The organism is Asaia sp. VD9 (assembly GCF_037150015.1).
Classification (GTDB): Bacteria; Pseudomonadota; Alphaproteobacteria; order Acetobacterales; family Acetobacteraceae; genus Asaia.
The window spans coordinates 54,495-403,068 of the sequence record NZ_JBBCQM010000003.1; the positions used below are offsets into that span (position 1 = coordinate 54,495).

311 protein-coding genes, 7 tRNA genes and 1 riboswitch (1 of these 319 running past the window's edge) are annotated in these 348,574 nt (G+C 60.7%); of the genes, 172 read left to right on the forward strand and 146 right to left on the reverse strand.

Annotated elements, in window-relative coordinates; genetic code table 11:
* Positions 1–979 carry the 3' portion of a folylpolyglutamate synthase/dihydrofolate synthase family protein gene (locus tag WFJ47_RS04880; protein ID WP_336761253.1) on the forward strand. Its footprint begins 335 nt before the window's first position, so 979 of the gene's 1,314 nt are visible here — the last part of the coding sequence; its start codon lies beyond the left edge, outside the window; the stop codon is at positions 977–979.
* Positions 980–1,028: 49 nt separating this feature from the next.
* Here WFJ47_RS04880 and hydA read toward each other — a convergent pair whose 3' ends face one another.
* Entirely contained in the window at positions 1,029–2,414 is a 1,386-nt protein-coding gene (gene hydA / locus WFJ47_RS04885; RefSeq protein WP_336761693.1) for a dihydropyrimidinase, read from the reverse strand.
* 144 nt (positions 2,415–2,558) lie between these two features.
* Between hydA and WFJ47_RS04890 the strand changes: the two genes are divergently transcribed.
* Complete coding sequence (locus WFJ47_RS04890) at positions 2,559–4,001, forward strand: NCS1 family nucleobase:cation symporter-1 (RefSeq protein WP_127103619.1); 1,443 nt, start codon at positions 2,559–2,561, stop codon at positions 3,999–4,001.
* Here WFJ47_RS04890 and WFJ47_RS04895 read toward each other — a convergent pair.
* From WFJ47_RS04895 to WFJ47_RS04915, 5 genes are all read right to left on the reverse strand, one after another.
* Entirely contained in the window at positions 3,973–4,725 is a 753-nt protein-coding gene (locus WFJ47_RS04895) for a TetR family transcriptional regulator C-terminal domain-containing protein (RefSeq protein ID WP_336761257.1), read from the reverse strand. The two genes, WFJ47_RS04890 and WFJ47_RS04895, sit on opposite strands and share 29 nt — an antisense overlap.
* Before the next feature lie 57 nt (positions 4,726–4,782).
* Positions 4,783–6,018, reverse strand: coding sequence for a M20 family metallo-hydrolase (locus tag WFJ47_RS04900; protein ID WP_336761259.1), 1,236 nt, complete (start codon positions 6,016–6,018; stop codon positions 4,783–4,785).
* A 16-nt stretch (positions 6,019–6,034) separates the two neighbouring features.
* Positions 6,035–7,303, reverse strand: coding sequence for an NAD-dependent dihydropyrimidine dehydrogenase subunit PreA (gene preA / locus WFJ47_RS04905; protein ID WP_127103515.1), 1,269 nt, complete (start codon positions 7,301–7,303; stop codon positions 6,035–6,037).
* A 2-nt stretch (positions 7,304–7,305) separates the two neighbouring features.
* A complete protein-coding gene (locus WFJ47_RS04910) occupies positions 7,306–8,676 on the reverse strand; it encodes an NAD(P)-dependent oxidoreductase (protein ID WP_336761262.1) in 1,371 nt (456 codons plus the stop codon).
* A gap of 125 nt (positions 8,677–8,801) precedes the next feature.
* Positions 8,802–11,174, reverse strand: a complete 2,373-nt coding sequence (locus WFJ47_RS04915; RefSeq protein WP_336761264.1) for a TonB-dependent receptor — start codon at positions 11,172–11,174, stop codon at positions 8,802–8,804.
* Positions 11,175–11,343: 169 nt separating this feature from the next.
* Between WFJ47_RS04915 and WFJ47_RS04920 the strand changes: the two genes are divergently transcribed.
* The gene (locus tag WFJ47_RS04920) at positions 11,344–12,048 is read left to right on the forward strand and encodes an aspartate/glutamate racemase family protein (protein WP_336761266.1); all 705 of its coding nucleotides are present in this window, start codon (positions 11,344–11,346) and stop codon (positions 12,046–12,048) included.
* A 233-nt stretch (positions 12,049–12,281) separates the two neighbouring features.
* On the opposite strand, the gene WFJ47_RS04925 is transcribed toward WFJ47_RS04920, so the two are convergent.
* A complete protein-coding gene (locus WFJ47_RS04925) occupies positions 12,282–13,394 on the reverse strand; it encodes an FAD-dependent monooxygenase (protein ID WP_336761268.1) in 1,113 nt (370 codons plus the stop codon).
* A 63-nt stretch (positions 13,395–13,457) separates the two neighbouring features.
* Between WFJ47_RS04925 and WFJ47_RS04930 the strand changes: the two genes are divergently transcribed.
* From WFJ47_RS04930 to WFJ47_RS04950, 5 genes are all read left to right on the forward strand, one after another.
* Positions 13,458–13,898: a MarR family transcriptional regulator gene (locus tag WFJ47_RS04930; RefSeq protein WP_336761270.1), complete on the forward strand. Its 441-nt coding sequence runs from the start codon at positions 13,458–13,460 to the stop codon at positions 13,896–13,898.
* Between the two features lie 90 nt (positions 13,899–13,988).
* The gene (locus WFJ47_RS04935) at positions 13,989–14,897 is read left to right on the forward strand and encodes a LysR family transcriptional regulator (protein ID WP_336761272.1); all 909 of its coding nucleotides are present in this window, start codon (positions 13,989–13,991) and stop codon (positions 14,895–14,897) included.
* A 102-nt stretch (positions 14,898–14,999) separates the two neighbouring features.
* Complete coding sequence (locus WFJ47_RS04940; RefSeq protein WP_336761274.1) at positions 15,000–15,893, forward strand: NAD-dependent epimerase/dehydratase family protein; 894 nt, start codon at positions 15,000–15,002, stop codon at positions 15,891–15,893.
* A complete protein-coding gene (locus WFJ47_RS04945; protein ID WP_336761275.1) occupies positions 15,886–16,197 on the forward strand; it encodes a DoxX family protein in 312 nt (103 codons plus the stop codon). Before WFJ47_RS04940 ends, WFJ47_RS04945 begins: the two co-directional genes overlap by 8 nt.
* Before the next feature lie 74 nt (positions 16,198–16,271).
* Complete coding sequence (locus WFJ47_RS04950) at positions 16,272–17,387, forward strand: metallophosphoesterase (protein ID WP_336761277.1); 1,116 nt, start codon at positions 16,272–16,274, stop codon at positions 17,385–17,387.
* 753 nt (positions 17,388–18,140) lie between these two features.
* Here WFJ47_RS04950 and WFJ47_RS04955 read toward each other — a convergent pair.
* The 6 genes from WFJ47_RS04955 to WFJ47_RS04980 all read right to left on the reverse strand — a co-directional run bounded on the left by WFJ47_RS04955 (position 18,141) and on the right by WFJ47_RS04980 (position 24,860).
* A tRNA-Glu gene (locus WFJ47_RS04955) sits at positions 18,141–18,216 on the reverse strand.
* Positions 18,217–18,264: 48 nt separating this feature from the next.
* On the reverse strand, positions 18,265–20,073 hold the full coding sequence (gene recJ / locus WFJ47_RS04960; RefSeq protein ID WP_336761278.1) for a single-stranded-DNA-specific exonuclease RecJ: 1,809 nt from the start codon (positions 20,071–20,073) through the stop codon (positions 18,265–18,267).
* A 21-nt stretch (positions 20,074–20,094) separates the two neighbouring features.
* Positions 20,095–21,087, reverse strand: a complete 993-nt coding sequence (glpX, locus tag WFJ47_RS04965) for a class II fructose-bisphosphatase (RefSeq protein WP_127103505.1) — start codon at positions 21,085–21,087, stop codon at positions 20,095–20,097.
* Positions 21,088–21,171: 84 nt separating this feature from the next.
* Positions 21,172–22,485 (reverse strand): homoserine dehydrogenase, encoded by a 1,314-nt coding sequence (locus tag WFJ47_RS04970; RefSeq protein WP_127103504.1) that lies wholly within the window; start codon positions 22,483–22,485, stop codon positions 21,172–21,174.
* Entirely contained in the window at positions 22,482–23,687 is a 1,206-nt protein-coding gene (locus tag WFJ47_RS04975; protein ID WP_336761279.1) for an LL-diaminopimelate aminotransferase, read from the reverse strand. Before WFJ47_RS04975 ends, WFJ47_RS04970 begins: the two co-directional genes overlap by 4 nt.
* Before the next feature lie 99 nt (positions 23,688–23,786).
* Positions 23,787–24,860 carry a hypothetical protein gene (locus tag WFJ47_RS04980; RefSeq protein WP_336761281.1) on the reverse strand — a complete coding sequence of 358 codons (1,074 nt, stop codon included), beginning with the start codon at positions 24,858–24,860 and terminating at the stop codon, positions 23,787–23,789.
* A gap of 183 nt (positions 24,861–25,043) precedes the next feature.
* On the opposite strand from WFJ47_RS04980, the gene WFJ47_RS04985 reads away from it, so the two are divergent.
* From WFJ47_RS04985 to WFJ47_RS05000, 4 genes are all read left to right on the forward strand, one after another.
* Positions 25,044–25,712 (forward strand): ATP-dependent Clp protease proteolytic subunit, encoded by a 669-nt coding sequence (locus WFJ47_RS04985; protein WP_127103501.1) that lies wholly within the window; start codon positions 25,044–25,046, stop codon positions 25,710–25,712.
* 18 nt (positions 25,713–25,730) lie between these two features.
* A complete protein-coding gene (locus tag WFJ47_RS04990) occupies positions 25,731–26,738 on the forward strand; it encodes a ferritin-like domain-containing protein (protein WP_336761282.1) in 1,008 nt (335 codons plus the stop codon).
* Positions 26,735–27,586: a hypothetical protein gene (locus tag WFJ47_RS04995; protein ID WP_336761283.1), complete on the forward strand. Its 852-nt coding sequence runs from the start codon at positions 26,735–26,737 to the stop codon at positions 27,584–27,586. Before WFJ47_RS04990 ends, WFJ47_RS04995 begins: the two co-directional genes overlap by 4 nt.
* A 470-nt stretch (positions 27,587–28,056) precedes the next feature.
* On the forward strand, positions 28,057–28,254 hold the full coding sequence (locus WFJ47_RS05000; protein ID WP_336761284.1) for a hypothetical protein: 198 nt from the start codon (positions 28,057–28,059) through the stop codon (positions 28,252–28,254).
* Positions 28,255–28,765: 511 nt separating this feature from the next.
* On the opposite strand, the gene WFJ47_RS05005 is transcribed toward WFJ47_RS05000, so the two are convergent.
* The 3 genes from WFJ47_RS05005 to WFJ47_RS05015 are packed head-to-tail and all read right to left on the reverse strand — an operon-like array spanning position 28,766 to position 33,536.
* Positions 28,766–29,800: an Ldh family oxidoreductase gene (locus tag WFJ47_RS05005; RefSeq protein WP_336761286.1), complete on the reverse strand. Its 1,035-nt coding sequence runs from the start codon at positions 29,798–29,800 to the stop codon at positions 28,766–28,768.
* A gap of 12 nt (positions 29,801–29,812) precedes the next feature.
* The gene (locus WFJ47_RS05010; protein ID WP_233582219.1) at positions 29,813–31,102 is read right to left on the reverse strand and encodes a cation:dicarboxylate symporter family transporter; all 1,290 of its coding nucleotides are present in this window, start codon (positions 31,100–31,102) and stop codon (positions 29,813–29,815) included.
* A gap of 55 nt (positions 31,103–31,157) precedes the next feature.
* The gene (locus WFJ47_RS05015) at positions 31,158–33,536 is read right to left on the reverse strand and encodes a TonB-dependent receptor domain-containing protein (protein ID WP_336761288.1); all 2,379 of its coding nucleotides are present in this window, start codon (positions 33,534–33,536) and stop codon (positions 31,158–31,160) included.
* A gap of 209 nt (positions 33,537–33,745) precedes the next feature.
* Here WFJ47_RS05015 and WFJ47_RS05020 point away from each other — a divergent pair, with 209 nt between their 5' ends.
* Entirely contained in the window at positions 33,746–34,489 is a 744-nt protein-coding gene (locus tag WFJ47_RS05020) for a GntR family transcriptional regulator (RefSeq protein WP_127103495.1), read from the forward strand.
* Between the two features lie 67 nt (positions 34,490–34,556).
* Here WFJ47_RS05020 and WFJ47_RS05025 read toward each other — a convergent pair whose 3' ends face one another.
* On the reverse strand, positions 34,557–36,731 hold the full coding sequence (locus tag WFJ47_RS05025; protein WP_336761292.1) for a TonB-dependent receptor plug domain-containing protein: 2,175 nt from the start codon (positions 36,729–36,731) through the stop codon (positions 34,557–34,559).
* Positions 36,732–37,024: 293 nt separating this feature from the next.
* Between WFJ47_RS05025 and hemC the strand changes: the two genes are divergently transcribed.
* Entirely contained in the window at positions 37,025–38,077 is a 1,053-nt protein-coding gene (gene hemC, locus WFJ47_RS05030) for a hydroxymethylbilane synthase (protein ID WP_336761294.1), read from the forward strand.
* Between the two features lie 144 nt (positions 38,078–38,221).
* Here hemC and WFJ47_RS05035 read toward each other — a convergent pair whose 3' ends face one another.
* Positions 38,222–39,202, reverse strand: coding sequence for an aldo/keto reductase (locus tag WFJ47_RS05035; protein WP_336761296.1), 981 nt, complete (start codon positions 39,200–39,202; stop codon positions 38,222–38,224).
* A 356-nt stretch (positions 39,203–39,558) separates the two neighbouring features.
* Here WFJ47_RS05035 and katG point away from each other — a divergent pair, with 356 nt between their 5' ends.
* The 8 genes from katG (at position 39,559) to WFJ47_RS05075 (ending at position 48,209) form a co-directional block, all read left to right on the forward strand.
* Positions 39,559–41,757 (forward strand): catalase/peroxidase HPI, encoded by a 2,199-nt coding sequence (gene katG / locus WFJ47_RS05040; RefSeq protein WP_336761694.1) that lies wholly within the window; start codon positions 39,559–39,561, stop codon positions 41,755–41,757.
* A gap of 53 nt (positions 41,758–41,810) precedes the next feature.
* Positions 41,811–42,287 (forward strand): pseudoazurin, encoded by a 477-nt coding sequence (locus WFJ47_RS05045; RefSeq protein WP_336761298.1) that lies wholly within the window; start codon positions 41,811–41,813, stop codon positions 42,285–42,287.
* A gap of 61 nt (positions 42,288–42,348) precedes the next feature.
* Positions 42,349–42,882, forward strand: a complete 534-nt coding sequence (locus WFJ47_RS05050) for a cytochrome b (protein ID WP_336761300.1) — start codon at positions 42,349–42,351, stop codon at positions 42,880–42,882.
* 471 nt (positions 42,883–43,353) lie between these two features.
* A complete protein-coding gene (locus WFJ47_RS05055) occupies positions 43,354–43,680 on the forward strand; it encodes a phosphopantetheine-binding protein (RefSeq protein ID WP_336761302.1) in 327 nt (108 codons plus the stop codon).
* Entirely contained in the window at positions 43,677–44,927 is a 1,251-nt protein-coding gene (locus WFJ47_RS05060; RefSeq protein ID WP_127103693.1) for a beta-ketoacyl synthase, read from the forward strand. Before WFJ47_RS05055 ends, WFJ47_RS05060 begins: the two co-directional genes overlap by 4 nt.
* A 16-nt stretch (positions 44,928–44,943) precedes the next feature.
* The gene (locus WFJ47_RS05065; RefSeq protein WP_336761304.1) at positions 44,944–45,762 is read left to right on the forward strand and encodes a pentapeptide repeat-containing protein; all 819 of its coding nucleotides are present in this window, start codon (positions 44,944–44,946) and stop codon (positions 45,760–45,762) included.
* 27 nt (positions 45,763–45,789) lie between these two features.
* Complete coding sequence (locus WFJ47_RS05070; protein ID WP_336761306.1) at positions 45,790–47,433, forward strand: Hint domain-containing protein; 1,644 nt, start codon at positions 45,790–45,792, stop codon at positions 47,431–47,433.
* A 5-nt stretch (positions 47,434–47,438) separates the two neighbouring features.
* Positions 47,439–48,209: a hypothetical protein gene (locus WFJ47_RS05075; protein WP_336761308.1), complete on the forward strand. Its 771-nt coding sequence runs from the start codon at positions 47,439–47,441 to the stop codon at positions 48,207–48,209.
* 127 nt (positions 48,210–48,336) lie between these two features.
* Here WFJ47_RS05075 and WFJ47_RS05080 read toward each other — a convergent pair whose 3' ends face one another.
* Both WFJ47_RS05080 and pgm read right to left on the reverse strand, forming a co-directional pair.
* Positions 48,337–49,731 carry an alpha/beta fold hydrolase gene (locus WFJ47_RS05080; protein WP_336761311.1) on the reverse strand — a complete coding sequence of 465 codons (1,395 nt, stop codon included), beginning with the start codon at positions 49,729–49,731 and terminating at the stop codon, positions 48,337–48,339.
* A 319-nt stretch (positions 49,732–50,050) separates the two neighbouring features.
* Positions 50,051–51,697 (reverse strand): phosphoglucomutase (alpha-D-glucose-1,6-bisphosphate-dependent), encoded by a 1,647-nt coding sequence (pgm, locus tag WFJ47_RS05085; RefSeq protein WP_336761313.1) that lies wholly within the window; start codon positions 51,695–51,697, stop codon positions 50,051–50,053.
* Between the two features lie 227 nt (positions 51,698–51,924).
* Here pgm and WFJ47_RS05090 point away from each other — a divergent pair, with 227 nt between their 5' ends.
* From WFJ47_RS05090 to rimI, 15 genes are all read left to right on the forward strand, one after another.
* Positions 51,925–53,112 (forward strand): SMP-30/gluconolactonase/LRE family protein, encoded by a 1,188-nt coding sequence (locus tag WFJ47_RS05090; protein WP_408868619.1) that lies wholly within the window; start codon positions 51,925–51,927, stop codon positions 53,110–53,112.
* A 380-nt stretch (positions 53,113–53,492) separates the two neighbouring features.
* Positions 53,493–55,004 carry a Hint domain-containing protein gene (locus WFJ47_RS05095; protein WP_336761315.1) on the forward strand — a complete coding sequence of 504 codons (1,512 nt, stop codon included), beginning with the start codon at positions 53,493–53,495 and terminating at the stop codon, positions 55,002–55,004.
* Between the two features lie 226 nt (positions 55,005–55,230).
* A complete protein-coding gene (locus WFJ47_RS05100; protein WP_127103119.1) occupies positions 55,231–57,978 on the forward strand; it encodes a penicillin-binding protein 1A in 2,748 nt (915 codons plus the stop codon).
* Positions 57,979–58,007: 29 nt separating this feature from the next.
* Positions 58,008–59,139 (forward strand): peptide chain release factor 2 gene (gene prfB / locus WFJ47_RS05105; protein WP_122048714.1). Its coding sequence is split into 2 segments (ribosomal slippage): positions 58,008–58,076 and positions 58,078–59,139, totalling 1,131 coding nucleotides; the frame shifts between segments, so codons are not numbered across the junction.
* A 387-nt stretch (positions 59,140–59,526) separates the two neighbouring features.
* Entirely contained in the window at positions 59,527–60,186 is a 660-nt protein-coding gene (locus tag WFJ47_RS05110; RefSeq protein WP_127103118.1) for an energy transducer TonB, read from the forward strand.
* Between the two features lie 204 nt (positions 60,187–60,390).
* Positions 60,391–61,458 (forward strand): MotA/TolQ/ExbB proton channel family protein, encoded by a 1,068-nt coding sequence (locus WFJ47_RS05115; protein ID WP_127103117.1) that lies wholly within the window; start codon positions 60,391–60,393, stop codon positions 61,456–61,458.
* A gap of 2 nt (positions 61,459–61,460) precedes the next feature.
* On the forward strand, positions 61,461–61,883 hold the full coding sequence (locus WFJ47_RS05120) for a biopolymer transporter ExbD (protein ID WP_336761320.1): 423 nt from the start codon (positions 61,461–61,463) through the stop codon (positions 61,881–61,883).
* Positions 61,884–62,004: 121 nt separating this feature from the next.
* Positions 62,005–62,439, forward strand: a complete 435-nt coding sequence (locus tag WFJ47_RS05125) for a biopolymer transporter ExbD (RefSeq protein ID WP_127103116.1) — start codon at positions 62,005–62,007, stop codon at positions 62,437–62,439.
* Positions 62,440–63,696: a hypothetical protein gene (locus WFJ47_RS05130; RefSeq protein WP_336761323.1), complete on the forward strand. Its 1,257-nt coding sequence runs from the start codon at positions 62,440–62,442 to the stop codon at positions 63,694–63,696.
* A gap of 98 nt (positions 63,697–63,794) precedes the next feature.
* Positions 63,795–64,559: a response regulator gene (locus WFJ47_RS05135; protein ID WP_127103115.1), complete on the forward strand. Its 765-nt coding sequence runs from the start codon at positions 63,795–63,797 to the stop codon at positions 64,557–64,559.
* Between the two features lie 6 nt (positions 64,560–64,565).
* Positions 64,566–65,927, forward strand: coding sequence for an ATP-binding protein (locus WFJ47_RS05140; protein ID WP_127103114.1), 1,362 nt, complete (start codon positions 64,566–64,568; stop codon positions 65,925–65,927).
* Positions 65,928–66,001: 74 nt separating this feature from the next.
* Positions 66,002–66,565, forward strand: coding sequence for a NifU family protein (locus tag WFJ47_RS05145; protein ID WP_127103113.1), 564 nt, complete (start codon positions 66,002–66,004; stop codon positions 66,563–66,565).
* A gap of 43 nt (positions 66,566–66,608) precedes the next feature.
* The gene (locus WFJ47_RS05150) at positions 66,609–67,187 is read left to right on the forward strand and encodes a malonic semialdehyde reductase (RefSeq protein WP_370265714.1); all 579 of its coding nucleotides are present in this window, start codon (positions 66,609–66,611) and stop codon (positions 67,185–67,187) included.
* Positions 67,187–67,834: a tRNA (adenosine(37)-N6)-threonylcarbamoyltransferase complex dimerization subunit type 1 TsaB gene (locus tag WFJ47_RS05155; protein ID WP_336761329.1), complete on the forward strand. Its 648-nt coding sequence runs from the start codon at positions 67,187–67,189 to the stop codon at positions 67,832–67,834. The genes WFJ47_RS05150 and WFJ47_RS05155 overlap by 1 nt, the downstream gene beginning before the upstream one ends.
* 11 nt (positions 67,835–67,845) lie before the next feature.
* Positions 67,846–68,292 carry a ribosomal protein S18-alanine N-acetyltransferase gene (gene rimI, locus WFJ47_RS05160; protein WP_336761698.1) on the forward strand — a complete coding sequence of 149 codons (447 nt, stop codon included), beginning with the start codon at positions 67,846–67,848 and terminating at the stop codon, positions 68,290–68,292.
* On the opposite strand, the gene WFJ47_RS05165 is transcribed toward rimI, so the two are convergent.
* Complete coding sequence (locus tag WFJ47_RS05165; RefSeq protein WP_336761331.1) at positions 68,265–68,498, reverse strand: sulfurtransferase TusA family protein; 234 nt, start codon at positions 68,496–68,498, stop codon at positions 68,265–68,267. The genes rimI and WFJ47_RS05165 overlap by 28 nt on opposite strands.
* A 95-nt stretch (positions 68,499–68,593) precedes the next feature.
* On the opposite strand from WFJ47_RS05165, the gene WFJ47_RS05170 reads away from it, so the two are divergent.
* From WFJ47_RS05170 to WFJ47_RS05190, 5 genes are all read left to right on the forward strand, one after another.
* Positions 68,594–68,992, forward strand: a complete 399-nt coding sequence (locus WFJ47_RS05170) for a MucR family transcriptional regulator (RefSeq protein WP_127103108.1) — start codon at positions 68,594–68,596, stop codon at positions 68,990–68,992.
* 66 nt (positions 68,993–69,058) lie between these two features.
* Positions 69,059–69,553 (forward strand): Fur family transcriptional regulator, encoded by a 495-nt coding sequence (locus WFJ47_RS05175; RefSeq protein ID WP_127103107.1) that lies wholly within the window; start codon positions 69,059–69,061, stop codon positions 69,551–69,553.
* A 23-nt stretch (positions 69,554–69,576) separates the two neighbouring features.
* On the forward strand, positions 69,577–70,449 hold the full coding sequence (locus WFJ47_RS05180) for a GNAT family N-acyltransferase (RefSeq protein ID WP_336761699.1): 873 nt from the start codon (positions 69,577–69,579) through the stop codon (positions 70,447–70,449).
* 77 nt (positions 70,450–70,526) lie between these two features.
* Positions 70,527–71,990 carry an apolipoprotein N-acyltransferase gene (gene lnt, locus WFJ47_RS05185; RefSeq protein ID WP_336761335.1) on the forward strand — a complete coding sequence of 488 codons (1,464 nt, stop codon included), beginning with the start codon at positions 70,527–70,529 and terminating at the stop codon, positions 71,988–71,990.
* Positions 71,991–72,053: 63 nt separating this feature from the next.
* Positions 72,054–72,539: a helix-turn-helix transcriptional regulator gene (locus WFJ47_RS05190; protein WP_336761337.1), complete on the forward strand. Its 486-nt coding sequence runs from the start codon at positions 72,054–72,056 to the stop codon at positions 72,537–72,539.
* Positions 72,540–72,599: 60 nt separating this feature from the next.
* Here the strand turns inward: WFJ47_RS05190 and WFJ47_RS05195 are convergent, their stop codons facing one another.
* Positions 72,600–73,262 carry a tyrosine-protein phosphatase gene (locus WFJ47_RS05195; RefSeq protein WP_336761339.1) on the reverse strand — a complete coding sequence of 221 codons (663 nt, stop codon included), beginning with the start codon at positions 73,260–73,262 and terminating at the stop codon, positions 72,600–72,602.
* 93 nt (positions 73,263–73,355) lie between these two features.
* On the opposite strand from WFJ47_RS05195, the gene WFJ47_RS05200 reads away from it, so the two are divergent.
* Together WFJ47_RS05200 and WFJ47_RS05205 are read left to right on the forward strand one after the other, a co-directional pair.
* Entirely contained in the window at positions 73,356–73,667 is a 312-nt protein-coding gene (locus WFJ47_RS05200; RefSeq protein ID WP_127103103.1) for a hypothetical protein, read from the forward strand.
* Positions 73,660–74,406, forward strand: a complete 747-nt coding sequence (locus WFJ47_RS05205) for a class I SAM-dependent methyltransferase (protein ID WP_336761341.1) — start codon at positions 73,660–73,662, stop codon at positions 74,404–74,406. Before WFJ47_RS05200 ends, WFJ47_RS05205 begins: the two co-directional genes overlap by 8 nt.
* Positions 74,407–74,542: 136 nt before the next feature.
* Here WFJ47_RS05205 and WFJ47_RS05210 read toward each other — a convergent pair whose 3' ends face one another.
* Both WFJ47_RS05210 and WFJ47_RS05215 read right to left on the reverse strand, forming a co-directional pair.
* The gene (locus tag WFJ47_RS05210; RefSeq protein ID WP_127103101.1) at positions 74,543–74,722 is read right to left on the reverse strand and encodes a Trm112 family protein; all 180 of its coding nucleotides are present in this window, start codon (positions 74,720–74,722) and stop codon (positions 74,543–74,545) included.
* A 103-nt stretch (positions 74,723–74,825) separates the two neighbouring features.
* Positions 74,826–75,782, reverse strand: a complete 957-nt coding sequence (locus WFJ47_RS05215; protein ID WP_127103100.1) for a tetratricopeptide repeat protein — start codon at positions 75,780–75,782, stop codon at positions 74,826–74,828.
* A gap of 194 nt (positions 75,783–75,976) precedes the next feature.
* On the opposite strand from WFJ47_RS05215, the gene WFJ47_RS05220 reads away from it, so the two are divergent.
* From WFJ47_RS05220 to WFJ47_RS05230, 3 genes are all read left to right on the forward strand, one after another.
* Positions 75,977–76,051: transfer RNA gene (locus WFJ47_RS05220), tRNA-Gly, on the forward strand.
* Between the two features lie 279 nt (positions 76,052–76,330).
* Positions 76,331–77,305 (forward strand): hypothetical protein, encoded by a 975-nt coding sequence (locus WFJ47_RS05225; protein ID WP_336761346.1) that lies wholly within the window; start codon positions 76,331–76,333, stop codon positions 77,303–77,305.
* Positions 77,306–77,400: 95 nt separating this feature from the next.
* Positions 77,401–78,849: an amino acid permease gene (locus WFJ47_RS05230; protein ID WP_336761348.1), complete on the forward strand. Its 1,449-nt coding sequence runs from the start codon at positions 77,401–77,403 to the stop codon at positions 78,847–78,849.
* Positions 78,850–78,861: 12 nt separating this feature from the next.
* Here WFJ47_RS05230 and WFJ47_RS05235 read toward each other — a convergent pair.
* Positions 78,862–78,936, reverse strand: a tRNA-Thr gene (locus tag WFJ47_RS05235).
* Between the two features lie 92 nt (positions 78,937–79,028).
* Between WFJ47_RS05235 and WFJ47_RS05240 the strand changes: the two genes are divergently transcribed.
* The 3 genes from WFJ47_RS05240 to WFJ47_RS05250 are packed head-to-tail and all read left to right on the forward strand — an operon-like array spanning position 79,029 to position 82,835.
* On the forward strand, positions 79,029–80,504 hold the full coding sequence (locus WFJ47_RS05240) for a paraquat-inducible protein A (protein WP_336761349.1): 1,476 nt from the start codon (positions 79,029–79,031) through the stop codon (positions 80,502–80,504).
* Positions 80,501–82,186, forward strand: coding sequence for an intermembrane transport protein PqiB (locus WFJ47_RS05245; RefSeq protein WP_127103097.1), 1,686 nt, complete (start codon positions 80,501–80,503; stop codon positions 82,184–82,186). The genes WFJ47_RS05240 and WFJ47_RS05245 overlap by 4 nt, the downstream gene beginning before the upstream one ends.
* 1 nt (position 82,187) lies before the next feature.
* Positions 82,188–82,835, forward strand: coding sequence for a PqiC family protein (locus WFJ47_RS05250; RefSeq protein WP_336761351.1), 648 nt, complete (start codon positions 82,188–82,190; stop codon positions 82,833–82,835).
* A 121-nt stretch (positions 82,836–82,956) separates the two neighbouring features.
* On the opposite strand, the gene nusG is transcribed toward WFJ47_RS05250, so the two are convergent.
* From nusG to WFJ47_RS05265, 3 genes are all read right to left on the reverse strand, one after another.
* On the reverse strand, positions 82,957–83,487 hold the full coding sequence (nusG, locus tag WFJ47_RS05255; protein ID WP_127103096.1) for a transcription termination/antitermination protein NusG: 531 nt from the start codon (positions 83,485–83,487) through the stop codon (positions 82,957–82,959).
* 11 nt (positions 83,488–83,498) lie between these two features.
* Positions 83,499–83,795, reverse strand: a complete 297-nt coding sequence (gene secE / locus WFJ47_RS05260) for a preprotein translocase subunit SecE (protein WP_199751881.1) — start codon at positions 83,793–83,795, stop codon at positions 83,499–83,501.
* A gap of 86 nt (positions 83,796–83,881) precedes the next feature.
* A tRNA-Trp gene (locus tag WFJ47_RS05265) sits at positions 83,882–83,958 on the reverse strand.
* A 184-nt stretch (positions 83,959–84,142) separates the two neighbouring features.
* Here WFJ47_RS05265 and WFJ47_RS05270 point away from each other — a divergent pair.
* A tRNA-Gly gene (locus tag WFJ47_RS05270) sits at positions 84,143–84,216 on the forward strand.
* Between the two features lie 174 nt (positions 84,217–84,390).
* Here the strand turns inward: WFJ47_RS05270 and WFJ47_RS05275 are convergent.
* Positions 84,391–84,840, reverse strand: a complete 450-nt coding sequence (locus WFJ47_RS05275) for a hypothetical protein (RefSeq protein WP_336761354.1) — start codon at positions 84,838–84,840, stop codon at positions 84,391–84,393.
* Between the two features lie 629 nt (positions 84,841–85,469).
* Between WFJ47_RS05275 and atpH the strand changes: the two genes are divergently transcribed.
* From atpH to atpC, 5 genes are read left to right on the forward strand one after another with little or no spacing between them, the layout of a single operon-like run.
* Positions 85,470–86,000: an ATP synthase F1 subunit delta gene (atpH, locus tag WFJ47_RS05280; RefSeq protein WP_336761701.1), complete on the forward strand. Its 531-nt coding sequence runs from the start codon at positions 85,470–85,472 to the stop codon at positions 85,998–86,000.
* On the forward strand, positions 86,000–87,535 hold the full coding sequence (gene atpA / locus WFJ47_RS05285; protein ID WP_127103094.1) for a F0F1 ATP synthase subunit alpha: 1,536 nt from the start codon (positions 86,000–86,002) through the stop codon (positions 87,533–87,535). Before atpH ends, atpA begins: the two co-directional genes overlap by 1 nt.
* Before the next feature lie 9 nt (positions 87,536–87,544).
* Positions 87,545–88,420 carry a F0F1 ATP synthase subunit gamma gene (locus tag WFJ47_RS05290; protein ID WP_127103093.1) on the forward strand — a complete coding sequence of 292 codons (876 nt, stop codon included), beginning with the start codon at positions 87,545–87,547 and terminating at the stop codon, positions 88,418–88,420.
* Positions 88,421–88,446: 26 nt separating this feature from the next.
* Complete coding sequence (gene atpD / locus WFJ47_RS05295) at positions 88,447–89,901, forward strand: F0F1 ATP synthase subunit beta (RefSeq protein WP_127103092.1); 1,455 nt, start codon at positions 88,447–88,449, stop codon at positions 89,899–89,901.
* Between the two features lie 4 nt (positions 89,902–89,905).
* On the forward strand, positions 89,906–90,325 hold the full coding sequence (atpC, locus tag WFJ47_RS05300; RefSeq protein ID WP_127103091.1) for an ATP synthase F1 subunit epsilon: 420 nt from the start codon (positions 89,906–89,908) through the stop codon (positions 90,323–90,325).
* Between the two features lie 113 nt (positions 90,326–90,438).
* On the opposite strand, the gene WFJ47_RS05305 is transcribed toward atpC, so the two are convergent.
* Entirely contained in the window at positions 90,439–91,497 is a 1,059-nt protein-coding gene (locus WFJ47_RS05305) for a hypothetical protein (protein ID WP_336761359.1), read from the reverse strand.
* A gap of 138 nt (positions 91,498–91,635) precedes the next feature.
* Positions 91,636–92,106 (reverse strand): preQ(1) synthase, encoded by a 471-nt coding sequence (queF, locus tag WFJ47_RS05310; protein WP_264815741.1) that lies wholly within the window; start codon positions 92,104–92,106, stop codon positions 91,636–91,638.
* Positions 92,107–92,135: 29 nt separating this feature from the next.
* On the opposite strand from queF, the gene rnd reads away from it, so the two are divergent.
* Together rnd and WFJ47_RS05320 are read left to right on the forward strand one after the other, a co-directional pair.
* The gene (rnd, locus tag WFJ47_RS05315; RefSeq protein WP_336761362.1) at positions 92,136–93,341 is read left to right on the forward strand and encodes a ribonuclease D; all 1,206 of its coding nucleotides are present in this window, start codon (positions 92,136–92,138) and stop codon (positions 93,339–93,341) included.
* 204 nt (positions 93,342–93,545) lie between these two features.
* Positions 93,546–94,262, forward strand: a complete 717-nt coding sequence (locus WFJ47_RS05320) for a GcrA family cell cycle regulator (protein WP_127103087.1) — start codon at positions 93,546–93,548, stop codon at positions 94,260–94,262.
* A 104-nt stretch (positions 94,263–94,366) separates the two neighbouring features.
* Here WFJ47_RS05320 and WFJ47_RS05325 read toward each other — a convergent pair whose 3' ends face one another.
* Entirely contained in the window at positions 94,367–94,882 is a 516-nt protein-coding gene (locus WFJ47_RS05325) for a polymer-forming cytoskeletal protein (RefSeq protein WP_336761365.1), read from the reverse strand.
* Between the two features lie 480 nt (positions 94,883–95,362).
* On the opposite strand from WFJ47_RS05325, the gene WFJ47_RS05330 reads away from it, so the two are divergent.
* From WFJ47_RS05330 to WFJ47_RS05340, 3 genes are all read left to right on the forward strand, one after another.
* On the forward strand, positions 95,363–96,340 hold the full coding sequence (locus tag WFJ47_RS05330) for an adenosine kinase (RefSeq protein WP_127103085.1): 978 nt from the start codon (positions 95,363–95,365) through the stop codon (positions 96,338–96,340).
* A gap of 295 nt (positions 96,341–96,635) precedes the next feature.
* Positions 96,636–98,459 carry a translational GTPase TypA gene (typA, locus tag WFJ47_RS05335; RefSeq protein ID WP_023979248.1) on the forward strand — a complete coding sequence of 608 codons (1,824 nt, stop codon included), beginning with the start codon at positions 96,636–96,638 and terminating at the stop codon, positions 98,457–98,459.
* 222 nt (positions 98,460–98,681) lie between these two features.
* Positions 98,682–98,969: a hypothetical protein gene (locus WFJ47_RS05340; protein ID WP_127103084.1), complete on the forward strand. Its 288-nt coding sequence runs from the start codon at positions 98,682–98,684 to the stop codon at positions 98,967–98,969.
* Positions 98,970–99,206: 237 nt separating this feature from the next.
* Here WFJ47_RS05340 and WFJ47_RS16535 read toward each other — a convergent pair whose 3' ends face one another.
* The 6 genes from WFJ47_RS16535 to WFJ47_RS05360 all read right to left on the reverse strand — a co-directional run bounded on the left by WFJ47_RS16535 (position 99,207) and on the right by WFJ47_RS05360 (position 104,075).
* Complete coding sequence (locus tag WFJ47_RS16535) at positions 99,207–99,479, reverse strand: fatty acid desaturase (protein ID WP_408868626.1); 273 nt, start codon at positions 99,477–99,479, stop codon at positions 99,207–99,209.
* Positions 99,480–99,809: 330 nt separating this feature from the next.
* On the reverse strand, positions 99,810–100,004 hold the full coding sequence (locus WFJ47_RS16540; protein ID WP_408868620.1) for a hypothetical protein: 195 nt from the start codon (positions 100,002–100,004) through the stop codon (positions 99,810–99,812).
* A gap of 31 nt (positions 100,005–100,035) precedes the next feature.
* Complete coding sequence (locus WFJ47_RS05345) at positions 100,036–100,236, reverse strand: hypothetical protein (protein ID WP_336761369.1); 201 nt, start codon at positions 100,234–100,236, stop codon at positions 100,036–100,038.
* 352 nt (positions 100,237–100,588) lie between these two features.
* Positions 100,589–101,848, reverse strand: coding sequence for a D-amino acid dehydrogenase (locus WFJ47_RS05350; RefSeq protein WP_127103081.1), 1,260 nt, complete (start codon positions 101,846–101,848; stop codon positions 100,589–100,591).
* A complete protein-coding gene (gene alr, locus WFJ47_RS05355) occupies positions 101,845–103,017 on the reverse strand; it encodes an alanine racemase (RefSeq protein WP_336761372.1) in 1,173 nt (390 codons plus the stop codon). The genes WFJ47_RS05350 and alr overlap by 4 nt, the downstream gene beginning before the upstream one ends.
* A gap of 35 nt (positions 103,018–103,052) precedes the next feature.
* Entirely contained in the window at positions 103,053–104,075 is a 1,023-nt protein-coding gene (locus WFJ47_RS05360) for an NAD(P)/FAD-dependent oxidoreductase (protein WP_336761374.1), read from the reverse strand.
* A 142-nt stretch (positions 104,076–104,217) separates the two neighbouring features.
* A riboswitch (SAM-I-IV-variant riboswitch) is annotated at positions 104,218–104,329 on the forward strand.
* A gap of 59 nt (positions 104,330–104,388) precedes the next feature.
* On the opposite strand from WFJ47_RS05360, the gene WFJ47_RS05365 reads away from it, so the two are divergent.
* Together WFJ47_RS05365 and WFJ47_RS05370 are read left to right on the forward strand one after the other, a co-directional pair.
* Positions 104,389–105,414: a low specificity L-threonine aldolase gene (locus tag WFJ47_RS05365; RefSeq protein WP_336761376.1), complete on the forward strand. Its 1,026-nt coding sequence runs from the start codon at positions 104,389–104,391 to the stop codon at positions 105,412–105,414.
* Positions 105,411–106,073, forward strand: a complete 663-nt coding sequence (locus WFJ47_RS05370; protein WP_336761378.1) for a trimeric intracellular cation channel family protein — start codon at positions 105,411–105,413, stop codon at positions 106,071–106,073. Before WFJ47_RS05365 ends, WFJ47_RS05370 begins: the two co-directional genes overlap by 4 nt.
* 117 nt (positions 106,074–106,190) lie before the next feature.
* Here WFJ47_RS05370 and WFJ47_RS05375 read toward each other — a convergent pair whose 3' ends face one another.
* The 5 genes from WFJ47_RS05375 to WFJ47_RS05390 all read right to left on the reverse strand — a co-directional run bounded on the left by WFJ47_RS05375 (position 106,191) and on the right by WFJ47_RS05390 (position 110,679).
* Positions 106,191–106,913, reverse strand: a complete 723-nt coding sequence (locus tag WFJ47_RS05375) for an HAD family hydrolase (protein ID WP_336761380.1) — start codon at positions 106,911–106,913, stop codon at positions 106,191–106,193.
* Positions 106,871–107,758, reverse strand: coding sequence for a decaprenyl-phosphate phosphoribosyltransferase (locus tag WFJ47_RS16545; protein WP_408868621.1), 888 nt, complete (start codon positions 107,756–107,758; stop codon positions 106,871–106,873). The genes WFJ47_RS05375 and WFJ47_RS16545 overlap by 43 nt, the downstream gene beginning before the upstream one ends.
* A 35-nt stretch (positions 107,759–107,793) precedes the next feature.
* On the reverse strand, positions 107,794–108,762 hold the full coding sequence (locus WFJ47_RS05380; protein WP_336761382.1) for an NAD(P)-dependent oxidoreductase: 969 nt from the start codon (positions 108,760–108,762) through the stop codon (positions 107,794–107,796).
* 2 nt (positions 108,763–108,764) lie between these two features.
* A complete protein-coding gene (locus tag WFJ47_RS05385) occupies positions 108,765–109,139 on the reverse strand; it encodes an SMR family transporter (protein ID WP_336761384.1) in 375 nt (124 codons plus the stop codon).
* 67 nt (positions 109,140–109,206) lie between these two features.
* On the reverse strand, positions 109,207–110,679 hold the full coding sequence (locus WFJ47_RS05390; protein WP_336761386.1) for a hypothetical protein: 1,473 nt from the start codon (positions 110,677–110,679) through the stop codon (positions 109,207–109,209).
* Between the two features lie 909 nt (positions 110,680–111,588).
* Here WFJ47_RS05390 and WFJ47_RS05395 point away from each other — a divergent pair.
* From WFJ47_RS05395 to addA, 4 genes are all read left to right on the forward strand, one after another.
* Positions 111,589–112,346, forward strand: a protein-coding gene (locus WFJ47_RS05395; protein ID WP_336761388.1) for an IS5 family transposase whose coding sequence is annotated in 2 segments (ribosomal slippage) — positions 111,589–111,922 and positions 111,922–112,346 — 759 coding nt in all. Because the reading frame shifts where the segments join, the coding sequence is not laid out codon by codon here.
* Positions 112,347–112,599: 253 nt separating this feature from the next.
* Complete coding sequence (gene tsaE, locus WFJ47_RS05400; RefSeq protein WP_336761390.1) at positions 112,600–113,034, forward strand: tRNA (adenosine(37)-N6)-threonylcarbamoyltransferase complex ATPase subunit type 1 TsaE; 435 nt, start codon at positions 112,600–112,602, stop codon at positions 113,032–113,034.
* Positions 113,031–116,012, forward strand: a complete 2,982-nt coding sequence (gene addB / locus WFJ47_RS05405) for a double-strand break repair protein AddB (protein ID WP_336761392.1) — start codon at positions 113,031–113,033, stop codon at positions 116,010–116,012. The genes tsaE and addB overlap by 4 nt, the downstream gene beginning before the upstream one ends.
* Positions 116,009–119,524, forward strand: a complete 3,516-nt coding sequence (gene addA / locus WFJ47_RS05410; protein ID WP_336761393.1) for a double-strand break repair helicase AddA — start codon at positions 116,009–116,011, stop codon at positions 119,522–119,524. Before addB ends, addA begins: the two co-directional genes overlap by 4 nt.
* 201 nt (positions 119,525–119,725) lie before the next feature.
* Here the strand turns inward: addA and WFJ47_RS05415 are convergent, their stop codons facing one another.
* Positions 119,726–120,028: a hypothetical protein gene (locus WFJ47_RS05415; RefSeq protein WP_336761394.1), complete on the reverse strand. Its 303-nt coding sequence runs from the start codon at positions 120,026–120,028 to the stop codon at positions 119,726–119,728.
* Positions 120,025–120,996 carry a VOC family protein gene (locus WFJ47_RS05420; RefSeq protein WP_336761396.1) on the reverse strand — a complete coding sequence of 324 codons (972 nt, stop codon included), beginning with the start codon at positions 120,994–120,996 and terminating at the stop codon, positions 120,025–120,027. The genes WFJ47_RS05415 and WFJ47_RS05420 overlap by 4 nt, the downstream gene beginning before the upstream one ends.
* Positions 120,997–121,466: 470 nt before the next feature.
* Between WFJ47_RS05420 and trxA the strand changes: the two genes are divergently transcribed.
* Complete coding sequence (gene trxA, locus WFJ47_RS05425; RefSeq protein WP_031240847.1) at positions 121,467–121,793, forward strand: thioredoxin TrxA; 327 nt, start codon at positions 121,467–121,469, stop codon at positions 121,791–121,793.
* A gap of 99 nt (positions 121,794–121,892) precedes the next feature.
* Here the strand turns inward: trxA and hpnK are convergent, their stop codons facing one another.
* The 4 genes from hpnK to WFJ47_RS05445 form a co-directional block, all read right to left on the reverse strand.
* Positions 121,893–122,750 carry a hopanoid biosynthesis-associated protein HpnK gene (hpnK, locus tag WFJ47_RS05430; RefSeq protein WP_336761398.1) on the reverse strand — a complete coding sequence of 286 codons (858 nt, stop codon included), beginning with the start codon at positions 122,748–122,750 and terminating at the stop codon, positions 121,893–121,895.
* Between the two features lie 23 nt (positions 122,751–122,773).
* Positions 122,774–124,198 carry a hopanoid biosynthesis associated radical SAM protein HpnJ gene (hpnJ, locus tag WFJ47_RS05435; protein ID WP_127103072.1) on the reverse strand — a complete coding sequence of 475 codons (1,425 nt, stop codon included), beginning with the start codon at positions 124,196–124,198 and terminating at the stop codon, positions 122,774–122,776.
* A gap of 109 nt (positions 124,199–124,307) precedes the next feature.
* Entirely contained in the window at positions 124,308–125,519 is a 1,212-nt protein-coding gene (gene hpnI, locus WFJ47_RS05440; RefSeq protein ID WP_336761401.1) for a bacteriohopanetetrol glucosamine biosynthesis glycosyltransferase HpnI, read from the reverse strand.
* Between the two features lie 54 nt (positions 125,520–125,573).
* Positions 125,574–126,260 (reverse strand): ABC transporter substrate-binding protein, encoded by a 687-nt coding sequence (locus tag WFJ47_RS05445; protein WP_127102673.1) that lies wholly within the window; start codon positions 126,258–126,260, stop codon positions 125,574–125,576.
* A gap of 497 nt (positions 126,261–126,757) precedes the next feature.
* Here WFJ47_RS05445 and hpnH point away from each other — a divergent pair, with 497 nt between their 5' ends.
* The 4 genes from hpnH (at position 126,758) to WFJ47_RS05465 (ending at position 131,364) form a co-directional block, all read left to right on the forward strand.
* Positions 126,758–127,945, forward strand: a complete 1,188-nt coding sequence (gene hpnH, locus WFJ47_RS05450) for an adenosyl-hopene transferase HpnH (protein ID WP_127102672.1) — start codon at positions 126,758–126,760, stop codon at positions 127,943–127,945.
* A gap of 145 nt (positions 127,946–128,090) precedes the next feature.
* On the forward strand, positions 128,091–129,383 hold the full coding sequence (locus WFJ47_RS05455) for a hemolysin family protein (RefSeq protein ID WP_127102671.1): 1,293 nt from the start codon (positions 128,091–128,093) through the stop codon (positions 129,381–129,383).
* A gap of 44 nt (positions 129,384–129,427) precedes the next feature.
* Positions 129,428–130,744 carry a hypothetical protein gene (locus WFJ47_RS05460; protein WP_336761405.1) on the forward strand — a complete coding sequence of 439 codons (1,317 nt, stop codon included), beginning with the start codon at positions 129,428–129,430 and terminating at the stop codon, positions 130,742–130,744.
* The gene (locus WFJ47_RS05465; protein WP_336761407.1) at positions 130,741–131,364 is read left to right on the forward strand and encodes an ABC transporter ATP-binding protein; all 624 of its coding nucleotides are present in this window, start codon (positions 130,741–130,743) and stop codon (positions 131,362–131,364) included. Before WFJ47_RS05460 ends, WFJ47_RS05465 begins: the two co-directional genes overlap by 4 nt.
* Positions 131,365–131,433: 69 nt before the next feature.
* Here the strand turns inward: WFJ47_RS05465 and WFJ47_RS05470 are convergent, their stop codons facing one another.
* Positions 131,434–133,428, reverse strand: a complete 1,995-nt coding sequence (locus WFJ47_RS05470; protein WP_336761409.1) for a transglycosylase SLT domain-containing protein — start codon at positions 133,426–133,428, stop codon at positions 131,434–131,436.
* A 178-nt stretch (positions 133,429–133,606) separates the two neighbouring features.
* A complete protein-coding gene (locus tag WFJ47_RS05475) occupies positions 133,607–134,392 on the reverse strand; it encodes a uracil-DNA glycosylase (protein WP_336761411.1) in 786 nt (261 codons plus the stop codon).
* Between the two features lie 51 nt (positions 134,393–134,443).
* Here WFJ47_RS05475 and WFJ47_RS05480 point away from each other — a divergent pair, with 51 nt between their 5' ends.
* Genes WFJ47_RS05480 through WFJ47_RS05490 form a run of 3 tightly spaced genes read left to right on the forward strand, consistent with a single transcriptional unit; the run spans position 134,444 to position 137,600 of the window.
* Positions 134,444–136,258 carry a tetratricopeptide repeat protein gene (locus tag WFJ47_RS05480; protein ID WP_336761413.1) on the forward strand — a complete coding sequence of 605 codons (1,815 nt, stop codon included), beginning with the start codon at positions 134,444–134,446 and terminating at the stop codon, positions 136,256–136,258.
* Between the two features lie 23 nt (positions 136,259–136,281).
* The gene (locus WFJ47_RS05485; protein WP_336761415.1) at positions 136,282–137,187 is read left to right on the forward strand and encodes a 4-(cytidine 5'-diphospho)-2-C-methyl-D-erythritol kinase; all 906 of its coding nucleotides are present in this window, start codon (positions 136,282–136,284) and stop codon (positions 137,185–137,187) included.
* Between the two features lie 38 nt (positions 137,188–137,225).
* Positions 137,226–137,600: a hypothetical protein gene (locus WFJ47_RS05490; RefSeq protein ID WP_199751844.1), complete on the forward strand. Its 375-nt coding sequence runs from the start codon at positions 137,226–137,228 to the stop codon at positions 137,598–137,600.
* A gap of 25 nt (positions 137,601–137,625) precedes the next feature.
* Here the strand turns inward: WFJ47_RS05490 and WFJ47_RS05495 are convergent, their stop codons facing one another.
* From WFJ47_RS05495 to WFJ47_RS05505, 3 genes are read right to left on the reverse strand one after another with little or no spacing between them, the layout of a single operon-like run.
* On the reverse strand, positions 137,626–138,627 hold the full coding sequence (locus WFJ47_RS05495) for an SDR family oxidoreductase (RefSeq protein WP_336761418.1): 1,002 nt from the start codon (positions 138,625–138,627) through the stop codon (positions 137,626–137,628).
* Positions 138,628–138,648: 21 nt separating this feature from the next.
* Positions 138,649–139,281: a YqaA family protein gene (locus WFJ47_RS05500; RefSeq protein ID WP_408868622.1), complete on the reverse strand. Its 633-nt coding sequence runs from the start codon at positions 139,279–139,281 to the stop codon at positions 138,649–138,651.
* On the reverse strand, positions 139,278–139,604 hold the full coding sequence (locus tag WFJ47_RS05505; protein WP_127102662.1) for a YnfA family protein: 327 nt from the start codon (positions 139,602–139,604) through the stop codon (positions 139,278–139,280). Before WFJ47_RS05505 ends, WFJ47_RS05500 begins: the two co-directional genes overlap by 4 nt.
* A 540-nt stretch (positions 139,605–140,144) precedes the next feature.
* On the opposite strand from WFJ47_RS05505, the gene galE reads away from it, so the two are divergent.
* The 5 genes from galE to WFJ47_RS05530 all read left to right on the forward strand — a co-directional run bounded on the left by galE (position 140,145) and on the right by WFJ47_RS05530 (position 145,832).
* Positions 140,145–141,131 (forward strand): UDP-glucose 4-epimerase GalE, encoded by a 987-nt coding sequence (galE, locus tag WFJ47_RS05510; RefSeq protein ID WP_336761421.1) that lies wholly within the window; start codon positions 140,145–140,147, stop codon positions 141,129–141,131.
* Between the two features lie 181 nt (positions 141,132–141,312).
* On the forward strand, positions 141,313–143,097 hold the full coding sequence (locus WFJ47_RS05515) for a hypothetical protein (protein ID WP_336761423.1): 1,785 nt from the start codon (positions 141,313–141,315) through the stop codon (positions 143,095–143,097).
* A gap of 260 nt (positions 143,098–143,357) precedes the next feature.
* A complete protein-coding gene (locus WFJ47_RS05520) occupies positions 143,358–144,173 on the forward strand; it encodes a MetQ/NlpA family ABC transporter substrate-binding protein (protein WP_336761425.1) in 816 nt (271 codons plus the stop codon).
* Entirely contained in the window at positions 144,170–145,201 is a 1,032-nt protein-coding gene (locus WFJ47_RS05525) for an ATP-binding cassette domain-containing protein (RefSeq protein ID WP_336761427.1), read from the forward strand. Before WFJ47_RS05520 ends, WFJ47_RS05525 begins: the two co-directional genes overlap by 4 nt.
* Positions 145,182–145,832: a methionine ABC transporter permease gene (locus WFJ47_RS05530; protein ID WP_336761429.1), complete on the forward strand. Its 651-nt coding sequence runs from the start codon at positions 145,182–145,184 to the stop codon at positions 145,830–145,832. The genes WFJ47_RS05525 and WFJ47_RS05530 overlap by 20 nt, the downstream gene beginning before the upstream one ends.
* Before the next feature lie 128 nt (positions 145,833–145,960).
* On the opposite strand, the gene WFJ47_RS05535 is transcribed toward WFJ47_RS05530, so the two are convergent.
* From WFJ47_RS05535 to WFJ47_RS05545, 3 genes are all read right to left on the reverse strand, one after another.
* On the reverse strand, positions 145,961–147,508 hold the full coding sequence (locus WFJ47_RS05535; RefSeq protein ID WP_127102656.1) for an ATP-binding protein: 1,548 nt from the start codon (positions 147,506–147,508) through the stop codon (positions 145,961–145,963).
* Positions 147,492–148,211 (reverse strand): response regulator, encoded by a 720-nt coding sequence (locus WFJ47_RS05540; RefSeq protein ID WP_127102655.1) that lies wholly within the window; start codon positions 148,209–148,211, stop codon positions 147,492–147,494. The genes WFJ47_RS05535 and WFJ47_RS05540 overlap by 17 nt, the downstream gene beginning before the upstream one ends.
* A gap of 76 nt (positions 148,212–148,287) precedes the next feature.
* Positions 148,288–149,343: a cysteine synthase A gene (locus WFJ47_RS05545; RefSeq protein ID WP_336761432.1), complete on the reverse strand. Its 1,056-nt coding sequence runs from the start codon at positions 149,341–149,343 to the stop codon at positions 148,288–148,290.
* Between the two features lie 72 nt (positions 149,344–149,415).
* On the opposite strand from WFJ47_RS05545, the gene WFJ47_RS05550 reads away from it, so the two are divergent.
* Entirely contained in the window at positions 149,416–149,817 is a 402-nt protein-coding gene (locus tag WFJ47_RS05550) for a rhodanese-like domain-containing protein (protein ID WP_336761434.1), read from the forward strand.
* Between the two features lie 6 nt (positions 149,818–149,823).
* Here the strand turns inward: WFJ47_RS05550 and bioD are convergent, their stop codons facing one another.
* The 7 genes from bioD to WFJ47_RS05585 form a co-directional block, all read right to left on the reverse strand.
* Complete coding sequence (gene bioD / locus WFJ47_RS05555) at positions 149,824–151,218, reverse strand: dethiobiotin synthase (protein ID WP_336761436.1); 1,395 nt, start codon at positions 151,216–151,218, stop codon at positions 149,824–149,826.
* Positions 151,215–151,847 (reverse strand): alpha/beta hydrolase, encoded by a 633-nt coding sequence (locus WFJ47_RS05560; protein WP_336761438.1) that lies wholly within the window; start codon positions 151,845–151,847, stop codon positions 151,215–151,217. Before WFJ47_RS05560 ends, bioD begins: the two co-directional genes overlap by 4 nt.
* On the reverse strand, positions 151,844–153,028 hold the full coding sequence (locus WFJ47_RS05565; protein WP_336761440.1) for an aminotransferase class I/II-fold pyridoxal phosphate-dependent enzyme: 1,185 nt from the start codon (positions 153,026–153,028) through the stop codon (positions 151,844–151,846). The genes WFJ47_RS05560 and WFJ47_RS05565 overlap by 4 nt, the downstream gene beginning before the upstream one ends.
* A 36-nt stretch (positions 153,029–153,064) precedes the next feature.
* Positions 153,065–153,970: an SDR family oxidoreductase gene (locus WFJ47_RS05570; protein ID WP_336761442.1), complete on the reverse strand. Its 906-nt coding sequence runs from the start codon at positions 153,968–153,970 to the stop codon at positions 153,065–153,067.
* 137 nt (positions 153,971–154,107) lie between these two features.
* Positions 154,108–154,536, reverse strand: a complete 429-nt coding sequence (locus WFJ47_RS05575) for a hypothetical protein (RefSeq protein WP_127102648.1) — start codon at positions 154,534–154,536, stop codon at positions 154,108–154,110.
* Positions 154,537–154,614: 78 nt separating this feature from the next.
* Entirely contained in the window at positions 154,615–155,697 is a 1,083-nt protein-coding gene (locus tag WFJ47_RS05580; protein ID WP_336761444.1) for a glycosyltransferase family 4 protein, read from the reverse strand.
* Between the two features lie 4 nt (positions 155,698–155,701).
* Positions 155,702–156,334 carry an NUDIX hydrolase gene (locus tag WFJ47_RS05585; protein WP_336761446.1) on the reverse strand — a complete coding sequence of 211 codons (633 nt, stop codon included), beginning with the start codon at positions 156,332–156,334 and terminating at the stop codon, positions 155,702–155,704.
* Between the two features lie 231 nt (positions 156,335–156,565).
* On the opposite strand from WFJ47_RS05585, the gene mtnA reads away from it, so the two are divergent.
* The 4 genes from mtnA to WFJ47_RS05605 all read left to right on the forward strand — a co-directional run bounded on the left by mtnA (position 156,566) and on the right by WFJ47_RS05605 (position 160,604).
* A complete protein-coding gene (gene mtnA / locus WFJ47_RS05590; protein WP_127102645.1) occupies positions 156,566–157,669 on the forward strand; it encodes an S-methyl-5-thioribose-1-phosphate isomerase in 1,104 nt (367 codons plus the stop codon).
* Between the two features lie 169 nt (positions 157,670–157,838).
* Positions 157,839–158,798, forward strand: a complete 960-nt coding sequence (locus tag WFJ47_RS05595; RefSeq protein ID WP_127102644.1) for a DUF2272 domain-containing protein — start codon at positions 157,839–157,841, stop codon at positions 158,796–158,798.
* Positions 158,799–158,842: 44 nt separating this feature from the next.
* Positions 158,843–160,117 (forward strand): adenosylmethionine--8-amino-7-oxononanoate transaminase, encoded by a 1,275-nt coding sequence (locus WFJ47_RS05600; RefSeq protein WP_336761449.1) that lies wholly within the window; start codon positions 158,843–158,845, stop codon positions 160,115–160,117.
* Between the two features lie 22 nt (positions 160,118–160,139).
* On the forward strand, positions 160,140–160,604 hold the full coding sequence (locus tag WFJ47_RS05605) for a nuclear transport factor 2 family protein (protein ID WP_336761450.1): 465 nt from the start codon (positions 160,140–160,142) through the stop codon (positions 160,602–160,604).
* A 114-nt stretch (positions 160,605–160,718) separates the two neighbouring features.
* On the opposite strand, the gene sodC is transcribed toward WFJ47_RS05605, so the two are convergent.
* A complete protein-coding gene (sodC, locus tag WFJ47_RS05610) occupies positions 160,719–161,267 on the reverse strand; it encodes a superoxide dismutase[Cu-Zn] (RefSeq protein ID WP_336761452.1) in 549 nt (182 codons plus the stop codon).
* Between the two features lie 219 nt (positions 161,268–161,486).
* On the opposite strand from sodC, the gene WFJ47_RS05615 reads away from it, so the two are divergent.
* The 3 genes from WFJ47_RS05615 (at position 161,487) to WFJ47_RS05625 (ending at position 163,513) form a co-directional block, all read left to right on the forward strand.
* Complete coding sequence (locus tag WFJ47_RS05615) at positions 161,487–161,723, forward strand: DUF1272 domain-containing protein (RefSeq protein WP_336761454.1); 237 nt, start codon at positions 161,487–161,489, stop codon at positions 161,721–161,723.
* A 114-nt stretch (positions 161,724–161,837) separates the two neighbouring features.
* The gene (locus WFJ47_RS05620; protein ID WP_336761456.1) at positions 161,838–162,944 is read left to right on the forward strand and encodes a catalase family peroxidase; all 1,107 of its coding nucleotides are present in this window, start codon (positions 161,838–161,840) and stop codon (positions 162,942–162,944) included.
* The gene (locus WFJ47_RS05625; protein ID WP_336761458.1) at positions 162,941–163,513 is read left to right on the forward strand and encodes a cytochrome b/b6 domain-containing protein; all 573 of its coding nucleotides are present in this window, start codon (positions 162,941–162,943) and stop codon (positions 163,511–163,513) included. The genes WFJ47_RS05620 and WFJ47_RS05625 overlap by 4 nt, the downstream gene beginning before the upstream one ends.
* 428 nt (positions 163,514–163,941) lie before the next feature.
* On the opposite strand, the gene WFJ47_RS05630 is transcribed toward WFJ47_RS05625, so the two are convergent.
* The gene (locus tag WFJ47_RS05630; RefSeq protein WP_127102637.1) at positions 163,942–164,409 is read right to left on the reverse strand and encodes a hypothetical protein; all 468 of its coding nucleotides are present in this window, start codon (positions 164,407–164,409) and stop codon (positions 163,942–163,944) included.
* An 850-nt stretch (positions 164,410–165,259) separates the two neighbouring features.
* Between WFJ47_RS05630 and WFJ47_RS05635 the strand changes: the two genes are divergently transcribed.
* From WFJ47_RS05635 to WFJ47_RS05645, 3 genes are all read left to right on the forward strand, one after another.
* On the forward strand, positions 165,260–166,633 hold the full coding sequence (locus WFJ47_RS05635) for an O-antigen ligase family protein (RefSeq protein ID WP_336761460.1): 1,374 nt from the start codon (positions 165,260–165,262) through the stop codon (positions 166,631–166,633).
* Positions 166,634–166,728: 95 nt separating this feature from the next.
* Complete coding sequence (locus WFJ47_RS05640) at positions 166,729–167,691, forward strand: GTP-binding protein (protein ID WP_127102635.1); 963 nt, start codon at positions 166,729–166,731, stop codon at positions 167,689–167,691.
* Positions 167,692–167,696: 5 nt separating this feature from the next.
* Complete coding sequence (locus WFJ47_RS05645; RefSeq protein ID WP_127102680.1) at positions 167,697–168,722, forward strand: WD40 repeat domain-containing protein; 1,026 nt, start codon at positions 167,697–167,699, stop codon at positions 168,720–168,722.
* Between the two features lie 94 nt (positions 168,723–168,816).
* On the opposite strand, the gene WFJ47_RS05650 is transcribed toward WFJ47_RS05645, so the two are convergent.
* Positions 168,817–169,590, reverse strand: a complete 774-nt coding sequence (locus WFJ47_RS05650) for an adenosylcobinamide-GDP ribazoletransferase (protein WP_336761462.1) — start codon at positions 169,588–169,590, stop codon at positions 168,817–168,819.
* Complete coding sequence (locus tag WFJ47_RS05655) at positions 169,591–170,613, reverse strand: nicotinate-nucleotide--dimethylbenzimidazole phosphoribosyltransferase (protein ID WP_336761464.1); 1,023 nt, start codon at positions 170,611–170,613, stop codon at positions 169,591–169,593.
* A gap of 48 nt (positions 170,614–170,661) precedes the next feature.
* On the opposite strand from WFJ47_RS05655, the gene cobU reads away from it, so the two are divergent.
* From cobU to WFJ47_RS05670, 3 genes are read left to right on the forward strand one after another with little or no spacing between them, the layout of a single operon-like run.
* Positions 170,662–171,156: a bifunctional adenosylcobinamide kinase/adenosylcobinamide-phosphate guanylyltransferase gene (gene cobU / locus WFJ47_RS05660; protein WP_127102633.1), complete on the forward strand. Its 495-nt coding sequence runs from the start codon at positions 170,662–170,664 to the stop codon at positions 171,154–171,156.
* On the forward strand, positions 171,153–171,761 hold the full coding sequence (gene cobO / locus WFJ47_RS05665; RefSeq protein WP_336761467.1) for a cob(I)yrinic acid a,c-diamide adenosyltransferase: 609 nt from the start codon (positions 171,153–171,155) through the stop codon (positions 171,759–171,761). The genes cobU and cobO overlap by 4 nt, the downstream gene beginning before the upstream one ends.
* Positions 171,758–173,209 (forward strand): cobyric acid synthase, encoded by a 1,452-nt coding sequence (locus WFJ47_RS05670; protein ID WP_336761469.1) that lies wholly within the window; start codon positions 171,758–171,760, stop codon positions 173,207–173,209. The genes cobO and WFJ47_RS05670 overlap by 4 nt, the downstream gene beginning before the upstream one ends.
* Positions 173,210–173,295: 86 nt before the next feature.
* Here WFJ47_RS05670 and WFJ47_RS05675 read toward each other — a convergent pair whose 3' ends face one another.
* Positions 173,296–173,646 (reverse strand): hypothetical protein, encoded by a 351-nt coding sequence (locus tag WFJ47_RS05675; protein ID WP_336761471.1) that lies wholly within the window; start codon positions 173,644–173,646, stop codon positions 173,296–173,298.
* A 406-nt stretch (positions 173,647–174,052) separates the two neighbouring features.
* On the opposite strand from WFJ47_RS05675, the gene WFJ47_RS05680 reads away from it, so the two are divergent.
* On the forward strand, positions 174,053–175,006 hold the full coding sequence (locus WFJ47_RS05680; protein WP_336761473.1) for a LysR family transcriptional regulator: 954 nt from the start codon (positions 174,053–174,055) through the stop codon (positions 175,004–175,006).
* 70 nt (positions 175,007–175,076) lie between these two features.
* On the opposite strand, the gene bluB is transcribed toward WFJ47_RS05680, so the two are convergent.
* Both bluB and cbiB read right to left on the reverse strand, forming a co-directional pair.
* Positions 175,077–175,715 (reverse strand): 5,6-dimethylbenzimidazole synthase, encoded by a 639-nt coding sequence (gene bluB / locus WFJ47_RS05685; protein WP_336761475.1) that lies wholly within the window; start codon positions 175,713–175,715, stop codon positions 175,077–175,079.
* Complete coding sequence (gene cbiB, locus WFJ47_RS05690) at positions 175,712–176,677, reverse strand: adenosylcobinamide-phosphate synthase CbiB (RefSeq protein ID WP_336761477.1); 966 nt, start codon at positions 176,675–176,677, stop codon at positions 175,712–175,714. The genes bluB and cbiB overlap by 4 nt, the downstream gene beginning before the upstream one ends.
* 8 nt (positions 176,678–176,685) lie before the next feature.
* Here cbiB and cobD point away from each other — a divergent pair, with 8 nt between their 5' ends.
* The 9 genes from cobD to WFJ47_RS05735 all read left to right on the forward strand — a co-directional run bounded on the left by cobD (position 176,686) and on the right by WFJ47_RS05735 (position 187,238).
* Positions 176,686–177,762 (forward strand): threonine-phosphate decarboxylase CobD, encoded by a 1,077-nt coding sequence (gene cobD / locus WFJ47_RS05695; protein WP_336761479.1) that lies wholly within the window; start codon positions 176,686–176,688, stop codon positions 177,760–177,762.
* 125 nt (positions 177,763–177,887) lie between these two features.
* Positions 177,888–178,982: a tRNA dihydrouridine synthase DusB gene (dusB, locus tag WFJ47_RS05700; protein ID WP_336761481.1), complete on the forward strand. Its 1,095-nt coding sequence runs from the start codon at positions 177,888–177,890 to the stop codon at positions 178,980–178,982.
* 71 nt (positions 178,983–179,053) lie between these two features.
* Positions 179,054–180,022: a helix-turn-helix domain-containing protein gene (locus tag WFJ47_RS05705; RefSeq protein ID WP_336761482.1), complete on the forward strand. Its 969-nt coding sequence runs from the start codon at positions 179,054–179,056 to the stop codon at positions 180,020–180,022.
* 341 nt (positions 180,023–180,363) lie between these two features.
* The gene (locus WFJ47_RS05710; protein WP_336761706.1) at positions 180,364–182,640 is read left to right on the forward strand and encodes an ATP-binding protein; all 2,277 of its coding nucleotides are present in this window, start codon (positions 180,364–180,366) and stop codon (positions 182,638–182,640) included.
* Between the two features lie 20 nt (positions 182,641–182,660).
* A complete protein-coding gene (locus tag WFJ47_RS05715) occupies positions 182,661–184,046 on the forward strand; it encodes a sigma-54 dependent transcriptional regulator (RefSeq protein WP_127102624.1) in 1,386 nt (461 codons plus the stop codon).
* A 160-nt stretch (positions 184,047–184,206) separates the two neighbouring features.
* Positions 184,207–184,464: an RNA chaperone Hfq gene (gene hfq, locus WFJ47_RS05720; protein ID WP_127102676.1), complete on the forward strand. Its 258-nt coding sequence runs from the start codon at positions 184,207–184,209 to the stop codon at positions 184,462–184,464.
* 27 nt (positions 184,465–184,491) lie between these two features.
* Positions 184,492–185,796: a GTPase HflX gene (gene hflX / locus WFJ47_RS05725; protein WP_127102623.1), complete on the forward strand. Its 1,305-nt coding sequence runs from the start codon at positions 184,492–184,494 to the stop codon at positions 185,794–185,796.
* Positions 185,797–185,887: 91 nt separating this feature from the next.
* Positions 185,888–186,739 carry an inositol monophosphatase family protein gene (locus WFJ47_RS05730; RefSeq protein WP_336761483.1) on the forward strand — a complete coding sequence of 284 codons (852 nt, stop codon included), beginning with the start codon at positions 185,888–185,890 and terminating at the stop codon, positions 186,737–186,739.
* Positions 186,740–186,818: 79 nt separating this feature from the next.
* Entirely contained in the window at positions 186,819–187,238 is a 420-nt protein-coding gene (locus tag WFJ47_RS05735; protein ID WP_127102621.1) for a host attachment protein, read from the forward strand.
* Positions 187,239–187,427: 189 nt separating this feature from the next.
* Here the strand turns inward: WFJ47_RS05735 and WFJ47_RS05740 are convergent, their stop codons facing one another.
* Positions 187,428–188,606: a hypothetical protein gene (locus WFJ47_RS05740; RefSeq protein ID WP_336761485.1), complete on the reverse strand. Its 1,179-nt coding sequence runs from the start codon at positions 188,604–188,606 to the stop codon at positions 187,428–187,430.
* Between the two features lie 359 nt (positions 188,607–188,965).
* Positions 188,966–190,420: a SulP family inorganic anion transporter gene (locus WFJ47_RS05745; protein WP_336761487.1), complete on the reverse strand. Its 1,455-nt coding sequence runs from the start codon at positions 190,418–190,420 to the stop codon at positions 188,966–188,968.
* Between the two features lie 283 nt (positions 190,421–190,703).
* On the opposite strand from WFJ47_RS05745, the gene WFJ47_RS05750 reads away from it, so the two are divergent.
* A tRNA-His gene (locus WFJ47_RS05750) sits at positions 190,704–190,779 on the forward strand.
* Between the two features lie 131 nt (positions 190,780–190,910).
* On the opposite strand, the gene WFJ47_RS05755 is transcribed toward WFJ47_RS05750, so the two are convergent.
* The 5 genes from WFJ47_RS05755 to WFJ47_RS05775 all read right to left on the reverse strand — a co-directional run bounded on the left by WFJ47_RS05755 (position 190,911) and on the right by WFJ47_RS05775 (position 196,891).
* Positions 190,911–192,353, reverse strand: coding sequence for a mannose-1-phosphate guanylyltransferase/mannose-6-phosphate isomerase (locus WFJ47_RS05755; RefSeq protein WP_336761489.1), 1,443 nt, complete (start codon positions 192,351–192,353; stop codon positions 190,911–190,913).
* Positions 192,354–192,507: 154 nt separating this feature from the next.
* Positions 192,508–193,959 (reverse strand): phosphomannomutase, encoded by a 1,452-nt coding sequence (locus WFJ47_RS05760; protein ID WP_336761710.1) that lies wholly within the window; start codon positions 193,957–193,959, stop codon positions 192,508–192,510.
* Between the two features lie 126 nt (positions 193,960–194,085).
* Positions 194,086–194,571 (reverse strand): hypothetical protein, encoded by a 486-nt coding sequence (locus WFJ47_RS05765; protein WP_233582110.1) that lies wholly within the window; start codon positions 194,569–194,571, stop codon positions 194,086–194,088.
* Positions 194,568–195,467, reverse strand: coding sequence for an NAD(P)H-binding protein (locus WFJ47_RS05770; protein WP_336761491.1), 900 nt, complete (start codon positions 195,465–195,467; stop codon positions 194,568–194,570). The genes WFJ47_RS05765 and WFJ47_RS05770 overlap by 4 nt, the downstream gene beginning before the upstream one ends.
* Positions 195,468–195,469: 2 nt before the next feature.
* Positions 195,470–196,891 carry a hypothetical protein gene (locus tag WFJ47_RS05775; RefSeq protein ID WP_336761493.1) on the reverse strand — a complete coding sequence of 474 codons (1,422 nt, stop codon included), beginning with the start codon at positions 196,889–196,891 and terminating at the stop codon, positions 195,470–195,472.
* A gap of 234 nt (positions 196,892–197,125) precedes the next feature.
* Between WFJ47_RS05775 and rplM the strand changes: the two genes are divergently transcribed.
* From rplM to WFJ47_RS05795, 4 genes are all read left to right on the forward strand, one after another.
* A complete protein-coding gene (rplM, locus tag WFJ47_RS05780) occupies positions 197,126–197,602 on the forward strand; it encodes a 50S ribosomal protein L13 (protein ID WP_023977905.1) in 477 nt (158 codons plus the stop codon).
* A 5-nt stretch (positions 197,603–197,607) separates the two neighbouring features.
* Positions 197,608–198,093 (forward strand): 30S ribosomal protein S9, encoded by a 486-nt coding sequence (rpsI, locus tag WFJ47_RS05785; protein ID WP_023977906.1) that lies wholly within the window; start codon positions 197,608–197,610, stop codon positions 198,091–198,093.
* A gap of 543 nt (positions 198,094–198,636) precedes the next feature.
* A complete protein-coding gene (locus tag WFJ47_RS05790) occupies positions 198,637–202,416 on the forward strand; it encodes a Hint domain-containing protein (protein ID WP_336761495.1) in 3,780 nt (1,259 codons plus the stop codon).
* Positions 202,417–202,691: 275 nt separating this feature from the next.
* On the forward strand, positions 202,692–203,627 hold the full coding sequence (locus WFJ47_RS05795) for a LysR family transcriptional regulator (protein ID WP_158625403.1): 936 nt from the start codon (positions 202,692–202,694) through the stop codon (positions 203,625–203,627).
* On the opposite strand, the gene WFJ47_RS05800 is transcribed toward WFJ47_RS05795, so the two are convergent.
* On the reverse strand, positions 203,617–203,907 hold the full coding sequence (locus WFJ47_RS05800) for a DUF2256 domain-containing protein (protein WP_336761498.1): 291 nt from the start codon (positions 203,905–203,907) through the stop codon (positions 203,617–203,619). The two genes, WFJ47_RS05795 and WFJ47_RS05800, sit on opposite strands and share 11 nt — an antisense overlap.
* A gap of 100 nt (positions 203,908–204,007) precedes the next feature.
* On the opposite strand from WFJ47_RS05800, the gene WFJ47_RS05805 reads away from it, so the two are divergent.
* Entirely contained in the window at positions 204,008–204,814 is an 807-nt protein-coding gene (locus tag WFJ47_RS05805) for an alpha/beta hydrolase (RefSeq protein WP_336761500.1), read from the forward strand.
* Positions 204,811–205,686, forward strand: a complete 876-nt coding sequence (locus WFJ47_RS05810; protein ID WP_336761502.1) for a sugar phosphate isomerase/epimerase family protein — start codon at positions 204,811–204,813, stop codon at positions 205,684–205,686. The genes WFJ47_RS05805 and WFJ47_RS05810 overlap by 4 nt, the downstream gene beginning before the upstream one ends.
* Here the strand turns inward: WFJ47_RS05810 and arsH are convergent.
* The 5 genes from arsH to WFJ47_RS05835 form a co-directional block, all read right to left on the reverse strand.
* Positions 205,664–206,356 (reverse strand): arsenical resistance protein ArsH, encoded by a 693-nt coding sequence (gene arsH, locus WFJ47_RS05815; RefSeq protein ID WP_336761504.1) that lies wholly within the window; start codon positions 206,354–206,356, stop codon positions 205,664–205,666. The two genes, WFJ47_RS05810 and arsH, sit on opposite strands and share 23 nt — an antisense overlap.
* Before the next feature lie 45 nt (positions 206,357–206,401).
* Positions 206,402–206,755 (reverse strand): metalloregulator ArsR/SmtB family transcription factor, encoded by a 354-nt coding sequence (locus WFJ47_RS05820; RefSeq protein WP_336761506.1) that lies wholly within the window; start codon positions 206,753–206,755, stop codon positions 206,402–206,404.
* 102 nt (positions 206,756–206,857) lie between these two features.
* Entirely contained in the window at positions 206,858–207,988 is a 1,131-nt protein-coding gene (locus WFJ47_RS05825) for an acetoin dehydrogenase dihydrolipoyllysine-residue acetyltransferase subunit (protein ID WP_336761508.1), read from the reverse strand.
* Positions 207,989–207,991: 3 nt separating this feature from the next.
* Complete coding sequence (locus tag WFJ47_RS05830) at positions 207,992–209,020, reverse strand: alpha-ketoacid dehydrogenase subunit beta (protein ID WP_336761510.1); 1,029 nt, start codon at positions 209,018–209,020, stop codon at positions 207,992–207,994.
* Between the two features lie 30 nt (positions 209,021–209,050).
* Entirely contained in the window at positions 209,051–210,016 is a 966-nt protein-coding gene (locus WFJ47_RS05835) for a thiamine pyrophosphate-dependent dehydrogenase E1 component subunit alpha (RefSeq protein ID WP_336761512.1), read from the reverse strand.
* Between the two features lie 229 nt (positions 210,017–210,245).
* Here WFJ47_RS05835 and WFJ47_RS05840 point away from each other — a divergent pair, with 229 nt between their 5' ends.
* Positions 210,246–211,220, forward strand: a complete 975-nt coding sequence (locus WFJ47_RS05840; RefSeq protein ID WP_336761514.1) for a helix-turn-helix domain-containing protein — start codon at positions 210,246–210,248, stop codon at positions 211,218–211,220.
* Here WFJ47_RS05840 and WFJ47_RS05845 read toward each other — a convergent pair.
* The gene (locus WFJ47_RS05845) at positions 211,210–212,070 is read right to left on the reverse strand and encodes a glucose 1-dehydrogenase (protein ID WP_336761516.1); all 861 of its coding nucleotides are present in this window, start codon (positions 212,068–212,070) and stop codon (positions 211,210–211,212) included. The two genes, WFJ47_RS05840 and WFJ47_RS05845, sit on opposite strands and share 11 nt — an antisense overlap.
* A gap of 609 nt (positions 212,071–212,679) precedes the next feature.
* Between WFJ47_RS05845 and WFJ47_RS05850 the strand changes: the two genes are divergently transcribed.
* The gene (locus WFJ47_RS05850; RefSeq protein ID WP_127103672.1) at positions 212,680–213,045 is read left to right on the forward strand and encodes a hypothetical protein; all 366 of its coding nucleotides are present in this window, start codon (positions 212,680–212,682) and stop codon (positions 213,043–213,045) included.
* 105 nt (positions 213,046–213,150) lie between these two features.
* Here the strand turns inward: WFJ47_RS05850 and WFJ47_RS05855 are convergent, their stop codons facing one another.
* The 4 genes from WFJ47_RS05855 to panB all read right to left on the reverse strand — a co-directional run bounded on the left by WFJ47_RS05855 (position 213,151) and on the right by panB (position 217,313).
* Positions 213,151–214,371, reverse strand: a complete 1,221-nt coding sequence (locus WFJ47_RS05855; protein WP_336761520.1) for a PepSY-associated TM helix domain-containing protein — start codon at positions 214,369–214,371, stop codon at positions 213,151–213,153.
* 454 nt (positions 214,372–214,825) lie between these two features.
* Positions 214,826–215,554, reverse strand: coding sequence for an SDR family oxidoreductase (locus tag WFJ47_RS05860; protein ID WP_127103670.1), 729 nt, complete (start codon positions 215,552–215,554; stop codon positions 214,826–214,828).
* A 110-nt stretch (positions 215,555–215,664) separates the two neighbouring features.
* Positions 215,665–216,498, reverse strand: a complete 834-nt coding sequence (gene panC / locus WFJ47_RS05865; RefSeq protein ID WP_127103669.1) for a pantoate--beta-alanine ligase — start codon at positions 216,496–216,498, stop codon at positions 215,665–215,667.
* Positions 216,495–217,313 carry a 3-methyl-2-oxobutanoate hydroxymethyltransferase gene (panB, locus tag WFJ47_RS05870; RefSeq protein WP_408868623.1) on the reverse strand — a complete coding sequence of 273 codons (819 nt, stop codon included), beginning with the start codon at positions 217,311–217,313 and terminating at the stop codon, positions 216,495–216,497. The genes panC and panB overlap by 4 nt, the downstream gene beginning before the upstream one ends.
* Before the next feature lie 210 nt (positions 217,314–217,523).
* On the opposite strand from panB, the gene WFJ47_RS05875 reads away from it, so the two are divergent.
* On the forward strand, positions 217,524–218,621 hold the full coding sequence (locus WFJ47_RS05875; protein ID WP_336761524.1) for a branched-chain amino acid aminotransferase: 1,098 nt from the start codon (positions 217,524–217,526) through the stop codon (positions 218,619–218,621).
* A 176-nt stretch (positions 218,622–218,797) separates the two neighbouring features.
* Here the strand turns inward: WFJ47_RS05875 and WFJ47_RS05880 are convergent, their stop codons facing one another.
* Positions 218,798–219,109: a hypothetical protein gene (locus tag WFJ47_RS05880; RefSeq protein WP_199751988.1), complete on the reverse strand. Its 312-nt coding sequence runs from the start codon at positions 219,107–219,109 to the stop codon at positions 218,798–218,800.
* A gap of 137 nt (positions 219,110–219,246) precedes the next feature.
* Here WFJ47_RS05880 and folP point away from each other — a divergent pair, with 137 nt between their 5' ends.
* The 4 genes from folP (at position 219,247) to WFJ47_RS05900 (ending at position 222,976) form a co-directional block, all read left to right on the forward strand.
* Positions 219,247–220,131 carry a dihydropteroate synthase gene (folP, locus tag WFJ47_RS05885; protein WP_127103666.1) on the forward strand — a complete coding sequence of 295 codons (885 nt, stop codon included), beginning with the start codon at positions 219,247–219,249 and terminating at the stop codon, positions 220,129–220,131.
* A 43-nt stretch (positions 220,132–220,174) separates the two neighbouring features.
* Positions 220,175–221,053 (forward strand): 2-amino-4-hydroxy-6-hydroxymethyldihydropteridine diphosphokinase, encoded by an 879-nt coding sequence (gene folK / locus WFJ47_RS05890; RefSeq protein ID WP_336761527.1) that lies wholly within the window; start codon positions 220,175–220,177, stop codon positions 221,051–221,053.
* A complete protein-coding gene (gene folE, locus WFJ47_RS05895; RefSeq protein ID WP_127103664.1) occupies positions 221,050–221,706 on the forward strand; it encodes a GTP cyclohydrolase I FolE in 657 nt (218 codons plus the stop codon). Before folK ends, folE begins: the two co-directional genes overlap by 4 nt.
* A 106-nt stretch (positions 221,707–221,812) precedes the next feature.
* Positions 221,813–222,976, forward strand: coding sequence for an L-dopachrome tautomerase-related protein (locus WFJ47_RS05900; RefSeq protein WP_336761530.1), 1,164 nt, complete (start codon positions 221,813–221,815; stop codon positions 222,974–222,976).
* Between the two features lie 89 nt (positions 222,977–223,065).
* Here WFJ47_RS05900 and WFJ47_RS05905 read toward each other — a convergent pair whose 3' ends face one another.
* Positions 223,066–223,782 (reverse strand): MgtC/SapB family protein, encoded by a 717-nt coding sequence (locus WFJ47_RS05905; RefSeq protein WP_127101651.1) that lies wholly within the window; start codon positions 223,780–223,782, stop codon positions 223,066–223,068.
* A gap of 194 nt (positions 223,783–223,976) precedes the next feature.
* Here WFJ47_RS05905 and WFJ47_RS05910 point away from each other — a divergent pair, with 194 nt between their 5' ends.
* Entirely contained in the window at positions 223,977–225,539 is a 1,563-nt protein-coding gene (locus WFJ47_RS05910) for an outer membrane beta-barrel protein (RefSeq protein WP_336761533.1), read from the forward strand.
* A 67-nt stretch (positions 225,540–225,606) separates the two neighbouring features.
* On the opposite strand, the gene WFJ47_RS05915 is transcribed toward WFJ47_RS05910, so the two are convergent.
* The gene (locus WFJ47_RS05915) at positions 225,607–226,398 is read right to left on the reverse strand and encodes an SDR family oxidoreductase (RefSeq protein ID WP_336761535.1); all 792 of its coding nucleotides are present in this window, start codon (positions 226,396–226,398) and stop codon (positions 225,607–225,609) included.
* A 165-nt stretch (positions 226,399–226,563) separates the two neighbouring features.
* On the opposite strand from WFJ47_RS05915, the gene WFJ47_RS05920 reads away from it, so the two are divergent.
* Positions 226,564–227,061 carry a hypothetical protein gene (locus tag WFJ47_RS05920; protein WP_336761537.1) on the forward strand — a complete coding sequence of 166 codons (498 nt, stop codon included), beginning with the start codon at positions 226,564–226,566 and terminating at the stop codon, positions 227,059–227,061.
* A 329-nt stretch (positions 227,062–227,390) separates the two neighbouring features.
* A complete protein-coding gene (locus WFJ47_RS05925; protein ID WP_336761539.1) occupies positions 227,391–229,619 on the forward strand; it encodes a Hint domain-containing protein in 2,229 nt (742 codons plus the stop codon).
* A 64-nt stretch (positions 229,620–229,683) separates the two neighbouring features.
* Here WFJ47_RS05925 and WFJ47_RS05930 read toward each other — a convergent pair whose 3' ends face one another.
* Complete coding sequence (locus tag WFJ47_RS05930; RefSeq protein ID WP_336761540.1) at positions 229,684–230,316, reverse strand: exonuclease domain-containing protein; 633 nt, start codon at positions 230,314–230,316, stop codon at positions 229,684–229,686.
* Positions 230,317–230,550: 234 nt separating this feature from the next.
* On the opposite strand from WFJ47_RS05930, the gene WFJ47_RS05935 reads away from it, so the two are divergent.
* The gene (locus tag WFJ47_RS05935; protein ID WP_336761542.1) at positions 230,551–230,709 is read left to right on the forward strand and encodes a hypothetical protein; all 159 of its coding nucleotides are present in this window, start codon (positions 230,551–230,553) and stop codon (positions 230,707–230,709) included.
* Between the two features lie 50 nt (positions 230,710–230,759).
* Here WFJ47_RS05935 and WFJ47_RS05940 read toward each other — a convergent pair whose 3' ends face one another.
* The 4 genes from WFJ47_RS05940 to WFJ47_RS05955 all read right to left on the reverse strand — a co-directional run bounded on the left by WFJ47_RS05940 (position 230,760) and on the right by WFJ47_RS05955 (position 233,687).
* The gene (locus WFJ47_RS05940) at positions 230,760–231,308 is read right to left on the reverse strand and encodes a 6-carboxytetrahydropterin synthase (protein WP_336761544.1); all 549 of its coding nucleotides are present in this window, start codon (positions 231,306–231,308) and stop codon (positions 230,760–230,762) included.
* Entirely contained in the window at positions 231,295–231,996 is a 702-nt protein-coding gene (gene queC, locus WFJ47_RS05945; RefSeq protein ID WP_127103279.1) for a 7-cyano-7-deazaguanine synthase QueC, read from the reverse strand. Before queC ends, WFJ47_RS05940 begins: the two co-directional genes overlap by 14 nt.
* Positions 231,996–232,637, reverse strand: a complete 642-nt coding sequence (queE, locus tag WFJ47_RS05950; protein WP_127103280.1) for a 7-carboxy-7-deazaguanine synthase — start codon at positions 232,635–232,637, stop codon at positions 231,996–231,998. The genes queC and queE overlap by 1 nt, the downstream gene beginning before the upstream one ends.
* A 69-nt stretch (positions 232,638–232,706) precedes the next feature.
* Entirely contained in the window at positions 232,707–233,687 is a 981-nt protein-coding gene (locus WFJ47_RS05955) for an aspartyl protease family protein (protein WP_336761548.1), read from the reverse strand.
* 208 nt (positions 233,688–233,895) lie between these two features.
* Between WFJ47_RS05955 and WFJ47_RS05960 the strand changes: the two genes are divergently transcribed.
* Positions 233,896–234,885: a 3',5'-cyclic-nucleotide phosphodiesterase gene (locus tag WFJ47_RS05960; RefSeq protein WP_336761550.1), complete on the forward strand. Its 990-nt coding sequence runs from the start codon at positions 233,896–233,898 to the stop codon at positions 234,883–234,885.
* Between the two features lie 6 nt (positions 234,886–234,891).
* Here WFJ47_RS05960 and WFJ47_RS05965 read toward each other — a convergent pair whose 3' ends face one another.
* A complete protein-coding gene (locus WFJ47_RS05965) occupies positions 234,892–235,050 on the reverse strand; it encodes a hypothetical protein (RefSeq protein ID WP_336761552.1) in 159 nt (52 codons plus the stop codon).
* A gap of 148 nt (positions 235,051–235,198) precedes the next feature.
* Between WFJ47_RS05965 and WFJ47_RS05970 the strand changes: the two genes are divergently transcribed.
* Together WFJ47_RS05970 and WFJ47_RS05975 are read left to right on the forward strand one after the other, a co-directional pair.
* Positions 235,199–236,047, forward strand: coding sequence for an ABC transporter permease (locus WFJ47_RS05970; protein WP_127103283.1), 849 nt, complete (start codon positions 235,199–235,201; stop codon positions 236,045–236,047).
* A gap of 2 nt (positions 236,048–236,049) precedes the next feature.
* On the forward strand, positions 236,050–236,814 hold the full coding sequence (locus WFJ47_RS05975) for an ABC transporter ATP-binding protein (protein WP_127103284.1): 765 nt from the start codon (positions 236,050–236,052) through the stop codon (positions 236,812–236,814).
* Between the two features lie 115 nt (positions 236,815–236,929).
* On the opposite strand, the gene WFJ47_RS05980 is transcribed toward WFJ47_RS05975, so the two are convergent.
* Positions 236,930–237,006, reverse strand: a tRNA-Asp gene (locus WFJ47_RS05980).
* 180 nt (positions 237,007–237,186) lie between these two features.
* The gene (locus WFJ47_RS05985; RefSeq protein ID WP_336761557.1) at positions 237,187–238,386 is read right to left on the reverse strand and encodes a phosphatidylinositol-specific phospholipase C1-like protein; all 1,200 of its coding nucleotides are present in this window, start codon (positions 238,384–238,386) and stop codon (positions 237,187–237,189) included.
* Between the two features lie 370 nt (positions 238,387–238,756).
* Between WFJ47_RS05985 and WFJ47_RS05990 the strand changes: the two genes are divergently transcribed.
* Entirely contained in the window at positions 238,757–241,003 is a 2,247-nt protein-coding gene (locus WFJ47_RS05990; RefSeq protein ID WP_336761559.1) for a TonB-dependent receptor, read from the forward strand.
* A 155-nt stretch (positions 241,004–241,158) separates the two neighbouring features.
* Positions 241,159–241,767, forward strand: coding sequence for a class I SAM-dependent methyltransferase (locus tag WFJ47_RS05995; protein WP_336761561.1), 609 nt, complete (start codon positions 241,159–241,161; stop codon positions 241,765–241,767).
* A gap of 319 nt (positions 241,768–242,086) precedes the next feature.
* On the opposite strand, the gene WFJ47_RS06000 is transcribed toward WFJ47_RS05995, so the two are convergent.
* Complete coding sequence (locus WFJ47_RS06000; protein WP_336761563.1) at positions 242,087–242,818, reverse strand: hypothetical protein; 732 nt, start codon at positions 242,816–242,818, stop codon at positions 242,087–242,089.
* 129 nt (positions 242,819–242,947) lie between these two features.
* On the opposite strand from WFJ47_RS06000, the gene WFJ47_RS06005 reads away from it, so the two are divergent.
* Positions 242,948–243,403: a GNAT family N-acetyltransferase gene (locus WFJ47_RS06005; RefSeq protein WP_336761566.1), complete on the forward strand. Its 456-nt coding sequence runs from the start codon at positions 242,948–242,950 to the stop codon at positions 243,401–243,403.
* A 60-nt stretch (positions 243,404–243,463) separates the two neighbouring features.
* On the opposite strand, the gene WFJ47_RS06010 is transcribed toward WFJ47_RS06005, so the two are convergent.
* Positions 243,464–245,155 carry a thiamine pyrophosphate-binding protein gene (locus WFJ47_RS06010; RefSeq protein WP_336761568.1) on the reverse strand — a complete coding sequence of 564 codons (1,692 nt, stop codon included), beginning with the start codon at positions 245,153–245,155 and terminating at the stop codon, positions 243,464–243,466.
* Between the two features lie 169 nt (positions 245,156–245,324).
* Between WFJ47_RS06010 and WFJ47_RS06015 the strand changes: the two genes are divergently transcribed.
* A complete protein-coding gene (locus tag WFJ47_RS06015) occupies positions 245,325–245,807 on the forward strand; it encodes an Lrp/AsnC family transcriptional regulator (RefSeq protein ID WP_408868627.1) in 483 nt (160 codons plus the stop codon).
* A 16-nt stretch (positions 245,808–245,823) separates the two neighbouring features.
* Here WFJ47_RS06015 and WFJ47_RS06020 read toward each other — a convergent pair whose 3' ends face one another.
* The 3 genes from WFJ47_RS06020 to tkt all read right to left on the reverse strand — a co-directional run bounded on the left by WFJ47_RS06020 (position 245,824) and on the right by tkt (position 249,131).
* Positions 245,824–246,036: a hypothetical protein gene (locus tag WFJ47_RS06020; RefSeq protein ID WP_336761572.1), complete on the reverse strand. Its 213-nt coding sequence runs from the start codon at positions 246,034–246,036 to the stop codon at positions 245,824–245,826.
* 215 nt (positions 246,037–246,251) lie between these two features.
* The gene (locus WFJ47_RS06025; RefSeq protein WP_127103290.1) at positions 246,252–247,019 is read right to left on the reverse strand and encodes an SDR family oxidoreductase; all 768 of its coding nucleotides are present in this window, start codon (positions 247,017–247,019) and stop codon (positions 246,252–246,254) included.
* Positions 247,020–247,079: 60 nt separating this feature from the next.
* Positions 247,080–249,131, reverse strand: coding sequence for a transketolase (gene tkt, locus WFJ47_RS06030; RefSeq protein WP_336761575.1), 2,052 nt, complete (start codon positions 249,129–249,131; stop codon positions 247,080–247,082).
* A 534-nt stretch (positions 249,132–249,665) separates the two neighbouring features.
* Here tkt and WFJ47_RS06035 point away from each other — a divergent pair.
* A complete protein-coding gene (locus tag WFJ47_RS06035) occupies positions 249,666–251,009 on the forward strand; it encodes an MFS transporter (protein WP_336761577.1) in 1,344 nt (447 codons plus the stop codon).
* Positions 251,010–251,401: 392 nt separating this feature from the next.
* Positions 251,402–254,497 carry a TonB-dependent receptor domain-containing protein gene (locus WFJ47_RS06040; protein WP_336761578.1) on the forward strand — a complete coding sequence of 1,032 codons (3,096 nt, stop codon included), beginning with the start codon at positions 251,402–251,404 and terminating at the stop codon, positions 254,495–254,497.
* Between the two features lie 216 nt (positions 254,498–254,713).
* Here the strand turns inward: WFJ47_RS06040 and WFJ47_RS06045 are convergent, their stop codons facing one another.
* The 7 genes from WFJ47_RS06045 to WFJ47_RS06075 all read right to left on the reverse strand — a co-directional run bounded on the left by WFJ47_RS06045 (position 254,714) and on the right by WFJ47_RS06075 (position 263,151).
* Positions 254,714–255,448: a class II aldolase/adducin family protein gene (locus WFJ47_RS06045; protein ID WP_127103293.1), complete on the reverse strand. Its 735-nt coding sequence runs from the start codon at positions 255,446–255,448 to the stop codon at positions 254,714–254,716.
* Positions 255,445–256,479, reverse strand: coding sequence for a 2-oxoglutarate and iron-dependent oxygenase domain-containing protein (locus WFJ47_RS06050; RefSeq protein ID WP_336761581.1), 1,035 nt, complete (start codon positions 256,477–256,479; stop codon positions 255,445–255,447). The genes WFJ47_RS06045 and WFJ47_RS06050 overlap by 4 nt, the downstream gene beginning before the upstream one ends.
* A 1-nt stretch (position 256,480) precedes the next feature.
* Positions 256,481–257,356 (reverse strand): TIM barrel protein, encoded by an 876-nt coding sequence (locus WFJ47_RS06055; protein ID WP_336761583.1) that lies wholly within the window; start codon positions 257,354–257,356, stop codon positions 256,481–256,483.
* Positions 257,357–257,368: 12 nt separating this feature from the next.
* Positions 257,369–259,702: a TonB-dependent receptor domain-containing protein gene (locus WFJ47_RS06060; protein WP_336761585.1), complete on the reverse strand. Its 2,334-nt coding sequence runs from the start codon at positions 259,700–259,702 to the stop codon at positions 257,369–257,371.
* 176 nt (positions 259,703–259,878) lie between these two features.
* Positions 259,879–260,640, reverse strand: a complete 762-nt coding sequence (locus WFJ47_RS06065; protein ID WP_336761587.1) for an amino acid ABC transporter ATP-binding protein — start codon at positions 260,638–260,640, stop codon at positions 259,879–259,881.
* Positions 260,630–262,210 (reverse strand): ABC transporter substrate-binding protein/permease, encoded by a 1,581-nt coding sequence (locus WFJ47_RS06070; RefSeq protein WP_336761588.1) that lies wholly within the window; start codon positions 262,208–262,210, stop codon positions 260,630–260,632. Before WFJ47_RS06070 ends, WFJ47_RS06065 begins: the two co-directional genes overlap by 11 nt.
* The gene (locus tag WFJ47_RS06075; RefSeq protein WP_127103326.1) at positions 262,210–263,151 is read right to left on the reverse strand and encodes a LysR family transcriptional regulator; all 942 of its coding nucleotides are present in this window, start codon (positions 263,149–263,151) and stop codon (positions 262,210–262,212) included. The genes WFJ47_RS06070 and WFJ47_RS06075 overlap by 1 nt, the downstream gene beginning before the upstream one ends.
* Positions 263,152–263,424: 273 nt before the next feature.
* Between WFJ47_RS06075 and WFJ47_RS06080 the strand changes: the two genes are divergently transcribed.
* The 4 genes from WFJ47_RS06080 (at position 263,425) to WFJ47_RS06095 (ending at position 268,038) form a co-directional block, all read left to right on the forward strand.
* The gene (locus WFJ47_RS06080) at positions 263,425–264,291 is read left to right on the forward strand and encodes an arginine deiminase family protein (protein WP_336761591.1); all 867 of its coding nucleotides are present in this window, start codon (positions 263,425–263,427) and stop codon (positions 264,289–264,291) included.
* 61 nt (positions 264,292–264,352) lie between these two features.
* On the forward strand, positions 264,353–265,303 hold the full coding sequence (locus WFJ47_RS06085; protein ID WP_336761593.1) for a glyoxylate/hydroxypyruvate reductase A: 951 nt from the start codon (positions 264,353–264,355) through the stop codon (positions 265,301–265,303).
* Positions 265,304–265,393: 90 nt separating this feature from the next.
* On the forward strand, positions 265,394–266,122 hold the full coding sequence (locus WFJ47_RS06090; RefSeq protein ID WP_127103299.1) for a glycosyltransferase family 25 protein: 729 nt from the start codon (positions 265,394–265,396) through the stop codon (positions 266,120–266,122).
* Between the two features lie 146 nt (positions 266,123–266,268).
* A complete protein-coding gene (locus tag WFJ47_RS06095; RefSeq protein ID WP_127103300.1) occupies positions 266,269–268,038 on the forward strand; it encodes a methyl-accepting chemotaxis protein in 1,770 nt (589 codons plus the stop codon).
* A 51-nt stretch (positions 268,039–268,089) separates the two neighbouring features.
* Here the strand turns inward: WFJ47_RS06095 and WFJ47_RS06100 are convergent, their stop codons facing one another.
* Positions 268,090–268,929: a MurR/RpiR family transcriptional regulator gene (locus WFJ47_RS06100; protein ID WP_336761595.1), complete on the reverse strand. Its 840-nt coding sequence runs from the start codon at positions 268,927–268,929 to the stop codon at positions 268,090–268,092.
* A 210-nt stretch (positions 268,930–269,139) separates the two neighbouring features.
* Here WFJ47_RS06100 and iolC point away from each other — a divergent pair, with 210 nt between their 5' ends.
* The 13 genes from iolC (at position 269,140) to WFJ47_RS06165 (ending at position 283,502) form a co-directional block, all read left to right on the forward strand.
* Positions 269,140–271,065 (forward strand): 5-dehydro-2-deoxygluconokinase, encoded by a 1,926-nt coding sequence (iolC, locus tag WFJ47_RS06105; RefSeq protein ID WP_336761596.1) that lies wholly within the window; start codon positions 269,140–269,142, stop codon positions 271,063–271,065.
* Between the two features lie 23 nt (positions 271,066–271,088).
* Positions 271,089–272,945: a 3D-(3,5/4)-trihydroxycyclohexane-1,2-dione acylhydrolase (decyclizing) gene (iolD, locus tag WFJ47_RS06110; RefSeq protein WP_336761598.1), complete on the forward strand. Its 1,857-nt coding sequence runs from the start codon at positions 271,089–271,091 to the stop codon at positions 272,943–272,945.
* A gap of 37 nt (positions 272,946–272,982) precedes the next feature.
* Positions 272,983–273,882: a myo-inosose-2 dehydratase gene (iolE, locus tag WFJ47_RS06115; protein WP_127103304.1), complete on the forward strand. Its 900-nt coding sequence runs from the start codon at positions 272,983–272,985 to the stop codon at positions 273,880–273,882.
* A complete protein-coding gene (gene iolB, locus WFJ47_RS06120; RefSeq protein WP_127103305.1) occupies positions 273,879–274,679 on the forward strand; it encodes a 5-deoxy-glucuronate isomerase in 801 nt (266 codons plus the stop codon). Before iolE (WFJ47_RS06115) ends, iolB begins: the two co-directional genes overlap by 4 nt.
* A 24-nt stretch (positions 274,680–274,703) precedes the next feature.
* Positions 274,704–275,717: a Gfo/Idh/MocA family protein gene (locus WFJ47_RS06125; RefSeq protein WP_127103306.1), complete on the forward strand. Its 1,014-nt coding sequence runs from the start codon at positions 274,704–274,706 to the stop codon at positions 275,715–275,717.
* A 173-nt stretch (positions 275,718–275,890) separates the two neighbouring features.
* Complete coding sequence (locus WFJ47_RS06130; RefSeq protein WP_336761601.1) at positions 275,891–277,357, forward strand: sugar porter family MFS transporter; 1,467 nt, start codon at positions 275,891–275,893, stop codon at positions 277,355–277,357.
* A 16-nt stretch (positions 277,358–277,373) separates the two neighbouring features.
* Positions 277,374–278,495, forward strand: coding sequence for a Gfo/Idh/MocA family protein (locus WFJ47_RS06135; protein WP_127103307.1), 1,122 nt, complete (start codon positions 277,374–277,376; stop codon positions 278,493–278,495).
* Between the two features lie 59 nt (positions 278,496–278,554).
* Positions 278,555–278,944 carry a tautomerase family protein gene (locus WFJ47_RS06140; protein WP_127103308.1) on the forward strand — a complete coding sequence of 130 codons (390 nt, stop codon included), beginning with the start codon at positions 278,555–278,557 and terminating at the stop codon, positions 278,942–278,944.
* A gap of 29 nt (positions 278,945–278,973) precedes the next feature.
* The gene (locus tag WFJ47_RS06145) at positions 278,974–279,816 is read left to right on the forward strand and encodes a TIM barrel protein (protein ID WP_336761604.1); all 843 of its coding nucleotides are present in this window, start codon (positions 278,974–278,976) and stop codon (positions 279,814–279,816) included.
* Between the two features lie 334 nt (positions 279,817–280,150).
* The gene (locus tag WFJ47_RS06150; RefSeq protein WP_336761606.1) at positions 280,151–280,735 is read left to right on the forward strand and encodes a sigma-70 family RNA polymerase sigma factor; all 585 of its coding nucleotides are present in this window, start codon (positions 280,151–280,153) and stop codon (positions 280,733–280,735) included.
* Positions 280,732–281,241, forward strand: a complete 510-nt coding sequence (locus WFJ47_RS06155; RefSeq protein ID WP_336761608.1) for a hypothetical protein — start codon at positions 280,732–280,734, stop codon at positions 281,239–281,241. The genes WFJ47_RS06150 and WFJ47_RS06155 overlap by 4 nt, the downstream gene beginning before the upstream one ends.
* Positions 281,242–281,276: 35 nt before the next feature.
* The gene (locus WFJ47_RS06160) at positions 281,277–281,690 is read left to right on the forward strand and encodes a periplasmic heavy metal sensor (RefSeq protein ID WP_127103312.1); all 414 of its coding nucleotides are present in this window, start codon (positions 281,277–281,279) and stop codon (positions 281,688–281,690) included.
* Between the two features lie 351 nt (positions 281,691–282,041).
* A complete protein-coding gene (locus WFJ47_RS06165) occupies positions 282,042–283,502 on the forward strand; it encodes a catalase (protein WP_336761610.1) in 1,461 nt (486 codons plus the stop codon).
* A gap of 167 nt (positions 283,503–283,669) precedes the next feature.
* Here WFJ47_RS06165 and WFJ47_RS06170 read toward each other — a convergent pair whose 3' ends face one another.
* Both WFJ47_RS06170 and WFJ47_RS06175 read right to left on the reverse strand, forming a co-directional pair.
* The gene (locus WFJ47_RS06170) at positions 283,670–284,746 is read right to left on the reverse strand and encodes a tyrosine-protein phosphatase (protein WP_336761611.1); all 1,077 of its coding nucleotides are present in this window, start codon (positions 284,744–284,746) and stop codon (positions 283,670–283,672) included.
* A 527-nt stretch (positions 284,747–285,273) separates the two neighbouring features.
* On the reverse strand, positions 285,274–286,314 hold the full coding sequence (locus tag WFJ47_RS06175; RefSeq protein WP_336761612.1) for a LacI family DNA-binding transcriptional regulator: 1,041 nt from the start codon (positions 286,312–286,314) through the stop codon (positions 285,274–285,276).
* 249 nt (positions 286,315–286,563) lie between these two features.
* On the opposite strand from WFJ47_RS06175, the gene WFJ47_RS06180 reads away from it, so the two are divergent.
* Genes WFJ47_RS06180 through WFJ47_RS06190 form a run of 3 tightly spaced genes read left to right on the forward strand, consistent with a single transcriptional unit; the run spans position 286,564 to position 290,194 of the window.
* Positions 286,564–287,133 (forward strand): sugar dehydrogenase complex small subunit, encoded by a 570-nt coding sequence (locus tag WFJ47_RS06180; RefSeq protein WP_336761614.1) that lies wholly within the window; start codon positions 286,564–286,566, stop codon positions 287,131–287,133.
* A gap of 7 nt (positions 287,134–287,140) precedes the next feature.
* Positions 287,141–288,751, forward strand: a complete 1,611-nt coding sequence (locus tag WFJ47_RS06185) for a GMC family oxidoreductase (protein WP_336761616.1) — start codon at positions 287,141–287,143, stop codon at positions 288,749–288,751.
* 3 nt (positions 288,752–288,754) lie between these two features.
* A complete protein-coding gene (locus WFJ47_RS06190; protein WP_336761618.1) occupies positions 288,755–290,194 on the forward strand; it encodes a cytochrome c in 1,440 nt (479 codons plus the stop codon).
* A 188-nt stretch (positions 290,195–290,382) separates the two neighbouring features.
* On the opposite strand, the gene WFJ47_RS06195 is transcribed toward WFJ47_RS06190, so the two are convergent.
* Positions 290,383–291,396 (reverse strand): LacI family DNA-binding transcriptional regulator, encoded by a 1,014-nt coding sequence (locus WFJ47_RS06195; RefSeq protein WP_336761620.1) that lies wholly within the window; start codon positions 291,394–291,396, stop codon positions 290,383–290,385.
* Between the two features lie 202 nt (positions 291,397–291,598).
* Here WFJ47_RS06195 and iolE (WFJ47_RS06200) point away from each other — a divergent pair, with 202 nt between their 5' ends.
* From iolE (WFJ47_RS06200) to WFJ47_RS06225, 6 genes are all read left to right on the forward strand, one after another.
* The gene (iolE, locus tag WFJ47_RS06200; RefSeq protein WP_336761622.1) at positions 291,599–292,537 is read left to right on the forward strand and encodes a myo-inosose-2 dehydratase; all 939 of its coding nucleotides are present in this window, start codon (positions 291,599–291,601) and stop codon (positions 292,535–292,537) included.
* A 13-nt stretch (positions 292,538–292,550) separates the two neighbouring features.
* Positions 292,551–293,726, forward strand: coding sequence for a Gfo/Idh/MocA family oxidoreductase (locus WFJ47_RS06205; protein WP_336761624.1), 1,176 nt, complete (start codon positions 292,551–292,553; stop codon positions 293,724–293,726).
* Between the two features lie 45 nt (positions 293,727–293,771).
* Positions 293,772–294,806, forward strand: coding sequence for a Gfo/Idh/MocA family oxidoreductase (locus WFJ47_RS06210; RefSeq protein ID WP_336761626.1), 1,035 nt, complete (start codon positions 293,772–293,774; stop codon positions 294,804–294,806).
* Between the two features lie 18 nt (positions 294,807–294,824).
* Positions 294,825–295,826 carry an inositol 2-dehydrogenase gene (gene iolG, locus WFJ47_RS06215; RefSeq protein WP_336761627.1) on the forward strand — a complete coding sequence of 334 codons (1,002 nt, stop codon included), beginning with the start codon at positions 294,825–294,827 and terminating at the stop codon, positions 295,824–295,826.
* Between the two features lie 197 nt (positions 295,827–296,023).
* On the forward strand, positions 296,024–296,359 hold the full coding sequence (locus WFJ47_RS06220) for a carboxymuconolactone decarboxylase family protein (RefSeq protein WP_336761628.1): 336 nt from the start codon (positions 296,024–296,026) through the stop codon (positions 296,357–296,359).
* Positions 296,356–297,096, forward strand: a complete 741-nt coding sequence (locus tag WFJ47_RS06225; RefSeq protein ID WP_336761630.1) for an SDR family oxidoreductase — start codon at positions 296,356–296,358, stop codon at positions 297,094–297,096. The genes WFJ47_RS06220 and WFJ47_RS06225 overlap by 4 nt, the downstream gene beginning before the upstream one ends.
* A 48-nt stretch (positions 297,097–297,144) precedes the next feature.
* On the opposite strand, the gene WFJ47_RS06230 is transcribed toward WFJ47_RS06225, so the two are convergent.
* Positions 297,145–298,038 (reverse strand): LysR family transcriptional regulator, encoded by an 894-nt coding sequence (locus WFJ47_RS06230; protein ID WP_127103332.1) that lies wholly within the window; start codon positions 298,036–298,038, stop codon positions 297,145–297,147.
* A 112-nt stretch (positions 298,039–298,150) separates the two neighbouring features.
* On the opposite strand from WFJ47_RS06230, the gene WFJ47_RS06235 reads away from it, so the two are divergent.
* Both WFJ47_RS06235 and WFJ47_RS06240 read left to right on the forward strand, forming a co-directional pair.
* Positions 298,151–298,540 (forward strand): cupin domain-containing protein, encoded by a 390-nt coding sequence (locus WFJ47_RS06235; RefSeq protein WP_127103333.1) that lies wholly within the window; start codon positions 298,151–298,153, stop codon positions 298,538–298,540.
* Positions 298,541–298,619: 79 nt separating this feature from the next.
* On the forward strand, positions 298,620–299,603 hold the full coding sequence (locus tag WFJ47_RS06240; protein ID WP_336761633.1) for an aldo/keto reductase: 984 nt from the start codon (positions 298,620–298,622) through the stop codon (positions 299,601–299,603).
* Between the two features lie 52 nt (positions 299,604–299,655).
* On the opposite strand, the gene WFJ47_RS06245 is transcribed toward WFJ47_RS06240, so the two are convergent.
* Positions 299,656–302,067, reverse strand: a complete 2,412-nt coding sequence (locus tag WFJ47_RS06245; RefSeq protein WP_336761635.1) for a TonB-dependent receptor domain-containing protein — start codon at positions 302,065–302,067, stop codon at positions 299,656–299,658.
* Between the two features lie 86 nt (positions 302,068–302,153).
* On the reverse strand, positions 302,154–302,582 hold the full coding sequence (locus WFJ47_RS06250; protein ID WP_336761637.1) for a helix-turn-helix domain-containing protein: 429 nt from the start codon (positions 302,580–302,582) through the stop codon (positions 302,154–302,156).
* 99 nt (positions 302,583–302,681) lie between these two features.
* Here WFJ47_RS06250 and WFJ47_RS06255 point away from each other — a divergent pair, with 99 nt between their 5' ends.
* Entirely contained in the window at positions 302,682–303,746 is a 1,065-nt protein-coding gene (locus WFJ47_RS06255) for an SDR family oxidoreductase (protein WP_336761639.1), read from the forward strand.
* Positions 303,747–303,762: 16 nt separating this feature from the next.
* Here WFJ47_RS06255 and WFJ47_RS06260 read toward each other — a convergent pair whose 3' ends face one another.
* Together WFJ47_RS06260 and WFJ47_RS06265 are read right to left on the reverse strand one after the other, a co-directional pair.
* On the reverse strand, positions 303,763–305,010 hold the full coding sequence (locus WFJ47_RS06260) for a DUF1501 domain-containing protein (RefSeq protein WP_336761641.1): 1,248 nt from the start codon (positions 305,008–305,010) through the stop codon (positions 303,763–303,765).
* Between the two features lie 3 nt (positions 305,011–305,013).
* Positions 305,014–306,327 (reverse strand): DUF1800 domain-containing protein, encoded by a 1,314-nt coding sequence (locus WFJ47_RS06265; protein ID WP_336761643.1) that lies wholly within the window; start codon positions 306,325–306,327, stop codon positions 305,014–305,016.
* Positions 306,328–306,548: 221 nt separating this feature from the next.
* On the opposite strand from WFJ47_RS06265, the gene gmk reads away from it, so the two are divergent.
* Complete coding sequence (gmk, locus tag WFJ47_RS06270; protein ID WP_127103339.1) at positions 306,549–307,187, forward strand: guanylate kinase; 639 nt, start codon at positions 306,549–306,551, stop codon at positions 307,185–307,187.
* A 203-nt stretch (positions 307,188–307,390) separates the two neighbouring features.
* Positions 307,391–308,677, forward strand: coding sequence for an MFS transporter (locus WFJ47_RS06275; protein WP_336761645.1), 1,287 nt, complete (start codon positions 307,391–307,393; stop codon positions 308,675–308,677).
* A gap of 72 nt (positions 308,678–308,749) precedes the next feature.
* Here the strand turns inward: WFJ47_RS06275 and WFJ47_RS06280 are convergent, their stop codons facing one another.
* Genes WFJ47_RS06280 through sdhC form a run of 4 tightly spaced genes read right to left on the reverse strand, consistent with a single transcriptional unit; the run spans position 308,750 to position 312,205 of the window.
* Positions 308,750–309,529, reverse strand: coding sequence for a succinate dehydrogenase iron-sulfur subunit (locus WFJ47_RS06280; protein ID WP_127103341.1), 780 nt, complete (start codon positions 309,527–309,529; stop codon positions 308,750–308,752).
* Between the two features lie 11 nt (positions 309,530–309,540).
* Positions 309,541–311,343, reverse strand: a complete 1,803-nt coding sequence (gene sdhA / locus WFJ47_RS06285; protein WP_336761648.1) for a succinate dehydrogenase flavoprotein subunit — start codon at positions 311,341–311,343, stop codon at positions 309,541–309,543.
* Positions 311,340–311,747 (reverse strand): succinate dehydrogenase, hydrophobic membrane anchor protein, encoded by a 408-nt coding sequence (gene sdhD / locus WFJ47_RS06290; protein WP_127103624.1) that lies wholly within the window; start codon positions 311,745–311,747, stop codon positions 311,340–311,342. Before sdhD ends, sdhA begins: the two co-directional genes overlap by 4 nt.
* Positions 311,744–312,205, reverse strand: coding sequence for a succinate dehydrogenase, cytochrome b556 subunit (sdhC, locus tag WFJ47_RS06295; RefSeq protein WP_336761650.1), 462 nt, complete (start codon positions 312,203–312,205; stop codon positions 311,744–311,746). Before sdhC ends, sdhD begins: the two co-directional genes overlap by 4 nt.
* Before the next feature lie 247 nt (positions 312,206–312,452).
* Here sdhC and zapE point away from each other — a divergent pair, with 247 nt between their 5' ends.
* Positions 312,453–313,574 carry a cell division protein ZapE gene (zapE, locus tag WFJ47_RS06300; RefSeq protein ID WP_336761652.1) on the forward strand — a complete coding sequence of 374 codons (1,122 nt, stop codon included), beginning with the start codon at positions 312,453–312,455 and terminating at the stop codon, positions 313,572–313,574.
* Positions 313,575–313,731: 157 nt separating this feature from the next.
* Here the strand turns inward: zapE and WFJ47_RS06305 are convergent, their stop codons facing one another.
* The 11 genes from WFJ47_RS06305 to pspA form a co-directional block, all read right to left on the reverse strand.
* Complete coding sequence (locus WFJ47_RS06305; protein ID WP_336761654.1) at positions 313,732–315,855, reverse strand: M3 family metallopeptidase; 2,124 nt, start codon at positions 315,853–315,855, stop codon at positions 313,732–313,734.
* 114 nt (positions 315,856–315,969) lie between these two features.
* On the reverse strand, positions 315,970–316,581 hold the full coding sequence (locus WFJ47_RS06310) for a YigZ family protein (protein ID WP_336761656.1): 612 nt from the start codon (positions 316,579–316,581) through the stop codon (positions 315,970–315,972).
* Between the two features lie 120 nt (positions 316,582–316,701).
* Positions 316,702–318,081 carry a hypothetical protein gene (locus WFJ47_RS06315; protein WP_336761658.1) on the reverse strand — a complete coding sequence of 460 codons (1,380 nt, stop codon included), beginning with the start codon at positions 318,079–318,081 and terminating at the stop codon, positions 316,702–316,704.
* Positions 318,082–318,347: 266 nt separating this feature from the next.
* Positions 318,348–319,730, reverse strand: coding sequence for a DNA repair protein RadA (gene radA / locus WFJ47_RS06320; RefSeq protein ID WP_336761661.1), 1,383 nt, complete (start codon positions 319,728–319,730; stop codon positions 318,348–318,350).
* Positions 319,731–319,940: 210 nt separating this feature from the next.
* Positions 319,941–320,729 (reverse strand): ATP-binding cassette domain-containing protein, encoded by a 789-nt coding sequence (locus tag WFJ47_RS06325; RefSeq protein WP_336761663.1) that lies wholly within the window; start codon positions 320,727–320,729, stop codon positions 319,941–319,943.
* Complete coding sequence (locus WFJ47_RS06330) at positions 320,726–321,511, reverse strand: ABC transporter permease (RefSeq protein WP_127103639.1); 786 nt, start codon at positions 321,509–321,511, stop codon at positions 320,726–320,728. Before WFJ47_RS06330 ends, WFJ47_RS06325 begins: the two co-directional genes overlap by 4 nt.
* A 153-nt stretch (positions 321,512–321,664) precedes the next feature.
* The gene (locus tag WFJ47_RS06335) at positions 321,665–323,077 is read right to left on the reverse strand and encodes a DUF4097 family beta strand repeat-containing protein (protein WP_336761665.1); all 1,413 of its coding nucleotides are present in this window, start codon (positions 323,075–323,077) and stop codon (positions 321,665–321,667) included.
* A 72-nt stretch (positions 323,078–323,149) separates the two neighbouring features.
* On the reverse strand, positions 323,150–324,346 hold the full coding sequence (locus WFJ47_RS06340) for a GIN domain-containing protein (protein ID WP_336761666.1): 1,197 nt from the start codon (positions 324,344–324,346) through the stop codon (positions 323,150–323,152).
* Complete coding sequence (locus WFJ47_RS06345) at positions 324,343–325,818, reverse strand: hypothetical protein (RefSeq protein ID WP_336761668.1); 1,476 nt, start codon at positions 325,816–325,818, stop codon at positions 324,343–324,345. The genes WFJ47_RS06340 and WFJ47_RS06345 overlap by 4 nt, the downstream gene beginning before the upstream one ends.
* A complete protein-coding gene (gene pspB, locus WFJ47_RS06350; protein ID WP_127103643.1) occupies positions 325,815–326,045 on the reverse strand; it encodes an envelope stress response membrane protein PspB in 231 nt (76 codons plus the stop codon). The genes WFJ47_RS06345 and pspB overlap by 4 nt, the downstream gene beginning before the upstream one ends.
* A 54-nt stretch (positions 326,046–326,099) precedes the next feature.
* Positions 326,100–326,786: a phage shock protein PspA gene (pspA, locus tag WFJ47_RS06355; protein ID WP_127103644.1), complete on the reverse strand. Its 687-nt coding sequence runs from the start codon at positions 326,784–326,786 to the stop codon at positions 326,100–326,102.
* A gap of 133 nt (positions 326,787–326,919) precedes the next feature.
* On the opposite strand from pspA, the gene pspF reads away from it, so the two are divergent.
* Positions 326,920–328,026: a phage shock protein operon transcriptional activator gene (gene pspF / locus WFJ47_RS06360; protein ID WP_336761669.1), complete on the forward strand. Its 1,107-nt coding sequence runs from the start codon at positions 326,920–326,922 to the stop codon at positions 328,024–328,026.
* Positions 328,027–328,428: 402 nt separating this feature from the next.
* Here pspF and WFJ47_RS06365 read toward each other — a convergent pair whose 3' ends face one another.
* The gene (locus tag WFJ47_RS06365; RefSeq protein WP_336761671.1) at positions 328,429–329,754 is read right to left on the reverse strand and encodes a UDP-glucose/GDP-mannose dehydrogenase family protein; all 1,326 of its coding nucleotides are present in this window, start codon (positions 329,752–329,754) and stop codon (positions 328,429–328,431) included.
* Positions 329,755–329,856: 102 nt separating this feature from the next.
* Positions 329,857–330,519, reverse strand: coding sequence for a hypothetical protein (locus WFJ47_RS06370; RefSeq protein WP_336761673.1), 663 nt, complete (start codon positions 330,517–330,519; stop codon positions 329,857–329,859).
* Positions 330,520–330,968: 449 nt separating this feature from the next.
* On the opposite strand from WFJ47_RS06370, the gene WFJ47_RS06375 reads away from it, so the two are divergent.
* Positions 330,969–332,219: a multidrug effflux MFS transporter gene (locus WFJ47_RS06375; RefSeq protein ID WP_127103646.1), complete on the forward strand. Its 1,251-nt coding sequence runs from the start codon at positions 330,969–330,971 to the stop codon at positions 332,217–332,219.
* A 27-nt stretch (positions 332,220–332,246) separates the two neighbouring features.
* Here WFJ47_RS06375 and WFJ47_RS06380 read toward each other — a convergent pair whose 3' ends face one another.
* The 4 genes from WFJ47_RS06380 to WFJ47_RS06395 all read right to left on the reverse strand — a co-directional run bounded on the left by WFJ47_RS06380 (position 332,247) and on the right by WFJ47_RS06395 (position 336,293).
* Positions 332,247–333,698, reverse strand: coding sequence for a sugar porter family MFS transporter (locus tag WFJ47_RS06380; protein ID WP_336761676.1), 1,452 nt, complete (start codon positions 333,696–333,698; stop codon positions 332,247–332,249).
* A 75-nt stretch (positions 333,699–333,773) separates the two neighbouring features.
* Positions 333,774–334,631, reverse strand: a complete 858-nt coding sequence (aroE, locus tag WFJ47_RS06385; RefSeq protein ID WP_336761678.1) for a shikimate dehydrogenase — start codon at positions 334,629–334,631, stop codon at positions 333,774–333,776.
* Between the two features lie 98 nt (positions 334,632–334,729).
* Positions 334,730–335,743: a LacI family DNA-binding transcriptional regulator gene (locus WFJ47_RS06390; RefSeq protein WP_336761680.1), complete on the reverse strand. Its 1,014-nt coding sequence runs from the start codon at positions 335,741–335,743 to the stop codon at positions 334,730–334,732.
* Positions 335,744–335,813: 70 nt separating this feature from the next.
* A complete protein-coding gene (locus WFJ47_RS06395; RefSeq protein ID WP_336761715.1) occupies positions 335,814–336,293 on the reverse strand; it encodes a cupin domain-containing protein in 480 nt (159 codons plus the stop codon).
* 141 nt (positions 336,294–336,434) lie between these two features.
* On the opposite strand from WFJ47_RS06395, the gene WFJ47_RS06400 reads away from it, so the two are divergent.
* Positions 336,435–337,250 (forward strand): alpha/beta fold hydrolase, encoded by an 816-nt coding sequence (locus WFJ47_RS06400; RefSeq protein WP_336761682.1) that lies wholly within the window; start codon positions 336,435–336,437, stop codon positions 337,248–337,250.
* Positions 337,251–337,349: 99 nt separating this feature from the next.
* Here the strand turns inward: WFJ47_RS06400 and xylB are convergent, their stop codons facing one another.
* Complete coding sequence (gene xylB, locus WFJ47_RS06405; RefSeq protein WP_336761717.1) at positions 337,350–338,804, reverse strand: xylulokinase; 1,455 nt, start codon at positions 338,802–338,804, stop codon at positions 337,350–337,352.
* Positions 338,805–339,187: 383 nt separating this feature from the next.
* Here xylB and odhB point away from each other — a divergent pair, with 383 nt between their 5' ends.
* Positions 339,188–340,510: a 2-oxoglutarate dehydrogenase complex dihydrolipoyllysine-residue succinyltransferase gene (gene odhB, locus WFJ47_RS06410; RefSeq protein WP_336761719.1), complete on the forward strand. Its 1,323-nt coding sequence runs from the start codon at positions 339,188–339,190 to the stop codon at positions 340,508–340,510.
* Positions 340,503–341,924: a dihydrolipoyl dehydrogenase gene (lpdA, locus tag WFJ47_RS06415; RefSeq protein WP_408868624.1), complete on the forward strand. Its 1,422-nt coding sequence runs from the start codon at positions 340,503–340,505 to the stop codon at positions 341,922–341,924. The genes odhB and lpdA overlap by 8 nt, the downstream gene beginning before the upstream one ends.
* 85 nt (positions 341,925–342,009) lie before the next feature.
* On the opposite strand, the gene ampC is transcribed toward lpdA, so the two are convergent.
* Positions 342,010–343,155, reverse strand: coding sequence for a class C beta-lactamase (ampC, locus tag WFJ47_RS06420; protein WP_336761685.1), 1,146 nt, complete (start codon positions 343,153–343,155; stop codon positions 342,010–342,012).
* Between the two features lie 91 nt (positions 343,156–343,246).
* Complete coding sequence (locus WFJ47_RS06425) at positions 343,247–344,710, reverse strand: Hint domain-containing protein (RefSeq protein ID WP_336761687.1); 1,464 nt, start codon at positions 344,708–344,710, stop codon at positions 343,247–343,249.
* A gap of 242 nt (positions 344,711–344,952) precedes the next feature.
* Between WFJ47_RS06425 and WFJ47_RS06430 the strand changes: the two genes are divergently transcribed.
* The 3 genes from WFJ47_RS06430 (at position 344,953) to WFJ47_RS06440 (ending at position 346,735) form a co-directional block, all read left to right on the forward strand.
* A complete protein-coding gene (locus WFJ47_RS06430) occupies positions 344,953–345,858 on the forward strand; it encodes a LysR family transcriptional regulator ArgP (RefSeq protein ID WP_336761688.1) in 906 nt (301 codons plus the stop codon).
* A 188-nt stretch (positions 345,859–346,046) separates the two neighbouring features.
* Positions 346,047–346,367, forward strand: coding sequence for a hypothetical protein (locus tag WFJ47_RS06435; protein ID WP_336761689.1), 321 nt, complete (start codon positions 346,047–346,049; stop codon positions 346,365–346,367).
* Positions 346,367–346,735: a transposase gene (locus tag WFJ47_RS06440; RefSeq protein ID WP_336761690.1), complete on the forward strand. Its 369-nt coding sequence runs from the start codon at positions 346,367–346,369 to the stop codon at positions 346,733–346,735. The genes WFJ47_RS06435 and WFJ47_RS06440 overlap by 1 nt, the downstream gene beginning before the upstream one ends.
* Here the strand turns inward: WFJ47_RS06440 and WFJ47_RS06445 are convergent.
* Positions 346,696–347,568: a LysR family transcriptional regulator gene (locus WFJ47_RS06445; RefSeq protein ID WP_336761691.1), complete on the reverse strand. Its 873-nt coding sequence runs from the start codon at positions 347,566–347,568 to the stop codon at positions 346,696–346,698. The two genes, WFJ47_RS06440 and WFJ47_RS06445, sit on opposite strands and share 40 nt — an antisense overlap.
* Before the next feature lie 117 nt (positions 347,569–347,685).
* Between WFJ47_RS06445 and WFJ47_RS06450 the strand changes: the two genes are divergently transcribed.
* Positions 347,686–348,574 (forward strand): calcium-binding protein (locus WFJ47_RS06450; RefSeq protein WP_408868625.1); only part of this gene is annotated, 889 nt, incomplete at its 3' end.

Consider the following 348,574-nt stretch of genomic DNA (forward strand, 5'->3'; position numbering starts at 1 on the left):
CGCAACGCTCGAGGAAATCGAGCAGATCAATGACGGCGCACCAATCACGGTCTTCGAAGTCCTGACGGCTGCGGGCCTTCTTCTTTTCGCTCGTACCCCGGCCGATCTGGCCATTCTGGAAGTCGGGCTCGGCGGGCGTCTGGATGCGACCAATGTGGTTGCGCGCCCCGCCTGCTGCGTGATCACCCCGGTCGATCTCGATCATCAGGCCTTTCTGGGTGAAACGCTTGCGCTGATTGCCGCCGAGAAGGCGGGTATCATCAAGCAGGGTGTGCCGGTCGTCATTGCCAGACAACAGGCTCAGGCACGCGATGTCATCGTCGCCAGCGCCGCAGCGCTGGACGCGCCTCTCTGGCAGGTGGGGGGCGAAATCGACTTCACCCGGCTTACGGATGGGTCCATCGCCTATCAAGACCCGCTGGGAAATCTGGCGCTTCCAGCTCCCAGTCTGGAGGGAAGGCATCAGGCAGACAATGCGGTTCTGGCCGTGGCCGCCCTGCGTGCCTCCGGGCTGGAAATTCCCGGGCGCGCCTGGGCAGGCATTGCCCACACGCAATGGCCCGCCCGCATGCAGCGCCTTGGGGGGCGGCTTGCCGCCCAGTTGCCGCAGGGCTGGGAATTGTGGCTCGATGGTGGGCATAACCCCAATGCAGGCGAGGCGCTTTCGGCGACGCTCGCCGCGTGGCACGACAAGCCGCTTCATGTGATCGTGGGCATGAAACAGAGCAAGGATGCCTCAGGCTTCCTGCGCCCTGTGCAGGGTCATGCCACGACCCTTCATGCCGTCAGCGAGGAGGGGCAGCATCTGGCCCTTCCCGTTGAAGAGATCATTCGCGCGTCGGGCGGTGTGGCGCTCTCGGGTCCTACCATCGCCTCGATCCTGCCCCGGCTGGCAGGGCCGCCTGCCCGTGTGTTGATCTGCGGCAGCCTGTACCTCGCCGGTGTGGTTCTGAGGCAGGACGGGACAATCCCTCGATAGCCAGAAGCCCTGTCCACGCCATGTGGCGGCGTATCCAGCGCCCTTGGCATCAGGGTCTGTTGAAAGCCGGACGCTTGATATAGCGCCCCTTGCCGCGCTTAGCGCGCAACACGCCGTCATCCCAGGTCACCACGCCCTGGCTGATCGTCCTGCGCGCGAGTCCGGTCAGGGTCATGCCCTCATAGAGCGTGTAATCGACATTCTGATGCAGGGCATCGACCGTGATGCTACGGCTGGCCTGCGCATCCCACAGAACGAGATCGGCATCAGACCCGACAGCGATGCAGCCCTTGCGGGGATAGAGGTTAAAGATGCGTGCCGTATTGGTGGAGGTAAGCGCAACGAACTGCTCGGGTGTCAGGCGCCCGGTCACCACCCCATGATGCCAGAGCACGCTCATGCGTTCCTCAATGCCGGGAACTCCGTTGGGGATCCTGGTGAAATCGTCACGTCCGCGCTCCTTTTGCTCGCGACAGAAGCAGCAATGATCGGTGGCGGTCGTCTGTAACTGGCCTGACATCAGTCCGCCCCAAAGTGCCTGCTGATGGGACTTCTCTCTGAAGGGCGGGCTCATGACGTGACGCGCCGCAATCAGCCAGTCCGGGTCATGATACACGGTCTCGTCGAAGACCAGATGCTGGGGCAGAACCTCTCCATAGACTTTGAGGCCTTTGAGTCGGGCCGCGGCAATGGCCTCGGTCGCTTCGCGGGTCGAGACATGAACGACATAGAGCGGGGTATCCCTGAGCGCTGCCAGGGTGATCGCCCTCTGGGCGGCTTCTCCCTCGACACCGGGCGGCCGGGAGAGCGCATGGGCGTGAGGCCCGGTTTCGCCCTGGGCCAGAAGCTGCGCCTGAAGGAATGAAACGGCGTCGCCATTCTCGGCATGGACCGTACAGAGCGCACCGAGTTCGGCAGCGCGCTGCATGGACTGCAGGAAGATCGCATCGTCGATCATCAACGCGTTCTTGTAAGCCATGAAATGCTTGAAGGAATTGACGCCGCCTTCGGTCACGAGCCGCTCCATATCGGCGTGGACCTGATCGTCCCAATGGGTCACAGCCACATGGAATCCATAATCGGCGGCGGCTTTCTCGGCCTTCAGGCGCCATTCCTGCCAGGCCTCGTACAATGACTGACCCTGGCCCGGAATGACGAAATCGATCAGGCTCGTCGTGCCGCCCGCCAGACCCGCCGCCGTGCCGGTATAGAAGTCATCGCTCGCTGTAGTGCCCATGAAGGGCATTTCCATATGGGTGTGCGGATCGATCCCGCCCGGCATGACCAGCAGACCGGTAGCATCCACGATCTTGCACCCTGTCGGGCATTCCAGATCAGGCCCGATCTGGGAGATCAGTCCTGCGTCGTCGCAGAGGATATCGGATCGATACTGGCGTTCGGCGGTGACGATGATGCCGCCCTTGATCAGGATCATGACGGGGGTCCTCTGGAGCATGGCGCCTTGCACAGGCGTGATCGAGAATATCGTTGTATAATCGAAATCATAGGACTAGCCTGACCATATGGTCAATCTATTGCATGACATGCTGTGTTTTCTACCGGTCCTGAAAGAGTGTCGATGACCCAGGGGCAAGTAACCGGCCTGACAGGCCCCCTCACCAATGCCGATCTCGCTCCAGTCAGCGAGCGTCACTGGGCCTGGAAGGATTTCCTTTTTCTCTGGATGTCCAATGTTCACAGCGTGGCGGGTTACATGACGCTGGGCAGCTTCTTCATGATGGGCCTGCCTGTGGGGGTGGTCCTGACCGGATTGCTCATTGCCATTCTCTGCGTGCATCTGCTGTGCAATCTCGTGGCGGTGCCAAGCCTGAGGGCAGGCGTGCCTTTTCCGGTCGTGATACGCGGCGCGTTTGGCGTGTATGGCGCAATCATTCCGGCGCTGGTGCGCGGTGTTATTGCGGTGGGCTGGTATGGCATCCAGACCTGGCTGGCTTCCAATGCCATCGTGCTCTTTCTCCTGCATCTCGACCCTGCGATCATGAGCTATGCCGATCTGCACCGGCATGGAGCGCTTGGGCTGTCTATGCTGGGATGGGGGGCGTTCCTCTTCGTCTGGTTGTTGCAGATGGTGGTGTTCTGGCGTGGCATGGAAGCCATACGCCATTTCATCGACTGGGCAGGCCCCGCCATTTATGGCGTGATCCTGCTGCTCGACGGCGCACTTCTGATCAAGACGCACGGGCAGGTTCGTTTCTCGGTGCTGCCGCAAGGCGCCTTTTCCTGGGGCGGGACGATTGCGGGGTTGCTGGCCGTGGCCTCTCTTACCCTGGCCTATTTCTCGCCCATCATTCTCAATTTCGGCGATTTCGCGCGCTACGGGATGAGCCTTCGAGATGTGAAACGCGGGAATCTCTGGGGACTGCCGGTCAACTTCATGGCCTTTGTGGTGCTGGTTCTGACCACCCTTGTATTGACGCAACCGGCTCTGGGAAGGCTTATTCTCGATCCTGCGGAAACGATCGTCCTGTTCGATAACCAGACCATCATGCTTGTGGGAACGATCACGCTCGTTGCTGCGACGATCGGTATCAACATATCGGCCAATTTCGTGTCAGCGGCTTTCGATTTTTCCAATATCGCCCCCTCAGCCATCTCATGGCGTCAGGGAGGTGTGATCGCCTCGTTCGGCGCCGTGCTGCTGACACCGTGGAACCTCTATGCCCATCCCGAGCTCATCCATCTGACGCTGGATATTCTCGGCCTGTTCATTGCACCCGTGACCGGCATTCTGCTGGTCGATTATTACGGCGTTCAAAAGCAGCATCTCGATCTGCCGAGCCTGTACGATGCCGGGGCGGGGGGGCGCTACTGGTATCGCAACGGGGTCAATCCTCGCGCTGTTCTGGCTCTTGCCCTCTCCGTCGCGCTGGGCCTTCTGGTGGTCTTCCTGCCCGCGCTCCATGGGGCGCAGAATTTTTCCTGGGTGATCGGGTTTGTGGCAGGAGGCGTGTTTCATCTCCTGCTGAGTGCTCTCAGGCCTGACGTGGGAAAAGCGGCCTGAGAAGGGTCATGAAAGTCTCGACGGCTGCCTCGAAATCAGAATCCCTGAGAGGCGCATGGCCCAGAAGCGCCTCAAACTGGACCTGCATATCGGCATAGGCCTGCGTGCCGGACCAGAGCAGGGAAAGGAAATGCGTGGTGTCGATGGGCGTCATCAGACCACGCGCCTGCCAGTCCCGGAAAACCAGATCGTGACGAGCCACATGCGCGCGTAGCGTGTGTCTGAGGAAGTCCCGTACCATCTGACCTCCCGATAGCAGCTCCTGCGCGAAGAGGCGCGAACCTTCGGGGCGCGTGCGCGAAAAAGCGATCTTTGCCCTGAGATACCCTTCGACACCCTCCAGGGGGTCTCGCTGGGGCGAGAGCCAGTGATCGGCATCCTTCAGCCAGATATCGAGCAGGCGAGCGAGGGTGGCGTTGTACAGCTCCTCCTTCGAGCCATAGTAATAGAGGATATTGGCTTTCGGAATGGCGCAGAGGGCGGCGATCTCCTCGAGCCTCGTACCTTTCAGCCCTCTCGTACCAAACGTCCATTCTGCGGCGTTCAGGATTTGCGGCACCATGGCCTGACGGGGAGCGCTCTGCTTTCTGGGGCGCCCGGATTTATGGCGGGGCGTAATGACCGCCTTTCTGTCGCTGACCTGGCGTGACGAGCCGCCATGCGTCTTGGCAGAAGAGGCATCGTCGGGGGGGGAGTCGATCGGCGTTGCGAGGCTCTCCGTCATGTCGCCTGTTCCCTCCGATAGGCTAACGTTTCCTCAACGTAACAGACTATCGGGACTTCAGAAAACCCTGTCGGCGCGCAGAATGGCGCCCAGCAACACATTCGCGCCGGCTTCCGCCTCGGCTTTGGTAATGCTCTCGGCCTCGTTATGGCTCAGCCCGTCGCGGCAGGGCACGAAGATCATGGCCGTGGGTGTGATGCGTGCCAGATAGGCAGCGTCGTGACCAGGGCCTGAGACGATCTCTCTCGGGGTATATCCGGCTTCTCGCGCAGAATCGGTTACGATATCGATGCAGCGCCGGTCGAACGGGACGGCAGGGGCATCCCAGATCTGGCGGATCGAGAGCGTGACCTTGCCGGACTCGGCCACGGAGTCGAGCGCGGTCAGCAGGCTTTTCTCCATCTCGGCCAGAACGGCATCATCGGGGTGGCGCAGATCGATGGTGAAAAAAGTCTCGCCCGGTACCACGTTATGGCTGTTGGGCCGGTTTTCGATCAGCCCGACGGTGCCCAGTCCCAGGGGAGCGTGATCCTGCGCCACACGCGAGACGGCTGCGATCATGGATGCAGCAGCCAGCAGGGTATCGGCGCGCATGGTCATGGGCGTCGAGCCTGCATGGGCGTCGCGCCCGGTCACGGTCGCTTCGTACCAGCGCATGCCCTGTACACCGGTTACCGAGCCAATCACGTAATCTTCGGCCTCGAGGATGGGTCCCTGTTCGATATGCAACTCGAAATACGCCGCGACCGGGTGATCGCCGCATTGCTGCTCGCCGCGATAGGCGATGGCGTCCAGCGCATCGCCAAACCGTTCTCCGGCGCGATCACGCTTGTCGAGCACCTCTTCCTCCGTGAACGCCCCTGCAAAGGCGCCTGAGCACATCATGGGGGGCGAAAACCGCGACCCTTCCTCATTGGTCCAGTTGATCAGTTCGATGGGGTGGCGGGTAACGTGACCCGATTCGCGCAGGGCGCGCAGCACGGCCAGTCCACCCAGAACCCCCAGGATGCCGTCGAACTTGCCGCCCGTGGGCTGGGTGTCGAGATGGCTCCCCATGGTGATGGGGGGCAGGGTCGGATCCTGCCCTTCCAGACGGGCGAACATGTTGCCCAGGCGATCGATGGTCATGGTGCAGCCCAGAGCCGTACAGGCCGAGGCAAACCAGTCGCGCACCTGGCGGTCTTCTTCTGTCAGGGTCAGGCGCTTGATCCCACCCTTTTCCGTACCGCCAAAACGGGCTGTCTCCATCAGATCGGCCCAAAGGGCACGGCCATCGATACGGATATTGCTCATGAGGCGGGGAGTCCTTTCAGGCGGAGAGACGATGCGGATTGAGAGGATGCTCCAACCAAGTCATCTCGCCGTCAACAGGCTGCGGCGCCATGGTGATGCACTCATCCACCGGGCAGACATGGGCGCAGAGATTGCAGCCCACGCATTCCTCTTCAATCACGCTGTATTCTCGGCGGTTCGGTCCGGTGCTCTTGGCGATAGCCTGATGCGACGTATCCTCGCAGGCAATATGGCACAGGCCGCACCCGACGCAGCTTTCCTGGTCGATCTGCGCGATGGTGCGGAATTTCATGTTGAGCTGGTTCCAGGGCACGAAGCGCGACACGGCCCGCCCGCTCAGATCGGGCAGCGTTGCATATTCCTTGCTGTCCATCCAGTTCGAAAGCCCGTCGATCATATCTTCGACGATGCGGAACCCGTAATGCATGGCGGCCGTGCAGACCTGAAGCGCGCTCGACCCCATGGCGAGGAATTCGGCGGAGTCCCGCCAGTTGCTGATGCCCCCCATGCCCGAAATAGGTATTCCTGCCATCTCGGGATCACGGGCAATCTCGCCGATCATGCGCAGCGCGATGGGCTTGACCGCTGGGCCGCAATAGCCGCCATGCGTGCCCTTGCCGCCCACGACCGGCATGGGGGCCATGGCGTCCAGATCGACCCCGATGACCGACTGGATGGTGTTGATGAGCGAGACCGCATCGGCACCGCCGCGTCGTGCGGCTCGGGCGGGCATAAGAATATTGGTGACATTGGGGGTGAGCTTGACGATGACCGGCATGCGCGTGTTCTGCTTGCACCAGCGCGTGACCATCTCGACATATTCGGGCACCTGCCCCACGGCAGAGCCCATATTGCGCTCGGACATGCCATGCGGGCAGCCGAAATTCAGCTCGATCCCGTCCGCCCCTGTCTCCTCGATGAGCGGTAATATGGCCTTCCAGCGATGTTCCTCGCACGGCACCATGAGGCTGACGATGAGCGCCCGATCCGGGAAATCGCGCTTTACGCGCTTGATCTCCGCAATATTGGTCGCGAGCGGGCGGTCGGAAATCAGTTCGATGTTATTGAGCCCCATCAGGCGCTTGCCTTCGAACTGGAGCGCGCCATAGCGCGAGCTGAGATTGACCACAGGCGGGTCCTCTCCCAGGGTTTTCCAGACCACACCGCCCCATCCTGCCTCATAGGCGCGGCGGACATTATATTCCTTGTCGGTTGGTGGGGCAGAGGCCAGCCAGAAGGGATTGGGGGAGGTAATCCCGGCGAAATTGGTGCGCAGATCGGCCATGATCAGGGGGCTCCCGTGCCGGAAAGGCGAAATTTGGAAAGGGTCAGGTCGTCATGAATGGCTTTGGCGGCCTCACGCCCGTCGCGTACGGCCGCCACGGTCAGATCCTCGCCCGCGGTGCAATCGCCACCGGCATAGACGCCCGCCAGAGTGGTGCGGCCCTTCTCATCGACTACCAGACGCCCGTTCTCGACAAGGATCTGGTCCCGGGCGATCGGATCGGGAATGAAGACCTGACCAATGGCCTTGAGCACCATATCGGCGCCAAGCGTGAACTCGGCAGGGGGCGCCAGAGGAGGCGTTCCGGAGAGGGACGGGGGATCGGTGCGCCTGAAGGTCACGCCTGTCAGCGCCCCTGCCGCAGTTTCAAGGCGTATGGGGGCGGCCCACAGGCGTAGCGTCACCCCATTTGTCTGTGCCCAGTCGCGTTCGACCTCGGTTGCGGACATGGTGGCCTCGCCACGACGATAGACAAGGGTGACCTCTTCCGCACCGAGTCTCTTGGCCTGCACTGCGGCATCAATGGCCGTATTGCCCCCGCCGATCACGACGACGCGTCGTCCCACCGGGGTTGTAGCCAGCGGATGGGAGCGCAGATATTCGATGAAGGCCACCGCATCCTGCACGCCGTGGATCGACTCATCCGGCAGGCCAAGGGCACGCACGCCCGAAAGGCCGATCGCCAGAAACACCGCATCATGCTCCTGACGCAACGTGGCGAGGCTGAGAGTCTCACCCAGAATGGTCCCGCCCCGATAGGTGATGCCGCCTATGGCGAAGAGGAAATCGATCTCCTTCTGGGCAAAATCATCGGCCAGCTTATAGGCGGCAACGCCATATTCATTGAGCCCGCCGGGACGCGTATGGCGGTCATAAAGCGTGACGTCATGCCCGAGCATGGCCAGTCGGTGCGCGCAGGCAAGCCCGGCAGGGCCGGCGCCCATGACGGCCACATGACGGCCGGTAGGGGCTGCCCGTTTGAAGGGATGGGCGGGCTGCGCCATTTGCCAGTCGGTCGCGAAACGCTGCAACGCGCCGATACGCACGGGCTTGTGCGTTTCGATAGCGGTATGAACGCATTTCTGCTCGCATAATATCTCGGTCGGGCAGACACGCGCGCATGACCCGCCGAGGATATTCGATTGCAGGATGGTCCGGGCAGCGCCCGCCGTGTTTTTTGAGGCGATTGCCTTGATGAAACGCGGGATGTCGATGTCGGTGGGGCAGGCCTCGATACAGGGTGCATCATAACAATAGAAGCAGCGATCGGCCTCCAGCGCCGCCTGCTCGGCGGTCAGACCTGGATGCGCATCGGCAAAGTTTCTGGCCAGCATGTCATCACTCAGGCGTCCACAGGCAATATCGGGCGGCATGGGATAATCCGATTCTGTTTGTTCCGTAAAACGAACGTTACGATCAGATCTGGCGGTGCTGCAAGTGTATTTTGACCATATGTTCAGGTTTTATCGTGCGGATGAAATCCCCCCGCCCGGACGCTTTAGAACCCGGTCGAAAGTGATACCGAAATGGCAAAGGTTGGCTGGATGGTATAGAGCGGCGACGACCCGGCGATGCTCGTGCCGTAGATACCCCGTATGGTTCTGGCATTCGAGGTAAAGGCGTAGACGGCATTACGATAGATCGAGCCGATCATGTTCTGCATGTTGATCTGCACCTGCGGGGAGTGCAGGAACCCCGTCCGGTGCAGTCGATAGCCCAGCGTCACGTTGTTGTTGATATAGCCGGGCATTTTCTCGTCATTGACGAGTGTCGCATATTGCGCCCCGATATATTTGAGCCCGAGATTGGCGAAAAAGCTGCCATCATCCCAGTCCAGCCCGAGCGCCGCCTGATATTTCGGCGCAGAGACGGCCCGCTTGCCCCGCGTCGGCAGAAGATCGCCATCGATCGGGATATTGTTATCGATCCGCGCATCGAGATACTCAAAGCTCGCATAGGGCCGCAGATGGTGCAGGATGGGCCGTGTGCCGATTTGCAGATCGACACCGCGTGAGGTCTGACCGCCGGCATTCATGGTCATGGGGGTGAGCGCACCATTGACGTAGCTGTTGAGCGCCAGTTGGCGATTGGTGAAATTGTAATTGAAGAAGGATATCTCGCCCACGATCAGGTCGTCATGATAGCGATAACCAAGTTCCTCTTCGATGGAATATTCGGGTTTGACGGTCGAGGGCGCGGTCTGCAGCGACCCTCCGGCGGGGCTGTAGAGCTCGAAAAGCGTGCTGTTATTGGTGGTGCGAAAATTGGTTACACCCAATACGTAGAGCTCGGAATGCTTGTCCAGCACATAGCGTGCGCTCACCTGTGGCAGAGGCTCGAAGATATTCTGTCCCCGCCGGTTATCCGACACCGGGACATAGCTGTCTATCCCGCGTGAAACCATGGCAGCGCGCAACCCTGCCTTGAGTTCCAGCCTGTCGCGCAGGAGCGAGATCCTGTCGCCCAGATAGAGCATGTTGATCTGGGTAAAGCTGTTATAGTCAGAGGCGTACCATTTCTTGCCCGATGACGTGCGATAGATCAGCGGGCCGTAATCGCCGTAGATATTCTCCGGTCCGCCATCGACGGGGTTGATGCGCGATACGGGTGTCGCCTGATTCATGCGCGACCATTCATACCACCAGCCGAAAGTGAGGGTGTTCTTCCCGGCCGTCCAGTCGAGTGAGGCATTGTTGCCCGCGCGATGATAGCTGTAATAATTGGGTGTGTAGATGAGTTGTGAGGTCGTGCTGCTGATGCGCCCGTCACCATTCAGATCAACACCGACTAGTGAGGACCCCGAATAGGTTGCGCCCTCGGTTGCCAGAGCCGCACCGCCGATAGAGCCGGATCCCCACCACAGATAGGGCGTGTCATGAAAATGCAGCCCATGGCCCAGGTCGAGCTCGGTCGGTGCCGAGGTCACCAGATTCTGGAACGCGTCCAGCGCATAGAGATGATAGCCGAGCCCATCCTTGTAGGAGCGTGAGAGGTCATTGCCCGCGCCATAACGGGCGAATTCCGACGCCGTGGGCCAGCGGCTGAATTGCAGCGTATTGTCATTATAGCTCATGACCAGCGAGGTATGGCTGTGCTGGGCAATATCCTTGACCAGCTTGAAATCGATATGCTTGCGCATATTGGTGCCGGGCCCACGCCAGTTATTGGCGCGCGTATAGGAAAACGAGGCGAAGGCGCGTACGCCGCTATGACCGATATCACCGGTATCGGCGCGTATCAGACCCCGCGCCAGATTATACGTGCCATAGGTCATGTTCACATAGCCTTCGCGGTGATGCGAAGGATCGCGGAGATTGGCATAGGCACTGCCTGCCGCCGCCGCAACGGTCGGAGTAGAGAGATCCACAGAACCAGGCATGAGCGAGACCTGCTGCAGGTTATCGCCATCCGATGTCTGATTGGCATAAAACCCGCCCGAGCCGATATCGCTGACCGGCACCCCCTCGTAAATCCAGCCGATCTGATCGCCCGGCAGGCCACGCAGATACATATTGCCCCCCACGATGCCATAGGGGTCCATGAGGGCGACATAGGCTGAGGGCTCGAGTGCCAGAACCTGCACCGGATTGGCTGTGGGCGATTGTTTGGCAATGAAATCACGGGTGACGGTCTGGATCGCGCCAGCGCGTGTCTCACGACGAATCAGCCCGCCACCTGCCTGCTGCCCCGTCACACCATTCGATGTCTTGTGGGAAGGGGCGGCTACCGTGATCTCTTCCGGTTTTCGCGGCTGATGAGCCTTCGCGCGGGGCGCTTTCGAGGAATGAGATGGTGTCAGGGGGGCTGCCGATACATACGGTATCGAAACGAAGAGAGGGGCAAGAAGCAAGCCAAGGCGACGGGAAACCATATCATCTCCGCAATATTTCGATTCCGTACGTAATGCAGCCTATCCATAAGCTGCCCGAATGGACAAGAATTTTCTGGAGTGCGCCGATGGGTGACCCGTCCCGTGGTTTTGCGTCGGGTCCCGAAATCGGGAATGCTGGATGGCGTGGGTACGCCTTCCGGGAGGAGACATGATGCAGATGATCGGGCTGATTGGCGGGATGAGCTGGGAAAGCTCGGCCATGTATTATCGTTTGCTCAATGAGGGTGTACGCGCCCGGTTGGGTCCGGCGGCTTCAGCGCGCTGCCTGCTCTGGTCATTCGACTTTGCGGAGATCAAGGCGCTTCAGCATCGCGGCGCATGGAGCGAATTGACGCGCTTGATGATTGGCGCGGCGCGTCATCTCGAAAATGCGGGGGCCGAACATATTGTGATCTGCACAAACACCATGCACCGCATGGCTGACGAGATTCAGGCGGCTCTCTCCATTCCACTCCTGCATATTGCTGACCCAACAGCGCAATCAATCAGGGCAGCGGGGCTGACGCGGATCGGATTGCTCGGTACCGCCTTCACGATGGAGCAGGATTTCTACAAGGGGCGTCTGCGGCGGCAATATGGGCTCGACGTTCTCGTACCGGATGACGCTGATCGTCAGAGCGTACATCGCATTATCTATGATGAACTCGTAGCCGGTGAGATCCGTCCGGAATCCCGCGCGCTCTACCGGGATATCATGGCGCGCCTCGTCGCGCGTGGTGCTGAGGGAATCATCCTGGGCTGCACCGAAATCATGCTTCTGGTCAGCCCCGAAGATGCGGAAGTCCCGCTTTTTGATACGACAGCCCTGCATGTCCAAGCCGCTGTGGGGGCCATGATTGGCCCGCCCCGATGAAGATCGGGAAGATGCTTTTCCCGATGGAGCGGCACGAGGCGTGATAGTGACACCTTGCTGAGACATGACGCCTGATGACATCAGACGCAGCAATCATAACTCATAGCGGAGCGGCATCTTGGCCTCCTGTTATCGCACAAAGAGTCGATTCAGGGGCGTCCGGGCTCGTCTACTGGACAGGGAGCCCCATTTCCTGCGCGGCGTCACGCCTGCGGTTCGGGGCGACATGCTCTTCAGCGCCCTCCCAGACGTTGTTGATAGTGGGCGAGAACCGGGGCAGCGCCATGATCGGAGAATACTTTCGACAGTCCTGAGGCTGCTCTGGCGGCGGCCCGTTCCGCACGCGATATCAGAGCCGCTTCATACTCTCGCAGCGACGCGACGCCATTCCCCTCTGTCAGGGTATTTGCAAGATCGAGTGCATCGGCCAGAGCCAGATTCACGCCTTCGCCGCTGAATGGAGACATCAGATGCGCCGCATCGCCCAACAACGTGACTGCGGGTGCCGGGGTCCATCTCGCGCCGATTGGCATTGCATAAAGCGGGCGAATTCCGAGGAAGTCACCTTCAGCAAGAAGCCGCCGCAGATCGGGTGACCATGAAGAAAAACTCCGTGCCATATGCGCCCGGGCTGCCTCTGGAGAGCCATCGCGCATGGCCAGAGCCGCCTTCTCTGCCAGGCGCATACCCGCGTAGAAGCGGATATGCCCCCCGCTGTTGCGCTGCAAGATCAGGGCACGGTTATTGCCCACTGCGAACATCTTGCCATGCCCGACCAGGGCGGCTGCACGGGGGTCACGCTTCTCCTCAAAGCCGAGTTCAAGGAAAACGATGCCCTCGTAAACCGGCTGGATCTTGGTGAGAAAAGGGCGGACACGAGACCAGGCTCCGTCTGCGCCGATCACAACATCATAGAGCTGAGGCCCATCTGTGCACAGCACCGAGATTTTCTCACCTGCGGAGACGATTCCGTTGACGCACTGACCCCAGTGCACGACGCCGGGCTCCAGCGATTCCAGCAGGATACGGCGCAGATCTCCCCGGTCGATCTCGGGACGGTTGGCGTCCCGGCCATCATGCTCGAAAATCAGACGCCCGGTCTCGTCATAGAGCCGATCGCCCTGATCCTCATGGCGCGCACAGGCCATGAAGGCGTCTTCTAGACCGGCTGCCCGCATGGCTCTCTGACCCGTTTCGTCGTGCAGGTCGAGCGATCCGCCCTGCAGCCTCTCCGCCGCATAGGCATCGCGTTCGAGAACCGTCACGCGCATCCCCTGTCGCTGGAGCAGGCAGGCGAGCAGCAGCCCGCCCGGTCCGCCGCCGACGATTCCGATATGTCTGTGCATTGTCTCCGGTGCCTCTCCAATTTACATAGGAAACTATATAGGAGAAACATAGGACGCTATGCAATGAGCGATACTCCCTGGAATCCGCTCGATCACGCGGGGCATTATCTCAGTCGCATCGGGCGTGGCCTGACGCGGATTGGTGATGCGCGGCTTCGACCGCTCGGTCTCGCAACGGCGCAATTGCCGGTGCTTTCAATGCTGCAGAACGGGGAGCGGCGGACGCAGAAGGAACTGGCGACCCTTGCAAAGGTCGAGCAGCCAACCATGGCGCAATTGCTGGCGCGAATGGAGCGCGATGGGCTGGTTCGTCGCGAGCCCGATCCGGAGGACCGTCGCAGCAGTCTCGTTTCGTTGACTGATCTGGCGCTCAAGCGGCTGCCTGCAGGACGCGAGGTCCTGCGTCAGTGCAATGCTGACATGACGACAGGCCTGACGGCAAAGGAAAAAAAGACACTGATCGCCCTGCTGCAGCGTGTGCTCGAGAATATCGAGGCACTCTGAGCGCCCGACAGGGGCCAGAAATCGTCGGATAATCCGGAAATATCTTTTTCAGGCTTAAATCATGGGCGCCCTAACTCTAATCTGGGCAGTATGGATATCAGCGGTCTCGACCTGAACCTCCTCAAGGCTTTCGAGGCGCTTTACATCGAGCGCCATGTGACCCGTGCCGGCGTCCGTATCGGGCTCAGTCAATCCGCGATGAGCGGAGCATTGACGCGATTGCGCGATCTGTTTGGCGACGAGCTTTTCATCCGAACTCCAGCCGCCATGCAGCCCACGAGGCGTGCCCAGGAACTCGCCTTACCCATAGGCCGCGCGCTCGATCTGCTGCGTGAGGGGCTGGGCATGGAAACGCAGGAGCCTGCGCAGTACGATGCTACGCTGACTCTTGCCATGACCGATTATGCTGCCTTTGTGCTGTTGCCGGGGCTTATTGCGCGGCTGGGTGCTCAGGCACCCCGGGTTAGCCTGCACGTACACGGCATGTTCGGCCGGGAGGAGGCCATTACCCTGCTCGATCAGGGTGAGGCCGATCTGGCGATCGGTTTCCCCGTAGAAGCTTCTTCCCGCCTGGTATCTCACCCCCTGATGCAGGAGGGTTTTTCCTGTATGGTGCGCCGCGGTCATCCGGCTTTCCGTCAGGGGGCGGATCTTGCAGCGTATATTGGCGCGCCTCATCTGCTCGTGTCGCCTGAGGGAGACCGAAGCGGGCTTGTCGATCGCTTGCTCGCCGAGCGTGGCCTGGCGCGCCACGTTGCACTGAGCCTGCCCCAATTCCTCGTCGCACCCTTCGTGATTGCCGAAACCGATCTCATCGCCACCCTCTCCACGCGTGTGGCACGACGTTTTGCGGGCGGAGAAAACGGGTTGGCGCTGTTCGAACCGCCCTTGCCATTGCCGAAATGGACGCTTTCCATGATGTGGCATCGGCGCACGGAAAATCACGCAGTGCTCCGATGGCTACGTGCGCAACTGGTCGATCTCGCGAGGGTGCTCTGACATCATCGCGCGGGCCGATAACGGCTTATCAGAACTCTCCATTTCCAATCCGCTCTGCGCGCCGCTTCACTTGCTTCAGGAAACAGCAAGGCGAAGCACTGCATGAACATCATGATAACAGGCGCAACAGGACTGATTGGCGGGGCGGTTGCCCGCGCGCTCAAGGCACAGGGGCATGGTATCCTCGCTCTGGCACGGAATGAAGGAGCGGCCGAGAAGGCAAGGGCACAGGGTTTCGACATTGTCGCCGGCGATTTGGCAGACACGGCGTTGCTCCATTCTGTGGCGCAAAGGGCCGATGCCGTTATTCATGCGGCGTCTTCCCACGACCAGAGGGCGGCGGATCTCGATCGTCGCGCCACCCATGCGTTGCTCGATGCCCTTCGGGGAACTGGCAAGCGGCTGATCTATACCAGTGGCTGTCTGGTGTACGGCGCGACGGGAGACAAAGCCGCTACTGAGGAAACGGCATGCAATCCACTGCCGATGGTGGCATGGCGTGAGACGCTGGAGCGCGAGATCAGGGCTGAACAGGATGTGCATGGAGTGATCCTCCGACCGGGCTGGGTTTATGGCTGTGGCGGTGGGACGGCCATGATGCTGCTGGCTGAGGCCCGCAATGAGGGCGCCGCACGCGTCATAGGCACCGGTGATAATCGCTGGAGCTGCGTTCATACCGAGGATCTTGCCCGGCTTTATGCACGGGCCCTTACCCATGCGCCTGCCGGGTCGGTTTATAACGGCGTCAATGGCGCGCCTGTCAGTCTCATGGAAATTGCTCAGGCGGCAAGCCGGGCAGGGGGAGCCCAAGGGCGGGTCACGCTCTGGCCGATTGAGGAAGCCCGCCAAAGCCTGCGTGGCTTTGCCGATGCGATAGCCTGCGATCAGGTCATTTCCGGCGGAAAGGCGCAGGCGGAGCTCGGCTGGCGACCGGTCATGGGCACGATCCTGCAGGAATTCGAGGCGATCACGTCGGGGAATTACCGTGATGCATGAAGCTGCGCGGTACCTCTTCATGGTCGCTATGATGGGTGCAGGTCTGGTCAATCTTCTGGGTCGGGACACCTTGCGTGCGCAGTTTGTGCGATGGGGTTACCCCGGATGGTGGTGTCGCGTAACCGGTGCGCTTGAATGGGTCAGTGTCGGGCTCATGACCTTTCCGCAAATGCAGATGGCGGGGCAGGTTCTGGCGGTCATGATTCTCTTGGCGGTTCTGATCACGCTGCTGCGCTGGCGCGCATTTTCCCATATGCCCGCTTTTGGCCTGTTTCTGGCGCTCCTGGCTCTAGGGTGGTCCTAAGGGTAGGAATCCGAAAACCGAACTCTCCGTCGGACGTTGCGGCTGAACGCACTTATTTCCGGAATGTGATTCCCTTGCGCCCAGTCGTTTTTAGTACGCTTTTTCTTGTTGTCATCCTGAACTGGCTCTGGCCATTGCCTCTTCCTCTCCTGGCGAGGATCGCCGCGGCCTGTCTGATCGTAGTGGTAGGGCTTTATCACTATTGGTGCCGTCTTTCCTCGGGCTCGGTTTTTGCGCCGGAGATGCCGCGTCTGGCGGTCATCCTGTTCAACTGGGGTTTCGGTGCCCTGATGCTCGTCACCGTCCTGCAATTGGCGGTGGATGGAGGCGCCGCGATCTGGGCACTTGTGACATGGCGTCCTTTCCATATCGGCACCGTGCCCCGCGTGGTTGCGGGGGCACTTGCGGCGTTTCTCTCGGCATGGGGGGTAGCCAACGCTCTGCGTGTTCCCCCCATACGTGACATCACGCTTGATATTGCCGGATTACCGCCCGGATTTGAGGGTTACCGTCTGGTTCAGCTGACGGATCTTCATATCACCCGCCTCTTTCCCGCACGTTGGGCGGAGGCCGTGGTGACAAGGACGAATGGAGCGGGGGCCGATCTGATTGTGGTCACCGGGGACTTTATCGATGGTTCAGTGGCAATGCGCCGAGATGACGTTGCCCCGCTCGCAGCCCTGACGGCTCCGGATGGTGTGTGGGCCATTCCCGGCAATCACGAATATTTCTTCGATTATGCCGAGTGGATCGCTCATCTCTCGCGCATGGGTTTCCGATTCCTGCTCAATAGCCACGAAATAATCAGGCGGAAGGACGACACACTCGTCCTGGCGGGGGTGACGGATCGTTCGGCTGCTCATCATGGAGAAGTCGGCCCGGACCTCGCGCTTGCGCTGGCGAACCGACCGGTAACCGCGCCCGTGATCCTGCTCGACCATCAACCCGGCGAGGCGCGAGAAGCGGCGCGTCTGGGCGTTGCGTTGCAGCTTTCGGGTCATACTCATGGCGGCATGATCTACGGGCTCGATGCCCTCGTGGCGCGTGGCAACAAAGGTTTTGTCTCCGGGCTATATCATGTCGGAAGCATGGCCCTGTATGTCAGCAACGGCACCGGCATATGGCCCGGCTTCGCCCTGCGCCTCGGCCGCCCTTCGGAGATCACCCGATTTACCCTGCGCGCTTCCTGACTTTTCACGAGGCCATAAAAGCCTTTCCGGCGGCCTCAATCGAGATCAACAGGACCACGCTGCGGACAGGTCTTGCCCGATCGGCAGTGTGGCGACGCTTTGACTGTTATTCTCTCCGGGCCATGCCTCGCTCTTCGTTTATACGCCAGATAGGGCGACGTTGCGCCTGTCTGTCAGCGACGATGCCTTCCTAGTGGACAGCTGATAAACTGGTCGGTCGATGCGGCCCCGGGCAAGACGAGGAGGCACCATTCACTCCCTGGATGATCCCTGACTCGAAGAGCGATCGGTGCAGCAGCGCATCGCCTCAGCCACGGACCCGACATTCCACGGGTGTTCGTTTGTCTGGACATCTGTGCGTATCCAGCGATGATTAGGTACGGGTTTGATGGCGGTTCGATTGGCTAGAGGACTCTAAGCAGACCAATCATAGACTGCGCGATGCTTGATGGTTACCGGGTCGAAGACGGTGACCAGGGACAGCTTCACTTGGACGGCAAGACGGGTGCGCGTGGTGTGGCATCACATTGGCTCATGGCGACGAGCGCGCATTACGGCACCGGACTTCTCCAAAGACCGCCCCTCTTCGACAGATCGATATCGGGCTTTTCAGAATGCGCTCATGCGAAGCCCCTGATACCAGAGAGCCATGTTTCCCTGATTGACTCAGGAATGGCTCAAAATCAATAATTTGGTAAATCAGGATTTTGCTTCTAACCGGCCGCATCCCGCAGAAAACTGCGGTCAATGCCGTGGTGTCCCGTACGGGATTCGAACCCGTGTTACCGCCGTGAAAGGGCGGTGTCCTAGGCCTCTAGACGAACGGGACTGGAGGCGTGAGCGGCTGATTATCCCAGCGGGGGGGAGGGGTCAACCCCTAAATCGTGGCGGCGTCCAAAATAAAAAAGCTCAGCATATCCTGACCTTGCCACTGCTCGCAGCGCAATTGCCCGGCCACATGAAGCACCGGCATGGCGCGGTCTTCCAGCAATTCCGCAAAGGTCTTGTCAGCGGCTCGGAACACGAGACCACGCAACCTGCCGCCATCTTCGCCCTGCAGGATCACACGCAGCGTATTGCCGTCGCGGCCGATGCGTTCGCTTTTGACGGCGCGTACTCGGCTGATCGCGATGACCGGCTCTTCATGGCCTGCACCGAATGGTCCCAGCCTAGTGAGTTGCGCCGCGATTTCCGTGGTCGCCCCACGCAGGGCCAGAACCCCGTCGATGCTCAATGCGTCGTGGCGCGGGCGATGACGCGCCTCGGCCAGCGCCTGATCCAGATGGGCATGAAATGCTCCAGCTTTTTCAGCAGGGAGAGAGAACCCCGCGGCCATGGCATGTCCCCCCCCTGTCAGGAGCAAGCCCGACTGGCACGCAGCAATCACGGCAGCGCCTATATCCAGCCCCGGTACCGAGCGTGCAGACCCCTTGATCACGCCGTCCTGCAAGGCGCCAATCAGCGTGGGGCGATTACAGCGCTCGCGCACGCGACTGGCCACGATCCCCACCACGCCGGGATGCCAGCTCTCCCCATGCAGAAACAGGGCGGCATGCCCTGCCTCAAGCTGGGATTCCGCCTGGTGATAGGCCTCTGTCAGGATATCGGCTTCGACGGTCTGGCGCTGCCTGTTGATCTCATCGAGCTTCTCGGCCAGCGCGCGCGCTTCAAATGCATCCTCGCTGAGCAGGAGCTTGACGCCCAGCTCAGCCTGGGCGATGCGCCCGCCCGCATTGATGCGTGGGCCGATGCCAAAGCCGCAGGCCATGGCACTGGCTGTTTCCTTCACTCCTGCCACGGAGGCGAGAGTGGAGAGCCCCAGGCGCTCGCCGCGCCCCATCACGCGCAAACCTTGGGCCACGAAAGCGCGGTTCAGATCACGCAGCGGCATGACATCGCAGATGGTGGCGAGCGCGACCAGATCGAGCTTGCCCAGAAGGGCCGGTTCCTCATGCGTTTCAAACCAGCCGGAAAGACGCAGGGCGCGGCAGGTGGCGATCAGGGTCAGAAAAGCGACGCTCGTGGCACAGAGATGACCCAGCCCCGAGCCACAATCCAGACGGTTCGGATTCACCACGAGGCAGCTGGGCAGAATGGCGCCGTCAGGCTTGTGATGATCCAGAACGATGATATCGCCCTCCACCCGCAAGGCGTCGAGCAGGGCGACTGCCGCTGTGCCGCAATCCACACAGACGAGCAGCGTCGCCCCCTTGGCGCGCAGCCCCTCGAGGGCAGGCGCGTTCGGGCCGTACCCCTCTTTCTGCCGGTCCGGAATATGGAAATGGACCGCACAGCCCAGTTCGCGCAGCGTTTCGGTCAGGAGGGTGGTGCCGCAGGCGCCATCCACATCGTAATCACCGAACACACCGACGGTCTCACCGCATCGGACCGCCTGCGCGAGGCGGGCGGCGGTTTCGTCCATGCTGTGCAGGCAGGACGGATCGGGTAGCCAGTCACGCAGCCTCGGGTCGAGAAAGGCCGCGACCTGTGAGGGATCGACCCCCCTGCCATGCAGTATGCGTGCGAGAAGTTCCGGAATACCGGCGCGCTGCGCCATCGCAAGGGCCACGCGGCCATCGCCGGTCGCCAGTTTCTCGTCGCGCCAGATCCAGGATCGCCCGCTGCCGCTGGAATGAACGGACAGAACCGGCTCTGGCGGAACAAGGAACGAGGGAGCGTCAGACATGCGCTCCCTTATAGAATGGGTTCAGTGACCTGCCCATGTCTTGGTGGAGAAATCGTGGCGCCCTTCAATGAAGCGCACCGTGGCCGATTTGGAGCGCATCACGATGGAATGGGTGCGCGCAATGGTGGGGCCATAGAAGCGCACGCCGCGCAGAAGTGTACCCGTGGTCACGCCGGTAGCGGAGAACAGAACATCGCCGCGGGCCATGTCATGCAGGCCGAGCTTGCGGGTGGGGTCCTTGCCAGGGTCCATCGAGCGGGCGCGTTCGACCTGGCTTTCATCCTCGAACATCAGGCGTCCCTGCATCTGGCCCCCGACGCAGCGTACCGCCGCGGCAGCGAGAACACCCTCAGGGGCGCCACCGGAACCTGCATAGATATCCACGCGGCTCTCATCCATACAGGCGGCGATGGCAGCGGCCACGTCGCCATCGGTCAGCAGCATGACGCGCGCGCCAGCTTCACGGGCGCGGGCAATCAGCTCTTCATGGCGTTCGCGGTCGAGTGCGCACATGGTGATGGAGGAGATGTCCTTGCCCTTGGCCTTGGCGAGGTCACGCAGCGTGGTCTCGATCGGGGCATCGATATCGATCAGGTCTTCCGGCAGGTTCGGACCGACCACCAGCTTCTGCATGTAGATGTCGGGAGCATGGAGGAAATTGCCGCTTTCGGCCAATGCCACCATGGTCATGGCATTGGGCATGTCCTTGGCGCAGAGATTGGTGCCTTCCAGCGGGTCGACGGCAATATCCATCTTGGGGCCGCCAGCCCCCACCTTCTCGCCGATATAGAGCATCGGCGCTTCATCCATCTCGCCTTCGCCGATCACGACCGTCCCTTCGATCGCGACCGTGTCGAACGCGGCCCGCATGGCCTGAACGGCTGCACCGTCAGCCTCGTTCTTTTCCCCACGGCCTGTCCAGGCCGATGACGAGATGGCCGCAGCCTCTGTAACGCGCACAAGTTCGAGCGCGAGGTTGCGATCCGTCACTTTATACTTAGGAGAGAAAGGCATCCGGTATATCCTATCTGTACTCTATCCAGCTGAGCCGGAATTGCGACACGCCCTGTTATGCCGGGATGTGCCGCCTTTGCCACATCACACAGTCTCGATTTTCATGAGCAGCGGTGTGCCGACGACAGTTTCCAGGGGCTCGAGGGCCGTCAGGACGGAAAGCATGGCCGCCTCGCTGGTTTCATGTGTGACAAGCGCAAGCGGAACAACCGTCTGTGAACCGGCAGGCTGAACAGCTTCCTCGGCGGCATGCTGGGAGAGCGCGCGCAGCGACACGCCATAGTCGCGCAGGGCTGCCGTGATATCGGCCACGACGCCCGGACGGTCCTGAACAAAAAGGCGCAGATAATACTGGCCGCCCAGGCTTTCACGCGGGGCGCAGGCGATTTCGGGCTTCGGGTCCATGCCCCAGACGGGCAGGGCCGTACCACGGGCAAGATCGATCACATCGGCCACAACGGCGCTGGCGGTGGGACCGGCACCGGCGCCACGCCCTTCGATCAGCATCGGACCGCTGAAGGCGCCCTCGGTCAGTACGGCGTTGAACACGCCATCCACATTGGCGATGGGGGCTGATTGCGGGACCATGCACGGGCGCATCGAGGCCTCGATCTTGCCCTGACCGTCACTACGGGCACTGCCGAGAAGCTTGATGCGATAGCCCATCTCGCGGGCGAAGGCCTGATCGCAGGCGGCGATATTGCGGATCCCCTCGACATGCAGGGAATCGAAACGCACGGGCTGGCCGAAGGCGAGACCGGCCAGAATGGCGAGCTTGTGTGCGGCGTCCCAGCCATCCACATCAGTGGAAGGGTCGGCCTCGGCATAGCCGAGTGCCTGAGCTTCCGCCAGGATATCCCCGAAATCGCGGCCCGTCTCGCGCATCGCGGTCAGGATGTAGTTGCAGGTGCCGTTCAGAATGCCGCCTACGCGCAGCAGATGGTCGGCGGCCAGACCCTCACGCACCAGCTTGATGGCCGGGATACCGCCCGCCACCGACGCTTCGAAAAGCAGCGAGGTTTCGTTCTCGCGTGCGAGGCGCGCCAGAGAGGCCCCGTGAATGGCCAGCAGGGCCTTGTTGGCTGTGACAACCGGCTTTCCAGCCTTCAGCGCGGCCTCTACGAGCGCACGGGCCGAGCCTTCGGCGCCGCCAATCAGCTCGAGCACCACATCGACCCTGGGGTCGGCGGCGAGAGCGATGGCGTCGTCATGCCAGGTCAGGCCGGTCAGATCGACTCCGCGGTCGCGCGTGCGATCACGCGCCGAGACGGCGACCACCTCGATGGTTCGTCCGGCACGGGCGGTGATGGCCTGGGCGTTTTCACGCAGAAGGCGCACCACGCCAGCCCCGACCGTGCCAAGACCCGCAATACCAAGATGAAGTGTTTGACCGTTCACGAAACTGCCTCTGCCTGTTTGACGCCGTGTTTGTTGAGGAAGGTCTTGATGGCGCGCGTGGCCTGACGCAGGCGCTGCGTGTTCTCGACAAGACCGATGCGGACGAAGCCCTCGCCGTATTCACCAAAGCCAAGCCCTGGCGCCACGGCCACTCCGGCTTCCTTGAGCAGGAGCTTGCTGAAATCGACGCTGCCCATTTCGGCAAAGCGCTCGGGGATGGGCGCCCAGGCAAACATCGAGCCCTGCGGCGACGGGACGTCCCAGCCTGCGGCATGAAGCCCGCGGATGAGCACGTCACGCCGCTCGCGATACATGTCGCGGATTTCCGTCACGCAATCCTGCGGGCCGCTCAGGGCTGCAACGGCCGCTACCTGAATGGGGGTAAAGGCCCCGTAATCGAGATAGGATTTGATGCGTGTGAGCGCCTGGATCAGATGCGGATTGCCAGCAGCAAATCCCATGCGCCAGCCCGCCATGGAATAGGTCTTCGAGAGCGAGGTGAACTCGACCGCGATGTCCTTGGCGCCTGGTACCTGCAGGATGGACGGCGGTGGCTCGTCGCCGAAATAGATTTCGCAATAGGCCAGATCGGACAGGATCCAGATCTGCTCGCGACGGGCAAAAGCCACCAGCTCCTTGTAGAAATCCAGCGAGGCTGTGAACGCCGTCGGGTTGGAGGGGAAGTTCACGATCAGCGCGGTTGGCTTGGGTACGGAATGGCGTACGGCGCGTTCGAGCGCGCGCAGCATGTCCTCACCCGGCGTGGCCGGAATGGAACGCACCGAGGCACCCGCGATGATGAAGCCGAACTGATGGATGGGATAGGACGGATTCGGCACCAGGATCGTATCACCGGGGCTGGTGATGGCTGAGGACAGGTTCGCCAGCCCCTCTTTCGAGCCCAGAGTCGCGATGACTTCGGTCTCGGGATTCAGATCCACGCCGAAGCGACGCTCGTAATACCCCGCCAGTGCGCGGCGCAAACCGGGAATGCCCCGGCTGACCGAATAACGGTGGCTGCGCGGGTCTGCCACGGTCTCAACCAGTTTTCGGACGATATGCGGCGGTGTGGGGCTGTCGGGATTGCCCATGCCCAGATCGATGATGTCTTCACCATGCGCTCGGGCCGCGGCCTTGGCCTTGTTCACTTCGGCGAAGACATAGGGCGGCAGGCGACGGATGCGGTGAAACTCTTCGGTCATTTTTTCGGCTCGGGGGCACAGGGTTGAAATAAAATTACCGGAGTCAGGGCGACTCCGACAATCTTCACTAACCTGATTTCCGGACCGGGTGAACCGCCCTCAGTAAGGCGAGCGGTCAATTCTCGCGCCACGCCCCAAAGCGCCGGCGCTGATGCGGATGTCCGATGCCGCCACGCCATGCAGGATCAGAGTCTGGGCCAGAGCGCGGGCACGCAGCAGACCAAGCTTGATTCCGAGCACCTGTTCCGAGGGGCGGAAGGAGGTGATTTCACCAAATCCCTTCACATAGACGATGTCATGCGGGCCGCGTCCGCCCAGCGCCTTGCCGATCGCGCCTTCCTGGCCACGGGCCATCTGATCCGAGGCCTGGTTGAATCGTATCAGCGTGCCATGCGGCTCCGTCAGGTCATACGAAGGCGGGACGATATCGGGCAGGGCGGCGTCGCGCGGGATGTTGAAGCCCGGAAAATTCGGCGCAACCGGGGGCAGGTCGCCAATCTGGGGCAATTCGCCCGGCTTGATGGGGGGAGGGGCGAAGCGTGTCACCTCTGGCAGACCAGCTTCCGGCGCGGCGGGGGGCGCATCCTTTTTGGTCGCCTGCTTTGGCGCGGGCTGAGCCTGCTTGCCCGGCATGGGGGCCGGAGCGTTTGATTCAGCCGGAGTGGCGGCCGGGGGGGCGGCAGAAGCCGGTTTGGCGGGTGTTCCTGCGGCAGGTGTTCCCGCGGCGGGCGCGTTTTGCGCCGGGGGCGGGGTCTGACCGGGGGCAACCACGCTCATGGAGGAGCCACTATCGTCATTGGCCGGGCGAGGCTTGGGCTGAGGCGGTGGCGGCGGTGGGGCCACAATGAGCGGGCCGTCGGCCACGGCCAGATGCTGGCTCAGATTGCGCTGGAGCGTAAGCCGGTCGGTCAGGGCCTGCCGCGCCTGGGCGCTCGGCAGGTCCACACTGGTCATGGGGGTCAGGCCGACGCGCGGATAGGTGCCATGCGCGCCGGGAGCCGGGGGACGCTGCTTGGCAATCTCGCCGCCCTGATACTGATGATACCAGTTATCCACCGTGTCGACGGCGTCCCGGTGACCGCAGGCGCTCAGCGACATCACGAGTGACACCATGCCCGTCATGACGAGACCCGTGCGTGGCCAGCCTGTTTTAACCCCGCCTGTTTTAACCATGTCTCTCGATCGACCCTTGCGTTTCTTGTCCGGTTTCATCCTGCTGGCGCCACCCTAACCGCTCCGGCCCGTCGTGGCGAGATGCTTGATCTGGCGCAAAAATCGGGGGGGCTCTTGTGAGGTCCGCCCATCAAGCGCAACATAGACGGCATGAACAGGCTGCACGGACATAGGAACACCCGCATGCGTGGCACGACACCCCAGGACATCTCCCGTATCGCCCCACGTCTCGATGATGAAGAGCCCGATCCCCAGGCGCCCGATGCGCCCGAGCCCAAGGAAGCGGCCGAAAAGCCCCCCGGTGGCGAGATTGAAGGCAAGCTGTTCGAACAGCGCAAGGTGCTGATCTTCGGTGGCATCAACGACAAGGTGGCCCGCGATGTCACCGGGCGTCTTCTTGCTCTGGCAGGCGCTTCGGACAAGCCCATCGATGTGTATGTCAACTCGCCGGGCGGCCATGTCGAGAGCGGTGACACCATCCACGACATGATCCGCTTTGTGGATTCCATCGCTCCCGTGAATATGATCGGTACGGGCTGGGTCGCCTCCGCCGGTGCCCTGATCTTTGCCGCGGGCCGTCCCGAGCGCCGCCTGTGTCTGCCGAACACACGCTTCCTGTTGCATCAGCCGATGGGCGGTGTGCGCGGTCCGGCAACCGATATCGATATTGAAGCCCGCGAGATCATCAAGATGCGCGAGCGACTCAATCGTCTTTTTGCCCGTGAAACCGGTCAGTCCTACGAGAAGATCGCCAAGGATACGGATCGCAATCACTGGATGTCGGCAGAGGAAGCCATTGCCTATGGCCTCGTCTCGCGCGTCATCAGCAAAATGAGCGACATCAAGGAATAAGAAGAGGACCTCTCTCTCATGTCACGTCTTGAACAACTCTACAGCCATCTTCCGGATGCGCCGTCAGACAAGACCCTGGCCAAGGCCGATTTCGAAGCCCGTCACTGGAGCAGCGCCATTCCTGGCCCGCTCAAGCCGGGCACCGAAGAACACAAGCGCGCCGTGGCCGACATGTTCAGGGAGACCTTCAACCCCTACAAGCCCTCGGTCATCGAGTGGCCCAACCTCGATCCGCAGACCCTTCATCGCATCACCTCGCTACCGATCTGGGATATTGCGGTGCAGACCGAGGGCAAGGCGCGCCTGCGCATGGCCGCCTATGCCGACATGATCGACGACCCGGACATGAAGGACGCCCTGCGTCGCAATGCCTGGGAGGAGAACCGCCACAAGGAGGTGCTCTCCAAGCTGGTCGAAGCCTATAATATTCCCATGGCGCCCGAGCCTCCCTATATCGAGCCCAAGGATACCGAGTGGGCTTATCTTGTGACCGGGTTCTCGGAATGCGTGGACAGCTTCTTCGCTTTCGGTTTGTTCGCCCTCGCCGAGCGCGCCGGACTTTTCCCCATGGAACTGATCGAGACCTTTGAGCCCGTGATGCAGGAGGAATGTCGTCACATCCTGCTTTTCGCGAACTGGCTGGCCTGGCATCGCGCCACCATGCCGTGGTGGAAGCGCCCCGTCTTCGAGGCGCGCGTGTTGGGTGTCTGGGCGTTCCTCGCCTATGAGCGCATGGATCTGGCACGTTCCATCGACTCCGAAGGCAATGAGCATACGCAGGACAACAACTTTACTGTGACCGGCGCCAAGGACATGACGGACATCGATATCAAGGTGCCTGAGCTGATGCAGCTTTGCCTCGATGAAAATGACCGTCGTTTCTCGGGCTACGATCATCGCCTGCTGCGCCCCACCACGACGCCGAACCTCGTCAAGACCGGGCTGTTCGCCTATCGTCTGTGGGAGAAGGCCTTGGGAGCGGTGCGTGCACGGCTTGGACAGACGAAGCAGCACGCCCCTGCATGAGTGTGATCGAGCCGGGGTCTGAAGCCCATAAGCATTATTTCTGTCAGCAGTTTATTGATACGCATCAGGTTTTCGATCCCGAAACCCTGCCATGGCCCGAACTGACAGATGAGGAACTCTCCCGGCTTCGCGCTGTCCCGTTCTGGCAGGAGGTGTATCACACCGAACGCCGGGCCGGGGCTATCGTCGATGCCTTCACCCCCCAGATCATCGATCCGGAGGTGAAGGAGGCGGTGCGTCTTCAGGGGTATGAAGAGGCGCGTCATGCCGATCTGATCCGCGTCATGATCGAGCGTTACGGCCTGGACGCCCAGAAGCAGCCTCTCGAGAAATTTCCGGCTGATCTGGAAAAGGCCTTCATCGATTTCGGCTTTGGTGAATGTCTCGACGCCTTCCTCGGCTTCGGCGCGTTCAAGAGTGCGCGTCAGTCTCAATTCCTGCCCGAAAAGATGTTCGAGATCTTCGACATCCTGATGTTCGAAGAAACGCGGCATATCGTCTTCTTCATCAACTACATGGCATGGCGCGAAAAACGACGCGGTCTTGGTCGCGCGCGGCGCTCTGTGAAATCGTTCCGCTTTTATCTGCGGGCGCTCAGCCGTTTGCTGGGCATGGTACGCCGCGGTCAGGAACCCAATGACGGCCGCGACTTTGCCGTTACCCAGACCAATCTCTTCCTGGACGGGTTTTCCTTCCGGGGATTCGTGGAAGATTGTTACCGGGAGAATGCTCGCCGCATGACCGCGTTTGACCCTGGCCTCATGCAGCCGCGTCTGTTGCCCGGCATCGCAGATCTGGCGCTGCGCGGGCTGCGTCTCTGGGACAAGGGGCGCGGCCTCTCGCGCTGATTGTTGGTCATTTCGCGTTCGGCGTGAATCAGCGGTCTGACGGCTGCTCACGCCACGCCGAGAAAATTGCGTCTCTGGGGCGCTGCCGTGCCGTCCGGTATGGCTTTGCCGAGTCATCGTGAATGATGCCCAGCCTGAGAGCCGTATGAGGGCACGGGATTTCGCCCTTACTGGAACTGAAGATATGGCCGGCCGCTCGATGTCGGCGGAAGCTTGCCGGTTGTTCGGTCCCGGTCAGTATCCTGCCATATCTTCGAATATGCATTCGGAACAATAAGCAATCGAAATGATAAGAGTAAGGATACGCGCGGTTGGGTCGGTGCAGTCGCGTCCCGTGTCCTCGCTCTCATCGCGCACAGGGTGCGTCGTCAGAAAATCAGAACTGATCACCGTTGGGTGCGATGAACGTTTTCGCAATTACTGTTGTACCAGGACCTTTACTTTTTCCGGTTAGATGGACTGGCCATCGTATGGTGGACGCTCTGAAGCAGCCGGAAACGGAAGAATGCTGGTTGGTACGCATCTGCAAGGATGCACTCGGTCACAACGTCCGCACACGCATGCTCCTCAATCACCAGTCGATCTATCTCGACAGATCTCAAACCCAGTATCGCTATTTCCATGTCGAACTCGATGAGCATGAAGCAATCTGGGCACGGGCGCGCTGACCGAGAGCTATCTCGATACAGGCAATCGGGAGCAATTAGCCAATGCCCCCTTCACGATCCTGTCGCCTCAGTTCCGTTCGGGTGGCTCGTCCACTCTGCCGCTTGAGACATCGCGTGACTTCGTCGAACCCATTTACGAGGCGCTCCTGGCCCGCATCGGCCGCAGCATGGAAACGCCTGTTCTCTCCCAGGATCCAAAGCTGCATTTGTGCACGGAGGATGGTCGCGTCATTCAGCCCGCGCGTGTCGGTCCTGCAGGCTATGTCTCCACGATTCGCGCTTCGGTCGGATCGGTCCGGCTGATGTCCGAAACAGGCTGCCGAGCAGCCGTCATCGGTCCTTATGCCGAAACCGCTGCGTCATCGTCGGGGCCGGATCCTTCCGCAATCACCGGCGCGAACGAAAACGCCCGAAGCGTGACAGCACCGCGACGCCGGATGTCTGTTTGACCGATTCGTCGGACCTGAAGGGGCGGTGGTGATGCCGCCCCGATAGAAAGGCCTTTCTCGCCTCAGGCGAGACCCAGCAGGTGCTCCGTATCCGGATCGACTGGAATACCCAGTTCGGCGCGTAGATCGGCCTCTTCCCATTCCTTGTCCCCCGGCGCGCAGACCGGCACACCCGGTTCTGCTGCGGGCGAGGCGCGTAAGAGGTCGAGATAATCCCTCATCCCGGCCTCGAAGGACTCCTGCCCGATGAAGCGGGTCGGGTCGAACGCCACCATGATATGGCCCACGTTTTGCGGCTTGTGGCCCTCCTGAGCGGCCGCGGTGGAGGTCATGATCGGGTCGGGGTCCGCGCCCGAAAGCACGGCAGAGAGGATCGTGACCATACCGGCCAGGGCTGCGCCCTTATGGCCATAGGCCATTCCCCCAAGAGGCTGCAGGAACCGTGCCTGAGTGGCGTCCAGCGTCGGGTGTCCCTCTTCGTTCAGGGCGACTTCTGGCGGAAGGGGCAGGCCGAGGCTACGGTAAAGTTTCACCCGGTTGAACGGGATGGATGAGGTGGCCATGTCGAGCAGCCAGGGCCGTCTGTCGCGCACGGGCGCGCCCATGGCGATGGGGTTGGTGCCATGAAAGGGCGCCCGCCCACCGGCCAGGGCCACGGCGGGGTCGGAATTGCTCAGGACAAGCGAGACGACCCCCTGCTCCGCTGCCGCCAGCGCATAGGCGCCACCCGCCCCGTAATGGGTCGAGTGATGGACGGTCACGGCGCCGACCCCACAGGTGAGGGCAAGGGACACTGCGTGGTCCATCGCCTCATAGGAGGCCGCATGCGCCAGGCCGAAATCGGCATCCAGTCGTCCAGTGGCAGGTGCCGTATGGCTGAACTGGCGTCGGGGCCGCTTGTTGACCCCTCCTTTCTCAAGCATGTCCACGTAGTAGCCGATCAGGCGCACACCGTGGCTGTCTGTGCCGAGCTGTGAGGCATGCATCATGGCGCGCACAGTTTGGGCGGCATCGTCGGGCAGGGCTCCGGCCCCGACGAGTCTGGTCTGGCAGGCCTCGGCGAGGCGCGCTGCCGGGTAGCGAGTGGCTTTGTCCATGGTGATCCGTTTTCAGCGGTTATGAGAGCCGAGCATCTGCCGTGCCCGTTCGCGATCAAGTGCGCCCTCCCATGCTGCAAGAACGACCGGTGCAACGCAATTCCCCGCCAGATTGCCCACGGCACGCGCAATGCCGCTGAACCAGTCGACGGCGATCAGCAGAACAAGGCTCGAGAGCGGGATCGACGGCGCAGCAGCCATGGTCGCCGCCAGAACTACAATGGCGATTCCGGGAACACCATGGGCCCCCTTGGAGGTGATGAGCGCCGTGGCAAGCATCGAAAAAATCTGCGTGAGGGTGAGCGGGGTATGGGTTACCTCCGCCAGGAACACGATGGCGAATCCAAGATAGATCGAGAGCGCATCGAGATTGAGAGAATACCCGGCCGGTACGACGAGCCCCACGACCTGACGGGATATGCCAAGCGCCTCGAGTTTGGTCATGATACTGGGCAGCACGGAATCGGAGCTCGTGGTTGCCGTGACAATCAGGATCTCTTCGCGGAAATAGCGCACGAAATGGACCGGGTTGATACGGCATAGTGCGAGAAGCCCGCCCAGAATCACCACGATGAATACGGCGATGGCGCTGAAATACAGAATGACAAACAGGGCCAGATGATCAATGGCATCGAGACCGTATTCCGCAACGGTCATCGAGACGGCACCGAAGACACCCAGGGGAGCGGTGGCGATGATCACGCGCATCATGCGTGAAAACAGCGCCGAGAAGCTCTCGATCAGTCGGGTGATGGGCGCACCGGCCTCGCCCAGACGCGACAGGCAGCATCCGAGCAGAACGGCGAAAAACAGGATCTGGAGAATATTCCCTTCTGCGAAGGCAGCGACCGGCGATCTTGGGATAAGGTTGAGAATGAAGCCGGTCACGCCTTGTCCGTGCAGTGCATGAGCGTTGGCGGCATAGCTCGCGACCGCATGTGCGTCTTCGGGGCTGGGGGTATAGCTCATGCCACGCCCAGGGTGGAGCAGCAGCGCCGCCCCCACCGAAAGCAGAAGCACAAATGTGGTCATGGCCTCGAAATAGATGAGCGCCCGGCTGCCCAGGCGACCGACTGCGCCCAGAGACCCGGCACCGGTAATGCCGCTGACCACGATGCAGAACAGCAGCGGTCCGACAATCATCAGGATGAGGCGCAGGAACAGATCGGTCATCCAGCGGCATTGATGCGCGAGATGCGGAGCGAAGAGCCCAAGCAGGATGCCGCCTAATGTCGCGATGATGACCTGAATGAAAATACCGGGGCGATACCGGGCGGATTTCTTCAGGTCATAGGTGCTCAAACGCGCTCTCCATCAGCTCGACAGATGAACGCCCCGGTGTGGCCGGGGCGGGGGATCAGTAGGTTACGTTGATCTTCGCGCCAACGAAACGGGGCAGGCCCGGTATGACGCCATAGAACGTGGCCTGCGTGCCGCCCGAGAGCCAGTAGCGGCGATCGGCCAGATTCTGCCCGTAGACGGTGAGCGACCAGTGCTGCTTGGGCGCGGCGAAGGTCAGGAAGGAGTTGAGCAGGAAATAGGCAGGTGCACGATAGATGCCGCCATCGCCGATATGCTGAGGCTGCGTCTGGGCACCACGGTAATTGTAGTCGACGTCGAAGCTCATGCGATAATCGGCAAATACGTTCCAGCTATAGACCGCTGCACCCGACAGCGTGAGGTTTGCGAGACCCATATTATAGCCATTGTAATTGGTATAGACGGGCGACCAGACGCCGGTGGAGGCGAATTGTGCCGTGGTTGCCCCTCGGTTCAGGCTCTGGAACTGGGTGTAGACGCCATTCTGGTAGCCAAAATTCTGCGTCAGAACGAGGCCATGGAACGGATGCGCCTCCATGTCGAATTCGGCACCGTAGATATAGGAGCGTGGGGCGTTCACATAGCCGCCCAAAACGCCATAGGGCGGCACCAGAATGCTGCCGAGAATCTGCTGGTCGCGATAATCATAATAGAAGCCCGCCGCATTGAAACGCAGGCGGCGGTTGAACAGCATGGATTTGAAACCACCCTCATAGGTGAGGACCGATTCAGGCTTGAACGGGCGCAGCTGGTTGGCATTCTGGGTGATATTGGCCGAAAAGCCGCCGGGCTTGAACCCTTTGGAAAAAATGGCATAGCCCATGATATTGGGGGTGACCTGATACTGCGCGCCCACTCGACCGCCGAACTGGTTCGTCAGCGCACCGGCATTGCCGAAATTGGTTTGTGAGGTGGCCAGCCCGGTATTCAGATTGACGTTGGTGCTCGTCAGATTGAGCATCTGACGGTCGTCGGAATCATGATTGATCGCGCCGATCAGGGTCAGTTTCGGCAGGATACGATAGCTGAGCTGCACGTATTGATTGAAGTTCTGCTGATTCTGACGATAGGCCGTTTCGTTCAGCGGCGTCGTGCCGGGGCGGTCCGAGCTGTCGTACCAGAAGCTTTGCGCCATACGAGCGCGGCTGTAATACAGGCCCGTTTCCCAGTGGAAGCGCGCCTTGGGGTCACGCGATTCCAGCTTTACTTCCTGCGAGAACACATTGGTCTGGTTGTTGCGGAACATGTTGCCGTAGGATTTGACCGAGTTGGTCTGGTTCGTCAGCTCATGCTCGTCGACCATTTCATAGGCGCTTTGTGACCACAGACGCGCCCAGGTAAATTCCTTGGTGTAACGGGCATTGGCGCCCCAGAAGAGATTATCCTCGCGTGGCTTTGAATTGTTCGGATCAATGCCGATGATCTTTGCAAAGCGCGGGTCGAGCCCCCAGGCCGTCTGGTAGATGTCGCCTGTGATGGGGACGCCGTAGGAATTATAGAGATTATGCCCGGAGGATGACTCCGACTGGTCGGTCGTCCAGTGTCCACCAATATCGAGGCGTGAGGTCTCGTCGATCGTCCAGCGCAGCTTGCCGCGCAGCGCGCCGATATTGCTGTTGCCGTAGCCGCTCCCCTGCGCATTGTGCTGGAACCCGCCGCCTGTGAGCGACTGACCGGCGATGCGATACGATACGCTCTTTGATAGCGGTCCTGAAACGAAACCTTCCACGCGATTACGTCCGTAGCTGGCAATATCCTCTGTCAGCCCGGCATGGAATTGCTGGGTCGGGTCGCCGGTATGGAAATTGATCTCACCGCCTGTTGTAGGCTGACCGTGGGTGAAGCCCGAAGCGCCGGGGGCAACGGAAACGTCATCCATATCGAACAGGATACCCGTGGTCATGATGCTGACCGGGTAGGCGATGCCATCGACATAAGGCATGACCGAGGGCGTGTTGTTCTGGGTGAAATCCATCAGCCCGACACCGCGCAGCGCAAAATTGAGCGCGGCACTGCCGAAGCTGGGCTGAATGGTCAGGTTGGGCGCTACACGCACAATATCGGTCAGTTGCCGAACGTTCCGGTTCTGCAATTCCTGGCGGGAAAGAACGGTCTCCGAATGGGCGTCATGCTGCCCTGCGCTGGTTACCCCGCGCCGTGCCGAAACATGGACGGTTTCGCTGCTGCCCTCCCGGGATGAGGCGCGATGGCGTGAGGCGTTCTTGCCCGTCTTTGCGCGTGTCATGCCCTTATGGCCTGAAGCGTCGCTCCCTGACATGCCCTGCTGGGCGACCGGCATCGGTGCTGCGAGGGCGGAAACGCCGTCTGAAATGGGCCATACCGCCATTGTCGTGACCAGTAAGGCGGCGCGACAGGAGAAGGGGCGGGCAAGGCGCGACGTCAGGGGGTGAGGCATTCTGGGCTCCGTGGCGTCTTTGAGCGAGGGCGACGCGGCATTCCGGGGATCATCTTGTATACTAATTAGAATACAAATCGGATCAATTCAACATCGGAATGAAGGGTGCCGCCGATTCCCGAATGCGGGAGGGTACAGGTCGTATTTCGTCACGCTCGACGCTCGTCCCGACGCTTGCCGAAGCAGAAGGAGACGGGCATAGATTCAGCATGCCCTACGAAAACAGGCCGTCCAGCGACAGGCCCTCCAAAGACCGGCCCTACGACAAGAGCGAGCCCGAGCGCGCCAGCGGGCTCGTCATCGAGGAGAAGATCATCCGCGCCGTGCTTTCGGGACGTATCGCTCCCGGTGAGCGTTTCGGCGAGAAGGAAGTGGGCGAGATTTTCGGCGTATCGCGCACCATGGTGCGCGAGGCGATGATCCGACTCAGTTCACGCGGGCTGGTGGATGTGACGCCAAGACGCGGGTGGTTCGTCATCGAGCCCAGCGTGGCGGAAGCACGCGAGGTGATAGAGGCGCGGCGTGCCGTCGAATCCGGTTTGATCCTGGATCATGGTCTTGTCGGAGCAGAGGCCATAGCCCGGTTGCGTAGCCATCTGCACGCTCAGGAGAGCGCACTTGCAGGCCAGGATCTGGCCCGGCGCTCCTACCTGCTCGGGCATTTTCATGTGCACATTGCCGATGTGCTCGGCAATTCCGTTATCGCAACGATACTCGAGAATCTGACGGCTCGGACCGTTCTGATTGCCGCGCTTTACCAATCGGACGAGGATGCTCAGCATTCCTGCCAGGACCATGCCGCGCTGATCGAGGCCATGGAACGAGGGGACCGGGACGAGGCTCTGAGGATCACGCGCGATCATCTGATCCATCTCGAGAAGGCGCTGCGCAACCGCGCCCGCAGTAACCGGCACGACCGTTTGCATGAGGCCTTTGCCGAATCCCGGGATTGAGAGACGAATCCCGGTTTGCGATCACGCGCTCTCCCAGCGTCCTTCAGGGCTTGGACGATGTGCAGCTTCAGAGATTGCCGTCCACAGTAAAGCCGAACGCACGAGGCTGCCCCATCTGCGCCTGAAGCCCTGCCCAGTTGGTACGCCCGCTGAACAGGATCGTCTCGTTCGTCAGGTTCTTCGTGTAGAACCGGATGGTATAGTGACGGGTGCGATAGCCGATATGGGCATTGAGCACGTTGTAGTTTCCGGCGATGAGACCCGTGCCGCTCTCGACCTGCGACGTATAGCTCCCGACACGGTTATAATTTGCCCCGAGAAAAAGCCCGTTATGAAAGGTTTTTTCGACCCCGATATTCAATGTGGCTGAGGGCGCATTGCTGAATTTTTTTCCAACCACGGAGCGATAGGCCGCAGGGGCGTCAAGGATCTTCGTGTCCAGCAGCCCCAATCCGCCGGAGAGATGCAGCGAGCGTGTCAGGTGATAAATCGCCTCAAGCTCAAGGCCGATACTGCGGCCGTGGGGAATGTTCACGAAGGTGTAATTCAGCAGGTCCTGATAATCGTGGAAGTCATTGTAAAAGAGATTCGTGTTGAGGCTCAGTTTCCGGTCGAGAAGCTCGGTATGCCCGCCCAGCTCATAGGTGGTGACCGTCTCCTGACCATATTGATAATAGGTGCCGTTATCCCAGTCGATCGCGCCACCGCCGGGGTTATAGCCCCGACGCACGGTGAAGCTCGCACTTGTGACGGGAGTGAAGCGGTAGCTCAATCCGCCCTTTGGCAGAAACATGGTGGTATTGCTATTCAGCGCGACCTTGCCCCATGACAGGGCTACATTGCGCGTCTGTGCCTCGTGTTCGACGCGGGCTCCGGCAATCAGGCTCAGCCCTCCGATCAGGTGCAGCGTGCCATCCAGATATCCGGCATAGGTTGTCTCCGCGTCCGGTCCGTTCACCCCCATATCCGAGCGGATGTTCTGGTCGCGGTTAAAGAAGTAGAATCCGGCCACGCCGTTCAGCCAGTTGCTGGCCGGAGCGAAGACGAGACGGTCCTCAACCGTATTGTTCTGTTCTTTCAAGGCAAGGTGGCCGAGGCTGTTGATGCTCCCCAGCGCATTGCCCTGGCGGAAAAGCGCATCGTACCAGACATGGCCATAGGTCAGCTCATTGGTCAGCGCAGCATTGAGGCGATAGCTCGCCCGCAGGCTGGCCTGATCGATGCTGGAGCGGGACACACGGGTGTTCATGTCGGGGTTGTCGAAGCGCAGGCGGGAGAGGTCAGGCCCCGTTGCCATGTAGAGATATTCTCCGTGCTGCTCGCGATGCCAGCCTTGAAGCGTGACCTTGAGCGCCGGGATGAGTTTCGGCGCCCAGAGCAGTTTGCCCCGTACAGATGTCTGATTGACCTCTCTTGGGTCGAAGGGCCAGGCCTTGCCCGGATAATGAATATAGCTGTTGCCTCTCATCCCGTCGGTCGTCAGGCGAAACGCCAGCTCATCCTTCAGGATCGGGCCTGAAACCATCCCGCCGAATACGCCTTTGCTGCCGGCGCTCTCATAGCCACCGCGAAGCGCCGCCTGCCAGAATTGTGTCGGCGCCTTGGAGCTGAGGGTGATCGCCCCGCCGATCGCGTTTCTCCCCTGCGTGGTGGCCTGCGGTCCGCGCAGAACGCTCACCTGCTCCATGTCCCACGTGCCAGCATCTACATAGCGTTGCCCCGAATAGGTCTCGGGCAAGCCATCGATGATGGTGGCCGTACGGGGCCGACTCCCTGACATCAGGCTGAAAATCCCGCCAGCGGCACCGGATCCGGTCACACCGCGAATGGTCGGGATGTCGGCGGCATTGCCGATCATGTTCGGCACACGGTTTACCACATCGTAGAGCGAGCGATACTCGCTTGCGTCCAGATGGCGCAGGATCGTCACTGCGCTATTCGTGTTCTGCAACCGGTCCAGCTTGTCGCCGACGACGATGATCGTCTCGCCCGGATGAGCGCTCTGCGCCTCTCGCGGCGTTGGTCTCTCTCCCTTGGGGACAGGTCGGGTAGTGGATGGCGTGCGTGCAGGGGATTTGTCTGTGGGCCGCTTGCGAGTGTCCGAGGGGCCGAAGACGATACCGTCCGTCGCATGTGCCGGGGCCGGTATGGCGAAGACCCCGGCCACCGTGGCGAGGCGTATGGCGCGTGTGAGGGAAGGGGGGCGCAGGCGCGTCAGGGCCGTCTCGAGGGGGAGGGTCATCAAAGATTTCCAGAGGAACATATGATAATGATTCTCATTATCACTAAACAGAAATGATATGACTGGAAAGACAGCAAACAGAGCCAGTATTTCCTTGTTGCGCCGAAGGCACAGCGGCGAGCGGGGCAAGAACCTTTGCGGTTTCACCCGCCCTTTGCGTAAGGTCTCCCTGCTCGCGAAGTGTGTTTGCCCAGTAAAGGAGAGAGCTATACCGCTTTGATAGGCTTCCTCGATCACTGATCGAGGAACAATCAGTTATTACCGTTCTCCAGACGCAGCTATGCCCTGTGCCTATGACGATCTCGCCTGCACTCGCCCTGAAGCTCAATCCGCACGTCGCCGCCACCTTGCCTTCGGCGCTGTTCACCCATCCGGTTTTCGGGCGTGACCTGCGTGTCGGTACGCGAGGGTCGCCACTGGCGCTGGTCCAGACCCGCAGCTTCATGGCGCAGCTCGGGCAGGCTTATCCGTTTCTCGAAATTTTCGGATCGATCAAGGCGCAGGAAATCTTGACCCGCGGCGATCGCGACCAAAGCCGTCGTCTGGCGGAGATTGGTGGGAAAGGTCTTTTTTCCAAGGAAATTCATGAGGCATTGCGCGCAGGTAGAATCGATTTTGCCGTGCACAGTCTCAAGGATCTGGAAACCTTCCTGCCGGATGATCTCCTATTGGGCTGCACGTTGCGCCGCGAGGACCCGCGCGACGCGCTGGTCCTGCGTGACCGTGACGGCCTGTGTCCCGGGGACGATCCGCTCTCGGCACTCCGTAAGGGCGCGATCATCGGGTGCGCTTCGATACGACGTCAGGCGCAGCTTCTGGCGCGCCGGCCTGATCTGCGATTCCGCCTGATTCGAGGCAATGTGCAGACACGGCTGCGCAAGCTGGAGGCGGGAGAATGCGACGCGACATTTCTCGCTCTGGCAGGCCTCAACCGCCTCGGGCTGGGGGATCGGGCGGATGTGGTATTCGAGCCTGAGGCGATGCTGCCTGCTTGTGGCCAAGGAATCATCGGCATCACCCTGCGCCGTAAGGATGACGGGTTGCTGGCGCTCATGCCTGCGCTCGAGGATCGCATGACGCTTCACGCCGCCATGGCCGAGCGCGCCTTGCTCGAAGGGTTGGATGGCTCTTGCCGTACGCCGATCGGGGGATATGCCTCGGTGGGAGAAGGCCGTCTTACCTTGCATGGCCTGATCGCCTCTGAGGATGGCAGTTTTGTGCTGCGCCGATCTCTCACGGGTTCTCCTGAAGAAGCTTCCGCTATGGGGGCCGAACTCGCCGCGATCATGCGTCGCGATACTCCCCGGGAGATATTTGACCGCCTGATCGGGCAGCCCGGTTGGTAGGGACAACGCGACAGGAGGCAGGCCCTGCCTCCATTCGGATCGTATCCGGAAGTTGGTCGCTGCGAAGCCGGCCGCTCCCATCACGGAGACGGGCGATGGGATGCGCCGCGCGCATGAAACCCGTCTCAGCGTTGTAGACGGTTCCTACCACGCATAGGCTTCGGGTGCCTCGCCCCGCGACCCAGGCCAGATCTTGTCCAGACGGGCAAGGATTTCTTTATCCAGAGCGATCGTCGTGGCGTGAAGCTGGAGGGTGAGCTGCTCCGCCAGGCGTGGACCGACGATCGGCGCGGTGACACCGGGCTGGTGCATCAGCCAGGCAAGGGCAATGGCCGCCGGGTCTTCGCCCAGGCTGTGACAGAGGGATTCATAGGACTCGATGCGCGATCTGAGGCCTTCATTCTGGTTTACCAGGGCCGCCCGCCTTCCGCCGGCAGGATGGTTCAGGATGCCCCCGAGCAGTCCTCCCGCGAGCGGGCTCCAGGGAATGACCCCTATGCCATGATAACGGGCAGCAGGCAGGACCTCGCTCTCGATGGCACGGTTGGTGAGATTATAAAGGCTCTGCTCGGAAACGAGACCAAGCCTGCGGCCCTGCGCGGCGAAACCCTGCGCTGTTGCGAGATGCCAGCCTGCGAAATTGCTGCTGCCGACATAGCTGATCTTCCCTTGCTGGATCAGGACATCCATGGCCTGCCAGATTTCCTCCCAGGGAGTCGACCGGTCGATATGATGCATCTGGTACAGGTCGATATGGTCTGTCTTCAGGCGCTTCAGGCTCGCGTCGCAGGCCCGCCTGATATGATAGGCGGACAAGTGCCGGTCATTGGGGCCATATCCCATGGGTTGATAGAGCTTTGTCGCAAGCACGATCTGATCGCGCCGCCTTCCTTGTGCGAGCCATCGGCCGATAATTTCTTCGGAAAGGCCGTATCCTTTCTCCATGTCGGGTTTTTGCGGCCCCCCATAGACATCGGCGGTGTCGATCATGGTGATCCCCTCTTCGAGGGCTCGGTCCATGATCGAAAAGGATTCTGCTTCGTCGGTGAGATACCCGAAATTCATCGTACCCAGGATGATCTGGCTGATTTTCAGGCCGCTTCGGCCTAGAGGGCGATACTGCATGACTGCCTCCCGAGATAACTGAAGCGCCTGTCAGGACCGGAATGTCCCGGCGCCCCTGTTTCCTGCATGGCACGGCGCGTTCCTGCCGATTAGGGGCATAAAGCAGCATGGATCTATCGTTTTGAAGCATGAAACCCAGGAAGCCGGAAGCGGGCATGACAGGGAGAAAAGCGCGGTAGTGCCTGTCAGAGATATAGAGACAAACGGTTGGAGTAATAAGACGAGAGTTCCTAGGACAATTCCAACAGTAATGACCGTGCAGAAACCATGGTTGTTATTCATTGTCTTGGAGTTCGGAAATGAGATTGCTGAAATTCGGCATGGCGGCGTTGATCGCGACCACGACCCTGACCACGATGCCCAGCGCAGCCCGTGCAGACGGTATCGAAAACCCCAACGAATTCTATTGGCCCACACGGCTCAGCCTGGCACCGCTGCGCCTGCATGATGCGGCGTCGAACCCCTACGGGCCCGATTTCGTCTATACTAGGGACTTCCGCAAGCTGGATCTCGAGGCTGTCAAAGCCGATATCCGCAAGACCCTGACCCAATCCCAGCCCTGGTGGCCTGCCGATTACGGCACCTACGCGCCGTTTTTCGTGCGTATGGCCTGGCACGCGGCTGGGACCTATCGCGCCATGGATGGGCGCGGCGGTGAAGAAGGCGCCGAGCAACGTTTCGAGCAGCTGAACAGCTGGCCCGATAACGCCAGTCTGGACAAGGCGCGCCGCCTGCTCTGGCCGGTCAAGAAAAAATACGGTCGCAACCTTTCCTGGGGCGATCTGATGGTGCTCACAGGGAATGTTTCGCTGGAGTCCATGGGCTTAAAGACTCTGGGCTTTGCCGGTGGACGCGCCGATGACTGGGAGAGCGAGCTGGTTTACTGGGGCCCCGGCACCCAGTTCATGAGTTCGAACGTCGATTCACAGATCAAGAAATCCAGTGTCGAGCCGGGTGGCCATCTGCCGAAGCCTCTGGCCTCGACCACCAAGGGGCTGATCTATGTGAATCCCGAGGGACCCAATGGCGTGCCGGACCCGGCAGCGGCGGCGCAGATGATTCGCCTCGCCTTCGGGCGCATGGCCATGAATGACGAGGAAACCGTTGCCCTGATCGCGGGCGGTCATACCTTCGGCAAGGCGCATGGTGCGGCTTCCGCCACCAAATGCGTAGGGGTTGCGCCTGCTGCGGCGCCTGTCGAGCAGCAGGGTCTGGGCTGGGCCAACCACTGTGTGCAGGGCAAGCTGAAGGCGACCGATGCCATTACCAGCGGGCTCGAGGGCGCATGGTCGGCCGACCCGATCCATTTCACCTCGCAATATCTCGATAATCTGCTGGGGCATGAATGGGTCAAGACCAAGAGCCCGGCCGGTGCCACGCAATGGGTGCCCAAGGACGCCGAGAATATCGTTCCCGATGCCAGCGACCCGAACAAGCTGCATCCGCTGATGATGTTCACGACCGATATCGCGCTGCGCACCGACCCCTCCTATCGGGCTATCATCACGCGCTGGGCCGCGCATCCCGAGCAGTTCGCCGATGCGTTCGCCCATGCTTGGTTCAAGCTGACCCATCGCGATCTGGGGCCGAAATCGCGCTATTTCGGGTCTGAAGTCCCATCCGCCGACTTCCTGTGGCAGGACCCGCTCCCCGCGGCTCAGGGTGCCATGGTCAATGCCGCCGATCTGCGTGAGTTGAAGAAGGCGATAGCGGCATCGGGGCTGACAGAGCGCGAGATGATCAAGACGGCCTGGGCGTCGGCAGCATCTTTCCGCGATTCCGATCATCGTGGCGGGGCCAACGGGGCGCGTATCCGTCTGGCGCCGGAGAGTGACTGGGCCGTGAACGACCCTGATGAGCTGAAAACCGTCCTGCCGAAGCTCGAAGCGGTCCAGCAGCATTTCAACAGGGGTGCCCACCATGGCCGCAAGGTCTCCCTGGCCGATGTCATCGTGCTGGCGGGTAATGTGGGCGTCGAGCAGGCGGCCAGAAAATCGGGTGTTGCGCTGGATCTGCCTTTTGCCCCGGGGCGGGTGGATGCTGGTCCCGAGCAGACCGATAAGCAGTCTTTTGCCCTGCTGGAACTGAGCGCGGATGCGTTCCGCAATTATTATCGCGCCGAACCGGATGAGAAATCACCGACGCAGATGCTCGTCGATCGAGCCAGCAACCTCTCGCTGAGCGTGCCAGAGATGACCGTGCTTCTGGGCGGACTGCGCGTTCTGGATATCAATGCCGGTCATTCCGAGCAGGGTGTCCTGACCACGTCTCCTGGCATTTTGAGCAATGATTTCTTCGTCAATCTGCTCGACATGTCCACGCGCTGGGAAAAATCGGCCACGCAGCAGGGCGTGTATGACGGGCTCGATCGCGACACAGGCAAAAAGCGCTGGACGGCCTCCTCGGTCGATCTGATTTTCGGCGCGAATGCCGAGCTGCGCGCTGTGGTGGAGGTCTATGCCTCCGACGACGCCAAGGCGAAATTCGTCAAGGATTTTGCCAGCGCCTGGACAAAGGTCATGACGCTTGATCGTTTCGACCTGCGTCGCAACTGACGTCTGACCATCAGATCTGCCCGCCATAGCGGGCAGACAAGGGAGATTTTCCGATGAAGCGTTCCAGTCATCCCCGCGCCGCGATGGCATGTGCAGTTGTGACGGTCGCCCTTCTGGGGGGTATGGGCCTCGTCACGTCGCACGCTGCCAAGGCTGCCACTGTCGAGGTCAGGATGCTGAGCCACACTGCCACGGGCGGTCGGGGTTTCGAACCGGCGATCGTGCATATCCACAGCGGTGACACGGTGCATTTCGTTGCGGCCGATCCCGGTCACAATGTCCAGTCTCTCCCGGGTATGATTCCGCAGGGAGCGGAACCGTTTGCCGGACCCATGGGGCATGATCTGAGTGTGACATTCAGCAAGCCCGGACTATACGGCTATAAATGTCTGCCGCATTACTGGATGGGCATGGTCGGACTGGTTGTCGTGGAAAAGCCGGTCAACGAGCAGGAAGCCAAATCCGTTTCCCAGCCCGGCGCGGCGGGGGCACGTTTCCGCCAGCTCTTCGATACGCTCGATCACGGGTAGTCGGATCATGCGGAACCCGGGCCAAGGTCGAAGCCATCCTGTGAAGCAGCATTATACGCGCATGGCGAGCGTGCTTCATTGGCTCGTGGCTGTGCTGCTGGGTGCACAAATAATACTCGGGCTTGCCATGATGCATGGCGGCCTGAGCGAGGCCTGGTCTTTTGCGCTGTTTCAACTGCACTCTGAGCTTGGGCTTTGTGTGTTCATCGTGATTGCCCTGCGCCTGCTCTGGCGGCTCACCCACAGGACCCCGCCCTTACCGCAAGGCATGAGCCGACTGACACGAAATCTGGCTCAGGGCGTCCATACGGCGCTCTATATTCTTCAAGGCGGCGCTCCGATCAGTGGCTGGCTGCTCGTCTCTGCCCTGGCCCTGCCGGTGTCGTTCTTCGGCTTCGGCGATGTACCTCTTCTGTCAGGGGTGTCGGAGGGACAGTCGGAAGGCGCATTTCGCCTCATGCACCACTGGGCAGCATGGGGGTTAGGCGGGCTCGTGGTTGTTCATACCCTTGCCGCCTTACATCACCGGTTGATCAAGGGTGAGCGCATATTCGACCGCATCAACCCCTTCTATCGAACCGGACCTGACATCTGAGTCTGGTTTAACAGCCATCGAGGGGCCAGACAGCGTAGGCCGGTGGGGCTGGGCGAGCGGTTCCGTCATCTCGCGTGCCGCTCTGGCTGCATGGCAGCATGGCGTTCAGGTCAGAGCTGTATAGTTCGTGATGCTGCCAGACAGGATGCCAAATACTCGGTCGCGTACACAAAACTGTTATCTCAGAATCGATTAAATATCAGCAATGATCGATTCTATAGAGATCACAATATGGAAAAATACTGAATCGCTTAGGGTTTTCCCATATGTCGGGCTCCCTATGACCTTACTGTTCATGGTCGCATGAACTTTTGGTTCAGGCGGGGGGAATTTATTTCATTTGTCCTCGAAGTTAACGGTTCATATACGAAAACTATTCTCATATTGATCGTGCCATCACTGTATTGGCCCATAATGTGATGAATATTCCGGAATAAAGAACCAACAATCGAAATAAATGGACCCTGTGGGATGTCTCATCATATTGACGATGCTGTAATCGGCATGCTGGCGCGTCATTTCGATGTTGCGCCAGAAAACATCACGCCGGAAACCCGTTTTACGGAAGATCTCTCCGCCGATAGTTTCGATATCGTGGAACTGCTGTTCGAGATCGAGGAGCAGGCGGGCATAGCGATACGCGAGAGCTCCTTCCCGGTCATCGCGACGGTGGGTGATCTGCTGGATCTGCTACGCGCCGGATTCGACCATGCCGGGGTCGATCTCATTCTCACGCAGAAAACCGTTAAGGAGACTACTCCTCTCACGGCGGCGCCACTGACGGTCACTACGGGATGAACCACCGGCTCACAATGCCCAAACGCGTGGTCGTGACAGGAATGGGGATCGTCTCTCCACTTGCCGTCGGCGTGTCGAGCAGTCTGGAGGCACTGCACGCAAAAAGAACGCCATTGACGCGCGAGCGCTTCCAATGGGGCGGTTTTTCGCGCGCGCATGTCGTCGGGCGTGTGCCCTCCCGAACCTACAGGGTAGGGGGATATACTCCTGACGAATGGTTCTCTGCCAAGGAGCAGCGCAGGCTCGACCGCTTCATACAGCTTGGCATCGTCGCCGCGCGCGAAGCGGTCTGTCAGGCACGTCTGATGCAGCTCGACGCCGCGACCAGGGCGGGCATTGCCGTCAGCATCGGCTCCGGTATTGGAGGGCTCGATACGATCGCCCGCACAGCGAGCTCTGTTCCGGGGCAGGGGCGCCCATTTTATTTGCCAAGCGTCTTGATCAATAGCTGCGCGGGCGAGATTGCGCGGCGCTACGGCTTTCTGGGCGGCGCGGAAGGCAATTCCGCCTCCTGTGCCACGGGGACGATTGCGATCGGCAAGGCGTTTCAGGCAATTCGGGACGGCTATCAGTCGATCGTGGTGGCTGGCGCCACAGAGGCGGCCGTCACCCCCGCCGGGATCAAGGTTTTTGCCGATCTGAACGCTCTGGCTGAGGCGACGGACCCGCACGCGGCCAGCCGTCCTTTCGACAGGGCGCGCACGGGTTTCGTTCTGTCGGAAGGGGCGGCGGTACTCGTGCTCGAGGCACGCGACCATGCGATCAGCCGCGGGGCTCCCATTCTGGGTGAGATCACCGGTTTTTCTCAAAGCGCCGATGCCCATGATCTCGTCGCACCGGATCCACTCGGACAGGGGGCCGAACGGGCAATGCGTGGTGCCCTGCGTGACGCGGGAATTTCTCCTGACGCAATCGGTTGGGTCAACGCGCATGCAACGGGCACGCCGCTGGGGGATGATATCGAGATCGGGGCCATAGAAGGCGTATTCGCCGGTTATGGAGAGGTCGTGGTGTCCTCGATCAAGGGCCTTACGGGGCATGCGCTGGGGGCGTCGGGTGCCATCGAGACTGTTCTTGGTATCGCTGCCATGCGCACCGGCATGATCCCGCCAAACTATAATCTGGAGCAGCCGAGCCGGGTCAGTTTCCTGAACAGGCCACAAAGCGATCTGCCTTACCGGGGTGGGTATTGCCTTTCCAATAGCTTCGGCTTTGGGGGCGTGAACGCCGCGCTCGTCTTTCACTAACCGGTCGAGAACAGGGATGACAGAAATGAATGCCGGAAGCTGGACGTTCGAGATCCGTGATGCCGTCAGGGGGCAGGTCATGCATAGCGTCGAACTCGACGAGACCGACCTTGCCCTCTCGCTCCCTGAACAGCGCGCAGAGGCGCTCTATGTCGCTCTTGAGCGTCATCTGCCGCTTGTCGGGGCTGATCTGAGCGACATGAACGCCGATTATATCGAAATGGGATACACCGATCTGATCGGTGTTGCCTTGCGCAATTCGCGGCTGCGGCGCGCCAATCTCAACGGTGTCAATTTCAGCGGGGCCGATCTTTCGGGGGCGGATCTTTCTGGCGCATCGCTGGTCGGGGCCCGTCTGTGCGGTGCCTCGCTCAGCGGGGCCTGTCTGCAGGAAGCCGATCTGCGTGGTGCCAATCTTTCGGGGGCTGTTCTGCTCAATGTCGATCTGAGTGGGGCCTTGCTGAATGGCGCCCTCCTCAATGGCGCAGTGTGCACAGGAACGGTTTTCGAGGGATGTGATCTGGCTTCGGCATCATCTTTTGGGGCCGAAATGAAACATGCCCGCTTCGAAGGGGCGCGATGGCGGGACATACCGCTTGCGCGGCGCCCCATACGTGTCAGTGGCCTGGATTATGACGTGACCATTCTCGAGCAGCATATCGTCGTCGGGTCCACGACCCTGACGATGAACGACCTCGCTCGTCTGGGCGAGCGGGAGGCTGTGAGCAAGGGTGGGGTGCGGGCCCTGCGTTTCATCAGAAATTTCAAAGGGGTGATCGAGAGCCTGTTCGCCTGCAGGGAACTCGTGCGCGACGTTCCGCAGATACAGATCTGATCGGCAGCCCATAAGGGGGAAATAAAAATGGCTGAATATAATCTGGGCAAAGAGACCGTTAATACGGGGTCCGGTGATAGCCCGAAATGGGAAGACAGGGGTCAGACCGGAACGGGGTATGTCCTGAATGCGGGCGATACGCTCAACGTCAATGACTGGGGAACGGCCACGAACTGCACTCTCAATGGCGGTACGGTCAATGGCAATAGCGGGGGTACGATCAACAATGCCACCATCAATTCCGGAATAGCGAATATCCAGGGCGCCACGGTCAATGGGGGAACCATGAACGGTGGCACGATGGTGGTGCGCAGCGGGACGCTGAGCGGAACGTTCAGAGTGACGGGCGGCAGCCTCACGATCGGTAACTCGAATGGTGTGGTCGGGACCAATAATACGATCATCAATCTTTCGGGCAGTGCAGCGGCGGCCATTTATAATGTAGCCGCAATGACCATCAATCTGGCCAGCGGTGCTTCGCTCAAGACCCGGATCAATGCGCTGCGCACCCTCACGATCAATACCACGGGCGAGAATTTCAGCCTCGATATCGAGGATCTCGATCCCCGCACGATTACCGGTGTCACGCATGAAGCCAATCGCCTCATCATTCACACGACCAATGGCGATGTGACGATCAATGGCTCCATCCCTGGCTATCATTTTTCACCTGACGGGCGTGGTGGCCTGACCCTGACGGCATGTTTTGCCGAAGGGACGCTCATTGCCACCCCCCAGGGACTGCGCCGCGTCGAGACGCTGCGTATCGGGGATATGGTCGAGACGGATCTCGGCCCCCAGCCTGTCCGGTGGGTCGGTTACAAGCAGGTGCGGCTTCATGGGGCAAAGCCTGACGAAGCCCATCTGATCCGTATTCATGCCCACGCATTTGGCGCCGGGCGGCCCAATCGTACTCTATGGGTGACGCCTGAACACTGCGTTTCTCACGAAGGGGGGCTGGTCCCCATGCGCATGCTGGTCAATGGGGGGTCCATTGCGTATGACCGTACCAGACGCAGCTATACCTATTACCATATCGAAACGCCGGTCCATGCCATTCTTCAGGCTGAAAATCTCGGCATGGAAAGCTATCTGCCCGGTCTGAATGCCGTGGTTTTCGATAACCGGCATCCGGGGTCGGATAATGTGCCGGGAAATGCGCATGGCAAGGCACGACTGCCTCTCATCGTAGCGCGCGACCGTATTGAACCGCTCTGGGCTAGTCTCGCGACGCGCTCGGCCAGGCTTGGCCACGCGGTCAGCGTGACAGGGGGCGAAATGGGCAGGACCGATATCCGCCTCGTCACGGCGGAAGGCAAGGCGATGACGCGTGTCGATCATGCCGTTGCGGGACAGGCGGCCTTTGTGCTGCCGCCCTATACCCGTGCGGTCATCATTCGTGCCACGGCCAGGCGCCCGGACCAGGTCATTGGTCCTTTCATGGATGATCGGCGTCGTCTCGGCGTCAGGGTCGGCACGGCCTATGTGCAGGATGAGGGCGGTTGCGACGTGATCACCCATCATCTGACGACAAGGGCGCTTGGTGGATGGCATGAGATCGAGGACGGAGATACGCGCTGGACATCCGATAGCGCTGTTCTGCCTCTGCCTGAATTCCCGGTGGAGGCGCGCGTGAGGCACCTGATCCTCGATCTCCCCGATATGGTGTGATGCCCATGCTCTCGACCGCGAGCAGCGCCCGGCCTCAGCCAGGCTCCTGGGCGCAAATCGGATCATGGCACCGTCTGGAGCGTGACGGTGCGGTCGCCACGGCAGTGCCTTTCGATGCGCTGCCGGGGGATTTGCGGGTCGATACGCCCGATGGCGCGGTGGCTATCGCAGATCTGTCTATCGGTGATCCCCTGACGCTCTATGGGGCCGCACGACCCGCCATCAGAGAGCTGCGCGGTGTGAGCGAATATCTCTGGATTGGAGGAGATCATCCGGATAAGGGCGTGCGGCTCGATGTCTATGCCTCTGCCTCGGTTGGGGGCGACCTGGCGCTGCCCATGAACTGGCGTCCCAAGGAGCCGATCCAGCCGGCATTTCGTCTTGGCGTCACGCCCACGCGTCTGTTCCGGATTGAACTCGACTTGCCCGGTATGCCCGACGCAACCATACGGCTGAATGACATGCCCTGCCGTCCTGCGACGCTGGACGAGCAGCGCACCCGTTCATGGCGCATTCTGATCGATGGTGTCTCTGCTCCAATCCATGCCCAGCGCAACGGGCATGTCCTGATTCGTCTTCCCGCCGGGGCTTCGAAAATTGAGATATCGGGGGAGGCAAGCGTCGATCATATGGACGCTGCCGTCTTCACTTTGTGGGATACCATGGAAACACGCATTCTCGAGGCGCATGATCTGCACCGGTCGCCCGACCGTCTCGTCCTGAATCTCGATCGCCACTCCGGTCATCTCGGTATGCTCTCGATCACCTTTCCCTGACGGTCGTCGTCTCCCTGCGAGCGGTCATCCGACTCAGCAGGCTGGGTCGGGCCTCGCCGCAGCCACACTCTTTCGGAAGGCTATACGCTCGCCGTATGACTGCTTGGCCCCATGCGGGCTCCGGAGATCACGGATGAAGCTGTGCCTTGAGCCAGTCCGAGACGAGGTCGAGCGCACTTGCGTCGATATCCTCCTCGATCAGGCTATATTCCCCTGAACTTCCCGTTTCTGCCTTTTGCAGCAGATGATTGAGACCGGGGAGCTCAACGATTTGCGCCTGGTGATTTGCGGCCAGAGCCCGATGGAAAGCGGGTAGTGCAATATCGGCCGGAACCTGACGGTCCTTGCTGCCAATCACGGCCAGAACCGGGCATCGTACCCGCGCCAGATCAGATGCGGGGTCGTAGCGATCCATGAAGCGTATGGCGGGCATGGTGACGATTCGCATATCTGCAGGAAGCCCTGTTTTCGTTCCCTTTATTGTGTTCCATGCAGAATCTGCCGCCTGATCGGCCTCCTTCTGGCTCTGGTCGGGCGTCATGGCATCCATCACGGCGATAAAGTCCCTGTCACTCTCACGGGCAACGGCTTGAGGTACCTGACTCTGCTTCATGGCCCAGTCTCTCTGGGCGAGCATGATCGGTCTCCCTGGTACCGGGGGCGCCTCGAGCAGGACGATGGAGGCCACACCGGGGTCGTGTGCGGCGATCATGGAGGCGATCGTGCCCCCTTCGCTATGGCCCATCAGCCCGATGCGTTTGGGATCGATGGCAGAGTGGCTGTGCAGGAACCGCAGTCCTGCCTCCGTATCCTGCGCGAAATCCCGTGTGGTGGCTCTCTCGACCGGTCCAGTGGAGCCGCCTCTCATGCGGTCATCGACGCGCAGCACAGCAATACCCTTTCGCGTCAGCGTGTCTGCCCAAACAAGAAAAGGCCTATGGCCGAACGCCGTCTCATCGCGATCCTGCAAGCCGGATCCCGTGATAAGCAGAACGGCAGGAAAGGGTCCCTTGCCCTGGGGGAGGGTGAGCGTACCAGCCAGATGAGCCGGTCCGGAAGGATTGTCGAAACTCACCTCCTCGCTGCGATATGGGAAGGGCGGCTTGGGTATTTGCGGGCGTTTCTGGACCTCTTCGGCTGCGCCATGCGTCATTATCAGCGGCAGGGAGTTGTTCCGCTGTGACCATTCCCCATCGAGAGTCCGATTGTCGTCACGGATCTTGGCGACATAGCGCGCCGAGAGGCGAGGGAGGGTGAGCGTGAGGGTCTGGCTGTCGAGGCGCACGGTTTCCACGGGAATATGGAAAGCCCCCTGGGCGGGGCTGTCCATGGTGGCGGTCAGGATGTCGCCCTGTGCCGCAAGGTGCAGCACCACAGGGAGAGAGATACCCTGTCTGAGCGTGAGCATGCCGCGCCAGTCTCCAGCTAGATCCCGGACTGCGGCATGAGCGCCGTTGGCGCCTGCTCCGAGAAATGCCGAAATACCCGCCATGACACCGAGAGCGCGGAAAAATCGTTTCATCCCCTCATCCCCATTCGCTGGACGGGCACTCACGATGCGGATTGTCCACATTACCGCGGTATTGAAAACCCGCCTCACCAAAAGAATTTGCGCCGACTACGCGCTCACGAAAAGTATAACAGGCGCAACGCATGGAGACGTCAACAAGGCTGTCAGCGTTCCGGATATTCTATGTTCGGGATTCGTGATTATTTGAGTAGCATCGATGAGCGGTGAGTTCCCGGTATTCCTGTGTCTGACCCGAGGGAGTTTTGCGGGGAGGCTCGCATAGGGGCGGGGAGAGCTCTCTCGCGGTCCAGGTCGCGAGAGAGCGCCGGGATCAGGCGACGAACAGAGCCGAGATGGCTGCCTGTGCATCGCTCTGGATCTGCTTGAGATGGGCCTCGCTCACAAAGCTCTCGGCATAGATCTTGTAGACATCCTCGGTGCCTGAGGGACGCGCAGCGAACCAGCCATTGGCAGTCGTGACCTTGAGTCCCCCAATCGGCGCATCATTGCCTGGTGCGCGTGTCAGCTTGGCGAGCACCTCGTCCCCTGCCAGATGGGTCATCGGCAGTTGTTCGGGGCTCAGCTTCGAGAGGATGGCCTTTTGAGCAGGATTCGCTGCGGCATCGATGCGCTGATAGAAGGGCGCGCCCAGCTCAGCGGTGAGGTCGGCATAGTGTTCAGCGGGCGTCTTGCCCGTGACGGCCGTGATCTCAGCCGCCAGCAGACCCAGAATCAGCCCGTCCTTGTCGGTGGACCACACCGTTCCATCCCGACGGAGGAAGGAGGCGCCCGCGCTTTCCTCTCCGCCAAAACCCAGCGATCCGTCATACAGGCCATCGACGAACCACTTGAATCCGACCGGCACTTCAACGACGTCGCGGCCGATCTTGCCTGCCACGCGGTCGATCAGCGCGGAACTGACCAGCGTCTTGCCAATCCTGGCCTTCGCGCTCCAGCCTGGACGGTTATTGAAGAGATACCAGATGGCGACGGCGAGATAATGATTGGGGTTCATCAGCCCGACAGGGCGCGAGACGATGCCATGACGATCGGCATCCGTATCGGTGGCAAAAGCGACATCGAACTGTGACCCCATGCCGATGAGTCGCGCCATGGCATACGGGGAAGAGCAATCCATACGGATCTGTCCGTCCCAGTCTGCGGTCATGAAGCCGAAAGCCGGGTCGAGCTCATCGCTGACAATGGTGGCTTTCAGGTCATAGCGCTTGATGATGGCCGGCCAGTAGTCGAGTGCTGCGCCGCCCAGCGGGTCGATGCCGATACGGATGCTGGATCCGCGAATGGCGTCCATATCGATCACGGCACCCAGATCATCCACATAAGGCGTGATGAAGTCATGGCCACGCACGCAATCGGCCTTGCGGGCCTCCTCATAGGGGAGGCGATGCACGTCCTCGAGCCCCGCGCTCAGGAAGGCATTGGCCTGGTCCTGCACCAGCTTGGTGATGTCGGTATCGGCTGGGCCACCATGGGGAGGGTTGTATTTGAAACCGCCATCGACAGGCGGATTATGCGATGGGGTGATGACCACGCCATCGGCAAGACCGGTGCCGCGACCCTTGTTATAAGTCAGGATGGCGTGGGACACGACCGGTGTCGGGGTAAAACGGTCATGACAATCGATGCGGACCTCGACACCATGAGCCGCAAAGACCTCGATGGCGGAGCGCTGTGCCGGGGCAGAAAGCGCATGGGAGTCGATGCCGATGAAAAGCGGGCCATCGATTCCCTTGTCTTTGCGATAACGGCAGATGGCTTCGGCGATGGCCAGGATATGATTCTCGTTGAAGCTTGTATGGAGGGAGGAGCCACGATGCCCCGAGGTTCCGAAAGCGACGCGCTGTGCAGCGATGGCGGGGTCTGGCTTGCGATTATAATAGGCGCTGATCAGGGCCGGGATATCGGCAAGGGCGTTTTTGTCCAGCGTCTTGCCGGCGAGGGGGCTGACAGAGGTCATGGGAACTCGGGTCCTTGATCTGGCGACAGGGAGTTGATGTGAGGTGACACCGCCCTGACGGAGCGAGTCAATGCGTGGCGTTGCCTCAGTATAGGATGGAACAGACACGCGCGAGACAGGCCGGGGTTGCTGACAATAACTTGATACAAAACTCACATCATCCGTGACGCAGCGTGAAACGTTGCAGTCTAGGATGCAATCCCACAAGATGGTCACAGGACGACAAGATGGACTTCAAGACCCCCCTCGCCCGCAGAGGGTTTCTGGCTACTGCCCTGGGTGGCGCCGCCTGCGCGGCGATGCCGGCACGCGCCGCGTCCGAGGTTATCGCGACCCCGCCCAGTGTGATCAGTCAGCCGCCCCGCCAGTGGGGCGCTGCAGCCGGTCCGGCCTATTTCCCCGATCCCGATGTGATCGCGCTGGATCCTTCCTTCAGTGGTCTGACCTATTTCGCAGCGCCGATACGCCGTATCTATGACAAGGGGGACTGGGTAGAGGGGCCTGCCTGGAGCAGCGAGGGGCGTTATCTCGTTTTCAGCGACGTCGTCCAGTCAAAGGCGCTGCGCTATATCTGGGAGACCGGCGAGGTCACGCAGTTCCGCCCTGATTCTTATGCAGCCAATGGCAATTGCTTTGATTTCCAGGGACGCCTCATCACCTGTGAAGGCTTCTTCCGCCGCGTGGTGCGTTTCGAGCATGACGGCAGCGTCACGACACTGGCCGACAAGTTCGAAGGCAAGGGGCTCAACTCCCCCAATGATGTCGTGCCGCATCCCGATGGCAGCGTCTGGTTTACGGATCCAGGCTATGGCACGAATATCTCGGAAGGCCATGCCGATGAGCCGGGAGGCCCGACTAATCCCGATGGCAAGATACGCTGGAAGATTGGTCGCGAGCTGATTGGTGAGATCGGCGGTGTGCGCCGTCAGCAGGACCACGTGTTCCGTCTCGCGCCCGATGGGACGCTCAAGGCCGTGCTGCTCGAGAAGGATGTGACCTGCCCCAATGGTCTGGCTTTCTCCCCCGATTTCAAAAAGCTCTACATCGCTTCGACCCCGGCCGGGCCGGGACAGAAGAAAGGCGGCGATCAGGCCATCCATGTTTTTGACGTTCAGGGCGATAATCTGACAAACGGACGTGTTTTTGCCGACATGCGTTTTCATGGCGCGCAAATGAATCCTGATGGTTTCAGGGCCGACGTTTTCGGCAATCTCTGGTGCGGTGTGACCGGCCCGCTCGGTTTGTGCGGTGTGTTCGTTTTCAGCCCGCAAGGTGTGCTGCTTGGGCGTATCCGTCTGCCTCAGGGCTGCTCCAACCTGACCTTCGCCGGGCCGAAGCGAGATCACCTCGTCATGTGCGCGGGCAGCGCGCTCTACATGCTTCAGGTCGGTGTACAGGGCGCCGCTACCTCCTGACCCGACACGGCGGTGTTGTGCACAGGCTCTGCATCGCTCCGACGCTCAGCGTGATCATAAAGAGGCGGCGTTCGCGTCGTCTCCGAGACCCCTGTGCTCCAACAGATCCTGCCTTCAATCCCCGGTCGTTCAGAGTTTTCAGCGAGTGGAGTGGGGCTGACTCACGGGCGTCAGGTGTTCAGGGGCGGCAACAATAAAATAGAGTTTTCAATACGGCGTTAACTTTAATGTCGATTAACGTGAGGGGGGCGGTTTTAACTTTCGATTGTCAGGTCGGCATGATCTCAATTCGCAAACAAAATAACCCGTAGAAGGTTAAGATCATGCCGAATCCAACGATTATTAGTTCTGGTATCACTAATACCTATCCCTGGAACGGGATGACGATCATTGTTCAGGGGGGTGGGGCGCTCTGGTATGGCTCCATCACGAATTGCGTGGTCACGGTTCAGGATGGCGGCCTTATCCAGGGCGAGAGTATCAATGGCGGCGGTATTATGGTCAATGGCAGCGGCAAGATCATCAGTTCCTCTATTGGAGGCAATGCCAATGTCATCGTGACCGGAGGCGGCACGGTTTCGAATAGCACCGTACAGGATGGCGCCTATCTCAAATGCGGAAACGGCACGGTCCTGAATGGCACGATCACCAATTCGGGCTATATTTCCGGCGGAACCCTGACCGGTCAGGGGGCGCTCGAAAACGTCTTTGCCGGTGCGGCCCATGATCGCACCGTGGCCTCGGGGGCCACGATCGCCATTTCCGGGGGAGGTCAGATTGTCGGCACGGTCAGCGTGCAGGCGGGTGGTTCGGCAGTTCTGAATGGAACGGTCGGTGGGACGATCAATCTGGCAGGCGCTGGGTATGCCGAAATGACCGTTTCTGCCGGGGCCTTGCCCACTACGATGATCACGGGATTCAACGGCGCCAGTGAAATGCTGTCCGACCGGATCACCATAGCCGGATTGTCCAAAAGCCAGATCACCTGGACCGGGCGCGGGCATTGCACGGTCGATACAGAGCTTGAGGATGATCGTGCAGGTTATCCTGTGTGCATCCGCAAGGGAGCGCTGGACGGCGTGGTGCCGGAGCGCGATCTCTATGTCACGGCAGAGCACTGCCTCCTGGTGGGGGGGCACTTCATCCCGGCGCGCCAGCTCGTGAACGGCCATTCCATCGCGTTCGACCGCACGCGGCGCGCCTTCGACTACTTTCATTTCGAGACAGAGGCTCATTCCGTGGTTCTGGCGGAGGGGGCATCTTCCGAAAGTTATCTCGATACCGGCAATCGCGCCTTGTATGATTGCCAGTCCAGCGCGCCCATCCTGACGCCCCGCCATCTGAGCTGGGACACAGACGCCGCCGCGCCGCTTGCACGTGACCGTGAGACGATCGAAACCGTCTGGCGCGCCATCGCGGCACGGGCTGGCCTGACGGAGGTCGGTGAGCGCAATCCGACCCATGAAGCCGATCTGCATCTTGAATGCGATGATGGCACGATCCTGCGTCCCGTGCGTGTGGCAGGCAAGAAGCATGTTTTCATTCTGCCGTTTTCTGCCAGATCGGTACTCATCCGCTCGCGTGCCTCGCGCCCTTGCGACGTGACCGGCCCGTTTGTGGACGACAGGCGCAGGCTGGGGGTCGAGATCGGACAGATCCTCCACTTCGCGTCGGGCAAGATCGAGGAAATCCGTGATCATCTGACCCATCAGGAGTTCAAGGGGTGGCATGCGCGCGCGCGTGATACGGCGCGCTGGACTGCGGGGAGTGCCTATCTCTCTCTCCCTGCTGACGAGGGAAGCGAACATCGTCTTCTGTCGCTCGAAATCCTGTCTGCAGGGCCTTATTCCCTGGAGGAAACGCCACGCGCGCCTCTCACGCGCGCCGGCTGAAAACGCGGGAGGAGCGAAGCGCCCGCGAAGGCTCGGAGCTCTACTGTGCGATCTGGCGCCTTCATGACGGCGATGACGGTCATCGCCGCCATATGCGCCTAGCGGCGCCTGGCCGTGCCGTCGCTATCGTGCCGGTCGCGATCCGTCTCTTCCCCTTTTGTCACCGGGTGTTTCTGCCCCGGGAGAGGGGGGCGACGGCGCCTCAAGACAATGCTAGTTTGCATTCATGATCCACGCCTCGACCGCCCTTTCCTCCTCGGAGTTTCCCCTGATCTGGTTCTCTGTCGCCTCAGGCGGCGGGAATGACGGGCGTACACCTCTTGGGGGACACAGGGGGCCGGAGGGGGGGCGTCAGCCCCCGAGAGGACCACGCTTCCGGCGCTGGCGTCAGGGCCTTGCCATTGCGGCAGGCATCGTACTGGTGGGTGTTGCGGGCTCAGGCCTGTTCATTTGGCACCAATATGAGCGGATCGCTTTCGATCTGCCAAGCGTCGACACGCTCAAGACCTATCAGCCGCCCACGGTCAGCCGGATCTACACGGGCGACGACCGCATCATGGCCGAGCTGGCAGCCGAGCGACGCATCTATGTGCCGATCAATGCCATTCCCGAGCGTGTCAAGAATGCCTTCATCGCGCCTGAGGACCAGAATTTCTACACCCATGCCGGCCTTGATCCTCTGGCGATCATTCGTGCCGAGCTGACCAATCTGACTCATCGCAGCAAGCGCGCCTTGGGCGCCTCGACGATCACCCAGCAGGTGGCGCGCAACATGCTGCTCAACAGCAACGCCCGCACGCTGGAGCGCAAGGAGAAGGAGGCGCTTCTTGCCCTGCGCATCGAGCAGACGCTGAGCAAGGACAAGATTCTCGAGATCTATCTGAACGGTATCTATCTCGGGAATGGCGCCTATGGCGTGGCGGCGGCGGCACAGACCTATTTCAACAAGCCTCTCGATCAGCTGACTGATGCCGAAGCCGCGTTTCTGGGCGCGCTCCCCAAGTCACCAGCCAATTACAACCCGTATCGCCATCCCGAGCGCGCCATAGAGCGACGCAACTGGGTGCTGGATCGCATGGCCGAGATCCATGCCATCTCGCGTGAGGCGGCCGAGGCCGGGCAGAAAGAGCCTCTCATTCCTCATGACGCCGTGCGCTTCGGTCCGCTGCCCAATGCCGAATGGTTTGGCAGTGAGGTACGCCGCCAGCTGATTGATCGCTACGGCCCCGATCGGGCCATGCAGGGCGGGCTTGAGGTTCACACCAGCCTCGACCGCAAGCTGCAGGATGCCGCCACGCTGAGCCTGCGCCAGGGATTGATGGAGTATGACCGCGCGCATAGCCGCTGGCGCGGCCCCGTCGCGAAACTGCATGACGCGATTGCAGGTGAAAGCTGGGTGGCAGCGCTCAAGGATGTGACGCCGCCTGCGGGCATGATCGATCAGTGGCGCTTGGCCGTGGTGCTGAACCCGGCTCAGGGGCGCGTGGGTTGGGTATCGAAAGGCTCCGCGCAGGAAGGGCAGGTTCTGCCCAAGGATCTGGGCTGGATGCGCAGTGCAGGCGGCCTGGCTGCGGGTGATGTGATCATGATCGAGCCCCAGGCTGATTCCGGACGTGTGGCCGTGCGTCAGGTTCCGAAGGTCGAAGGGGCCCTTGTCAGCCTCGATGCCCGCACCGGACGCGTGTTGGCCATGGTCGGCGGTTGGTCCTTCAAGGAATCGCAGTTCAATCGCGCCACCCAGGCACTGCGTCAGCCGGGGTCGTCCTTCAAGCCCTTCGTCTATCTCGATGCCATGGAGCAGGGTATCCCCCCGTCCGAGAAGTTTGACGATGCCCCGGTGTCCTATGGGGACTGGCATCCGAAGAACTACGAGGAAGATAACTGGGGCCCCACGACGCTGCACGACGCGCTGCGTGAGAGCCGCAACCTGGTGACGATCCGCCTTGCTGCGCATCTTGGCATGAAATCGGTGGCTGATATGGCCATCTCGATCGGCCTCGTCGATCAGATGCCCCATGTGCTCCCCGCCGCCCTGGGTGCGGTCGAGACGACCGTCCTGCGCGAGGCCGGGGCGTATGCTACCATCGCCTCCGGCGGCAAGCTGGTCACGCCGTCCCTCATCGATGCCGTGCTCGATCGTGATGGGACGGTTCTGTGGAAGCCTGAGGGGCTGAGCCTGGGGACAACCTTGCAGGCCCCCAACCAGACGGCCGTGATCGCGCCAGCCATGCCGCCTGCGGCTGCTCAACCCGCCGCGGCATCGGGGGCTCCCGGTACTGTTTCCCCGGCTCAGCCCGCTGCAACCCCGCCTGTCAGTGCTTCCACGCCTGGCAGCATCGAGGTACCCCAGGTTCAGGACAAAAGGCGTCAAGTGGCGAGTGCTGCCAGTGCCTATCAGATCACGGCCATGATGCAGGACGTGATCAAGCGCGGCACCGGCACGATCGCAGGACAAGGCATCACGCGTGAGATCGCAGGCAAGACCGGCACCAGTCAGGACTTCCGCGATGCGTGGTTTGCCGGGTTCACCCCCGATATTGTCACCGTGGTCTGGGTCGGGTTCGACACACCGCAATCGCTTGGCAAGAGCGAAACCGGAGGGCGCATTGCCGGCCCTATCTGGAACCGCTTCATGAAGGTGGCGCTTGAGGGACGTCCGGAACTCCGTTTCCGCGTTCCCGAGGGGGTGACACTGGCGCGCTATGACACGGGCCGCCTGATGGCTGTCGATGGCTTCAAGGCCGATCAGGTGCCAGGTATGAGTATCGCGTTGCAGGGCTTCGGGGCGGGTACCGAGGCACTTACGGCGGCCGATACCGGGACCGATCTGTATGACACCGAGACCGATATGGCGGGTGCATCCAGCCAGGCCGGTCTGGGCGAAGCGGGGGCCGAAAATTCCGGTGCCCCGAAGAAACAACAGGCCCCTAATGCCCAGCCACAGGGTGACATTGGCATGGGCGGCCTTTATTGAGACGCATCCAACACGCAGGAGCATGAATCATGTCGGCCGAAACCGAGGCCCTATCGGAGCAGATCAAGCAGTCGGTGGCACTGCTGAGGAGGCATCTTTGACTGGGATGCAGCACAGACACGCCTCGCCGAACTCAATCACCGCGTAGAAGATCCCGATCTCTGGAATGATGCCGATGCCGCTCAGAAGCTGATGCGCGAGCGAACGCTGCTGGCCACGCAGATCGAGGGTGTTGAAAAGATCGAGCAGGACACTGCCGATATGCTCGAACTGGTCGAACTAGCCGAGGACGAGCAGGACCAAGACACGGTCGCCGAGGCGGTCGCGACCCTGCGCAAACTGGCCGAGCAGGCGAATGCGCGTCAGATCGAGAGCCTGCTCTCGGGTGAGGCGGACAGCAATGACTGCTATATCGAGGTCAATGCGGGAGCCGGTGGCACGGAGGCCCAGGACTGGGCCGAAATGATGCTGCGCATGTATACGCGCTGGGCCGAACAGCGTGGCTACAAGGTGACGATCATGGAGACCAGCGAGGGCGAGCAGGCTGGCATCAAGTCTGCGACGCTTCTGGTGACTGGTGCCAACGCCTATGGCTGGCTCAAGACCGAAGCCGGTGTGCACCGTCTGGTCCGTATCTCGCCCTTCGATGCCGCAGCACGACGCCAGACCTCCTTCGCGTCTGTCTGGGTCTATCCTGTGGTGGATGACACGATCGAGATCGAGGTCAATGACGGCGATCTGAAGGTCGATACGTTCCGCGCCTCTGGCGCGGGTGGGCAGCACGTCAACAAGACCGATTCGGCGATTCGCATCACGCACATCCCGACCGGAATCGTGGTGGCTTGCCAGACCGATCGCTCGCAGCATCGCAACAGGGCTACGGCCATGCAGATGCTGAAGGCGCGGCTATACGAGGCGGAACTGCAGAAGCGTGAGGCGGCAGCGGCCCAGACCGAGGCGGCAAAGACCGATATCGGCTGGGGGCACCAGATCCGCTCCTACGTTCTGGCACCGTACCAGTTGGTGAAAGACCTGCGTACCGGCGTCGAGAAGGGTAATCCCGACGCTGTTCTCGATGGGGCGCTGGACGATTTCATGTCCGCTGCCCTGGCTCAACGCGTTGGCGCAACGCGTTCCGAGGCCAGCGCCAACGCTCAATAGGGCTGAGGTGGCACAAGGGGCTGAATCTCTTGCAGCGCAAGACTTTCAGCCCCTTTTTGCGCGTTTCATAAATATTACTCTTGCAGTGAATTAATGTTCCGTTTCACTGTGTCTCAAAGTGTCGTGTCGCTGGTATGCAATCCGTTGCCGACCGGAAAATGGCATGAACGAAACGAAACTGACTTGACAGCAATGCCTCACCTTTGCCCAATTTGCACGGGAGCCATGCGCTGGGAGCATGGTAAACATTTCGGGATGTGTCGGCCAGACTGACGCCTGACCGGAACGCAAGTCGCATGGGGCGGTTGCGATAATGACAAGTCGGTCCGCCCCTCTCGCCAAGAGAGGTGTGGGGCTCAGGACAGAGGGTTTGGAGTGACACAACCGATGAACTACGCCGAGCAGGAGCGACGCCCGACGAAGTACATCGTCGGCATCGCAATCGCTGTGCTCTTCCACATCGTTGTGATTTACGCCTTGGTGAACGGATTGGGTTCGAAGATCGTCGAACAGTTCCATCCGCCGATCAAGACGAAGATCATCACGGAACCGAAGAAGCCGCCGCCGCCGCCGCCACCGCCGCCGCCGCCGCAGATGACGACGCCGCCGCCGCCGTACATACCGCCGCCGAAGATCCAGATTCAGCCGCCGCCACAGAAGCATGTGATCAAGCAGGTCACGCATGAGAAGCCGCCGGCACCTGTGCCGCCAGCCAATAATGCACCGCCCGCTCCCGCAGCGCCTCCGGGCCCGCCTGTACCGGATCACTCGGCCGGTGCCTCGCCGATCAACGGTGCCCGTCCGGTCTTCCCCGAGGAGATGCTGGAAGAAAACCGTGAAGGCAGTGTCACGGTGGCCTGCGATATCGGCACGGATGGCCGTACATCGAACTGTCAGGTGACCAATTCGACCGGCGGCCACGCCTTCGTCGAAGCCGCCATGGAGTTCCTCCGCAAGGCCCGTTACCAGCCTGCGGTTACGAACGGACAGCCGGTGGTCGAGCACCATCATACGCTGCACATCAACTTCACCTTGGGTGATGACTGAGTGCGGCGCGACCGGGACCAAGCACCCGGTCGCACAGAGGAATGACGGGAAAAGGGGCCTGATACGCCCCGGCTCCCAGCGGGGCAGGGGGCAGGCAGCCTCCACGCCCCGGATAGTGAGAAACCAAGCCGCGCCCGCCCGTGAGCGTGCCGGCACTGCCAGAGTCCTTCTAGAAGGGGCTCTTTTTCAGAGGATTTGGAGTTAATGACGAGACTGTTCCGCCTTCCCGCTCTCGCCGCCCCGGCCCTGGCAGTCACGCTTGCCGTGGCGCAAGGTGTGGTCGTGCCGGCCGTTGCTCTTGCCCAGGAAACGCCGGCTGCCCAGCCTGCCGCTCCTGCTCCCGACGCCGCCGCTCCGGCACAGGGCGCGCCTGCTCCTGCAGCCCCTGATGCCGCCGCTCCTGCTGCTCCCGCCGCTCCGGCTCCTGACGCCGCTGCTCCTGCTGCTGGCGCTCCGGCACCCGATGCCGCCGCCCCGGCCGCTCCGGCTCCCGACGCTGCAGCCCCGGCTCCTGAGGCGCCTGCCGAAGCCACCGCGCCGAAGTCGCAGGAAAATCCGTATGGCCTGAGCGCGCTCTGGTCGAACGGTGATGCCATCGCTCGTGGCGTTCTGATCATCATGGTGATCATGTCCGCTGGTACCTGGATCATCATGGTCACGAAGTTCCTGGAGCAGTCCAAGGTCTTCGCTGCTTCGAAGGAAGCTGCCCGTGAATTCTGGACCAAGCCGACCGTTCAGGAAGGCGCTGCTGCCCTGAAGCCGGCCTCGCCGTTCCGCTACATCGCAGAGACGGGTATCGTTGCTGCAGAGCATCATGAAGGCTCGATGCGCGACGCCATCGACCTGCATAGCTGGACCGCCATGTCCGTTCAGCGTTCGGTCGACACCATCAACACGCGTCTGCAGGGTGGCCTTGCCTTCCTCGGCACCGTGGGTTCGACCTCGCCGTTCGTTGGTCTGTTCGGTACCGTCTGGGGTATCTATCACGCTCTGACCGCCATCGGCATTGCAGGCCAGGCCTCGATCGACAAGGTTGCCGGCCCGGTTGGTGAATCGCTCATCATGACGGCTATCGGTCTTGCTACCGCCGTTCCGGCCGTTCTTGGCTACAACCTGCTCGTTCGCCGCAACAAGGGTGCCATGGACCGCGTGCGCAACTTCGCTGCCGACGTCCAGTCCGTGCTGCTGGGTGGCTTCCGTCACGGTGTTGCCCCGACGGTAAGCGTTGATCACAGCCCGACGACCACGACCACCAGCTCGCGAGTTGCCTGATCATGGCAATGAACGTCGGTGGGGGTGGTGAAGAAGACGAAGTCGTTTCGGCGATCAACACGACGCCGCTCGTCGACGTCATGCTTGTTCTTCTCATCATCTTCCTGATCACCATCCCGGTTGCGACGCATTCCGTGAAGGTGCAGCTGCCACGCGACGCCAACCAGCCGACCCAGACCAAGCCAGGCAATATCGTCCTGGCGGTCACGGCGAGTGGTCAGGCGTACTGGAACGAAGTTCCATTGCGTGGTCATCAGGATCTGCTCGATCGTCTCGAGAAGGTCGCGGTCATCAAGCCCCAGCCCCAGATCCAGATCCGGGGCGACGGCAAGGCCCGTTACGAAGCTGTCGGCAAGATTGTTGCGACGTGTCAGGAAGCTGGCATCTATCGCATCGATTTCATCACCGAGCAGCCTCACTCCTGATTTCGGTCAGGACCCCGCTTCAGGAGTGCCGTGCCGACCCCGCGAGGCGGCAGGGCACTCCGGCTCCGTTTTTCCCGGATGCCGGTCTTGGCCGGCTTTCCGCCTGTTGGAGAGTTCCCTCATGGCCATGAGCGTTGGATCCGACAGCACGCATGAAGACGAGGGCATCGTCGATATCAACACGACGCCCCTGATCGACGTCATGCTCGTGCTGCTCATCATGCTGATCATCACCATCCCGCTTCAGACGCATTCGGTCGCGCTGGACCTGCCGCAGGGCAATCCGCCGCCCAGCACCGAAGAGCCCAAGGTTGTCACCGTTGCGGTCGATTTCGACAATTCCATCAGTTGGAATGGCGAACCCGTCTCCTCCGAGGCCGATCTTCAGGCGCGCTTCATGAACGCGGCCAACATGCCCGATCAGCCTGAGATGCATATTCACCCGAATCGCCTGGCAGACTACAAGACTGTGGCCCATGTGCTTGCTGACGCGCAGCGTCTTGGCATCACCAAGCTCGGTATCGTGGGTCAAGACCAGTTCATGGAAGGACAGTAAGTGCGTTTTCCCCGTTGTTCTCGCGCCCTCCTGGTTGCCAGCTCGCTTCTGGCGGCCTCCTCTTTCGTTCCGGTCATCGGGTCCAGCCTGATTACGGTTGCTCACGCTGAAGACCAGCTGAGCGCCAAGGTCGGCAAGCCCCTGCAGGATGCGCAAACTGCTCTGGGCGCTAAGAACTACGCCAAGGCCATGAGTGCGGTGAACACCGCCGACGCGGTACCGGGGAAGACCGATTACGAGAAATACACCATCGCCCAGATGCGCGCGGCCGTTGCGGCTTCGTCGGGCGATGTGGCTGCTGCATCCAAGGCCTACGACGTGCTCATCGCGTCGCCGCGCACTCCGGCGGCCGCGAAACAGCAGATGCTGATGGCCAATGCGACGATGGCCTATAACGCCAAGGACTATGCACAAGCCGTTCCGGCGATCGAGCGCTATCTGAAGATCGCGGGACCTAATCCCCAGATGCAGACTCTCTTGGTCCAGTCCTATTATCTGCAGCAGGACTACAAGAACGCAGCGCGCGTCCAGCAGGATCAGATCAACGCCGAGATCAAGGCGAAGCATGTTCCGGCCGAGAACCAGCTTCAGTTCCTGGCAACCTGCTATCACCAGATGAAAGACTCAGCCAACGAGACGCATGCCTATGTGCTCTTGGCCAAGTATTATTCCAAGCCCGATTACTGGGCGATGCTGATTCACAATCTTGCGGCCGATCCGCAGATGCCTGATGCACTCACCTTCAATCTTGAGCGTCTGCGTATGGCTACCGGCGTGCTGAAAGAGCCGTCGGATTACATGGACATGGTCGAACGCGCCGTGCAGGGCGGTCTGCCCCAGCTCGGGCTCAACCTCATGAACCAGGCCTATGCCAGCGGTGCGCTCGGCAAGGATGCCGGTGCGGCCCGCGAGGCCCGCCTCAAGGCGATGGTGGTGAAGCGCGCAGCCGAAACCAAGGCGAGCCTGACAGCGGACGCCGAAGCGGCACGCAAGCTGCCCAACGCGGCACCTTCGCTGACGGCCGGGTATAATCTCGTTCTGGACGGACAGGTGGACGCAGGTCTGGCCCTCATGCGTGAAGGCCTCGCCAAGAAGCCCGTCGCGCCTGAAGGCGCCAAGCTGCAATATGGCATGGCGCAGATGGATGGTGGTCGCAAGGATGACGCGATCAAGACCTTCGCCGACGTCCACGGTGATCATGGTGCCCAGGATCTGGCCCAGCTCTGGACCCTTCTGATCTCCAAACCATCAAAATGAGGTAATGCGTCGCAAACCCCATCGAGAAGGTTGTTCTTGCGCGATTTGAGACATAGATTGTATCAAATCTCGTTTACCACAGCATGATCGATGGGATAATGACGACAGTACCTACCGCTCCCGACCTGCCGGCTCGTATCCTTATCGTTGAAGACGATCCCGGCATGCGAACCCTCATTCAGCGTGCCCTTCAGGGTGACGGCTTCCGGGTCCGCAGCGTCGCCTCTGGCGATGAAATGTGGGACGCTCTCGCTGTCGGTCCTGTCGATCTCCTCGTCATGGACGTCATGCTTCCCAAGACCAGCGGTGTCGAGCTCTGCCGCGCCATCCGTAACGGTCAGGGAACGAATCATCCGGGCGAAGCTCCGCTGGCCCAGACTCCAATCATCATGGTCTCTGCCCGAGGCGAGGAACGTGATCGTGTTCTCGGCCTCGAAATCGGCGCCGATGATTACGTGGCGAAGCCCTTCGGTCAGCGTGAGCTGCTGGCCCGGGTCCGCGCCGTGCTCCGTCGTGGTCAGGGCGCGGCACCAACCGAGGTTTCACGCAAGGAAACGATCCTGTTTGCCGGGTGGAAGCTCGATCTGCGTCGTCGCGAACTGACGGACCCGTCTGGTGCCGTCGTCGATATCTCTGGCGCAGAGCATGACCTGCTCACAAGCTTCCTGGATAATCCGCAGCGCGTCATCGCCCGTGACCGTTTGCTCGAGCTGTCTCGCACGCGCCTCGGTGACGTGTCGGATCGCAGCATCGACGTTCTGGTGAGCCGCCTGCGTCGCAAGCTCGGCGCTGACGCCGATGCCCTGATCCGTACGGTCCGTGGTCTCGGCTATATCTTTGTCGCCGAAGTCGAGCGCGTCTGAGGCCGAATGCCGTTTTCTCTGGGTGGGGGAGGCACGCCCCGGATCATTCGTCTCTGGCCAGTGGGTCTGGTGGGGCGTGTCAGCGTTGTCCTTCTGGCAGCCGTCATACTGGTGTTTGTCGCAAGTGCCTTTTTTTACGAAGAGGCCGAGACCTATATCGATGATGACAGCCGGATCACCCAGCTGGCAGAGGAACTGAGCACCGATCTGCGCGTGCTGCGCACGACCCCCATAAGCCAGCGCGGCCTTTTGGGGGCGCTTCTTTCAGATAACGGGATCAGCGTGGCGTGGCGTTCGGCCAACCAGCCGATCGATCTGGACCAGCCGCATCGCCTGCGCCGCGTCGAAGACAGCCTGATTGCAAACGATCGCGATCTCGGGAAAGCCAATATCCATGTATGGGCGGATCGGGCTGACTCCTCGAGCATTCATGGCACGCTGCAACTGGCCGATGGCAGTCTTCTGGCCTTCAACGTGCCGGGTATCCTGAAGCATCGTCATATGACTGGGGGGCTGGCCTCCGCGGCCATTACCGCTGGTGCAGTTGCTATCGCTGCGGCCATGATCGTGCGTTCTCTAAGCACGCCGCTGCGCGCGCTCGCGCAGGTGGCGGACAGCATCGCAAAATCCGACGATATGCAATGGACGATGGTCGATGAGCGCGGACCACGCGAAGTGCGTGGTCTGGCGAAAGCCATCAACAAGATGCAGCATCGTATCCGCCGTCTGATCAATGACAGGACCGAGATCCTGGCAGCGGTCTCCCATGATCTGCGCACGCCGCTTGCCCGGTTGCGTTTACGTGCCGGTTTCATGGACGATGAGGAGACCCAGGCAGCCATAGAAGCCGATATCGACGAGATGGAGGCGATGGTGACCGGGGTGCTCGCCTACCTCGCGGGTGATCTCGACCCGGAGCCCGTCAAGCAGGTCGATCTCGTGGCCATTCTGAACACGTTGCTCGACTCCCAGAGCGATCGCGGCAGGGATACGAGCTATGAGGGCCCAGACCGGTGCTATGCGCTGGTACGCCCTCTGGCGATCAAGCGTGTCTTCGCAAACCTGATTGATAATGCCTGCAATTACGGTGGGGATGCTCATGTCACCCTGCGGACCGATGGAAAAACGGCGCTGATCTCGGTCGTCGATGACGGTCCGGGTATTCCCGAGGCCGAGCTCGAAAAGGTTCTTTCGGCTTTTTACCGCGTGGAAGGATCGCGCTCTCGCGCAACAGGCGGGATGGGGCTTGGCCTGGCCATCGTCACTCGCGAGGTCGGACGCGCAGGAGGGAAGGTCGATCTCCATAACGCGCCCGGACGAGGGCTATGCGTCGAGATTACCTTGCCGCTTGGTGTGACGCAGGCCTGAATCGCGGATAAAGGACTTGCAGAGTCGCGATTGATGGCACATGTCACGGCAGCAACCGTTATCTGAGAGCCGTGATGTTTATCGAGACCGAGGATACCCCAAACCCCGCCACTCTGAAGTTCCTGCCCGGTCGTGCTGTGACCGGTCATCGCGGGACCGCCGACTTCGCTGACCCGAAAGCTGCCGAGGGGCGGTCACCGCTTGCCAGCGCGCTCTTCGACGTCGAGGGCGTCTGCGGTGTGTTTCTCGGCGGTGACTTCATCTCCGTCACCAAGACTGACGAGTTCAGCTGGAATACGCTCAAGCCGGTCCTGCTCACGGCAATCACGGCACATTTCGAGTCAGGCGCAGCCTGTCTCGATTCCGTGGCGCAGACGCAGGAAGAGGCGATCGCCCCTGAAGACGAGGCTGTAGTCGCCCAGATTCGCGAGTTGCTGGACACGCGCGTCCGTCCTGCCGTTGCAGGCGACGGGGGGGATATCGTATTCAGAGGCTATCGCGACGGCATCGTGCGGCTGACCATGCAGGGAGCCTGTGCCGGATGCCCGTCATCGCGCGCTACGCTCAAGCATGGCGTCGAGAACATGCTGCGCCACTATGTTCCCGAAGTGGTTGCCGTCGAACAGGTTGAGGATTGAGAGTTTGAGCGAGAGTCATCCAGAGCCCCGTCTCCAGACGTCACTGGATGCATTGTCGCTCGATCAACTGTTTCGCGAGGCGAGAACGCCCCGGAGTTGGTCCGATCAGCCCGTCGGGCGTGAAATGCTTGTCGCGCTTTACGACTTGCTCAAACTCGGTCCGACCTCCGGCAATTGCTGTCCGGCTCGCCTCGTTTTCCTCACGGCAGATGACATGAAAGAGCGCCTGCGTCCTGCTCTGTCGCCGGGCAATGTCGAGTCCTGTCTCTCGGCGCCGGTAGTCGTCCTCGTATGCCACGACCCGCTGTTTTTCGAACATCTCCCCCGGCTGAACAGGGAAGAGGGACTGCGCAACTGGTTTGCCGCCGATGTCGGCCTGTCCGAGGAAACCGCAATGCGTAATGGCTCCCTTCAGGGGGGCTATCTCATTTTGGCCGCCCGTGCGCTCGGTCTGGCGGTTGCGCCCTATTCCGGCTTCGACGCCTATTCAGTTGAGGATGTTTTCCTCAACGACACCGGTTGGCGTGTAAATTTCATCGCGGGCCTCGGTTATCCTGGGCCCGAGAAAGCGCCTGAGCGGGCGATGCGTCTCGGATTTGACGAAGCCTGCCTGGTGCTCTGATGCCTGGCTCCGGGTCGCTCCGATGCCTCGTGCTCAATGGTGCCACTCTGGGCGCGGGGGCCAGCGGGGATATTGCACTCTTCGACGGTGCGTTCTGTGTCGCTCATGAGCGCCTTGAGGGGTTGGGAGCGACAGCTTCCCTGGCTGCTATCTGTCGGAATATGCTGCGCGCCGCCGCCTGGCTCTCCGGTCCTGATCTCATCGTGGCGGTCACCGGGCCAGGCTCGTTTACAGGATTACGGGCAAGCCTCGCATTTGCAAACGGGCTGTCCGCCGGATACGGCGCGCGGCTGCGCGGTGTCACGACTGGACAATGCTACAGGGCCAGACCGGAATGGGCGCAGGCGGTATGCGTGACCCATGCGCGTCGCAATCGCATTTTCGCCGAGTTTTCCGATGGGCGGTTCTGGGCTGGACCACCTGACAGCCTTGATCTACCAGACGAGACGCACGTGATCGGTAATGGCGTGGCGTCGCTTTCCGGCGCAGCATTGCGGCGCGAGGAGTTGACGCATCCGGATATCACGCTGGTGCTCAAAGCCGGGCTCGCCGTAGCTGATAGCCCTTCCCTTCAACCCGTCTATGTCGATGCGCCGGAAGCCAAGCTGCCGGCGCAGGGTCTGCGTCCCGCCCCCAGCGTCGGATGACCGCATTGCGGATGGAACCTGCCCGGCCGTGCCATGCCGCAGTTTGTTCGGCGGTTCATGAAGCCTGCTTTCCAGAAGCAGAGCGCTGGACCCGCGACGCGTTCCACGCACTGCTTGGCACGCCTGGGGCCTTGGGGTGGCTCTCTCTCGACGGAGACCAGCCGCGGGGGCTCATCCTCGTGCGTCAGGCCGGGGATGAGGCAGAAATCCTGACCCTTGGGGTACATCCCGCCTGCAGACGGCAGGGGCTCGCCCGGGCATTGCTGGATCATGCGATCGCATTCCTGGCCCAAAGGGCGGTCGAAGCCTTGTTCCTCGAGGTCTCGACCACGAATGGCGCGGCGCTGGCGCTTTATGCGTGCTGTGGCTTCAGGTCATGCGGTCTGAGGAAGCGTTATTATCCCGACGGGAGTGATGCTCAGGTTCTGCGTCATGATTTGACGAGTGTGATCCTGTAGCGCGTTTCGTCTTCATCGTGAGGGTGGGTCTCGAAGGGGGTCTCTCCCAGAGTGTTGAGTAACACCCGCACATTCCTCAGTGTTTCTTCACTCTTCAGCAGGATCTCGAGTTCATCGCCTTTAGAGGCCTGATCCAGCGCCAGCCGCACATGGACTGTTGTCATCGGACAAATCTGCTGGGTGATATCAACAATTTTCAATGTCATTATATCTTATCTTCAACTGTATTTTGCAGATTTTCTTGAATTCCATTTACATATGAGTATATCTTAACGTGTATATACTCTATGGAGAGAACGGAATGTCGAGCGAGCCGGAAAACCTGACCTTACAAAAGCTGACCACGCAGATTATTTCTGCTTACGTCACTCATAATGAAATATCGGGGCAGGATCTACCCAATCTTATTCGGACCGTGCATCAGACACTTTCAAATGTCGCAAATACAAAGCCCGAGACTGTGAAGCCTACACCGGCAGTACCGCCCAAGAAATCGGTCTTTCCCGATTACATCATCTGTCTCGAAGACGGGAAAAAGCTCAAGCTCCTGCGCCGCCATCTGCAGACCGTGTATGACATGACACCCCAGCAATATCGCGAGCGCTGGGATCTGCCCCCCGAATATCCGATGGTCGCGCCCAATTATGCCAGCCATCGCTCAAATCTTGCGCGCAAGATCGGGCTCGGCCACAGGCGATGAGAAAGCCGCCCTTTGCCTGCGACTTAACGTTGGCAAAGGGCAGGTTTTTCGGCTACGCCGTATTCCATGGTATCTGAAGCGAAAGCTGACGCAAAGCGAAGCGGGCGGGCTCAGGAAGAGTCGCGTATCGGGCAACTCTGTATCGAACGAGGCCTGAAAATGACAGGGCAGCGTCGCGTCATCGCGCGCGTATTGTCCGAAGCGGAAGATCACCCGGATGTTGAGGAGCTTTATCGCCGCGCCTCGCAGATGGATGCCCGCATTTCGATTGCAACGGTCTATCGTACGGTCCGCCTCCTTGAGGAGAAGGGCATTCTCGAGCGTCGCGATTTCGGTGGTGGGCGCGCCAGATACGAGGCGAGCGAGCCCGGGCATCAGCATCACTACCATCTGATCGATGTCGATAGCGGCCATGTGGTTGAATTTGAAGATGAGGATCATGCCGCCCTGATGGAGACGCTCGCGCGCCGCCTTGGCTTCGATCTGGTCTCTCATCGTCTCGAACTCTTTGGTCGACGCCTGCCGCAGAAGCCCGGCGAGACAACAGGTCAGGACGGATGAACGCCAAACCTTCGCATGCCGAGATGTTTCGCCTGCTTGTCACTGACGGCGAAACAACGTCTCCTGCCGGTCAGTCCCTCTCGACCCTCGACCTTGCGCGTGATGCCTTTCCGGAACTGCGCGGCGGTCAGCTGGGTGTTCGTATCGCGACGACCGACGCGGAGCGTGAGGCCGCTCAGGCCCTGCGTTACCGTGTCTTCTTCGAGGAGATGGGCGCCCGGCCGAGTGCGCAGACGGCACGGTTGAAGCGCGATATCGATGAATTCGATGAGGTCGCGGACCATCTTCTCGTCATCGACCACGCCGTGTCTTCAGGTGCGGAGGGTGTGGTCGGCACCTATCGTTTGCTCACCAGCGACAAGGCAGCCTTGCTCGGGCGCTACTACACCTCGAGCGAATACGATATCTCGCCCTTGATCGAGTTTCCTGGTCGCCTGCTCGAAGTCGGGCGCTCATGTGTGGACCAGCGTTATCGTGGCCGTTCAGCCATGCAACTGCTCTGGCGCGGTATCGCTTCCTATATCTTCCTGCACCGCATCGATGTGCTGTTCGGCTGTGCCAGCCTGCCCGGAACCAACCCGGAGCTGATGGCTGACGAGCTGACCTATCTCTACCACAATCATCTGGCCCCCCCGGCCCTGCGTATTCGTGCGCTCCCCGATCGCTACGTCGATATGCAACGCCGCGATCCGCATCTGCTCGATCACAGGAAATGCCTGTCCCGCTTGCCTCCCCTCATCAAGGGCTACCTGCGCCTAGGCGGCTTCATCGGTGATGGAGCGGTGGTTGATGAACAATTCAACACGACGGATGTTGCCGTGCTCGTGAAAAGCGAGTTGCTGGCCGATAAATACTACCGTCATTACGAGCGCCGCCTGAGGGACGCGCTCGAGTAGATCAGGAGCAGAATGTGTCTTTCCGGCTCAGGAATTCTTCCTTCCCGCCGAGCCGGCTCCCATTTTCCACCGGGAAAATGATTCTGGCCGATCTTGTTGTCGGAGCGTTGACCGCTCTGGCCCTGCCGCCCGTATATTGCCTTCCTGCTTTGGCTCTGGGGTTGCTCTATCTGTATCGCTGCGCGCAGGACGCAACGACTACCCGCCAATTGGCCCTGCACGGCTTCCTTTTTGGTCTGGCCTTCCACACGGCGGCGCTGTCCTGGCTGACCAATGCCATTCTCACGCGTGTTCATGAGTTCTGGTGGGCTGTGCCGATCGCTGCCCCCGGATGCGCGCTCATTCTCGCGCCATTCATCATGGTGCCTGTTCTCCTATGCCGGCTCGTTCCAGCGGGCCTGATGCGCATGGTCCTGCTGGCCGCCCTCTGGACACTGGCTGACATGGGAAGGGTCTATATTTTCACCGGTTTTCCCTGGAATCCGACGGGCAGTATCGTCGAGATTCCGGGTGTGATCGGCGATATCCTTATCCAGCCAGCCTCTGTCGTCGGCGTGGACGGTCTGACCTTCCTCGTCGTTCTGATCGGGCTTCTCGTCTGGCACAGCAATCGAACCCGAGCCGTCCTCGCCGGGCTCGTGATCGTATGGGGGCTAGGCGGATGGTATCGCCTCTCTCATCCGATCCTGATGCCGGTTTCCAACCCTGTGGTTGCGCTCTTGCAGGGGAATGTCCAGGAAAAGGATATTCTCACCCGAAATGGCGCACTCGACGCCTTCAGGCTTTATCTGCGCCTTACGAGTGAGGGCGTGGCTAAGGCCCGTGATATCGCGGCCGATCGTCCTGTTGTCTATCTTTGGCCAGAATCCGGCTTCCCCGGGTTGCTGGATGAGGAGGAGGGCGCACGCCGCATCATCGCCCAGGCCGCCGACGGCGCCTGGGGCATGATCGGCTCTGATCGCCGGGATGCCGAGAACCGCTTCTACAACAGTATCATGGCGCTTGATGAGAGCGGTCGTATCCAGGCCATATACGACAAGGCGACCCTGGTTCCTTTTGGGGAGTATCAGCCCCGTTTCATCCCGTTCAACCTGCTCCCGGATCAACTGACGCCGGGGAAAGGTCTGGCGACCTGGTCCTTGCCTGTCCTTGGAGCCGTCGCTCCCATGGTGTGCTACGAGATCATTTTTTCGGGTCATGCGGTCAGCAGTAAGCGCCCGTACTGGATTGCCAATATCACCAATGATGCCTGGTTCGGAAATAGCGCCGGACCCCGGCAGCATCTGGCCACGGCGAGAATGCGCGCCGTCGAGGAGGGGCTGCCGGTGGTCCAGGCAGCCAATATGGGGATTACCGCCGCCTTTGATGGGTCAGGGCATCTGCTGGGGCGTTTGCCCTGGGGAAAGCCGGACAGCCTTGTTGTTGCCTTGCCCCCGCCACACCCGCCGACCATCTTCTCATCCTGTGGGAGAACGGTGCCGCTCAGCCTGTGCGCGCTCGCCGCCATACTGGCTCTTTTGTTTGGGCGCCGTCGAAAATAGATAATAAAAGGTTAACGCATTGCGATTGGCGCATGCTGTTACCCTCAGTATGAGTCCATATTCATGAACCCTAACGCGAAAAGCGCATCGGCTGCGGGTCCGATCGACGCCCTCGTGGGCGCACGCATCAGACTTCGCCGGACTTCGCTGGGAATGTCTCAGGAGAAGCTGGGAGCCGCGCTTGGCCTGACTTTCCAGCAGGTACAGAAGTATGAGCGCGGTGCGAACAAGGTCGGTGCAAGCCGCCTGTATGAAATGTCACGCGTTCTGGACGTGCCAATCGGATTTTTCTTCGATGATCTGACGCGCAATGAGCAGGATGGGGGGCGGTTCGGCCCCCGGACATCGGGATTTTCAGAAACTCCCCCCACATTCGTGGCCTCTACGGGGGGATGCGTCCCAGATCTGACGGAGCGCGCAGGCGCACCCATCCGGGCCGTTCTCGACGAGGCGGCTCGCGAGTTGCTGGAAGCCTTCCAGCGCATCGGAGATGAGCGCGTCAGGCACCAACTCGTCAGCCTTGTCAAAAGCATGGCCTCGGCCAGCTAGGATCGGGCCCCATGTCGGAGGACTCTCCGCCATGGGGTGCCGCTGTCCGTGGTCTGACCTCTATTCCCTGCGGAGGACTTTATCGGTCACGAAGGAGGACAGCTTGCCTGCGACGAAATCCTGTTTGAGCTGAACCTCGTCATATTCCTGTGCAACCCACTCCAGGAAGGGGATACGGCCCTCTGCCTGAGCTTGATAGCGCAGGACGAATGCATCCAGAATCCCGGTGCGCGAGCGGTTGAAATGGCCGAAGCGCCAATGGAGCTGGCGAAGCGCCTGCGCTGCGCTCCCTCCTTCGAACAAAATCACCAATGCGGAGGCCAGCCCGGCCCGGTCCGCACCGGACTTGCAATGCATGAGCATGGGCTGCTCGATACGGGTGTAGAGCTCGGCAAAACGCAGAATCCGGTCACGATGAGGCGCACCCCGGCTCTCAAAGGCCATGTCGATATGGGTAAGGCCAATGGCTTCTGCCGCATGGCGTGAGAGGGCATCCGAGCCACAGCGGCGATGACCGCGAAGATTGACGAGTGTTCTGAGCCCTAGCCGCTTTCTGAGCCGCGCGAGACGGGCCGGTGTCGGGTGGTTGCAGCGATAGACCTTGCCCGGAATGACAGGGGCGAGGTTGGTCCAGGGCAGGCGAAAGATCGCATGATCGACGAACAGGCTGTCGATCCAGGCCTTTCTTCGGCCGCGAGGTGAGGCGAGCGATCCATCGAACACGCAGAGTTCTCCTTGAGACAATCCGCCCTGCCTGCCGCACGCACTTCCATCCGTCAATTGCCGGGTGCGAGCGAGGTTGATAGAACTTGTCTCATGCGTCCAACCCCGCTCCTCATTTTCATGGCGGTACTCACCGGCTGCGCGGGGAATGGCTTTGGCCCACCCAAGCCCGATCTTGCGGTCAATGGTCCGCCAGGCCACCCACCCGGTCGCCCCCCCCAGCGGGATCGCATGGCGCGCGCCTATGCGTCGCTGCCCGTAGCAATTCCGGGTATGGATGGGCAGTCGGGACCGCCCATGCTGCCAGGCCTCGCGACTGAGACAGTCACCAGCGAGGTCAAGCCGCAATATGCGGTGCCGGACGCCGAAGTTTCCTATGGCAAGAGGGATGCTGGTCATGAGTGAGTTCGTTACCCGCCAATACAGCGATCGCGCGCAGGATTACGTTCAGAGCGCGACGCATGCTCAGGGTGAGGATCTCGACCGGCTCAAGATGCTTCTCGAATCTGAAGCACCATTCTGCGCGCTCGATCTCGGTTGCGGTGGGGGACATGTAAGCTATGCATTGGCTGCCTGCGCGACGCAGGTCGTCGCCTGTGATCCGACCCGGACCATGGCGATTGCCGTGAAGACGGAGGCTGCGACACGTGGCCTCGCATCCATTCGTCCGGTTTGCGGTTTTGCTGAAGCACTCCCCTTTGCCGACCATGCCTTCGACGCCGTTGTGAGTCGCTACAGCGCCCATCACTGGGGGGATTTGGCCTGCGGACTGGCCGAGGCGAGACGTGTCCTACGTCCTCAGGGCGTGGGGGTCTTCATCGACACGGTGGCACCGCCCGGGGCGATGGAAGACTCGGTCCTGCAAGCCATCGAGACCCTGCGCGACCCGTCCCATATGCGCAATTATCGCGTGGATGAGTGGCGTCTGGCACTGGCGGAGGCGGGATTCACCGTGGAAGCGCAGGAGGCTTTTCGTCTGCGGCTGGATTTCGGAAGCTGGGTTGCGCGGACACGCACGCCGGACCTGCATCGGCAGGCCATCCTCTCCCTGCAGCAGGCAACGAGCCCGTCGGTCCGCGAGGTCTTCGAGATCGCTGAAGACGGAAGCTTCACGATCGACACAGCATTTTTTGTCGTGCGCTAGATCAGGGAATGGTCCCTGATCCTGCGTGAGGCCATTTCGTTGATCGGGATGCGACCGTGGCGATGGGGATCTGGCCTGTGCACGGCAAGATACCGCTCTTGAGGTGTGGTGCGCGTACGGAACTGGGCTTTTTGTCTCAGGCGGAAAGGCGGCGCGCTTCTTCCGGCAGCATGACCGGAATACCGTCACGCACGGGATAGGCCAGCCCGGCTCCCTTGCTGACGAGCTCTTGGGCTTCGCGGTCATAAGTGAGCGCTTCCTTGGTAACGGGGCAAACGAGCATCGAGAGAAGACGCGGGTCGAGATCCTGGGCCATGTGTGAATTCCTGACTGAAAAAAGGAGGAAGGGCGGCATAACATGGTAATCCGCCCTGGAAAGATGGGAAGGCAGGGAGCGGAGTAGCCCCCTGCCAGGGCGTTCAGGAGAACAGAAGGGCGGAGAGCTTGCGTCGCGCAGGCAGCGTGGCCGGGTCTGTGTTGCCCCAGGCTTCGAAGAAGCGCAGCAATTCTGCCTTGGCCGCACCTTCATTCCAGTCGCGATCCTGTTTGATGATCGAGAGAAGGGTATCGGCGGCCTCAGTTTTCTCCCCTGCGCCGTTGAGCGCTCCGGCAAGCTGGAAGCGTAACGCCAGATCTTCGGGGGCCTGAGCGCATTCGGCGCGCAAGCCGTCGAGGGCAGACGCCGCCTGACGGCTCTCCTTATGTAGAGCGAGTGCGGAACGCGCGCCCGAGATGGCCGGATGCTCGGTCAGCTTGGGCGGTACCTGGCTCAGGGCTTCATCGGCACCTTCATCATCATCGAGCGCAATCAGGGCACGGATCATGCCCCCCCAGCCTTCGGCGTTTTCCGGCTCGATCTCAAGCAGCGAGGCATAGAGGCTTGCAGCTTCTGCGGCCTGACCATCCTGAAGCGCCGTAGCGGCGGCGGAGAGCAATTCAGCGCTCGGCAGGCTCGCGCCGGTCGCCTTGACGACTTGCTCGATGAAGCGACGCACTTCGCTCTCGGGCTGGGCACCCTGCATGATGTCCATGATCTGCCCCTTATAAAAGGCAGCGACGAGGGGAATGGACTGGATAGGCAAACCGATCTGCGCCAGCTGGGCAGCAAGGGCCGCATTGGCCTCGACATCCACCTTGACCAGTTTCACCCGTCCGCCGGCCGCCGTGACAGCGCGCTCAAGTATCGGGGTGAGCTGCTTGCATGGGCCACACCAGGGTGCCCAGAAATCGACGAGAACCGGAATCTGGCGGCTGGCCTCAAGCACCTCCGGCATGAAGCTGCGCTGATCAGCATCGACAATCATGGCGCCGGCGGCGGGAGGAGCGAATTGTCCCTCCTGTTTTGGTGAGGGGCTCTGTCCGATGATGTAATCCATGGTGTCTCTCTGTTCCGGAGCTGCGGCCGCGCTGAGCAGAACCGCCTTTCAAACATGGCTACAAGATTGTTCTGAAGCTATTCGGAAGCAAGCCCGGCGGAGAGCTCTCGGAGCAAAGTGAAAAAAAACGCCTTTTTTCAAAAAACCCCCTTGCGCCCCATCGCTGCAGGCAGTATTCACCCGTCCAACGGAACGCGGGCGTAGCTCAGGGGTAGAGCACAACCTTGCCAAGGTTGGGGTCGTGGGTTCGAATCCCATCGCCCGCTCCAGACTTCTTCTTCAAAAGTCTGGAGCGTCGCTTCCAAAATCACCATCACAATAAAATCTGTATTTTGGTCGCCAAGATTTATTCTTTGTTCACAACTCCGTGACCAGAGGGTGCTTTGACGCTTGCGTATCAAGGTTTCTGACTTTGTGTTCAAGAAAAACCTGGCTCTGGAAGATTGCCTTCCTGAAATAAGGTTTTAAACCGTCGCTAGGTAACAATAAAATAATGCGACCGGATTTTGAGACAGTATCATTCCTTTGCAGGACGACTTCGTCCGATCTTGATCAGGATTTCCCAATTCGCTGCTGCAGCAATTGCGTTCTGTTCGGTCACTACGGTGCGGGCCTCGGATGCTGAGCCTCAACCAAAGCGCGAGCAATGGTATACCGGGTCGCTCATTTCACCATCCGGTCCTCAGTTCAAGGCTGGGGTGCTCGGCATAGAGCCCTATCTGACGTATAATCAGGCAGTCGATTATCTTGGTTCAAATGGCGCGAGCATGCCCATGGAATCAGGGCAGCGTACCGTCAGTAATTCGACCATGGTCAAATACGGTCTGACCGATAATGTCAGTATCCAGATATTTCCGGCGATCAGCTATGGCTGGAAGCGTCACGACGGCAGCACGAGCGGCCTGAAATTCGGCGATCTTCCAGTCGATTTCCTCTGGCGCTTCCTCGATCCGAATCCCAAGCGCTATATCCCCTCGCTCAGTCTTTTCGCCGGCATGCTCATGCCGACCGGTGATTACACTAATCTAGGGCGGAGTCAGGACGGGGTCGGAAACGGGGCCTATGTGTTCCGTACGGCGCTGGTCGAGCAATCCACCTATGAGCTGCCTCATGACTACACCTTCCGTCTGCGTATGTGGGCAACCTTCCGTCGCGCCGTCAGCTCGGCACGCCTCAATGATCTGACGAGCTATGGTACGACCAAAGGCTTCGTCGGCAGGGGGCGACCGGGGATGAGCGGTCAGGCCGGAGCGTCATTCGAATTCGGGTTCAATCAGCGTCTCGTTCTTGCAGTTGATCTGCTGCGCGACTGGGCCAATGGTGCCCGCGTATGGGGGACTGAGGGCTCGGGGCGTCGTATCGACCGCGTCAGCGGGTCTTCCGGCGACTGGATGGTCGCGCCCGCCCTCGAATATAGCTGGTCCCCCCGCTTCGGTGTGGTTGCCGGCGCTTCCACTTTCTTTGCCGGTCATAATACCAGCCTCAATGTCGCTCCGCAGATCGCGGTCAACATGATGTTCTGAGCTTTTCCTACGCCCGGAAAAGCTATAGCGGGCTTGCCTTGCGCCGGGCGTGGCGTCACGCTGTTCCCCAATCGGAATTTGGGGAACACGGCACCATGGCAGAAGACGGCCAGTCTCGCACTCTGCATCGTCAGCTTGGGCCGTTTGGCCTGCTGATGATGGGTATCGGCAGCGTTGTCGGGGCGGGAATATATGTACTGCCTGGCATTGCCGCCGCGCATTACGCAGGCCCTGCCGTTTCGCTCGCCTTCGTCCTGGCCGCCATAGGATGTGGCTTTACGGGGTTGTGCTATGCCGAGCTGGCCTCAGCCCTGCCGGAAGCAATGGGAGGCGCCTATGGCTATGCTCGCGCCACATTGGGCGTTAGGCCGGCGTGGTGGGTGGCCTGGATGCTCGTTCTTGAGTATGCGCTGGCCGGCTCGGCCGTCTCAGTCGGGCTGACCGGCTATCTCTCGGGGCTGCTGTCCTCCCTTGGCGTGACCTTGCCGGACAGTGTGACGGGCTCGACCGTCATCTGGAAGTCAGGCGGTTTTCATCTCGCACCGCAGATCAATGCCGTGGCCCTGTTCCTGGTCCTCACCCTCGGGCTCATTCTTTCTCGCGGCATCAGGCAGGCAAGCTGGGCCAATAGCGGTTTCGTACTGCTCAAGCTCGCTGTGCTGGTCGTGTTCGTCTGGGTGGGATGTCGCCACGTGAACACGGCTTTGTGGCATCCTTTCCTCCCGCCTTCCGAGGGGGGATTCTCGTTTGGATTAGCCGGGTTGCTCCGTGCCGTGGCGGTGGTTTCCTTTGCTTATCTCGGCTTTGACTCGATTTCGATCGCCGCTTCCGAGGCACGACATCCCGGGCGGGATGTACCGTTTGGCTTGATCGGCGCCTTGTCCATCAGCGCCGTTCTCTATGTCCTGGTCTCGCTGGTCATGACAGGGCTTGTGCCATTTCATCAGCTCGATGTGGCCTCTCCAGTTGCTCTGGCTGTGCAGGCGCTTGCCATGCCTGTGCTTGGCGTGGTGTTGCAGTTCGGTTCCGTCATCGGGCTGGGCTCGGTGCTTTTCGTCAGTCTCTACGGGCAGTCGCGGCTATGCCATATCCTTGCGCATGACCGCCTGATCAGTGAACGGCTCAGCCTGGTCGATGCCCGGAGCGGCGCGCCTGTTCTGGCGGTCGCCCTGACGACCGGGCTCACCGCCCTTACGGCGGCGCTTCTCCCCATCACCCTTCTGGCCGATCTGGTCAGTATTGGGACCATGATCGGCTTCGTCGTGATCGCCGTGGCGGTCATGCGCCTGCGGGGGGAAACAGACCGTTCGCCCGCCAGATTTCGCGTCCCGCTTGGCGGAGTACGTTTTGGTACACTCTGGATCGGTGTGGTGCCGGTGCTGGCAATCGCAACCTGTGCAATCAATCTTGCGACGGTGCTGAGCGATCTCGTTGCACAAAGCCTGCGCGGCGACTGGATCCCGCTCGGTTTCCTCGCGTTGTATTGCGTCGCAGGTTGGGTACTCGGAAGGCGCAGCCTCGCGCAGATGGGTCATGCAGGATAACGGAGGGGGAAATGGTGCCGACACTCGGAATTGAACCGAGGACCTACTGATTACGAATCAGTTGCTCTACCCCTGAGCTATGTCGGCGTCCTTGGCGCGGTGCTATAGCCGAGACCGGGCGCGACTGCAACAGGCCAAACACCTATCTCTCGACGGAATCGTTCGCTACAACATGTTTCATGTCTGATCGCTTCCATAAGCGTCTGTGGCGCAATGCCGTCACCATGACCTCCGCAGCGCCTCCCATGCCCACCCTCAAGGTGGTGGAGGGGTTGCGGGAATGTCCCGATTGCGGGCTCTTCCAGACCGTACCACGCCTGCAGCGTGGGCAAGTGGCGTATTGCCAACGTTGCGACGCGCAGCTTGCGCGACGGCGGCATACACCGCCCATCGCCGCGCCAACGGCCTTCTGCATTGCCTCGGCGGCGCTGTATCTGGCCTTGCTCCTCACCCATCTCCTCACCATCAACGTGCATGGGCGCGTCAATACGGTAACCATTCTGACCGGTCCGATTGAACTCGGGCGGGAGGGGTTTGGCGAAATCGGTGTGATCGTGGGGTTGACTACTCTGGTCATGCCGGGCGTCGTAATCGCATTGATGGGGGCCATTCTCTACGGGGCCAGCCAGCGGCACATGCCAGATTGGGCACCGTGCCTCATGTCCTGGTACGAGCGCCTGCGCGAGTGGTCGATGATCGAGGTGTATATCCTTGGTGTTTTCGTGGCCTATACCAAGCTGATCGATCTGGCGATCGTCGATCTTCAGGCAGGTGTGTTTCTGATAGCGGCGCTCATGATTACCATGGCGGCTACGGATTCGACGCTCGATGTCGAACGTATCTGGCATAATCGTGACATCCGCGAGGAGATGGAAGACGGTCAGGGCCGCATCCTCCCGGTCGAGCATCTGACGGCGACTGAAGAGTCCATGCCGCCCATCCAGCACATGCTCTCCTGCCACTCCTGCGGGTTGGTCATGGCCTTCGATCATGAAGTGCCGCGTGAGGGTGATATGGGCGATTGCCCGCGCTGCCATCAGATCCTGCGCCGGCGCAAGTCGAATAGTCTGACCAATGCGGCGGCCCTGCTCCTCGCGGGGATCATCTGTTACATCCCGGCCAACCTTCTGCCAGTGATGACCTACACCAAGATGGGTCAACCCGACACGAGCACCATCATTCATGGCGTGATCGAGCTGTGGCAGTCCAATCTCATCCCCCTGGCCCTTCTGGTGCTTTTCGCGTCCATCACCGTTCCGGTGCTTAAGATCGTCTCCCTGGCGCTCATGGTACTGGGCACATGGCGCAAGCAGAAGCGCGGCCTGCGGCAGCTCACCAAATTGTATCGCCTGATCGATATCATCGGACGTTGGTCGATGATCGACGTTTTCATGATCTCAATTCTTGTTGCGATCGTTCATTTTAACTTTCTCGCCAATGTTTTGGCGGACCCGGGTGTGGTTTTCTTCACCATCGTCGTCATCGTGACGATCTTTGCGGTGCATAGCTTCGACCCGCGTAGCATGTGGGACGCCGCCGGGGAGAACGGTCCGGTACCGGCCCCCGACGAGGCGAGACAAAATTCCGACCAAGGAGGGATCTCCGAGGCCGGTCATCCCTTTCCTCCTCACGATATGGAGCCTGAGCGCGCGTGAGCGACCAAAACGACCAATCCCCGCAGCAGACACCCGCCCCCAAAAAGGCCGGGGTCAGAAAAACACGTTTTTCGATCGTCTGGCTGATACCGATCATCGCCATCGTGATCGCGGGGTGGCTCGCTTGGCGCAGCTTCGCCAATCGCGGGCCGGATATCACCATCACCTTCGATACGGCGTCCGGCCTGACGGCTGGCCAGACTCAGGTGAAGAACAAGGCCGTGACGCTCGGGACAGTGCAGGATATCAGCCTGACCCCTGATATGCGTCGCGTCATCGTTCATGTGCGCATGAACGGAGATACCGAAGATATCCTTACCGACCATACCCGGTTCTGGGTCGTACGGCCGCGTATCAACGGGGCCAGTATCACGGGGCTCGAAACCCTGCTTTCAGGGGCCTATATCGCGATCGACCCTGGCGAGAAGGGGGGGCGTTACGAAAGTAATTTCACCGGGCTCGAGGCCGCGCCAGGTGTGCGCTCCGATCAGCCCGGCTCAACCTTCATGCTGGTCACGCCCACTCTTGGGTCGATCGGCGAGGGGGCTCCTGTATTTTTCCGAGATATGTCGGTGGGTGAGGTGCTGGGCTATACCATGCCGCCCGGGGGCGAGGGGCCGATCATGGTCCAGGTCTTCGTAAAGTCGCCCTATGACCATTATCTGCGCACCGATACGCGCTTCTGGAACGTGTCTGGCGTTCAGGTCGGGCTCGGCGCTGGCGGTCTCAAGGTTCAGCTGACCTCATTGCAGGCGCTGCTTTCGGGCGGTGTTGCTTTTGGTCTGCCGACGCGTCGTCTCAAGGTTGATGCGCCTCAGGCTCCGGCGAATTCTGTCTTCCGCCTTTATGCCAGCCAGGCCGAGGCCGATAATGCGCGCTACCACCAGCGCGTGAAGGCGGCCACCTATATCGACAGCTCGGTCAAGGGGCTGACGACAGGGGCGACGGTCAGCATGTTCGGCATTCAGGTTGGTAGCGTGACCGATGTTTCGCTCAAGGTGAACGAGCAGGATGCCTCGGCGCGGGTCCGTGTCGAGATGGAGCTCGAGCCGGAGCGCGTGCTGAACTCGGAAGAATCCTCACGTGATTCGCAGCACAAGCTTCTGGCGGCCTTTGTGGCCAAGGGGATGCGGGCCTCGGTCGAGAGCGCGAGCTTCCTGACCGGCGAGTCCATGATCGGCCTGCAATTCGTCAAGAATGCCAAGCCGGCGACAATCACCTATGAAGATGGTGTGGCTATCATTCCGAGCCAGCCTGGCGGAATCGACGGCATCATGGCCTCGGCTGCGACGACGATGGACAAGGTGGCGGCCATGCCGCTGACCCAGATTGGCGAGCACCTGAACGATCTTCTGGCCCATGCCGATCAGCGCCTGGCCAGCCCCGAGGTCAAGCAGTCGATAGTCGCCCTGCGCGATTCGTTGCGGCATATCTCCGAGCTGACCCAGAACGCCAATGAGGGCATGAAGCCGTTCCTCAAGAAACTGCCTGCCATGAGCGATGCGCTGCAGGGAACGCTGAAGAATGCCCAGGTGGTCCTGGCCAGCTATGGCGGCGATACGGATTTCCATCGCGATCTGCAGGCGATGATCACGCAGCTCAGTCAGGCTGCTCGCTCCATACGCTTCCTGACGGATTATCTGAACCACCACCCCTCGGCACTGATTACGGGACGCCATTGACGTGAAGAAGCTCTCTCCCTCCCGCCCGCGCCAGGGCTCGAAGATCCGGTCGCGTCGCCCTGCCGCCTTGTTGGGCCTGTCCTTGCTGATGGCCACCGGTCTCACCGCCTGTGGCAGCGACCCGGATCTCTATTCTATCGCGCCCGTTTCCGGCATGGCTCAGCCAGGCGGCCCGGTCACGGTTGAGATACGCACACCTGTCGTGACCGCCAGCCTCGATCGTGACGAGATCGTCCGGCAGGACAAGGACTACAAGCTCAATATGGCAAAGGGGAATGCCTGGAGCGAACCGATCGGCGATATGATTGGCCGTGTGCTGACACGGGATCTTGCCCAGCGCTTGCCGGGCAGCACCGTGTTTGCCCAGAACGACGCGGTCTCGACCAAGCCTCAGGCCTTCGTCGAGGTGACCATCACCGCCTTCAATGCGGATCAGCAGGGGAACGCCTCACTGATCGGGTCCCTCTCGGTACATGGTGACAAGCCGGGAATCGGCCCGAACCTGACGACTCCGGTGCAATTCGAAACCCGGCTGGACAACAAGCGCGCGAGCACGCTGGTCGCGGGGCTGAGCATCTTGACCGGACAACTGGCTGACATGGCCGCGCAAAAGATCCGCTCTTTGCCGGTCCTGCCGATCACGCCCTGAAGTTTCGGAGGGATATCCCCCTCCGGCCGAGGGGTTTGCCTCTTCGAGCCCTGATCTCCAGGCATGAAAAAACCCGCCTCCTTTCGGGGGCGGGTTTTTTTTGTCGTTTATGGCGAAGCGATCAGAGCTTCTCGACCTGTGTGTAATCCAGTTCCACGGGGGTAGAGCGACCGAAGATCGACACGCTCACCTTGAGGCGCGAACGCTCCTCGTCCACTTCCTCGATAACACCATTGAACGAGGTGAAGGGGCCATCGGCCACGCGAATCTGTTCGCCGATCTCGAAGGTGAGGGCCGAACGCGGACGCTCGACACCTTCTTCGGCCTGCTTCAGCATACGCTCGGCTTCAGCTTCGGTGATGGGAGAGGGACGGTTGCGTGTCCCCAGAAAGCCGGTGACCTTGGGCGTGTCCTTGACCAGATGCCATGCGTCATCGGTCAGTTCCATTTTCACCAGAACATAGCCGGGGAAGAACTTGCGCTCGGCATTGACCTTGCGACCACGGCGAACTTCGGTGACGTCCTCGGAGGGAACCAGAACTTCTTCGAACTGGTCGCTCAGACCCTTCTGGGCAGCCTGTTCCTTGATGTGGGTCGCGATCTTCTTCTCGAACCCGGAATAGACATGCACGACGTACCAACGCTTAGCCATGGTTGTTCGTCTTAGCCTCCAACGCCAAAGAGTTCGCGCACGCCAAGCCCAATGACCTGGTCGACAACGAAAAAGAATACGGAAGTAAGGGCGGCCATCGCAAGAACGGCACCCGTGGTGACCAGCGTGTTACGGCGTGTCGGCCAGGTCACCCTGGTCGCCTCCGTGCGCACATCCTTCAGGTACTGAACCAGATTGAAGCGGGCGGCTGGTTTGGAAGAGGGTTTCGGGGCGTCTTTCGATGCGCCTCCCTTGGAGGGCGAAGACTGCTGCGACCCGTGCTTGGGGGTAGTGACCGACACCGTCATCCTCATGTTTATCTGAAAGCCGCGCGTGGCGGAATACCGCGCCCGACTCCGCTCGCTGACATGATCAGCCAGCGGCTGCGGCGTGGTGGCAGGGGCGGAGGGTCTCGAACTCTCAACCTCCGGTTTTGGAGACCGGCGCTCTAGCCAATTGAGCTACACCCCTATCGTCGTCCGCCTGGTCAACCGTCTCGGATGAGACATCCTGTTCGGTTGGGTCATGACGAGACCACTTGCGGCGTAATGCGGCGCGCTGGCGGTTAAGTCAAGAGATCATTTGCAGTTTTTCGGGTAAAACTGTCTCTTGCGTCCTGCAGGGATCAGCGTTAGGGAGAGCCATCAGCTGAAGCGCGGGCGTAGCATAGTGGTAATGCAGTAGCCTTCCAAGCTTCTGAGGAGGGTTCGATTCCCTTCGCCCGCTCCAGCCGAGTTTTCCCCGAAAATCTGCTTTCCGCGCACTGCACTGGCTGGCCGCGAGAAGAGCGGTGTCTGCATCATCAGCGGGTGCCGATCTCTCTGAACGGCGCGATATCAGGGCGGGGCTTCCCTGAAACAAGGCGCCCGAGCTTTCCCTGGTTCTTCGGGGTAGATACCGGGCCTAGCGGGTCTGGCACGGCGCATGGCTGGGCTGGGCTGCGGCGAACTGGGTGATCATGAGCGCGACAGGCGCGTCCCCCACATTTCCTGACAAATGACCGACATGGCCGTCAGCATCGGGCTTGCCGCCAACATCCTCGCTCAACAGGGCGTCGCCCGGATTGAGCTCAACGCGCGTGCCATCCATGCTCTGGACGAACCAGACGCCCTGTATTGGGATGATCCATTGTACACTTTCGGGGGCGTGCCATCCGCCCTTCCACGCGGCTGGCTGGACACTCGTGACCATGCGGGCTTGACCCTGCTGGGCGTGATTGACCCATTGCGGATCGGCATGGGCTGCCATGTGCATCAGGGTGAAATTCCTGAGCTTGCATTTGGTCAGATGACTGACGCCCTGCCCATCTGTCCAGTTGTCCCAGTAAGGCACGCCCGCGGGCTGTTCCGGCATGCGGGGGGCTGCCTCCTTTGCTGCGTTCTCACCGGTCGCGGGTGTGGGTGCGCCAGTCGCTGTCTTGGCCAGCGGAGGGCAGGTCAAGCCGCAGAGGGTGAATACAACGGCGACAAATACCTGCAGAGACAGCGTACAGGCCGAAGAGCGGACGCGCGCGAGAGTGGGCGCGGGGCGAACGGGGGGCATGAAAGAGGTGGGCTTTCCGAGTCTGTTGGTTACCGAGGGCGCTCTTTTCGCAAGTTCACACGCAAAAGTGCAAATCCGGAACGGTTCGCCCCCGAAGGTGTCTGGGGGAGGGTGAGGTAGTCTTCACGCTTCGGAGGAGGACTGCCTGGTAGAACGGCGTGCTTTTCCGGGCTTTGCGCCGCAGAGTGTCAGTTGCACTTGGCGCGGCCTGCGTGCTAGACGCCCCGCGAGGCCTGATCCGTTATTGCGGAATCGGGACGAACAGTCTCGTTACCTGAGTCATGATCGATCGGTTCCATGCACGATGCCCAAGGCGCATTGCCCGGCACTATGGTCGCGATGGTCATCAGGATGTTTGTGTAATTGGGGTGGGAACGCCAGACGTGACAGTGGTCGAAACAGCCGAGGCACCGCAGGTCAGCAGGGACGTGTCGGGGGGCATGGCGCAACGCTACGCGCTTGCGCTCTATGACTATGCTGATGAAAAATCGGTGCTCCCTGAAGTGCTGGATCAGGTGCGCGCCCTGCGCAAGCTGATCGCGGAGAGCGCCTCGCTGCGCGAATTCCTGGCCGACCAGAGTCTCGATTCCCGCCAGGCCGGTCAGGGTCTCGAAGCCGTGCTGAACGCGCAGGGCTTCAGCGAGACGCTCAAGCGTTTCGTGGCCGTGATCGCCCGCAACCGTCGCGTCGCCCGCGTCGATGAAATTCTCGGTGCCGTTCTTGCTCTGGACGCGAAGCGTCGTGGCGAGACGATTGCCGAAGTGCGCAGCGCACAGCCGCTTACGGCAGGCCAGCGCAGCGCCTTGCAGACTCGCCTGGCAGAAGCGGGCTATGCCCGCGTTTCCATGATCGAGCGCGTCGAGCCCGAGCTGATCGGTGGTCTTGTCGTGCAGATTGGCGCCAAGCTATTTGACACCTCCATTCGCGGGCGTCTGACCCGCATCCAGAATGCCATGAAGGGAGCCGCGTGATGGATATCCGTCCCGCAGAGATTTCGGACATCCTCAAGCAGCAGATCGCGTCCTTCAATGACGAAGCGCAGGTCTCCGAGACGGGCACCGTCCTGTCCATCGGTGACGGCATTGCGCGCGTCTATGGCCTGTCCAATGCCATGTCCGGCGAAATGGTCGATTTCCAGGCCACCGGCGATCGCGGCATGGTGCTGAACCTCGAAGAGGACAGCGTTGGCGTTGTCGTGTTCGGCGATGGCGAGGGTATCCGTGAAGGTGATACCGTCACCCGCACCGGTGCCGTGGTCGAAGTGCCGGTCGGCAAGGGGCTTCTGGGCCGCGTTGTTGACGCGCTCGGCAACCCGATCGACGGCAAGGGCCCGCTGACCGACGTTGTCATGAAGCGCGCCGAAGTGAAGGCTCCGGGCATCATGCCGCGCCAGTCCGTGTGCGAGCCGATGCAGACCGGTATCAAGGCCATCGATGCCCTGGTGCCGATTGGTCGTGGTCAGCGCGAGCTCGTGATCGGTGACCGCCAGACCGGCAAGACGGCCATTCTGATCGACACCATCGTCGCACAGAAGCCCGTCAACGCCACGGGTGACGAGAAGCAGAAGCTGTACTGCATCTATGTTGCCATCGGCCAGAAGCGCTCGACCGTTGCAAATCTCGTTCGCACGCTGACAGAAGAAGGCTCGATGGAGTATTCCATCGTCGTCGCCGCCACCGCGTCCGATCCGGCTCCCATGCAGTACCTCGCACCGTACTCGGCCTGTTCGATGGGTGAGTTCTTCCGCGATAACGGCATGCATGCCCTGATCTGCTACGACGATCTGTCCAAGCAGGCCGTGGCCTATCGCCAGATGTCGCTGCTGCTGCGCCGTCCGCCGGGCCGCGAGGCTTTCCCGGGCGACGTGTTCTATCTGCACTCGCGTCTGCTCGAGCGCGCTGCCAAGATGTCCGATGAATTCGGCGGCGGCTCGCTGACGGCCCTGCCGGTCATCGAGACCCAGGCGGGTGACGTTGCGGCTTATATCCCGACCAATGTGATCTCGATCACCGACGGTCAGATCTTCCTTGAGACCGACCTGTTCTACAAGGGCATCCGTCCGGCTGTGAACGTGGGCGGTTCGGTGTCGCGCGTTGGCTCCGCCGCCCAGATCAAGGCGATGAAGCAGGTTGCCGGCAAGATCAAGCTGGACCTCGCCCAGTATCGCGAAATGGCGGCCTTCTCGCAGTTCGCTTCCGATCTGGACCCCGCTACCCGCAAGCAGCTCGAGCGTGGCGCCCGTCTGACGGAACTGCTGAAGCAGCCCCAGACTTCGCCGCTGCCGGTTGAAGAGCAGGTTGTGGTTCTGTTTGCCGGTACGCGCGGTTTCGTGGACGTCGTCAAGGTCGATCAGGTGGTGCGTTACGAAGCCACGCTGCTGGCCGAGATGCGCGGCCCCGGCAAGGACATTCTCGATGCCATCCGCAATGATCGCCAGATCAAGCCGGAAGTCGAAGCCAAGCTGACCGAGCTGCTCACCGCGTTCAACAAGCGTTTCGCAGCCTAAGGACGAATCATGCCCTCGCTGAAGGAACTGCGCGCCCGGATCGCGGGCGTGAAATCGCAGCGCAAGATCACGAGCGCCATGAAGATGGTTGCAGCCTCCAAGCTGCGCCGTTTTCAGAAGCATGCCGAAGCCTCGCGCCCCTATGCCGCTGCCATGCGTCGCATGCTGTCCGAACTGGCTGCCGCGACGGAAGGTCAGGGCGAGCTGCCCATCCTGATGGAAGGTGGCAAGGGCTCGACGCATCTCGTCGTTCTGCTGACCAGCGATTTCGGTCTGGCGGGTGGGTTCAACGCCAATCTGGTTCGCAGTGTGCGCCAGATCGTCTCGCGCCTGGAGTCTCAGGGTGAGACCGTGCGCATCCTGCCGATCGGGCGTAAGGGCGGCGACGCCATGGCCCGCATCTTCCCGGGCAAGCTGATCGATCGTATCGACGGCACGGGCGGTCGCGAAGTGCAGTTCCAGAAGGCGGCCGATCTCGGCACGCGCGTGACCGAACTGCTCACGAGCGGCCAGGTCGATCGCGTTACGGTCGTGTTCAACCGCTTCGTCAACGCGATGACCCAGGTCCCGACGGAAGAGGCTCTTGTGCCCCTGCCCGTGGCCAAGAACGACAACAAGACAGATTATACCGCTCAATATGAGTTTGAGCCCAATGAAGCCGAGCTGCTCGCTCAGCTTCTGCCGCGTAACATCCAGGTCCAGTTCTTCGCTGCGCTACTCGAAAGCGCCGCCGGTGAGCAGGGTGCCCGCATGACTGCCATGGATAACGCGACACGGAATGCAGGCAAGGCGATCGACTCTCTGTCGCAGCGCTATAACCGCACCCGCCAGAGCAACATCACCAAAGAACTTATCGAGATCATCTCCGGCGCTGAAGCCGTCTGAGACTTTTACGCAGGAGCCGAAATACGATGTCCGAAACTCTGTCGTCTGCCAGCAGCAACGTCGTGGGTCGCGTGACGCAGGTCCGCGGTCCCGTGGTCGATGTCCAGTTCCAAGGCACGCTGCCGCATATCCTCAATGCGCTGCACGTCCAGATTGGCGACCAGACCCTTGTGCTCGAAGTGGCCCAGGAAATCGGTGAGCGCGAAGTGCGCTGCATCGCCATGGACAGCACCGACGGCCTCGTTCGCGGAAGCGAAGTGAAGGATACCGGTGGCCAGATCACCGTGCCCGTCGGCCCGGCGACGCTCGGCCGTATCCTGAACGTCATCGGCGAGCCCGTTGACGAGCGTGGCCCGGTTGTGTCTGACAAGCATTACCCGATTCACCGCAAGGCCCCGTCCTTTGAGGATCAGGCCGCCGCTTCCGAAATTCTCGTCACCGGGATCAAGGTTGTCGATCTGCTTTGCCCGTATCTGAAGGGCGGCAAGATCGGCCTGTTCGGCGGCGCTGGCGTCGGCAAGACCGTCATCATCCAGGAACTGATCAACAACATCGCCAAGGCTCATGGCGGCGTGTCCGTTTTCGCCGGTGTCGGTGAGCGTACGCGTGAAGGCAACGACCTGTATTTCGAAATGCAGGACGCCGGCGTGATCAAGATCGGTGAGGACGGCTCGACCCAGGGATCGAAGGTCGCGCTGGTCTATGGCCAGATGAACGAGCCGCCGGGCGCGCGCGCCCGTGTCGCCCTCTCTGCCCTGTCTCTCGCGGAGTATTTCCGTGATGAGGAAGGTCAGGACGTGCTGTTCTTCGTGGACAACATCTTCCGCTTCACCCAGGCCGGTTCGGAAGTCTCGGCGCTGCTGGGTCGTATCCCCTCGGCCGTGGGCTATCAGCCGACGCTGGCCACCGAGATGGGCGCCCTGCAGGAGCGCATCACCTCGACCAAGAAGGGCTCGATCACCTCGGTTCAGGCCGTTTACGTGCCTGCCGACGATCTGACCGATCCGGCACCGGCCGCGACCTTCGCCCATCTTGACGCCACGACCGTGCTGAACCGCTCGATCGCTGAAATGGGTATCTACCCGGCTGTCGATCCGCTGGATTCCACCTCGCGTTCGCTCGACCCGAAGATCGTTGGTGACGAGCACTATCAGGTGGCCCGTGACGTGCAGCGTATCCTTCAGACCTATAAGGGCCTGCAGGACATCATCGCGATCCTGGGCATGGACGAGCTGTCGGAAGAGGACAAGCAGGTTGTGGCCCGTGCGCGCCGTATCCAGCGATTCCTGTCGCAGCCCTTCCACGTGGCTGAAGTCTTCACGGGGTCGCCGGGCAAGCTGGTGGCTCTCGATGACACGGTGCGCAGCTTCAAGGCAATCGTTGCCGGTGAGTACGATCACCTCCCCGAAGGCGCCTTCTACATGGTCGGCCCGATCGAAGAAGCGATCGCCAAGGCCGAGAAGATGAAGGAGTCGGCGTAAGCCCATGCCGGTTCAGGTCGAAATCATCAGCCCGGAGAAGCTGCTCTTCCGCAAGGAAGTCGAGATGGCAGTCATTCCGGGCGAGGAAGGCGATATCGCGGCCATGCCGGATCATGCGCCGATCATGCTCCTGCTGCGCGGTGGCGTCGTTTCCCTCTATGAGGGAGGCGTCGTAACCGAGCGTTTCTTCGTCTCCGGTGGTTTCGCCGATATCACGGCCGATCGCTGCACCATCCTCGCGGATGAGGCCCTGCCGGTCGAGGATATCGTGCTCAGCGAAGCGGAAACTCGTCTGGAAATGCTGGAAATGCAGCTGACCAATGTCGCCGCTGACGACATCATCGATCAGGAACGCATCTCTCGCAAGATCCAGGCAACGCGCGCTGCAATCGAAGCCGCAGAGGCCGCGCATCCGATCCACTGACCGGGTCGCGATACGGACTCAGAAAAAAGACCGGTCGTCCGAAAGGACACCGGTCTTTTTTTGTCCAGCTCTCCCGGCAAAATCGTGACAGGGGGTGTCGGCACCCCATACCCCTATCGCCAGAACTCCGAACTGGCTCCGGCGCTCATCTGCTGTAGATCGCGCGTCGGGCCGGCGCGTAGGCTGGTATAGTCCTGACATTGCGTCAGGACCCAGCGATGGGCCGGAGAATCCGGCGCCGTCCTGATCGCCTCGGCATAGGTGCCGTCTGACGAGACGGCACCATAAGTCACGCCGTCGCCCTGATCGCGGTCGTCAATCGGTGTATTGCATCGGCCCGACACGAATACGCGCCGCGCCTGATCCAGCGCCGTTTCGCCTGTCTTCGGGTTGTGCCAATCCTCTCGCGACCATTTCTCCCAACGTGCCAGGCCGAGCCCCCAGGCGAGATAGAGCCGTTCCCTCTGCTCCGCTTCGCCCGGTCCACCTTGCGGGCTGGCGGCACTGTAATGCACGGAAACCAGGCTCGGAAAGCGCCGCCCCGAGCGGTACGTATAGTCCTGCCTGATCCAGCTATAGGCCGCCTTGCGCAAACGGGCAGGACAGCCGGGTCCATCCGTTTCCCCCTCATACCGGGTCAGATTGCCGCTACGTGTTTCGCCATGTCCTGCCATGGCTGTGCCGTCCTGAGCCGGACCGAGCACCCAGGAATCGAGGAACCGGTCAGAGTTGTCGGGCATGGCGTCGCAGGCCGCATTGGTGAAATGCGAGACTGCGACGGGGCTCCAACTGCCCAGCACTGAGAGAAAGCGCGCCCCAACGCCCTCGACGGACACGCCGCCTTTGATCCCTGTGGTCGCATCAGTCACGTTCACATGGGCATCTGGGCTCACGACGCGCCATTTTCCATGACGCTCGATTGGGAGATTCACCATATCGATCCGCCCCTCTCCCTCTGCGCCGTTGCTCAGGCGATAAAGCGGGTCCTCTCCCGGCTCTACAGGGCGCATGGTGCGGCAGGCGGGATCTCCCGGAAGGGCCGTGGGCACATCGCAACGCTGCTGGATCAGGAAGAGAAAAGAGGCCGGCGGAGGAGACGCCCGGGCTGGTGTCCAGGGAGCGTACAGACCCGACAGGGTCACGACGATGAAAGCGCGCACAATCGATTGCATGAAGCCTCTCCTGAATCAGGAGGGGCCAGTCTGTCAGGGAAAGCGCTTTGGAGACCATTAAAAGGAATTTCCAGAACGGGCCCCATTTCAGGACCAGATGTGCGAGAGCCGTCTTCGGGGCCGCCCCGGAAACGTCAATCAGCCCCGGCCGCGATAGCCTGGCACGTCCTGGGCGGGAACCCATACCCCTTCGGGTGGCAGGCCGGTCTGCCAGAATACGTCGATCGGAATACCGCCGCGCGGATACCAATAGGCGCCGATGCGCAGCCATTTCGGGTTTAGAACCTCGACCAGCTTCGTGGCGATGCTGACCGAGCAATCTTCATGGAACGCGCCATGGTTGCGAAAGCTGGTCAGATACAGCTTCAGCGACTTGCTTTCGACAATCCAGTCACCCGGAATATAGTCGATGACGATATGGGCGAAATCGGGCTGGCCCGTGACCGGGCAGAGCGAGGTAAATTCGGGTGCGGTGAAGCGTACCACGTAGTCGCGTCCCTTATGGGGGCTCGGCACGCGCTCGAGCGTGGCGGTTTCGGGGCTGTCCGGCTGCACGGTCTGTCGACCCAGCTGGCTGAGTGCTGCGAGATCATTCTCTGATGTGGTCATGAGGGTCTGCCCTGATGTATGGATGGGAGATGCAAGTGTCTCAAGCCGGTTTCCCAGCCCCAGTCATCGTGTCTTCTACAGACGATTTGGCGCAACTCTGCGCCCGACTCAAGCAGGAGCCGTTCGTTACGATCGATACGGAGTTTGTGCGCGAGCATACATACTGGCCGGAACTCTGTGTGGTGCAGCTTGGCGGTGTGTCCGATGTTGCCGTGATCGATACGCTCGCCCCTGGCCTGGACCTTGCTCCGTTGGCCGATCTCCTGGCGACAGAAAGCTGCGTGAAGGTCTTTCACGCGGCCCGTCAGGATCTGGAAATCTTCCTGCATCTGTTCGATGCGTTGCCCTGCTCGATTTTCGATACGCAGGTGGCCGCCATGGTCGGTGGCTATGGCGATCAGGTCGGCTACGACACGCTGGTGAGCGCCATTACCGGTGCGAGCATCGACAAGACCCATCGTTTCAGTGATTGGTCCGCCCGCCCGCTCTCCAAGGCGCAGATCGCCTATGCGGCGGCAGATGTCACCCATCTGCGCGATGTCTATCTGACGCTTCATCGCGAACTCGAAAAGCAGAACCGCCTGCATTGGGCCGATGCCGAACTGGCCGTGCTGAACGACCCGGCAACCTTCCGCCCCGACCCGCGCCGCCAGTGGGAACGCCTCAAGGCGCGCACCAATAACCGCCGCATGCTGGGCGTCCTGCGCGAGGTCGCCGCCTGGCGCGAAATGGAGGCTCAGGCGCTCAACATTCCCCGTCAGCGTCTCATTCGTGACGAGAGCCTTCTCGAGATCGCCGCCGTGCGCCCTCAGGATGCGGACTCCCTGTCACGCGTGCGGGGCGTGTCGCGCGGCTTTGCCGAGGGGAAGGCAGCACCGGGTCTGCTCGCTGCCATCAAACTCGGGCTCGATCTACCCGAGAAGGATCTGCCGCGTCCCCCGCGCAAGCCGGAGGGCGCCAAGCCTTCATCCGCGCTCGTGGCCCTTCTCAAGGTCGTTCTCGCCGCCAGCTGTGAGGCCAATCGCGTCGCCCCCAAGCTGGTGGCGAATAGCGAGGATCTCGACAGTCTCGCTCTGGGTGAGACAGATAGCCCCGTTCTGCAGGGGTGGCGCAGGGCTGTGTTTGGCGATGATGCCCTTGCTCTCCTGCGTGGAGATATCCAGCTTGCAGTCGCGGGGCGCTCTGTCCGGCTTATTCGCGCGCAAAAGAGCTCTGAAGAGACGGTATCGCCCTGAAACAGGCGGGATGAGGGCGCAGCATTGGGCTTCAGAGGCCCAATCGTCCTCATTCTTTGGTAATTCGTGCGAGTTCAGATTGACTTGGACAAGAGCTCTGTGTTTATCCGCCAGTCTCATCATAGAAAAATCCGATTTACGGATTGAGCAAGTCGTATCGACAGCCTAGTTTTACGTCACAGGACTGAATGAGGAGCACGGGCGATGGAATGGACTGACGAAATAATCTCCCGTCTTCAGACGCTGTGGCAGGAAGGACTGTCGACTGCCGAGATTGGCAGACAGCTTTCGATTACCAAGAACGCCGTTGTGGGCAAGGCGCATCGTCTGGGTTTGCCGCCCCGCCCGTCGCCTATTCGTGCTTCGGCCAAACCCCGCAAGGACGCTGCTGCTGAGGCTGCGCCTGTTGTCGCGAGCGCGCCGGCGGAGAGTGCGCAGCCTGTTGAGGCCGTTTCGGTCAAGAGCCCTGAAACCAGGGCATCCGTTTCTGACGCTGCGCCCGTGACGGCGGCTCCGCTGTCTTCTGCCGAAACCATGCGCCCGGCTAGCCAGCCCGCGCCGTCAGCCGCCAGCCGTGCGGAACCGGCGGTCAGGACTGCGGCCGCCCAGCCTGCGCCCGCTCAGGCTTCTTCGGCTGTCATGGAAGACGAGGCGCAGGCCGCGCCTAAGGCATCCTCACCCCGCAAACCTGCAGAGGCCAAGACCATGGCACCAGATCTGATGCTCCGTCCGCTTCTGCGCCCTCTGACCGCGGATACCTCGCCGCGTCGTGGTCCTGCCTGCTGTTGGCCCAATGGCGATCCGGGTACACCGGGCTTTCATTTCTGTGGTGCGAAGCCGGTTCCCGGTAAGCCTTACTGTGCCGAGCACTGTGCCGTGGCCTATGTAAAGCTTCGCGATCGCCGGGAGAGCGTGGGCTGAGCAGCGCCTCGCGCCATTAGTGCCGGAGCCGTCTTCCGAGGGGCTCTCATGAAAAAAGCCCGGTCCAGAAGGACCGGGCTTTTTCTTTGTTACCGACCAGCCGATCAGACGCTCGGCGTGGTTTCTTCCGTCTTTTCTGCGGCAGGCGCAGGCGTCTCGATCGAGGCCGGACGTGCAGGCATATCACCCGTGATCATTTCGAGATGACCCGTGATCTGGCCACCATCTTCAACCTGGAGACGGCGTGTACGCGTCTTGCCGATCAGGCGTCCCGTGGCGCGCACGGTCAGGTTGCCGCGCACCGTCAGCGTCCCGTCGATCGTCCCGGCCAGATCGGCGTCTTCCACTTCGATCTCGCCACGGAACACGCCGCCCTGCGCGACGGAAAGTTCGGTGGCCTGAAGCAGTGTCGCCTCGACTGTGCCCTCAACGACCAGACGCTCGGCGTCCTGGATCGAGCCCTGAACCGAGATGCCGCGGCCTACGACCAGCGTACGGCGATCGGAAGCCTCGCGGCGACCACCCGGGGCGGCCGCGGCTGCGGCCGCCGGGCGAGCCGGAGCGGAGGGGGCTGCCGGTGTGGCAGGAGCAGGGGGGGTAGGGAAAGGCGAACGACCCATCGCGGCAGAATCCTTGATTTGTGAGGCTGGAGAGGCGTCTGCCGCTGGGGCCGGACGCTCAGGAAAGAGCGACGAACTACCTGCGCCCGAGGCAGTCGGTCTTTGGCCGCTGGTGGCCGATGCACCTGAAGATGGAGAGGGAGGCGCTGTATCTTCTGGTTTGCGTCGTTTGAACAAGAGAACCCCGCTGCGCGTTCTGGAAGGTGGCGGTTCGGGTGCCGAAGCTGGCTGGTGCCAGACGAAAACACGTGCAAAACACGATTTCCGTCCAGACCCGGATTACACGTTAAGAGGCGAAATCGACAAGTCGCTAAAAGGCGGTTCTGCGCGGTTTTTGACCCTGACCCGGTCTTGTGTCATGGCCTTGAGGCGAGAATGCCGTAACTGTCGTTCACGCATCGTCACGATCAGGGCTGATCTTGGTCATTTCATGGCGTGAACACGATATTCCTTGCCCAATTTCATTTCGCTGGAGACTTCATGACTGCCCCGACACTCGATCTGCTCTGCATCGGCAACGCTATCGTCGATATTCTGGCTCCGGTCTCGCATGAAACCCTGTCGGCTCTGGGCTCGCCTCTTGGCAGCATGACCCTTATCGATGCCGATCAGGCCGCTTCGATCGAGGCACAGATCACCCCGGAGCAGGTCATGGGGGGCGGTTCGGCTGCCAATACCGCCGTGGTGGCAGCCCGTCTGGGCGCGCGGGTGGGCTATCTGGGCAAGGTCGCCTCCGATGAAGCCGGTCTGGACTATGCGAAGGATCTGACAGCGCAAAAGTTGTTCTATCCTTCCGCCCCCGTCCAGAACGCCGATCGCCCGACCGCGCGATGCATCATTCTCGTCACCCCCGACGGCCAGCGCACCATGCACACCTATCTGGGTATCTGCACCGAGTTCGGGCCGGAGGATGTTGACCAATCGGCCGTTGCCGCGGCTGGCGTGACCTATATGGAGGGCTACCTGTTCGACAAGGACCGTGCCCAGTCAGCCTTTATCCTGGCGGCGGAAACCGCGCATAAGGCGGGTCGCCGCGTGGCGCTCACCCTGTCTGATACGTTCTGCGTGGCACGCCACCATGCTGCGTTCCGTGCACTCGTGGCCGGTCACATCGATATTCTCTTTGCCAATGAGGCGGAGATCTGTGCGCTTTACGAGACAGAGGATTTTGATGCTGCTGCCGCACAGGCCGGGCGCGATGCGGCTCTTGTCGTGCTGACACGTAGCGAAAAGGGCGCGGTCATTCTGGCCAATGGCGAGAAGCTGGTCGTTCCAACGGAGGCCGTGAAGGTGGTCGATACGACTGGCGCGGGCGATGCCTTTGCTGCCGGGTTCCTCGCCGGGCTGGCCAAGGGCCGCAGCCTCGAAGCTTGTGGCCAGCTGGGCAATGAGGCGGCTGGTGCGATCATCACCCGTATGGGGGCACGCCCTGCTGCCGATTTCGCGCTCAAGGCCTGAGGGCTGTTTCGGGGCTCCGCTCCGAACCCTGCCAAAGGGCGGTCACCCTTTGGAAACCCTCGTCTCTCACATGACGATGCGAGGGGCGTACCCCGCCCAAAGCGGCGGGGTACGGTTCCGTAACGCGCAAGAATAAGACCCGGAAACGCTAAAAAACCCGGTCTTTCCGATCCTTTCATTGCACTCTGACGGGAAATTGTGCAGAAGACGGCCAATCCGTCAGTCCCGGCTTTGTGTCGTTCCCAGGGAGCGATCCGGCAGGGCATGACCCTGCAAGCCCGATCAGGACCGCTTCATGGAAATCCGTAACATCGCCATTATCGCGCACGTCGATCATGGCAAGACCACCCTTGTTGACCAGCTTCTCAAGCAATCCGGCTCGTTCCGCGAAAACCAGCACGTTGCTGAGCGCGCGATGGACAGCAATGACCTCGAGCGTGAGCGCGGCATCACCATTCTTGCCAAGTGCACCTCGGTCGTGTGGAACGAGACGCGCATCAACATCATCGACACGCCGGGCCACGCCGATTTCGGTGGTGAGGTCGAGCGTATCCTGAGCATGGTGGACGGCGCGATCATCCTGGTCGACTCGGCTGAAGGCGCTCTGCCGCAGACCAAGTTCGTGCTCGGCAAGGCGCTGGCCCGTGGCCTGCGTCCGATCGTGGTCGTGAACAAGATCGACCGTGGCGATGCCCGTCCCGATGAAGTTCATGAAGAAATCTTCGACCTGTTCGCAGCACTGGGCGCCGACGAGCATCAGCTCGACTTCCCAATGCTGTACGCTTCGGGCCGTCAGGGCTGGGCCGATCTGGAGATGAACGGCCCCCGCAAGGATCTGTCCCCGCTGTTCGACCTGGTGCTGCGCCATGTGCCGACGCCGGGCCTCGACAAGGAAGCGCCGTTCGGCATGGTTTCGACCATTCTCGAGAGCGACAACTTCCTGGGCCGCATCCTGACGGGTCGTATCGAGCAGGGCCGCGCCCGCGTGAACATGCCGGTGCGCGTGCTGCGCCCCGATGGCACGATCGTGGAAACGGGTCGTCTGACCAAGCTGCTGTCGTTCCGCGGTCTGGACCGCGTGCCGGTGGATGAAGCCGAAGCCGGTGACATCGTGGCTGTGGCCGGTCTGTCCGACGCAACCATTCCCGACACTATTGCAGACCCGGCTCTCGATGCGCCGCTGCCGTCGACCCCGGTCGATCCGCCGACCCTGACCATGACCTTCCGCATCAATGACGGCCCGCTGGGTGGTCGTGAAGGCAAGAAGGTGACGTCGCGCCAGATCCGTGACCGCCTGTTCAAGGAAACCGAAGGCAACGTGGCCATCAAGGTGACCGAGAGTGCCGAAAGCGAAGCTTTCGAGGTTGCCGGTCGTGGTGAACTTCAGCTTGGCGTGCTGATCGAGACCATGCGCCGCGAAGGCTTCGAGCTGACCATCGGTCGTCCGCGCGTTCTCTTCCGTAACAACGAAGAGACCGGCGAGCGCGAAGAGCCGTACGAAGAGGTTCTGGTCGATGTCGACGAGCCCTATTCGGGCGTGGTCGTCGAAAAGATGTCGATGCGTAAGGGCGTGATGCAGGACATGCGTCCGTCGGGTGGTGACAAGGTTCGTCTGACCTTCCTCATCCCGTCGCGCGGCCTGATCGGCTATCATGGTGAGTTCCTGACCGACACGCGCGGTACGGGCATCATGAACCGTCTGTTCGCTGGCTATAAGCCCTATGCCGGCACGATCGAAGGTCGTCGTAACGGTTCGCTGATCTCGGCAGAAGATGGCGCGACCACCCAGTACGCCCTGTTCTCGTTGCAGGATCGCGGCACGCTGTTCGTCGAAGCTGGCGAGAAGATCTATACGGGCATGATCCTGGGCGAGCATTCGCGTGAGAACGATCTCGACGTGAATGCCGTGCGTGAAAAGAAGCTGACCAACATTCGCGCCGCCGGTAAGGATGACGCGCTGCTTCTCACCCCGCCGCGCAAGATGAGCCTCGAGCAGGCGATTGCCTATATCGAAGATGACGAGCTGGTCGAGGTCACCCCCTCTGCGGTGCGTATCCGCAAGCGTTACCTGGACCCGAACGAGCGCAAGCGCATGTCGAAGGTCAAGTCTGACGCCTGATCCAGGAAAGGCCACCGCATCGCGGTGGCCTTTTTTGTAATCATGTCGGCATTAAGGCATAAACACGCCTTTACCGTGCGATTACACGTATTTTATCTAATTTTCCTCAAGACGAGCGTGGAAAATACTGATAGCGTTCCCGAAGTCATAAGTTCAGGCGGCCTGTTAACCAGTCTGACTGACGCCTGTGATTATGTGAATTCGTATTCTGGAGCTCGTTTCATGCTCGTTTTCAATCGTCGTCTTCTGACCGGTGTTGCTGCTCTTGCCATGACGCTGAGCGCCCCTGCATTCGCTCAGACCACGCAGGAAGCCGCTCCTGCAGCTCCTGCCGCTGCCGCGCCTGCTGCTCCCGCCGCACCGGCTGCTACGGCACCGGCACCGGCTTCCGAAGCGGCTCCTGCCGCTCCGGCTGAAGAGAAGGGTGCCAAGCACAAGCATAAGCACAAGCACAAGCACCACAAGAAGGGTGCAGAAGCTGCCGCCGAGAAGGATGCTTCCGGCAACTGATCGGTCCTGAGACTGGTTACGGAAAAGGGGCCGGAAACGGCCCCTTTTTTTGTTAGTCACCTGACTGGGCGGTGCTCGATTTTCACTGTCCGGCAGATGATCCCCCGCCCCTTGCAGGGCGATAGCGCTGATCGACGCGGTGCGTTCCATAGGGTTTCGCCAAGTGCCGACCAGCCAGGGGGAGAAAAAGCCTCGTTTGCGAGGCCATGGTCGCGCCGGACGACCTGTCTGTTGAACTCAGGTCAGAGTGGGGACAATGACCGTTTTGCGTGGTCGTGCGCGATTGACCGTCGCGAAGGGCACCATCTCGCCTTTCGAGTCGTCCCATAGTGTGTGGCGGAACAGTTCACGCGCTGCTTCGCGCAATCCGATGATTTTGACGTCACTGAAAATGCGGTGCGCATCATGGCAGGCCGCTAGTCGATAGTTCGGAATGCCTGGGGCAGCATGATGAATGTGATGCAACCCGATGCTGCCTGAAAACCAGTTCAGCCAGGCAGGCAGGCGCAGAAACGAACATCCGGTGAGAGCCGCCTCGAACGCATTCCAATTCTCGGAACGCTCTCAGTGCACCCCCTCAAATTTGTGTTGCACCAGAAAGAGGGCAACGCCGATGACCGCAGCCGGATAGACGACACCGAATGCGAGCAGCGCGGTTGTCGCCACGCCAAAATGGTAGGCAAGACCGCCATAGAGAAGCAGCGGACAGAGATTTGTGACGTGAACGCCCCAGCGTTCGGCGCGCCAGCTGCGAGGCGCATCGAAGGGAATACGCTAGACTATGAAAAATATAATGGGAGGCATAATAAAAATGTAGATGATCGGATTTTTGAATATTCTTTATACTATGCGTTCGACAGGTGACATTTTATAATATTCACATACTGTAGTACAGTCAGAATATATATCCGATAGTCTTCCTCGGCTATCGATATTATTCCAATCCCCATGGTGTATCGCATGGTGTCGACGCCAGTGGTCGTAGGGTGTCAATGTGAAAAGCGAACAGAGACGCCCGACGTGGTGGTTGACCACGGCCGAACGGAAGAGTGAGCCATGCCCGCAATCATGCTGGAGCGTGAAGGTCGCGAATCGCGAGGCCGCTCGCTATGGGAAGCAGCAGCAACACGGTGTAGATATGGTGAGAGATGCCCATGAAAAGAGCTGCATAGCAGGCAAGCAGGCCACCGATGGTGGTCACGGCCTGGAAGATGCTCGTGGCGTGATGGGGCGACTGATAGGTTTTGACAGAGCGGATATCTGACATAGGGTCATTGACCGCATTTATCCTGGGCGAGGAAAGGTGCGGCATCGTCTCTCGGGAACTAGATCATTTCGGGAACGCTTAGAGTTATCGGCTTACTGCGTCTTGTGCAATGATCTCGCTTAAAATGAGCGTCGCGGCTCAGGCACACCAATGGCGTATTGAGGCCTAGCCAGGGGGCGTTTCTAGAATCGGGGAGAGGGGCGCGACACAATCTGCGTGACGGTGACGTCAGAAGCCTGCGATGCGCTCGAGTCCGTATTCTTGACAGACTCCCACAAGCTGCTTTCCGGGTTTGGCATGACGGCGCAGATGCTTCGCTCTGCGCCGTCATGGGGTGGAGCCCCTTAACTCATCAGGACGTGTAGCGGTCCAGTGACAGATCCAGTGAGGGAATGTCGGTGCGCTTGCCGCTGATGCGGTCGGCGAGGATACGACCCGAGCCGCAGGCCATGGTCCAGCCCAGTGTGCCATGGCCCGTGTTCAGCCACAGATTACTGTAACGTCCCGACGGGCCGATGACGGGTGTGCCATCCGGCGTGCAGGGGCGCAGCCCGGTCCAGTAGCGGGCGCGGCTCAGATCGGCACCACCGAACATGTCGTTGAAGGAGAGTTCGAGCGTCTCGCGACGGTCCTGGCTCAGCTTCAGGCGCCAGCCGGTCAGTTCTGCCGTACCGCCAATGCGGATGCGATCACCAAGGCGTGTCATGGCCACCTTGTAGGTCTCGTCATTGACCGTGGAGGTCGGGACGCGGCTCTCATCGGTGATCGGCGCGGTGAGCGAGTAGCCCTTGACCGGATAGACCGGCAGATCGAGTTCGATCGGCTTGAGCAGACGGGGCGAGTAGCTGCCCAGAGCCAGCACATAGGCATCGGCGGTCAGGCGACCGGCACTGGTGCGAATGCCGTAAATGGCGTCGCTTGCGGCTTCGATCGCCTCGATCTCGGTGCGGAAGCGGAAGCTCACGCCCTTCTCCGCCGCCATGGCGGCGAGGCGCTGCGTGAAGAGATAGGCATCGCCCGATTCATCGCCCGGCAGGCGGAGACCGCCCTTGAGAATCTGGCGCGCCCCGGTGAGACCCGGTTCGTATTTCAGTACCTCTTCGGTGCCGAGCAGTTCATGGGCCACGCCGCTCTCGGAAAGCAGGCGCATATCCTCATGGGCGTGCTCCACCTGCTTGTCCGTGCGGAAAAGCTGGATCAGGCCCTTCTGCCCGTCATCATAGGTGATGCCCGTGCTGCGGCGCAGTTCTGCCTGGCAATCGCGGCTGTATTCCGCAATGCGCAGCATGCGGCTTTTGTTGATATCATAGGCATGATGCGTGCAGTTGCTCAGAAGCTGCATCATGAAGCGCAGCATGGGCGTGTTCACGGCGGCAGCCCGCACCACCAGCGGTGCGTGCTTCTCGAACATCCAGCGCGCCGCCTTGAGAGGAAGTCCCGGCATGGCCCAGGGTGTGGAATAGCCCGGTGAAACCTGACCGGCATTGGCGAAGGAGGTTTCGAGCCCGACACCGGGCTGGCGGTCGATGACCTCGACCTCATGGCCCTGCTCGGCAAGATACCAGGCTGTGGTGACGCCGATCACACCGGCGCCCATGACGATGATCTTCATGAGGAACTCTCGATATATTCACGATGGAAGCGCGTGCCGAGTCCGGTCAGCAGCTCATAACCGATCGTATCCAGTGCCGCGGCCAGATCGTCCAGCGGACGATGGGGGCCGATCAGCTCGAAACCGGTGCCGGGGGGCAGGGGTCTGTCTCCCAGCGCGGTCAGATCCAGCGCCATGCAGTCCATCGAGATCCGCCCTACGACAGGAAGCGCGATATCGGGACTGTCGGGCAGGACGGCACTGGCAAGACCGCCAGCGCGCCTGTGGAACCCGTCAGCATAGCCAACGGAAAGGGTTGCGATGCGCGTGGGCGCTTCGGCCACGAAGCGCGCGCTATAGCCCACCGCCACACCGGGCGGGATCCAGCGATCCTGCACCATACCGGCAAGAAGCGTCACGACAGCACGCATCGGGTTGGGGCGGTCGGGGGTTGGGTTGCCGCCATAAAGCGCATAGCCTGGGCGTACCAGATCGAAATGATAGGCCTCGCCAAGGAAGATGCCGCTCGACGCAGCAAGGCTGGCGGGAAGGGAAGATGGAAGCTTGCGTCGCAGCGCCTCAAAGCGCAGGCGCTGGCCTTCATTGCGCGGTGAGGATGCATCGTCAGCGCAGGCCAGATGACTCATGACATGGCTGACATCGAGACCGGCCAGAAGGTTGTCAGCCACGGCGACATCGATATCGGCTTCGGAAAGTCCGAAGCGCGACATGCCGCTATCGAGCTGCACGAGGCAAGAGGTGGGTCCGGGTTCAGCCAGGCAGAGCGCCGCCCAGCGCCGCAACTGATCGAGGCTGTTGAGCACCGGCGTCAGATTCTGCGCTCTGATCAGCGCCTCACTGCCCGGTGTCGGCCCATTGAGAACGCACAGGGCGGCATCCTGAGGCAGAAGAGGGCGCAGGCGCAGCCCCTCCTCGACCGTCGCGACGAAAAACCGCCGGCATCCGGCACGGTACAGGGCGGGGGCTACCCGTTCGACCCCGAGTCCATAGGCATCAGCCTTGACGGCCGCTCCCACAGTGACATTCGGCCCTGCGAGTGATTTCAGCAGGGAATAATTATGCTTCAGCGCGTCGAGGTCGATGCGTAGCCACCCGCCTGCGCGCTGTCTGGCCTCGTATTCCGCCGTATCTGGCAGGCTTGTCATCAGGGTCTCAAATCTTCCGATCATTTCGAGATCATACTAAACTGACACCCCATTCCGGCTCAAGAGCCCGAGGGTACGCCCTTGCTGGTGGAGTATTCAAAATGAAGCGCCTGATCGGGATTCACGATCGGGTGAATGGCATGGGCGGCCATCGCGCCTTCGCTGAAACCCTGCAGGATCAGTTTGAGCTTGCCGGGATAGGTGGCCACGTCCCCAATGGCGAAAACGCCGGGCAGGCTGGTTTCCATGCTCGAAGGGGTAACGGGAATGGTGCTGCGTATCGTATCGATGTTCCAGGTCGCTATCGGCCCCAGATCGGTGGAGAGCCCGTAGAAGGGGAGGAGCGTATCGGCCTCGATACGGCGTACCTGACCCTCGAGGTCGATCACGTCCACTGCTGCAAGCGCGCCGTTTTCGCCCTGGAGCGCGTGAAGCTGGTAGGGCACGACCTTCTCGATGCGGCCATCGGCTACACGTGCCTCGATCTGGGCGAGGGTCTCCGGCGCGCCACGGAAGCGATCGCGCCGGTGCAGCAGATAGATCTTCTCCGCAATGTCGGACAGGGAGAGCGCCCAGTCGAGTGCGGAATCGCCGCCGCCCGCTACCACGATACGCTTGCCTGTAAAATCGGCGCGCTTGCGAACGTAATACTGCACGGCGCCGCTGGTTTCATAAGCGTCCAGCCCGTCGAGCGGGGGGCGATTCGGTCCAAATGCCCCTGCACCAGCCGCGATGATCACAGCGCGCGCTGTCACCACATTATCTTTATCGGTGGAGAGGGTGAAAGCGCCACGATTTCCTTCAAGTTTCTCGACACGCTGGCCCAGAAGACGCGGCACATCGAACGGCGCGATCTGGGCATCGAGTGCGGCAATCAGCGCGCCACCCTCGATGGAGGGATGGGCGGGAATGTCGTAGATTGGCTTTTCGGGATAGAGCGCCGCACATTGACCTCCGATCTCGGTCAAAGCGTCGATCAGCACACAGGAAAGCTTGAGCATGCTGCACTCGAACGCGGCAAAAAGCGCGGTCGGCCCTGCACCGATAATGGCCACATCGATGTCGAGAGGGGTCTGGCCCATGTCAGCTGTCATCCGTTTCTGTTCAGTCGTGCTTAGCAATGAGGGCGATAGAAACCACATTCCGTCAAGCGATGCACCCCCTTGCGCCAGAGCCGATGGACACAAGCGCATTGCGCGGCCTGTCAGGCTTTGATACCAAAGGCGCCAGCATCAAGAGCCGGTATCGTTTCTCCGGCGCCAACCTGCTCCCGGGCAAGGTGGTATCTCCGCTCACCCGGAGAGATGTGGCCGCTCCGGCAATCTCGGGACATGCCACACCCTCCCTTGTCTGAAGCCCGTTCCGATCCCGGTAGCGATCAAGGACCCTGCGCCCGTGGCCCAGCAATTCGCCAGTGACAATTATGCCGGTATCTGTCCCGAGGTGTGGGACATCATGCGTCAGGCCAATACGGGATCGGTGCCCGCCTATGGCGAGGATGAATGGACCAGCCGCGCCGCAGACAGCTTTCGCACGCTGTTCGAGACGCATTGCGAGGTATTTTTCGCCTTCAACGGCACTGCGGCCAATTCTCTGGCTTTGGCTGCGCTATGTCAGTCCTATAATAGCGTGATCTGCTCGTCCTTCGCCCATGTCGAAACCGATGAATGCGGCGCACCCGAGTTTTTCTCCAACGGGTCCAAGCTCCTGGTGGCGCGTACAGACCACGCCAAGCTCTTTCCCGACGATATCAAGGCGCTGGCGACCTGTCGAAGCGATATCCACTACCCCAAGCCCAAGGTGGTGACGATCACCCAGCCCACGGAAACGGGCGAGGTCTATTCCCTGGACGAGATACGCGCCCTTGCGCAGACATGCCGGGAACATGGGCTGCGCCTGCATATGGATGGCGCGCGTTTCGCCAATGCCTGCGCCACGCTGGGCTGCACCCCGGCGGAAATGACATGGAAAGCGGGTGTTGATGTGCTGTGTTTTGGAGGCACCAAGAACGGCATGGGCGTGGGGGAGGCGATCCTGTTTTTCGACTCCGCCCTCGCGGAGGGTTTCGATTATCGCTGCAAGCAGGCAGGGCAGCTCGCCTCAAAGATGCGTTTCATCTCGGCTCCCTGGATCGGACTCCTTGAAAGCGGTGCCTGGCTGCGCAATGGTGCCCATGGCAATGACTGCGCCCGCGCTTTGGCCGCGCGCGTCGGGGCGCTCCCTGGGCTGTCCCTCATGTTCCCGGTGCAGGCTAATGCCGTATTTCTCAAGGCGCCGGAACGCGTGCTCGAGGGGCTGCGCGAAAAGGGCTGGCGCTTCTACACCTTCATCGGCGGGGGCGCGCGCTTCATGTTCGCCTGGGACGCCGATCCCGCACGCGTGGCGCAGCTTGCCGCCGATATCGAGGCGCTCGCTGCGTGAGCCCTGCCACACTCGCCTCCGTCCATGCGCTTTCGGCCTCGACCCTGTCGGACCTCGATATGGCGGGTACGGCCGTCTTTGCCATATCGGGTGCATTGGTGGCAGCCAGGGCGCGGCAGAACATCGTGACCTTCGCCTTTTTCGCAGCCATGACAGGGGTGGGCGGCGGTACGCTGCGTGACCTGCTGATCGGCGCACCGGTCTTCTGGATGCACGCAACGGCGCCATTGGCCGTTTGTTTGGGTATCGCTTTTCTGGTGTGGTGCACGCCGCATCGCCTGTGGCCCGAGCGCGCCATCGACTGGTTCGATGGCCTCGGCCTGGCCTCCTACGCGGTGTACGGCGCCGCGAAGGCGTTGGCTTATGGTATCCCTTGGCTGCCTGCAGCCATCATGGGGGTTGTCACGGCGTGCATGGGCGGCATCATTCGCGACGTGCTGGCCGAACTGCCCTCCATCGTGATCCGCCCCGAACTCTACGTCACGGCTGCCGCTCTCGCCTCGGGGCTTTATGTCGGGCTGCACGAACTGGATATGCCTCCCATTCTGGCCGGAACCGCGTCCGTTGTGATGGGGTTCGGGCTTCGGGGCTATGCAATTCTGCACAAGGTCGATCTTCCCGCCTATCGAGGCTATGGGCAAGGTAGCAAATCTACCTGAAAATGCGGGACGCCATGGGCACTGCGAAGCTTGGCTTAAGCTCCATTTCAAGGGGCAGATGGAAGAACCCTAGGATAACGGAACGGGTGTACGCGTATCAGGGACGATGCTGAGTAGTCAGGGCTCGTGGGTGTTTTTGTCAGCAGAGCGAGTAAATGGCTCAATTCCGCTACGAGTTACCCACCATGCCTCTCTCGCAAGCTCCATCATGGGGATATCTCCTCGACTGTCGCCATAAGCGACTATGACGACAGGCTTACAATCCGACCGGGAATCAATATAGCGTTGGATACGAGCGACTTTTTCCGCGCCGTGACAGTTGAGGCCAGCGAAACCGCTGCCTACTTTTCCCAATTCGTCCGTCTTCAACGACGAGCAGAGGACTTGCACAAAACCCGCACACCTTGCCCAAGGCTCGAGATAGTAGTCTAGGGAGGCGCTGACCAGAACGCATTCATAACCTCGGCTCTGGTAGCTCGTCACGCGAGCCATCATATCCTCTCTGAGGATTTGCGGGATGACTTCCTCAGCGAAGAGGCGACCAACATTGCGCAGGTTCTCCGCGTACATTCCTCCGAAAGCAGCGCTCAGAAGGCGCCCCTTTGCCTCGTTATTAGAAATATAACCTAGCCGATACCCTACAAGCCACGGAAGAGTTAGTATGGCAGACTTGATAAGTCTTATTGGTTTTAAAGCAAAGAAGAGCCAACGCCAAAGACTGTCTCCTCGGGTAAGCGTTCCGTCGAAATCAAATAAAGCCAGGCTTTTGTGCGCGCGTTCATTGATAACCGCCATGTTCATCTCGCTGTTGTTAAGATGATGGTAGTTAAAATTATCCATGAGATACCTGTTATCAACATATGCCGGTCGAACAAAAGGTCTCTGGCTGTATCCTGTCCACCATTTTTTTTGTGCAGCAGGTATATATATCTAAAAATACCATAGATAACAAAAGGTACAGTATAGAATAGATCGCTAGTGTGGTGTTTCGTTATAGTTTCTTGGGATACCGTGTAGAGACTATAGGAAATTATCGTACATGCTGCACTTATCGCCATAAATTGCTCAATCATGGCGGGTGAGTAGTCGTCTAGTACTTTGCGTGACAGGAGTTTGTTTCGATCTGGATGATCGTTTATACTCATGAGCTCGGCCTGTCTCTTAGAGAAGCCCAAGAATAAAGTTAGCATAAGGCCGCACAAGACCAGCCAGGATGACGTGGTAATCCCTAAGCCCATGGTGCCCGCCAGTATGCGCAACATAAATCCAAAAGAAATGATGAATACGTCGATGACTGGGACGTGTTTCCACTTCAAGGAATATAAAATATTGATCGCAGCATACCCAATAATAAACGATAACGCCCAATAGCTGACCGTATAGGAGATAAGTGTACTTATCAAAAACAGGATAAAGACAAATCTATACGCGAAGGTAATTGAGATGCGTTTCGCGGCAATCGGTCTCTGGCGTTTCGTCGGATGGAGTCGGTCTAGATCGACGTCAAATATATCGTTTATCCAATAAACAGCGCTTGCCATTGCGCTAAATGCGACAAATACAAGTAAAGTCTGACATAGTATTCTAAAATCCCATTTGGCATAAAACATCGGCCCTATGAGGACGAAGGAATTCTTGAGATACTGATGAGGCCTGCATTCGTATATTATATCTTTGAGGCGCAACTCTATACCCTCGTAAAGCTCGTCGATTTCGACAATCAGCGTCTAGTGGCGATGAACGCGTCGTACGCAGCATTCATCATGCTTACGTCGTCGAGGGAAGGGGACCAGCCGAGTTGTTCAACTGTACTGGAAGTCTCAAGCATGATGTCCGCATCAGCGATCATGAACTGCTCCGGATACAAGAGCGTGGCACCAATACGGTCCATCGCAGATAGAACGGTCTTTATTGCGGTTGCAGGTATAGGCAGAAGTTTGGAACGCGATTTAGCGTGAGCTATGATACCTGATAGAAGGTCATAAGTCGTCGGAGGAGACTTTGAGCCCAGATTGAATGGGCCAGGTGGACATCCCTTTTCTACAGCGAGTATCGCAGCTCGCGCGCAGTCATCCACACCAACCATTTGATACCGATTGGATCCATCTCCAATCATAGGTACCGGGAGACCTCTGTAGATCAGACTGAAGAGCTTTCCAAGGATTCCAAGGCGTCCATAGCCTGTTATGAGCCTTGGTCGAAAGATTGTCGCGTTGATTCCCTCGGCATCCATCAAGATTTTTTCCGCCAAAAGCTTGCTTTTACCGTAGGGACCGAGGGGTTTTTGCTCACTATCTGGGGGGATGGGGCAAATCCCTGGCTTGCCATAGGTCATGTCAGTCGAGAAAAAGATGAGGTTCTTCGAGCCAGCCTTTTGCATGGCATCAACGATGTTTTGGGTACCATTGACGTTAACGTCTGAGAACCACTCATCTCGATTATGTTTAGGGACGTCGTTCGCGAATTGCCGCGCTGCGAGGTGATAGACGACATCCCCTGCGGTGAGATTGAGGCGCTCTACGTCGTCCGGGCGCCGGATATCTCCTTTGACCGTTTGGAAATCTCCCTTTGCGATACCATCCTCTATTGGATTTTGGTCGAAGTGAACGACGGTACTCCCGGTTTCAAGAAGCAACCGTGTCAAAACCTTGCCGGTAAAACCGGATCCACCGGTGATGATATGTCTCATGGTTATGCGCTCCTCGAAATTACGACGATACCGACACAGATAATGCCGATGCCGATAACGCGGGTCGTGTTCACATGCTCCCCCAGGAAAAAATAACCAATAACAGCTGTGATAAGGTAGCCAATAGACAGCAAGGGATATGCGGCGCTTACTTCCGCTTTACTTAGAACAACCATCCACGCTCCGATACTCACCGCGTAGCAAAGCATCCCGCCCAAGAACCAAATATTTCCGGCGAGATTACTCAGGAAGGAGAATAGAGTAAACAGTGACGCCGGTAACGCGCCTAACGTCAACATCGTTTTTCTTAGTGCAATCTGTGCCACAGCATTCAGTGTCACGCTTAAGATAGCTATGGAGAAGAGAGAGAGATTCATCTTTTTGCTTTCTGGTGTTCGCCTATTTGCGCCATCTCGATTGCCGCTTTATCGCACACTTTTTGATTCATCTGAATTTGGTTTGAATGGCCATATCTAGATCGACTACTGCGATATCTTTGGACAGGGGAGCCCGTGTTTTGGGTCCCACGGTGAAGTTGAGTAAGCCGGGCGGCGTCGGATATCCACTCGAATGCAGGATTGACCACACCATCCCGACCGGAGCCCATGGCTGCGCTGACGAGGGGAGGCCAAATTCGTCGTACCGGATGGGAGTGACGAGGGCATTTTCCCAATGGGATGGAATGAAGTAGACAGACTGTGCTGTTTGAATATTCTCGAGGAGGTGAGGTTCATCAGATAGATATTTCTCGACGAGGGCCAACTCCTTGACCTGAGGCTTGACAAATAGGCGGTCGATATTTCTGTGCGCGAGGAACGAGAAATAGACCAACGCAAGAATGGCGGCATTCCGTATCAGGAGCCTTGCTTTGGTTAGGCTTGCCAGATAATAACCTGTCAAGAAAAAAAGAAGGGTTAAGAGTGCGCCAAGGGCGGCCTGCGAGCGGTAACTTCCCCAGTTCTCCTTTGCGATCAAATTGGGAGCATATGACAGGGGGATTAAGGTTGCATATAGGCAAATCTTTGATGGGTTTTTATGAAATTTGAATATGAGCCCTGCTGTTATCAGTGCGAAACATGAAAAAGAAACAATGTAGCTGTCCCCGATCGAAGGGAGGCGGAGTGCGTTTGGCAATACCTCATGAAGAAACCAGTATAACTTCCCAAACACATCATGTGTGACACCTGCCCTTTCAAGTGGGGGTGGATTATTGAAAAGTATGATGGGAATTATTCTGCTTGCAAGAAAGTCTGTTGCCAATGCAGAAAACATAACAATTAAGGATTGTGCATAGAGTGTAATTACCGCGCTTCGGTCTCGCTGATCCCAAAATACTACGGCAGCGAATACCCAATATACCATTGCTGCAGGTTGGTAGATCATCATGGAGGTGGTCAAGACTAGATAGGAAGAAATTAGCCGACGAAGAGGCTTCCTATCGGTTCGTGCCAATATCATCAGGCTGATGCCGGAGAGGCATGCCGCCCATGGGAATGGGGCATCAATGGTCCACGCTGAATATACTTGAAATGCTGGAGCCAGGCCGCATAAAATAGCGGCTATCGCTGCCATATCCGCCGGGATATCTATGTGTGTTCTGATCTGCCGATACAGAAGCGTGGAAAAGCTTGCTATGCCCAATATCGAGCCTAACCTGATCCAACCCAAGTCTGTCAGATTGGGTGTCAGCAAAAAGATGTAATTGAATATCGCATACAATGGTCTGCCACCCTGCGCTAACATAGTGCTCGCAGCGGTAAGATTGCGGACTGAAGCGTCAAACAAGAGGGCATAGTCATCTGAAAAAGCATAATCAGATGTAACGACAATGCCGTATGACAGAAAAAATATGACTAGAAAAATTAAGAATATACAAAAATAATTCAGTGATATTACTAATTTTTCCAGTCTGTTCATTTTAAGTCTTCCATGGAAACGCAGTTTTCTAGCAGCCTCCTCCGGAGCGGAATGACAGGCGACTAAACGGATAGAGTGATTTGCCGGGACGGTTTGCCCGCGTCAATCTGGTAGGCGGAACTGATCGCGACAAGCCTAGATCAATACGAAATTTAACAGAGGCTGTATGGTTAATCCATATGCCGTCCTTCAGTACACCGGTCTGATGTGGTGATGTTGTTGGATAAGGCCGCGCCCCGAATCGCGAGGCGATAGATAGCAAGTTCCGGTGTGACCGCATTTGTGACTTGGCGGCTTACAGAGTGGTGTGAGTTCGTAGGATTGACCCGAGGGTGCTAAATATTCTTCTGAGGTGTACCCTTGTTTTAGTCTTGATGGTCGATGTTACGCCCACCTATCCTGCATCCCACACCTGGGCTTTTGGCGATGCTCAAAATATCCAACCGACTACGATCAACGCTAGCTGACCTTATGTATCTTGATGGGCGCTTAGATTGGCCCTGCATGGAGACTCATTATCTTCGGGGCTGGGGCACAGCTTACCATTTGCTCCGAAAGGGTTGAGGACGCCATAATTGGGGCTTTGTCAGACCCATCGAGGGTCGCGCGGTTGAAAATCAGCGGGCTTTCTCCTCATGAGCAGCGGCTGACCTCTCTATCAATCGGCGGTGGCCTTTTTGTAACCACCCTACACGATTGGGGGGGGGGACTTTGGACCTCCGGGCTTGAAGAAACTTGTCGATCGGCTGAAATCGCAGCATTGTATCCAAAATAAATCGATAATTTGGCGGGGGATATAGTTCAGGCCTTTGGGCAGGGGTAGGCGTGCTTGTCCAAGGTGTCGGCGAGGCTCGGGACCCATGGATCTGGATGGAAGAGTCTGATTCAGCCTCTGCGTGGAGACTGAGGATGAGCGACCTGTATTGGCTGACGGAAGAACAGATGGTGCGTCTGCGGCCGTTCTTTCCCAAGAGCCATGGCAGACCACGTGTCGATGATCGGTGCGTGCTGAGTAGGATCATCTTGGTGAACCGCAATGGACTGCGCTGGCAGTATGCACCGCAGGAATATGGGCCGCAAAAGACGCTCTGCAATTGTTGGAAGCGATGGAGCGCTGAGGGGATTTTTGTCCGTCTGAGGGACGGCCTGGCGGCTGGCAGGGCGGACCATCAGACGATCATGATTGATGCGACCCACCTTAAGGCGCACCGTACGGCTTCCAGCCTGCGGGCAAAAAAGGGGATGCGGGCCGCCTGATCGGGCGCACCAAAGGCGGCATGAACACGGAGCTACACGCGGTGACCGATGGGAGCGGCCGAAAGCTCAGCTTCTTCATGACGGCAGGTCCGTTCAGTGATTACACCGGCGCCGCGGCTCTGCTGGAGAGTCTTCCTGCGGCGAAATGGCTCCTTGCCGATCGTGGATATGACGTCGACTGGTGCAGGGGCGGACTGGAAGAAAAAGGAATCAAACCCTGCATTCCCGGCCGGAAATTCCGCACGACGCTGGTCAGTTACGACAGGCGCAAATACCGACGGCGCAATCGCATCGAGACGATGTTCGGCCGCCTGAAGGACTGGAGGCGGGTCGCGACGCGCTACGACAGATGCCCGATCGTCTTTTTCTCCGCCATCTGCCTCGCTGCTACCGTCATGTTCTGGCTATGAGTCCTGAGCCTAAACGAGCAACCACCAATCAACGGTGTGTAACATGCTAATTTTATCGAACGATCCATTTTTTATTTCTATGATCGTATTTATTATTTGTGGGCCGATTATATTGATGAGGCTGAGTTTGGCCCCAAGAGTCAGCAAAGCCTAAAATTGAGAGATTGTTGTGATACAGAGCGACGCGGGTTGGGTGTGTCTCGACCTCTCGCAGCCCCTACCCATCCCCTCGGCGCAGTTCTAGACTACGCCCATGAGCGAACTCGATCTTCCCGACCAGTCTGCCACCGAAACTCTTGCCATCCGTGTCGCAGAGTTGTCGAAGCCAGGAGACGTGATCGCGCTGCATGGTGAAATGGGCATGGGCAAGAGCGTGTTTGCTCGGGCCTTTCTGCGGGCCTTGGCTAACGATCCGACGCTGGAGGTACCCAGTCCGACGTTCTCTCTCGTTCAGCTCTATGACACATCAAAGGGAGCGGTTGCGCATTTCGATCTCTGGCGTCTGGATGGGCCGGACGGCCTTTTCGAGCTGGGCTGGGATGAGGTGCAGGAGGGCATCATGCTCGTGGAGTGGCCAGAGCGGGCGGGGGATGAACTCCCGGCTCACGCGCTCCACCTCACGCTCACCCAAGGGGCGGAGGAAGCCTGTCGTACGGCGCAGATTAAGGGGTGGAGTGACCGCCTGTGACCCTCGTGACCATTCCGGCTGATCGCTCCTTTCTCGATGATGTGGCGCGTCGCTGGCTCGCAGGGCCTGCGCAGCATGGAGCGGAGAACGCGCTTATTCTGGTCCCCAGCCGACGGGCCGCGCGCAATCTGACCGAGGCGTTTCTGCGCTGTCTCGATGGGCGAGCCGCGCTTTTGCCCCGTATCGTGCCTGTCAGCGACGTGAATGAGGACGACCTCGCTCTGGCCGGTGCCGATGCACTCTCCTTTCCGCCTGCTGTTGATCCCTTGCGCCGCCTGTCGGTTCTGGCGGCTCTGGTCCTGCAGGCAAGGGGGGTGTTCAGCGCGGATCTGACGCTTGAGCAGGCCTGGCCGCTTGCCTCGGCGCTGGCAGAGCTGATGGATGACGCCGAGCGTGTCGCGGTCGATCTGCGCGAGCGCCTGCCCGATGCAGCTGAGCCGCGCTTTGCGGATCACTGGCACAAGACGCTGCAATTCCTCCATATCGTCACAGAGGCCTGGCCTGAATGGCTGCGCGAGACGGGGCTGATGAACCCGGTGGCCCGGCAGGTGGCCGTCTTGCAGGCGCAGGCGGCACGCTGGCGTGATGCCCCGCCTCAGGGACCGCTCTGGGCTGTCGGCTTCACCGATGGCATGTTTGCCGTCTGCGCCATTCTGCGGGCGGTGCTGGACGCGCCTCAGGGCTGCGTGATCCTGCCTGGTGTCGATCTCGATTTGCCGGACTCACTTTGGGCCCATTTGCCCGAAAGCCACCCTCAATCCGGATTTCGACGACTTCTCAATGACTTGGATGTTTCCCGTGAAACTATGGCTGTCTGGTCAGACGGCGTTGATCCTCAGGATGATCCCGCCCGTCAGGTCCTGAGTGCGCGTATCGGCCTTACCAGCCTGTTCATGCGCCCCATGGAGGGACTCTCCGCCTGGGGGGAGAGCCGGGAGGGTCTCCCGCTTGCCGGAATCACGCGCGTCGAGGCGGATGACCAGCAGCAGGAGGCCGCCGCCCTGGCCATGATCCTGCGCGAAGCGGTCGACAGCCCGGGACGCACGGCGTCACTGGTCACGCCAGACCGCGCTCTGGCCAGACGTGTCGCGACCGAATTGCTGCGTTTCGGCATTGTGGCTGATGACAGCGCAGGGGAGGCCCTGGCCCTGACGCCCGCCGCCATACTGCTGCGTCTGATTGCGGAGGCCGCCTCGGCCGATCTCGCTCCCGTGGCGTTACTGGCCATGCTGAAGCACCCGCTCGTGGCGCTCGGCACCACGCCGGGTAATTGCCGCGCCACGGCGCGCCGGCTGGAGCGGCTCGTTCTGCGTGGGCCAGCCCCGCCGCCGGGCATTGCCGGGTTGCGCCGTGCGCTGCACGAGCAGGACCAAAGCGGCGCCGAAACAGCCGACAGCCCCGATCAGGCAGAACCGCTTGGGCCGTTTCTCGATCGTCTGTCCGAAGCGCTTTCTCCACTGCTTGGCAAGGCTGCCCATCCTTTGCCGGATCTTCTGGCGGCGTTGGTACGTGCGGCCGAGGCTCTGACCACCACACAGGATCAGCCGGGGGAGGAAAGGCTTTGGCTCGGTGCAGAGGGCCATGCCCTTTCACGCCATATCGCCAGCCTGATGACGCATGGTGCCGTGCTCCCACCGCAAACCTTGTCAGGCATGCCCGCTTTCCTGCTGGCTTCGATGGCGGGGCAGATGGTGTTCGGGCAGCGCGTGTTGCAGGGGCGCGACGGCGAGGCCCTGCATCCGCGTGTCTCTATCCTCGGCGTCCTCGAGGCGCGCCTGCAATTTGCCGATCTGGTTATTCTGGGCGGGCTGAACGAGGGGATCTGGCCGCCCGCCACCGATCCCGGACCCTGGCTCAGCCGCCCCATGCGCACACGGGCCGGATTGCCCTCGCCTGAGCGTCTGATCGGCACGGCAGCACATGATTTTACCACGGCTTTTCTGTCGGGTCGTGAGATCGTGCTCTCCAGCGCCTCGCGTCGTGACGGCGCCCCTGCCGTGCCGGCGCGGTGGCTGGTGCGTCTCGAGGCCCTGCTGGAAGGACGCGGTCAGTCTTTGCCATCCCATCCGGCCCTGATCTGGCAGGCACGTATGGATCAGCCGCTTGGCCCGGCGCGTCCCGTACCGCCGCCGGAGCCACGCCCCCCTGTAGCCAGTCGGCCCCGGCGCCTGTCGGTCACGGAAATCGATACCTGGCTGCGCGATCCCTACGCGATCTATGCCCGCCATGTGCTCAGGCTGAAGGCCCTCCCGGCTCTGGAAGAAGCGGCCGACCGTTCGGATATCGGCGTGGTGGTGCATGAAGGGCTCGAACGCTGGCTGACCGATGGCCAGAAAGGAGGCCGGGCGCTACACAAGGCCCTGCTGGACGCGCTGGCAAAGCGCGACCTGCGTCCGGCCCTTGCAGCGTGGTGGCGCCCGCGCGTGCTGCGTATTGCCGATTGGGTTTGCGAGCGCGAGGCCATGCGTGAAGCCCCGCGCCTGCTCAAGACCGAGCAGATGGGCATGATGACCCTGACACCCCCCTATGCGCCGTTTCGTCTCAGCGCGCGTGCGGACCGTATCGAGATCGGTCAGGATGGGCGCGCGACGATTATCGACTACAAGACCGGCAGCCTGCCCAAGCTGGGCGATGTCGAGGCCGGATGGAGTTCGCAACTCGTGCTAGAGGCTGCCATGCTGCGTCTTGGCGGGTTCGCCGATCTGCCTTCCGCCGAGACGGCCTCGCTGCTTTACTGGCGTCTGACCGGCGACCGCAACCGGGGGGAGGAACTCTCCGTACCGGGCAAGGCAGAGGCGCTGGACACCCTGGTCGAGAGCGCGCTCGATCGCCTGCGACGCCGCGTTGAGGCGTTCGATGATCCGCAAACCGCCTATCGCTCGCACCCGCATCCCGATTATGTGCCGCGTTACAGCGACTACGCCCATTTGGCGCGTGTGTCGGAGTGGAGCGCCGCACGTGAGGAGGGCGGAGAATGAGCCCGAGCTCTACATCTTCATCCCAGGTAATCGCTTCGGCCAACGATATCCAGCGTCTGGCCTCCGACCCCCTGGCTTCCGTGTTCGTCTCGGCCTCGGCTGGCAGCGGCAAGACCAAGCTGCTGATCGATCGTCTGTTGCGCCTCATGCTGCCGGCTCTCGTGTCTGACCCGCAGACAGGCGCGCCGGTGCTCGTGCCGGGTTCGGATCCCGCGCGCATTCAGTGTCTGACCTTCACCCGTGCGGCAGCGGCTGAAATGGCCAATCGCCTTCAGTCGCGTCTCGGGCGCTGGGTTTCCTTGCCCGATGATGCACTCGACCGGGAGCTTCATGCGCTCAGCGTGCCTGTTTCGGCTGAGACGCGGCAGGCGGCGCGCGCGCTGTTCGTGCGCGTGCTTGATCTGCCGGGTGGCATGAAGATCGGCACGATCCACGCCTTCTGCCAGTCGCTCCTGCGGCGCTTTCCGCTGGAAGCCGCAATCAATCCGCATTTCACCCTCATGGAAGAGACGGATTCAGGCCTCGCTTTGGCCAATGCCATCGAGCACACGCTGTCCCGCGCAATGGGGGACCCGACCATGGAGGCGCGTCTCAGCCTTCTGGCAGGACAGGTGGGGCTGGAAGAGTATCTTGAACGCATCAGGGGCTTGCAGGGACGTGTGTCCAGATTGCGCCAGAGCTTCGCACGCTGGCAGATCGAGCCGGGTGCGATCGAACGCGCCTATCGTCGGGCTTTTGGCGCAGGGGAGCAGAGCATCGATGGCCTTGGAAGCCAGCGTACTGCGCCACCCGAGGAAGAGGCCCTGCGGCGCTGTGCTCAAGAAGCGCTGCCCCTAGGCACTCCTACCATGCAGGTTCTGCTGAGCCGGATGCTCGATGCCCTGTCTCGTTCGCCTCATGACCGCAACGCCGAGGACTGGCAGGCCATTTTCGTGACTGGCACCGGCACGCCGCGCGCGGCCAGGGGATTCGTGCCCGCAGCCATCAACCGGGATCGTCCTCATATCATGGAGGTCTTCACCCGGGAGGCCGAGCGCCTGATCGCGCTGGGTCGCAGCATTGCGGCAGAGCGTCTGGTGGCGCTGAACCTTGCGCTTTTCGCGCTCGCCTCGCCCACCCTGGCCCAATACGCGCAGGACAAGCTTCAGCGGGGGCTTGTCGATTACGATGACCTGATTGCAAGCACGCGCGATCTGCTGCGCGACCCTGGGGCGTCCTGGGTGCTCTACAAACTCGATGGCGGTCTGGATCATCTGTTGCTGGACGAGGTACAGGACACGTCTTTCGCCCAGTGGGAGATTGCCACCGCGCTGGTCGAGGAATTCTTCGTGGGCGAGAGCGCGCGCGAAATGGAGGGGCGGCCCCGCACGGTCTTTGCTGTGGGTGACTTCAAGCAATCCATTTACGCTTTCCAGGGCGCTGATCCCGAAGGCCTGTTCCGGGCGCGCGAGCGTTTCGAGGCCATGGTTCAGGGGGCAGGGCAGGAATGGCGCATCCCCGAGATCGGCGTGTCCTTTCGCTCGGTCGCGCCCGTTCTCGATCTGGTGGATTCGGTTTTCGCCAACCCTTTGGCGGCCGAGGGGCTGCGTGAGCCCGGGCGCGACATTCTGCCGCCTCATCGCTCGGCGCGTCCCGGGCAGGGCGGACGCGTTGAACTATGGCCGCTCGTGCCCAAGGACGAGAAAGACGGGATCGATGATCCCTGGGCCGCACCGACGGGCAATGCGGGCCAGAGCCGGGCTCCCCAGAAACTGGCCGATCATCTGGCGCAATGGATTGCAGGCCAGATCGGCAAGTCCCCCCAGCCGGGTCAGGCACCGCTGCGCGCGGGGGAGATTCTGGTCCTGGTACCAAGGCGCTCTGCTTTCCTCAGGGCGCTGATCCGCGCGCTCAAGGGGCAGGGAGTCGAGGTCGCCACGCTGGTAGGAGTGGGACTGACTGACTCGCTCGCCGTTCAGGATATGATGGCGCTGTGCCATGCATTGCTTCTGCCACAGGACAGCCTGACCCTGGCCACGGCCCTGACCTCGCCTTTTGGTGGGGTCAGCGATTCCTCGCTCATGGATCTTGCCATGGGGCGCGGTGATGTGCCGCTCTGGACCGTGCTGCGGGAGCGTCATCGTGAGCGGCCAGACTGGCAGAGCGCCTGGAAGCGCCTCTCCGCACTCCAGACCCGCATCGATTTCGCGACGCCCTATCAGATCCTTGCCGATGCGCTCGGCCGCCATGAAGGGCGCGCGCGCGCCCTTGCCCGCCTCGGGCCGGAAGCAGCTGAACCTCTTGATGACTTGCTCTCTGCGGCATTGCGTTTCGAGGGGCTTCATGCGCCCTCCATGCAGGGCTTCTTGCATTGGCTCGCTTCGAGCAGCCTGACCGTCAAGCGTGAGGCCGAGGCGGAGATCGACGCCGTGCGGATTATGACGGTGCACGGCTCCAAGGGGTTGCAGGCGCGTCTGGTGGTGCTGCCCGATATGACAGGGGAGGTTCAAGGCGAGAGAAAGCTGCTCTGGACCCGTCAGAATGGTCTTGATCTGCCCGTCTGGATGCCGGGCCGGGAATTGCCTTCCGATCTGGGCGACCGTCTGAAAGAAGCGGAAAAAGCGGCGGCGCAGGCCGAGCGTAACCGCCTGCTCTACGTCGCGCTCACAAGGGCCAGTGACTGGCTTGTAATATGCGGCTGGGAACCCCGAAAGAAGCAGAGCGACACCTCATGGTACACGCTCTGCCGGGACGGGTTCGACCGTCTCGGGGCTGCACCGCAGTCTTTCGAGGGCGGGTGGGAGGGAGAGGCCCTCGTGATCGAAGCCGAGCCCGAGCATCAAACCGCACTTCCTGCCAGGCATCATGAACCTGCTCTGATAGCGCTCCCCGGATTTCTGGGCAGTGCACCGGACTGGCGTGTAATCCCCGCGCCACAGGAGGCTGCCCTCACACGACCTCTGGCGCCCAGCCGACCGGATGAAGCGCGTTTTGGCGAGGCGCCCCCCGCGCTTTCTCCGCTTGTTCTGGCGTCAGGGCATGAGAGCAGACGCGCGCGGGCCATCAACCGGGGCACACTCGTGCACAGGCTCCTGCAATGGCTGCCGGACAGAAACCCTGAGGAATGGGACGTGCTGGCCGAAAACTGGCTTGCCCAGCCGGCCCATGGTCTCCCGGCAGAGGACCGCGCGCAGCTTCTGACTCAGATACGTGCCATCCTGACTCACGAGAGCCTTGCCCCGCTTTTTGCGCCCGGCAGCCTCGCTGAGCAGCCGGTGACGGGCATTGCGCAAGGCCAGGTGGTACTTGGACAGGTTGACCGTTTGTGCGTGACGCCCAGCCAGGTGATGCTCTGCGACTACAAGACAGGTCAGAAGCCTCCGCGCCCGGGTCAGGCCGTTCCCGCTGCTTATCGTCGCCAGATGAATGCTTATGGCGCTGTGCTCTCACAGCTCTATCCTGACCATGAGATCGTTCTGGTTCTGGTATGGACGGAGGGGCCGACACTCAGCTTTGTCCCGTTCGAACCCTGATCTGCCGCAGCCCGGCGCCGGGGGGCATGTCCCGGTGGGGATGCTCTCCCACCCTATGCCTCGACGGCCTCGGAGCCAAGCAGCCCCTGTCCGATCCGCGCAGCCTGCGCCTGTCAGAAGCTGACCATGACAGGCTGAGGCGTGGCCCATACGGGAGCAAACGTTCCAGGCAGGAGTAGGACGGCACCCAGTCTGAGGAAATCAGTGATGGTGGCCGCCGCCATTGCGGTCGAAATGCCCCCTGTCATGATCCCCATGATCTCCATGATCCTGACGCGGCCGGTCATAACGGTTGCGATAGCCGGGTCCGCCCCAGCCACGTCCGGCGTAATGCGGGCCAACGGAATAGCCCCCGTTCCAGCCCTGACGCCCCCACCCGCCGGGATAGCCGTAATAGCCCCCTCCGTAATAATCGTCATGGCCGTAACAGCCGGACAAGCCAAGCCCGCAGAGGCCGAGCAGCGCGAAGAGCGCAGCGGATTTGCCGCAAGAAGCCTTTCTCATTGCGCCGGTCCCATCTCAAGCATGTCTCTCTGGGCTTCGATCACGCCGAATACAGCGCCGGTCGGGTCGGCGATCACGGATATCAGGGCTCCATCGCGATCGACATGGGTTGGAACGATGACCTGTCCACCGAGAGAAACCGCCCGTGTCGCGGTGGTGGCACTGTTGCGCACCTGCACGAATTGTATCCAGCGCGCCTTGTCTCTGGGCATCACGTCAGGGGGAAGGGTGTTCACACTTGCCCGTTCCTGTCCTTGTGAGGACAGGATGTAATGCGCGCCGCTATCGGCCTCAGGAGCAGCCGTGACCTGGTAATTGAACAGCATCTGATAGTACCCGGCGGCGGTGCTGGGTGAGGGGGTAAGGAGCGTGGCCCAGGAGAAACTATCCAGCATGGGCGCAGTGGAGAGATCCTCCGGATCGCCAGACTGGGCGCTCAGCGCGGCATATATTCCCTGCTGGGGGTCGGAAACAATCACTGCCTGACCCAGCCCGTCCCATTTGCGCGGGCCAAACAGAACGTGCCCTCCATAGCGCTTCGTCACCCGTGCCACCGTTGCCGTATCGGAAGTTGAGATGAAAGGAAGCCAGAAGGGAACATCCTGCTTCGGATTATCCAGCGGGTGCGCCACCATCGTCCCGATGGCCCGGCCAGCCTGCATGATCTCGACCCGAGGATGTTTACCCCCGTTCACAGGGCGAAAACTCCAGCCGAAAAGCGGACCGTAAAAATTCTCGGCCTTGGTCAGATCGGGCGTTACCAGCATGGAAAAAACGATCTTGCCGGGGAGCAGACGTTGTGTTGCCGGGGTGACAAGCGGATCAAACGCGCTCATCGGGACACGCTGCGTGTTGCTGCTCGACGGTGCGGCGGCAATCAAGGGTACTGGTACGTAATCAGGGGCGTCGGGCGATGGGGGAAGCGGCGCCAGGGTGGGCTGTGCCTGTGCGGTCGCGATAAGAGCCACCAGGCTCACGCCACCCAGAACCCGGAGGCAGAGGGCTCGCGCAGAGTGCGCAGGGTGAATGGACCGCATCGACAAAAGCGCTTCTCCAACTGGCTGGCCCGGGCTACGCCTTCAGGCGCCTCCCGAAGAGAATGCTTCCCCGACAGAGGGAAGCTGACCATGAAACGTCGCGCGCTCCCCCGTGTTTCTCAGGAGCGGGCGATTTCGCTGTCACGTGCGCGCGATGCCGCTTCGGCTCTTGGGGGGAAACACGCGTCACAGGCGCCGATCGCGGTTTTTCGATCTGTCAGGACAAGGCGCCGGGGCTGCTGAACACGGTGCCTTGAAGGAAGGTTCTGAAGTCTGGAGCCTCTCGGCACGCGACGTGGTGGAACCGACAGGCGCTCTTCCCTCTTGAACGCCAAGAAGGAACTGCTGATATGTGATGCTGAGACGGACCTGAGCGGTCTGCATTGGAAAGGAAGAACAGGATGAGCGAAAATACCGTAGCTGTCAGCGATAGCGGCTTTGATAAGGATGTGCTGCAGGCCGAAGGCCCGGTACTGGTTGATTTCTGGGCTGAATGGTGCGGCCCCTGCAAGATGATCGCGCCGGCGCTCGATGAGATTGGTGGGGAGTACAAGGGCCGTCTCACGGTGGCCAAGATCAATATCGACGAGAATCCTGAAGCCCCGACGCGTTTTGGTGTGCGCAGCATTCCGACGCTTATGGTGTTCAAGAATGGTGAGGTCGTCGCCCAGAAGACCGGTGCGCTTCCCAAGAGTGCGCTCAAGGCCTGGGTGGATTCCGCTCTCTGAGAGTGTCTGACGTGAAGCCCGCGTGGCGGGCTTCACGTTTTTTCCGATGCGCCTTGAGCCGTATCAAGAGCAAGCTCGCGTGCATGATTTTTCGGGAGATCAGGGTGTGGCGACAGGCCTGCCCGACCAGTCGCAAAGCGTGACAGCGCTTTTGCGCACAGCCTCCCTGACTTCCGGGCTCACCAAGGCATCAAATTCGCCACGCTGGTCGTAATAGGGCATGAGGCGTTTGAGCAGCGCGTTCTGTTCCAGAGCCGGATGGAAATACATCTCAGACAGACCCTCGGGCAGGTGCGGGACCAGACCTGCCACACGTCCTGGGCGCATCTGGCCGCTCCAGGCCAATCCGAAACAGGAATCATTGGTTGTCATGCCCGCTCGGGCGATCTGATGACGCAATATCCCGCACCAGCGGCGCATGGCCGAGGCCCCAAGCGAGTCCAGATGGGTCTCGGCAGCGCTGAGTGGCCCGGCAGGCTCGCTGGGTGTACGCACATGGCGCAGCCCGTAATGCCCCCCGGTTTCGATCAGTAGGCGCCCGATTGTCGGGTGCAGATGCATGTGCTTGTGCGCATTGGCGTGATCGAGCGACAGGCCCGAGGCAAGAAAAGCTCGAAACTGGGCCTCGATCTCACGTGCCAGCGCGCGCCTCGCGGCGGGGCGGAAGAAATAGGACACGCCCAGACCGAGCTGGCTGGTGCCGAACCGGTCATCAGGCGTGGCGATGGCCGGTATGGTCGCGCCAGGGAGGGCCGTATCGCCCTCGATCACGACCAGATGCAGCCCGACCCGCAGATTAGGCAGACGCTTGGCCCGACGCACGGCGTCCAGGCTTGCGGGGCCGGCTACCATAAGGCTGGCCGTCGAGAGCAACCCATCACGATGGGCAATCTCGATGGCCTCATTGACCTCTTCGCTCAGGCCGAAATCATCGGCCGAGATGATCAAACGACGCATAGGAACAGACGACGCCTGAGTGATCAGGCCGCGTTGCGGCCCTTGAGGAACTGGAAGAATTCCACACCTTCGCGCAGACGACGCTTCATCATCTGCGGGCTGCGAACCATCTCGTTGACGATCGAGGCGATCTTCGGCGCGCGGAAGTAGAACTTGCGATAGAATTCCTCAACCGAGTTGAAGATCTCGGTATGAGACAGATGCGGGTAGTGCAGCGGGGCAATCTGCACGCCGTTTTCGTCGATCAGCTCGGCTTCAGCTTCGTTGAACCAGCCATTCTCGGTAGCCTGCTTGTGCAGCGCCGTGCCGGGATAGGGAGCTGCCAGCGAAACCTGCAGCGTGTGAGGGTTGATCTCACGGGCGAACTGGATGGTTTCCTGAATGGTCTCCTTCGTCTCGCCGGGCAGGCCGACAATGAAGGTGCCATGGATTTTGATGCCCAGCTTGTGGCAGTTCTTGGTGAACTCGCGCGCCGTTTCGACGCGCATGCCCTTCTTGATGTTGTGCAGGATCTGCTGGTTGCCGCTCTCATAGCCGACCAGAAGCAGGCGCAGCCCGTTTTCCTTCATGATCTTGAGCGTTTCATAGGGCACGTTCGCCTTGGCGTTGCACGACCAGGTGACACCCAGCTTGCCCATCTCACGCGCAATGGCTTCCGCACGGGGCAGATCGTCTGTGAAGGTGTCGTCATCGAACATGAACTCCTTCACCTGCGGGAAATACTGCTTGGCAAGACGGATTTCGGCAGCCACGTGCTCGGGGCTGCGCGTGCGGTAGCGATGGCCCCCCACGGTCTGCGGCCACAGGCAGAAGGTGCAGCGCGATTTGCAGCCGCGACCGGTATAGATCGAGATATACGGGTGCATCAGATACCCGATGAAGTAATCCTCGATCTTGAGGTCGCGCTTGTAGACTTCGGTCACGAAGGGGAGGGAGTCCATGTCCTCGATCATGGCGCGGTCACGATTGGCGATGATCTCGCCATCCTTGTTGCGCCAGGTGATGCCGTCCACGTCCTTCAGATCGCGGCCTTCGGCAATTTCCTTGATCGTGAAATCGAACTCGTTGCGCGCCACGAAGTCGATCGGGCTGCCCTTGGCCATCGATTCGTCAGGCTGCACCGCCACCTTCGCGCCAACCATGCCGATCATCAGCTTGGGATTGGCGTCCTTGAGCATCTGCGCAACGCGTACGTCAGAGGCGAAAGACGGTGTGGAGGTGTGCATCACCACGAGGTCGCGATTCATCACGTCCTTCAGGATCGGCTCCATGCCAATGCCAGCCGGCGGGGCATCGATCAGGCGTGAGCCTTCGACCATGGCGGCAGGCTGTGCCAGCCAGGTCGGGAACCAGAAGGAGCGGATTTCGCGCTTGGCCTGGTAACGCGACCCGGCGCCGCCATCGAAACCGTCGAATGAAGGGGGCTGAAGAAAGAGCGTGCGCATCATGACAATGAAGGTCCTCGCAAAAACCACCGGATCTCAAGATCCGCAAAGGTGAAAGGGTCAGGTATTCCTGACGAATGCCCCAGCATATGAGGCTGAAACGGTAAAAAGTCTAATCCCCGGGTTCGACCGGCTGTATTGGCGGTGTAATCGGCGCCGCTCGCCTGATATGGAGGGTCTGGCCACGCCAGGCCACGCGCTTGCCGCGCGCGCTGCCCACCATGATGGCGGCAGACAGCCATTCGCGCAGCGGAAACAGGGCATAGAGGGCAGGGGATAGGCGCCCCACGTTTCGGTCGATCGCCATGGCTGCGAGGCTGCGAATCGCCCAGACGCCAAGGAAAAACCACAGAGCACCGCGTGCGGGCCAGAAACAGGCCAGGACAACGCTCGACCAGAAAAGGGGAAGTTGAATGGCCGAGAGACCGTAACCGACCGGCTCTACATTCTTGACCGTACGCCCCCAACGCAATTCGTGCTCGATCATGTGGCCCGCCGAGGGTTCGGCAACGGTTGTCCAGGTCATGCATGGGGCGAGGGCGATCTCCTGCCCATGGGCCCGCACAAGCTGGCCCAGAATGGCGTCATCGGCCACGTGATCGGCCAGAGCCGCCAGACCGCCCACCCGTTCCAGCAGCCTGCGCGTCAGGGCCATGGTGGCACCAAGGCAGTCCTGACGCCCCAGCAGACGAGACATCATCACGCCAGGCATGAAATTATGATTGATCTGCGAGGCGGCGAACTCACGCACCAACGCCTTGCTTGCAGGAAGTCCAGCATAGAGCGTCGTCACGAGGCCGACGCCAGGACGTGCGAGCGTTGTTGCAATATCGCGCAGATAGCCGCGCTGCACATGAATATCGGAGTCGGAAATCACGAGGACATCGTGCTTCGCCCTCGGATACATATTGATCAGATTGGCGACCTTGCGGTTCGTTCCGTGCGCCGTATCGTCAATTACGAGGCTGATATCGCGCTCGGGATAGTCCTGTATCAGACGCTGCACGATGGCGATGGCTGGATCGCTCTTGCGCTGAACGCCGAAGACGAGCTGGAAACGCGGGTAGTCCTGCTCGCAGAAGCTGCGCAAAGCCTGTTCGAGCATCGGCTCGTCGCCATGCAGGGGCTTGAGCACCGTCACCGGGGGGAGAATCTGGGTTGTGTTCGCCTCGATGCGCGTGGGTTGGCGCGCATCGAGGCGAACCGCGCTCTTTTCCTGGCGCCGGAACGCAGCGATCAGCCCCGCGCCGATTGCCGACTGAGCGCATCCACACAACGCGATCCCCGCAGAGGCATAACCTAGCCAGTTCAAAACGAGAGTCACGCGCCCCCTCTCCCCTTTTCCGGGTGTTTTATTGCAGGGGGCCGACAGTGCATCTTAATTATTCATAAACTTTGCGGTTTTGCGGTTGAGCAGGGTCACGAGGGCATCCGCGCCGCCGCGGGCCAGCGTCGAGCTGAAATCAGCGCGCTGGGCGGCAACCTGGCTGATGTGACCATTGAGCAGAATGTCGACGATGCGATATCCACCGCCAGAAGGCATCATCACATAATTGATAGCGGTCGCAGAATCCGACCCGTCACCGATCGATGTGCTCACGATGGTGCTGCCTCCCGTGGGGGCGGGACGCGTGGTCGGGCTGACCGTGAACTGCGCCGTACCACCCTGCTTGAAGCTCGAAACATAGCGGGCAATGGTGAACTGTCGGAAAGCGGTAAGCAGCTTCGTCTGCTCATCTGCAGACAGCGTCGTGTAACGCATGCCGATGGAGTTATGGAGCACGGTCGACAGATCGAAAATCCGATCGATCACCGGAGCCATGATCTGGGCGCGGGCTTCAGGTGTGCCGCTGGACGGGGACTGAATCTGCTTCAGGGCCGTATAAAGGTCGTTGATGGGCGCCACGGCCGGCGATTGGGCCTCGGACTGGGCCAGGGCGGGAGCAGGCATGAACACGAAGGAAGACGCGACGGGTGCCGAAATCAGGGCCAAGAGCCCGAGCGCGGCACGGCTCAGGCGCCGCGCAGGAATCGCGTCGGGCGTGGTGATGGGAAATCGTGTCATGCTGCGTCCTCAAATCTGTCCCGGTAAACGGTGCCGACAGGTGTCCGGATCCGTAGTCGGAAGCTGGGGTGACTCGTGTTTTAAACAAGACATCCGCTCATCAATCACTGTCGCATATGTCCGACATAACGTCGAAAAGTGCAATCTTCCCACCGTGTTGCAATAACGAGAGGAGCGAATGCGCGAATCACGATGTGGGGTGCAACAGATTTCGGCTTAAAAATTGGTTAGTTATTGCCTTTACATGTCGCCAAAATGACACAGATCGCGCAATGAAACGTCATCGATGTTGAGGTGGGCCACCTGCAGGGTGTATAGGCAGCGTTTTACCATCCCGTTCGTATCCTTTTCAGTCTTGCGCGCCGGTCCCGATTTCGGTGATGTCTTGCGAAATCATACGACCTGCGGGTCTCACGTTTGACGTCGACGCGCTATTTCCGCCGGGCCTTTTCTGGTCCCGTGCGTGCACGTCGATTGGTGTAGGAGCATAGAGATACATGGCCGTTCCATTGATGCAGGCCGTCCGTGTCGGACGCTATGTGGTCAAGCAGCATCTTCTGGGTCGCAAGCGCTATCCGCTCGTTCTGATGCTCGAACCCCTGTTCCGCTGCAACCTCGCCTGTGCGGGCTGCGGCAAGATCGATTACCCGGCCCAGATCCTGAACCAGCGCCTCAGCCTGCAGGAATGCCTGGATGCCGATGCCGAAGCAGACGCCCCCGTCATCGCCATCGCTGGCGGCGAGCCTCTCCTCCACAAGGAGATGCCCGAGATCGTCAAGGGTCTGACGGCGCGCAAGAAGTATGTCTATCTCTGCACGAACGGTCTTCTGCTCGAGAAGAAGCTCGATGATTACGAGCCCAACCCGTTCTTCTCCTGGGATATTCATCTCGACGGCGACAAGGCGATGCATGATTCGTCCGTCTGCCAGGAAGGCGTGTATGAGCGCGCAGTGTCGGCCATTCGCGCCGCCAAGGAGCGCGGTTTCCGCGTGTCCATCAACTGCACGCTGTTCGACGGCGCGCAGCCTGAGCGCGTGGCGCGTTTCTTCGATGAAGTCATGGCGCTCGGCGTCGATGGCGTCATGACGGCACCGGGTTATGCGTATGAGCGTGCGCCCGATCAGGAGCACTTCCTGAACCGCCAGAAGACCAAGCAGCTCTTCCGTGACATCTTCCGTCTGGGCAAGGGCAAGAAGTGGCGCTTCACCCAGTCGCCGCTCTTCCTGAACTTTCTGGCTGGCAATGAAAACTATCATTGCACGCCTTGGGGCAAGCCCCTGCGTACCGTGTTTGGCTGGCAGCGTCCTTGCTATCTGCTGGGTGAAGGCTACGCCAAGACCTTCAAGGAACTGATGGACGATACGGCCTGGGAGCAGTACGGCACCGGTGCCTATGAGAAATGCGCCGATTGCATGGTCCATTCGGGCTATGAGTCGACAGCCGTCATGGATGCGGTCAAGCGCCCCTGGCATATCGCCAAGGTTGCCCTGTTCGGACCGGAAACCGAAAAGCCCATGGTCCCCGAGATCTCGCTCGAGAACCAGCGCCCCGCCGAGTACAAATACGAGGCGCAGGTGGCTGAGCAGGTCACACTGCTCGAATCCCGCAAGCCTGCCCGCGGCCCGCGCGTGCGCGTGCACAAGGCTGAGGACAAGCCGGTCGAGATCGCCGACGCCGCCGACTAAAGGGTCTTCGGGCCCAACCGGCCGGGCAGGAGGGGGGCAAAGCTTTTCTGCATACTGGCCAAGACAGGCATGACAGCTTTATCCTGAAAGGGCGGACATACAGCGTGTATGTCCGCCTTTTCTTTTTTTCCGAACGAAGGGCGCCATGCTCACCCCCATTCTGGTCATCTGTCTTCTCATCGCCTTGAACAGCATCTTCGCCATGGGCGAAATGGCGCTGATCTCGGCCAAGCGGCCGCGTCTTGCGGCGCTGGTCAAGCGTGGGGTGCGTGGTGCAGAACGGGCGCTGCGTCTGGCCGATGAGCCCCATTCCTTTCTGCCGACCGTGCAGATCGGCATGACACTGGTCTCCATTCTCGAAGGCGCCTTTGGCGGCAGCCAGATTGAGGAGGATCTGGCGCTGCTGATCCGGCGGAGCGACATGTTGCGTCCTTTCGCCAATGAATTGTCCATCGGCATCGTGGTGATGGCCATCACCTTCGCCATGCTGGTCTTTGGCGAACTCGTCCCCAAGCAGATCGCGTTGCAACAGCCCGAGAAGATGGCGGCTCGCCTCTCCTTCATTCTCTCGGCGCTCCTGACTATCTCACGCCCTGTGGTGGCGCTGCTGAGCGGGACCTCCAACCTTGTGCTGCGTCTTTTCGGCGTGGGAGGTCTGACACGCGCTGCGATCACGGAAGAGGAACTGCGCGCCATCCTGGCCGAGGGCGCTCAGGCCGGTGTGCTTGAAACCGAGGAGCGCATCATGATCGAACGCCTGCTCCGCCTGGCCGATCGCCCCGTACGCGCGATCATGACGCCGCGTAACGAACTCTTCTGGGTCGATCGTCATGCCAGCCGCGATGCGCTGATCGTGAAGCTGCGCCAGTCCACCTATACCCGTATCCTCGTCTGTGAAGGCGATGTGGACCATCCTGTCGGCGTGGTTCTGGCCAAGGATCTGATGGACCGCCTGCTTCAGGGGCTGCCGATTTCCATCGAAGCCGCCCTGCGTCAGCCGATTGTCGTGCCGGACAGCCTGACGGCGCAGGACATGATCGAACGCATGCGTGGCGAGCGCCTCGGCATTGCTTTCGTTCTCGACGAATACGGTTCCTTCGAGGGGATCGTCACGCCTTCGGATATCTTTGAGGCGATCGTGGGTGACGAAACCGCCGAGAAGAACAAGACCGAGCGTGAAAATCCTCAGCCGCGGGACGAATATGTGCTCGATGGCTTCATGCCCGCCGATGAAGTGCGTTCGGTGCTCGACCTGCCCGATCTGCCTGCTGCGGGGAGCTATCATACGCTGGCGGGTGCCATCCTTGCCCTGTTGCGCCGCGTACCCGCCAAGGGTGACAAGGTGGTCTTCGCAGGCTGGCTGTTCGAGGTGGTCGAAATGGAGCAACGTCGCGTGACCAAGGTAAGGGCCAGCCGTCAGGTGCTGGCGGAGAACTGAGCTCGTTTTCAGCGGTGCCTACGCTGGTGTGAAGAGGAAGTGCGATGACGGAATTGTCGGTGCTTTCCCCACCGGTTGCGGCGGCACCTGACGGGGCGGGCGAGGTCGGAAGCATAGCCCCCTACAGCCTGTACGCTTATTTCCGATTGCGGCTGCGTTATCTGCTGCATGCGGGCAAGACACTCCTCATGCAGCGCTGGCTCGCATTGCTTGCCATTATCTTGCTCTCACCGTCCCTTCCGATTGTCGCCCTGCTGCTACGCGCAGCGCATTTCATGGTCTTCATGCTGGCGCCGCCTACGACGCGCTTTGATGCCTTTTCCGGAGCCATTGGGCCGCATGTCGGCGCAATCATTTTCGCCCAGACAGGCTATCTGCTCTGGGCGGAGGGACTGCGGGCGGTTTTGCGCGGTGGGGCTTTCAGGGGTTATCTCGACAGCCTGCCCATTTCCCTGAACATACGTCTTTTTATCACTGCCGGGCTCCTATGCCTGCTCGACCTCCCATTACTGGTCCCTCTGCCGGTCGGGCTCGCTCTGGTCGGGACCGGGGTCTCGCTGGCGGCATTGCTCTATATAATGAGAGCGCTGGTTTTTGCGGGACTGACAATTCTCCTCCAAGCAGCTCGTATTGAGGCTGCGCCCCTGCTGATCCCATTCATTCTGATTGCCGATCTGGCGCTTGCCCTCGACTGCGGCATGGGGACTTCTGGCGCAGCTCTGCCGGTCCTTGCCCTGCCTGTCCTGTGCGGAGGAGCGGGTTTGCTTCTGGGTACGCGCCATGAAGGCTGGTCCGGCCTTCGTCGTCATTCTGCCCGAGCGGCATTGCCTAGGGCTGGCACGCTAGGGCTCGTAACGCCCGTTCTACGTCTCCAGATCAGGTGTTGTGTCGAAAGGGGCAATGCCACGCCCATAATCATGCTCCTCGTCTGGGTCTTGCCTTTTGCCTTGTGGGCGCTCCTGCGCGGGTTCGACTATGATTCCCGCTCCGTACCGGTGCAGATCGTGGTCATGGGGCTCATCGCGCAATCCTGCCTTGTTCCCCTCGCTTCTCTTGCCGAGGCGCATGAGCGTGCAGCCGGCTTTTGCCGCGCTTTGCCTTTATCCCGATTTTTCTGGGTCGGGCGCGATATTGGTCTTGTTCTGGCGCTGTTCACGATTCCAGCCCTGCTTTGCCTGCTGCCGCTTGCCGTGCATCGCCTGATGACGCCCGGTGTCGCTTTGGGTGTGCTGGCTTCGTATCTGCTGTTGCTGTCGGCCCTGCGGCTCACCGTGTCGATCGATCCGCGGTGGCGGCCCATGCCCGCGATCGCGCTTTCCGCATTCTGGGTAACGGTCATTCTCTGGAAGGTTCCTGCATGAGCGACAGGCTGATCTGCATCGATCTCGAGATGGCCTATAAGGGACGAGCTGTTTTCTCTTCGGTCAGTCTTGCTCTCCCTGTGGGCCTGCACGGGCTCCGGGGGAGCAATGGCACAGGTAAATCGACCCTGCTGCGTGGCCTGTCCGGAGTGGCGAAACTGCAAAGAGGTCGGGTTCTGATTGCAGGGCATGACCTGTCCCGGCAGCCCGTGGCGGCGAAATCCTGTCTTGCCTATGTCCCGGATGAGGGCGCGCTGTACCCGTTCATGACCGGGCGTGACCTCTTCGCGCTCTGCGCCTGGGCCCGCAAGGCGGAAAGCCTGTCGTCGAACCTGATCGAGGGTTTTGGTCTCGGGCCCCATCTCGACAAGCGTTACGATGCGCTGTCGCTCGGAACGCGGCGCAAGATGCTTATCGCCTCGGCCTTTATAGGCAGGCCGCAAGTGTTGTTGATGGACGAGCCGGGCAATGGGCTCGACGTGGACTCTCGGCAATTCCTGATGACGCTGCTGTCAGAGGCGGCGCGGTCGGCCTGTATTCTGGTTTCGACCCATGATGGCGCCTTTCTTGACGCGCTCGGAGCACGGATCATCAGAATGGAGACGCTCGGAAAGAAATAAGGGCGACACCCTCGTCGGGAGCCGCCCCTATCAAAAATCGTTCAGGCCCGTCACAATGACAGTGGCCCCTTAGTGATAGGTTACCGGTCTGGCGCTTGCGATCTCCTGCTCATCGGCGAAGCGCGGCCACTGGGCATGGGCCAGAGCATGGAGCGAGGGAGCAGGAAGCCCGAGCTTGTCCGCATAGATCCAGAGATAGGCGAAGGCGTGATGCACGTAGTCGCGTGTCTCGCCGTTGGGCAGCAATTCCATGAAAAGAAGCGGATCATGGATCAGCGCCGCTTCATGAGGGGTGCCGCTCTCCCAGCGTGCAATCGCGCCAGGCCCTGCGTTATAGGAGGCCAAAGTGTGAATCAGATCCCCTCCCTTGGGTGCCGCTTCGGAACGCTCTGACAATCCTGCCAGATACTGCACATAGAGCTGGCCGATCTCGAGATTGACGGCCGGATTATGCAGGCGTCCCACCATATCGGCGGGTACGTTGATGATCGCGACGCCATGGGAATCGAGCGCGGGTTTGGGGCCGCTCACGAAGCTGGCGGTAAGCGGACGGATCTGCATCAGCCCATGGGCTCCGGCGCTCGACGAGGCTTTGGCGTCGAAGTTCGATTCAAGCCGGGTCAGGGCATAGACAAGAGCCGGATCCATCTTGAAACCGTGTCGCGGCGCCAGCTGCGGCATGGGGAACCCGGCCAGATGCGCTGGGCGACCGTCTCGCGCACCCAGAATCGTCGCGATCTGCTCCGACAAATCATGCAGTCCCGCCGCGGCGGCGACGAGTTGAACCGAGTGGCAAAGCGCTGTGTCAGAGGCAATATCGGGCCACATGCGGCGCAGAAGCGCCTCGGCCCGGGCCGTCTCGCCAATCTGGAGAAGGGCGAAGAGACGACGCCCCTGCGGGGTCGCGGCAACGGCTTCGACGTCGATTTCACCCATGACAGGGATCGGATTCTGCAATGCCGTTTCGTCATTCTTCGGCAGGGTATCAGCGGTTTCCTGCGTGACTGGCGTCTGCCCGGCGTGGTGCAGGCCGAGCATCTGACGGGCCAGGATACCGTAGAATGTGCCGGGCTCGGCGGCAGCGCGCTGGAGCCAGGATGTGGTCAGTGTGGCAGGCCCGGCCAGGTGGCGATGCACGCGCGCCGCCCAGTAGGCGCTGGCTGCACGGACGTCATTGGTCGTGGTCTGGGCACGAGATGCCTGCTCGAAGAACTGTGCGGCATCATGATATTCCCCCTCGCGCCAGGCGGCGAGCCCGGCCACATAGCCGGCATAGCCGAGCTGCTGGGCACTTCTGGCAAAACCCGCCCGAGCCGTTTCGAGGGCAAACTCCGTTTCACCGGCACTCAGCATGCCCAGTGCCACTTCAGCCTTGAGTTGCGCTGCATAGAGCGGGGTCATGCCCGGGGTGGAATCGATGAGCCTTACGGCACTCTGTCCGCCCTTGAGCCCCCAGGAGAGGCGCTCGGTCACGGTGCGGTCGAGCAGGGGATTGCGGTTGAGCAGGTGGGCGATGGGGTCCATTGCGCCGGGGGTTGCCGTCGTGGAGGTGTCTGAAGGGGCCAGCGATGTCGGGAAGTTCTGGGTGGCGACACTCCCCCGAGGGCTCAATGAGACGAGCAAAGACTGGATGGCGCCGGCATCGGCCAGGCTCGAAAAGGTCTTGAGCCACAGGCGAAGCTGGACAGGCTGGGGATGATAGGCCGGATTGAGATAACGCTCGGCCAGAAGGTCACCCATCAGGACGCTGTCATGCGCGGCACGTGAGCGGGCAATGGCGGTTTCGAAATCGCCCGCGCGTTGGGCGCGGAAAGCCTCTTTCAGCAGCGCAGCGTCTGAGGCGGTTAGGGGGTGGGGAAGACCATTCGACCCGCCAGGCGCGAAGGATCGCGGCGTTGCGAACGCCGTTTCCTCACTCTGGGCATTGTCGTGGTCGGCAGGGTTAAGCGTCGGTCTGCTTTCCTGGGCACGAAGCGGATTGAACGTCGCTCCCGCCACAAGCATCGCGCACAGCATGGCAGCACGGGCGCTATTACTCGACGCGAAATAAGAAATTCCTCGCATGGTGGGGATGCTCGTAGCCCCTCTCGCCCGACAAGGCAAGAGTGGCCAAAAGGTCACACCAAAGGAGTTCGCTATCCTAAGAGTGTTTGCGGAATTCTACCAGAGGGTTGCGGCCGAAAAACGGCGTTTTTCTGGGCTGAAATCAATTTTTTTTATTAAGCAATTGCAACTACCTGTGTCACGGCGCGCCCTCGAGGCATTCCGCCAGGAAAACGAGGTCTTTCCACATCTCCCGGCGGGCGCGTGCGCTGGAAACCAGCTGCTGCGGGTGCTGCAATGCGAGGGCCTCGATGGCAGCCCCGTTATCGAGTCGCAGGGTCAGCCATTTGCCGCGTGAGCGGGCGACACTGGCTTGTTCGTCCATCAGGAGGCGAAGTGGAGTCGGCCCCAGCAGGAGGAGGCGACCGGGCTGAGCCTTGATGATGGCCGCCTGAAGCAGGGCGCGACATTCTCTCATTTCGATCAGGGATACCGCCCGCCCGCCCGGTGGCCGCCAGGGAAGGGCAGGCGCTTGGGAGAGGGTCGTGCGATCCAGGCCGATACTGGGCAGGATCAGGTCGAGCAATCTGCCTGTCTCTCCGGCGAACACAGTACCGGAGCGGTCTTCATCCGCATCAGGAGCATCGCCAATCACCATGAGGGCTGCTCCCGGGACAATCCGGGGCCGGACGCTCGTGGAGGCTGTCCGGGCCAGACCGCATGCGGGAAAGCTGTCCACGCCCCAAAGCGACGCGGTTTCCGGATCGACCGGCGCCGGGCGTATGGAGGCTGCCGGGAGTGTGCCAGGCACCGCTGCACGCGTACGCAAAGGCGCGTTTCGCACAGGCCGGGCGGTCAGGGGCGCAGGGCGGTCGAGACGCTGGGGAGCAACCTCATCAAGGAGGCAATCCACCCCCCATTCCCGGTACAGGTCCAGCAGGGCAAGAATCTCGGATCGGTCCTGGCCGGACAAGGTAAGGGACATGATTTCTTATCAGTTTGGTGTCTGCTCGGGTTCAGTCTAGATTGTCACACGATGCAAACCAAGCACTCTCCGTTTCGGCTCGGCCTTCTCGCCTGTCTCGCCTCCGTCTGTGGGGCAACGGCCCATGCTGCCGCGAGCCCGACAGGGCCGGCTCTGACCGCGCCCGATCACTCCCTGACGGGCAGCTTGCTCGGCAGCATCGTCGCGGTGCAGCGCAATAATATCCCGGATGCCGATCGTGCCCTTTATGACTCGGTCATGCTGGGCTATCGCGATCCTGACTTTGTCGTCATGGCGCTCCGTTTTGCGGCAATGGATGCGGGTCCCGATGCCGCTGCCCGCGCCTTCTCCCTAGCGGCCCTGGCCCCTAAAGAGAGTCTCGCGCGCATTGTCATGGGAACGGTGGCCTTTCGTGATGAGCAATGGAAACGCGCTGAAACGTTGTTTACGCTTCACGGCAAGGCGCCCCAGGGATTTCTGCGCCTAGCAGGGCAGGGGCTGATCGACTGGTGCCGCTATGGGGCCAACCCGGTCGATGGGGCGCTGGACCCGGTCGTGACGCCCCAGGGTACTCCGGATGGTGCCCCCGATCCCGTGATCTATCTGGCCCTGTTGCAGCAGGCACGCATCGCCTCACTGCGTGACGAGGCCAACACGGACCGTCTTTTTGCGCAGCTTGACCCCAACGCCACGACCATTCCGCCGCTTCTGCGCGTGCTCACCCTGCAATTTCAGGCGGACTGGCTGGCTTATCGTCATCATGAGCCGGAGGCCCGCAGGAAATTGGCGGCGGTGGGCGCGCTCTTGCCAGCCTTCCAGCTCGTTTCCGGTCGTCTGCGGCCGCAGGCTCTGGGGCCAGGGTTTTCGCCCCGACAGGGGCTCGGCGAGTTTCTGATCGGCGTCACGACCCTGCTGGGCGATACGGCCCCGCAGGACCGTCATGGCCAGGGTGACAGCGGAATTTCGCAAGGCGATGACAAGCTGCGCGATGTGCGCCAGCTCAAGATCTTGCTTCTGCGTCGGGCGCTGTTCCTGCAGCCCGACCTTACCCTCGCCAAGATTCTGCTCGCTGAGGAGTTGCGCAATGACGGCCAGCTCGACATGGCCCAGACTGCGCTCGACGGCGTCGGCGCCGATGCTCCCCTGGCGCCCCTTGCCGATCACGCGCAGGCGCAGGTTGCCCTCAAACGTCATGACCTCAAGGCTGCGCTGCATGCTCTGGAGCGCGTGGTCAAGGCGAACCCGGACAACCCCGATATTCTCAATGAACTCGCGGCAACACAGGATCAGCTCGGCCAGTCCGAGGCCGCTGTTGCGACCTATACCCATGCCCTGAATCACGTAAGCGTCATGGAGGCCCGCATCTGGCCCCTCCTTCTCGGGCGGGCCATTGCGTGGGACCATCTTGGACATCGTGACAAGGCACAGGCCGATCTTGACCGGGCTCTGGCCCTCAACCCGTCGGAGCCTGTTCTGCTGAATTACGCCGGTTATTCGGATGTCGAGCATGACGAGCGACCGGACCAGGCCTTGCAGCTTCTGCGGCGCGCCATGGATCTGGCCCCGGATGACGCCGAGATTCGCGATAGCTATGCCTGGGCGCTTCTGAAGCAGAACGGGGATCTCACTCAGGCTCTGCCTCTGCTGCTCTCAGCAGTGAATGCGGCACCGGGAGATCCTGAAATCGCGTATCATCTCGGTGTCGCCTACTGGTATCAGGGGCGTCAGCTCGAGGCGCGTGACCAATGGAGCCAGGCCCTCAACAACAAGCCCGAGCCTGAAACGCGCGCGCTGATCGAGGCGGCTCTGGCGCAAGGGCCGGATCTGCCCGTGATGCGCGGGCGGGCCATACCCTCGCCCCGATAAGCCCGATTTCGATGAGACTGCCAATGCCCACGGATCGTTCTCTGGCCCATGCCAAGATCAACCTTTTTCTGCATGTCACGGGCCGCCGTCCCGACAATTACCATGAGCTGGACTCGCTCGCTGTCTTCGCCGAGACGGCCGATATCCTGACCTTGAAGGAGCCTCTCGAGACGGGTGAAGGCCTTTCGCTCACGATCGATGGACCTTTCGGGGCAGGGCTTGATGCGGGGCCAGAGAATCTCGTGCTTCGTGCAGCAGCCGCGCTGCGTGCAGCCGCGCGTCAGGCGGGCCATACCGCATCGGACCTGCCCGATTATGCCCTGCATCTGACCAAGAACCTGCCTGTGGCTTCCGGGATCGGGGGAGGTTCGGCCGATGCGGCTGCGGCCTTGCGTCTTCTCGCAACCGCCTGGGCTTGTCATGAAATCGATCTGGCGCCTATTGCGGCAACGCTTGGTGCCGATGTGCCGGTATGCCTCGCCCAGTCGACACAGCGTATGCAGGGTGTTGGCGAGATTCTGGTCCATGCGCCTGCATTGCCGCGCTGCGCGATGGTGTTGGTCAATCCCGGTGTCGCCGTGCCTACTCCTGCGGTGTTCAAGGCGTGGAAGGAATCAGAGGCCGATTTTTGCGCACCGGCGGTATTGCCCGAGCAATGGGATACGCCCCACGCCATGGCAGAAGTATTGCGTTCCACTTCGAATGATCTACAACGGGCAGCGGTAACCCTGTTTCCGGTAATTGCTGAGGTTATCGAGAGGCTGGACAACACGGATGGCTGTCTTTTTGCCAGGATGAGCGGTTCGGGTGCGACCTGCTTTGGTCTCTATGCTGAGCTGGAACAGGCGCAACGAGGGGCGTCGGCATTACGCGCTCATGGATGGTGGGCCGAGGCCGGATGGATCCAGACCGGGGACGACCGGCTCTGAACACTCTTTGAGGGAAGGTCGGGTCTATGGGGGCAAGAATGCAGGTCGTCCAGAAAGAGGACGGCACGGGAGCGACACTCCGGTTCCTCGAAGGGAGTGGGATCGAGGGTGAAATCGACCTCACCCTGGAGCAATTGACCCAGCTGATCGGTAGTCTGGGTCGGGTGCGTTATGCGATGACCGCCAACCAGCCCCAGCCCTCGATCGGCAATGCCCCTTTCCTGCCCGTCTATAATACGAACTGGGCCCTTCAGATCGATGCTCTGACAGAGGGCTCGACCCTTGCCTACCAGCATCCGGCCTATGGGCCGGTTGGGCTGGTTTTCGGGCCGGATGATGTCGAGAAGCTGATCAAGGGCCTCAACCAGCATCGTGCGCTCATGGCGGCCAATACAAGCCGCCGACCGAGCTGAGCGGGCCTCTCCTGGCGCGATGCCGTCAGGATCTGCGTCTGACGCTGCACCAGGCTGCGGTTAGGCCGAGTAATCCCATAAGGACGGCTCCCAGGCCCATGCGACGCGGAATGGTCAGCAGGAGCGGCTTGCGTCCCTGTTCACGAAGGGGAATGCCCTCATAGGGGCCATGGGCTGCATAGGCACCCTCTACGCTCTCGTCGAATGAGTCGTCCGCTTCTGCCTGTGCGCCAGCGGCGAATTGCGCCTTGAGACCATTTTTCGCCAGATAACGGTCGCGCAGCGATGGGGCGAGGCCGTTGATCAGGCTCGGGAGAATGGACGAGGCACCAACCCAGATATCCCGATGATGGCCGAGCACGGCCTGGCAGATCGCATGCGCCGCGACTTCGGGTTCATAGACTCTTCCGACCGGCTTGAGCGTATGTCCGGACCGGTTTCTGCTCCAGCCAAGACGCGGTGTATTGATAGAGGGGAGATGCACGACGGTGAGGTCGATCCGGTCGGAGAGCGCCCTGATCTCGGGTCGGACACTGTCGCAGAAAGCGCTGATCGCTGCATGCGCGCCATTGACGGCGGCCTGCAGAGGCAGGCCGCGTAACGGATGGGCGAGGCCCAGATTGACGATCGTGCCGCTTCCGCGGCGTCTCATGCAGGTCAGGGCCGCCTGGGTGCCGTATACCGAGCCGAGATAGGTCACCTCGGTGACACGTCGCAACGTCTCTGAATCGAGCGACAGAACCGGCCCGATGGCGGTCAGGCCTGCTGCGTTGATCCAGACGGTGATGGGGCCAAGTTCGCGTTCGATGTGTTCGGCGGCCTCGGACAAGGCCTTGGCGTCGGCCACGTCTACGCCGAGTGTGAGGGTACGAATGCCACTGCCCTGCAATTCCGCCGCGGCGTCTTCAAGGCGCTGGGCGTTGCGGCCCAGAAGGGCAATGTCGAAGCCATAGGAAGCGAGCATACGCACGGTGGCGCGCCCGATACCGGCTCCCGCGCCTGTGACCACGGCAATCTGGTTGGGCATGATGCTGGCTCCTTGCGCAGGCTACAGATAGGTGACGGCGAGAATGCCAGCGATGATCAGAAAGAGAAAGCCGCACATGACCAGCGTCAGTCGACGTTCGATGAAATCGCGTATGGGCGCGCCATAGAACCAGAGCAGCGTGGCCACCAGAAAGAAGCGCGCGCCGCGCGTCACCAGGCTGGCCGCCAAAAATGGGAGGATTGCAAAATGCGATGCCCCTGCGGCGATGGTGACAATCTTGAAGGGGATGGGGGTAAGACCCTTGAGCAGAATGATCGCCACGCCATATTGACGGAACTTCTCCTGCATCACCGCCAGAGTATGCTCCGCGTGATAGAAGTGAACGATCGGAAGAGCGACATGCTGCAGCAGCACCGCGCCGATAACCCAGCCCAGAAGGGCCCCGCTCACCGAGCCGACGGTGCAGATGGCCGCGAGGATAAAGGCGCGCTCACGAGCCGCCAGTACCATCGGGATCAGAAGCAGGTCGACCGGGATGGGAAAAAACGAGGCCTCGGCAAAAGCGACGGCAAAGAGCCACCACCCTGCGTGAGGGGATGCCGCCAGGGCAAGCGTGCGTCGATAGAGCGGCTGGAACAAGGCGGCCTCCGGGTGATGATCCTGCCGCTGTGCATGGCGCAAGAGCCGCCTCATGTCGAGCGTGGTCCCCATAAAATGAGCGCCGCTCCCGCGAGGCATATCAGGGCGCCGATCATGTCCCATCGATCCGGGCTTCGCCCTTCAACCAGACGCATCCAGATCAGGGAGGCTGTAATATAGACGCCGCCATACGCCGCAAAGGCGCGTCCGGCGCTGTCGCTTTCAATACGCGTGAGGATAAGGGCGAACAGCGTCAGACTCATCAGGCCCGGAATGAGCCACAAGGCTGATCGTCCAAGACGAAGACAGGACCAGAAAGCGAAGCATCCCGCGATTTCCGCAAAACCGGCCGCGATGTAGAACGCGAGAACAAGCATGCACAATTCCGTTCTGAAAAGCGTCCCTCGTTATGCCGCCTGAGAGGAGGCAGAGCGACCCCGGAAGCGCGGGTTTGTTCGGTGTGGCTCCCCGGAAGCAGGGCGATGCCCAAAAGCAGGTCTGCGAGGGCATGAAGGCGCGAACAGCGGCTTCTCATGCGCGATCCTGTCCCATGTCTCACTGGTACGACCTCCCCTGAAGACGGCGTCTGAGGGTGGCTTCGGATCTCTTGGCTGTATGCCGCCTCGACTCTTTGCTGCGAAGAGGAAATGGGTATTCCAGAGACGGTTAATCATTGTCTTTACTTGTACTAAACCACGTAATGAAGAAATAAAAGTATGAATGCAAGGGAGCCTTCAAGCATAGACAGGCGGGTCAGTCTGGTTGTCTCTGGCTTCAGGAGGAGGGCAGGGATGCGCCGCATCTTGCGTTCGAAAACAAATCTGTCCAATAGAGTATGGATACAAATAAAAACGCCCCGAGAGTGATTTTGTACCCTTGTAAGGTTCGAGCAAAGGGCACCCAAAAGGAGGGTTTCGATGCGTTATCTTGTGACGGGCGGGGCAGGATTTGTCGGCAGTCATGTCGTCCTTGCGTTGCTGGATACCGGTCATGAGGTCGTGGTCATCGATAATCTGAGCACGGGGCATCGAGCCGCCGTGCCCTCGGCGGCCCGCCTTCATGTTGTTGATCTGCTCGATATCCAGGCGGTGTCGGCGGTTCTCTCGCAGGGACGCTGGGATGGAGTACTGCATTTCGCGGCCCTGTCGCTCGTCGGGGACAGCATGCGCGACCCCTTCCTGTACCTGCGGCAAAATTATATCACCGGCCTCAATCTCGTGCAGAGCTGCGTCGAGCACGGGATAAAACGGTTCGTATTCTCTTCCACCGCAGCCCTATTCGGTGGTCCGGAACGTCCCGATCCGATTCCCGAAACCGCTTTGATCAAGCCTGGCTCGCCTTACGGAGAGAGCAAGTTCATGATCGAGCGCGTGCTGCACTGGGCGGATGCGATTCATGGCCTCAGAAGCGCCTGCCTGCGTTATTTCAATGCAGCCGGAGCTGATCCGGCGGGGCGCGCCGGGGAGGATCATCGTCCGGAAACACACCTCATTCCGCTCACCATCGACGCAGCCCTTGGCCGACGTCCGGCCTTGAAGCTGTTTGGGACGGATTATCCCACAACCGACGGTGCCTGCGTAAGGGATTACGTCCATGTGGCGGATCTGGCCGACGCCCATATCAGAGCGCTTGCCCAGATCGATCAGCGCAGCGTCACCTATAACCTGGGCAATGGACGCGGCTACTCCAATCTCGAGGTGATTCAGAGCGTCGAGCGTGTAAGCGGGCGCAAGGTCCCATGGGAGGCAGCGCCACGGCGTGAGGGTGATCCGGCGCTTCTGGTAGCGGATTCGACGACCCTGCGAGAGGAAACGGGCTGGGCACCCCGGTTCGGCAATCTGGACCAGATCGTCGAGACTGCTCTCGCGTGGCGCGAGCGCCATCCTGATGGGTACGACGACTGAGTGCCATCGCCCCGCCCTGGGGCCGATAAGGATACGCGCGCTGCAAGACAGCATCCGGCGGAACGGAGCCCCCCTCTCAGGGAATGGCCGTTCCTGCTGCAAAGCTGGGCCGGGTTGCGCCCTTTCATGCATTCGGACGGAGTTCCTCAAGGCGCATTCATGATCATGAAAGGCCCTCGACATGACGGCAAGATTTCTGGCGTTTCTCCTGACGATCGGGAGTCTGTCGACGACCGCCGCTCAGGCGCAGGAGCTCTTTGACACGTCTTCCGCCGCAGGGGGGGCTTCCGGAGAGGTCCCTTCGTCAGGAGAAATCATGCGGGAGTATCACGCTCCTGATGGCCGGATTGCCCGTTACCCCGTCAGTCATCTTGCCAATAATCTGATCGAGCATCCCTCTGGCGAGTGGGGGCCTCAGGGGTACGAGACCGTCATGCTCGGTGGACAAAGCTCTGTGCTTCGAAACCGCAAGGGCCAGACGATTGATATCTCGCCTCATCAGGCTTTGAGCATCTGGGCCAGCCCCTATGGCTCGTATAATGCCGGATGTTCCCTTTGCGTCTTTTCTTCCGGGAATATGGGAAGTGAGGGAGGAGGACAGGCCGCCATCTCCGCCCTCGATCCGCGTCGGGGTGCGTATTCCATCGCCAATGGGGATAATGCGACCGTTGCGTTCTTCATTGGTCAGAACAACAGCCTGACGCGCATGGTGCTCCGTATCAAGGCATTCGGACCCGATGGAATGACGCTGGAGCAGCCCCTGAGCCTTGCACAGATGGCGGCTCTGCATCATGGCATGTACCTGTCGACCAATGTGCGGGCGCCGGACATGCCGGCCATCGACGAAAACGGACGCCCGACGAATTGGGTTTACGCCGGAATTATCAGCAATTGGACCGCTACGCATATCAATGTCTATGGCTGGTCCGTTCTGGGCGCCGGTAATGCGAGAGGGGGAAAATACCTTCAGAACGGTCTCGTACCCGAGACGCAGTTGCAGGGTAATGCCTGGACCAATCTGGATACCCGCACCGCCTATAAGACGCCCGTTGCCTATATTGGTGACCCGGGAAAATATTTTGGCGAAAACAGCTATGTCGTGATGGACATGGATCGGGTCTATGGCCCTGAGGCCTCGTCAGGCGCAAGCAGCTATGAGCGCGATGAATTCGACATGCGCTTCCAGAACATTCATCGCGATCATGCCGCGAGTTTCCATGGCTACACGCTCTCTTTCGAATGCGATTCCTGCACCGTTTCTCACCCTTTCACGGAAGATAGTTATGGCTATCTGGTGAATGGCCCCAATGAATTGCCAGCTGCCTATATCGCGCAGGTCTATGGCGACGCGCTCGAATACAGGGGCTATTCCACCTGGATTCCGGGCGCCGGGGCCGCTGATCCTGCGATCCTTGGTTCGCACCACATCATGACCGACTTCGCGAGCCAGCTTCAATCCGGCAACACGCTGCATTTTGGCGCGCGTTCCTATCATGACGTCGCCGGTCAGAAAGACTGGCGTGGCTATGATGTCAGGCTGGGACTACGCGTGGACGGCAAGCGTGTGCGGGATCGCTTCGAGGGGGGAACACCCATGAGCGATCTGGCGTGGAATTTTGGAGGCAAGATCGGCTCGATCTGTCTCATCCAGCCCGATGGCAGGACCGCCGGGTCCTGCCTCAACGGCGATGGTTCTGTGGATGTGCCGGGTGCGCTTCATGCACGGGAGGCCATTACCAAAGTCATTGCCGCCTCGGCCTATGCGACGGCGCCGCAATACGGCACGAGCAATCATTTCCAGAAACTGGCGGAGATTGCCGCGCGGGCCCATAGCGAGGGGGATCGTGTCTGGTGTCACGATTGTCTTAACCCCGGCCAGGGCCACGCCTCCGGTACGGGACGCTGGATTTTCATGGATAGTGCCTCCGTCTGGCGCAGCGATGACGGATATCCTGCGCGCGACTGATCGAAGGCCGCGCGCAACGCAGAGAATTTTAAAGGTGGGCCATGACCGTTTTCTGTTACGGCGAGACGTTCGATCTGCTCTCGCCATAGGCGCTCTGGCGAGAGCACGTGCCGTGCCGGGCAAAGAAAGGATTGATTCTGAGCGCTGTCCGTATAAGACAGAGCAAAATCGTTCAATCAACAGGAAAACTCCATAAAGACGTTTTATTTCTGTTGAATTGTTCTTTTCATCCTGACCCGCCCTTTCCGGATATTCTGCCCATGCCTTTTTCCTCGCTCTCGCGCCGCTCGGTCCTGTCGCTGCTCGGCGCCGCACCCGTCGGGCTGTCGCTGCGCAAGGCGCGTGCGGCTGACAAGGTCATCCGCGTAGGCATCATGGCGGGTGAGGATGAGGATATCTGGCGTCTCGTCAGCCAGAATGCCCAGAAATCCGGACTGGCACTGAAGATTGTCACCTTCTCGGATTACTCCACCCCCGACGAGGCCCTGGCCTCGCATGATCTGGATGCCAATTCCTTCCAGCACATGCCCTTCCTCAAGGCGCAGTGCGAGGCGCATGGCTTCAGGATTTCTCCGGTGGGCAATACTTATGTGGCGCCGATCGGCCTGTATTCCCGCAAGTGGAAGACGCTCGCGACCCTGCCCAAAGGAGCCGTGATCGGCGTGCCCAATGACCCGAGCAATGAGGGGCGCGCGCTGCTTCTTCTTCAGACCTTGGGCTTCATCAAGCTTTCATCCTCTGCCGGATTGCTGCCTACCCCGCTCGATATTACCGAGAATCCCCATGACTTCACGATTCGTGAACTCGATGCCGGTGTGGTCGGGCGCGCCTTGCCCGATCTCGATGCAGCGGTGATCAATACCGACTGGGCGCATAAGGCGGGAGTGGACGTAGTGCATGAGCGTCTCGCGCGTGAAGGGGTGAAAGACAATCCCTATATCTGCGTGATTGCCGTCAACACCGATGACGCTCAGGCCCCGTGGGTCAAGCCTCTGGTCAGCGCCTACCAGCAGCCCAATATCCGTCAGGCGTTGATCGATGTTTACGCCAATACCGTCATCCCCGCCTTTTCATGAGTCTTCTCGATGTCTCGGGCCTGTCCTGCCGCTTCGGCGCGCAGAACGCGCTGTCCGATATCAGCTTTCAGGTCGAGAAGGGGGAGATCATTGGCGTGATCGGTAGTTCGGGTGCGGGGAAATCCACGCTCCTGCGTTGCCTTTGCGCGCTTGAGCGCCCCACCGAAGGAAAAATCCTGCTCGATGGCGCCGATCTCACGCTACTGTCCGAGCGCGACCTGGTGGCGGCGCGTCGCAAGGTCGGACTCGTCTTTCAGCATTTCAATCTGCTGAATGCCCGCAGCGCCGCCGGAAACATCGCCCTGCCGCTCGAAATTGCCGGCTGGCCGAAAGCGCGCATCACAGCGCGCGTTGACGAATTGCTGGCTCTGGTCGGGCTTGACGGCCACGGGCACAAGCGCCCCTCGCAGCTTTCCGGCGGACAAAAGCAGCGAGTCGGTATCGCGCGCGCTATCGCCAACGCGCCCTCTCTCCTGCTGTGCGATGAGGCGACATCGGCGCTCGACCCACACACAACCGCTTCCATTCTCGCACTTCTGGCTGATATCAACCGCACGCTTGGCCTGACCATTATCCTGATCACGCATGAAATGGAGGTCGTGCGCCGTTTCGCGCATCGTGTGCTCGTTCTCGATCATGGCGCGCTGATCGAGAACGGCAGCATGGCCACGCTGATGCGTGACAGCCGTGGAGACCCCCGGCTCGAGAACCTGCTGGCCGATATACGCCCGACGCTCCCCGAGGCGCTGAAGCGTCGGCTTCTACCCGATCCCGGCCCTGATACGCGTCCGCTGCTTCGTGTGGTGCTTGGTCCGGAAACGGCAGGAACGCCCTTCCTCTCCCATCTCACGACCCGCTTCCAGCAGGAGGTTACCTTGATACAGGGCGGTACGCTGGCCTGCGGGGATGCGCTGCTTTCCGACATGATCCTGTCCTTTTCAGCACCCCTTTCTGCCCCGCTCTGCATCTTTCTCGATCAGCAGGCCCATGTGACGGAGGTGCTCGGCTATGTACCGGCTGATCGCTAGGCTCATCACCGACGCCACAGTCCAGACAGTGGAGATGGTGGCGGCTTCCAGTCTCATCGCCCTGATCGTCGGCCTGCCTCTGGCCGTGCTGATGATCGCGACCCGCCGCACCGATCTTTATGATCTGCCCTGGCTGGGCCGGCCGGTCGGCTGGCTGATCGACGCCATACGCGCCATTCCATTCATTATCCTGCTGGTCCTGCTCATTCCTGTCACGCGGTTCATCGCGGGAACCTCTCTCGGTACCCTGGCGGCAATCGTGCCACTTTCCATTGCGGCCATTCCCTATTACGCGCGCATCGCAGAGATCTCGCTTCAGGAAATCGAGCCCGGTCTGATCGAGGCTGTACGCGTCATGGGAGGAACGCGCTGGATGGTTATCCGCTACGTTCTCATTCCTGAGGCGCTCCCGGGTCTGCTCTCCGGTCTGACGGTCACCGCCATTACCCTCGTAGGCGCTTCCGCCATGGCAGGCGCAATTGGAGCTGGGGGGCTAGGCGATCTGGCCATCCGTTACGGCTATCAACGCTTCAATACCACCATCATGTTCGCGGTCGTGGCCGTGCTGATTCTCCTTGTGGGGGTGATTCAGGGTGTCGGTGCGCTGGCGGTGCGCGCTATCCGGCGCTGAATAGAGGGGAGATGCGGGGCTCTACCCCGCGCCCCGCCAGAGGCGTGCCTCTGGACCCGATTTCGAGGATCGCCGGATAGGGGTGTGGGGCTCAGGCCCCGGCTCGTACCGTGCAGAGCCCTGCTTCTTCACAATGGCAGAATGACGCTCGCTCTTAATCCCCCATCGGGACGGTTTGCGAGAGTGACGTCGCCGCCCTGGCCGCGCACGGTCGAGCGGGCGATGGCAAGACCGAGGCCAGTGCCGCCGGTTTCGCGATTGCGGCTGGTTTCGGCACGGACAAAGGGTTCGAACATGCGTTCCAGATCTTCCTGGGGCAAACCAGGGCCCTTATCGTCGATACGGATGCAGACATTCTTTTCCTGACCCGGCCCGCGGGTGCAGGTCACGCTGATCGTGGCGGACCCACCATATTTGAGTGCATTCATGACGAGATTTGTCAGAGCGCGCTTGAGCGCGAGCGAGCGCGCCTTGATACGGATGGCCGTATCCGGCTCCTGGTAATTGACCTGATCGGCCAGATCGGGCCGGGCTTCGGCGGCTTCGTCGGCGATGGTTTGCAAGAGCGCGCCAAGATCCAGAGCGGTCATGGGTTCCTGGGTGGAACTGTCACGGCCAAAGGCGAGGGTGGCCGCCACCATGCTCTCCATCTCGTCCAGATCGGCCAGAAACTTGTCGCGTAACTCATCATCGTCGATGAACTCGGCACGCAGCTTGAGTCGGGTGATGGGCGTGCGCAGGTCATGCCCGATGGCGGTCAGCATCAAAGTGCGGTCGGTGACAAAACGCCTTATGCGCGCCGCCATGGTGTTGAAGGCGAGCGCGGCCTGGCGGATTTCAGTCGTGCCGGATTCCGGCAAAGGCTGGGCGTGGACGTCCCTGCCCAATGCCGTTGCGGCATTGGCGAGCGTGGCGACAGGCGCGATGAGTCGGTGGGAGCCCCAGAGAATGAGACCACCGCCGCAGATAGTCATGAGCGCGAACGAGATCATAAAGGTGGGCGAACCGAACGGGTTCGGGGGGCGCACGGTGTAGCTCATATCCAGCCAGCGATGGTCATCGGGCATCTGAAAGGACATGGCGTAGTGGCGCGTGCCGGGCTTGTGGCCCATGACGATACGCTGCGGGCGCAGGCGCGCGGGCAACATGCCCATACCGGAAAGGGAGGGGGGGATGAACGGCGGCGGGCGTCTTTCCTCGCCTGGCGTTGCGTCCATATTCCCCGGTGGCGGCCCGCCTTCGAACGGGAAGGGCGGCCGATTTTCACCGCCGCCCATCTCTCCGGGTAACGGAAAGCCGCCTTCCTCCTGACCGCCGGGCTGAGGCATAGCGCGGCCCATGGGGGGCATACCGAACGGAATCGGGATGAAAGCGCTGGGGAAATGCGTATCCGGCTTGTCGTCGAGAACAATCTTGAAATTCGACGGTGTTTCTATCGCGGCCAGCCCTGCTTCGCGATCTGCCGGCGGCAATTCGACCAGGGTATGATAGATCGAGAAGGCATGATGCTCATTCTCGTGCATCTCGGCCCGGTCGGCGATATTGAGGTGATCGAGCGCATGGATGGTCAGGCCGGCGGCCTGAACCACGCAGAGCCCCGCAATGAGCAGCAGATTGGTGCGCGCCCGAAGCGAGCGCGGCAGAAGGCGAATCACGGGGTCAGAGGCGTTCGACATCGGCGGCAAGAACATAGCCGCCACCGCGCACGGTCTTGATCATCTGGGCATTGCGCCCGTCATCCTCGAGCTTGCGACGAAGACGGCTGACCGCCACGTCGATGGCACGGTCAAATGGCCCCGCCTGACGTCCGCGCAGCAATTCGAGCAGCATGTCACGTGTCAGAACGCGGTTGGCGCGTTCCAGAAAGGCGAGCAGCATGTCATATTCGCCACCCGTCAACGGCACTTCCGCGCCATCAGGGTTCAGCAGACGCCGACGAGCAGGCTCGAGGGTCCAGCCAGAGAACCGGATCATCCGGGAATCAGCCGAGAGTTTCTTGTCCGAGCTGTCCGCCGTGCGACGCAATACCGCACGGATGCGGGCCAGCAATTCGCGTGGGTTGAAGGGCTTGGCCACATAATCATCCGCGCCGAATTCCAGACCGATGATGCGGTCGGTTTCGTCACTCATGGCGGTGAGCATGATGATGGGGATATTATCCTGGCTGCGCAGCCAGCGGGCGATGTCGAGCCCGCTCTCGCCGGGAAGCATCAGATCCAGCACCACAAGCTGATAATGACCGGCAGCCCAGGCGCGACGGGCTTCACGCCCGTCACGGGCGGCCGTTACCCGAAAGTGATTGCGCTCGAGAAAGCGGCAGAGCAGCTCGCGTATCTCGCGGTCATCATCAACGATGAGAAGGTGCGGGGTCGTATCCATGAATGTAACATTGGTCCGAATCGAAGCTGCCCCACAAGGGGGTGTTTCATTCCGTCACAACTTGCGAAAACCCGTCTCAATCGAGCCAGGGAGGGGTAGGCAGGTTTTTAGCCCGCAGGAATTCAGGATTGAAGATCTTGGACTGGTAGCGCGCCCCGCCATCGCAGAGGATTGTTACAATTCGATGCCCCGGACCCAGCCGTCGCGCGATGCGAATCGCTGCAGCCACGTTGATTCCGGCAGATCCGCCAAGGGATATCCCCTCGCGATCCTGAAGAGAGAAGATCTGCTCGAGTGCTTCGGCGTCGGGGATGCGCTCTGCATCATCGATCGTCACGCCTTCGAGATTTCCGGTCACACGCGACTGGCCGATCCCTTCGGTGATCGATCCGCCGGACACGCTGAGATCGTTCGATTTGACCCAGCCATACAGGCCTGATCCTTCCGGATCGGCAAGCACGATTTCCGGGCGTTTACGACCCGCCTTGTCGGCCAGATCTCCAAGACCGAGTGCAACGCCAGCAAGCGTCCCGCCAGTGCCGCAGGCGCAGGTAAAGGCATCGACTCTTCCAGCGAGCTGATGCCAGATCTCGACCGCCGTGGTGGTGCGATGACCCTCGCGATTGGCCGTATTGTCGAACTGGTTGGCCCAGACGGCATTCTCGGTCTCCTCGGCGATGCGCCGTGAGACATGCACGTAATTGCCCGGATCGCGGAAAGGCTTGGCCGGAACCAGACGCAGATCAGCGCCGATCATGCGCAGGAAGTCGATCTTTTCCCGACTTTGGGTCTCTGGCATGACGATGATGGTGCGATAGCCACGCGCCTTCGCCACCAGCGTCAGACCGATGCCGGTATTCCCCGCCGTGCCTTCAACAATGATCCCGCCCGGCTTGAGCAGACCACGTGCCTCCGCATCCACAATGATGGCGAGCGCCGCGCGATCCTTGACCGACCCGCCGGGATTCATGAACTCGGCCTTGCCGTAGATCTCGCAACCCGTCGCTTCGGAGGCCCGTTTGAGGCGGATGAGCGGGGTACCGCCAATGGCGCCGATCATGCCCTCCGACACATTCTGCCAGCCGGGGATGGCATGTGGGGCGGAAAGGGGGGTCTGGTCCTGCGAGGTCATCTGCATTCCATCCTATACGTCTGCGGTTTCACAGTTTAACGTTGTGGCATGTACTATAAATGAGGAAAAACGATGGTCGACTGTATTTCAGCGCGCGAAGGATGGGAACGCCTCGCGGCTGACAAGGATGCGGTTCTGGTTGATGTGCGCATGCCAGCCGAGTGGCAGAGCGTCGGTCTGCCGGACCTGACCACATTGGACAAGAATGTCGTGGCCCTGAGCTGGGACCCGTATGACGCTGCAGGCTTTGCCCAGGCGCTGCGGGACGCCGTGCCCGATCTGGCCACGCCGATCCTGTTCCTGTGTCGTTCAGGCGTGCGTTCGCAGCAGACGGCCGAACTCGCTGCTCATCTGGGGTATGAAACGAGCGTCAATATCGTGGAGGGCTATGAGGGGCCGCCCGATGCTACCGGGCAGCGCGGGCACGTCTGCGGCTGGCAGTTTCAGGATCTGCCGCGCTACTTCCCCGGCTGAGGGGCGCTACCAGCCGCGCTGGCGCAGTGAAATTGCCAGAGTGGCTGCCTCGCGCGCTACGCTTTCAGGGGTGACTTCATCGAGCACTGGAATTTCGGCCAGAATCTCGACTTGGCCGAAGCGGGCGATCGCCTCTCGATTGGCCGTATTGGGCGTGCCACTCATGATTACTCCGGCCACGCGCATCCCGCGCTGTCTGAGCGCCTCCAGGCTGAGCAGGGTATGATTGATCGTGCCCAGTCCGCTACGGCAGACGAGGATGACGGGCAGACTGAGAGTGGCCGCCCAGTCGATCAGCAGTGTCGTGTCATTGAGCGGCACCATGAGCCCGCCTGCACCCTCGACCACAAGGGAATGATCGGTTTCGGGCAGGGGCAGGGTCTCGGGTCTGACCAATACCTGTTCGAGGGCTGCCGCATCTTGCGGTGAGAGGGGGGCCTGAAATCCATAGGCGGGCGGGATCAGGCGCTCGGGAGGGAGCGCGGCCAGATGTGTCACGCTGGCCGTATCGCCTGCTTCCTCAGCCAGGCCGGTCTGGAAGGGTTTCCAGTATGTGGCATTCAGGGCTTTCGTGAGAATGGCGGAGACGAGCGTCTTGCCAATGCCGGTATCGGTACCGGTCACGAAGAAACCCCGGTATTTCTGGGCCGATCCGAAACCTACCTGATAATCCATTACGTCGCCTGTCCTGTCGAATTGCGTCATCACGTCCCTGAGTGCGCGGATGGAGAGTGGTTTCGCTCCCGGTCGGGGCGTCGTGGCCCCAATGGCCTTGAGGTCGCGCAGGAACGCGCGCGCCGACCCGACCCGGTCCTGCAGGGTGTCGATCTGCCACGTTCCATGCATCGACACAGGCCATTCCTGCTCCAATGCAAAGGCATCGGGATAATCGGGAAAACCGCTCGGCAAGGCACAGGCGGAACAGGCCGCATGCCACTGGGCAAAGCTGCCCTGAGCCAGAGTCGTCACCTCGATGCGCCCCCCGGGGGCGAGGATGCCGGATAGACGGGTGAAGGCGGCCGCGCGATCGGTGAACCACTGGATGCAGAAGTTCGAGCAGATCAGGTCGAATGACTTATCCAGTGTCGGATATTCGGCGTCCATCACATGATAGGTCGCTTCGGGAACGGCTTCATGGGCGCGGGCAACCATCTGCGGAGACAGATCGATCGCGGTCAGCGCCGCCTCGGGGAAAAGAATGCGCAAGGCGCGGGTCAGAAGACCGGTGCCGCATCCCAGTTCGAGAATACGGCGCGGGGCAGGATTGTGCGCGTAGAGTGTTTCGAGCCTCTGCGCCAGTTGCCTTGCTGCAAGCGCCTGTACCCGTGCCGCGCCCTCGTAATGCCGGGCAGCGTCGAACCGCGCTGCGACACGCGCTCTTCCGGCAGGATCGATGCTCATGCCCAGTCCCGTAGCGCATCATGGATGAGGTCAGCGCAGGCCTGGGGTGCGGTCTGTGGAAGCAGATGCCCCCCTTCCAGTGTCAGGCGTCTGTTCGTGGCGAAGCTGGCTTCATGAAGCGCGCTCGACACGAGTGGATCATGACTTCCCTGCACGGCGAGAAGTGTCTCACCCCGGTTTCGGGCATTCGGACGGCCATCCGCATCGATCAGTTCGGCCAGTCCCTGTTCCAGCGCTTTGCCGTCGAGCGTGGCAGGACAGGGCAGAAACGGCGTGAATTGCTGGCGGAATGGCGTGACGACCGAAGCGGGGGCCTCGTGCAGTTTTGTCTGCATACGCGTCAGCACGCGCCGGGGGATACCGGGTGCAAAATCCTCGCTTTGGCTGAACCGGGCAAACCCGTTGAATGCGATCATGCCCCGACAATGCGGCAGCTCCCGGTTCAGGAACCAGAGCACCCCCGCCGAGTGCCCGATGGCAATGAAATCCTCATCAGGCAGAGCCTCGAGCTGTGCCGCACCTGTATAGCCATGATCGAGGCAAAGCGCATCGCATGGTCCCAAAACGGCCAGCAAGGGGGCCCAGAAGCTGTGATCGAAGCTCCAGCCATGCATGAAGACGAGCTTCATGTCGTGTGTTGCCCCAAGGCTCCGATCACTGCCTCCGCCAGATGATCGAGCGCCGCCGTGTCATGCTGGGTGCTGAGCGCGATACGCAGTCTGGCAGAACCGGCGGGCACGGTGGGTGGACGTATGGCGATGGTCAGAAGCCCTGCCTTCTCGAGCGACTGGGCCAGCGCCAGTGTCTCTGTCTCATCGCCGATCATGACGGGGACGATCTGGGTGGTGGAGGCCCCGGTATTGATACCGGCCGCCGTCAATCTGTCCCGAAAGCTTCGCGCTTTCTGACGCAAGCCCAGACGTTCGGCTTCCATTCCGGGCACCAGATCGAGCGCGGCATCCATGGCGCCCAGCATCGGCGGAGACGGGGCGGTACTGTAGATGAAGCCGGAGCTGCTGGTGATGATCCAGTCGCAGAGTGCGCGTGACCCCGCGATATAGGCGCCCATGCCCCCCAACGCCTTGCTGAACGTGCCCATGACCAGATCGACCGGATGACCATGCGACAGGCCCCGGCCCTGCGGACCCAGCACGCCCGTCGCATGCGCCTCGTCCAGATAGAGAAAGGCGTCGTGCCGTCGTGCCAATGCCGAAAGGGCGGCGATATCGGCTGTATCGCCATCCATCGAGAATACGCTCTCGGTCAGAATGAAGCGCAGGCCCGGCAGATCGGCATGGCGTTTGAGCAGGGCGTCGAGATGATCCAGATCGTTATGCCGAAAGCGTATCTGACGGACGCCTGCCGCCGCACAGCCATGGTGCATGCTGGCATGGTTCAGCCGGTCCGCGAAGACCAGCGGCGTTTCTCCTGTCTGTTCCCTGGCCATTCGAAAAAGTGCCGGCAGGACAGCCGCATTCGCCTGCCAGCCTGACGCGAAGATCAGTGCGGCTTCGGTGCCCTTGAAGCTGGCAAGTCGCCGCTCGATCTGCTCATGCAGGTCGAGCGTGCCCGATACGAGGCGCGAGGCGCGTGCGCCTGTGCCATGCTGCATGGCCCAGTCCGCCGCGCGCTCGCGCAGGAGCGGATGACCGGACAGGCCGAGATAGTCATTCGATGAGAAATCGAGGATGGCCTGTCCCTGACGCATCACCTGATCTGGTGTGCGGTGCAGCGGGCGCAACCGACGGCGCAGTTTCCGTGACTCGAGTGAGTCCAGAGCCTGGCTGAAAAGCATGTCAAAGCGCGTCATGATTTGTCCCTGCCGTCAGGACCCGGGGCTTGTCAATCAGCTGTTGCGATGATCGCCGGTACGGGGCATTCGCGCCATGGCCCTGCGATAGCCGCGCTGTCCGAGAGCGCCGAGCAATGGCAGGGTCAGCCCCAGCAGCCAGGGGGCCAGCATACAGAGCCTCCCGAAAATGCCGTCCATGGCGGGCAGGTAGGTTTCGGTGTGCGGACGGGCGAGCTGTGCCGTGACGGCGCGCGCAACATGATCGGGGTCGAGCGGTGTGCTGACATAGTTGAGCATCGACCCTCCCTGTTGCATCTCGCGTGCCAGCATCTCGGTCTGAACCGCTCCAGGAAACACCGTGCTGACCGTGATTCCGCTGTGGCGCATCTCCTGAGCCAGAGACAGGGCAAAGCTGCGCAGACCTGCCTTGGAGGCGGCATAGACCGCACTGCCTGCCAGCGGCATGACGGCCGCCATCGAATTGACGAATACCACATGCCTGTGCGGTCGATGATCTTGCAGGGACATGAGCGGCAGAAGCTGGCGTGTCAGCAGGATCGGGGCGGTGAGATTGAGGGCAATCTGGGCCACCAGATCGGCGTCCTGCGCCTCTGCCACGGAAGAGGGGGTAATGGTTCCGGCGCAATGGATGAGCGCATGGAGGGCCGATCCCTCTTGCTGGAGACATGTGGCAGCCTCGGCAAGAGATGCCGTACTGCCCAGATCGCAGGGGAGGTGCCGCAGACCCGGTGCGTCGAGGGCGGGTCTGGAACGGCACAGAGCTATGACGCGATACCCTTCGGCCAGCAGGCGCTGCGCCGTGAGGATACCGATCCCGCCGGAGGCGCCGGTCAGCACCACGAGCCTGCCAGGCAGCGCCGAGAAGGCCTGATCGTGCGTTTGCGGATCAGGGCGGCCGGTCGTCACATCGGAAGTATGCGGGGGAAGGGAAGCCGTCATGCGCTTCGTCTTACCCGTGAATGTCAAAGCACGACATGCGGATTCGGCGAGGTGGGGCGTTTTTAATCTGAGGCTCCGAGGCGTGGCCCTGCGTTACCCCCATTGTGGGCGCAGGGCGGGGCATTTCGGCAGATGTCTCAGTTCAGGCGACCGAGATTGCGGAAATCCTGCTTTGTCTTGTCAGACAGCGCTTTCATGCGCTGATGCTGCTCTTTCTGATCAGAGCGGAACTGATCGATACGCTGGGTCCGTTCCTGCTTGATCTCGTTCAGCTTGTTCTTCTGGTCGTCGATCTTGTTCTGGATCTTCTGACGCTCGCGCTCGGGGGCGTTGGTGTATTTGTCACGCAGGTCGGTCAGTTTCTTTTCACGGGCCTCAGCAGCTTCGTGATTCTTGTTCTGCCAGTTCTGCACGCGGTCATTCAGGCAGTTTTCCTTATTGGCCAGTCGACCGATCATATCGTTACCGGAAGTATTGTTGTTGCATCCGGAAGTCTGCGCATGGGCCAGTGGCGCTGATACAAGAGCTGTCAGGGCCAGGGCGGGCAGAAAACGTGTCTTGAACATGAGTCCTCGCAGTCAAATACTGTTCGATGTCAATCAATGATCTCAATGTGTCGAATATACGGCGCAAACTGGAGCGTTCTAGCGGCGATTGTCGCTTTTGACCGAACGCTCGCGCATTTTCTGCAGCATTTCCCGTGCCGGAGAGAGATCAAATTTGCGCGCCTGCACATAGCCGCGCTCGACGCATGCAGCGCGCAAGGCAGGTTCGTTGATCAGGCGCAGCAGCGCCTGTTCGAGGGCATCGCCCTCATCCGGTAAAGCCAGAAGGGCGGCATTGCCGACCACCTCGGGCAATCCGCCGCGCGGCGAGGCAATCACGGCGGCACCGCTCGCCATGGCTTCGAGCGCGGTGAGGCCGAAGGGCTCGGGCCAGCGGCTGGGGACCACCACAATAGAGGCTGCGGCCATCGCTTCAAGCACCTGATGATGCATCTGGTAGCCGCATAACGTGATTCCTGCCGCGTTCGCGCTCGCTTCAACCCGGTCGACGAAGGTGGTGCGGGGCGAATTGAAGCGAAAGCGATCGGCGCCGATCATGATGGCGCGCCAGCCTGGCGCCTGTTTGCTGACGGCAGCCCAGGCCCGCACGAAGGCATCGGCACCCTTGTCAGACACCATGCGCCCGGCAAAAAGCACGAGCTTCGCCCGTTCGGCAGGCGGCGTGGGCAGGGTTGTGAGGTCCAGGCAATTGGGCATGACCGTGACCGGCCCGTCATCCAGATCTTCCAGATAGCGACGGCGCAGCCAGAGCGACACGACGAACACACGCACATGCTGCATGAGTTCTTGTCTCTGGCGCGGGCGACGCGCGCCATGCATGTCCTGTGGGTCGTTATGCAGGATCAGATGCACCGGAATGCCGCAGCGGCTCAGGGCGCGCGCCAGGGCAGGGCGGTTATGGACCTCGATCAGATCGGGCTTGTGACGCTTGATCTCGCGCTGGCAGGCGATGCGATAGCGCGTGCCGTCACGCCGCCAGCGGTGAAGCCCACCTGGTTCGCTCACGGCCACGAATTGTCCACCGGGCAGGGGTGTGCCGGTGATCTCGGTGCCGATCACGATATCCTCGGGAGAAGCGAGCCGCGACACGAGCAGAGCGATGGCGCCGGCCCGGTCGGGCGCATAGCCTTCCCGCCGGGGGAGTACGGTCAGAACCTTCATGGTTTCAGTCGTAATCCGTTGCCAGATCCGGCTGGTCGTAATGGTCGAACATGCGCTGCAATTGATGCGGCAGCAGGCGTGTCAGGGAGAGATCGTCGGGCAGGGCTTCCCTGTCGAACCAGCCGATCCCCGATGTTTCCAGATTGTCGATGCTCGGACTGCCGCCGGTGAGGCGACAGAGATAGAAGACTTTGGCACAGCTATAGATATCGGGCGGATGGCCCTGCCTGTTGCGATCCCATAGCGCGGCAAGACGCACGATCTCAGCTGTGTAACCGCTCTCTTCCAGCACTTCCTTGAGCGTGTTCTCCGCTGTGGTGTAATTCACATCGGCCCAGCCACCGGGCAGGGTCCAGCGATCCTGATCGATGGCCTCGCGCACCATCAGGATCTGTCCCCGGTCATTGAACACCGCACCGCGCACATCGATCTTGGGGGTGGCGTAGCCCTTCTCGTTTTCCAGAAGGCCCAGCACGGAATCCGGATCGCCCTGCCCCAGTGCCCCGATCATCTGGGCGGCAAGCTTCCTGAGCTGTTCGTAGCGCTCTCGGTCATAGGGGTTCTGGCAAAAGGTGAGCCCGTTCTGGGCGATCGCCTGAACATCGCGTGCCCAGGTCAGCCATTGCGGTTCGCTCATGATGGGGTCCTTCTGCTCATGGGACAGCTTAGCGTGTAACGGCGCGTGCGTAAAACCACATCCCCTTGTGATATCGGTGGTTATGGGTCACGCCCGAGGCGTATTCCTGTGGCAATTGCATGAAGACTCACGGACTCGTCGGGGAAAGGGCGGGGCCGGAACTTGAGTCTGATGCCCGTATTTGCCACATGAAGGGCCATTCTTCATGACGCCCGAAAGACGGAACTCCACGTGAAAATCAACGGCACGCCCTATCGCAGCGTCTGGCGCGACGCACAGGACCCGCAGCTGGTCCATATCTTCGATCAGACCAGGCTCCCCTGGACGCTGGATATTCTGGCACTGCGTGAGGAAGAGCAGGTGGCGCACGCCATCCGCACCATGCAGGTACGTGGCGCGCCGCTGATTGGGGCTGTCGCCGCCTATGGGCTTGCCTTCGCGCTTCAGAAGGATGCGACGGATAAGGGGCTCGAAGACGCCGCAGCGCGTCTGGTCGAGACACGCCCGACCGCCATCAATCTGCGCTGGGCCATCGAGCGTATGGTGGCCCATCTTAAACCCGTCACCCCGGAAGCGCGTGTGGCGGCGGCCTATGCCGAAGCCGATGCGATTTGCGACGAGGATGTGCAGGTCAATGAATCCATTGGCCGTCACGGTCTCGAATTGTTCCGCACCCTTTGGGAAAAGCGTCGCCCCGGGCAGGAACGCCTGAATATTCTAACCCACTGCAATGCGGGATGGATTGCGACCGTCGATTGGGGAACGGCACTCGCGCCGATCTATATGGCGCATGATGCGGGTCTGCCCGTGCATGTCTGGGTGGATGAAACCCGTCCGCGCAACCAGGGCGCCTTGCTCACCGCATGGGAGCTGGGCGCGCATGGCGTACCGCATACCCTCGTCGCCGATAACGCGGGCGGCCATCTCATGCAGCATGGTGAGGTGGATCTGGTGATCGTCGGCACGGATCGCGTGACTCGTCAGGGCGATGTGGCCAACAAGATCGGCACCTATCTCAAGGCGCTGGCCGCTCATGACAATAACGTGCCTTTCTGGGTGGCGCTGCCCTCTTCCACACTCGACTGGCGCGTGACCGATGGTGTGAAGGAAATTCCCATCGAGGAACGCTCGGGCGAGGAAGTGACCTATGTGCATGGTCTGGACGAGCAGGGTCAGGCTGCCCGCATCCGCGTCACACCGATGAGCACGAGCGCTGCCAATCCGGCCTTTGACGTTACGCCGGCGCGCCTCGTCTCAGGGCTTATTACCGAACGCGGACGTTGCGACGCCAGCGCTTCCGCCCTAGCCGCTCTGTTCCCCGACCAGGCCGGCTGAGTTTTCTGTGCTTGCTCCGGCGCCTCGATCCTGAGGGGATATGGTCGAGGCCTTGCCCCTGGAGGTCAGGGGGCGGCACTTGACCGAAGCGCCGCACTCGTTCCTATCTCCCTGTAATGAACCGGCGCTGTTCGGCGCTCGTTGCGCATACAGGGAGTAGAGAATCATCATGGGCGCCGGACTGTCTTCTTTCTTGCCGATTGCACAAAGTCACGCAGGCGCACCGGCGCGAATAATTCTCGCGCTCGGTGTTGCTGTTCTGCTCTCGGGCTGTGCGGCCAATACCGCTCAACCCGTGGCTCAGAATCCGGCCCAGACGCCCATGGCCCAATACGCCAATGGACGTGTCGGAGCCTATGGGTATGACGGGCATGTGCCCGATTTTGCCTCGCGCAATTTTGTGCCGTTCAATCGTCAGGATGTCGTAGCCATCGCCATGCGCGAATGGCGCATGTTTGGCAGCCCCGTCAGTGATGATGACCCCGAGGACCGGCCCGAGCCCAGCGCGCCCTCGCTGAAGCCGGAACGTATCCCGGGGTTGTGGCAGCGCGTCGGGGAGTATTGGTGGATCGGTCAGGACCCGTACGAAACGGAAGTGGCGTGGAGTGGTAAATACAACGCCGACGGCCAGCTCTTCCGCCCTGAGAATGACGGACATTATGCCTGGTCGGCCGCCTTCATCTCCTATGTGATGCGTGTGGCTGGGGCCAATGATCGCTTCCCGTATTCGCCCAACCATTCGACCTATATCAATGCGGCCGCATCGGGTCAGTCCACCGGGCTGCGCGCCCAGGACCCCAAGACCTATGCGCCGCAGCTGGGTGATCTGCTTTGTGTGGGACGAGGCAAGAGTCGCAGCGTGACCTTTGCCATGCTGCCCACGTCATACGGCTTTCCCTCGCATTGTGGCATCGTCGTTGCCACGCATCAGAATGCTCCGCCCTTTGGCAATGAGTTGAGCATCATCGGCGGCAATGTGGATGACACAGTGGCGCTCACCCATGTACCGACCGATTCGAACGGAGCGCTCGCGACGGCAGAAGGCCAGTTCTACGATACGCGGTATCCATGGTGTGCCGTGCTTCAGGTGCTGTACGATGCAGATCGCGAGCCCGATAGCGGCCAATAACCCGTAACCCAGTAACCCGGCGATCCCGGCCTGTACGAGATGTCATGACCGATGAGACGACGCCAGATCTGCCCCTGATCTGGCTTCCCTATACCCAGATGAAAGATGCGCCCGCGCCATTGGTGGCGCAGCGTACCGAGGGTACGCGAATCCATCTCGAGGACGGGCGAGTTCTGGTCGATGGTATCGCCTCATGGTGGACAGCCTGTCACGGCTACAACCACCCGCATATTCGCGCACGCTTGACGACGCAGCTCGATCTCATGCCCCATGTGATGCTGGGGGGGCTGGTACACGAACCCGTGCGCGAGCTCTCCACCCGTCTGGCGAGCCTTCTGCCGGGAGATCTGGATCACTGTTTCTACACTGATAGCGGGTCGGTTGCGGTCGAAGTCGCCATGAAAATGGCCATCCAGTATTGGATCAATCGCGGGGTGACAGGCCGCACGAAGCTTTTGTCTTTCCGCGATGGCTATCATGGTGACACTTTGGCCACGATGTCGGTCTGTGACCCGGAAGAAGGCATGCACAGCCTGTTTGCCGGGGTTTTTCCTGAGCAGGTCATTGCCGATTTGCCGCGCGACGAGGCCGGTCTCGACTCACTGGACGACCTGCTGAGCCGGAGAGGGTATCAGATTGCCGCCATTATCGTCGAGCCGCTGGTCCAGGGGGCGGGAGGCATGATCTTCCATGCCCCTGAGGTGCTCGTCCGCCTGAGAGAACTGGCCGACAGGCACGATGTCCTGTTGATTCTCGACGAGATCTTCACCGGGTTCGGTCGCACCGGCACGATGTTTGCCTGTGAGCAGGCCGGGATCGTGCCTGATATCATTACCCTCTCCAAGGCTCTGACCGGCGGAACGATCGCTCTTGCCGCCACAGTGGCGCGGCGCCATGTGTTCGAGGCGTTCCTGTCCGATGCTCCTGGCGCGGCGCTCATGCATGGCCCGACCTTCATGGCCAATGCCCTTGCCTGTACGGCGGCTTGTGCCTCGCTCGATCTGTTCGCTCGCGAGCCAAGACTGGCTCAGATCGCAGCTCTTTCCTCCGGTCTGAAATCCGGACTCGAGCCCTGTCGCGCCCTGCCCGGCGTGCGCGATGTGCGCGTGCTTGGTGCCATTGGCGTAGTCGAGCTGGATCAGATCGAGGATATGACGCGACTCAAGGCTGCCCTCATCGCTCTTGGCGTCTGGGTACGGCCCTATCGCACCATTCTTTATCTGACACCGGCCTTCACGATCACGCCCGAGGATCTGTCTCTTCTTACCGGAGCGGTCACCCAGGTGATTAGAGACGGTGCTTTTCGGAAAATCGCGTGACGGCGATCAGGTAAATATCCCCATGCCCCAGACACTCAAACCGCCGTTTACCCTGGACTCCGCCCGTCTCAAGGTGCGTCGCGCCGAAGATGGCTGGAACAGTCGCAACCCCGGGCAGGTGGCCCTGGCCTATAGTCCCGACAGCGTCTGGCGCAACCGAAGTCAGTTCCTGCAAGGCCGAGAGGCCATTATCGCGTTCCTGACCCGGAAATGGGAGGGGGAGCGCGACTACAGGCTGATCAAGGAGCTTTTTGCCTTTCAGGGCGCGCGTATCGCCGTACGATTTGCCTATGAATGGCACGATCAGACGGGGCAGTGGTTCCGGTCCTACGGAAACGAGAATTGGATCTTCGACGGCCAGGGGCTGATGTGCTGTCGCATGGCGTCGATCAATGACCTAGCGATAGAAAAGGCGGATCGCCTTTTTCACTGGCCGCAAGGTGCCCGACCGGATGACCATCCCGGCCTGAGCGATCTGGGTCTCTGATATCTCCGGATTTCGGTCGGGGTGAAAGACACTATCACGCCGGGTTTCCCCTCCCTGCGGGGAAGGGGAATCGGATGGGGACATCGGGAGCGGTTGGCTGTTGGGCCTTGATGCCTAGTTCAGAACTGCGCAGGCCACGCGGGCGCCAGCGCCACCGATCGGCTGGGTGGTATAGTCGTCCAGGCTGGTATGGATGATCAGCGCCGAGCCATCGGCATCTTTCAGGGCCGGGCGCCCCTCGACGCCATGAAGGGAGACGAGGGTGGAATAGAGCTCCACCGTCGCTGTGCCATCCTTCGCGACATAGAGATTGGGCAGATCGCCGGCATCGGTCGCATTCGGGGTCAGCAGACCATGCACAACCGGTGTAACCGCGTGGACGTGACCGCCCGCGCTTGTGAATTTCGGTGGGACACAGCTACCCTTCTCGTGAAAATGCATGCCATGCCACCCGGGAGCCAGACCTTCTGCAACCACGCGAAGGATCACGCCTTTCGGTGCGTCGGTCACGGTCACGGTGCCATGGGCTTTGCCGTCATTGCCGAGCAGCGCACCAGACGCCGTATCGGCAGCCTGGGCGGACGAGGCCTGAGTAAGCGCAATCGTTACGAGTGCGCCGGAAAGGGCGAAAAGAGAGACGGTCTTGAGCAGGGCTGAACGCATGGTGGGAGACCTCGATCTGGGGGGGCGACAAGCCGCCACCGGGGAAAATCTGTGCGATAACGTCACGAGACTGCCTGAGTTGAGAAGGCTTCGCAATCCTGCCGGAAGCCCGACGCAAGGCCTGGAATGTGCGCACTGTGCAACGCGACCGGTTCTTCTCGGTCGCATGATTCAGCCAAACAGGGCATGGTCCCTCGAAACCTGGTAGGGAAACTCTTCATGTTGGCTCTGAGACCGAACTGCGAATGCTGTGATCGCGACTTGCCGCCGGAGGCGCTGATCTGCTCCTTCGAGTGCACATTCTGCATTCGCTGCGCAGAAACCCGTCTCGGGGGGCATTGTCCGAATTGCCAAGGCGAGCTTGTGCGACGCCCGATCAGACCGGCCATTCATCTTGCGCAAAATCCAGCTTCGGGTCAGCGGGTGCTAGGGGCGTGTTCCGACCCTCGTTCCTAAAACGGAATTTTCTAACGGCGCTCCCAGCTCTTTGATAGCGTTCGGTCGAGAGAGGGCAGGGAAGCGCTAGACGCTTCCGATTGCCAGCATGATCGCTGCGGAGAATGGATCGTCATGGCCAAGAACGCACCCGGGACGTCTTCCGGGTTGGTACGCTGGCTTGGGGTTGTTTCCCTGCCGTGCCTGCTTCTGGCCGGGTTCGCGGCTGCCGGCGGGTGGTTCAGCCCGCATCGGGTCACGCAGAACACCCTCCTTTCTGCGCTTCAGGGGGTGGATGGCAAGCATCCGGGTTTCAGGCGTAATCATGCCAAGGGCGTCTGCGTTGCAGGCTGGTATGAGGGGTCAGGCGCTGCCGCGGCGCTCTCGACCGCCTTTGCGTTTCGGGCGGAGAGAGTGCCCGTGATCGGACGGTTCGCGCTGGCAGGCGGTATGCCGTATCAGGGCGATGCTCCGGGAAAAGTGCGCAGCATTGCGCTGAGCCTGATGGCCCCTGACGGACAGGAATGGCGCATGGGGCTGAATGACATTCCGGTATTTCCGGTGAGCACGCCGCAGGAATTCCAGGCGCTTCAGAAGGCGGTACGTCCTGATCCGGTCACGGGCAAGCCCGACCCCGGCGCTGTGGCCGCATTCCGCCAGGCCCATCCCTGGCTGGCAGCGGCCGGGATGGCCCTGGCGCATCGTCAGGTGACCTCGGGGTTCGAGAGTGACACCTATCGCAGTCTGAACAGTTTTATCCTGCAAGACGCCAAAGGGCAGACCCATCCCGTTCGTTTTGCCATGGTGCCTGAGGAGCAGCATTTTAACGAAGCTCCGGAGCAGGGGAAGGACTCCCTGTTCCAGCAACTGGATGAGGCCCTTTCCTCGCACCCGCTGCGCTGGAATCTGGTTTTGACCCTGGCGGGAAAGGGAGAAGATGTGCGTGATCCGAGCCGCCAATGGTCCCAGAACGACCAGCAGATCGAGGCTGGCACGCTGACGCTCGACAGGATCGAGAGTGAGACCACCGGAGCATGCACAGGAATCACCTTTGATCCTCTGATCCTGCCGCCCGGCATTGCGCCTTCGGATGATCCTGTGCTTCAGGCGCGCTCGGCTGCCTATATGCGCTCATTTGCCGAGCGCTCACGCGAGGGCCGTCCTGTGCCGGCCTTCTCGCCCTCGGCCCCGACCCGGCCAGATAGCCCTGCGACAGTTCCGGTCCCGGAGAAGGCCTCATGACTCCCCCTCTCGTTTTCGCACGGAGCGCACGGTTCCTGCATTGGCTCATGGCCGTGTTTGTTCTGATCATGCTTTTCGTGGGTGTCTTCATGGCATCCAGTGTCGGGCCCGCCTATCATGCCCTCGTTGCCTTTCACCGGCCTCTGGGGCTGGCCATATTGATTCTGGCCCTTCTGCGGTTGCTCAATCGCATGCTCAATCCGCCGCCCGCCTTGCCTGGAGATCTTTCCCCGGTTCTCGTTCTGGCTGCGCATGCGTCGCACTGGGCCCTTTACGGGCTGATGATCGCGCTGCCTCTCATCGGCTGGGCCATGCTCTCTGCGGGGGGCTATCCTGTTCCTCTTTTTGGTAGCGATGTGCTGCTACCGCCCATCCTGCCCAGAAATGCGGCACTGTGGGGTTGGTTGCGACTGGCGCATACCATATTGGCTTTCGGGCTCTTCGGTCTGATCCTCGCGCATAGCGGTGCGGCGCTCTTTCATGGGCTGATCCGGCGCGACACTGTTCTGCGGAGCATGATGGGCCAAAGGAAGGCCCCTTCAGTATCTTCCAGCCAACCGACGGACTGACCCCAAGGGATCTGGCGCGCTACGCGGGGGGAATGGCTCTTTCCGTCGCAATTCCGCCTCCGTGCAGCAGGGGCGCCTGGAAAGGACGGCTTGTCGCTTCAGCCTGCCCCGCATCACCGGCGGCAAGACAGGCTCATCTTCTCCTGGTGCGACGCTGATGCCCTGCACAGCACACGACATGCGTCTCTTCACGACGCCTGGAATATTGCTCTCTATGCGCAGAAGCGACGCCTGGCACCGTCCACGCCCCTACGGAAAAAGTGCTTTTGAGGCCTTTTCAGAGTTCATACGCGTGTTCTGCCACAGCGTGATCGGGCGCGTTTTCAGGGAAGAGCGCCTGATCAGCGCGCGCGCAGCACAGGCCTGGAGAACGCCATAAAAAAAGGCGACCCGAAGGCCGCCTTTCTCGCTGAACGACCGACGGACGCTCAGTCTTCGATCTGGAACGACAGACCTTGACCGCCAGCGGCCAGATGCGCACCGCGCGTGGCCGTCGTGATCTTGATCTTCACGCCATTGCTGTTGCTCAGAATGGCGCCGCCGATCCCGCGGTCGAGTGTGGCATCGCCGTTCAGGGCGCCATAGCCACCATCGAAATCATGCAGGTTCTTGAGGTTGTAGACGACGCCCGTGGCCTCGATCTTCGAGAAGCCCACAGCGGCGATGTTGCCGCCAGAGATCTTGAAACGATAGGTCTTGTGACCAAAGGTCAGAGTGCCCTGGCCCCAGGTATAACCGATACCGACATCAGCCGATTTGGCGGTCAGGGTAATCTGGCCGACCGGCGTGCCCAGTGCATCGGGTGCCTTGGGTGCTGCATGCGCAACCGGCATGATGGCCAGAGCCGCAGCGGCGAATGTCGAGGCGGCGAGGGCCCGGCGGGTGTATGCGCGCATTGTTGTTGATCCTCTCAGAATGGGAAGGCTTGTGCAGCGTTAACACTGTGATGCGTTAACACTCCGATCCGGTTTTCGTTCCCGTGCAGGGGATGCGCTCGCGAGACGGTGAGAGGGTGCCGCCTCCCATCGAGGTAGAAATGCCTCGTCGTGCGGGCGCGTTTTCCCACCCCTCCTCGGCGTCCCGCATTCGGATGCAGGCGCATGAGGGCCGGATTTTCATATTGCGCCTTCGGCACTGGACATCACGTTTGTGTTATTATGGCTGCGTCACGAGGAGGGGACTGAGGCGGACAGGCCGATACCATCGCGAGGGCGGGATCGATGCGAGGCTTCTCTGGCAAAGGCGGGAAGCCCTGTTTCACCGGGGTTCGGATCATCCCTCCGCGCCGTTTGCTGGGTGCACGAAAAAGCTCACTGGCCTGCCGGGGCAGCGATGGATCCCCAATCGGTACTCGAATATCTGCATCAGGCGACTCCTCGCTCGATAATGCCACAGGGCATCGTCCTTCCTGGCCATACACGCGCAATTCTGCGCCCTGCGAGCGTTCTGGCGGCACGTTTTTCTGATCGTAGGAATGCAAAGGAGGCAGCGCGGCTTGCTCTCTTCACTTCCCGGAGGAGGGGATCGATCTGGTGCAGAAGAGAGTATGGCGTGGGTTGTAGAGATCCCAGGTTGGGCCGGGATCTGACGGTGAAGGATCCACGATAGACACGCGCGACTATCGGGCCCGGTCCTCGCTTCATGAAAAAGCCTCTAATAGGAGTTGTGGTGTCCTTTTTCTGGAGCCCTGACAGGTAATCAGCGGCTCTCTTGCGCCATATGCTGGGACGAGGCATCACCGAAACCATGACAAGAACAGATCGTCTCATCTCGGCACTCGACCGCCTCGGTATCGGGATGACGCTGCTTATGCCGGTGTTTCTCACCCATGGCAGGGTCTTTTCCGAAATTGCGATGGACGTGCTGGCAATCGGTCTGCTCATACGCTCCGGTCTGGGCTCGGGTCATTCGACAGAGGCGCGGATCGGCTGGGGCTGGGGACGACAATTCTGGGTACGCGTGGCCCTTCTCTGGTGGGTCTGGCAAATCGTCTGCTCCCTGCCGCATATCGGACTAGGGTCCTCTCAGGCCCTGACCCAGGCCTGTCTGGCAATTCGCTTCCCTTTGATGGCGGCGGCCATGCAGGTCTGGACATTGCGTCTCCCTTCCGTGCGGGGGGCGATGCGCTGGGTGCTCGTGATCTGCTGCCTCTACTTCGTCCTGCAATTCGTGATCCAGGCGGTGTTCGGCCATAATCTCTTTGGTTATCCCCGCTATATCGACGGGACATTGACCGGGCCTTATGCCCATCCGCGCGCTGCGGCGCCTTTCTCGCGCCTCGTCCTGCCCGTCATGATGCTGGGTTGCGCCGGGCTCGTCGCCCGCAGCCGAAGCCAGGGTATCCCGCCTGCGCGCGCGATCCGTCTGCAGGGTTTTGTCGCAATGAGTCTTCTGGCCATTGCTGTCATGGCGCTGATGGTGCTCGCCGGGCAACGCATACCGACGGTTCTTACTGTGCTGGGAATTGCCGTTTGCGCGGCCTTTTATCGACCGATGCGCCCCGCAGCCATCATGGCGGCCTGCAGCTTGCCGGTTCTGGTCCTGATGGTCCGCTTTCTGGCGCCGCAGGCATTTCATCATCTGGTCATTCTCGCGGCCGATCAGATGACGCATTTCTGGCAGTCGCAATACGGCCAGGTCTTCACCCGCGCCATTATCATGGCCCAGTATCATCCGGTGACGGGCCTGGGTTATGACGCCTTCCGCCATGCCTGCTCCCACCCGATCTATCATCACGGATTGCCGTGGTTCAACACGGAGGTGGATGGCGGCGGGCGGACCATCTGCGTGCAGCACGCCCATAATCATTATCTGCAGGCGCTGACCAATGCGGGCGTACCCGGGCTGTTTCTCTTCAGTGGATTCGTGTTCGCCTGTCTGCGTGCCCTCTGGCCGTGGCGCGGGGCCCACCAGGCCTGGCGTATCGGCCTTTTCGCCGCGTTTTTCGTGCAGGAATGGCCGCTCGCCTCAGCCAGTGATTTCCTGAACCTTCCTCTGGGGGGGTGGGCTTTCATGTTGCTGGGCGTGGGGCTTGCCGAAGCCTGGCACCGCATCGACGACGCTCCGGAACCCGAGGCCGGAACGCATGCGGGGAGCCCGATCGTGCTGCGTCAGGGCTGAGCAACGCGCGCGCTGAAGCCTGCCTCTGTTCCTCACCTCTCTGCCACCCTATATGCTGAGCCGACCATAACTCTTCGCGAAGATCCGGAGTGCCGATGTCCGAAACCAAGATCCCCGTCACTGTTCTCACCGGCTTTCTCGGTGCCGGGAAAACCACCCTGCTCAATCACATCCTCTCAAGCGAACATGGACGCAAATATGCGGTGCTCGTGAACGAGTTCGGCGAGCTTGGGGTCGATGGCGATCTGGTGGTCGACGCAGATGAAGAGGTGTTCGAGACCAATAACGGCTGCATCTGCTGCACCGTGCGCGGCGATCTGATCCGTATCCTGGGTAGTTTGCTGCGTCGGCGCGGCAAGTTCGATGGTATCATTGTCGAGACCACCGGGCTTGCTGACCCAGCTCCGGTGGCCCAGACTTTTTTTGTGGACGAAAACCTGCGCGAGAAGTCCCGTCTCGACGCCGTCGTGACCGTCGTGGACGCCTATAACGTGATCCAGACCCTTGATGAGAGTCCCGAGGCCATTCGTCAGGTCGCGTTTGCTGATGTGATCATTCTCAACAAGACCGATCTGGTGGATGAGGCCGGGCTCGAGGCCATCGAAGCCCGTCTGCGCGGGATCAATGCCAGCGTGCAGATCCATCGTGCCCGGCACAGTGCCGTGGCGCTCAGCACGGTGCTCGACCAGGGCGGGTTCGATCTCGAACGCGCCCTCGAAACCATGCCTGACTTCCTCGAGAATAATGAGCATTCGCATGAGGAAGGCGTGACCAGCATGTCGTTCTCTGTTGCGGAACCGCTCGACGAGCAGCGCTTCCAGGCCTGGATCGGTGCGATCCTGCAGGAGCAGGGTGCGGATATCCTGCGCTCGAAGGGCATCATGCATTTTGCAGGCAAAGAGGAGCGCTTTGCGTTCCAGGCCGTCCACATGATGGCCGATGGCGATTTCATCGGGAAGGGCAAGGAGGGTGACAGCACGGAATCGCGCATCGTCTTCATCGGCCGCAATCTGAACCGTCCGCAGTTGCGCCGTGGCTTCGAGAGCTGCCGCGCATGAGCGAGATGACTGAACTCCTCGCCACACGTGGCGCGGAAAAGACCATTGGCTCCCCTGTCACAGCCGTCGCCTGTGCGCGCGATGGACAGACCTTCGCGCTGGGTACGGTCGAGGGTGAGATCTTTCTCATCCCTGTGGCCGGGCTCAAGCTTCCTGAGACCTGGCTACGTATCGAAGCCCATGACGGCGCTGTGCTCTGTCTGGCTCCCGATACCGGCAAGGCGGGGTTCGTGAGTGGCGGCGAGGATAACCGTCTGTGCCGTACCCTGCCCGATGGCACGGTAACCGCATTGCACAAGGGCCGTCGCTGGGTCGAGTGCGTGGCGACCACCACCGAGCACATCGCTTTTTCCGTCGGCAAGCAGCTCGAAATCCGCAATGCGTCCGGTGATACGACGCTCAAGACGCTCGAACACCCCTCGACCGTTACCGGCATCGTTTTCGATGCTAAGGGCAAGCGCGTCGCGGCCTCGCATTATAATGGCGTGTCGATGTGGTTTGTAGGCGCGAAGGTGGATACGGTGCGCCCGCTCGAATGGAAGGGCAGCCACACCACGCTCGCCATTCATCCCGCCGGCGAGGCGCTTGTTACCGCCATGCAGGAGAATGATCTGCATGGCTGGCGCCTGTCCGACAGTCACAACATGCGCATGAGCGGCTATCCCAAGCGCGTGACCTCGCTTTCCTTCACCCGTAACGGGCGCTGGCTCGCCACATCGGGCGCTGATGCCATCGTGCTCTGGCCCTTCTTTGGCGGCGGCCCGATGGGCAAACCGCCTACCGAGCTCGCCCGGCTGCCCGGCGTGTTCTGTTCCGCCGTCGCGGCACATCCCAAGAACGATATCATCGCTGCAGGCTTCGAAGACGGATCGGTCCTTCTCGCCGAGCTCGGCTCAGAACGCGTTCTGCCCATCTGCCTCGGCAAGCGCGGCAAGGTAACCGGTCTGGCCTTCTCCCCGCTGGGTGGTGTCATGGTGTTCGGTACGGATGATGGCGTGATTGCTGCCATCGATCTCTCCTCGGCCAGTTGAGGCGCCCGGGAGAGAAATGCGACGCTGAGGCGGATCGAGCCGATCTGAGAGGGCGGGGGCGGGAATTCTCCTCCCCCTTTCGGACGAGACACTCTCAGAAAGGAAGCTTGTCGAAGCCATTCAGGCTGGCACCGCTCAATACGGTCAGCTCCACAATAATGGCCGTGGCACCCAATATATCGCCCGTGTACCCGCCGATCAGACGATAGGCGACGCTGCACAGGGCCAATGTGGCCAGACAGGCGAAGAGAAACAGGGAAAGCGCGCCCAGAATCGAAAGCGAGCTGGCAATCAGGGCCGTGAACAGCATCGCGACGAGAAGGCAGCGTGCGGGCAGATGCCGCAATTCATGCGCCAGACCGTCAGCGCGCGCAGGGCGCAGCCAGAGAATGGGCAGCATCAGCGCCAGTCGCGAGAAGGCCCCGGCGGTCATCAGAATGGCGATGATATGCAGGGGCTGTCCCGCCAGGGCATTCATCGTGCCGGCGCGCAGCAGTATGGCGAGGCACAGGGCGAGAGCGCCATAGCTGCCAATGCGGCTGTCGCGCATGATTTCCAGACGCCGTTCCGAGGTCCGGCCGCCGAACAGACCATCCATGCTGTCGGCAAAACCATCCTCATGCAGAGCGCCTGTCAGGAAGAGCTGAAAAATCACAGCCCATCCCGTAGCGACGATCGCGGGCATGCCAAGCATGACACCAACGGTCAGGATTGTGCCGGTTGCGGCACCGATCGCGCCTCCTATGAGGGGCCAGCACCAGCTCGATCGGGCCAGATCGATGGTTTTCGACCTGGGAAAAATCCAGCCGGTCGGCAGCCGTGTCAGCAGGCTGAGCCCCGCAGCGAAATCTGCGCGTAGAGTCATCATTCAGCTATTATTTATTCGTTCGTTCTTATCGTCGATCGCGACATCTGCGAAACTTGCCATGCCATTGTGACAGGCGAGGGCCGCACGCACAAGCGGGACGGCCAGTGCAGCGCCCGACCCCTCGCCAAGACGCAACTGCAGATCGAGGAGGGGGTTCAGACCGAGCCTCGACGCCAGTTGATGATGGCCCTGTTCGTGCGATCTGTGGGCAAGTCGCGTATGGGCAAGCCCCGTCACGGTCACGGCGGCCAGGGGAGCCACAGCCGCCGTGACCACAAAACCGTCGAGCAGGACGGGAATGCGCCGATGCCGCGCTGCGAGGGTGGCGCCCATGAGTGCGGCCAGCTCCCAGCCGCCATAGAGACGCGCCAGATCGAGGGGGGCATGGTTGCGTCCGTGGAGCGCCAGAGCCTTGTCGATGGCACGCGCCTTGCGCGCCACGCCCTGACCATCGAGGCCCGCTCCGCGCCCGGCCCAGTAGCGTCCATCCTCACCGAAAAACGCCGCAGCCATGGCCGCGGCTGCGGTGGTGTTGCCCACCCCCATCTCGCCAAGGGCCAGCAGGGAGCAGCCCTGGGGTACGGCGTCATAGCCTGTCGAGACCGCTTCCAGGAATTGTGCAACGGTGAGAGCCGGGGCCTCCGTCAGGTCCGCGCTGGGTGCGAGCGCTCCCACAGGGACGACATGTAGTCCGGCCCCTGCGACCTGCGCCAGATGATTGATGGCGGCGCCACCCTGTTCGAAATTTTCGACCATGGCCGCTGTCACGCTTGCCGGCCAGGAGGACACATTCTGGGCGAGAACCCCATGATTGCCTGCAAAGATACAGATATCGACTTGGGTCAACACAAGTGGACGCCAGGCACCGTACCAGGCCACGATCTCTTCCAATTGGCCGAGACTGCCCGCTGGCTTGGTGAGAACCGCCTCACGTGCCCGTATGGCTGCGAGCGCTGCGTCATCGGGCGCGGGCAGGGCGAGGCAGGCTGAATGCAGGGCACTGAGGGAGGGGAAGGGTGACATGGCCCCTTTCTGTTGGGATAAGCAGGGTTCTGCAAGGGGAAGCGGGCGATGAACACCATTCTGGTGCTGGGTGGCGTGAGATCGGGCAAGAGCCGCCATGCCGAAAAACTGGTGACGGCCGAGCCTGGGCCTTGGCGTTATATCGCTACCGGCCGCGCCTGGGATGAGGAAATGCGCGCCCGGATCGATCTGCACCGAGCGCAGCGTGATCCAGGGTGGGAAACGGTTGAGGAGCCGCTCGATCTTGCCCCAGCTCTGGCTCATGACGGGCCTGTGCTGATCGACTGCCTGACCTTGTGGCTGACCAATCTTATTCTCGAAGAGCAGGATATCCGCAAGGCGACGGAGCGGCTGCTCGCAGCGCTGCGCCCACGCAAAGCGTTGAGTGTTCTCGTTGGGAATGAGGTCGGGCTCGGTATCGTGCCTGAGAACGCACTTGCCAGGCGCTTTCGGGATGAGGCAGGGCTGTTGCATCAAAGGCTGGCATGTGAGGCGCGTCGCGTCCTGTTTGTGGTGGCCGGACATGCATTGGAGATGAAATGACCCCGGATGAGGAAAATGATCGCCATCGCGTCAAAATGCAGCGCCGCAAGGAAGTGCAGGATCGCGAGGTTGCGGAGAAGACGATCGAAAAAGGGCTGATCGCCGTCCATACCGGGCCGGGAAAAGGAAAATCCACTGCCGCTTTCGGCCTCGCTCTGCGGATGCTCGGCTATGAGCGCCGGGTCGTGATCGTTCAGTTCATCAAGGGGGCCTGGGATACGGGCGAGCGTCGGGCCCTCGAGCGGTTCGGCACACTCGCGCAGTTTCATGCCCTTGGGGAGGGCTTTACCTGGGAGACGCAGGACCGCGCGCGCGATGTGGCTGCCTGCGCCCGTGCCTGGGAGCAGGCGCTGGAGGCCCTGGCGCAGCAGGACGTGGCGCTCGTTGTGCTCGACGAGCTCAATATCGCCCTGCGCTATGGTTATCTCGACGAGGCAACTGTTCTGGCAGGGTTGCGCAACCGTCCTGCATGGCAGCATGTGGTCATTACCGGACGCAACGCCCCGGAGTGGCTCCTCAACGAGGCCGATCTGGTGACCGAGATGACATTGGTAAAGCACCATTTCCGTCAGGGCGTGAAGGCCCAGCAGGGAGTGGAATTTTGAAATCCCGCGCCCTGATGTTTCAGGGGACGGGATCGAATGTCGGGAAATCGGTCCTCGTCGCCGGGCTCGCTCGCGCCTTGTCCCGGAGGGGTCTGGTCGTGCGGCCCTTCAAGCCGCAGAACATGTCGAATAATGCTGCCGTCACGGCCGATGGCGGGGAGATCGGCAGAGCACAGGCGCTCCAGGCGCTCGCCTGCGGCGTAGCTCCCAGCGTTCATATGAACCCGGTACTGCTCAAGCCCCAGTCCGAATGCGGCTCGCAGATCATTCTCCAGGGCAGGCTCTGGGGCCAGAGGCAGGCGCGAGGGTATCAGGAGGTCAAACCCCTGCTGATGCCTTCCGTTCTCGAGAGCTTTCGACACCTGCAGGCTGAGGCCGATATCGTGCTCGTCGAGGGGGCAGGATCGGCCTCGGAGGTCAATCTCAGGCAGGGTGACATCGCCAATATGGGCTTTGCCGAAGCGGCTGATCTGCCCGTGATCCTCATTGGCGATATCGATCGGGGTGGGGTGATCGCCAGCCTGGTTGGAACCTCCTGTGTATTGCCCGAAAATGATCGGGATCGGATCAGGGGATTCATCGTCAACCGTATGCGCGGCGATCCCTCTCTCTTCGGCCCCGGAAGAGACTTCATCGCTGAGAGAACCGGCTGGAAGGATTGCGGGCTCGTGCCGTTCTTCCCAGCCATGCGCGCGTTGCCACCAGAGGATACAGGCGATCTTCCGACTGGTTGGCAGGGCGAGGGGAGTCTGCGCGTGGTCGTGCCCCTGATGCCCATGATCGCGAATTTTGACGATCTGGACGCTCTGCGCGCCGAGCCGGAGATTACATTGCTCTTCACCCCGCCGGGTCAGGTTCTGCCTCCCTGCGATCTCGTCATCCTGCCGGGATCGAAGGCAACGATCAGCGATCTCGCGTTCTTCCGCGCCCAGGGATGGGATATCGATCTCAAGGCCCATCACCGTCGTGGAGGCCATGTTCTGGGGCTTTGCGGTGGCTATCAGATGTTGGGGAGACGTATTGCCGATCCGGAGGGCGTGGAGGGAAAACCGGGCGCCTGTGCGGGGCTGGGCTATCTCGACATTGAGACGGTTATCGCGGCGTCGAAAACAGTACGGGAAAATACCGGCCTGATTCTGCCGGCGTTATCCTGCGTATCCGGCTATGAGATCCATGCCGGGGAAACCACGGGTGCCGGGCTGGCGCGCCCTTTGATACGGTTTGCCGGGGGGCGTCACGATGGTGCTCGCTCTGGCGATGGGCGTGTGAGCGGCACATATCTGCACGGTCTGTTTGACCATCCAGAATCAAGGAAGAGTTTTCTCGCGCAGTTTGGAAAAGCGTCACAGGGCTTCGAGAACCGGGACCGTATCATCACCGCTCTCGATGGCCTCGCAGACCACTTGGAACAGTATCTCGATATTGAAGGAATGCTCTCTCTGGCCTGAGCAGATTTGCCAGAGAGGTTCGCGAAGGCGTGAGGGGCGTCTGAAAGAGAGCAGCGTCTGTAGCGGGACGCTTGTCTGCCCCAGCCTCAGATGGCAGCGAAAGCCTGACCCTGCTCCGAGAACAGCATGCGCACATAATTCAGGGCGTCGAGCATGACTCCGTTCTCGCGTACGGCGTAGGGATCGCCCTTCACCGACAGGCAGACCGTATCGCGTTCGCTCGAGGGCGTGAGCTTCGGCAGATAAACCCGACTCACATTTTCCAGCAAGTTCCATACGACACGGACTGAAACCGGCCCGCGCTCGGACTCGCCCAGAAGATCGGTATCGGCACCCAGGAAGGCGACGGCATCGCCAAGAAGATCTCCGGCAGGGGCGGGGTCGTCATGGTCTTGATGTACGCCGTCCAGCGCGAAACCGCCGTCAACCCCGAACATTGTCACTTCTTTATCAGACCCAACGCCGTCGAATACCAGCTTCGATTCATAGTAATCGTGATGGGAGGATGGTATATTCCTGACGAATTCGGAGTTCTCAACCGGCATATTCCACGAATTTACGGCCGAATTCTGTTCGCCTGGCATTGTGTTGAAATGGTGCATTTCGATCTCCGGTCTTGATGTAAATCACGTGCCGCGTTTTCTAATGAGACATTCGTAAATGCAGTGTTAGCTGTGAACGTCGCTGAAACTGTTTAACGATAGGTAACGAATTTGAACTCTGGAGGCCTCGGCTATTGATCCACTTTTACGAAGTGAAGTTTTCTAGAAACATACCGTAAAGACAAGCGCTGTTTTGGCAACGAGATGTTCGCTTTTTTGGAACGACCATTGAGGTAAAAACATGAGAAAAAGAATAAATTTCAATGGGATGACCTATTTCATAGCGGTCATTGAGGCTGGTTCCGTGACCGGGGCCGCACGCATCACAGGGGTGTCAAAGAGCGTTATAAGTAAGGCGATTAGCGACCTTGAGGCGTCGTTGCAGACAGATCTCCTGTTGCGCACCTCCAAGGGACTCCTGCCGACCCGAGCCGGGGAGGCGTTTTATCATCGTTGTCTGGCGGGGATGGAGGCGATTGAAACAGCTTTTCTCGACGCCGAGCACCATGGATCCCTGCCACGCGGTGAACTGCGTGTGCTCGCCAATGCCGCTTACGGCCGTTATCGTGTTCTGCCAGTCATTCACGCTTTTGCCGAGCGTTATCCCGAGTGCAAGATCAGCTTCACGCTGGCCGATGATGTTTCCGACCTCAAGATGACGTGGTTCGATGTGGCCATCAGGACCCGCCCCCTGTCAGATCCCTCCCTGCATGTCCGGCGCATCGGGAGTTTTCAGCGCCATCTGGTCATCGGTCACGACCTTGCTTCCCGCAGTGGTGTGCTGGACAGTTTCGAGAAACTCTCGAAAATCCCCTTCATCGGGTACGTCAACCACCTGGAACAGCCCGGATGGGAATTTACGCGTGGGCTGGAGCGTCGCCATGTCTCCTTCGAACCATGCTTGCTGCTGGGGCCGATGAATCTCGTGCTGGAAAGTGTGATGCAGGGGCGCGGCTTTTCAGTTCTGCCAAGTTTCTTCTATGAAGATCCCGCACTTGCGCCGCGGCTGAAGCGCTTGATGCCCGAGTGGGCCGCGGAATCAGGCAGTATTCTGGCTTATACCTATCCGACCCGACAGCGCTCGGCAGCAGTGCGCCTTTTCGTCGAATGGATGGCCTGTGCGGCTCAGGGAGTCCCTTTCCCCGATCCTGGATCCGGCCCGAATGTCGTGTTTCCCGACCCTCTGGATCTCTGACAGTTTCCTCAGATCCCTCTCTTGCCGGGTCTCTCTGAGGGCAGCCCAGTCCTTCCTGTAGGGGGGACGATCAGCGCTGAATCCAGTGCTTGCGTGCCTGGGCGCGTGTCTCCCAGCCGCGTCTTTCGAGCTCGGGCGTATCATGTTCCTCCTCCGGATATCCGACGCAGAGATACGCCATGAATCGCCATGACGGCGCGGCGTCGAGCAGCGTCTTCATCCTGTCCGGGTCGAGGATCGACACCCAGCCCAGCCCGACGTTATGGGCCTGTGCCGCGAGCCAGAAGCCATGAATGGCCATCACGGCCGACCACTGGACGGTTTCGGGCATGGTCATGCGCCCGAGTCCGCGCCCCTGAAGAGGGTCGGGTTCGCAGAACACCGCCACATGATGGGGCGCATCATCGAGCCCGGCCAGCTTGAGCCGGGCATAATCACCACTATCGGTTTCGTCACGTGCGGCAAGGGCGCGCGCGTTGCAGCGCGTGAAATCCTCCTTCACGGCTTGTCGCCTCACGGGATCATCCACGCGCATGAATCGCCAGGGTTGGCTGAGACCGACCGAGGGCGTGGTACAGGTGAGGGCCAGCATATGGTCGAGCACCGGTTCCGGAACCGGGTCACGCCTGAAATGACGGACGTCGCGCCGCCACTGGAAAAGCGTGTCGAGATGATCGCGAAAGCTCTGATCAAAAACGGGGGCGGTCATATCCATACTCCAGCGAGGAGGGCCGTGACGCAACCTGCCTGGATCAGGCAGGCCAAGCGGTATAGCGCCAACGCTTTCGCGAGGTCGTCGGGCCGGGCGTCTTCAGTTCCGTTGCCCATCCAGGAATCGGCGACAAGGGTTCCAGCATAATGCCGGGGACCGGCGAGACGCAAAGCGAGGGCTCCTGCCATGGCTGCTTCCGGCCAGCCAGCATTGGGCGAACGATGCATGGCCGCGTCGCGCCGGATGGCAGCCAGGGCACCGGTGACGGAGCAGTGGCCAAGGAGCGCCGCGCTGCATAGCCACAGGGCGGCGAGGCGCGAGGCAGGAATGTTCAGGCAGTCGTCGCAAAGCGCAGCAGCCCGACCAAAATCACGATAGCGCGGTGATAGATGACCGATCATGCTGTCAGCGGTGTTGATCGCCTTATAGGCTACAACACCGGGCAGGCCGAAAGCGAGCATCCAGAAAACCGGCGCAACGACCCCATCCGAAAAATTTTCGGCCAGGCTCTCGATCGCAGCCCGTATGACACCCGCCCTGTCGAGTGTCTCCGGATCACGACCCACGATCTGTGAGACGGTCTGGCGTGCCCCTGCCAGCCCTTCTTGCTGCCACCCGAGCAAAACGGCATGGACATGGGTGTACAGCGCGCGCTGTGCGAGGAGGGTGCTGGCGAGGAGAGCTTCGATCATGAAAGCAAGCGGTGCAGGCAGCAGGGTGCGAAGGGCGCTCTGGACGAGGAGGGCCAGGAGAACCGGTACACCAACGATCATGATCAGGGCCGCCAGACCGCACGCGCGCAAGGTCGCGACCGAGCCTGACCGGTTCAGCCGTTTTTCGAGCGCCGTGATCAACGCGCCGATCCATGTTACCGGATGGCCAATCCGGCGGAACACGGCGTCCGGATACCCGCAAGCAGCCTCGATCAGAAGGGCGCAAAGGGTCAGGGAAAGGAACATGGCATAGTATGAGTGGGTCGCATGATGGGGTTGAGCATAGCATGACGCCCTGGCCGGCGCATGGCGGGCGGCTGAGCGATCTCGCGAGGCTCTATCCCGAAGCGCCGACGCCCTGGATCGATCTTTCTACCGGTATCAATCCTCATGCCTATCCCATCTCCCCGATGGATCATGCCTTGCTGAACCGTCTTCCGGACCCGCTGGAGGAGGAGGCGCTGCGTCTGGCCGCCGCAGATGCCTATGGCGTGTCGGCCGATCATGTGCTGGCGGCCGCCGGGTCTCAGATGCTGATCGGCCTCCTGCCGGTGTTCCTGCCACGCTTCTTCCTGCCGTCTTCGGTCAGGATCTTGGGGCCGACCTATAGCGGCCATGAGACGGCATGGGCAAAAGCCGGTTTCGGGGTCGAGCATGTCCCTAGTTTCACCGCGTCCTGCGCCGTGGCCTCGGCGCTGCCGCAAAGACACATGGTCACCGTCATCTGTTCCCCCAATAATCCGACAGGCCACAGTTTGACGATGGACGAGATTGCGGCGCTCGCCGCAAGCCATGCGCGACAGGGCGGCCTCGTGGTGCTGGACGAGGCCTTTGCTGATTTTGCACCTCAGAGCGCAGCCAGTCTTCTGCCCCATCCCGGATTGGTGATCTGCCGGTCATTTGGCAAAACCTACGGGTTGGCGGGCATCCGGATCGGCTTCCTGCTTGGGTCGCATCCAGTGCTTCATGCGATGCGCGCTGCTATCGGACCGTGGCCCGTGAGTACGCCGGGCTGTCATATCGGGCGCGAGGCACTGTCCGATCATCGCTGGCGTACCCAGATGGGAAGCCGCCTCGCCACCGAGATGGCGGCGCTGCGCCGTATCGTCACTCGGGCCGGGCTCGATTACGTAGGCGGCACCACGCTCTTCAGCCTTTTCCGCTCGCCGCGCGCGCAACAGATCTGGGATGATCTGGCCCGGGCTGGCCTGCTCGTACGTCGCTTCGAGTGGGACAGGGATTTGCTGCGTTTCGGTTTGCCCGGAGAAGCATCCACCCTGTCGCGACTCGCAAGGGCCCTCGCTGGACCAGGACCTGGTTCACGGTCCTGAACGCTTGGGTATCGGGGGCATTCCGGCCTCATCCATCTCCCTGATGAGCGCAACGATCGGGATGCGTGTGGTCTCAGCGATCTCTGATTGCTTCGCCCGGGACGCCTCGGTATCCTTGGCCGATCATGACCCATTCATCTCTTCCTGACGAGGCTGTCTCGAGCCGCGGCCTCAACCTACGCCCTATCGACCTCGGCAACGGGGTGGTGATCGAGACGCCGGTCATTCTGGCGCCGATGTCGGGTGTGACGGATCTGCCCTTCCGTCAGCTGGCCCGTGAGCTCGGGGCGGGACTGGTCGTTTCCGAGATGATCGCCTCCTGGGCCATGGTGCGTGAGAACGAGAACACGCTGCGTATGGCCCGCAGTGCTGAGAACGGCCCCAACTCTGTTCAGCTCGCCGGGTGCGACCCTGAGGCCATGGCCCAGGCGGCCAGGATCGCCGTCGATCAGGGCGCTGATCTCATCGACATCAATTTCGGCTGCCCCGTGAAGAAGGTAGCGGTCGGCCAGTCGGCTGGTTCGGCCCTGATGCGGGATGAGGTGAAGGCGGCAGCGCTGCTCGAGGCGACCGTCAAGGCGGTTTCAGTGCCCGTCACGCTCAAGATGCGCATGGGCTGGGATCATCAGTCGTTGAACGCTCCCCGCCTCGCGCGTATCGCGGAAGAGGTGGGAATTCGCCTGGTGACCGTGCATGGGCGCACGCGACAGATGTTCTATAACGGGACGGCTGACTGGCATTTCGTGCGCACGGTAAAGGAAAGCGTGAAGCTGCCTGTGATCGTCAATGGCGATATCGTCTCGATCCAGAACGCGCGCGATGCCCTCGCGGCTTCCGGTGCCGATGGCGTAATGATCGGGCGCGGCTGCTACGGCCGTCCCTGGTTCCTGGCCCAGGTCGCGCAGTCGTTGCGTACCGGCGAAAATATGCCCGACCCCGATCTGACAACTGAAAAAGCGATCGTGCTGCGTCATTACGGCATGATGCTCGACCATTTCGGTGAGCGCCCAGGTCTGCGTCTCGCACGCAAGCATGTGTCCTGGTACTCGCACGGCCTGCCCGGATCGGCTGCGTTTCGCGCCAGCATCAACAAGTTGGATCAGGCGCAGGACGTGATTGCCCATCTCACGGCGTTTTACGATCAGCAGATCGCTCAGGGTGTCATACGCGACAGGGAGTCGACGCATCAGCGTCCCGAAACGGTCGAAGAAGCCGCCTGAATGATCCGATCCGCGCTTCGCTTCACGGTCCTGCCCGATGGCAAGGCTGGTCCAGACTCAGCCGCACTCCTGTGAGAGTGGCCCCGACCCTGCCCGGCGCCGAACAGAGCGGATCGGTCGCTCCCCAGATGAGAGCGCCAGCCAGTCTTGGTTTCGATGGCCAGTCGGACGCCGTGAGGCAATTACGCGACGGGCTCGATTCCAGCCTTTCTGAATTCGGTCTGCATGTGCTGGTGGGTGAGCAGGGCAGTGGCAGAACCCGTGCTGCCCGGTATCTCTGGACGCATTCGTCCCGTCCCGGGAGGTTTGTCCCGGTCATTGATCGGCTCTCGCTTGAAGAGGCGCTGCAGGATGAGGGCGTTTCCTGCCTGTTTATCAACGAAATCGGGATGAGCGAGCCCGCTCTCCAGTCGGCGCTGCACAACCTCATCGAGTGCAAGCCTGCTGCAGAGCGGCCTGCGTTGATCTGTACGAGCTCATGGACTCCCGCGCGTCTGGTGCAGGACCGCCGTCTCAGTACGCTTTTGGGGGCGATGCTGGCGCCGCATTGTGTTTCTGTTCCTCCGGCACGCGAAAGACGTGAGGATCTGAGCGCGTTGTGCGCCGTCTGGGTGGGGCAGGTCGATACGGGTCTGGCTCTGCACGATGATACGGTGCCCTGGCTCGCCCGGCAGGATTGGCCTGGCAATTTCCGGCAAATCAGGCAGTTGTTGCATCATGCCTCTGAAGACAGGCGGGGCAATATCGTTACGGCTGCGCGGCTCGCGGAACTGCATCGCGTCGATGCGACCCCCGATGCGGCGTCATTTCAGGGATTGATGGCGCGCTATCTGCCTTCCATGCTGGATCTGGAAACCGATATCCAGGGCTCACTCCATGCGCGTGTCATGGCCGAAGTGGAGCGCCCCCTGTTCAGGCTGGTGCTCAAGGCGACGGATGGCAACCAGATCCGGGCCGCGGCCCTGCTTGGTATCAACCGCAATACGCTGCGCAAGCGTTTGCAAAGCCTCGGAATAGAGGCAGGACGGTCGCGCTCATGACAGGAAACCGGGAGATTTTCGCGCGAACCCGGGGCCATCAGAGCGCCGATGACGATCAGCGTTCCGGCGCTGCAGTTGACGAGCGGACGATGTCCCGGAATTCTCAGACCGATCACGGCGAGGGTCATCTGTCCTCGGGTGACTTATCGCCGGAAGCCCCGACATCAGATGCCTCACATGCCGCGCCTTCCCATACCCGCCCTTCCCACGCTGAGACCGACCCTCTTGATGAAGACGACGACAGGGTGCTCGCAGGCTCTGGCAATGGCCATGTTGGCCCGGCGGGTGACGAAACGGCGTTTCGACGCGTGATACGCCGCATCACGCGATTGAAAACGGCCATGGTCTTGGCCTGCGCGGCGCTCGTCCTGCTTGTGACGACCTTTGTTGTGCTCGCGCGCGGGCTGACCTTCGCCTACCGGCCTCAAATCGAGTCGCTGGTCTTCCTGCTCGACTTTGTCGTGCTGCTGCTTCTGGGGGCCGCTGTCATCATCCGGGTCGGAAGGATGCTTGCCGAGCGCCGGACCGGTCTGGCCGGGGCACGGCTCCATGTGCGGTTGATCACGCTTTTCGGTGTGGTGGCCGTGGCCCCCACGGTGGTGGTCGGCGGTCTGGCCGCCCTGTTCTTCCATTTTGGCATCCAGATCTGGTTCTCGAACCGGGTGAACACGGCTCTGACCGAGGCACGGGATGTGGCCGCAGGCTATCTGCAGGAGCATAACGACAACATACGCACCGAGGCCTTCGCTCTGGCCAATATCATCATCACCGCCAATAACGACGAGATGTATCGTCACGGCGTGGATCTCATGCGCGATCCGGGCCAGCTCGGTATGATGCTCGATGTGGAGGCGACCGAGCGGGGACTGAACGAGGCGGTTGTTTTCGATTCCTATACCAACAAGGTGGTGGCTTCGGGCGGTCTGGCCGCTCTGCAGGGCAAACAGCTGGCGCTTCCCCCCAAGGATGCGACGACGCTCGCACGCACCAATGATGTGGCCATTCTTGACAGCCCCGATGAGCGCACCGTGCGCGCTGTGGTGAGTCTGGGGCCAAGCTCGGGGCTCATGCTGGTCATCACACGACCAGTCGACGCCAAGATTCTTGACCATATGCGTCACACTGATGCCGTTGTGTCCGAATATCAGCGTCTCAACGCCCATCGCTCGGCCATCCAGATCAGCTTCGTTCTGATCTTCGCGCTTCTTGCCCTGCTCGTGCTGAGCATTGGCATGCTGACGGGTCTGGTGCTGGCCAAGCAGATCACCCAGCCACTGGGCCTGCTGATTCTCGCTGCCAGGAGGGTGAGCGAGGGCGATCTGAGCGTACGGGTTCCCGAAGCCAGGACCCGTGATGTGCGCCGCGATGACGAAGTGGGGACATTGTCCCGCGCCTTCAACCGCATGACGGATCAGCTTTCGACCCAGCGCACGGAGCTGATGGTTGCCTATGAGCAGATCGACGAGCGTCGTCGGTTTACCGAGACGGTTCTGTCCGGCGTGTCTGCCGGTGTGATCGGACTCGATGCAAATCAGGTGATCGAACTGCCCAACCGTGCAGCGGCCCGCCTTTTGCAGCGCGATCTGGATGCCGTCATTGGCAAGCCGCTAAGGGATATGGTGCCTGAATTCGCGACGATGCTCGATCTCGCGCGGGCAGAGCCCGGTGAGGCGCATACAGATGAAATCCAGATCGATGCGCCGGAGAAAAGCGCGGTTCTGGGTGAAGGGCCGAGCGTCGGGAGTGCGGGGCGGACGCTTCTCGTGCGCGTGGTGGGCGAGCAGCGCAGCGATGACTCAGCCGGCTATGTCGTGACCTTCGATGATATCACCGCCCTGCTGGCCGCCCAGAGAAAGGCAGCCTGGGCCGATGTGGCACGCCGTATCGCTCACGAGATCAAGAACCCCCTTACGCCTATCCAGCTCTCGGCCGAACGTCTCAAACGGCGCTTTCTGCGCGAGATCAGTTCCGACCCCGAGACATTCGGCCAGTGCGTCGATACGATCGTGCGCCATGTGGGCGATATCGGCCGCATGGTCGATGAGTTCTCGTCCTTCGCTCGCATGCCTCAGCCCGTGCTGCGTGACGAGGATCTGTCGCGTCTGGTGCGCGAAGCCCTCGTCCTGCAGCGCAACGCCCATCCGGAGATCGTTTTCGACACGACGTATCTTCCGACCCAGGGGCCTATGGTGCGGTGTGACCGGCGCCTGATCGGCCAGGCCCTGACCAACCTGCTCCAGAATGCGGCCGATGCGATTGCAATGGTCGCCGCCTCGGAACGAGAGGAAGACCCGACCCTGCTGTCGGGAGAGCCGCGTGAGACACTGGGACGGATACAGGTTTCACTGACTATTCACGCGGGGGAGGCTGCCGTTCAGGTGGTGGATGATGGCATTGGTTTGCCATCAGTTGACCGGCACCGCTTGACGGAACCTTATATCACGCACAAACCGAAAGGGACGGGGCTCGGGCTCGCGATCGTCAAGAAGATCATGGAGGATCACGCAGGTGGCATCAGGCTGGAGGACCGACCGGACGGACGGGGTACCGTCTCGACGCTCACCCTTCCTGTGCGTGATCGCAGCCCCGAACTGGATGAAGCGGGCAAGGAGCAATGAACGGCTGATGAGGGATGCGCATGGAGCATGAAATCCTGATCGTCGATGACGAGCCGGATATACGGCTGCTCATCGAGGGACTCCTTCGCGATGAAGGCTATGAGACGCGCGTGGCGGCCAATTCTGACCAGGCTCTGGCAGCGTTCAGGGCCCGTCGCCCGTCGCTTGTTATCCTTGATATCTGGCTTCAGGGCTCGCGCCTGGACGGGATCGATCTGCTCAGGACCATCAAGGCGGAGGAGCCGGGGCTTCCTGTCGTCATGATCTCGGGTCATGGCACGATCGAAACTGCCGTATCGAGCCTGCAGCATGGCGCGTATGATTTCATTGAAAAGCCCTTCCAGACCGATCGACTGATCCTCGTGGTGCAGCGTGCCCTCCAGGCAGCCCGTCTGGAGCGGGAGAATGCCGAGCTGCGCCTGCGTTCGGGCAATGAGACCATGCTCTTTGGCGAGGGGCCGGGTATTGCGGCCGTGCGTGGCCAGATCGAACGCGTGGCGCCTACCAACTCGCGGGTGCTGATCACGGGGCCAGCGGGATCGGGCAAGGAAATTGCGGCCCGTATGGTGCACGCTCGATCAAGACGCGGCACAGGTCCCTTCATCGCCCTCAATTGTGCAACGCTCGCACCGAACCGTTTCGAGGAGGAGCTTTTCGGCATAGAGGGGCAGTCCGACGGGACCATGCGCCGCACGGGTGTTCTGGAGCGCGCCCATAAGGGAACGCTGCTTCTGGACGAGGTGGCGGACATGCCACTCGAGACACAGGGCAAGATCGTGCGCGCCTTGCAGGACCAGACTTTCGAGCGTCTGGGCGGTTCCACGCGGGTGAAGGTCGATGTGCGCGTGATCGCCACGACCAATCGCGATCTGCAGGGCGAGATCTCTCTCGGTCGGTTCCGGGAGGATCTGTATTATCGTCTGGCTGTGGTGCCCTTGCGTCTGCCTTCCCTGCGCGAGCGACGTGAGGATATCCCGGCTTTGGCCCAGCATTTCCTGCTTCGCTATGCGGAAAATGCCGGTCTCGCCCCCAGAGAGCTGTCCGTGGATGCGCTGGCGGCGCTGCAATCCTATGAGTGGCCTGGCAATATCCGCGAGCTGCGCAATCTGATGGAGCGCCTTCTGATCATGATGCCTAACGGGCAGGATCTGATCCGGGCTGACATGCTGCCGAGTACAGTGAGCCAGGGTGCGCCGTCAATGACGCGGCTCGATGCCGGCGCTGATGTCATGGCGCTTCCGTTGCGCGAGGCGCGTGATCTGTTCGAGACGCAGTATCTGCAGGTGCAGCTTCTGCGTTTTGGCGGCAATATCAGCCGTACGGCCAATTTCGTCGGGATGGAGCGCAGTGCCCTGCACCGCAAGCTCAAGCAGCTTGGGGTCACGCCGGAAGATCGGACCTTGTGAGTCTGGAAACCGGATATCAATGAAGATAAGATAGGGGTAGGAAGCCAGAGACGTATCTGTCACGTTACCCCTCTGGCCCCCGATCAGGGGACCTTACACACACCGGAAAAGAAGAAGAGCAATCTTGGCCAGAGCAAACCCCACCCCCGCGCCGTCCGCAGTGCCCTACTCCGAATTCGCCGCTGGCGAGACGGTCCAGGAGCTGTTCCTGCAGCATCTCCAGCAGCACGGTCTTCCGGTAACTGTGTTTCTGGTCAATGGCGTCAAGCTTCAGGGCGTGATCCCGCGCTTCGACCAGGAGACGATCATCCTGCGTCGTGATGGTCATACGCAGCTCGTCTACAAGCACGCCGTCAGCACGATCATGCCCGTCGCACCGCTGTCGCTTTTCGCGCCAGAAGGCGATATCGGCCTGTAAGGCGAGGAGTTCTCCCGGAACGTGTCAGTGACGACCAGTACTACGCCTCCCGCGACACGCGCTGCGGTTATTCTTCCCTGGGAGCGTCCGACGCCGAATGACGAGTTCCGCGCTGCGGAAGCCCGTCTTGAAGAGGCGGTCGGACTTGCCTCCTCGATTGGCCTCGTGGTGGTCAGACAGGCCGTTCTGGCCATAAGGTCTGTCCGGCCCGCCACGCTTTTCGGTAAGGGGCAGGTCGAGCAGCTTGCCGAACTCGTCGAGGAAAACGACGTCAAAGTCGTGATTGTCGATGCCAAGCTCTCTCCGGGCCAGCAGCGCAATCTTGAAAAGGCCCTGAACAGTAAGGTGCTGGATCGCACCGGGCTGATTCTGGACATCTTTGGTGCGCGCGCGGCCACCCGAGAGGGCGTGCTTCAGGTCGAGCTTGCCCATCTGGAATATCAGCGCTCCCGTCTTGTGCGTCTCTGGACCCATCTTGAGCGTCAGCGCGGCGGCTTCGGCTTTCTGGGCGGTCCTGGTGAAACCCAGATCGAGGCTGATCGCCGCATGATCGACGAGCGTCTCGTGCGTCTGCGCAAGGACCTCGATCAGGTGCGTCGAACACGCGGCCTGCATCGTTCCGCGCGCAAGAAGGTGCCGTTTCCCGTAGTGGCCCTTGTCGGCTACACCAATGCTGGCAAATCGACTTTGTTCAATGCCCTTACCGGCTCGGCCGTGCACGCGCAGGATCAGCTTTTCGCCACGCTCGATCCTACCATGCGCGGGTTGCGCCTCCCCTCGGGCCGACGTGTTATCCTGTCCGACACGGTGGGGTTCATCAGTGAATTGCCGACCGAACTCGTGGCGGCCTTCCGTGCGACCCTTGAGGAAGTGGCTGAGGCCGATATCATCCTGCATGTCCGCGACGTGGCGCATCCCGACAGCGCTGCCCAGCGAGCGGATGTAATCAACGTGCTCGATGGCATGGTACGTGATGGCATGCTGGACGCGCATTGGCCCCAGCGCACGATCGAGGTCCTGAACAAGGCCGACCTCATGGGGGGAATCGAGGCGGTGCCTCGCCATCCGGGCTGTGTGGCTATTTCAGCCATCACGGGCGAGGGGCTGCCCAATCTCTACTCGATGCTCGATCAGCATATGACCGCGTCGATGGTGTTGACCCGCATTCGCCTCGAGATCACCAATGGTGCGGCGCTCGCCTGGCTGTACGAACATGGTGAGGTGCTCGAGAGGCTCGATCAGGAGACCGAGATCACGCTCGATGTGCGCCTGTTCGAGCAGGATCGGTCACGCTTCGGGCAGCTCTATCCGGAATGCCTTGTCTCTGCCTGAAATCACTTTGATACTGGATTTCACGATACGGGGGTCATAGAGAGCGCGAGCATCTCTGGGGAGGAAAGCCGCGGTGAAGGATGAGGGTATCATGACGTCGTCGCGTCCTTCGGTCGTGACGCGCCGCGTTCTGGAAGATCTCAGCGCCATCGCCCGTGAGGCGGCCGAGCGTATCATCATGCCGCGCTTTTGTCGCCTGAGCGAGAGCGATATCCGGACCAAGACATCGCCTTCCGACCTCGTGACAGTCGCCGACGTGATGGCGGAGGAATTCATAGCCAACGCGATCAGGCGCCTTCTTCCTGAAGCTCTGATGATTGGTGAGGAGCGATGCAGCGCGCATCCAACGCTTGTCGATGAAGCGGCGCGCGTACCACTCTCGATCACCATTGATCCCATAGACGGTACGGCGAATTATGCGGCAGGTCTGCCGGTGTTTGGCGTCATGATGGCCGTGCTCGACTACGGTATCCCGGTTGCAAGCGTCATTCTCGACCCGATCACCCGATCTGCGGCGCTTGCGCTGAAGGGGGAGGGCGCCTGGACTGAAGATGAAACAGGACAGGTCCAGCCGCTCCATGTCGCGACACCCTTCACGCGGATCGAGGATATCACGGGGAAAATCGCCTGGCGCACCCTGCCGCTGGGCGATACGGCGCTGGCCGATCACAATCTGCGCTCCATGACAGGGCTCTGGGATCTGCGTTGCGCCGCCCATGAATACCGGATGATCGCAGCCGGGCATGGTCATGTGCTTGCCTATAGCCGCACCTGTCTCTGGGATCACTGTCCGGGCTGGCTTCTCCTGCACGAGGCCGGGGGGTATGGTGCGCGTCTTAATGGCCGTGCGTATCATGCGGCGATCCCGGGCCGGGGGCTGCTCTACGCACCCGACCGACAGGGCTGGGACATGGTCCATCGCGCACTGGCACTGGCGGGTTGAGCTGGCTTTCAAGTTGGCGTGTATTCGAAAACCGAATTCTTGTTGCGGCGTTCTGATTACATGAAAAAGGAGAGTTTTCATGGCTAATCAGGATCCAGTTCTTTACGCAGTTTGTGATGCCGAGAAGGCCCGCTTCCTGCGCTATGACGGACAACAGATGCGTACCGTCCAGCGCTTCGGAGCCCATGACAAGGCGACAGACGCAGCGGGAGAGGTGGCCTCGATCAAGGAACCGCGCTCCGATCCCAAGGTCCAGGTGCGTGAACGCTTTGCTCGGCAGATCGCCGAGGAAATCGATGCCGCGCTCTCGGCAAATGCAGCGCTCGAGGGTGTCGTCCTCGCCGCCGCCCCGCACGTGCTGCATGACATTCGCGATCACCTCTCCAAGGCAACCAGCAAAAAGCTGATCAAGAGCGAGAGCAAGGATCTGACGAATATCCCTGATCAGGATCTCCTGTCCCATTTCGACCGCCCGGCAACGGGATGGCCAAAACCCTGAGAACAGTCTCTGGACGATGCGCCACTCTCCTTCAAGAGAGCAGGCGCATTCTCCAGGCCTGGGCGCGGTGGGTCGATTTTCGATGGCAGCTCGACCCCGGGCATCTGTTTCGCGTGAGCAGCCCCTGGGGCACGATTCCCGGCTCGAGGATTACCGGCCTCTTGGGATTATGACGAAGTCCGGGTCACGTCATACAACAACGAAACGCTCCCATTCGTTTTCAATATCGGTCAGGATTGCGATAGACCCGCCATGTACAGAGGTGGCAATCTTCTGACCGAAACCGATTGTATAAAAACTGCCTTTTGGCTGGAATATCACGCTACCAGATCTCGTTTTTCCTGCGGGCACGAAGTTGATCGCGTCTTCCGCTGCAACCAGCATGAAGCACTCTCCGAGTATTGTCACGCAAGCTAGAGAATTCTCCCCCGGATAGACTGGCAGCAGGTGTGAAGAGCGTTGGGTCAACGGCTCCACCACAAGGCGTTTCTCATCCGGATCGTAGCACAGGATACGCTCATGACAATCGAGGCAGATTGGTCCGGTGATGTTGTTGGTAGCGAGCACCTGATCGAAGGCTTCGCCTTGTCCTTGGGTTGCGAGATTGATCATGAGCTTGCGTCTGAGCCGCACAGCAAGAGCGTGATCTCCGCGCAATGCAACCTGATAGATGATCCCGGTGACGAATCCGGTATGGGCGAAGATAAACATCCTGTTCTTCATCGCGTCGATCTGGTCGGAAATCAGGGTCAGGGCGACGAGCCTCGCATGGCGCGGTGAGGCCAGGAAAAGCCGATTTCTCAGATTGGCTGGGTTGCGCCGACGCTGAATACTGACCTCGCGCCTGACAAGGGTGGGCTGACCGCTTGCGAGGGCTTTGATGATAGATGAGATGGACTTGGAGCCAGAGAGGCTCTCATAGACGACATGCCCGCTATAGAAAGTGGGCACATGGATGATATCCGGGCTGACGTTACTCAGCAGATGCGTATGATAGGCGTCGACCCTGTCTTTAGGATCTGAAAGAAGAAAGGGGCGTCCTCCGATATCTTCCGGCTTGATGGACATATTGACCATCTTGTCCGTCAGGTATTTTCCGTAATCTTCCGCAATGTCGCATTCATCGGGGTGAATGGAGAATTTTGGCGAGAGTGCCATGACGCAATCGGCGGAGAGCTTTCTGGAAAACTTGAGGGCAGCGTATCCCCCCATGGACTGTCCGAATACCAGACGGACCCTGTCGGGACCGAGTAACTGATCGATGACCCTGATCGCCTCGTCCATCTCGTCGCTGAGAAACCAGTTTGGCTTTTTCGTTGCGAAGCCGATGACATCGAGATCTTTGATGCGGGCGACATTCTTCAGCAAGAAGAAGTCTCTGGCAACAGTCTCGAAGTTTAAGCCGGTGAAAGTAATGATCGTGTAGGCGGAATTTCCTCTGTGATGATGGAGTACAATCTCATTCCCTTCGTATACGATCATTCTCAGCACCCCATTCCGATTTTTGGGCACTAATAATGGTATTATTTTCGGTAAAGAACAATAAAATTGCTACTTTGTGTTGCGTGATTTAGACAATATTTTATTTCTTGCTGATCAGACAAAAGGGAATGCGACGATTCTGTTGTCTTGAGGCGGGTTGGCGATCGCCATAGTATCGGCAGGCTTTGTCCAAATAGAAGCGTTTGTCCCGCCCGGGTGTGTCTTAGGCGGGACTGCAAAAGGTCCTACATCGAGAGCAGAGGCTCGTCGGATTGTTCGGCAATCAGACCGTGGCGGCGGCTATGCAGCCCTTCTACACGGACGTCGATGGATCGCCCCTGCAATTTCCCGACGATCTTTTCGAGAATATCGACCGAAGTAATGTCCCAGAATGTCGCATCGGCCACATTGATTTCGACAGACTTCGCCTTGGTCTGAAAATCGACGGCGTCATAAAGCATGTCAGCTGAGGCGAAGAACACCTGGCCATGCACGGTATAGACATCCTTCTCTTCGGCCTTGTGTGTTTCGACGCGGAGCATGCCCATTGCCCGCCAGGCAAAGAACACACCACTCAGAAGAACGCCGACGGCCACGCCAGCTGCCAGATCATGTGTTGTAACCGTCACGATCACGGTCACGATCATGACGAGGCTCGACAATTTGGGGTGACGCATGACGTCTCGCAGCGATCCCCAGGCAAAGGTGCTAACCGATACCATGATCATGATGGCGACGAGGGCCGCCATAGGCACCTTGGCGACGTAGTTATGCAAAAGCACCATCAGGGCCAGGAGGAACGCACCCGCCGTGAAGGTGGAGAGGCGCCCGCGTCCGCCATAACGCAGATTGCCAACGGTCTGGCCGATCATGCCACAGCCCGCAATGCCGCCGAACAGGCCCACGGCAATGTTTGAAATGCCCAGACCCGTGCATTCCATGCGTGGTTCGCCATGCGTGTCGGTATGGTCGTCCACCACACCGGCGGTCATGAGAGATTCAAGCAATCCGACAGCGGCCATCGCCAGCGCATAGGGCATGACGATCTCGAGGGTTTCGAGTGTGAATGGTACATGCGGGAAAACGAGCGAGGGCAGCCCATTGGGGAGCGCACCGAGATCGGCCACCGTGTGAACGGGCATGGGATGCCAGATCGTGATCAGGGTCAGCACGACGATACAGATCAGCGGTGAAGGAATGGCCGTGGTCAGGCGCGGCAGCAGATAGATGATGGCGAGACCCAGGGCAATCAGCGCGTAGGTATGCCAGGTGACATGCAGCATTTGCGGCACCTGTGCTGAAAAGATCATGATGGCCAAGGCGTTGACGAAGCCCGTCTGCACCTCTTTCGACACGAACCGCATCAGCACATGCAGACGCAGCAATCCGAAGACGATCTGCATCGCCCCCGCGATAAGCGTTGCCAGAAACATGTATTGAATGCCGTGATTATGCACGAGAGCGGCCACAACGAGAGCGACCGATCCGGCGGCTCCGGAGATCATGCCCGGTCTGCCGCCTGTGATGGCGATCGCCACACTGATGACGAAAGAGGCGTAGAGCGAAACGGCCGGAGAAACGCCTGCGATATAGGAAAAGGCAATGACTTCAGGAATGAGCGCGAATGTGCCCACCATGCCAGCCAGCACCTCACGCAGCGGGCTGAAAGCCCACTGTGCGCGATAGGTCGAGAGATTCAAGAGACGACTCCTTCGGGTAAAAAACGATCAGATTTCTTCGTCGTATTCTGGCCCGACGTGGCAATGGCGTCGTAAAGGTAGAAAGAGCCGTAGCGGTTCGCAAGGGGGGAGCTGGCGGAGAGTGCTTAATACGGTACCATTTGCCAGGATCACCCGGGTTACCCCCGTCCAGAAAGGGCGTGACAGGCGTGGCGTGCGAAACCGGTCGGGGCTTGCAAAAGAATTTCGACAAAGGGGGCTAGACGCCTGCCCTGCATTTCTTTACATCGGGCATCGCTGTGTGGCGGATGTAGCTCAGTTGGTAGAGCGCCGGTTTGTGGTACCGGTGGTCGCGGGTTCGAGTCCCGTCATTCGCCCCAGCATTTCCCCTAAAACCAGAGTTGAACGACGACCCTGCCATTCGGACAGGATCTCGGGAATGCGTCGGGCGCTGCATGAGACGGCGCAGAGCGCCATCTTTCTTGCAGGCTAAAAGCGTCTACGCAGGGATCTATTGGCGCGCATAAACATCATCGAGGCGGATGATATCGTCTTCGCCCAGATAAGGGCCGGACTGTACCTCGATCAGGGTCAGGGCGATCTTGCCCGGATTGGCCAGACGATGCGTGCAGCCCAGGGGCAGATAGACGCTCTCATTCTCCCGCACGATGATTTCCGCCTCATCACGCGTGACGACGGCGGTCCCCGCCACGACCACCCAGTGCTCGGCGCGATGGAAATGCTTCTGGAGGGACAGGACATGGCCCGGATCGACATGAATACGCTTGACCTGGAAACGGTCTCCACGGATCAGGCTCTCGTAAAAACCCCAGGGGCGATACATGCGGTTATGGCTGCTGGCTTCGGCGCGCCCGGCCTGTGTCAGGCGGGTGACCATTTTCTTGACGTCCTGCGCCCGATCGCGATGCGATACCATCACGGCGTCTTCGGTGACCACCACGACCAGATTCTCGACGCCCATGACCGCTGTGACGGCAGCGTCCGAGCGCACATAGCAATTGCGCGTGGCATCCAGAAAAACATCACCTGAAATGACGTTGCCCTCTTCATCCTTGGGGCTGATCTCCCAGAGCGCATCCCAGCTGCCGATATCCGACCAGCCAAAGCTGGCAGGAACGACAGCCGCGTGGCGTGTGCGCTCGGCTACGGCATAGTCGATCGAGATATCGGGAGAGAGATTGAACATTTCCGGATCGAGCCGTTCGAAATCGAGGTCGGATTTTCGATGCGCCACGGCCTGGCCAACATGCGTATGGATGTCCGGCTCGAAAGCGGCAATCTCGCGCAGCAAAATATCGGCGCGGGCAACGAACATGCCTGAGTTCCAGGAATAGCGCGCATCCTGCACGAGGGCCGTAGCCCTCTCGAGATCCGGCTTTTCCATGAATCGCGCCACATGAAAAGCACCGGGGACGTCAGGAAGGACGGCGCCCCGCTCTATATAGCCATACCCCGTTTCCGGCTTGTTCGGCTGGATGCCGAAGGTCGCGATATAGCCCTGCGTCGCTGCTTCGACGGCCGTATCGAGCGTGGCGAAAAGTCCCGCCAGGTCGGTAATCGCGGCATCGGCTGCCATGACCCAGAGAATGGCATCGGGCGTCTGTTCAGCCACCAGAAAGGCGGCCGCCGCGATGGCCGGGGCAGAATTGCGCGCGGAGGGTTCGAGCAAGATACGCGCCTCATCAATACCCGCTTCACGCAATTGCTCGGCAATGATGAAGCGATGCGCCTCGTTGCACACCACGATTGGCTGTCCAAGTCCTGCGGCCTTGCCGCGTAATGCGGTTTCCTGAAGCAGGGTTCGCTCAGTCAGAAGAGGCCAGAACTGCTTGGGAAAACTGCCGCGCGACACGGGCCAAAGTCGACTGCCCGAACCGCCGGAGAGAATGACCGGGATGATCCGGGGTGAAGCGGGCAGGGCAGCTGAAGACAAGGCGCAATCCAGTATGATGTCCCGGGAGCAGGCAAATCCTTCCCGTCGATCAGGAAGGTTGGGCGATCATAAAGCGATCGTCCCAAAAATCCACGGAACATCCGCTCGGGACCCGCTTCACCCAGAGGAGATCACGTGACACAAAGCCGTGCGCTCAGTCCATCCAGGGGCGCGCATAGGCCACGCCCAGAGCCACAAGCTGCGCCGTGCGGTGCGGCGTATCAGATTCGGCATAGACGCGTAGTTCCGGCGCATTTCCCGAGGGGCGCAAATGCACGATATCCCCCTGCGTGAAGAACACCCGCAAACCATCGGTTTCGTCGCATCCTGCCACCGCGCCGCAAAGCGCAGTAAATGGCGCGAACTGGCCCGTTTCCGATAATTTCTTCTGCAGCGTAGCAATCTCTTGCGTGCTTCGTGCGGTGGGAAGCGGGGCCAACCGGTCACTCATCGTGTAGCGTGCGGGCAGGCTGGCCCCTAGAGCGACCAGATCGTTCTGATGGTCACGAGCCGCGATCAGGGCGCAGAGCATGGGCAATACGGCATCCCGTGTCGGCAAGGGCCGCAATATGCGGGCCTCACGAGAAACCGGCGTCGCCAGCAGAAAACCGCCATTGGCCTCGTATCCAACCGAAGGGCTATGGCCCTGGCCGGCGGCTTCGGTCATGGCGGCCACGACATAGGGCGAGCCGATACGCGTCCGTCGGATCACGGGAGCAAATCCTGCTTTTTCCAGCGCCGTATTGCTGTTGACTGGCGTGGAAACGGCCTGGGCACCCAGGAAACGGGCGGCCACGATACCCAGAACGTCTCCACGCAGCCACGCACCCTTCCTGTCAGCCAGAAGCGGTCGATCGGAATCTCCATCGGTTGTCAGGATCGCATCATAGAGCCCGGTGGCGGCCCAGTCGCGGGCGAGCGCACAGTCCTCGGCACGAACCGCTTCGGTATCGACGGGTATGAAAACGGCCGATCGTCCAAGCGCGGTGACCTCGGCGCCAAGGGCCTGAAGCAGTGTGACGAGGCAATCGCGGCCCACCGCAGAATGCTGGTACACGCCAAGCCGGAGCCCCTTCAGCGCATGCATGCCGAAGAAGTCGCGATAGCGCGTGATATAATCCGGCAGGACATCGACGGTTCCCGGTGGGGCAAACTCATGCTGGAGCGTCCCTTGGGCATCAAACCAGCCTTCGGGAAGCGTGACGGATTGCCGCCGCATCCCTGTTTCGTCCTCCTTGAGGAATTCTCCCTCAGGCCGGTTGAACTTGATGCCATTGCGATCGGCCGGGATATGGCTGCCGGTGACCATGAGAGAGGGGATGCTGCGCCCATAGGCAAAAAGGCAAAGCGCCGGCGTGGGTACAGTGCCGCAATCAAGCGGCACCCCGCCCGCATGATGGATGGCCGCCGCACAGGCACGCAGGATGCGTGGCGTGCTGAGGCGCAGATCTCCCGCCAGGGCAACCTCATCACCGGGGTGGAATGCACCGAGACTCTGGAGATGCTGAAGATAACCGAGCGTATAGGCGAAACAAACCGCGTCGGTCATGGCGGTGACCAGACCGCGCGCGCCGCTCGTGCCAAAACCGACCCCGGAACGGGACATCCACTCAGCGATCAGCAAGAGACATTCCTTCTATCCGGCGAGGCCTGCACCACGGCTTCCCGTTTCGCGGCCAGAGCACGACCTCTCTATGGGGTATATCCAGGGCGGCTGAGCGGTGGGAGCCGTTCACACGCGCCCGTAACCAAAGCTGTCACGCGCTCTGGGCGCAAGGCGACAGCATTTCCAGCCGCCCTCTCCCATATCGGGAGTATTGTCGTCGGCAGCCGGGGTCAGGTAGCCATTGGGCAGAAGGACGTAATGGGCGATGTGCAATTCTGGCCCCTTCAGAAACACGTTGCGCCAGATCTTGCCGTCAACCGTGTATTCCTTGAGCGTCCATGTCCCATCCAGCGTATCGGCGCGGTTGAACATCATGTCTTCTGCCCAGAAGGACTGGCGATGCAGGCGATAGCGGCCCGACGTTGCGGTAGGCGCACCATCCAGAACCAGTTCGATCGAGATATTGCCCTGGGGTGTCGGCAGGGGATTGAAACCATACCAGTCGCCAAAGACCGGTCCCGTCGGATCGGTGCACCCGGCAAGGGGGGAGATCAGGGTCAGCGCCAGCAGGGAGCCTGCGAGACGGGTCAGGATTCTGGACGGGCGGGTCATGGGCGTGGTCCGTTGGCAAGGGGCGTCGTATCGGCAGATGCGACAAAAAGACGGGCTAGCCCGTCTTCCAGCGCGATAGGGGTAATGCCCAGCCTCGTTGTCATGGGCGTAACTGGGAAGGCCTTGTCCTCGAGGAGCCGCCTGATCTCGGCGCGTCCGATCGAGGGCAGACCGGGCAGTCGGGCCGATAGAGGCGCGAGGATTTCCAGCACCTTCCCCGGTACGGGCAGGAAAACACGTTTGCCCAGCCCGGCCGCCGTGAGAATGGCCTTGATGAAGTCGCGATAGCTTACGGCTCGGGGGCCGGCGATCACGAGCGATTCAGGCCCGGTGATCTGTCCGGAGGTGGCAAGAGCCAGCGCCGCCACGACCGCACGCGTCACATCGTCCTGATAGATGGGCTGAACCAAAGAGCGCCCCCCATTGGGCAGGGGAAGGACTGGCAGTCGCCTCAGCAGGGCGGCCAGGCGCTGCACATTATCCTCGCCTTGCGCGCCATAGATCATGGTGGGGTGCAGGATCATGCCCCTGCGCCCCGAGTCGAGCAGGGCTGTCTCCCCTCTCAGCACGCCATTGCCATGGGCATCTGGCCAGCGGGTGAATTTGCGTGTGCTGCCAAGTGCAATCAGACAGGCGGTCTGAGGCGCCGCATCGAGAATGGCGGGTATGAAACGCGCATGGGCCGTCGAGACGATGCGCGTGGCATCGGCCAGAGCCGCCGCAAGCGTGCGCGAATCCTCGAGATCGGCGACGCGCGCGGATGCGCGAAGATCGTCCGGCAGCTTCTCCGGCGCGCGAATGACAGGGATGATCGTCTCGCCCTCTGCGCTCAGAGCGCGGGCGATCGCCAAACCCGATCGACCGTTTGCCCCGATGAGATGGACCGGTGACGTCATGATCAGTTCAACGTGGAGGAGAGGATGGGCGGGGAAGACCAGGCTTCGCGCATGGCCGGGTCTTTCGCCAGCGGTGTGCTCAAGTTCTTGAGGTTCTCGCCGTTGAGTTTGACTGGCGGATGGAAGGAGAGGGTAAAGCTCCGCCCGGTCGGGGCTTGCAGGAATTCGGGCAGGGCGCTGAGCCCCGGCACTTTCTGCACCAGCAATGCGGCGGGAAGCGCCATCATCTGCTTGAGATCCGAGAGAGACTGGTTTCGTTGCGCGGCGATACGCGTCATGAGCGTGTCCAGATTGCCGCCATCATCGCGATAGGTCAGATCGGTCGAGATCAGGGCGGGCTGATGAGTGGCATCGCTGCTCTCCAGATTATCCATGGCAATCCGGCCTTCGAATGCGAAGGATTTCGGGGTCAGCGCCGCAAAGACGATTGTGCTCAGCCTGGTCGTGGTGTCTGTCGTGATGTTCTGGGTCATCATGTCGATATGGGTGACCGGCGGAAGGAACAGTGCCAGAGGCGATGCCGGGCTGAGGCTGAGCAGGGTTGTACGCGCCTCGCCTCGAGTCTGGATGACGGCCCCCTCCTTCCAGCGCCGCGCTTCACTGGACTCGCTGCTGATCCGGGCACCAAGCAGCGTCAGGGCAACGCCTTTGGTTTCGGCGCGTGCGGGTGTTTCCTGCACATCCTGCAGTGTGGCGAGATGGTCCGGCGAGGGATTGCTCGCGAATTGCTCCCACCAGCCGACATAACGCGCATAGCGTGTGCCGGTCTCGTGCATGTCCCTGATATCGAGCGCCAGAGCTGTGGCGGGTTGATGGATCGCGCGGGAAAGGGCCAGTGCCAGCGTGCTTTTGTTCGAGCAGGAAGCATGGCCTTCATGGAGGCTCCCTGCATTACCGTCGTCATGGCCGTAATTGTCGAGTGAGGCATAGCCGATGTTCAGCGTGCATCCCTGCTCGGAGACCAGGGCGATGTCATGGATCTGGCCATGCCGAAAATGGATTTGGGAGGCGGGCGGAAGCTCGGCCACCTCACGCTTCTCGCGGCTGAAGGGGGGGAGGAGCAGGTTCTTGAGCGTCAACTCGCCAATCGTGCCGCTCACCGGACCGACAATATTTACGCGATCGGCGTGAATGCGAGAAAAGCTCAGCCCGGTGGTCAGATAGCCCGTTGGGTTGTTGATGGTCAGGTGCTGGGCGCTCAGGGTGACGTCGCCGCGTATGAAGCGGGCATTATCGAAACCGGCACCGCGCGCCAGAAAGCGTGGATAGGCCCGGTCGTACTCGAATCTGGCATCTGGGGGCAGATTAGCCCTGAAACTGGCCAGAGCGCGCTGCAACTCGGCCTTGGACTCGTGGCGTACGCCAATTCCGCCCAGACCGATAACAACAAGGCAGAGTCCTGCGGCGAGCCAGGGTCTTTTCACGTCTGATCATCCTCTTGAAACGGCCTCAATCGACGGTCGCCATGTTAGTCCGGCTTTGCAACAGGGACAATCTCAGGATTTATTTATGCGGTATCATGATACCGATAGACGAAAAATGGCGGAAATCAGCCGTTTTCAGGAGGATGGCATGAGTCGAAAAAGCTTGACCTAATGCCGGGGGCGTCCCATAAGGCGCCCCCAATACCAACACATGTTGCTGGACCAGTCCGAACCATGAAGACCACACTTTCGTTGAAGCCCGCAGAGGTGACGAAAGGCTGGACCCTGATCGACGCCGAAGGGCTCGTTCTTGGCCGCCTCGCCACCATCATCGCGACCCGCCTGCGCGGCAAGCACAAGCCCCAGTACACCCCGCATGTCGATTGCGGCGACAACATCGTCGTGATCAACGCCGAGAAGATCGTTCTGACCGGCAACAAGGTGGGCCAGAAGCTGTTCCATTACCACACGGGCCATCCCGGTGGCATCAAGGAGCGCACCATCACGCAGCGTCTCGAGGGCAAGAACCCCGGCAGCGTGATCGAGAAGGCAGTCGAGCGTATGATCACGCGCGGCCCGCTGCAGCGCGCCCAGATGAAGCATCTGTATGTCTATGCCGGTGACAAGCACCCGCATGAAGGCCAGCAGCCGGTGAAGCTGGATGTTGCGTCCATGAACCGCAAGAACACCCTCAATGTGATCGAGGCCTGAGAGATATGTCTGAAACTCAAGAGCGCACAGGTACGCTTCAGGACCTCGCCGGCATCGCTCCTGCCACGCAGGCTGCTCCGGTTCACGAAGTCAAGCGCGATGCACAGGGCCGTTCCTATGCAACGGGTCGTCGTAAGGACGCCACGGCACGCGTATGGGTCAAGCCGGGCAAAGGCGATATCATCGTCAATGGCCGTCCGGTCACGACCTATTTCGCTCGTCCGGTTCTGCGCATGCTGATCACGCAGCCCTTCCTGCTGACCGATCGCTACAACCAGTTCGACGTGTATTGCACGGTCAAGGGCGGCGGTCTGTCCGGCCAGGCTGGTGCAGTGCGTCACGGCATCTCGCGCGCCCTGACCCATTATGACCCCGCTCTGCGTGGCATTCTGAAGGTTGCAGGCTTCCTGACCCGCGACAGCCGCGTTGTCGAGCGTAAGAAGTACGGTCGCGCCAAGGCACGTCGTTCCTTCCAGTTCTCCAAGCGCTGATTTCTGGCGGGGCTTTGGCCCCGCTGGCCTCAGGGTTACGAAAAACCCCGCTCTCGCAAGAGGGCGGGGTTTTTTGCATTTCGCAGACGATTCCTTCTGCTTCTTTCTGCGCCTGTTTCATAAAGTTACATGGAAATACACAACGTCACAAAATCGTGAGTATTTCCTCGCATTGAGGCCGGGGAATGAACGGATAACCGTCGTGATCGCGCAGATCCGGACTATCCGGGTCATGTATCGAAAATAAGTTCAGGGCTGTGAACCTAATTTCGATTGTTCATCTTTTTCGGCAGATTATAGGACACATCATAAATCTGCGTTAACCGCCACTAATTTTTATTCATTAGTGAAGATTGTGAACTATTTGCCAAATATATAATTCCTTCTTCTCTCGGTGGAGTCGAGGTGTGATCATTGATGGCCGGTTGATAGTCAGAAAGTGAGAAGTATTCGGGAAACCCCAGGTCTCCCGACTTTATCCCGGATCAACGGACGGAAAGCCGAGCTATGACTACATCGATCAGTGGCGTCTGGAGCGCAGTGTTGGCAAATGACAAAACTGTCTATCAGAGTAATGGCCAGGTTATAGACGGCCCCGTCAATCTGGTTGGGCAGGCGCCGGAACTGCATGTGTTCAGCGGAGCCGTGGTGACGGGTCTGACATCTCCCATGTCGGCCTGGACAGCCAAATGGGCCAGCGCCTTCATCCAGAGCGGCGGTACGATCGAGAATTCGACCCTGCAGAGCATTGTGGCGGTTGTCAGCTCTGGCGGCGTCCTGGCCAATAACATGCTCGATCATACGGGCGACAAGATCCATAGCGGCGGCACCGCCATCAACAACACCAAGTTCAATGGCGGAGATCTCTACGCCGACCGCTCGGCACGCGTGAATAATCTGACGATCGGCCAGAGTCTCAGCGTTCTCTCCGGCGTGGTCTGGTCGGGTGGCACAGTGCAGTCTGGGGGTATCGTCAGCGCGGTTGCGGGTAGTCTGGTACAGGATGCGCTCGTCTCGCGCGGTGGACAGGTGGCGATCCTCTCAGGAAGCACGGCCCAGAATGTCAGAACACTTGGAACGGGTCTCAATGGTCCCGGTACCGGCATACAGGGCTCGCTCATCCTCAGTGCGGGGGGCACAAGCGTCGATGCGCGTATTGAGGGCGGCTATATGTCCGTCCAGGGCAATGGTGCTGTCTCGCGCGATGCTTACGTCACTTCCAATGGCTGGCAGGATGTCGGCTCGAACAATAACGGGGCAACTGGCGGCGGTGTCGCGTCCTCCACGACGCTGATCAACGGAGGGGCGCAGTTCATCAAGAACGGGCTTGCTGTTGATACGCAGGTCTCTTCGGGCGGGCGTCAGGAGGTTGCGGCAGGCGGTACGGCGCAGGGCGGCACTGTTTTTGCCGGGGGGCAGTTCCAGATCGACGCCGGTGGCACCGGTATCAACAATGCGATCCTCTCCGGCGGTCAGGGAAATGTCTGGGGTATCGCTCAGGCATCAAACGGGGTCGCATCGGGTCTGACTGTGCAGAATGGTGGTTCCGCGGTCGCGTTGTCTGGGGGGCGTCTCAGCGCGGCCACCCTGATGAGTGGCGGGCGCGCTATCGTATCCTCGGCGGGTGTGATGGCTGACTCCGTTCTCTCACGGGGCGGTGTTGCCCGTATCCAGTCCGGTGGTACGGCTACCGGCCTCAGGGCGTTGGGGAATGGCTGGTGGGGCACGGAAGAGGCGGCCATCCTTATCGGTGCGGGCGGAACATCGCTGAATGCGACACTGTCCGGGGGCTATCAGTCTGTTCAGGGTCAGGGTGCCTATTCCGAGAACACGCTCATCACGGCCAGTGGCTGGCAGGATGTAGGCTGGAATTCGCGAGACAATACCTATGGTGGTGGTGTGGCCTCCGGGTCGACGCTGGTCGGGGGTGGGAAGCAGTTCCTCAGCGGCGGCACCGCCATAAATACGCTGATCTCGAGTGCTGGTACGCAGACCGTGATGGGCACTGGAATCGCATCAGGCTCTCTCATCGTGTCGGGCGGATCGATCGTCGTTCAGGCCGGCGGCACGAGCTTCAACGCTCAGGTCGCTTCCGGTGGCGTCGGCCAGGTCAATCAGGGCGGCACCGCAATGGCCCTGAATGGTCAGACCTCGGGCATGACAGTTCAGAATGGAGGCTCCGCTCTGGCCCTGAGTGGCGGAACGGTCACCAATTTCACTCTCCTGAGTGGCGCGCGCGGTTTCGTCTCATCTTCAGGCGTTATGGCGAGTTCCGTCCTTTCACGCGGTGCCGTCGCTCGCATCCAGTCGGGGGGTACCGCGTCGCATCTCACCGCCTCCGGTAACGGATGGTGGGGGACGGAAGAGGCGGCCATCCTGGTGGGTTCCGGCGGGACATCGCTCAACGCGACCCTCTCCGGGGGCTATCAGTCTGTTCAGGGGCAGGGGGCCTATTCCGAAAATGCTCTCGTTACTGGCAATGGCTGGCAGGATGTAGGCTGGAACTCCCGCGACAATACTTATGGCGGCGGTGTGACCTCTGGCTCCACGCTGGTCAATGGCGGCAAGCAGTTCATCAGTGGTGGAACGGCGGTGCAGACCGTGGTTTCGGCTGCAGGAACACAAACGATCCTGGCGACGGGTATTGCCTCGAATGCGATCGTTCTCTCCGGGGGGCGTACTCTGGTGACTTCCGGAGGTATCCTGTCGGGTGGGACGATCGGGCAGGGCGGGCTCCTGAGTGCTGCGGCTGGTGGCGTCTATGGTGGGCATATCTCCGCCGCGGGTATCGTTTCCGGCGGCACGGTTCAGTCCACCGGCATGCTCGAGGTCGTTTCCGGGGGAACAACGACAGCGCTGACAGTCGCCTCGGGGGGCTCGTTGCAAATAGATGCCGGGGGGTCGCTCGTCGGTCTGGCGTCGCTTGCGCCGGGTGCCTCGGCAACACTGGATGGCAATGCCGGAGGCACGGTCAATCTGGGGGGTAACGGCTATACACGGCTGACACTCACCGGAACGACGAGCCCGACATCGATCATCTCCGGGTTCAACGGCGAATCTCCGTCGGCGTCGGATCAGATCGTTCTGCGGGATATCCCGAGATCCCAGATCATCGGTGTGGATTTTCCCGATGACGATCATGTCGAGTTTGTGCTTTCGGGTGATCGTCGCCTGAGAATGACTGTCCCGGGCGCGGGAAAGAAGCCTGCACGGTACGACCTGTCGGATGGCCCCGGCAATTCGACCATTTTCGCTGTTTGTTTCCTTGCCGGCACCCTGATCAGAACCCCCGAGGGAGAGCGCGCCGTCGAAACGATCGCGCCAGGCGACCTTGTCTATGTCTATCACAACGGGTGTCAGGAAGTGCAGCGTGTCACCTGGGTCGGTCAGCGATCGGTCGAGTGCACCGAGAGTGCCCGCTTCGAGCCGACCGATTATCCGGTCCGGGTCTCGGCAGGCGCGTTGGGAGACGGGGTACCTTACAAGGATCTGCTGATCACGCCCGAACACTGCCTGTATCTCGATGGGGCTCTCATACCCGCCAGAATGCTGGTCAATGGCCGCTCGATCACCCATGACACCAGCCTCACCCGCTACAGCTATTACCATATAGAGACACAGACCCATGCCACCGTCATGGCCGATGGCATGCTCAGCGAAACCTATCTGGACACGGGCAACCGCGACGGCCTCGGTTCGGGGCGGGGTGGGATTGCGCCCGGCGCGACCGCAGAAGTGTCGCAGGGCCAGACGGTGATGGCGGCGCCTCTTGATGTCTCGCGAGCATTCGTCGAGCCGATCTGGAACAGACTGGCGCGCCGCGCCGGAGTGGAGCGCATCGGCCGGTTGACCGGTAAGACGACGCCTCGCCTTCATCTGCGCACGGAAGCGGGGGAGATCCTGCAGGCGGTGAGAGAGAATGATGGCTGCCATGTCTTCCACCTTCCCGAAGGCTGCTCCACGGTACATATCTGCTCGCCTGCCGCGCGTCCGAGCGAGGTCATCGGGCCTTTTGTCGATGATCGGCGCATGCTCGGTGTGCTGATAGGCGCCATGACGCTGTATGCCCCCGACGGTGCGACTGAAATCGACGTGCGTGACTTCCTGTACCACGCCCGTGGCTGGCACGCGGCAGAAGGTCGCGCCCAGCGATGGACGAATGGCTGCGCGGTCCTGCCGCTTGGCCGCCTCTCAGCGGCGGGGCGCCGTGTGCTGGCGATACAGGTGCTCGCGACGGGTCCGGGCGCTTCGAATGAGACGAGCGCCGCGCTGCGTGCCGAATGCAGGTCGCAGGGACTCAGTCCTGTTCTCCCCGGTTCCTGACCACCTCAGGACACTCCCAAACCTCGTTCCAATCTGGTCAGTCCCTGCGATACCCGGTGCTTAAACCGGGATATTGCAGGGACTTAACCGTATCTGGGCAACTGCATGGAATGTACCGTCAAAATATCGGTACAGAACATTAACAAATTTTTCCTTGGATCGATCCCCATATGAAGCATGATCGCCACCGGATGCAAATGGCGTCAGAAGCCTTACGGAAGGTCGTAGCATATAATGGCGATTTCGATATTGAATCGCATCGAGCAATGAAAAATATGAAACTTCGATACTTCAGGGTTATTGAAGAAATATTCAACGCGCAGTCTCTGGTCGGTGCATCGTCAAAACTCAACCTCACACCGACAGCGGTGTCAAAAGCCTGTCTGGAAGTAGAAAATCTTCTTGGCGTCAAACTGTTTACCCGGTCGAATTCAGGAATGATGCCGACCGAGATCTGTCATTCAATTGTCGAAACCAGTCGTGTCATTCGTTCCGAGCTCGAAAAGCTGACGCATAGGGTGAACCAGTTCAAGGAGATTCGCACAGGCGCGATCAATATCGGATTTCAGGCGCCTGCGCTCGAGAAACGCATCATGCAGGGCGTCTCGAAACTCAAGCAGAGAGACGGGTCTCTCAAGATCAGGATCGTTTATCGCGAGCGCCCATACCTGCTCGAGATGCTCGAGAATGGCGAACTGGATTTCGCGTTCGTCGATTTTTTTCAGCTCAACCAGAACGAGAATCTCAACCTGGAAATCATGCATCGCGATAACTGCTTCGCGGCATCGCGCAATGCGTCTCTTTCTGTGCCGGAACTGCTGAGCGGCTGGGAGGTGAACCGGCAGAATTTATGGATCATGCCGGTCAAGGGCGTTGCCCTGAGGGAACGTTTTGACGCCATTCTTTCAGCGCGCGACCTGCAACCTCCACAAAACATCGTCGAATATAATTCCTCGATCGGTCTCGAGGAGCTTTTTCTATGCACCGATGGGTGGGGCATTCTGCCGTTCTACGCCGTGCCGATCGCCAGAAAACATCAGCATATACGCGCAAGCTACGAGCTTCTGGACGAGATGCGGCTCGAGAGTGGCCTGGCCTGGATGAAAAATCGCCCGCGTTCGCCGCATATCGAGGAGGCAATCCGCATGTTCACCGAGGAGATGCCGGAAGACGCCGAACTCATACTCGCCGATCCATCCCTCAAGCACTGAGCCCCGTCTTGCGTGCTGCGGTTCGACAGGCATCGGAGCAATAACGAACTTGATCCCAGTCACGTGCCCATTTGCGGCGCCATGAAAAGGGCCTATGGCAGACGGGGCAGATTTTCTCAGGCAGATTGGCCTTGCTTGGTCTGGGGGCCACACGCCCCTTGCCTCGACCCATGATGTCCTGCCCTTTCCAGCGCTCCGTCAAAGAACAGTGCCGTCCGTACCGCGCGTCATACGTATCCGAACTTGGCGTTTCCAACGCCCGGAACGCCGGATGTTTCATCCTCGCCGCCTGCGGGTTTGTTTCCGTAAGGAACCTCACCACGGCTCACGCGCTTGCCAGATCACGCCCATTCTGATCACGCAAATGCGAGGAAGCGTCCATGCCCTTCATTACCGCCAGCGATGGCACGAAGCTGCATTACCGGGAGGAGGGGCGGGGAAGACCTCTGGTCATGATCCATGGCTGGACATTTTCCGGACGTTTCTTCCATCGCAATATTCCCGTATTGTCGGAAAAGGCCCGGGTAATCACGCTTGATCTGCGTGGGCATGGCGAGTCAGACAAACCCGATCATTCCTATCGTATCGCGCGTCTCGCAGCCGATCTGCGCGATCTTCTCCAGGCTCTTGATCTTGATGATGTCACGGTGCTCGGTTGGTCCATCGGCTGTCCGATCATCTGGTCCTATCTGGAGTTGTTCGGCACGGCTCGGCTGCGCGATGCGATTTTCGTGCAGCAGACACCGCGACAATATTATTCCTCGGAATGGAAGCATGGTCATGCCGCCTGTTATGATCAGGCCGGGCTTGCGGAGACTATCCAGAAACTGACCTTGGCTCCCAAGGATTTCGACCGGCAGAATCTGGCCGATTGCTGTGCCTCAGAATTATCGGACGAGGAGCAGTCCATGCTCCTCGGTGAGATGGCCAAGAGCCCGGCTCACGCGCGCGCCGCCATGATGGCGGATCATACGGTTCACGACTGGCGCGATCTTCTGCCTCATCTGAACCTGCCCGCCCTGATGATGATTGCCGAGAAAGATGCCGTTCTCGTGCCGGAAGGCCCGAGCTGGGTGGCGCAGAACATGCCCGGATGCGGTGAACTGCGCTTCTCCGAGAGTTCGCACATGCTGTTCATCGACGAGACGGAGAAATTCAACCGCGCGGTTCTGGAGTTCATCGCATGATCGAGGGCTTTCCTTTTCGCTTTGGCGTGAACGAGTTTACCACCCAGCCTTGGTCCTTCGAGGAAGATGTCGCTCATTATGCGGCACTTGGGGTGGAGGCGATCGAGATATGCGAGGCCAAACTCGACCCTGAACGCGCTGTCGAGCAAATGGAGGCCGCGCGCGCGTCGGGTCTTGCCGTTAGCGCGGTCCAGCCCCGTATACGTACCTTCTTCGGCAGCAAGATGGCCCCCCAGCCGGAAGCTGTGGAACAACGCGTCGCGGCATTTGCGGAGAGTCTCAAGAGGCTTGCCCCCCACGCTGAGGGCGCCTCTTTTGTCATGAATACCGGTGCCCCCAGCAATGGTAACATGCAGCGCTGCCTGGATGAAACGGTGCATCACCTGCGCCGCCTCGCCCCCCTTGCCACCGATCTTGGGGTGAAGATCGCCATCGAGCCATTGAATCCCACCTCGATCAATGTCGAAACGGCGATCTGGACCGTCGATCAGGCGCTCGACCTGCTGGATGCCGTTGGACATGATTCCTGTGGGCTGTGCCTCGATTACTGGAATATCTGGCAACAACCCGATTGTGACGGGGCCATTCGTCGCGCTGGCCACCGCATCTTCGTCGTTCAGGCGAGCGACTGGCGCACGCCGCTCTCCGCTATGGACCGCCTCGTGCCTGGCTCGGGGGCCATCCCCCTTGGCTCTTTGCTGCATGCAACATGGGAGGCTGGCTATCGGGGCGTCTGCACCCTCGAGATCTTCTCCTCAGACGTGCCCGACAGTCTGTACGCGCAGGATCTGGAAAACGTCATTCGCCATTCCCGCCAGGGGCTCGAGCGCGCGTGGAAGGACCACGCGTCTAAAGTCCAGCGGGCAGCGTGAAACTGGCGCGTCGCTCGCTGTAACGATCAACCAGATAGCCAGCGCGGTCGCGGGTCAGGAGGGTGAATTTCAAAAGCTCCTCCATGACATCCACAACGCGATCATAGAGCGGTGAGGGGATCATGCGGTCATCCTTGTCGAATTGCTTATAAGCCATGGGTACGCTGGACTGGTTGGGGATGGTGATCATCCTCATCCAGCGACCCAGGATGCGCAGGGCATTCACACTGTTGAAGCTCTGTGAGCCACCACAAACCTGCATGACGGCAAGCGTACGCCCCTGTGTCGGACGGATGGAGCCGAGTTCGAGAGGAAGCCAGTCGATCTGATTCTTGAAAATCGCAGTGATCGTGCCGTGACGTTCAGGACTGCACCAGACCTGTCCCTCAGACCAGAGTGACAGGGCGCGCAGCTCCTGAACCTTGGGGTGATCCTCGGTCACCGTATCGAGCAGGGGCAGGCCGGTCGGATCGAACACACGTGTCTCTGCTCCCAGAGCGGTCAACACGCGCTCTGCCTCCTGAACCAGCAACCGGCTGAAGGAGCGCGGACGGAGCGAGCCATAGAGCAACAGGATGCGGGGCTTGTGATCCGCGCGCTCTGTCGGCTCAAGTCTGTGCAGATCGACGGGCGGCAGATAATTCGTGTCGAAAAGGGGCGTGTTCTGCATGGAGACGCGTTCCTTGGAGAAGATACGAGGTGTTTGCTCGTTGCCTCACCCTTCCGGCTTCACGCCCATGCAGCAGGGTCGCAGCCCTGAGAGAAGGGGGGTTGAGAGGTCGGGGCGCCCTGCACAGCATTCGGCAAGCATGAATTGCATGAGGGCTTCGAGTCGGCTCAGGGCTGCCCGATAGGTAATCGCCCGGCCTTGTCGAAGCGATGTCAGAAGACCCGCGCGCTGAAGAATCGACAGATGGGTCGAGATGGTGTTCTGGGGCTGATCCAGCGCCTGTGCAATTTCTCCAGCCCGGAGCCCGTCCGGCTCATACTGTATCAGAAGACGAAAGATCGCGAGACGCGAGGGCTGAGAAAGGGCTGAAAAGGCGCTAAGCGCGTCTGAACTATCCATCTATCGAGAATAACAGATATATCAATCAATTCAAGGCGCGTCTGGCGTATCGTCTCGGGCCGGTACGGGGGCAGGGCAAACGCGCCTCCCCCCGGGAGCCTTTCACGAGAGAACGGTTCTGACGATATGCTCGGCGAGTTCACGGGGCTTCTCCAGTTGCGGCATATGGCCGCATCCGGAAAAGAGCGTAAGCGCCGCCCGATCTGGGAGCGATTCTGCATTGAGCATGGGCAGGATTTCGTCCTCTTCCCCCCAGAATACCGACACAGGCCCTGGGAATGTGGTCATAATCGGCAAAAGAGAGATTTTCTGCCGGTCGCCGTCGAAGCTCGCCGCAGCGATGGTTCTCAGGCAGTCGAGTGCGTGGTCGAGGCGCTTGAAACGGATCATCTCCTCGACCATCTGGCGCGAGATCAGGCCCTTGTCATGCACCAGAAGCGAGAGGATCGGCTCGAGTGTCTTGCGCCTGTCAGCTGTGAGGATGCCCTCGATGAAGGACCCGTTGAGAGTCTCTCCCAGCCCGGCCGGGGCGACCAGTGTGAGGCTGGCCACGCGGTCCGGAGCCAGGGCGGAAAGTTGAAGGGCAATCGCGCCACCGAGCGAATGCCCGACGACATGGGCCTTTTCGAGGGAGAGAGCGTTCATCAACTCCACCAGGGGGAGGGCCAGTGTGTCAGTCGCGCCATCGTCCACGCGCTTGCTGGAGCCGCCATGACCCGGCAGATCAACGGCAATCACCCGCGTGTGCTCCGCCAGAGCGGGTTGAATGAGCATCCAGTTTTCCAGAGACCCGGCGAAACCATGAATCAGAAGGATCGGCAGGTGATCTCCTGCGGTAAGGCCGCTTTCCTGTATCCGCAGGGTGAGCGCACCAAGCGTTAACATGCGATCGCCGGAAGCAGGAATGCTCTGCGCTTTCTCTTCGTCATTGCCTTCTTCGGCCTCGAAACCGGCAATGAATTGGTCAATCTCGGAATCAGAGACTGTCGGGTCGGCAAGGATGCCAATGAGCGCGCCCACTGCACGCATCTCTCCTTCCGGTGAGAGCTGCCGACGCAGAACGCCCGAGGCGGGACTCTCATAGACATTGGTGATCTTGGTGGTCTCGATTTCCGCCAGATCCTGCCCGGCCGTGATGGTGTCGCCTGGCGCGGCGAGCCAACCAACGACGCTGCCTTCTGTCATGGCGAGACCGAATTTCGGCATGGTGATGGGGATGATAGACCCGCTCATGGCTCAGGCCTCCTGCACGGCGCGGTAATCCATGACCGAGCGCACTGCAGCGGCGATCTTCTCGGCATCGGGCATGTAGAGCTTCTCAAGCGCCGAGGAAAACGGCACGGGCGTATGGGGCGGGGTGACACGGCGTATCGGCGCCTTGAGCGTATCGAACCCTTCCTCCGCCACCAGTGCGGCGATATCCGTGGCCATGTTGCAGCGCGGGCTCGACTCATCCACGATTACGAGGCGCCCCGTTTCGGCCACGCAGTCGAGGATGGTGCCTGTATCGAGAGGTGAGGTGGTGCGCGGGTCGAGTACGGTGCAGGAGATGCCCTGTTTCTCGAGCTTGTCGGCGGCCTGATTGGCAAAGCCGACCATCCTGCCGAAAGCCACAATGGTCACGTCATCGCCCTCACGTGTCAGATTCGCTTCGCCAAAGGGGATCGTATAGGGCTCGTCCGGCACATCTTCCTCCTCGTCATACATCAGCTTGTTCTCGAGGAAGATCACCGGGTCATCGTCCCGGATCGCCTCGATCAGAAGCCCCTTGGCCTCATAGGGCGATGAGGGAATGACGACCTTGAGACCGGGGATATGCGTGAAGAGCGGATAGAGCGCCTGGCTGTGCTGGGCCGCTGCCGAAAGTCCCGCGCCGTACATGGCGCGTATCACCAGCGGAGTGCGTGCCTTGCCGCCGAACATGTAGCGGAATTTCGCTGCCTGATTCATAATCTGATCGAGACAGCAGCCTACGAAATCGACAAACATCAGCTCGGCAACGGGCCGCAAGCCTGTGGCGGCAGCCCCCGCCGCAGCGCCGATATAGGAGGCTTCGGTGATTGGAGTGTCGAGCACACGATCCGGACCGAATTCGGTGTAGAGCCCCTTGGTGACGCCAAGTACGCCCCCCCAGGCGTCATCGACCCCTGAACTGCCGCCCTTGCCGCCCGCAACATCCTCCCCCATCAGGATCACGCGCTCATCGCGCCGCATCTCCTGACGCAGTGCCTCATTGATGGCCTGTCTGAAGCTTTTTCTGGACATGATAATTCTCCCTCCCTGGCGTGATGTGGCTCAGTAGGTGACGTAGACATTCTCATGCAGGTCGGCTGCCTGCGGCACGGGATCGGACTTGGCCTTGCTGACTGCCCGATCGATCTCCTCGCGTACGGCGCTATCGATCGCATCGAGTGCCGAGGCCTCGATCGTGCTGACGGTGCTCACCTGCTCGCGAAAATTTCTGAGGCAGTCTTTTTCGGCGCGCAGGCGCGTTACGTCTTCGCTGCGCCGATAACTCGCGGTGTCCCCTTCGAAATGCCCGTACCAGCGGGCGAGATGGACATGCATCATCACAGGCCCCTTGCCGGAGCGGGCATGCGCGATCGCCTCTTCCGCGGCCTGGTGTACAGCGAAGAAATCAGAGCCGTCGCATTCGATATAGGGCATGCCGAAGCCTTCAGCGCGTGCGCGTTGGGACCCTGCGCAGGCATAGGAAGACGCTGTCGCCTCGCCATAGCCGTTATCTTCCAGCACAAACACCGCTGGTAGTGACCAGACTGTGGCTAGGTTCAGGCTTTCCAGCGTCGTGCCTTCATTGGAAGCACCATCACCATAAAAGGCGACTGCAACTCCTCCATCCTTCAGCAGCTTGTGTGACAGGGCAGCGCCACAGATCAGTGGCGGGCCGCCGCCGACAATCCCATTGGCACCCAGCATGCCCAGGGACAGATCAGCGATATGCATCGAGCCGCCCTTGCCCTCGCAGACGCCGGTCTTCTTGCCGTAGATTTCGGCCATCATGCCGTCGACAGCGACGCCCTTGGCGATGCAGTGCCCATGGCCGCGATGGGTGCTCGCAATGGTATCGGTCTCGCTCAGATGGGAACATATCCCGACGGCCGAGGCTTCTTCACCGCAATAGAGATGGACGAAACCCGGTATCTCACCCGTTGCGAACTCGACGTGAAGACGTTCCTCGAAGTCACGGATGGTGCGCATCGAGCGATAGGCGCGCAGCAGGACATCCTGGGAAATCTGCATGAGATATTCTCCCTTGGGGCGCTTCATCGTCGCGCCCTTCAAACTGGCGACCAGACCCCTCCAATCGGGAGGGATGTCGGTCCCGCCAGCGGGAGCCTCTCACCGGGCAGGGGATAGAAGAAACATTTCTTCGTTATTAATAACAGATTCTTGTTATGATCCGTCCCGGAGTGTCGCAGGATCGAGACATCGGGATATGTCCCGGCACGGGCAGGATACAGGAAGATCTATGATGGAAGGACCAGACGTGACTTCCCTGGTGGGGCGCAGCAGCGTTCCTCCATCGCTTCCGACACCTTTGCACGAGTCCTGGCGGCGCTGCGGGGGCAGGGCAGCCTTGGCTGCGCGTCATATCGCGCCTCATGACCGGCTCTGCGCCGCCGAGCTGAGGCAGAGACGCGCCTGTCTCGGCAGCGCCCTGCATGAAGGCTGCGTCGAGCTCGACCGGCTGGCCCGGCTGGTCGCGCCTCTCGGCTATATTGCCCTCCTCTCCGACCGGTCCGGTGTCGTGATGGCGCATCGATGCGAAAGCCGGGACGCCCGTCGCGCCGGGCGCTGGAATTTATTCTCGGGTGCCATCTGGGCGGAGGATGCGGCCGGTACGAATGGACTCGGCACGTGTCTGGTGGAGGACAGGGCCATGACGGTGTGTGGAAGCGAGCATTGGCGCTTCGCGTTGCACCATCTGACCTGTACGGCGGTTCCGTTCTACGGAACCGAAGGCGAAATCCTGGGCGCGCTCAATGTGAGCACCGGGCGTCATGACGCCCCGATGGCCGGGATCATGGAGGCGTTGCTCGCCGATGCGTCGCGAGCAATCGAAAGGCGTCTCTTCGAGCATCGATTCAGGTCCGCCCGGATCGTACTCCTCGGGGAGGGCACTGCCCTGTCGCAGGAAATGATCGCTCTGGATGAATCCGGCGGCCTCATCGGCGCCAGCCGTGCCGCCCGGAGCAGGCTGGCGGTGATTGAACAGGTTCCGGATCGGGGCAGCCATTTCGACGCGTGCAGGTCGGTTCCCATGCTAAAGGAACGCTCCGGTTTTCGAGAAGCTGAGATACGCGCCATTCTCGAAGCACTCTCCTTCAGCCAGGGCAAGATTGCCCCGGCTGCGCGCCTTCTCGGTGTCAGCCGGGCGACCCTCCATCGCAAGATCAAAAATCTCGGGATCAGGCGGGGCGCCCTGGACGCACTTAGCCGTTGATGATGGTCCCGCCATTGACGTGCAAAGTCTGTCCGGTGACGAAAGACGCATCCTCACTGGCGAGATAGACATAGGCCGGGCCAAGTTCGGAGGGGTCGCCGCATCGGTCCATCGGTACGGAACTGGCGAGGGCCGAAACCTGCTCCGGGTCGACAGGGCCCCAGCTTGCGGGCTGAAGCGGAGTCCAGACCGGCCCTGGCGCGACAGCGTTCACGCGGATCCCCTTTTCCACCAGTTCAAGCGCGAGAGCGCGGGTGAACCCCATCTCGGCTGCCTTCGTGGTGGAATAGGCCAGCAACCCCGCACTGCCACGATAGGCGTTGATCGACGAGGTATTGACGATGGCGCTTCCCTTTTTGAGATGGGGCAGGGCGGCACGCGTCAGGTAGAAATAACCGTTTATATTGGTGTCCATATGACGCTGCCATTCCTCATCGGTGATGGTGGCGCTATCCTGATTGACGACCTGCCAGCCTGCATTATTGACCAGCACATCGAGGCCGCCGAACGCCTCGACGACCTGGCTTACGGCCTCGTTGCAGAAATGGCTCGAGCGGATATCACCGGACAGGGCGATGGCCCTGACGCCCTCGGCTTCGATCAGGCGCTTCGTCTCATCCGCGTCTTCATGTTCTTCGAAATAGAGGATGGCGACATCGGCGCCCTCCCGGGCAAAATGCAGCGCTGCCGAGCGCCCGATGCCACTATCGCCCCCACTGACGATTGCTTTCTTGCCCGAAAGCTTGCCGCTGCCGCGATAGCTTTCCCTGATATGGGTGGCGGGGGGACGCATCGCCTTCTCAACGCCGGGTTGATGATCTTGCGATTGGGGCGGAATCTGCTCTGGCATGAACTCTCTCCTGATCGTGGGACATTCGGGGTCCCGATTTCACGGACCTGTGATCAATGCGAGGCAAGAGAGGACGTTCCGGCGTTTCTCCCGAGATCGAGGTTTTGTGATATCGGGTGAGAGGCGGGTCTCAGGAGCGGGCGCGACGCGGTTTGACAATCGTGACCCTGCGGGACGAGACCGACCTGCCCGATAGACCCCGCATACCGAAACGGTCTTGGCCCCCGATATTTGCGTGTAGGGCGTGACACGGTCTCCCGGCGGACGGGTCACATGCCCTGTTGCATGCTTATCCGGGTGCAGGAGAGCGAGCGAAGCGGGCTTTATGCAGCGACCGGCTCCCGCAGGCTTTGAGCCCTGCGCCCCGCACACCGGCGCGAGGAACAGGAAGACTTCCCCCCGCTCTCGAAGCTGCGATGCCGGGCAGGCTGGCCTGTCAGGCCGGAAACAGTTACAGGACTGAGCAGTGTGAAGTGGTTTTTCACCCTCGAGGCAGGGCGCGTCAGGGAGAAAACAAGCCCTCCGTTCGCCTCGTATGCGCGGGGAAGGGCCGCCTGAGGATGAGGGAGCCGTGTCCTGAGCCGTATGGAAGATCCGGATCTCCACCTGATGGATGAGCGCGGGAGACGGATACGGGCCGCGCGTAGAAATGGCCGGATCTGGGTTTTCCTGATTCCCGGTCAGATCAGATTGCTGCGTCTCGTTTCACTCCTCTGCGCCGAATCTGCGATGGCAGGCGGAGCGCCTTGCGGTGTTCTGGTGGGCAAGATGACCTTTTTCGATTCCGATCGTTCCATCGCGATTACGGCCCATTGCGATCAGGCGGCCCTTGATGGCTGGGGGAGCAAGACGGGGGCGGCGTCTCGCTGGACCACAGGCAATGCCCTGCTGCCTCTGGGGGAGCGCACCATGGCTGGCCCCGGTGTACTCTCTATCGAGATCCTGTCAGACGGTCCCTATCTGGCCGCTGACTGAGCGGGACACTGGCGTCTCTGTTCTGAGGCGGCCACCTTGGCAGCCCGTTGCCAATGCCAATGCCAGTGCCAGTGCCAGTGCCAGTGCCAGCGCCAACCGCCGGTATCAGTCTCTGGAGTGCTGTGCGGACGCTGACCGGGCGATCTGATGGGGTGGTGTGTTTCGCAGGGTGGATTTGAGTGCCGCCTGTGCCCTGGCGCGTCGTTTGCGCTGCCAGATCAGCACCCCAGTGACGGATAGCAGCGCCGTCGCGATTCCGCTGAGACAAACGAGAATACGCCCGACGAGACCGGCCAGCCTGCCGCTGTGAAACGGGTCCTGCACCTGCAGGATCAGATCGCCCAGACGGCCATGCGGCGGGAATTCGGCCTGGGTGATCGCGCCGGTCTCACGATTGACCGTGATCATCGGACTGCCAAATCCTGCAGGAAAACTGTCATCATTGCTGAACAGGTAGAACATGGCGCTATCGGCCGCGCTGCTGAGGAGCAATGCGGCCGGACGCGCGGAAACACCATGCGCGACGACATAGTCATAGGCCCGTGATTCCGCCTCATCGAGGTTCAGAGGATGCGCGCCGCCCGGTCGGGGCACGGGCGGTGTCGGCTCCGCCATCGGGAAAAGCGTACGCACGACCGGCTGAAAGACTTGCGGTCCCAATGCCAGAGCGACGCCGCTCACAGCCATTCCTAGCAGGATGATCCAGAGCCAGAGACCAAAAGCGCGATGAAGGTCAAAAAACAGACGCAGGGCCGAGCGGGGGCGGGTGATGACCCATGCTTTCTGCCACCCCGACCAGAACCCTCGACGCCACGGAGGGGTGACAGGCGGCAAGGTGAGCAAAAGTCCGTTGAGGCAATCGAGGCTCCAGACCAGCGCCGTAATACCGATGATCCACAACCCGATGGGCCCGGCAGCCAGAGAATAGTGCACCCGATAGATGAACGGGATCAGGACGCGCCGCCCCAGACAGCAGCCTTCGGCGATACGACCGCCCATTTCATGGGCATCTGACGGGTCGAAAAACAACTCATCTGTGCGCGACCTGCCCGATTTGTCGGTCGCGGGCGACAGATAGGCATGGATCGTCCCGCCGGGGGCTGGGCGATAATCCACGGCGATAAGGCTCTGATCGGGATGCTGGCTTCGTATCACTGCCACGATCCGGCTCAGGGGCAGTTGCGCATCTTTGTGGGGAGTGATGAACAGATCCGGGTTGAGCATCCGGTCCAGTTCGACACGAAACACGCTGACGCTGCCGGTCAGACCGATGACGACAAGGAGCGGTGCCAGGACGAGCCCGACATAACGGTGCAGCAGAAGCATCGAATGCCGCCCGTGACGCAGGGGCCATAGCCATGCGTCCAGTCTTGACGCGCCTTTTCGCGGCCGCTGCGTGGGGCGCAAGGGCACATGGTGCCCTGAACCAGGGGGCGTGACGGGATCAGGCGCCTTGTCGATGAGAGCTGTCCCTTCACGAGAGCTTGAGCGTCGCCATCGCTAAAGACTGCGCAAGTGATAGTCAATCGCATTGTGTGTGTGGATACGGGATCGCTATGCGGAGCGCGCGGAGCTGATAGAGCGCCAAAAGACGAGGGCTGGGCCATCGAAAAGAGAGCCGGTATGGCGTTTACGGCGAGGCTCTTTTCCTGGCTCGGCCTGTGTCGGCCACCAGCCCACAAAAGAAAACCCCGCCTTGCGGGGCGGGGTTCTCCGATGCGTCATGGACGAAGCTGGCAGCCGGGAGGGCGGGCGGGTCCGGCGTTCCGCTGTACTGGGCTCAGACGTCGAAGCCGTTCGGCAGCAGCACCAGGTCGCGCACCACCGTTCCCTTGCGACGGGTCAGCATGAAGATCAGCGCCTCGGCCACGTCGGAAGGCTGCATCATGCCGCCACCTTCGAGGGCGGCCTTGCGGCGCTCGGGGTCCCAGTCATTGATCAGCGGCGTCACGACCGGGCCGGGCTGGATGGCACCCACGCGCACACCATGCGGTGCCAGCTGGCGGCGGCAGGTATGGGTGAAGGCCTGAACGGCGTATTTCGACCCCGTGTAGATCGGCTCGGCCACGATCGGCACCACGCCCGCCACGGAGCTGGTGATGATGATGTCGCCGCTGCCCTGCTTGATCATGGGCGCCATGGCGACGCGCGCCGAATGGAAAGCCGCATTGATGTTGAGGTTCAGCATGCGATCCCACACATCCGGGTCGCCTTCCCAGGCATTGCCACCGACATAGGAGCCCGCATTGGCGAACATGATGTCGAGACGGCCCTGCTCTGCGAGCACGGTGTCAACGGCCTGCTGGATGCTGGCGTGGCGGAAAAGATCGACTTCCACGCCGTGCAGCTTGTCGCCGAGTTCTTCGCGTGCCTTGTCCATGGCCGCCTTGTCACGGTCGAGAACATAGACGATGGCGCCAGCCTTGATGAGGTGGCGGACGCATTCCAGGCCGATGCCCGAGGCGCCACCTGTAACGGCAGCGATCTTGTCCTGAAGAGGAAGCGACATGCTTACATACCTTCTTGTGCTTCGGCGCGTCCTGTCAGGGCCGCGCCGGAGGCCCGATAAAATAATCAGGCCTCACTATGCGGGTAATGTCGCATGGTCCCGGGCGGGCGCTAAATAACGATGTTGTCAATCAGGCGCACAGAATCGAGAGCGGCTGCGGCGAGCAGCCGAAGCGTCTGCCCCGGCGTCATCTCCCGTGCGGGCATCAGGGTCTGAGCGTCGCAACAGGCCAGATAATCGATGGGGCCGAACCCGGCGGCTTCGAGGTCTGCCTCACCCGCAGCGAGTGCCGCCGCAATGGGGCGCCCCGCACGGATCGCACGTGCCGTCTCCTGCATGATGGCGTGAAGCCGTGGGGCGCGAATACGCGCCGCTTCCGGCAGGCGGCGGTTGCGCGACGAAAGCGCCAGGCCATCCGCTTCGCGCAGGGTCGGGCAAGACGTGATGCTGACCGGCAGGTTCAGATCCTGCGTGAAGCGCCGGATGATCTGCAGTTGCTGCCAGTCCTTCTCTCCGAAATAGGCACGATCTGCCCCGCTCATGCCAAACAGCTTGGTAACCACCGTTGCCATGCCGCTGAAATGACCGGGACGATGGGCACCCTCCAGCCGGTCCGTCAGACCGCTGACCTGGACGCTGGTGCTGTAGCCCTCGGGGTACATTGCCTCGACCGTAGGGATGAAGATGCCATCCACCCCCGCCAGCAAGGCGACATCCGCTGCCTCGCTGCGCGGATAATTTGCCAGATCATGCGCGTTATTGAACTGGGTCGGGTTCACGAAGATCGAGACGATCACCCGGGCGCATTCTGCCTGCGCCGCCCTGACCAGGCTGAGATGCCCCTCATGCAGTGCACCCATCGTGGGCACCAACCCGATCGAGGCGCCCGTCTTTTTCCATTCCGTCACGCGGCTTCGAAGCGCCGCACTGTCCCTGAGGATCATGACCGGTCCCCAAAGCTGTGCTCTGCCCCCGGAAAGGCGCGGCTCCGTACATCCTGAGCATAGGCCCCTATCGCCTCGCCAGCCTGATCGGCCAGATTGGCATAGCGTCTGACGAATTTCGGCTTGAACGCGGCAAAGAGCCCCAGCATGTCGTCGATCACCAGGATCTGGCCGTCGCATTCCGGCCCCGCGCCAATGCCGATTGTCGGAATGGTCAATGCCCGGGTGATGCTGTCCCCGAGGCTTCGGGGCAGTTTTTCGAGCACCACGGCAAAGCCACCCGCTTCCTGCACGGCACGGGCGTCGTCCAGCACACGCGCGGCATCGCTGTCTCGCCCCTGTACCTTGTAGCCTCCAAGCGTATTGACCGCTTGCGGCGTCAGCCCGACATGGCCCATGACCGGGATGCCGCGCGTCACGAGAAAGGCGATGGTTTCCTTCATATGGACACCGCCCTCCAGCTTGACCGCCGCCGCACCGGTTTCGGCGAGAAGGCGCGAGGCGTTGCGAAAGGCCTGGGCCGGGCTCTCTTCATAGCTGCCAAAAGGCAGGTCCACCACGCAAAGCGCCCGCTCGAGACCGCGCATGACCGCCTTGCCATGCAGGATCATCATATCCAGCGTGACCCCCAACGTTGTCGGCAGGCCATGCAGCACCATGCCCACGCTGTCGCCCACCAGCACGATGTCGCAGTCACGATCGGCCAGACGGGCAACGGGGGTCGTATAGGCGGTCAGGCAGACCAGAGGCGTGCCGCCCTTGCGTGCCATGACGCCCAGCGGCGTGAGACTATGGACCGGGGTCGATGCACTCATGACAGCCCTTTCAGCTTCTCTTTGTCAGGCCCGATTGTCGGTTCGTTTCAGCACCGCAGTCAGGCCGCGCCAGATCTGCACGGGCCGCCTTTGTGCCATCACGAAGAGGTCAGTCGGGGGGCACGTTCTTCTCTCTCCCTTTCAAAGGGTGTCAAGATGGCCCGAACGGGATAAACTGCCCGCCTACTGGACAGGAAGATGGATCAGATCATGGTTTCCGAAAGCGCCGCCCTGCATTTCACCATTGAGCCCACGAGCTCGCCGACCCCGGCTGATCATCGTGCGGACCTCATTGCCAACCCTGCTTTCGGACGAATCTTCACCGACCATATGGCCATCGTCAAATACAGCGAGGGCAAAGGCTGGCATAACGCGAAGATCACCGCCCGCAAGCCCCTGACACTCGATCCTGCCGCATCGGTTCTGCATTATGCGCAGGAAATCTTCGAGGGTATGAAGGCCTATCGCACCGAAGGCGGCGGCATTGCGACTTTCCGTCCCGAGGAGAACGCGAAACGTTTTCGCGCCTCGGCTGAGCGTATGGCGATGGCCGATCTGCCTCAGGAAATCTTCATGCAGGCCGTCGACGAGTTGGTGAAGATCGATCGGGACTGGGTGCCTGCGGGTGAAGGCAAAAGCCTGTATCTTCGTCCCTTCATGATCGCGACCGAGGTCTTCCTGGGCGTGAAGCCCGCGTCGGAATATCTGTTCATCGTCATTGCCTGCCCGGTAGGGGCCTATTTCGGCTCCGGCTGCGTGTCCGTCTGGGTGTCCGAGGACTATACGCGCGCGGCTCCCGGCGGTACGGGCGCCGCCAAATGCGGCGGCAATTATGCGGCAAGCCTCGTGGCCCAGCGCGACTCAAAGACCCATGGCTGCGATCAGGTCCTGTTTCTCGATAGCCGCGAGCAACGCTTCATCGAGGAGATGGGCGGCATGAACGTCATGTTCCTGCGCGATGACAACACACTCGTCACCCCGCCTCTGACCGGCACCATCCTGCCCGGTATCACCCGTGACGCTATCCTGCAGCTTGCAAAGGATCGTGGCCTCAAGGTCGAGCAGGCACCGCTGGAAATCGATGAAATCTTCGCTGGGGCCGCATCAGGCCGTTACAAGGAAGCCTTCGCCTGCGGCACGGCGGCGGTAATCAGTCCCATCGGCTCCCTGCGCCGTACGGGTGGCGAAGCCCTATTTGGCGATGGCAAGACTGCCGGCGAAGTCTCGATGGGTCTCAAGAAAGCCCTGACCGAAATCCAGGCGGGCAGGACCAACGACGCGCATGGCTGGATCCACACCATTACCTGAGCGAGCAGAGTACAGCCCCCTCGAAGTGGGGGGTGGCTTCTGCCTATGTTCTGGGGGCGGGCGCCAACTCTCACCTGCGGCTTCGCTACTTACCCCCAAAGGGCAAGCGCCTCCGGGGGGGAACGGTCCGGGCCTCATATAGGGATCGGACTGCCCTCGTCCCTGTGTCGCGCGGTTCAGTAGTTTTCGTCGAGCGCTTCCGGGGGCGGGCTGTGACGTTCCGGCTCCATGGTGCGGCTGATGGCGGCGACTTCCTCGTCGCTTGCGGCAGGCTGGGGTGAAAATCCAGGGTGCTCGCTGCGGCGTTCCAGCAGCACGCTTTCCAGGGCGGAAGGATCGGCCGCTTCGGCCTGACGGAAAAGGCTCTCGGCTTTTTCGTGCTCCCCCTCATCCTCTGCCCGGAAAGCAGCTTCAGCCAGAGAACGTGCGCTGTGATGCTTGTTATCTTCCCCATCGAAGATCGGGGTTTCGAACTGGTCATTGGCCATGGCGCGTCTCCTTGTCGGTCTGTCGACCCTTCACAGGATGAAACACCTGCGCCGGAAGAGGGTTCGTTTTTCTGGACCTGTCTGCTCCCATACTTTAAGAGCGGGTCTTTCCTTCAGTCCTGACGTGAATGGATGAGATGAGCGCGGTCGGATCCGCTGGTCAGTCGGCCGAATGGCAACAAAAACGCGATGCGCTCGTCGCCGCGATCTGGCGCGCCCATGAGACACGCACTCCCCTGATCATGGGGATCGTGAATGTCACACCGGATTCCTTTTCCGATGGTGGGTGTCACGACGACGAGGCGGCGGGCACGGCCCATGCGCGACGTCTGTCTGCTGAAGGGGCCAGCCTTCTGGATATCGGGGGCGAGTCCACACGACCAGGCGCCGATTTCGTGCCAGCCTCAGAGGAAATTGCCCGGACGCGCCCGGTCGTGCTGGCTCTTGCGGATGAACCGGCATTTCTGTCGATCGATACCTACAAGGCAAGTGTGGCACGCGAGGCCGTACGCGCCGGTGCGGTCGCGATCAATGATGTCTGGGGCATGCAGCGTGACCCGGCCATGGCGCGCGTGATGGCCGAGACCGGGGCTGTCGCCGTCCTGATGCATAATCGTGAGGACATCGATCCTGCTCTTGATATGCGCGACACGCTGCGCCGCTACTTCGACGCCCTGGTGTTGCAGGCCGAGCGCGCAGGAATACGGCGCGAGCGTATCGTGCTCGACCCCGGCATAGGCTTTGGAAAGACCGACCCGCAAAACCTGGAGAGTATCCGGCAGATTCAGATGCTGCGTGAGGTCTATGGCCTGCCGGTCCTGCTCGGCCTGTCGCGCAAATCCCTGTTTGGGCGTCTGCTCGGTCGAAGCGTCGAGGCACGTCTGGCAGGCACCATGGCCGCCAATCTGTGCGGCCTGAATCAGGGGGCAGCAATCTTGCGCGTTCATGATGTGGCGCCCCATGTCGATGCGGTGACGATCGCAACTCTGCTCAACCGATCCTCACTGGATGCGCGCGCCTGATGAGCCGCCTCTTTTTTCCTGCTTCGGGAGCGCTGCCTGCACGATGACCCATTCGACCATTCGTATCGACCGGCTGAGCGTTTTCGGTCATCATGGTGTCCTGCCGGAAGAAACCCGCCTGGGGCAGAATTTCCTGATCGATCTGGTGGCAACGGTCGAGACATGGGCGGCTACGCAGAATGATGACTATCGCGCGGCGGTTTGCTACGCCGCGCTTTGCGATCATGTTGTTGCCCTGGTGGCGGGCGAGCCTGTTCAGCTCATCGAGACTCTGGCGGACAGGATTGCTGAAGCCCTTCTGGCTGCGTTCCCGACAATCACGCGTTTGACGATACGGGTAAACAAGCCCGCAGCCCCCATCCCGCATCCGTTTGGTATGGTCAGTGTCGAGACGACGCGGGAGCGTTTTCTGCCGGTCGGCTTCTCGCTGGGGTGCAATATGGGCGATCGCGAAAGCGCGTTGTCCATGGCGGTCACCTGGCTGGGTGTCACGCCGGGAGTGCAGATCGAGGCCGTATCGGGACTGTATCGTACCGCGCCTTTTGGTGGGGTCGAGCAGCCCGATTTCTATAATCTCTGTGTCACGGGGCGCAGCGCCCTCGAGCCACTGGCCCTCCTGCGTGTGTGTAAGGAGATCGAGAGCCGTCTGGGCCGTGTGCCGGGGCAGCGCTGGGGGCAGCGCGCAATGGACGTCGATCTGCTCTATCTCGGGGATCGGGTGGTGGAAGCCCCAGTGCTGACCCTGCCGCATCGTGGCATTGCCGAGCGGGCTTTCGTACTGGTCCCCCTTGCAGAAATCGCTCCCGAACAGAAAATCAGTGGACTTTCCGTATCGGACATGTTGATCAGGCTCCCCCGCGAGGCTGATGACGTTGTCCCCTGCGCGGAACGCCTGTCTTGCATTGCCGAGGACCTGAAATGACCAAGCCGACTGCCGATCTCGTGGCGCTGGATGCCGCTCGCCACAAGGGGCAGGGGGGCGAGCGCCCCATCGCACCGATTGCGAAGCCCGAGGATGCGGAAGCCCGCATCGCAGGAGCGGTGCGTGAAATCCTGCAGGCTCTGGGTGAGGACCCCGATCGCGAGGGGCTGTTCGAGACACCGGGCCGGGTGGCGCGCATGTATCTGGACGTGCTGGGCGGCCTGCATGAGGACCCGCGTACGCATCTGCACAAGCAATTCCTCGCCGATCAGCATGAGGGGGCGGTGATCGTCCGTGATATCGGCTTTCATTCCATGTGCGAGCATCATCTCCTGCCGTTTTTCGGCAAGGCGCATGTGGCCTATCTTCCCGAAGGAGGCAGGCTCACGGGGCTCAGCAAGATCGCGCGCACGGTGAACGTTCTGGCGCGCCGCCCACAGCTTCAGGAGCGCCTGACCGATCAGATTGCCGCCTCGATCATTGAGGTGCTCGAGCCCAAGGCCGTCATGGTGCTGGTCGAGGCCGAGCATATGTGCATGGCCATGCGCGGTATCCGCAATGTGGGCAGCCGTACGGTCACGACCGTCGTGCGTGGCACCTGGCAGCGTGATGCTGCGTTACGTGCCGAGATCATGTCTCTGCTCAAAGGGTAAGTCCTGGGCAACGTGTGGGTGTTGTGCCTCACGTTGCTGTGTTTTGACGTCACGGGGTTTTGACGCGAGGGCATGATCACTTTCACGACGGACGGGAAGAGAGACCATGAAACAGCGTCTGGCCTTGTATGCCCTCTTATTGTCGGTCGCAGGCAGCACACTCATTGCCTCATCGTCTCACGCCACTGACGAGGGGGGTGTCCCCCCGCAGGCGGAAGACAGTATCGATGCCGGGTACAAGCCGAGCGGCAATATCGAGATCATCGGGCGTTTTCAGGACGCGCAACCATCGGGCATCGCCATTCTTTCCGATCGCCGCATGGTGCTTGGCTTTCCACGTAGCCTGCACGATCACGACGGCCCCCGACTTGCACTGTTCTGTCACGGCAAGCTGACGCCGTTCCCCGATGCGGAGAGCCAGGGGCGCTTCGTTTCCCCCCTGGGTATGACCGTTGATGCCAGCGGCCAGCTCTGGGTGCTCGATGAGGGTATCCTGGCGGGCAAGGGTACAGTGCCGGGAGCAGCGCGCCTGTTCCATATCGATCCTGTTGCCAGACGCATCGTCGAGGAGATCCAGCTCAGCGCGCCGGCACTGCGTTCGGACAGCCATCCGAATGATCTGCGTATCGACCTGACCCATGGCGACCGTGGAACCGCCTTCATCACGGATTCCTCCCTGACCGTGCATCCTGCCCTGATCGTTGTAGATATTGCGACGAACACCCAGAGGCGCCTGCTGGCCGATACCGAACCGGTCATGCCGCGTCATGGTTTCCTGGCGGTGCTCGATGGCAAGGCGTCGCGCTACAATCCGGACAAGCCGACCATGGCCCAGGCCGGTGCCAACGGCATTGGCCTGAGTGCCGACCAGCAGACCCTGTTCTGGCAACCACTGACGAGCCGCGAACTCTACTCCGCGCCCACCGCGGTTCTGGCTGACCCCAAGGCGACCGAGACGGAGATCGAGTTCAGCGTCAAGGATGAAGGCGAGGCGGGCATGGGCGATGGCATGGCCACTGCGCCGGATGGACGTCTGTTCCTGACCGATATCGAGCGTCATGGTATCTTGCAGCGCACGCCGGATGGCACGATCTCGGTCGTAGCCCACGACCCGAGGCTGATTTCCCCGGATGGTCTCGCCTATCGGGACAACACGCTCTACGCCACGATCGGGCAATGGTCACGCCAGCCTGCCCTGAATGACGGAGTGGATAAGGAGCAGCGCCCATGGCTTGTCGTCAGGATCACCCTGCCGCCCTATCAGCCCTGAGAAGCCTTTATGGCAGGAATCGCGCAGGCGATCGTTTGTCGCGTGTCATGGAAGAGGGACACCCTTATAGGGCTCCCTCGCAGGCTTGGTCAGTTATCGGTGTTGAGCGACCATGAGGCGGCGCTTACACGGCTATCTGTCATGAGCGTGCTGACCAGGGTTTCAAGCGCGCTCGCGCCATTGGATGACACCATCAGAGCGATGGTGATGGCGATCTGGTCGTTATCCTCATCGCTCAGAGACAATTTTCCGATTGTGTAATCCGCATCTTCAAGCCGGGCTTTCAACTGCGTGGTCATGTCCTGCACGCTCAGACGGCAGGTGACGACGCGCAGCCCGTATCCGGTTTCCATCGCCTTGGCCTGAAGCGGGATCCGGTCGATTGCGCGCACGATGGGGCGCAGCAGCGTATTGCCTGCAATGATAAAGAAAGTGAGCAGAAAGCCCTCGGCCAGCATGTCACTGCCCACACAGGCGCCCACAGCGGCGGAACACCAGAGCGTGGCGGCCGTATTCATGCCGCGTACGGTGGCGCCCTCCTTGATGATGGCGCCCGCCCCCAGAAACCCGATTCCCGAAACGACATAGGCGATCACGCGCAGGGACTCGACGTCACCCGCAATGCGTTGGGCCAGATCGACAAAGGCGGCGCCACCCAGGGCTACCAGCGCGTTCGTGCGTACGCCCGCAGTCCGTTGTCGATATTGCCGCTCTGCGCCGATCAGCGTGCCGAACACGAAGGCGCTCAACAGGCTGATACTCGAATCCGTAAAGGAATGGAGGTCGAAAGTCTCGATGAAGCGCATCGGAGATCCAGTCTTGGCTGGTTGGCTGGCCCGGCCTGTCTAGTCGGTTTTCCCTCCTGCGCCCACCCGCCCGGTAGGGATTTTCCGACTGAATCTCCACGATCGGCAATGTTATATCACGTGATCGTGAGAGCCAAACGGGTCCAGGGTGGCGCGTCCGTTTTGCGGGTGTGTCAGGGAGGGAGACTCACAGGATGTATCGGCGCATCCGGCGTTTTCAGAACGCGCGACCGCGCCACGCTGTCGCACGCCTGTTCAGCAGCGCCATGATCGTATTGCCGTTATGGCTCTGGCCGTATTCCCCGGCAGCGCAAGCAATCACAGCGGTTCCGCTCCGCCCAGCAGCGCTCTCTCACGCTTCGTCCTCCACGGCGACGTCGTTTTCAGGCGCGCGGCCCCCATTGGCCTCGTCGTCTGATGCAGCCACGCGGCGCCATACCGACACAGCCCCGATCCAGATCAAGGAGCGCGGGCGTGCAACGTCCCTGAGGCACAGACAGAGCATCCGTGTGCCGCCGCCACGCCGGTCGCGAGCGCCGCACGATGGCGACTACTGGGAGGGGATCGAGGCGCACATGACGGTAGAAGGCGGCATAGCGGGTAATCCCTGGACGCGTTCAGCCCGTAATTTTGGCCAGTTCTATCTGGACCGGGCCAATACGCTCACCCTCAATCAGATTCTGGGCACCGTTTCTCATGCCATGACCGATATCGGCGCCGGGTATCGTCTGGGTTTTGTAGCGGAGGCCATGTACGGGTCCGACTCCCGTTTCGATGTCACGATCGGCATGGGTGATCGTGCCCTGAGCGGAATGTATCAATGGGCTCCCACACAGGCGCATATTGATCAGCACACGCCCTGGCTGTTTGGCCGCGGGATCGATTTCCAGATCGGGCAATCCTACGGGTTGATGGGTACAGAGGGAACGGCTGCTCTCTCCCGCCCATTCTACAGCTTCAATTACAGCTCGGATTTCATCGTCCCGTTCCAGACGGTCGGGGTGATCGCAACGGCCCATATCGGGCCCCGTCTCGATGGTATCCTGGGGGTGGATGCGGGGAATTCGACCACTTTTGGCCAGAGCAGCAACAACAATCGGCCTAAAGGGTATCTGGGCGTTTCTTTCACCCATCTTCTCGGGGATCGTCTCGACGGGCACCTGATCGGGCGCGCAGGGCCGCAGGGGCATGACGGCGATTCGCGTCTCTCGCCTGAGGGGTGGGTCAGTGCCGGGATCGGCGAAGCGGCGGCGCACAGGATGCAGGTCAATGCGGATCTTCTGCTGGCCTATCATCCGAGCAAGACCCTGTCCGTCACCTTCGGCAGCACCTGGCTGCATGATGAGGTGCCCGATGACGATGCATGGGGCAGCACGGCCTATCTGGCCTGGGACATGACGCCAGCCCTGCGACTCAATCTCCGGGGGGAGGTTTTTCGCGATAATACCGGGGTGCTTATCGCGGCCTATCCGGGCACGACGTCATTCGGCAAGCAATTGCGCAACCAGCCTTATCCCTTTTATGCCGCGCCACCCACGACCTATGGAGACCTGACCCTGGGGCTGCGCTACGAACCGGGTTTGCTCAATCGCTACAGGCCGCTCGGGCGGGTGGTTCTGCGTCCCGAGATACGCGTCGATCAGAGCCTGAACGGCACGCGTCCCTTCAATCGCGACGCCCCGGCCTCAGACCCGATCGTTCGCAACGGTGACCCGACGATGCTCTGGTTCTCCTGCGACATGATCTGGAGCTTCTAGCCTGCGGGGTGGCACTATGTGTTTCAGGGATCAGTCCTGACAAGCATCGAATGGCCGTATGCCAGGCCTAACCCGGCTGGGCGGCAGACCCTGCCAGAAGTTCCCCATCGATATTGAATTCCGAACCGGTCACGTAGCATGCCTCGTCCGAGGCCAGCATCACGCAGAGCGACGCGACCTCATCGACCGTGCCGAAGCGCTTGAGCGGTGTATCCGCCACGAGAGCTGCCATGCGGGTTTCACGGTCGGGACCGTCGCCCAGCATGGCTTCCCACATTGGGGTGAGAATGGCGGCGGGGTGGATGGAATTGCACCGTATGGCCCAGTTTCTCTGGGCGGCGTAAAGAGCCACGGTCTTGGTATGATTGCGTATGGCTGCCTTCGAGGAGGCATAGGCCGCCGCTCCCGGTATGCCGACCAACCCTGAGCGGGAGGAGATATTGATGATCGATCCTGTCCCTCTCAGTCCCATACGGCGCAGGGCATAGCGACAGCCGAGAAACGTACCATCCAGATTTGTATGATGAACGGCGCGCCAGTCAGCAAGGCTGGCATGTTCCGGGTCATGGGGGACAATGCCGTTTTCAAACCCCGTAATCCCCGCATTATTCACCACGATGTCCGGGACTGCCCCGGATTTTTCATCCGCCGCCTCGAGCGCGAGCCACTCAGCCTCGCTGCGGACATCGAGCGGGACAAACCGGCAGGAAAGGGTATCGGCCGCAGCTTGCCCTGCTTCACGGTCAAGATCGGACAAGAGTACCCTGCATCCTTCACAGATGAAGCGTCGTGCAATGGCAAGGCCAATACCCCGTGCCGCGCCCGTGATAAGAGCCGTTTTTCCGATTAGCCGGGTCATTTTACTGGTTCTTCTTTCCCAAGACGGTGATTCTGATCGTAGTCTCGCTTCGCGCCGATGGGCAGGGGGAGAAACAGGATCGTGACAGCGCCAGAGAAAGGCACATTTTCAATTGGTCTGGTTCGGGGTCTGCCTCGTGCAGATTTCAGCGAATGCCATGAGCGTATGATCGCGTCCGGGCCCCAGCGCTGTCTCGACGCCGTTGAACGCTTCCGCACCGAGGACGATGCTTTCATCCGAACCTGCCTGACCCTGCGCGATTTGCCTGGACGTATGACAGGGGGGAAGAACGCTCACCGTTTTGGTATGGAGAGCTTCACTCCTCTCGGCCGTATCGACAATCACTGGGTAGGTTACGGCCTTGTCGGGCGTTTCTGGCAGGCCGGGTATGGGCTGGCATCGACTGAGCGTACGGCCAAGGCATTTTGGGAGGCCGATGGCAGGGCCTGCCGTCTGCTTCTGACGTTTGCGACACAGCCTGCGTCGGATGGGGTTACGCGGCTCGTGACCAGGACAGAAATCTCCTGTCCTGATCCGCGGGACCGGCGCAAGATGACGCTTTACTGGCTGCTGATACGGCCTGTCAGCGGCATAATAAGACGCCGCATCCTGCGCGCAGTGGAAATGGAATGCATGAGAGCGGATATTCAGAAGGCCTCATAGGCGACGTTAGCGGAAATAAAGTAAGTATAAAGTATCTTTGTGGTAGATCGACGATAAATTACCTGAACAGTGTCTCTGGGTGGGGTAATAGGTCGTCTGGGGTCAGGGACGGTTAGTTAAATCACGTCTATATCTCTGACAGGTTTTGCCCATATAATAAGTTTATTCGAAAAATAAATAATTTATGCATCCCTATGCAATCGGCGCAACCCCTTGCGTTGTTGCGCAACATTTCTATATCAGGCCGCGTTGTGCGCCTGAGCTCCGTTTCATGAGGAATCGGCGCCAAGTCCAGAGCAAGTATTCGCAACTATCGCAGAGGTAAGATCTTGGCTATCAGCCGTTCAGCCTATCGCACGACCGTCACCAATGGATCGACCCGCTATGTGGGCGCTGGCCAGACTGCGACCGGTGATGTGGTCTATGGGCTCAATGGCGGTACGGATCATCCGGCCGTGGATCTGGCTTCGGGCGGCGTCATCTCGGCGGCGACGGCACTTTCGGGCGGAGTGATCGCCGCAGCGGCCAACGGGACGACCTATGGCGGGACGGCGTATGAGAGCGGATCCTTTGCCGCCCTGAACCAGGGTGTGGTCGTGAGCGCTACCGTGACCTCGCGCGCCGGGATCGCTGTGGGCAATTTGTCCGGCTATCAGGGTGATCCGGCGCGTGCAATCGCGCCCCATGTCATGAATGGCGGTCAGGCGATCGTCGGGGGTGGTTTTACGGTCAAGGGGCAGAGCTTTTCCGGATCGGGCGTGATCTCGGGCGGAACATTTGACGTGGGTTCGACAGAGCAGCTTGCCAGTGGCGGTACGGATAGCGGAAGCATCATCGGCGGTACACAGATCGTCTCGGCGGGGGGCGTCGCGTTGCGGAGCATCTTCAGCGCAGGCGTGCAGTTGATCTCCGGGGGGCTCGCCTCGAACTCCGTCGTCTCGGCTGGCGGCACTGTCGTCGCGGCGCGGGGCGGTACTGCGCTGACGGTCAGCGTTGGCGCCGGAGGCACGGCCCAGGCGCTGGCAGGCGGGGTGATTGTCAATCAGGTCGTGATGGCCAATGCCGTGGCCATTACGGGGTCTGGCGGCGTCGTCAGCGGTGCCACAATCTCTTCCGGTGGGTCCGAGCAGGTGCAGTCTGGCGGTGTCGTCAGTGGGGCAACGATCCTGTCGGGAGGAAGTCAAACCGTTCAGGGGGGAGGCAGCGTGCAGAATGCTGTCATCTCCGCTGGGGGGTCGATGATTGTTGCTTCCGGTGCGACGATCACCAATCTCGCTATCATTGGCGCCACAAGCTCTTCCGGCCCTGCCGGAACGCTTATCGTGACGCCGGGCGCGGTGCTGAACAATGTGAGCGTCGGCTGGCGCGGTCGTATCGATATCGAGGGACTCTCCTACAAGCCGGGCGGGCGGATCACCGTCAGCAATGGCATCCTGACCGTGACCCATACGGATGGAACAACCTGGTCCACGCCACTGACAGGCAGCTACAAGGCAGGCGATTTCCATCTCGAGGCCGATAGCGACGGCAGCACCAACCTGATTTATGACAGGTGCTTCCTTGCCGGGACAATGATCCGCACACCCTGTGGTGAAAAAGCGGTCGAAACGTTGCAGCCCGGTGACGAGCTCTGCGTCATGGGCGAGGATGGCCCGGTCATTCGCAAAATCACCTGGGTCGGTTCCGCCGAGATCGTGGTCGATCCCTCGCGCAGCGATGATAGAGCGGGCTACCCTGTTCGGTTCCGGGCCAATGCGCTTGGTGCAGGGCTGCCCGATCGTGATCTGTTCATCACTCCTGAGCACTGCATCCATATTGGTGGCCGCCTCGTGCCAGCACGCATGCTCGTGAATGGCGGCAGCATTGCCTATGATCGCAGCCAGTCGCGCTTCATGATCTATCATCTGCGCACCGAGGATCATGCGATCCTCTGGTCGAACAACATGGAAACCGAAACGCTGTTCGACACGCAGCGTCTGTCAGACGCGGACTCTGCCAGTGGCACTGCGATGGCTGAAACCTCGTGCGCCATGTCACGCGCTGCACCGCTCTGTGTCGAGCGTGCTTTCGTGGAGCCTCTCCACCGGATGCTGGCAGAGCAGGGGGGGGCGGTCGGTTCCGACCGACTCTCACCCCCTGAGGAGCTGATACCCGAGGGCGAAACCGATCTGCATCTGGTGGCTCCCGATGGGCAAATCATTCATCCGTCCCGTCGGACAGCGGATATGATGATCTTCCAGGTTCCGCCCCTGCTCGAAGAGGTGCGGCTCAGATCGCGCGCCGCCAGTCCCTCGCAGATTGAGGGGCCGTTCATCGATGATCGTCGCGATCTCGGTGTGTTGGTGGGCGACATCCATCTCTGGGACAGCGCCGCGACCCGTCGTATCGACACACATCTGCAGGATGTCGCGCTTGAGGGCTGGCACGGTCTGGAAGACGGCTCCGTGCGCTGGACGGGGGGCAATGCCCTCCTGCCGCTTGGCGCGCGTGAGGGGGGGAATTCTGCTGTTCTCGGCATTCGCCTCAGGGCAACCGGCCCGCGTCGAAGCGCTGCCTGAGGCGCTGCCCGCGTGGCTGGCGGGCGAGGCGCGCAACTCCCTCCGTCGCTGATGCCCTGCCACGCTAGCGGAAAAGCTGCTCCTGACGATGCACGTCCCGGCGCAGGTCCCGGCCTGCTCTGAGCGCTGTGCCGCGCCTGATGTGGCGCGCCTGGGTCAACTGTAGAAGGTCCTGGGGGGTGGAGAGAGCGAGCTGGCGCCTGAGGATATGTGCCGTGACATAGGCGTCGGGACCGGCACGATGGGCCGGGAAGGCCAGCTTTCTGTCGAGATCCAGGGCCAGCCAGTAACGCAAGATCTGATTCGTATGGCGCGGCGCTTCCGGCCAGAGCTTCTGGCCGATACGCAGGGTGCAAAGCCAGGGAAGCCCACCAGTGATCTCGTCAGTCAGAAAATGGCGTTCGAAGGCGATGTGATGGGCGGCGAGCATGTCGGGGAGCGGAGCCCGTCTTACTTCTGCTTGCAGAATTTCAGGGTCTGCATGAGGCATGTCAGGACTGAAATCCTCGTCCATAAGATGATGTACCGCCTGGGTCTCGGGCGAGAGCGCCGCTCTGGGGCGGAAGAGCCGGGTATGGATGGGCTCGACGCGCCATTGATCATCCTGCAGGACCAGATCGACCGACCCGAATTCGATGACTTCGGAAGCAGCGGGGTGCGCGCCTGTCGTTTCGAGATCAATAACACGTAGACGCATGGAATCACTCAACTCTTTCTTCTGCTACAGAACCCGGCTTCATTTGAGACTTTCCACAATGAATACCCCGAAGGGGAGGTAATATTTGTAATCGCCAGATGAGTAGGTGAACCAATCGGTGTGCGGCACGTTTCAGAACCATACGGAACACGCCTGGAGTCATGCCTCATTCTTTCATGACGTTGCCAGATTGAGGCCATGTTCCTTTGTTGTTTTGCAGGAAAGGAGAAGGTCATGAGCAATAATTCGACTTCCCCCCGGAGTGAAATCCTCACCGAGAACGAGGCCGCAAAGGTGTCGCCGCCCCCCCCTCGTGACGTGAAGACAGACCACCACGGTGAATTCCGCGTTCATGTCCAGCTTCTCGGCCAGGAATGGTCCCAGAAGCCTTGATAATGGCCTCCCTGGCGGTCATGCCAGGAGAGAGCGCTATCACGTGGACATCAGCGCGAAACGCCCAGATCTGAGATCGTATGATCGGCGCGGTGCCACCAATACTCGCTGGGTGCTTTTGGCATGAGCGGCAAGCAGGCGTCAGGACCATCGCGCAGAATCACCGTGTTGGTGGGCGTCTCCTGCAATGTCAGGCTGGTGCAGCGTAACATGTCGCCATCCGCGATCAGAAAAGCCTCCAATTTGGCGTAGAGCAGCGCGGCCAACAGTTCGGTGGTGGGATCGCCCGGTGTGACGACCAGACGGTCGAGCCGATGAGGCTCATGATCGCGAAACCAGTCAAGAAGCGGGTCCGCAGCAGAAATCTGAAATGCGTGATCGAGGCGGGTATCCACGAATGCGTGCCAGCGCGCCTTGGCCTCGGCGAAAGGGACTACCATATTGCGCCCGCCATCAAGGCGATGTGGAAGCCGCGCCTGCAAGGTGACAGTGACGAACTCGTTATGCCCATGAGGGATTGCGCAGCGTTCCGAGCTGCCATCGATCAGGCGATGACCCATACTGAAGCGGCGTGTGAAACTGAGTTCAGGTGCTGACATAGCTCGACCATCCCTTGGCGCGCAGATCGCAGGCAGGGCAGGCACCACACCCATAGCCCCACTCATGAAGATGTGTGCGGTCCCCCAGATAGCAGCTATGGCTCTCTCGATTGATGAGCTTCACGAGCGCACTGCCTCCAATCCGCTCTGCGAGTCTCCAGGTTTCAGCCTTGTCGAGCCACATCAGCGGGGTATGCAGGACGAGACGGGTTTCCATGCCCAGATTGAGCGCAACCTGCAACGCCTTGATCGTATCGTCCCGGCAATCGGGATAACCCGAATAATCGGTCTCGCACACGCCGGTCACGATGTGACGGGCATTACGGCGAACGGCGAGCGTGGCGGCAAAGCTCAGGAAGAGCAGATTACGGCCCGGAACGAAAGTGGAGGGTAGCCCATTCTCGTTCATCTCGATGGCCGCTTCTCGGGTGAGCGCGGTGTCCGAGATCTGGCCCAGAACCGACAGATCGAGCGTATGGTCCTCGCCCAGACGGTCCTGCCAGTCAGGACGCGCCGAGATCATGGCGCGACGCAGGGTTTCTCGGCATTCGAGTTCGATCGCGTGTCGCTGCCCATAGGCGAAGCCCAGTGTTTCGACATGGGCATAGCGGTTCAGGGCCCAGGCCAGACAGGTTGCAGAGTCCTGACCGCCGGAAAACAGGACGATCGCCGTATCATCGGAGGGCATCAGGGGATCCCGATCAGCTTGTGGGTTTGCAGCGACAGGCGCCAGCGCGGATGCGACAGACAATAGGCGACCGCTTTCTCGGTATTGGCGATACGATCCGGCCCATCCATCGGTTGCAGCCAGAAATGATCAAAATCCCAGCTCTCAAACAGCGCCGGTGGCAGGGCTTCCTGCGGATAGACCAGTTTCAGTTCCTGACCGCGACACTGAATCAGCCTGCTCTGTGGCTTCGGGCTGACGCAGATCCAGTCGATTCCCTCCGGCACCGCGATCGTGCCGTTGCTCTCGATAGCGATCTCGAAACCTGCCTCATGCATGGCGGTTATCAGGGGAGGATCAATCTGTAACAGGGGCTCGCCCCCAGTGAAGACGACATAGCGTCCCGCAGCCTCACCAGCCTGCTCTTTCCAGCAGGCGAGCAGCCTTGCAGTCAGGGCGGCGGCATCGGCAAAGCGTCCCCCTCCAATGCCATCGGTCCCTACGAAATCGGTGTCGCAGAACTGGCAGGCCGCTCTGTGGCGGTCCTCCTCGCGCCCGGACCACAGGTTGCATCCGGCAAAGCGACAAAAGACGGAGGCGCGCCCGGCATGGGCACCCTCCCCCTGAAGTGTCGCGAAAATTTCCTTCACGGCGTAAGACATGCCTCGGATGTCGGCGAGCACTGCGCCCGATGCAAGCGAAAAATACCAAATTTTCGCGTCTCCGGTGCTCTACTGCGGCAATGTCGGCGTCTCCTTCGGTATTTCCGAGATATGCTGGACATACATCTCCCCTCTGGTGGTGACCCAGAGACGATGCTCTTTGAGGAAATCTGCGCCGAAGAGGGCGTAATCGAGGTCATCGCTACTGAGGATGAAGACTTCCGGATCGTAAATCGTGAAATCGCCCAAGGTCAGGGATTTGAAACGATGATGCCAGGCCGTGACCTTGTCACTGCCAATGGCCTTGAACTGCGTATCGGAACGATCCTGCGCGAGCATGGCATCCGTCACACCCAGCCTGCGTGCAAAACGCAGGGGCAGGATTGTCCGGGAGGCCCCTGTATCCAGTACTGCCTTGATCGGCTTGCTCCCATCGATGGAGATGGTCAGCCCAATTTTCATCGTGTCGAGATCGCTGGTAATCGCCACGCGATGAAGGGGGCCTTTCCAGAGCGGTGCAGGCAAGGGGCAGCGTCTCATGTCCAGAAGCTGCATCTCGTGATGGGGCATGTCCATCACGAGATCGCTGGCCAGGAGAATCTCTGCCCCCAGCAACCCGACAAGGGGGGGAAGCGGTGGACGGAGGGTGGCGAAGACAGAGGATGTGACCGCAAAACCGTGATTGGTATTCGTGGCCCCCCCTAAGCCGATATCGTCTACCTGCGTCACGTTCTGGAATTCAGTCCCTTTGGCACCCGTCACCCGGACATAGCCCGACGCGAGTGTGAGACCCAGCATGTCGATATAGCGGTCGCTCAATACGCTGTTGAAGGCGCCCGTATCGACCTCGAACAGGACAGGGTGGTGATTCAGGCTGGCCCTGACCACGGGAACGTTATGCAGGGAATAAAGAGGCATCCGGCCGATCGTGCCGATCTCGCACCCCTTATCGGGAGACGGGGTGTCGCAGCCGGCAATAAGACCGAGCGCGGCCATCGCGATCACCAGTAAGGCAGGTCGTCGAGGGCGCAGAATAGGGGACCGGGGCATAGTACACCTTCCTGTCTGTCAGCATGATTGCCGGATGATCGTCTGCCCGTGACAAAAAACGCCAAGCATATCAGACACGGAGGTACCAGCATGCGGGCAAATACACTGACCGGGCAAGGGCGCGTCTTGCCCTTGGAGAAGGTTGCCGATACGCCCGTTGGCAGCATGGATTGCGCCCAGCAGGAGGAGAGACCCCGTGATTACCCGAATGAAATCTTCCTGGCTGTTGACCGGTTTGCTGGCTCTTGGATTGGCGGCGTCCTCTCCGGCCATGGCGAAGGCTTTCGATGTGACCATTCTGGGCGCGCATGGCGGGCTCGATGAAGGAAATCTCAGTGCCTATCTCCTGCGCGAGGAGGGAGCGCAAACGGGCGTGCTCCTTGACGCTGGTACGGTTCTGAATGGCGTGGACAAAGCCGATCAGGCCCACGCTTTCGTGTCCATTGCCGGGGCGGGCACGCTAGGCTATGCCCGCTCGGGCCGAATCGTCCATCAGGTGATCCAGGGCTATCTGCTCAGCCATGCCCATCTCGACCATGTCGCTGGGCTCGTGGCCATCTCGCCGGATGATCCGGGTAAGCCGCTCTATGCCTTGCCTTCTGTGAACGCTGTCCTGCAGGAGGATCTGTTCAATCATCGTGTCTGGCCCAATCTGGGCGATCGCGGGGTCAAGCCGGCACTGGGGTTGCTCCATTATCATGATCTGATACCCGGCCAGTCCATGGCTCTGGCCCATACCGCTCTGAGTGTCGAGGCCTACCCCTTGAGCCATGGGGGCGTGGAATCGACGGCCTTCCTGCTCCATTCAGGCCAGGATGCTCTGCTCTATCTGGGTGATACCGGCCCTGACGCGCTCGAGGCAGGGCACAGGCTCGAAGCCCTGTGGTCGCATGTGGCGCCTCTCATCCGCACCCACAGGCTGCGCGGGATCATCATTGAATGCTCCTACGACAATTCCCGGCCCGATACGCAGCTCTATGGTCATCTGACACCACGCTGGCTATTGGCAGAACTTGTCGCATTGCGCGTCAGCGCCGGGGTGTCGATGCGCGGCTTTCCCATACTCGTCGCGCATATCAAGCCGCGTCTGAGCGAGGGCAAGAGCGCTGAGGCGCTCATCGGGGAAGAGCTGCGCGCCGGTAATGACGAAGGGTATGCGTTCACCATTGCCCGACAGGGGGCTGTCTGGCGGCCCTGAGAGCCACTACTTCTCCGGGGGATCGAAGAGGCTGGACCGTGATATCTTGTGCACCAGCAGAGCGGCAAAAAGCGGACCGATCGCGTAGCCTCCGAATACGAACACAAGCATGAAGTAATCGGCGCCGTTCATTTGTGCTTTCCAGCCTGCCGTCGGGGCGCGCACTCTACACGCAATGCCTGCGTCAAATCCATCGATCGGTCCGAGGATGTTTTTTGCGTGCTGAACGGTTCCCCTGAGCCGGGGGCTCTTGGAGGGGCGTGCTCGACAGGCTAGAGCTTTGGCCAAGATCAAGCGAAGAGCGAGAAGCAGGATGACAAGCCACGCCAGGAGAAGCAGCCGAGACGGGGTTCTCGATCTGTATCCACATGTGGGGATCGGGCGTTTCAAGGCCGCCCTGGCCGATCTCTCGGTCGGAATACGGCTCTTGCCACTCGCGCTTACCCTGGGCTGGCTCGACATCAAGATGCGCTACCGAGGCTCGATGCTCGGCCCGTTCTGGCTCACCATTTCCACGGCGGTCATGGTCGCTGCGCTCGGCGTTCTCTATGCCGAGCTTTTCAATATGGTGATCAAGGATTATCTGCCTTTTCTAGCCCTATCGCTGGTGCTCTGGGGATATATCTCGACCCTCATCGGCGAGAGCACCACGGTCTTTGCCAATGAGTCCCGTCTCATCCAGTCCGCCCGCATGCCGTTCAGCCTCTTTGCGCTTCAGGCAATCACCCGCAATCTGCTCGTCCTTGCGCATAATGCGGTGGTGGTGATCGCGGTTTTCGCCATCTTCCATGTCGTGCCGCATCATCTCTGGACGGTGCTGCCCGCCCTTGCGCTGTGGATCGTGGACAGCGTTGCGATCCTGCTCTGCCTCGGCCTGCTGGGCGCCCGGTTTCGCGATATTCCGCCTATCGTCATGTCCCTGCTTCAGGTGTTCTTCTTTGTCACGCCCATCATCTGGCGTCCCGAACTGGTTGGAACGCTGGCCGGATGGATGCTGATCAATCCGTTCTATCCGCTTCTGGCCATCGTCCGGGCGCCGTTGCTGGGCGAAATGCCCGCCCTGCTGATCTGGGAGGCGGCACTTGCTCATAGTGCAGTCCTCATCGTCTTCGCGATGCTTGTCTTTGCCCGTTTCCGCGCCCGTATCGCTTATTGGGTTTGATCATGACCAGAGTTTCCGTCGATCGCCTCTGTCTTCATTTTCCGGTCTATCACGCCGAGAATCGCACGCTCAAACGCTCCATGGCCAGGACGCTCGCGACACGTTCCAGCCATCGTGCGGGGAGCGCCCTTGTCGAGGATTCGCGTCATCGCGTCACCGTGGATGTGTTGCGTGATATCAGCTTTTCACTCGAGAGTGGCGAAAGGCTCGGACTGGTCGGGGGGAACGGTGCGGGCAAGACCACGCTGTTGCGCGCTCTGGCTGGTATATATGAGCCCGTATCAGGGCGTGTGCGCATACGGGGCTCGATTGGCACGCTGCTCGACACCCAGCTTGGGATGAACATGGAGTTGACGGGCATCGAGAATGTCCGCCTGCGTTGTCTGTTTCATGGGATGGGCAAGGCCGGTACGGCCCGTATTCTCGAAAATGTTGCCGAATTTGCCGAGCTTGGTGATTTCATTGCCATGCCAGTCAAGACTTATAGCAGCGGCATGCTCGTGCGACTGGCCTTCGGCCTCGCGACCGCAATCACGCCCGATGTGTTGCTGATGGATGAATGGTTCATGGCGGGCGATATCACCTTTCTCGCCAAGGCCAAGGCGCGTATCGAGGCTCTGGTGCAGGAATCGGATGCGCTGATCATGTCCTCACATCAGCCCGATATCATGCGCCGGTGGTGCACGCGCCTGATCTGGCTTGATAACGGCAGGATTCGTATGGATGGCCCTACCGATATCGTGCTCGACGCCTATCTGGCGGGGTGAGGGGCGCCACAAGGGAGCGCTCTTTCCCTCAAAGGAGAGCGCGCTTCCGGGAGGCCAGCAAAAAACGCCACCAGAGGTGACGACATGCGACGGTTATATTTTTCTCGGAATAAAATGGCGCGAGTGACGGGGCTCGAACCCGCGACCTCCGGCGTGACAGGCCGGCGCTCTAACCAACTGAGCTACACCCGCATGAAGCCTTTACTGCTTCAGCAACCGCTTCGGAGAAGGTCGTAACGTCCTCGTCTTCGGTGAAGGGGGAACTACCAGTCTCCCTCACCTTTGGCAACAGGGCGGTGCTGTTTTTTTTCATTTTTCTTGCCGGACTCCCTTCGCGCCCGCTCTTCCGCACGACGGGGCCCAGCTTATAATTCAGGTGTGGGAGGGCTCCAGAAGCATATCGCGACAAGAAGCAGGGGCGTTGATCGGGTTGCATCGGGCGACCAGTCCCTTGCCGAAGCTGACCGAGTAACCGTGCCATGGGGCAGGTTCGAAAGCCGGGTAATCCGTGCTGATCAGATGGGCGCCGGATTCGAACGCGACGTCCCGGCGATCAAGCGCATTCTGCCTTGCCTCGATCGTATTCGCATCGGCCCGTGTCCGTACCAGATAGCCGCGTTTCACCAGTGCCGGAATCGTGCTCGCGGCGGCCTTGTTGTCCACAGCATCGCTGCCATTTCCCTTGGCGCCGATAAAGCCCTCATTGACCTCCGTAAATCCACAATCCGGATCGCCTGGGCGGGCATTGGTAAACACGATTCGATTGCGCAGGGCAGGATGGCCCTTGACGTAGCGCGCCGTATCATGCGGCCGGTCGAACACGAACACGATCTTGCCCCGGGCCTGGGCGAGGCTGGGCCAGCCATGGCTGCGCACCCCGTCATCGAGGGTCGGAGCATTGCCACGCACATCGTCCGGCGTGATCAGCGCTGCGCGACCGAAGACCGCAACCAGTTCCGCATCGAGGCGGTCATAGGTGGCAGGTGTGAAGACTTCAGGCTTGGTAAAATCGATTTTTCCGCCACCAAACGGAATATCCTGCTTGGTCTCGAGATCGATGAAAACCGGTACATGGCCCGGATGCGCGTCGGACCATGCCTTGACCTGCTCCAGACAGGATCTGAGAGGCTGGCAGCTCGACCTCTGATCGATATCGACGATATGCATCACCTTGAAATCCGTACCCTGCATGGCTTCGGGAGCTGTGGGGTCGGCATCGGGGGTAAGGCCTGCCTTACGCTCCCATTCCGGCCCCTTGGGGTGGGCGTAGCGCCCGCCCTGGGTGTCGGCATAGATATCGATTTCGAGCTGGCGCACCCCGTGATCGAGCTGCGCCGTCAGCGTGTCATGGTGATAATCAAGCGCGATGGCTGCCTGGGGCGACAGCTTGGTGAGCCATTGCAGCGTTACCGGTGAGATGTCGCGCCGATAGGAGTTGTGTGTGCCGATCACCTGAATCTGGTTGAGATGCACGCTGTCATCCATGGCCGCATTCTGAGCACGCGCATGGGGCAGGGAAAGGAATATGAGTCCTGCCAGCGAGGTCATGGTGAACAGGCTTTGAAGTTTCATCGCGCAATCCTGAAAGGGCTTGAGTAATGGGGCGGATCAAAGAACATCCATCTGGAATTCACCAGACGAAATCCATGATTCATAAATAGTTCACCCGTTTGAATTGAACGAGAAACAAATAATCCACGGATCAATCACAACCTGCGTCGCTGTGCCTGTGTAAAAGCGCGCGAACACCGCTCGACAGGGATGGTCCGCTTCTTATGGCTCGCTGAGAGTCAGAAAGCTTCGCGAAAGCCATCGCAGGGAATGCGGCGATGACGGAGTTGTTCAGTTGAAGCAATCGACGATAAGAAGCGGGCTTTCTCTTTTGATTCCTGCCCTCGCGCTTTTGGGGGAATTCCCGGCAGTGGCCGCTAGAAACGACCATATGGTTGCCCCGCGAAAATCCATCAGCGCCCCTGTGGCGCGTGAGAAACGTCTCGAGCGGATCAGTATTCGCGAGAAACGCAGGGTTATAGGCGGCGGGTTGATGAAGACTCAGACCAGCCCTCGGGCGACAAGCGAGGTGACACAGGACTATATTGCCAGGCAGGCCCCAACGCTGAGCCCGACCAGCCTGATTGCAAGCCTGCCCGGCGTGCAGGCAGGGAATGAATCGCCGTTGAGCACCCAGTCTGAAACCCTGCATATCCGGGGACTGGACCAGACGCAGATCGGCTTCGTGTTCGAGGGTATCCCGGCCGCAGATGTCTTCAGCTACGCGCCCTGGAATGCGGCGATGGTCGATAACGAAAACCTCGCCTCGATCAGCGTGACGCAAGGTTCGGTCGATCTGACAGCGCCTCTCTATAATGCCGATGGTGCTCAGGTGAGCATGAAAGCGCTGCGCCCTTCCGACAAGGTAGGCGGCACGCTCTCTCTAGGGGGTGGTACGCATAGCCTGCAAAAGGAATTCCTGCGTCTTGATACGGGCGAGATCGGGCATAGTGATGTCCGGGCCTATGCTTCCTTCTCCCATTCCTCGGCCAATCTCTGGCGTGGCCCCGGCGATGTCGCGCGATATCATGTCGACGCCAATCTGGAAAAACGCTGGTCGAAGGGAAAGGTGAGTGACGTGATTTTCGGCTATAATCAGGGCCGACAGACCATTTATCGCTATCCCAATCTCGCACAATGGCAACAATACGGAACGGGCTTCAATTACACGGCGCCCTACACGCCCGGCAGCTATACCTATTACAAGCTCAATGAGCGCTTCACCAACGTCGCCTTCGGCACGATCCGCAATGATTTTCGTCTTGGCGGTCACTGGTTCCTGCATGTCACCCCCTACGGGATCAGCCAGATGGGGCCGAATAACTACGGCATGGCGGTACCGACGGCCAATGGCTATATCGGCACACAGCGCTACGACTATCTGGATGGCTATCAGGGTCAGAACCGTACGCTTCTGGTGCAGAGCGTTCACCCCTGGGAGCAGCGCAGTTCGGGTGTGACTGCGTCTCTCGACTGGAAGACGCGACACAACACGCTCACCTTTTTTTACTTCTATTCCTACGCCGATCATCAAGAGCGTCAGGATCGCTTCGCGGTGGGTGATGATGGCTCGGTGACGTGGAAAGACCCGCTTACGGCGAATGGGCGTCTGCTCACGGGTTATGACATCAACCAGACTCAGCAGCTCAACGCACTCGGGTTTGACGACAAGCTCAGCTTCCTGGCTGATCGCCTGAATTTTGACGCTGGGTTCAAGGCCACCATGGTCTCACGCATGACCTCGCAGAATGTACCAGGAGCGTCTCCCTATAAGGTGTCCCCCAATAACTTCATTCCGACGCCGCAATTTCTGGCCAGTTATCAGATCACGCGCAAGGATCAACTCTATCTGAATGCGACGACATCCTATCGTCTGCCCGCTGGCTACTCCGCCTATGTTCCGGCCTTCGGCAATACGTCACCCAGCCCGACCACCATCCCACCCAATACTCTGCAGCCGGAATATTTCATAGGTGAGGAACTGGGCTATCGACATCATGCCCGCATTTCGGTTTCTGTCGCCGGTTTCCATTATAATCTGACCAATCACCAGATCAGCAGCCTGGCGTATCAGCCGGGGAGCACAATTCTGGTCAGTAGTCAGATTGCCGCAGGAGGTGAGGAAGCCTGGGGCATCCAGGCCGAACTGGCCACGCGTCCCTGGCATCATCTGAGCGTCTACTTGTCGGGCCAGTATCTGCGCACGCGGCTCGGCAATAATGTCAGTGCGGGGAACGATTATCTACCGACCAGGGGAAAATCGGCTCCCGGCGCGCCGAAATATACCGGAGCCATTGGCCTGACCTATGATGACAGTCTCTGGTTCGGCAATTTCAATCTGCGCTATCAGGACTCCCAGTTCTCTACACTCATGAATGACCAGAGCATTCCTGCTTTCGTCACAGCCGACCTCTCCATGGGGCGCAAACTGCCTGATCTCGGGACACGTGTTCATCCGCGCGCCATGCTGAACCTGATCAATCTGGGTGGGGCAAACTATCTTTCGGGTCTGGGCGGGTTCGGTATCAGCGCCCAACCACGCACGGGTATCTTCGGTAACAAGGTGGGGGCGTCCAGCCCGGTTTTTGTCGTCGGTTCGGCTTTCACGGCCATGGCGTCACTGGCTGCAGATTTCTGAGCGTGAGGCGGGCTTTGCCCCGCACACCGCGAAAGGGATGTCGTTCCTGGGAAAACCTGTCCGCGGTCGCTCAAACGGGATGGTCCACGCACGGAGCTGTGTGCAGAGCGGCGGTCTTTTCGTTCTAAAACAGAGGCCGTTTCAGGGGAGGGATCATGGATACGCGTCATGCCTATTGGGACCGGGTCTATACGGAAAAGCCGGAGACGGCTGTTAGCTGGTATGAGCTTTGTCCAGCTTCGTCTCTCGACCTCATTCTCCGCAATGCTCCTGCGAAGGGGAACGTGATCGATATCGGGGGTGGAGCCTCGTTCCTGCCCGACCATCTGTTTGAGGCCGGTTTTGACGAGGTCACGAGCCTCGATCTTTCCGCTGTGGCGCTTGCTCGTGTGGCCCGTCGTCTCGACCGCTTTCGGGACCGCCATCGCTGTATCGTGGCAGATGTCACGCAGTGGTCGCCCGACAAGCATTATGATGTCTGGCACGACCGCGCAGCTCTGCATTTTTTGACCGAGCCTGAAGACCAAAGGCGCTATGGCGCTGCCCTGCGGTCCGCGCTCGCGCCGGGCGGTATCGCCGTTATTGGCGGCTTCGCCCCGAACGGGCCTTCGCGCTGCTCAGGCCTGCCCGTAATCCAGCATGACAGCGCGTCCTTGTTGGACATGCTCGGCACAGAGTTCAAGTTGCTGGAATCCATCGAGCATCTACACGAAACCCCAGGGGGGTCGAAACAAATTTTTCGTTTTTCTGTTATTTCGAAATAAAAATATACAGAACTTCTATTATCCTCTAATTCGATCGCAAATTTTCCTATAAATCTGAATTTTAATACGGGTAAAATCGAGAAAATTTAGTTATTATGCAATATTTATAAATGCCATTTATATTTTTTTATGATCTCGCTAAGGGGCGCGATTGGCCTCAACTATAGGTGAGTTTTGTTTGCTCAAGTTTCACCATCCGCACCACGGGACTGATCGCAACGGGCTAAGGCAGGCGTAGAGTGCGTAGCCGATGTTTGGCCAAAATCAGAAGATCTCGAACGATCGAGCTATAACTTCTGTCGTGGAGTCATTGGGATGACTACCTCGGGTCTTGCGAAAAGCCATGTTTTTTAAACAAGGTTTTAAGAATGGTGCGTCGCTGTTCGCCCTGCAGTGTGTCCGCATCTATGGCCCAGAATGAAAGATGAGGCATGTTTATCACAGGAATGCGTCGTCCGGCGATCGTGCACACTCCAGAATGAATTTTCCATGCGGCGTGATGCGCCTCGTAAAAGTCAAAAAAGTCTGCGTTGATGCCCCGTCGGAATGCGTTGCGGCTACCATGAGTCAGGATTATTCTTGGATGAATTGCCTGCACGAAGAGTTCATGGACGGGGCGGCATTGCGCGATGGCAAGTGTAAAATTCTCGTGCAGACGCAGATTGCGCGAACGGGTGAAGACCAGATTACTTGCAGCAACGCTGCGGACTTCCAGCCCCATCATTACGAAAAGCATTTGTATCCGGCGCTGCAATGGTGCCTCTCCAGGGCACAAGGTTTTCGGGGGATCGCGCCATGATTGGTCCAGAAAAGCGTTCAAACCAGATCGGCTTGCCGCAAGTGAATGTCCCAAGGTTCCATCGGGGGTACTTTCGGGGCTACCTCCGGGATTCAGCCCGAGAAAATATACTGGGCCCGATTTTAGAGTTGTGACATCGCTATAAAGGACCGCGCCTGAGGCATCGAGTAGTGAGTTTTTCCCATGCGAGGCCTGAGAGGCCAGGTAGGCCTCAGCTTGATCGAGAACGGCGTGCGGTGGGAGATTGAACATCGGATGGTGATCCTGAAGCAGAGCCGTATCTTGGAATGCAAGGCGAGAAGAGGGCATGGACCTCGTTGCAGTCCGGCTTCACTATCCTGTCCTGGAGCAGTTTAGGCAATGCGAGGGGCATATCGAGAGATGGACATCGGGATTGACGATCTTTCCAGCGAGGAAACGCGGGCTCTTCTTGCCGTGCATCTGGCTGGCATGGCCGAGAGTTCGCCCGAGGCGTTCCGGTTCGCACTTGATCTGTCCGGTTTGATGGTACCCGAGGTGACGGTGTGGTCTGCACGCATCGACGGGCGGGTTGCAGCGATCGGCGCCCTGAAGATCTTCGGTGAGGGGGTGGGGGAGGTCAAATCCATGCGCACCCATCCCGATTTTCTCGGGCGTGGGGCAGGGGCAGCGATTCTCGCTACGATTATCGCCGCGGCCAGGGCGCGCGGGCTGAGATGTCTGAGTCTTGAGACCGGTACGGCCCCCTCCTTCGCGGCCGCGATAAGGCTCTATCGCCGAAGCGGCTTCGAGAGCGGCCCGCCTTTCGGTCCCTATCAGGCGAGCCCCCACAACCAGTTCTTTCACCTGACACTCTGATACCGGGCACGAGGAACTGGCCGCTTCGGAGGAACGAGGGGTGACCCCTCGCGTGGCGTGTTATCGGCTGATCATGATCTCGATCAGATTCGCCTTGCCGCTCGCAATTCCCGCCTGAATGGCAGGCGCGATATCACCCGCGCGGGTCAGGCGCTGGGCGGGCAGGCCCATGGAGGTGGCGAGGGCCTGATAATCAATGATGGGGTTGACGATATCCATTGCGATGAAGCGGCCTGTCTGGGCGGCGGTATAATTCTGCTGGCCGCGCATGAAGTTTTTCAGAACATTATATTCGCAGTTATTCATGACCACGAAGGTAATGGGCAGATCTTCATGGGCTGCTGTCCAGAGCGCCTGGGGCGAATAGAGCGCTGCACCGTCGCCAACGAGGCAGACCACGGGTTCGCGTTTCAGTCCCAGCGCGCAGCCGACGGCGGCGGGCATGCCCCAGCCCAGCGCCCCACCGCGCAGAAAGGAATACTGGGCGGGATCGTTGCTCTCCAGAAAGCTGCGGACAAAGCCTGATGTCGCGATGGCTTCATCGACGATCGGCGTGTTCGGTCCAATGGCGCGCACTGCCTCGCGCGCGGCGAGGATCGGGGGAATGACGGCTTCGGAGAGGGCATCATCGGCGCGACGATGCAGTGTGGAGCGTTCCGTGGCGCGCTTCATAGCCGCGTCCCGACGCAAGCTCGCATAAGCGGCGCTTTGGGCGCTCGAGGCGTTTTCGATCAAAGGCTGAAGAGCCGTGAGCGAGGCTTTCAGATGGCCGCAGGTCGAGAGGGTGGTGGGGTAGGTGCGCCCGAGATCGTTCACATCGGAGGAAAGCTGATAGACGGTGCAGCCCTCGGGAATGGCCGAGCCTTCGGTGTAGAGAATGGTGATGAGCGATTTTCCGCCAATGGCGAAGATGGCGTCATAGTGAGAGAGTGCCTCTGCAATGCCGCGCGCCGTTGTGGGCAGATTGCCGCGCCAGAGCGGATGCGCCGTTGGAAAGGGCACGCGTGATGGCCAGGACGACCCATAGACGGGGGCGCCGAGTGTCTCTGCCAGCGCAGCCGTCTCGGCAGCGGCCCGACTGGCATGAATTTCGTCGCCGGCGATCAGGGCGAGCCGACCGGGAGCGATGGCAGCGAGAGCGTTTGCGAGATCCGGCAGGGCGCCTGCGATGGCGTTACGGTCGATGCGCGAGGGGGCGCCGGCGCTGATCGTGCTCATCTCCTCCATCACGTCCATGGGGAGGGAGAGAAAGACGGGACCGGAGGGCGCCGCATCGGCATCGTGAAAGGCGCGGCGCACCAGCGTGGGAAGTTGCTCGGCCGACGCGACTTCCTTGCCCCATTTGACCGCGGGCTCGGCAATTTTCAGCAGATCGCCGAAAAGCAGCGGGTCGGTTACCGCATGGCGCAGATCCTGCTGGCCCGCCGTAACGACGAGGGGCGTCTGGGAGACATGCGCATTCAACAAATTCCCCATACCATGGCCGAGGCCACCGGCGGTATGGAGATTCAGGAAGCCCGGCTTGCCAGCGGCCTGTGCGTAGCCATCGGCCATGGCCACGGCGCTCGCTTCCTGCAGGGCGAGGATATAGCGGATATCCGGACGACGCAGCAGGCTGTCCATCAGCGGCAACTCGGTGGTTCCGGGATTGCCAAAGATATACTCGACCCCTTCACTGGCGAGAATTTCGAGCAGGATATCCGCACCGCTGCGGGCTTCGAGGGCGCTTGTTCTGGCAAAGCTAGCTGTCATGGTCTGGATCCTGTGGAGAGGCGTTTCGTTCGGGGAGCGCCTCAAGTCTGGAATGTCCCGCTGACCTCACGGTATCATGCTTAACGCTGATAAAAATTGCGTTTTCATGGAGATTAATCCCATAAATATGCATAAGTTATGCGCTAAAAACCGATAGGGTGAGATGCTGATGCTCGAAGATCTGGACGCGATCGACCGCCATTTGCTGCAGCTTCTGCAAAAGGATGCGTCGCGATCCACGGTGGAGCTGGCTGAGGCGGTCGGGCTGTCACAGGCACCATGCTGGCGGCGCATCCAGCGGCTCAAGGATGCCGGGATCTTGCAGAAACAGGTCTATCTGGTGGATCGGAGGAAGATCGGGCTGAATGCCCAGCTCTACGCGCTGGTGAAGCTGACGGCCCATGCGCGCGCCAATCTGGCGGCGTTCGAAGAGGCTATCCGTGAATTTCCCGAGGTACAGGATTGCTATGTGCTGTTGGGTTCGGTCGATTTCATCCTGCGTATCGTAACGCGCGATATCGAATCCTATGAACAGTTCTTCCTGAAAAGGCTGGCCCTGATCCCAGGCATTCAGGAGGTCAATTCCATGGTTGCGCTGTCGGAAATCAAGCATACGCTTGAACTCCCCATTGAGCGCCTTACCCCTAGCTAGCGGGATGCGGGGAGATCTATGTCCATCCGGTCGGTGGCCAGGCCAGAGCCTTGAGCAGCCACGCCGTCAGCGAGGCCGCAACGACAAACAGTGAAATGGTCGGCGCGCACAAGCCGGACAATGGATTGCTATGTCCGGGTCGAGTGGCCGAGAAATCGAGCTTGCCCTGCCCCGGGTCGGATAAGTCCGGGATTGTCCAATCGGCAATACCCTTGGATAGCGTGTGCAACAGACCCGCCGCCTGTTTGACGGTCTTTAGGTTGAGCCCTCAACCTCCCGGCGGTGCTGTCATAGGTGACCCTCGGACGGCTCCGATAAGGATCGCCACGGGCGCGTGGCTCGAACGGGATTTTCGCCGATCAGCAGGGCACCCATGAACCAAAAAATCGGGATCAAAGGGGCCAACGCCCCTTTGCGGGTTTCAGGGCAGAGCCCTGAACCTTTTTACCAGCAGCAAAATCCCCCATCCACCAGGAGATCGACCCCGGTGCAGAAGGATGCAGCGCGAGAAGAGAGGAAAATTGCCGGTCCGACCATCTCGCGCGGTGCAGCGATGCGGTTCATGGGGGTGTCGTTTTCGAAGACCTTCACACGCTCTGCCCATTCGGGGCGGGTATTCATGGGGGTGGCGGTATAGCCCGGGCTGATGGTGTTCACACGGATGCCGCGCGTGGCCCATTCCATGGCCAGGCTTTTGCTGAGATGGATGACGGCGGCCTTGGAGGCATTGTAATGGGCCTGCATCAACCCGCGATTGACGATCACGCCCGACATCGAAGCAATATTGACGATCGACCCGCGGCCATTGGCCAGCATGGCGCGCCCTTCTGCCTGAGAGGAGAGGAAGACGCCGGTCGTGTTGATATCGAGCACGCGCTGCCACTGGTCGCGGTCCATTTCCTCAGCAGGGGCGGCATTGGCAATTCCTGCGGCGTTGACGGCAACCGAGAGCAGGCCGAGTTCGGACTGGGTTGCTGCGATAGCATCGGCCAGGCTGGTTTCGTCGGTGGCATCGCCGGTGCAGACCAGGGCGGCGCGCTTGAGGCCGCGAATACGGTCGGCGGTCTCATCAAGTCCCTTGCGTGAGCCGGGAAGGTCGAAACAGGCGACCGAGGCGCCAGCCTCGGCGAGGCCGATGGCGATCTGCTGGCCGATGCCGCTGCCTGCGCCGGTCACGAAGGCGATGTCGCCGGAGAGATCGAAAAGATCCATGGAGATATCCAGTCTGAATGAGGGCGGCGATTTCGTGATCCGCCCTGTGAAAAAGGAAGATCAGGCCTTGGCGCGAGCGGCGTGACGGGCAAGAAGCGCTTCAGCACGGGCAACCACATTGTCAGTCGTGAAGCCAAAATGACGGAAGAGATCCTCGGCAGGGCCGGACTCGCCGAAGCCTGTCATGCCGATCACGTCGCCATCGAGCCCGACATAGCGCGCCCAGTAGAGGGTGCTGGCAGCTTCGATGGCGATACGGGCGCGCATGCCGTCGGGCAGAACGCTCTCACGATAGCCTGCATCCTGCGCATCGAAGGTTTCGGGTGAGGGCATGGAAACGACGCGTACGGCGATGTTGCGCGCGCGCAGGGCCTGAGCGGAGTCGAGGGCCAGGGTTATTTCCGAGCCAGTGGCGATCAGGATCAGATCCGGTGTGCCCGCGCAGTCGGAGAGGATATAGCCACCGCGCCAGGCATCGCGCAGTTGCGAAGCAGTGCGTTCCTGCTGTTTGAGCGGCAGGCGCGACAGTGAGAAGGCGGTGGGGCCATCGAGACGTTCGAGCGCATTGACCCAGGCAATGGCGGTTTCCACCTGGTCGCAGGGACGCCAGGTGACCATGTTCGGGGTCTGACGCAGCGAGGCCAGTTGTTCCACGGGCTGGTGGGTGGGGCCGTCTTCGCCCAGTCCGATGGAGTCATGGGTGTAGACCAGCACCTGACGCTGCTTCATTAGCGCGGCCATACGCACGGCATTACGCGCATATTCCATGAACATCAGGAAGGTGGCGGTGTAGGGCATGAGACCGCCATGCAGCGCGATGCCGTTGGCCATGGCGACCATGCCGAATTCGCGCACACCGTAATCGACATAATTTCCGGCAGGGTCGAAGCAGACCGAGGAAGAGCCGGACCAGCGCGTCAGGCAACTTGGTGTGATATCGGCGCAGCCTCCAAACATCTCAGGTAGATGGGGGGCGAAAGCCTCGATGGCATTCTGCGAGGCCTTGCGGGACGCGATGTCTTTCGGTGCGGCCTGGAGTGCGGCGACGAAATCGCGAGAAAGCTTGTCCCAGCCCTGAGGAAAAGCCCTGTTCTGGCGACGGATAAATTCGGCGGCCAGCTCGGGATATTCGTCGCGATAACGCGTGAACAGATCATTCCAGGCAGATTCAGCCGCCGCGCCCGCCGGGCGGTGATCCCAGTCACGGGCGATAGCCTCGGGGATCTCGAAGGCGGGGGCGGTCCAGTTCAGACGGGCACGGATCTTCGCAATTTCATCGGCCGGGAGGACGCCACCATGCACTTTATGCGTGCCGGCATAACCCTCGGAGCAGCCCTGACCGATGGTGGTGCGACAGATGATCAGGCTCGGGCGTACAGTTTCGGCGCGGGCGGCAGTCAGGGCGGTCAGCACGGCATCGGGGTCGTGACCGTCGATCTCACCGATCACCTGCCAGTTATACGCCTCGAAGCGCTTGCGCGTGTCATCCGTATAGACGCCCTCGATCGGCCCGTCATTGGTGACCATGTTGCGGTCATAGATGGTGATCAGCTTGCCGAGTCCGAGGGTGCCTGCCAGCGCGCAGGCCTCGTGGGAGATCCCTTCCATCAGGCAGCCCTCGCCGACATAGGCATAGGTGTGATGGTCGACGATGGGCAGCTTCGGGCGGTTGAACTGCGCGGCCAGAGTCTTTTCGGCCAGCGCCATGCCCACGGCGTTGGCGATACCCTGACCCAGCGGGCCGGTGGTGGTTTCGATACCGGGGGCATAGCCGAATTCAGGATGGCCGGGCGTTCTGGAATGTAGCTGGCGAAACTGTTTGATGTCTTCGATGCCAAGGTCGAACCCGCTCAGATGCAGCAGGGCATAGAGCAGCATCGAGCCGTGACCATTCGAATAGACGAAGCGATCGCGATTGGACCAGGCGGGATTGGCGGGGTTGTATCGCATGACGTCGCGCCACAGCACTTCGGAAATATCGGCCATGCCCATGGGCGTGCCGGGATGGCCCGACTGCGCCTTGAAAATGGCATCGATCGCCAGGATGCGAATGGCATTGGCGCGTTGCGTTCGTGTGCTTGTGGGAGATGCGATTTCGGGATGTGTGGTCATGAGGGGGAAGCCTCTCACTGTATCCGGCATGACGATGGGAAATGTTAGATTCGCCGGGTGAAATGATATGTATTAAACTCTGTTCATGATCGGGGTTTGGCAAAGTATGACAGTCACCTATTTTGTTAAAAAAGGCGAATATTTAACATGCCTCATTCATGGTAACTAACGGTGAGATACAATACAGAGAGAGCGTGGATAAATCATAATGATGTGATCATCATGAGGCGAATCAGTCCGTAATCCATAAGTCTACAAATCTCATGATTACCTATATAGGAGATGGTTCCATTCAAGATTACGTCATGAACGGCTCTGGTATCCTTATATGTTCCTAATCCGTTCCTATATCAACCCATTAAAAAACGTTTATCATACCAAGGTTTTCAGGATGAACGTCTCATACGAACAAGAGCCTTGGTATCTATAACTCTTTTTTGTGATTTGCAGGGGCGCATCGAGCCGCGCAAAGGAGGACGGGCCAGGCACGCTGCAGGACAGCAAGAGGCCTTTTTGAGACGCAGGAGAAACACGATGGCAGGCGGGACATTCGTCGGAGGGGCACGGTCCGCAACCGACACTTTGCCAGACATTGAGCCACAGACGGCTTTCGGACGCTTCATCTCATGGGCAGGTATCCCGCCCATCATGATCTGGGGTTTTATCGGCACGCTGCTCTTCATGATCGGCGATGGCGTGGAAAGTGGTTATCTGTCGCCCTATCTCGTTTCGCTCGGGTTTCAGGAGCATGACGTTGCTGGTCTCTTCACCATCTATGGTCTGACGGCGGCAGTCTCTGCCTGGGCATCGGGTGCCCTGTCCGACATGTGGGGCAGCCGCAAGGTCATGCTCGTTGGTCTGGCTATCTGGATCGTTTTTCAGATCGGGTTTCTCGGCTTTGCCCTGCCGTCAAAATCCTGGACGTTGATCACGCTGTTCTATGGTCTGCGTGGCTTCGGTTATCCGCTCTTTGCCTTCGGCTTCCTCGTCTGGGTTGTGAACACGGCGCCCGTCCAGAAGCTCGGCTCGGCTGTCGGCTGGTTCTGGTTCTGCTTCACGGCCGGTCTGCCTACGTTGGGCACCACCATTGCCGGTGTTCTGCTGCCCATGATCGGCGGCTACGCCACGCTGTGGGTTGCGCTTACCTTCGTCGTCTTTGGCGGTGCTCTGGCCCTGCTCGGCATGAACCGCGTTCCCCGCGTCGAAACCGGAAACAAGGGAGCTATCAAGACCCTGTTCATGTCCCTGGCCATCGGGTGGCAGCGTCCCAAAGTTGGTATTGGCTGCATCGTGCGCGCCATCAACACCTCTGCCGAGTTCGGCTTCCTGGTGTTCATGCCGCTGTATTTCACCCACACGCTTGGCTTCACCATGGGGCAGTGGCTGGCCGTGCTTCAGGCCATCTTCATCAGCAACATCTTCTTCAACCTGTTCCTCGGCATTGTGAGTGACAAGCTGAGCTGGCGTTACACGACCATGATCATGGGTGGCATTGGCTCGACCCTCAGCACCATGGCGCTTTATTTCGCCCCCACCATGCTGGGTCCTGATCACCTGTTCATCGTCATGATCGCCGGTGCCTTTTACGGCATGACCCTGGCAGGCTACGTGCCGCTGTCGGCCCTGATGCCCTATCTGGCTCCCGAGAACAAAGCCGCTGCCATGTCCCTGCTGAACCTCGGCGCTGGTGCCAGCGTCTGGATCGGCCCGGCCATCGTCTACATCTTCGAGCCCGCCTTCGGTGTGTTCGGTGTGATGGTTGTCTACTCCATCATCTACTTCATCAGTGCGATCCTGACCTACTTCCTGAAGCTCGACCCGGAGGTGGAAGCCCATCTCCACGCGACCCGTGCTTCGGCCAAGGGGTTCAGCCACTGAGCGACCAGCTTCCTTCTTGAGACAAGGAAGAGAAAGGCGGGGCGAAAAGCCCCGCTTTTTTTGTGCCTGTGCTCATCCGGCCAAACGTTGAACCGTTAATGGCCTTCGCGCAGGGCGTTAACGATTATCGAATAGGAGATTCGCGGGATTTTGAGGCGGCTCCTGACCGGGACCAAAAGGGCCTCCGTGACACAGAGTATAGCAACACACTGAATTACCTGCTTTTCTGTCGTGTAACTGACCGTGCAGCACTGTGACATTATTGCACAGCATCCGTCAAACTATGTAATAAATGTGTAACCAATCTTGCGGGGGTTAACGAAGGGCCGTTACGTCTTGGGAACGTTGCGATGCGCTCTATCGCAGATTAACCCATTTTGACGGAACGCCCTATGACGCCGCTCCCCAGAGAGACGCACGAAGCCGGTCGCCATGACCCGATCGTCGCCCCGTCAACCCGCCGCAAGCGATCCCTTGCCACGGGATTGATGAGTGCTACGGCCTGTATCGCCCTGTTGCATTTCGTCAGCGACGCACAGGCACAGACTGTATCAGCGCCTGAAACATCAACAATCCCCGCCAATGCAGCCAAGGCGCCTGCCCGCAGCAAGGTGAAGGTCCCTGCCCAGAGCCGCTCGATGCGCGCCAAGGCTGTTTCGGCTCCCGTTGCGGATGCTCCTGCAGCCTCGCGCCCGGAAACCATCATGGTGACGGGCTCGCTGTTCCGCGATCCGAACACGAGCAGCGCCTCGCCGATCACCCACATCACCATGAAGGACATGCAGCAGCGCGGCATCAAGACCGTGACCGATGCGCTGCAGCTTCTGTCCTCCAACGGTGCAGGCAATCTGACCAATGCCTGGTCGGCGGGCGGTGGCTTTGCCGCTGGTGCCTCGGCCCCGTCGCTCCGCGGTCTCAGCACGGATTCGACCCTGGTCCTCATGGATGGTCAGCGTCTGTCCTATTATCCGCTGGCCGATGACGGCGAGCGCAACTTCGTTGACACCAACTGGATGCCGCAATCGATCATGCAGGGCGTGGACGTGCTGCAGGATGGCGGATCGGCAACCTATGGTGCCGACGCCGTTGCTGGTGTGGTCAACATGATCACCCGCAAGGAAATCAAGGGTTTCGAAGGCAATGCCGAAGGTGGCCTGACGCAGCGCGGCGATGCCGGGCATCAGCGCCTGTACGCGACATGGGGTCATGGTGACCTGCATCGTGACGGCTACAACTTCTACATCAACTCGGAATATCAACAGGACGACCCGCTCTATTACCGTCAGCTCAATGCGCCATATAATAATGGTGACCTGACAGGGATCGGTGGCAGCAACGGGAACGATAACATCGTCTCGGGTGGCGCGATCACCAATTTTGCGCCGTCGACCGTAGCGCTCGTGCGTCCGGTAACAGGAACCGGCACCAATACGGCGCCCTGGTCGCTTCTGAACCAGCAGGCGGGCTGCCGTGGCCTCGATGGTCTGGTCACAGGAACTGTTGGCGGAAGCACTGGCATGAGCCAGGCCTGCTCGTGGAATACACAGAAATACGCCCAGGTCGCGCCTGATCTGCGTCGCGTCAGTGCCACGGCGCACTTCACGGCCAATGTCACCGAGCGTTCACAGCTGACAGCTATGTTCACCTGGTCGCAGGCGCGTTCCATCATCACGGGTACGCCCTACTCGACCTATGGCGGCACGTCCTACAGCCAGGCGAAGCTGGCGACGGCGCAGAATACCTATCTGCCCGTTTATCTGGCTGATGGCTCGCTGAACCCCAACAACCCTTATGCTGCATTGGGTGAGCAGGCTCAGGTCAATTATCGCTTTGGCGATCTGATCCCGACCACCATGGATACGAGCCAGAACTTCCGTGGTTCGGTGCGCTATAATGGCTGGCATCCGTCGCGCTGGGGTTCGGACTGGAATTACGACGTCAACTTCGTTGGCATGAACACGCTGCTGAACCAGACGATCACGGGTGTGCCGACCATCTCCGGCATCCAGAACGCCATTACCAGCGGCAGCTACAATTTCGTCGATCCGTCGCAGAATTCGCAGTCGGTGCTGAACTCCATCGCGCCGCGTAATGTCATCAATGCGCGCACACAGGAATATTCAGGCGAAGCCACGCTCAGCAAGGGTCTGTTCCACCTGCCGGGTGGTATGGCCAAGCTCGCCATCGGCGGCAACATCCGTTACGAAGCCCTGAACGATCCGAACGCCAACCCGCTCGATACGGCCAATCCGGCCAACCAGTACACCAGCTATATCAACCCGGTGAACGCTCAGGGCAGTCGTTGGGTCGAGTCAGGTTTTTTCCAGGCTGAGGCGCCGATCGTTAAAATGCTGAGCGCCGATGCCTCGGGCCGTTACGATCATTATTCAGAAGGCTTCAGCCATTTCTCGCCGAAATTCGGTGTGCAGTTCAAGCCGACCGAAAAGCTGACCCTTCGTGGCACGTTCCAGAAGGGCTTCCGCGTTCCCAGCTTTGCTGAAACAGGCGGGTCGAATGTGGGCTACACCACCTACACGCCCAACAATGCCAACTTCATCAGCCAGCATCTGAACGCCAACGGTACGCCCAATAACTACGCCCAGAACTACTACATCGGTTCGAATACGGCTGGTAACCCGAACCTGCGCCCGGAAACCTCGACCAATTTCTCGGGTGGTCCGATCTTCCGCCCGACCCGTTGGCTGACCCTGATGGCGGATTATTACTATATCCGCAAAAACCACTATATTGCGCCCAACCCCGTTGGCACCACCAACGTGGCGAACGCCTATCTCGCAGGTGAAACCCTGCCGACGGGTGTGACGGTTACGCCGGATATTGCCGACCCGCAGAATCCCACCGGCCAGCTGCGCCCCGGCATCATCAATCTGGGCTACGTCAATACGAATAAGCTTGTGACTGACGGTTTTGACCTGTCTTTCGAAGCCAATACGCAGCTTCCCGGCGTGTTTCGTGAAGTCCATTGGTACAGCAAGGGTACGGCGACCTTCGTTCGTCGCATGAACCTGACCAATCCGGATGGCTCGGTCTATCGCTTTGCTGGAACGCTCGGGCCGTATGGTGCGGTTTCGGCCTCGGGAACGCCCCGTTGGCGCGCCAACTGGTCCAATACGCTGGCATGGCGCAAGCTGGCTGTGACGCCGACGGTTTACTACACCAGCGGCTATCGCACGACGGCTGAAGACCAGACCGGATCCGGTACGGCAGGCAATTGCGCGGACGCGCTCCAGTCGAGCAGCTTCGTTCCGCTGGGCCAGTGCAAGGTCAAGGGCTTCTGGGATGTCGACCTGACGGTGAACTATCAGTTCAACCGCCGTTGGAGCGCCTATGCCAACGTCTACAACCTGCTTGGCTTCAAATCGCCTTACGATTTCGGCACCTATGGCGGTTACCTGTACAACTCTTCCTGGACCCAGAACGGTGTCGTTCTGCGCTCCTTCCAGTTCGGCGTGAAGGTCGTTCTCTGATCTTTCCAAACGTCTGACAGGAAAAACCCTCCGGGCCTCGTGGTCCGGAGGGTTTTTTGCGTTATGGGCCACTCTCAGGCTTTGAGCGCCTTCCAGACGGTCAGGACATGAGCGATGGGAGGCGTCCCATGGTATGTGCTTTCGGACGGGCGCCTCGTGAGGGCGACCAACCTCGGAAAGGTTTCCCCATGCCCGGCAAAGGGCGCGTTCGCCGGCTCAGTCCCTGTAGTCAGGCTGTTCGCGGTCCAGCTTGCGGCGCAGGGCTTTCCAGATCATCTGACCCTGATCAGGGTCGGACTCGAATTGCTTGCGTGCACGCAGTACCTCGGCCTCGCTCGGGCAGTGCAGCCTTGCGCCGGTCGATTGCGCGGCCAGTTGCACACGGCAGGCCTGTTCCAGATAATACATGCGATAGAAGGCCTGAGCCACGGTGCTGCCAATGGTCAGCAGGCCGTGATTCTGCAGGATCAGCCCCATATGGTCGCCCAGATCGCGCACCAGACGCTCGCGCTCACTCAGATTGTCGTCTGCCGCAATGCCCTCATAGGGGTGAAACCCGATGCGCCCGTAGAACTCCATATTGATCTGGTTCAGGGGCAGGATGCCCTCTTCCTGCGCGGCAATGGCCATGCCCGCCAGAGTATGGCTATGCATCACGCAGTCCGCCTCGGGATGGGCGCGATGTACGGCGGAATGAATCACGAAGCCAGCGGGATTGACCGGCCAGCTCGTCTCCTGCTGGGGGTGCCCTTCTGAATCTACCACCACGAGCGAGCTTGCCGTGATCTCCTCGAAAAGCAGACCATAAGGATTGACCAGAAAACGATGCCCCTCTCCGGGCAGACGCACGGAGAGATGGGTGTAGACCATGTCGGTCAGGCCGAACTGCGCGTAGAGCCGATAGGCGGCAGCCAGTTCCTCGCGCAGTTCCTTCTCGGTCCGCGTGGTCATGCGGTCACTCCCGTCTTGCTGAAATGCCCGAACGTGTTCGTGCGTCGCGTTCCCTCGGGCAAGCTGATTTCGCCGCGCTCGCGTTTGGCGATGAGATAGGAATAGGTCTGCATGGCCTGCGCCCACATGTGATCGCCGATCTTCACCGCCTCATAGGCCGTGTCGCCCTTCTCGAAAGAGGGGAGGGGGCGGATTTCGTGATGATAATCGCAGGCATAGAAAAGCGGGAAGGAATAGCGTTCCTCCTTCACGCTCCGGACCCTATGGGCGGTGGCGACAAAGGCGCCCGCCGTCATCATTTCGAGCATATCGCCGATATTGACCACGAAACTCCCCGGAATGGGCGGCGCGTCGATCCACTCACCCTTGCCATTCAGCACCTCCAGACCCGGCTGGTCGGCCAGCAGAATGGTAAAGCACTCATAATCCGTATGCGCACCAATGCCCGGAGCGTCATGGGCCTCGCCATCGAAGGGATAATGGATCATGCGCAGTTTTGAGGGAGGGAACTGCGCCACATCGTCGAAACTATGTTCATCAAGCCCCAGCGCGAGGGCGAAACCACGAAACAACACACGCCCCAGCTCGAAAACGGCCTTGTAATAGGCGCTTGCCCGTTCGCGGAACAGCGGGATTTCGGGCCAGTCATTCGGACCGAGAAGCGGCGTTCCGGACTGGACCAGAGGGTGATCGGCAGGAACCTCGAAGCCGATATCGAAGGCTTCCTTATGGTCGGGTCGGGATTTGTTGTAGATTTCCTCCCCTTCCGGAACGAAGCCCTTATGAGAGGCGGAACTCCCGATATAGCGCTTCATTTTCTCCTCCAGAGGCTGGGAGAAGAAATCCTTCGCGGCCTGGCGCAGATCGGCGATCAGTTCGGGTGCAACGCGATGACCGGCAATATAGAAGAACCCGATCTTGCTGGCCGCTTCGTGCAGCGCCGCCGCCACTTTCTGACGATCGGTCTTGTCTGCCGAATACAGCCCGGCAATATCGATCACCGGAATGGACGTGAACGTCTCTTCTGTCATGTCAGGACTCTCCTGCTGAAGCGGGGAAGCACCCCGCGAAGGATCTGACCTGATCCTGCCTGAGCCAGTCATTCATGGCGTGGCGGTCGGCAAGGGGCAGATCGGTGAAGGGCAAGGTATGGGTGTAGCCATCGGGGCCACATTCCGGTGTCAGCGTCGTTACAGCGTAGCCGCGAGCGCGCTGTGACACCCAGATCCGGCGCCAGAAATCGCGGTGAAAATCGAGTGCGGCGCGATTTTCAGGTGCCGCGGGATGCGAAACCTGCGGTCCCTGATCATAGCCCACGCGCGCCTGAACGTGATGCACGCGCGTGATGAAAGCGCTGAAATCATCGCAGGGGTCATCGAGCAGTCTTTCGCAGCCCACCACCCAATGGCTGATATCGGCGGTAAACAGCGCCTCGGGTATCTGCGCGAGAACATCGAGCGTCATCCAGGGCGTGGCGCAGAGCCGGGCACGATGGGTCTCGAAGCTGAGCGTCAGCCCGTGCTTTTGCCCCAGGTGCAAGGCACGACCGATGAATTCGGCCTGAAGCGCAGCATTCCAGCGATCATTGCCGCCCAGCACGTTCACGAAGCGGGGGGAGAGGAGCGCGGCGCGCCCAAGAGCCTCATCCAGATCGGCCAGATGATCGTCCAACGTCGCGCTCTGGCGGGGGATGACCCCGCCGCCAGTCAGGGCAATGGCGATATAGGGGCATTCTGCGTTGCGCAGCGCCATGCGACGGGCTGAGAGGTTTTCCGGGTCCGGGATACGCGCCTCGATACCGTCATAGCCTCGACGATGGGCGTCGGCGATGACGGTATCCCAGGGGCGGAGATCGCCCCAGAGTGTCAGGAAGCTGTCGAGGCGCATCGGCGTGTCGTCTCCCGTCATGCTCGTGTCGGATCAGAAATTATAGCGCAGATCGCAGCCGATCCAGCGCGGCGTCTGAAGGAACTGCACGCGTGAATTATCCGACCCGGTGAAGGAATAGGTGTTGCCGTGCTTGTTGAGCATGTTGTCGACATAGACGGCAGCTGTCCATTTGCCGGTTTTCGGCCCCACTTCCATCCGCATCCCGAAAGAGCTGATCTTGTCGGTCACGCCATTGGGGTCGCCCAGAGCCACAAGCATATTGTCCTTCCAGGTATAGCTGGTCTGGAGCGTCATACGATAAGCGCGGGGCAGGTCGATGCCATAACGTGCCACTGCATTCCAGGAGAAGCGCGGGGCAAAAGGCAGCACCGAATGAGCGGTAACGGAGGAGAGCAGCGGCAGACCGCCAATATCATTCACCGCATTGGTCGCCTGCGCATCGAGATAGGCAAAGGAGCCGCGCAGATCGAGATTGGGGATCAGATCATGCAGCGTGCTCGACAATTCACCGCCACGGGTACGGGCTCGGGGGATGGGCCCGAGGCTGAGCGAGGTGATGTTCATGGGCATTTCGGCCACGAACAGCGTCTGGCGGTTGTGATATTCGTAATCGAACAGCGCGCCCTCGATCTGCACATGGTTGTGCAGCAGGCTGGTCTTGGCGCCAATTTCATAAGCGATCATGTTTTCAGGACGCACGTAATCGAGTGCCTGAGGGGCGGAAACGGGGGCCGCAAAATAGGCGCCCGCCTTGTAGCCGTTGGAAATGGTGGCATAGACCTGTGTGCCGGGCATGATGGTGTAACGCAGCCCCACGCGCCCGGTCAGGCGGGCATAGGCGTGGGTGGTGTCGAGGCGTGACAGATAGGCACCCTTGCTCGTCAGCGCACCAGCATCGTCAATCGTGCCGCCATTGAAGCCACGATCATCCCAGGAGAAACGGCCCGAGGCGATGAAATCGAGATTACGCAGCACATTGGTGACCGTGTTGATATAGAGCCCCGTCGAGACATTCTGCTGCACGAAACGATCCGTCAGATTGCCATTGGGCACGCCGAGCAGAAAGGAGCGGTAACTCGTATAGGCCCCGTTGATCTTGTCCCAGGATTCGTAGACGCCCACCGTCAGGTGGAAGCGCTTTGCCAGATCCATCCTGAGATGCATGTCATGGGACTGGGCGAGGGACGTGTCATTCCAGTGATAATCACCGACATTGATTGATTCACCATCGTAATTATCATAATCGCTGCGACGGAAGGCGTCGAACGCAGTGGTCGAGACGAACTGCCCCCAGTTGAAATCATGCGTGTAATTGATCGAGACACCGCCGCCATTCTCGTTGCGGCCCACACGGTTCGTGCCCACATTGACCGCGTTATAGGCGGCGTTCGGCCCCACACCCACCGTTCCGGTCGGAAAGCCGTTGACCGCATCGCCATCCGTATCCTGCGGCGACATCGAAATACCCTTGTCGCGCGTGTAGTGGATATTCAGCAGCAGGCTGGAACGGTCATCGATCAGAAAGCGCGTGAGATTGCGCAAGCCCAGCTGATCCTGCGAGCCATAGCGCTTGTTCATGTGGATATCGCGCTGCCAGCCATCGCCATTGATATAGGAAAAGGCGGTGCGGTTCTGGATACGGTCGGTAATCGGCACATTGACCGCTGCGCTCGCCGTGTTGGTACCATAGCTGCTATAGCCCCAATCCACATAGCCGCCGAATTTGCCATCAGGCTTGACCGTCTCGACTGCGATATTCCCGCCCGTGGAACTGCGCCCGTAATCGAATCCCTGCGGCCCCTTCTCGACGGCGACGGACTGGGTGTCGAACATCTGCCCCGTATAGAATACAGGATAAGGGGCAAAGACGCCGTCCTGATAGATGCCGATACCGCCCATGTTATTGCCGGTATAATCGTCGAGCCCGATCCCGCGGATCGAGAAGACAGGCGTGCTGCCCGAGGTTGCATTGACTGCGGTAAGGCCCGGCGTATAGGCTGCAATATCCTTGGGGCTTGTGATGTGCAGTTCCTGCAACTCGCGGCCACTCAGCACATTGACCGTTGCAGCCGTGGTCAGGAAGCGCTGCGCCCGCGATCCCGTGACCTGAATGGCCTCGGGGTCGGAATGGGGCGCTGCATGGTGCCGGGGACGGGCGCCCCCCTGCGGCGCATGAGCGGTTCGGGACGATGCAGCGCGATGAGCGGCATTGTTCTGGGCCGCGATACTCGGCGTGGTGGCCGCATGGGCCACACCGCCTATACAGGGCGCGTTCAGCCCGGAGCCAACCAGCACGATCCCGGCGGAGAGCGAAAGCGCTGTGCTGGTCAGGCGGCGAAATCCTTTGGGCAGGCGCGTCATCATGAAAAGGACTCCCGTCAGTGGCTTCCCTGTCATTGAAGAGGCGAAACGACATCATGGTCGATTGAAAAAAACCAAACCTCACTTTGTCATATCGTTACCCTTTCGGCTGAGTATTTGTAATTTGACGCAAGGCAAGCCCCCGGCCGGCAAGGCACGCCCCGTGCCTCTCGTCCCGCTCAGCTGTGATGGATCATCTGGTCCAGAAACTGGCGCGCACGCGCGCTCTGCGGCGCGGTAAAGAATTCCTCGGGGGGTGAGGCTTCGAGCACGACGCCCTTGTCCATAAAGACGATGCGATCAGCGATGTGACGGGCAAAGCCCATTTCATGGGTGACACAGATGGTGGTGATCCGGCGCTCGGCCAGACTGTCGATGATCCCGATCACGCCCTTGATGGCCTCGGGGTCCAGAGCAGCGGTGGGCTCGTCGAAGAGGATGATATCGGGGGCCATGCACAAGGCGCGCGCAATCGCGACGCGCTGCTGCTGTCCGCCTGAAAGCTGGATCGGGTATTTATCGGCCTGTTCGCCGATACCGACCTGATCCAGATAGGCACGCGCGAGGCTTTCGGTCGCATCGCGATGGGCCTTGCGCACCAGACGCGGGGCCAGAATGCAGTTTTCCAGCACGGTCAGATGCGGGAACAGATTGTAGTTCTGGAACACCATGCCCACCGCCCCGCGCAGCAAAGGCAGGCTGGTCTTGTCGTCAATCACCTCGCCATCGATCATCAGCACACCGCTATCATGCGGCTCAATCCGGTTGAGCGTTCGGATGAAGGTCGATTTTCCCGAGCCCGAAGGGCCGAGCACGACGATCTTCTCCCCATGGGCAATATCGAGGCTGATCCTGTCCAGGGCGAGATACTCGCCGTAGAATTTGCTGAGCTTGCGCAGGCTGAGCGCGCATTCCGGATCGGGGGGCAGATTATGCAGCATGGCGCGACGCCTCCGTTCCGTTCGATAGGCTCTCGATACGCGGCCCGGCTTTCCTGCCGGAACCGGCGCGACTGGCCCAGATGAAGCGGGTCTCGATGCGTTTTTGCAGATGCAGGAAGGCAAAGACCATGGCCAGATAATAGGCCAGTGCCGCAGCGTAATACTCGGTGAATTCGAAGCTGCGCGCCACCTGGACCTGCGTGATGAAAAGCAGTTCCTGCAGGGAGATGACCGAGGCGAGCGAGGTGGTCTTGAGCAGGGAGATGAACTCGTTGATGGTGGGCGGCAGGGCCACGCGCAATGCCTGCGGGAATATCACGTGGCGGTAGATTTGCGACGGACTCATGCCCAGAGCCTGCCCGCCCGCCAGCTGACCCGGATCGATGGCGCTCAATGCGGCACGGTTGATCTCGACCTGATAGGCCGATTCATTGATCGAAAGGCAGATCCAAGTGGCCAGGAACGGCGAGAACCAGCCTTCACGAAATATGGGAAAGAACTGCGGCAATGCATTCCAGATGAACAGCAATTGCAGCAGGGTCGGCGCGCCCCGGAATACGGCGACATAGGCGCGCAGAAAAGGATGCCAGAGGGAGCGCGGTGCGTTGAGCTTGAGCGCGATGGGAATGGAAATCACGATGGCGGCGGCATGGGAGGCCAACGCAATGACCAGTGTCATCACGGCGCCTTTGAGAAAGGCCATGGAAAACAGCGCCGAAAAAAAGGTGGTGGTGTTAAAGCGCGGCCTTTCGCTCGTCACGCCGAGGGCGGCGCGCGCGGCGCTGCCCACATTCCATTTCTTCTCGAGGGCCGTGATTTTGCCCTGTCTCTTCAGCGTGTCGATGGCAGCGGCCAGAAGCGCCTTGTCCTGACCGGAGCGGCGCAGATAGAGCGCGAACTCGGAATAGCCCGGCAGGCTGGGGCTGAAGATCACGTGCAGTTTCCCGCCAAGTTGGGCCTGACGATAGAAAAGCTCGACATCCTGACTGAGGAAATTCTGCGAGCGCCCCACCAGAACCTGCTGCACCACCTGATCCTCGCTCGGATATTGCTGCAGGGCGATGGGGGGCTTGCCGCGCGAGATCAGGGCCTGGTTGATCTCCTCGATACGGGCCGCGTAGCTGGTCCCGGATTCGACGGCGAGGCTCTGGCCGGCCAGAGCCTCGAAGCTCGTGACTGGCGCAATCTGGCTTGGGGCCACGATCACGGGCGAGGTGTCGAGATAGGCAACGGCATCAAAAAGACGTTCGCGTGCCGCCTGCTTCAGCACCCCGCTGATGACCAGACTGCACCGCCCGGCGGCCAGACTGGGGAACAACCCCGTGAAATCCATGGTCTTGAAGGTGACCGGCACATGCCATAGCGCGCCGAGTTCCCGGGCCAATGCGATATCGAACCCGTCAATCGCCGAGAGATCCGCGCCGTTGACAAAGGTCATGGGCGGCAGGGTCGGGTTGGTGCACACGCTCAGCGTGTTGTTTTCGATGAAGGAGGGGCGCTCCTGTGCCCTGACAGACGCACCTGAAAGAAGGGCTGCGAGGCAGAGGAACAGGCAGGTCAGAAGCCGCATCAGCATGTCTCTTCGAGAATGGAGCGGAATGTTTCGGCCATGAGACCGTTTTCCGGCGTGGGGCGTATCAGGAAATAGAAGTGATTGACCAGATGCAGGTCATTGAAACGGATATGACGCAACCGGTCCTGCTGGACCATCTGGGTCACGAACAGCTCCGGCAGGAACCCGACATACATGCCTGACAGGATCAGCAGCGCACGGGAATCGATGTTCTCTGCTTTCGCAGCAAAATTCATGGCGGGGCGCAATTCGTCCCAGCGCGGGGAAGAGGCGGCATCGCTCACGCTGATCATGCGCGCCTGAGCGAGCGCGTCGACATCGATGGCTTCTTCGGGCATGTCGAAAAGAGGGTGGCGCGAGCCGCAATAGAGATTGGACCGCTCGCTGAACAGGGCGGTCGCTTCCATTTCCGGCTGCTGATGGGGGTAGAGCGTGATCCCTGCGGTTGCCGTGCCGTTGCGAACGGCGAACTCGACATCGCGTGTCGAGGCGGAGCGCACATCCAGTTCGACCGCCGGATAACGGCTGGTGAAGATCTGTATGGCGCGCAGAAGCGCCGTCTCCCCATGGAACTGGATGTTATCGGGCAGATACAGGCAGAAGCGGCCCGACAAGGTGCCGCTCACGTCATTGATCCGCTGCTGGAACAGATCGAGATCGTTGAACAGGCGCGCGGTGGCATCCAGCACGCCTTCGCCTTCTCTGGTAAGGGCAAAGCCCGCTCTCCCCCGATGGCAAAGGACCATGCTCAGGCGGTTTTCCAGCGCGGCGATATCGATGCTGATGGAGGATTTGCTCTTGCCCAGTGCCAGCTCGGCCGCGGCAAACCCGCCATGCTGCGCCACGCAGGCAAAGACCCTAAGCAGCCGCAGATCGACTTCCGCGATACGGCCCTGAAACCCGCTGGCACGGGGCAGGCGTCGGGGCTGGTTGGGCATACGCGCACGGGACAAGGGCAGGAATCCTGATTCAGACAGCATGATATGATATCCCCCCTGTCATCGTGATCAACCTGCCCTTTTCGATTGCCCATCCTGTGGGATGACGGTTTCCTCGAGCAGTATGGCGGGGTTCGTCGCGTCTTTTAATTTATGAAACGCCAAACCAAACTCCATCTCATTATGATTGAGCAATGGCGTGCAGCCCCCTAGCGTTCCTCCTGCCCGTTCGAGGCCTTTCATTCCTGCCTGATAGATCAAGGGGAGCCGCGCATGACCGCCAATCGCTGGTTTGTCGATAGTGAAACCGGAACGCTGACGGATGTGCTGCTGTGCCCACCCGATTTCTACAGCTGGAACCCAAGTAACGATATCGCCATACGCAGCCTCGCCAGTGGCGCGCGCCCCGACCCGGCAAGGCTGCGCGCGCAATTCGATGGCCTTGTGGCCGTGCTGCAGGAGGCGGGGGTTCATTGCCACTTCCTGACGCCGAAGGAAGGGCAGATCTATCAGGTCTATACCCGCGATTCCTCCCAGACCACGCCCTGGGGCACGGTGGTCACGCGCCTGATGCGCCCCGAGCGCCAGCCCGAAAGCGAGGGGATCGAGGAATTTTACGGCGAGGATGAAATCATTGGTCGCTGCACAAAAGGCTATGTCGAAGGCGGGGATATCCATATCATCCGCCCGGGTCTGGTCGTGGTCGGTGTGAGCGGGGGACGCACCGATGTAACAGGCGCGCAGGAATTCCTGAAGCCGTTCGAGGCGGCGGGATGGACCTGCCGCATGATCCATTTCCCCGAGCATTTCCTGCATCTCGATGTCATCTTCACCATGGTGTCCGAAGGGCTGGCGATTGGCGTGACCGATGTGCTTGAGGATGAGGACCTGGCCTGGTTCGAGGCGCAGGGCATCCGGATCCTGCCGGTAAGCTACAAGGAAGCCATGCGGGACATGGCCTGCAACGTGCTGGCTCTGGGTGACGGCCGCGTGGTCAGCCCCCGTCATTCGCGCCGGGTCAACGCGCTGCTGCGCGATCATGGGCTGACGGTTTATGAGCCCGAACTCGACCAGTTTTCCCAGGGTGGCGGCAGCATTCATTGCATGACGATGCCGCTCAGACGTGCCAGTCTGGCCTGATCCGCCGCAAGGTCTTCGGGCCGGAAACCCGGTGCGATTCCGGGAACAGGAGAGACAGATCATGGCCCCAAGGCTGATAATCAGTGCGGATGGACCCGAGGCTTATGCGGGGTGGCGCGATTCCTTTGCGCAGCATGCTCCGGAAATCGACATCCTCTCCTGGTTCGATGCCCAGACCCCGCGAGAGGAGGCGCAGTATGCGCTGGTCTGGGAAGCCGATGATCATGATCTGCGGGCCATGCATCACATGCGGGGCATCCTCTGTACGGGCGCTGGCGTGAACCATCTGGTGAGCAGTCCGGATTTTCCCCACCATGTGCCTCTGGTGCGTATGGGGGGCGGCGATACCGGAACGCTCATGGCCGATTACGTGCTCTGGGCCTGCATGACCCTTCTGCGCGATGCACGCACCTGGGCATTGCAGCAGGAGCGTCATGTCTGGGCGCGCAACCTGATCTCGCGCACCTCTGCCAGCACGCATGTGACGGTGCTGGGCTATGGGCAGATCGGCTCGGTCGTGGCGCAGAGACTGGCGCGGGCAGGGTTCCGGGTTACGGCCTGGCGTCGTGCCACGGGTGAGACCCGCGATGGCGAGGTTCGGCTCCTCGGCGGCGAGGAGGGGTTTGCTTCTGCCCTGGCTGGCACCGATCTGCTGGTCAATCTGCTGCCAAGCACGTCCCAGACCCGCCAGATCCTGAACCACGGGAGCCTGTCGCTGCTCAAGCGAGGAGCGGGGCTCATCAATGTCGGGCGCGGCGATCATCTGGTCGAGGCCGATCTGCTGGCTCTGCTGGAGGCGGGACATCTTGCCGGGGCCGTGCTCGATGTCGTTTCGCAGGAGCCGCTCTCACCGGTCTCGCCTCTTTGGGATCATCCTGCCATCACGCTCACGCCCCATGTCGCCTCCGAAGCGTCGCGCGAGGCGCAGGTGCGCTATTTGGCCCAGAGTATCGCCCAGCTTGAACGCGGCGAGATGCCTGCGCTTCTTTTCGACCATCGGCGCGGTTACTGAAACCCTGCGCCTCGCCCTCACGGCCTGTTTTGCAGGGGGAAAAGCCCGGATGTGATAAGCCATCTCGCCGAACAGGAGGGGGGGGAGATCATGCGTAAACTGGTCATCAACAGGGCCTGCGATACGGCGCGTCTGAGCGCATTCCTGGCCAGCAATGCGCATATTGCGTCGATCGAGCGCGTGGAGGGTACGGAGGGCGCAAGCGTTCCGCTGGCGAGTCTCGTTGAACGCGGCATGGCCGATCCGGGGCTGGTCTATACGCCGGGCGCCATCGGGGCGGCCCTGTCTCATCTTGGCCTGTGGAGCCGGGCGGTACAGCAGGGCGAGCCCTTGATGATTTTCGAAGATGACGCCTTGCTCTGCCAGAATTTCGAGACAGAGAGCACCAGGCTGATCGCGACCTTGCCCCCGGACTGGGACATCGCGCTGCTGGGCTATAATTTCAACGCGCCCATCACGCTGGATGCGCTTCCTGGCGTCACCCGAAGCGTCGTGACGCTTGATGAAAAGCGCATGCAGAAAAACGCTGCTTTCTTCCCTCTACAGGACCGCCACGCGAGTTTCTTCCGGCTGCTGCAGGGGTTCGGGCTTTGCGCCTACGCCATTTCACCCAAAGGCGCGCGCCGTCTTCTGGAATGCTGCCTGCCATTACGCGCACAGGAATATCAGCAACTCGGTCTGGACCGTATGGTGCGCAATGTCGGCATAGACGTCGTAACATCCTATTATTTCAGCCAGATCGACGCTTATGGTGCTTTTCCGCCACTCGCCATTTCGCCGAATGAGAGCGGGACTTCAACAACGAAGAAACGTCTGTAAGAAGCCACAGTTTAGCTTCGGAATCTGAATGCTCCCCTCAGCGGGGCGCATGAAATATCGTTGAGGCCAAGTTTCTTAACTATTAGGAAATACTCTGATTCCTAGTCAGTTCCAGAGAGGCATTCTGCGCTCGGACTGGTGATGCGATGATGAAAAATATCAAGATACTCGGAAAGCTGACACTCTCATTCTCCGTCATTGTCGCGGTAGTGGTCGTTTTCTCCTTCATGGCGTTCCGCTCTCTCTCCGCAATACAGAAGGCGGATCGGGAAAATGATCAGGCTCAGCAAACAATCACAGGGCTGAATGATCTTCTCGACATACTCGTTGAAAGTCAGAATGCCATGCGCGGGTACGTCGCGAGCGCCAATGGTCAGTTTATCGGGCGTATCAGCGGGTATCAGGCTGAGATCGGTCCGCTGATGGCGCGGCTTGCCAGAGACCTGCCGCCCGACCTGATCGAGCGGGATTACCGCCCGCTTGCCGCCTCGATCGACAGTTTCACGAGCCAGTTGACAGCGACGGTTCGCGCAATGTCCGACTCCGCTCAAATTCCTCAGGTGCGTGTGAATGTTGCCAACACCGCGAGACTTACCGCGATACGCCGCTATGTAGGGGATCTGATCAAGGCAGAGCGCAACACGGTGGCACAGCGGAGTGCCGCGGCAGCTCACGCCTATAAAACCGGAGTGCTAACACTGTTATTGGGCGGGGCGCTCACAACCCTCATTGCAATCCTCATGGGGGTTGGTCTTATGCGTGCGCTGGCATCGCCTGTTGTCAGAATGACCGGTGTCATGAAGGCGCTCGCGACCGGGGATCAGTCGATTTCGGTGCCGGGTGCTGAACGTGGGGATGAGATCGGAACGATGGCCAAAGCCCTGGAGGTTTTCAGGCGTGCCGTTATCCAGAAGGCTGAACTCGAGGCGGAGGCCGAGAGAGCGAGGCGTGCTCAGGAGGCCGAACGACAGGAGCGTCAAGCAGAAGCTGAGAAATCCGCGAGGCAGTTGAGAGAGGCGACAGATAGTCTGGCAGCAGGGTTGGCGCGCATGGCGACCGGGGATCTTTCTGTTCAGATCGACCATCGTTTTTCTGAGCAACTCGAACCCTTGCGCGCCGATTTTAACCGCTCTGTCCAGCAATTGTCCCAGGTTCTTGCCACGGTTTCCGGCTCGGCAGTCAGTATTGGCAATTCGACCGAAGAATTGGCGACAGCCTCCGACAATCTTTCGCGTCGCACCGAGCAGCAGGCGGCCTCGCTCGAGGAGACGGCGGCCGCCCTCGTCAAGATTACGCAGCGCGTCCATGAAACCACTGAGGAAACCCGGAACGCTCATCAGGTGATCGCGGCATCGAAGGCGGATGCCGAGCACGCCGAATCTGTGGTCTCGCGCGCCATGGAGGCCATGGGCAGAATAGACGGATCGTCCAAATCCATCGCTCATATCGTGACGATCATCAGCGATATCGCCTTCCAGACCAATATTCTGGCACTCAATGCGGGTGTCGAAGCTGCGCGGGCCGGCGAGACCGGTCGTGGCTTTGCCGTTGTTGCAGATGAGGTGCGCAATCTTGCGCATCGATCAGCCGAGGCAGTGAAAGAGATATCACTCCTGATTGCGAGTTCGACCGGTCAGGTCCAGGCCGGTGTTTCCTCCGTGCGGGAAACCGGCGATGCGCTTCAGAGGCTACTTGCACAGTTCAGCAAGACGAGCACGCTGGTGGCGAATATTGCCGATGCTGCCCGTGACCAGGCGACCAGCATTGGTGAACTGGATATTGCCATGCGCAGTATGGAACAGGTCACGCAGCATAATGCAGCCATTGCAGAGCAAAGCGCGGCTGCAAGTCGAAACCTCGCTTCCATGGCGGGCGGCTTGACAAGTCTTGTTCGGGAATTTGAACTGGCTGCCTGAGCGCTTTCATGCGCCGCAGATATGGGGCGTATCGGGAAATAGGGGGGGGCTCTAGCCCCGTCTTTCTGCAATGGCGGCGGCCAGGGTCGAGACGAGCACCATCGAGGCGGCATTGGATCGGAAGCCCTGAAAATCCGCCTCATGCACTTCGAGCCACAGCCCCGATTGCGGGATGACAGGGCTCGCTGCGTTGTCCGTCATGCTGATAACTGGCACGTGGCGCGCTTCAAGCGCCTGAAACAGTTCGATCGTCCTGGGGGCATAGGCGGTATAGCTGAGCACGAGTGCGGCATCCTGCGCCCCGGCATGGCCGAAGCTCTCCTCCTCCATTCCGGTTTCCAGGCCGATGATCTGATGATGTATATCGAGCTTTGCCAGAAGGTAGGACAGATACCGTATGACCGGCATGGAGCGGCGTAGCCCCAGCAGATAGAGGCATTGCGCCTGGGCCAGTGTCGTGACCGCTGCTTCCAGCCTATCGGGTAGAAGATGCGCCTGCAGGGCTCGCAGGGAGTCGAGGGCCGCCTCGTAGAAGCCGTTGAAAATGACCGATGCTTCGAGTGGCTCCCCATCGACACGATGCAGCGCGTTGACCCGGTCGCGATAGGCGACATTGCGTACACGCAGCCTGTCCCTAAACACCGCCTGCATGTCCGAAAAACCCGCAAACCCAAGCGTGCGGGCGAAACGCACCACCGTCGAAGGCTGCACCCCGGCCTGTCCGGCCAAAGAGCTCACGGTGCCAAGCGCCACCTCATCGGGCGAAGCCGTCACGAAATCGGCAAGCTGGACCAGACGCTTGGGCAAATCGGCGTAGCAGCCGCGCAGACGCTGATGGAACGCATCGAAATCGGATTGGGGAGGCGAAGCGTCTTCAGGGAACTCGGTCAAGGTGGCGCAATCCAGAAAGGGAATGAATATTCCATATCAAAGCGAGGCGCCTCCGCGAAGGGCCCCGAACCGCAAGGGCGGGTCACCCGGAGCTTAATCACATCCCCGTGGGAAATTAAAGAATATTAGGGAATGTACGTTCTATGGCGTGACCAAGAACAGAATGTATGTTCTTATCATGGGCAACGTAACATGCTGCAGGAGTCGGGGATGCGCGGACAGGATCTCGATATCATCGCAATAGGGCGTTCTTCGGTCGATCTGTACGGACAGCAGATTGGCGGCCGTCTGGAAGACATGGCGAGTTTCAGCAAGGCCGTGGGCGGATGCCCCGCCAATATTGCCATCGGCACCTCACGCCTCGGTCTGAAATCCGGGATCATCACCCGGGTGGGTCACGAGCATTTCGGCCGCTTCATCACCGAGCAGTTGCAGCGTGAAGGGGTTTGTACCGATGGCGTGCGCGTCGATCCCGATCGCTTTACGGCGCTGGCCATTCTGGGCGTACGTGACCGGGAGAATTTCCCGCTCCTGTTCTATCGCACCGATTGCGCCGATGCGGCCCTCGATGAGGATGATATCGATCCGGCGCTGATTGCGCGCACCAAAGCGGTCGTCGTAACCGGCACGCATTTTTCGCGCCCTGCCTCGGCCAGGGCACAGCGCAAGGCGATGGATCTCGTGCACGAACATGGCGGCAAGGTCGTGTTCGATGTGGATTATCGACCCAATCTCTGGGGGCTTGCCGGTATCGGGGACGGGGAATCACGCTATGTGAAATCCGAGAACGTCACCCGTCATCTCATGACGATCCTGCCTCACTGCGACCTGATCGTGGGTACGGAAGAAGAGCTGCATATTGCAGGCGGTAGCGAGGATACGCTTGAGGCCATTCGCGCCATACGGGCCGTGTCCGATGGGACCATCGTGTGCAAACGCGGCCCTATGGGCTGCGTCGTGTTCGAAGGGCCTATTCCGCAATCCCTGGAAGACGGTATTTCTGGCCCCGGTTTTCCGGTCGAGGTTTATAACACGCTGGGCGCAGGGGATGCTTTCATGTCCGGCTTCCTGCGTGGCTGGGTGCGCGGCGAGAAGATTGTCGAATGCTGCCGCTTCGCCAATGCCTGCGGGGCGTTTGCAGTGTCGCGTCTTCTCTGCTCGTCGGAAATCCCGACCTGGGAAGAACTGAGCTATTTCCTGGAAAAGGGCAGCACCCATCGTGCCCTGCGCCGTGACGAGGCCATCAACCATCTTCACTGGGTCACGACGCGTCGCGCGCAGACCACGCCCATTATGGCGCTCGCTTGCGATCATCGTCTCCAGCTCGAGGAAATCGCGACAGCCGCCGGCGCTTCTTTCGACCGTATCCCGAAATTCAAGACGCTGGCAGTTGCGGCCGCAAAATCCGTGGCGCAGGGTCGGCCCGGCTTTGGGGTGTTCATGGACGGGCGCTACGGTCAGGACGCTTTGTTCGAAGCGTCTCATGCCGGGCTCTGGACCGCCCGCCCAATCGAGAAAACGGGGTCGCGCCCGCTCGATTTCGAATGTGGCGGCTCGCTTGGGGCGCATCTGGTGGAATGGCCCAGCGAGCAGGTCATCAAATGCCTGTGCTTCTACCATCCCGATGACTCCGAAGAACTCAAGCAGCGTCAGGAACGTGAACTGATCCGCGCGCAGGATGCCTGCCGCAAGCTCGGCAAGGAAATCCTGATCGAGATCATCGCGGGCAAGAACGGCACCCTGACCTCGGAGACCGTCTCGTCCATTCTCTCGCGTCTCTACGATGTTGGGCTGCGTCCCGATTGGTGGAAGCTTGAGGGCCAGCGCGACCCCAAGGCCTGGGAAAAGATCGGCGCCGTCATCGAGGCGCGTGATCCGCATTGCCGTGGGGTCGTGATCCTGGGGCTCGATGCCCCGGCCGAGGAACTGATGGACGCCTTCAAGGCCTCGGCAGCCACGCCCTGGGTCAAGGGCTTCGCCATTGGCCGCACGATCTTCGCTCAGCCCGCACGGGACTGGCTGGCCGGCAAGACCAGTGATGAACAGGCCGTGGCCGAGATGGCCCGTCGGTTCCAAGCTTTCGTGAATGCCTGGGAGTCCCGCGATCAGGCGGTGCTTTCCGGGGCCAGCGCGTGACGTCAGGGAAAGAGTACACGGATATGAAAACCATTCGTCTGACCATGAGCCAGGCTCTCATACGGGCCATGATCGCGCAGAAGACCGAGATCAATGGGCGTATCGAGCCCTACTTTGCGGGGGTCTGGGCCATTTTTGGCCATGGCAATGTGGCCGGGATCGGCGAGGCCCTGCACGGTGCACGCGATGCTCTGCCAACCCTGCGCGGGCATAATGAGCAGGGCATGGTTCATGCGGCGACGGCCTTTGCCAAGGCATCGCGCCGCCGCCAGGCGATGGCCTGCACGAGTTCGATCGGCCCGGGCGCGCTGAACATGGTGACGGGCGCTGCCGTCGCGCATGTCAACCGCCTGCCGGTTCTGCTTCTGCCGGGTGATGTGTTCGCCAATCGTATCCCTGACCCGGTGCTGCAACAGGTCGAGGATTTTGGTGACGGCACCGTGAGTGCAAGCGATGCGTTCCGCTCGGTCTCTCGTTATTTCGACCGCATCACCCGTCCGGAACAGATCATTCCAGCCTTCCAGCGCGCTATGGCAGTTCTGACCGACCCGGCCGAATGCGGTCCGGTTACGTTGTCGCTGTGCCAGGACGTGCAGGCCGAGGCCTTTGATTATCCCGAGAGCTTCTTCGCCGAGCGTATCCACCGTGTTCGTCGCCCCGGTGCCGATGAACGTGAGCTGGAAGAGGCGATTGCCCTCATCAGCCAGTCGCGCAAGCCGCTGGTCATTGCCGGAGGCGGGGTGCTCTATGCCGGGATCGAAAAGCAGCTTGCGGCTTTCTGCGCGGCCAAGGGTATCCCTGTTGGCGAGACGCAGGCGGGGCGCTCTTCCCTGCCGACCTCCAACAGCCTGAATATGGGCGGGATAGGCGTCAGTGGCAGCGCGGCGGCCAATGAGATGGCTGCGGACGCGGATCTCGTGATTGCGGTGGGCACGCGCCTGGCCGATTTCACGACCGGGTCCTGGGGGCTGTTCTCCAATCCTGACATGAAAATTGTCTCGCTTAACGTGCAGCCTTTCGATGCAACCAAGCATCAGGCCCTCGCCGTGGTGGGCGACGCAGGCAAGTCCCTTTCAGCGCTCGAAGCCGGTCTGACAGGCTGGAAAGCAGAGAGCAGCTGGACCGGCAAGGCCGAACGCGCCTATCGCCAGTGGATGGAGATTTCAGCCCGTTATCAGGCATTGCCTGATGCCAGCCAGACGGGTTTGCCGACCGATGCACAGGTTATCGGGGCCGTGCAGCGCACAGGGCGTCCCACCGATACGGTGGTCTGTGCGGCGGGCGGTCTGCCTGCCGAACTCCAGAAGCACTGGCAGGCTGAGCAGCCCGGCGGCTACCATATGGAATACGGCTTTTCCTGCATGGGGTATGAGCTCGCAGGCGCGTTGGGCGTGAAGATGGCCTGCCCCGATCGCGAGGTGATCGTGATGCTGGGCGACGGGTCCTGGCTCATGCTCAATACCGAGATCGCCACTTCGGTATTGCTCGACCAGAAGCTGATCGTCGTGCTCCTCGATAACCACGGCTATGGCTGCATCAACCGCCTGCAGCAGGAATGCGGTGGCGCGCCGTTTAATAATCTCTGGGAAGATTGCCGTCAGGTTCGTCCCTTCAAGATCGATTTCGTCCAACTGGCCCATGGCCTGGGCGCGCATGCCGAAAAAGTCCCTGATCTGCCTTCGCTGACGGCTGCGGTGGAGCGTGCGCGCTCTTCCGATCGTACCACGGTGATCGTGATCGACACCGACCCGGCCCCCACGACCACCGATGGGGGCGCTTGGTGGGATGTGGCCGTGCCGGAAATATCGGAGCGCGCGCAGGTCACGAAGGCACGCGAGGGCTATGAGCGCCAGCGTGGCACGCAGCGCATCGGCAACTAGAACAATCTGGCGAATTCCCCTGTTTCAGGAGGCAGAAATGACCATCAAGATCGGCGCCAACCCCATCATCTGGTCGAATGACGACATGCAGTCGGTGGGGGCGACCACCACGCTCGAAATGTGTCTCGACCAGGCCCGGAAGGCCGGCATCCAGGGCATGGAACTGGGGCATAAATTCCCCCAGACCGTGTCCGGGATGAAGGCCGCGCTCGAACCGTTCGGTATGGAATTCATCTCTGGCTGGTGGTCCACCGAACTGCTCACCCGCAGCGCAGATGACGAAATCGCCGCGCTCAAGCCGCGCCTCGAATTGCTCAAGGGCATGGGCTGCAAGGTCTGCATCGCCGCCGAAACCTCCAATGCCATTCATGGCCAGATCGACACGCCCCTCTCGGCACGTCCCTACCTTCAGCCCGGGGAATGGGCCGAATTCGCAAGGCGCATGACGGTGGTGGCCAGTTTCCTGGCCGATCATGGCATCGACCTCGTTTACCACCATCACATGGGCACGGTCGTGCAGTCGCGTGAGGACATTGCGCGTTTCATGGATCTGACAGGTCCCTCGGTGAAGCTGCTGCTCGATACCGGCCATGCCCTCTGGGGCGGCTCGGACCCTGCCGAACTGGCACGCTCCTATCGTGAGCGTATCGGGCATGTTCATGGCAAGGATATCCGTCCGTTCAAGCGCGCCCAGGCCGATGTGTACGACTGGAGCTTCCTGCGCAGCGTGCTGTCGGGCGTTTTCACCGTGCCTGGCGATGGCTGCATCGATTATGCCCGGGTAATGCGCGAATTGCCGGATTACGCAGGCTGGATCGTGCTGGAAGCCGAGCAGGACCCCGAACTCGCCAATCCGCTCGTCTATGCCCGTATGGGTCGCAATTATCTGATGGATACGCTGATTGCGACCGGCCATATCAAAGGGGCTGCGTCATGAGTTCAAAGCTTCTGGTTCATTCGCATCAGCGCGATGACTCAAAACGCACCGTCTCCGTCACGCCGGAGAGCGCCGGTTGGGGCTATATCGGTTTCAATGTGCGCGCACTCGAGGCAGGAGAACACGTATCTGATCGTACCGGGCCGAATGAGGTCTGCCTTGTGCTTGTCAGTGGCAAGGCACGCATCATCGGCGCCGGAGAGGATTTCGGCGTTCTGGGCGAGCGCATGGACCCCTTCAGCGGCGCGCCTTGGTCGGTCTATCTGCCCTCCGGTGCAGAGTGGCGTGTCGAGGCCGAGACCGCGGTGGAACTTGCCGTTTGCGCTTCACCTGCCAAAGGAAAATACCCCGCCCGCGTGATCCGTCCCGAGGACGTAGGGGAGCTGACGCGCGGCACGGGTACGAACCAGCGCTTTGTGCGCAATATCCTGCCTGATACGGCAGAGGCCGAAACGCTTCTGGTGGTCGAAGTGATTACCCCCGGCGGCCACTGGTCCAGCTATCCGCCGCACAAGCACGATACAGATGATTTTCCGAACGAGACTTATCTGGAAGAGACTTATTACCATCGCCTGAAACGCGGCAGCGGGTTCGCGCTTCAACGCGTCTACACCAAGGATGGGTCGCTCGACGAGGCCATGGCCGTGGCCGATCGCGACGTGGTTCTGGTGCCCAAGGGCTATCATCCGGTCGGCGCGCCACACGGGTTCGATCTTTATTATCTCAACGTCATGGCGGGTCCGCGCCGGGCATGGAAATTCTCCATGGATCCCGACCAGGCCCATCTTCCCTACTGATCCGGAAAAGCGGAGTGCGCTGACATGACCCTCAAGATTGGTGTTATCGGCACGGGTGCCATTGGTGAAGACCATATTCGCCGCTGTATGCAGGCCCTCTCGGGCGCGCAGATCGTGGCCGTGACCGATGTGAATCTGGATCGCGCCCGGCAAGTGGCCGATCAATACGCACCCGGTGCCAAGGTACCCGAAGATGGGGAGGCTCTGATCGCTCTCCCCGAGGTTGAGGCGGTGATCGTCACCTCCTGGGGGGGTACGCATGCACGCTATGTGCTCGAGGCGATCAGACACGGCAAATATGTTTTTTGTGAAAAGCCGCTGGCGACAACAGCCGCAGATTGTCTGAAGATCGTCGAGGCCGAGGCCGCCCACGGCAAGCGTCTCGTTCAGGTCGGGTTCATGCGCCCCTATGATGCAGGGTATCGTGCCCTCAAGGCCCTGATCGACAGGGGTGAGATCGGCGAAGTGCTGATGATTCATGCCGCCCATCGCAACCAGCGCGTGGGGGCCAATTACAAGACCGATATGGGTATCACCGATACGCTGGTGCACGAGCTCGATGTATTCCGCTGGATGCTGGGCGATGACTATGTCAGCGCGCAGGTCATTTTCCCACGGCGCAGCGGTATGGCCATGGAGCATATGCGCGATCCGCAGATCGTGCTGCTCGAGACGAAAAAAGGCATACGTATCGATGTCGAAATATTCGTGAACTGTCAGTACGGCTATGACATCAAATGCGCGGTGGTCGGTGAACTGGGCGAGGCAAGCCTGCCCATGCCGCCCGCCGTTGAATTGCGCAAATCTGCCGCGCTTTCTACTGAAATCATGACGGACTGGAAGGAGCGTTTCATCGCAGCCTATGACGTCGAACTGCAGGATTTCATCAATGGCGTGAAGGCAGGCAAGCTCAACGGCGCAACATCCTGGGACGGTTATTGCGCTTCGGTGGCCGCCGATGCCTGCGTGAAGGCGCAGGAAAGCGGTCGGATCGAGCCGATTGAAATGTCGGCCCGTCCGGCCCTCTACACGGTCTGACCTTTCCGGAAAAAGGAGAGTCAGACCCGAAAACGAGCCGGACGGATCTGCCGCGTCAAACAGGGAGCGGCCCGCTTGCAGCACAGGGCGCACAGGATCCGACAAGAGCTCATCTCAACCCGTTCAATGAATATCCCGCCCGGCGATGAAGCGCCGGAGAAGGAGAATCTTCGATGAGAAGAGTAAAAGACGTGGTCATGGTGTCTTCGGAGCGCCATGATGTGGGCTATGTGCTGCGTATCTGCGCCATCGCTGCCCTGGGCGGTATCCTTTTCGGTTACGATACCTCGGTGATCTCGGGGGCGATTTCCCCCCTGCAGGAATATTTTCACCTTTCTCCCGCACAGACTGGCTGGGCGGTGTCCAACGTTGTCATCGGCTGCATGGTCGGTGCGATGATCTCGGGTACAATGGCCGATCGTCTGGGTCGGCGCATGACCCTTTTCATCTGCGCCCTTCTGTTCAGCCTGCAATCCGTGGGAACGGCGCTCGCGACTGATTTCACATGGTTCGTGGTCTATCGCATGCTGGGCGGTATCGCTGTGGGCGTCGCCTCGGCAGTCTCCCCCATGTACATGTCTGAGGTTTCGCCCAAGGACATGCGTGGCCGTGCGCTCAGCATGGAACAGTTCGCGATCGTGTTTGGTCAGGTCGTGGTATTCATCGTCAATTACCTGATCGCGCGCTCTGCCACGCCGGAATGGCTGCTCGACATGGGGTGGCGCTGGATGTTCGGCTCGGAAATCGTGCCCTGTATCCTGTTCTGCGCCACGATCTTCTTCATTCCGGAATCACCGCGCTGGCATGTGCTCAAGGGTCGGCATGACGAGGCGCTCAAGACGCTTACCCGTATTTCCAACGAGCATCACGCCCGTAACCTTCACGCCGAAATCAAGCAGTCCCTGGGCGCAGTCGCGCAATCCTCGCTTGGCTTCACCAAGGTTCTGGGCGACGCGCGTGCACGCTGGATCATTTTCGTGGGCGCCAGCATCGCCGCTCTGCAGCAGGTCACGGGCATCAACGTCATGATGTACTACGCCCCGATGGTGCTGAAATCGACCAGCGGCAGTCTCCAGGCCGCTCTGTTCCAGACAATCTGGATCGGTTTCGCCCTGCTGGCCGGCTGCGTCATCGGCGCGTGGATCGTTGATCGTCATGGTCGCAAGCCGCTCATGCTCTGGGGCTCGATTGGCATGGTGCTCGGTCTGCTTGTGGTGTCCTGGGGGCTTTACACCCAGTCCACCGGGCTCATGGCGCTCTCGGGCATGCTCGTCTTCATGCTCATGTTCGGCCTTTCCTGGGGGCCTGTATGCTGGATCCTGATTTCCGAGATCTTCCCCAATCGCTTCCGTGCCGTCGGCATCAGTCTGGCCGTGACATCGCAATGGGGCATGAATTTCGTGGTTAGCCAGTTCTTCCCGATGCTGAGCGAGAATAAATATCTCTCCGAGCAGTTCCATGGCGCCTTCTCGATGTGGCTGTTCGCGATCCTGGGCCTGTTCGCCCTGTGGTTCGTGATGAAGTTTGTGCCCGAAACCAAGGGCGTTGCGCTGGAAAAGATCGAGGACACGATGATCAATCATCGCACGCTCTTTGCGGCATCCTCTTCGGTCGCCAGCAATTCGACCCGTCACGTCTGAGCAGGAGAACAGGATCATGCGCAAATCTCTTCGCGTCGGTCTGATCGGCACCGGTTTCATGGGCAAGGCACATGCCTTGTCCTATCAGGCCGCCGGCAGTGTCTTCGATGATATCTCCAGACCCGTTCTGCATGCGGTGGCCGATATCGACGGCGCCCGGGCTGAACAGTTCAGGAATCAGTTCGGCTTTCAGAAAGCCATGACGGAATGGCGGGACCTGGTTGCGGACCCTGAGATCGATATCGTCTCGATCACCACACCGACCCTGTTCCATAAGGAAATGGCGCTTGCCGCCATCGCCGCAGGCAAGCATGTGCATTGTGAAAAGCCGCTGGCCGTCAGCGCCGCCGATGCACAGGAAATGATGCTTGCTGCCGAGAAGGCGGGGGTGCGAACCGCCAGTGGGTTCAATTACCTCAAGAACCCTCTGCTCAAATATGCGCGCGAGATGATTGCTTCGGGGGAATTGGGCGAAATCACCGATTTCAACGGGATCCACGCCGAGGGTTTCATGGCCGATCCCGAAACACCCTGGTCGTGGCGCTGTGACCCGGCGGGCGGGCAGGGGGCGATAGCAGATGTGGGCAGCCATATCATCGCCATCGCACGCTTTCTGCTCGGGCCGGTTTCGCAGGTTTTCGCCCAGCTCGACACGCCCATCAAGACGCGACCGGTCAGGCAGGGGGCCGCCGAGCGCAAGGAGGTGGGGGTGGATGACATTGCCCGCATGATCGTGTCGTTCGAGCGCGGATGCTCGGGAACGTTGCAGGCCAACTGGCTTGCGACGGGTCGCAACATGCAACTCGCCTTTCAGATCTCCGGCAGCAAGGGAACGCTCGCCTTCAGTCAGGAGCGCATGAATGAACTGCATTACTACAAGGTTGGCGAGAACTCCCGTAGCAACGGGTTCCGGGTCATCGAGTCCGGTCCGCAACATGCACCTTACGGCGCCTTCTGCGTTGCGGGTGGCCATCATCTGGGCTTCAACGATCTCAAGACGATCGAAATGGCAGAGTTCATCCGCGCCATCGATCAGAACCGCGCGGCAAGCCCGGATTTCCGTGAAGCCTGGGAAGTGCAGCGCCTGATCGATGCGGCCGTGATGTCCCATAAGGACCGCAGCTGGCTCACGCTCTGAGCGACGTCTCACCCCCGTGCATGGCACGGGGGCATGAATTCTGAAAACAGGGAAACACAATGCCGCTTCTGCATTTCCATGTCGTCGAAGGGCGCAGCGAGAGCGATATCAAGGCCATGCTCGATGCAGCGCATGAAGCCATGCTCGAAACCTTTGAGGTCCCCCGAGGGGATCGCTATCAGATCGTCTCGGAGCACAAGAAGACCCATCTGATCGTCGAGGATACCGGGCTGGATATACCGAGAACCGAGAAGGTATTACTTCTGCAGATGTTCACACGTCCGCGTGGCGATCAGAAGAACGCCGAATTCTACAAGAATTTGACCGATCGTTTGCAGGCGAGCTGTGCTATGCAGCCTTCTGACGTCATGGTCTCGGTTGTAGAGAATAACGACGCGCACTGGTCGTTCGGTCATGGACGGGCGCAGTTTCTGACGGGCGAGCTCTAGACCGTCATTCTCACGGGAGAAGAACGTCCATGTTGCCCGATGCCTACTCCAGGACCGAGCCAGAAAGCGTAGAAACAGGAGCGTGCCCCTTTCCCCTGGCCGTCTGTGCCGAGATGCAGTTTCTTGATCTGCCTTTCATCGAGCGGGTGAAGCATATCTCCCGGGAAGGCTTCATGGTCGAGATATGGGACTGGACGCGGCAGGATCTCAAACGACTTGCCGCAACGGGTGCCGTGTTTTCTTCGATGACGGGCTATGTACGAGGTACGCTCGCCGATCGCGATGGTGCGGCCGAGTTGCTGCGTACGGCCACGCAATCCATTCATGCTGCAAAGGAACTGGGCGTACCTAGGCTCAACCTGCATGGCACAGGGCTCGATCCAGACGGATTGCCGGTTCTGCCCTGCGCGGCAGGTCCCGATGGCGCCATGTGGATGACCGCGAGGGATACGCTCTGTCGTCTGGCGGAACTGGGCGCGCGGCACGGGGTGATGTTCGTTCTGGAAAATCTCAACGCCCAGATTGACCACCCCGGCGTCCCCTTCGGGCGGGCAGAAGACTGTCTTGCGCTGGTCAGAAGCGTCGATCATCCCTCGCTGAGACTGATGCTCGATTTGTATCATGCGCAGATAGGAGAAGGGAATCTGATCGCTTTCATCGAGAGGGCTCTGCCCTATATCGGTGAGATTCAGGTTGCGGATGTGCCCGGCCGATGCGAGCCTGGAACAGGTGAGATCCACTATCCGGCGATTGCGCGTGCATTATTACGTCTCGATTATCGCGGTGTGATCGGTCTGGAGTCCTGGGCAGAAGGCGGCGAGAGCGAACGGGCCCTGACGCGCTTCGCGACGGCTTTCAGTCTCGCTGCCTGAGTCCTCACCCACGAGGAAAGCCGCGGGCGAAATCGTGCGGGGGTATCGGCAAATCATCATTGAAGACGGATAAGGCGCAGTCCTTCCTGTGCCTTAAGACGCGATGGACGGTCTCGCCCCTTGACGCAGCTTCCTGTAGCGGAGCGTGATTCCCTCTTCAACTTCATGTTATTTCGAGCCAAGATGGCGGCCGGTTCATGCGGCGGCCACGTATCAGCTGCGGGATAGGATGTCTCCTCCGCGCTGCGCCGAGATGTCCTGTCCGTCATATGCAGGTGGAAATGACGATCTCGGCTTTGACGAATGTGATGATGCATGATGCAGGTTTGCCTGAATGAGCAGTCAGGCGCAGAGCTATGCCCATGCGACCGATGAGGTGCTGATGCGCTGGTCGGGCGAGGGCGATCAGGAGGCCTTCAGTCACATCGTCTCCCGGCATAGTCAGCACGTGGTGCGCATTGCCGCGCGCATCGTCGGCAGTGTGGAGGCCGCAGAGGAAATCTCGCAGGAGATCTTTATCAAGATCTGGAAGAGTGCGGCGCAGTATGAGAGCGCGCGTTCCCGGTTCTCCACGTGGCTCTACCGGGTGGTGATGAACAGCTGCATCGATTTTACCCGCAAGCGCAAGTTCGATCCGCTCCCCGACTCCTTCGATGTGATCGACGAGTCAGAGAATCCTGAGGAAGAGGCAGCGCGCAAGGAATGGGAAAACATGCTGGCGGTAGCCGTGGATCGGATTCCCGTGCAACAAAGAGAGGCGATAACCCTCGTCTATGGCGAGGACCATACGGGTACCGAAGCCGCACGCCTGATGGGCATCTCAAGGAAAAGGGTCGAGCGTCTGCTGAGTTCTGGGCGTTCACGGCTTCGAAAAGAGATGTTAGGAATGAGATCTAAATGGAACCCCAGGTCTTCATGATGGATATTAAGCGCTTCACATCTCTGGCCCAGTCCTATGGAGGCGCTCTCGAGCGCTGGCCGGAAGAGGAGCGCGCCTCCGCGCGAGCCCTGAGTGAGATCAGTCCGCAGGCGCGCGATATCCTTGCGCAGGAGCGGATGCTCGATAGCGACATCGCACAGGCTCTGGCACTGCGTCAGAATGAGGCGGCCCTAACGGATGCGGCGCAGAGAGTGAGGCACTCGGTCATGGCGCAGATACAGGCTTCATCTGTGCAGGCTTCATCTGTGCAGGCTTCATTCATGCCCAGGGGGCAGGCCTCATCTGGTGAGACCCGATTATGGGTGCGGTTTGTCGCAGCAATTGAGGCCATGGCGGAGCGTCTTGAATGGCGCCCGGCGGCTGTCGGGTTGTGTATGTTGTCCTGCCTTGGGGGCATATGGCTCGGTCTGGCCGCGCCGGACCACGCTCTGGATAGCGCCACCATGGCGGTTCTGAATACGGCGCTTGGTGGGGTCGGTCTGTGAGGGCAGCAAGGCGAAGCTCCGGGATCACGCGTGGCGTGCTTCTCGCCTCGATCATGCTCAATCTGTTTTTTCTCTCGTTTCTGGGAATCCGTTATGCCCAGAACCGCTCCCCTGTCTGTATCGACCGGCGCATCACGATCAATGGCCTGATCGCCAGCCTTCCGCGCGAGGATCAGAAGAAATTCGCCCAGGTGCTTCAGCAGGACAAACCCCGTTATTGGGACCAGTTGCTCGCTATCGGTGTCAAACGTGCCGCACTCGACAAGGCGGTGCTGGCCCCCGAGTTCGCTCTGGACAGGGTTCAGGCTGATTTTCGGGACTGGCAGGTCTCATGGAACGATTTCATGACGGTTTTCGGCATGACCCTGATTGACGCTACCGCCCGCATTTCTCCTCAGGGGCGTCAGGCCCTCATACAGGCCTTCCCCAACCATCCTCACTGCAACTGAGACCGCGCGAGGGGATGCCGATTGCAAGGACGCGCCGCGTCCGCGCCAGCGCAATCCCGTTTGGACGAGGCTGTTTTTCTGCCGCCAGATCGGGAAGAAACCCGAAAACCGCTCTCAGGTCGGGGAACAGGCCCGGATGTTCTGCGTTGAATACTTGATCCTGTTAAGAAACGTTAACAATTGCGCTGTCTTCTGCAAGCAATAATGACTGAGAGATGATTTTCATTCTCAACTGTTGATAGGTTTCCTCAGTGTATCAAAGGGATTTTCAGAATATCCCGATAAGTCAAGAACGGAACCGACTCCGGTGCTGGCGTTTATGATGTCAGTCATCCTTGTTGGAGAATTCTGATGTCTGATGCGCACATCAAACCCGCGACAACCGATTCAGGCGCACCCGTCGCCAGCACCGATTATTCACTCAGTGTCGGGGCCGATGGCCCGATTGTTCTGCACGACCACTACCTCATCGAGCAGATGGCAACCTTCAATCGTGAGATGATCCCCGATCGTCAGCCCCATGCCAAGGGTGGTGGCGCGTTCGGTCATTTCGAGGTCACTCATGACGTCAGCGCCTATACCAAGGCAAAATTTCTGCAAAAAGGCCAGAAGACGGAGACAGTCGTTCGTTTCTCCACGGTGGCCGGTGAGTCGGGCAGTCCGGACACATGGCGCGACCCGCGTGGCTTCTCGGTGAAGTTCTATACCGAGGAAGGCAATTTCGACATGGTGGGCAATAACACGCCCGTCTTCTTCGTGCGCGACCCGATGAAGTTCCAGCACTTTATCCATTCCCAGAAGCGCCGTGCCGATAACGGTCTGCGCGACAACGACATGCAGTGGGATTTCTGGACGCTCAGCCCGGAATCCGCCCATCAGGTCACCTGGCTCATGGGCGATCGCGGTATTCCCGCGAGCTGGCGTCACATGGACGGATTCTCGAGCCATACCTATCTCTGGGTCAATGAGGCGGGTGAGCGCTTCTGGGTCAAGTATCACTTCAAGACCGATCAGGGCATCAAGTGCCTGACGCAGGATCAGGCTGACAAGCTGGCTGGTAGCGATGCGGATTATCACCGTCGCGATCTGTACGAGGCAATCAAGCGCGGTGAAAACCCGAGCTGGACGCTCAAGATGCAGATCATGCCCTATGAGGATGCCAAGACCTATCACATCAATCCGTTTGATCTGACCAAGGTCTGGCCGCAGGGTGAATATCCGCTGATCGAGGTCGGCAAGCTCACTCTGGACCGCAACCCGACGGATTTCTTCGCGCAGATCGAGCAGGTGGCCTTTGAGCCGAACAACTACGTGCCCGGCACGGGTCTGTCGCCGGACAAGATGCTCCTGGCGCGTTCCTTCGCCTATGCCGATGCACATCGTGCGCGCCTCGGGGTGAACTACAAGCAGATCCCGGTGAATGCGCCGAAATGCCCGGTTCATTCCTACTCCAAGGGCGGGACCATGCGCTCACATAACGCTTCCGATCCGGTCTATGTGCCCAACTCCAAGGGTGGTCCGGTGGCGGACGCTGAACGCTTCCCCGAAAATGCGGTCTGGGCGGCCGATGGTGAGTTCGTACGTGCAGCTTATACGCTGCGCCCCGATGATGACGATTTCAGCCAGGCCAATGCCCTGGTGAACAAGGTCATGGACGACGCGGCCCGTGAGCGTCTGGTCCAGAATGCTGCAGGTCATATCTCTGGCGGTGTGGAAGAGCCGGTTTTGTCGCGCGTCTTCGACTATTGGAGCAAGGTGGACGAAAAAATCGGTCAGCGCATCCGCGATGCGGTGCTTGCCCAGAAGGGCTGAGCCACGCCACCGAAATGAGGTGCGCAGGAGGGGAGAGCCGTCTCTGGCTCTCCCCTTTTTCATGCCTTGCGCCCTGTCATGCAGTGGCGCCTGCCTGACAAGCGGGTCAGGAACATGATGCAAACCGGCGCTGCTCCATGGTCATGGCATGACGCGGCGCAGAATGCTCAATCGAGATAGAGACGGCGCAACGTGGCCACTTCCTGCGGGCCTACGCCAATTTCCTGAGCCATATAGGCGTCGATCGATCCGTAATGCTGCCTGATCGAAGCGAACGCCGCCTTGAGATAATCGGGGTCGGAATTCAGCATCGCGCGCATGGAGGGCGAGGCGGCCATAGCGCCTCCATTTTGATGATCGGCCATGGCCGCCCTGAAGCTTGGCGTCAGATGGGCCCGCAGCAGATCACCGCTCATGGCGTAATCATGGAGGATCGTCTCCTCCGGCACACCCAGCGCGTAGAGGATTAGCGCCGAGGCGAAACCGGTGCGATCCTTGCCGGCGGTGCAATGGGTCAGTGTGGGCGTCTGATGCGCCAGAAGACGGGCAAAGATTCCTTTGAGCTCGGGTGCGTAAAGCGCGGGCATCTTTGTATAGAAGCTCTCCATCAGCGCCTTTGCCTGAGGCTCATCAAGCGTCGCGAGCTTTGAGCGGTCGGTCATGTCAGCGGGCAGGGTCGGTTTGTCCGAGGGAAAGAAAGCAGGAGACGCCCCCAGCCAATGGGTCGGCTGTTTCTGTTGTTCGGCCTGAGTGCGCAGATCGGTCACGCTCTTGATGCCGAGCGTATCGACGAAAGCGTAATCCGCCGGTGTAAGGCCGCTCGGCGCTGCAGAACGGTAGAATTCTCCCCAGCGGACATGATGATGATCGGCTGTCTCATAGCCGCCCATATCGCGGAAATTCGCCACGCCCTCGAGCGGAAGAACGCGGTTCGCTATCCATTCTCCGCCTTTGCCAGAAACCGGTTTGATGAAGAAGTAGACGCGATGCGTTCCTGCGAAAGGGGCGGTGACCTGAGCAGTCTGGGCTGTCACATGGTGCTGCACCGGCCTCATTGCGGAAGCATCGGGTGTCAGCGAGGCAAAAATATCGACAGCACCGAGCGATGCGGGCCAGGTGAGCGTATAGCGCGGGACCATCTCCAACTGTACGGAGGTCGTGCCCGGCGTTTCGGCGCGGGCCATGGCAATGCAGCTCAACGTGGTCATCGACAGCAGGGCGAGGGTCGTTTTCTTCAGAAACATGCTCTCTTGATTCTCTCATAGGCCGTAAAAATCAGGCCAGGTGAACGGGCTTGCTATGAGCGCGGCCGGAGACAAAGCCGAAAAATGAGGCGTTGCTCCGCGGCTTCTATTCACTCGGCCAGTAAGGCGGCACAAAGCTGATTTGGGGCGTCAGGCCACTCCCATGACTATCGGACAAGACGCGGGAGCGGTTTGAAAGCGCCGTTTCGCCTGTCATTCAACAATTGCTCGAGGGGCGGATCCTGAATAGTGAAATTTTTCTTGCATCGCTCCATGAGCATTGGGAGATAAAGAGGATGACATTGTTTGTCATCATCGGGAGGGCGAAGCCGACCTGAAAGATGCCTCAAAATTACTTGATCCGCCTCATGTCTTCAGCCTGCTCTCCGGCAGTCATTTCCTACGCAGGGCTGCGGCCTTGCATTTTCCAATACTGTCCTGCGACCGGACTTATGCGGAGGACGCTGTCCGCCCCGCGCGGTTCATCCTCTCTGAGCGGGGTCATAGTTTCGGCAGAGGGTGTTGTCTCAGTCTAGATTTTCCGAGGTCACTAGGCGGAATTTCGGCGGGTCGAACCCGATCAGGGAAGGGATGATCCCGAGCTTCTGCAAACAAAGGTGCAAGGCGAGCCCCGCCTGCGTTTCCGGGGTCTGGTCGATGGCAAAATCCATTGTGCCGTCAATCAGGCAGCCGCGCGTGATCGGATTGACCTCATGCCCGATCCAGCAAAGACGGCGTGCGGCATGGCGACGCAGAACGTCGCCGATACGCAGGTTATCGCCACCGGCCGTATAGACCCCCACCAGATCGGGACGGTCGCGTATGGCCTGATGCAAAAGGCGGGCTGCCTCTTCCGGGTCGTCGCGATCAAAGAGGACTTCGCTCAGTTCGGGGTGGGGTGAGGGCGCGTTCGCGAGATATTCGGAAAATCCCTCGATACGCTCGCGATGATTGGCATAGGCCATGGAATGACACAGCGCGATCACCGACCCGGGACGCTGCCTCAGACCGCGTGTCATGCACAGAGCCGCCGTACGTCCTGCCGCGCGATTATCGATCCCGACATAGGGCAGGCTCGCCAGATTGCGTGACATGAGCTGGATCACAGGCATGTCCTGATCCGCCACGCGCTTGAGGGCATCGAGAATGACCGGATGGGAGGGGCAGGCAAGAATGAGGGCGGAACGCGGATAGGGTGCCTGCTGGATCCGCGCGGCAAAAGCCTCGACATCGCTCTCCGGTACGAAGCTGCGATGGATCTGGATATCCTTGCCGAGTGAGGCGGCGAGTTTCTCGAAAGACTGGCTCAGCCGCGAGTAGAAAAGCGTGTCGGGACGCACCAGCAGAACATCGACCCTCAGGACACCCTGATGCAGGCTTGGCAGGGTGGGAAAATAATCGAGATCACGCGCGATACCAAGAATACGGCGACAGGTGTCCGGGCGCACATTGCCTCGATTATTCAGAGCCCGCTCGACCGTTGCCGTGCCTACGCCGGCCAGGGCAGCGATATCCCGCAATGTCGCACGTTTTCGTCGGCCATTTTCCGGTGTGATCTTGTCCAGCATATGTCCCCGTCCCACCGTGATGATGAGATCAGATCATTACGATGATCGTTCGCGTCCCACCCGTACGGATAGAGTAACGCCGATTAGCGCGGGTGCCTGATCAAACAGGCGTGACGACAGGTGAGGTCTTTCCCTCAGTCCGACCTGAACGTCGGTAGAGGGCATGAGAAATCGTTTCAGGCGGTTTCCCGACTAAAGCCGCCCCGCAGGAGAACGGGCTCCAATCGGAGCGTCATGGCAGGATATCTCATGGTAAACACAACGAGACGGGGGTTTCTGGGCTGTGGTGTGGCGGCGCTGCCGTTTCTTGCCTTTCCCGCCCTGACAAGAGCCGCGTCTGATGCGCGCTCTGATGCGCGCTCTGATGCACGCTTCGGGGTGCTGCCTGGAGCGGGCGCCTGTCCGCCTGACTTTCATTCGGTATCGATGGCGCTGACTGGCCATGAGGATCTTGATGAGGCCCTCGTTCCCCGCGTCTGGGTGGCGCTTCTGGCCAGACATCCCGAATTCCCCGCGCGCTATCGCCTTCTGGCAGAGGCCATGAGGCAGCGCGGCATCCATCGCTCGCAAGATTACGCGGCCTCCGGGCTCCGGGCCGAAAAAGCCCTCCACGAGGTCTCGGTCGAGATTGTCGCAGCCTGGTATCTGGGGCGGGTGGGGCCGATGCTCCCCCGTGCCGAGGCCGGGACGCCAGCCTTCATTACCTATGAGGGGGCGATGATGTGGCGGCCCACCTCTGACGTGACTGTGCTCCCGACCTACGCACGGGGCGGTCCCGGTTTCTGGGCGCAGCCGCCCCTGTCACTCGAAACGGATTGATATTCTGATGGCACAGCAAGAATACGATGCGGATGTCATCGTCGTGGGATCGGGCGTCATCGGGAGCCTCGCCGCGCATCACCTCGCTCGCAATGGCAAGTCGGTCATCATCCTCGAGGCGGGCACACATGTGCCGCGATGGAAGATTCTCGACAGTTTCCGTGAGTGCGGCAATGTCAGCACCGATGCGGGCAATCGTAACCAGCCATATCCCAACGAACCCTGGGCACCGAGTTCCTTCGTGCCGGACTACATCACCAATCATGGGCCTATCGAATATGTGCCCGGCATGCTGCGCATGGTGGGAGGCACCACCTGGCATTGGGGCGGCGCGTGCTGGCGTCTGCTTCCCAATGATTTTCGTCTGAAAACGCTTTACGGTGTGGGGCGTGACTGGCCCATCGCCTATGAGGATCTGGAGCCGTATTATCACCAGGCCGAGATCGAGATGGGGGTATCGGGTGATGATGCCGCCGATTACAGCGGCAAGGGCGGTGCCCCTTATCCTCCTCGTCAGGCGCCTTATCCTGTCAGGCCGCAGGCTCTTGGATATTTCAGCCAGCGCTTTCGTGACCGGGTGGCGATCGGGGGATATCCGTTCACCTATCAGCCCAATGGGCGCGCCACCGATCCCTATGAGGATCGGCCTGCCTGCGTAGGGAACAATAATTGCTCGCCCATCTGCCCCATCGGTGCGCAATACAGCGGCGACCGGCATGCGACAAAGGCCGAACGTGCCGGGGCGAAGCTGATCAGCGATGCGACGGTCTATCGCCTCGAAAAGACCCCGGATGGCCGGCGTATCGCCGCGGTGCATTATTACACGCCCCAGAAACGTTCCATTCGCCTGACCGCGCGCATGGTTCTGGTTGCGGCCCATGCGCTCGAGACGCCACGCCTCATGCTGCTATCCGATGTGGGGAATTCGTCCGGCATGGTCGGCCGCAATCTCATGGACCATAACGCCTTTTCCCTCGCCATGATTGCAGATGAGCCTATGTGGTCGGGGCGCGGCCCTGTGCAACAGGGCGATGTGCTCAAATGGCGCGATGGCGATTTTCGCAGCAGGCACGGATGCATCCGCCATGAGGTCGGCAATTTCGTCGGGAATGTCCAGATCACGGAAAGGCTCATCTCACAGGGGATCATCGGTCCGGAACTGGATGCGAAAATCCGGCATATGGCTGCGCGCTGGGTCTTCATGGATTCGAATATCGAAATGCTGCCCGAGCCTACGAACCGGATGAGCCTGAGCGCGACCAAACGGGACTTCTATGGTCTGCCGCTCATGGATATCCATTACGATGTGAATGATTATGCCCGCGCTGCCGGGGCAGTGATCAAGAAGGATTACGCAAACTTCCTGCGCCTGCTGGGCGGGGAGATTTTCGATCAGAATCTAACAATCTGGGAAAATCGCGATCACCCCATGGGGACCGTCATCATGGGTAGCGATCCGCGCGACTCCGTGGTGACCCATGAGGGGCGCAGTCATGACCACGATAATCTCTTCATTGCGACGACAGGACTCATGCCCGCCGCTTCGGTCGTTAATCCGACCCTGACGGGCTGTGCACTGTCCCTCCGTTCGGCCGCTATCATGCTGAAGGAGATCTGAGTCATGGCGCCTCTCCGCTTTGCACCATCCCGCCTTATTTCTCCTCTCACCAATATTTTTCGTCTGGGTCTGGGTCTGGGTCTGGGTCTGGGTCTGGGTCTGGGTCTGGGTCTGGGTCTGGTCGGCCTCGTCGCGTTCCCTACTCCGGCACAGGCCGCTGATCGCGCTGTGCTCGACCGGGGGGCCTATCTCGCCCGCGCTGCCGATTGCGTGGCCTGCCACACAAAGCCCGGCGGCGCCCCCTTTGCGGGTGGCTATGGCATCCAGTCTCCCATGGGGGTGATCTATTCGAGCAATATCACGCCCTCCCTGACGCATGGTATCGGCGGCTGGTCCGAGGCGGCCTTCTCCCGCGCCTTGCGCGAGGTCGTTTCGGTCAGTGGCAGGCGTCTTTATCCGGCGATGCCTTATGATTCCTATGTCGGCATGACCGATGCGGATATCCACGCTCTTTATGTCTATCTGGGCAGTGCGATTGCACCGGTCGAGACATCCGGGGGGCCGGTCACCGCGCTTCGCTTTCCCTATAACATGCGGAGCCTCATGCGTGTCTGGAACTGGCTCTATCTCGATTCCAGGCGCTTCGAGCCTCACCCTGGGGAAACGACCGAACAGGCGAGAGGGCGCTATCTGGTCGAGGCCGTTGCCCATTGCGGCACCTGCCACACGCCGCGCAATTTCATGATGGCAGCGAAATCAGGCCATAAGCTCGAGGGCGCTCGGGTTGGCGGATGGTACGCCCCGGATATCGCTGCCGGACCGCACGGCCCTCTTGCGGGGTGGCGCAACACGGATATCGAGAGCTACCTGCGTACCGGCCACGCACGTGACAAAGGCGTGGCAGCTGGCCCCATGGGCGAGGCAGTCGAGCACTCCCTGCGTTTCCTGACAGAAGCCGATCTCCAAGCCATCACTGTCTATCTGCGCCAGCAGGATCGTACTGCGACGATCGGGAAGGTACTGCACTCCGATATGGATACTGCACGCGCCTATCAGAATGATTCTCCGACTGATCGGGCAGTCCGCAATCAGGCTCGCCAGGAGCGTGACGCCAGGCCCGGACCTTATGCAGACAGGCGCAATTATCGCGATATCGAGGACGGGGCTGCACTCTATATGGCGGCCTGCGCCAGCTGCCACCAGATCGACGGGCGCGGCACGCATGACGATTTCTATCCGTCGCTGCGACAAAGCAGTGCCGTTCGGTCTTCCCGCCCCAATAATCTGGTCATGACCATTCTGGCTGGTGTGCATCGTGATGGAGCCGATGGCCCGGCCCGTATGTCCGCTTACCGGCATGACCTGACCGATCAGCAGATCGCCAATCTGGTGCGCTTCGTCACCACGGAGTTCGCATCCAGCCCCCTCACGCCCAGCCCCGCCGATATCGCCGCCTTGCGCCGCTTCGATACCGCTGACTTCCCCGCCCAGGCCCGTCCCTAGCGCCCTCGGCGATAAGGGTTTCGAAACGGCGATGGCGCTTCGTCGGGGTGGGAAGGGAGCACGATGAAAGGGGCTTTTTCTGTCCTCGATGCTTGCCGGGCTTTGTCACGCTTCCCAGGAAGCCCGTGCGCCCTCCTCGACCCTGTCTCGTGATTTGAAGGAGGGGCAAAATCCCGGTGCCTCTCTCCTCAGACGGTTTCCCTTGTATGGACCGAGAGCGGAATGAGCGGGCCATCGAGCGGGGCAGGGCTGCGGCCAAGATGGTGGCTGAGTGTCGAGAGCGCGGTACGCGCCTCGAGCATCGGGTTCTGATCCAGAACGAGGTCGATGGTGCCAGATCTGAGCAATGTGGCGCGATGGGGTGTCAGCTCATGGGTGATGAAAATCAGCTTGTCAGCCATGCCCGACCGCTCGAGCAGCCGCGCGATCGCATCGGCCCCGGTGGAAAAATGATAGATTCCAACGATATCATGATGCTCCTGAAGCAAGGCATGAACCGCGTCAGCGGCACGGTCGTCGTTTTCCAGGCATTCCAGCGCGGGTGTGGCGCAGAGCGCGGCATAACGCTCGTCGAGGGCCTCCATGAAGCCCGTATAGCGCTGTTGATGGCCGATATAATGCATCGTGCCGGCAATCAGCGCGACCCGCCCTGATCGGGGGCCGAGCAACCGCCCCATCATGTCGGCAGCAATCCGGCCCGCACGATGATTATCCGAGCCGATATAGGCGAGGCGCTCGGAGGCGGTGATGTCGGAGGCAATGGTGATGATCGGGAGCTTGCGACCGGTATCGGTCACGGCCTGACGGATCGAGGGATGGTCGGGCAGACAGAGGATCAGCCCGTCATAATCGCGTGCAAGCGCGCGAATGAGAGAAGCGGCGCGTTCCGGCTGGTTGATGGCGGCATGGTGCTCGAAACAGGCGATGTTCTGCTCGCGATAGGCGGGCATGATGGTGCGAAAGGCCTCCTGCAAGGCCGCATGAAACGGGTTGCCGGGGGGTTGGGTCACAACGGCAATGCGGGCCAGCCGGGCGTGGAGCGCTACCAGACGGCGCCCATCTCCAAGCTCCCTTGCCGCTTCGAGGACGACACGCTCCTTGTCGAGTCGTACGCCACCGCGTCCGTTGATGACGCGGTCGACCGTGGCGGTCGAGACACCGGAGTAACGGGCGATATCCTGTATCGTAGCACGCTGCGACATGACGCTCCCAACGGGAATGTGATCTTCTTCATGTGATCTATCTCATTTCATTGATGCGAACACATCAATTCTGTGCGTGCTCCCCGCCTCTTCCCCTCATAGCGTCGCTTCAGGACAGACAGCGCGGCCGTCCGGTCGGCGTGGCAGCGACAGGTGCCAGACGAGGATGTCGCGCGAGACCCGGATGCGGGGCAGGAGTGAAATGATGGGATCGAGAACCGGAAAGGGTGGGATGCCCAAGGGGGTGAGGCTGGGGTGCAGTCCGCTCTCCTGGACGAATGACGTTCTGGAGGATTTGGGGGACGATACACCTCTGGCGCGCTGCCTGAGCGAGATGGCGGAAGCCGGATATGAGGGAACGGAGCTTGGCCGGAAATATCCGCGCACGGTTTCGGAACTGGGGCCCATTCTTGAGGCGCATCACCTCTCTCTGGCCTCGGGCTGGTATTCAGGCCGCCTTGCGGAGCGGAGCGTCGAGGAAGAGTGGGAAGATGTGGCAAGCCACGCCCAGCTTCTGCGCGCATTGGGATGCCAGACCATGGTGTATGGCGAGTGCGGGGCCATGACGCCGTCTGCGGCCCCCCTGGACGAGCCGATGTCGCGACGGGTGGTTCTGGATCGCGAGGCAATGAAAGCCTATGCGCATCGGCTGAGCGCGTTCGATGCCCTGCTGCGGGCCCGATATGGGGTGAGACTGGCGTATCATCACCATCTGATGATGGTGGCCGAGAATTTGCAGGAGATCTGTGCGCTTTTCGATGCGCTGTCGGTCGAGACGGGGCTGCTTCTGGACACAGGTCATGCCATGGCCGCTGGGTTCGATTACCGACGGCTGATCGACCGCTACGGGGCACGTATCTGCCATATCCATCTGAAGGATGTGCGCCCGGCCATTCTGGAGCGGGTACGGGGCCAGGACATGAGCTTCAACGCTGCCGTGCGCGCCGGCATGTTCACGGTGCCGGGTGATGGATGCATCGACTTTTCGCCCCTCGCGCAATTCGTCGTTCAGAGTGGCTATCGGGGCTGGATGGTTGTCGAGGCTGAACAGGACCCGGCACTGGCACCGCCTCTGGCTGCTGTCACGCGAGGGCGGGCGGCAATCGAGTCGTGTTTCGCCCAAGCGCTCGCTTCCGTCTGAGGGCTGAGCCACGATGAAAAAGCATCTGAACATCGGTCTGATCGGGTCGGGTTTCATGGGGCAGGCCCATGCCGATGCGTATCGTCGCGCGGCCATGCTGTATCGCGATCTGCCTGCGATCCCTCATCTGGCCATGTTGGCCGACGCCACGCCGGAACTGGCGGAGCGCGCAGCCAGACGTTTCGGATTTGAGCGCTCGACCGGAGATTGGCGCGCTCTGGTCGATGATCCGGCGATCGACGTGGTGGATATTACCTCCCCCAACCTGTTCCACAAGGAAATGGCACTGGCGGCAATCGCCGCTGGCAAGCACGTCTATTGCGAGAAGCCGCTGGCACTCAGTGCAGCCGACGCGAGGGAGATGACCGAGGCTGCGCGCAAGGCCGGGGTGAAGACCATGGTGGCCTTCAACAATATGAAGACGCCCGCCGCACTCTACGCAAAACAGATCATCGATCGGGGCGATATCGGCCGACCCGCGCGGTTCAGGGCCTGGTTCGATCAAGGGTTTTACAACGATCCGACTCTACCCTTCTCCTGGCGACTCAAAAGAAGCGAGGCGGGCTCGGGCGCTCTGGGGGATCTTGGCTCCCATGTGGTGGCGGTGGGCCAGTATCTGATGGGAGATATCAGCGCGACCATCGCCCAGAGCCAGACCATGTTTCGGCAAAGGCCTGTACCTGATGGAGGCTCAGGCTATGGCGCCACTGCAGGAAAAGACGCGGTGTGGGCCGATGTGGAAAACGAGGACCAGATCCAGGCTCTGGTACAGTTTGCGAGTGGAGCGGGCGGAACGATCGAGGCGTCGCGTATCGCGGCGGGCAAGATCTTTGGTGTGTACTGGGAGGTGTCGGGAACCGAGGGCACGCTCATCATGGATGGCGAACGCTTCAATGAACTCAAGCTCTTTCGCGTTGCGGACGACAAGACCGACAGAGGGTTCCGCACCCTTCTGGTCGGGAGTCAGGTTCCCCAGTTTTCGGCCTTTTTCGGGTTCGATTTTGGCGGGGGCGGGCTCGGATATTTCGATGTGAAGGTCATCGAGATTCATGACCTGATCATGGGGATCATGCAGGACGAGACATGCTTTCCGGCTTTCGATTTTGGCCTGCGTAACCAGCAGATCATGGATGCCATGGAAAATTCCCTGCACAGCCGACGCTGGGAGACCGTACCGCCTGGTGAATGAGCTTGCCACCATGCGATGACACGTCCCTTGGAAGGATCAGAAGCCATGAGATTTCCTGTCAGCCTGCCTGAACCCGATTGCCTCGACCCCTCCGCGATCCCTGCGCTCAGATGGGGCGTCATCGGGCCAGGCTGGATCGCGGAGCGTTTTGTTCAGTCGGTTCAGCGTTTCACCAACCAGAAGATCATGGGGATCGAATCCCGCGATGGCGCACGCGCGGCGGCGTTCGCACGACGCTTCGATATCCCCCACAGCTTCGACGGCGCCATGAGCGCTGATCCGCGGATCGATGCGCTCTACATTGCCACGCCCCATCCATTTCATTTCGAGATGGCACGCCGAGCGATTGAGGCGGGAAAGCCCGTTCTGGTGGAGAAGCCGCTTTGCGTGTCGGCGGCGGAAGCGCGCGAATTGGTCGAGCTGGCGCGTGCGCGGCATGTCTTCCTGATGGAAGCATACTGGACAGATTTCCTGCCTAAATTTTCCGTCTTACGGAAAGTTCTCGCCGAGGGGCTCATCGGCGAGATCGTTACCGTCATGGCCGATCACGGTGAGTTCTTTCCGCCTGAGCATCGTATCATGCGCGCTGATCTCGGTGGGGGACCGATGCTCGATCTGGGCACTTATGTGATCGGACTGGCGACCGGCATTCTGGGGCGTCCCGATCAGGTCATGGCTCATAGCACACGAGCCGAGAGTGGCGTGGATGGTCAGACCGGCATGCTGTTTCAGTATCGTGGGGGAGCCCAGGCGGTGCTGCATACCAGCCTGTTGTCCCACACACCTTGCGGAGCCGTCATCGCAGGGCGTGAGGGCATGATCACCCTGGCCGGGAAATTCTATACTCCGGGTCCCTTTGTCTTGAGCGCGAATGATCCTGGCAGGACCCTCACATTCGACGAGCCGCGTTCCGCCTATGACGGTCTGCATTTTCAGGTCGAGCACATGGCCTGGTGTCTCGGCCAGGGCATGACGCAATCGCCCATTCGACCGCTCTCGGCTTCGCTCCTGGCACTGGAGACCATGGATCGCGCACGGGCGGCCGGTCACGCAACACGCGCAGATGCGCCATTCGCCTGATAGAGGGAGGCGCTTCTCATGGTTTCGATCGCCCTGTTCGGCGCTGGTCGTATCGGCCAGGTCCATGCCGATAATCTACTCTCGATACCTGACATCACCTTGTCGGCTCTGGCCGATCCTGTGGCCTCTGAGGCGCGCGAGTCCTTGCTGGCGCGCAGCGGAGCGTCCCTGCGCGAGCCCGAGGCTATTTTTTCCGACCCTGATATCGACGCCTATGTCATCGCCAGTCCGACGGATACGCATGCACGTTTCCTGCATCTTGCGGCCAGAACAGGAAAGCCGGTCTTCTGCGAGAAGCCTGTAAGCCTGGAATTTGCGCAAGTCGTTGAGACGGCCCGCATCATTCAGCACGCGGGTAGCCCGGTCATGCTGGGCTTTCAGCGTCGTTATGATCCAGAATTCATGCAACTGCGCCAGAGCATCGCTTCCGGGGAGGCCGGTCGTGCGCAGCATATCGTCATGCATACCAGGGATCCCGCGCCACCGCCGCTTGCCTATATCCAGTCCTCGGGCGGATTGTTCCGCGATCAGGCAATCCATGATTTTGACATGACCCGTTATCTGCTGGATGAGGAAATCGTCTCGGTTTCTGCCACGGGGGCCTGCCTGATTGACCCGGCAATCGGCGCGGCAGGAGATATCGACACGGCGATGATCACCCTGCGCGCCAGCTCTGGCCGCCTGGTGCAGATGATCAATGCCCGTCATGCCGCCTTCGGCTATGATCAGCGGCTCGAAGTCGTCTGCGAAAGAGCCGTATTTACAATCAGGAATCATCCAGCAACCCAGATTGTCAGAGCCGACGCGCAAGGCTTTCTTACGGCGCCACCGGTGAGCAATTTCATCACACGCTTTGCCAGTGCCTATCGCGCTGAGATGAAGGCGTTCCACGCCATGATCGTTTCAGGGGTCAAGCCTCTGGCCACGATGCAGGACGGTGTCGAGGCGCAGAGGCTCGCCGAAGCAGCGCTGTTATCAATGCAGGAGAACAGGCCTGTATCTGTGAGGGAACTGGGGTGAACAGGAAATGCGTCCGCAGAGGCAGCTTGGTTGGCCCCCTGCCGGGCGCGGGTGCGCCCCCGGTCAATCGGCCCTTCCTGGTATGGGGTTTCATGAATTTCAGGCATAGGCTCATGCTGAATTCATGATCTAATCGGGTGCGTCCGGTCGAGGCTATGGTCCTTCACGTTCCACAGAAAGAGGGGGAGGGCCTGATCATGGCTGAACCATCCACCACTGCACGTCAGGCGTTTGGCGATATCGCCCCGGATCTGGCTCGCTATACCGATACGGTGCTTTTCGATGAGGTATGGGCCCGGCCCGGCCTGTCTCAGCGCGATCGTTGCATGGTCACCATAACCTGTCTGATTGCGCTTTATCGCGGCAATGAGCTCGGTTTTCATCTGCGCAAGGCTCTCGATACCGGTGTGACCCGGGAGGAAATCATCGAGATCATCACCCATCTCGCATTTTATTCCGGCTGGCCCACAGCGTCTTCGGCGCTCGCGCTCGCCAGACAGATTTTCGAGGACAGGAAGGACGCAGCATCATGAGCGCACAGATTGCAGGGAAAGTGGTGGTTGTAACCGGCGCAAGCAGCGGGCTGGGCGAGGCGGTTGCGCGTCGTCTCGCGGCTGAAGGGGCAAAGCTCGTTCTGGGTGCGCGTCGTCTCGACCGTCTCGAGACGCTCGCCGATGATCTGTCGATCGGGCGTGATGCCGTCAGGAAGACCGATGTCAGCGACAGCGCGCAGGTGCAGGCGCTCGTCGATCACGCCATCGCCCTGCATGGGAGGGTGGACGTGCTGATCAACAATGCCGGACTCATGCCGCACTCTCCGCTCGAAAAGCGCCGTATCGAGGATTGGGATCGCATGATCGACGTCAATCTCAAGGGTACGCTCTATGGCATTGCCGCCGTCCTGCCCCAGATGCAGAAGCAGAAGAGCGGTCATATCATCAATGTCTCTTCCGTGGCGGGGCACAAGGTCGGGCCGGGCGGCGCTGTCTATTCAGCAACGAAGAGTGCGGTGCGCGTGGTGTCCGAAGGGCTGAGACAGGAAGTCAAACCCTATAATATCCGCACAACCATCATCTCCCCGGGGGCGGTCGCAACGGAACTCCCCAACAGCGTGACCGATGAGGACACGGCCCGCTCGATGAAGGAATTCTACGAGAATTATGCGATCCCGCCTGAATCCTTTGCGTCCTGCGTGGTGTTCGCCATGAGCCAGCCGGACGAGGTTGATATCAACGAAATCCTCTTCCGCCCCACGGCACAGCAATACTGATCTCGGTCCCCCGATCCTCATTCCACGTTTGGGGCGATGGGGTGGGGATCAGCCGCGATAGCGCAGGGCCTCGACGAGAATGCGAAACGCGGCCGAGGCATTGCGTCGGCTCGGGTAATAGAGATGGTAACCGGGGAAGGGGGGGCACCAATCCTCCAGCACGCGCACGAGCCTTCCAGCCGCCACATGGTCCATGATCTGGTCTTCCATCACGCAGGCAAGACCAAATCCATCGAGCGCGGCCTGGCGAAGCATGGCGGCGTTATTGATTGTCAGGGGGCCTTCAGGGCGTACGCGCAGACTGCGTCGTCCTTTTTCCAGTTCCCAGGCATAGATGGCGCCAGAACTGGACATGCGCAGCTTGAGGCACTGGTGGGCGGAAAGATCCTGCGGCGACCGTGGGCACGGGTAGCGTGCAAAATAGTCGGGCGCGCCCACGACCGCCATGCGTAGCGGCGGTCCAATCGGCACGGCGATCATATCCCGCGCGATCGTCTCCTCCAGCCTTACGCCCGCATCGAAGCGTTCTGCCACGATATCGGTCAGGCCGGAATCGATGGCGAGTTCGACCTCGATATCGGGGTAATCCGGCAAGAGGCGTTTCAACGCGGGCCAGATCAGGGTCTGGGCAGCATGTTCGGAGGCGGTCAGTCTGATTGTCCCTGACGGACGCTCGGAAAGTTCGCTCAGTGAGGCGATTTCACCCGCAATGCTGTCGAGCGCGGGAACCAGGGTCTGAAGCAGGCGCTCACCGGCCTCGGTTGCAGAGACGCGTCGCGTGGTGCGGGTCAGCAGGCGCACGCCAAGACGGGTTTCAAGGCGTCTGACGGTATGACTCAGGGCTGATTGCGAGGTGCCGAGCCGGGCCGCGGCGCGGGTGAAACTCTGCTCCTCCGCAACGGCAAGAAAGGCGTTCAGATCGACCAGCTCGTCGCGGCGCATTGATGAATTCCCGATATGGCTGCGTGCCGAATATAGGCGCTTATCGCAGAATGGCGAGAATGGTTTTGTAGGAAAAACGGCCCTTGGGGCCAGAGCAACAGGAGTGACGACGATGAAAATCACACGCGCAGGAAGCACGGCCTCGGTTCAGGGCAAGGAAGAATGGTTCACTGGCAGGGTCCGCGTCGATGCGCCCTTTACCGGCAGTGGGGCGTTGGCCTGCGCCACGGTCACATTCGAGCCTGGCGCACGCACGGCATGGCACAGTCATCCGGCCGGGCAGACCATTCTCATCGTCTCCGGACTGGGATGGGTGCAGCGCGACGGTGAGGCAGTCAACGAAGTGCGTCCCGGTGATATCGTTTTTTTCGAACCGGGAGAAAAGCACTGGCATGGCGCTTCGAGCCAGTGCGCGATGAGCCATATCGCCATCACCGAGAGCGTGGAGGGTGTTTCGACCACCTGGCTGGAGAAGGTGAGCGACACGGAATACAGCCGCTGAGCGCGACGCCGTAGCCAGCGATTAGAGAGGCCGGGTGCCCCGTGCCTCTCCCAAAGAACCCGTGAGACGGAGACAGGACATGGAACAGCGTATTCTGGGACAAGGCGGACTCGAGGTTTCGGCGCTCGGTCTGGGCTGCATGGGGCTCAGCTTCGGCTACGGGCCGGCCGAGGAGCATGACCGCGCCGTGGCTTTCCTGCGGGGGGCCTATGAACGTGGCGTGACGTTCTTCGACACGGCCGAGGCCTATGGGCCGGGAGACAATGAAACCCTGCTGGGTGAGGCGCTGGCGCCTTTTCGCAAGGAGGTGGTGATTGCCACCAAATTCGGGTTTCGCAACGGGCGTCCCGCTGATGGACTGGACAGCCACCCATCGCGCATCCGACAAGTGGCCGAGGAATCTCTCAAGCGCCTGCGTACCGATGTGATCGATCTGTTCTATCAGCATCGCGTCGATCCCGACGTGCCGATGGAAGACGTGGCCGGTGCCGTCAAGGAACTCATCTGGGAGGGCAAGGTCCGTCATTTCGGCCTGTCCGAAGCCGGGGCGGGGTCCATTCGCAAGGCGCATGCGGTGCAGCCCGTGGCGGCGCTGCAAAGCGAGTATTCGCTCTGGTGGCGCGAGCCGGAGCAGGAAATCCTGCCGCTGCTCGAGGAACTCGGGATTGGGTTCGTGCCGTTCAGCCCGCTGGGCAAGGGGTTCCTCACCGGCAAGATCGATACTGCCACGCAATTCAGCGACCAGGATTTTCGCAAGCGTGTGCCACGCTTTGCGCCTGAGGCGCTGGAGGCCAATCGCGCTCTGATCGCTCGGCTCGAAACCATTGCGGCTGAGCGTCAGGCTACGCCGGCACAGATCGCCCTGGCATGGTTGCTGGCGCAGAAACCCTGGATCGTGCCGATCCCCGGTACACGCAGTCTGACAAGGCTGGAGGAGAATCTGGGCGGTGCGGCCCATCCGCTCACCTCTGATGAGCGCATTGCGATCGATGAGGCTCTCGCCTGGATCGATGTGGTGGGTGACCGCTACCCCGCCAGTCTCATGGCGCTGGTCGGGCGCTGATTTTCTGTTCTCGGGACCGGGCATGCCGGTCCCGTCAGCGCAGGACCGGCGCTTAGAAATGCCCTGTGAACGTCAGGAAAAACTGTCTTGGCGCCTGCGGGTAGGCGGTGAACTGCTTGGAGGCGTTGGTGGCCAGAATGGTCGACCAGTTGCGCGTATTCGTCAGATTGGTGATCGTGAACTGAACGCTGGCATCGCGCAGAACCGGCAGATGATGCAGCGTGTAGCCGCTGCTGAAGCCGAACAGGGTCATGGGCGTGACCGAGAGATCGTTGAGATAGGTGGCATAGCGCCTGCCGATATAATCGCCCGTCAGCTGGGCATAAAACCCGTCATGACTATAGGCGAAGATGAACTTGTTCATCCATTCCGGCACCGCCACCACATATTTGCCCGCTGTTGCCACGACGGCACTGCCGGACTGGTAGTTATTGTCATAGGTCGAGCGGTTATAGGAGGCGGCGTCGTAGAGCGAGAGATGCCAGGGCAGATGCAGGGTGAATTCGGCGTCGGCGCCATTGGTCGTCACGCCGCCCACATTTTCCAGAAGCGATGCCGCACCGGTCAGGCTCGTGATCTGTGGCGAGGAACTGACCGTGAGCAGACGGTTCGAAAAATCAACATGATAATAGGAAAGCTGGCCATCGATGCTGAGGGCGGGCGAGCGGGTGAGCGGATGATTGAAACGCCAGCCCGTTTCATAGGTCCATGACGTCTCGGGGTGTCCCGTACGCCGGAAATTCTCGAAACCGGCCTGGCTCGGGATGCCCCAGGGTGTGGCATAGCCATAGCCCAGCGCCTGATAGCCCCGCATGTTCTTCTGGATATTGGCGAAGAGCTGGTCATGCGGCCCGAGTCGCCAGACGGCTCCGAAGCTTGGCAGGAATGCCTCTGTCGCGTCGATCTGGCCGCCCGACGCCGTTGTCGAGCCAGCAGGAGACAGCGAGGCGGGGAGCCCCGGCACGGTGAGACGTCCATTGGTATATTGCAGGCTCGATTTGAATCCGGCCTGAAGACTCAGCGCCCGCGTGACGGCCCAGCGATCCTGGATATGGGTCTGGAATGTGTTGGTCTGGAAATCATTGGCAAACTGGTTGATCAGCGGGTCAGTGGGTCTTTTGTACGGCGAGAGCGGGTTTGTCACCGAGAAGGGATACCAGCGCCGTTCGAACGTGTTCACATTGCGCTCATACCAGCCGCCAAGCTCGATTTCATGATGGCCCAGATGATAGGCGAGGGCCGTCATCGCGCCTTCACGTGTGATGCCGTATTCGGTGGTGCGATTGGTATAGCCGGACCCGCCGAACAGGCTGCGTATGTCCTGACCCGGATAATAGGCGGTCAGGATTTTCGAAATGCCGGAAGCGCCGATCGGCGTCGTGACCACACCCGCCGAGGCGTCCCGGTGGCCATAAACTGTCGTGGTGAGCGTCAGGCGGTCGGAAAAATGGTGCTCGTCGCGAATATAGCCGAGGAAATCCTGACGCAGCGCGGTGCTGGCGTAATCGCGGAAATTAAGCCCCGCTGCCTTGGGAGGCGCGCCACTGGCATCGAGATACGCCATGGCCTGGTCGAGATCGGGATAGAAAGAGGGGCGTGTATAGAGCGTGGAGGGAAGCACCACGGCGTCTTCATTGCCCTCTGCCTTGTCCATCCAATCCAGATAGACCGTGATCCGATCGCGCCTGCCATCATGCAGGAACTTCAGATTGACCTGCTGGCCGCCCTGATGCTCGTGATAATCCCAGGCACGGGCATCCTGACGCAGATAGCTGATATAGGCCCGGTTCTCATGGCCGAACGTCCCGGTATCGAGGCGCACGAAGGTGCGAAACGCTGCATAGCTGCCGAAGCTCTGCGCGATCTGGCCGCCGCGCTGTTTCTGCGGATCGCTCGACAGGGTCTGGATCGTCCCTCCCAGATTGCTGGTCGAGGCCGTGCTCAGATCGCCCGCACCCGAGGAGAGAGAAACGCGCGAGACATTTTCGCTGGCGATGGCACGCTGGGGCGAGAGGCCATTATAGTTGTTATAGGTCTGATCGCCGAGAGGAATGCCGTCCATGGTGAAGCCGAGCTGGCTCTGCGCGAAACCGTGGATATAGAGTGCGGCGTTCTGTTCCGTCGCGCCCCACGGATCGGCCGTCGTATAGACCACGCCCGGCAGGATTTGCAGGGCCTGAAGCGGTGAGGTGCCCGGCAGTTGGCGGCTGATGGCGGTCTGACCCACGCTTAGCTGGGAGCGTGAGCGTTTCTCCGCGACGACGATGGACTCACTGTTCGTCTTCGAGACGGCGTCGGTCTCACGGAAAGCCGATGGCGCGCGGGGGGTGTGAGATGCTGGCTTTTTCGTCGCCTTGCCGGAGGGGGCAGAGGGCACGCTTTGTGCAAGCGCCCTCTCGCCGCGCGCGGAAAGGACGGCGAGCGCGATGCAGCAGGGCAGGGCAAGTCTGGATGGACGAAGCATGAAACGACAAGGCCCGGATCGTTGTGAAGGTCGAACGGGTCTTTATCGTTACGCGGGCAGAAACAATGTGAAACTTCCGAGAAACCTCAGCCGAGCTTGTCCAGCAGATCCGCGTGATGGGCGCCCCAACGATAGAGCAACTCGATCGGCTCGATGAAGCGTTGGCCGAGCGGGGTCAGGCGGTATTCGACGCGGGGGGGCATGATTTCGAGTACTACCCGTGCAATCAGCCCACGCTCCTGCAATTCACGCAGGGTCTGGGTCATCATCTTTTTCGACAGGCCGGGGATGTTGCGCTGGAGCGCGCCGGGCCGGGCGCTGCCCCCCATCAGATGGATGGCGTGCAGGATCATGGTGATCCATTTGCCGGAGAAGAGGCGCAGAAGGCGGCGTGGCGCGCAATCTTCGGTGAAAGGGGCCTGTTTCAGAGCTTCAGGCAGAGCGGGCAGGTCCGACGACGCGATTACGGGATGATCGGCGTCGTTTTCGGCAGGCAGGATGCAATCGGCCATCATGGTTCCCTTTTGGTACCCAGGGCACAAAATAGTGCCGGATTGTCCTTTCTGAGCGGTTATGGCCAGTTTCACCAGCACAATTGAGAAAAGGAGGCCATCATGCCCCAGACTGCCCTGATCATCGGTGCGACGGGTCTTGTCGGACAAAATCTCGCCAACCGGTTGCTGGCGGAAGGCTGGACCGTTCACGGGCTCGCGCGCCGTGTGGAATCGCTGCCTGATACGATCCTGCCGGTGCAGGCCGACACGCTCGATCCTGCCTCGCTGCGTGAGGCCCTTGCCGGGCTGACACCGAGCCATGTGTTCTTCACCACCTGGACACGGCGCGACACCGAACGCGAGAACTGCATTGCCAATGCGGCCATGCTCCGCAACGTGTTCGAGGCCTTGCCCCATCCAGAAAAGCTGGTCCATGCCAGCCTCGTCACCGGTCTCAAGCATTATCTCGGCCCGTTCGACGCCTATGCCAAAGGGGCGCCGCCGGTCACGCCGTTCCGGGAAAGCATGGGGCGTCTGGACGGTGAGAATTTCTACTACGCCCAGGAGGATGTGCTGTTCGACGCGGCGGCGCGTCATGGTTTTGCCTGGTCAGTCCATCGGCCTCATACGGTCATCGGCTTTGCTCTGGGCAATCTGATGAATATGGGCACGACACTGGCCGTCTATGCGTCGCTCTGCCGCGAAACCGGCATGCCCTTCGTGTTTCCGGGCTCGCCCGTCCAATGGTCCGCCCTGACCGATGTGACCGATGCGCGCCAACTCGCGCATCAGATCCACTGGGCGGCAACCAGCCCGGCGGGTCGAAATGAGGCGTTCAATATCGTCAATGGCGATGTGTTCCGCTGGAGTACGCTCTGGTCTGAGATCGCCGCCTGGTTCGGCATCGAGGCCGCGCCCTATCCGGGCCAGGCGAGCTCACTCGAGGCTATGCTGGCCGGGAAAGAGGGAGTCTGGGCCGAGTTGGCGCAGCGTCATGGTCTTGCAGAGAGCAATCTCGGCCGCGTGGCGTCGCCCTGGCATACCGATGCCGATCTGGGCCGACCCGTGGAATGTGTGACGGATATGGGCAAGAGCCGGGCATTCGGCTTTACGGGATATCGTGACACGCGGGACTCGTTTGGCGATCTCTTCTCCCTGCTGCGTGCACGCAAGATCATCCCCTGATCGTCGCGGGCGTTGCTCAGGCGGCGACAAGACCCGCCTGAAGCGACGGGGCGCCGTCGGGGAAGACCCGGCCGAGGGCAGAGCGCGGCATATGCAGGTGATCGCAGAGCACCGAGGCGATCACACTGCGCAGATCGGTGGTGGGGGCAAGGTCGCGATTGTCGAATAGCTGGCTTTGGCGCAGCCCTGGCCAGGTCCCGGCCACGCGTCCCCCTTTCACTGCGCCCCCTGCGAGAAAGGCCACGGCGCCTGTGCCATGATCGGTGCCGCCGGTGCCGTTCATGCGCGCCGTGCGCCCGAATTCGGTCATGGCCAGAACCACGCTATGCGACCACGCGTTGCCCAGCCCGTCACGGAGCGCCTCGATACCGGCATCGAGGCGCGACAGCGGCGAGCGAAGCGCGGCGATCTGCCCGGCATGGGTGTCCCAGCCGCCGATCTCCAGCGCCGCCACGCGCGGTCCGTCGGGCTGGGCGAGCATCACCCCCGCTGCCGAGGCGAGGCGGGTAAACCCGTCCTGCCTATTATTAGCTTGAGTCAAGGAAGGTGCACCGCCCGGACCGGGAGCACCCGTCATGGCGGCGCTCTCGCCCGGCGCTGTCGCCAGAGCCGTGTCCGAAAAGCCTCGCGCCTGCAATCCGTTACGAAAGGCGGGACCGGTCAGGGGGTCATGCGTGTTGAGCTGGGCGATCTGCTGGTACAGCGCATCGCTCGGGTGCTGGCTTCCAGCCGGGGCATAGCTGCCGATCCGCGCCGGGCCGCGGAGCAGGAGCGGTACATCGAGACCGAGGGCCAGACCCAGCCCTTCCGGACGGGCATTCTGCCCCGGCAGGGCCGAGACGGCGCGGTTGAGCCAGCCGCTCGTCAGTCGATGATCGGCACCGCTCTCCAGATAATCCTGGGCGTCGAAATGCGAGCGCGTGCGATAGGGCGCGGCCACCGCATGGACGGGAAGCATCTGCCCCTGGCCATAAAGCGTATGCAGCCCCGCCAATGCAGGGTGCAGACCGAAATACCCGCCCAGATCGAGCAGCCCCCCGTCCTGACCGGGCTCGGGCAAGACGAGGGCACGCCTAAGGGCCATGAGCCCTGGATCGCCGTAAGGCGTCACCGCAGCCATGCCATCCAGTGCGCCGCGCATCAGGATGACCACGAAGCGTGGATCGTCCCGGCGCAGGGAGGGGGCGGCCAGTGCAAGGGAGGAGCGACCGAGGGTCCAGCTTGCAGCCAGACCGAGCAGGGCAGAGCGACGACGAAGCATCATGGGTCAACGCCTCTGGAATTCGGGTGAAGAGAAAAGCAAAGTGAGCGCATCGCGCCGCGAGCCGGCATGCTGCATGGCCAGCCGCGTGGCGGGGCGGAGTGCGCTGCCAAGAGCGGTCTGGGCCAGTTCTTCGGGATTGGCGTCATGCAGCCCGCCCGCCAGACGATAGGCCCAGTCGGTGCGCGCCAGCATGTCCGAAGGCGCCGACCAGTCCGAGGCGAGATTGCTCCATCCATTGGGCATGGGGGCGGTCCAGACGGGCTGGCCCAGCGCGCTACAGGCCGAGGCCAGAACCAGAGCGGGCGGGTGTGGGGCATTCGCGGCCTGACCATCCAGGGCATTTCCGATTCCGGATGCCCGCAGGGCCGCCGCCGCATATTCCATGGGGGTGCGCAGCTTCGTCCCGGCCGGTACGGTGGCTGCACACTCGATCAGCGCATGGGTGGCGGCAAGAAGACTGCCGTCGCTGCGCTGTAATGCCGCGGTGAGCGCGGCGACGTGGCCGGGGTTGGGCGTATCGGTCAGGAAGTGGCGGAGCATTTGCGTCGCGATGTGACGATACGTGGCAGGGTGGGTGCCGAGAAAGGCCAGCGCCGCCACGCCGCCTTCCTCACCCTCGGGAAAACTTTGTCCCATGAGGGATTTGTCACCCGGCTGGTGGGCACGCGGATTGAAGCGGAAGCCAGGGGTGTCGGCCTTCATGTCCACGCCCCATCCGGTCAGGATTGCGGCAAATGAGGTGACATCTGCCTGGGTATACCCGGACGCGGGCGACACCGTGTGCAGCTCCAGACATTCACGCGCGAGGTTTTCATTGAGACCCCGGTTCTGACGCAAGCCGGCTGGGCTCTGCGGTCCCACCGAGGCGACATTGTCGAGATACATCAGCATGGCCGGATGGCGCATCACTGCCACAAGCATGTCGACGAAGCGCCCTGTGACATGGGGGCGTATGGCCTCGCGCATATAGGCCCCCGCGACGGATTTGACCCGATCCTGTTTCAGGCTGACCGTGAAGTGGTTGAACCAGAACCAGGCCAGTCTCTCGCGAAATGGTTGTGGGCTTTCCAGCACGGCGCCAAGCTGCGTGGTTAGTTCTGCCTTGAGTATGGGCTTGACCAGCGGGTTGCCACGCAGCTTGTCCTGTCTCTGGCTGCGCAAGGCTATGAGGCCTTCGGCACTTGGACCGACCCCCTCAAACAGGACTTGGTCCGGCCCTTCGATCTGCCCGGCAAGCCATGCACGCCATTCACGGGGAGGGGCTTCATCGGGGCGGGCACCCCAGCCGAACCTGTTCTGCACATCGACGACCTGCATGATGCCTCCGCCTCACTGGCATGGGTGGCGCAACCGGGGATCGAGGCTTGAAGAGCCCTGATCGTATCAAACTGTGTATGCGCTTTATGGCGGAAAGAGAGCCGGGATGTAACGTTAATTGGCGCCCATCTTCTCTGAGCCCCAGCCGCTCCCATGTTCCCAAATCCGGCCCGACCCGCTATGGCTCAGCGCAGTCGATCAAGCCTGGATGGGAGAGTGACATGACGACCGTAGCAAGACGTGGCGTCTGCCTCGTGATTTCGGCCCCCTCTGGCGCTGGGAAATCGACCATCGCCAATGCGCTGCGCGCCGGTGATTCAAGTCTTGTTCATTCCGTGTCGGTCACCACGCGTGCGCCGCGCCCTGGCGAGAAAGAGGGCGTGCACTACCATTTCCGCACCATGGAGCAGTTTCGTGACATGGCTGCCGCAGGGGAATTGCTGGAATGGGCCGAGGTCTTCGGGCGCGGCTATGGCACGCCGCGTGCGCCGGTCGAGGCGGCACTCGCCGCCGGGCGGGACATGGTGTTCGATATCGATTGGCAGGGGCACAGGCTGCTGCGTGATGCCTTGCCCGATGATGTTGTGAGCCTGTTCGTGCTGCCCCCTTCGATGAAGGAACTCGACCGGCGTCTGCGTTCACGGGCTTCCGATGCGGAGTCGGAAATCGACAAGCGCATGGGTGCGGCTCTGGCCGAGATCTCGCATTGGAGCGAATTTGATCATGTGATCATCAATGCCGAACTGGACCGCGCCGTGCGCGAGGCGCAGGCAATTCTGGTGGCTGCCCGGCTCAAGACGAAGCGCCAGCATGGTCTGGCGGCGTTGATGACCGAATACGAGGCGCATAGACCCACCTGAATGCGCCGCATTCAGGCTTTGATGCTTTCCCGCGTGAGACTTCTCCTGAGAAAAGGACTCACGATATCTTGGATGGGATTATTTCGTCTTTCCTCGTCTTGCCTGTAAGCTGGGTTATGTCCTGACTCCGTTTCGCCGGAGTAAAGGGGATTCCTGTAGCAGGTAACGAGAGAGCGAATGCACACCATGAATGAAGTAACATCATGAGTACCGGGCAGGTATCGCGCGTTCGTCTTGCCAAGGCGATCGGACAGGTTGCGAGCGGCAACATGCTCGAAATGTACGATTTCATGGTGTTCGGCTATTACGCGGCCGATATCGGCAGGGCGTTTTTTCCGTCAGGCAATGCGCAGGCCGAGTTGATGTCGTCCTTTGCGACTTTCGGCGCAGGGTTTCTGATGCGTCCTCTCGGTGCGCTCGTACTGGGCGCCTATGTCGATCGTATCGGGCGGCGAAAAGGGCTGATCCTGACGCTCACCCTCATGGCCATCGGTACCATGACGCTCGCCCTGACGCCCGGTTATGAGACGATCGGCATGCTCGCACCTGTACTGGTGCTGCTCGGACGTCTGATCCAGGGATTCTCGGCCGGGGTCGAGGTCGGGTCGAGCTCGGTGTATCTCTCAGAGATTGCGACGGATAAAAACAGGGGGTTCATCGTTGCCTTCCAATCTGCCTCCATCCAATTGGCCGTGGTTGGTGCTGCAGCCATTGGATTTGGCCTGACTTCCTGGCTGGGCGGTCCGGTCATGTCGGCATGGGGGTGGCGTATTCCGCTCTTTCTCGGCTGTCTGATCGTGCCTGTTCTGCTGTTCCTGCGTCGCAACCTGCAGGAAACCGAAGCCTTCGAATCTCAGACCACTCATCCCGATCTGCGCGAGATTGTCCTCTCCCTGATCCGTAACTGGTATGTCGGTCTGATCGGCATCCTGACCGGCGTGATGAGTACGGTCTCCTTCTACGTCATCACGGCTTATTGCCCGGCCTTCGGCTCGCGCATCCTGCATCTCGGTCGGCAGGATGCGTTGCTGGTCACGCTCTGCGCAGGTCTTGCCAATCTGATTCTGGTGCCGGTTTTCGGCTACGTCTCCGACCGGATCGGACGCAAGAAACTGCTGGTCAGCGCGACGGCGCTCGTCATCTGCGTTGCCTGGCCTCTTATGCGCTGGCTGGTGGCGGCGCCGGATTTTGGCAGGTTGCTGACCGTCGAGCTCATATTGGCCGCGCTTTACAGCGCCTATAACGGGGCCGCCATTGTCTGGCTGACCGAGATCGTGCCGCCGCGTATTCGTACCACGGGCTTTTCTCTGGCCTATAGCCTGGCGACCTGTATCGGAGGCTTCAGTCCTGCTGTGTGTACCTGGCTGATCGAGCAGACGCAGGACCGGGCAATGCCCGCCCTGTGGCTTTCTGCGGCAGCCTTTTGCGGATTGGTGGCGGCCATCGTCTCGCGCCCCTATGTCGAACGCAGCCCGCCTTCCGTAAAATAGAGAACGCCGGAAAAACAGAAAGGCCGGGAGAGCCTCCCGGCCTTTCTGTGATCAGAAGCGAGTGCGCTGCGTCTATTCGCGCTCGACCTGCAGTTTCTTGATATTGGCGATGGCCTTGGCCGGGTTCAGGCCCTTGGGACAGGTCTGGGTGCAGTTCATGATGGTGCGGCAGCCATAGAGCTTCATGGAATCGTCCAGGGCTTCCAGACGTTCGCCCGTATGGTCGTCGCGGCTGTCCATGATCCAGCGATTGGCGGCGAGCAATGTGGCCGGGCCGAGATAGCGGTCGCCATTCCACCAATAGGACGGGCAGGACGTGCTGCAGCAGAAGCACAAAATGCATTCCCACATGCCGTCGAGCTTCTCGCGCTCTTCCACGCTCTGCAGGCGCTCGGTATCGGGCGGCGGCGGGGTGTCACTCTTCAGCCAGGGCTGAATGGATTCGAGCTGGGCATAGGCGCCATTCAGATTGGGCACCAGATCCTTGACCACGGGCATGTGCGGCAGCGGGTTGATCCTGACCGTGCCCTTGATCGAACTGATGGGCTTGAGGCAGGCCAGCGTATTCTCGCCGTCGATATTCATGGCGCAGGACCCGCAGATCCCCTCGCGGCAGGAGCGCCGGAAGGTCAGCGTCGCGTCGATATGGTCCTTGATATAGAGCAGCGCATCCAGAACCATCGGCCCGACCTTGTCGAGATCGAGTTCGTAGCTGTCGAGGCTCGGATTGGACTCGTCATCGGGCGACCAGCGATAGACCTGAAACGTAGCCTTTCGCGTGGCTTCGGCAGGAGCCGGATAGAATTTGCCGGGGCGGGTCGTGCTGTTTTTGGGCAGGCGGAGTTCAACCATGGTGAGGCTCCTCAGTAAACACGTTTCTTGGGCGGGAAAACCTCGACATCATTGGTCAGGGTCTGCATCCGCACCGGCCGGTAGAGCAGGCTCACCGCACCGTCCTTATCGAGATAGGAGACGGTATGTTTCATCCAGTGCTCGTCATCGCGTTCGGGGTAATCGTCATGCGCATGGGCGCCGCGTGTTTCATGACGCGCATGGGCACTTTCGATGGTGACCGTGGCATTGGCCAGCAAATTCGAGAATTCGAGCGCTTCCATCAGGTCGCTGTTCCAGATCAGAGAGCGATCGGCCAGCCCCATATGCTGGGCGTCCTTCCACAATTCGCGGATTTTCGCGCAGCCTTCGGCGAGTGATTTCGTGTTGCGAAAGACGGCTGCATGGCTCTGCATGATGCGTTGCAGACGTTCGCGCAGCTCTGCCACCGTGAATTTTCCCGAAGCTTCGCGTGTTTTGTCGAAGCCGTCGAGAATGGCCTCTCCGGCATTTTTCGGCAAAGGCGGCACGGGCACGTTCGGGTCGATGATCTCGGCGGCGCGCTTGCCCGCTGCGCGACCGAAGACGATGAGATCGAGCAATGAATTTGTGCCGAGACGGTTGGCACCATGCACGGAAACGCAGGCGGCTTCGCCCACGGCCATGAGGCCGGGTACGACGGCTTCGGGATTCTCGGCCGTGGGGCGGAGCACTTCGCCATGCAGATTGGTCGGCACGCCGCCCATGTTGTAATGGACCGTCGGCAGAACCGGTGCGGGCTCCTTGGTCACATCTACGCCTGCGAAGATACGCGCGGTTTCGGAAATGCCGGGCAGGCGCTGATGCAGCAATTCCGGGCCAAGATGCTCCAGATGCAGCATGATATGGTCCTTTTTGGGACCACAGCCACGGCCTTCATTGATCTCGATGGTCATGGCGCGGGATACGACATCGCGCGAGGCCAGATCCTTGGCGGTCGGCGCGTAGCGCTCCATGAAGCGCTCGCCTTCGGAATTGGTCAGATACCCGCCTTCACCGCGACAGCCTTCCGTCAGGAGACATCCTGCCGGGAAAATACCGGTCGGGTGAAACTGGACGAATTCCATGTCCTGTGTCGGCACACCGGCGCGCATGGCCAGTCCGCCACCATCGCCCGTGCAGGAATGGGCCGAGGTGCAGCTCTGGAAGGCACGCCCGTAACCGCCGGTTGCAAGCACGACCATCTTGGCGCTGAAGCGATGGATGGAGCCGTCATCGAGGCACCAGGCCAGGATGCCGCGACAGACGCCTTCATCATCCATGATCAGGTCGAGTACGTAATACTCGACGTAGAAATCGACCCGATGCTTCAGGCATTGCTGATAGAGCGTATGCAGGATGGCGTGGCCGGTCCGATCGGCAGCGGCGCAGGCGCGGGCCACCGGGGCCTTGCCATACTCGCTCATATGGCCGCCGAAGGGACGCTGATAGATCTTGCCATCTTCGGTGCGCGAGAAGGGCACGCCGAAATGCTCGAGCTCCATCACGGCGCTTTCGGCCTCGCGGCACATGAACTCGATCGCGTCCTGATCGCCCAGCCAATCCGAGCCCTTGACGGTGTCGTACATGTGCCAGCGCCAGTTATCCTCGGACATATTGCCCAGCGAGGCACCAATTCCGCCCTGCGCCGCCACGGTATGGCTGCGTGTGGGGAAGACCTTGGTGACGCAGGCCGTGCGCAGACCGCCTGCGCCCATGCCCAGCGTGGCGCGCAGACCCGAGCCCCCGGCACCGACCACCACGACATCATAGGCGTGATCGACGATGCGGTATTTCTTGGCGGATTCCGCGCTCATGAGCGTCCCTCCTTTGGGCGGGTGATGAGGATACGGGCGAGCGAGGCACAGCCGAGCGCCACGAAAAGAAGGGTGCTGAGACGAATGACCAGGCGCAGGCCGAAACGCCGCCAGCCCCGCGAGTAATCGGAAGCCACGACCTCAAGCCCAAGCTGGGCATGGCGCGCGGTCAGCGCGATCAGCAGGCCCAGAGGGGCGGCATTCTGCACACGCCCCGCCCAGGCCAGAATGGCCTCGCGGTCGCGCCCGGCGAGACGGAGGATCTGGGCAACACCCCAGATGGAAAGCGGGCCAAGAAGCACGGCCGAGATGCGCTCGGCGGTCCAGTGCTCGGCGCCATCGGCCATGCCCCCAAGCCCCTTGGCGCGCGCCAGAGGCGTGCGCATGTCGGAAGAGCGGTTCATGCGCGTGTTCCCTTGCTGCGGCGACGGGAGAGGGCGACAAAGGCGGTGGCCAGCGTGAGCGACAGCCCGGCGGTCACGAAGACCGAGCGTTTGCCATCCTCGTCGATTTCCTTCTTCTCGAAGCGCGCACCGCTATCCCAGATCAGATGGCGGATGCTGGCGATGAAATGATAGAGCGTGGCAACGCCCCAGCCGAGAAAGATCAGGCGCCCGAGCGGGTGCGTCGCGACGCGTTGGGCGCGGGCAAAAGCGCGCGGGCCCTGGGCGAGGGCAGCCAGCCAGGCGACCGCCAGACCAGCGCCGAGAGACGAGGCGACGCCCGCCATGCGATTGCCGATCGAAAGCGCCATGGAAAGGCGGAAACGATAAATATCCAGATGCGGCGACATGGGACGTCGAATGGCCCGCCCATCAGTGTCGGTGCCGTGATAGAACGCTTCGCGTCCGTCGGAAGCCATGGCGATACCTCGGAATTCTGTGCTTCGGGCTATGCGATACATAACCCACATAGTCGCATTCCTATGGCGCGTCATGTGCATATTGATGTGAGAATCGGCACTGATTTCGTCTTGTATGTAACATCCCGCCTGGCCTTGCAGCGCCTGTTCCTCACCAAGGCGTGACGTTTTTAAAGGGGCGCGCTCGCGCTTATCGCGTGATAGGACGAGAACAGAATTCCGTGTCATGTCACATGAAGAGAGTACGATGTCCGACCAGGGTCTCACCGCGCATTCCACCATCACGGGCGGAGTGCTGAAGACTTATCGTCATCTGATCGGGCAGGGTGAGATCGTGGCCGACCCAGCCCAGGCCCAGGCCGCCACGGCCCTGGATCGTCTTGCTCAGGCCCTGCAGTCGCGCCATGAAAAAGGCGATGGTTTTCTGTCGCGTTTCACACGTCGGCGTCCCGACCCCATCAGGGGGCTGTATCTTGTGGGCGAAGTGGGGCGTGGCAAGACCATGCTCATGGATCTTTTTTGTCGTGAAGTTGCTGTGCGCAAGAAGCGCCGTATCCATTTTCATGTCTTCATGCAGGAAGTGCTGCGCGCCCTCCACAAGGGCCAGAGTCTTGGCGGACGACGCGAGGACCCTGTGTATGACCTCGCGCAGAAGGTCCATGATCAGTACGACCTGCTCTGTTTCGACGAATTCCAGATCAATGACATGTCGGACGCGGTTCTGATCCTGCGCCTGCTGGACCGTGTGATGGCGCTGGGTACGGTGGTTGTCGCAACTTCCAACACGGCGCCTTCGGATCTGATGAAGAACCAGGTGCAGAACCGGGCCACGATGCGGCCCTATCTTGAGGCTTTTGCCGCCCATATGGAGGTGCTGACCCTGCAAGCCGCGCGTGATTACCGCCGCGGACGCGAGCTGGACAGCCAGGTCTGGGTTTCGCCCCTCTCGGAAGAAAACAATGCGCATTTGCGCCAGAGGTTCGAGAGCATGACCGAGGAGCGTGCCGAACCTGGTGCCGTCGCCATCGGCTCGCGCCGTATTCCTGTGCCGTCCTGTCAGGGGGAGATCGCCTGGTTCACTTTCGATGCCCTGTGCGGATCAGCTCTCGGACCCGCCGATTACCTTGCCATCGTCGCCCGTTTCAAAACCCTGTTCATCGAGGGGATTCCGGCGCTGGTGCCCGATCAGTACGACAAGGCTCGTCGCTTCATCAATCTGATCGACGTGATGTACGAAAATCATACCTGCCTTTTCGCCACCGCTGCGACACAGCCAGAGGCGCTTTATCAGACAGGTGAGAACGCAAAGGCGTTCGAGCGAACGGCGTCACGTCTCGAGGAAATGCGTTCCAGCGACTGGCGGGACTGAAGGGGCTGATTCAGCGGCATCGGGGCTACTGCCGTCTGCGCGCTGAGGAAAGCGTGATCGAAAAGCATGACGCGCCGCACGGGTCGAATGGCGGCGCGCTGCTCGGGATTGTGTCTCTTTTCTGCGCCGCAACTGGCGCGGCGCAGAGCCGGATGGCTTATTTCCCGGCGGGCAGCAGACCACGATGGGAGAGCATCGGGCCGATTTCCGGGTCCTTGCCATAAAAGGCCTTGAACATCGGACCGTAATCCATGGTGTGTCCCTTCGACAAGATCATGTCGCGGAAGCGCTGGCCGTTTTCGCGGGTCAGGCCACCATGGGACTGGAACCAGGAAAACACGTCCTGATCCAGCATTTCGGTCCAGAGATAGGCATAATAGCCAGCCGAATAGCCATTACCCCAGATATGCAGGAAATAGCTCGAGCGGTAGCGCGGCGGCACATCGGCCACATCGAGACCCGTCTCATTGAGCGCCTTGGCTTCGAACTGATCGACATCCTGACGTGGGGCATCGGCGGACAGGCCATGCCAGGACATGTCGAGCTGGGCAGCGGCCACGATTTCACCCAGCGCATAGCCCTGGTTGAAATGCGCGGCTTTCTTGATCTTCGCGACCAGCTCCGCCGGCATCGGGGCACCGGTCTTGTAGTGGCGGGCGTAATGGGCGAACACCTTCGGGTCCATCGCCCAGTTCTCGTTGAACTGCGAGGGGAACTCGACGAAATCGCGCGCTACGGCCGTGCCCGAAAGCGTGGGATAGGTCTGGCTTGCAAACAGACCGTGCAGCGCATGACCAAATTCGTGGAACATGGTCGTGACGTCGTCTGACGTGATGAGCTGAGGCTGGCCGGGGGCGGCCTTGGTGAAGTTCGCAACGTTGTAGATAACTGGACGCGTCTTCAACAGATCGCTCTGCCCCACGAAATTGGACATCCAGGCGCCACCCGATTTGTTGTCGCGCTTGAAGTAGTCGAAATACATCAGGCCAAGCGGCGAGCCGTCCTTGTCCTTGACTTCGAAGACCATGACATCGGGATTATAGACCGGGATGTCCTTGCGGGGCTCGAAAGTGATCCCGTAGAGCTGGTTCGCGGCGTAGAACACGCCATCGGTCAGCACGGTATTCAGTTCGAAATACGGTTTTACGTCGTTCTGGTTGAGGTCGAATTTCTGCTTGCGCACGCGTTCGGCATAGTAGTTCCAGTCCCACGGCTTGAGCGTGAAATTCTGGTGGTCGTCACCAATCGCCTTTTGCAGCTCGGCGGCTTCACGATGCTGTTCGGCTGCCGTCGCAGGAACGAGCTGACGAATGAAGCTGTTCACAGCAGAAGGCGTCTTGGCCATCTGGTCATACAGCGTATAGGCGGCATAATTCGGATAGCCGAAGAGCGCGGCCTTTTCTGCGCGCAGCTGCGCGATTTCGGCAATGGTCTGGCGGGTGTCGTTCGCGTCGCCCTTCTCGGCGCGCGTCCAGCTCTGATTGAACAGGGCTTCACGTGTGCTGCGATCGCTCAGCGAAGCGAGGTCGGGCTGCTGGGTGGTGTTCTGCAGCGGCAGGACATATTTGCCGGATAGTTTGCGGCCTTCGGCGGCCTTCTGGGCAGAGGCAACAGCGCCGTCATCGAGCCCCGCCAGCGCTTCCTTCTTGTCTACGACCAGAGCCCCGGCCTTCGCGCTCGCGATCAGCTTCTGGTTATAGGCCGTTTCGAGTTTGGAAAGCTGCGTGTTGATGGCCCGGAGCTTCTGCTGGTCAGCATGGTTCAGCTCGGCACCGGAATGCACGAATTGCTGGTAATAGACCTCCAGCAACATGGCCTGCTCGGCGTTCAGGTTCAGCTTGGCACGATTGTCGTACAGCGTCTTGACGCGGTGAAAGAGCTTCGGATTGAGATAGATCTCATCCTGATGCTGGCTGAGCTTGGGCGCTTCCTTGCTGTCAATGGCGTCCATGGCGTCGTCTTTATCCGCCGAGTAGACGCCGTAAAACACGCTCTGCGCGCGGTTCAGTAACTGGCCGGAACGCTCCATGGCGACAATGGTGTTGTCGAAGGTCGGCGCGGCCTTGTTATTGGCGATCGCCTGCATTTCCTTGAGTTGATCGGCCATGCCCTTTTCGAAGGCCGGCACATAGTCGCTGTCCTTTATCTTGTCGAAAGGCGGTGCCTGATAGGGCAGGGGGCTCGCCTGGAACAGGGGATTGGCGGGAACTGCCAGCGCCGTGGAAGAGAGAAGGGGAAGAGCAACAGCTGCAAGAGCCGCAGCATGTCTGAAAACGGGCATGAACAAGGATCCTACGATCGTAACATGATATGTTACCGTAGGAAGGAAACGCAGGGGCGTCAAACCATCTGCAATCCGTTGTTCAGGGCGCAGGCGGCAGGGCCTCTGCTCGGTTCAGAGGGTGGCTTGCGCCGCCTCTTCGGGGTCGAGCACGCGAACCGGGCCACCGCGCAACAGATCCTGTAGCGACATTCGTATCATTTCGGAGCCGGAAAGAGGAGCGGAGAGCGTCAAGGCCGCACCCTGCGCGTCGAAGGCGCATTCGTCCTGCGTCGCGCCCCACTCCGCCAGACGGGCCTGGATGATCGGCAGCAAGCTGAATGGCACGTGACAGGCGAGGCGTTGCATGGGAACGATCTCGACTGCCTCTCCCTGTTTGAGGCAGGACGCCGCTGCACCGCCATAAGCGCGAACCAGCCCGCCTGCGCCCAGCTTGATCCCGCCGAACCAGCGCACGACGATCACCGCCACTTGATCGAATTCCTGTGAATCGATGGCCTGCAGGATGGGTCGCCCTGCCGTTCCCCCCGGCTCACCATCATCGAAGCTGCGATAGCGCCCCCCGATCCGCCACGCCCAGCAATTATGGGTGGCATCGGGCACGCGGACGCGTTCGAAGAAAGCGCCCGCCTCTGCCTCCACGGCAATCGGTCTTGCATGGACGCGGAACAGGCTTTTCTTGACGACCGTATCGAGTTGCGTCTCTGCCACGAGTGTTCGGGTCATGATTTCCCTTCCTGCCCATTTCAGGGTTCTTTCGGCGCGTTCGAGACGCGCTGCCCAAGAAGCAGGGTGCGGCCCCTCATGCAAGGGCTCGGGAATGTCTGGGCTTTGCAGGGCTTTCGTTTACTGCCCCACGAGATAGGCGTCCACGTCCCGCTTGACCGCCTCGGCATAGCCAAGGTCGGGAAAGATCGTTTTCAGGTAGCAGGGGTCATGCTGGCCCGGCTGCCAGGCGCGTACAGAGTCACGAAGCGTGTCGGCTGCCCGAAAACCCGCCAGGCCCGAAGCCCCCTGAAACAGAACCAGCATGGAGGCAAAGCAGACGCCGAGTTTCAGGTCCGGATTGCGTTCAGCGAAGGGCAGACGGCGCAGCCAGAGCAGCGCCCTCATGATCAGGCCAGCGTGGAAAAGGAGCACATAAATGGAATAACGGGCGGGGGCGATCATCACCGCGCCTTCATTCGCCCGTCCAAATCCCGCCATACAGGCGACAGCCAGCCCTGTGAGAATAAGCCCCGTCGAGACGAGCGATGCGCGTGAACAGGATGGGCGAAGAATACAGTCACGAAGGAGAATGGCGACGGCCACCGCTGCCAGGGCCAGGCCGATTACCATGCCGGGCGTTGTCAGGGCAGCCACGCGGGAGAAAGGCAGACCCAGAAAGATTCCGGCATAGGCGATCATGCGGATGAGGGAGGGTGTACCGGGTTCGTGAGGCAGAGCGCCCCTTGCCGCGCTGCCGCCAGGCATGTCATGCCACAGGTACAGAGCGCTCTCGGTCACGCCAATCACGAGGAGTGCGCAGATCAGGGCTGGGGCCAGACGTGCGCGCAGGCCCAGCCAAAGGAGCACCGGCCAGACCACAAGCCCCGTCATGTTCCCGAAGGGGGCCAGAGCTGCACAGAGCATGGCCCCAATGAAGTAGCGTGTCGGCGACGAAGGGCTGAGGATCGCACTGGAGAACAGCACGAGCGCCCCGAGCAGAAAGACGAGGGAGAGGGGGTAGACGCAATTGATGGGCAGGCCGATATCGAGCGCGGCCGTGCTGCTCAGCACGAGCATCGGCACGATGAGCGCGAGTGCCCTGTCGCGCCGCAAGGCATGTTCGGCCATGACGCTCCAGAGCATCCAGGCCATCATCAGGACCGCCATGAGCGTCATGACGATAAAGACGAGCTGATTTCCTCCGCCCAAAGTCAGGTCGAACAGCGTCATCAACCGGACAAAGGCCAGCCGGTGTTCGTTATGGGGATGAATCAAATGCGCCCACCATCCGGACACGCTGTTGGTCCTGAGGGCAATCAGCGCATCGTGCTGCCAGGTGAGCATGTCGAGATAAGGCGTGGTAATGGCTGTCGCCCAGACCATGATCGCGAATAACGCCATCTGCACGCCGAATAACAGCCGCAGAGCCAGGACCGAACGTCCTCTTTGGGGCAGTTCTGACGACCAAGTGGCAACCGACAGCCTGATTCTGCCCAGATGCGATGAGATGGCAGCCATTATTCGGCGCTCCCCCCTATCGAAATGACAGGGAAGGAGGACTATTCCTTGAGACCTGTCTTGCACAGTCATTCAACGAGAACCGATGCAAAACGGTCCGATTGCGATTCGGATCTTCAAGTCTTGATCGTGTGAAACGCTATTTACACGATATTGACGCCTCCGCAATGCAGGCAATCTAACGAGACAGGATGTTGTGTTTCGTTACGTCCCTGACGTGGACGCTTGTACTGCGACAGGCCGGTCCGCAGATTCTGGGTGAACGGCTACTCATCCAGGGGCTGGAACAGTTCAACCAGATCGTTCAGATGCCCGATCTCTTTGAGTGCCAGGCCTTCCGGGGGCTTGGGGCGGGCGCCGCCGCTGGCGACGCGTCGGGGCAGGATGGCCTGCACGAAGCCGAGCTTCTGCGCTTCCTTCAGGCGCAGATCGGTCTGGGAAACCTGGCGTACCTCCCCCGAAAGGCCGACCTCGCCGAAATAGGTGGCCCCTGCCGATGTCGGCACGCCCGTCGCCGCCGAGATCAGCGCCGCTGCGACGGCCATATCGCAGGCGGGTTCGCTGATACGCAGACCGCCTGCAATATTCAGATGGACATCCATCCCCGCCATCTTGAGCCCGCATCGCGCTTCGAGCACAGCCAGAATCATGTTGAGACGCGCCGTTTCCCATCCGACCACCGCGCGTCTTGCCGCGCCCTCGCCCGCCTTGGGAGAGACGAGAGCCTGAATTTCCAGAAGGACCGGTCGTGTACCTTCCATGCCTGCAAAAACAGCCGAGCCCGCGATATTGCCGCGTCGTTCCGCGAGGAAAAGCGCGGAAGGGTTGGGCACTTCCGTCAGCCCCGTATCCGTCATGGCGAACACGCCGATCTCATCCGTGGCGCCGAAACGATTCTTCGCCGCGCGCAGGATACGAAACTGGTGGCCGCGATCGCCCTCAAAATACATGACGGCATCGACCATATGTTCGAGCACACGTGGGCCTGCCAGCGCGCCTTCCTTGGTCACATGGCCGACCAGAACAAGCGAGAACCCGACCGTCTTGGCGAGACGGATCAGCTCAAACGCGCACGCCCGGACCTGGGCGACAGAGCCAGGGGCGCTCTCGATCGTCTCCAACCACATGGTCTGGATGGAATCGATGACCACCACATGGTGCTCGCGGTCCTGCTCCAGCGATCCAGCGATCTCGGACACGTTGATGCTGGCAGCCAGATCGAGCGTTGGTGCATCGAGCTTCAAGCGGCGGGCGCGCAGACGGATCTGATCCACGGCCTCTTCACCCGATACATACAGAACGCGTCGTCCAGCTTGAGCGAGAGCGCAGGTGGCCTGCAGCAGCAGCGTGGATTTGCCGATGCCCGGATCACCGCCCACCAGAACGACAGAGGCCGGAACGAGCCCACCACCGAGCACACGGTCGAATTCGGCAATAGAGGTCTGGATGCGCGGCGGCGGTGTGAGATCGCCGTCCAGATGCATGAGCGTCAGACGCCCGGCGCGCTTGCGTGTCTCGCGATTGGTTGGTTCAACCGCTTCCTCGACAATGGTGTTCCATTCTCCGCAGCCGTCGCAGCGGCCCGACCATTTGCTGGTGACGGCCCCGCAGGCCTGACACACGAAACGGGCTGTGGGACGCTTGGCCATGGGGGAGATCTTCCGGTCTGGGGTTCAGATCGGAAGATAGGGCAGGTGTGGAAACATAACAAGAACGGGCAGGGTTCTTCTTTATTCTGAAGAAAAAGAAGCAAAAAGACTCTCGATCTGTCTGGGGACTGAGAACCGGTACGGTCCAAGGTGTTCCGCTAGGATGAGTTTCTCGGGTCTTTTTTGCGCAAAAGAACGCCCTTCTATCGATTAACGCCGCAATTCCATCCCGATCGGCCCATCCTTGCGGCCATGGGTAAACTGATCGACCATGGCGTTGCCGCTATCCATCAGCTCCGACGCCAGCCCCTGCCAGACGAGCTTGCCGTGATAGAGCATGGCCGCACGGTCGCCAATACGCCGGGCGGAGAGCATGTCATGGGTGATGGCAATCGCGGTTGAGCCAAGGCGCTTGACGCAATCCACGATCAGCCCGTCGATCACGGCGCCCATGATGGGATCGAGCCCGGTCGTCGGTTCGTCAAAGAACAGGATATTGGGTGTCCCGGCGATGGCGCGCGCCAGCCCGACACGCTTCTGCATACCGCCGGAGAGTTCCGAAGGGGCGAGCGCGCCCACCGAGGGGTCGAGCCCGACCTGCTTGAGAATATCGCCCGCCTGTTCACGCGCCTGAGCCGTGCTCAGGCGATGGGCCTTGCCGCGACCCTTGGCCCGCAGACCGAACACGATGTTATCGGCTACGCTCATGCTGTCGAAAAGGGCGGCATTCTGAAACAGCATGCCGATCTGCTCGACCAGCGCGTTGCGTCGTGCGGGCGAGGCGGTGAGCACGTTCTCCCCGTCGATCTCGATCGTCCCGGCATCCGGTGTGATGAGACCGAGGATACAGCGCAACAGTACGGATTTGCCGCTGCCCGAGCCTCCGATGATCACCATGGAGGTGCCGGCCTCGACATCGAGATCGATCCCGTCCAGCACGGTTTTGGAGCCAAAGGATTTGGTCAGGCCGCGAATGCGGATCTTGGGCAGGGCGCTCATTGGGCGAAGAACAGATCCGTCAGGAGGTAATCGAAAGCCAGAAGCAGGATCGAGGCCGCGACCACGGCCGCTGTGGTGGCCGAGCCGACGCCCTCGGCGCCACCACGGCTGGTATAGCCGTGGTAACAGCCCATCAGGCTGATGATGAAGCCGAACACGGCGGCTTTGGAGAGCCCGACCAGCACATCGAGCGGCTTGAGCGCGTTGAAAGTGGCGATGATGTAGTTTTGCGGGTCGAAACCGAGCTTGGAAACCGAGACGGTAAATCCGCCAAGCACACCCAGGATATCGGCCACCAGCACGAGAAAAGGCAGGGCAAGTGTGCCCGCCACGAGCCGGGGCGTGACCAGATATTTCATCGGGTCGGTAGACAGGGTACGCAGCGCGTCGATCTGATCGGTCACGCGCATGGTGCCGATCTCTGCCGACATGGCGGCACCCACACGGCCCGCCACCATCAGACCGGCCAGGACGGGGCCGAGCTCACGCACCACGGCCAGCACGACTATGCCCGCAATGGCGCTCTGCACGTGATACTGGGCAAACCCTGCATAGGATTGAAGCGCGATCACGCCGCCCGAGAAAATGGCGGTGAGCGCCACCACGGGAAGCGAATAGAAGGCGATCTCGATCAGGCTGTTGAAGAACACGCCCCAGTAGAAGGGGGGGCGCAGCAGATGAGACAGACCGGCCAGGGCAAACAGCGCCAGAGCACCAGCCTTGCGCACGATGCCGAGAAAGGCACGCCCGATGGCCGCGACAGGATCGAGGATAAGGTTCACGGTCAGCAGCCGCCATCAGGGGAGTTCATGGTTCCAGCCCTAGCCTGACTGACGCGCCACGTCAAAGCCCTGATCTGGCCATCCTGATGCGTCGCATCGGGTCAGGCTGGGCGGTAATGATCCCCAGCCGTGCCGTTACGGGAGCGGTTGCGCTCAGCCCCTTGACCGGTTGAGATCGCGAAACTGCGTATGCAGGTGGAAATCGCGCGAGGTCACGCAGGTTTCCACCGCCCCGACACGTTTGTCGAGTTTCTGGAGGCGCTGCGTCAGGTCCAGAAGCTGGGGCAACTGGGTCTGGGGCATGGGCGCCGTCACCTTGGTCATGAGCGACAGCAGAAACGGCTCGACCCGTCGTGCAAATTCCGGATTATGGCGGCGTAGGACGGGCAGGAGTTTCGGAATGATACGACGCCGCATCAGCGCCACAGCCAGCACGATGAGCACGATCAGCCCGGAGAAGGTGCCGCCGCCCGAGTCCATGTCGACCGACATGGTCACTTTGGGTGGCTTGGCGGCGGTGGTGTGCTGATCGACCTTCTGCGCCGTCTCGCCATGGGGCTCGGGCGGCTCGGGCGGTTCCGGTGGGTCAGGCGGTGTAGGTGGGGTCGCATGGGCGGCCTCGTCGCTCATGCGCCTGAGTGCGTCGAAATCGATGATCGTCCCGTCGGGTTTGATCATGCGATGGCTGTTGATGCGTGTTCCATCGGCCAGACGCATGTCATCGGGCGTGACGCGTGTCCCGTTATTCGTGCTGCTGCCATGGACCGCGCCGCTGAAGGTCTCGCCGTGACGAGACGGTATCGCGACCTCGATACTGCCACTCGCGCTTGAATGGGCGTGTTCGTTCTCCAGGACCTGATGAACGCGGATATCGCCTGAGGCGCTGGTGCGCAGCATGGCGTTGCGCGCCACCCCGTCGAAGACGGCATCACCAGGACCGGAGAGCGTGACGACCAACTGGTCGATGGTTCCGCCACGGATCAAAACGTCGCCGGGCCCCGTAGTGCCGATTACGACCGAGGACGCGGTCGCGGTCTCGATTTGCACATCGCCCGGTCCGGACATGGCGAAAATCGCGGGGCCGCTCAGGGTGCCCAGCGTCAGATCGCCGGGACCGCTGCCGCGAAAGAGCAGGGCGCTCGCCTTGTCGACCGCAATATCGCCACGACCCTGACGCAGGGAAAGCGGCCCGTTGACCCAGTCGATCTCGAGCTTGTCATAATTCAGGGCCGTAGAGACGATGGCGGCGCCAGCCCGTAACTGGATCGTCGCGTCCTCTCCACAGGCGCTACCGGTCAACCAGGCATCGTGACGACCTGCCTCAAAGGAAAGACCTGCGGGTATCTCGCGCATATCGGCATTCTGCAAAAGCGCGCCTGCGCCTTGAATGTGAATGCGCGCGGCGCATCCGGACTCGATATGCAGGGTGTAGGGAGCCGCCGCCAACGCTGCCTCAGGACTCGAAGGTGGCGCGCTGGCAGAGGGCGCATTTGTCGGGGCAGTCGCCTCGGCGTAGGCGGGAGAGATCGTCAGGACGAGAGCGATGCCCAGGCTGAAACGGCTCATGGCGTCTCTCCTTGTGGTTCTTGGGGGCGTTCAGAAGCAGGTGTCACAGGCCCATAGATTCTGGGCCGAATGTCAACCATGGCGACGAGCGAGGTCATGAAACTGACGATGCAGATGAAAGTCGCGCGAGGTCACGCAATGCTCGACCGCGCCCAGCCGCTCGTCGAGACGGCTCAGGCGGCCCTGCAGGGCCGAGAGTTCCGGGTTCTCACAGGCTGCGGCATTGCCTGACGCTTTACCCGCCCGAGGCATTGCCGCCGCGGTCAGGACGGCGAGTTTCTTCTTGTGGCGGTAGGCAAAGAACCCCAGCAGCAGGAACGCCAGAATCCAGACTCCGCGATGATGATGCGCATGGGGCATAATCCCGCCATCCATTCCCTCCGGGTCATGGAAGCTGATCATCGAGCCATCGGAACGGATCAGGCCATGCGCGGTGATCACGGTCCCGTCCGGCAGGGTCAGGATCGGGTGGTTTGTCGATCTGAGCTGGCGATGAGAGGTGCTGTGCTGCAGCGAGATGCTTGCGGACGCGTTGGCCTCCTGATGCAATTCGCCGGTCACGTTGCCGAGGATGATACCACCGAAACCGCTGGCATGCAGATCGGCGTCATGTGCTGTCCCATCGAAGCGCAGGTGAGCCGAACCACTGATACGGGCGGTGAGCGTGTCGATCTTGCCTGCCTGCAGGGTTGTGGAACCGAAGCCGGACAGGATCGCCTTCAGGCGTGGAGAGTCAACACGCGCGATCGTGATGGTGCCGCTTCCCGCAGAGACAAGATCGGCAGGGCCGTTGAGCCAGCCAAGCTGGAATGATCCAAAACCACGCGTATCGAGGGTGAGCGCCGTCGCCTGATCAAGGGTAATGTCATTGCTGCCATCTTGTGTGATCGAAACAGGCCCATTCACGCCGCTGATATGAAGGGCGCCGAAACCATGCATCGACGCCTTGATGGCGGTGCCGGGAGCGACATGCAGTCTCGCGGAAGACTGGCAGCTTTTTCCGATCAGAATGGCCTCGTTGCCGGAAGTCGAGAGAGACAGGCCGGATACTGCCTCCTCTTCTGGCGTGTCGAGAACGACCGGCGTGTCCTGACCGGCCGCGCCCTCGATCGTTATGGTTGAAGCACAGGGGGCATCAAGACGCAGCGTATAAGGGGCGGCGTCCATCGCAGCCTGAGGCGAGGTTGTTCGTGCCAGCGCAGTGGCAGGCAAGGCGAGGGCAGGCACGCTCCCCAGAACGATCGCAAGGCTCAGGCTGAGGCGTATCACCGGTTCTGGTCTCCCTGAGTTCTGGCCGTGCTCCCCGGATCGGGCTGGCTGAGCGTGCTGGTGGCGGTGGTAGGGGGCGCGGGCTGTCCGCCAGAGAGGGAACTGCCTGGCGAGGAGAGACCGGTCGCGGCTTTCGCGGTTCCTGTCGGGGCCTTTCCGGTGGACGGCATATCGGCGCGGGCCGGAGCGGACGATGGTGAGGGCATGGCTGCCGCACCGGTCGGTCCGTTGGGGAGAGCCGTCGATCGGTCCGTGGGTAGGGCGGAGGAAGAAGGGGGCGCAGAAGCAGAAGGCAGAGGCGCAGCCTGCGCCGGAGCTCGCTGAGCCGGTGCGATCTGCGTCGGCGATATTTGTGTGGGAAGATTCTGCACCGGCAGACCCTGACTCCGAATACCCGACCCGGTGGGGATCGTGCCCGGTACGGGCGTTCCGACAGGATTGTCCCCGGCATTATCCCGCACCCCGTTACCCGGCGTCGTCGACCCAGTGGAGGGCACGCTCGGGGCTGGGGGAACGGTGACCCCGCCCGCAGGAGGCGTCGCGGGTGGCGGCGGCGCGACGGCGGCGGGCGCTGCCGCCTGAGGGAGGTCGTTCGGTGTCGGGACGGCCGGTACGGGCTGTGGGGAATTCACGGTCGTCGTGGGTGGCGCTGCTGGCGCCGTTACAGCCTGCACGGAGGCGCCCGGGCCGATCTGCACATTGCCCGTGCGGGTCAGCGCACCGCTCACATTCGGTATGGCGACCAGTCCCGTACCCGTGGCCGAGACGGTGGCCGTGTTCACCGATCCGCCCAATCGGGCGCTGGCCGCGTTCTCGACCATCAGGGTCAGCACGTCAAAGCGGCCATCGGTCACGCTCAGATGGCTCGTTTCGGAAAGCTGGGCCGAGAAGGCGTCGAGATCGGCCTGATCGACGACAAGCCCCGAAGCGCCGGTTTCCACGACCTGCGCGGCCCGGTTCAGATGGGCGATATGCACCTGTTCGGTTCCGCGAAGGCTGAGATCGAGCGACTGGATGGTATCGGCATCGAGCTGCCCGGCTTCCAGGCTCGCTTCGAGCGAGGCCAGCGTGCCGTGAATGACGATATGGGTGTCGTGGCTATCATGAATCATCACCCCTACATTGGGGGCGACAAGGATGGAAACATGTGCATTGGGCGCGCAGGCCTTGCTGGTGATGAGAACCTTCGACGATCCCTGGGTCTTCCCTGTGCGCATGGTCAGATGCGCCCCGTTCGACGGCGCGCTGTCGATCGATACGCCATCGCTCATCGCCGGATCGACCATGATCTCGAACCGCCCCAGACAGGGAACGCTCAGATCAAGATCTTCCGCATCCACCACCTGGGGCGCAGCATGCAGCGAAGGCGCACCGGCCATGCCGCAAAGCAGCAGGGCGGCAAGAGCGACACGGCGCGAAGGCCGTTGAACGAGACGATGCATGGGGCGGCTCAGGAGGCGGTGACACATCATGAGAAGCTCCGCGTTCTCCAGCCGGGAACATCCTCATCCAGAATACGCTCGAGCTGGTCCACGCGCTCCTCCAGGCGGCGCGCCTGCACATGCGCCATGTTCAGCGCGGCAAGGTCCGATTCCTGTAATTTGCTGGCCGTTGCCCGCGAGCGGGAGCGGATCGTCGCGATATACATGATCGTGACAAAGAACAGGACGACGGCTGCAAGGCCGATGAAATCATCCATGGTGACGTGCCTCGTGCGCGACCTTTGTGCTGTCAATGCGTCTCATGCTTGCTCTCATCCTTGACGGCTCTTGATCCTGGCGCGCAGCGCTTCGAGTTCGTTCTCGACGGCCATATCGGTTTCGAGCCCGGCCAGCTCTTCCTGCAGGCTCGGCTTGCGTGTCCCGCCTGGGCCACGTCCCAGATCATAGGCTTCGGCCTTCCCTTCGAGGGCGTCAAGCGCACGCTCTACCTGCTCAAAGCGGTTGAAGGCATTTTCCACCCGCGTATCATACAGGCGCTCGCGCGTCTTGATGCGATTGGTTGCCGCCTTGTGGCGCAGCGCAAGGGATTTTTCGCGTGATTTGGCGTCAGCCAGCTTGGCCTGCAGCTTGCCGATATCGTCATGCTGCTGATCAAGACTCTCATTGACCTGCGCGATCTGCTGCTCCAGCGCCTTGCGCGACTGTTCGATGGTCGATTTGGCGGCAAGAGCGCCTTTGGCCAGATCCTCACGATCACGGGTCAGGGCCAGTTCGGCCTTGCGCAGCCATTCATCCTCTTCCTGCACCATGGCGCGCGCGCGGCGCTCGAGCCCCTTGCGCTCGGCAATCATGGTGACGGCCTGGCTGCGTACTTCGACTAGCGTATCTTCCATTTCCTGGATGATGAGCCGGATCATTTTCTCCGGATCTTCGGCGCTGGCCAGAATGGCATTGAGGTTGGAATTCACGATATCCGCAAGGCGGGAGAAGATACCCATGTGATGCTCTTTCTATGCTGGGAGGAACTTAACAGGAAATCGGGGCAGGAGAACACAGGCTTCTCTTGCAAGCGTAACGATCCGAGGTGAAAGATAGGGTTTCTGAAACACCCCTGATGAGACTGGCCAGAACATGGCGCGATCTGCCAGAAACGATGAAAATCCGACACCGATCGGCCAGTCTCCGGCATTTCTGGAGATGCTCGATCACATCTCCCGCCTCGCGCCGCTCGACCGTCCCGCCCTGATCATCGGTGAGCGCGGCACGGGCAAGGAGCTTGTCGCAGCGCGACTGGCCCTGCTCTCGCCGCGCTGGGACAGGCCGCTGATCAAGCTCAATTGCGCGGCCTTGCCCGATACGCTGCTCGATAGCGAGTTGTTCGGCCACGAGGCCGGGGCCTTTACCGGTGCCCAGCGTCGCAGGCTCTCGCGTTTCGAGCAGGCCCATGGCGGCACGCTGTTCCTCGACGAGATCGCTTCTGCCTCCATGGCCGTTCAGGAGAAGCTTCTGCGCGTCATCGAGTATGGCAGCTTCGAGCGTGTGGGTGGCAATGAGACCATCCATGTCGATGTGCGCATTATCGGTGCCACCAATGCCGATCTGCCCGACATGGCCCGCAAGGGCGATTTTCGTGCCGATCTGCTCGATCGTCTGGCGTTCGATGTGGTGATGCTGCCGCCGCTTCGCGCGCGTCAGGAGGATATCCTGATCCTGTGCGAGCATTTCGCTACCCGCATGACCGCAAGCCTCGGGCGCAAGCTCTTCGCCGGGTTCACCGACCGCGCCCGGGACCGGCTGATGCGCTATGACTGGCCCGGCAATGTGCGCGAATTGCGCAACGTCGTCGAGCGCAGCGTCTACCGCATGGAACGCCCCGAGCGTCCGCTCGACGATATCGTGTTCGACCCCTTCCGCAACGGGCCCGACTGGTTGCGCCCTCTCGCCAGCGAGGCGGCTGGGCTGGCCCCTGCTTCCGTCACGGCCGAGCCCGCCACGCTTCCCGCGCGTGAAGCCCCATCCTCGACCCCGTCCGTCACTTTGCCGGAGGGGACGAGTTTCACCGAGGCCACCCGAGCTTATGAGCATGCCCTGCTCGACCGCGCCTTGCGTGACGCTCGTTTCAACCAGAAGCAGGCCGCGATCGCGCTCGGGCTCACCTATTACCAGCTGCGTCATCTGCTGCGTCAGCACGGCCTCGCCGAGCGGAATGCCAGACGCAATGCTGAATCTGAAGGCTGAGGCGGATGAGATCTTGTTCATGAGTGGGGACTTGCAAGAACCGTGCCAAGATCGCGGTTATAATGAGTTTCGGTAAGTGGCCGAGGCTATTGTGGTGTAAATTGCCATTAAGTGTGGATTTACGTCATGGGGGATTGCAGGGCTCTGCCCTGCACCCGCCAAAGGATGGTCATCCTTTGGAAACCTGTTCGAGGGGGCGAAGGGATAGACTTCTTCCGACAGGCAGCGGCGTGCCCCCGTCGCAGTCGTGGCAGCGACCTCACCTTGGAAGTAGGCAGACTCAGCACCGGGCTCTGGCCCGCATCCGCTGGAGAATAGTTGGCGTTTTGAAATCGGCTACAGGGGAGGAAAGGGGCCGCGCCCCTTCCCGGGGTCCTCGTGTTGCTTGGCGCGTCCTGCGCGTCAGGGGCGTCCGATCGAGCGATAGGTAAATCCGGCATCGCGCAAGGCGGCGGGGTCCCAGATATTACGGAAATCAGCGATGGCCGTGCCGCGCATGGCGGCTTTCAGCTTGGCGGGGGCGATGGCGCGGAACTCGTTCCACTCGGTCAGCACGACGAGGGCATCCGCCTCGGTGGCGGCTTCCTGCGCGGAGCTGGCGTAGATCACGGTTTTAGGCAGGAGAGGGCGGGCGGCTTTCATGCCTTCGGGGTCGAAGGCCTTGATATGAGCTCCTTCCTCGATCAGTCGATGAATGAGCGGAAGCGAAGAGGCCTCGCGCATGTCATCGGTATCGGGCTTGAAGGTCAGGCCCAGGATGGCGATGGTCTTGCCGCGCACCGTGCCGTCGCAAAGGGCGATGACACGTTCGGCCATGGCGGATTTGCGATCCTCGTTGATGGCGACCGTGGCCTCGACCAGACGCGAAGGCGCTCCGGCATCGCGGGCAATGGCCGTGAGCGCGCGAGTATCCTTGGGGAAACATGACCCGCCATAGCCGGGCCCGGCATGGAGGAATTTGCGGCCGATGCGCTGGTCCAGCCCCATGCCGCGCGCCACGTCATGGATGTTGCCCCCTACCTGCTCACAAAGATCGGCCATCTCGTTGATGAAGGTGACTTTCATGGCCAGAAAGGCATTGGCAGCGTATTTGGTGAGTTCGGCGGTTTCCAGCCCCGTCATGACGATGGGCGTCTCGATCAGATAGAGTGGCCGGTAGAGCTGGCGCATGAGCGCGCTGGCATGGGCACCCTGATCGGGCGCGCTGTCATCGATGCCGATGATGACGCGATCGGGGCGCATGAAATCGCCGATGGCGTTGCCTTCACGCAGGAATTCCGGATTCGAGGCGACGCTGAACGCGAGTTCGGGACGTTCCTCGCGCAGGATACGGGCGACCTCGCGTCCTGTTCCCACGGGCACGGTGGATTTGGTCACCACCAGCAGGCCCTTGCTGGCATGGCGCGCAATTTGCCGCGTGGCCTCATAGACATAGGTCAGGTCGGCATGGCCATCGCCGCGACGCGTGGGCGTGCCGACAGCAATGAAAACGGCATCGACCGTGTCGATTACGGAGGCCAGATCATCGGTGAAGGCAAGACGCCCGGCAGCGGTATTGGCGGAGACGATCTTGTCCAGACCCGGCTCGTAGATCGGGATGATCCCTGCCCGCAAGGCGGCGAGCTTGTCCTGAGCAGCTTCGACAATCACCACATCGGTGCCGAACTCCGCGAAACAGGCACCGGAAACCAGTCCGACATAACCGCCGCCAATCATCGCTATGCGCATGTGATCTCTTTTCCTGTGCGAAACCTGAATGTGCAGGGCGTAGCTCAAACTACGCGCGGGATAAAGCGCGCAGGGTAGGTGGCAGGCGGCGATGGGCGGTGATCACCTGATATAAATGGAGCCGAAGCCCTTCAGCGATGGCGCCTGATAGATATCGAAGATGATAAAATCGTAGCCGGTACGTCTGTCGACCCACAGACTGACGAGCCCCGCAGGTGAATCGGGTGAACCAAAAAACGCGAAGCCTTTGATGGGTCTGGTCCTGGAGACGATGAGCGGAATGCGCCGGACGGGGGGAGTATTTTTTTCGACGAAAATGACAGACCGATCGGGGGCCCGTTCTATGCAGATATCGGCTGTTGTCGAGAGATGGCTGCAGCGCCTTCGCTCCCCGTGATCGTAGAACGAGGGGTCAACACTTCGCGCGGTGCCTCCACGGATAAGCCCTCGCGGTTGCAGCTCGAAAAGCTGGGCGTCGCGCGTCTGGAACATTCCAACGATATGTCTAAGGATGTCTGGGATGCAGGTCACGAAATCAAGGTGGAAAACCGGACTTGTCTTGAACCCTCTGAACTCGCTCTGCCAATCGAAATACCCATCCATTGTCCCGACGGTCAGCCGGGTTCCTGAAAGGACCTCATCGGGCGTGCGGCATAGAGGAAGTTCGGCAGCCTGTGCGCATCCACATACCAGGGCCATGATAATGGCAGTTACAGGAATTGTTATGCCTCGATATAGTCTTGTTTTCATCTCTTTTTGAGTCATTTAATAATCTTTTTACTTACTGAAAACATCGTATTTCTAGGTAATATTCGAATAAATCGACCATCTTGTCCTCTGGCGACCCGAGGCACGTGGCGTCGTTAGAGGGCGGTGGTTTGGCGTCCGGTTGCGGCATGAGCCTTAAGGCATGAGGGGTGTATTCTGTCGGTCGCGGGAGCAGGCCGAGTAGGGCAGCTTGCGGCGAGGCGGAGATCCGGCCTGGGTCACAGTCACACAAACCCGTTATATGGTGCGCGCGTGGAGGGCTGTTGCAAAAACCCCGGTTGCCTTTCTGGCAGAGGAGGCGGAGAAGAGTGTCATATGTCTGACGGACACGACTCCCCCGACGAAACTGGATCCGGTCTTTTTCCAGCTTTTCACCGGACCGCCTTCTGGGTTGCCGGTTGCTGTTCGTGTTCTGAGGGCCAAGACTGATTGGACCCGGTTTTCCCGTGCTGACCTCATCGCCTCATCCCGCCATACGCTTTTCTACCGGGCAGATTATTCTGCTTGGTCTCGTCAGCACCATCGGTCCGATCTCGACCGACATGTATCTGCCTGCTTTCCCGCAGTTGGAGCGTGATCTTGGGCAGGGTCCGGGCTCGGCTCAGCTCACTTTGGCGGCGTGGTTCATCGGCCTGGCCATCGGGCAGTTCTGTCTTGGCCCGCTCTCGGACCGGTTCGGGCGGCACAAACCCATGGTGGTGGGGCTGGCCATTTATGTGGCGGCAACCATCGCTCTCGCCACCACCGGCTCCTACTGGTCGTTCTGCCTGCTGCGCCTCGTGGCGGCTCTGGGTGGGGCCATTACCAGCGTCATTCCCCGCGCCATCGTGCGCGATGTGGCAACAGGACATGAAGCTGTGCGGCTCATGTCCCAACTCACCCTCGTCTTCGGTGTCGGGCCCATTCTTGCTCCGACTCTGGGCAGCGTGTTTCTCGCCTTCGGAAGCTGGCGCCTGATTTTCTGGGCCGGGGCCGTGGCGGCCACTGCTTTGGCCGCGCTCTGGCTCATGGTCATGCCGGAAACCCTGCCGGTCGAGCGACGCTACGCGCTGCCCCCGGTCGAGATCCTGCGGCGCTATGTGAGCCTCGTGCGTGAGCCTGTCTTCATGTCCTCGGCCACGCTGTCGAGCTTCAGTACCTTCGTGATGTTTGCCTATCTCTCGAACGCACCGCTGCTCTTCGAGCATCTGCTGGGGTTCTCGCCCCGAGCTTTCGCCATTTTCTTCGGGATCAATGCGGGCGGGTTCATTCTTGCCACTCAGATCAATGGCAAGCTGTCCCATCGCTATAAATTCACCTCTGTCATGCAGGGGGGACTGGCGGCCTGTCTGGCATCCGGGCTTGTGCTGCTGGCCGTAAGCGCCAGCCATATCGTCGGGCAGAACGACCCCTGGCCGCTCTGCGCGCTGATCATCACCACCACATTCACCCTTGGCTTCATCGGGCCGAATGCCAATGTGCTGGCGCTTACGCATCATGGGCATCAGGCCGGGGCGGCCTCGGCGTTGCTGGGAACCATGGCCTTCGCCATTGGCGGGTCGAGCGGCATCCTCATGGCGCTTCTGCCGCCGACACGGCTGAGTTCGACGGCCTTTGGCATGCTGGCTGGTATTGCAGGCATGGTGCTATGCAATTTCTGGCGCCGTTCTGCCGAGAGGCGTCAGATCCAGAACACGGGCGAGGCTGCGCGTATCTGAGCATAGCTCTGCTTGCGCTTCTGCGCGTCAGGGGTGGAAAGTACCATTGCGCAGGCTGTTCTCAATCTCCTCCAGCGTCGTGTTCTTTGTTTCCGGCACCCAGCGCAGGACGAAAAAGAACGCCAGGGCGTTGATCGCCCCGAACAGCCAGAATGTCCCGCTGCGCCCGAGATCGTGCACCAGAGTGAGGGTGAACAGAGACACGAGCGTATCCGAGAGCCAGACCGTTGCGCTCGCCAGCCCCATGGCCTTGCTGCGTATGATCAGGGGAAAGACCTCGGAGGCTACCAGCCAGACCGCCACCGAGAGTGAGCCGAAATTGAAGAAGATATAGGCGAGCAGAGCCAGCACCACGCAGACGAGTCTCATCCCCTCCAGCGAGGCGGTACTGTCAAAGAGTGTCCCGAGGGCAAAAAGCGCGAGCGCTGCAAAAGGCAGCATCGTCAGCAACATGCGTCGCCGCCCGACGCGGTCGATCAGCATGATTCCCATAAACGTGGTGATTGTGGACGTCACGCCGACCCCGACCGAGGTCAGCAGGGCAGCCGAGTGACCGAGCCCTGCCTCGGAAAGAATGATCGGCGCGTAATACACGATCACGTTCGGCCCGGAGAGTTGGGAGAGCGCCGCGAGCCCAATCGCCGCGATCAGGGCCGGGCGCAGCCAGGATGTGCGTAAGGCCGACCATCCGGGCGTATCCGATGCCTGATCCTGCGCTTGGCGCAGAGCATCGAGTTCCCGGCGTATCGGTTCGTGATGGCCACGCAGGCGATAGAGCACCTGAACGGCTTGCGCGGCTCTGCCCTGCTCAAGCAGCCATCTGGGGCTTTCAGGCAGGAATACCATACCCAGAGCGAGAAACAGGGCCGGGATGACGCCAAGCCCGAACATCAGGCGCCAGCATTCCGGCGGCCCGGCCAGGGCGTAGCCAACAGCAAAAGCGACGAGCAGCCCCAGAGAGAAGACAAGCTGAAACAGCGAGACCAGTCCGCCGCGACGCTCTGCCGGGGCGAGCTCAGCCACATAGACCGGCACGATCTGTGTGGTTGCGCCGATGGCCCACCCCAGCACGAACCGTGCCAGAATGAGCATGGTCTGCGATGGAGCCAGCGCGCAGCCCAAAGAGGCAAGGGTAAAAACGAGCGCCGCCACCATGACGGAGGGGCGACGTCCCAACCGGTCGGAGAGCGGGCCGCTCATGATGGCCCCGAACACCGCGCCCAGATTGAGCGCGGCTGCAATCCCTTGCTGGCCTGTACTGTCCAGAGCGAAACTATGGGTAATATAGATCAGGGCAGAGGCGATGATCCCGGTATCATAACCGAAGAGCAGCCCCCCTGTTGCCGCAACCGAGGCGGCCAGAGCGACCATGCGGTGAGCGTTGTCCCGCCTGTCAGGCGCGGCTTCGAGCCTGCGTAGCGCGGTGTCGAGTTCTGTCGTAAGGCGTGCGTCGGCGGGGCGGGGGGCATTATCCGGCATGACGGGACTCCTTGCATGGCGCGACACGTGTGCCGGATGCGTACCCTGGGACAGGCGCGCCCCGGAGAGAAAGGCTCAGTCCTGCACGCCGAAAATAACGGCCAGGGTCTTTTCCATGATCTCCGCGGAGAGCTTCACGCCTAGAACGAGTTCCGCACCGATAATGCCCTGATTGACCAGCATGCCCAGCCCGTCGAGCGTCTGACAGCCTTGCTCCTTCGCGCTCCGCAATAGCTTCGTCATGGGCGGGTTCGGGATCACATCTGCCACGATGCGCGCATGGACCAGGGTTTCGCTCTTGAGCGACGGCATGGCCTCTGGATCGCCAAGACCGATCGAGGTGGCATTGATCAGCACATCCACGCCTTCGGGCACGGCCAGTTCGCCCGACCAGTCCAGGGTCTTCGCTTCACACGCTGTATTTTCCTCGAGAAGGTGCGCAATGGAAACGGCCTTGTCTGCGCTGCGATTGGCCACGGTGATCGATTGTGCGCCAGCGAGAGCGAGTTCTACCGCGATGGCCCGTGCCGCCCCTCCGGCCCCCAGAATGAGGATGGTCTTACCCTTCGGGTCGGTCAGCTTGCGCAGCGAGGCCAGAAAGCCTTTGCCATCGGTATTGTTACCCGTGAGTTTGCCGTCGCGGATCTGCACGCAATTGACCGCCCCGATGATTCTGGCGGATTCCGCGATGGAATCGAGATGGTCGAGCACTGCGATCTTGTGGGGGATGGAACAATTGAATCCGGCCCATTCCATGGCCTTCGCGCCAGCGATGGCAGCGGCGAGATGTTCCGGCTTGACGTCGCAATTGATATAGCGCGCATCGAGCCCGGCCTTGGCATATCCGGCCTCCATCATCGCGACGGTAGGGTTCTTGGCACATGGGGTCGAGAAAGACCCGGTCAGGATCGAGCGAAAGGAACGGTCTGTCATGAAGGGCTCTCCCAAGCGCATATCAGGATGCGCTCAATTTTGCATAGCTATGCAAAAGAAGCGATGAAGACAGCAAGGGTTGCACCATGAAGACGGTTTTAAGGAGTGATCATGCGGGACGTGCTGCGTCGCAGCACGAGATCGGCCTCGATCACATGGGTTTCCGACAGGCGCTCATCCGGAACTGATAGTGAGCGGGCGAGGATATCGAGCGAGGCTGCCACCAGCGCATCGGGGCGCTGATCAAAGCTGCTGAGCTGATAGGAGTGCCAGGCCGATTGTGGGATGTTGTCATAGCCGATCACCACCACATCCTCTGGGCAGCTCATACCACCTGTGTCCTTGAGCGCATCCAGCGCGCCACAGCCCATCAGGTCATTGCTGCAGAATAATCCGTCAGGTCTGTGTCCAGCGCGCAGGGCTTCGGAAACTGCGGTGAACGCAGAGTCGTAATGGTCATCGCCCTGGAGCTCGGTTACGCTCGACTTTTCTGCGCTCCAGCCCTCCAGAAACCCTGCGCGGCGGGCGCGTGACGCGGCATTGACGACCGGACCTGCCAGCCAATAGGGGCGCTCGACCCCCCATTGCTGCATGAGCGCTGCGACGCGTCGTCCAGACTCAAAATTATTGGAGCGTACCGACGAAATTCCCGGGCCGATGAGGGCCGAGTTGAAGCAGATTACCGGGATATTCAATGTCGAGAGCGCGGCAGCCGTATCTTCCGAACCGATCGCCAGCGCGGTGATCAGCGCATCCACGCGATATCCTGCCAGAGTGTCCAGCGCCATTTCGAGTGTGACCGTGTCCATGACCTGGACCAAGAGCACCTGAAAGCCAGCCTCGCGTATGCCCGCCGATAATTGCTCGAGGGCCGAGCCGTAGAGCGGGTTACGTAGCCCGCCAACAATGATGCCGATCATGCCTGAGCGCCCTGTCAGCATGATCGAAGGGATGCGGTTTGGCTTGTAATTAAGCGTATCCGCCGCCTTGAGCACCTTCTCCCGCGTGGCGGAAGAAATGCTGGCCGTTGTGGAGAAGGCACGGGAGACTGCCGATTGGGACACGCCGGCAAGGCGGGCAACATCGATCGAGGTGATCACACGCTTGGTCATGGCCCGCTTATGCCACGAAGTCTGGCCGTGACGCGATATGGCGTCGTGAAGCGGGTCGCAGAGCGTCCAATCAGTGATAGCGACAGGGTTTGTTGCGCTCGGGCGGGTTGGCGGACTGAATGACCAGGAGCGTCACTTCGTCGTCGCCGACATTGCCCGCATCATGGCCTTTCTTGCCCTTATAGGGGCCTTCGGCCATGGGGCGCACATCCTGATCCTCGCCGAACAGGATATCCCCCGGGCCCATTTCCACTCGGGTTCCGTCCATCGCGCGTACCCACCAACGCCCCTTGAGCGGGATGATCCATTGGGGCTTGGGGTCAGGATGCCAGGCCCCATTCCAATGGCGCGGCTGAACGGTCATCATCACGGTGGCAGTCTGGGGCTCCATGGGGTTTTGCCATTGTGGCCCCGCTGGCGGCGACATGCTCTTGAGGAAGAAATTCGAGACCGGGCAGCGTGAGACATGGCTTACGCCATTCGTGTCGGTCCAGAGATGCTGATAACTGCGCAAGGGCTTGGCCGGGGTATTGTCCGCAGCTTGCGCCATGGCCGCAGCCGCCAGAAAGGCAAGGAGAAGCGGTATCGGCCATAAATATTTCATTGATCTGGCTCTCGATAATCGGGTTACAGAAGGGTCACATCTTCTTGACTACGCATCTATGCGAAAAACGTTCCGAGACCCTTCACCGTGATCAGATACCTCGCGATCGCCACGGGCTTTGCCATAGCCCTCTATCTCGCCCTCGCCGCGTTTCTCTATCTGCGTCAGGACAGGCTGGTTTTCCCCGCCGATTCAGTGCCTGTTCAGGATCCTGCATCCCTGATGGCGGATACGAGTCTCGTCACCCTCCACACGTCTGACGGTCTGGCGCTCTCGGCCTATTATCGCGCGCCGGGCCATGAGAGGCCGGTCATCGTTTACCTTCACGGCAATGCGGGCTCGATCACGACACGCGCGCATCGCTTCGCATTGATGACCCAAGGCGATACAGGTCTGCTCGCGGTTGAATATCGGGGATATGCAGGGAATCCCGGCAAACCAAGCGAGGCGGGGCTGATACGCGATGCTGCGTCTGCCATGCGGTTTCTCGCGGCTCAGGGAATCGCTCCGGATCGGATCATTCTTTATGGTGAGTCCCTCGGGACGCACGTCGCCATGCGCACCGCCCTCGATTTTCGCGCTGCCGGGCTCGTGCTGGATGCACCCTATACCAGCATCGCCGATGTCGCGGCGTCGCGATACCCCTACATGCCCGTCCGTATGCTGCTGAGAAACCCGTTCGACACGCTGAGCCGTATTCCCGGACTCAAAATGCCGCTTCTGGTCATGCGAACGCTTCAGGACAAGACGGTCCCGCCATCCGAGAGCCTTGCAGTATTCAACGCCGCCCCCGAGCCCAAGCAGATCTGGACGACGCAGCAGGGATCACATTCGACCCTGATCGAGAACGGAGGCCTCGCTGTCCTCGACCGTTTCATCGAGCACGTCAGCCCTGCACCCTGAGCGGTTCAGGGTCTGAGGTCGCGCTCCGTGAATGCCGCTCCATGGGCTATGCGGGCGCTGCAGGGTGCTTCATCCCTGCCTCAGCAAACCATCGTGCGATCAGGGGATGGATTTCAAGGCAGGATAAAGCGCGCGATAACGCGCATAGGCCTGACGATAGGGACCGCTCAGGCGGTCATCCGGGGCGATGGAGGCCACGCGCTCGGGGGGCAGGCAGACTTCTGCAACAGCTTCGCCGGTGACGGCAAGCCGGGCGAGACGTGCTGCACCGAACGCACCGCCCTGCTCGCCATTGGCAAGCCGATGCAGGGTAATACCGAGCACGCTGGCGAGGATAGACGTCCAGAGGGGGCTGCGTGACCCGCCGCCAATCACATCGGCCTGCGTGATGACGGTACCGGACTCCGCCAGCCCCTCAAGCGCATCACGAAAGGAGAAGGCGACGCCTTCAAGAACGGCCTGCGTCATCTGGGCGCGCGTCGTGTCCTGGGTCAGTCCCGTGAAGCCGCCGCGCACCGTGCCATCATTATGGGGGGTTCGCTCTCCGGAGAGATACGGCGCGAACAGCACGGGTGAGGGGGCCTCGGGAGTCTGCGGTAGCTCGGCGAGGAGCGATTTCTCATCCATGCCGGTCACGCGCGACCACCAGGCAAGCGAGGCTGCCGCCGAAAGGGTGACCCCCATCTGGTGCCATTGATCCGGCACGGCATGGCAGAAGGAATGGATGGCATGATTGCCACCGGGGTGAAAACTGTCGGTTGTCACCCAGACAACGCCGGATGTGCCGAGCGAGAGAAAGGCATCACCCGTATGAATCGCGCCCAGTCCGACCGCTCCTGCAGCGTTATCCCCCGCGCCTCCGGCAAAGATTGGCGCTTCTGTCATGCCCCAGCGCGCGGCAAGGTCTGGATTGAGGTGTCCGGCAGGCGCGGAGCCCTCACAAAGTTCAGGCATGGCGGCGAGGCGCAGATTTGACGCTTCGAGTGCGGCATCCGACCACAGACGACGCCCTGTATCGAGCCAGAGCGAGCCGGAGGCATCAGACATGTCCTCGATCAGCGCGCCGGTCATCCGAAAACGTAGCCAGGCCTTGGGCAATACCACATGGGTGACCCGCGCGAAGATCTCGGGCTCATGGCGTGCCACCCAGAGAACCTTGGGTGCGGTAAAGCCCGGCATGGCGATATTGCCGGTGATCTGGCGGCATAATGGAAAGCGATGCTCGAAAAGGGAGCATTCGGTCTCGGCGCGTGTGTCGTTCCAGAGCAGGCAGGGACGCAGCACCTCGCCGCCTTCGCCCAGAAGTACCGCACCATGTTGCTGGCCGGACAGCCCGATGCCGCGCACGCTGGCGAGTTCCGCCGGGTGGGTTTCACGCAGAGCGTCCAGCGCGCGCATTGTCGCGTCGTACCAGTCCTCGGGGTTCTGCTCGCTCCATCCGGGATGCGGGCGGCTGACCTCCAGTTTTTCGGTATGGGCCGCGACGACCTTCTGAGTGCTGTCGACCAGTACCGCCTTGATGCCGGAAGTGCCGAGATCGATACCGAGATACATGCCAGAAACCATGGACTAACGGACCTTATGGGAAAACGTTACGCGCGTTGCGCGGGGCCGGAAGAGACAACGCCGGAGAGGCCTTGTCGGCGCATCCGGCCTCGCAAGAAGGCGAGGGGGTGACCCATCTTGTGAGCATTATACGCCCGGGATGAAAGCGCCGGCCTATGCGGGCTGTCGCGTCACAATCGGGTGAAACTGCCTGTCGATGGCATGTTTAAGTGTCATGAGCCCTGACAAAACGGGGGTCACCTCTCTATTTCTGCAGTTCGGCCATGAGCGCAGGCGGAGTAGGCATGGCCACTGTTCCTGTCTATGGTCGCCTGTCTATAGTCGGTCGCACAGACGCACGACAGAAGTCCTAACGGGCAAAGGGAGAGATGATGTCGGTCGAGATCAGGGTGCCGGTACTCGGTGAGAGTGTCACCTCGGCAACAATAACCCGCTGGCTCAAGCAACCCGGTCAGGCAGTGGCGGCGGATGAGCCGGTGGTCGAACTGGAGACCGACAAGATCAGCGTGGAGGTACCCGCCCCGCAGGCCGGCGTTCTGGGGGGCGATCTGATGGCAGCGGGTGCCGAAGTCGCGGTAGGCAGCGTGCTTGGCACGCTCGACCCCAAGGGAACCCCCAGCATGACCGCCCCGGCAAAACCCGAGGGCACTCCCGCCCCGAAGCCCGAAACTCCGGTCGCCGCCTCGGCAACCACGCGTGACCCGATGCCTGCCGCAGCGCGCCTGATGGCCGAAGCTCATATCGCACCGGGAAGCGTGACCCAGGGCACGGGCCTCGACGGGCGCGTGACCAAGGGCGACGTGATCGCGAAGATGGCGCAGCCCGGCGCTGCGGCCCCCCGGGATGAGGCATCTTTGGTTGCGCCGAAACCGGAACCCGTTGCTTCCCCGCAGGCTCCCTCGGTCCCGCAGCCCGCCGACGCAGGTCAGGCAGCCTCGCCCCCACCCGCCATGGCGGCGGCTCTGGCTGCGCTTCTGGGCAAGGGCGAGCAGGATAGCCGCGAACAGCGCGTGCCCATGACACGTCTGCGCCAGACCATCGCGCGTCGCCTCAAGGATGCTCAGAACACGGCCGCCATCCTGACCACCTTCAACGAGGTGGATATGAGCGCCGCCAAGGCGCTGCGGGCGGAATATCGCGAGATCTTCGAGAAGAAGCATGGTGTGAAGCTCGGCTTCATGTCCATCTTCGCCCGCGCCTGTATCAAGGCGCTGCAGGAATTCCCCGCCATCAACGCGACGATCGAAGGTGAGGAGATCATCTATCGGCGTTTCGTCAATCTGGGCATTGCCGTGGGCAGCGAGCGCGGCCTGGTCGTGCCGGTGCTGCATGATGCCGACCAGATGAGTTTTGCCGAGCTTGAGCGCAACATCAATGATTACGGTACGCGGGCGCGTGCCGGAACGCTCAAGCTCGATGAACTCTCGCGCGGTACGTTCTCCATCACCAATGGCGGCGTGTTCGGCTCGCTTCTCTCGACCCCCATTCTCAACCCGCCGCAATCAGGCATTCTGGGCATGCATGCCATTCAGGACCGCCCCGTAGCCGTGGATGGGCAGGTGGTGATCCGTCCCATGATGTATGTTGCGCTCTCCTATGACCATCGCATGGTCGACGGACGCGAGGCTGTGAGCTTCCTGGTGCGTATCAAGCAGTATGTGGAAGACCCCCGTCGCCTGCTTCTCGATGTCTGAAACGAAAGAGACCGCCATGTCGGAGACTCATGAATTCGATCTGGCCGTCATTGGCGCGGGCCCTGGCGGTTATGTCTGTGCGATCAAGGCGGCACAGCGCGGCCTGAAGGTGCTTTGCGTCGATCGTCGTGAGACGCCGGGCGGCACGTGTCTGAATGTCGGATGTATTCCTTCCAAGGCACTGCTGCACAGCTCCGAGCGACTGCATGAAGCCGAGACGGAATTTGCCGGGCTGGGGATCGACAACGTCAAGCCTGTGCTCAACCTTGGCCAGATGATGGCGCGCAAGGAGCGCGTGGTGGGCGATACCGTCAAAGGGATCGGCTTCCTTTTCCGCAAAAACAAGATCACCTTCCGAGTGGGTGAGGCAACGCTCACTGGGCCGCACAGCCTCACGATCAACGGTGAGACGGTCACGGCAGGTTCCATCGTGATCGCGACGGGCAGCGCACCTGCGGCTCTGCCGGGTCTGGCCTTCGACGAAAAGCGCGTGGTGTCCTCGACCGGTGCACTCAGCCTTGAGGCCGTGCCGAAGCGTCTCGCGGTCATCGGGGCCGGGGTGATCGGGCTCGAGCTTGGCAGCGTATGGAAGCGTCTTGGCAGCGAAGTGACGGTGATCGAATATGGCGATCATATCGCGCCCGGTTTCGATCGTGGTCTGGGCCGTCAGTTCCAGCGCGCGCTGGAAAAGCTCGGTCTCAAATTTCGCCTGTCCACCCGCGTGACCAAGGTGGCGACCGAACAGAGCGCGCTGTCACTTACGGTGCAGAAAGTTGGCAAGGAAGAGAGTGAAACGCTGGAAGCCGATGTGGTTCTGGTGGCGATCGGGCGCAAACCCTACACGCAGGGGCTCGATCTGAGCACTGTCGGCATCGATACAGATGAGGCGGGTCGCATTCCGGTAGATGGGCATTTCCGCACCTCCTGCCCCAGCATCTATGCCATTGGCGACGTGATTGCGGGGCCGATGCTGGCCCATAAGGCCGAGGAAGAAGGTCTGGCGCTGGCTGAACAACTGGCGGGCAGGATCGGGCATGTGCCCTATGACGCCATTCCGTCAGTCGTTTACACCCAGCCGGAATTTGCGATGGTCGGCAAGACCGAGGAGCAGCTCAAGCAGGAGGGTGTCGCCTACAAGACGGGCAGCTTCCCCTTCATGGCAAGTGCACGCGCCCGTGCCATTGCGGCGACCGATGGTGGCGTGAAGGTTCTGACGGACGCCAAGACGGACCGTATTCTGGGTGTGCATATCCTGGGTGCCTGTGCAGGCGAGCTGATCGCCGAGGCCACGCTGGCCATGACGTTCAAGGCGAGCGCCGAGGATGTGGCGCTGGCGTGTCATGCCCATCCGACCTTGTCCGAAGCGCTCAAGGAAGCGGCATTGGGGGCCTTCGACCAGGCGCTGCATCTCTGAGGGCTCTGGTAGCCTCCGAGGCCGATCCCGGTCGGGGCTTCATTCCGATTCCCAATTCCGGGGCGCTCGACGGCGCCCCGTTTTTTTATTGCTGGAGCAGTGTCTTGAGCAGCGTGTACGCTGCCTGGACGCGAGCCTCGTTGGGGGTGTTCCTGTTGGCCAGCATGATGATACCGATCTGTCGGCTCGGGATCATGACAACATAGCCGCCAAAGCCGTCCGTTGATCCGGTCTTGTTGAAGAGCCCATCGCGACTTTGCGGTGTGGCGAGGCTCACCACCTTGACCGGCTGGGGCTTGAGGATGAAGTCATAGCCATTCCCGAGCATCATGGGTTGCAAGGGAGTGGGCCAGGGATAGTGTTCCCAGATCATGTCCTGCGTGAAGAACGCAGTCTTGAAGCGTCCCTTCTGGGTGAGTGCAACGGCTTTGCTGATTTCGGCAGGCGGATGCCCCCGCCCGAGTTCGATATCGAGAAGGGTGAGCATGTCACGTGCGGTCGATTTCACGCCATAGGCCTCATCGGCCAGAACGCCCGGCCGGACACGGATGGGGGCATCCGTCTTGCGATCGTAGCCATAGGCGTAAAGGGCCATGTCGTCCTGAGGGACATGGATCCAGGTGTGATGCAGCCCCAGAGCCGGGAACAGGATCGTTTGGACTGCTTCGGCATAGGGCAACCCGAGGGACTGCGCCGAGATGAAGCCGAGCAGACCGATACTGATATTGGAATAACTGCGGGCGCCGGGTTGAGGTGGCTGCCAGGCCTTGAGCCAAGCGATCAGCCCGTTGATGTCCTTGACTGTATCCGGCACTTGCAGGGGCAGTCCGCCCGAGTGATGCGTCGCCAGATCGAGCAATGTCAGGTGATTGCCGATCGTGCAGGTATCAGCACACAGATAATGCGCCACAGTGTCTTCGAGCTTGACCTTGCCTCGCTCCACAGCCAAGGCAGCGAGTGTTGCGGTGAAGATCTTGCTCATGGAGCCGAGTTCGAAAAGCGTATCCGGCGTGACGGGCCGCTTGTCCGCGCGTGAGGCGAAACCCGTCATATAGAAATGATGAACGCCGTTTTGCGTCACGCCGACGACGAGACCAGGTACATCATAGCGACTGACCAACGGGGCAAAGGCCGTCTCGATCCTGTCATCCAGCGCGTCGGCGAGAGCGGGTGTTGTGGTGACAAGACCCAGAAGGCAGAAAACCAGCCAGGAATGTGGAAGTCGTCTCATCGATTTCTTGTTTCGTTCTCGTTATGTATGCTGTTTTCCCGACAAATTCCCGCTTCATTCCCCGGAGGGAAGAGGCGGTTGTGTCTGACGGTCATATCGTGCCGGACGCTGTGGCTGGTAAATGCGGCATTTCTTCGAGAGGGGCCGGATAGAGTTTGGTCCCCGCCAGTCTGACCGACAGAATGACCTGGCTCAGGCCGTCGAACGCGTCGTCATCCAGAACAAGCATGGCGTCACCCGTGGTCCAGGCCCCTGTGGCGTCGCATGCGCGATGCCAGCCGGGTTGCGTAGCAGCACAGTGTTTGACGGAGAGCGCCGTCATTCCTGTGCTGGTCCAGAGCATAAGCGCTGACACGAGAACGCCGAATTCCCGGCGATCATCGAGAAAGGGTCCGGTTTCCTCGCAGGGACGCACGCTGCGTGAGCAGAGGTGATAGATGCGGGGTTGCGCATCCAGGCGGAAAAGATAGGTCTGGCCATCATGCCGGTATGGGGTGAGAACCGTGCCATCGTCACGCATCAGATGAAGCGCGGGATCGACGCTGATGGGGTGACGCCGCGCAAATTCCGCTGTAGAGACAGACGCAAATTTTTCCCATAGGCCACGCACGAATTCAGGCGCGACATTGAGCGGTGCGCAGGCATCTTTTTCCCAGGAACGCCTCTGCGGCAGGTGCAGGAGGGTGGGGCCCTCTATCGCGCTCTGCGCGAAAAGCAGCCGGTTGCCCGTGTCCAGATAGGTTTCACTCTCCACACCATTGGCGAGGATGATTCCGTGCGTTTCGAGTTCGATATGGAAATAGGTGAATGAATTGCGTGATCTGTCGTAGGCGATCGTGTCATCATTGATCAGCATACGTGCGGGCACGAAACAGCCTTCGAGAAAAAGGCAATGCTCGGCCGTAACGTACAGATCCTGATGCGGCATGCCCTTGCCGAGCGCATTGGTGCGCAGACGCACTGGATATCCGGCGCGCTCGTCGTGCCGTTCCCGCTTGTCAACGACTTGTCGTGCCGACCCGACCCAACGGATCGTTTCGGCACAATCGATACCCTTGCGTCTCACGATAACCTCGTCCCCCGGCTCGAGGGTTTCGATGATCCGTTCGCCCTGAGGGGTCAGAATAAGCGTGCCCGCCAGATAGCATATGGCGGCTACGGGCTCACCCGTAGGCGAGGGGGGAGAGTAGAAATTGTCGGAGGAGCTTCTGAGAAGTGGTCCGCTCTGCGCGGTTGCGGTGGAGACCCATACCATATCGGCAGTTCCACTGGCAGGATAAGCCAGATAACCGTCCGCAAAAGAGGCATTCTCGCCAAAGAGGTAGAAGCTCGTGCCGATGTAGAAACCAAACATTCCCTTGGTTTGATAGACGGTACCACTGAGAAAAGTTTTGAAAGGTCCACCTATCGTGCGGCCATCTGACAGATTCACCTGAAACTGCTTTCTATCGAAGTCGATGTAAACCGTGACCTCACCTAGCGAGGTGATTGGGCTGCGATTGCCGAAAAGCGTGCAGGAATATCCCGGCACTGCCCACTTTTGAATGTTTGACATGATTCCTACCCAAACATGATTTTTCGACGAGCGGTCTTGATCTAACATTATTGTGCAGTAACGATGTATTATCCCGATATATGAGATGTAATATTTTGATATATACAGAGCTAGATCAGTGATTTCCCTGTGATTGCAGTAACGGTAAATCCGTGTGGTCTGCGATCTGCGCGGAAACTAGGCGTTACTTTCCCCTAAGAAAAGCTTGTCTTTCTTAGGGGTCCTAAGCATAACTTACGCCCATGCTTGATTATGCGGCACTCAGTGCAGTCGTGGCAGTTATCCGTGAGGGTTCCTTTGAGGGCGCAGCCCGTGCCCTGAGGATCACGGCCTCTGCGGTTTCCCAGCGTGTGCGCAGTTTTGAAGAACGGCTCGGTGCGCTGGTTATCGTGCGCGGGTCTCCGTGCAGGGCCACGGATCTGGGCCAGTTACTCTGTGCCCATGTCGACAAGGTAAAACTCCTTGAAGCCGAGATCGGCCAGCAGACGGGTGCGGCTCTCTTCCAGAGTGGCGAGAGAACGACCCTGCGGTTGGCAGTCAATATCGACAGCCTCGCGACCTGGCTGCCCGATATTCTTACAGGCTATGCAGAAAAGGCAGAGATCTGCATCACGCTGATTGTCGAGGATGTGGCCCAGACAGCCGATCTGCTGCGTACGGGCGACGTCATGGCGGCCGTCACGACCTGCAGCGATCTGCTCCCCGGGTGCAGAACCCTTTATCTCGGCGCCATGCATTATGCGGCATGTGCCAGACCGGATTTCGTGGCGCGTTATTTTCCTGAGGGGATGACAGACGAGGCGATCGATACAGCGCCGTGCATCTGCCTGAATGCGCAGGACAGTCTGCAGAGGCAATGGCTTGATCGGGCAAAGCGCACGCATCTCTCGCCGCTCACCCATTACGTCCCCTCCAGCCGGGGCGTTCTGGATTTCACGCTCAGTGGTCTGGGGTGGGGGCTGCAACCAACGACGCTTGCCGCCCCGCATCTGGCGGCGGGCAGACTTGTGGAACTCGACCCCGGGAACAGGTTCGAAGTGCCGCTCTATCTGGTTCTGCCTCGGCTGAAGAGTGTGGTTCTGGAGGATCTCACACGCCATTTGACACGCGAATGCGCGGTGCATCCCGCTCTTCTTCCACCCGGATAGGGTGTAACCTCGCGTGGAGCAAGCGTGGACCGGATCGCTTGGATGATTGCGATACGTCAAGCGGCGGCGTCAAGGAGAGCAGGCGTAGTCTGCTGATGGAGGAAGTATCTCAGCGCTACGAGTGCGCACGGCAGTGGCCATGAGCCGCGCAGCGGGTTAATCCGGCGAGCGCCGTTTGCTGGTGCGCTTTGGCTGCTGCGACCGGCAGTCCTGCGGCCAGGGCGCGTGGCGGAGATTGTCTGTCCTATCGGATCGAGGCGCATGCCGGGCGGATCCATGCGATGATTGCGGCGCAGGACGACTTGACCCTCGCTGATATCCGTGCCCGCCTGGCCGATGACGGCCACCATTTCGCGACCGGCGCGCTGTGGCGCTTCTTCGCCCGCCACCTGGTCGCATGGAAAAAAGTCCGCTCATGCAGGAGAGCAGGATCGCCCGGACATCCTGACACGACGGCAGGAGTGATTCGACAAGCCAGCCCGATCTGCGCCCCGGCGATGCCGTCGTAATGGACGAGCTCGGCTTGCATAAAGGACCGGGCGTGCGGGCGGTGACCGAGGCGGCCGGTGCCAGCCTGCGATTCCTGCCGTCTTACAGCCCAGACTTCAATCCGATTGAGATGGCCTTCTCCAGGCTCAAGGCCCATCGCCGCCGCGCCGCCGAACGCACCCGCAAGGGGCTTGGGAACAAGGTCGGAAGCCTTATCGATCAGGTCACGACCGATAAATGCGCCAATTTCTTCACCGCCGCAGGGTATGAGCCAGAAAGAGAGGAAAACACTCTAGGCATAACCTTCCAGAAGCGAGCACTGTTTTTTGCCCGAAAATCGCGGGATGGTCATCTCCTGAGGACAGTGACGAACAGAGCGACAATCTGAGACGGGACTTCCTTTCGCGCGGCAGCGACAATTTGACAGCGTAGCCTCTCGGGTACGGGTACGTAGCAAATATCCCCACTATATGTCTTAGTCACCGACAGGGGCACGATTGCATTACCCAGTCCTGCAGCGACTAATGGAGGGATGCATGTGACATCCGGTGCTATAGGTCGAATGACGGGACTTGTTCCCGCGGATACAGTGTGCTCGATTATTGAGTCATATAGCCCACCGCTAAATTCCCTTGGAAATATAATCAAATCGCTTGTGTATAGATTTTTATAAATATCGGCAGGCAGGCTCTGATGTGGTTTTGGAAGATGGATAACAGCAAGCATGTCCTCCTCATATATATCGTATGAAACGAGACCTTTGTTCGATATGGGTCCCCACAGCAGGACTATATCGAGATCGTGACCTATAAGCCTCTCCGTCAGTTCCTCAGACGTCCCACATATTAGCTCGAAGCGTATATCAGATTTCATCTCCTTGATTCGCTTTATGCCAGACACGATCGCCCCAACAGCAAGAACCCCGGCGACAAAGCCGATCTTTATAACTCCTTCGTGTGATCTCTTCAGGGTTTTAATATAGTTGAATAGGTTGTCCCGCTCACGGACGAGGGGGATGACCTTCTGAAGAAATAGTCCGCCAATTTCTGTTAGTTCTGTTCCTCTCCTCGATCTTGTGAAAAGTTTTACTCCAAGATCCTCTTCTATTGACGATATTTGTCTACTCAGTGGTGGTTGTTCCATGTGTAGATATTTGGCGGCATCCGTTATACTGCCTTGCTCTGCCACAGCCATAAACATACGCAGGCGGCGAAGATCCATACCGACCTCGTATGGAGAAAGTTAGAAACGGTATATTACAAACACCAAAAGGCTCCGCATCATAGGCACAAAATAACGCTTGTTCGTTATTAACCGTCAATGCAAGGAGCTGGTCGCATGGCGATCGTAACGATAGTTGGTACGTCTGGCATGACTGTGCAGGTCACCGTTGAAGGTGCCCGGATGCAGACTCTTGCCTCGAGTTATGCACAGCAGATCCTGGGTGCAGTCGCGACCGGTGACGTCTCTTCGGTTGATCTTGTTGCAGGCGGGAATAACGAGCCTGCGGGCACGAATTCGCTTGTCCAGGGTGTCATCACCACCGGGGGCGCTTTTGCGCTGAGCGGCAACTACACGAATCTCGTGATTGGCGCCCAGGGCGGCGCAGTCGACGGTGCGGCTCAGGACACGCCTGTCCCGCCGCTTTCCTCCCCGGTTACGGTCAATGGCGCAGGCATGACGGGCAGTAGCCTGTCCATTCTCGCCGGTAATACGGCGGGTGTCAGCTTCTACGCTGGCAGCTATGACGGCAAGTTCGTCTCGACGATGGGTGATAACCTGTTCAACGCCCAGGGTCAGAAGGGCGACTGGACGATCGCAACCGGCGATGGTGACGACACCATCATCGGTTCGGACGGGGTCAACAACATCCGCGCAGGCGATGGCAGCAACCTGATCCAGCTCGGAGCCGGTGCGAACTTCGTCGCTTCCGAGGGCAAGGATACCATCGATGGCGTGGAGAATTCCTCGGATACAGTCACGATCCTGGGCGGCAACTCCATCGTCAACCTGCAGTCGAACTCGCTCATCGTCGATGCAGCGCTGACCGGCAGCCAGATCTCGGTTGGCGTCAACAGCACGATCTTCGGCGGCACCGGCTCAACCGTGAACTTCACGGGAAGCACGGGCACCATCGTCGGCACGGTGGGCGACACCATCTCTGCCGCAGGCGACCTTTCCGTCTATCATGGCGTGAACCAGTCGATCAGCGTCTCTGGCGCGCTGT

What these genes read in the sequence shown, in the direction of transcription:
- hydA (WP_336761693.1), bottom strand. Translation starts at nt 2,414, where the DNA reads ATGATCCTGATCAAGGGCGGCATCATCGTCACCGCCGAACGCCAGTAT.
- WFJ47_RS04890 (WP_127103619.1), top strand. Translation starts at nt 2,559, where the DNA reads ATGACCCAGGGGCAAGTAACCGGCCTGACAGGCCCCCTCACCAATGCC.
- WFJ47_RS04895 (WP_336761257.1), bottom strand. Translation starts at nt 4,725, where the DNA reads ATGACGGAGAGCCTCGCAACGCCGATCGACTCCCCCCCCGACGATGCC.
- WFJ47_RS04900 (WP_336761259.1), bottom strand. Translation starts at nt 6,018, where the DNA reads ATGAGCAATATCCGTATCGATGGCCGTGCCCTTTGGGCCGATCTGATG.
- preA (WP_127103515.1), bottom strand. Translation starts at nt 7,303, where the DNA reads ATGGCCGATCTGCGCACCAATTTCGCCGGGATTACCTCCCCCAATCCC.
- WFJ47_RS04910 (WP_336761262.1), bottom strand. Translation starts at nt 8,676, where the DNA reads ATGCCGCCCGATATTGCCTGTGGACGCCTGAGTGATGACATGCTGGCC.
- WFJ47_RS04915 (WP_336761264.1), bottom strand. Translation starts at nt 11,174, where the DNA reads ATGGTTTCCCGTCGCCTTGGCTTGCTTCTTGCCCCTCTCTTCGTTTCG.
- WFJ47_RS04920 (WP_336761266.1), top strand. Translation starts at nt 11,344, where the DNA reads ATGATGCAGATGATCGGGCTGATTGGCGGGATGAGCTGGGAAAGCTCG.
- WFJ47_RS04925 (WP_336761268.1), bottom strand. Translation starts at nt 13,394, where the DNA reads ATGCACAGACATATCGGAATCGTCGGCGGCGGACCGGGCGGGCTGCTG.
- WFJ47_RS04930 (WP_336761270.1), top strand. Translation starts at nt 13,458, where the DNA reads ATGAGCGATACTCCCTGGAATCCGCTCGATCACGCGGGGCATTATCTC.
- WFJ47_RS04935 (WP_336761272.1), top strand. Translation starts at nt 13,989, where the DNA reads ATGGATATCAGCGGTCTCGACCTGAACCTCCTCAAGGCTTTCGAGGCG.
- WFJ47_RS04940 (WP_336761274.1), top strand. Translation starts at nt 15,000, where the DNA reads ATGAACATCATGATAACAGGCGCAACAGGACTGATTGGCGGGGCGGTT.
- WFJ47_RS04945 (WP_336761275.1), top strand. Translation starts at nt 15,886, where the DNA reads ATGCATGAAGCTGCGCGGTACCTCTTCATGGTCGCTATGATGGGTGCA.
- recJ (WP_336761278.1), bottom strand. Translation starts at nt 20,073, where the DNA reads ATGTCTGACGCTCCCTCGTTCCTTGTTCCGCCAGAGCCGGTTCTGTCC.
- glpX (WP_127103505.1), bottom strand. Translation starts at nt 21,087, where the DNA reads ATGCCTTTCTCTCCTAAGTATAAAGTGACGGATCGCAACCTCGCGCTC.
- WFJ47_RS04975 (WP_336761279.1), bottom strand. Translation starts at nt 23,687, where the DNA reads ATGACCGAAGAGTTTCACCGCATCCGTCGCCTGCCGCCCTATGTCTTC.
- WFJ47_RS04980 (WP_336761281.1), bottom strand. Translation starts at nt 24,860, where the DNA reads ATGGTTAAAACAGGCGGGGTTAAAACAGGCTGGCCACGCACGGGTCTC.
- WFJ47_RS04985 (WP_127103501.1), top strand. Translation starts at nt 25,044, where the DNA reads ATGCGTGGCACGACACCCCAGGACATCTCCCGTATCGCCCCACGTCTC.
- WFJ47_RS04990 (WP_336761282.1), top strand. Translation starts at nt 25,731, where the DNA reads ATGTCACGTCTTGAACAACTCTACAGCCATCTTCCGGATGCGCCGTCA.
- WFJ47_RS04995 (WP_336761283.1), top strand. Translation starts at nt 26,735, where the DNA reads ATGAGTGTGATCGAGCCGGGGTCTGAAGCCCATAAGCATTATTTCTGT.
- WFJ47_RS05000 (WP_336761284.1), top strand. Translation starts at nt 28,057, where the DNA reads ATGGTGGACGCTCTGAAGCAGCCGGAAACGGAAGAATGCTGGTTGGTA.
- WFJ47_RS05005 (WP_336761286.1), bottom strand. Translation starts at nt 29,800, where the DNA reads ATGGACAAAGCCACTCGCTACCCGGCAGCGCGCCTCGCCGAGGCCTGC.
- WFJ47_RS05015 (WP_336761288.1), bottom strand. Translation starts at nt 33,536, where the DNA reads ATGCCTCACCCCCTGACGTCGCGCCTTGCCCGCCCCTTCTCCTGTCGC.
- WFJ47_RS05020 (WP_127103495.1), top strand. Translation starts at nt 33,746, where the DNA reads ATGCCCTACGAAAACAGGCCGTCCAGCGACAGGCCCTCCAAAGACCGG.
- WFJ47_RS05025 (WP_336761292.1), bottom strand. Translation starts at nt 36,731, where the DNA reads ATGACCCTCCCCCTCGAGACGGCCCTGACGCGCCTGCGCCCCCCTTCC.
- hemC (WP_336761294.1), top strand. Translation starts at nt 37,025, where the DNA reads ATGACGATCTCGCCTGCACTCGCCCTGAAGCTCAATCCGCACGTCGCC.
- WFJ47_RS05035 (WP_336761296.1), bottom strand. Translation starts at nt 39,202, where the DNA reads ATGCAGTATCGCCCTCTAGGCCGAAGCGGCCTGAAAATCAGCCAGATC.
- katG (WP_336761694.1), top strand. Translation starts at nt 39,559, where the DNA reads ATGCCCAGCGCAGCCCGTGCAGACGGTATCGAAAACCCCAACGAATTC.
- WFJ47_RS05045 (WP_336761298.1), top strand. Translation starts at nt 41,811, where the DNA reads ATGAAGCGTTCCAGTCATCCCCGCGCCGCGATGGCATGTGCAGTTGTG.
- WFJ47_RS05050 (WP_336761300.1), top strand. Translation starts at nt 42,349, where the DNA reads ATGGCGAGCGTGCTTCATTGGCTCGTGGCTGTGCTGCTGGGTGCACAA.
- WFJ47_RS05055 (WP_336761302.1), top strand. Translation starts at nt 43,354, where the DNA reads ATGTCTCATCATATTGACGATGCTGTAATCGGCATGCTGGCGCGTCAT.
- WFJ47_RS05060 (WP_127103693.1), top strand. Translation starts at nt 43,677, where the DNA reads ATGAACCACCGGCTCACAATGCCCAAACGCGTGGTCGTGACAGGAATG.
- WFJ47_RS05065 (WP_336761304.1), top strand. Translation starts at nt 44,944, where the DNA reads ATGACAGAAATGAATGCCGGAAGCTGGACGTTCGAGATCCGTGATGCC.
- WFJ47_RS05070 (WP_336761306.1), top strand. Translation starts at nt 45,790, where the DNA reads ATGGCTGAATATAATCTGGGCAAAGAGACCGTTAATACGGGGTCCGGT.
- WFJ47_RS05075 (WP_336761308.1), top strand. Translation starts at nt 47,439, where the DNA reads ATGCTCTCGACCGCGAGCAGCGCCCGGCCTCAGCCAGGCTCCTGGGCG.
- WFJ47_RS05080 (WP_336761311.1), bottom strand. Translation starts at nt 49,731, where the DNA reads ATGAAACGATTTTTCCGCGCTCTCGGTGTCATGGCGGGTATTTCGGCA.
- pgm (WP_336761313.1), bottom strand. Translation starts at nt 51,697, where the DNA reads ATGACCTCTGTCAGCCCCCTCGCCGGCAAGACGCTGGACAAAAACGCC.
- WFJ47_RS05090 (WP_408868619.1), top strand. Translation starts at nt 51,925, where the DNA reads ATGGACTTCAAGACCCCCCTCGCCCGCAGAGGGTTTCTGGCTACTGCC.
- WFJ47_RS05095 (WP_336761315.1), top strand. Translation starts at nt 53,493, where the DNA reads ATGACGATCATTGTTCAGGGGGGTGGGGCGCTCTGGTATGGCTCCATC.
- WFJ47_RS05100 (WP_127103119.1), top strand. Translation starts at nt 55,231, where the DNA reads ATGATCCACGCCTCGACCGCCCTTTCCTCCTCGGAGTTTCCCCTGATC.
- WFJ47_RS05110 (WP_127103118.1), top strand. Translation starts at nt 59,527, where the DNA reads ATGAACTACGCCGAGCAGGAGCGACGCCCGACGAAGTACATCGTCGGC.
- WFJ47_RS05115 (WP_127103117.1), top strand. Translation starts at nt 60,391, where the DNA reads ATGACGAGACTGTTCCGCCTTCCCGCTCTCGCCGCCCCGGCCCTGGCA.
- WFJ47_RS05120 (WP_336761320.1), top strand. Translation starts at nt 61,461, where the DNA reads ATGGCAATGAACGTCGGTGGGGGTGGTGAAGAAGACGAAGTCGTTTCG.
- WFJ47_RS05125 (WP_127103116.1), top strand. Translation starts at nt 62,005, where the DNA reads ATGGCCATGAGCGTTGGATCCGACAGCACGCATGAAGACGAGGGCATC.
- WFJ47_RS05135 (WP_127103115.1), top strand. Translation starts at nt 63,795, where the DNA reads ATGACGACAGTACCTACCGCTCCCGACCTGCCGGCTCGTATCCTTATC.
- WFJ47_RS05140 (WP_127103114.1), top strand. Translation starts at nt 64,566, where the DNA reads ATGCCGTTTTCTCTGGGTGGGGGAGGCACGCCCCGGATCATTCGTCTC.
- WFJ47_RS05145 (WP_127103113.1), top strand. Translation starts at nt 66,002, where the DNA reads ATGTTTATCGAGACCGAGGATACCCCAAACCCCGCCACTCTGAAGTTC.
- WFJ47_RS05155 (WP_336761329.1), top strand. Translation starts at nt 67,187, where the DNA reads ATGCCTGGCTCCGGGTCGCTCCGATGCCTCGTGCTCAATGGTGCCACT.
- rimI (WP_336761698.1), top strand. Translation starts at nt 67,846, where the DNA reads ATGGAACCTGCCCGGCCGTGCCATGCCGCAGTTTGTTCGGCGGTTCAT.
- WFJ47_RS05165 (WP_336761331.1), bottom strand. Translation starts at nt 68,498, where the DNA reads ATGACATTGAAAATTGTTGATATCACCCAGCAGATTTGTCCGATGACA.
- WFJ47_RS05170 (WP_127103108.1), top strand. Translation starts at nt 68,594, where the DNA reads ATGTCGAGCGAGCCGGAAAACCTGACCTTACAAAAGCTGACCACGCAG.
- WFJ47_RS05175 (WP_127103107.1), top strand. Translation starts at nt 69,059, where the DNA reads ATGGTATCTGAAGCGAAAGCTGACGCAAAGCGAAGCGGGCGGGCTCAG.
- WFJ47_RS05180 (WP_336761699.1), top strand. Translation starts at nt 69,577, where the DNA reads ATGTTTCGCCTGCTTGTCACTGACGGCGAAACAACGTCTCCTGCCGGT.
- lnt (WP_336761335.1), top strand. Translation starts at nt 70,527, where the DNA reads ATGATTCTGGCCGATCTTGTTGTCGGAGCGTTGACCGCTCTGGCCCTG.
- WFJ47_RS05190 (WP_336761337.1), top strand. Translation starts at nt 72,054, where the DNA reads ATGAACCCTAACGCGAAAAGCGCATCGGCTGCGGGTCCGATCGACGCC.
- WFJ47_RS05200 (WP_127103103.1), top strand. Translation starts at nt 73,356, where the DNA reads ATGCGTCCAACCCCGCTCCTCATTTTCATGGCGGTACTCACCGGCTGC.
- WFJ47_RS05205 (WP_336761341.1), top strand. Translation starts at nt 73,660, where the DNA reads ATGAGTGAGTTCGTTACCCGCCAATACAGCGATCGCGCGCAGGATTAC.
- WFJ47_RS05210 (WP_127103101.1), bottom strand. Translation starts at nt 74,722, where the DNA reads ATGGCCCAGGATCTCGACCCGCGTCTTCTCTCGATGCTCGTTTGCCCC.
- WFJ47_RS05215 (WP_127103100.1), bottom strand. Translation starts at nt 75,782, where the DNA reads ATGGATTACATCATCGGACAGAGCCCCTCACCAAAACAGGAGGGACAA.
- WFJ47_RS05230 (WP_336761348.1), top strand. Translation starts at nt 77,401, where the DNA reads ATGGCAGAAGACGGCCAGTCTCGCACTCTGCATCGTCAGCTTGGGCCG.
- WFJ47_RS05240 (WP_336761349.1), top strand. Translation starts at nt 79,029, where the DNA reads ATGTCTGATCGCTTCCATAAGCGTCTGTGGCGCAATGCCGTCACCATG.
- nusG (WP_127103096.1), bottom strand. Translation starts at nt 83,487, where the DNA reads ATGGCTAAGCGTTGGTACGTCGTGCATGTCTATTCCGGGTTCGAGAAG.
- secE (WP_199751881.1), bottom strand. Translation starts at nt 83,795, where the DNA reads ATGACGGTGTCGGTCACTACCCCCAAGCACGGGTCGCAGCAGTCTTCG.
- WFJ47_RS05275 (WP_336761354.1), bottom strand. Translation starts at nt 84,840, where the DNA reads ATGCCGGAACAGCCCGCGGGCGTGCCTTACTGGGACAACTGGACAGAT.
- atpH (WP_336761701.1), top strand. Translation starts at nt 85,470, where the DNA reads ATGGCGCAACGCTACGCGCTTGCGCTCTATGACTATGCTGATGAAAAA.
- atpA (WP_127103094.1), top strand. Translation starts at nt 86,000, where the DNA reads ATGGATATCCGTCCCGCAGAGATTTCGGACATCCTCAAGCAGCAGATC.
- WFJ47_RS05290 (WP_127103093.1), top strand. Translation starts at nt 87,545, where the DNA reads ATGCCCTCGCTGAAGGAACTGCGCGCCCGGATCGCGGGCGTGAAATCG.
- atpD (WP_127103092.1), top strand. Translation starts at nt 88,447, where the DNA reads ATGTCCGAAACTCTGTCGTCTGCCAGCAGCAACGTCGTGGGTCGCGTG.
- atpC (WP_127103091.1), top strand. Translation starts at nt 89,906, where the DNA reads ATGCCGGTTCAGGTCGAAATCATCAGCCCGGAGAAGCTGCTCTTCCGC.
- WFJ47_RS05305 (WP_336761359.1), bottom strand. Translation starts at nt 91,497, where the DNA reads ATGCAATCGATTGTGCGCGCTTTCATCGTCGTGACCCTGTCGGGTCTG.
- queF (WP_264815741.1), bottom strand. Translation starts at nt 92,106, where the DNA reads ATGACCACATCAGAGAATGATCTCGCAGCACTCAGCCAGCTGGGTCGA.
- rnd (WP_336761362.1), top strand. Translation starts at nt 92,136, where the DNA reads ATGCAAGTGTCTCAAGCCGGTTTCCCAGCCCCAGTCATCGTGTCTTCT.
- WFJ47_RS05320 (WP_127103087.1), top strand. Translation starts at nt 93,546, where the DNA reads ATGGAATGGACTGACGAAATAATCTCCCGTCTTCAGACGCTGTGGCAG.
- WFJ47_RS05325 (WP_336761365.1), bottom strand. Translation starts at nt 94,882, where the DNA reads ATGGGTCGTTCGCCTTTCCCTACCCCCCCTGCTCCTGCCACACCGGCA.
- WFJ47_RS05330 (WP_127103085.1), top strand. Translation starts at nt 95,363, where the DNA reads ATGACTGCCCCGACACTCGATCTGCTCTGCATCGGCAACGCTATCGTC.
- typA (WP_023979248.1), top strand. Translation starts at nt 96,636, where the DNA reads ATGGAAATCCGTAACATCGCCATTATCGCGCACGTCGATCATGGCAAG.
- WFJ47_RS05340 (WP_127103084.1), top strand. Translation starts at nt 98,682, where the DNA reads ATGCTCGTTTTCAATCGTCGTCTTCTGACCGGTGTTGCTGCTCTTGCC.
- WFJ47_RS05345 (WP_336761369.1), bottom strand. Translation starts at nt 100,236, where the DNA reads ATGTCAGATATCCGCTCTGTCAAAACCTATCAGTCGCCCCATCACGCC.
- WFJ47_RS05350 (WP_127103081.1), bottom strand. Translation starts at nt 101,848, where the DNA reads ATGAAGATCATCGTCATGGGCGCCGGTGTGATCGGCGTCACCACAGCC.
- alr (WP_336761372.1), bottom strand. Translation starts at nt 103,017, where the DNA reads ATGATCGGAAGATTTGAGACCCTGATGACAAGCCTGCCAGATACGGCG.
- WFJ47_RS05360 (WP_336761374.1), bottom strand. Translation starts at nt 104,075, where the DNA reads ATGGGCCAGACCCCTCTCGACATCGATGTGGCCATTATCGGTGCAGGG.
- WFJ47_RS05375 (WP_336761380.1), bottom strand. Translation starts at nt 106,913, where the DNA reads ATGGATAATTTTAACTACCATCATCTTAACAACAGCGAGATGAACATG.
- WFJ47_RS05380 (WP_336761382.1), bottom strand. Translation starts at nt 108,762, where the DNA reads ATGAGACATATCATCACCGGTGGATCCGGTTTTACCGGCAAGGTTTTG.
- WFJ47_RS05385 (WP_336761384.1), bottom strand. Translation starts at nt 109,139, where the DNA reads ATGAATCTCTCTCTCTTCTCCATAGCTATCTTAAGCGTGACACTGAAT.
- WFJ47_RS05390 (WP_336761386.1), bottom strand. Translation starts at nt 110,679, where the DNA reads ATGAACAGACTGGAAAAATTAGTAATATCACTGAATTATTTTTGTATA.
- tsaE (WP_336761390.1), top strand. Translation starts at nt 112,600, where the DNA reads ATGAGCGAACTCGATCTTCCCGACCAGTCTGCCACCGAAACTCTTGCC.
- addA (WP_336761393.1), top strand. Translation starts at nt 116,009, where the DNA reads ATGAGCCCGAGCTCTACATCTTCATCCCAGGTAATCGCTTCGGCCAAC.
- WFJ47_RS05415 (WP_336761394.1), bottom strand. Translation starts at nt 120,028, where the DNA reads ATGAGAAAGGCTTCTTGCGGCAAATCCGCTGCGCTCTTCGCGCTGCTC.
- trxA (WP_031240847.1), top strand. Translation starts at nt 121,467, where the DNA reads ATGAGCGAAAATACCGTAGCTGTCAGCGATAGCGGCTTTGATAAGGAT.
- hpnK (WP_336761398.1), bottom strand. Translation starts at nt 122,750, where the DNA reads ATGCGTCGTTTGATCATCTCGGCCGATGATTTCGGCCTGAGCGAAGAG.
- hpnJ (WP_127103072.1), bottom strand. Translation starts at nt 124,198, where the DNA reads ATGATGCGCACGCTCTTTCTTCAGCCCCCTTCATTCGACGGTTTCGAT.
- WFJ47_RS05445 (WP_127102673.1), bottom strand. Translation starts at nt 126,260, where the DNA reads ATGACACGATTTCCCATCACCACGCCCGACGCGATTCCTGCGCGGCGC.
- hpnH (WP_127102672.1), top strand. Translation starts at nt 126,758, where the DNA reads ATGGCCGTTCCATTGATGCAGGCCGTCCGTGTCGGACGCTATGTGGTC.
- WFJ47_RS05455 (WP_127102671.1), top strand. Translation starts at nt 128,091, where the DNA reads ATGCTCACCCCCATTCTGGTCATCTGTCTTCTCATCGCCTTGAACAGC.
- WFJ47_RS05460 (WP_336761405.1), top strand. Translation starts at nt 129,428, where the DNA reads ATGACGGAATTGTCGGTGCTTTCCCCACCGGTTGCGGCGGCACCTGAC.
- WFJ47_RS05465 (WP_336761407.1), top strand. Translation starts at nt 130,741, where the DNA reads ATGAGCGACAGGCTGATCTGCATCGATCTCGAGATGGCCTATAAGGGA.
- WFJ47_RS05470 (WP_336761409.1), bottom strand. Translation starts at nt 133,428, where the DNA reads ATGCGAGGAATTTCTTATTTCGCGTCGAGTAATAGCGCCCGTGCTGCC.
- WFJ47_RS05475 (WP_336761411.1), bottom strand. Translation starts at nt 134,392, where the DNA reads ATGTCCCTTACCTTGTCCGGCCAGGACCGATCCGAGATTCTTGCCCTG.
- WFJ47_RS05480 (WP_336761413.1), top strand. Translation starts at nt 134,444, where the DNA reads ATGCAAACCAAGCACTCTCCGTTTCGGCTCGGCCTTCTCGCCTGTCTC.
- WFJ47_RS05485 (WP_336761415.1), top strand. Translation starts at nt 136,282, where the DNA reads ATGCCCACGGATCGTTCTCTGGCCCATGCCAAGATCAACCTTTTTCTG.
- WFJ47_RS05490 (WP_199751844.1), top strand. Translation starts at nt 137,226, where the DNA reads ATGCAGGTCGTCCAGAAAGAGGACGGCACGGGAGCGACACTCCGGTTC.
- WFJ47_RS05495 (WP_336761418.1), bottom strand. Translation starts at nt 138,627, where the DNA reads ATGCCCAACCAGATTGCCGTGGTCACAGGCGCGGGAGCCGGTATCGGG.
- WFJ47_RS05500 (WP_408868622.1), bottom strand. Translation starts at nt 139,281, where the DNA reads ATGAGGCGGCTCTTGCGCCATGCACAGCGGCAGGATCATCACCCGGAG.
- WFJ47_RS05505 (WP_127102662.1), bottom strand. Translation starts at nt 139,604, where the DNA reads ATGCTTGTTCTCGCGTTCTACATCGCGGCCGGTTTTGCGGAAATCGCG.
- galE (WP_336761421.1), top strand. Translation starts at nt 140,145, where the DNA reads ATGCGTTATCTTGTGACGGGCGGGGCAGGATTTGTCGGCAGTCATGTC.
- WFJ47_RS05515 (WP_336761423.1), top strand. Translation starts at nt 141,313, where the DNA reads ATGACGGCAAGATTTCTGGCGTTTCTCCTGACGATCGGGAGTCTGTCG.
- WFJ47_RS05520 (WP_336761425.1), top strand. Translation starts at nt 143,358, where the DNA reads ATGCCTTTTTCCTCGCTCTCGCGCCGCTCGGTCCTGTCGCTGCTCGGC.
- WFJ47_RS05525 (WP_336761427.1), top strand. Translation starts at nt 144,170, where the DNA reads ATGAGTCTTCTCGATGTCTCGGGCCTGTCCTGCCGCTTCGGCGCGCAG.
- WFJ47_RS05530 (WP_336761429.1), top strand. Translation starts at nt 145,182, where the DNA reads ATGTACCGGCTGATCGCTAGGCTCATCACCGACGCCACAGTCCAGACA.
- WFJ47_RS05535 (WP_127102656.1), bottom strand. Translation starts at nt 147,508, where the DNA reads ATGTCGAACGCCTCTGACCCCGTGATTCGCCTTCTGCCGCGCTCGCTT.
- WFJ47_RS05540 (WP_127102655.1), bottom strand. Translation starts at nt 148,211, where the DNA reads ATGGATACGACCCCGCACCTTCTCATCGTTGATGATGACCGCGAGATA.
- WFJ47_RS05545 (WP_336761432.1), bottom strand. Translation starts at nt 149,343, where the DNA reads ATGACCTCGCAGGACCAGACCCCCCTTTCCGCCCCACATGCCATCCCC.
- WFJ47_RS05550 (WP_336761434.1), top strand. Translation starts at nt 149,416, where the DNA reads ATGGTCGACTGTATTTCAGCGCGCGAAGGATGGGAACGCCTCGCGGCT.
- bioD (WP_336761436.1), bottom strand. Translation starts at nt 151,218, where the DNA reads ATGAGCATCGATCCTGCCGGAAGAGCGCGTGTCGCAGCGCGGTTCGAC.
- WFJ47_RS05560 (WP_336761438.1), bottom strand. Translation starts at nt 151,847, where the DNA reads ATGAAGCTCGTCTTCATGCATGGCTGGAGCTTCGATCACAGCTTCTGG.
- WFJ47_RS05565 (WP_336761440.1), bottom strand. Translation starts at nt 153,028, where the DNA reads ATGACGCGCTTTGACATGCTTTTCAGCCAGGCTCTGGACTCACTCGAG.
- WFJ47_RS05570 (WP_336761442.1), bottom strand. Translation starts at nt 153,970, where the DNA reads ATGACGGCTTCCCTTCCCCCGCATACTTCCGATGTGACGACCGGCCGC.
- WFJ47_RS05575 (WP_127102648.1), bottom strand. Translation starts at nt 154,536, where the DNA reads ATGTTCAAGACACGTTTTCTGCCCGCCCTGGCCCTGACAGCTCTTGTA.
- WFJ47_RS05580 (WP_336761444.1), bottom strand. Translation starts at nt 155,697, where the DNA reads ATGAAGGTTCTGACCGTACTCCCCCGGCGGGAAGGCTATGCGCCCGAC.
- WFJ47_RS05585 (WP_336761446.1), bottom strand. Translation starts at nt 156,334, where the DNA reads ATGAGCGAACCGCAATGGCTGACCTGGGCACGCGATGTTCAGGCGATC.
- WFJ47_RS05595 (WP_127102644.1), top strand. Translation starts at nt 157,839, where the DNA reads ATGGGCGCCGGACTGTCTTCTTTCTTGCCGATTGCACAAAGTCACGCA.
- WFJ47_RS05600 (WP_336761449.1), top strand. Translation starts at nt 158,843, where the DNA reads ATGACCGATGAGACGACGCCAGATCTGCCCCTGATCTGGCTTCCCTAT.
- WFJ47_RS05605 (WP_336761450.1), top strand. Translation starts at nt 160,140, where the DNA reads ATGCCCCAGACACTCAAACCGCCGTTTACCCTGGACTCCGCCCGTCTC.
- sodC (WP_336761452.1), bottom strand. Translation starts at nt 161,267, where the DNA reads ATGCGTTCAGCCCTGCTCAAGACCGTCTCTCTTTTCGCCCTTTCCGGC.
- WFJ47_RS05615 (WP_336761454.1), top strand. Translation starts at nt 161,487, where the DNA reads ATGTTGGCTCTGAGACCGAACTGCGAATGCTGTGATCGCGACTTGCCG.
- WFJ47_RS05620 (WP_336761456.1), top strand. Translation starts at nt 161,838, where the DNA reads ATGGCCAAGAACGCACCCGGGACGTCTTCCGGGTTGGTACGCTGGCTT.
- WFJ47_RS05625 (WP_336761458.1), top strand. Translation starts at nt 162,941, where the DNA reads ATGACTCCCCCTCTCGTTTTCGCACGGAGCGCACGGTTCCTGCATTGG.
- WFJ47_RS05630 (WP_127102637.1), bottom strand. Translation starts at nt 164,409, where the DNA reads ATGCGCGCATACACCCGCCGGGCCCTCGCCGCCTCGACATTCGCCGCT.
- WFJ47_RS05635 (WP_336761460.1), top strand. Translation starts at nt 165,260, where the DNA reads ATGACAAGAACAGATCGTCTCATCTCGGCACTCGACCGCCTCGGTATC.
- WFJ47_RS05640 (WP_127102635.1), top strand. Translation starts at nt 166,729, where the DNA reads ATGTCCGAAACCAAGATCCCCGTCACTGTTCTCACCGGCTTTCTCGGT.
- WFJ47_RS05645 (WP_127102680.1), top strand. Translation starts at nt 167,697, where the DNA reads ATGACTGAACTCCTCGCCACACGTGGCGCGGAAAAGACCATTGGCTCC.
- WFJ47_RS05650 (WP_336761462.1), bottom strand. Translation starts at nt 169,590, where the DNA reads ATGATGACTCTACGCGCAGATTTCGCTGCGGGGCTCAGCCTGCTGACA.
- WFJ47_RS05655 (WP_336761464.1), bottom strand. Translation starts at nt 170,613, where the DNA reads ATGTCACCCTTCCCCTCCCTCAGTGCCCTGCATTCAGCCTGCCTCGCC.
- cobU (WP_127102633.1), top strand. Translation starts at nt 170,662, where the DNA reads ATGAACACCATTCTGGTGCTGGGTGGCGTGAGATCGGGCAAGAGCCGC.
- cobO (WP_336761467.1), top strand. Translation starts at nt 171,153, where the DNA reads ATGACCCCGGATGAGGAAAATGATCGCCATCGCGTCAAAATGCAGCGC.
- WFJ47_RS05675 (WP_336761471.1), bottom strand. Translation starts at nt 173,646, where the DNA reads ATGTTCGGGGTTGACGGCGGTTTCGCGCTGGACGGCGTACATCAAGAC.
- WFJ47_RS05680 (WP_336761473.1), top strand. Translation starts at nt 174,053, where the DNA reads ATGAGAAAAAGAATAAATTTCAATGGGATGACCTATTTCATAGCGGTC.
- bluB (WP_336761475.1), bottom strand. Translation starts at nt 175,715, where the DNA reads ATGACCGCCCCCGTTTTTGATCAGAGCTTTCGCGATCATCTCGACACG.
- cbiB (WP_336761477.1), bottom strand. Translation starts at nt 176,677, where the DNA reads ATGTTCCTTTCCCTGACCCTTTGCGCCCTTCTGATCGAGGCTGCTTGC.
- cobD (WP_336761479.1), top strand. Translation starts at nt 176,686, where the DNA reads ATGAGTGGGTCGCATGATGGGGTTGAGCATAGCATGACGCCCTGGCCG.
- dusB (WP_336761481.1), top strand. Translation starts at nt 177,888, where the DNA reads ATGACCCATTCATCTCTTCCTGACGAGGCTGTCTCGAGCCGCGGCCTC.
- WFJ47_RS05710 (WP_336761706.1), top strand. Translation starts at nt 180,364, where the DNA reads ATGGTCTTGGCCTGCGCGGCGCTCGTCCTGCTTGTGACGACCTTTGTT.
- WFJ47_RS05715 (WP_127102624.1), top strand. Translation starts at nt 182,661, where the DNA reads ATGGAGCATGAAATCCTGATCGTCGATGACGAGCCGGATATACGGCTG.
- WFJ47_RS05730 (WP_336761483.1), top strand. Translation starts at nt 185,888, where the DNA reads ATGACGTCGTCGCGTCCTTCGGTCGTGACGCGCCGCGTTCTGGAAGAT.
- WFJ47_RS05735 (WP_127102621.1), top strand. Translation starts at nt 186,819, where the DNA reads ATGGCTAATCAGGATCCAGTTCTTTACGCAGTTTGTGATGCCGAGAAG.
- WFJ47_RS05760 (WP_336761710.1), bottom strand. Translation starts at nt 193,959, where the DNA reads ATGTCCCGTTCCGGGGTCGGTTTTGGCACGAGCGGCGCGCGCGGTCTG.
- WFJ47_RS05765 (WP_233582110.1), bottom strand. Translation starts at nt 194,571, where the DNA reads ATGACCCGCCCGTCCAGAATCCTGACCCGTCTCGCAGGCTCCCTGCTG.
- WFJ47_RS05770 (WP_336761491.1), bottom strand. Translation starts at nt 195,467, where the DNA reads ATGACGTCACCGGTCCATCTCATCGGGGCAAACGGTCGATCGGGTTTG.
- rplM (WP_023977905.1), top strand. Translation starts at nt 197,126, where the DNA reads ATGAAGACCACACTTTCGTTGAAGCCCGCAGAGGTGACGAAAGGCTGG.
- rpsI (WP_023977906.1), top strand. Translation starts at nt 197,608, where the DNA reads ATGTCTGAAACTCAAGAGCGCACAGGTACGCTTCAGGACCTCGCCGGC.
- WFJ47_RS05795 (WP_158625403.1), top strand. Translation starts at nt 202,692, where the DNA reads ATGAAACTTCGATACTTCAGGGTTATTGAAGAAATATTCAACGCGCAG.
- WFJ47_RS05800 (WP_336761498.1), bottom strand. Translation starts at nt 203,907, where the DNA reads ATGAAACATCCGGCGTTCCGGGCGTTGGAAACGCCAAGTTCGGATACG.
- WFJ47_RS05805 (WP_336761500.1), top strand. Translation starts at nt 204,008, where the DNA reads ATGCCCTTCATTACCGCCAGCGATGGCACGAAGCTGCATTACCGGGAG.
- WFJ47_RS05810 (WP_336761502.1), top strand. Translation starts at nt 204,811, where the DNA reads ATGATCGAGGGCTTTCCTTTTCGCTTTGGCGTGAACGAGTTTACCACC.
- arsH (WP_336761504.1), bottom strand. Translation starts at nt 206,356, where the DNA reads ATGCAGAACACGCCCCTTTTCGACACGAATTATCTGCCGCCCGTCGAT.
- WFJ47_RS05820 (WP_336761506.1), bottom strand. Translation starts at nt 206,755, where the DNA reads ATGGATAGTTCAGACGCGCTTAGCGCCTTTTCAGCCCTTTCTCAGCCC.
- WFJ47_RS05825 (WP_336761508.1), bottom strand. Translation starts at nt 207,988, where the DNA reads ATGAGCGGGTCTATCATCCCCATCACCATGCCGAAATTCGGTCTCGCC.
- WFJ47_RS05830 (WP_336761510.1), bottom strand. Translation starts at nt 209,020, where the DNA reads ATGTCCAGAAAAAGCTTCAGACAGGCCATCAATGAGGCACTGCGTCAG.
- WFJ47_RS05835 (WP_336761512.1), bottom strand. Translation starts at nt 210,016, where the DNA reads ATGCAGATTTCCCAGGATGTCCTGCTGCGCGCCTATCGCTCGATGCGC.
- WFJ47_RS05840 (WP_336761514.1), top strand. Translation starts at nt 210,246, where the DNA reads ATGATGGAAGGACCAGACGTGACTTCCCTGGTGGGGCGCAGCAGCGTT.
- WFJ47_RS05845 (WP_336761516.1), bottom strand. Translation starts at nt 212,070, where the DNA reads ATGCCAGAGCAGATTCCGCCCCAATCGCAAGATCATCAACCCGGCGTT.
- WFJ47_RS05850 (WP_127103672.1), top strand. Translation starts at nt 212,680, where the DNA reads ATGGATGAGCGCGGGAGACGGATACGGGCCGCGCGTAGAAATGGCCGG.
- WFJ47_RS05855 (WP_336761520.1), bottom strand. Translation starts at nt 214,371, where the DNA reads ATGCTTCTGCTGCACCGTTATGTCGGGCTCGTCCTGGCACCGCTCCTT.
- WFJ47_RS05860 (WP_127103670.1), bottom strand. Translation starts at nt 215,554, where the DNA reads ATGTCGCTTCCTCTTCAGGACAAGATCGCTGCCGTTACAGGTGGCGCC.
- panC (WP_127103669.1), bottom strand. Translation starts at nt 216,498, where the DNA reads ATGATCCTCAGGGACAGTGCGGCGCTTCGAAGCCGCGTGACGGAATGG.
- panB (WP_408868623.1), bottom strand. Translation starts at nt 217,313, where the DNA reads ATGAGTGCATCGACCCCGGTCCATAGTCTCACGCCGCTGGGCGTCATG.
- WFJ47_RS05875 (WP_336761524.1), top strand. Translation starts at nt 217,524, where the DNA reads ATGGTTTCCGAAAGCGCCGCCCTGCATTTCACCATTGAGCCCACGAGC.
- WFJ47_RS05880 (WP_199751988.1), bottom strand. Translation starts at nt 219,109, where the DNA reads ATGGCCAATGACCAGTTCGAAACCCCGATCTTCGATGGGGAAGATAAC.
- folP (WP_127103666.1), top strand. Translation starts at nt 219,247, where the DNA reads ATGAGCGCGGTCGGATCCGCTGGTCAGTCGGCCGAATGGCAACAAAAA.
- folK (WP_336761527.1), top strand. Translation starts at nt 220,175, where the DNA reads ATGACCCATTCGACCATTCGTATCGACCGGCTGAGCGTTTTCGGTCAT.
- folE (WP_127103664.1), top strand. Translation starts at nt 221,050, where the DNA reads ATGACCAAGCCGACTGCCGATCTCGTGGCGCTGGATGCCGCTCGCCAC.
- WFJ47_RS05900 (WP_336761530.1), top strand. Translation starts at nt 221,813, where the DNA reads ATGAAACAGCGTCTGGCCTTGTATGCCCTCTTATTGTCGGTCGCAGGC.
- WFJ47_RS05905 (WP_127101651.1), bottom strand. Translation starts at nt 223,782, where the DNA reads ATGCGCTTCATCGAGACTTTCGACCTCCATTCCTTTACGGATTCGAGT.
- WFJ47_RS05910 (WP_336761533.1), top strand. Translation starts at nt 223,977, where the DNA reads ATGTATCGGCGCATCCGGCGTTTTCAGAACGCGCGACCGCGCCACGCT.
- WFJ47_RS05915 (WP_336761535.1), bottom strand. Translation starts at nt 226,398, where the DNA reads ATGACCCGGCTAATCGGAAAAACGGCTCTTATCACGGGCGCGGCACGG.
- WFJ47_RS05920 (WP_336761537.1), top strand. Translation starts at nt 226,564, where the DNA reads ATGATCGCGTCCGGGCCCCAGCGCTGTCTCGACGCCGTTGAACGCTTC.
- WFJ47_RS05930 (WP_336761540.1), bottom strand. Translation starts at nt 230,316, where the DNA reads ATGCGTCTACGTGTTATTGATCTCGAAACGACAGGCGCGCACCCCGCT.
- WFJ47_RS05935 (WP_336761542.1), top strand. Translation starts at nt 230,551, where the DNA reads ATGAGCAATAATTCGACTTCCCCCCGGAGTGAAATCCTCACCGAGAAC.
- WFJ47_RS05940 (WP_336761544.1), bottom strand. Translation starts at nt 231,308, where the DNA reads ATGTCAGCACCTGAACTCAGTTTCACACGCCGCTTCAGTATGGGTCAT.
- queC (WP_127103279.1), bottom strand. Translation starts at nt 231,996, where the DNA reads ATGCCCTCCGATGATACGGCGATCGTCCTGTTTTCCGGCGGTCAGGAC.
- queE (WP_127103280.1), bottom strand. Translation starts at nt 232,637, where the DNA reads ATGTCTTACGCCGTGAAGGAAATTTTCGCGACACTTCAGGGGGAGGGT.
- WFJ47_RS05955 (WP_336761548.1), bottom strand. Translation starts at nt 233,687, where the DNA reads ATGCCCCGGTCCCCTATTCTGCGCCCTCGACGACCTGCCTTACTGGTG.
- WFJ47_RS05960 (WP_336761550.1), top strand. Translation starts at nt 233,896, where the DNA reads ATGAAATCTTCCTGGCTGTTGACCGGTTTGCTGGCTCTTGGATTGGCG.
- WFJ47_RS05970 (WP_127103283.1), top strand. Translation starts at nt 235,199, where the DNA reads ATGACAAGCCACGCCAGGAGAAGCAGCCGAGACGGGGTTCTCGATCTG.
- WFJ47_RS05975 (WP_127103284.1), top strand. Translation starts at nt 236,050, where the DNA reads ATGACCAGAGTTTCCGTCGATCGCCTCTGTCTTCATTTTCCGGTCTAT.
- WFJ47_RS05985 (WP_336761557.1), bottom strand. Translation starts at nt 238,386, where the DNA reads ATGAAACTTCAAAGCCTGTTCACCATGACCTCGCTGGCAGGACTCATA.
- WFJ47_RS05990 (WP_336761559.1), top strand. Translation starts at nt 238,757, where the DNA reads ATGGTTGCCCCGCGAAAATCCATCAGCGCCCCTGTGGCGCGTGAGAAA.
- WFJ47_RS05995 (WP_336761561.1), top strand. Translation starts at nt 241,159, where the DNA reads ATGGATACGCGTCATGCCTATTGGGACCGGGTCTATACGGAAAAGCCG.
- WFJ47_RS06000 (WP_336761563.1), bottom strand. Translation starts at nt 242,818, where the DNA reads ATGTTCAATCTCCCACCGCACGCCGTTCTCGATCAAGCTGAGGCCTAC.
- WFJ47_RS06005 (WP_336761566.1), top strand. Translation starts at nt 242,948, where the DNA reads ATGGACATCGGGATTGACGATCTTTCCAGCGAGGAAACGCGGGCTCTT.
- WFJ47_RS06010 (WP_336761568.1), bottom strand. Translation starts at nt 245,155, where the DNA reads ATGACAGCTAGCTTTGCCAGAACAAGCGCCCTCGAAGCCCGCAGCGGT.
- WFJ47_RS06015 (WP_408868627.1), top strand. Translation starts at nt 245,325, where the DNA reads ATGCTCGAAGATCTGGACGCGATCGACCGCCATTTGCTGCAGCTTCTG.
- WFJ47_RS06025 (WP_127103290.1), bottom strand. Translation starts at nt 247,019, where the DNA reads ATGGATCTTTTCGATCTCTCCGGCGACATCGCCTTCGTGACCGGCGCA.
- tkt (WP_336761575.1), bottom strand. Translation starts at nt 249,131, where the DNA reads ATGACCACACATCCCGAAATCGCATCTCCCACAAGCACACGAACGCAA.
- WFJ47_RS06035 (WP_336761577.1), top strand. Translation starts at nt 249,666, where the DNA reads ATGGCAGGCGGGACATTCGTCGGAGGGGCACGGTCCGCAACCGACACT.
- WFJ47_RS06040 (WP_336761578.1), top strand. Translation starts at nt 251,402, where the DNA reads ATGACGCCGCTCCCCAGAGAGACGCACGAAGCCGGTCGCCATGACCCG.
- WFJ47_RS06045 (WP_127103293.1), bottom strand. Translation starts at nt 255,448, where the DNA reads ATGACCACGCGGACCGAGAAGGAACTGCGCGAGGAACTGGCTGCCGCC.
- WFJ47_RS06050 (WP_336761581.1), bottom strand. Translation starts at nt 256,479, where the DNA reads ATGACAGAAGAGACGTTCACGTCCATTCCGGTGATCGATATTGCCGGG.
- WFJ47_RS06055 (WP_336761583.1), bottom strand. Translation starts at nt 257,356, where the DNA reads ATGACGGGAGACGACACGCCGATGCGCCTCGACAGCTTCCTGACACTC.
- WFJ47_RS06060 (WP_336761585.1), bottom strand. Translation starts at nt 259,702, where the DNA reads ATGATGACGCGCCTGCCCAAAGGATTTCGCCGCCTGACCAGCACAGCG.
- WFJ47_RS06065 (WP_336761587.1), bottom strand. Translation starts at nt 260,640, where the DNA reads ATGCTGCATAATCTGCCCCCCGATCCGGAATGCGCGCTCAGCCTGCGC.
- WFJ47_RS06070 (WP_336761588.1), bottom strand. Translation starts at nt 262,210, where the DNA reads ATGCGGCTTCTGACCTGCCTGTTCCTCTGCCTCGCAGCCCTTCTTTCA.
- WFJ47_RS06075 (WP_127103326.1), bottom strand. Translation starts at nt 263,151, where the DNA reads ATGCCCAACCAGCCCCGACGCCTGCCCCGTGCCAGCGGGTTTCAGGGC.
- WFJ47_RS06080 (WP_336761591.1), top strand. Translation starts at nt 263,425, where the DNA reads ATGACCGCCAATCGCTGGTTTGTCGATAGTGAAACCGGAACGCTGACG.
- WFJ47_RS06085 (WP_336761593.1), top strand. Translation starts at nt 264,353, where the DNA reads ATGGCCCCAAGGCTGATAATCAGTGCGGATGGACCCGAGGCTTATGCG.
- WFJ47_RS06090 (WP_127103299.1), top strand. Translation starts at nt 265,394, where the DNA reads ATGCGTAAACTGGTCATCAACAGGGCCTGCGATACGGCGCGTCTGAGC.
- WFJ47_RS06095 (WP_127103300.1), top strand. Translation starts at nt 266,269, where the DNA reads ATGATGAAAAATATCAAGATACTCGGAAAGCTGACACTCTCATTCTCC.
- iolC (WP_336761596.1), top strand. Translation starts at nt 269,140, where the DNA reads ATGCGCGGACAGGATCTCGATATCATCGCAATAGGGCGTTCTTCGGTC.
- iolD (WP_336761598.1), top strand. Translation starts at nt 271,089, where the DNA reads ATGAAAACCATTCGTCTGACCATGAGCCAGGCTCTCATACGGGCCATG.
- iolE (WP_127103304.1), top strand. Translation starts at nt 272,983, where the DNA reads ATGACCATCAAGATCGGCGCCAACCCCATCATCTGGTCGAATGACGAC.
- iolB (WP_127103305.1), top strand. Translation starts at nt 273,879, where the DNA reads ATGAGTTCAAAGCTTCTGGTTCATTCGCATCAGCGCGATGACTCAAAA.
- WFJ47_RS06125 (WP_127103306.1), top strand. Translation starts at nt 274,704, where the DNA reads ATGACCCTCAAGATTGGTGTTATCGGCACGGGTGCCATTGGTGAAGAC.
- WFJ47_RS06130 (WP_336761601.1), top strand. Translation starts at nt 275,891, where the DNA reads ATGAGAAGAGTAAAAGACGTGGTCATGGTGTCTTCGGAGCGCCATGAT.
- WFJ47_RS06135 (WP_127103307.1), top strand. Translation starts at nt 277,374, where the DNA reads ATGCGCAAATCTCTTCGCGTCGGTCTGATCGGCACCGGTTTCATGGGC.
- WFJ47_RS06140 (WP_127103308.1), top strand. Translation starts at nt 278,555, where the DNA reads ATGCCGCTTCTGCATTTCCATGTCGTCGAAGGGCGCAGCGAGAGCGAT.
- WFJ47_RS06145 (WP_336761604.1), top strand. Translation starts at nt 278,974, where the DNA reads ATGTTGCCCGATGCCTACTCCAGGACCGAGCCAGAAAGCGTAGAAACA.
- WFJ47_RS06150 (WP_336761606.1), top strand. Translation starts at nt 280,151, where the DNA reads ATGAGCAGTCAGGCGCAGAGCTATGCCCATGCGACCGATGAGGTGCTG.
- WFJ47_RS06155 (WP_336761608.1), top strand. Translation starts at nt 280,732, where the DNA reads ATGATGGATATTAAGCGCTTCACATCTCTGGCCCAGTCCTATGGAGGC.
- WFJ47_RS06165 (WP_336761610.1), top strand. Translation starts at nt 282,042, where the DNA reads ATGTCTGATGCGCACATCAAACCCGCGACAACCGATTCAGGCGCACCC.
- WFJ47_RS06170 (WP_336761611.1), bottom strand. Translation starts at nt 284,746, where the DNA reads ATGTTTCTGAAGAAAACGACCCTCGCCCTGCTGTCGATGACCACGTTG.
- WFJ47_RS06175 (WP_336761612.1), bottom strand. Translation starts at nt 286,314, where the DNA reads ATGCTGGACAAGATCACACCGGAAAATGGCCGACGAAAACGTGCGACA.
- WFJ47_RS06180 (WP_336761614.1), top strand. Translation starts at nt 286,564, where the DNA reads ATGGTAAACACAACGAGACGGGGGTTTCTGGGCTGTGGTGTGGCGGCG.
- WFJ47_RS06185 (WP_336761616.1), top strand. Translation starts at nt 287,141, where the DNA reads ATGGCACAGCAAGAATACGATGCGGATGTCATCGTCGTGGGATCGGGC.
- WFJ47_RS06190 (WP_336761618.1), top strand. Translation starts at nt 288,755, where the DNA reads ATGGCGCCTCTCCGCTTTGCACCATCCCGCCTTATTTCTCCTCTCACC.
- WFJ47_RS06195 (WP_336761620.1), bottom strand. Translation starts at nt 291,396, where the DNA reads ATGTCGCAGCGTGCTACGATACAGGATATCGCCCGTTACTCCGGTGTC.
- iolE (WP_336761622.1), top strand. Translation starts at nt 291,599, where the DNA reads ATGATGGGATCGAGAACCGGAAAGGGTGGGATGCCCAAGGGGGTGAGG.
- WFJ47_RS06205 (WP_336761624.1), top strand. Translation starts at nt 292,551, where the DNA reads ATGAAAAAGCATCTGAACATCGGTCTGATCGGGTCGGGTTTCATGGGG.
- WFJ47_RS06210 (WP_336761626.1), top strand. Translation starts at nt 293,772, where the DNA reads ATGAGATTTCCTGTCAGCCTGCCTGAACCCGATTGCCTCGACCCCTCC.
- iolG (WP_336761627.1), top strand. Translation starts at nt 294,825, where the DNA reads ATGGTTTCGATCGCCCTGTTCGGCGCTGGTCGTATCGGCCAGGTCCAT.
- WFJ47_RS06220 (WP_336761628.1), top strand. Translation starts at nt 296,024, where the DNA reads ATGGCTGAACCATCCACCACTGCACGTCAGGCGTTTGGCGATATCGCC.
- WFJ47_RS06225 (WP_336761630.1), top strand. Translation starts at nt 296,356, where the DNA reads ATGAGCGCACAGATTGCAGGGAAAGTGGTGGTTGTAACCGGCGCAAGC.
- WFJ47_RS06230 (WP_127103332.1), bottom strand. Translation starts at nt 298,038, where the DNA reads ATGCGCCGCGACGAGCTGGTCGATCTGAACGCCTTTCTTGCCGTTGCG.
- WFJ47_RS06235 (WP_127103333.1), top strand. Translation starts at nt 298,151, where the DNA reads ATGAAAATCACACGCGCAGGAAGCACGGCCTCGGTTCAGGGCAAGGAA.
- WFJ47_RS06240 (WP_336761633.1), top strand. Translation starts at nt 298,620, where the DNA reads ATGGAACAGCGTATTCTGGGACAAGGCGGACTCGAGGTTTCGGCGCTC.
- WFJ47_RS06245 (WP_336761635.1), bottom strand. Translation starts at nt 302,067, where the DNA reads ATGCTTCGTCCATCCAGACTTGCCCTGCCCTGCTGCATCGCGCTCGCC.
- WFJ47_RS06250 (WP_336761637.1), bottom strand. Translation starts at nt 302,582, where the DNA reads ATGATGGCCGATTGCATCCTGCCTGCCGAAAACGACGCCGATCATCCC.
- WFJ47_RS06255 (WP_336761639.1), top strand. Translation starts at nt 302,682, where the DNA reads ATGCCCCAGACTGCCCTGATCATCGGTGCGACGGGTCTTGTCGGACAA.
- WFJ47_RS06260 (WP_336761641.1), bottom strand. Translation starts at nt 305,010, where the DNA reads ATGATGCTTCGTCGTCGCTCTGCCCTGCTCGGTCTGGCTGCAAGCTGG.
- WFJ47_RS06265 (WP_336761643.1), bottom strand. Translation starts at nt 306,327, where the DNA reads ATGCAGGTCGTCGATGTGCAGAACAGGTTCGGCTGGGGTGCCCGCCCC.
- gmk (WP_127103339.1), top strand. Translation starts at nt 306,549, where the DNA reads ATGACGACCGTAGCAAGACGTGGCGTCTGCCTCGTGATTTCGGCCCCC.
- WFJ47_RS06275 (WP_336761645.1), top strand. Translation starts at nt 307,391, where the DNA reads ATGAGTACCGGGCAGGTATCGCGCGTTCGTCTTGCCAAGGCGATCGGA.
- WFJ47_RS06280 (WP_127103341.1), bottom strand. Translation starts at nt 309,529, where the DNA reads ATGGTTGAACTCCGCCTGCCCAAAAACAGCACGACCCGCCCCGGCAAA.
- sdhA (WP_336761648.1), bottom strand. Translation starts at nt 311,343, where the DNA reads ATGAGCGCGGAATCCGCCAAGAAATACCGCATCGTCGATCACGCCTAT.
- sdhD (WP_127103624.1), bottom strand. Translation starts at nt 311,747, where the DNA reads ATGAACCGCTCTTCCGACATGCGCACGCCTCTGGCGCGCGCCAAGGGG.
- sdhC (WP_336761650.1), bottom strand. Translation starts at nt 312,205, where the DNA reads ATGGCTTCCGACGGACGCGAAGCGTTCTATCACGGCACCGACACTGAT.
- zapE (WP_336761652.1), top strand. Translation starts at nt 312,453, where the DNA reads ATGTCCGACCAGGGTCTCACCGCGCATTCCACCATCACGGGCGGAGTG.
- WFJ47_RS06305 (WP_336761654.1), bottom strand. Translation starts at nt 315,855, where the DNA reads ATGCCCGTTTTCAGACATGCTGCGGCTCTTGCAGCTGTTGCTCTTCCC.
- WFJ47_RS06310 (WP_336761656.1), bottom strand. Translation starts at nt 316,581, where the DNA reads ATGACCCGAACACTCGTGGCAGAGACGCAACTCGATACGGTCGTCAAG.
- WFJ47_RS06315 (WP_336761658.1), bottom strand. Translation starts at nt 318,081, where the DNA reads ATGGCTGCCATCTCATCGCATCTGGGCAGAATCAGGCTGTCGGTTGCC.
- radA (WP_336761661.1), bottom strand. Translation starts at nt 319,730, where the DNA reads ATGGCCAAGCGTCCCACAGCCCGTTTCGTGTGTCAGGCCTGCGGGGCC.
- WFJ47_RS06325 (WP_336761663.1), bottom strand. Translation starts at nt 320,729, where the DNA reads ATGAGCGCCCTGCCCAAGATCCGCATTCGCGGCCTGACCAAATCCTTT.
- WFJ47_RS06335 (WP_336761665.1), bottom strand. Translation starts at nt 323,077, where the DNA reads ATGAGCCGTTTCAGCCTGGGCATCGCTCTCGTCCTGACGATCTCTCCC.
- WFJ47_RS06345 (WP_336761668.1), bottom strand. Translation starts at nt 325,818, where the DNA reads ATGATGTGTCACCGCCTCCTGAGCCGCCCCATGCATCGTCTCGTTCAA.
- pspB (WP_127103643.1), bottom strand. Translation starts at nt 326,045, where the DNA reads ATGGATGATTTCATCGGCCTTGCAGCCGTCGTCCTGTTCTTTGTCACG.
- pspA (WP_127103644.1), bottom strand. Translation starts at nt 326,786, where the DNA reads ATGGGTATCTTCTCCCGCCTTGCGGATATCGTGAATTCCAACCTCAAT.
- pspF (WP_336761669.1), top strand. Translation starts at nt 326,920, where the DNA reads ATGGCGCGATCTGCCAGAAACGATGAAAATCCGACACCGATCGGCCAG.
- WFJ47_RS06365 (WP_336761671.1), bottom strand. Translation starts at nt 329,754, where the DNA reads ATGCGCATAGCGATGATTGGCGGCGGTTATGTCGGACTGGTTTCCGGT.
- WFJ47_RS06370 (WP_336761673.1), bottom strand. Translation starts at nt 330,519, where the DNA reads ATGACTCAAAAAGAGATGAAAACAAGACTATATCGAGGCATAACAATT.
- WFJ47_RS06380 (WP_336761676.1), bottom strand. Translation starts at nt 333,698, where the DNA reads ATGCCGGATAATGCCCCCCGCCCCGCCGACGCACGCCTTACGACAGAA.
- aroE (WP_336761678.1), bottom strand. Translation starts at nt 334,631, where the DNA reads ATGACAGACCGTTCCTTTCGCTCGATCCTGACCGGGTCTTTCTCGACC.
- WFJ47_RS06390 (WP_336761680.1), bottom strand. Translation starts at nt 335,743, where the DNA reads ATGACCAAGCGTGTGATCACCTCGATCGATGTTGCCCGCCTTGCCGGC.
- WFJ47_RS06395 (WP_336761715.1), bottom strand. Translation starts at nt 336,293, where the DNA reads ATGGCGCAAGCTGCGGACAATACCCCGGCCAAGCCCTTGCGCAGTTAT.
- xylB (WP_336761717.1), bottom strand. Translation starts at nt 338,804, where the DNA reads ATGTATCTCGGTATCGATCTCGGCACTTCCGGCATCAAGGCGGTACTG.
- odhB (WP_336761719.1), top strand. Translation starts at nt 339,188, where the DNA reads ATGTCGGTCGAGATCAGGGTGCCGGTACTCGGTGAGAGTGTCACCTCG.
- lpdA (WP_408868624.1), top strand. Translation starts at nt 340,503, where the DNA reads ATGTCTGAAACGAAAGAGACCGCCATGTCGGAGACTCATGAATTCGAT.
- ampC (WP_336761685.1), bottom strand. Translation starts at nt 343,155, where the DNA reads ATGAGACGACTTCCACATTCCTGGCTGGTTTTCTGCCTTCTGGGTCTT.
- WFJ47_RS06425 (WP_336761687.1), bottom strand. Translation starts at nt 344,710, where the DNA reads ATGTCAAACATTCAAAAGTGGGCAGTGCCGGGATATTCCTGCACGCTT.
- WFJ47_RS06430 (WP_336761688.1), top strand. Translation starts at nt 344,953, where the DNA reads ATGCTTGATTATGCGGCACTCAGTGCAGTCGTGGCAGTTATCCGTGAG.
- WFJ47_RS06440 (WP_336761690.1), top strand. Translation starts at nt 346,367, where the DNA reads ATGGACGAGCTCGGCTTGCATAAAGGACCGGGCGTGCGGGCGGTGACC.
- WFJ47_RS06445 (WP_336761691.1), bottom strand. Translation starts at nt 347,568, where the DNA reads ATGGATCTTCGCCGCCTGCGTATGTTTATGGCTGTGGCAGAGCAAGGC.